Raw genomic sequence first — 409630 nt, forward strand, 5'->3', positions numbered from 1 at the left:
GCTGAAGGCCAAATGGCTCGCGTATTCGCAGGTGCTGCTTGATTCACTACCCGTGCGCAAGGCAGCAGATCGGATCGGCGTGCACCGCACTACGGCGTTCCGGTGGCGCCACCGTTTTCTTGCCTGGGTCAAGTTCGACCGGCCAACATCCATCAACGGTATCGTCGAGGCGGATGAGACGTTCCTTCTTGAATCGCAAAAAGGGGCACGCAAGCTCGACCGGCCGCCGCGTCGGCGGGGTGGACGGGCCACCAGGCGCGGCATTTCCAGCGAGCTCGATTGCATCCTGGTGGCGCGCGACCGCAATGGCCGCACGATCGATGCGGTCACTGGCCGGGGCGCACTGACGGCTGCACAACTCGAACGCGATTTGCTGCCCAGACTCGACCCACAGGCGCTCTTGGTCAGCGACAGCCATGCCGCTTATCGGGCCTTTGCACGCAAGCACAAGATTGCACATGCAGCGATCAACTTGCGTGCCGGCGTACGGATCAAGCATCTGGGCCACCTCGCCATCCACGTGCAGAACGTCAACGCTTACCACGAGCGCTTCAAGGCATGGTTGACGGGCTTTCGCGGCGTGGCGTCGCGCTACTTACCCAATTATTTGGGCTGGCGCTGGGCCCTGGATGGCAGGCGGGTCAGCTCTCCAGAACACTTGTTCTGTATCGCAATCAGCGTCATCAATAGAGAACGCTGACTGCGCCAAAAAGTAAGCCAGCAGAAGCTGCGTGACGCGGGCCTGCCCGCGGTTACCCTACGGGTTATTCACGCAGGCCAGCGTGCCGCCGGCAACCTGGCTGCGCACGCCGGCCGAAATCGCTGCAGCCAGCTTGGCCAGCGCGGCGCGGTGCCCGGCCACCAGTGCCTCGTACCCCGGCCCGACGTTTTCCTGGAACACGCTGCGGCAGGTCTGCACCGAACCACCATCGACCTTGCGCACGTTCCAGACCGCGTCGATCAGGGCGTAGCCGCCCTCCTTCGACTCGAAACGCTGGACGTTCGCGCCGATGCGGTACAGCGCGCTGCCGGCCGGCGCCGGGTTGCGGTACACATCCACAGCACCCAGATTGGCCGCGATTCCCAGTGACAGCCCGGTGGTGATTTCATCGGCCAGCGGACCAGCCCAGCGATGGTGCTCCATCAGCTCGATCTTGCCGGCCTTGCCCGCCACCATCAGCTGCGGACGGCGCACCTGCGCGGGAATCGTCACGGGGCGCATTTCAAAAAACAGCGGTGCGCTGGCCGCTGCCGGCGGCACGACCGTGGCGGCGCCGCCGCTGAGCGTATAGAACTGGTCGGTCGGCGTGCTGGAGCAGCCCGCCAGCAGCAGCGGGGCCGCCAGCGCCGCGCCGGTCAGTGCGCGGCGCGCCTGGATAAACAGCGTCATTCTTTTTTCTCCTGAGGTTTGCCGCGAATGAGCGACTGCGGATTGCGTTCAAGGTAATCGGCCAGCGCATCGATCTTGGCCATCGTGTCGGTCACCGACTGCAGCGCTTTGCGCAGATCGGACTGCAGCGGCGCATCCTGCGCCAGCACGCTTTCGGCACTGGCGAAGGTGGCCTTGGCGGCATTCAGCGTCTGCTGCATCTCCGGCAGCACCTTGCCATCGATCCGTGCCAGCGTCGCATTGGCCTGCACCAGCGTGCGGTTCAGGTTCACGCCGATCTCGTCGAATGGAATCTTGTCGAGCTTGCCCGCGATGCGCGAGATCTGGCTCTGCAGCTCGTCGAGCTGGCCCGGCACCGTCGGCAAGACCAGCATGTCGCCCTGCGCGGCGATCGTCGCCTTGCGCGCATTCGGGAAGAAGTCCAGCGCGATGTACAGCTGACCGGTCAGCAGGTTGCCGTTGCGCAGCTGCGCGCGCAGGCCGCGGCCTACCATCGCGGTCAAGGCGCGCTGGCCGCCGTCTTCACGTTCCATCGCCGCCATGAAGCCCTTGCCGAGACGCCCCGGATACAGGTCGACCGTGATCGGCATCGTGAATTTCTGGCGTTCGCGATCGAATTCGATGCCGACGGCGCGCACTTCGCCCAACGCCACGCCACGGAAATCGACGACGGCGCCCGGCGACAGCCCGCGCAGCGACTGGTCGAAGTACACCACGGCCGTGACTGCCGGCCCGTCTGGCGGGCGCAGCGCGGCGCTGCGGTCTTCGGACAGAACGAAGCGGGTGCCAGCCGGTGCCGGCGTCACCGGCTTGCGGTCGTCCGCCGATTCAAAGGCGATGCCGCCGGTGGCCAGGGCCGCCAGCGACTGGGTATTGAGTTTCAGGCCACTCGCATCGAGACGCAGATCGACGCCGCTGGCATGCCACCAGCGCGAATCCGGGCCCACCAGGCCGATGTAGGGCTGTTCGACGAACACTGACATGTCGATACCGTGCCCGGCCTTGTCCAGCGCCACCGAGGCCACCTGGCCTACGCGCACACGCTTGAAATACACGGGCGAACCGGGCGCCACCGAGCCGAGCGTCTCGGCATGCAGCTTGTATTCGCGACCCTTCAGGCCGATCGGAATCGGCGGCGCCGTTTCCAGGCCCGTAAAACTGTTGGTCGTGTCTTCTTTCACACCGGGCGCCGCGCCGATGTAAGGGCCGGACAGCAGCGTGCCCAGGCCAGAAACGCCGCTGGCGCCGATCTGCGGCTTCACGACCCAGAAGCGCGAATCGATGGCAGTGAAGCGGTCGGCCTCCTTGGCCATCTCGATCTTGGCGACGACCCGGTTGCCATCTTCGCCCAGCGTGACCGAGACGACGCGGCCAATGTCGACGTCCTTGTACTTGACCTTGGTCTGGCCCGCCTCGAGCCCTTCACCGCTGGAGAAATACACGTAGACGGTCGCACCCTTGTTGGTGACCCAGCTAACCACCTGCCAGGCGCCGATCAGCGCAGCAAGCACGGGAATCATCCAGATCAGCGATGGCAGCCAGCGGCTGGGGCGGTCGATGGCGGGCGACGCCGCCAGCGGCGCCGATGGACCCACGGGCGGTTCCGACGGCGTCGGCGGGGTCGGCGGCGGGTTGGCCGATGGTGTTGCGCTGTCCTGTTCAGACATGGGGTTCTCCGTTCGATTCAATAGGGTCCCAGATCAGGCGCGGGTCGAACTGGTGCGACGCGACCATCGTCACGATCACCACGCAGCCAAACGCGATCGCGCCCGGTCCGGCCGTGATCACCACCAGCGCATCGAAGCGCACCAGCGCGACGGTCAGGGCAACCACGAAAATATCCAGCATCGACCAGCGGCCGACAAATTCAATGGCCCGATACGCGCGTGTGCGCGCCATCGGCGCCGTGCGCGAGCGCGCCTGGGCGGTGGCATTCAGCCATGCCAGTGCGGCGAGCTTCGACACCGGCACCACGATACTGGCAATGAAAATGATGATGGCCAGGCCCTTCGATCCGGTGTTCCAGAACAGCACGACGCCGCTCATGATGGTGTCGCCCTCCGTGCCACCGATCGAACGGGTGTACATCACGGGCAGCATATTGGCGGGAATATAGAGCAGCGTGGCGGCCAGGAGCATGGTCCAGGTCCAGCCGACGCTGTGGGGAATCCGACGATGCAGCGCGGCGCTGCAGCGGGCGCAGCGATCGGTGCCGTCGCGTGACGGGCACGTGTGATTCACGAGGCCGCAGGCGCTGCACGAGACCAGCACCGAATCGGCCTCGGGAATCGTGGTGGTCTGGCGTGCCGGATCGGATTTGCGCAGCGGCGCCAGGCGGTCGGCCAGCGCCCACAAGGCTTTTGGTTCATAGCGCATGACGAGCGCGCACAGGATCGTCAGCACGCCAAAGGCAAACAGGGCGGGATGCGGCTCCACGCGCGCCAGGCTGGTCATCTTGATCACGGTGATCAGGATGCCGATCATCAGCACCTCGGTCATCGCCCAGTGGCGCGCGCCCTGCACGGTGCGCAGCACGAGGTTGAAACCGGGTACGCGCATGCCCCGGGTCAGGCCGAGCGCGACATAGAACAGAGAGCCGAGCTCAATGCCGGGAAAGATGATGGCGCAAAAGAAGACCAGGGCCGCGATGACCTGGTCGCCCGCGCCCCACAGCACGGCCACTGCCTGGTACAGCGTGGCGCCCGAGAGCATGCCGCCCATCTCGAGCGTGACGATCGGGAACCACTGCGCCAGCAGGAACACGAACACGGCGCCCAGCGTCAGCGCGGCCAGCACCTCGGCCTGGCGCGCCGGGCTGCCTTTGTGCCAGCGGTACAACTCGTGCTGGCAGCGGTGGCAGCTGGCGCGCTCGCAGGCGGCCAGCGGCCGCCAGTGATACAGGCTGCCACAGTCATGACATGCGACCAGTTGATCCGTTTTCACCCACTCCCCTTACACCAGTGCTTTCACACTAGGTATTATGACCGAGAGCAACTGAACGTGCAGTTCCAACGTGAGCGCAGTCCCGATCAGAAGCGGACCTTGACGTAGGCCGATGGGCCGGTCAGCTTGAGGTCGATGTCGGCCGTGCGCTCGCCATTGCGGTGCAGGTCGATTTTCTGGATGCCGTAGTCGAGGACCAGGCCGATGTTCTTGTGCGGGAAGTATTCCACACCGAGCGCGCCGTTGTAGATGTGACCTTCGACATTGCCGCCGTTTTTCTTCACACCCGAGGCTTCCGCGTAGAAGCGGACCTGGTCGTTCAGCGCGTGGCGCCATGCCAGTTCGACGGTTGGAGCCCAGACGCTTTCGCTGGCCGACGCCGAGCCGCTCCACGAGTAATTTTCCACGGGTGCGGTCGCGCTCACATTGGCCGACGCCGAACCGGAAATCTTGGCGCGCAGGTGGGCCGCACCCAGGCCGACGCCAAAGACGTTCTTTTCCTTGCCGAACCACATTTTGTACGACAGGCGTGCCAGCTCGATGCGCAGGTTGGCGTCGGCGCGCAGCGAGCCGCTGACCGGACGGCCTTCATACACGGTGTCGCCCTTCAGGTCGGCGCCGTAGCCTTCGTCGAAGCGGAAATAGTCGAACGAGATGCCGTGGCTATCGCCGATCAGCACTTCGCCCTTGACGCGTGGCAGCGTGACGTCGCTGATCTCTTCATCCGGCGTGTCGACACGGCCGTAGCGGGTATCGCCGCCCAGATGGATTTCAGGATCGGCGTAGAACGCGCCGGCCGAGATGCTGACGCGATCGAGCGCTGGCGACTGCTGTGCCTGCGCCATGCCTGCTGCGGCGGCGCCCAGCAGAATGGCGCCCTTGATTGCGCGGACGAGGGTGGTGTGGACGGACGGGGCAGCAGTGCGTGGTGCAGGGCAGGACATGGTTTCTCCGGATAATCAATTGATAGAAGTGCCCGCCAGACTGTGTCTCGACGCGGCAACAGTTAATTATCGCAAGATGTTAGTTTGCCAACCCGCACGATTGAACTGACTTTGTGGTCATTAAGCCACACCGGTCTTTTGCAGCATGCAAGTTGCATACTTGGCACACCGCCCCGCGTCATTACACGAACGCACCCAGTGCTGCGCGCCTCATGGTTTATCATCCAGAAACATTAACCTTTTCGCAAACGCAGCCAATGAAGCAATTTACCCTTCCGCAGAATTCCTTTCTGCTCCTGCTGACGATCGTCACCATCGCTTTCCTCTGGATTCTGCTGCCGTACTCCGGCGCCGTGTTCTGGGGCGTCGTATTCGCCATCATCTTCGCGCCGCTGCAATCGAAATTACTGCGGGCAACCAAGGGCAAGCCGACCGTTGCCGCCCTGCTTTCGCTGCTGGTCATCGTGCTGATGGTGCTGCTGCCGCTGGCCATGATCACGGCGTCGCTGGTCGATCAGGTCGCCGGCATCTATACGATGGTCAGCAGCGGGCAGATCGATTTCGCCCACTACTTCGAGGTCGTGATGCGCGCCTTGCCGAACTGGGCCATTTCGATCCTCGAACGCTTCGAGCTCACCAACCTGGCCTCGCTGCAGACCAAGATCACCGAATTCGCCGCGCAGATCAGCCAGGCAGCCGCCACGTATGCACTCAATATCGGTCGCAACACGCTCGACTTCGTCGTCAGCATGACGATCATGCTGTACCTGCTGTTCTTCCTGCTGCGTGACGGCCGCATCCTGGCAGCGCGCATCCAGCGCGCCGTGCCACTGAGCGTCGAATACAAGAGCCGCCTGTTCCAGAACTTCACGACGGTCATCCGCGCCACGGTCAAAGGCAATGTGCTGGTGGCCGTTGCGCAAGGCGCACTGGGCGGCCTGATCTTCTGGATGCTGGACGTGTCCGGCCCGCTCCTGTGGGGCGTGGTGATGGCGTTCCTGTCGCTGCTGCCGGCCATCGGCGCGGCACTGGTCTGGGGGCCGGTGGCGATCTATTTCCTGGTGACGGGCGCAATCTGGCAGGGCGTCGTGCTGGCCGCGTATGGCGTTCTGGTGATCGGTCTGGTCGATAATATCCTACGCCCGATCCTGGTCGGCAAGGACACCAAACTGCCCGACTACGTGATTCTGCTCTCCACCCTGGGCGGTATGGCGCTGTTCGGCCTGAACGGTTTCGTGATCGGACCGGTGATTGCCGCCCTGTTCATCGCAGCGTGGGATCTGTTCTGCCGCTCGGACGAGTTCCAGGAAGAGTAACAGCAAGGGTTAGACTAAAGGTAAGATACGCGCTTTGCCCCGGCCAGCATGACGTCGGTCGGGGTCCTGCCGCAACCTGATTCAACGAGAAATTCAATGCTGACTACCCTGCTCGACTGGTTCCTTCATCTGGACCGCCACCTCGCCGTACTGGCCGCCGAATACCAGTTGCTCGTCTATGTGCTGCTGTTTGCCGTGATCTTCGTCGAGACGGGCGTGGTCGTGATGCCGTTCCTGCCCGGCGACTCGCTGCTGTTCGTCACCGGCGCACTGGCCGCCAAAGGCATGCTGTCACTGGAAATATTGATTCCGCTGCTGATTGTCGCAGCGGTCACCGGCGATATCCTCAACTTTGCCATTGGCAGTGCGTTCCGTGAACGCGTGAAGCGCGGCTACCGGTTCCGCCTGATCAAGGACGAGCACATTGCGCACACCGAGCGCTTCTTCGAGCGTCATGGCCCCAAGACCATCGTGCTGGCGCGTTATGTGCCGATCGTGCGTACGCTTGCACCGTTCGTGGCGGCGCTGGGCAGCATGCGCTACGCCACCTTCCTCGGGTACAACATCGCTGGCGGCACCTTGTGGGTCGTGTCGTTGACGGTTGCCGGCTACATCTTTGGCAATATCAAGTGGGTCAACGACAACCTGACGGCCGTCATCATGGGCATCATCGTGCTGTCGCTGGTGCCGGGCATCGTGGCCTGGCTGATGGAGCGTCACCGCGCGCGCCGTGCGGGCGGTCCAGTCTGACCTGACCATCTTTGCCGCGACCCAAGCCGGGGATTATCCCCGGCCAGAAGGTCAGGCGGCGCAGACGGCCACTGGCAAGGCCATCGATACGGTGGTGCCCATCCCCGGCCCCGCGCTGCGCACGAAGATCGATCCGCCATGGGCTTCGCACACGCCCTTGGCAATCGTCAAGCCCAGGCCCGCACCGACGGGGGCGCGGCCCGGGGCCAGCGCACGGCGCTCGAATGGCTCGAAAATGTGCTGCAAGTCTTCGGCCGCGATCCCGGCCCCGCAGTCGATGACCTCGGCGCGTAGCACATTGCCTTCGATATAGACGCGCAGGCAGATCTCCTCACCATCCGGCGTGAACGCGCTGGCATTGCACAGCACGTTGCCCAGCGCCTGCGCCACCCGTTCCGGATCGCAGCACAGCTCGGCGTCGGGATTGTCGACCTCGACGATCAAGCGCTGGTTGCGCGAGCGCACCAGCGTTTCCACCGCATCGAGCGACAGGTTCACGATCTCGTGCTTGGTGCAACGGCGTGGTTCGACGGGCAGTGTGTGGACGCAGTCAACACGTGACGCGTCCAGCAGATCGGCAATGAAACGCGCCAGCTGCTTGGTTTGGCGCTGGACGACGCCGGCCATTTTTGCCACGCCAGGATCCTTGTTCGCGCGCTGCAACAGGCCAGCGATGCTCATGATGGGCGCCAGCGGGTTGCGCAATTCGTGCGCCAGCATGGCCAGGAATTCTTCACGCGCGTGGGCAGCGTCGCGCTCCCGCTCTTGCAGCCGGCGTTGCTCGCTGATGTCGGTCAGGCAGCACAAGGCGCCCACGACGGCGCCATCGGCGTGGAATACCGGCTTGGCGTGCACCACGATGCGACGTGGTTGGCCATCACGGCACACGGCGAGCAGTTCAGTAGGACATGGCGATTGGCCTGCGGCTGCCTGCGCCGCCGGACTTGCCGTCTTGTCCAACAATTCACCATCCAGGGACCGAAGTGTCTCGAACCCATCCCACCGCATGTCTTCCAGCAGCGGGCAGGCATCACCCCAGATCCGCTTCGCTGCTGCATTGACGTGGACCAGTGTTCCATTGGGAGAGCAGCAGTACGCCGGGCAAGGCATCTGCTCGATGGCCCACGCATAGGATTCGGGCCACCCATTATCCAGCTCGCTAAATTCGCCGTCGAGCGGCGTGTTCTGATTGTTCATGGTGCAAATGCGGAAAGAGCACCGCTATCAAAGTCTCAATCGACATTATCGAGGTTGCAACATTTGCACAACGTAGGAGAGCGACTACCGGGCTTGTGGGAGGTTGACGTGCAGGCGGGTCGTAAACGAAAAACGCCCCGCATTCTGCGGGGCGTTCAACATGGGTCGGGCGGGCGCCCGACCAGGGAATCAGTTCGATTTGGCGTGGGCTGCCAAGCGGCGCGCGACGGCTGGCGAGACGGCATCGGCGCCGCGGGTCATACGGTACAACGCCCAGACATCGGCGCTGCCGGTGGTGCGGGTTGCGGCGGTTGGGGCTGCCTTGACTTCACGCACGAAATCGAATGCGGTGCTGAACACGGCGGCCAGTTGGGCGGCGAACGATGGGCGAAGGGACAAGGTGGTCATGGTTTTCTTCCTGTGTGTTTGATCTGGTATGAAGCTAGTATGCGCTCTATCAGATAGAAATCAAATTGCGATCCATGATAGTCGTCATTCACAAATCAACTATCTTGGATATTCAATATTTGATCGACAACAGGAAAGCGAACAGTGCCGGCATCATGCCGGCACCTTCATTCCACTGCGTCCAGCCCGTCTCAGACGCCAGCCAACGCAAGACGTCCGACCGGCGCTGGCTGGCTGCGTGCCGGCGCAGGTGCAGCGTGGGCGGCAACCGTGCTGCCACCAGTCTTGAACACGCTGACCACGTCGGCCAGGTGCGCAGCCTGCTCCTGCATCGAGCCGGCAGCGGCGGCGGCTTGCTCGACCAGCGCGGCGTTTTGCTGCGTCGCCTGGTCCATCTCGGTGATGGCGGCGTTGACCTGCTCGATGCCCGCGCTCTGCTCGTCGCTGGCGTGCGAGATCTCGCTCATGATGCCGGTCACGAGGGAAATGCTCTGCACGATATTGGTCATCGTGGTGCCGGCACTGTCCACCAGGGTGGTGCCCGCCTCGACCTTCTGCACAGAGTCGTCGATCAGGCTTTTGATTTCCTTGGCCGCTGCAGCGGAGCGGTGCGCCAGGTTGCGCACTTCGCTGGCAACGACGGCAAAGCCGCGGCCCTGTTCACCGGCACGCGCCGCTTCCACGGCAGCGTTCAGGGCCAGGATATTGGTCTGGAACGCGATGCTGTCGATGACACTGGTGATGTCGACGATCTTGCGCGACGACGCATTGATTTCGCTCATCGTGCCGACCACTTGCGCAATCACGGCGCCGCCCTGCCCGGCAATGCTGGCAGCTTCGGAGGCCATCGTGTTGGCGCGGCGGGCGTTATCGGCATTCTGGCGCACGGTGGACGTGAGTTCTTCCATCGACGAGGCGGTTTCTTCCAGCGAGCCGGCCTGCTGTTCGGTGCGGCTCGAGAGGTCCAGATTGCCGGCGGCGATTTCCGCCGACGCCGTTGCGATCGTTTCGGTGCCGGCCCGGACCCGGGTCACGATACCCAGCAGGTTGTCGTTCATTTTCTGCAGGGCCGCCATCAACTGGCCGGTTTCGTCGCGGGTGGTGACCGTGAACTGGCTGCTCAGGTCGCCCGACGACACGCGGTCGGCAACTGCGACGGCATCCTGAATTGGCCGCACGATCGAGCGGGTAATGAAGATACCGAAGGTTACGCCCAACCCGATGGCAAGGATCCCCATGCCAATCAGGGTCGTGCGCGCCGTGTCATACGCTGCGGTCGCGTCTGAGACGAATTTTTCTGCTGACTTTTGCTGCGCAACGGCGAGCTTGCTGATCGATTCGACGTAGACCACGCTGGTCGGGAGCATCTGGCTCTCGAAGATGCGCTGTGCGGCTTCGTTGTCGCCGGCCATCTTGGCCGCCAGCAGCGCCTTGCGTGCCGCCGCGTACGGCACGCGGGCCGCCACCACCTCTTCGAGCTGCGCCTGCGACTTCGGATTGCGCAAGCCGGCCTTGATCGTTTGCTGCAATTCGGTGGAACGCACGGAACCTGCTGCGATGCGCTCGCCAATCAGCTTGACCTGCGCAGGCTCCGGCGTACGGTAGGCCATCTCGACCAGCGCGCGGTTGACTTCGATGATCCTGGTCCACTCGGCCACGTTGCGCTGGTTCTTCATGCTGGTGTTGACCACGCGATCGGTCGCATCCTTCATGTCGCCCATGCGACCGAGGGTAACGACAATCACGATGGCCATCAGGATCAGTACGGCCGCATAGCTGAACGCCAGGCGCGTGCCTATTTTTAAATTTTTCATCAACGGTAATCCGGGAAGTGTGTGAGAGACCGGCGCCCTGCGTATGCCTAGGAACGCCGTGTGGTAAAGATGCCCAAAAGAAATATGATCGCACATGCGCGCAACTCGTGTGTTGCACACGACCAACATCTTCGGTCAACGGTGCCGAATCGGCGTGTAGTTCACGCAAGTACTTTTAACCTCAAACATGGTCGATCCGCCATGCATGGAACGAGCGCGGATCATCCGCGCTGCCGAGCGGGCAGACGTGTCTCTGCCCCGCCATCTCAGCTGCCGGCAACCGGGCTCATCGCGCGGAAAATCTGAATGACGGCCGGTCCCAGCAACACGACCAGCAACGCCGGAAAAATGCAGAAGATCAATGGAAACAACAGCTTGGTTGCAATCTGCCCCGCCTTCTCTTCCACCAGTTGCCGACGCCGCGTGCGCAGTTGTTCCGACTGCACCCGCAGCGCCGTGGCGACGCTGGTGCCGAAACGCTCGGCCTGGATCAGCATTTTGACGAGCGCATCGACGTCTTCCACGCCGGTGCGCAGCGCCAGGTTGCGCAGCGCCTTTTCCTTGGCGCTGCCGGCGCGCAGTTCCAGCGTCACCAGTTGCAGTTCGTCGGCCAGCACCGGGCTTTTCAGCCCGATCTCGCTGCCCACGCGCGCCAGCGCCGCGTCCATCGCCAGGCCTGCTTCGACGCAGACCGTCATCAGGTCGAGTGCGTCAGGAAAGCCTTCGAAGATGTCGCGCTGGCGATTGGCGACCCGGCGCTTGAGGAGAAAGTCCGGCAAGTAGTAGCCGATGCTGGCCGCGCTGACGAGAAACAGGAAGGTCAGCGCCAGTGGCCGGTTGGCATGGTGCGGCAGCGCGATCCAGACCACCAGCGGCAGGCCGAGCGTCAGCACGGATTTGCCGGCGTGGTACAGCCCGGGGGCCGACGGCGCGCGCCAGCCGGCGTTGATGAAGCGCAGCCGCAAGGGCGACGATTCCCAGCCGTCGGCCGGCACCGACAGCCTGGCCAGCGGCTCGGCGAAATCGGCCAGGCGCTCGCGCCAGCCATCGCCGCGCCGGGTCCTGGGCACATCGCGCTCGTCCAGCGCCACCAGGCGCGCCTTGACGGGATCGCGCGTCAGCAGCAGCAAGGCGACCACCGCGATGCCGAACACCAGCAGGAACATCGCTGCCAGCATGAGAATGTTTACCATGGTCATCGTGTCGTCCTGTCGTTACATCCGGATGCGGACGATCTTGCGGATCGCCAGCAAGCCAAAGCCCATCATCCCCAGCGCCGCGCCGCTCAGCTGGCGCCCGATCGGATCGTTCACCAGCACGCTCATCGTTTCGGGATTGGCCAGCGCCATCATGCCCCCGGCGCCAAAGGGCAGCAGGCACAGCACCCAGGCCGAGATGCGGCCCTCGGCCGACAGCACGCGCACCTGGCCGGCCAGCTTGTGGCGATCGCGGATGATGCTGGAAATCGACGTCAGCAATTCGGTCAGGTTACCGCCGCTTTCGCGCTGGATCAGCACGGCCACGACGAAGTACTGCAAATCCATGCTCGGCACGCGCTGCGCCAGGTTGTTCAGCGCGTCGCCCATCGAGACGCCGAAATTGACTTCATCAAATGCGGTCTTGAATTCTTCACCCAGCGGCGCGGCCACTTCGTCGGCCACCAGCTTCAGCGCCGTCGGGAACGCGTGGCCGGCGCGCATCGCGCGGCTCATCATGTCGAGCGCTTCGGGCAGCTGGCGCTCGAAGCGCACCATGCGCGCGTCGCGCGCGCGCGTCAGGCGCAGCACCGGCAGCCAGCCGCCAACGAGCGCGCCCGCCACCAGACCCGGCAACGGCAAGCGCAGCAGCAACGCCGCCACGAGTCCACCGAACGCACACGCTGCGCACACGGCCAGCAGCGACGCCACTTTCTGCGCACTGCCGGCCTGCAGCAGCATGCGGTCCAGCCGGTACACGCCGGGCAGGCGCTGTAGCAGCGGCTCGAGCTCCGGATTGTCGGACAGGCGCCGTTCCTTGACGATGGTGACATCGAGTTCGCGTGTCTCGCGTCCGATCACGCTGCGCAGCCGGCGCGCGATGCGCTCGGCTTCCGGGTTGTTGTTCGCCTGCCAGGCCGTGTACACGCCCCATACCAGCAGCAGGACGGCAGCAAACACCAGCAGGATGAACAGGAGGAAGGTAGTATCCATGCCAGAGTCCTAACGCGGCTCGAAGATGTGCGGCGCCAGATTCACACCGAACGTGCGCAGGCGCTCGGCAAAGTGCGGCCGCACGCCGGTGGCAGTAGACTGACCCAGCACCGTGCCATCGTCGGCCACGCCGGTCTGGCGGAACGTGAAGATCTCCTGCATCGTGATGACGTCGCCCTCCATGCCCGTCACTTCCGTGATCGACAGCACCTTGCGCTTGCCGTCGGTCAGGCGCGAGACCTGCACGACGACGCCCACGGCCGACGAGATCTGCTGGCGCATGGCCTTCGGTGGCAGGTTTGGCGCCGCCATGCTGATCATGTTTTCCAGGCGCGTGAGCGCTTCGCGTGGCGTATTGGCGTGCAGGGTCGCCATCGAGCCTTCGTGGCCGGTGTTCATCGCGCCCAGCATGTCCATGGCTTCTTCGCCGCGCACCTCGCCCAGAATGATGCGGTCGGGGCGCATCCGCAGCGCGTTCTTGACCAGCGCGCGCTGGGTCACTTCACCCTTGCCTTCGATGTTGGCCGGGCGCGTTTCCAGCCGCACCACGTGCGGCTGCTGCAGCTGCAGTTCGGCCGCGTCTTCGACCGTCACGATGCGCTCGTTGTGGTTGATGAAGCCCGAGATCACATTGAGCATCGTCGTCTTGCCCGAACCCGTGCCGCCCGAGATCACGATATTGACCTTGGCCTTGCCCAGGCCCTGCAGCACCTCGGCCATGTCGGCCGTCATGCTGCCATACGCCACCAGGTCGGCCAGGCGCAGCGGGTCGGCCGAGAAGCGCCGGATCGACATCACGGCGCCATCGATCGCCAGCGGCGGGATGATCGCGTTCACGCGCGAGCCGTCCGGCAGGCGCGCATCGACCATCGGGCTCGATTCGTCGATGCGGCGGCCCACGCGCGAGACGATCTTGTCGATGATCTTCATCAGGTGGGCTTCATCGGTGAACGTCACGTCGGTCAGCTCAAGCTTGCCGCGCCGTTCGACATACACCTGCTTGTGCGTATTGACCAGGATGTCCGAGACGGTCGGGTCTTCCAGCAGCGGCTCGAGCGGGCCGAAGCCCAGCATCTCGTTCTGGATGTCGCGCGTGAGCATCTTGCGCTCGGCGTCGTTGATGACGACCATTTCTTCTTCGAGCAGGCGTTCGACCAGCATGCGCAGCTCTTGCCGGATCTGGTCGGCGTTCAGGCGCTGCATGCTTTCCAGGTCGATGCGATCAAGCAGTGCTTCGTGGATGCGGGACTTGAGCTGGTGATACGCGCGGTTGTCGATCGGCCCGCCGCGCACGGCGGCGGCGCGCGGCGCCGGGGCGCCGGTAGTCACGCGCGAGGGCGCGCCTGCTATCGTGCTGGTGCTGCTGGCCAGGGCTGCGCTGCCGAGGCGTTCGCGCAGCGACGCGGAAGGGATCATGTTCATGTCGTTGGACTCCTTGGACAATTCGCGGGTCATACGTCAGTCTTGCGCCGTTTGAACAGGCGCGCCATCACGCCGGTCGCCGCTTGCGGCGCCGCCTCGCCCGTCTGGCTGCGCGCCATCGTTATCAAGGCCGCGCTCAGCGGGCTCTCGGGCGCCAGGCGCGTGATCGGCACGCCCTGGTTGACCGACTTGGCCGCCGCATCGTAGTGGTTCGGCATCGTGCGCAGGTGCGTCGTGTCGAACGCCTGCTCGAGGTCCTTGAGCTTGATGTCGCTGTTGTTGTCGTGGCGGTTCACGACGATTTCGACCTTGTCGTTGCCGTATTCGAGGTTGCGGAACACGTCGAGCAGGCGCTTGCCGTCACGGATGTACGGCAGCGTCGTTTGCAGCACCGGGTAGATCGTGTCGGCATGGTCGAGCGCGCGGATCGTCACCGGATCCAGGCTGCGCGCCACGTCGAGCACGATGAAATCGTACTGGCGGCGCGCCAGCTTGATGATTGCGTCGATGTGCTCCGGCTTGACGTCGCTGGCGTGCGCCGGATCGGATGGCGCGGCCAGCACGCTGAAGTTGGGCGTCACGGCAACCATGCTCGACGACAAAAACGACGGATCGAGCCGGTGGATCTGGGTCGCGACATCCGACAGCGTGGCCAGCGGCTTGCTGTCCGAGACGAACAGCGACGCGTCGCCAAACTGCAGATTCATGTCGATCATCGCCACGCGCTTGTTGCCGCCGGCCGACAACGCATAGGCCAGGTTCGTGGCCAGGAAGGTTGCGCCACTGCCGCCCTTGCACGAGATGAAAGCCAGCACCCTGCCCTGCGCTGCGCCCTGGCTGCCGAACTTCTCGGCGATGTGGTCGACGGCCTTGGCCAGGTCGGCCGCGCCGGGCGCTGCCGGCAGCACTTCGCGCACACCGGCGCGCATCGCGCGCAGCAAGAAGTCCTGTGACAGGTCGCCCGACAGCACGATGAACGCCATGCGCGGGAACAGGTGACCGAGCCGCTCGAGCTGGTCGAGGTCACCCTCGTCGGCGCGCGGCTGGTCGACCACCAGCAGGTCGGGGATGGCGTCGTCGCTCATTGTCGACAGGCGCGCCGGGGTGCCGGCGATCATGTCGACTTCGTCGCTGCCCGGGCGTGCGCGCAATTGGCGCGACAGCTCGATCAGGTGGCGCTCGTCGCGCGAAAGGACTGCGATTTTCATGATGGCCTCTTACTTGTTCCCGCCGAACAGCGTGATCTCGACCTGCGGCGCGGGCGCGGCGAACGAGCCCTGGTAATTCCTGTAGCCGAGGATCGCGGCGCGGGCGTCGTTGCCGGGCACCGACGGCGCGGCCTGGGGCGTGATGATTTGGCTGGCCATGATGCTCCGCACGGTGTTGCCGGTGCCGGTGGACGTGTCGGTTGCGCAGCCGCCCAGCAGCAAAGAGAGGCAAGTGCAGGCTGCGGCGAGGATGGCGGTAGTGGTGGTCTTCATGATCATTTCTCTGGTGCGGCAGGGGCGGCGCGGCCTTCGAGCTGGCCGCCAAGCAGGAATTCGGCGCGGCTCGGCTGCACGTACCCGTCGGTTGGCAATGCGGGCTGCGACTGCATCGGCTTGGCCAGGCGCGGCGTCACGATGAATACCAGTTCGGTGCGGTCATTCTGGAAGTCGCTGCTGCGAAACAGCGTGCCGAGCACGGGCACGTCACCCAGGAACGGGAAGCGCTTGATGGTGCTGGTCACGTTATTGCGGATCAGGCCACCGATGGCGAAGCTCTGGCCATCCTGCAGCTGCACCGTGGTCGCCGCGCGCCGTGTCGTAAACGATGGCAGGATCGCGGTCGCGCTGTTGCTGGAACCGGGCGTGGTGATGCCGATGCCCTCGCGATTGAGTTCCGACACTTCCGGCGCCACGCGCAGGTTGATGCGCCCGCCCGCCAGCACGGTTGGCGTGAACTTGACGGCCACGCCGTACTCTTTCTCTTCCAGCGTGATCAGGCCCGCGCCGCCGGACGAATTTTGCGCGACCGGGATGAAGATCTTGCCGCCGGCAAGGAAACTCGCTTCTTGCCCGCTGATGGCCATGACGTTCGGCTCGGCCAGGATCTTGACCAGACCATCGCGCTTTTCGCCGTCGATGGTGAGTTCCTTGATACCGGTGCCCACGGCGCTGACAGCGCCGGCGCCGCCACTGAGCAGGCTCGATACGGCGGCATAGGTCCAGTTGCCGTTGGTCTTGGAAAAGCCGGCTTTGGCGCCCAGCTGGTCGACGAGCGACTTTGAAATTTCGGCGATCTTCACTTCCAGCATGACTTGCTGGGGCGCGGCGATGGACAGCATGTTCAATACCTTCGCGGCGGCGCCAGAACCCGCGGCTGGTGCCGATGCAGGCGCGCCGACGGACAACGGCGACGGGCTGCCGGCACCGCTGTCGGCCTGCCCGCCAGCGGCGGGCGCGGCGCTCTCCTGGAACGCCGTGGCCAGGTCGACCAGAGCGCTGGCCACGCCGACGTCGCTGACCATGCCCGACAACACGACGGCGTTGCCGCTGGCGCCGATGCGGATATCGCGCTCGAGCGGGAACAGCGCGTCGAACTGCGCGCGCAGCGCCGACGTATCGATCGCCACGTCCAGGTCGATCACGGTCGAGCGCTTGTCACGCCCGGAGACGATCAGGTTGGTGCTGCCGACACTGCGTGCGACGATCACGACTTCGCTCGCGCCAGGGACCACGACGTTGGCCACTTTCGGGTCGCCCACCATGACTGCACCGGCCGGCGTGCAGAAACGCTTGAGAACGGATTTTCCGCGCATCAGCTGGAGCCGCCCGTTCGCACCGCCGCGCAGGTCGATGCAGTCGGTCGCTGCGGCGCTTGTGTCGACGGCGGCCGCCTTGCTGGCGGGGGCCGCATGGGCATCCAGCGTCAACGCAACGGCGCAGGCCAGCAGGGTCTTGTGAGTCAATGTGGTCATGACGGATTCTTCAATCAAAAGCTTTGCGAAGCGGCGTCCAGGCCGCGGATCACCAGGACACCGTCGCGCGGCGCGCTTGGCTGACGTGGTGCAGGAGATGGGGTGCGCGGCGCCGGCTCGTACACCGGCGCTGGTGCCTTCGCCGTCACTGCCGGCAGGCCGAGCACCGATTCGCGCGTGGCGCCGGTGGTGTTGGCCGGTTGCGCTTCGACCTGGTTGCGCAGTACCAGCGACAGGGAGCCGATCGAGCGGGCCAGGTCGAGCTTTTCGACTTGATCCGGGGTCAGCTCCAGCGTGACGGCATTGACGACGCGTGGTTTGCTGTCGTCGACCGCCGATTCCTGCGCCACGGCCAGCACCAGGATGCGCTCGAGCACGATTTTCGAAATCGAGCCGGCGTTCTGCGCCAGGTCGCTGTTGCTCGGGGCCAGGTTGACGAGGATGTCGACATAATTGCCCGGCAGTGCAAAGCCGGCCACGCCGACGACGTCGTTGACGCGCACGGTCATGGCGCGCTTGCCGCTGGCCACCACTGCCGACAGGCCGCCCAGCGTGCCGGCCGGCGCCAGCTTGGACTCGAGCACCGGCTCACCGCGTGCGATGTCGCCGCGGGCGATGCGCCCTTCGAGCAGCTTCATGTCGGTGATCGCGCCGGGCGGCAGCGCGCCGGCGGGCCAGTCGGCCAGTTGCAGGCTGGCCGGCAGGATGCGTGCACCCTGCCCGATGTCGGCGGCGGCCACCACCACGCGGGTGCCGGCCGGGCCCTGCTCGCCCATCCACTTGGCTGCCAGTACCACGGCGCCCAGCGCCAGCAGCAGCGCCACGCCGATGATCAGGATCGCTCTCGAATTACGCATGCTCATACTCCGTCGTGCCGCGTTCGCGGCGTTCTTGTGATGCGGGCCGGCCTGGGGCGCCCGCGGCAAAATAGTTATCCCAGGCCCAGTCCAGGGTGCGGCGCGACAATTCGGGCGCGCGGTCTTCGTAGCGCGCCAGGTCGCGCAACTGGCGCATCAGGTCGCGCGGGTAGCAGGCCAGCAGTGGCACACCGCGCTCGCGGTGGCACGTCAGCAGGTAATCGAATGACGCGGCATCGAACGCCACACCGACGCCGTCGCATGCCTGCCGGAACAGGCGCATGTATTCGTCGGCTGACGCCGCCGGCACTTCGATCTTGTAGCCAAGGCGGCGCAGAAAGGCGCCGTCGGACAGGCGCTGCGGCACGAAGTTCGACGAGAACACGACGATCACGTCGAACGGCACCTGGAACGTGTGGCCCGTGTGCAGCGTCAGGTAATCCACATTGCGGTCCATCGGCACGATCCAGCGGTTCATCAGCGCTTCCGGGGTGCAGCGCTGGCGACCCAGGTCATCGATGATGAAGATGCCGTTGTTCGACTTGAGGTGCGGCGGCGCCTGGTACAGGCGGGTGTGCGGATCGAACCGCAGGTCGAGCATGTCGAGCGTGAGTTCGCCGCCGGCCAGCGCGGCCGGGCGACGCACGCCGCGGATCCAGCGCATGTCGGGCGCGCTGCCGCGGTCAAGGCTCGGTGCTTCCGTCACCGCCGCTTCGGTCACGCAGTGCTGCACGCTGTCGAAAAAAGGAATCACTTCGCCATCGACCATCAGCGCGTGCGGCACGGCGATCGTGCCGACCAGCAGGTCGCGCAGGCGCTCGGCCAGGTAGGTCTTGCCACTGCCGGCCGCGCCGTGCAGGAACAGCGCGCGGCCCGAATTCATGCCGGCGCCGATCTGGTCGAGCACGACCGGGTTGACGACAACACCATCGAAGGTGGCGACCATCGCGCCGCGCGTCACCTGCATATTGGCCACGCTGTGTGCCTTGACCTGGGCCACATAGGCGGCCAGCGTGACAGGTGCCGGACCGGCATAGGCATTGCGGCCCAGCGCGGCCTGGGCGCGCGCGCGACCAGCCTCGGTGAGGATGTAACACAGGTCAGCGTCGGTGCCGCTGTTGCCGATGCGCGCGACTTCGCACAATTTTTCGCTGCGCAGGAACGCGATCAGAGGATCGATGACGCTGACATTGAGTTTGGTGTGCGCAGCCAGTTCGGCCAGGCGCAGTTGACCACGTTGGACCAGCACCTTGCCGAGCAATTCGGCGAGAAAGAGGAAAGGCAGGCCGGTCTCGTCGACCGTGCGCGGCGCCCTGGCATCGGCCGGTGCGTGCGCGCTCGCCGTCAGGGTCTGGCTCACAGCGGCAGCTCCCCATGTACGCGCAGCCACAGCACGCAACCGACGGTGGCAACCGCAATCGCGATCGCATATGGCAGGCGCCCGCTGGCTGCTTCGGGCGGTACGGTTGGCGTGGCGATGACGCCGGCCAGCGCCGAGAATGTGGTGTGCAGCGCCATGTGGTAGGTGTTGATGACGAGGCGGCGCAGACTGCCCTGCCACGCTGCAAATACCAGCGCGAGCACGCCGCCCGCCACCAGCGTGACCAGGCCGACCGTGATGATCTGGCCGGCGCCGACAAAGGCGCCCACCATGGCCAGCAGCTTGACGTCGCCGGCACCCATGAGGCGCAGCGCATACATCGGCAGCAGGATCGCGAGGCCCAACCCGAAGCCGCCCAATGACGACAACAGCCCCAGGCCGCCCATTGGCGTGCCGAACAAACCCGGCCCGGCTGGCAGCGCGGCGTGCAGCACGAACGCTGCGAGCATACCGGGGAAAACGACGGCGTTCGGAATGCGGCGCGCCTTCACGTCATGCCACACGGCGGCGCCAAGTAGCAAACACAGCATCATAAGTGGCAAGATCGTCAAGGACATACTCCGGGTAAAAAAAATCCGGCGTCGGACAATCCGCGCCGGATGAGGACCGCTTGAGGCGGGCCGTGCTGTGTGCAATTACGTGGTCGGGGTCTTGATGCGTGCGGCCAGGTCCTTGAACAGCGTGCTGATGGTGCTACCCAGCGTGGTAACTGTTGCAATGATGACACCGGCGATCAGCGATGCGATCAGTGCGTATTCGATGGCGGTGACGCCGTCTTCTTCTTTGATCAGGTTTTTGATGAAGTTCATGGTGGAGCCTTTCAAGGGTCGGTAGTCAAGTATCAGCAGGTTGGCTTTATGCGCTCGTCCATGCAGCCATTGCCGCGATGAAGCAGACGACTGCGAGCAGAACCGAGAGAACGACATACGACATGGCCGGATTGCTGCTGCTTTCATACTGCTGTTCCGGATTGTCTTCGCTGTCGTACACCGTTCGCTCCTGTTCGCTTGCCGCCGTACCGCATGTCACGATACGCAGCGCATGAGTTGAATCTTACGGACCCCCGACTTTGTTGCCATCCGTCAAAACTACCTTTTTGAAAGGTACGTTGCGCCATGGCAACCTAGTACATTTGTACCGGGTCGCCTTGCGGCACACTCCGACGCAGAGAAAGGGTGATGCCTCAGGAGAGGCCGTGCTTGGTAGCGTAGACGTACAACTCGAGGCGGTTGGCGACGTCCAGCTTCTGGTAGATGGTGGTGAGATGGTTGCGCAGCGTGCGCTCCGAGATGAACGCGCGTTCGGCCAGCTCCTTGTTCAGCGCGCCTTTGCCCTGCACGATCATGCCGATGACGTCGCGTTCGCGCGCCGTCAGTGTGCCGATGCGTTCGGCCTCCGGGTCGGCCTTGGGCGCCGGCGCCACCAGTTGGCCCAGCAGCGCCTGCATGAGTGACTGGTCGAGCCACAGCTCGCCGCCGTGCACCTTGCGCACAGCCAGCAGCACGTCATCGGTCGGCGCTTCCTTGCTGACGACGCCGCGCGCCCCGGCTTTCACGGCAGCGGCCAGCGTGCCCTGGTCGCGATTCGCGCTCAGGATCACGACCCGCGTACTGCCATTGGCTACCAGGGCCGGCAGAAAGTCGATGGAACTGCTGCCTTTCAGGTCGAGGTCGAGCAGCACGATATCCGGATGCAGTGCAGCGCACAGGGCGGTCGCCTCCATGCCATCGCTGGCGCTGCCCACCAGTGTGAACGACGGGCCTTCGGCCTGGATCAGGCGCTCGAGACCCCACAGCATGGTCTTGTGGTCATCCACGAGCAGGATGCGGATGGTCATGGTTTCTCCATTACGTTGTGTGGGTAGTGATCAGACGGGGATGCGGACGCGCAGCAGCGTCTGGCGTCCGTCGGCCTCGACGTCGAGCGTGCCGCCCACTGCGGCCACGCGCTCGGCAATCGAGCGCGGCACGAAGGGTTTGGGCGCGGGGGCGCCATCGGACACCGGATTGAAGATATCGATGGCCAGCTGGCCGGCGGCGTCCTCGATCACGACACCGGCCGTGCGCGCCCGTGTGTGCTTGCAGATATTGCTGATCCCTTCGGTGACGATCTGGAATACCTCGGCCGCCATACGGTCATTGCCCACGCCCTCGCCTTGCACCTCGAGCATCACATCCAGGCCATAGAAAGTTTGTACCTGGCGCAGCTGACGCCGCAGCGCCACCAGCAGTTCGGGTTCCTCCTGGCGCCCGCTGCGAAAACGCTGGGCGAAGTCACGCATGTCGCCGATCACGTCCGAGCACATCGCCAGCAGACGGTCGAGTTCGGGCGCCATGGCGCTGTCTTCTCCCGCGCTGTTGCGGATCGCCGCGACCGCGTGGCGCAGGCCGATATATGGCTGGATCGTGCTGTCGTGCAGGTCACGCGCGATGGTCTGGCGTTCGCGAAACGCCGCTTCGGACGCCAGCCGGTCAAGCAGGTCGATGGTTTCGATGACCGGAAACGCCTGCTGCACGATGTGCTTCAGGAACGTGGCGTCACTGCGGCGCAGGCGCCTGCCGCTGACGAAGATGCGCCCACTGCCCTTGCGCAGCGGCAGCGACGCGCTGACGAAGCTGTCGGTATCGAGCAGATCGGCCACGTGGCCGCAGGCATCCCTGTCCGTCTTGCACCACTCCTTTTCCCCGGTGGCCAGGCGCACCGCGCCCACGCCGCCCGGCAGCAGGCGCAGCAAAAATCCGGCGCCTGGGCCACGGTACAGGATCGCGCCCGACGCCAGCGCCAGCAACGGCTGCACGTCGGCGGCGTCGGGCCGGCTGCGACTGATCGCGCGGCCAGCCCGGGGATGATGGGCAGTATTGAGGATCCAGCGCTGGTGGCTGTCTTGCATCAGCAACGTGCAGGTGCTGGCGCCGTAGTAGCGCAGGATCTTGTCCATCAGCGAATCGAGCGTGTGCTGCACGCCAAAGCGTGGGTTGGACAGGCGGCTGACGTCGCGCAACAACGCGAGCCGGCGGCGCTGATCGACGGACAGGCCACCCCAGAACGCGATCATGTAGCCCAGTGCGAGCATGAACGTGGCGCGCAGCAGCAGGATGTGGAACGACTCGAAGCCCTGCACCAGCAGCACCGACAGGGTCACGATGCCGACCGCGCCCAGCGTGAGCCGGGCGCCGGCGTCGAACCCGTGGCGAAATGACGTGGCCAGGATCGCAAACAGGAAGAACGAAAAGAACGGACTCGCGCCGCCACCGGTCACAAGAACGATCACCCCATACCAGATGATGTCGATCCAGTAGATGTTGGGACCGTGCCAGAAACCGGCCCGGTAGCTGGCGATCACCAGCAGTGTGAGGCTGTGCAGCACGTAGCCGGCGAATACGAGCCAGGTCCACGGGCTGGATGCCACGACACCACCAGGACCGATGTACAGGGTCAGCAGCGCCGAGATCGACAGCAGCACGCGCATGCCAAACACCATCCAGGCTTCTGCTTCGGGCGCGGCGGCCGATGGTGCAGCGGCGCCGGGCGTGCGACGTGCGGCGGCGATCAAACGACGGATATCGGGGTTCCAACTCATGTTGTTGCGCGCCGACAAACGCGCTGACTCCTCGCTAAAACGGTTACAGAGGGTGATTATTGCCCTGTAGAATCCCTGAAGTTTATCGCATACGACGCCCAAACCCCCTCACAGTAGCCTGAATATGTTGTTTAAGAGACCCCAGCGTCAGTCTGGCGCCACACTCGTCGAGATGGCCATCATCGCACCCGTGCTCATGCTGGTCCTCGTTGGGATTATCGAGATGAGCATGATGTTCTTCGCCACGCTGACCATGCAGTATGCGGTGCGTGAAGGCGCGCGCTATGCCATTACCGGCCGCGCAAACGACGGCGGGACCAGCACCCAGCAGCGCTACGCCAGCGTGATCGCGAAGATCCGCGACAACTCGCTTGGGATGTACGAGCGTATGAATTGCATCGTGTCGGTCAATGGCAAGAGCTATGCGAGCACCAGCTACAGCAACGCCATGTTTGGCGGGGCAGGCGACATGGTGGTGCTGCAGCTTGATTGCGCGTGGCCGGTGACGACGCCGCTGCTGTCGACCTTCTTCACCGGCGGCAAGAACAGCTTCGCCGTCGGCGCCACCATGCGAAACGAGTATTTCTGATGCTGCCCATGTCGCTTGCCATCATCCGTCGGGCCCGCCGCCAGCGTGGCGTTGCCGCCGTCGAGCTTGCCCTGCTGCTACCGATGCTGGTGGTCCTGCTGCTGTGCGCCATCGACGGCGCACGCGCTTTGCAAGCCAATATCATCATCACCAACATCGCGCGTGAAGGCGCGAACATCCTGTCGCGCAGCGGGGTGGATCTGAACGACAACAGTCAGGACACGATCAACGCGCTGATGGCCAGTGCCCCGCCGCTGAACGTCAACCAGCTGGGGATGATCTACATCACCCGCGTCATGGGTGTGGTGACCAATGGTGTCTCGCGCAGTGTCGTGCTGGATCAGTACCGCTGGGACGATGCCGAGCGTCTGCAAGGATTTCGCCGGAGCGGCTATGCCCCGCAGAGCAAGGTCTATGGCTGCAGCGCCTGGAGCGGCACCGGCAAATGTTCGAGTGTCAGCAGTGCCAGCCGGCCCGCGACAACGATCATGACCGGCAAGCTCGACGATGGGGAAGTCGTGTTCGTGGTCGAGACGTTCTATCGCTTCGACATGCTGGTCAGCGGTTTTACCAGCGGCTCCAGCACCCTGCCCACGTTCGGGCCCGACCTGTATTCCATGAGTGTGTTCTGAGATGAATCCGAATCTTTCCCGTCAGCGCGGTGCGGTCGCCATCATGGTGGCCGTGTCGATGCTCGTGCTGCTTGCCGTGGTGGGCCTGTGTGTCGACGCCGGGCTGGCGTATCTGGTGAAAGCGCGCCTGAATGCAGCGGTGGATTCGGCGGCGCTGGCCGGTGCGCGCGCTGTCACGACCGGCAATAACCAGACGGAGCAGATCGCCAGCGCGCGCGCCGCCGCGGCCGACTTTTTCGCCGCCAATATCCCGAACGATTACCTGTTGTCGTCGCCACGGATTACCAGCACCAACGTGACCTTCAACGGCGGCCAGGCGACGATCGATGTCAAGGCTGAAGCGCCGATGCCGGTGTCGATCATGCAGATCATGAATTTCACGTCGCTGATGCCGGTCGCGGCGGCGCAGACGGTTCGGAATGATCTGGATATGGCGCTGGTGGTCGATACATCCGGCTCGATCGGTGCTGCCGGCCCGGGTGTGCGCACCGCTGCGAAATCGTTCCTGAGCAAGTTCAATGTGACGCAGGACCGTGTAGCGCTCATCCATTTTGCGTCCGGGGCGGTCGTCGATGCGCCAATCAGCCCGTCGGCCCGCGGCTTCAATCGTAGTGCGATGAACACCAAAATCACCAACTTCAGCTTCGAAGATGGCACTGCCTCGGTGGAAGGCATGTGGAATGCGCGCGACCAGCTCAACAAAGTCCCGCAGGGCAGCCGTTCCACCATGCGCGTCATCGTGTTCTTCTCGGATGGCGCACCGACTGCACTCGGTTCTTACCTCATTTTCGACAACAAGGACAAGGACTGCATCGAACCCGGCACTCTCGATTCGGGCGGCCCAACCTACGCGCTCGGTGACCTCAACAGCGCGTCCTTCAATTACGTCAGCGACAAGTGCCGCCTGGTGCGGAACAACGCGTACGCGGCGCGGCGGCTGCCGAACTTTTACAATGCGCACGCACCGGACTGGAAGACTGCGACGGATGCGAACTTTACGAGCGAGTTTCCGATCGTGACCAAGGGGCCGCGTGAAGTGACTGCCGACCTGTCCGGAAACTACGCCCGCAACGTCGACCGGGCGGCGCGCAATCTGGCTGAAAGCGTCGCCGCCAAAGCGCGTGAAGAAGGCATCTATGTATTCACGCTCGGCCTGGGCGCAGGGTTGAAAAGCACGAGCGCCTACGATACTGCGCACACCGGTGAGATGGTGTTGAAGTGTATGGCCAACACGGTGGATGCACCGCTGCGCTGCCAAACCCCGAATCAGCCGGTCGGCATGTACTGCTACGCCGCAACCGACAACGACTTGACGCCCTGTTTTTCGCGCCTTGCCTCGGCCATTTTGCGCATCACCAAATAGACGCAGGGTGCCTCATCGGCACGCCGCTTTATCGAAAGTGGGGTGCGCGCGCGCGCCTTCAGTGCGATGCGCACAAGTGCATTTCCGGTTCTACTGAGCGAACATCACTCACCACTCACCACCGGGAGCAGCGCGCATGAGCACATTCACCACCAGGGACGGCGTCGAACTCTATTACAAGGACTGGGGCAGCGGCCAGCCCATCGTCTTCTGCCACGGCTGGCCCCTGAATGCGGACAGCTGGGAGTCGCAGATGATCTTCCTGGCCGACCACGGCTACCGCTGCATCGCCCATGACCGGCGCGGCCACGGCCGTTCGAGCCAGCCGTGGGACGGCAACGACATGGACCACTACGCCGACGACCTGGCCGAGCTGCTCGATCATCTCGACGTGACCAACGCCGTGCTGGTCGGCTTTTCGACGGGCGGCGGCGAAGTGGCCCGCTATATCGGCCGGCACGGCACAAAGCGCGTCGCGAAGGCCAGCCTGGTCTCGGCAGTGCCGCCCCTGATGCTCAAGACCGACGCCAATCCCGGCGGCTTGCCGATGGAGGTGTTCGACGGCATCCGCGCCGCACAGCTGGCCAACCGCTCGCAGTTGTACCTGGATCTGCCGAGTGGTCCCTTCTATAATTTCAACCGCCCAGGCGCGACCGTGTCGCAGGGCCTGGTCCACACCTGGTGGATGCAGGGCATGATGGGCGGCCACAAGAACACCTTCGACTCGATCAAGGCGTTTTCCGAAACCGACTTCACCGAAGATTTGAAGCAGTTCACGATCCCCACGCTGATCATCCACGGCGATGACGACCAGGTGGTGCCGATCGACGCGTCCGGCCGAGCGTCAAAAACGCTGGTGCCGCATGCCACGCTGATCGTCTATCCGGGCGCACCGCACGGCCTGACCGAGACCCACAAAGACAAGGTCAACGCCGATTTGCTGGCGTTCATCCGGGAGTAGGCGCGGCCATGCGCTAGAATCGCCCTCTTCGGTGCCGCGCGCACCAGTATTTGCAAGGTGGATTCACGTGTTTGCCGTTCTTGCCCTCGACATGGGGGCCGCCATGAAAACGCTGGTGCTCACGCTTGACCTGGTGGGCACCTTTGTGTTTGCGCTGTCCGGCGCCACCGCCGGCGTGCGGCGCCATCTCGACCTGTTTGGCGTGCTCGTGCTGTCGTTCGTGGCATCCACCTCGGGCGGCATCGTGCGTGACCTCCTGATCGGCGCCACGCCGCCGGCCGCATTTTCGGACTGGCGCTACCTCGGCGTGTCGCTGCTGGCAGGCGTCACGATCTTCTTCTGGCATCCGTTCATCCACCGCGCGCGTAATCCGGTGCTGCTGTTCGACGGTGCGGGCCTCGCGCTGTTTTGCGTGGCGGGCGCCCAGAAGGCGCTCGTGTTCGGGCTGGAACCCGTGATGGCCGCACTGCTCGGCATGCTGACCGGCATTGGCGGCGGCGTCGCGCGCGACGTGCTGCTGTCGAACGTGCCGGCCGTGTTCCGTTCGGATATCTACGCTGTCGCGGCGCTGGCCGGCGCCTCGGTGGTGGTGATCGGCGACGCCCTGCAGTGGCCCACGACGCCGACCGCCTGCGTCGGCGCAGCCCTCTGCTTCGGCTTGCGCCTGGCCGCGATCCGCTATGGCTGGCACCTGCCGACGGCGCGCGGGATCGAGCCGCCGGACGCCAATGACCACAATCGCGATGGCCGCTGAACCGAAACGGGCAAATGCATGCACTACAATGGGGTCCAGCCACGCCTCCCCCCACTGAATCGACATGAGCGCCACCGACCTGCCCTACCGTGCCACCCTGCCTGACGCCTGCACCTGGCTCGAACAACAGACCGGGTCGCCCTGGACACTAGCGCGCCTGCTCGAACACGCGGTCACGCCCTATGTCTGGCTCGACTACGACCCGGCCCACGCCGACCTGTTCGGTGATGCCAATGGCGGTTATGCAGCGCCGATCTTCTTCCAGGACGACATCGCGCGCCTGATCGCCGGCAGCGACGACGTGTTGATGACGATGACCAAGGATGCCTACAAGATCGTCGCGCACCTGCCAGCGCCGGGTTTCAGGCGTCCGCTCGATGCGCTGCGGTTCCAGAAGAAGGACCTGACGCAGCTGGTGGCCAGGCTGGAGCGCGAGGCGCAGGCGGCCATCGCTGCAGCGGCCGCGCCGCCACCGGAACCGAAAGCGCCGACCGAATCGGCCTTCGGCATCAACAAGGCGCAGGTGCTGGAAGCGTTTGCCGCCCATGCGCGCATGGATCTGGGCGCGGCGCTCGACCATGCCATCGGCATCTTTGGCGACGATGGCGCGCGTGTGAAGGCCAGCGTGCGCAAGTCGAAACGCAACGCAGTGTGGAACCCGGTGACGCTGGCGCTCGGCCTGCATGATCTCCACCGCGTGCCACTGGGCCCGTTACGGCGCGCGTTCCAGACCCACGATTTTTTGCTGGACTGGGAAGACGACTGGGACCAGTCGCTGCGCCTGCTGGGCAAATAGCACCGGTCAGCGCGCCAGCAGGCGCCGCAATTGCGCCGCCTGGTACGCGCCGAACGTATCGCTGAACAGGCAGCGGATCAGCGGATCGTCGACGGCATCGACGTCCAGCAGGTCACGCTCGGCATCGGCATCGAAATGTGCGTCGTTGATGCGCATGTACATCGTGGTCAGTGACTCGCCCTGTTCGAGCGCGCCATACAGTCTGGCGGCGGGGATCTCCGTGGTCCAGCCAAGTGGACCGGCCTCGGTCACGAGCGTGGCCACGTCACCATCGAGCAGGTAATCGAAGACGCTCGCCTGGCCCTGGTGGTCATACACCGACAGCCGCCAGTAGCGCGGGCCATCGAAGTAGCTTGACGCCGCCTCGACCTCGCCGTACTTGGCAGGCACACCCGCGCGGCAGTAATCCATCACGCGCTCCATCTGCGCTTCACTCAGGGCCGCAAAATGCTGTGCGATCGACGCCGTCGACGGCGGCGCCGCATTGCCTTCATAGATGTAATCGACATCCTGCGGGCCCACGGGCACAAGCCACGCCAGCGACGCCGCCGGCTGCAGCACCGCGCCGTCCAGCCGCACGGCCATGCCGGGATCGAGCCGCACGATCGATGCCGCCGGCAGTGCCGCGCCCACCTCGCGCGTAAACTGCGCATAGGTGATCGGGAAGAACGCGCGGTTGTACCAAGACCACGGCTCCTGCACGAACTGGCACGAACTGGGCACCACGTAGCGCGGTTGCAGCGCCTGCAGCTGCGCGATCCACTCGGCCGGCAGTTCGGGCGGCGCGGCTGCGGCGCGCGATGGCGTGAGCACCTCGATTTCACGCATCGTCTGGAACGGCCACAGCACCATGTCCCACGGCCCCAGTCCAACCAGCTGGGCCAGCGTGTCGTCGTCGATCCACGAATCGACGACATTGAGCACATTCTGCCCGGCCGCCTGCACCTGGAACATCGAGTCCACGTCGACGTCCATCGCCTCGCGCGGGGTGACGGTGAACGGGCCGACCGTGACCGGCGTGTTCAGTCGCAGCTGGTGCACGTGCGTGAAGCCCAGCTGGCGCACCATCTCGAACAACGCGTCGAAGATGCAGTAGATGTACAGGGGCGTGGCGCGGTCCAGCAGATCGAGGCTGTCGAGCGAGCAGTGATCGTCATGAAAATGCGAGATGAAGACGGCGTCAAACCGCTGGCGGCGAATCGCCGCGACATCGAAGCGCACGTCCGGAAACGCATGGCAGTTGCGGCTGAACGGGTTCTCGAAGATGGTGTCGAAGGCAATCGTCGCGCCCTCGCAATCGAATACGTACCCCGCATGCAGGATGCGCGAAATGGTCAAGCCTGGCGTCGTCATTGGTCCCCCTTGGAGGCGGCATTCTACAGGGCGCGCTTCGGGACGGCGCTTGTTGTCGCCAAACCGAACCGCTACACTGCACCACCCCAGCGTTTCCGAAAGTAGCAGATGATCATGAGCCGCCCCATTCCCCGCGCCCTCCTCGCCGTGTGCGCGTTGCTCGTCACCGCTTGGGGCGCGCTGGCGCTGTGGTTCCAGCTCTCCAGGCCCGGCGGCTACGCCGCGATCGCCCTCTGGTCTCTTGCCGGCCTGGCCGCCACCATCGCCATCGCGCGCGGCCGGGGCAAGTGGCCGGGCGCCAGGGCGCTGGTCACCGGCGCCGTGGCGCTGGCGGTGCTGCTGGGCTGGTGGTTTTCACTGGCGCCATCGCACGACCGCATGTGGGCCGACGACGTGTCACGGATGCTGGTCTCGCGTGTCGACGGCGATCGCCTCGTGCTGCAGAACGTGCGCAACTTCGACTGGCGCACCGAGACCGACTACACGCCGCGCTGGGAAACGCGTGACTATGACCTGGCTGGCATCGTGTCGGCCGACCTGATTTTGTCGTACTGGATGGGGCCACACATCGCCCATACATTGGTGACGTTCGGCTTCAAGGATGGCAAACAGCTCGTGTTCTCGCTTGAAATCCGCAAGGAGCGCAGCGAGACCTTCTCTGCGGTCGGCGGCTTCTTTCGCCAGTTCGAACAGGTCATCATTGCCTCGGACGAGCGTGACCTGATCCGCACGCGCAGCAATGCACGCGGCGAGCAGGTCTACCTGTACCGCCTGCGCGCCACGCCCGGGCAGTTGCGCGCCGTGCTGCTTGCTTACCTCGAACGCGCCGAAGCCTTGCGCCGCCAGCCCGAGTTCTACAACACCCTCACCAGCAACTGCACGACGATCCTGTACGAACTGGCGCACCGCATCGCACCCGACCTGCCGCTCGACTACCGGCTGCTGGCATCGGGCCACTTCGCCGAATATGCCTACGACCAGAACGCACTGACGCCGGGCGTGCCGTACGCAGTGCTGCAGCAGCGCGGCCACATCAATGCGCGGGCGCGCCAGGCCGATATCGACGGCAGCGATTTTTCGCGCGCGATCCGCGTCGGCGTACCCGGGATTCGCTGAGGGCCACCGCGCCCGCCCTTGCTATAGTTGCCGCAAGTCAAATCAGTACGGGAGGCTTCCACTAGTATCGACCATGGTCGAATGCGACGAGGGAGGCAGTCATGGTTGGGCACTACAAGCGCTTGCGCAGGTCGGCGCAAGGCAGCGTCGCGGTCGAGATGGCGCTGATCCTTCCCCTGTTCCTGATCCTGCTGGCCGGGCCACTTTACCTTGCGCGCGCTGCGTGGTTTTACAGCGCGGGGCTGAAGGCGGCGCACGATGCAACGCGCTATGTCGCGACCGCGACGCAGGCCGAGATGCGCACCGGTGGCGGGGGTTTCAATGAAGCACGCGTTCCCGCGATCGCCCGCTGGATCGCCCAACAGGAACTGGGCGAACTCGTGCCGCTAACCGATAGCATTGGCATCGCGATCCAATGTGACGGCGGCGTATGCATTTTGCTCAAACCAAGCACGGTCCGCACGACCATTCGCATCGGCTTGAAAGATAATCTCCTTGGTAGCCTGACCGAGCAATACCTCGGTTATACCGATATGACCTTGTCCAGCGAAGTCACGATGCGCTATGTCGATCGTTAAAGCCGCTTGCCCGGCACGCCAGTACCTGAAAGGCGCGTCGCACCGCACAAAACAGACCGGCTCAATCAGTGTGATGTTCGTTGCTGCCCTGATCATCATCTTTGGGTTTCTCGCCCTGGCCCTCGACCTGTCGCTCCTCACGCACCGCAAGATGGAACTCCAGAATGTCGCCGACACCGCTGCATTGTCGGCGGCGCACGAACTTGACGGCACCGCTGGAGGCATCACGAAGGCACTGGACATGGCGTCGAACCGCTTTTCGCAAGGTACCGACCGATTCACCTACGGCTACGGCAAGGCGACGATGACCTGGTCGGATACTGCCATCGGGTTCGCCCGCAGCCCGTCCGGCCCGTGGCGACCCGTCGGCGAAGCCCTGACAAACCCTGCCGGCCTGCTGTACGTACAGGTCGATACTGCAGGACTCGATGCCGAGTACGGGACCGTCGCAACCTTGTTCCTCAGGACGTTCACGGACATCCCTGACGCCTTTACCAGTGCCCGCGCCATTGCCGGTCGTTCTGCCATCAAGGTCACCCCGCTGGGCATCTGCGCCATGCGTGACGAAGCCCACCGCAACCATGGGGGTGAGCTGGAGGAATTCGGGTTTCGCCGGGGCGTGAGCTACAACCTGCTGGACCTGAACCTGCCCGGCGCCACCACCGGTCAGACCTTCATCGTCAATCCGGTCGCGCAGGCCACGCCCATCACCGACGTGGCGACGCTGGCGCCGTTCGTCTGCACCGGCACGCTGGCCATGTCACGGCTCTCCGGTGGCACGGTCAAGGTCGCGGCATCGTTCCCGATCGACAAGCTCTGGCAGCAGCTCAATTCCCGCTTTGGCACCTACGGGACAGGTGCTACCGCATGCGATGCCCGCACGGCGCCCGCCGACACCAATGTCAAGGAATTCACCTTCAACGGCGGCACCCCCTGGATGGGCGCGACGCCCGCCAAGCAGTCGGCCGCGCTGCTGGCAACATCCGAACGCCGGTGGACGGTTGCCGGCCCCGACACGGCGCCCGCTGGCACCCTGGCCGTGCAATTTGGCCCGCTCTGGTCGTACGCAAAGGCGGTCCCGTATGCATCGTATGTCAGTGCGGGCACGCCGGAACCGGCAACCGGCTATCCAACCTATGACGTCACTGCATGGAGCACCCTGTACACACCGGGTCAGCCGACCACCTCCTCGGCCACGCCCTATCCCGAGACTGCGGAAACGCCGACGCCCTACTCGTACACGACCGGTACCCAATTCTTCAAAACCGCACCTGGAAGTAACAAGAGCCTCGCCAGGCGCCGGGTCCTGCACCTGCCCTTGCTCGCCTGCCCGGTCACTGGCAGCGACGCCACGGTGCGTGGCATCGGCCGATTCTTCATGACCGTTCCTGCCACCAACAACTCGTTGTATGGCGAGTTTGCAGGCATGGCGACCGAGCAGTCCCTGGGCACCCGCGTTGTCTTGTACCCTTGACGAATGGACATGACATGACCCGCCAAACGCCAACGCGGCAACGTGGTGTCGCCGCCGTCGAATTCTCCGTGGTGGCCGTGATTTTTTTCATGCTCTTTTTCGGCATCGTCGACATCATCCGGGCACTCTATATCTGCAATATCCTGCAGGAGGTGACGCGGCGCGCGACGGCGCTGGCCGTCAACACTGACTTCACCGATGCCGCGGCGATGGCGCAGGTGCGCACGCAGGCCGTGTTTCGCACGACACCCGGCATGCTTGCATTTGCCGACCCCATCTCCGACGCCCACGTCAAGATCGATTATCTGCAGATCCCGGCGACGGCCAATCCTGTCCCGATCGGGACAGCGCTGCCGGAAAGTCCCCAGCAAAACCGGATCAACTGCACGTCCAATCCCAATGCGGCCGACTGCATCCAGCTGGTCCGGGTGCGGATCTGCCTGCCCGGGGGCGCGATCGATGTCTGCGATCCGGTGCCCTACCGGACCCTCGCGTCGTTTGTCCCGTTCTCATTCAGCCTGCCCACCGCTACCACCATCGCCCGGGCTGAGACCCTGGGGATGCCGCCCGGCGTGCCAGTGCCGGCCGGCGGCGGCGGCGGGTAGCGCTTACACGTCGTCGGCTGCAGTGGTGCCAGCCACACGGGAAATCGCGACCCGCGCAATGCGGCGCTCCTCGACAGCGACGACCTCATAGCGCCAGCCATCGAGCTCGATGGCCTGGCCCGGTTCGGGCATCGACGCGAAGCGCGCCAGCAGGAAGCCGGCCAGCGACGTGTAATCGTCATCGCCCACCAGGGAATCGGTCTCGAGCACTTGTTCCAGCTGGTGCAGATCGGCCGCGCCGTCGGCTTCCCACAGGTCAGGGCCCTGCGGCCGGATCGCCAGTTGCTCGTCCTCGTCAGGGAACTCACCGGCAATCGCCTCCAGGATGTCCACCGGTGTCAGGAGGCCCTGGACGATCCCGAATTCATCCGTCACCAGCACCGGCTGGCCGTGCGCGCGCTTGAGCGTCTCCATCGCGCCCAGCACACCGGCCGTGTCGGGCAGCAGGATCGGCGCGCGCACGATGCCGCCGTCAGGCGCGGCGTCGATGCGCCCATGCAGCATCAGCGCGCTGACCAGGTCCTTGGTGCGCGCAATGCCCACCAGTTGGTCCAGCTGGCCGCGAGCGACCGGCATGCCGCTGTGGGGCGATGCCTGCAACTGGCGCAGGATGGTGTCGGCATCGTCGTCCAGGTTGACCCACGTGAGTTCCGAGCGCGGCGTCATGATCGAGCGGATCGAGCGGTCGGCCAGCGCCAGCACGCCGCTGACCATATTGCGTTCTTCGGCGCCGAACGCTTCCGGCTCGGTCACCGGTTCGTCCTGCGGTTCTGCATCGGCATCGACGTGCGCGCGCTTTTTGCCTCCCATCAGGCGCAGCACCGAATCGGCGGTGCGGTCGCGCAGTGGCACGCGCGCTTCCTGCTTCAGAAAATTGCGGCGTGCGAACTGGTTCAGCGCCTCGATCAGGATCGAGAAACCGATGGCAGCGTACAGATAGCCTTTCGGGATATGAAAGCCGAGGCCTTCGGCAACCAGCGACAGGCCGATCATCAACAGGAAGCTCAGGCACAGCACGACGACGGTCGGATGCGCATTGACGAAGCGCGTCAGCGGCTTGGAGGCCAGGATCATGACGCCGATCGAGATGATCACCGCGGCCATCATCACGTACAGGTTGTCGACCATGCCGACAGCGGTAATGACCGCATCGAGCGAGAACACGGCATCGAGCACGACGATCTGCGCGACCACGGCGCCAAAGCCCGCATACACGCGCGACTTGGTCTGCACATGCGTGACGCCTTCCATGCGTTCATGCAGTTCGACGGTGGCCTTGAACAGCAGGAACACGCCGCCCAGCAGCAGGATCAGGTCGCGGCCGGAAAACGCCATCGACCCGAGCGCAAACAGCGGCGTCGTCAGCGTGACGAGCCACGAGACGATCGTGAGCAGGCCAAGGCGCATCAGCATGGCCAGGGAGAGGCCAATCAGGCGCGCCTTGTCGCGCTGGTGCGGCGGCAGTTTGTCCGCCAGGATGGCGATGAAAATTAGATTGTCGATGCCCAGGACGATTTCCAGGACAACGAGCGTGAGCAGACCCGCCCAGATGGTGGGGTCGAATAGCCATTCCATGTGTTACCTCTTGTTTGAATCAGTGTGAAGGTGCAGCTGCATCACGCCGGAAAAGCGCGCAGCAGGGACATGCCGCAAAAGCGGCACAGGCAGGCATCACACCGCGCGCGGGGGCTTGAGCAAGGGGTGCCAGGATCGGCTGGCATGGGACGGGGATGGGGGTGCAAGCGCGCCGCCGCGCACATCGGCCAGGCGCAGCGAGAGCTCTTCGTTGATGGTGTCGTGCACGTCGGCGCCGGCCGGCGGTTCATCGGGATCGATGTCGCAACTGGTCTGGCAGTCGTAGTTGTCGGGCAGGTAGGCGTCGGCGAAGACGGGTGCGGACGTCGGCTGCACCACCGGCGCGGCGTCGGCAGCGCGCTGCGATGGCGCGGGCGGCAGCATCGCGGATGCAGCCATGGCCAGGGCAAACATGTTCAGGGGGAGCAGCAGGATCAGGCAGATGACGAATACTCGTCTCATATACAAGAGGGAACTACCGCAAAAAAGCCGGCGACCCGATCATTTTAGCATGGCCCCGCGCACGCCATTCGTGCGCGCCGCACGCATGGCAGCCCTCTTGTACAATGGCCGCCACCTTACCCACCGGCCCTGCCGGGAAGCACCCGATGCACACATCTGCCCAGCGCATGAGCGCGCTGCTCGACTATCTCGTCGAGCAGGCCAAAGACATAGACCCTTCCGCGTTCACGCTCGCGAAAGTCACCGAATTCAAGAAAACCTTTACCGACCTGGCGACGCTGCCGTGGATCGAGTTCAACGTCGAGACCGAGCAGGATGACCTGTGGCTGCGCGTGCACCGGCTCGAGTCGACATCGCCGCCGTTGCTGGCCGATCCGGCGCTGGCGCCCTATTTGCTGATTGGCGCCGACCCGTCCGGCAATCCGCCGGCGCTCAATGACGCCACGCTGGCCGATGCGCGCCATGAAGATGCCGCCCATGCCACCGATGACCAGGCGAAGCAGCGCGTCGAAGAACGCGATGCAGAGCGCCGCGCCCGTGCAGCGCAGGGGCTGGCTGCCTACCTGCCGCCGTGGCAGGAGTGGGCGGCGCGCGAGCGCCCGCGCCGCCAGGTGATCACGCTGTATGCGGACCTGTTCGCGCTGAAGGCCCGGCTCGAATCCGAAGAAGCGGCGCGCCCGCTGGAACTGGTGTGGGGCATGGGCCTGTCGTCGTGGCAGATGCGCACCCCGGCGCCTGTCGACTTCCATTACCCGCTCATCACGCAGGCGCTGGAAATCGATATCGACCCGACCTCGCACGCCATTGGCCTGCGGCCCCGCCAGCTCGACGCACACCTGGAACTCGATGCATTCGCGGCCTGCGGCGTGCCCGGGATCGGTGACGTCGAACGCGCCGCCCGCAGCCTGCTGGCCGCGCGCGGCGACAGCACACTCTCGCCGTTCGCACCCGAGATGATCGAGCCGATCCTCAAGCTGATCGCCGGCCAGGTCAGCGCCGACGCGCGCTACGACATGGCTGCCACGCAGGCGCCGCCCCCTGGCGAGCGCCTCGTCGTCACGCATGGCTGGGTAATCTTCGCCCGACCGCGCGCGACGCACTTCCTGATCGACGACATCGCGCGCCTGAAAGACCGCGTGGACGACGCTGAAGCATTGCCGGACGGGCCGCTGAGCCTTGTCACGCCGCCCGGCAGCGCGGTGCTCGAACACGAGCCGATTGCGTTTCGCGGCCTGTCCGGTGGCGCCGTCAATGCCGGCGAGCCGCGCGAGCTGTACTTCCCGCTGCCGTACAACCGCGAGCAGGAAACCATCGTCCAGCAACTGGAACGTTCGCCCGGCGTCACGGTCCAGGGCCCGCCCGGCACCGGCAAGACGCACACGATCGCCAATATCATCAGCCACTACCTGGCCTCGGGCAAACGCATCCTGGTCACGTCCAAGGGCGAGCCGGCGCTGAAGGTCTTGCAGGAGAAGATTCCCGAATCGATCCGGCCCCTGACCGTCGCCCTGCTCTCGGGTGACAAGGAAGGCATGTGCCAGTTCCAGGCGTCGATCGAAGCCATCATTCACACGCTGTCACATCTGAACCCGCAGCTCGAGACCGAGGCGATTGCCGCCTGCCGCGTCGCGCTCGACCGCGCGCACGCCGAAACCGCCGCCATCGACACCCGCATCGACGAGATCGCGCATGCCCAGCTGGCCGCCGTCAGCGTCGACGGCGTCGAGATGCGCGCGCAGAAGATGGCCGAACTGGTCATCGACGGCAGGGAGCGTTTCGGCTGGTTCGACGACGACTTGTCGCTCGCCCCGCACCACGCGCCGCCATTCGGCGACGAACAGGCGATGGGATTGCGCGAGGCGCGGCGCCGGCTCGGCGCAGATCTGGTCTACTGCAATGCGCGGCTGCCGGCAGCCGACGCCCTGCCATCGGCGCAGGCCACCGGCCGTCTGCACGACACGCTGCTGGCCATGCGCGACATCGAGCGCGACGAAGCCAGTGGCGCGCTGCCGCCGCTGCGCGCGACCACGCCCGACGTGTTCGCTGCCGCCCAGGCGTTGCAGACGGCGCTGGCCGGCGCCATTGCCACCGCCGCCGAGGTCGAGGCTTCGGGCGTCGACTGGGCGCACGCCGTGCGCCTGAAATCCCGCCAGTCGCAGTTCGTCACCGAACGCGGCGCGTTCGAGGCGCTGCTGCCCGAGATGGATGCGCTGCTGCGCGCACGCGCCGAATTCATGCAGCGCCCCGTCACGGCGCCGACCGAAGCACTCGGCAATCCAAAAGCCGTCGAGGCCATCAACCGCGCCGTCGAGACGGGCAAGCCATTCGGCCTGCTGTCATTCGGCGGCGGCGACGTCAAACAGCAAATTGCCGCGATCCGCGTAGCCGGCCTGGCGCCGGCCTCCAGCGACGACTGGGCCCACGTGCAGCGTTACGCCGCGCTGCAGAACCGCCTCCACTCGTTCGCAGTGCGCTGGAATGCCTTCGCACCCGATCTATCGCTGCCGGTCCTGGTGGCCGATGTAGCGCAACTGCGCGCCATCGAGCAGATCCTGACCACCGCCCGCGCCGCGCATGCCCAGGCAACCACGCACGACGTGCAGTTGCCGAGCCTGGCCCAGGCGGTGTTCAGCCAGCCGCCGACGAACGATCTGTTGGGCCGCGAGGCCGACCTGCTGCGCGTGCGCGACTACCTGGCGCGGCACCTGGCGCGCGCCGGTCTCGAACAGGCCCGCACCGCCATGGCCGCGCTGCGTGGCGTGCTGGCCGGCGCCGATGGCCCTGTCGGCGTGCGTCTGCGTGAGTTCGCCGGGCAGACGCTGGGCACACCTGGCCTGGCGGCCGACACGGTGGGCGCCGACTATGCGGCCCTGCTCGCGGAACTGCGCCGCATCGCTGCGCTGGCGCCCGACCTGGCCGCCGTGCGCGACCTCGCCGAACAGGTGGCGCAGCATGGCGCGGCGCGGCTGGCGACACGCTTAACGACCATCCCGGTCGACGCCCACGGCGACGACGGCGTATTCCCGGTGCGCTGGCGCGATGCCTGGACCTGGGCACGCCTCAAGAGTTACCTCGACGGCATCGATGCCCGCGACGAGATGCTGGGCCTGGCCGAGCGCCGCCACGAACTCGAACGTGGCCTGGCGCGCCTGTACGAACAACTGGTGTCGAAATCGTCCTGGCTGGCCACCCGCCGCCTGGCCGGCCAGAACGTGCTGAGTGCGCTGGAAACCTACCGCACGTCGATGCGCAAGCTGGGCAAGGGCACGGGCGTGAATGCAGGCCGCTACCGGCGCGACGCGCAGGAAGCGATGGTCAATGCGCAGGCCGCCGTGCCGTGCTGGATCATGAGCCATGCCCGCGTGTCCGAAACGCTGCCGGCCAACCTTGGCGCGTTCGATCTCGTCATTGTCGACGAGGCCAGCCAGTCCGACCTGTGGGCGCTGCCGGCCGTCTTGCGCGGCAAGCAGCTCCTGGTGGTTGGCGACGACCGCCAGGTCTCGCCCGAAGCGGGCTTTGTTTCGGCTGCCAAGATCACCGACCTGCGCCGGCGCTTTCTGGCGGGCCAGCCATTCGAAGCGGTACTCACGGCCGACATGTCGCTGTACGACATCGCCTCGACCGTGTTTGCCGCGTCGAAGGTCATGCTGCGCGAGCACTTCCGCAGCGTCGCGCCCATCATCGCCTACAGCAACCGCGTGTTCTACAAGGGCTTCATCCAGCCGCTGCGCATTCCCAAGGCGTCCGAGCGGCTCGATCCGCCGCTGATCGACGTGTTCGTGGCCAACGGATACCGCGAAAACAAGGGCCTGAACCGCCCCGAGGCCGAATTCATCGTGGCCGAAATCGATGCCATCCTGCGCGATCCGGCCTATGCCGGGCGCACGCTGGGCGTGGTGTCGCTGCTGGGGCCCGAACAGGCGCAGCTCATCGACAAGATGGTACGGTCACGCTGCGACATGGCCGAACTGGTCAAGCGCAACTTCGCCTGCGGCGACGCGCGCCTGTTCCAGGGCAGCGAGCGCGATATCATGTTCCTGTCGATGGTCGCCGACAGCAAGCAGCACCACGCGCTGTCCGGCGTGCAGTTCGACCAACGCTTCAACGTCGCCGCCTCGCGCGCGCGCGACCGCATGTACCTCGTGCGCTCGGTGAAGCTCGAAGAACTGTCGACGCTCGACTTGCGCCGCACGCTGGTCGAACACTTCGCCAAGCCACTCGAATCCAATGAAGAAGCCACGAGCCTGATCGAGCTGTGCGAATCCGGTTTCGAGCGCGATGTGTACACGGAGTTGTTCGAGCGCGGCTACCGCGTCATTCCGCAAGTGCCGGCGGCCGGCTACCGCATCGATATGGTGGTGGAAGGCGCGCACGACCGGCGCCTGGCGATCGAGCTCGATGGCGACGACTTCCACGGGCCGGACCGGTGGCAGGCCGACATGGGCCGCCAGCGCGTGCTAGAACGCGCCGGCTGGACCTTCTGGCGCTGCTTCGCGTCGACCTGGTCGCTGCAGCGCGCGACGATCCTGGCCGAGCTGCTGGCGCGCCTGGCGGCGATGGGGATCGAGCCGCTCGGGGCCATGGCGCGCACGCCGCAGCTGGTTGAATACCGCGAATGGGGACGCGACGCGCTTACCGAGGAAACGCCACCGTTACCACACAGCCTTGACCATCTACCTTCCGGGCAATCATGACCGTGGCCCCGTGCTGGTCGGCGATCTGGCGCACGATGCTCAGGCCAAGACCAGCTCCCGACTTGCCACCGGGCCGCAGCCGGTAATAGGGACGGAACACGTTTTCCGTTTCTTCGTCCGGCACCGGGTCGCCATCGTTGGATACGCGCAGCAGGCATTGGCCCTCGCTGCAGTCGATGGCCACGTCGATGTCCCCGCGCGCCAGGCCATGCCGGGACGCGTTTTCGATCAGGTTGCGCAGCAGTTGCTGCAGCCGGTACGGGTCGCCCTGCACGCTGCAATCGTGCGTGGCGGACAAGCCGAGTGACTGGCCGCGCCGGTCGAGCAAGGGTTCCTGCAGCGCCATCACGTCGCGGCAGACTTCGGCCAGCGAAACCTGGCGCTGCAACTGCATGTCGGTGCCGGACGCAAGCCGGCTGAAGGTCAGCAGCTGCTCGGCCAGCTGCGTCGTGCGCTCGAGCGCCCCCACCGCCTCGCCAAGCGACGCATCGCACTCGGCCTGATTGGCCGCGCGCAGCGCGTTCTGCACATGCAGCTGCACCGCCGCAATCGGCGTGCGGATCTCGTGCGCCGCCGCATCGATGAATTGCTGTTCGCGCTCGAACGCCGCAGCCACCCGCTGCAACAGGCTGTTGAGTTCATCGACCACCGGCGCCAGCTCGCGTGGCAAATCCGGCAGTTCGACGGGCGCAAGCGACTCCGGCTCGCGCCGGGCGATGGCATCGGCCAGCGTGCGCAGCGGCGCCAGGTTCGTCGCCAGCACCAGGTTGACCGCCAGCACCAGCAGGATGCCGCCGATGATGACGGGCGCCAGCACCGATGCGCCGAGCTGCTCGACCATCTCTTCGCGCACCTCGTCCTTCTCGGCCACAACCACCCACACATGGCCCGATTTGAGCGCAAACACCTGCCACAGGGTCTCGCCCAGCAGCTTGCTGGTATAGCCTGCCGCCAGGGGCCCGAGCGGCGCTTCCGGCGCCGACGCCGAGCGGGCCAGCAGGCGCCCGTCGGCGTTCCAGACCTGGAAGGCGATCTTGTGTTCGTACGGGTGGCCATATGGCGTCGGGCCGCCCGAGTAGCCGAGCTGCTGCGGAATCGGGATCACGATGGGCGCGCCGATGGTGGCCGTCTCGAGCTGGTGGGCCGCCAGCGTTTCGAGCACGCGCGCCGAACTGGCCAGGCGGGCGCTGAAGAATTCTTCGGACTCATGACCGGCGAACCAGTGGGCAGCCAGCGAGATACCCCCTAGGATCAGGAGCATGCACGCCATCGTGCGCACGATCAGGCGCCGGCGGATCGAATAGCGGCGACCGCTCATGCGGCCGCTCATGTAGCCAGATTCCCGATGCGGTAGCCAAGCCCGCGCACTGTCTTGATGAGGTCAGGGTCGGTCTTGCGCCGCACATGGTGCACGTAGACGTCGATGGCATTGCTGGCCACGCCCTCGCCCCAGCCGTACAGCGACGCTTCGAGTTCGCTGCGGGTAAACACCTTGTTGGGCTGCTCGACGAGCCGCCGGAGCAGCATGAATTCGCGGTGCTGCAGATCGATCGGCTGGTTTTTCCAGCTGACCGCCATGCCCGCAAGATCCAGCGCCAGGTCGCCAAAGCGCAGCTGGTTGACCGACAGGCCGGCGCGGCGCCGTTCCAGTACCCTCACGCGTGCCAGCAGTTCATCGACATCGAACGGCTTGATCAGGTAATCGTCGGCGCCCAGGTCGAGCGCGACGATCCGGTCGCGCACCGCATCGCGCGCCGACAGCACCAGCACCGGCACGGCATTGCCGGCGCGCCGCACCCGGGCCAGCACATCGATGCCGTCCAGGCGCGGCAGGCCGAGGTCGAGGATGGCCAGGTCGAACGCATTGTGTTCCAGCGCGGCGACCGCTGCCACGCCATCACCCACATGCTCGACCGTGTAACACGCCCGCCCCAGGGCGAGCTTCAGGCCCGAAGCCAGCGATTCATCATCTTCGACAAGTAGTATTCGCATCCCGCGCGTCTCCAGCAGCTTGTTATTTGCGCTTGGCCGCGACCTGCGCCAGCAACGCTTCGGCTTCGGCACGCCGGCCTGCATCGGCCAGCTTGCGGCCAGGCCGCGCCGGCGCCTGCAGCGCCTTGCGCAGGCAGCGCTCGGCGCCGGCAAAGTCACCCTGACGGTATAAAAAGTCGCCCAGGAAGTAGTTGGCGTCGATCCCGTCCGGGTTCAGCACCAGCCCCTGCTGCAGGTACTCGCGCGCCTTGTCCTTGTCGCCAAAGCCGATCGGCCATCCCGGCACCTGATAATACAGGCTCCCGAGGCTCGTGTACGCAGAACCGCCCAACGCCTTCGGGTCGGCCTGCAGCGCCGCTTCGAAATCCTTCTTCGCTGTTTTGGCCAGGCCCAGCGCGCCCAGACCGCCCTTGGCGCCGGCGTGGCTGGCCACGACAATGCCATGCCAGATCAGCACGCCGGCGCTGTCGGGATAGCGTGACAGGACCGTGTCCGCTTCGGCGCTCAGCGCCTCGAATGCGCGCTCCTGCCCACCGGCGGGCGCGCCGTACTTCACTTGTTCCCAGCGTTGTTGCAGGGTACTGACGGCGTCGTCGGCGGGTGCGGCCAGGGCGACGTTGAAGGCTGCCATGCCCAATACGAATGTGGTGAGTGTGCGATGCGATAATTTCATGATGACCTCGGTTGTGCGCGCCGGACAGGCGCCGGCATATGTTTGCGAATGACAGGCAACTGGCCGCGGATGGCCCGGTCGGGCAAGCCCGGCAGCAGGTGGTTGAGCAGGACCAGCAGCGCTTCCTTCAGCCCCGGCTTGTGCTCCCACGCCGAGCCTTCGATGAACGCGCATAGCTGGCGCGCCACATCGGCCGGCTCGTCCAGCGCCACGCCCATCTCGGCATTCATCGCCTCGACCGGGCCGGCATTGATCGGCGTGCGGGTCGCGCGCGGGATGAAGTGCCGCACCTCGACCCCGGTATCGGCCAGTTCGCGCCGAAGCGCCTGCGTGAAACCACGCAGGCCAGCCTTGCTCGCGCAGTAGCCGGCAAACCCGGGGTAGCCCAGATAGCCGAACAGCGAGCCGACATTGATGACCTGCGCGCTCGTTGCGTTGCGCAGTTGCGGCAGCAGACGCTGCGTGAGCAGCATCGGCGCGAGCAGGTTTACCTCGAGCAGGTTGCGCAGCGCCGCCGGATCCTGGCTCTGGAACGCATGGAAGTCATTGATGCCGGCGTTGTTGATCAACAGATTGACGCCACCCAGCTCGTTCGCTGCTGCGACCACGGCATCGAGCGTCGCTGCTTGCGTGGCGTCGCCCACGACGATCCGCACCAGATGCGGTCCAAGCCGTGCACGCAGCGTCTCGAGCACGCCGCGGTTGCGGCCAACGAGCACCATCGATGTGCAGTACGGCGCCAGGGCCACCGCAAGCGCCTGGCCGATGCCCCCGCTCGCGCCGGTCAGGACCAGCCGCCATTTCATGTGCGCCATGCTAGACCCCGGCCAGGCTGGCGCTGCGCTGCGGCAGGCTGCGGAAGATGTCGCCGTACAAGCGATACATCATGCGCGCGCTGTGGATGATCGCGTCGCGATCGGCGGCCCGCTCGACCCGGTTCATCAGGCTCACGAAGAACGCGACATGGGCCAGGTCGAGACTGCCGTGCGACGTCAGGTAGCTGAACGCGGCATCCGGCAGATCCAGGCGCAGCTGGATGGTCTGCGCGGCCTGCGTCGCCAGCGCGGTGCTGGTGCCTTCCAGCACGTGCACCATGCCGAAAAAGCCGATCGGGTTGCCGCGGTCGACCCCGTGGTAGGCATAGGCCACCATCAGTTCGGTCGCCGGCAGCGGCTTTGAGTCGCGCGCCAGCTTCGGATCGCCGCCACAGGCGGCGATATCGGACAGAATCCACTCCTCGTGGCCGATTTCTTCTTCGATGTATTCGGCGATGGCCTGGCGCAGCCACCCTTGCTCGTCACCCAGCCGGCTGCCGCATGCCATCATCAAAGGGACCGTGTGCTTCACGTGGTGATAGGCCTGCGTCAGGAAGGCCACGTACTGGGCCAGGTCGATGTCGCCCGTCAGTGCCTGCCCGATCAGCGGCGTGCCAAGCAGTTGCTGACGCTGGGGTTCGGTGTGCTGGCACAGGATGTCGTAGAACTGCATACATTGCTCCTTCAGGACTGGTAAATTTGTTCGATGTGCGCCGCGCAGCGCAAGCGCGCCGTGTCGCGCCGCAGGCGTCCATTGACGGTCGCAGTGCCATCGGCTTCGCTGAACGGCGCGGTACGGAACCACGCGCCGATGCGGGCATAATCGGGCAACTCCTGGTTGACCCGTTCGACGGCGGCGTCGATCACCGCATCCGGCGCATCCGCCTGCAGCGGCACGATGGCCGCCGCCAGGTAAGCGCGCGCGTCGCCGACCACCATCGCCTGGGCCATGACGCCCGTGCCGAGCAACAGCGACTCGGGCCACTCGGGCGACACGTTGCGCCCGTAGGCGGTGACCAGCACATTGTTCTTGCGCCCGTCGATGTACAGGTAGCCGTCGGCATCGAGATGGCCGATGTCGCCGGTGCCCAGCCAGGTGTCCTGGCCAGGCGCGTGGTCTCCGGAAGCCTGGCCCAGATAGCCCGCCATGACGCCGCCGCCGACTTCGATTTCGCCATCCGGCGCGATGCGCACGCTGCGATTGGGGAGCGGCTTGCCGGCGCTGCCGATCCGCGCCTGCCCCGGCAGATTGAGCGACACGACGGAACCGCACTCAGACAAGCCGTAGCCTTCGTACACGGGGAACCCCCTGGCCTGCGCCGCCTCGATCAGCGCCTTGGGCGTTCTTGCCCCACCGACGGCGATGAACTTGAGACTGGCAATGCGTGGATCGTCCGGCCGTACCGCGGCCACCAGCGCCTGCAACATTTGCGGCAACAGGATCACGCTCTCGGCGCGCGTGGCGGCGATGGCGGCAAGACAGACACCGGGGTCGAACGACGCCGCGCCGCGCAGGCCGGTCATGGCCAGCGGCAGGCTGATATTGCGCGCGCCCGACAGCATGGCCGTATAGGTACCGGCGATGTTTTCAAGCAGGACCGACAGCGGCAGCAGATTCAGATGGCGCCGGATGTTCAGGCCGGCCAGCGCGTCGGCCAGCACCTGTGCCAGCGCCCACTGCTGGCTGGAACCCAGGCACACGCCTTTCGGCTGGGCCGTGGTGCCCGACGTGAACGTCACTTTCTGCACGCCGGGCGGCACGGTGCCGGGCAGCCTGGCGCCCGCATACAGTGACAAGGCGCCGGGCGTGGCGACCGCCGTGGTGTAGCCCAGCGCGCCGGCCAGCGCCGCATCGACGCAGAACAGGCCATCGACGGCGGCCTGCGTCAGCGCGTGGCGCCACTGGGGCGGCGTGAAGAACGACGGCAGCGGCACCAGCGTCATGCCTGCTTCGTGCACGGCCAGGTCGATGGCGATCCATTCGGGACCGTTGTCGGCCAGGATCGCCAGCGCAGCGCCCGGGCGGAACGTCGCGCGCAGCATCTGCGCCAGCGCTTCGACACGCTCGATCAGCACGCTGGCGCTCCAGCTGCCGTGCGCGCCTTCCAGCACGGCGCCGCTTGCGGGGAGATTAGCGCGCCAGTTGATCATGACCGAATCCAATATTGCCGAACATGACTTGCGGATGGGTCGCGTAATAGCTGCCCCATGCCCCCTGCGCCTGCCCCAGGCGCGCCGGGTCGGCGTCCGCCAGCACCGACGGCGCCAGCCGCAGCCGTGCAAATGAATTGAGCAGTGCGCGCGTGGCGGTGAACGTGACCCAGACCAGGCCCTGGCAATGCAGCTGGTGCGTCATGGCCACGATCAGGGCGCGCGCGGCGCCCGCATCGGTACTGGCCAGGTTGCCCACTTCAACGATGCTGCCGCGTGCGACCGGCCGGCCGGTGCGCGCGCCGATTTCGGTTTCGACCGGGCCGTCCAGATAATGTTCGAGAAACAGCCGGCCTTCGCCCGCCAGCGAATAACCGAGCGCTGCCACCCAGCGCCCGGCGCTGTCGCGACGGCCGGCGAGCGTATGGCAGAAATGCAGCAAGGTGGCGCCGTAGACGCGGGCAAACTCGGCAGCGATGAAGGCTTCGAGCGATGCGCGTTCCGGATGGTCCGGCGCCACGAGTTCAAGAGTGCGCCCGGCCCCGGTTGCGGCGGGTGGCGTGGCGCTGGCGCGAGTCGCGCATGGCATGGTGGTCGACACTGGTCACTCCTTTTGTTGTTCCCATGGCGAAACTTATGGGGGCAACATTAAGGCCAGATTAATCGAACAGGGTAGTGCGGAGAGTCAGCGGGACAGTGCCCGTGGCCGGTGCTTAGCGCCAGGTGCTGTCGGCCCCCGCATCGAAGACGAGAAAGCGCGACGGCCCATCCCTGAAATTATTATCCGAGGCGATCACCAGCGAACGGTGGCCATTGGCCAGCCTGGGTCCCCATGCCATCGCCTCGTAATTGTCGGACCACGCAGCCGGCAGCTGCGCGTTGCCCAGCAACTGGCGTTTGACGGCCGGCCGCACGCCAGCGGCAATCGGCGCGTCGGGATCGAGCATGGTGGCGCCCTGCAGGTCGACGTCATACAGGCGCACATCGAACGTAAAATCCTGCGCCGTCTGGCGGCCGGCGCGCTCGATTACCAGCAGGCGGCGCGGCCCGATGGCCAGGATCTCGGCAATGCCGTTTTCGCTGTAACCGCCCGGGCGGCCCGGCGGCAACACCGGCTCGAGCCGGTATGCGTACTGCGCCAGGATGCGGCCCTGCCGGTCCAGCAGACTCAATCGCGTGAGCGCGCCCTCGCCCGGCGCCGACGCCTGGCCGTCCTGGATCAGCGCACCTTCCATCGCCAGCCACAGGTGGTGGCCATCGGCACTGAAGCTCAAGCCCTCCGGCCCCGCATTGCTGCGCCCACCGGCTTCTTCATCGGGCTGGATCTGCAGCGCTGGGGGAAATGGCGGCGCGCCCAGGGGCGCGCCATCCATGCCGGTGCGGGCCAACAGCATCGGCGAACGCGCGGCGCGATCGCCTTCGCCGGCAAACCAGAGACTGCGCTCCAGTGGATCGATGCGCAGCGTCTCCAGGTCGGCCACCTGCCCGGGCTCGCCGCGCCGCGCATACGGCGCGCCGCCAGCCTGCACCAGCGGCTGCATGCCGGTGATCTGCACGCCCGCGACACGTTGCGTGTCGTAGTCGATGCGGGCGCGATAGAAACGCGTCGGGCCATGCACGCCCCGATCGTCGCTGATGATGAGCCATTGTCTGGTCACGCTGTCGTAATCGATGCCGGACAAGCCACCGACGCGTGTCTCGCCGACGCGCATGTCACCCGCCAGTTGCGCGGTGCCGATCAGGCGCAGGTTGGGAGAATGCGTGCTGCAGGCAACGAGCAGCAGCGCAGCAGATATGGCGAAAAGCCGGCGAATGAAGGTCATGGCGGTCTGAGAAAATTCCGGCGTATTCGCCGGCAAACGGCCATTATCCCTCAAGCGCCGGCCTTGCCGCCAGCCCGCCCTGCCTTACATCCTGAAGCGCAGGCTCACGCCATACGTCGTCGGGTTGTAGCGGATATCGCGCGGCTGGTATTGGCCCAGCGCGCTTTCATACTTGGTGCGCGTCAGGTTGATGGCATCAAATTGCAGCGACAAGTTGTCGTTGATTTCGTAGCCGATGCTCAGGTCGACGAAGGTCGCGGCCTTGACCACGCGGTCCTGACCAAACGGCGCTTCGGCGATCTGCTCGACATAATCGCCCCGGCGCGTGGCGGCCAGGCGGCCGGTGAAGCCGCTGCCTTCGTACAGCAGCGCAAAGTTGTAGCTCTGGCGCGAGACGCCGGTGAGCGCCGTCGTCGTGAACTGGTCGCTGTCGAACGCGGTGCGCGACTGGTTGTCGCCATCGATGTACGTGGCATTGAACTGCGCACCCAGGCCGCTCCAGGCGCCCGGCAAAAAGTCGGCAAACTTCTGGATGCCGAATTCGGCGCCGCGCAGACGGCCCTTGCCGGAATTTTGCGGGCGCGTCACGCGGTACAGCTGGCCGTCGATGGTTTCATCCTGCGTGAAGCTTTGCTGGTAACCCTTGATGTCGCGGTGAAACAGCGCGATCTGCGCGTAACCATTCTTCTTGAAATAGTACTCCAGCGTGGCATCGAGATTGGTCGACTTGGTCGGCTCCAGCAGCGGGTTGCCCGCGCCGCCGCTGCCCGCCACGTTGACCGTCGGCGCAATCAAGGACAGCGACGGATTGAGCGCGCCGAACTCGGGCCGTGTGATCGTCTTGCCGACCGACAGGTGCGACTGCAGGTTATCGCGCCAGCCGATCGTCGCCGTGGCGCTCGGCAGCACATTGGTTTCCGACGTCGACTGGTCGATGTCGGTAATCACGTCGCCAATGCGGCTCTGGCCGCGCAAGTCGCGGTTCACGCGCACGACGCGCACGCCGGCTTTGCTCTTGATGCCCACACCGGCGATCTCGTGGTCCCAACGCCCCGCCGCATACAGCGTGACATTTTTTTCCTGCTGGTCGAACGCGCGCGCCGGGTCTTCGGCAATGCGCCCGCTGGCCAGGCCATAACCGTTGCGCACGGCGTCAGCCTGGTCGATCAGGAAGTCAGCCGACGGCGCGCTCCAGGCGCCGCCCAGGCGGTCCAGCCCCGGCACCAGGTGCTGGAAGGCCGGGCCGAAGGCGCCGATTGGCGTCGGCCGAGCGCCGGTAAAGTCGGCATGGCCTTCGGCGCCGTGGTAGCTGGCCTTGCGCGACGACAGCCGCACGCCGCCCAGTAAAGCACGGAAGGCACCGTCGCCCGGCATCCGGTAGACGGCGTCGGTACGCCATTGCAGCTGGGTGCCGGCCTGCTCGTTCCAGTTCTGCACCATCCCGCGCAGCACATAGGCATTCGGGTCTTGCAGCACATTGGCGTTGCCGCCCTTGCTGATGGCATTGAAGCCGCCATGGCCGTCGGCGCCATACGCGTACACATTGGCGCTCACGCCAGGCGCCTGCTGGTCGACGATCAGCGTGTCGTTGACGAATTTCGAGCGCGTGTAGCCCACCTGCGACTCGACCGACAGCGGGCCCTCGAGGTACTTCAGGCCCAAGTTGAGGTAATGCGTGGCGGTGCGTTCGTTCTGGCCCCAGGTGCTGGTGGCCGTGTACGGCTCCCAGTCGTTGGCGCCGCCGAACTGCGCGGCCGGCGCGGTCGCCGACAGGATCGGGCAGATGACGCCCAGCGACGTCGCGCAGCCATTGGACTGCTGGCCCAGCGTCACGCCGCTCAGGCGCGGGGCCGAACCGACATTCGAAAACACGTAGTTGACGGCGTTGCGACCCTGGTAGCCCATGCCCAGGTATTGCGCGGTGGCCGTTGTACGCGGATTGATCTTCCACTGGAAGGCGCCGTGCACGCTCTGGCGTTCGCGCGCGCCTTCGTTGTAGGTGCCGCCGATATGCGGCAACTGGCCCAGCACCTCGCCAGGGGCGAGCGGTGCAAACGGCGCCGATTCGCCCAGGCGCGTGGCGCTGCCGTCGGGGCGCACCGAGAACACGTTGGATGGACGGTCGTTGTACTGCACCGGATAGGCCCAGTTGTCGCGGTTGACGGCGACGTCGAACAGCGCGCCCATCTCGCCGAAATCGGTGTCCCAGCGGTTGCTGACCAAAAAGCCGCCGCCCGGGCTGTGCTTGTCGGCCGTATTGCCGCTGCCGTTGATCTGGTTGACGCGATCTTCGACATAGCCGGTGGCCACGAAGCCCTTGGCGTCGAACGGCGCGCGCAGGCGGATATTCACGGCGCCGGCGATGCCGCCTTCGAACTGGTTCGCGGTGGCGGATTTGTAGACTTCCATGCCGCCGATCGACTGCACCGGCAAATCCTGGTACGCCAGGCGGCGCCCGGCGGCAGTGAAGATCTCGTTGCCGTCGAGGGTCGTGGCGACGTCGGGCAAGCCGCGGATGGTGACGTTGCTGGTCTCGCCGCGATCGCGCCCGACCTGCACGCCCGCCACGCGCTGCAGCGCATCGCCCGCATGGCGGTCGGGGAACTTGCCGATATCGTCGGCGTTGATCGCATCGACCACCTGCGCCGCATCGCGCTTGATGTCCTCGGCCGAGCGCAGGCTCTGGCGCAGGCCCGTGACCTTGATGACGGTGGGCGCGACCGGTGCTGCCTGGGTTGCATCAGCAGGTGCTTCCGGCGCCTGGGGTGCCGGGGCCGGCGAGTCGGTGACGGCCTGCGCGAACGCTGGTGCGCCATACGAGGACAACAGCATGATGGCGGCACATACCGGCGTGAGGTTCAAACGGCGCATTCGTTCTCCTGGAGTCTGCATGGATCGGGCGTGCCGCGAACGGCGGCGCCTGAAATGTGTCTTCATAACGCAGCATGATGCAATCCAGTTGACATAAATACACCAGAAAAATTTTTCCTCGGATTGACTCGTCGGTGAAATGTGGGAATGTGCGAATAATTAACGCACGGCGCTGACTATACTTGGTGAATATGTACTCACGTCCGCCATCGTTGTCATCTTCCGAGAATCGCGTCCTGGGCATCGGCGTCGCCATGTTGCTGCACGCCGCCTTTCTGGCCGCATGGCAGGCAAGCCGCCAACGAGCGCCTGACGAAGAGCGACAGGCGGTCTTCACACAGTGGATCCAGGTGCCTGACAGCAGGCCGCAGCCAGCCACACGCGATGTCCGCGTTTCCGCGGAACGCAGGCGCGCAGCGGTCGTTGCACCAGCCGCCCGCCTTGGCGAGGCGATAGCTTCGGGCATCCAACGGCCCACCGCCGAGCCAAACGTTGCTCTGCCAGCCGGTGGTCCTGACGTGACGCCTGTTGAAGGGAGCGCGCGACTGAGCGTCGAGCAAGCCCTACGCGAAGCAGGTGCCATCGAGCGCACGCTGCGCAAGAGCAGCAAGGCGTATATCGTCGCGCCACCGGACAGCCCGCAGATCCGCATGGCGCGCGGGTTTGCAGAAGCGGCGGCAGTCGCGCCGGGCCGCTGGTACGAAGCGCCCAAGATCGTTGAACTCGTCAATGACGGCGGCGACGGCGCACGACGCACGCGCGTTGTCACGGCTGGCGGTATCTATTGCATCACCGAGCGCTCCCCGGCGACGAGCATCGACATGATCGAAAAATTCGGCAAGCAGAGAATCACGAACTGCGGGCATGAACACGAGCAGCCTGTCAATGCCCAGGAATGGCGTACTGCGCGCGATTGACGCTGACCGGGCCGCCGGTCAAGCCGACGTCTTGATGTCCTCGAGCGACTTGCCGGCGGCAAGCCATGCCTTGACCCAGGCCGGTTGACGGCCGCGACCGCTCCATTGCTGGGCAGGATCGTCGGGGTTGGTGTAGCTGACGGCGGCGGCGCCTGACTTTCCTGATCCCGGCGCTTTGATCGCCAGTACCTGTTTCTCGGTCAGGCCGGCATTGCGGGCGATGTGGAGGATCTGTTCGCGCGCCTTGCTGATATTGAGGAAATGGTGGGTTTTGAGCGCATCGTTGACCTGTTCTTCAAGTGCGCGAAGTTTGGCCAGCGAATATTTGGAGAGGTCTTGCATGGTTGCAGGTTGCTTTAAGGTGAGTGAAAACAGCACCCTACCATGCCGGGCCACCTGTTGGCGAACCGATCGGATGCTGCTCATCGTTCCTACTGCAGGCGAACCGCCACGTCGAACAGCCACGTCCGGCGAATTTCCACCACATCGTACTGGCGCGCCAGCGCCGGCGGGAACGGTCCATAGGGCGCGTGACTGGCAATGATCTGGCGGATTGCCTCGTCCACCGCAGGCACGCCACTCGACGTCACGAACGTCACCCGCTCCACCGAACCGTCGCTGCGCACTGCCACGGTCACGAGCGGCTGCCGGTGCGGCTGCCTGACAATATCGCGCACGGCGCTCAGGCTCATGTTCAGCTCGATCTTGCGGCCCATGGCTTCCGCGTACGCCACGAGGTCGGCATTGGCGTCGGCGCGGCCAAGCAGCCAGCCACGACGCTGCCCCCCGGCGGCGTCACGCTGCGCGGCTTCCTGGTTCAATTGCCGGCCAATCGCGCGCAGACGCTCTTCACGTTGCGCTTCCTGCGCGGTTTGCACCGGCGCCGCCGGCGTTTGCGACAACTGCGCGAGGCGCCCTGCTTCCTGCCTGGCCGCGTCCTGGCGTGCTGCTTCCTGCTGCGCCATTCTCGCCTGTTCCTGGCGGGCCGCTTCAGCACGGGCGGCGTCAAGACGGGCCTGTTCCTGACGGGCCGCTTCCCGTTTGGCCTGTTCCTGACGGGCGATTTCTGCGCGGGCAGCCTCACGCTGGGCCGCCGCATCGCGATTGGCTTCCTCGAGACGCTGTGCATCGGCACGTTCGGCGTCGCGTTGTGCCGCGGCGGCACTGGCCAGCGCGTCCCGCTCGGCTTGCTCGCTTGCCTTTGCTTGTGCCTGCGCTTGTGCCGCCAGCCCGGCAGTTCGCTGCTGTTCAGCCGCGACGGCTGCCGCTGCGCGCGCGGCTTCGCGCTGAACAACCTGCTGGCGCACGCGTTCTTCCTCGATCGCTGTCTCCCGCTTGTCGTCATCGAGCGCGATGATGCGCGCCCCGGCCGCGTCATCGTTCTGTGGCGTCGGCGCTGGCGCTGGCTGGACCCTGGCCACCGGCGACTGCGGCACGGAGGGTGCAGGCGCGGTAGCTGCTGGCACGGCCGGCGGCGTCGGCTGGCTCGCGACGACCGGCGCTTCTGCCTTCAGCTCGGGTGCGGGCGGCTGCGCTGGTGCTGCGGCCGGTGCTGCGGCTGGCGCCGGCGCCAGCCTGACATTCAATTCAGTCGCCGCCAGGCGCCGCTCTTCCCACGGCATGCGCAATCCCGGGAGCCCGAACACATCACCCTCGAGCGGAATGCTCAGCAGCAGCGCGTGGATCAGCAGGGATAGCAGCAGTGCCAGGCGCATTCGCCAGGAAAAAGCAGGCGTGTCGGAAGGGGTTCTCACATTGTCGGATCGGTCGGGGTCGGCGTGATGGAGGCAAGTTGCCAATGGTGCAAGATCAGCGGCGATGCTATCACACCGCTGACGCCGTCGCCACGCGCCCTGAATACGCACGACCTGTGGCACTATCGCTGCTAACGATACCGCCGTGCGGCGCAATCGCCCCCTATTGCCCCATCCAAGCGAAGGACCGCCATCATGCCCCGGATCTCCCACATCGTCGGCACCAGAACGTATTGGTTTGCCGATCTGCGCGACCTGCTGGCCAAGGCCACGCCCGCGCGTTCGGGCGACCATCTCGCCGGTATCGCCGCAGGCAGCGCCGAAGAGCGCGTCGCCGCGCAAATGGCGCTGGCCGACCTGCCCTTGCGCACCTTCCTGAACGACGCCGTCGTACCGTACGAAACCGATGAAGTCACACGCCTGATCATCGACAGCCACGACGCCGCAGCATTCGCGCCGATCCGCCACCTGACCGTGGGGAGTTTCCGGGAGTGGCTGCTGGGTGACGCGGTCGACGGCGCCATGCTCACGCGCGTCGCCCCTGGCATCACGCCCGAGATGGCGGCGGCGGTATCGAAGATCATGCGCATCCAGGATCTGGTGCTGGTGGCGCGCAAGTGCCGCGTCGTCACGCGCTTTCGCAACACGATCGGCCTTGCCGGCACGCTGTCGACGCGCCTGCAGCCGAACCACCCACTCGACGACGTGTCAGGCATCGCGGCCAGCCTGTTCGACGGCTTGATGCATGGCAGCGGCGACGCGGTCATCGGCATCAATCCAGCCACCGACAATGTCGCGCAGGTGGTCAAGCTCGTCACGATGCTGGACGATGTCATCAGCCGCTACGACATCCCCACCCAGTCATGCGTGCTGACGCACGTGACCAATACGATCAAGGCGATCGGGCGCGGCGCGCCGGTCGACCTGGTATTCCAGTCGATCGCTGGTACGCAAGCGGCCAACGCCAGCTTCGGCATCGACCTGGCGCTGCTCGGCGAAGCCCGCGCCGCTGCCCTGTCGCTGGGCCGCGGCACGGTCGGCAACAACGTCATGTATTTCGAGACCGGCCAGGGCAGCGCGCTGTCGGCCAATGCCAACCACGGCGTCGACCAGCAAACCTGCGAGGCCCGCGCGTATGCGGTGGCGCGTGCGTTCGACCCGCTGCTCGTCAACACCGTGGTGGGCTTCATGGGGCCGGAATACCTGTACGACGGCAAGCAGATCATCCGCGCCGGCCTGGAAGACCACTTCTGCGCCAAGCTCCTTGGCCTGCCGATGGGGTGCGACGTCTGCTATACCAACCACGCCGAAGCCGACCAGGACGACATGGACGTGCTGTTGACGATGCTGGGCACGGCCGGCTGCACCTTCGTGATGGGCATTCCGGGCGGGGATGACATCATGCTCAATTATCAGACGACGTCGTTCCACGATGCGCTGTATGCGCGCCGCGCGCTCGGCCTGCAACCGGCGCCAGAGTTCGATGCGTGGCTGCGCGCAATGGGCATCTTCAAGGGCGCGGGTCAAGCCGAGCTGGGGCGGACCGTGCCACCGGCATTCCAGCGCGCGCTGCTGCAGTCATCCTGAGGTTGCTTTTATGTCCGATTCGACCGACGACTTTGATGCCGTCCCCGCACCCTGGCAAGCCTTGCGCCAGTTCACCGACGCGCGCATTGCACTGGGCGCCGCAGGCATCAGCCAGCCGACAGGCGCACAGCTCGATTTTCAGCTCGCGCATGCGCGGGCGCGTGACGCCGTGCATCTACCGCTCGATACTGGTGCGCTGAGTTCAGCATTGCAGGCGGCGTGGCCGCACTCTGGCCCGCCCCTCCTGCTGCACAGCGCGGCGGCTAATCGCAACGTCTATCTGCAGCGGCCGGATCTGGGGCGGCGGCTCGATGCGCCATCACGCGCGCTTCTGACCGATCGTGACGATGGCACCCCCCGCTGCGATCTGACCATCGTCGTGGCGGATGGTCTGTCGTCACACGCAATCGCGCAGAATGCCGCGCCCTTCCTGGCAGCGCTGCATCTGCAGCTTGCTGCCGAAGCGTGGACGCTGGCGCCGTTGGCGATCGTCCAGCAAGGCCGCGTCGCCGTGGGCGATGAAGTCGGTGAATTGCTGGGGGCGAAGATCGTCGTCGTGCTGACTGGCGAACGGCCGGGCCTGAGTGCACCGGACAGCATGGGCATCTACATGACGTGGGGGCCACGCGTCGGCCTGACGGACGAGCGCCGTAACTGCATCTCGAACGTCAGGCCTGCGGGGCTGGGTTATGCCCAGGCGGCCGCCAGACTGCAGTATCTGCTCGGACAGGCGCGGCAACGGCAATTGAGTGGTGTCGCGCTGAAAGACGAGACGACGCAGGATGACGTGCTGCCGGGCAGCGGCAGGCCGGCGTTCCTGCTGTGATTTTTCGAAAGCCGGCCTGGCTGCGAAACCAGGCGTCGCCTACCTGTGAGCGCTCTATGGCAGGGTGATCTTCACCACAGCATTGCCGAAGGTAGCGTAAAGATTCCCCTTGCCATCGGCGACGATCCCCCAGAGGGAGCCCACATCGTTCGGCAACGGAAGATTGCTTCCCTTGCCGGCCACCGTCGTCACGACGCCCGCAGGAGTGATCTTCCGGACCCGGTCCACATCGGCCGCAAACAGGTTACCCTGGCTGTCGGCTGTCAGTGCGCGCACCTGTTGGAAGCGCGCTGCCGTGCCAGTGCCGTCTGCCGCTGCGTTGACGCCCGCGGAACCGGCAAGGGTAGTCAAGCGACCACTCGTATCGATTCGGCTGACCGTATTTTGCAGGTCGAAGACATACACCCCGCCACTGGTGTCAACCGTGATGCCGCGCCGCGCAATGTCCGGGGTTCCGAAGACGGGGTCGCGCGTGACACTCTCGAGTATGGTGGTCACGCCCGTTGGAGCGATCAGGCGCGTACTGGTGCTGTTGCTGAGATAGATGTTTCCGGCGCGGTCAGCGGCGATCCCCCAAACCTGTTCACTGCGCACCCAGGTCATCGGGCCGGAGCCGACCCCGGGAATGGTGCTGACGATGCCATCAGTCGTGATCTTGCGGGCGCTTAGCCAATCCGCCACCAGCAGGTTGCCGGCGGCGTCGATGCCGATGCTGGCCGGTTCCATGAAGCGGGCAGTGGCCAGAATGCCATCGGCGGCACCGGGAGACCCTGCCTTGCCCGCAAAGGTCGATACCTGGCCACCAGAGGTGATCTTGCGCACGATGGCATTGAGGCTGTCGGCCACGTACAGATTGCCGGCAGCATCCATCGTAATTCCCTGAGGAGATTGGAAGCGAGCCGATAGCCCGGCGCCATCGGTATAGCCGGCATCGGTCGGACTGCCGGCGATAACCGTAACGCTCGCAGTGCGCACCGGTGGCAGGACACCGACGTCGCCAGAGCTGGAGCTGGGGCTGGAACTGCCCCCGCCGCAGGCGCTCAGTAGTGCCAGCAGTGCCGAGGCGCTGATCACTCTTCTGCGCAGGCGCGCCGCTGTCGGTAGCGAAGAGGAAGATGTGGATATCGGCATAGCGGTGCTCCAAAGAAGGGACCTGCCATGCTAGCAGAGGACAACTCATGAATTCTCCTCAATTCTCACGACAGAGCCTGCGTCAGCGCTGCAAATGCACCTGATGCAGCGATGTCAGCAGCACCTCGCGTCACGTCTATTTGCGCAAGTCACACTTGCTGCAGACAGCGACGCGAACCGCCCTGCTACCAGCTCAGCGCGCTGCGGCCTTTGCCCGCGCTGCGTGCAGCTTCTTGTAGCTGTCGATCAGGCGATGATGACGGTCGAGCCCTTCCAGCGCCATGCTGGTCGGGCTCAAGCCATGGAAGCGCACGCTGCCATCCACCGAACCGAGCACGGCGTCCATGCGCTCGTCGCCATACATGCGGCGGAAGTTGGCAACATAATCGTCGAGTTCCAGATCGTCGTCGAGCGAGACTTCCAGCACCACATTCATCGCCTGATAGAACAGGCGGCGTTCGACGGTGTTGTCGTTGTACTGCAGGAACGCACCGACCAACTCATGGGCATCCTCGAGTTGGCCAAGCGCCAGATGAATCAGCAGCTTGAGTTCAAGCACGGTCAGCTGGCCCCACTCGGTATTCTCGTCGAACTCGATGCCGATCAGCGTGGCGATATCCGAATACTCATCGAGCTCACTGTTTTCCAGGCGATCGATCAGCGCTTCGAGACTGTCGTCATCGAGGCGATGCAGATTCAGGATATCGCTGCGGAACAGCAACGACTTGTTCGTGTTATCCCAGATCAGGTCTTCGACCGGATAGATTTCGGAATAACCCGGCACCAGGATGCGGCACGCGGTTGCGCCAAGCTGGTCGTACACGGCCGTATAGACTTCCTTGCCCATGTCGGCGAGGATCGCCAGCAGCGTCGCCGCTTCTTCGGCATTGGCGTTTTCGCCCTCGCTCGAGAAATCCCACTCCACAAAATCAAAATCGGCTTTGGCGCTGAAGAAGCGCCACGAGACGATGCCGCTCGAATCGATGAAGTGTTCGACGAAGTTGTTCGGCTCGGTAACGGCATTGCTGGCGAACGTCGGCTGCGGCAAATCGTTCAAGCCTTCGAAGCTGCGGCCCTGCAGGAGTTCAGTCAGGCTGCGCTCCAGCGCCACTTCGAAACTTGGATGCGCGCCAAACGAGGCGAACACGCCGCCCGTCTTGCGGTTCATCAGCGTCACGCACATGACGGGGTACGTACCGCCCATCGACGCGTCTTTCACCAGCACCGGGAAGCCCTGCTCTTCCAGCGCTGCGATGCCGGCCACGATGCCCGGATATTTTGCCAGCACTTCTTGCGGCACATCCGGCAGCGCCAATTCGCCTTCGAGGATTTCGCGCTTGACGGCGCGTTCGAAAATCTCGGACAGGCACTGCACCTGGGCTTCGGCCAGCGTGTTACCGGCGCTCATGCCATTGCTGACATACAGGTTCTCGATCAGGTTGGTCGGGAAGTACACGACCTCATTGTCCGACTGGCGCACGTACGGCAGCGCGCAAATGCCGCGCGCGGCATTGCCCGAATTGGTGTCGATCAGGTGCGAGCCACGCAGTTCGTCGTCCGGGTTGTAGATCTCGAGGCTGTAGGCATCGAGAATCTCCGCAGGGAGCGCGTCGTTCGGGCCTGGCTTGAACCAGCGCTCGTTCGGGTAATGGACGAACGGTGCGTTGGCGATGTCTTCGCCCCAGAACGCACCGGCGTAGAAGTGATTGCAATTGAGGCGTTCGATGTACTCGCCCAGTGCCGAGGCCAGTGCGCTTTCCTTCGTCGCGCCCTTGCCGTTGGTGAAGCACATCGGCGAATGGGCATCGCGGATATGCAGCGACCACACGTTCGGCACGATATTGCGCCACGAGGCGATCTCGATCTTGATGCCCCAGTCGGCCAGCATGCCGGACATATTGGCGATGGTCTGTTCGAGCGGCAGGTCCTTGCCGGTGATATAGGTGCGCGAGTCGGTCGATGGCTGCAGCGTGAGCAAGGCCTGCGCATCGGCGTCGAGATTCTCGACTTCTTCGATGACGAACTCGGGGCCGGCCTGCACCACTTTCTTGACGGTACAGCGGTCGATCGAGCGCAGGATGCCCTGGCGGTCCTTGTCCGAGATATCGGCAGGCAGCTCGACCTGGATCTTGAAAATCTGCTGGTAACGGTTTTCCGGATCGACGATATTATTCTGCGACAGGCGAATGTTTTCGGTCGGGATGTTGCGCGTATCGCAGTACAGCTTGACGAAGTACGCTGCGCACAGGGCCGACGAGGCCAGGAAATAATCGAACGGGCCCGGCGCTGAACCGTCACCCTTGTAGCGGATGGGTTGATCGGCAATCACCGTGAAGTCATCGAACTTCGCCTCGAGACGAAGTTTGTCGAGAAAGTTGACCTTAATTTCCATCGCAGATTTCCTCAGTAACGCTCTAAATCGTTCAAAAACATAAAGCCCTGTAAAAACAGGGCTTTATTATTATTCATACACTTGCAGGTGGGCTGCCAGTCGCTGGCGCCACGCACGCAGCGCGCTATTCTAGCATTATTGCGGTGCCAGATCGTCGCTGGCGGGCGTGATTATCACGTGATCTGGCGACGGTTCCATGTGCTCGCAAGGTTTGCGCCGCCGCTAACGCTGGGTTTGTAGTTTCGCAAATTTATACGTTGGTTAGTTACATTTTTTACGAGAAAAGGCGCCGCTCTACGCGATCCGGCGACCATCTTCACAGCCATGGCCACGATCAAGTTTCAGTACGCTCCCTAAAACGCTTGCGGTAGTCGGACGGCGATGTGCGCAGGGTTGCCTTGAAATGCTGCCGGAGCGACAGCGCCGTACCGAATCCGGCTGCGTGCGCGACGCGCTCGATCGACAAGTCCCCTGCCTCGAGCAGCCGCTGGGCATGGACCAGTCTCTGGTTCTGCAACCACTGCTTGAAAGAGGTGCCGGTCGCAAGACGAAAATGACGTGTGAAATTGCGCCGGCTCATGGCGGCACGCTCGGCCAGCATGTCAATGCTGTGCTCCTCGTGCAGGTGTTCACCGACCCACTCGAGCAACTGGGCGAACCGCCCTGCCGCAGCGTCGTCCGGCAACGGCCGCTCGATGAACTGGGCCTGCCCGCCGTCACGGTGCGGCGCGACCAGGATGTGCTTTGCGACACGGTTGGCGACCTCGGCGCCACAGAGCCGCCGCAGCAGATGCAGGCAGCAATCGAGGCCGGCGGCAACACCCGCCGACGTCAGTATGTCGCCATCATCCACGTACAACACGTGCCGGTCCACGGCAAGTCGGGGATACTGCTGCGCGAGCCTGTCTGCCGCCTCCCAGTGCGTTGCCACCGTCCGCCCATCGAGCAGGCCGGCCTGTGCCAGCGGAAAGGCGCCCAGGCACAAGCCGACAACCGTGGCGCCGCGCGCATGGCCGCGGCGCACACTGTCAAGCAGGTTGTCCGGTGCGCTGCGCCCGTCTGCGTGCCAGGAAGGCATGACGATGATGTCAGCCTCGTCGACTGCCGAGAGATCGGCATCGATCGCGATCGCAAATCCGGCAGAGGTCGACAACGTGCCCGCCTGCGGCGCGCAGACAGTGATCGCGAACGACATCGCATCGGTGTCGACCACGCGGCTGCCGAACACCAGACAAGGCACCGACAGGTGAAACGGCGTGATGCCCTCGAAGGCGATGACGGCGACTTTTTTGTGGCGTGCGGCAGGTGTCGTAGCAGGCATGGCCCGATTATATCGAAAGTTAGCCTTCGGGCCAATGTTCGACTGTTGCCATTGCGAGCACAATCGGTGTTCCGGCTTGCCCGACACGTGCACCATATTGTCGTTGGGCGCCTCATTTCAATGAAAGGAACACCACCATGAACAAACGTGCCGTCGTCGTCGTCGACCTCCAGAACGAGTATCTTCCTACCGGCAAGCTGGCCCTGACCGGCATCCACGACGCATTGAATAACGCAGCGCGCGTGATCGCCGACGCGCGTAACAAAGGCGATCTTGTCATCCATATTCGCCACGAGTCCACGGACCCGGACGCGCCCTTCTTCACGCCGGGAACAGATGCCGTCCAGATCCACGACACCGTGGCGCCGGCGCAGGGCGAACCGGTCATCGTCAAGAACTTCCCGAATGCTTTCCGCAAGACCGATCTCAAGGCACTGCTGGACGACCACGGCGTCGATGAGGTGACAGTCATTGGCGCCATGAGTCATATGTGCATCGATGCGACGACCCGTGCAGCGTGCGACTTCGGGTACAAGACCACGGTCGTGCACGATGCATGCGCCACGCGCGACCTCGAGTTCGGCGGACAGACCGTGCCGGCCGCGCAGGTGCACACCGCGTTCATGTCGGCGCTCGCATTTGCCTACGCGTCTGTGCTGCCCACGAACGACTATCTGGCGGGCTGACAAGCCGCTGACCCCGGACAGGCTGGCGCGGGCATTGGGCGGCTGGTAGCCCGATGCCCTGCGCGGTCGCCTGCCCGTCCCTGGCACTCTCGCATTCGTTCACGACCATCCGCATCCCCGCTGACCAGGGTCTCATCCCGAAGCCACATTAGGGATAACCCATCTCCCCCGGTCACCAGTTCTCACACCCCTCCCCTCCCGCATCCAACCGGTTCGGCACCGTTCAATCGCGCCACCGACCTGCCTGTGCACAGGCGTACCTCACGAAACAAAAATCGGCAGCAGACCCGACTTTCGAATGAAAGAATTTTCGTGAAATACGTTAACACAACGGAAATTCGAAAAAACGAAAGATGTTTTGTATTACACGGAATTTCCCTATAGACTTGGTGTCACAGCGACGGTTCGAGCAATGTCAAAGACTTTCGATATCTCTTAACCGAAACCTGTACGCTGAGGATTCACGCAATACGAAATAAAACGAAAGATAGAGACAAGTCGCATCAGCTGGTCTGCACTCCGGCTCGTGAAGGCAGTGATCGCAACCCAACAGCCTTTCCGTTTGCCAGCCATCGCCACGCTGCTCCAACAACTTATAAAGGAAGCGTTTCATGAATTCTCCTTCACAGTGCCGCTCGCGCGCCAATCGTCAGGATCGGTTTGTGCTCAATCCGCTTACGTCTGCCTGTCTGCTCGCGCTTGCCACACTTGCGACACCGGCCCGGGCTCAGGAGGTCATTGCGGCCGATGCCGGCAAGCTGGAGCAAGTCGTCGTGACCGGTACCCGTGCCAGCCTGCAGCAGTCGCTGGAACTCAAGCGCAACGCCGCTGTCGTACAGGACAGCATCAGCGCAACGGAACTTGGGCGCTTCCCCGATAACAACGTGGCCGACTCGCTCAGCCATATCACCGGCGTCTCGATTTCCCGCACGGCCGGCGGTGAAGGCCAGCGGGTCAGCATCCGCGGCCTGGGTCCTGACTACACGATCACCACGTTCAACGGTCGCCTGCTGGGCACCGACAGCGCGGGCCGCTACTTTGCGTTCGACGTGCTGCCGGCCGATGTGATCAGCGGCGCCGACGTCGTCAAATCGACCCAGGCGCAACTGGTCGAAGGTGCCATCGGCGGCTTGGTGAACCTGCGCTCGGCCAGCCCGTTTGACCAGAAAGGCCAGCGTGGCCTGGTGCGCGCCGAGGCTGACCGCAACGACATGAGCAGCCTGAACGGCAAGAAGCTGTCCGCCACCTACAGCAATACCTTCGACAACAAAGTCGGCGTGCTGCTCGGCCTCGTGTACGCCAAACGCGACGTGCGCACCGACACTGCCGGCAACGACGGCGGCTGGTCACGCAACCCGATCCCGAGCGACCCGAGCCAGTTCTGGGAATTCGGCAATACCTGGGGCGGCGCCATCGACCCGAACGGCAACGGGGTACTCGACCCCAGCGAAGAAGGCCTGATCGGGCCGGGCCAGTTCCGCTTCGGCTCCATCATGGAGAAAAAAGAGCGCATTGCGCTCTCGGGCAAGGTGGAGTGGCGGCCCAGCAGCGACGTCAAGGTCATCTTCGACGGCTTCAAGACGCGGCTCGATTCGCCGCAGGTAGGCTACCAGCTGTCCTACTACCCGCTGTACGCGCCGGGCCGCTGGTCCGACGTCAAGGTCACCAACAATGTCGTGACCGACCTCACATTGAACAGCAGCGACCCTGAGCTGCGCCTCAATCCCGAAGTGCTGAACCGGACCGAATATCGGGTCGTCGATACCGCGATGTACGGTACGCGGGCCGAATGGCGGATTTCTCCAACGCTGAACGTGGCCGGCGACGTCTATCTGTCTACCTCGAAGCGCGATTCCGGTGGCAAGGACAGCTACGTCGTGCTGCGCATGAACCAGCCGAATACCACGCGCATCCGGCTCACGGGCGCCGCTGTGCCCGATGTGACGACCACACTGGCCGATGGCCGCGACCTGCAGAGCGGCCTGGCCCAGGGCCTGTTCAGCGGCAACGACTTCAACACCCACTTCTACAGCCGGGCGGGCGACAATATCGACGACCGCATCGGCGGCGCAACCGTCAATGCCGACTGGAAGGTGGACCGCTACAGCATCGACTACCTCAAGTTCGGTCTGAGCCAGACCAACCGCAAGAAGTCGCGCGACATGATCAACAATGCGTTCAACTCGGGCCAGGATCACTACTCTGGCGAAAACGCGATCAACGTCGGCACCCTGGGCGGCAACGTGATCAACCAGACCCTGAGCCCGAAAGGCTTCCTGTCGGGCGTCAACGGCAACTTCCCGCGCAGTTTCCTGGGCTTTGACGTCGACCGCTACGCGCAGGCACTGGCGGGCCTGGACGGCAAACCACGGCCAGGCGGCGGCGTCTACAGCTCGACCCTGTCGGCGCCTGCCTTCAACCCGCTGGAAAGCTACCGCGTCGAAGAAAAAACGTCGACCGCATTCGTGCAGGCCGACCTGGCCGGCGAGCGCTGGTTCGCCGATGTCGGCGTGCGCTTCGTGCGCACCAAGACGGGTGCGCAGGCGTGGGATGCCAAAATCGAAGACATCGTGCAGAACGGCGCATTCAACTTCACGCCAATCTACGCCGACCCGTCGGTCGTGCGCCAGGATGCCACCTACAGCTTCGCCCTGCCGTCGGGTAACTTCACCTATTCGCTGACCGACAAGCTGCAATTGCGGGTTGGCGCCGCCAAAACGATGGCGCGCCCGTCGGTCGACAAGCTGGCGCCGTCCAGCACCACGGCCAGCATCTCGTGGGGCGACTTCACGCAGATCTATGGCGGGAATGCCGACCTCAAGCCGTACACGGCGCACCAGGCCGACATTTCGCTGGAATGGTATTACGCCAAGAGCTCGGCGCTGACCTTCGCTGTCTACCAGAAAAACATCAAGAACCAGATCACCAATCTCTACCTGGCCGGTCAGGACATCGGTGCACCCGGCGGACGCCTGTTCAACGTGCAGCGCCCCATCAACGGCGACAGCGCCAAGGCGCGCGGCATGGAGATCGGCCTGCAGCACCTGTTCGACAATGGCTTCGGCGTGCGCGCACAATACACGCGCAATCTGTCGAGCAGCTGGGTCGGCGGCGTCGAACGCCCACTGGAAGGCATTGCGCCAGCAACGGCATCGCTGGGCATCCTGTACGAGCGTGGTCCGTGGAGCATGAGCACGACGGCCGACTTCACCGATTCGTTCGTCACCGCCACCAACGTCATCGGTTCCGGCTTCAACGAAGTGACCAACTCAGTGACCTGGCTCACGGCCCAGCTGGCCTATGATGTGAACAAGTCGCTACGCATCAGCATCGAGGGCAACAACCTGACCGATGCCGAGCAGGCACCACGACTGACCAATGGCACCGTCAGCCTGCCCAACGGCTATTACCGTTACGGCCGCTCCGTGACCCTGGGCGCCAGCCTGCGATTCTGATGAAACAAGCGGCGCCATGGTACGTGGCGCCGCACAGCCCATCGCCAGCGCGGGTCGGCCTGGCAGTTCACCGGCCCGCAACACCGAGAACTGGAATCCTGATGCACACTTCTGTCTTTTCCCTTGCCGTCCTGCTTGCCGGGGCCATCCCTTTCTCCGCGTACGCTGCGGATCCGTCCAGCTACACGATGGCGGACTATGCCAACGTTGCCAAGATCGACGCACACCTGCACCTGCACAATGCGACGCCGGCGTTCATGGAAGCTGCCCGGCGCCAGAACTTCAAGATCCTGTCGATCAATGTCGACTACCCCGATTTTCCACCACTCGATGACCAGCAGCGCGTCGCCATTGCGCTGAAAAAGCAATTCCCGCAGGACGTCGCGTGGGCAGCGAGCTTCTCCGTCGATGGATCCGCCCAACCTGCGTGGCTCGCCGCCACCCGCCACCGCATTGCCGCGTCGATGGAGGCCGGCGCCGTGGGCGTGAAGGTGTGGAAGAACATCGGCATGAGCCTGCGCGGCACCGATCAAGAACTGGTGATGATCGACGATGCGCGCTTCGCGCCGCTGTTCGACGACCTGGCCCGCCAGGGCATCCCGCTGCTGGGCCACCAGGGCGAGCCGCACAACTGCTGGCTGCCGTTAAAACGCATGACGGTCAACAACGACCGCACCTACTTCAAGAACCACCCGCAATACCATATGTACCTGCACCCCGAGATGCCAAGCTGGGAAGCGCAGATGGCCGCGCGCGACCGCATGGTGGCGGCGCACCCGACCCTACACTTTGTCGGCGTGCACCTGGCCTCGCTCGAGCGCAATGTGGATGAACTGGCAGCGTTCCTCGACCGGTTCCCGAACGCCGTCGTGGACGCATCGGCGCGCATCGGCCAGCTGCAGTACCAGAGCCAGCGCGACCGCGAGAAAGTGCGCAACTTCTTCATCAAGTACCAGGACCGCATCCTCTACGGCAGCGACATGGCGCAGGAGCCTGGCCAGGACGGCGCCGCGCTGGGCCGCGAGGCCGAAGGCGTGTGGCGCATGCACTGGCGTTACTTCAATACGGCAGAGTCGTTCAAGGTTGCCGATCTCGACAAACCCGTCCAGGGTCTTGCACTGCCGCGCGACGTCGTCGACAAAATTTACCGCACGAATGCCGAGCGCGCCTTCCCCGGCGCTTGGAAAGGCCAGCCATGACCGCGCGCCGTGCATTTCTCGGGTGGCTGGGCGCAGCGCCGCTGGCCACGCAGATCCCGCTGGCCCAGGCAGCGCCTGCCTCCGCCTCCATCACCGGCAAGGGCCATGTGCGCGTGCAGGACGCCGCCGTGTCACTCCAGTTCGACGAGCAGTTGCGTTGCCGCATCGTCAGCCTGCTGGGCAAGCAGCCCGTCGCGCTGACGGGTTTTGACACCAGCGAACACTTGGTCATCGGTGGCAAGCCGCTCGGCCGCTTTACGTTGCAGAAGGCCGAGCCGGCCCCGGCCACGACGCCGTTTGGCGCCGGGCAGGCGCTGCACCTCGTCGGCCGCTCTGCGGAAGGCATTGCGAAGCACGTCACCGTGACCCTGCTCGACGAGCATCCGGGCATGGCCTTGCTGGACGTAAGCTACGTGAATACCGGCGCCAAGCCGTTGACGATCGACGCCTGGGTAAATGGTGCGCACCGCCTGGCCGCCGCGCCGCGCCACGCGGGCGGCTACTGGACCTATTCCGGCGCCAGCCATGCCGACCGGCGCGACTGGGTGCAGCCCGTCAAGCGCGGTTTCGAGCAGGGCAACTTTTTGGGGATGAACGCATCGGATTACGGCGGCGGCACGCCGGTCGCGGATGTCTGGCGTCGTGACGCCGGCCTGGCCGTCGGCCACCTGGCGCTGCAGCCGCTGCTGGTGTCACTCCCCGTCAAGGCGGTCGGCAATGCGGTCGACATATCGCTGCGCGGCGACGTGCCGCAGACGCTGGCCCCGGGCGCCACGCTGGCCACCCCGCCCACGTTCATCGCCGTGCACCGTGGTGACTTCTATGTGCCGCTAGACCGCTATCGCCGCCTGATGGCCGCGCAGGGCCTGGCCGCGCCCGAGCCGCCACAAAGCGCCTACGATGCGCAGTGGTGCGCCTGGGGCTACGAACGCGATTTCTCGCTCGACTATGTGCGCGCCACGCTGCCCAAGGTGCAGGAACTGGGGTTCAAATGGGCCGTGCTGGACGACGGCTGGCAGGTCAAGACCGGTGACTGGACGCCCGACCTGGCCAAATTCCCGCGCGGCGGCGACGACATGAAGGCGCTGGTGGCCGACATCCACGCACGCGGCATGAAGGCGCGCCTGTGGATCGCGCCACTTGCCGTGGCCCCCGGCAGCGACGAGCTGCACGAACATACCGACCTGCTGCTGCTCGACGAGACCGGCGCGGCCCAGGACGTCACCTGGTGGAACTGCTTCTACCTGTGCCCCGCCTACGACAAGACGCAAACGCGCCTGGCCGCGACGCTGCGCATGATCATTGCAGACTGGGGCTTCGACGGTCTCAAGGTCGATGGGCAGCACCTGAATGGCGTGGCGCCATGCTTCAACCCCAAGCACCAGCACAAGCGCCCCGAGGAATCGATCGAGGCAGTGGCGGATTTCTACAAGGTCATGCACGACGTGGTGCATGCGGCCAATCCGGAAGCGGTACTGGAAGTGTGCCCATGCGGCACCAGCTACGCGTTCCACAATATGCCGTACATGGACCAGGCGCCGTCGTCCGACCCGCTGTCGAGCTGGCAGGTACGCCACAAGGGCAAGACACTCAAGGCGCTGATGGGCCCGTGGTCCGCCTACGCGGGCGACCATGTGGAACTGAGCACGGGCGGGCAGGATTTCGCGTCCAGCGTCGGCATCGGCGCGGTCGTCGCCACCAAGTTCACGTGGCCGGTGGATCCGAAACCCAAGGACTCGTTCCTGCTGACACCCGAGCGCGAAGCGCACTGGCGACAGTGGGTGGACCTGTACAACAAGGGGCGCCTGGCCGAAGGCCGTTACCGGGGCGAGCTGTACGACCTGGGTTTCGACAAGCCGGAAACCCACGTCGTGGAGCAAGCCGGCGCGTTGCACTACGCATTCTATGCCGACCGCTGGGATGGCATGGTCGCCTTGCGCGGCCTCGGCCCGGGCATCTGGACGGTTCGCGACTCGCTCAGCGGCAGCGTATTGGGCAAGGTGTCGGCCGACAAGCCAACGCTGCCGCTGCGCTTCACGCACAGCCTGCTGATCGAAGCGCGGCCCGACGTTCCCGATCTGCTGCCTGTGGCGTTTGCCAGCAACGTCAAGGCCGTGGGCGCGGACGGCTTCCCGCACGCATCGCAATGGGCCGATGCACCCACGACCTTCTTCCGCCACGACTGGCAGGGCAAGCCGCTTGCCGGACCACAATCGACCCGTGTTCAGCTGTTGCAGGGCGCGGGCCACCTGTACCTGCGCTTCATCTGCAAGTACGAAACGCTCACCACCTTCGACCAGGCCGGTTCGGCAAGCGCCATCTGGCCGCTGTGGGAGCGCGACGTTGTCGAGGTATTCCTGCAGGCGCCGGATCGCGCCGGCCTGAAAAGCTATCGCGAGGTGCAGGTCGCGCCCAACGGACTGCTGCAGGAAATCGCGATCGAGGTGTCGGGCAAGCGGCGTATCGATGGCGGCAGCCGCGCCAGGGCGCACGTCGATGCGAACAACAAGGTCTGGACGGCCGAGCTGGCCATACCGATGCGCGGTGGAGACGGCACCGGGGATGGCTGGCGCCTGAACCTGTTCCGCATCGAAGGCCCTGAAGCTGCCGGTGACAACCGCGTGCATTCGGCGTGGGGCCCCACCCGCACTGCAGCGCCCAACTTCCACGTGCCAAGCGCGTTCGGCCGGCTGCTGATCGGCGCATGATGCTGCAGCGCCTGCGTCCACTCGCCCTGCTTGTCATGCTGTCGGCGCAGGCCCATGCCGTGCAGTCGACCGACCGCCCGTCAGGCAGCCCGGTCGAGACAACGTTCAAAGCGTCGGCCGACGAGATCGCCAACCCCGAGCGCGGCATGTATGTCTGGGCGGCCGACAACCTGGCGGCGTGGACACAGGCGCAAGCCGATGCCCAGTTTGCGGCCGGCTACCGGATCGTCTACGCGCCGGTGCGGCTGGACGCGCATGCCGGCCACGCGTTGCCCGCGACGCTGCTTGCCGACTTGAGCAAAGGGTTTGCCGTTGCGCGTCGCGCGGGCCTGAAAGTGATACCGCGTTTCATGTACAACTTCCCGGCCGGCGAAACCGCTTACCGGGCGGCACAGGATGCCCCCATAGATCGCGTGCTGGAACATATCGGACAGCTCAAGCCGGTCCTGGCGGCGAACGCCGATGTCGTCGCGTATCTGCAGGCGGGCTTTGTCGGCGCCTGGGGCGAATGGCATACCTCATCGAACGACCTGACCCTGCCGGCGCGGCGCACGCAGATCCGCGATGCACTGCTGGCCGCGCTGCCGCCCGACCGCTTCCTGCAAGTGCGCTACCCGCCTTATCTGATGGCATGGGCGCCACAGGCACCGCGCTGGCGCGACCGTTCGTCCGCGGCGCGCATCGGCTTGCACAACGACTGCTTCCTCGCTTCAAGCACGGATGTCGGCACCTACAGTGAAGACCCGGCGACCCGGCAGCGCGAGCGTGATTACGTGGCCGCGCTGTCGACGGCAGCGCCATTCGGCGCCGAAACCTGCAATCCGGCCGATGCAGTCAACCCGACGCCACGCACTAATTGCGAGGACATCCTGCGCGAAGGCCGGCGCTTCGGCCTGACCTACCTGAACGACAGCTACTACCGCGACCTGTTTCACGCACGCTGGCAGGCGCAGGGTTGCCTGGCGCAGGTCAAGCGCAGCATGGGCTACCGGTTCGAACTATCGAAGTTACGGCACAGTTCACGCATCGTGGCTGGCCAGTCGGGCGAACTGCTACTGACCGTGCGCAACGCCGGCTGGGCGCGCGCCTTCAACCCGCGGGGTGTGCAACTGGTGCTCCGGCATCGCGCCACCGGCAAGGTTGTACGCCTGGCCCTGACGTCGATGGATCCTCGTGCCTGGCTGCCGGGGCAGACCAGCACCGCAACCGCACGGATTGCGATCCCGGGCGGCACGCCCACTGGCACCTACGACATGCTGCTGGCCTTGCCGGATGGCGCAGCGTCACTGGCCGGCGACGTGCGCTACAACGTGCGGCCTGCCAACGCCGACGATGCGGCCAAAGCACAGGGATGGAATGCATCGCTGGGCGCGTTTCGTGCCGGGACGACGCTGCATATTCTCTGACGTGGTGCCACGCCGTGCGCGCGTGGCCGGCTTACTCGGCGATCAGGAGTTCGATGCCTGCCTCGCGCAGGCCATCCCGGTATTGCGGACTGATATCGCCGTCGGTGATGACGGTGTGAACGCGGTCGAGCTGCACGATGCGGTGCAGGCTGATGAAGCCGAACTTCGACGAATCGGCGAGCACGATGACCTTCCTGGCGCGCTCGACCATCTTGTGGTTCAGACTCGCTTCCGCCTCGTGGTGGGTCGTCACACCGAACTGCAGGTCGAGGCCATCGACGCCCAGGAACAGCTTGTCGAAACTGTAGGCCTGCAGGCAGGCTTCGGCCTGCAAGCCCTGGATCGACAGCGCCTGCTTGCGCAGCAAGCCGCCCGTCAGAATGAGATCGACGCCCGCGGCATTGACCAGCTCCCAGGCGATATTCAGGCCATTGGTCAGCACCGTCACGTTCTGCACGTCGCGCAGGTGGCGCGCCAGCGACAGCGTCGTGGTGCCCGAATCGATGATGATGTTTTCGCCCGGCTTGACCAGGCGCGCCGCCAGTGCGCCGATGCGCTCTTTCTGCTCGTGGTTGAGCGCGTCTTTTTGCGACACCGTGTGTTCGGTCGGCGGCATGCGTGCCAGCGTGGCGCCGCCGTGGCTGCGGATGGCCAGGCCCTGCGCCTCGAGTGCGCTCAGATCGCTGCGGATCGTGACGGCCGAGACGTTGAGTTGCTTGACGAGTTCGCTGACCTGGACCGAGGCTTGTTCGGTAAGAGCTTTAAGAATGGTGTCGCGGCGCTGACCGGTTTGACCCATGATTGGATACGCAGATTTAATAAAAAAACAGCTTACCAGATTGGCGCACCGCCGGCACGCCATGTGCTTGCCGGCGCATCATTGCGTGCCTGCCAGGCGGTCGAGCGCTGCCGGGTTCAGCGGTATGCCGACCTGGTGCGCCGCATACACGGCGGCGCCGAGCACGGGCGGCAGGCGCGGCGCCATCAAGCGATAGGCGCCAGCGCTGCTGGCCGCGAGCATGCGCGCAAACGGCGCGCGCAGCGGGCCTTCCACACCGAACAGGCCGCCCGAATACGAGACCGTGACTTCGGTACCGGGATCAACACCCAGCTGGCCCCGCACCGCATCGACTAGTGCGGCCACCTCCAGCGCCGCCGACTCGATGATCGCTGCTGCCTGCGCATCGCCCAGCGCCGCCGCTTCGGACACGAGGCGCGACAGCGCAGCCACCTTGCTGCGCTCCCCTTTGAGCTCGCCATAGACGACCTGGCACAGGTCGAGGTCGTCCTGCAGCGCCAGGCGGGTGCGCATCAACCCATGCAGCGGCCCGCGCGGCGCGCGGCCATCGCTCATGCGCGAGAACAGCGCAAGACCGGCCCGCGCGATCCAGTAGGCCGAGCCCTCGTCGCTGAACAATTCACCCCAACCGCCGGCACGTGCACCCTGCCCGCCGATGCGCCCATAGGCCATCGAGCCGGTGCCGGCAATGACGCTGATGCCGTCGGCGCAAGCCAGCGAGCCGGCCCAGCTGCACACCATGTCGTTGTCGCACAGGTAGCGCGCGTGGCCCAGTACGGCGCGCGGCAGCGCATCGAGTTGCGCCTGCACGGCGCGGTCTTCGCCGTACGCGGGCAAGCCAAAGAACGCGAACGTGACGTCGTTCGCGGTGACGCCGGCGGCCGCGAACAACGCGGCGCAGCCGCGCGCCAGCACGTCAGCCGCACCTTCCATGCCGACTTCGAGGTAATACGCGCTGCTCTGCTCATTGCGCGCCATGACCTGGCCCTGCCGGTCGATCAGCGCGAACGCCGTCTTGGTGCCGCCGCCGTCAACCCCGAGAAACATCGCTGTCCTCCGCCAGTGGATAAATCGTGACGCCCTGCACGACGCGATTGACGGTGCCCGACACGCTCGGCGTATCCGGACGCAAGCCCAACGCCAGCGACTGCAGCAGCGCGAAGGCCTGGCAGAACACGATGTACGGCAGTGCGAGGGCCAGGTCCGGTGCCTGCCCGACGCCATCGAGCGTAATGCAGGCGTCACCCAGCGCCGGCTCGTCGCGGCCGCTCAGCGCCAGCACGCGGCCGGCCCGGCCATCATTGCGTAGCTCGCGCAGCAGGTCGAGGTCATAGCGGCGGGCACGGGGATCGTTCGACAACAGCACGACGACGAGCGTGTCGGCATTGACGATCGTCTTCGGCCCATGGCGAAAGCCCAGCGGCGAGTCGAACAGCGCAACGACCTGGCCATCGGTCAGCTCCAGCAGCTTGAGCGAGGCTTCACGCGCCAGCCCGCGCAGCGCATTGCTGCCCAGGTAGACAACGCGGCTAAAGTTCTGAGCCACCAACCCGTCCAGCAGCGGCAGCATCGACGCCAGCACCTGCGCGGCCGCAGCCGATGGCCCGGCGGTAGCGCCCGGCGCCAGCACGCCGAACGCGCCCGCCGCAGCCAGCAGCATCGAGGTGAAACTGGTGGTCATGGCGAACCCACGGTCGTGCGTGGCGTCGGGCAGCAGGATCGCATACGCATTGGCGCGGCCCTGCGCCATCCGGCACAGAGCACCATCGGCATTGCAGGTGATGACCAGGTGGTAGATCTCGTCCACCACACCGTCGGCCAGATCGACGGCAGCCACGCTTTCCGGGCTGTTGCCCGAGCGGCCGAACGACACGAGCAGCGTCGGCACCTTCGGCTGCAAGAACTGGCGCGGGCCCGACACCAGATCGGTGGTCGGCACGGCGTCTGCGCGCCAGCCGCCGCCCAGCAACGCCGGCGCCAGGCATTCGCCGATGAAGGCCGAGGTGCCGGCGCCCGTCAGCACGATGCGCAGGTCGGGCCGCGCGAGCAAGGGCCCGAGAAACGCGTCGAGCGCGCTGCGCTGATGGGTGACCAGTGCCTCGATCTCGGGCCAGACGGCCGGTTGCTGCGCGATTTCGCGCGCGGTAGCGCCGGCGCCGGCGGCATCGAGCCGCTCCGTACCAATGCCCAGAATATTCCTGTCAGCGACTAACATGCTTCCAACTCCTTCGTTGCGGCGCCTGCCATGCAGGCCGCCATGTATTGGCGCAGCACCCTGGCCACGCCCTCTTTGAGCAGATCGACCGGCTGGTTGTTCAACCGTCCTTCACGCACGGCGTCATATTGGAACGGCAGATACTGGCTCAGCAGCGTGAGCGGCGGCGGCGTGCGCTCCAGACTATCCAGCAGGCGTGCCTGCGCGGCCTGGATGGCCGGATGCGGCCAGTAGTAGCGGATCCGGTCACTGAGGCTGTATTGCTGATCGAAGCGGGCGCGGCGCGGTTCGTTGTCGTAGTACTTTTGCCACTGCGCCGGTTCGGCACCCATCACGTCCAGTACCGTGTCCTTGAACCCGGAGCCCTTGCCATCGCCCGCCATCGCGGCCTCGATATCGGCCAGCGCCCACAGCGTTTCACGCAGCGCGAACGTCGCGCCAGGGCCCACCTTGAGAATGGCGAAATGGCCGGCGACGAGCGCGGCCAGATTGGCCGCCGTCTGGTAGTCGGTCGAATGGGCTTCATAGACCAGCGTGGGCACGTCTTCGATCATGCGGCCGAGGTCTACGGCGCGCTCGGGCCGGAAGTCGATCACCTTGTGGTGGTCGAATTCGACGCCGGGTTGCACCACCAGGCCAACCACGCGCGGCCACGCCGCATCCAGTCCGGCGGCAGCGAATGCAGCGCGGTGCGCCGCGATCGTCTGCGTCGCTGCGGCGGGCGTCGTGACGCTCAGTTCGGCCAGGTCTTCGTGCGCGCCGCCGGGCACCGGCACTTCGGTGCCCACCACGTACACGGGCGCTTCGCCGCCAGCGGCCTGCCAGGCGCGCTCGGCCACCGCGCACAGCCGCGCAGCGCGCGCGGCCACCACGTCATCCTGCAGCGGCACCGGATCGCCAACGCACGACATCGAGCAATCCAGGTGAATCTTGCGAAAGCCCGCTGTGACGTACTGTTCGATCAGCACCTCGGCCTTCGCCATGGCCATATCCGCGTGTTCGCCCTGCCAGGCATTGGGGCCCAGATGGTCGCCACCCAGCAGCACACGCTCGCGCGCCAGGCCGACGCGGTCGGCGATGGCGTAGACAAAATCACGGAACGCGCTTGGGGTCATGCCCGTGTAGCCGCCATCCTGGTTCACCTGATTCGACGTGGCTTCGATCAGCACCGGCTGCGCCGGCCCCGCCGCCAGCGTGACTTCCATCGCCGCCTCGAGCACGATCGGATGCGCCGAGCACACCGCGTGGATCCCGACGGCTTCGCCAGCCTTGTGCCGGCGCACCATATTCAACATGTAGTCCATTTGTCAGGCTCCTTCGGTTGATTCGGCAGGCGCGACGCTATCGTCCGCCTGCAGCGCAAGAAACAGCGCAGCCGCCAGCGCCAGGCCGATGCCGGCCAGCCGGTAGCCGCCCGGCACCGCACCGGCCAGCGCCATCGCGATCACGGTGGTCAACAGCGGCGCGCCGGCATTGACCAGCGGCGACACCGTCAGCGCCTTGCCGTGCCGGAACGCGTACACCAGCGTCAATGCGCCAATGGCATTAAGCACCTGGGTAGCGGCGGCCAGCAGCGGTCCGGATGGGCCGTAATTGATCGGCTGCGAGAAATCGGTCATCGCCAGCGCCACCGGAATGCACAGCAGCGCACTGGCGGTCATGTAGAAGAAGATGCTTTCGGCATCCATCCGTGTATTGGCCAGCTTGATGAAGTACGCCTGCAGACCCCATGCGACCAGCACGCCGATCGCCAGCACGAACCACAGCCCGTACTGCTGCGGTGCGCCGCCCGGGTTGAAATCAAACAGCGGCAGCGCGCACACGGCCAGCACGATCCCGGCCACGCCCATGCGGCCCGTACGCTCATGCAGGAACAGCAGCGAGAGCACGATCGTGATGACGGGAGAGAGCGAGATCAGCGGGAAAATCAGGTAGGCCGGGCCAGCCTTGACTGCATAGAACAGCACCATCTGACCACCCGCGCCCAACAGGCCAATGGCCAGCCCGTAGCCCACGGCAGTGCGGTCGCGGCGTACGCGCCAGCCGGAGCGCGCAAGCACGAACAACGCCGGCGGCACCATCGTCAGCGCCCACACCACATACACGAGGGTTTCAGGAAAACCGTTCTGGGTGGGCAGGCCAGCGAAAGCGCCCCATACGCCCCACAGCAGCGCCGTCGCCAGCGCGTAGCCGAGCCAAGGCGGCCTGGCAGCACCGGTGGCGGCTTGTTCAGGCAGAGTTCTCTTCTCGAGGGTGTCTGCGGGATTCACAGGGCCACCCATGCTGCCAGCCCGGTCATGCGGTACGCAATGCCAATGCTCGATGTGCTTTTCATCCGTATCTTCCTCCGCCAGGTGCGTTTGTTTCAAACGTTTTCGTTGCCATCGATGTGATAGTAAAGAAGTGACAAACGAAAAGCAAAGTCTTTCCAAATATTTTCGATATAGCGTGTTTTTGATGACAAAATCGCGCCTTTTATTTTCGAATACTTTCGATTACCATCTGGACAACGGATGTACGTGCTGTCCGACCTTTTCCGCCCGCAGAAAAATTCATCGTCAGGAGATTTGCATGAACCACCGCTGGACTAAAGCAAGTGAAACCAAACCCTGGACCGTCGTGTGCGGCAGCGTGGCTGCTGTTCTGGTCCTGACGATGACGCAAGTTCATGCAACATCTCCCGGTGATCCACTGGCCCCGGCAGGCCGCTGGGAAGGCAACACGAGCGGCAGCGCCAGCACGCCACCGATGGGCTGGAACAGCTGGAATGCGTTTCGCACGGAAGTCGACGAAGGCAAGGTGATGGGCGCGGCGAAGGTGCTTGCCGACAGCGGTCTTGCAAAGCTCGGCTACAACCATGTCATCCTCGACGATGGCTGGTGGATGAAGCGCCGCGCCAGCGATGGCCGCCTGCAGATCCGCACCGGCATCTTCCCCTCTGCCGCCACCGGTGGGCCGGACGGCACCAGCTTCAAGCCGTTCACCGACAAACTGCACGCGATGGGCTTCAAGGCGGGCATCTACACGGACGTCGGCCGCAATGCGTGCTCGCAAGCCTATGACCTGCATTCGCCCAACCTGCCACAAGGCACGACGGCGGAACGCGAAGTGGGCCTGGACGGCCACGTCACGCAGGACATCAACCTGTATTTCAAGGAGTGGGGCTTCGACTACCTGAAGATCGACGCCTGCGGACTGGCCGATTTCATCCCGGATTCGGACCTGGTCAAGAAGCAGAGCTACCGCGGCATGGCGCCGCTGATCGAACGCGGGTCGATCAACCGCACGGATATCGGCGCCGTGCGTGCCCGTTACGAAATCGTTGCTGCCGCAATCAAAACGGCGCGCCCGCTGGGTGATTATGTGATGTCGATCTGCGCCTGGGGCATGGCCAATGTGCGCAGCTGGGGCAAGGATGTCGGCAACCTGTGGCGCACCAGCGCCGACATCACGCCGAGCTGGACCAGCATGCTGCACAACTTCGACAGCGCCGCCAAACGTGCGCTGTATGCAGGCCCCGGCCACTGGAACGACCCCGACATCCTGCACATCGGCCATGGGGAATTCGATGCCAACAACCCGGTCGAAGTGCGCTCGCATTTTTCGCTGTGGGCGATGATCAACGCGCCGCTGCTGATCAGCTATGACTTGCAGCATGGTCCGGCGTCGCTGCTCGCGGTACTGGGCAATGCGGACGTGATTGGCCTGAACCAGGACAAGGCCGGCCACCAGGGCATCGTCGCCTACGATTCCGACGATGCGCAGATCATCGTCAAGACGCTGGGTGAGGGGCAGCGCAAGGCAGTGGCGCTGTTCAACCGTGGCGCATCGCCCGCACCGGTGACGCTGCTGGCCATGCACCTGAAACTGGCGGATGGCGCGCCGGTCACGCTACGCAACCTGTGGACGAAGGAAACCTTGACCTTTACCGGCGAGAAGGCCTTCACGCTCGCGCCGCACGAGACGCTCGTGTTCGAAGCGCACGGCAAGCGTCAGCTGGAAAACGGCGTGTATCTGTCGGAGATTCCGGGGTCGATTAATGTCGCCGTCGACGGGACGCGCCAGCCGCAACTCGATCCCACCGTCCATCGCATGATCGATCCGTGGTCGAGCACCCGGTCAGGCGGCTCACGGCCCCAGTATGCGGGCTGGGGCGGCGCGCAGCCGGATGCAACGCCGTTTGGCCAGAGCCTGCAAGTGGCAGGCCAAGTGTTTACGTCGGGACTTGGCGTGCTGTCCAATTCGCGGCTTCAGGTGAAGAACGATGCCGGCTACGCGCGCTTGAGCGCGTCGGTTGGCGTGGATGATTCAACTGAAAACACCAAGGAGCTGGTGCGCTTTTACGTGTATGGCGATGGAAAACTGCTGGCGGAAAGCGCGCCGGCACGGTTCGGATCGAAAGTCCAGGCATTGACGGCCGATGTGCGTGGTGTGAAGGTCATTGAACTGGTGGTGCGGGATGCCAGGACCGGCAACGCGGTGCCTGTCGTGGCGACGTGGGGCGACGTGCAGCTGTCGCAGGCTGGTGCCGCTTTGCCGGGTTCGCGAGCGCCGGGCAGCGACCGCATCTGAGTGCCGGGATACGACACGATCATGACCTCATTCACCAGCCTCGACACCCTCGTCTTCCTCATCTACTTCGTGGCCATTTCGGCCTACGGTATCTGGATCTACTGGAGCAAGAAACGCTCGTCCGGCAAGGCCACGCACGACTTCTTCCTGGCTGAAGGGTCGCTCACGTGGTGGGCCATCGGCGCCTCGCTGATCGCATCGAACATCTCGGCCGAGCAGTTCATCGGCATGAGCGGAGCCGGCTTTCGTATCGGGATGGCGATCGCGGTGTATGAGCTGATGTCCGCAGCGACCCTGGTCATCGTTGCCGTGTTCTTCATGCCGATCTACCTGAAGAACCGCATCTATACGATGCCGCAATTTCTCGAGCAGCGCTATGGGCCGGCGGTGGCGGCAACGATGGCGGTGTTCTGGCTCGGCCTGTACGTGGTGGTCAACCTCACCGCCATCCTGTACCTGGGCGCGCTCGCGATCAGCAGCATCGCCGGTCTGAACGTGCTCGCCTGCATGCTGTTCCTGGCCGTGTTCGCCACCGTGATCACGCTGGGCGGCATGAAGGTGATCGGCTATACCGATGTGATCCAAGTGCTGTGCCTGGTGATCGGCGGGCTCGTCACGACCTGGATTGCGCTCGATCTGGTGGCGGCGCTGGCCGGTGGCCAGGGCGCGGTGCGTGGACTGAGCGAGCTGTATCTGCGCGCCGGCGAGCATTTCAATATGGTGCTCACGCGCGACGATCCCAACTACATGGACCTGCCCGGCATGTCGACCATCATCGGCGGCATGCTGATCGTGAACCTCAATTACTGGGGCTGCAACCAGTACATCGTCCAGCGCGCGCTGGGCGCCAACCTGCACACGGCGCGCAAGGGCTTGCTGTTCGCAGCCTTCCTCAAGCTCCTGATGCCGGTGATCGTGGTCTTGCCCGGCATTGCGGCCTACGCGCTCGACAAGTCCGGCACGCTTGGCGACGCCATGCGACCGGGTGGCGAACTCAATCCGGACCGCGCCTATCCCACCCTGCTGGCCCTGCTACCGGCCGGGCTCAAGGGCCTGGCATTCGCCGCCCTCGTTGCAGCGGTCGTCGCGTCACTGGCCGGCAAGGCCAACAGCGTCGCGACGATCTTCACGCTGGACGTTTACAACAAGCACGTCAACCGCGGGGCCAGCGAGCAGCGCATGGTCTGGATCGGCCGGATCTCGGTGGTGGCGGCAATGGCCATCGCCGTGCTGCTCGCGCCCTTGCTGGGGATCGACAAGAAAGGCGGCTTCCAGTACATCCAGGAATACACCGGCTTTGTGTCGCCCGGCATCCTGGCGATGTTTTTGCTGGGCTTTTACTGGCGCAAGACCACCGCTGCGGCGGCCATGTTCGCGACGATTGGCGGGCTGGTGTTCTCGGTGTTTCTCAAGTTTCTGCCGCTGGTAATGGATCTGGGGTTTCTGGCGCCGATCGGGTTTGCGATCAATAACGGCGCCGGTAGTTACGAAATCCCGTTTCTTGACCGGATGCTGATCGTGTTTGTGATGGTGGTCATTGGCATGGTTTTGTTGAGCACGACAGCGCAGCGCGACGACAGCCACAAGCGCATGGTGATCGACCGGTCGATGTTCCGCGTTGATCGTGGATTTGCGGTTGGATCGGTGGTCATTTTTGCGGTGCTGGTGGCAATTTACGGGGGCTGGTAGTGCCAGACCTGAGGTGATCCCGGTTGGCGTGATCCCGGTTGGCGGTTGGCGCGCCAGAGAATCGATAGGCTAGCAGCGCGGGTGCTTGATGTTTCGATCCGACGGACGTAGTCTGGCTTGTCGCGGCCCCTGCAAATGGTCGCCTGCTCTGCCTCACCGAAAGAATCCTATGCCCGCGCCATACAATCCATTTTCTTCCTGGTTCGGCGCGTTTCAATTGCCGCTCTCCGGCAATGTCGCGGAGCGGATTTCGGCGCCGATGTTCTCGCCCTCGCTGACCATCAACGACGGCAGCGACCAGGCGATCGAAGCCAGAGTGGTCAATGAGATCGCAAGCTACGGCAAGCAGATCGGATGGCTCAATGACGTCATCCTGGCCTTGGCCGAACACGCAAACCTTCCCGACCACGTGACAAGGACGGTGCACCGGATCGCCGAGGCGACGCAAAAGATCGAAGAACTCAAGGCAGCGGCCGCGAATGACGCACTGGGAAAGGCGGTCGAATCGCTTAATTTCCTGGAGCAGCATCAGCCGGCTGTCTATGCCAGACTGCTGCAGGAGCGCAGTCAGATTTTGCCGCAGTGATCAACTGGGCGCGCCCTGTTGCCTGGCCGCCTGCGCCATTGTGCGCCGCGCCTGATCGGCTTTCACGATGACGCAACCGCCGTCAGCCCGGGTAACGCAGCGCACCAACCCTTGCACCTGATTTAGCAACCATGTTTCATCGCAAAAAGCAATTGTCCTTTGACATGATTGCTGCTATGATTACGGCCCTTTTACAACAAAACCCCCGGTAGCACATCTGCTATCGATCGCTTTCCATGCCGTGCATGGGGACCGAACCTTGGGCCAACCGCCCGCATCAACCAACGTTCGCCGCATGGCGGTTGAACGCTACTCAGCGTCACTAACACGCACACAGCATCCGGCACGCACTGCGCACTTCGCGAGTGAGGCCACGCCTTTGGCATTGTCGCCGCGTCGACAGGCCAGGCACGCGCTGTCTGCATCACTACCATGTCGCGATCTCCGCCGCGGGCCTCGATGCCTGCGGCGATTTCATTTCATTCGACAGATCGAGGGAGAACCACACCGTGGCAAAACAAATCATCATCGACCAGGTCTTCAAAGTCTTCGGCGACAAGCCGGAAGCCGCTCTGGACCTGGTTCGCCAGGGCGCCAGCAAGCAGGACATCCTGGCCCAGACCGCCTGCACCATCGGCGTGTTCGACGCCAGCTTCACGATTGAAGCCGGCGAAATTTTCGTCATCATGGGTTTGTCCGGGTCGGGCAAGTCGACCATGGTGCGGATGCTCAATCGTCTGATCGAGCCAACCGCCGGGCGCATCCTGATCGACGGCAATGACATCAACACCCTCCCCGACGCCCAGCTGCGCGCGCTGCGCCGCAAGGACATCAGCATGGTGTTCCAGTCATTCGCGTTGCTGCCGCAACTTACGGTGCTGGACAACACGGCGTTCGGCATGGAGCTAGCCGGCACGCCGAAGGCCGAGCGCCATGCGCTGGCCTTGCAGGCATTGGACCAGGTGGGCCTGGCCGGGTATGGCGCCAGCTATCCGGACGAGTTATCGGGCGGCATGCAGCAACGCGTGGGCCTGGCCCGCGCGCTGGCGTGCGATCCCGCCATCCTGCTGATGGATGAGGCATTTTCGGCGCTCGATCCGATCATGCGCACCGAGATGCAATCGGAGCTGCTGCGCCTGCAGCAGATCAAGCGCCGCACCATCGTCTTTATCTCGCACGATCTCGACGAAGCGATGCGCATCGGCGACCGGGTCGCCATCATGAAGGACGGGCATGTCGTGCAAGTGGGTACGCCCGAAGACATCCTGCGCCAGCCTGCCAACGACTACGTGCGCAACTTCGTGCGCGGCGTCGATGCTGCGGCCGTGTTCAAGGCCGGCGATATCGCCCGTAAAAGCCAGATCGTGGTGGCGGAGTCGCCCGCGCGCGGTTCGCGCGCAGCACTGTCGATGCTGGAAGAGCAGGATCGGGCCTACGCCTATGTCGTCGACCCGCAGCAGAAATTTCTGGGTGTGGTCTCGGCCGACTCCCTGCGCAGCGCGCTCGACGGCCACGTCGGCCCACTGGGCCTGGCGCATGCCTACCTGCCCGATGTCACCACCATCGATGCCGATGAACCGGTCGCCGGCCTGTTCGGCCAGGTCGCGCAGATGCCGTATGGCGTGCCTGTGGTGACGAGCGATGGCAAATACCGCGGGGCCATCAGCAAGACCACCCTGCTGAAGTTCCTCGACCGCGATACGCCGCCCCTCGCCGCACCAAACAACCCGAAAGGACAAGCATGAATTCCGGCACCGCTATCGCGACCGCGACCCAACCGGTCGCCCCACAAGCTGAGCAGATCAATCCATGGCTGCCGACGCCGCCGCGCGACACCTCATGGCTCGACGCCGCGCCGGCGGCCTCGCCCGATCAGGCGAGCGTCGGGCTGTCCGATCTGCTGAACGGCTCGCTGTCGCTCCAGTCCGGGATCAACGACGCACTGGGCTGGGTCGTCGAACACTTCCGCCCATTCTTCCAGATCGTGCGCGCTCCCATCGACGCCACGCTCGACGCCGTCAGCGCCCTGCTGCTGGCTGCGCCAGCGCTCGCGGTGATCGCCGTCGTCGGCCTGCTGGCCTGGCAATTCACTACCCGCACGCTCGCCATTGGCACCGTGATCGCGCTGCTGATCGTATCGATGCTGGGCATCTGGTCCGACGCCATGATCACGCTGTCGCTGGTGCTGACGTCACTCGCCTTCTGCATGGTGATCGGTTTACCGCTGGGGATTTTCCTGGCCAGCAGTGACCGTGCCCAGAACCTCCTGCGGCCGCTGCTCGACGCCATGCAGACCACGCCGGCCTTTGTCTACCTGGTACCGGTGGTGATGCTGTTTGGTATCGGTAATGCGCCAGGCGTGATCGTGACCATCATCTTTGCCCTGCCGCCGCTGGTGCGCCTGACCAATCTCGGCATTCGCCAGGTGCGGCCCGACCTGATCGAGGCGGCGCGCGCTTACGGCGCCTCGCCATGGCAGTTGCTGAGCCGGGTCCAGTTTCCGCTGGCGATGCCATCGATCATGGCCGGCATCAACCAGTCGCTGATGCTGTCGCTGTCGATGGTCGTGATCGCTTCAATGATCGCCGTCGGTGGTCTGGGCCAGATGGTCTTGCGCGGCATCGGCCGCCTGGACATGGGTCTGGCAACCGTGGGCGGCCTGGGCATCGTGCTGCTGGCAATCACGCTGGACCGCTTGACGCAATCGATGGGACAGCCGCGTCGTGGCGTACGCCACTGGTACCAGACTGGCCCGGCCGGCCTCATCCTGCGCCTGACGCGCGGCAAGCCACAATCATAAAAAGGAACACGAATGCATCGCATGAAAAAATTTACGATCAAACACCAGTCACGACGCATGTTTCGCTGGATCGCTACCATCGCGCTTGGGGCACTGGCGCTGAGCACCCACCTGGCCATGGCGCAAACGCCGGCAGACACCCTTCCCGGCAAGGGAATCAAGGTGCAAGCGCTGCAAAGCCCGGTTGCCGAAGAGACGTTCCAGACCATGCTGGTCGACCGTGCTCTGGCAGCGCTGGGCTACGCACCGCAACCGATCAAGGAAGTGGAATACCCCACGGCCCACATCGCCATTGCCAATGGCGATGCCACGTTCCTGGCAGTGCACTGGGATCCCTTGCACAAGGATTTCTATGATAACGCCGGCGGCGACGCCAAGCTGCTGCGCATGGGGGAGTACGCGGGGCCGGCAGCGCAGGGCTACCTGATCGACAAGGCTACGGCCGACAAGTACGGCATCACCAATATCGGCCAACTGCGCGAGCCGCGCCTGGCCAAGCTGTTCGACAACGATGGCGATGGCAAGGCGGACATGGCCGGGTGCAACCCGGGCTGGGGCTGCGAAGCGATGATCGAGCAGCACATGGACGGCTTCAAGCTGCGCGGCACGGTCACGCACGTACAGGGCAATTACTCCGCACTGATCGCCGACACCATCGGCCGCTACAAGCGCGGCGCCCCGATCCTGTACTACGCCTGGACGCCCTACTGGGTCAACGGCGTCCTGATCCCGGGCAAAGATGTGGTGTGGCTGCAGGCGCCGAAGACGGCGTATCCGGGCAAACCCGATACACGCCTGCCCGATGGCAGCGACTACGGCTTTGCCATCAACACGACGCGCTTTGTCGTGAACCGTGCCTGGGCCGAGAAGAACCCGGCAGCCGTGAAGCTGTTCCAGGTGATGCGCTTGCCGATTGCCGATATCGACGCGCAGAATGCGCGCATGCGCAGTGGCGAGAATGCGCAGGCCGATATTGCGCGTCATGTGTCGGGGTGGATCAAGTTTCATCAGAAGGAATTTGATGGGTGGATTGCACAGGCGCGGGCGGCGGCGAAGCCGTGACATTGCGGGCGTCATGGCGCAGTGCCGTCGGGATGCAGGGATTGCTCTCATCCTGAAGGCGGCTGCCTCGCCCTGCCTGAGCCACCGGTAGAGACCCGTGATCAAGACCGGGCTGGTGACAGCGTCGAGGCAGGTTCACTGCAATTCGGGAGCCTGGCTACCATCGTCGCCAACGTGCAGCGGCTGCGACATCTGCAGCGCGACTGGGCGGTGAACGGGATTTGCCAAACGTCGCAAGCCTCAGCCTTAATCCCCGTTCGGCCTGCACCACGGCCGAGTTTGCCGATGTCGCCAATGCCAGCGAGGTTCCGGCCCGCGCCCGGTTCGACATGGGTGCCACCGAAGCGATGCGCTGCACGGATCGCGCGGTCAGGCTGCCCGTCCGTGTCGATAACGTAGCGGGCCGAAACCGACCGTCGGGGGAAACTATCCGGACACTGGTTACCAGGCGTGCGTCGCGGCCGGGCTATGGTTGCGGTCGACGACCAGCACGCGGATGCGCGGGCGGCTCGCCTTCGAAAAAGCAGAGCCGTAGGCAGCTCGGTAGGCCGCGCTGAAGAACTCATGAAACGCATCGGCCGGCACCAAGTAATCGCTCCACAGGTACGAGATCCCGGGTGGGAACTGACGCGTGCTTTGCGCATCGAGCCAACTGTCCCAACTATTTTCTACAAAAACAGACCGGTTCCCTATTGTGCGCAATGCTCGTAGCCGGTATCGAACCAGCCGTCCGGCAGGCAGCGACCCTGGACGACAGCGATAACCCTTGCCGCACGTTGCTCGTAAGCCGCACGGTTACTCAGCGGGTTGTACTGGTTCGGGGCCTGGATCATGCCCACCAATCCGGCGAACTCGGTGTCGCTGGCCCGAGCCAGTGGTTTGCCCAGGTAGACTGCCGCGGCCTGTTCGAATCCCCTGACCTGCCGGCCATTGGCGCGTCCCATGTACACCTGCTGCGCGTAAAGGGAAAGTTGCCGTTGCTTGTCCAGGCGCTTGTCGAGTACAACCGCCATCACATCGCGCCCCAGGTCAATCTTCTTGCAGCAGTTGAAGACGGCGCGGTAGAACGACTGGAACACGCCCTTCGGCCCGCTCAATTCGTGGTGAAACAGGAACACTTCCCGCGCCAGCGACGACGTGATCGTGGTGACGCCCTGGCCGTTGGCCAGGCTGACGCCGCCGTGCTGGAAAAAAGTGGGGTCTTCGATCTTGAGCAAAATGTCTTGCTGGCTTGGGGACAGGACGCCGGCGCCCAGCGGCACCGGATAGTCGGCGAACACCTCGTCCACCACCGTTGCCGACCAGGCAGCAACTGTGCAGAGATAGGCTGCGAGCAGCAAAGGCAGGCCAAGACCGATGTTGAGAACGAGTTTCTTGCGCATCCAGTTTCCTTCGTAAAGCGGCCCAGCGTGCACCGCGCAGGTTTGTCTTACGCGCCCGCCCAGAGTGTGGACGGCGGGCGGCGGGCGGCGGGCGGCGGGAAAAGTACAGCTTGGCCAGGCGGTCAACGTTACGCCCAGCGCAAAGCGCGAAGTGCGGCCTTGCCCATCCATGCGATCGTAGGGCATACCTTTGCTGCGCAGGAATTCCACATGATGGGCGACGGCTCGCGCGCGCTTTCCCAACGTGACGTGGATCTCGGCAGTGCCGCGAAGCATATTTCCCCCGTCAACTCATCGACACCCGTACGGCGCGGGCCGCCGGGTTGCAACTACTATCGATACCTGCCCGAGTGCGCCAACGCTCAAAACTTCCACTCCACAATTGCCCGCATCACCGCATAGGTCGGACGCTCCGCGCGCTTTTGCACTGCGAGCGAGTCGTACACATATGTGGTGCGCTGAATGTCATCCTGGCGCAGGATATTGGCCACGCTCAGGCGCAACATGGCATTGCGGTGCATCTTCCACAGCACATAGGCTTCGACGGAGCGGTTGTCGGAGCCGTAGGCGGACTCGAACGGCGAAACGCGCACCTCACCGTTGCGCACGAATCCGAGCGACGCGCCGCCCGTCACCGGGACGGACTTGAACGTGTAGTCGGCGCCGAGGTTCGCCGAGAGCGGCGACTGGCCTGCAATACGGTTGTCGGGACCGGGTACGGCATCGACCGATGACCACGCGCGCGACAGGTTTGCACGCAGGTCGATCGCGGGTGCGCTGTCGAAGAATTGGTTCAGCTTGCCCTTGACCTCGATCTCGATGCCGCGCGATAACGCATTGCCTTGGTTGACCGGTATGGCGACCCAGCGTCCGCCGATCAGGCTCGTCTTCGTCAGCAGGACGTCCTCGATCCGGCGCACGAAAGCAGTGGCGGTAACCAGGGCGTCCTTGGCGAAGTAATGTTCATACGCAAGGTCCAGTCCCCATGCCAGCTCGGCTTTCAGGTTCGGATTGCCGCTGATATCGGGTGTGGTGACGGTATTGACATTGGAAACGGTGCGGCCGGCAATCAGATTGTTCGTCGGTGGGACGCGCCAGGTGCGTGCGATGCCGAGCCGGACCTGGTCCGACTTCGTGCCCGGCAGGCGCCATACCGACTGCACCACCGGGCTGAGCACTGCACGGCTGTTGTCGACCCGCTGTCCGAGATTGTTCTTGCTCAGGAGCGCAACCTGTTCCCAGCGCAGGCCGAGATACAAGGACCAGCGCTCGGACACGTCCCATTCGTCCTGGGCGTACACCGCGTAGCGCCGGGTAGCGATATCGAAGGCGGTTCCGATCGCATCGAGTTGCGACACCGAATCGATCAGGTTCCCGCGCACGGCGTCGGCCTGGGTATCTTCGACCTCGATGCCCGCCACCACGGTGTGTGTCTTGGCGAAAGTGCTCCTGAGCTTGGCCGAGGCCGTCAGGCCACGGCTATCGTCGTCCGCGCGCGTTTGCTGAAGATTCGTCACGCCGCCACCGTCGCCGATGAAGCTGATCGTGCTGGCCTGGGTTTCGCGGGAATGCGTCGATCCGAGTTTCATCTCGAGCTTGCTCGCATCTCCCAGTGTCTTCGACCAGGTGAGATTGTTTCGCAGCTGTGTGCTGCTGCCAGCGCTGACATACCTGTCGTTCGCAAACGGGAGGACCGGCCCTTCGAGGAAGGTCCTGCGATCGTAGCCGGCGCTGTCATACCTGTTTTTCGAAAAAAAACTCTGGAGCGTGAGCGTATCCTTGCCGCCCAGCTTCAGGTTGACTCGGGGAGCTAGATTCCATGTCCACCCCCGGTCCTGGTTGAACTGCTCCAGTCGACGCAGCAGCGGGCCCGTTGCCTCATACCCCTGGGTTTGCGTCCGGACCGTTTCATCCCCGGCCAGCTGGCGCGCGGCGCCGGTCACCAGCCAGGACCATTTATCCCCCTGGTTGCCGAAGCTGCCCGAGGCCTGGGGTCTGGTTTCCCCTTCGATGCTGTACACGCCCAGCTTCAACTGCCTCTGGCGGTTGCCGGTATTGCGTTTTAGTACGATGTTGATTGTCCCGCCGATTGCCTGCATTCCGAGTTCGGCAGTGGCAACAGGGACGATTTCGATGCGTTCCACCAGGTCCGGCGCGAGATTGTCGAGCGAAAATCCGGGGGGTGCCGGTTCGCCATTGAGCAAGATCCGGACGTGGGCAGCGCCCATGCCCCGCATGCTGATTTGCCCGCCTCGTCTTCCAGCCACGCCATTGACGACGACGCCAGGTTGGCGCCGCAGCACGTCGAGCACACTGGAATCGCCGAAGCGAACCAGTTCGGCGACGCCCACCACCTGCTTGAATGTCGTCGAGGCGCTACGCGCTGCGTCCTGGCTGCCGACGACGTCGACACGTTGCGTGCCGTTCTCTGGTTCGGCAGCCGGCGGCGGCGCCGGCGTGGCGGGTTGGGGAGTCTGAGCCTGGGCCACATCTGCCCTGCCAGAGAGCAAGAGCGCGATGACGACCGGTGAACTGAACAGATGCGCAAACTTCATGATATGAACCTTTACGAAACAACTAGGGTCCAGCGGGTAGCCACGCGCCCCGGGGCGAAGCCCGTCTGGAGCTCGACGGTATTGGCAAGATGATCGACAATGGCAGCGGCGTCGGTATGGATCGCCAGGCAGCCCGGCTAGCGTGCCCCCCCCGGCTGCATGGCAACGCGAAGCGGCAGCGGTCCGGCGCCGAAATCGCGGCCGATACCGACGACGACTTCGTCGCTGCGGCTCCGGTACGCAAATGTGATGGCGAGCGCGCAGCGCAGGAGGCAAGCGAGGTCCGCATCGTGCCGCGCGGCCAGCTCGCGCAAGCCTTGTACCAGGGATGCTGCCACATGCTGCGCGAAGGCGGCCATGTGCGCGGACTTGACGGGCGGCCGAGAATTATCGAGCGCAATGCCATGGACGGCCGGCAGACTATTTGCCTCGGCACGCCAGAATGCGCGCATGTCCTCGCCAGCCGCGCAGTGGCGGCAAAGGAAACGTCGCTTACCCGGGCCCGCGCGGCTCACGCCGGTCTGGAAGACACTGATGCGAACGACGGCTGGATCATGCACTACGGGCGCTACATGGATACGACATGCACTGCGCACAACTGACATACGGTTCGAAGCCCTGATAACCTGAGCCGCACAAGCGCCCGAAGACCGAAATCATACGGACCCCGATGGCGCAAAAATCTCCCGAAATGTAACTATCGGTCGATTTTTATTCATTCTATTTTCCAGCTGCTGCAGGCATAATTCTCCCGCTCAAACTGGCCAGATAAGCAGGATTTGCGTCCCAATCGTCGATGAATACGAATTTCCCCTGTCGCGCACCGGCTAGCCAGTCCTCGATGGGTGCGTCGCCTGGTTCGAATGCCATCACTGCAGCCGCTACCTCGAAGGCGACCATGTGATCTACGTGGGAGAGGTGGAGAATTGCGCGTTGGTTCCGGAAGCGCCGCTCGTCTATCACGGTGGACAGTTTGCGAACGTCAAGCTGGACGCAGCGCACGGATGTCGTCGAGCGTGGCGATTTGCTCGAGCGTCTTCCCGGGCTCCGCCAGCGGTTCTCGTGCTTCCCCGCTATTGACGCTGTCGGACCTCCGGCGGCCTGGTGCCAAGGCCGCCTTCCATGCACAAACCTATCCGACAGAAAATAAAAAACCGTCGATCATTCACCAGGATGATCGACGGCTATTTGGGTGTCAATTCAGAATCAGTGACTTAGAGAACTCCGGTCACTCCCACTCAATCGTCGCCGGCGGCTTCCCCGAAATATCATACACAACGCGATTAATCCCCCGCACTTCATTGATGATGCGGTTCGACACCTTGCCCATCAATGCATGCGGCAGATGCGCCCATTGCGCCGTCATGAAGTCCAGCGTCTGCACCGCGCGCAGCGCAACGACATATTCATACGTGCGGCCATCGCCCATCACGCCCACCGATTTCACCGGCAGGAACACGGCAAACGCCTGGCTGGTTGCTTCATACCAGTTCAGCGGCGCCTTGCCGGCATCGATACCCGGCACATGCGGCACTTCGAACGGCGTGTTGCGCAGCTCTTCGATGAAGATCGCATCGGCTTCACGCAGCAGGTCGGCGAACTCTTTCTTGACTTCGCCAAGGATGCGCACGCCCAGGCCCGGACCCGGGAACGGGTGACGATAGACCATGTCATGCGGCAGGCCCAGCGCGACGCCGAGTTTGCGCACTTCATCCTTGAACAGTTCGCGCAGCGGCTCGAGCAGTTTCAGGTTCAGCGTCTCTGGCAGGCCGCCCACGTTGTGGTGGCTCTTGATCGTCTGGCCTTTTTTACCTTTACCAGCCGACTCGATGACGTCCGGATAGATCGTGCCCTGTGCCAGCCACTTGGCATTGGTCAGCTTGCCCGCTTCGACCTGGAACACTTCGACGAACTCACGGCCGATGATCTTGCGCTTCTGCTCGGGATCGTTCACGCCGGCCAGGTGACCCATGAACTGGTCTTCGGCATCGATGCGAATGACTTTCACGCCCAGGTTCTTTTCGAACATGCTCATGACCATCTTGCCTTCGTCCTTGCGGAGCAAACCGTGGTCGACAAACACGCAGGTCAGCTGGTCACCGATCGCGCGGTGGATCAGCGCGGCGGCCACGCTCGAGTCGACGCCGCCCGACAGGCCCAGGATCACGTCGTCGGTGCCGACCTGCGCGCGGATCTTTTCAACGGCTTCGCCGATATAGTCCGGCATGTTCCAGTCGGATTTGCAACCGCAGATCTCGTGCACGAAGCGGCCGATGATGGCTTCGCCCTGTGTCGTGTGCGTGACCTCCGGGTGGAACTGCAGCGCGTAGAAACGGCGCTCTTCGTCGGCCATTGCGGCGATCGGGCAGCTGTCGGTCGAACCCATCAGCTTGAAGCCGTCCGGCATTTCGAGGACCTTGTCGCCGTGGCTCATCCAGACCTTGAGCATGCCGTGGCCTTCGTCGGTGACGAAGTCGTTGATGCCGTTGAGCAGCGCCGTGTGGCTGCGCGCGCGCACTTCGGCGTAGCCGAATTCACGCTTCAGGCCGTTTTCGACCTTACCGCCCAGCTGGGCTGCCATGGTCTGCATGCCGTAGCAGATACCGAGCACCGGCACGCCGGCTTCAAACACGGCCTGCGGCGCACGTGGCGAATCGCCTTCGAGCGTCGAATTGTGGCTGCCCGACAGGATGATGCCCGAAGCGCCGTAGTTGCGGACGAACTCGTCGCTGACGTCGTAGGGGAAGACTTCGGAGAAGACGCCGGCATCGCGCACGCGGCGGGCGATCAGCTGGGTGACCTGGGAACCGAAATCGAGGATGAGGATTTTCGAATGCATGGGAGAAGAGTCTGAGTAGTCTGGGTAGGGTGGACGGCTCGGCCGTCCACGCGGTGATGGTTGACGGCGCCGATTTCGCGCCGGATGAACGTGATGCCAACCATCGGTTAACGACGCCGATTTCGCACCGGATCAACGTGATGCCAACCATCGCCGCGTGGACGGCGATGCCGTCCACCCTACGAAAACGCGGCCAGTATCGGCCGCGTCGGGGATCGATTATTCCGAACGGTAGTTCGGCGCTTCTTTCGTGATCTGCACATCGTGCACGTGCGATTCGCGCATGCCAGCCGACGTGATCTCGACGAATTCGGCTTTCGAGCGCAGCTCTTCGATGGTGCTGCAACCGCAGTAACCCATCGACTGGCGCACGCCGCCGATCAGCTGGAAGATGATCGCCAGCACGCTGCCCTTGTAGGCCACGCGGCCTTCGATACCTTCAGGCACGAACTTGTCGGCCTTGCTCGACGCTTCCTGGAAGTAGCGGTCGGCCGAACCGTCGGCCATCGCGCCCAGGCTGCCCATGCCACGGTACGATTTGTAGCTGCGGCCCTGGTACAGGATCACTTCGCCAGGCGCTTCTTCGGTACCGGCGAACATGCTGCCCATCATGACCGTGTGCGCGCCTGCCGCCAGTGCTTTCGAGATGTCACCCGAGAAGCGGATGCCGCCGTCGGCGATGCATGGCACGCCCGTGCCTTCGAGTGCTTCGGAGACGTTCGAGATTGCGGTGATCTGCGGCACGCCCACGCCGGCGACGATGCGGGTGGTGCAGATCGAGCCCGGGCCGATGCCGACCTTGACGGCGTCAGCGCCCGCTTCGACCAGCGCCAGCGCAGCCGATGCCGTGGCGATGTTGCCGCCGATGACGTCCACGTGCGGGTAACGGTCCTTGATCCAGCGCACGCGGTCGAGGATGCCCTGCGAGTGACCGTGGGCGGTATCGACCACCAGCACGTCCACGCCGGCCGCGACCAGCAGTTCGATGCGCTCTTCGTCGCGCTCGCCGACGCCGACAGCGGCGCCCACGAGCAGCTTGCCCTGCGAATCTTTCGAGGCCAGCGGGTGCTCGTGCGACTTCTGGATATCCTTGACAGTAATCAGGCCGCGCAGCTCGAAGTTGTCGTTGATGACGACCACGCGCTCGAGGCGGTGCTTGTTCATCAGGCGCTTGGCTTCGGCCGTGTCCGCGTCTTCTTTCACAGTGACGAGCTTGTCGCGCGGCGTCATCTTGGCGCGCGCTTCGGCTTCCAGGTCTTCCTCGAAACGCAGATCGCGGTTGGTGATGATGCCAACGACCTGATTGCCTTCGACCACCGGGAAGCCACTGATGCCGTGCTGTTGCGACAGCGCCAGCACTTCGCGGATCTTCATGGTCGGTGGAATCGTGATCGGATCGCGCAGCACGCCCGCTTCGAAGCGCTTGACCCGCGCGACTTCGCGCGCCTGGTCGGCTGGACGGAGATTCTTGTGGATGATACCGATACCGCCCTCTTGCGCCATGGCGATCGCCAGGTTCGCTTCGGTCACGGTGTCCATCGCGGCGGACAGCAGCGGAATGTTCAGCGTGATATTGCGGGTGAGCTTGGTGCGCAGGGAAGTTTGGGCCGGAAGAACGTTGGAGTAGGCCGGGACGAGCAGCACATCATCGAAGGTGAGTGCTTTTTGGAGGAGACGCATAGTATTTCCTATAGGCGCAAAAGCGAATTATACAGAAACCCGTGATTTCCGTCGCCGGCCTGACCCAAATTTAGTTGGTGCGGTACGGTTTGCGATTGACAGCCGGACCGAAGCATGGCGAAATCTGTTAATTCTTAGGAGCAATTTCTATGTCGCAGTTGCCGTACCGCGCCCTCGGCGCCACCCTGCTCTTTCTTGCCGCCACGGCCGCGCAAGCCCAGTATGTCTGGATCGGCCCCGGCGGCACGCGCCAGTATTCCGATCGTCCGCCGCCTCCCGGCACGCCGGCCAGCAAGATCGTCAAGGCGCCGGGCCGCGCCGCCCCCGAACTGGCGCCGGCGCCTCCTGCCGCCATGCCGGCGGAAGGGTCAGCCACCGATCCAGCCACCAAGCCGCTACCGCCAAAAGGCCCGCCCACGCTGGCCGAACAGGAAGCCGCCTACCGCGCGCGCGCCAAGGCGCGTGACGAAGCGAATCTGAAATCGCAGGAAGAAGCACAGCGTACGCGCCAGCTGGCCGAGCGCTGCAGCGCCGCGCGCGAAACGCAGGCACAGCTCGCGTCCGGCACGCGCATCGCGCGCTACGGCCAGGATGGCCAGAAAAGTTATATGACGGATGCCGAGCGGGCCACGCGGGCCGCGCAGGTCAATCAGGCGCTGCAGGACTGCCGCTAGCGCCTTCCCGCTTGGCCGCGCGCTTGCGGCGCGACTCTTTCGGGTCAGCCACGAGTGGCCGGTAGATCTCGATGCGGTCGCGCTCGCGCAGCACCGTGTCGAGCGTCTTCTTCTTGGCGTAGATGCCTACCGGCTGCGTCGTCAGATTGATATCCGGGAAGGCTTCCAATACGCCGCTGCGCTCGATGGCGATGCCGATCGTCGTGCCGGGTTCGACCTGCAGCTCGCGCAGCCATTCGACCTTGTCGCTCGCGTAGCAGACCGAGATGCCCAGCAATGCCGGCGCGGCCGCAACGTCAGCCATACACGACCTCGGCACGCTTGCAGAACGAATCGACCATGCTGTTGGCGATCATGCCGAACACGGGGCCGACGATCTGCGCCAAGAGCATGCTGGAGAACTCGTACTGCATGTCGAACTCGATCTTGCAGGCATCGGCGCGCAGCGACTTGAAGCTCCAGGTGGCCTCGAGCAGCTTGAACGGGCCGTCGACCAGGTGCATCTTCATCTGGCTCGGGCGCTGGTTGTGGTTCGAGGTCGTGAAGCTCTGCTTGACGCCATGAAAATTAATTTGCAGGGCCGCGACGAGCTTGTCATCGGTGCGTTCGACGATGTTTACGCCACTGCACCAGGGAAGGAACTTCGGATAATCTTCGACTTTGGCAACGAGGTCGAACATCTGTTCTGCGCTATAGCCAAGGAAAACTGATTTGTGCACTACTGCCATTGGTCAACCGTTTGTTATGATGGGGGTCGTTTGCAAGTGGCGCCACCGTTGGCGCAATAGCAGTAGTTTAACCGACACGCGAATTTTCGCCTTTTCATGAGCATCGCTGACAATAAAAAAGCATTTTTTGACTACTTCATCGAAGACCGCTACGAGGCAGGTCTCGTGCTGGAGGGTTGGGAAGTCAAGGCCATCCGCGAAAGCCGGGTGCAGATCAAGGAAGCCTACGTGCTCGTCCGTGACAACGAGCTGTACCTGTTCGGTGCGCACGTCAGTGCATTGACGACCACGTCGAGCTTCAGCCATCCCGAGGCGCTACGCTCGCGCAAGCTGCTGCTGCACCGCGCCGAGATCGATAAGCTGATCGGCAAGGTGGAGCGTTCCGGCTACACGCTGGTGCCGCTCAACCTGCACTTCAAGAAGGGCAATGTGAAGTGCGAGATCGGCCTGGCCAAGGGCAAGAAGCAGCACGACAAGCGCTCGACCGAGAAAGACCGCGACGCCAAGCGCGAGGTCGATGCGGCGATGAAGACCAACCGGCGCTAAGCCGTTCTACGCGTCCCGTGCCGGTAACGCCTGCACGCGGGCGCCGGTCAGCGCGATCAGATCGCGGTCGTGGGTCGAGAACAGCACCAGACGTTTGTGCGCCCGCGCCTTGATCTGATCGACCAGAAATGCCCGGGCGTCGGCATCGATGCCGTTGGTCGGCTCGTCCATCAGCACGACCTGCGCGTCCCCCATCAAGCCGGCGGCCAGCATGAGCTTCTTGCGCGTGCCGAGCGACATGTCGCCAAAGCGCGCGCCAAGATACGCCGCGATCCCGAAGCCTTCCAGCAGCGCGCGATGCGGCCCGGCGCAGCCACGCAGCGCCTGCACCATGCGCAGGAATTCGTCGCCGGTCATGAAGTCGTACGCAACCGACGCGTCGGGCACCCAGGCCAGCGCTGCGCGTGCGCCCTGCCCGCGCGCCAGGTCATGCCCGCAGACCAGCACGCGGCCCGCCTGCGGCGCGTCCAGGCCGGCCAGCAGCGCCAGCAAGGTCGACTTGCCGGCGCCATTGCGTCCCACCAGCGCCACGGCGCCTGCGCCAAAGGCCAGGTGCAGGTCCTCGAACACCACCTGGCCGCCGTAGCGCATGCACAGTCCTTCGGCTGTCAACAGCATCGTCATTGTGTTGCTCCCATCAGGATCAGTGCGGCGAACGTGAGTGCGGCCTTGAACGCGGCGCCGTACCGGTGCCGCTGCAGCGCCGGTGCGCCGAGCAGCGCGAGCAGCAGCAGCGACAGGCCGAGGCAGTGGGCCAGCATGGGCAGCAGGTCCGGACTGGTCCCCGGCGCGGCGCGGTACACCAGCCATACCAGGATGCCGATGCTGCCGCCCAGGCCCAGCACGACCAGGTGTTCGGCCGCGAGTACCTTGGCCACGCCGAACGGCATGCTGCGCAGGTAGGATTCGAGCGGCTGGCGCGCACGCCAGAACGCGTAATACAGGCCGGCGAGCGCATACGCACTGACGGCGCACGCCAGCGCGATGAAGCCTGCAGCATCCTGGCGCTTGCCCACCAGGCAGATCATCCACCAGCTGGCCGCATGCACGAGCAGCGCCGCCCCGATACGTGGCAGCGCCACGTGCAGGTGGCCGCACCACAAGCTGCGCAGCTGCAGCAGCGTCAGGAACAGCAGCGCAGGAACACGCAGCACGCCGCCTGCATCCGTGCGCCGCGCGCCACGAGCACGGTCAGCACCGAACACCACGACATGTGCCACGGCGAGTGTCAGCAGGATCAGCCCAAGAACATACAGGGGAAAGAAACCGTCAGCACCTGGCGGCGGCGCGGGGCTCGTGGCGACAGTCCAGAAGGCGACCGCAAACGGCAGCGCCCACCACTGCAGCGCGACGAACAGCAAGGCAAGATCCAGCGCCGGCGCCACGCGCCCTCCGTGCAGGCTCGCACGGGCAAACCCGGCAAGCGCTGCGCCGCGCACGAATGGCCGGTGTACGCGCGCCCACAATGCAACCGCCGCCAGCCAGCCGGCGACGTACATCAAACCAGTGCGCCAGTCCGCGGGATCACGCCAGAAATGCAGGATCGGCGCAGCCAGCAGCGTGGGCCGCTCGACCAGCGCGAGGCCAAACAGGGCAAGGCAGATGACCAGTGCATGCGCATAGCGCGCATACAGCGCCCGCGACTGCGCGGCGAAATAGCGGCGGCGCAGCAGGAACAGGGCACCGAAAGGTTCGGCCACCGCTGCCCGCCAGCGCTGCACTGCCATCACTCAGGCCGCGACGCCGGCAGGTTTGACCGCCATCATGACCGACAGGCGCCAGGCAGCAAAGCTCAGGGCCAGCCCGCCCGCCACGCCCAGCGCCAGGTGCAGCGCGCTGTGGAACAGCAGCGGCGCCACCAGGCCCGAGACCAGCGCGAACGACATCATCTGGATAAAGCCAATCATCGACGAGGCCAGGCCGCGGTTATCCGGGAACAGGCCGAGCGCGGTGATCTGGATCGCCGGCATCGCGACCGACAGGCCGAACGTATAGACGAACAGCGGCAGCACGGCCCACGGCACGGCGGCGGTGAACAATGCGTTATAGCCGACGTTAAAGGCCGCGCCCAGCGCCATCACGCCGAACCCCAGCCACATCATGCGGGTCGGCGTGCTTTTGTGCGCGTGCTTGCCGCCCCAGGCCGAGCCAACCACCATGCCGCCAACGAGCGGGATGAACATCCAGGCAAACGCCGTTTCGGGCAGGCCCAGGATGACCATCACGAAATTCGACGCCGAGCCGATGTACAGCGACAAGCCCGAAAACGCCAGGCCCAGCGCCAGCGACAGCAGCACGAACTGCGGATGGCGCAGCACCTTGACGTAGTTGCGGCCGATGGTCCCGGGATGGAACACCTGGCGCTTGTCACGCGGCAGGCTCTCGGGCAGGAACTTCAGGCACACCAGGATCAGCAGCGCGCCAAACACCGCCAGGAACACGAACGACGAGCGCCAGCCGAAGGTCACGTGCAGCCAGCCGCCCAGAACCGGGGCGATCGCCGGCGCGAGGCCGAATACCATCATGATGTGCGACATCATGCGCTGCGCCTGCGCGCCCGAGAAGCGGTCCTGCACGATGGCCTGGCCGATCACCGAGCCCGCGCCGGCCGACAGGCCCTGCAACGCGCGAAACACGAGCAGCCAGCCAAAGCTCGGTGCCCACGCCGCGCCAATCGAGGCCAGTGTGTAGACCGTCAGCGCAGTCAGGATCACGGGGCGGCGGCCGAACGAATCGGACAGCGTCCCGTAGAACAGCATCATGAACGCAAACGTAAACAGGAACACGCTCAGCGTCTGCTGCACCGCGACCGGGCCGACTGCATATTCGGCGCCGATGGCCGGCATCGACGGCAGGTAGGTGTCGATGGCCAGGGCCCCGACCATGCCGAGGCAGGCGAGGATGACGGTGAGGAGTTTTTGCATGGACGGCGCTTTCGGAAAACCTGCCGGCGCTGCACGATGCACGATGCATGGGGCCGGATGACGGGCATTGGAGGGCTGCGATTGTAATCGATTTCGGCCTTGGCGATCTGCCGCCGCCCTGTTTTCAGCGGGTGCGCAGCGCCATGCCGAAACGCTCGAAACGGGGCATCCAGTCGTGCTGGTAGTCAGCAGAAACGAGGATGCGTTCGGCGCGGCCAAGCAGCTTTGCACGCGGCACCAGGCCGATCACACGCGAGTCGGCGCTGTTATTGCGGTTATCGCCAAGCATCAGGTACTGGCCGGGCGGTATGCGGAGCAGCGCAATGTCACGCAGCGCGGGCACGCGCGGAAGCAGTTGTACGCGCTGGTGCGCGCCGCCCACGGATTCGCTGAGGCGGACGGCGTCGACTTCGCGGCCGCCGGCCTGCTCGCGTGCGGCCCCAACCAACGCGTAGGCCGCCTCTTCCCCGTTGATCGTCATGCGGTCATCGCGCATCTCGACCACGTCGCCCGGCAGCGCCAGCACTCGCTTGATCAGGCGCGTGCCGTCACGCGGCGAATAGAACACGACCACGTCGCCGCGGGCGGGATCGCCAAGGTGCGCCACTTGCCGTTCAGTCAGTGGTATCTTGAGGTCGTATGCGAGCCGGTTGATGTACACCACGTCGCCCTCGAGCAGATTGGGCCGCATCGACCCGGACGGAATCGGACTCCAGTCAGCGACCGCGGTGCGAAATACGCCGAACAGCAGCAGAAACAGCAGAAAGCCCTTGTTAGCGCGGATGAGTTTGGTCACGGACTGCTCCTGATTGGGTGATGGAGCCATCGATGGTAAATGTCGATCAACGGTCGATGCTTAGCCTTTCGTTAACAACGCAATCCTGACAGCAGTGTCACCACGCTGTCATATTCGACAACTAGACTGATTGCGGGACGACTACGACCGCAGACCATGGATATGAAGAAAAAGGCCACCGAGGCTGACCTGAAACAATTTTCCGACGGCAGCGCCTATTTGAATCGCGAGCTGTCGCTGCTCGAATTCAACCGCCGCGTGCTGGCGCAGGCGGAAGACCCCACCGTACCGCTGCTCGAGCGCCTGCGCTTTCTGTGCATCGTCGCGAGCAACCTGGACGAATTCTTCGAAGTGCGCGTGGCCAGCCTGCTCGCCACCTACCAGATCGACCGCAACGACAGCGAACTGCCCGAGACCCTGGCCGCCGACCTTGAGCGCGCCAGCGCCGAGTGCCGCCACCTGATCGCGCGCCAATACGCGCTGTTCAACCAGGAGATCCTGCCGCAGCTGTCCGAGCAAGGCATCCACCTCCTGCACCGTAGCGAACGTAATCCGGCCCAGCGCGCGTGGGTCAAGCAGTATTTCGACCGCGAAGTGCGCCCGCTGCTCACGCCCATTGGCCTGGACCCGGCGCACCCGTTCCCGCGCGTGATCAACAAGAGCCTGAACTTCATCGTTGAACTCAGTGGCAAGGATGCGTTCGGGCGCGGCTCGGGCATCGCCATCATGAAGGCGCCGCGCGTGCTGCCGCGCGTGATCCGCCTGCCGGACGACCTGTCGGACAAGCCGGGCAGCTCGTACTGCCTGCTGTCGTCGGTGATCCAATCGCACATGGCCGATCTGTTCACGGGCCGCGAAGTGGTGTCGTACTCCCAGTTCCGCGTCACGCGCAACAGCGACCTGTGGGTGGACGAAGAAGAAGTGAAAAATCTGCGCCAGGCGCTCCAGAGCGAGCTGCATGGCCGCCAGTACGGCTTTGCCGTGCGCCTCGAGGTGGGCCGTTCGTGCCCGGCGCACCTGGCCGATTTCTTGCTGAACCAGTTCCACATCGACCGCAGCCGCCTGTTCACCGTCGATGGCCCGGTGAACCTGGGGCGCCTGCTCGAAATCGTCAACCAGCACGACCAGCCAGACCTGAAATTCCCGTCGTATGTGTCGGGCTATCCGGGCAAGCTGTCAGGCGCCGACATGTTCGCCGCACTGCGCAAACAAGACGTGCTGCTGCACCACCCGTTCGAATCGTTCCAGCCGGTGATCAACTTCATCCAGTGCGCAGCGGCCGATCCCAACGTGGTGGCGATCAAGCAGACCATCTACCGGGCGGGCAGTAATTCCGAGCTCGTCGAGGCGTTGATCACGGCCGCCGAACGAGGCAAGGAAGTCACCGTCATCGTCGAACTGATGGCGCGCTTCGACGAAGAAGCCAATATCAACTGGGCCGAAAAGCTCGAGAAGGCCGGTGCCCAGGTCGTGTATGGCGTCGTCGGATTGAAAACGCACGCCAAGATGGCACTGGTGCTGCGCCGCGAACCGAGTGGCCTGCGCCGTTACGCGCACCTCGGCACCGGCAACTACAACCCCACCACCGCCCGGTTCTACACTGACTTCGGCATCCTCACATCCGACGACGACCTGACGTCGGATGTGAACGAAGTGTTCATCCACCTGACCAGCATGACGCGGCCCAAGCAGCTGGCCAGCATCTGGCTGGCGCCGTTTTCGCTGCACAAGGAAATCGTGCGCGCGATCCGCAACGAGACCGAGCTCGCGAAACAGGGTAAACCAGGGCGCATCATCGCCAAGATGAATTCGCTGACCGATGAATCGGTAATCAAGGCGCTGTATGACGCGTCGTGCGTGGGCGTGAAGATCGACCTGATCATCCGCGGCGCCTGCGCGCTACGCCCGGGCGTTGAAGGCCTGTCCGAGAACATCAAGGTGCGCTCGATCGTCGGGCGCTTTTTGGAGCACACGCGGATCTACTACTTCCGCAACGACCTGAAACACGACACGTACCTGAGCAGCGCCGACTGGATGAACCGCAATCTGTTCCGCCGGGTCGAGGTGGCATTCCCGATCCGCGCGCCGCTGCTCAAGCGCCGCATCATGCGCGAAGGCTTGCTGCCGTACCTGAAAGACAACGTGAATGCGTGGGAACTGGGCAGCGATGGGCGATACCGCCGCCGCCGGCCGCGCGGCAAGCAGGTTGGCTACAGCGCGCAGCAGGCATTGATGGACACGCTGGGCGCCGAGAGCGTCCCGAACAAGGAAATCGACAATGGAACTGATCCTCTGGCGCCACGCTGAAGCCGAGCCGGGCTCGCTTGAACTGGCCGACGAACACCGCGCGCTCACGCCGAAAGGCCAGCGCCACGCCGCCCGCATGGGTGCGTGGCTGGAGCGCAAACTGCCGGCCGACTGCCGCATCCTGGTCAGCCCCGCCACGCGCTGCGTGCAGACGGCCGATGCGCTGGGACGGCGCTACAAGGTGGTGGAAGCATTGAGCACGGCGTCGAGCGCGGAAGCGATCATCGAGGCCTGCGGCTGGCCAACCCACCGGCAGCCGGTGCTGGTGGTCGGTCACCAGCCGCTGCTGGGCGACGTGGCCTCGCTGTTATTGTGCGGGCAAAAGCAGGACTGGCGCATCCGCAAGGGCGGCGTGTTCTGGATCGAGCACAAGGCCAGTGACGGCATGCCGTACATCCGGCTCGTCGCCGGGCCGGATGTGATTGGCAAGCTGCGTTAGACCTGGCGTACCTGGAACGGCACACCGACCTCGCTCCAGGCCTGCACTTCTTTCTCGAGCCAGGGCGCGAGCGTCGGGTGCTTGCGCATCAGCTCCACCGGCAGATCCAGATCGATGCGTGCTTTCATGCGCAGACGCAGGCCGGCGATATCGTCATCGGCGCGTGCGTGCATCAGCACGATCGCCAGGCGCAGCGCCAGTACTGCCTTGGCCAGGTCGGCCTCCACCAGCGTTTCGCGGATCTTGCGCAGATTGCCCTTCTGGCCCAGCACCAGCGTGGACAGCATGCGCTGCTCGCGCGTCGTGAAGCCCCCCAGATCGGCGTGTTCAACGATGTAGGCGCCATGCTTGTGCGCGCCACTCATCGAGATCGCCAGGCCGATTTCGTGCAGCATCGCGGCCCAGGCCAGGTACGGCCGATGCGTCTCGCCCTGCGGCTGCAGGCGTTCGAACAGCTGCGTCGCGATGCCCACGGTGCGCAGAGCGCGCCCGCTATCGACGCGGAAGCGTCCCATGCAGGCGCGGATCGCGGCGTCGCGCCGGTCGCGCCGGTTCGCACGCAGCTCCAGATCGGACAGCACGCCCAGGCGCAGGCCCGCATTGATGGCGGTAAGCCGTTCGACCTTCAGCTCCTGCATCGCGCCGATCAACACCGTCAGGCCGCCGACCATCACGGGCACGCGCTCGCGTTTGACACCCGGTAGCACGAAGGCATCCACGTGGCCCAGGTCGAGCAGGATGGCGCGCAGTGCCTGCAGGCTGTGCTGCGAGACCGTGCCGTCGCCAATGGCGTTGCGCGAGATGACTTCGGAAATCGCCCGCATCGTGCCCGACGAGCCGTAGGCGGTGTCCCAGCCCTTGGCGTGGTACAGCGACGCGGCGTCTTCGAAGCGCGCGCGCGCGGCCGTGACGGCGGCGTCGAAATTGTGCTCGGTGATGCGGCCATCCGGAAAATACGCCAGCGTTTGCGGCTGGGTGCCGATGCCGAAGGATTCGACCAATCCAATGTCGCCCCCGGCGCCGGCGATGACTTCGGTCGAGCCGCCACCGATGTCGATCACCAGGCGCCGCTCGTCGTGGCGCTCGATCGCGCGCGCCACGCCCATGTAGATCAGGCGCCCTTCTTCTTCGCCCGAGATGATGTCGATCGGGTGCCCGATCGCGTTCTCGGCCAGTGGCAGCAGCAGGTCGGCGTTCTTCGCCACGCGCATCGTGTTGGTGGCGACCACGCGCATGGCGTCGAGCTGGTACTCGTCGAGGATCTTGCGGAACTCTTGCAGGCAGTGGATCGCGCTGCGCATTGCCGCTTCGCTGAGCATATTGTCGGCATCGAGACCGGCCGCCAGGCGGATCGGATTGCGCGCGGTGCGCACGATGTGGATGCGGCCACCGGCCGGCTCGCCGATGTGAAGGCGGAAGCTGTTGGACCCGAGGTCGACTGCTGCAAACATGAGGCCCTTTCGATGATGACCGGATGCCTGGGCGGGCAAGGCGCCGCCCAGGTATCTTCATGGGACCGAGTATACAGCCTGGGCCGGTGTGCGCCTAGAGCGCGCTGCGCTGCGCGGGCGTACGGCGCATGCCGAACCAGAAGCCCAGAAGGCACGGGATACCGAGTGCGACGGCCGAGACGGCGTCCCAGATGCCGTCGCCCAGCAGCGCCGAGATCAGGCCGATCGTGGTGAGGATGCCGAGCACGATCGGCGCGCCCCAGATTTGTGATGGTGTGCGGATCATGAGCGTTCTCCGGTGAGTGTCGTCGTTGTGGGGAGCGGGTGCGCATGCGCGGCCACCTTGGTGGTGGCATTGCCCGTCTTGCCGCGCTTGAGCCACAGGTACAGGCCCGTGCCCAGCAGGATGATGGTGGCGATGTCCAGCAGCGCCCACAGCAGCTTCATCGCCTGCCCGCCGTAGTCGCCGAAGTGCAGCGGCTGCGAGACCAGCAGCGCTTTCAGATACCACGGCAGTACCGGCGCGTCGGTCAGCTGGCCCGTGTTCGCATCGATCAGCACGGGCCGGTACATGCGCGAGCTGAAGGCCTCGTTGCCGTTCATGTAGATGCCGTAGTGATGCTCGCTGCTGAAATCAGTGCCCGGGAACGCGACAAACGCCACGCGCATGCCTGGCAGCGCCGCCTTGGCCGTCTCGATCGCATCGTGCACCGACGCGGTGTGCGGCAGCGGCTTCTTGCCTTCGTACTGCTTGAGGATCTGCGCCAGCTCGTTCTTCTGGTAGTACTTGTACATCAGGTCGGCCCAGGTATTGATCATCCCGGTGCCGCCGACGACGAACAGCCAGACCAGCGTGACGATGCCCAGCATATTGTGCATGTCGAGCCACTTCAGGCGCGCGCTGCGTTCCTTGCGCACGGTGCCGAAATCGAGCTTGCGCATGAACGGCGCATACAGCACGACGCCACTGACGATGGCCACGAGCAGCAGCAAGGCCATGAAGCCCAGGAACAGCATCCCCGGCAGGCCCATGAACAGGTCGACGTGCAGCGCCAGCATCGTCGACATGAACACGCCGCCCTCGAAGGCCGGCTCGGTGATCACTTTCGTGGTACGTGCATCGACCGCGATCGGCTTGTAATCGTGGTCGTGCATGTGGTCGGCCAGCGTGACGTTCCAGATCTCGGGCACGTCGGCTTCCTGTGAGATGAACATCGGCTTCTTGGCCGGGTACAGCTCTTTGGCCGACGCGATCACGGCGTCGACGTTCCCCTGCGGCATGGGGCTCGACAACACGGGCGGCTCCACCTCGGTGCCCAGCAGGTGGCCGATTTCGTGGTGGTAGATCAGCGGCAGACCGGTCAGGCACAGCAGCAGCATGAAGATGGTGCAGATCAGGCTGCTCCACTTATGGATCCAGCCCCAGCGGCGCAGGGAGACGGGTGACATGATGGTTGCGCGTGCCTATGGCAAGATTCAATGAGTCCAGAATAATAATCGTTCTCATTTACATTAGCAAGACGTGGAGATAGAATGCGCGCTACCCACAATTTATCCAGACTGCATCACATGACCACTCGCCGTTTCGCCCTGACCCCGGCCGCATTCGCCGCCGCCCTCCTCGTTGCAGGTACCGCATTCGCCCAGGACGGCGCGCCGGCCACGGACGACAGCGCCGTCCCGACCGTAGTCATCAGCGCGTCGGCCGACGCATCGGCCCAGGGCCTGCCGGCTGCCTACGCCGGCGGCCAGGTCGCGCGCGGCGGCCGTCTGGGCTTGCTGGGCAACGTCGACATCATGGACACGCCGTTCAACAGCACTAACTACACGCATGCGCTGATTCAGGACCAGCAAGCGCGCAGCGTGGCGGACGTGGTGCAAAACGACCCGTCGGTGCGCGTGGCGCGCGGCTTCGGTAACTACCAGGAGCTGTACATGATCCGCGGCTTCGCGGTCGGCTCGGACGACACCGCGTACAACGGCCTGTATGGCCTGCTGCCGCGCCAGTTTGTCGCGACCGAACTGGTCGAACGCGTTGAAGTGCTGCGCGGCGCCCACAGCTTCATCAACGGCGCGGCCCCTGCGGGCGGCAGCATCGGCGGTTCGATCAACCTGCTGCCCAAGCGCGCGCCGAACCAGGACCTCAGCGAAGTCACGCTCGGTGCCGAGACGGGCGGCCAGGGCTACGGCGCCATCGACCTGGGCCGCCGCTTCGGACCGGAAGGCCGCGCCGGCGTGCGCGTGAACGTTGCGCACCGCAAGGGCGACACCGCAGTCGATCGCGAAGGCCGTGAACTGAGCGTGTATTCGCTGGGCGTCGATTACCGCGGCCGGGGCTTCCGCCTGTCGGCCGACATCGGCGCGCAGGACCATGAACTGACCAATGCACGCCCGAGCGTGACGCTGGGCGCGACCACCCCGATGATCGCGGCGCCAAGCGCTGACCGCAACTTCGCGCAGCCATGGACCATCTCGGAAGAGCGTCACACCTTCGGCACCGTGCGCGCTGAAGTCGACCTGGCCGGCGGCGCCGTCGCCTGGGCCGCACTGGGCGCGCGCAGCGGCCAGGAATACAACATCCTGTCCTCGATCACGGTCAACAACGCCAATGGCGACGGCACCATGACCCGCTTCGACAATATCCGCAAGGACCAGGTCCGCACCGGCGAAGTGGGCGTGCGCGGCGCGCTGCGCACCGGCTTCATCAAGCACATGCTCAGCGCCTCGGCCTCGGGCTTCCACAGCGAGTCGCGCAACGCCTATGCCCTCAGCGACTTCGCCGGCTTCTCGTCGAACGTCTACACGCCGCGTGACGTCGCAGCGCCATCGTCATCGTTCTTCACCGGCGGCGACATGGGTAGCCCACTCGTGACGTCCAAGGCAATTCTGTCGAGCCTGGCCATTGCCGACACGCTGTCGCTGCTGGACGACACCGTGCTGGTCAATCTGGGCCTGCGCCACCAGCGTATCAAGGACTTCGGCTACGACTATGGCACCGGCCTGGAAAACTCGGCCTACGAGGCCAGCGAGAACACCCCGTTCGCCGCTGTCGTCTACAAGCTGCGCAAGGACCTGTCGGTGTACGCCAACTACAGCGAAGGCTTGCAGCGCGGCGCGGTTGCCTCCGGCGACCAGATCGTCAACCAGGGCCAGGTCTTCGCACCGTATGTCTCGCGCCAGCGTGAAGCGGGCGTCAAGTTCGACAGCGGCCGCTATGGCTTGAGCGCTGCCGTGTTCTCGACCAGCCAGCCAAGCGCCTATGTGCAGAACCGCGTGTTCGGCGTGTTCGGCGAGCAGCGCAACCGCGGCCTGGAGCTGTCGGTGTTCGGCAATCCGGTGCGCGGCCTGCGCGTGCTGGGTGGCCTGACGCTGATCGACGCCGAACAGCGCGTCACAGCGGGCGGCATCAACCAGGGCAAGGATGCGATCGGCGTGCCGGAAACGCAGCTGAACATCGGCGCCGACTGGGACGTGCCGGGCGTGCAAGGCCTGGCACTGAACGCCCGCACCGTCTACACGGCGACCCAGTACGCCGATGGCGCCAACACGCAGAAGCTGCCGTCGTGGACCCGCGTCGACCTGGGCGCAACCTACCGCACGAGCTTCATGGACCGTGACCTGACGCTGCGCGCCCGTGTCGACAACGTCGCCGACAAGAACTACTGGGCCTCGGCCGGTGGCTACCCGGGTTCGGGCTACCTGGTGCTGGCGGCGCCGCGCACCGTGGCGGTGTCGGCAACCGTCGGCTTCTAACGTAGGTTCATCGGCACGTTCATCGCTGCGCCTTGACGATCTGCATGGCGCTGGCGATGGCGGTGCTGATGTCGCCCAGATTCGCGGGCACGATCAGCGTGTTGTTGGTCTTTGCCAGGTTGGCGAAGGCGTCCACGTAATGCTCGGCCACGCGCAGGCTGACGGCGTCCATCCCGCCCGGTGACCCGATCGCATCACCCACCTGGCGCAGTGCCGATGCGCTGGCTTCGGCCAACGCCACAATCGCGGTCGCCTCGCCCATCGCGCGGTTGATGGCGGCCCGCTTCTCCCCTTCCGAGCGCGCAATCGACGCCTCGCGCTCACCACTGGCGATATTGATCTGCTCCTGACGCCGCCCTTCGGAGGCGGCAATCAGTGCCCGCTTGCCGCGTTCGGCCGTGATCTGCGCCTGCATTGCGTGCAGGATTTCGGCCGGCGGCGTCAGGTCCTTGATCTCGTAGCGCAGTACCTTCACGCCCCAGTTGGCGGCCGATTCATCGATCGCGTTGACGATGTGGGTGTTGATGTGGTCGCGCTCCTCGAACGTTTTATCGAGTTCCATCTTGCCGATCACCGAGCGCAGCGTGGTCTGGGCCAGCTGCGTGATCGCCTGCAGGTAGTTCGATGAGCCGTACGACGCACGCATGGCATCGGTCACCTGGAAATACAGGACGCCGTCGACCTGCAACTGCGTGTTGTCGCGCGTGATGCAGACCTGCGGCGGCACGTCGAGCGGGATTTCCTTGAGACTGTGCTTGTAGGCGATGCGGTCGATGAACGGCACCACGAAGTTCAGGCCCGGCGCCAGCGTGGCGTGGTATTTGCCGAGGCGCTCGACCACCCAGGCGTTCTGCTGCGGCACGACGTTGATGGTCTTGAAGACGAAAACCAGCGCGACGACGAAAATGATCAGTGCGACGATGCTGAGGGTCGATTCCATGGGGTTCCCTTTGAGGTTGATTACATCCGGATTGGCTGGAACGGGGCAGGACGACTAGCGTGTCACGATCAGGCGATTGCCCTGCACTTCAACGATCTCGTGTTCGCCCGGCTGCGCGTCCTGGCCGCTCTGCAGTTCGACGTCCCACAACGCGCCGCGGTACAGCACGCGCGCCCGCCCGGCATGCCACTGCGGCACGCTGATTCGCTGGCCGATGTCGAGATTGATGCTCGGGTCATTCGCGGCCGGACGCCGCCCGCTACGGGCGAAGTGCGTGCGGCGCAACAGCAGCGTGGCCGTGATCCCGATCGCCGCTGCAACGAGCGTCTGCAACGCGCCGCTCGCGCCCAGCCATGCAGCCAGCGCGCCGAACACCAGGCCTAGCGCAATCATCAAGAGGTAGAACGTGCCGATGAACAGCTCCGCGACGATCAATATGCCGGCCCCGATCAGCCAGTAGCTCCAGTCAGCCATGGTTTGTCTCCTTTTTATTATGGTGAAAAAAAACCCCCGCTACCCGGAATGGATAGCGAGGGCCTCGCGAGCACCGGGTGCCCGCCCGTGCTTACATTTTCGCCAGCTTCTGCCAGGTGTCGATCACCGAGTCAGGATTGAGCGACATCGACTCGATGCCCTCTTCCACCAGCCACTGCGCGAAATCAGGATTGTCCGATGGACCCTGGCCGCAGATGCCGATGTACTTGCCCTTGGCGCGGCAGGCCTTGATTGCCATCGACAGCAGCGCCTTGACGGCCGGATCGCGCTCGTCGAAGTCCTTGGCCAGCAGCTCCATGCCCGAATCGCGGTCCAGGCCCAGCGTCAGCTGGGTCAGGTCGTTCGAACCGATCGAGAAGCCGTCGAAGAACTCGAGGAACTGCTCGGCCAGGATGGCGTTGGATGGCACTTCGCACATCATGATCAGGCGCAGGCCGTTCTCGCCGCGCACCAGGCCATTCTTGGCCAGCAGGTTCACGACTGCCTCGGCCTGGCCGAGCGTGCGCACAAACGGGATCATCAGCTCGACGTTGGTCAGGCCCATCTCGTTACGCACGCGCTTCATGGCGGTGCACTCCATCGCGAACGATTCGGCGAAATCGTCGGCCAGGTAGCGCGCCGCGCCGCGGAAGCCAAGCATCGGGTTTTCTTCGTCCGGCTCGTAACGCGAACCGCCGATCAGCTTCTTGTACTCGTTCGACTTGAAGTCGGACAGGCGCACGATGACCGGCTTTGGCCAGAACGCCGCAGCGATCGTCGAGACGCCTTCGACCAGCTTGTCGACGTAGAAGGCGCGTGGCGACGCATGGCCACGGGCGACCGATTCGACGGCTTTTTTGAGGTCGGCGTCGATATTCGGGTACTCGAGGATCGCCTTCGGGTGCACGCCGATGTTGTTGTTGATGATGAACTCGACGCGCGCCAGGCCCACGCCGCTGTTCGGCACCGACTGGAAGTCGAAGGCCAGTTGCGGGTTGCCGACGTTGAGCATGATCTTGGTCTTGATCGGTGGCAGTTCGCCACGCGCGACTTCGGTCACTTCGGTTTCCAGCAGGCCGTCGTAGATCATGCCTTCGTCGCCTTCGGCGCACGAGACGGTGACCAGGGTGCCGTCCTTGAGGACGTCGGTCGCGTCGCCGCAGCCGACAACGGCCGGCACGCCCAGCTCACGCGCGATGATCGCCGCGTGGCAGGTACGGCCACCACGGTTGGTGACGATCGCTGCGGCGCGCTTCATGACCGGTTCCCAGTTCGGATCGGTCATGTCGGCCACCAGCACGTCGCCCGGCTGGACGCGGTCCATTTCGGACGGGTCGGTGATCACGCGCACGCGGCCGGCGCCGATCTTCTGGCCGATCGCGCGGCCGTGGGTCAGCACGGTGCCGGTGCCCTTCAGGTGGAAGCGCTGCTGCGCATCGGTCGACTTCTGCTGCGACTTGACGGTCTCTGGACGCGCCTGCAGGATGTACAGCTTGCCGTCACGGCCATCCTTGCCCCACTCGATGTCCATCGGACGGCCATAGTGGTTCTCGATGATGACGGCGTACTTGGCCAGCTCGATGATTTCTTCTTCGACCAGCGAATAGCGGTTGCGCATTTCGATCGGCACGTCGACGGTCTTGACCGAGCGGCCGGCCTTGGCTTCGGCGGTGAACTCCATCTTGATCAGCTTGGAGCCGATATTGCGGCGGATGACGGCCGACTTGCCCATTTCGAGCATCGGCTTGTGGACATAGAATTCGTCCGGGTTCACGGCGCCCTGCACGACGGTCTCGCCCAGGCCGTAGCTCGACGTGATGAAGACGACGTCCTTGAAGCCCGATTCGGTGTCGATGGTGAACATGACGCCAGCGGCGCCCGTGTCCGAGCGCACCATGCGCTGCACGCCGGCCGACAGCGCGACTTCGGCGTGGGTGAAGCCCTTGTGCACGCGGTACGAGATCGCGCGGTCGTTGTACAGCGACGCGAAGACGTGCTTCATCGCCTCGAGCACGTTGTCGATGCCGACGACGTTCAGGAACGACTCCTGCTGGCCCGCGAACGACGCATCCGGCAAATCTTCGGCGGTGGCCGACGAACGCACGGCGAACGAGACTTCGGTTTCCGAGTCGGCAAACAGGCGCTCGTAGAAGTTGCGGATCTCTTGTTCGAGGCGCGGCTGGAATGGCGTGGCGACGATCCATTCGCGGATCTCGGCGCCGGCGACGGCCAGCGAGCGCACGTCGTCGATGTCGAGGTTGTCGAGGCGGCGCGCAATGCGCTCGCCCAGGGACGCGCCGCCGTCGATGCTGTGATCGAGGAAGTCGCGGAAGGCATCGGCCGTGGTGGCAAAGCCGGTTGGCACGCGCACGCCGGCGCCGGCCAGTTGGCTGATCATTTCGCCGAGGGACGCGTTCTTGCCGCCGACCGACTCGACGTCGGTCATGCGCAAGTCTTCGAACGACGCGACGTAGACGCGGTCGGCCTGCCCCGGTTGGATCGCTGCAGTAGCTGGATTGGTCATGATAAAAAACACCTTACTTGATGATGGAAACCTGTGGGTGCATCGGTGCAGGGCGGGGGCGCGATTCGCGTATTCTTGTTATTCTGGCCCGCGTGCAGCACAATGCAAAATCCGTTGCCGAGCATTCTACCCCGCAAGACGGGGATGTGCAGCGCACTTTACATGCAACTCTGTCAGCAAAGCTTAACAAACCGACCATGATCGACGATCCCCAGTCCCTGCCCGCACTGGCGCCGGCCCCTTCCCGCACCGTGTTCTTCGTCTCCGACGGCACCGGCATCACCGCGGAGACGTTCGGTCACGCGGTCCTGAGCCAGTTCGAGATGCGTTTCCGGCAGATTCGCCTGCCCTTCATCGACTCCATCGAAAAAGCGCACGACGCCGCGCGCCGCATCAACGACAGCTTCGCGCTGCACGGCCAGCGCCCGATCGTGTTCTCGACCCTGGTCAAGCATGATTTGTCGAGCGTGATCCGCTCGGCCAAGGGCATGCACATGGACCTGTTCCAGACTTTCGTCGCCCCGCTCGAGCAGGAACTGGACGTCAAGTCGACGCACACGATCGGCCGCATCCACAACGCGGTCGACAGTGAAGAGTACAAGAACCGCATCGAGGCCATCAATTTCTCGCTCGCGCACGACGACGGCCAGTCGCACAAGAACCTGGCCGATGCCGATGTCATCCTGGTCGGGGTGTCACGGTCAGGGAAAACGCCAACAAGTTTGTACCTGGCGATGCAATACGGCCTGAAAGCCGCAAACTACCCATTGATCCCGGACGACTTCGAACGCGGCCGCCTGCCGAGCAACCTGCCGCCCTACAAGGCCAAGCTGTTCGGCCTGACGATCACGCCTGAACGCCTCTCGCAAATCCGCAACGAACGTCGCGCCGGCAGCAAATACGCATCCATCGAAAACTGCCGCTACGAAGTCAACGAAGCCGAACTCCTGATGCGCCGCGAAGGCATCCGCTGGCTCTCCTCAACGACAAAATCCATCGAAGAAATCGCCACAACGATCCTCCAAGAAATCGCCCCCGACCGCCGCGAATACTGAACAATTAGGGTCAGAGTCGAATTATTGAGCAATTTCTTTTCATCCCAGCGGGTTCAGGCCGGGATGACATCAACTTGCCCAAAAACCCTTGAAACCCAATTAGGGTCAGAGTCGAATTGTTTGACAACTTTTCAAAATAGAGCGGCCTCAATAATATGAGGCCGCTTTTTTAATGGGAAATTGCCCAATAATTCTACTCTGACCCTAATTGCAAATAAACTGATTAGAACTCAGGAATTAAGTTGGGAGGGCTTGCGCGATAAATCGGAGGTGCTGCCCGGCGATGATTGGCCAAGCGGCCGTCGACGCGTGGCAACTATAGTCCGGCCGACAATTAAAGCGAAGCGGGCTGGCAATGAACAATTAGGGTCAGAGTCGAATTGTTTGACAACTTTCTCGAAAAAAACACCCTCAATAAGATGGGGCTGCTTATTCGAAGATAAATTGCTCAATAATTCTACTCTGACCCTAATTGTTAGAGCTCAGTAAAAAGGAAATTGCCCAACAATTCTACTCTGACCCTAATTGTTGGGCTATTGCGTGGGGGTTAGAAGTATTGGCGCCAGTCGCTCAGCCAGGCGGGGAATGCCGTGGCGGGCATGGGATTGGCGATGTGGTAGCCCTGGGCGTAGGTGCAGCCGAGGGCTTGCAGGAAGTCCCAGTCGCGGCGGGTTTCGACGCCGACGGCGACCGACTTGCGGTCCAGGCTGTGGGCCAGGCTCAGGCAGGAGCGCAGGAGCGTGCTCAGCGGCAAGCGGCGTGAGGCGCCGTCGACGAAGCTGCGGTCGATCTTCAGTTCGGTGAACGGGATACGCGCCAGCAGCTGCAGGTTTGAGCGACCGGTGCCGTAGTCGTCGATGGCCAGCCCAAAACCCATCATCCGCAGCCGGACCAGGCGCTCGATGAAGTCGGGGTCCGTGTTCAGCACTGACGATTCCGAGATCTCGAAGGTCACGTCGGTGGCGTCGACCCCGTGGCGCTCGAGGCACGCCGACATCTGGCGCACGAACGCGGGATGGGCCAGCGTCTCGGAGGCGATGTTCAGCGAGATCGGGATCGCGATGTCCTGATGCTGCAACCAGCGCTGGCGCTCGACCGACAACTCGATCATGCTCCAGTCGAGAAAGTCGATGCGGCCGCTCTCGCCCAGCGCATCGACGAACGAGGCCGGCCCCAGCACGCCATGTTCCGGATGATTCCAGCGTGCGAATACCTCCAGGCCTTTGACCTGCCCCGTCGCCAGCTCGATCTTGGGCTGGAAGTACGGCTCGAACTGGCGCTTTTGCAGGCCGATGCCCACTTGCTGGAACGTGAAGCGCGGCTCGGCTGGCGTCTGGGCGAAGCGCGGCAATGGCGTGTAGTTCTCCAGCACCGGCTTGAGCGTCACGGCGGTCACCGGGCGGGCGATGGCGCCCAGCAGCTCGATGCCGAAGGCTTCGGCCAGCGTCTCGACTGAAAACAGCAGGCCAGCCGGCTGCGCGCCGGTGACGATCAGGCGCGCGGCGCACTGGATCTCGCCCAGGCGCCGCAGCAGCGTCAAGCCATCCATGCCAGGCAGGTCGAGGTCGATCAGCGCGACGTTGACGCGGGGCGTCGCCCCGGCGTCCAGCGCCTGCAGCGCAGCCGCGCCGTCGGCGACGTCGGTGACCTGGCCGGCGCCGAGTTGCCCCAGCAGTGCGACCAGCGCCCGGCGCTCGGAAAGGTCGGCTTGCGCCACCAGAAAATGCAAATGCGCGATATCCATCGTTACTCCACGTTACAAGCCGCTAGCCTACTGGATGGCGCTGGCGCCGTCTATGCCTGCAATGCCTGCTGCTGGCGCAGGCCTTCAAAGAAGCACACGGCGGCGCAGGCGGCGACATTGAGCGACTCGACCTGCCCCAGATGCGGCACCGCGACGCGGTGCGTGGCCAGCTCCAGCACCTCGGTCGAGACGCCCTGCCCTTCGTGCCCCAGCACCCACGCCACCGGGTCGCGCAGGTCCAGCGTGTACAGGCCTTCGGCCGCATAGCCGCTGGTGGCCAGCACCGGGATCTGCGCCGTGCGCACCAGGTCCGGCAATTCGACGTGCTCGAAAATCTCGAGCACGAAGTGCGCGCCCATCGCCGCGCGCAGGACTTTCGGCGACCAGCAGAATGCGGTGCCTGGACTGCAGTACACCTGCTTGACGCCGGCGGCGGCAGCGCTGCGCAGGATCGAGCCGACGTTGCCCGGGTCCTGCACGCCATCGAGCAGCACGCTGGCCATCACCAGCGCCGGTGGCGTTGCCGGCTGCGGCGTGTCGATCACGAACAGCAGATGCACGCCATGCTCGACCTGGCTGACAGCGTTGAACAGCGCATCGGGCAGCGCCGTCACCGGCGCGTTCACGGCGCCGCAGCGCGCGACGATGGCCTGCACCTCGGCGTTGCCCAGCGCGCCCTCGGACACCACGCAGTGGCGCGGTGCACCGCGCAGGTCGAGCCAGGTCTGGCACAGGTGCACGCCATCGAGCAGGCTGTGCCCAGCCTTGCGACGGGCCTGCGAGCTGGTGGCCAGCGCCTTGATCTCTTTATAAAACGCGTTGTCGCGCGAGGTGATGGTCTTCATGGGTTCACCACATCGCCAACCATGGCGCCAAACAGGTCTGTCTGCAGCATCTCGCGCACCGGTGCAAACGAGCGGCGGTGCGCCGGCGACGGCCCGTGGGCGCCCAGGCGCTCCAGGTGCAGCGCGGTGCCGTAGCCCTTGTGCTGATCGAACCCGTATTGCGGATACTGTTCGTGCAGCTGTACCAGCGCCGCGTCGCGCGCCGTTTTGGCCAGGATCGACGCGGCCGAAATCGCATTGACCTTGTCGTCGCCCTTGACGATCGCGTGCGCGCGCACCGTCAGCTCGGGACAGCGGTTGCCGTCGATAAGCGCGATGGTCGGCGCATGCTGCAGCGCCTCCACCGCGCGGCGCATCGCCAGCATCGTCGCCTGCAGGATGTTGATGCTGTCGATTTCTTCACACGAGCATTCGGCCACTGCCCAGGCCAGCGCCTGGGCACGGATCAGCGGCGCGAGTTCGTCGCGCCGCGCGGCGGTCAGCTTCTTTGAATCCCGCAGCCCATCGATCGGACGGCGCGGATCGAGGATGACGGCGGCCGCAAACACGGGCCCTGCCAGCGGGCCACGCCCGGCTTCATCGACGCCGCACACGATGTCCAGTGCGGTGAACGGCCGGCCCCTGGTGGGCAGGCCGGGATACAGATTGATTCTGGTTTTTGTCATCTACGTGTTCCGGGCGCCGTGCGCCCGATAATCTGCAGCACCGCCTGCGCGCTCTCTTCGGCGCTGTTGCGCAGCAAGCTGTGGTGCATGTCGAGGAAGCGCTGCGCCAGGCGCTCGCGCCCTGCGGTGTCTTGCAGCTGGCGCCAGACGGCGTCGGCCAGTGCTTCGGGCGTGGCCGCATGCTGCAGCAGCTCGGGCACGACAAATTCGCGCGCCAGGATGTTCGGCAAGCCGATCCACGGCTGGTAACCCATGTGCCGCATGATTTCCCACGAGGCGCGCATGACCTTGTAGGCGATGACCATCGGCTTCTTGAATAGTGCCACTTCCAGCGTGGCCGTGCCGGAGGCGACCAGCACCGCGTCGGCGGCGGCAATGGCCGTGTGCGAGCCTTCGGCAGTCACGATCAGCTCCACGCCCTGCAGGCCGGCTGCGGTGACGATCTGGTCGAAGTACGCCCGCTGGCGTTCGCCAACCATCGGCACGACAAAGCGCAGGCCGGGATCGCGCGCCGCCAGCAGCTGCACGGCGCGCACGAACGCCTCGGCCAGGTATTTCAGTTCGCCCATGCGGCTGCCCGGCATGACGGTAACGACGCGCGCGTCAAGCGGCAACCCCAGTGCGCGGCGCGCAGCCGCCACGTCAGGCGCCAGCGGAATCGTCTCGGCCAGCGGGTGCCCGATATACGTCACCGGCACGCCCGCCGCACGGTAGATCGCTTCTTCGAACGGGAAGATCACGAGCATGTGCGACACGGCGCGCTGGATCTTCTTGATGCGGCCACCGCGCCAGGCCCAGATCTGCGGCCCGATGAAGTGCACCGTCGGGATGCCAGCGGCGCGCAACTGCTCTTCGAGGCCCAGGTTGAAGCCGGGGTAGTCGGCGCCGATGAAGGCAGCCGGCCGTTCGGCGATCAGCCGATCGCGCAGGCGACTCTGGATGCCCTTGAGTTCACGGTAGCGGGGAATGACTTCGAACAGGCCGCGCACGGTCAGCAGGTCCATCGGGACGTCGCTGACCATGCCCTGCTCGATCATGCGCGGCCCACCGATGCCGTGGAAGCGCGCTTGTGGCAGATGCGGGCGCAGACCGGCCAGCAGGCGCGCCGCCAGCATGTCGCCGGACGCTTCGCCCGCCACCAGGGCCAGCGACACGTCGCGGGCCGCGGCGGACGGCACGCCGTCAGCGAACGATGCCACGGCTCGCGGTGCCGAGGAAATCGCGCAGCAGGCGAATGTCGTTTGCGGCTGCCGGCAGACGGTCTTCTTCGGCCTGCAACGCGGCTTTCGATTCTTCGAGCGTCAGGCCGTTCCGGTACAGCAGCTTGTAGGCGCTGCGGATGCCATCGAGCTGCTCGCGCGTGAAGCCGCGGCGCTTGAGGCCTTCAAGATTGACGCCGCGCGCACCGGCCGGATTGCCCGACACCAGCACGTACGGCGGCACGTCCTGCGTCAGGCTCGTGTACATGCCGATGAACGCGTGGGCGCCGATCTTGCAGAACTGGTGCACGCCGACAAAGCCGGACAGGATCGCCCAGTCGCCCACGTGCACGTGGCCCGCCAGTTGCGCATTGTTCGAGAAGATCGTGTTGCTGCCCACCTGGCAGTCGTGCGCCAGGTGCACGTACGCCGAAATCCAGTTGTCGTTGCCCAGGCGCGTGACGCCTTCATCCTGCACCGTGCCCAGGTTGAAGCTGACGAATTCACGCACCGTGTTGCGGTCGCCCACTTCCAGCCGGGTCGGCTCGCCCTGCCACTTTTTATCCTGTGGCGCAGCGCCAATGGAGCAGAACTGGAAGAACTTGTTGTCCTTGCCGATGGTCGTGTGGCCGTCGATGACGACGTGCGGGCCGATCACGGTGCCGGCATCGATGCGCACGTTCGGGCCGACGATCGAGTAGGCCCCGACTTCGACCGAGCTGTCGAGCTGCGCCTGCGGATCGACGATCGCGGTTGGATGAATCTTGCTCATCACGTCTCCTTACTCGGGCGTGGATGCAGCCGGTGCCGCCCCGGCGCCTTTCATCGGCGCTTCGGCGGCGCCCCGGATCGTGCACATCAAATCGCCTTCGACGGCGACCTTGCCGTCGACCGTGGCGACGGCCTTGTACTTCCAGATGCCGCGCGAGACGCGCACGATTTCGACTTCCATGCGCAGCTGGTCGCCCGGCTCCACCGGCCGCTTGAAGCGCGCATTGTCGATGCCGACGAAGTACACGACCGAGTTTTCGTCCGGCTTGACGCCCATCGTCATGAACGACAGGATGGCCGCGGTCTGCGCCATCGCTTCGATCATCAGCACACCCGGCATCACCGGCTTGTGCGGGAAGTGGCCGTTGAAAAATTCTTCGTTGATCGTGACGTTCTTGATCGCGACGATGCGCTTGCCCAGTTCGACATCCAGCACGCGGTCAACCAGCAGCAGCGGATAACGGTGCGGCAGGTATTCCTTGATCTGGTTGATGTCGAGGGTGGTGAGTTCTGGCGTAGTCATTGTTGTTGTTCTGTGAGGGTTTTGATGGTTTTCTCGAGCGCGCGCAGTTTTTCGCGCATCGAGCCCAGGTTGCGCACGATCGCGGCGCTGCGTTCCCATTCGGCGTTCTTGGCCAGCGGGTAAAAGCCCGTGTACTGGCCCGGTTCGAGCACCGAGCGCGAGACCATGCTGCCCGATGAGATATGCACATTATCGGCGATCTCGAGGTGGCCCAGCACCATGGCGGCGCCGCCGAACGTGCAGCGGCTGCCGATCTTCGCGCTGCCGGCCACGCCGACGCAGCCGGCCATCGCGGTGTGCGCGCCGATGCGGGTGTTGTGGCCGATCTGGATCTGGTTGTCGAGCTTGACGCCGTCTTCGATGATCGTGTCTTCAAGTGCGCCACGGTCGATCGTCGTGTTGGCGCCGATGTCGACATCGTCGCCGATCAGCACACGGCCGGTCTGCGGAATCTTGATGTACACGCCGCCCTCGTTGGCAAAGCCGAAGCCGTCGGTGCCGATCACGGCGCCCGAATGCAGGATGCCCCGCTTGCCGATCTGGCAGCCGGCGTGGAACGTCACGTTCGCAAACAGGTGCGTGCCTTCGCCGATGACGGCGTTGCGCCCGACGTAGCAGCCGGCGTCGATGACGGCCTGCGCCCCAATCACGGCGCCGTCATCGATCGTCACGTGCGGCCCAATGTGGGCGCTCGGATCGATCACGGCGGACTCCGCAACGACAGCGCTCGGGTGTACGCCTGCGGGCGGCACATGGTCGGTCAGCGATGCGAAATACTGCGCCGCGCGGGCGAAGTATGCGTAAGGGTTGGTGGTGACGATGCGCGCGCCTTCATAGGTCGCGGCCACCGTCGGGTCGTCCAGCGGCGACAGGATCAGGGCCGCGGCCCCGCTTTGCGCCGCCAGTGCGCGCAGCTTGCTGTTGGAGAGGAAGCTGATGTGCGAAGCGCCGGCCGTGTCCAGGGGAGCAATCGCCGTAACCTCGAGGTTCGGGTCGCCCACCAGCTGTCCGCCGAAGCGCTCGACCAAATCGCCTAGTCGAATGCCCATCTCGGTCTTTCAGTGTGAGTCAAAATCGGTAAAGCAGGAAAACACTGCCGACAGGTGTTATTTGTCGAGCAGCTTGAGGATCTTGTCGGTGATGTCCACGCGTGGATTCACCCACGCCGCTTCAACCAGCACGGCGTCAAGCTTTTCGGCTTCAGCGTACTGCTCGACGAGCTTGTAGGCCTTCTGCGCGATCGCGGCGCGTTCTTCGTTCTTGCGCTGCTGCAGGTCTTCCTGGAACTCGCGCTGCATGCGTTCGACGTCTTTCTGCATGTTGAACAGCTCGCGCGCGCGGCGCGTGCGTTCCAGCTCGGCCAGGCTGCTGCCTTCGGCATCGAACTTCTCGGACGCGCCCTTGAACTTGCCGACCATCTCTTCGACGGCCTTCTGACGCTTGGAGAACTCCGCCGCCAGCTTGGCGTCGGCCGCCTTGGCCATCTTGGAGTCGGTCATCAGGCGCTCGGTGTAGACAAAGCCGATGCGGCCCGTCGCCACCTGCGCCTGCGCCTGTGCCAGCGGCGACGCGCACATTGCGGCCAGCAGCAAGGCTGGCGCCACGGTGGGCTTGAAGCCGTCAGGCAGCGAGGCAATCAGATTTTTCAACATAAAGTCTCTCGCAATCGTTCTTCAGGACGCAGTGGGCCGGTCAGAAGCCGGTACCCATCTGGAACTGGAAGCGCTCCAGGCGGTCACCCGGCAGCGAATTCAGCGGCTTAGCATAACTCAACTTGAGCGGACCGACCGGGGAAATCCAGGACAGACCGATACCGGCCGAGTAGCGGAACTCGCCGAAGCGGATCTTCGCGTCCTCCTGGAACACCTGGCCGCCGTCGGCGAAGGTGAACCAGCGCAGGCTGCGGTCGGTGCCGCTGCCCGGGAACGGGAACTGCAGTTCGGCGTTGGCGATGATGCGCTTCGAGCCGCCGATCGCATCGTAGTAACGCTGGTCGACCACGCCGAGCGACGAGCTCTCGTAGCCGCGCACCGAACCAATGCCGCCGGCATAGAAGTTCTTGAAGACCGGGTAGGCGCTGCCGCCAATGCCCTTGCCGTAATCGAACTCGCCGCGCAGGGCCAGCGTCATCCAGCGCGTGACTGGCTTCCACCACTGGTGTTCGTACACGAGGCGGTAGTACTTGGCGTCGCCGATCGCATCGATTTCGAAGTTGGCGCGCTGGAAGCGGCCGCGGCTCGGGGTCACGGCGCTGTCGCGCGTGTCGCGGCCCCACGCCACCGTCAATGGAATCGCATTGGTGGTGGCCGAACCGACACCGCTGGCAGGGCCGCCGTTCTGGCGCACGAAGGTCTGGTAGATGCTTGGCGACGATTCGTCGGTTTCCAGTTCGGTGCGTTCCAGGCCGGCGCCGAAGTAGACGGTGTCGGACTCGGAGAACGGCACGCCGAAGGTCATGTTGCCACCGGTCTGACGCACCGTGTACGAACCGATGTTCAGCGCCGGTGGGCGCGAGGTGCGCAGGTACAGCGAGAACGCGCGCGAGACGCCGTCGTCGGTGAAGTACGGATTGGTCTGCGAGAACGCGATCGTCCGGTTGTACTTGCTCGTATTGAGCTCGATGCCGACCGTGTTGCCGCTGCCGGCGAAGTTGGCCTGCGAGATCGACGCGGTGAACGTGAACTTCTCGGACTGCGAGAAGGCGCCACCGATCATGAAGTTACCCGTCGGTTTTTCTTCGACCGCGATGTTCACGTCGACCTGGTCGGACGTGCCTGGCGACTCGGGCGTTTCAACCTTCACGTCCTTGAAGTAGCCGAGGCGGTCGACGCGGTCACGCGAGAGCTTGACGCGATTGGCGTCGTACCACGAGCTCTCGAACTGGCGGAATTCGCGGCGGATGACTTCATCGCGGGTGACCGTGTTACCGGAGATGTTCATGTGACGCACATACGCGCGCTTGCCCGGATCGACGAAGAACGTGAAGGCCACTTCACGCTTCTCGCGGTTCAGTTCCGGGTTGGCCGTGACGTTGGCGAACGCGTAGCCGAAGGTGCCCAGGCGATCGGAGATCAGCTTGTTGGTGCCCTCTTGCAGGTCGCCCACGTAGGTCTTGCCCGGCTGGAGCAGGATCAGCTGCTTGAGCTCTTCTTCGCGGCCGAACATTTCGCCTTCGAGCTTGACGCTCGAGACGGTGTACTGCTCGCCTTCGGTGATGTTGAGCGTCAGGTAGATGTCGCGCTTGTCCGGCGTGATCGACACTTGGGTCGATTCGACGTTGGCTTCGAGGTAGCCATGATTGAGGTACCACGACTTGATCTTTTCCAGGTCGCCGGTCAGCTTCTGCTTGGAGTACTGGTCGGCCTTGGAGTACCAGGTGAACCAGCCCGACGGGCGCAGTTCGAGCAACTGGCGCAGCTCTTTGTCGCTGAACGCCTTGTTGCCGATGATGTTGATGCCCTTGATCTTGGCGACATCGCCTTCGTCCACATTGAACATGATCGTGACGCGATTGCGTTCGATCGGGGTCACGGTGGTGGTGATCTTGACGCCATACAGGCCATGCGACAGGTACTGGCGCTTGAGTTCCTGCTCGGCGCGGTCGACCGACGCCTTGTCGAAGATCTTGGTCTGGGCCACGCCGATTTCGGATAGCGCCTTGACCAGCATGTCTTTTTCGAATTCCTTGGTGCCCGTGAAGTCGACCGACGAAATCGCCGGACGCTCTTCGACCAGCACGACCAGCACGCCGTTTTCTTCTTCGAGGCGGATGTCCTTGAAGAAGCCGGTGGCGTACAACGCCTTGATCGCGCTCGAGGCCTTGACGTCGTCGAAGGTCTCGCCCACGCGCACCGGCAGGTAGCTGAACACGGTGCCTGCCTCGGTACGCTGGATGCCCTCGACCCGGATGTCCTTGACGACGAACGGGTTGACGGCCATGGCATTATTTGCGTACAGCGTGGCGCACAGCGCCACGACGGCGGAGCCAATCAGGCTGCGGCGAATGAACGGCAAGGCGAAACGATCTTGTTGTGATTTCATTGGCTGGATCAAAGGGTCACTCATTTGGACAACGATTGCTTGGTGATTTGACTGGGCTCCCGGGGAGCGAACCGCGGGCGGCTAGAGTAAGCGTCCCAGGTCGTTGAAGACGGCGAGCGCCATCAGCATGAACAGCAGGCCGACCCCGGCGCGCTGTGCGAACTCGACGACGCGCACAGAAACAGGACGCCCGGTCAAAACTTCCAGCGAATAATACAGTAAATGGCCACCATCCAGAACGGGAATTGGTAACAAATTCATGACGCCTAAGCTGATACTAATAAAGGCAATAAACTGTAAATAGCTGACGAGCCCAATGCGGGCGGTCTGTCCGGCGTAATCGGCGATCGTGATCGGACCGGTCACATTTTTCAGTGACGCTTCACCGGTAATCATCTTGCCGATCATTTTCAGCGTCATCGTGGATGTTTCCCAGGTGCGCTCGGCACCGCGCGCGATGGCATCGAACGGGCCTGAGGAGACAGTCACCATCTCGGGCGCCTGCGCCACCATCGCATTGATCACGCCGCGGCCGTTGGCGTCCGCCTCGGGCGTGAGCGACAGCGTAACGGGCGAGCCGGCACGCTGCACCTCGACCTGCAGCACGCGGCCCGGTGCGGTGCGCACTGCGTCGATGAAGGCGATGCCATCGACGACCGGCGCGCCGTTCAGGCGCAGCACGAGGTCACCGGCCTGCAGGCCGGCGCGCTGCCCGGCCCCATCGGCAATGACCTTGTCGATACGCGGCTGCGGGCGCCACAGATCCAGGCCCAGCGTGGCCATCACGTCGCTGTCGACATCGAGCTTGCCGATGACGGACGCGGGCAGCACCACGGTGTATGTGCTGCCACTCGTGCTGCCACTCGTGCTGCGCAGGTCCAGGCGCGCGTCGGTCTTGTCGACCGCCGCGTGCATGATTTGCCAGCGCAGCTCGGACCACGAACGCACGGCGCTGCCATTGACAGCAACCACGGTCTCGCCGCCGCGCACGCCGGCGCGGTAGGCATCCGTCGATTCGGCCACGGCGCGCAGACGCGCCGACGGCTCGTCCACGCCATGCATGAAGAGCGCCGCCATCAGGGCGATCGCCAGCGCGAAGTTCGACAGCGGGCCGGCAGCGACGATGGCGATGCGCTTCCAGACGTTCTGGTGCGTGAATTCGCGCGACAGCTCGCTCTTGTCGATCGGGCCGGCGTCGGGATCGCGGCTGTCGAGGAACTTGACGTAGCCGCCCAGTGGCAGCAGCGAGACCGCCCACTCAGTCTGATCCCGACCGAAGCGGCGCGACCAGACGACGCGGCCCATGCCGATCGAAAAACGCAGCACCTTGACGCCGCAGGCGCGCGCCACCAGGTAGTGACCCAGCTCGTGGATCACGATCAGGGGGCCGAGCGCCAGCGCGAACGCCAGCACGGTGTAAAGCAGGGTCATTGGGCGGTATCCGTCAATCAGTGCAGGCTGGCGACCGCATGCGCTGCGGCCTCGCGGGCGCGTGCGTCCTGGGCCAGCACGGCCTCGATCGAGGGCGCCGGGCCATGCTCGACAGCGTCGAGTGCATGGCGGATGACGCGGTCGATATCGCGGAAACCAATGCGGCGTTCGAGGAACGCATCCACCGCGACTTCATTGGCAGCGTTGAGCAGTGCCGGGGCCGTGCCGCCGGCGCGCAGTGCGTCGAACGCGAGCGCCAGGCACGGGAAGCGCGTGAAATCGGGCGGGAAGAACTGCAGCGCCGCCATCTGCGTCAGGTCGAGCTGGGCGACGCCCGATGCAATCCGGTCCGGGTACGCGAGCGCGTGCGCGATCGGCGTGCGCATGTCCGGGTTGCCCAGTTGTGCCAGCACCGAGCCGTCGACGTACGACACCATCGAGTGGATCACGCTTTGCGGGTGGATCACGACCTCGATCTGATCGGCCGGCGCGCCGAACAGCCAGTGGGCTTCGATCACTTCGAGGCCCTTGTTCATCATGGTCGCCGAGTCCACCGAGATCTTGCGGCCCATGACCCAGTTCGGGTGCTTGCAGGCTTCGTCCGGGGTCACGTCGCCGAGCGTTTCGACGGCGCGGTTCAGGAACGGACCGCCCGATGCCGTCAGCAGGATCTTGGCCACGCCGGCCGCTGCCGGCACGCGGCCGAAGGCCGCAGGCAGCGACTGGAAGATGGCATTGTGTTCGCTGTCAATCGGCAGCAGCGTGGCGTTGTGCTCGCGCACGGCGTCCATGAACAGCTGGCCGGACATGACCAGCGCTTCCTTGTTCGCCAGCAGAATCTTCTTGCCGGCGCGGGCGGCGGCAAGCGTCGGGGCCAGGCCGGCGGCGCCGACGATGGCAGCCATCACCGTGTCGGTGTCGGCGCTTGATGCGATATCGCACAGCGCCTGCTCGCCGTATTCGACGCTGGTGGGCAGGTCGGCGATCAGCGCCGCCAGGCGTGCGGCCGCGTCGGCGCTACCGACCACAGCGCGCGCGGGGCGGCAGCTGCGGCAGGCGGCGGCAAGTTCTTCAACGCGCGTGTGCGCGCTCAGCGCGTACACCTGGTATTGCTCCGGATGGCGTGCCAGCACGTCGAGGGTCGAGGCGCCGATCGAGCCGGTGGCGCCCAGGATGGTAATGCGTTGCATGTGAACTTCCTTCTAGAGCCAGGTGGCGATCAGCGCCGCCAGTGGCAGGACCGGCACGAGTGCATCGATCCGGTCCAGCACGCCGCCGTGGCCCGGCAGCAGGTTGCTGCTGTCCTTGGCGCCGGCGCGGCGTTTGAGCTGGGATTCGAACAGGTCGCCAACGACACTGGCAACCACGATGAGGGCAATCACGGCGAACAAGCCGAGCCAGCCGAGGCCCGCCTGCACGCGCACGGCGAACGTGCCGGCGAAGGCTTCGCCACCGAACAGCACGGTGCAGGCAGCCAGTACCAGCGTGACGAGTCCACCGCCGATGGCGCCCTCCCACGATTTACCGGGCGAGATGCTCGGCGCCAGCTTGCGCTTGCCGAAGGTCTTGCCGCAGACATAGGCAAAGATGTCGGCGGCCCAGACAATGGCCAGCACCGACAGCAGCAGCACGGCCGAGTAATTGAACAGGTAGACGATTGCCACGAAACAGGCCACCAGCGAGATCGCGTACAGCAAACTCAGCAAGGTATTGGGCGTGCTCGACAGCGGCGGCAGGCCGAACTTGAGCGTGGGAGCAAAGCGCAGCGCCCACAGCAGCACGCCGATGCCGAACCAGAAGGTTGGATTACCCTGCTCGCGCACGAAGAACGCGTAAGCAAAGGCCAGCGTCCAGGCGCCGGCAATCAGGATGGCGCTACGGGCGCCGGGGTTAAACAGGCGAAAACATTCCCAGATCGCGGCGCCGAAAAAGACGCAGGCCACCACCGCAAACGCCGTGTAGTTATTGGAGTACAGAACCGGCAGCAGGACTGCCAGCAGGACGAGTGCGGTGAGAATCCGGGTCTTGAGCATTTAGTTGGTCTTCTTCGCTACTTGGGCGCCGGTCTGGCCAAAGCGCCGTTCGCGCTCCTGGTAGGAGCCAATCGCCTCGTCCAGCGCCTTTGGCGTGAAGTCAGGCCAGAAGGTGTCGGTAAAGTGCAGCTCGGCATATGCCAGCTGCCACAACAGGAAATTCGAAATGCGTTCTTCGCCGCCGGTGCGGATGAACAGGTCGGGCTCAGGCGCATACGCCATCGCCAGGTGCGGCGCCAGCATGTCTTCACTGAACTCGGTGATGCCGGGGTTGGCTTTCACCATCTTGCCGGTTGCCTGCATGATATCCCAGCGCCCGCCATAGTTCGCGCACACAGTGACCGTCAGGCGCGTGTTGCCGGCCGTGCGGCGCTCGGCATTGGCGATCATGTCCTGCAGCTTGGCATCGAAGCGGCTCAGGTCACCCACCACTTTCAGGCGGATATTATTGGCGTGCATCTTGGCGACTTCGCGCTCGAGCGCCGTCACGAACAGGCGCATCAGCAGCGAGACTTCGTCGGCCGGACGGCGCCAGTTCTCGGACGAGAACGCGAACAGCGTCAGGTACTCGACGCCACGCTCGACGCAGGCTTCCACCACGCCGCGCACGGCTTCGACGCCCTTGACGTGGCCGGCCACGCGCGGCAGCAAGCGTTTGGTTGCCCAGCGGCCATTACCGTCCATGATGATGGCGATATGACGTGGCACGGCGGACGTGGCGGGAACGGCGGTGGTCGAGCTTTTGAACATCAGATTTCCATAAAACTGCGCCATAAAACTGCGCCATAAAACTTCGCCAGAGAACTGCGCCAGAAAACTGCGCTACAGAATTGCACCTGGCATTGCGCAATTGGCCAATCATAAGGCACGCGGACCGGCCGCGGCAAGTTGCCGGGGCCGGTCCGCAGGAAAGCCCGGGGGCTTGCCGATGAAATACCTGCTTACACCGTCAGGATTTCTTTTTCTTTTTCGCCCAGCAGCTTGTCGATGTCGGCCACGGCCTTGTCGGTCAGCTTTTGGATTTCGTCGGACGAACGACGCTCGTCGTCTTCCGATGCGGTCTTGTCTTTGACCATTTTCTTCAGCGCTTCGTTGGCGTCGCGACGGATATTGCGCACGGCAATTTTCGCATCTTCACCTTCGGACTTGGTCAGCTTGACCATTTCCTTGCGGCGCTCTTCGGTCAGCGGCGGGGTCGGCACGCGGATCATTTCGCCCTGCGACGACGGGTTCAGGCCCAGATCGGCATCGCGGATCGCTTTTTCGATGGCTGCCAGCATCTTCTTCTCGAATGGCTGGACGCCGATCGTGCGGGCATCGACCAGGGTCAGGTTGGCGACCATCGGCAGCGCCGTTGGCGAACCGTAGTAGTCGACCGTGACGTGATCCAGAATGCCGGTGTGGGCGCGGCCGGTACGGACCTTGGCCAGATCGGCGCGCAGGGTTTCGATGGACTTGACCATGCGGTCTTGTGCGTTTTTCTTGACGTCAGCTAAGGACATGCTGCTCTCCTGTTATTCAGTTAATTTAGACGTGGACCAGTGTACCTTCGTCTTCACCCATGATCACGCGCGTGAGAGCGCCAGGCTTGACGATGGAAAACACCTTGATCGGCAGTTTCTGGTCGCGGCACAGTGCGAACGCGGTGGCGTCCATCACTTGCAGGTGCTTCGAGATCGCTTCGTCGAACGTGATGCTCTCGTAGCGGGTCGCGGTTGGATCCTTGTTAGGATCGGCGCTGTAGACGCCGTCGACCTTGGTGGCTTTCAGGACGATCTCGGCCGAGATTTCGGCGCCGCGCAGGGCAGCAGCCGTATCGGTCGTGAAGAACGGGTTGCCGGTACCGGCGGCAAACACGACGACCTTGCCCTCTTCGAGGTATTGCAGCGCTTTCGGGCGCACGTACGGCTCGACGACCTGCTCGATGGCGATGGCCGACATGACGCGGGCGGTGATGCCGACGTGACGCATCGCGTCCGCCAGTGCCAGCGCATTCATGACGGTGGCCAGCATGCCCATATAGTCGGCGGTCGCGCGGTCCATGCCCTGGGCGCCAGGGGCGACGCCGCGGAAGATGTTGCCACCGCCAATGACGACCGCGATCTGCACACCCAGCTTGGCTACTTCGGCCACGTCGGCCACCATGCGTTCGATGGTGGCGCGGTTGATGCCGAACTGATCGTCGCCCATCAGTGCTTCGCCAGACAGTTTCAGAAGGACACGTTGGTAAGCTGGTTTTGTCATGATGAAGCGGCTCCTTTAAGATAGTGCTGTGGATCGAATTCGGGTCTGACCAACGCCTCGTGGGCGGGTCTCATCCGTGCCGGGACGGATGGGATTGTAAAGCGGGTACGGCTTGGGGCGCGCTACGTAGGGTGGGCGGCTGCGCCGTCCACGCGGTGATCGTTGGCCACGCGGTCATTCGGAATGATAACGGAGCCACAATATGCATCCCGCAAAACTTACGTTCGGATACCAAACCAAACCAAACCGGCTCCGCTTGCTGCCCCATCACCGTGCCGCCAACCATCACCGCGCGGACGGCGTAGCCGTCCGCCCTACAAAAACGGGCCTCACGGCCCGTTTGTTTGATTACTGCTTGTTGGCAGCCATCTGTGCTGCGACTTCTGCTGCGAAGTCGTCGACCTTCTTCTCGATGCCCTCGCCCACCACGTACATGGTGAAGCCCTTGACGGTGGTGTTTGCCGCCTTGATCATCTGTTCGATCGACTGCTTGTCGTTCTTGACGAACGCCTGGTTCAGCAGCGAGACTTCTTTCAGGTACTTCTGCACCGAACCGTCGACGCGCTTGGCGACGATGTCAGCCGATTGTGGCTGCTTGCCTTCGGCGACGGCCTTGTCAGCATCTTCCTTGGCTTTCAGTTCAGCAACCGAACGCTCTTTTTCGATCATTTCTGCTGGCACTTGCTCCGACGACAGAGCGACTGGCTTCATGGCAGCGATGTGCATGGCCAGGTCCTTGCCGACTTGCTCGTCCGCACCTTCGAAATCGACGATGACGCCGATACGGGTGCCGTGCAGGTACGACGCCAGCTTGCCGGTGGTTTCGAAACGCTGGAAACGACGCACGGTCATGTTCTCACCGATCTTGCCGATCAGGGCAGTACGGACGTCGTCGAAGGTACCGCCTTCGTGCGGCAGGGCTGCCAGAGCAGCGACGTCAGCCGGGTTGTTTTCGGCGACCAGGCGTGCTGCCAGGTTGACCATGGCCAGGAAATCGTCGTTCTTCGCAACGAAGTCGGTTTCGCTGTTGACTTCGACGAGCGCGCCGACGTTGCCCGAAATATAGGTAGCCACGACGCCTTCGGCGGTCACGCGTGCCGATGCCTTCGATGCCTTGCCGCCCAGCTTGACGCGCAGGATTTCTTCAGCACGACCCATGTCGCCGTCGGCTTCGGTCAGTGCTTTTTTGCATTCCATCATTGGTGCATCGGTCTTGGCGCGCAGTTCGCCAACCATTGCTGCAGTAATAGCTGCCATAGTGTGTTCTCCTAAATGTGTATCCAGGGGCGCAGTCCGCTCAAATTGTGCGTCCTGCAAGTATTTAGCTTAAAAAAAGGGGGGCTCGACAGTCCGGCGCCCCCTTCTATGTGGCAGCAGGCACATGGCCTGCCATCACTTATGCCTGCTCGGAAACTTCGACGAAGTCGTCGCCGCCGGCTGCCTTGACCATGTCAGCCACTTCGTTGGTCGCGCTGGCGCGGCCTTCGATGATCGCATCGGCAACGCCGCGTGCGTACAGGCTGATGGCTTTCGACGAGTCGTCGTTACCCGGGATGATGTGGGTGACGCCTTCTGGCGAGTGGTTGGTGTCGACGATGCCGATGACCGGGATGCCCAGCTTGCCGGCTTCGGTGATCGTACCCTTGTGGTAGCCGACGTCAACAACGAAGATCGCGTCTGGCACGCCGCCCAGATCCTTGATACCGCCGATCGACTTTTGCAGCTTGATCATCTCGCGCGAGAACATCAGCGCTTCTTTTTTCGACATCTTCTCGACCGAGCCGTCTTCGACCAGGACTTCCATTTCCTTCAGGCGCTTGATCGACGTCTTGATGGTCTTGAAGTTGGTCAGCATGCCGCCGAGCCAGCGCTGGTCGACGTATGGGACGCCGGCGCGTTGCGCTTCAGCTGCGATGATGTCGCGAGCCTGACGCTTGGTGCCGACCATCAGGATCGTGCCGCGGTTGGCCGAGATCTGCTTGATGGTTTTCATCGCATCCTGATACATCGCCATGGTTTTTTCCAGGTTGATGATGTGGATCTTGTTGCGATGACCGAAGATGAACGGTGCCATCTTTGGATTCCAGAAACGGGTCTGGTGGCCGAAGTGAATACCGGCTTCCAGCATTTCGCGCATAGTAACGGACATGTAATTCTCCAGGGTTGGGTCTTGAATGTGGCCAGTCACCAAGCAGGCACCCTTTTAGGGCCACATTCGCGATTTCTATCAATTAAAAAACTTTATTTTTACAACGTTGCACGATGTGAATCCGAGCAACCCGAGATTCTAGCGGAATTGTCAGCATTATTCAAGCGTGCAATCGCAGCCCGGCCAGGCAGGCGCCTCCCGCCGCCTTACAGCAGCGGCGCGACATCCCTTATAATGGCGGCCATACTGCCCCGACCATCGCCACCCCGGTCGCCGGGCGCTCACCCGATATCACGCAGGATACGACTCTCCTATGGCCACCATCATCAAGACCCTCGAAGAAATCGACGGCATGCGCGTCGCTTGCCGCCTCGGCTCGGAAGTGCTGGACTATATCACTCCATTCATCAAGCCCGGCATCACCACCGGCGAGCTCGACCGCCTGGCGTGCGAGTACATGGTCAACGTGCAAGGCACGATTCCGGCCACGCTCAACTACGCCCCGCCCGGCTACCCGCCGTTCCCGGGCTCGATCTGCGCCTCGCTCAACGACGTCATCTGCCACGGCATCCCGGGCGAGCGCGTGCTCAAGAGCGGCGACGCGCTGAACATCGATATCACGCCGATCACCAAGGAAGGCTTCCACGGCGACAACAGCCGCATGTACCTGGTCGGCGAGCCGTCGATCATGGCGCGCCGCCTGGCCGAAGTCACCTTTGAATGCATGTGGCTGGGTATCGCCGCCGTCAAGCCGGGCAAGCACCTGGGCGATATCGGCTACGCGATCCAGCAGCACGCCGAAAAGAACGGCTACAGCGTCGTGCGCGAATTCTGTGGCCACGGCGTGGGCCGCTCGTTCCACGAAGAGCCGCAAGTGCTGCACTACGGCCGCCCGGGCACGCTCGAAGTCCTGCAACCCGGCATGATCTTCACGATCGAACCGATGATCAATGCGGGCAAGCGCGACATCAAGGAAATGCCGGACGGCTGGACCATCAAGACGAAGGACCGCAGCCTGTCGGCGCAGTGGGAGCACACGGTGCTGGTCACCGAAACCGGCGTCGAAGTCTTGACGCTGTCGGCCGGCAGCCCACCGCCGCCGGCAATCGCCCTGCCGCTGCTCGGGCCGGACTTTGTCTGGCCTGCGCCTGCCCCTGCCGCCGCAGCGGCCTAAGGAGCCGGCCATGGGTCACGCCGAACACCTGGACACCGTCCGCACCACGCTGCGCCAGCGCCTCAAGAACGAGCGCCAGCTCGTGTTCCAGGCGTTCCAGGAAGACGGCATGCCCGAAAAACTGCTGCGCAACCTGCGCCAGGTCGTCGATGCGGTACTGATCGATGCCTGGCAGGCGGCCGGCCTGCCCGCCGGCACCGCGCTGGTGGGCGTGGGCGGCTACGGGCGTGGCGAGCTGTTTCCGTACTCCGACGTCGACCTCCTGATCCTGCTGGCCGCCCCGCCGGATGCGATCACGCAGGCGCGCCTCGAAGGCCTGGTCCAGCTGCTGTGGGACCTGGGCCTGGAGATCGGGCACAGCATCCGCACGGTCGACGAATGCCTGATCGAATCCGCGGCCGACATCACGGTGCAAACGAGTCTGCTCGAAGCGCGCCTGGTCACCGGCAACGAGCCGCTGTTCGACACGCTGCAGCAGCGCTACCGCGAGGCACTCGACCCGCAGGCGTTCTTCCGGGCCAAGACGGCCGAGATGCGCCTGCGCCACGCCAAGCACGAATACACGGCGTTCGCGCTCGAACCGAACGTCAAGGAAAGCCCGGGCGCGCTGCGCGACCTGCAGGTGATCATGTGGGTGGCCAAGGCCGCCGGCCTGGCCGACAGCTGGGGGCAGCTCGCCACGCGCGAGCTGATCACGCGCATGGAAGCGCGCCAGCTGATGGAAAAGGAAAGCGCCTTCAAGGACATCCGCATCCGCCTGCACCTGCACACCAAGCGGCGCGAAGACCGTTTGGTATTCGACGTCCAGACGGCCATTGCCAATACGCTCGGCCTGGTCGCCACGGACGATGGCCCGAACGTGCGCCGCCCGAGCGAGCTGCTGATGCAGCGCTACTACTGGGCCGCCAAGACCGTCACGCAGCTCAACACGATCCTGCTGCAGAATATCGAGGCCCAGCTGTTCCCGCAGCCTGCTGTCGCCTTCCCGATCAGCGCCCACTTCCTGCAGATGGGGAACCTGATCGATATCGCGCAGGACGACACGTTCGAGCAGACGCCTACCGCGATCCTCGAACTGTTCGTTGTGATGACCGAGCGCCACGACATCAAGGGCATGACCGCGCGTGCCACCCGCGCGCTGTGGCATGCCCGCACCCAGATCGACGACGCGTACCGCGCCGATCCGGTCAACAAGGCGCTGTTCCTGCGCGTGCTGCAGGCGCCGCGCGGCATGGTGCATGCGCTGCGCCGCATGAACGAATTCGGCATCCTGGGCCGCTACCTGCCGGCGTTTCGCAAGATCGTCGGGCAGATGCAGCACGACCTGTTCCACGCTTACACGGTCGACCAGCACATCATGATGGTGGTGCGTAATCTGCGCCGCTTCACGATGCCCGAACACGCGCACGAATACCCGTTCTGCAGCCAGCTGATCGCCGACTTCCGTGACCGCTGGGTGCTGTACGTCGCTGCCCTGTTCCACGATATCGCGAAGGGCCGTGGTGGCGACCACTCCAAACTCGGCATGGACGACGCGCGCCAGTTCTGCAGCAGCCATGGCATGACCGAGGCCGACACCGAGCTCGTGGTGTTCCTCGTCGAGCAGCACCTGACGATGTCGCAGGTCGCGCAAAAGCAGGACCTGTCCGATCCCGACGTGATCGCGGCGTTTGCCGCGGTGGTCAAGGACGAACGCCATCTGACGGCGCTGTATTTGCTCACTGTGGCCGACATCCGCGGCACCAGCCCCAAGGTCTGGAACGCGTGGAAGGCCAAGCTGCTGGAAGACCTGTACAAGACGACGCTGCGCGTGCTGGGGGGCGAGCCGCATTCGGCCGACCGCGAGCTGCGCGCGCGCCAGAAAGAGGCGCTGGCCACGCTGCGCCTGTTTGGCCTGCCCGTCGATGCGCACGAAGCCTTGTGGAAGCAGCTGGACGTCGCGTACTTTTTGCGCCACGACGCGTCCGACATCGCCTGGCAGACGCGCGCCCTGCACGACAAGGTCGACAGCGACAAGCCGATCGTGCGGGTGCGCCTGGCGCCGATCGGCGAAGGCCTGCAAGTGGCCGTGTACATCAAGGATCAACCCGACCTGTTCGCGCGCATCTGCAGCTACTTCGACCGCAAGGATTTCTCGATCCTCGACGCCAAGATCCATACGACGCGCCACGGCTATGCGCTCGACAGCTTCATGGTGGCCGACGAACACTTCGCCGGCAGCTACCGCGACATCATCAACCTGATCGAGCACGAACTGAGCGCCCTGCTGGTGTCGCAGGAACCGCTGCCGCCGCCGTGCCGCGGACGCCTGTCGCGCATGTCGCGCACGTTCCCGATCACGCCGACGGTCGAAGTGCGGCCCGACGAACGGGGCCAGTTCCACGTGCTGTCGATCGCTGCGAACGATCGTATGGGCCTGCTGTATGCGGTGTCGAGCGTGCTGACGCGCTACCGCATCAACCTGCACACCGCGAAGATCATGACGCTGGGCGAGCGCGTCGAAGACGTGTTCCTCGTCGACGGCCCTGCTCTGAACAACCCGCGCATCCAGGTCCAGCTCGAAACGGACCTGCTCGACGCGCTCAAGATCTGATTTACTCCTCCACCGAAAAGCTTTGACCATGACCGAACCGCTCCGCCTCTCCAAACGAATGTCCGAACTGGGCCTGTGCTCGCGCCGCGAAGCCGATGAATGGATCACGCGCGGCTGGGTGCGGGTGGATGGCCAGGTCGTGTCGGAACTGGGCAGCAAGGTGCTGCCGACGCAGCGCATCACGGTCGAGCGCCAGGCCGCCGCCGAGCAGTCCAAGCGTGTCACGGTGCTGATCCACAAGCCGGTCGGCTACGTCAGCGGCCAGGCCGAGGACGGCTATACGCCGGCCGTGGCGCTGATCCGGCCCGAGAACCGCTGGGCTGAGGATCCATCAACGGAGCAGTTCCACCCGACCCAGCTGCGCAGCCTCGTGCCGTGCGGCCGCCTGGACATCGACTCGGTGGGCCTGCTGGTGCTGTCGCAGGATGGCCGCATCGCCAAGCAGCTGATTGGCGAGACGACCTCAATCGAGAAGGAATACCTGGTGCGCGTGGAGTACACGAAGCCGGGCACGCTGCCGGACAGCGAACTCAAGAAGCTCAAGCACGGCCTGTGGATGGATGGCAAACCGCTGCTGCCGGCCAAGGTGCGCTGGCAGAACGAGGACCAGCTGAGCTTCACGCTGAAGGAAGGCCGCAAACGCCAGATCCGGCGCATGTGCGATATGGTGGGCCTGAAGGTGCTGGGCCTGAAGCGCGTGCGGATCGGGCGCGTCAAGCTGGGTGACCTGCCGGTTGGGCAGTGGCGTTATCTGACGCCGGAAGAAGGGTTTTAAGCCGTTCGGATTCTATCGCGGCTGTTCTACCTGCAACGATCACCGCGTGGGCGGCATAGCCGCCCACCCTACGGCACATTTTCATCAAATGACCTGTTGACGTAGGGTGGACGGCTGCGCCGTCCACGCGTCGGATGTTGGCCGCGGCGATATCGCGCCGGGCATCCCGCAACGGGCACGTTACGGCAATGGCGCTTCCTCTGCCACCAACCCCTCGCTACGCAACGCGTCCCAGAACGCCTTCGGAATCGCCATCTCCATCAACACCGCATTGCGCCGCAGGTGCTCCGGGCTGCTCGCGCCGGGAATGGTCGCGGCGACCACCGGGTGCGCCAGACCAAACTGCAGCGCGGCAGCAGCCAGGTCGACGCCGTGGTCGACTGCTACTTTGCGCAAGCGTTCGCGCTGCGCCAGCTTGTCCGCATCGGCCGGACCGTAATCGTAATTCGGCCCACCGGCCAGGAAGCCCGAGTTGAACGGTCCACCGATGACGACCTTTGCGCCGCGCTCGGCGCACAGCGGGAACAACTCGGCCAGCGGCGTCGTTTCCATCAGCGTGTAGCGCCCGGCCAGCAGGAAGATATCGGGGTCGGCATCGCGCAGCGCGCGCAGGCACGGCTCCACCGTGTTGACGCCCAGGCCCCAGGCCTTGATGACGCCCTCCTCGCGCAGCTTCGTCAAACCCTCGAAGGCGCCGCCCGGACCGGACGCGATCCGGTAGTAGTGGTCGAACTGGTCGCCGAACATGTCGGGCGACAGGTCGTGCACGTAGACGATATCGATGGATGCCAGCGCCATGCGCTGCAGACTGTCTTCCACCGAACGGCGCGCGCCATCTGCCGTGTAGTCGATCACGCGCTTGAATGGCAAGGCGCCGACGAACGGCGCGGCGATCTCGCCCGGGGTGGATGGGGCCAGCAGGCGGCCGACCTTGGTCGAGAGTGTGTAGTCGGCGCGCGGGCGACGGCGCAGTGCGTGCCCGAAGCGGTGTTCGGACAGGCCGGCGCCGTAGTGCGGCGCGGTGTCGAAGTAGCGGATGCCGGCGTCCCATGCAGCGTCGGCGGTCGCCTGGGCTGCTTCGTCGCTGGTGGCGTGGTACATGTCGCCAAAGCCCGTGCCGCCCAGGCCCAGGCGGGTGATCGGTTGATAGCGTTGCGTCATGGTGTGTCCTTTGTGCGTGAATCAGACACAAACTCTGCCTGACGCACGCGGACCCCGTCGCACAGCAGGCTAGCGCCGGCGCCGTTCGATCTGCACCAGCGCCGCACCCAGCACCTCGAGGTCGACCGGTTTGGCGAACAGGTCGTGAAAGCCCGCAGCGCGTGCTTCGGCGCGGTCTTTCTCCTGCGCGTAGCCGGTAACCGCGATCAGGATCGCATGATCGGTCCCGGGCCTGGCGCGCAGTGCCCGGGCCAGCTCGAACCCATTCATCTCGGGCAGGCCAATATCGAGCAGGCACACGTCCGGCTCGAACGCCGGCAGCGCTTCCAGCGCGGCGCGCGCCGAATGGGCTACCGACACCGTGTGGCCCAGCGTCTCGAGCAGCAGCGCCAGCGTCACGGCGGCGTCCTCGTTGTCGTCCACCACGCCGATGCGCAGCGCGGCCGGATTACCCTGCGGTGCATCGGTACCGGCAGCCGGCGCGGCGGCGCCAGCGCGCGACGACAGCGGCAATGTGACCCGGAACGTGCTGCCGCAACCCGGTCCGTCGCTGGCGGCAGTCACTTCGCCGCCATGCAGCTTGAGCAGGCTGCGCACGAGCGCCAGGCCGATGCCCAGGCCACCCTGGCTGCGATCCAGCCCGCGCGTGCCCTGCGAGAAGAGGTCGAACGCGCTGGCGATCAGTTCGGGCGACATGCCGATGCCGTCGTCGCGGATCGTCAGGTCGATCAGCGCGCCGCGCGTGGCCAGGCGCACCTCGATGCGCCCGCCCTCGAGCGTATACTTGGCCGCGTTACTGAGTAAATTGGTCATGACCTGTACCAGGCGCTTGCGGTCGCCAACGACCAGCGCCGGCGCCGGCATCGCCTCCTGCACCAGCCGATGGCCGTGCTTCTCGATCAGCGGCCGTACCTGTTCGACCGCGTCGGCCAGGACATCCTTCAGATCGAGTTCGACGAATTCGAGTTCCACCTTGCCGCGCGTAACGCGCGATACGTCGAGCAGGTCGTCGATCAGGGACGTCATATGGCCGGCCTGACGCGCGATGATGTCGGCAGCGCGCTGCACCATGCTTGGCTGGAGCTCGAAGTTCGACAGCATCGTGGCCGCCGAGACGATCGGTGCCAGCGGGTTGCGCAGCTCGTGCGCCAGCATCGCGAGGAATTCATCCTTGCGCTGGTCGGCGCGGCGCAGCGCCTCGTTCAGCGCTTCCTGCTCGGCCAGCGCCTGGCGCAGCTCGATCTGGCTCATTACCTGGTGCGCCATCGTCGTGAGCATGAACTGCTGCTGCTCGGTCAACCCTTCCGGCCGCGGTTTCTTGTCGAGCACGCACAGGGTGCCGAGCGGTACACCGTCGCGCGTGCGCAGCACGGCGCCGGCGTAGAAGCGCAGGCCGCCTTCGGCCGTGACGAGTGGATTGCAGCTGAAGCGGGGATCATTCTGGGTGTCGGTCACGATCATCTGCTCTTGCTGCAGCAGGGCGTGACGGCAAATCGAGTTATCGAGCGGCATTTCGCGCGTGCCAAGGCCGATCTCCGACTTGAACCACTGGCGTCCGCGCGCGATCAGGTTGACGGCGGCAATCGGCGCATCGAGCAGCTGGCTGACCAGGCGCACCACGTCATCGAACGAGCGCTCGGGCGGCGTATCGAGGATGCCGAAGGAATCGAGGACGGCAAGGCGTGCATCTTCGTCGAAGTTGGCAGAATTGGACGTCATCGCGGGAAAGCTTCAAGTAGCACGGTAAAAGGAAGCCGGCATCGGCATAGTGGAAAAGCATGATCGACAGGCACAGACGTGCCTGCCGGCCAGCCATTATAAATACCAAACCGCTGTCCTGCATGTGCATGGCGTCCACGAAACTGTGCATGCCGGCGTGGCGGGGCGCTAGTTGCGGTTGCGATCGGCGAGAAACTGGATGGCGCGGGGATGCTGCGGGTTGGCGAAGAAGTCGCCGGGCGCGCCCTTCTCCAGGATTTTACCTTCGGCCATGAACCAGATGCGGTCGGCCACGTCGCGCGCAAACCCCATCTCGTGGGTCACGCAGACCATCGTCATGCCTTGTTTTGCCAGCGAGCGCATCACCTGCAGCACCTCGCCCACCATCTCCGGATCGAGCGCGCTGGTCGGCTCGTCGAACAGCATGATCGACGGCCGCATGGCCAGCGCGCGGGCAATCGCCACGCGCTGCTGCTGGCCGCCCGACAGCGCGTCCGGATAGGCATCGGCCTTGTGGGCCAGACCCACCTGGTCGAGCAGCGCCATCGCCTGCTCACTGGCTTCGGCCTTGCTGGCGCGCTTGAGCTGCACCGGCGCCAGCATGCAGTTCTCGAGCGCCGTCAGGTGCGGGAACAGGTTGAATTGTTGGAACACGAAGCCGATGCCAGCACGCAGCGCGTTCACGTCAAAGCCTTTGGCGTGGATGTCACGCCCGTCGATGGCGATGTGGCCGCCGTCGATGTCTTCGAGCCGGTTGAGCGTGCGGATCAGCGTCGACTTGCCCGACCCCGATGGCCCGCACACAACCAAGACTTCGTTTTTTTCCACGCGCTCGGTGATCCCCACCAGCGCGTGGTAGTCACCGTAATACTTGTTGACGTTATCGAGAACGATCATCGTTCGCTTCTTTCAGGAATTCAGTGCGCGCCGACGGGCCGCCGCTGCAGGCGCCGTTCGAGCAGGAAGGCCAGGCGCGACAGGCCAAAGCACAGCAGAAAATAGGTCAGCGCCAGGATCAGGTACACCTCCACCGACCGGGTGAACACGAGCGTATTGATCTGGGTGGCGATGAACGAGACTTCCGACAGGCCGATGATGTAGCCGAGCGAGGTCGCCTTGATCGTCGAGACCAGCTGGTTCACGATCGACGGCAGGCCATGGCGCAAGGTCTGCGGCAGCACGACATGGCGCAGCGCCTGGCCGTAGCCCAGGCCCAGCGAGCGGGCGCTTTCCAGCTGCCCTTTCGGCAGTGCGCGGATGCCCGCCGCCACGATCTCGGCCAGATACACGCTGTCGAACACCACCAGCACGATCAGCATCGTCGCAGCCTGCGAGGTCTTCACGCCGGTCACCGCTGGCAGGAAGAAGTACACCCAGAACAGCACCAGCAGCAGCGGCACGGCGCGCACGAGCTGCACGAACGCGCCCACCGGCAGGCTGATGGCGCGCCGGCGGCTCACGCGCGCAATGCCGAGCATCAGGCCAAGCGGCATGGCCAGCACCAGCGCGGCGCCGGACAGCAGGATGGTCAGCACCAGGCCGCCCAGCGGGCCGTCCGGGTATTGGCCGACCAGGAAATACAGCCAGTAGGTATCGATCAGTTCCAGCATCGGGACGCTTTCATGGTCAGGCCGCCGTGCGCACCGGATAGCGGCGCTGGAACAGGTACGCCGCCGCCGAAATGAGCAGCGAGACGGTCAGGTAGGCCAGCGTGGCAAAGGTGAACGCCTCGAGGCTGCGAAAGCTCGCCGTCTCGACGCGCGCGGCCTGGTACATCATCTCGGCCGCACCGATCACGGTAGCCACGCTGGTGTCCTTCCATAGATTGACCGTCTGCGACAACAGCGGCGGCACGGAAGCGCGCAGCGCCTGCGGCAGCAGCACGAGGCGCACCGCCGCAGCGCGCCCCAGGCCCAGCGAGCGGGCCGCTTCCAGCTGGGTCGCGGGCACCGCGCGGATACCGCTGCGGATATCCTCGGCCATGTGCACGCCGCTGTAGAGCGTGAGCGCGATGACGGCGCACACCACTTCGGGATTGTTCGCATACAGGATCTCGCGCAGGCCCTCGGGCAGCAGCTCGGGGAAGGCAAAATACCAGAACAGCAGGTGCGCCAGCAGCGGCACGTTGCGGATCGATTCGACGAGCGTCGTGCCGACCGCGCGCAGCAGCCTGGACGTCGAGGTGCGCATCACCGCGACCAGCGCGCCGAACGGCAGCGCGAAGGCGAAGCTGATCACGGTCAGCTGGATCGACAGGATGAAGCCCTGCACCAGCCAGTCGTGGTACTCGCCGGATTGCAGGATGGTCGGATCGAACAGCGCCAAGGTCAGATCTTGTCAGTGCTGATCTTGAAGGTCCGCTTGGCGATATTGGCGCGCGTGCCGGGGCCATACCACTTGACGAACAGGTCTTCGGCCGCGCCATTGGCTTCGAGCTCGCGCAGCGCCTGGTCGACGACCGTCTTGAGACCCGCCTCGCCCTTGCGCAGGCCGAGCGCAATCGGCTCGACACCGATCGACTGCGGCAGGATCACGAAGTCTTTCGCGGCCGGGCCCAGTTTGCCGTAGTCGGCCAGCAGCGACGACTCGTCGTTGACGTAGGCCGCGCCCTTGCCCTGGCGCAGTGCCTGGAACGCTTGCTGGGTATTTTCGAAGGTGACGATGCTGGCCGTCGGCACGGCCTTCTTCATATTGGTTTCCTGGGTGCCGCCGCGGACGGTGACGACCTTCTTGCCCGCCAGTTGCGGCAGCGCCGTGATGCCGCTGTTCTTGCGCACCATGACCTTGGAACCGGTGACGAAGTGCGTCAGCGCGAAGTCAACCTGCGCTTCGCGCTCCTTGTTGTGCGTCAGCGTGGCGGCCAGGATGTCGACGTGGCCCTGCTGCAGCTCAGGGATGCGGGCCGACACGGCCAGCTGCTTGAACACCGGCTTGACGCCGATTTTCTTGGCCACGGCGGTGGCGACGTCGATCTCGTAGCCCACCAGCTGGCGGGTTTTCGGATCGATGAAGCTGTTCGGTTCATCGGTGCCGAGCACCCCGAACACGATCTGGCCTTTTTTCTTGATGTCGGCCAGCTGGTCGGCGTGCGCCATACCCATGGAGAGCGAACTACCCAGCGCAACGGCGCACAGGATGAGGGAACGGCGGTTGATCATGCAAAATCTCCAGCAACAATATTCGATGATCGTAGTATAGAACAAACACTTATATGAGAAAACGAACAATTCGCCATAAGATAATACTGTTTTGCGTATATGTACCGACGCGACTCCAATAAGGCGTGCGACTGATTCCACGCAATATTGTCATAATGACCCGTCACGAATGCGGAACACCCCATGCTGCTCGCCACCTACAACGTCAACAGTATCAACAGCAGGCTGGACGCCCTCTTGCACTATCTCGAGGAGCGCCAGCCCGACGTCGTGTGCCTGCAAGAACTCAAGGCGCCGCAGGAGAAATTTCCGATCGCCGCGATCGAAGCGGCCGGCTACCACGCGCTGTGGCAAGGCCAGAAAAGCTGGAATGGCGTCGCGATCGTCACGCGCGAGCCGGCGCAGGAAGTGCAGCGCGGCTTGCCGGGCGACAACGCCGACGAGCAAAGCCGCTACCTCGAGGTGGCCTACCAGGGCATCCTGATCGCCTGCCTGTACCTGCCAAACGGGAACCCGGCGCCCGGCCCCAAATACGACTACAAGCTGGCCTGGATGGAGCGTCTGCGCCTGCGCGGCCTCGAGCTGCTCGCGGCCGGCGTACCGGCCGTGCTGGCAGGTGACTTTAACGTGATCCCGACCGAGCGCGATGTCTACAAGCCCGAACGCTGGGTCGACGACGCACTGTTCCGGGACGAGACCCGCGCTGCCTTTGGGCGTCTGATGGAACAGGGCTGGCTCGATTCGCTGCGCGCGCTGCATCCGGACGAAACGATCTACACGTTCTGGGATTATTTCCGCAACGCGTTCGGGCGCGACGCCGGCCTGCGCATCGACCATTTGCTGCTGAGCCCTGCGCTGGCGCCGGCGCTCAAGGCGGCCGGCGTGGACAAATTCATGCGCGGGCGCGAGAAACCCAGCGACCACACGCCGACCTGGATTGAGCTCAATCTTGGAAAAATACCGAGCAAAAAATCGGGCAAGCCCGCCTGACCCAATTCACGACGGCGCACACACAGATGCGCCGCGACCACCACCATAAGGAATCCTCATGAAAAAACTTCTCGTTCTCGCCGCCGCCCTCGCCCTGCCGATCGGCGCGCAAGCTGTCTCGATGCCAGGCTTTTGCGCCAAGGGCATCGGCTCGGCCGAAGCCAAGGTCTGCGGCCATCCTGGCTCCGCTGAATCGGAAGGCCTGATCTACGCAATGTACCGCGCAGCGCTGGAAAAAATCGATGCCGGCGCCGGCAAGACGCTGCAGGAACAGCACACCAAGTGGTGGGACGGCGTCAAGCAATGCGCCGACGCCAAGGACATGACCACCTGCATCAACAATGCCTACGGCACCCGCGCCATGCAGCTGCAGACGGCCTACAAGGTCACCAAGGCCAAGGGCCCGGTGAAGTACACCTGCAGCGACAAGAGCAAGATCACCGCCTTCTTCCTCGAAACCACGCCAGCGTCGATGGTCGCAGCGCGCAACAAGGAACACGTGCTGCTGCGCGGCGAGCCAAGCGACAACGGCGTCGCCTACGGCAACCGCGGCGAACAGTTCAAGGAACAGAATGGCAAGGTCACCATCAAGTGGGGCGAGAACGCCAAGGAACTGAGCTGCAAGAAGGCGTGATGACCGCTTGACCCCGCACTGCGGGATGCTTGACGAAGGGCGAACATGCGCTATGCTGTTCGCCCTTTCTTCATCTCGCCGCCACCATGCTTTCGCCCGAACAGCTCTTCGGCTTTCTTGCCGCCGCTATCCTGATCACGCTCTCCCCCGGCCCCGACAATCTGATGGTGCTCAGCACCGGCATCGCCAAGGGGCGCCTGCGCGGCGTGGCCTTCGGGCTTGGCTGCGCCTTCGGCTGCCTGAGTCACACGCTGCTGGCCGTCATCGGGGTGAGTGCGCTGATCGCGGCGTCGCCGACGGCGTTCACGGCGCTCAAGGTCGCCGGTGGCCTGTACCTGATCTGGATGGGCTGGGGCGCGATTCGCAGCCGTGGCGGTGCGCGCGTCTCTGGTGAGGGATTGTCGAACGAACCGGCGCGGCGCCTGTTCGCCAAAGGCCTGGTGGCCGCGGCGATCAATCCGAAAGTGGTGCTGTTCTTCCTGTCGTTCCTGCCGCAATTCGTCGTCGCGGCGCGTGGCGACGCCAATCTGCAGATTGGCGTGCTGGGGATTGTCTTCACGCTGCAGGCGGCCGTGATCTTCGGCCTGCTGGGCTACTTTTCGGGGACGATCGGCGGTTGGCTTAATCGCACCCCCACGGCCGGCATGTGGCTCGACCGGATCGCGGGGGCGGTGTTCATCGGACTGGGGCTGCGCTTGATCGTGGCCCGGTAGTCGTCCTTATTTTGCGATTATGCCGACGGCTCGTGAATCGGGCAGCGGTTGAACTCCGAGCGGAATTCGCGCGACGTGGCCATCACCTGGCGCCGCGCGCGGTTGACCGACCCGAGCGGGCGGTGCTCGACGAGGCAGTTCCACTGGTCGTAGGCGATTTCGTCTTCCAGCTTTTCCAGCGACGCGTCCCAGCTCGTTTGCGGTTCGAGGCGCACGCGCGCCACGGCGATGAACGGGCTCAGGTCCTGTGGCCACTCGACCGAGGCATCCTCGATCGGCATCTTCTCGACATCGACGTTCAGCTGCACGCGCAGTTCCCACTCGCCGCCTTGCGATGCGAAGTGCGAGCCGATTGCGTGACGCTGCGCGTCGTCCTCGGTCTTGATCGATGCGCCATCGAGCGCCAGCAGTTCAGGCGCCACGGGCGCCAGCGACAGCTTGGCCATGTACTGGCCGTACAGGTACGGCGTCTGGCTGAAGTAGGTTTCGCCCAGCGGATGGTGCTGCGGCTCGCCGCCGAGCGCCTTGAGCATGCCGCTCTCGCCGCCGACCGCTTCCAGTGCATTTTCGGCGGTGCGCAGCACGGCCGAGATGATCTTCTTGCCGGTTTCCGATGCGTTGGTGGTCGCTGCCAGCATCTTGACGCTCTTGAGGAACCCCTGCGGATCGGGCGCCGAGAACACCGGACCGTTCACCATCAGGAAGTCCTGCGAGTTGCCGCTCTTGGCCGTGTCGAAGCGCTCGCCCGGCACGTTCAGCACTTTCATCGCCACGGCGCGGTGGGTCGAGACGCCATCCGGCAGCTGCTCGGCCGGTGGCGACGACCATCGCAGCAGCACGTCATAGGTGCCGGCTTTGCCGAACAGGCCCTGGGCCAGTTGCGGCGGCAGGTTGTCCAGCACGGTCAGCTTGCCGCGCACGAGGGCGTGGCCCTTGGCGTGCACGGCGCGGCTGGCGTGGCCTTCGGCGTCTGCCACCTTCTTGGCCATATTGGCAAATACGGTCTGCAACGCGTGGATGGTCTCGGATTCGTCGAGGCCGACGTGTTCGAACTCGCTGCGAAATACGAGGGGATTGGCTGGTGCGGTGGTCGTCATTGGTAGCTCCTGAAATGAAGCCTCCAATGTAGCGAACTTCGCCCATGCGCGATGTTCGCCAGAGCACCGTCCCGACCACGCGCCGTTACAGCGTGACGACTACCTGCGCCGCCTGACCAGCCTTTGCCGCAACCGGCACTTCCAGCAGGTGCTGCTGGGCGTTAAACACGAAGCGCACGGCGCGCCCGTCGACGGTCACGGCCCGCGGTTTGGCGGCCACGTTGTGCACCTTCAGCGAAAAGCCCCGTGGGACGGCGGTCATCGCCTTGCCGGTTTCGGTGGCAAAGCCGATCTCGAGGCGCGCTTTGCCGTCTGCCTCGCCAAGGCGGCTGGCAAAGCGCACGATCTCGTACTTGCCCGCTGCGAAAGCGCCGGCCGTCTCGCCATCGTCGTCATACAGCTTGCCGCTGGAGGTCTTGACCGAGGCGTCATGGTAGTAGTGCAGGTCGATCTGACGGCCCGTGTAATCGCGCGTGGTCTGCACCACCTTCGCCATCGGCACGAACGCGCCCGCGCGCACGTAGACGGGGATGTTGGCATCGACCGGGCGCACGGTTTCGAGAATGCCGCCCTTGTGCGCCTGGCCCGTATGGAAGTCGAACCACACGCTGCCCGTGGTCGGGAAGTACACTTCGGCGCGCGTGGCGCCCGGTTTGACGATCGGCGTGACGAGGAAATCCGGGCCCCACAGATAGGTCGACGAGCGTTCGATCGGCTGAGCCGGATCGGTTTCGACGAACATCAGGGGGCGCATCAACGGCATGCCTGTCTGCTGGTTGTCGAAGGCGATCGTGTAGTTATACGGCAGCATCGCGTAGCGCAGCCACACCGCTTCGCGCGCCAGCACCTTGGTGCGTTCCGAGCGCAGCACCGGTTCGGACGCCACTGCCTCTTGCGCATGCGGACGGAAGATCGGCTGGAACACGCCGTACTGCAGCCAGCGCACGTACAGTTCGTCGTCGAGCACCGCACCGGCAAAGCCGCCCAGGTCCGAGTGCATGTAGGCCAGGCCCTGCATGCCCATCTGCAGCGAGATTTCCATCTGGGACTGTAGACCGCCCCAGCTGCGGCTGACGTCACCCGACCACGGAATCATGCCGAAGCGCTGCGACCCGGAGTAACCGGCGCGCATCAGGATGAACGGGCGCTCGGCCGGGAATTCACGCTGATATCCTTCGGCGATCAGGCGCGCCCAGTCGTGACCATAGACGTTGTGGACCTGGTCGGCCGTGCCGGTGCCGTGCACCAGGTTCGACGGATGCAGTTCCGGCTCGCCCAGGTCGCCCCACCAGCCCGTGACGCCGCCCTTTTTCAGGTCGCGGTAGATATTCCACCACCAGTCGCGCCCTTCCTTTTTGTACAGGTCGATCAGGCCCGTGTTACCGAAGTAGAAGTCATACGTGGCAGGCTTGCCCGCGCGGTCCAGCGCCAGCACGTTCTTGTCCACCGCTTCCTGCCAGCGCTTGGACGTGGTCAGGACGAAAGGCTCGGTGATGACGACCGTCTTGACGCCCTTGGCCTTGAAGTCGGCCATCATTTTTTCGGCGTGCGGGAACGTGTCGCGGTCCCAGTCCATATTGCCCATCGTGCCCTGCACCGTCTTGCCGAACCAGTACAGGTCGAGCACGACCGCGTCGAGCGGAATCTTCTCTTGCGCGAACTTGTCGACGATGGCGCGTGTCTCGGCCTCGGTCTTGTAGCCGAAGCGGCTGGCGAAGTTGCCGAAGGCCCAGCGCGGTGGCAGCGGCTGGCGGCCCGTCAGGTCGGTGTAGCCAGTCATGACGGCGTCCCAAGTGTCGCCTGCGACGACCTGGTACGTCTTGCGCCCGCCGATGACTTCATAGCGCAGCGTGCCGTCCTTGCGGCTGTCGAAATCGAGCCAGCCGACCTGCGGATTATCGAAGTGGATCGCGTATTTTTTCGACGACAGCGCCACCGGAATCGTGAAATTCAGCAGCTCGGAACGTTCGGCGTAGCCGTAGTCGGCCTTGTTGTACAGGCGCAGGCGGTTGCCGCGCCGGTTCATGCCGAGCGCACGCGCCCCGCCGCCGTACAGCGCCTCACCGTCGTCAAGACCGAATTCGATGGTGTCCATGCCGTCGACGCGGCCAAAGCCGCGCTTTTCGGCCACCAGGGGCTTGCCCTTGTAAGAGTACCCGATGCGAAACGGCTTGCGGTCGACCGTGACCGCGATGCCGTCAGTGGCGTACGTGATGCGCGCGCCGTCGTCCTTGAAGGTCGCCGGCGCCTGGACCGGCGCCAGGATCACCGCATGCGAGGCCGGGTCCAGCTGTTCGCCGTTCGGGATGAAGGTGGTCTCGACGATCGCGCTCGAATACGGCTTGATCAGGTAGCGCCCGTCGGCCGTCGCGATCTCGAGCGTGTTGCCGTTCTGCGTGACGCTCTTGAACTGGCGCTCGGCGTTCTGCGCGAACGCGAACGTGCTGGTGGCCAGTGGGAGTGCGGTGATGCATAGGGCAAGGCGGGCGATCGTGGCTGTAGTCATGGCGTGGTTGTCGTTATGTCAGGTTGTGCGGCTGCAGCCGAAGCATGACAGATTTCGACCGCGCCCAACAGCCTCGCCCTACATGAAACCTGAAGACCGGTCGCTGCCTGGCTGGTCCCTCGTGCCGGCCACGTGGCAGCAGCGCGCATGCCACCCGATCTGCAAGCTTCATCCAGATGGCATAGAATCCTCGGATTTTGCGCGCCGGCCTGGCCGGGGTGCAGTCGCAGAGGACTTGTATGGACACGACACTCGGGCGCCCGGTCAGCCAGACCCGCTCATTCGCCACGATCGCGCTGATCGAGTTGTGGGAGCGCTTCGGCTACTACGGCATGCAGGCGCTGATCGTCTACTTCATGGTGCAGCGCCTGGGGTTCGACGACACCCGCGCCACGCTCGTATGGGGCGCAGCCGCGGCCCTGATCTACGTCGCGCCGGCAATCGGCGGCTGGATCGGCGACAAGGTGCTCGGCACGCGCCGCTCGATGGTGATTGGCGCCATCATCCTGTCGCTCGGCTACGCGCTGATGGGCATCCCGACGACCAATACCTGGCTGACCTTTTCGGCGCTGGGCGTGATCGTCGTCGGCAATGGCCTGTTCAAGCCCAATACCGCCAACCTGGTGCGCAAGATCTACGAAGGCAACGACTCGAAGATCGACAGCGCCTTCACCATCTACTACATGGCCGTCAACGTCGGCTCCACGGTCTCGATGCTGGCCACGCCGGCCATCAAGGACCACGTCAACGCCAACTACGCCGGGGAACTGGGCTGGCACGTGGCGTTCGCATTCTGCAGCGTCGGCCTGTGGGTGGGCCTTATCACGGTGGGCCTGTTGCGCCGCACGATCGGGCATATCGGTTCACCGCCGGACAACTTGCCGCTCAACTGGGGCAAGCTCGCGCTGGTGCTGGGCGGTGGCGTGCTGGCCGTGATCGCATCGGCCTTCATCCTCGAATACGGCTGGCTCGCGCGCCTGTTCGTGTACCTGGCGGGGCTGGTCGTGCTGGGCATCTTCATCCACCTGATCCGCACCAGCCAGGCCAGCGAACGCTCTGGCCTCGTCGCCGCGCTCGTGCTGACGCTGCAGACGGTGTTCTTCTTCATCTTCTACCAGCAGATGTCGACGTCGCTGTCGCTGTTCGCGCTACGTAACGTCGACCTGGATTTCAGCCTGTTCGGCAGCCACCTGTTCACCTGGTCGCCGGCGCAGTTCCAGGCGCTCAACGCGATCTGGATCATGCTGCTCAGCCCTGTGCTGGCCTGGGTCTACACGCGCGCCAGCAACGCCGGGCGTGATTTGTCGATCGCCGCCAAGTTCGCGCTGGGCTTTGCCGTCGTCGCCGCGGGCTTCTTCACGTACGGCTTCGCCGGCGCCTTTGCGGTCAATGGCCTGACCTCGTCGTGGATCATGATCGCGGGTTACGGCCTGTATTCGCTGGGCGAACTCTTGGTGAGCGGCCTGGGACTGGCCATGATCGCGCGCTATGTGCCGGCGCGGATGGGCGGCTTCATGATGGGCGCCTACTTCGTGGCAGTCGGCATTTCGCAATACCTGGGTGGCCTGGTGGCCACGATGGCCAGCGTGCCGCAAGGGATGACCGACCCGCTGCAAACGCTGCCGATCTATACCAGCCTGTTCAACAAGCTGGGGCTGGCCGCCATCGCCTGCACGCTGATCGCGCTGGCCGCACTGCCGCTGATGCGCCGCCTGACGGCCGAGCACCACACTCACCGCTAGGGTTCTTGTAAGATGGCCGGATTGTTCTTTTCCGATCCGGCCATCATGTCTTCCAATTCCCTCGATACCAATCTGCAGGTCGCACAGCGCGTGCACGCCATCGAACCGTTTCGCGTCATGGAAATGGTCAAGGCCGCCGCGCTGCTGCGGCGCGCGGGCCGCGACATCATCAGCATGAGCGTCGGCGAGCCCGATTTCACGGCGCCCGACATCGTCGCCGACGCGGCCGTCGCCGCAATCCGCGGCGGCGTCACCCAATACACCGAGTCGCTCGGCCTGCCCGAGCTGCGCGCCGCGATCTCGGGCCACTACGCCGCGACGCAGGGCCTTGACATCGATCCGCGCCGTATCGTCATCACCGCCGGCGCCTCGGCTGGCCTGCTGCTGGCCTGCGCCGCGCTGGTCGGCCAGGGCGACGAGGTCCTGATGCCCGACCCGTCGTACCCGTGCAACCGCCATTTCGTGACCAGCTTCGGCGGCACGCCGATCCTGGTGCCGGCCTCGTTCGAGGACCGTTACCAGCTCGGCGCGCACCATGTGCACGAGCGCTGGACGGCGCGCACGCGCGGCGTGCTGGTGGCCTCGCCCTCCAACCCCACGGGCACGTCGATGACCCCGGCGCAGCTGCGCGACATGCTGGCCGCAGTCCGTGCACGCGGCGGCTTTGCCATCGTCGACGAGATCTACCAGGGCCTGACGTACGACCACGTGCCGGTCAGCGCGCTGGCGCTCGACCCGGATGTGATCACCGTGAACAGCTTCTCGAAATACTTCAACATGACCGGCTGGCGCCTGGGCTGGCTCGTGGTGCCCGACAGCCTGGTGCCCGTGTTCGAGAAGCTCGCCCAGAACCTGTTCATCTGCGCGCCGACGATCGCCCAGCATGCGGCGCTGGCGTGCTTCCAGCCCGAAGCGCTGACGATTTTCGAAGCGCGCCGCCAGGAATTCCAGCGCCGCCGCGACTATCTGGTGCCCGCCTTGCGCGAGCTCGGGTTCGGGGTGCCGGTGATGCCCGACGGCGCGTTCTACGTGTACGCCGACGTCACCGCGCTCGATCATCCGCTGCGCGGCGACAGCGCGGCGCTGAGCATGGCGCTGCTCAATGACGCGCATGTGGCGATCGTGCCGGGGGATGACTTCGGCGTGGCCGCACCTGCGCAGCATGTGCGGTTTTCGTATGCGACGAAGTATGAGCGGATCGAGGAAGCGGTAGCGCGGCTGGCGCGTCAGCTGGGGCGCTGAAGGCCCGGCACCGTCAACCCTCGGCCACCGGCGATTCTGCGACCAGATCGATGAAGGCACGCAGCGGCGCCGGCATGCGCCGGCTCGGAAAATACAGCTTGGGGCCGTCGAAGCGTTGCCACCACATTGGCAGGACAGGCTCCAGACTGCCGTTCTGGAAATACGGATCGAGCCAGTTCCTGAAGGTGCAAATCAATCCATGCCCGGCGCGCGCCAGTTCGATCCCGGCAGCGGCTGCATCGACGCCGATGATCAATCGGCTGGCCGGGTCGACGGTGATTTTTTCGCCGTCGCGCTCGAAGTCCCAGGCAGTGAGCGCGCCGCTGGCAAAGCGCAGACGCACGCACTGATGCGCCATGACGTCGCGGGGATGCGCAGGGTAGCCGTGCGCGCGCAGATACGATGGCGCCGCGGCCAGCGCCAGCTCCTGGTAGCGCGGCCCGATGGGAACCGCGATCATGTCCTTCGCAAGATGTTCGGGATAGCGGATGCCGGCAGCACAACCCTGCGCAATCGTATCGGTCAGCCGGTCGTCCACGACCAGTTCGACGCGCACTGCAGGGTGCGCGGCAAGAAATCGATCGATCAACGGCGGCAGGATGTCGACCATGACCGAACCGGCCACATTCAACTTCAGTAATCCGGTCACTGACGTCGACGCGGTGCTGATCTCTTGCAAGGCGGCGCGCGTCTGGGACAACAAGGGGCCCAGGCGGGCTTCCAGCTCGCGCCCTGCTTCGGTTGGCGTCACGCTGCGCGTGTTTCGTGTCAGGAGGGGCAGGCCAAGCTGCTTTTCCAGACGCGTGATGGTGTCGCTGACATTCGACGGCGCCAGTCCCAGGCGTTTGGCGGCGGCCCGGAATCCCTTCGCATCGCACACCGCAAGAAACACGGAAAGATCGTCCAGGGATGGCTCGCGATTGTTCTTCATGGCGATCAGTCTATTCTGAAACCACCGTCTTATCAAACTGGCCGGCCTCTTCTACACTGGTTTGCGCCGGATACGACCGCTCGACAGGCGGCGTATCCAGGCGACCAGTGATCGCTGGAGAGAACGCGTAAGAGTGCCGTTCTTCTGGCTGATGTGTTTGTGACCTTTTTGAAAGAACCCCATGCCAGCATCCAACGACCTCGTGTCGCCTACCCCAACCAGCCCGTTCACCTCATGGCGAGGCGACCATGTCGGACTGCGCGTGCCGGACTTTGAGGCTGCTGCCGCCTGGTACACCGGCACGCTCGATTTTCGCCTGATCCGCACGATGGCACTGGGTGAAAAGACACTGGCTTTTCTCGCGCCTGCTGCTGACGACAGTTTTCGCATCGAGTTGATTGCCGGTCCTGGGTGCGCACCGCGTCCCGAGTACGACCAACTGATTGACACCCATGCGATCGCCGGATGGCACCATCTGTGCCTGCGCGTCGAGGATGTCGATGCAGCGATCGGTGAACTGAGACGTCGTGATGTGAGGATTGTCAGTGAACCGCGGGACGCGCCCGGCCTCGCGCTGCGGTTCGCGTTTTTCAGCGATCCGTGGGGTAACCTGATCGAACTGACCCAACCTTTTTCGACTATGCCAGCTGCAAATTAGCCTGAGCTTCAGGGTCAGGGCAAACGTCGCTTTGCCCTGAAAACGCGACGTTGATAACCACGCCTTTGCCCGGCCAGTCGACATATCGGCCAATGGCTCTGCCGTTTCCGCGAACGGATAGAAGCGATCAACGATCGGGGCGCGCATACACGGCGTCGCCGGGCTTGATCCGCGATGGGTATCGCCGGTGCCTGCCGCCAGAATGTCATGACCTGATCAGCCCTTGCGCTGGTAGCGTTCGGCCACATGCGCCTGTTTCAGATCCGACAGCAGTCCCTGGCGCGCGCTCTCGAGCGCCTGCCAGCGGCCTTCCCCATGCAATGCAGGAATCGTGACCGTTTCACGGCGGTCGAACCCGACAAGTGCGGCGTCGACCAGCGCATCGACTTCCATCATGTCGGACATCGCACTCGCATCGATCCCGGCGCGCTGCCAGATTTCGGTGCGCGTCGCCGCCGGCAAAACAGCCTGCACGTAGATGCCATAGGGAGAAAGTTCTAGCTGTAGGCCTTGTGACAGGAACAGCACAAACGCCTTGGTGGCGCCGTAAATCGCCATACCGAACTCAGGCGCGAAGCCGACCACCGAACCGATATTGATGATCGCGCCAGTCCCGGACTGCAGGAAGCGCGGTGTGACCGCTGCGGCCAGCCGCGTCAACGCGGTGATATTGAGCGTTACCAGCGCGTCGATTGCGCCCGGGTTCTGCTGCGCGAAGCCGCCCGACTGGGCCAGACCGGCGTTGTTGACCAGAATACCGATCCGGCCATCGTCGCGCAAACGCGTTTCAATGGTGGCCAGGTCATCGGGATGGGTCAGGTCGGCGCGCAACACATCGACGGCCACCCCATGGCTGGCGCGCAAATTTGCTGCCAGCGTGTCGAGGCGCGCCTCGTCACGTGCAACAAGCACCAGATCGTGGCCCCGGCGCGCGAAACGTTCTGCATACGTTGCGCCGATACCGCTGGACGCACCGGTGATCAAGACGGTGGAAAGTGTGGTCATGGTGCCCTCCTTAGCCGGTCACGGTTGGGTATTCGGTATGGCCTGCGACGCCGCCACCGTACAGGTTAGCGAGCTCCAGAGGGGCATGGGTTGTGGACAACGATGGATTGCGCATGGTGACTCCTGTTGGTGAACGAACGGCGCCAATGATGACGATCATAATCATTAATGTCAAGGTTTTGATTATGGATGACATCAATGTATAGTGGCGGATCATGGGTCACGACACGGCGAGAAAAATGAAAGTCACCAAGGCACAGGCGCAAGCCAACCGGACGCACATCGTCGAAACCGCGTCCACCCTGTTCAGGGAGCGCGGTTTCGATGGCGTGGGCGTGGCGGATCTGATGGCCGCTGCGGGCTTTACCCACGGCGGCTTCTACAAGCATTTCGGTTCGAAAGTCGACCTGATGGCGGAATCGGCAACCTGCGGCGCATTGCAGACCGAGGCACTGCTGGCGGACGCCAGTATTGCTGACATCGTCAACCAGTATCTGTCGCGCGAACACCGCGATGCACGGGGAACCGGGTGCACGATGGCGGCACTGGGTGGGGATGCCGCGCGTCAGCCATCTGTTGTGCGGGCAACGTTCGCGCACACCATTGAGCGCCTGTCTGCTGCACTGAGCACCGGGGATGCGGCGATGGACGGGATGGATGCGGACCAGGCACGTGCGCGCTCCCTCGTGATCCTGGCGCAGATGGTCGGCGCCATCATCATGTCGCGCGCCTGTCCGGACGATTCACCGTTGGCCGATGAGATTCTGACCAGTTGCAGGAACGCGATCGGCGCGTCACTGCCCGGTTGACGTCGGGCGAATCCAAGCCGATAGCAACGCCGCACCCGCACATACAGCCAGCGCGACGCCCATGCCCCACCCCGTCAACAATGCGCCAAACAATGGCGCGCCCGCGCTCTGCCCTGATGCCAGGATCAGAAACGGAATACCCAGTCCCAGATCGGGGCGATCCGGCAGCAGCCGGATGCCCTGGATCAGAAAAGCGCCGGACGACGTGATATACGAAGCGCCGAACAGCGCCACGCTGACAAAGGCGAATGCCACCGAGACCGACGTGAAGGACAGGCCAATCATTCCCGCCGCCATCCCCGCCAGAGACACGCAGTGAACACGCGCAAGGCCGAACCGCTGCACGAAGACGCCCGTCATCGCGCCGGCGACGCCAGCCAGACCTAGCGTCACCCAGATCCAGGCGATATCGGTTTGCGTGAAGTCGAATTCATCGCGCAACAGGCTGCCGCCGAACGTCCAGATCGCGGTACTCGACAAGCCCATCAAAAAGCTGCCCGTGCAGAGCGCCAGCATGCCGGGGCGCTTGAAGATGGCGACCGAGATGGCGGATGACATCGGCTCGCTCGCGGTGCGTTTGTGCCCCGTTGGCACTGCATACAACACCCACACCGCTACTGCGCCGCTGATGGCAGAAAACACGATATACAGTTCGCGCCAGCCACCGAAGGCAATCAGGCTCGCGAGACCTGAAAATACGATGCCCGCTGCGGTGCCCGCATTGATGATGGCATTGGCCTTCGGCCGGTGGGCATCGTCAAATTGCAATGACACCGCCGTTGCCAGTGGCGGCGAGGTTAGGCCGGTACTCAGGCCTGCCAGCGCGACGCCCAGTCCCAGGACTACCCCGCTCGTGGACAACGTGATGATGACCATGCCGATGGTCGACGCCAATCCGGCGGCAAAGGCAATCGCCCGTGGCGGGCACACACGGTTCAATGCGAAGGTGATGCACACGCCGATGCAATACGCGACGAACGCGCTGCTGCCAATCCAGCCCGTGGTGGCGATATCGAGTGAGAGTTCAGTGCGTATCTCCGGCAGCAGCAGCCCGAAGGCAAAGCGCGCGAGCCCATAAGAGACGGCAATCAGCGCAAAAGCCGCCGCCAGCAGGTTGACGTTATGTTTCATTGCGCTGGCCTGCATGGGCCATCAGGGCGGCGGCGGCAGCCCTGGCAGCGCCGATTACCGCTGTATTGTCCAGACTGGCGATGGCCGTGGCGCCCTCGAACAGGATCCAGATCTGGGAAGACAGCAGCGGATCGTCATGCCCCAGCGCGTGACTGACGCGCCTGGCGACCTCCTGGAAGAACACCTCTTTCTGCCGGCGCACCAGGGCCACGATGTCATCGTTCGCACCCCGGTATTCACTACCGGCACGCAGCAGCAGGCAGCCGGATGCGCCAAACTCGGCCGACCATTGTTCCAGCGTATCGAACAGCGATTCGACAGTGCCGATCTCGCCATCGTCACGGTGCAAGACAGCCATGAACGCCGTATGCCGCGATTCGAGCGCTGCCATGACGAGCCCGTCACGCGAACCGAAGTGCTTGTACAGCGTGCGGGTGGAGGCGCCGACGCTGGCGCCGATGTGATCGACGCCAATGCCGCGCAAGCCTTCCCGCGCGAACAGCTGCGCTGCGGATGCTGCCATATCAGTTTTCTTGTCCATGGCCTGAGTGTACAACGATCGTTGTACATGTCAAGCGTGCAGGATCCCGACGTGACTTGTATCGTGAGGCAAGAAGGGTTGAGGCGACCTACGCTATGGCGGCCGACGGGCCAGCCAGCGCCTCGACCAGCGCAGCCGACGCCACCGGCTTGACCAGATACCGGTCGAATCCGGCGGCCAGTGCGCGCGCACGATCACTCGGTTGGCCATAGCCCGACAGCGCCACGGTCAGCGGGCGCGGATCCGGTTGCGCGGCGCGCAGGCGCGTCATCAACTCCAGGCCATCGATGCCGGGCAGGCCGATGTCGCAGACGATGGCGTCGAAATGTCCTTCGAGTGCGAGTGCCAGGCCGGCGTGCCCCTCGGCCGCGATCTCGACCTGGTGGCCCTCGAGCTCGAGCAGCATGCGCAGCACGTCGGCGGCGTCGCCATTGTCTTCGATGACCAGGATGCGGCGCGTGGCGCTGGCCGTATGCACCGGTGCAGCGGTGGGGGCACACGGGGCATCGGCCGACGATTGCGGCAGACGCACGATGAACGTGCTGCCCTGCCCCGGGCCGTCGCTGCCGGCAGTCACGCTGCCGCCATGCATGCTCACCAGATTGCGCACGACGTTCAGGCCCACACCCAGTCCGCCCTCGGAGCGAGCCAGCGTGCGGGGTCCCTGCGTGAACAGCTCGAATGCGCGTCCGATGGTCTCATCCGACATGCCGGCGCCGTTATCGGCAATCGTGACCGCGATGCCGTCGTCGCAGCGCACACTGATGGTGACCTGGCCGCCATCCTGCGTGTACTTCGAGGCGTTGTTGAGCAGATTGGTGAAGACCTGCGTCAGGCGCACGCGGTCGCCGTCGACAACGGGATCGCGCTCGTCGTGGTTGATCGTCAGGCGCTGACTGCGCTCGCGCACGCGCGGCATGATCGTCTCGGCAGCGTGTTCGAGCACTTCGGCCAGGCGCAGCGGCTCGATCGCCAGCGTGATCTTGCCGCTGCTCAGGCGCGCGGCGTCGAGCAGGTCGTCGAGCAGGCGCGCCATGTGATCGACCTGGCGCTGGATGACGGCCGTGAGACGCCCCAGCGGTAACGAAGCGACGGGGCCGCGCTCGAGCAAGCCGGCCGATACGCTAATGGGCACCAGCGGGTTGCGCAGTTCGTGCGCCAGCATGGCCAGGAATTCGTTCTGGCGCCGGTTGGTGTCTTCGGCGTCGTCGCGCGACGTCTGCGCGTCGACCGCCGCCAGCACCAGATGTTCATTGGCTTCGCGCAGGCTCAGGGCCAGCGTGGTGCTGGCATCGAGCTCGCGCCGCAGCCGCGCATTTTCGCGTTCAAGCTGCGCGAGGTGGCCGTCAGGCGTGGCTGGCTCAATGCCCGGAAGCGCCGGCATGGAAGTCATTCAGGTGGCGCCACGCGTGGTCGGCAACCCGTGCAGGACGCCCTCGTGCGCGGAGCTGATCGCATCGATGTGGATGCCGGCATCGTCGATATGGAATTCACGCAGGTCGTGACTATGGCTGCTGCCGCGCACCTTGACCACCGAAATGAACCGGCGCAGCTGGCCGGCGCTTTCGCCAAAGCGCATCAGGACGATCGCATCGGTCAGGTAGGCCACCTCGGCCTGGCTGAAGCGCAGGTGGGTGAAGTCATCGTCCATTCCCATCGTGACCAGCACCGTGACGTTGCGCTTGGCCAGCGACGTGAGCATCTGGAACACGGTGGCGCGTAACTGGTTGCGCCCTTCCGGCGCCAGGTACAGCGACAACTCGGACAGTGAATCGACCACCACGCGGCGCGCGCCGGTACGGTCGATCGCTTCATTGAGCGCCTCGAGCAACTCGTCGACCGTCAGGTCGATCATCCGGCTTTCGAGCACCACAACGTCGCCTGCGTCCACCATCGCGGCCAGTTCGGCATTGCGCAGGCGCGATGTGCCTTTCTCGAACGACAGGGCCACGCCCTTTTCGCCATGATGCACGCCCTCTTGCAGGAAGCGCGTGGCCAGAATGGTCTTGCCGCAGCCGCTGGGGCCGGTGACCATCAGCGAATGCCCCTGCGGCAGGCCGCCATGCAGCAGCACGTCGAGGTCGCGCGTACCGGTCGGAATGCGCCTGTGATGGCGATCGGTCGGCGCGCCGTCGTGGTGGTCCTGCGCCAGCGGCGGCAGCATGCGTGGGTAGACGCGGATGCCGTCGCTGGTGATGCGGAAGGTGTGCGAGCCGTTCATGTGGGCCTGGCCGCGCATCTTTACCACGCGCATCTTGCGCACCACCGAATTATCGTCATGCACGGGCGTCAGCGAGATCATGCCATCGGCCACCGTCATGATCGGACTGGCTTCGACATCGCTGTTGGCATATTCGCCGATCAGGAACGTGGTCGCTTGCCAGCTCGTCATGCGCGTGCCGAGATCCTGGATGAAGTGCTGCAGGTCGGCCACGCCTTCGTTGCCGCTGCGCGCCGTCTGCGCGACCGAGCGGAACGAATCGACGAACACGAGGCTCGGCGCGAAGTCTTCGACTTCTTTCATCACGCGCGCCAGCACGGTGCTGAAGTCGCCCGCGCGCAGGTCTTCGGCCAGGTTCACGTAGCGCACCGCAGTGCCGACCTTCTGCATGTCGAAGAAACTGTACTGCTGCTGGTAGCGCAGCATCTTCAGCGGCGGCTCGCCCAGCACGGTGAAGAACAGCGCGCGCCGCTCGGGCGTTGCAATCGAGAACATGATCTGGTGGGCGAGCGTGGTCTTGCCCGAACCTGGTGGCCCGGCGATCAGGTTGAACGAAAACTCGCTCAGCCCGCCTCCGAGCAGGACGTCGAGCCCTTGCACACCAGTGCTCAATTTCCCAAGTGATACTTTGTCGCTCATTACTTGTGCTCCTGTACTTTCTTCTCTTCTCCGTCAACCGTCGCGGCGTCGAGCAGGCGCCGCGCAAGTGCGTGCCCGATCAGCGACGCCAGCAAGTCGGTAAACGTCTGGAGCAGGGCCGCGTGGGCCACTTGTGCGAGGTCGGGTGCGACGCTGGCGAGCATGTCGTCCAGCGCGTCAATTTGGGCGGCGCGGGTCTTGCACGGCGCAGTCGTGGCCAGCCATGTGTAATCGGGGCCGACAAGGCGCAGGGCCCGGCCGTACAGCGCGCAGAAACCGTTGTCGCCAATAAGCGGCCCCAACTGGTCGGCAAGGCGCCGCCAGGACTGAATGAGTAACAGGTGCTCGACAGAGCGGCCAGGATCACCCTTACTCGTCATCATGTCTGGATCGAAAAGCAATTGCGGCCGTTATCATCATGAAAGGTCCATGCACGCTGCGGTGCGGAGTCGTCGTACGCTTGCGTCGTGCGCTTGCCCGGCATTAGGTTGGCAACATTATATCGTGGCTTTTCACAATTTCTCTTGAAAGTGTGAAGTAAATAAGAGGTAGAAAGCGACACGAACAGGCAGTCAATATCGCGTGTTTACGCAGTGGCGACCTCCCCGTCCGGAGTAGGCATGCGCGACAATCCCCGCTAAGATGGCATGCGCCGGGCGAACCTGCTCCCGAGCATCATGCACACTCATGGATTGGGATTCAATGGAAAAGAAGAAGCTCAGCGCCGTCATCTCGACGGCCTTCGTGGTAATGGGATTGGCCATGGCGCCAGCGGCGTCGGTCGCGGCAGCGCCTGCAGCGGGCAAGACCGCGCAGGCCACGCCAGCCGATGCGCGCTTCAAGGACATCTACACGCGGGAATGGAAATGGCGCGTCGCCGAAAAGCTCGAACGCGATGACGACGCGCCGGACGCCAGCCGTGGCTTCGCCCGGGTCGATGCGCCGGCGCAGGAAGCGCGCCGCGTGTACTGGGCCGGCATCCTCAAACAGCTCGACGCGATCAAGCCTGCCAGCCTGTCGCCGGCCGAGCGCATCAACTTCGCCGTCTACCGCGCGCAGATCGCGTCGCTGCACGATGCCCAGGTGTTTCGCGAGTTCGAGCAGCCGGTCAATGCCGACAGCGCATTCTGGACCGGCGTCACCTATGGCGCGCGCCGCCCGCTCAAGACCACGCAGGCCTACCGCAACTATCTTGACCAGCTCGAAGGCATCCCCGCCTACTTCGACGAAGAGATCGGCAATATGCGCGCGGGCCTGGCGCGCGGCTTCACGCCGCCGAAGGTCACGCTGGCTGGCCGCGAAAGCACGCTGCTGTCGGTGACCGAGGCCAAGACGCCGCAGGACACCGTGTTCTACGGCCCGTTCAAAGAGATGCCGTCGACCATGCCCGCGGCCGAGCAGGAAGCGCTGCGCCGCCAGGCCGTCGCCATCATCGCCGACAAGGTGCAGCCCGCGCACGCCAAGACGCTCGCGTTCTTCCGCGACGAATACGTGCCGAAGGCCCGCACCACACTGGCCGCCCAGGACATGCCGGGCGGGAAGGATTACTACCAGTCGAAGATCGTCGAGTTCACGACGACCAATCTGACGGCCGACCAGATCCATGCGATCGGTCTGGCCGAGATGGCCAAGATCCGCGCCGAGATGCACGCCATCATGCAGCAGGTCGGGTTCAAGGGCGACCTGCAGGCCTTCCTGCAGTTCCTGCGCACCGATCCGCAGTTCTACGCCAAGACGCCGGCCGAACTGCTCAAGAGCGCGGCGTGGACCGCCAAGCGCTTCGACGCCAAGGCCGACCAGTACTTCGGCCACCTGCCGCGCCGGCGCTTTGCGATCGTGCCGGTGCCGGACGACCAGGCGCCGTTCTGGACAGCGGGCCGCGGCGGTCCGGGCATGTATTGGGTGAATACCTACAACCTGCCGGCGCGCCCGCTCTACAGCCTGCCGGCGCTGACGCTGCATGAATCGGCGCCCGGCCACGCGTTCCAGATTCCGCTGGCGCAGGAACAGAAAGGCGTGCCGCCGTTCCGGCGTGCGTACATCTCGGCCTACGGCGAAGGGTGGGCACTGTACACCGAACGCCTGGGCGCCGAGATGGGCATCTACGAGACGCCGTACGAAGTCTTCGGGATGCTCAGCTACCAGGCCTGGCGCGCATCACGCCTCGTGGTCGACACGGGCGTGCATGCCAAAGGCTGGACGCGCGAACAGGCGCAGGCCTACCTGATGGAGAACACGGCGCTGTCGAAGCACGAAGTCGAGACCGAAGTGGATCGCTACATCTCGTGGCCGGGCCAGGCACTGTCGTACTACCTGGGCCAGATGGCGATCCAGGAAGCACGCGCCAGGGCCGAAAAGGCGCTGGGGCCGAAGTTCGATATCCGCAACTTCCACGATACCGTGCTGCATATGGGATCGGTGCCGCTGCCGGTGCTGCAGCAGCGGATCGATGCGTTTATCGCCGACGGTGGACCAAGTCCGTATCCGAAGGAAGGCTGATTGCTCGTGACAACAATGGCCGGATGACGCGGCAATGGCGATTTCCACGGTAGGGTGGGCGGGTTTCCCGCCCACGCGTTCAACCCGCCTTTGCACACCACGGAGCGAGGTCTGTTTGAACGCGTGGACGGCGCAGCCGTCCACGCTATGACAAGGGCCGCATCGCGCGGCCCTTTTTTTATCGCTGGAACAGCTTGAACTTGAGCTGGAACGAAATTCCGCCGTACAGGCGGTCCTTGTAGTTCGGGATGATCCCGACATTCACGCCCACGCGCTGGTACTCGTAGGTCAGCGTGGGAATCACGCCCGGGAACCAGCCGCCGTCGCGCGTCTTCGGGTAGCCGTCGAACGCCGCCAGCGCCAGACCCACGCGCACCGGTCCCACCGCATACGGCTGCCAGATCACGCCAGCGTAGTTCGACCAGGCACGGTCGCTGTTATAGAAGCGCCCGCCAGTGGCGGCCAGCGTGCCGCTGAAGCGGTACTCGAGCGCCAGGCCCTTGTTGTTATTGTTCAGGTCCTTGTCGCCGTCGAAGTGGGCCGTGTAAAAGCCCGTGTCGATCCACAACTCGCTTGTCGGGGCCGGGTCGATCTTCGTGAAGAAGTCAGCGCCATGCGCCAGGGGCGCTGCGCCCAGGAGCGCCAGCAAATAAAGAGTGCGCATCAAGTGGCCGCTTTCGTTTCAAGGTCGGGGAACATCACGTCGGTGAAACCGAAGCGGTTGAAGTCGCGAATCCGCGACGGGTACAGGATGCCCAGCAGGTGATCCACTTCATGCTGCACGACGCGCGCATGGAATCCTTCGGCGTCGACGGCAATACGCTTGCCAAACTGGTCGACCCCTTCGTAATGCAGGCGCGTGTAGCGGGGCACGCTGCCGCGCAGACCCGGTATCGACAGGCAGCCTTCGACGCCCTCTTCCATCGCCTCGCCGATCGGCGTGAGCACGGGATTGATCAACACGGTCTCGGGCACCGGCGGCGCGTCCGGATAGCGCTGGTTACTGGCGAAACCGAAGACCACCAGTTGCAGGTCGATGCCAATCTGCGGCGCGGCCAGGCCCACGCCTTTGGCCGCATGCATGGTCTCGAACATGTCCGCCACCAGCGTGTGCAGCTCGGGCGTGTCAAAGTGCGTGACCGGCGGGGCCACGCGCAGCAGGCGCGGATCGCCCATGCGCAGGATGGTTCGTATGGTCATTGCGCCCCCTCCCCGGCCAGCAGTGCGGTCAGTGACGCGCGAAAGCCCTCGGCCGTCTCGGGGTGTTTCAGGCCCATGGCCGTCATCGCCTGCAGGTAACCGAGTTTGGCGCCGCAGTCGTAGCGCTGGCCGGCGTAGCGATACGCCAGCACGCGCTCGGCCTGCATCAGCGCGGCGATACCGTCGGTGAGCTGGATTTCGCCGCCAGCGCCCTTGCCGATCGTCTCGAGGTAGCTGAAGATCGATGGCGACAGCACGTAGCGGCCAACGACGGCCAGCGTCGACGGCGCATCGGCGGGCTGCGGTTTTTCGACGATGCCGGAGACCAATTCGAGGTTCGGGCGGTATGGCGCGGCGCTGACGATCCCGTACTGGCGCGTCTGCTCGCGCGGCACGTCCTGCACGGCCAGGATGCTGCTGCGTTCATACGTGTAGAGGTCGGTCATCTGCGCCAGCACCGGCTTGTGGCCCTCGGCGGTGTCCATGAAGTCGTCGGCCAGCAGGACGGCGAACGGATCGTTGCCCACCACCGGGCGCGCGCACAGGACCGCGTGGCCCAGGCCCAGAGGAGAGGACTGGCGGATGTAGATGCAGTTGACGTTCTTCGGAATGACATTGCGCACCGTCTCAAGCAGCGCCGTCTTGCCGGCCGCTTCCAGTTCGGCCTCTAACTCGTAGGCGGTGTCGAAATGGTCCTCGATCGCGCGCTTGTTGCGGCCCGTGATGAAGATCAGCTCCGTGATGCCGGCGGCGACCGCCTCTTCGACCGCATACTGGATCAGCGGCTTGTCGACGATCGGCAGCATTTCCTTCGGCTGCGCCTTGGTCGCGGGCAGGAAGCGGCTGCCAAGACCGGCGACAGGAAATACGGCTTTGCGGATCAGGGTCATCGTAGTCAGTCAGGTTGGGATGATTGTTCGAGCAGCGCCAGCAGCGCCGCTTCGTCCAGGATCGCGACGCCCAGTTCTTCGGCCTTGGCCAGCTTGCTGCCCGCTTCCGCACCGGCCACCACGTACGAGGTCTTCTTCGACACCGAGCCGGAGATTTTGCCGCCGGCCGCTTCGATCAGGGCGCCGGCCGCGTCGCGGCTCATTGTCGGCAGCGTCCCGGTCAGCACGAACGTCTTGCCGGTCAATGGGCATTCCTGCACCTGCGCAGCTTCGGGCACCGCGTCGAGCAGTTCGCGCCGCATGGCCGCCAGCGCCGTCAGCAGGTCGCGGTTGGCCGCGTTGGCCAGCCATTCTTCGAGCGCGCTCGCCACCGTAGCCGGCAAGCCGAAGATGCCGAAGTCGGTACGCGCCGCGATGGTGTCGAGGGTCTGGCCCGCGGCGATGATCTGGCGCGCACGCGGCTCGGTCAGTTTCGGGATATCCAGTGCAGCCAGCAGCTTGATCTCGTCGAGCTTCTCGCGCAGCTGGGCCTTGGGCGGATGCTCGCCCCTGGGCGCCACGCCGGCCGCCAGCAAGGCGTCCAGTGCAATCTGGTTTTTTTCCTCGGCGAAGAAGTCGGCGATCGACTGCGCTACCGTGCCGCCGATATCGGGCAGCACGCGCAGCAGCGCGGCCGGGGCGCGGCGCACCAGTGCGAGGCTGCCCAGATACTCGGCCAGCGTCTTGGCGGTGGACTCGCCCACGTGGCGGATCCCCAATGCGAACAGCAGGCGTTCGAGCGGCGGCGCCTTGCTGGCCGCAATCGCCGCGAGCAGATTGTCGGCCCATTTGGTCGGCACCTTGCCCTGCCGGACGGTCTCCGGTGTCGCCGCCTCGGCCTCGTCGGCCAGGCGCTTCATCTTGAGCAGGTCGTCCTGCGTCAGCTTGTACAGGTCGGCCACGCCGGTGACCAGATTTGCTTCGACCAGACTGTCGATATAGCGGTCGCCCAGCCCTTCGATGTCCATCATGCGCCGGCCAGCGAAGTGGCGGATCGCCTCCTTGCGCTGCGCAGCGCAGGTCAGGCCGCCGGAGCAGCGCGCGACGATCTCGCCTTCTTCGCGCACGACGTGCGAGCCGCACACCGGGCAGGTCGCCGGCAAGGTGTACACCGGAGGTTCCGGCATCAAGCGGCGTTCGAGCACGACGCCCAGCACCTCGGGAATGACGTCGCCGGCGCGGCGCACGATAACCGTGTCGCCCACCCGCACGTCCTTGCGCCGCACCTCGTCTTCGTTGTGCAGCGTGGCGTTGGTGACGGTCACGCCGCCGACCGATACCGGCACCAGGCGCGCGACCGGCGTGATGGCGCCGGTGCGGCCGACCTGGACCTCGATCGCCTGGACCGTGGTCAGGGCTTCTTCGGCCGGGAATTTATGCGCCAGCGCGAAGCGCGGCGCGCGCGAGACGAAGCCCAGCGTACGCTGGTCCTCCAGCCGGTCGACCTTGTAGACGACGCCGTCGATTTCGTACGGGAGCGACGCGCGGCGCTCGCCGATGTCGCGGTAGAACGCCAGCAAGCCGTCGCGCCCTGTGACCACCTGGCGCTCCTTCGCCACCGGCAGGCCAAGCGCATCGAGCCAGTCGAGCATGGTCGAATGCGATGCAGGCAGCGCCGCTGGCGCGCCTTCGAGCTGGCCGACGCCATAGGCAAAAAAGCGCAGCCGGCGTGCACTGGTGATGCGCGCGTCTAACTGGCGCAGGCTACCGGCGGCAGCGTTGCGCGGGTTGGCGAATTCCTTGTGGCCAGCAGCGCGCTGGCGCTCGTTCAGACTCTCGAAATCGCGCTTGAACATCAGCACTTCACCACGCACCTCGAGCACGGCAGGCACGGCGTCGCCATGCAGGCGCATCGGGATCACGCGCACGGTGCGGATATTGGCAGTGACGTCTTCGCCCGTGTAGCCATCGCCGCGCGTGGCGGCCTGCACGAAGCGGCCGTTCTCGTAGCGCAGGCTGATGGCCAGGCCGTCGAATTTGAGTTCGGCGTTGTAGGCGACTTCGCGCGTCTCGAGACCCTCGCGCACACGGCGGTCGAAGTTGTCGACATCCTCGTCGGCGAACCCGTTATTCAGCGACAGCATTGGCACCGCATGCGTGACCTGATTGAATTCGGCGATCGGGGCGTCGCCCACGCGCTGGGTCGGCGAATCGGGCGCGATCGCTTGCGGATGCAGCGTCTCGAGCGCGGCCAGCTCGTGGTACAGGCGATCGTACTCGGCGTCCGGAATCGTCGGGGCGTCGAGCACGTGGTAGTTGTAGCTGGCGCGGTTCAGTTCCGCGACCAGCCAGGCCATCCGGGCCGGGGCATCGGGTTGCTCGGTCACGGGACGGTCCTCAGCTGAACAGGCGCAGTGCCCGGGTCGAGCCGGCGGCGATGTCGGCCGCGTCCATCTCGGCGTAGAACTCGACCACCTGGCCCTTGATTTCGTCGAGCGCTTCGGCTTCGAGCGGCTGGTTGCCGTCGTCGACGATGGTCGCGTCCAGGCGCTGCGTGAGTGCGCGCGCGGTATCGACCATGCGGCCGAAAGGATCGCGCGCCGGAGACACGCACGGCACGTCCAGCAGCAGCGTCAGGCGCGACGTGGTGTCGGCGCCCAGCGTGACGTTGGTCGAGAGCGTAAACAGCACGCTGTTGCCAGCGCCGTCACGGTCCGGCATCGCAAAGCGGCCGTCTGGACGCACGTCGAAGCCCGCGTTCTCGAGCGCGCCGATCAGCGTGGACATCGCCCATGGCGCGCCGTTGGCGGCCAGGTTGACGCTCAGCTGCGCGTCGTGACCGGCAACGAAACGGTGCAACGTGCGTGCTTCGCTCATCACTTCGATCATGTCCGGCACGTGCGGCTCGGCGCCGATGTCGTCGCCGACGGCGCGCAGGCGCGTGACGAGTTCGGAGTATTCGAGTTCATTGAGCGCCGTGGTGCGCGTGGCCATCTGGACGCCCGCCTGCAGCTTGGTGTACACGCCACCATGGACGATCGCTTCCCACTCGCCGCTGACGGCAAAGCCGATGTAGTGGATCGGCTTGTTGCCAACACGGCGCAGGCCGTGCAGCGTCGGCAGAATCTTGTCGCCACGGACCGGCGCTTCCAGCGCCAGCGGGATCATGCAGTCGATCAGCGGATCGACCAGGCATTCGGCCAGTTCGGCCGGCGGCATGCCGGGGCGCGTGCCCGGGAGCGATGCGGCTACGGCGTCCTGCGCGGCGGTGGCGCCGGCGGCGCGGTAGGACGGTGGCGCGACGGGTGCGGCTGGTGCGGCTGGTGCAGCTGGAGCAACTGGTGCAGCCGGCGCTGGTACCGGTGCAGGTGCCGGCGTCGTTACCGGCACAGGCGTTTCTTCGGCTGCTGGCGCGGCAACCGGCGCCGGCGTGTCGCCCAGTACCGGCGCATCGAGCTGCGGCTCGGGCTTGGTGTCGGCGACCGTGAACGCGTCCGCGTCGAGCGTCGGCTCGTTCACGCGCGTGTAGGTAAATTCAGTGTCCTTCACGGGCGCGGCGGCGCCGGCGACAGGGGCCGCTGGCGGGTTGGCTGGCAGTGTCGCTGGCAGTGTCGCAGACGGCATGCCGAGGTCGAACATCGGCTCGCTGCGTTCGGTCGCCGGCGCACCTTCGCCGGTGCGCATCAACACGTCGTCGTGGTCCGATGCGAACGCGCGCTCGACGCTTTTCCTGGCCTTGTACTCTTGCCATTTGTTGTAAGTGACGACACCGACGACGAACACGCCGCCGGCTGCGATCAGGCTCATTTGGAGATCAGTCATGCTGCTTGTGCCTCAATAGCGAAAGTCGCGCCGGACGCACGGTCCTGGTCTTGCCGCGAACTGGGTGATTCAATCGAAATGCCACGTGTGCGGGCAGTCCCCACGCGAAGGCATGCAATGATACCAACTCCCCCGCGTGAATGTCATTTATTAGCATTCTGACACGGGCCGGGCCGCACGCGAAGGCCGCACGCGAAGTCCGCACGATCACGCGGCGACGAGATCCGCGGCCGCTTCCATGTCCACCGCGACGATGCGCGAGACGCCCTGCTCCTGCATCGTCACGCCGATCAACTGGCTGGCCATCTCCATCGCGATCTTGTTATGCGAGATGAACAGGAACTGCGTGTGCTCCGACATGCGCTTGACCATGCGGCAGAACCGCTCGGTGTTGGCGTCGTCCAGCGGCGCATCGACTTCGTCGAGCAGGCAGAATGGCGCCGGGTTCAGGCGGAACATCGAAAACACGAGCGCCGTCGCGGTCAGGGCCTTCTCGCCGCCCGACAGCAGGTGGATCGTCGCGTTCTTCTTGCCCGGCGGCTGGGCCATCACCTGCACGCCCGCGTCGAGGATCTCGTCGCCCGTCATCACCAGGCGCGCATTGCCCCCGCCGAACAGGATCGGGAACAGCTCCGAGAAATGCCCGTTCACGCGGTCGAACGTGTCCTGCAGCAGGTCGCGCGTTTCGCGGTCGATGCGCCCGATCGCGTCCTCCAGCGTCGCGATGGCTTCACTCAGGTCGGCATTCTGCGAATCGAGGAAGTGCTTGCGTTCGCTGGCCTGCGCCAGTTCGTCCACCGCCGCCAGGTTGACGGCGCCCAGGCCGGCAATGGCATTGGTCAGGCGCGTGACTTCGCCCTGCAGGTATTGCGGCTTGAGGTCAGGGACAAGCTTGGCCTGCAACTCGGCTTCATCGGCGCCGGTAGCGGCCAGCGCTTCGGCGAACTGCTCCTGGTTCAGGCGCGCCGCCTGCTCTTTCAGTTGCAGCTCGGTGATGCGGTCGCGCTGCGGCTGCAGGCTGCGCTCGGTCTGCATGCGCGATTCTTCGGCCGTGCGCAGCTGCTGCGCGACCTGATCGAGTTCATGGCGGGCGCTTGATAATGCCGCTTCCTGCGTCGTGCGCTGATCCAGCAGCACTTGCAGGCCTTCGTGGGCGCTGCCGCTTTCGAGCGCTGCCAGTTCCAGGCGCGCCTGCGCCAGGCTTGCCCCAACCTGCTCGGCCTGCGTGGCGGCGGTGGCGATCGTGCGGCGCAATTCGTCGATGCGGCTGCGCTGGGCGCGCTCGGCGAACTGCGCTTCCTGCGCGCCACGCTCCAGGTCGCGCAGGTGTTCGCGGGCGCGGGCCAGCGCCTGCTCCTGGTCCTGGAACGCGGCCTGGTCGTCTTCGCTGGCGTCCTGCAGCTCGGCCAGTTGCATCTCGAGTTCTTCGAAGGTTTGCTCCGCTTCCGCCTGCGCCTGGCGCTGCTCGGCCTCCTGCGCCGCGATCTCGGTGAGGTCGGCTGCGATCTGGCCACTGCGCTGGTTGAAGCGCGCTTCGATCTCGCTTTGCTTGAGCACCTCGATCTGCAGCGCGTGTACCTCGCGCTGCAGGGTCGCCACGCGGGTGCGCGCATCCTGCACGCGCCGCGCCAGATCGAGAACGGCGGCGTCGGCGCGGGCGGCGCGCTCACGCGCCTCATTGGCCAGCAGCGCCTGCGCGCGCACCTGTTTGTCGGTGTTGTCGATCTCGTGCTGGCGCGCCAGCATGCCATCCTGCTCGGCGTCGGGCGCGTGGAAGCGCACGCTCGAACGCGTGATCACATGCCCCTGGCGCGTGACGAAGCTGGCGCCGTGCGGCAGGCGGGCGCGCGCATCGAACGCTTCGGACGCATCCTGCGCGATATACACGCCGTGCAGCCAGTCGTCGAGCACACCGCGCACGCCGGCGTCGTTGATGCGCAAGAGGCTCGCGAACGGCGTCAGGCCAGCCGAAGCCGGGTCGCGCGCGGCGCCCGGCTGCGGCGCGTACAGCGCGAGGCGCGCTGGTGGCGGATCGTTGAAAAAGGCCTTGGTGGCGTCGAGGTTCGACACGTCGAGCGCGCCGGCGCGTTCACGCAGCACGGCTTCGAGCGCGGTTTCCCAGCCCGACTCCACATCGAGCTGCTGCCACAGGCGCGGCAAGTCGGCCAGCGCGTGCTTTTGCAACCAGGGCTGGACCTTGCCTTTCGTCTGCACGCGGTCCTGCATCTGGCGCAGCGCGGCCAGGCGCGCTTCGAGCTGCGTGTTGGCGGCGCTCTCACGCTGGACGTCGCCGTTGGCCTGGCGGCGCTCGGCTTCGACGGTGTCCTGGCGCGCCGTGGCGTCGTCCAGTGCCTGCGTCTGTTCTTCGAGCGCCAGCTGCTTTTCTTCGAGTTGCAGGCGCAGGTTGTCGAGCGTGGCGCTGTCGGGCAGGTTCAGCGCGTTGCGTTCTTGTTGCAGACGCTCCCGCCGCACGACCAGGTTGGCCAGGATGCCGCCGGCGTTGCGTCCGTGGGCGGCTGCCAGCTCGATGCGCTGCTGGACCGCCATGATGCGCGCACGCGCCGCATTGGCCGCATCCTGGCCGGCGCGCCATGCCGCCTCGAGTTCGGGCAGGCGCTCGCCATGGACTTCGACCGCGATCTGGGCGCCTTCGGCCCGCGCGGCCAGTTCCTCGAGCTGCATCTCGGCTTCTTCCTGGCCTTCGCGGTGTTCTTCGGCCTGGGTTGCCCAGCCGTCGCGCTGGGCGCTTAACGTGGCGATCTGGTTTTGCAGGCGCGTACGCGATTCGACGACAAACTTGATCTGCGCTTCGAGACTACCGATCTCCGCGTTCACGCTGTAGAGCGTGCCCTGCGCCGTGTGCAGGCGGTCGCCCGCAGCGAAGTGCGCCTGGCGCAGGTGTTCGAGGTCGAGCTCCACGCCGCGCAGTTGTGCTGTCTGCGCTTCGAGCCCGGTCTGCGCGTCTTCGATCTCGCGGAAGAACCGGACCTGCTCGGCGTTGGCGTCGTTCTTGCGCAGCAGCCAGAGGAGCTTCTGCTTTTCTTCCTGGTCGGACTGCATCTGCTGGAAGCGCCGCGCGACCGCTGCCTGGGCTTCGAGCTTCTCCAGGTTGGCGTTCAGTTCGCGCAGGATGTCTTCGACCCGCAGCAGGTTCTCGCGCGTATCGGACAGGCGGTTTTCGGTTTCGCGGCGGCGCTCCTTGTACTTGGAGACGCCGGCGGCCTCTTCGAGGAACACGCGCAGTTCTTCGGGGCGCGATTCGATGATCCGCGAAATCATGCCCTGGCCAATGATGGCGTAGGCGCGCGGGCCCAGGCCCGTGCCCAGAAAGATGTCCTGGATGTCGCGCCGGCGGACCGGCTGGCCGTTGATGTAATAGGTGGAGGTGCCATCGCGCGTGAGCGTGCGCTTGACGGCGATTTCCGCATACTGGCCCCATTGGCCGGCGGCCTTGCCGGCGTTATTGTCGAACACCAGCTCGACCGACGAGCGCCCGGCGGGCTTGCGGTGCGTGGAACCGTTGAAGATCACGTCCTGCATCGACTCGCCGCGCAGCTCGGAGGCCTTCGATTCGCCCAGCACCCAGCGCACGGCGTCGATGATGTTCGACTTGCCGCAGCCATTGGGGCCGACCACGCCGACCAGCTGGCCGGGCACCTGAAAATTGGTGGGATCGACGAACGATTTGAATCCCGACAATTTGATGGAAGAGAGGCGCACGTTGCGTGGGAGAGGAAGGTAGCGAAGAAGCGATCATCATACCATCGCCGGGATGGCGAAGGCCATGACCGGGAGGGCGACGGACAGTGGCTTACTCGGCGGCGTGATGGTCGGCCGGCGGGCCTGCATCGTTGACCGCCGCAGTGCCGACGGCGGCGCCGAGGATGCGGCCAACAACGCCTTCCGCGAGCACGACCCGGATCGCACCGGCACGCAGCAGATCCGCCAGGCGCCCGGCCGGCAACGAGAACGCTTCCTGGCGCGCCGCGCCGGAGAAGATGTACAGCGTGCGCAGCGGACTGACCCAGGCCAGGCGCACCTTGCGGACACGATCGCCCTCGGCCAGCTCGAGGCGCATGCCGCGCTCCAGGCCGGCCAGGGTATCGGCTTCCGGCCCCTGACTGGCGTGCGCTTCGTCCTCGGCCTGCGCCTGCTCCTGCGCCACCCGGCGCAATGCATCCTGCTGCGCGGCCTCCACCGCCAGTTCGAGCTGGCGTTCGGGCGCCAGCTCGATCGGCGCCCGCACGATCGAGGCGTGACACTCGGCCAGCTCGGCAAAGAACTGCAGCCGCTCGGCGTCCTGCCAGCGCGTGGCGTCGAGCCATTTGTTCAGGCTTGCCAGCAGCGCGGGCAGGTGCGCAATCAGGGCCTTGCGCTGCTCTTGCGTGGCCTTGGGCTTGACGCTCCAGATCAGGTCTTCCATCGTGCGCGTGGCATTCTCGATCGCGCCGGGACGCGTGTCTTCGATCGTGTAGGCCAGCGCCAGCGCGGCGCTCCAGCGCTGCTCGAGAAAACCCGCCACGGCCGGCACGAGCTGCTCGCCGGCCAGGCGCCGGGCCACGGCGCGCTGAGCCGAGCGCTCGGCGGCGACGCGCTTTTCCTGGCGCGTGGCGTTGGCGATCGGACCGGCGATGGCGGCCTGCTCGGCAGCCTCGCGCGCGGCCAGGCCGGCTTCGAGTTCGGCCACGGCGGCCTCGAATTCGGGCTGCTCGGCATCGCGTACCCGTTCGACGCTGCGGCGCATGGCGTGGTAGACGGGATCGTCCTGGTCGGCCGGCTGTTCCCAGCCCGTTTGCGAGAGCAGGTCGAGCAGGCGCCGCGCGGGGTGGGCTTCCTCGTAGAAGAAGCTGCGATCGCGCAGGGCCGCCTTGAGTACGGGCACCTGCAGGAACGCCAGCAGCTCACGTGTTTCGGGCGCGACGCCATCGTCCTGCAGCACGCCTTCGAACACGCGCGACAGCAGATCGAGCGTGGTGGCGTCGCCGCGCGAGAGTGCGCCGGGCGGCAGGCTGGCGCGCAGGCGCGGGAGGTAGAACGCGCCGTGGGGGACGCTGCTGGCACCGCCGTGACCCGCGCTGGTGGCCCCTTGGGTGCCAGCGTTGCCGGCAAACTGGGGCAGATCCGGCATGCCGGGAATGGCGGCGCCGGTGCCGAGGCGGCCGAGCAGGTCGATCAGTGGCAGCGCGCCGGGCACAGGTGATCCGCTGGCGGCGCCGTAGGTGAATCCGTGGGCCGGCGTCGACATGGCGTGGCCTGGCGCGCCTGGATGGAAGGCAGCCTGGGCGCCGGCTGGCGCGCCGGCCTGGGCGCCAGCCTCCGTGCTGACGGGCATGCTCACTGCCGGCGGCGAGACCGCGAAGCCCGACGCAGTGCTTGGCCGCCAGCCACCACTGCCCTGCGGCAGGTTCGGAATCTCCGGCACGGCAAGCGCCGGGTCGAACAACTGGCGCAGCTGGTCCGACAGCGACGCTTCGCGCCGCGCACGTTCGGCGCGGCGCGAAGCGCGGTCGTCGGTCTTGGCAAAGCGCGTGTCATCGCCCCTGCCCTTGCGCGCGGCCTTGAGCGCCTCGGTCAACGCTTCGTAGAGCGGACCGAGATCGATCATCAGGCCGGGGCGCAGCAGTGGCGCCAGCAAGCCGTGCGCTTCCGGGTCAGGCTCGAACTCGCACCACGCCGCGTGCAGCGCGCCCAGGAACACGGCAGGCCGAAACGGGTTATGGGCGGCGCGCACGAGATCGCGCCCCAGCAGCAATCCAAGGCGCACGCCGAGGGTGGCCAGCTGCTCCGAGTACTGCAGGTCGAACGGGCGGCTGACGGCGTCCAGCGCCATCTGCTGGTCGATCTGCTCCAAGGGCACGAGGCTCAGCGCCACGGGCGCGGCCTGCGCAGCCGGGGCACCCGGCGCCAGCAATGCGATCTCGGCTTCCAGCGCCGTTTCGAGCGCGCTGGTAGCCAGGTGGACAAAAGCGTAATCGTTGCTCTTGAGGAGATTGCCGGATTTGACCCGACGCATGACGGCGCGGGGATCCGGACCGGCCGCGGTAAGGTCGAGCAGGACCGACACGATGCGGCGCACGACGTCGCCCAGTTCCGTCCCGGCCTGGCGGCAGGCGATCGCGACCAGCTCGGCAAGCGTTGCCTGCTGAGCGGCGGCATTGCGCGCGGCGTTGGTCTGGACGGATGGGGTGGCCATGACGATTCGGCGAAGTAAGGCGAGCCTCTATTTTGCCACACTCTTGCCAGTCAGCAATGAGCAAACACAGCGGGCCAGAGGCAGAGCGCCACTGCGCAGGTTGCGCCAGCGCGGCGCTTGCCTGGATCGATAGTAGCCCTCCAGGCAGGCACATGTCTACAGAGGCAGAGGCCGCCTTCAGATTGGCGTGCGCTGCCGGGCTTCGACGGGTGGCACGTCGCGGAAACGAACAACGCCATGTCGGCGGCAGGAGTACGATCTGTCGACACTATTGAAAGGATTCATCATGGTCGAGAAAAACAGCGCTGGTGCGGGTGCAGGCAATGGGGGCAGCGCGCAGGCGCAGCACATCGACGCCGAACGCCAGCGTCGCGAGAGCAATCCAGCCGGACAGTCCAATGCTTTGTCGAATCAGCAACCGGATCGGGCGTCTGATGCATCGGAGCAAGCGGAGTGCCAGCCCACGCCGGTCCAGCAACCGGATACCCGCCTGAATGATTCGCATGAGCCAGGCTCGCTCTCCGCTGCCGACGTCGAGGGCGGCATACGCGGGCAGCACGAGGGCGCGGGACGTCAGGGCGACTAGAACGACGGGAACGACACGCGGCGCGCAGTCACGCTGCGCGCCAGGCAGGCTCAAGCGACGGTCAGATATTGCGCAAGATGGCGCCCTTGGGCGGCGCAAAGTCTTTCACTTCATGAATCATCCTGGCCAGCTTGGCGTCGCGCGCCGTCATGTGCAGGTCGCCGTACTGATGCACGCTCCACTGCTCGGGCGTGAGCTCAATCTCCTTGCGCAGGATCGCCTCGGTGCGCGCATCGTCGGCGCGCAAGCCCTCGACGATGATATTGAGCGCGTCCGGCCGCGAACCGGGCGACGCCGTCGCATGCGACTTGTGAATCATGAACCGCGCCGTCTCGCTTGCGTAGCGGCGCGACCCGGCCAGATACACGACAACAGCAATCGAAGCCACCGCCCCAGCGTTGTACATGACAAATTTAATGGGCGAATTGGCCATGAAGTTATACAGGCACAGCCCATCGCTGACATAACCACCGTTTGATTGCAGCAGCACGTGGGCAGTATCGATGCCATCTTCCGTCATATTGGCCACCGCCTCGAACATCCGGTGAACCATATCACTGTTGACATCGCCAGACAGCGTAAACCACCCCTCTTTCTCCTGCGGCACTTTGGCTTGATTCATAGTCTGTTCCGCCTACAAAGTAAGTGAACCAAGTGTAGCAAATCCCCTCGTCCGCCCCCACAACCGATCACCAATAGTGCAAAGCAATGTTTCAAGGCAATCCCACGCCAAATCACAATGAGGGTCAGAGTAGATTTAATGGGCAATTCCCCAATGTTGTCAAACAATTCGACTCTGACCCTCATTATTATTTGCTAATTTAGCGCTATCAAAATTTGATTTCGATTCTGTTCGTCATCTAGTTTTCTAAGTGCATCGTTTTTATTGCCGCGAAGGTCAAAAATAATGAGGGTCAGAGTCGACTTATTGGGCAATTATCGAAAGTTGTCAAACAATTCGACTCTGACCCTAATTATGGGTGGGGGTGGGCGGTTGACAGTCGGCAAAGGGTGACATATCCTCCGCAGTCTTGATCGGGAGAGCGCAGCATGCTGCCGCCGAAGGGGCACTCACCCATAAACTCTCAGGCAAAAGGACCGGTCAAGGGACGGCGGCGCAGCGCGCGGCGGTTCAACTCTGGAGAGCGGCCGCGGTAGCGGTCCACCGAAGGGGCAAGCGGCGCACAGCCGCTATCTCTCAGGTACCAAGGACAGAGGGGTCGACAGCGCACGACGACCGTGCTGTACCCCTATTTCTGCCTGAGGATTTCATGACGCTCAAAGCGACCCCGCTCAATTCCGCTCACCGCGCCGCCAACGCCAAGATGGTCGATTTCGGCGGCTGGGACATGCCCGTCAACTACGGTTCGCAAATCGAAGAGCACAACGCGGTGCGCAGCGACGCCGGCATGTTCGACGTGTCCCATATGTGTGTCGTCGACGTCAAGGGCGCCAACGTGCGCACGTTCCTGCGCGGCCTCCTGGCCAATAACGTCGACAAGCTGCAGGTGCCGGGCAAGGCCCTGTACTCGTGCATGCTCAATCCCGAAGGCGGCGTCATCGACGACCTGATCGTCTATTTCCTGTCCGAAGAATGGTTCCGCATCGTCGTCAACGCCGGCACCGCCGAAAAAGACGTCGCGTGGATGAATCAGCAGAACACCGCCACCAACAGCGGCGTGACGATCACCGCGCGCCGCGACGGCAACGATCCGATCGCGCTGATCGCCGTGCAGGGCCCGAACGCCCGCGCCAAGGTGTGGCAGGTACTGCCGAGCACTCAGGCGCCATCCGAAAACCTCAAGCCGTTCAACGCCGTCATCGTCCCGGACACCGCGTTCGGTGAAGCGATGATCGCCCGCACCGGCTACACCGGCGAAGACGGCTTCGAGATCGGCGTGCCGGTGTCGAAAGCCGAAGCGCTGTGGAATGCGTTTGTCGCCGTCGGCATCAAGCCGGCCGGTCTCGGTGCGCGCGATACGCTGCGCCTGGAAGCCGGCATGAACCTGTACGGCCAGGACATGGACGACTCCGTGAACCCGCTCGACGCTGGCCTGGCCTGGACGATCGACCTGGTCTCGGAGCGCGACTTCATCGGCAAGGCCGCCCTGCAGGCCAAGGGCCAGGGCGCGCAGTTCGTCGGCCTGATCCTGCGCGAAAAAGGCGGCATCCTGCGCGCGCACCAGAAAGTGGTGGCAGCGTCAGGCCTGGAAGGCGAGATCACCAGCGGCACCTTCAGCCCGAGCATGCAGCAGGCGATTGCCCTGGCGCGCGTGCCGATGGACGTGGCCATCGGCGACACGGTCCACGTGATCATCCGCGACAAGCGCCTGGCCGCCAGCGTCGTCAAGCTGCCGTTCGTGCGCAACGGCAAAGTGCTGGCCGCCTGAGCGCTGCCTAGAATCCAGAACACCTATACTGCTATCCACCCCACTACCCGGAGTCCTCATGAACATCCCTACCGACCTGAAATACACCGAATCCCATGAGTGGGTTCGCCGCGAAGAAGACGGCACCCTGACCGTCGGCATCACCGAATACGCGCAGGACGCGCTGGGCGACATCGTGTTCGTCGAACTGCCGCAGGTCGGCAAGGCCTTCACCGCCGGCAGCGACGCCGCTGTCGTGGAATCGGTGAAAGCCGCCAGCGACATCTATGCGCCAGTCAACGGCACCGTCACCGCCGTGAACCAGCCAGTGGCCGACGCGCCGGACTCGATCAACCAGGATGCCTACGGCAGCTGGCTGTTCAAGCTCGCGCCAAGCGACGCTGGCTCGTACGACAATCTGCTCGACGCTGACGCCTACGGCAAGACCACCGACCACTGATCCGCCTCCAGGTGCGCCGCCGGCCCCGCCGCGGCGCACCGCCCTGCACCACCCGCCATTCTCCTTCAACGTCGCCGCAGACTGTGTCCCCCAACATGACCCGACCAAGCCTCACCCAACTCGAAGCACGTGATTCATTCATCCCGCGCCACATCGGCCCGTCCGACGCCGACCAGGCAGCGATGCTGTCGGCCCTCGGCTACGAGACCCGCGCCGCGCTGATCGACGCCGTCGTGCCAGCCAATATCCGCCGCAAGGACAAGATCGACCTGGGCCAGTTCGCCGAGCCACGCACCGAAGAAGAAGCACTGGCCACTCTTAAAGGCCTAGCCTCGAAGAACAAGGTGCTCAAGTCGCTGATCGGCCAGGGCTATTACGGCACCTTCACGCCGAAGGTCATCCTGCGCAACATCTTCGAAAACCCGGCCTGGTACACCGCCTACACGCCTTACCAGCCAGAGATTTCGCAGGGCCGCCTCGAAGCGATCCTGAACTTCCAGCAGGCCGTGACCGACCTGACCGGCATGGGCATCGCCAACTCGTCGATGCTGGACGAAGGCACCGCCGCCGCCGAAGCAATGACGCTGATCCAGCGCGTCGGCAAGTCAGCATCGAAAGTGTTCTACGTCGCCGACGACGTGCTGCCGCAGACCCGCGAAATCATCGAAACGCGCGCGCTGCCGATCGGCGTTGAAGTGCGCACCATCGCAGCGGCCGACATCGAGTCGCTCGAAGAAACCTGCTTCGGCGTACTGCTGCAATACCCGGGCGTGAATGGCGAAGTGCGCGACTACCGCGCCGCCGTCGAAAAACTGCACGCCGCTGGCAGCATGGTGATCGTGGCTGCCGACCTGCTGGCCCTGACCCTGCTCACGCCGCCGGGCGAATGGGGCGCCGACGTCGTCGTTGGTAACAGCCAGCGCTTTGGCGTGCCGCTCGGTTTCGGCGGCCCGCACGCCGGCTACCTGGCCACGCGCGACGAATTCAAGCGCAGCATGTCCGGCCGTCTGGTCGGCGTGACGATCGACGCGCAAGGCAACCAGGCCTACCGCCTGGCGCTGCAGACGCGCGAACAGCACATCCGCCGCGAAAAAGCGACGTCCAACATCTGCACCGCGCAAGTGCTGCTGGCCGTGATGGCCGGCATGTACACGGTCTACCACGGCCCGCAGGGTCTCGAGCGCATTGCCCGCCGCGTGCACCGCCAGACCGCGATCCTGGCCGCCGGCCTGCAGCAACTGGGCTTCGAGCTGGTCAACCAGACCTACTTCGACACGCTGACCGTGCGCGTCAAGGACGCCGGCGCGATCCACGCCGCCGCCACTGAGCACGGCATCAACCTGCGCCAGATCGACGCCACGCAAGTGGGCATTGCGCTCGACGAAACCGTCACCCGGGACGACCTGGCCACGCTGATGGCCATCTTCGGCGACGGCAAGTCGGTCGACCTCGACGCACTGGACGCCGCCGCCAGCGATGCGCTGCCAACGGCCCTGGCCCGCACCAGCCAATACCTGACCCACCCGACCTTCAACCGCTACCACGCCGAGCACGAGATGCTGCGCTACCTGCGCGCACTGGCCGACAAGGACCTGGCGCTGGACCGCACGATGATCCCGCTCGGTTCGTGCACGATGAAGCTCAATGCAACGTCCGAGATGGTGCCGGTCACCTGGCCCGAGTTCTCGAACATCCACCCGCTGGCACCGAACGACCAGACCGTCGGCTACCGTGAAATGATCACGCAGCTCGAGGCGATGCTGTGCGCCGCCACCGGTTACGCCGCGATCTCGCTGCAGCCGAACGCCGGCTCGCAGGGTGAGTACGCCGGTCTACTGGTGATCCAGAAGTACCACCAGGCGCGCGGCGAAGGCCACCGCAATATCTGCCTGATTCCGTCGTCGGCCCACGGCACGAATCCGGCGTCGGCCAGCATGGTCGGCATGAAGGTCGTCGTCACCGCGTGCGACGAGAACGGCAACGTCGACCTGGCCGACCTGAAAGCCAAGGCCGAGCAGCACAGCGCGAACTTGGCCTGCGTGATGGTCACCTACCCGTCGACCCACGGCGTGTTCGAAGAAGGCATCAAGGAACTGTGCGAGATCGTGCACCAGCACGGCGGCCAGGTGTACGTCGACGGCGCCAACATGAACGCACTGGTGGGCCTGGCCTCGCCGGGCGCATTCGGCGGCGACGTCAGCCACCTGAACCTGCACAAGACCTTCTGCATCCCGCACGGCGGTGGCGGCCCGGGCGTCGGCCCGATCGGCGTCGGCGCGCACCTGGCGAAGTTCCTGCCAAACCAGCTTTCGACCGGCTACGTGCGTGACGAACAGGGTATCGGCGCCGTCAGCGCTGCAGCCTTCGGCTCGGCCTCGATCCTGCCGATTTCGTGGATGTACATCGCGATGATGGGCGCGGATGGCCTGACGGCAGCGACCGAAGTGGCGATCCTGAACGCCAACTACATCGCACGCCGCCTGGCGCCGCATTATCCGGTGCTGTACGCGGGCCACGACGGCCTGGTGGCGCACGAGTGCATCATCGACGTGCGTCCGCTGCAGGACAAGACCGGCATCTCGAACGAAGACGTGGCCAAGCGCCTGATGGACTTCGGTTTCCATGCGCCGACCATGAGCTTCCCGGTCCCGGGCACCCTGATGATCGAGCCGACCGAATCGGAATCGAAAGCCGAGATCGACCGTTTCATCGAGGCGATGATCACGATCCACGCCGAGATCGTCAAGGTCGAGCGCGGCGAGTACGACCGCAGGGACAATCCGCTCAAGGGTGCACCGCACACGGCCGAAGTGGTCACGAGCGACGACTGGGCCCACGGCTACACGCGTGAAGTGGCGGCGTTCCCGGTCGCGAGCCTGCGCAAGAAGAAGTACTGGCCACCGGTCGGCCGTGCCGACAATGTGTACGGTGACCGCAACCTGTTCTGCGGCTGCGCGCCGATCAGCGATTACGAGTAATCGCTGAGCTGCCCTGGCAGCGGCATCATTTGCGGCTCGATGCGAGCCGCAAATGCGATGCCGAGTGACGGCGGCGTTCCCGGTTTGACCCACGCCGTTCGCGCGTGGGTTCGCCGGGGACGCCGCTGTTTTCATTGGGGCCTGGCAGTACCGGCAACGTCGCCGCCGGTGCCCCGTGGCTACCCTCTCCCTCCTCGAGCCTGAACCCGGCCACGGTGCGCGCCAGCGCAATCGCCTGCATCTGCAGCATGCAGGCGGCGCTGGCGGCTTCCTCGACCAGCGTGCAGTTCTGGCGCGTGACCTGGTCCATCTGCACGATCGCCTGACTGACGCCCTGCAGTTGCTTCGCCTGGCCATCGCCGGTCGAGCCGATCCGCCCGACCAGATGTTCGACATCGCGCACCGAACTGGCGATGCGCTGCATATTGCTGCCGGCGTGCAGCGCCCACGCCGTGCCGCCGTCGATCTGCGCCACCGACTGCGCGATCACGGCGCGGATTTCCTGGCTGGCCGCGGCCACGCGCCGCGCCAGCGCGCGCACCTCGGTCGCCACCGCCGCCAGATCCGTGGCGCTGACTGGCGCACGCGAGGCGTCCAGCGCCGCATTCAACACCCGCGTGCCCGTTTCACCTGCCGCCACCTCCAGCGCATCGACGATCGCCATCACCTGCTGCGCGCTGCGCCGGCTCGCGTCCAGTGTGTTGACGAGCCGCTCGACGACACCGCCACCGTCCTGCGCAACGTCGCCGGCACCAGCGGCGAGGCGGTTGGCGGCACGGGCATCGTCGACGTTATCGCGCACGTTCGCCGCCAGCGCCTGCAGCGTGTCCTCGGTGTCGGCCAGCGCCTCGGCGCGGTACACGGCGCGGCTGCCCAGGCTCAGGCTCCCGAGCTTGATGTCGCGCGACGCTGCGCCGATCGTGCGCGCCGCCTCGGCCACCGTGCACAGCATGCCATTCAGATTGCGGATGCTGGCATCGAGCAGGCGCGAGGTGTCGGCGATTTCGTCGCTGCCGTAGTCACGCTCCTGCACCGTGAAGTTGCCGCTGGCCAGGCTGCTGGCGGCCAGGCCGATGCCACGGATCTCGCCGAGCAGGATACGGCGCACGGCGAACGTGATGGCGAGTGACAGCCCGATCGCCAGCACCAGCACAGTGGGCATCAGCAGAGAAACCATGCGAAAGTCGGCCTTGGCGCCTGCGGCGGCCTGGCGTGCCAGCGTGTCTTCGAGCGCGCTGAGACCAGCCAAGCGCTGATCGACCAGCGCGTATGCGGCTTCGGCCTTCTGCATCGCGTTGGCGCTGATCGAGCCGTCCAGTGGCGCGAGTTCGATGACGTCGCGCACCGCGCGCGCGTAGCGGCGCTGCGCCTGCGCGGCCTGCTCGACGTGGCGCAGCTCGGCGCCAGTCAGCGGACCGGTCGACAGCGTCGTGAGGCCAACCGCAATGCGCCCGTGCTGCGCCAGGATGTCGCGCCGCAGCGGCTCGGTGCGAGCCGGCGGAAAGCTGCCGCCCATCCAGCTCAGGTAACGGTAGATGTCGGCATGCGCCTTGTGCGATTGCGTGCCCAGGCTGGCGGCAGCACGCAAGCTGGCGGCGCGCTGGCCGACGATCGATTCGAGCGATGCATTCTGACGCGCCAGCGCGACATAGGCCGCGCACGACAGCACCAGCAGCAGCACGAGGACGGCGCCTGGGGCCAGCAGGAGCTTGGGGCCGATGCGAAGACGGGCCAGCATGTCAGGCCGCCGTCATGGCAGGTGGAACGACAGGGCGGCGCGGCGGTTTCATCGTCATGGTATCCCCTTGGAGAGCGTAATATTTCTTGAATGCACTCTTGAATGTACGCCGCAGAACAAGCCAGCCTTTGTGATGGCGCAAAGCGCGCGCTACACTAGCGGCATGATCTTTCTTGCTCCACTGCACCGAAACCGGCGCCTGCTCCTGGTCTGCGTGCTGTCGCTTCTGCTGCACGCACTGGTGATCGCCTGGATCGACGCGCGCCTGACGCAGCGCCCCGCCGTCATCGGCGTGCCGGAGTTCACGGTGCGGCTGGCCTCGGCCGAACGGGGCATCGTGGATGCACGGTCCAGGGCGGTCGAAACACCTGCCGCACCTGCCGCATCTGCACCTCCGGAACCTCCCGCGCCAGCGCCGCCCGTGGCGCCTGCTCCCATCGCCATGGCCGATAGCGGCCCGGTTGCCATACCGTCCGCCGCGCTGCCCATCGATGCTGGCGAGGCCGCGCTCCCCGCCGCCAGCGGCGGCAGTGCTGCCCCCATCCAGATGCCGGGCACCTACCGTGTCAAACCACCGCCGTCCGGCCGCATCGACTACACCGTCGTCACGCGCAGCAGCCTGGACGCGCCGTCGCAGGACGGCGGTAGCGCGCGCATGGTCTGGCGCAGCGATGGCACGCGCTATGCGGTCGAACTCGATGGTGTGCTGGGTACGATCTCCAGCGAAGGCCAGGTCGACGATGCCGGCATCGCGCCACAACGGGCATTAACCGGGATGGGCACCGGCGCCTTGACCACCGTTTTCGATCGCGGCAGCGGCACCATCGGCGCCGGGCCGCAGGGGCAGCCCTTCCCGCTCGTGCCGGGAAGCCAGGACACGGCGTCGGTCTTGCTGCAACTGGCGGGCATGGGCGTGAGCGATGCAGGCCAGATCAAGGACGTGCTGGAATTCTGGGTGAGTGGCGCGGGCGGCGCCGGCATCGAGCGCTATCAGGTGATGGGGCCGGAACGGATCGCCACGGCCGCCGGGCCGCTCGAGACCGTGCGGCTGGTGCGCCTGGGCGAGCCGGGCGCGCCCGTGCTGGAACTGTGGCTGGCGCCACAGCATGCGTGGCTGCCGGTGCAGCTGCGCGTGACCGACGCGCTGGGCGCCTCGCGCACGCAAACGCTGGCATCGATTGCGATCGACACCAGCGCAGCACCAAAAAAATCAGCGCAAGAATAACGGGAAGAATAACGGCCCGCGTCAGGACGACGCGGGCATGGGCCTAGGGAAGCACTGATTTATTCTGGGGGATGGAATTGGCTTTGAAAAAGTCAGCCTGCAAGGCGCAAAATCGAAGCAATAGCGAGCTATTGCGAGAATTTGCAACGCCGCAGGATGGCTCTTTTCAACGCCAAGTCCGCCGCCATGAATTAATCAGTGCTTCCCTAAAATCAGGCCAGCTTGACCGCGTGCTCGCGGGTAGCATGGAAGGTCAGCTTGGGCCAGCGTTCCTGGGTCAGGCGCAGGTTGACGCCCGAGGTCGCCAGGTACGCCATATTGCCGGCCGCATCGTAGGCCACGTTGTGACCGAGCGAGTTTTCGAAGTCAGCCAGCGCCTTCTTGTCATCGCTCGAGACCCAGCGCGCACTGCTTATGCTGGCGCTTTCGAACACGGCATCGACGCCGTATTCGTTGAGCAGGCGGCTGGCGACCACCTCGAACTGCAGCACGCCGACCGCGCCCAGGATCAGCTCACTGCCCAGTACCGGCTTGAAGACCTGCACCGCGCCCTCTTCGCCCAGCTGCTGCAGGCCCTTGTGCAACTGCTTCATCTTGAGCGGATTACGGATGCGCACCGACCGGAACAGCTCCGGCGCGAAGTACGGAATGCCGGTAAAGCTGAGCATTTCGCCCTCGGTGAAGCTGTCGCCGATCTGCATATTGCCGTGGTTCGGCAAGCCGATGATGTCGCCGGCGAAGGCTTCTTCGACCTGCTCGCGGCTCGACGCCATGAACGTCACGACCGACGACAGCTTGACGTCGCGGCCCAGGCGCAGGTGCTTGACCTTCATGCCTTTTTCAAAGCGGCCCGAGCATACGCGCAGGAACGCGATGCGGTCGCGGTGGGCCGGGTCCATATTGGCCTGGATCTTGAAGACGAAACCGGAAAACGGCACTTCGCTTGGCAGGACCGAGCGCACCGTGGCGTCGCGCTCGCGCGGCGCAGGCGCCCAGTCGACCAGCGCCGACAGGATTTCGCGCACGCCGAAGTTGTTGATCGCCGAGCCGAAGAACACCGGGGTCTGCACGCCGGACAGGAAGCGCTCCAGGTCGAACACGTGCGAGGCGCCGTGCACCAGCTCGACTTCCATCTTGAGTTGCTCGATCTCGAGGGGGAACATCTCGGCCAGGCGCGGGTTGTCGATGCCCTTGACGATCTCGAAGGCGCCGTCGGCTTTTTCTTCACCGGCCTTGAACAGCATGATCTCGTCCTTCAGCAGGTGGTACACACCGCGGAAGTTCTTGCCCATGCCGATCGGCCAGGTCACCGGCGCGCACTCGATCTTGAGCACCGATTCGACTTCGTCGAGCAGTTCGAGCGGATCGCGCGTTTCGCGGTCCATCTTGTTCATGAACGTGACGATCGGCGTGGCGCGCATGCGGCACACTTCGAGCAGCTTGATCGTCTGCGCCTCGACGCCCTTGGCCGCATCGATCACCATCAGCGCCGAGTCGACCGCCGTCAGCACGCGGTAGGTGTCTTCGGAGAAGTCCTGGTGGCCGGGGGTGTCGAGCAGGTTGATGACGTGGTCGCGGAAATCGAACTGCATCACCGACGAGGCAACCGAAATGCCGCGCTGCTTTTCGATGTCCATCCAGTCGGACGTCGCATGGCGCCCGCTCTTGCGGCCCTTGACGGTACCGGCCAGCTGGATGGCGCCCGAGAACAGCAGCAGTTTTTCGGTCAGCGTGGTTTTACCGGCATCCGGGTGGGAAATGATGCCGAAGGTGCGGCGGCGCCCCACTTCGCGCGCGATCACGCCGGCCTGTGCGGCCGAGTTGGTGGTAGTGGTGGTGCTGTCATCGCGCGCGTCAGGCATGTCCTGCGCGGCGGAGGTGTCGGTATCGTTGGCCATAGTCGAGCCCTTCAAACGGCCCTTGTCGAAAACCCTCGATTTTACCGTTTTCGCAAGGCGCCGTGTGAACTCTCTTCGCTCCCGATGCCATCCCTCAGTCGCGCACGCGGCGCCAGCCGGCGCGGTGTGCTTCGATCGTTTCCGATGGCGGGAATTTGCCGGTCACCATGGTGCCGTCGGCGGTGGTGGTGATCGTCTTGAGCGCGCCCGACGGCAGGCGGATCACGATGAAGCCCACCGCAGCCGAACTGGCCAGCGGATAGCCGGCCAGCCCGTCCGGCGAGGCCGCGCGGCCGGTGCAGACATTGAGCTGGTAGATATTGCTGGTGCCGCCAACCTTGCAGTCGGTCGACGAGCTTGGCAGGTTGGTGACCACGTTGATGGTGCCGGCCACCACCTGCGGGTCGAGGTTGACGCGCTCGCCGGTATTGAGGTTGAAGTCGGTGAACCAGCCCTTCTTGCTGGCCAGGTTCACGTCACCGCCATCGATCGTGTAGGGCGCATTGCCCGTGTCGTCACCGGCCACGCGCGCCAGCGTGCGCTTGACCATGGCCGACGACTGGCGCCAGGCGGCCGTGCTGATGCCCTCGCCGTCGTCCTTGAGCAGGTAGGCGCTCTGCACCTCGGTGCTGGTCACGTCGACCAGGTCGAGCAGGCGGCCAGTGCCGAACAGCACCACGCGCTGCGCCGACGCGACGGTCTTGTTGTCGACGGTCGTATCGACCCGGCACAGCGTGACTTCAGGGCGGGTGGTGACCGGCTGGTCTACGCCGGCGTCGCCCATCAGCACGCGCGCCGGTGTGCCGGCGCCGGTGAAGTCGAAGCGCCACATCTTGCCGGTATTGTCGCCGCCGTACACATACGTCACCCGCGGATCGTTGTTCGGGTCATTCGTGATCGCCGAGATCTTGGCCAGGCCCGACGGCGTGGCGACGCTGCCCACGCCGGTCGTCGCCGAGCGCGATTCGATCACCTTGCCGGTGGCAACGTCGACCACCAGCAGATAGCCCTTGCCGTCGCCCCCATCGACGCCGTCGACACCCGGGATATTGTTGTAGCCCGAGGTCAGGAACACGACCCATTTCTCCACGCCGGCGCTGTCGACGATGGTGCCGAACTGCGGGTTGCCGAACGTGAGGCCCAGGCGCGTGTCGACGTTGCCGGCGCAGGCACTGGCGTCGGCGCACAGTTCCCACAGCGCTTTCGGCGCGGCCGGGTCCGTGACATCGAGCGCGTAGTAACCGCGCCCGCCCGCGTTCAACCCCGCCACCAGCACCGACTTCCATTCGGTGCCGACCTGGACGTCCGCAATCTCGGGCGAGCCGTCGACCGAGAAGATGTGGTTGGTGCCGTAGGTCGTGCTGGCAAGCTGGTGCAGTTTCTTCATCGTGATGCGCGGAACATACGCCCACAACTCTTCGCCCGAGTTCGCGTCGAACGCGTGCAGCATGCCGTCGTTGGCGGCGGCGAACACGGTCGCCTTGCGGCCTGCATGGGTGGTCTTGAAGGCACCATAGCCGGGCCGGTCGAAATTGCGGCGCGGTTCGCGCAGGTACGCCGGCTTGGACGAGGCGATATCGCCCAGCACGATCGGGATCGTCGTCTTGTCGGTGCCCACTTGCTCGCGCGAGAAGGCGCGCAGGATGTTGTCGTTGGCGTACTGCTGGCGACCGCGCAGCCAGTTGACGATGTTGCGGCCATCGTTGACCAGCGCGCGGTTGGCCACCGACATATTGGCGCACTGCGTCAGCGCATTGCATTTGTTGTCGAACCAGGCGCGCGTGCCCGTGTCCATCGTGTCGTAGCTGAACGCGGCCAGCGCGCCATCCTTGAGCATGTAGATCGAGCGTCCATCCAGGCCATCTTCGTCCACCTCGACCTGCCTGCCGAGCAGGCTCGAGGTATTCCAGTCCTCGGTCGCCGCCACGTCGCCGGTGATGGTATTGACCTTGCGCTTGGACAGGCGCCCGTACCAGTGCACGGTGGTGAACGTCGCCGAGAAGATGTCGTTGTCGCTTTGCGAGATGTTCGGGGTCGAGGTGGCCGCCGCCGCCGCTGCGCCGGTCTTGACTTCGATGTTCGACAGGGCCGTACGCAGCCCTTCCACCACCTGCATCGGATCGGACGCCGAGAAGTACTTGCCATGGCCATTGATCGCGGCATGCCACAGATCGTCCACGCGCGATTGCAGGGCGGCCGAGCCGCTGTCTTCGTCGACGTCCGGATCGGGCCAGACGTAGCGCCCCTGATTGTTCCAGGGGCAGTTGAGCGCTCCGCTGACCAGCTTGTAGAAGTCGCCGTTCGGATCCGGGTCAGTGTCGTATTTCGCCTCGTAGTTCATGATGCCGTCCACGCCCAGGCCGAGGGCATAGGTGCGCATGTGCAGGCGGTTGTTCTCGCCGGTGCCAGCCGGCACCGCGCCGGGTTTCGTGTAGTCCTCGAGCGTGGGGCGCAGTGACACGGTCTTGTCGGCCGAGCCGCCGTTGTACCAGTACAGCGCGATGTCGGCCAGCGATGGCTTGCCCTGGCCGCGCGGATCGACGCATCCCTTCGATTGCAGGCAGAAGCGGGCCGGATTGTCGACCTGATCGTTGCTGGCCACCCCGACCGGGGCCCTGCCATTCCAGTAGCCGTCGGTGGTGATGAACGTGAAGTTCTGCTGGCACGGGAACTTCACGACTTCCTCGCCGGCCCTGTAGTTGTAGGGACTCTGGTTGGCGTACATCTTGCCGATCGCGTGCAGGGCCTGGCGCACCGGGGTCGAGCCCTCCGTATCCATCGCGTACAGCGCGTTGTACCAACTGGTGCGGTCAGCGCCGGCAAACGGCTTGGGCTTGTTCATGGCGCCTTCGACCGCGGCAACCGACAATGCGACCAGCCCCACGTTGTACTTGTCGGTGACGGGCGAGAACGCCTGGCCGACAGCTGTCTTCATCATCTGGTTGCGGGTGCGGTAGTAGCCATACCAGTTGGCGAAGTTGGTCATCTCCTGCGCATACGAGCAGGAGCCGCTGGTGCAGTCGGTGCGGCCGATGGCGCGCGGGTAGATGGTGCGGCCGGGAACGATGTCAGTGCGCACGAACACCGAGCCACTCAGGCCGGTGGTCGACGTCGGCACGATGTCCGAGACCGCGTTGACAGCGCTCATCGTCAGCCAGGTGCGGTTGCTGTAGGTGTTATTGCTCGGGATGGTGTAGTCGATGCCCAGCCCTTCTGCCTGGCCGGAGCTGTCCACCAGGCACAACGTCGTGTTGGGTTCGCTCGCACAGATTGGCGGCGAATTCGGGGTGCCGCCGACATAGGCGGTCACATTGCCCCGCGTGCCGATGCGCGCTTGCAGTGCAGCCACGACCGCGCTCGCGCCCGTGCTGCGGTTGAACGTGATGTCGCCGCCCAGCATGCCGGCGCCGGCAAAGTTCAGGCGGCTCATTACCTGCTTGTCGCGGTTGTTGTTGCTGTTGTTGGTGCTGCCGCCCACGCGCAGGAATGCGGTTGCGCCCGTGGCCCTCGATACCATCAGGCTGGTGCCTGCGCGGCTGTTGTCGGACACCAGGCTGCACACGCTGAGCGACTTGGTGGTCGAACCCGCGGGGCACGAAACCGGCACGACACCTACCACGTTGTCGGCGCCGATGGCCACGCCCAGGCTGCTGCAGCTGGGCACCGCTGCGTTCTTCGGGGAGCGCACGCAGGCGAAGTAACTGTCGGCGTCGCCGACCTTTTCATTGATCGACACGGCCAGCGCCTGGGCCAGGGCGGCCTGCTTGTCGGCGGTGTTGGTGCCGGCTGCCGCAGTCACGGCGCTATTGGTGATCACCTGCGTGCCCAGCGGACCGACGGCGGTTACCTCGGGGATCGAGCGCGTGCTGGCGGTATTGGAAGCCCCGATGCTGATCGTGCCGTACCACGGTGCCACCACGTTCTCGGCACCGAAACGCGGATACTTGTAGGTGCCGACGAACTTGGCCTGACACTTGGTCAATGCTCTCGAGTCGCACCAGCGCACGCGGGCCGCAACGGTGTAGCCTGATGCCGGCGACGTGCCGTTGGCCGTCGCGGCGCGGCAATCGGTCAGGTTGGTATTGGTGCAATATTCGGCGACATTGTTCGTGTAGTAGTACGGGGTGCTGTAGACATAGCGCGCACGGTACCGGGCGTTGGTTGGGTAGACATAGCCGCCCGTGTTGCGCACGCAATTGTTCAGGTTGGCGTCGCACCATTCGATATCGTAGAAGCCGTCTACCAGATTGCTGGAGTCCGTCGAATTGCCCAGAAAGTCGGCCTTGTTGACGCCATACACATCGGTCGGCACGCGCTTCCAGTCGCCCGTGCGCCCGGCGTCGAGATCCGGATAGGACGTGCCGTCGGCCTTGACCGGCGGGACATACCGCACCGCCGGGTCGTAGTACTGGCGGTTGAAGCCGGCACTGGCAAATGGCGGATCGCCGATCTTGCAGGCGCGCGTGCCGGCCGACATCGTGGTGCCGGCGCGGCAGGTGTCGGTGACGTTGATGTAATCGGGCGTGTAATTGAAATTCATCGACCCCGAGTTATCGTACAGCAGCATCAGGTTCGGCTTGACGGTGCCGCTGCCGCTGATATTGAGCAGTGGCAGCTGGGCGATGGCGGTCGGGTCCGCCTGTGCCAGCGGCGCGCCCAGGAGCAGCGCCAGCAATGCCAACTGTGCCATTGGGCCGGTGCAGCCGGTGGCACGCGTGAGTGTCGTCAAGAAGTTCATGGGCAATCCGTTCGTTTGTACGGCGCCATCAGACGCCGATCAGTACTACCATCTGGTTCACCACGGTGCCGCCGCGCGCACCGTGGATGCGGGCCGTGATCACATAGTGCAGCTGCGGGCTGGCGGCATACACGACGCCATCGGTGCGGATGCTCTCGCCGATCGCGGTTGCGTTGCCCAGGCCGGCCGTGTTGGCAGCGGTCTGCACGCAGGCGTTCTTGTCGTCGAACGTGCCGGTGCTCTTGCACAGGCGGTGGATCACGTATTCAACCTCGGTGCCGCCCGAATCCGTGACCTTCTTGCTGTCGCTCCAGAACTCTTCTTCACGGGTGGACAGACCGGGCGCCATGGTGGCGCGGTAACCCTCTGCCGGCTGGTGCGCCGTCAGCGCGCCCTTGTCGGTCTTGGCTTTCTGGTCGATCCACTCGAAGCCCTTGTGCAGCCCGAAATCGGCAGCGCGGCTGAGCGTGGCATCGTAGGCGAGGCTCGATGCGCTCAGCGTCGTGCTATTGCTCGACTTGAGCAGATAGATGCTCGTCACGAGCATCACGAGCATCATGATCAGCATGACCGGCAGCGCAATGCCGCGCTGGGCTGCCAGGGGCAACGGGTGCGGACGCTGCGCCATCATGGCCTCCATCCCGCATTCCTCAGCGGGACAATGGTGTCGAAGACGCGGTAGCGATAGCAGGTCCAGTCGATTGGATCGTTCTCCACTGCCAGGTCGATCTCCACTTCTTCCGCAGTGGCCTCGCTCGGCTGCACGCGCGCGAACAGGGTCGGCGCCGTGGTCGTGGCGCTGCACGTACCGTCCGCGGCCGGCCGCTCGGGGTTTTTACTACGCGCTACCACAGCGATGCGCAGCGCCACGATGCGACCATAGTCGCCGGGGCTGCCGGTCACGCCATCGCCGTCGGCATCGATCATCGTGGACGACCAGGCGCTGATGGCGGTGCCCTTCTCCAGTGCAAAGGCGGCACCAAGGCGCCGGTCAAAACCGTACTGCGCCTTGAGCGAGACGATGTTGCCCGTAACCGCCTGCGAATTTTTGGCCGCATTGGCCATGTCGGTGGCACGCAGGCGCAGGTAGCCATCCTCGACCGACCACGTATGAAACGCCAGGCGCGCGCCGGAGCCGAGATTGAACAGGCGGGTCGTATTGCCGGTGTAGTTCGCGCCCAGCGCCCCGCGGTTGAAGCGCTGGCTGGTCGCGCCGAAGGACAGTTCAGGCTTGTCGGGAACGCTCGATATCTGCGCCAGGGCGCAATCGGCCCCGATCTTCTCGGGCGCGACGACGATCACGTCACCCAGCGTGAAGTAACCCCACGGATCGCGATCGACCTCGACGCTGGTGCCGCCGATGTAGTTCTTGATCACGCGCATCGTCGACGTGCCGCCAGGGGCGCCGCCTGCGTACAGCGTCAGGCGGTCCGGCCCCGTGCCGCCCGGCTCGATCACGGCGGCAGCCAGCGGCCGGATCGTGGCCGCGCCGCGCTTGGCCGGCGCCAGCTCGTAGCCCTGGCTGTCGGCAAACATCGTGTTGCAGCCGGTGATCAACGGGTCGTTCAGGCCGAAGCCGGCCTGCTCGGCGTCGCTGCTGATCTGGAACATTGCCAGCATGCCGTTCTGCATCGAGTCGGAGCCACCCAGCGCGGCGTCCTTGTTGCGCTCGCTATCGGTCATGATCCGGGTGGCGAACAGCACCGCCAGCAGGCCGATGACGACACTGACCATCAGTTCGACGAGCGAAAAGCCGCCGGCACGGGCAATGGACAGGGATGGAGACGGGGCGCTCATGGTTTCGATGCCGTCAGGTAGGATTTGATGCGATGCGTATTGCGCTGGCTGTCGCTGGTGCGCTGCCAGCCGATCGCGATATTCACTTCGGTGCGGCCGACAGCCGCATTGGTGGCCACGCCCACCACGACGCCAGCGCCCGGAATCCGCTCCTGCACCGCCGCATGCCAGGCGGCCAGGCGCGCACCCGGGGTACCGCCGGCGGCCAGCGCGTAGTCGGCGGCGTGCGGCATGTCGCTGTACATGATGCCCAGCAGCTCGTTGGCAGCGACGGTCGCCTCGGCCCGCATCCCGGCATCCGACAGGGCCGCGATGGAACGCGCCTGCAGACCCAGCGTGCCGACCAGGGCGATACCGAGGATCATCACGGCAAGCAGCGATTCGAGCAGCGCGACGCCGTGTTCGGCACGGCGAATCATTGACGTATGGATCATGGCGGGCACCTGCGCGAATCGCCAGAGGCCGCGTCCGGCACACAGGTCACCGCCATGCCGCCCAGGGTCAGCACGACGGCCGAGGGCTTGAATTTGCCGACCAGCGCACCGGCTGGCGCGAGGTCGACGCGGCGCGCCTGATTCTCCTGGCCGGCATCGATCCAGCCCAGTGGCGTGAAATACACGGCGTCATCGTCGTCCGGATCCAGCGTGACGGTCAGCATGGTGGTCGGTGGCAGGGTGTCGGCGCTGCGCACGAGCGAGCGGTAGTCGGCCGTCGGGCCGGTCGCCCCCTTGGCCGCCGTGGTGGCGGTCGACCAGTCGTTGCTGCCATCGGTGCAAGGGTTGTCGCTGCTGCGCAGGCACACGTCGATCTGCCAGCCTGGCTGGCCGTTCGCACCAGGGGCGAACACCAGCCGGCTCTGGCTGTTATGGGTCATGGCCAGGTTGCGCGCCTGCGTGAAGCCATCGGCATAGAACTGCGCCGCCCCGGTGGCGCGTGTACCCGCCAGCCAGCCCGTCATCTGCGGCACGCCCACGGCCAGCAGGATGCCCAGCACGACCAGGCCGACCATCGACTCGATCAGCGTGAAGCCGCCTGCAGCGCGCGGGCATGGGCTTACTGGGTACATGCGCCATCCTTGCGGTCGACCCAGCAAGTGGCTTTCTTGGTCCAGCCGGTCGGTGCACCGGTGGTGGCCCGGGTGCCGGCCTGGTTGATGGTATAGACGAAATCAGCGGCGCCGGCGCGGCCGGTTGCGGTCAGCACATAGCCACTGGCAGTGGCGCTCGTCAAGGTGTAGGTGAAGTTCTTGGTATCGGCGGGCTTTCCCGCGAAACCTTCATACGTGCGTTCATTGGACCAGTATTGCTCGAGGCGCGGCTGGGTCGCTGCCAGGTCGCCATGCGCTTCGGCCAGGCGGGCGCGCAGGATGTAGCTGTTGTAGGAAGGTAAGGCAATCGCGCTCAGGATGCCGATGATGGCCACGACGACCATGAGTTCGACGAGCGTAAAACCGGATTGACGTTGCTGCATGTAATTCTCCTGGACGCTGGGCGCTGACGGCCGGGCTACATTTGTCGCGCGGCATATTTCCAGGTGGAATCATAAATCATGTTGCTGTCATTTCCCTGAGGGAATGCTGACAAACCCCTGACAACCGCGCAAACATGCGCTGCTGGCTTGACGCAACCACATTATTCAGGGGCTCGCGTGTGTGCAGCAGCCGATGGACAGGATGTCAGCCAGTGGATTTTGACGCGCCAAAACGCACAACGACGTGCGTGCCGCCGCCTGCTGCGTCGCCTATCGCCACGTCCGCACCGTGAGCGCGTGCAATGTCCCGCACGATCGCCAGCCCCAGGCCGCTGCCGGTGGCTTTGTCATCGAGCCGCACGAAGCGCTCGAACACGGCGGCGCGCCGGGCGGCGGGAATGCCGGGGCCGGAATCGATCACGGAAAACTGCGTTACGCCGCCATCCACCCCGCAACCGACCGTCACCTGCCCGCCGTCCGGCGTATAGCGCAGTGCATTGTCGACCAGGTTGTCGATCAGATCGCGCAATTGAAAGGCGTCACCCGTCACTGGCGCCGGCGCCAGTTCGAAGCCCAGGTCGATCCCCTTGCGCGCCGCCTTGTCGACAAAGAACTGGATCGATTCCTGCACCAGCAGCGCCAGATCGAGCGGGCCGGCATGCTCACCCGGGCGCCCTTCCCTTGCCCGCGCCAGCGCCAGCAACTGATTCACCTGGCGGATCATGCGCTCGTTGGCCAGGCCCATCATGGCAAGCGACGCCACGGTGTCGGCATCCTGCGCGTGACGGGCATGCAGCCATTCGAGCTGCAATTGCACGCCAGCCAGCGGCGTGCGGAGCTGGTGCGCCATGTCGGCCAGGAAGTCGCGCTGTGCGCGCGCGCCCGCCTCGACTTTGTCCAGCAGATCGTTGAAACCGCTGACCACTGGCGCGATTTCATAGGGCACGCCGTCGGCAGGGATGGGCGCGAGGTCGCCCGGTCCTCGCCTGGCGAGCTCGGCGCGAATGCGCGCGAGCGGGCGCAAGCCATTGCCGACAGAGAGCCAGACGACACCAACCAGCGTCAGCGTACCAAGCGAGACCAGCACGACGAGCGAGCGCACGATCGCGGCGCGCACGTCGAGGCGCTGGCGCAGTGTGCGGGCCACGCCGACGTGCCGGATGCCGGTCGGCGTGGCCACGGCCAGCGCGACGACGCGCACCGGCTCGCCATCGACGTCGGCGTCGTACGCCGGCGCGCCGGGCCGCAGTGCCGGGAAAGCTTTGCTCCCCTCGAGATGCCGCCCTTGCACGTCGCGCACGGCGAACCAGGCGCGCTCGCCCGTCGCAGCAGGGGCCACGGGCGGCAGGCTGGCTGCGCCACCGGCGGCCACGCGGCCCGCCAACGCGGTGGCCGTGTCCATCAGGCCGGCATCGAACGCCACCTGGGCGGGCGTCCAGGCCAGGCCGGCGACGAGCGCGGCGAGCACGAGATTGACGAGCAGAATCGGCCCGAGCAGCCATTTCAGCAGGCGCAGGCGGATGCTGTTCATTGGCCGGACGGGATCATGCGGCCGCTTCGAGCAGGTAGCCGAAGCCGCGGATGGTGCGGATCGCCACGTCGGCGCCATCGAGCTTCAGGCGCAGGCGCGACACATAGACTTCCACGGCATTGAGCGTGACATCGTCGCCCCAGGGCAGGATGGCGTCGAGGATCTGCTGTTTGGAGACAACGCGCCCCGCGTGCTGCAGCAGGTATTCGAGCACGCCCCACTCGCGCACGGATAGCTCGATGGCGCCTTCGCCGATGCGCGCGCGGCGCGTGGCACTATCAAGGCTCAGACGGCCCAGGGACAGGACGGACGACGGCGGTGCATGGCGGCGCGCCAGCGCGCGGATGCGGGCAACCAGTTCGGCAGTGGCAAAGGGTTTGACCAGATAGTCGTCGGCGCCCGTTTCCAGGCCACGGACGCGGTCTTCGACAGCGTCGCGGGCCGTCAGCAGGAGGACGGGCATGGCGCCGCCACGAGCGCGCAGGCGGCGTACGACCTCAAAACCATCGATGCCGGGCAGGCCGATGTCCAGCACGGCGACGTCGAATGTGGGGACGGACTCGGTGCGTTGCAAGGCGATGTCAGCGGCGAGGCCATCGCGCACCAGCTGAACTGTCATGGCCTGCGCGTTGAGCGCGCGCAGTAAACCGTCGGCAAGCACGGGATCGTCTTCAACCAGCAGGATATGTAGTCCGGTGTGTAGTCCGATTCGCGGCTCAATGCGCAGCATTTGTAGGAATACCCTGTTTTGTGGACGGTGAACATCACCGTAGGCACCCCGAATTATGCGTTATTTTTTGTTTCCGTAACAAAATACAACGCCTTTTGGGGCCAAAACAGGCATTTCCCCTAGTAGGACTGGGCTGACACGTGATGATGCTTGCAACCTACACCGGGGCGACTACATGTCTTATGTGCGCCAACAGACGGTGGACGTAAAGTACACACATCGCAACGAGGCAAGCACCATACGCCTTCTGACTTGCACCCGACGCACGATAGACCTAAGAGGACATAAAATGAACAACACTCAACTTGCTGGTATCACACAAAAAGCAAAAAGCCAGACCCCTGCCACGAGTGAGGCAATGAAGTCCCAGTCTAAACCGATCGTCAGCTACAGCGGCACCCAACAAAATGAATTGCTGGCAGCACTGCCACGCATGGATCTCGAAGAAATGTTCGATCACCTCGAATTGGTGGCGATGCCATTCGGTAAAGAACTGTTCGAGTATGGCAGCAAACTGGAATACGTGTATTTCCCGACAACGGCAATCGTGTCGCTGCTGTATGTGATGGAAGATGGCGCCACGACCGAAATCGCGGTCGTCGGCCACGAAGGTGCAGTCGGTGTATCGCTGTTCATGGGTGAGCGCGCTACCTGCTCGGCGGTCGTACAAAGCGCCGGTTACGGTTATCGCCTGCGCACCCAGTACCTGCGTGACGCCTTCAACCGCGGCGGCGCCCTGCCACAACTGCTGATGCGCTACACCAACGCTCTGTTCGCCCAGATGGCACAGAACGCTGTCGGTGGCCGTCACAGCTCGATCGAACAGAAGCTGTGCCGCTGGTTGCTCGACCGTCTGGATCGTTCAGCAAGCAACGAACTGAAAGTGACCCAGGAACTGATCTCGATCATGCTGGGTGTGCGCCGCGAAAGCATCACTGCTGCCGCCGGCAAGCTGCAAGACGAAGGCCTGATCCAGTACCGTCGCGGTAACATCACCGTGCTCGACCGTGCTGGCCTGGAAGACTACGCTGGCGAATGCTACAAGGTCGCCAAGTCGGAATACGACCGCCTGCTGTCGGACGTCGCACGCTAAGCAGTCAACCCGGATTCGCCGCCCTGTGCGGCAGCGAATCCTGATAATCCGGCCCTGCACTCTGCGTCAGGGCCGGCGGTGTGTAAACGGTGCCTGCCACCTCATTGCCGCCCGGCGCCACTGCCGGAATCAAGGCGCGAACACACGTTCCAACGTCATTCACTCCCCGCTCCACCTCCAACGTTCCACCCAATAGCAAAGCGCGCTCACGCATGCCAAGCAGGCCATGGGATTTCGTCCCTGTCAGCATGCCATCGGGAATGCCGATGCCATCATCGGTGATTTCCAGACCCCATCCAGTTGGTTCGCGTGTCAGGTTCACGATGACATTGCGCGCCTTCGCATACTTGGCGATGTTATTAAGCGCTTCCTGCGTGATGCGGAACAAGGCAATGGCCTGTGTCGGAGCAGCTGCATCGACGTCAGGATCGATCAGCGCATCACAATCGAGCGACGTCACGTGCGCGTAATCGGCGCAGTAACTTTGCAGCGCCGCCGACAAACCCATATTGTCGAGCAGGCTCGGGCGCAAGTTTTCGATGATGCGGCGCTTGAGCTGGACGGTGTCGACCAGCGTGCGGCGCGCACGGCCCAGCTTATCCGCCAAATCCGGTTCGTTCTCACGCAAGCGATCAATGACCGTGGCCAGGTCGATGCCGATTGCCGTCAGGTTGGCGCCCATCTCGTCGTGCAGTTCGCGGGCAAGCCGTGATTTTTCTTCTTCCGACACGCGAATCAGGTGGCGCGACAGGACCGACAATTGCGCCGTACGTTCCGCGACAATGTGCTCGAGGCCATCGTTCGTCTGCTGCAACGCATGCTCGGCATCCAGGCGCGCCCCAAAGGCCCGCTGCACCAGCTTGTAAAAGAGCAGCAGGATGATGATGGCCGCGACATTGATGCTCACGCCAAACAGCGCCGCGTGCCGGTATTGCTGATAAAACCCGGCAGTGCGTGACTTGAGCAACTCGTTCTGTTCACGGGCCATGATCACCACTTGCAGGCGGATTTCATCCATCTCCGCGCGCTCGTCCGGTAATGCAGCGTTCGCGACAATGGCATCCAGACCACCCTGGCGGAATACGTCCAGAGACTGGTTCAGCAAGGCCAGCTTGCGCTGGACCAGCGCGCGCAATTGCGCCAGATTGCGGGTTTGCGAAGGATTATCGGCAAGCAGCACGCCAAGTGCGCGCAGCTGGGCGTCGATCTGCTGCGGCGCGCCGCGCAACGGGCTCAGATACACCGGATCGTTCGACAGGAAATACCCACGCAGACTGGATTCAGCATCCGTGACGAGGAGGTTCAGGTATTGCAGCTCGTCGGAAACCTGGGCGGTCTGCGCCTGGAGCAGGTTGGCGTCACGCAAATCATCGAGATTGCGCAGCAAGAATACGCCATTGACCACAAGCAGCACCACGCAAACGAGGCACAGCACCGACTTGTGAAGAGGAAGACGACGAGCCGGGCGCTCCCCCCGGGTGGTAGAAAAATACATCCAGACATCCTTTCACGCTGACAACGCGGCCTCGCATTCTACCTGTAAGGACGTATTGTTGCGCCGCAAAGTGGCCCGACGTAACTATTTGTTGCAGTTGATGCTGGTGAATACTCCTGACTTCGGATGACAGTCGCCCAATGACAAAACGCGCCGAAGCGCGTTATGGGACCAATCCGATACGAATCCTCACCGCTCTTAGTCGAGCAGATTGTTCTTCATGGCGTAATAGGTCAAGTCGGAGTTGGACTGCAGGCCCATTTTTTCCATGATGCGGGTACGGTAGGTCGACACGGTCTTGATCGACAACGACAGCGCATTGCCGATATCGGACACGGTCGCGCCCTTCGCCAGACGCAGGAAGACCTGGAATTCGCGATCGGACAGCTCGGTGTGCAGCGCCGTATTCGGATCGCGGTCAAAACTCTGGGCCAGCAATTCGCCAACCGTTGACGAGACGTAACGGCGGCCCTGGAACACGGTGCGCACGGCCGTCTTGAGCTCGTCCGCTTCGCATTCCTTGTTCAGGTAACCGTTCGCGCCCATCTTGAACAGGTTCAGCGCGTATTGCTGCGCCGGATAACCCGACAGAATCAGCACGGGCAGATTGGGCTGGCCCTGGCGAATGGTGCGCAGGATGTCGATGCCGCTTTGATCCGGCATGGCGATATCGAGCAGCAGCACGTCGCAAATCTCGCGGCGCGCGATATCCAGCGCCTCACGGCCCGTAGCGCCTTCGGCCACGACTTCAAAGTCGCCCGACGACGAAAAAATCTGCTTGAAACCTGCTCGTACTATCTGGTGATCGTCACAAATGGCAACGCGTATCATTGTCTTCCCTTAAATTTTCCTTGCGCAGGAAAGTGCCGGATCTGCTCCGCCCGGTTGATGCGTGTCATTCAGCATCGCGCGAGTGACATTTTAACACTCCGCGGCCTGCCTTCAACAGCGGTACGAATGCATGAGTGATCAAACGCGGTGCTTGACCCGGCGACGACCCGCTGCCTGCAGAATTGCGAGCGAACCGGCGCAGTCTGGTGCGGCAATCTTGCCGCTGGCGTGAGATGCTGGCCTGCACTAGGGCGCTGGTGGCGACCCGTGCTTGAGCAGATCGAGGATATCCAGCAAGCCGGCGCGCAATTTATCGCCATCGATGGCCGGTGGGGTGTCGCGCAGGCGCTCTTCATCGAGCTCGGCCACCACGGTCGCGCGATGGTCGAGCCGGTTACGCGCGCCGCTGATGGTAAAGCCCTGCTCGTACAGCAATTCACGGATACGCCGGATCAGCAGGACCTCGTGGTGCTGGTAATAGCGGCGGTTGCCACGACGCTTGACGGGCTTGAGCTGGGTGAATTCCTGCTCCCAGTAGCGCAACACATGGGGTTTGACACCGCACAGCTCACTGACTTCCCCAATCGTGAAATAACGTTTGGCCGGAATGGGTGGCAGCACGGTCAGTTCGGTCTTGTTTGGTCGGTCGTTCATCGTCTATCAGGCTGCGCGCGCCATCGAACCCGAGCCCGAATTACCTGGCCCGGCTTCTTCCACCATGGCCTTGAGCTTCTGGCTGGCGTGGAACGTCACGACGCGGCGTGCCGTAATGGGAATTTCTTCCCCGGTTTTCGGATTGCGGCCGGGCCGCTGCGGCTTGTCGCGCAACTGGAAATTGCCAAAGCCCGACAGCTTGACGGCTTCGCCGCGCTCGAGTGCATTGCGGATCTCGTCGAAGAAGGTCTCGACCATGTCTTTGGCTTCGCGCTTGTTCAGCCCGACCTGCTCGAACAGCAGCTCGGCCAGCTCGGCCTTGGTGAGCGTGGGCAATGACTGCTCTGCCTCTTTACGCACGCGCGCCACCAGCATTGCACGATCCAGGTCGGCCACGAGGGCTTCCTGGAACACGGTCGAATCAACGTCGTTATTGTTAATTTTGAGGCCCTGCCCGTAAGTCAAACGATGCCGCGGCGACAGCAACACGGCTTGGGAGTCGTGTGCTGTCAGCCTGGAAATGCATATTATGCACGCAGCTTCGCGTTCAGTTTGGTTGAAGCAGTGGCGAGCACCGCCGCCATGATGGCGTCGACCGCATCGTCCTGCAGTGTCGATTGAGTATCTTGCAAGCTAAAGCGGAAAGCAAGGCTTTTTTCATCCGCTTCCAGACCCTTGCCGCGATATTCATCAAACAAAACAACGGCTTGCACGATCTTTCCCATAGGATTTACTGCGATTTCAGCAGTAAAAGCATCCAGTACGGACTGGGCCGGCACGTCCTGTTTCACCACCAGTGCCAGGTCGCGCGTGGCGCCCGGGAACTTGGAAATCTCCGCATACACGGGCACGATACGACCGCGCAATGCTTCAGCATCGACCTCGAACACAACCGGTGCTTGCGGCAGATCATACTTTTGCAGCCAGCGCGGGTGCAGCTCGCCGATCACGCCGATCTGCTGATCGTCGAGCATGACATTGGCCGAGCGGCCCGGGTGCAGCGCCGGATGTTCCGCGGTCGAGAAACGCAGCTGGCGCGGTGCAAACAGCGCTTCGAGATCGGCCTTCAGGTCGAAGAAGTCGACGGCGCGCGTGGCGACGTCCCATTGTTCGTCGAGCGCCGGGCCGTAGGCAATCGCGGCGACGCGCTTTGGCTGGTCGTAACCGGCCACCGTCAGCGGGCCATCCATGATCGACGCGTTGCGCTTGAACACACCGCCGACTTCGAACGCGCGCACGCGGCCAGCCTTGCGGTTGATGTTGTAGCGCACGTTGGCGACCAGGCTGCCGATCAGCGACGAACGCATCACGCTGAGCTGGCTGGCGATCGGGTTTTGCAGGCGGATCGGCTCGAGGTTACCGGCGAAATCCTGCTCCCACGTGCTTTCGACAAAGCTCATGTTGACCACTTCCTGGAAACCCAGGTCGGCCAGCTGGTGGCGGATCGCAAACAGCGAGCGGGTGTTTTCCGGCTCGATCAGCATCGCGCTCGGCGCCGTTGGCGGCCGGGTAGGAATGTTCTCGAAGCCATAGACGCGCGCGACTTCTTCGATCAGGTCTTCCTCGATCTCGATGTCGAAGCGGTAGGTCGGCGCCGTCACATGGAACACGCCCTCTTCCTGCACGAAGCCCAAATGCAGGCGCGTGAAGATGTCGGCGATCATGGCATCGGTCAGCGGCACCCCGATGACTTGCGCAGCGCGCGCCGTGCGCAGCACCACGGGCGTGCGCACCGGCAGGTTGACGATCTGGTCGTCGATCGGGCCGACCTTGCTGTCGGGCGTGCCGCAGATGTCGATCAGGAGCGCCGTGATGCGCTCGAGGTGATCGGGCACGGTCGCGTAGTCGACGCCACGCTCGAAGCGGTGCGCGGCATCGGTCGAGAAATTGAAGCGGCGGGCACGGCCCTGGATGGCGTTTGGCCACCAGAATGCCGCTTCCAGATAGATATCGGTGGTGTCGAGCGACACGGCGGTCGAGTCGCCGCCCATGATGCCGGCCAGCGATTCGATCTGCTGCTCATCGGCGATCACGCCGACCCATTCGTCGACGGCAACCGTGTTGCCATTCAAGAGCTTGAGGGACTCGCCAGTCTTGCCCCAGCGCACGTCCAGGCTGCCGTGGATCTTGGCCAGGTCGAACACGTGCGACGGACGGCCGACTTCGAGCATCACGTAGTTGGAGATGTCGACCAGCGCCGACACCGAGCGCTGGCCGCTGCGTTCCAGGCGGCGCTTCATCCACTCGGGCGTGGCCGCGCGCGCATTCAGACCGCGGATCACGCGGCCGGCAAAACGGCCGCAAAGATCCGGCGCCGACACCTTCACAGGCAGGATCTCGTCGCTGTTGACCGCCACCGTGCGGGTCGGCTCGAGCATCAAAGGTGCGCCGGTCAGGGCCGCCACTTCGCGCGCCACACCCAGCACGGACAGGCAATCGGCCTTGTTCGGCGTGAGCTTGATCGTGAACTTCAGGTCGTCCAGGCCCAGGTAGTCGCGAATGCTCTGGCCCACCGGCGCGTCGGCCGGCAGTTCCATCAAGCCATTGCTTTCTTCGGAGATGCCCAGTTCTTTGCTCGAGCACATCATGCCCTGCGACTCGACGCCGCGCAGCTGGCCAACCTTGATTTCAAACGGCTTGCCATCGGCGCCTGGCGGCAGCACGGCGCCGGCTTTCGCGCAGATGGCTTTCATGCCGGCGCGCACGTTCGGCGCACCGCACACGATATTGAGCAAGATGCCGGTGCCGACATCGACCTGGCACACGTTCAGGCGGTCGGCGTTCGGGTGCTTGACCACTTCCTTGACCTCGGCCACGACGACGTTCGAGAACGGCGGGGCGACCGCTTCGACCTCTTCCACTTCGAGGCCCGACATGGTGAGCAGGTGCGACAGCGCGCCGGAGTCGATCTGCGGATTGACGATCGAGCGGAGCCAGTTTTCGGAGAATTGCATAATCTTTGTGCCTCAGCGTCGAATTAATTGAACTGCTTCAGGAAGCGCAGGTCGCCTTCGTAGAACAGGCGCAGATCGCTGATTCCATAACGCAGCATCGTCAGGCGCTCAAGGCCAGAGCCGAACGCGAAGCCGATGAATTTTTCCGGGTCGAGCCCGAAGTTGCGCACCACCGTCGGGTGCACCTGGCCGGCGCCCGACACTTCGAGCCAGCGGCCCTTGAGCGGCCCGGAGCCGAACGCGATATCGATCTCGGCCGACGGTTCGGTAAACGGGAAATACGACGGACGGAAGCGCACTTGCAGGTCGTCGGTCTCGAAGAAGGCCTGCACGAAGTTCAGGTACACGCCCTTGAGGTCGGCGAAGCTGATGTTCTCGCCGATCCACAGGCCTTCGACCTGATGGAACATCGGCGAGTGGGTCGCGTCGCTGTCGACGCGGTAGGTGCGACCCGGTGCGATGACCTTGATCGGCGGCGTGTGGGTGCGGGCATAGCGCACCTGCATCGGGCTCGTGTGCGTGCGCAGCAGCAGCGGCTTGCCGGTGCTGTCGTTGCCGTCGATATAGAAGGTGTCCTGCATCGAACGGGCCGGGTGATTCTCGGGGCTGTTCAGTGCCGTGAAATTGGTCCAGTCGTTTTCGATCTCGGGGCCGTCGGCCACGTCGAAACCGATGGAGCGGAAGATCTGCTCGACGCGTTCCCAGGTGCGCATCACCGGGTGGATGCCACCCTTCGAGCGGCCACGGCCGGGCAGCGTCACGTCGATGGCTTCCATGGAAAGACGCGCCTGCAGCTGCGCTTCGGCGAGCGCCTCGCGGCGCGCAGTCAATGCCTGTTCGATTTGTTCTTTGGCGGCATTGATCAGGGCGCCCTGCGCCTTGCGCGCATCGGGATCGAGCTTGCCCAGACCCTTCATCAGGTCGGTCACCTGGCCGGTCTTGCCCAGGTACTTGGCTTTCGCATTTTCAAGCGCGGCGGCGTCTGGCGCCTCCGCGAAATCGGCACGGGCCGCGACGACGAGTTCTTCCAGGTTCATGCTTGTTCTTTTCCTGTTTTTCGTTGGCGGGAGACGCCAGAATCAAAAACGGGGCACAGGTGTGAACCTTGCCCCGCTTCTTTGTGCGCCACGCCCGGTGAGGGGCGCAGCACCAACTTGCTTAGCAGCTTAACTGATTAAGCAGCCAGCTTGGCCTTGACGGCGCTGACAATCGCGGCGAATGCCGGCTTGTCATGCACAGCCATGTCGGCCAGGACTTTACGGTCCAGTTCAATTGCGGACTTCTTCAGGCCGTTCATGAACACGCTGTAGGTCATGCCGTGCGAACGCGAAGCCGCGTTGATACGGGTGATCCACAGTGCGCGGAAGACGCGCTTCTTGTTGCGACGGTCACGGTATGCATATTGACCAGCGCGCATGACTGCTTGCTTGGCAACACGATATACCTTGCTGCGACGACCGCGGTAACCTTTGGCAAGGTCAAGAACCTTCTTATGACGGGCACGTGCTGTAACCCCACGTTTAACTCTAGGCATAGTAGCTCCTTAGTGTGAGATTAAGCAGATGGCATCATGCGGTAGACGGACGTGACGTCTGCTGCATTGATGTTGCGGGTGCCGCGCAGTTGGCGCTTGTTCTTGGTGGTCTTCTTGGTCAGGATGTGACGCTTGAACGCCATACCCGATTTCACAGTACCACCTGGACGCACGCGAAAACGTTTCTTCGCGCTGCTTTTGGTTTTCATTTTTGGCATAGTCATCTGCCCTCGCGGACAGTCTCATATGTAACAGGATTGCAGGTGGCAGCGACGCTGCTCTTAGATGCCTACTTTCACTTGTTTTGCAGCAGACTCAGAGCCTGCTACAACCTGCTTGTCGCAAACAGGAATCGAAGATTGTAGCACAGCTTATTCACGCTTGGATAGCTGACTGCAAGAAAGACAGGCAGTCAGATACACCAGATGTACGGACGCAATAAAGCCGGGCCGGGCTACAGACAACGTCTGTAACGCGGACCCGGCTCTGGATGCTCCCGGCGAAGAATTACTTCTTCTTCCTCGGCGCGACCACCATGATCATCTGGCGACCTTCGAGTTTCGGGAACTGCTCCACCTGACCGACTGCATCGAGATCCGTGCGCAGACGCTCGAGCACACGCATGCCGATATCCTGGTGGGCCATTTCACGACCGCGGAAGCGCAGCGTGATCTTGGCTTTGTCGCCTTCTTCCAGGAACTTGATGAGGTTACGCAACTTGATGTTGTAGTCGCCATCATCGGTACCCGGGCGGAATTTGACTTCCTTGACCTGGATGATCTTCTGCTTGAGCTTCGCCTCATGCGCCTTTTTTTGCTCCGAATACTTGAACTTGCCGTAGTCCATCAGGCGGCAGACCGGCGGGACCGCGTTTGGCGCGATCTCGACCAAGTCGACGTTCAGTTCTTCGGCCATGCGGAACGCGTCGGCCAGACTAACGATGCCCAATGGCTCGTTCTCTACGCCGTTCAAACGCATTTCGGGATGGGTGATCTCGCCATTGATGCGATTATTCTTGTCAGTAGCTATGTTGTTTCCTTTGAACGTATTAAAATTTGGCCGGGATTACTTGGTCTTGGCGGCGACTTCGCCTACCAGACGTTCCACGAGTGCATCGACGGACATTACGCCCAGATCGACATTGCCTCGGGCTCGCACAGCCACGGTATTCGCGTCTTTTTCTTTATCCCCAACAACGAGGATGTACGGCAGTTTTTGGACGGAATGTTCACGTATTTTATAGGTGATCTTCTCATTGCGCAAATCAGCGTGAACACGCAGGCCTGCCGCGCGCAGCTTGGCCTCGACTTCTTTCACGTAATCGCCCTGCGCATCCGAGATGTTCAGCACCGCCACTTGCACCGGCGCCAACCACAGCGGCAGCGCGCCGGCGTAGTTTTCGATCAGGATACCGATGAAACGTTCCATCGAACCGACGATCGCACGGTGCAGCATCACCGGCACGCGGCGAGTGTTGTCTTCTGCAACATACTCGGAACCCAGACGGCCCGGCATCGAGAAGTCGACCTGCACGGTGCCGACCTGCCATGGACGGCCGAGGCTATCCTTCAGGTGGTACTCGATCTTCGGACCATAGAACGCGCCCTCGCCCGGCAATTCGGTCCAGGTCACGCCGCAGGCACGCAGCGCCGAGCGCAGCGATTCTTCGGCCTGGTCCCAGACCTCGTCCGAACCGATGCGGCTGTCAGGACGCAGCGCAAGCTTGACGTCGATATTGGCAAAACCGAAGTCGTCATACACGGCCATCGCCTGGGCGTGGAACGACGTGACTTCGCGTTCGACCTGCTCTTCGGTACAGAAGATGTGGCCGTCATCCTGGGTAAAGCCGCGCACGCGCATCAGGCCGTGCAGCGCGCCGGACGGCTCGTTGCGGTGGCACTGGCCGAATTCGCCAAAGCGCAGCGGCAGGTCGCGGTACGAGCGCATGCCCGAATTGTAGATCTGCACGTGGCCCGGGCAATTCATCGGCTTCAATGCGTACGAGCGGTTCTCCGACTCGGTCGTGAACATATTGTCGCGGTAGTTTTCCCAGTGACCGGTCTTTTCCCACAGCGTGCGATCGAGAATCTGCGGCGCCTTGACTTCGCTGTAGCCGGCGACCTGGTACTTGTGGCGCATATACTGCTCGACCTGCTGCCAGATGGTCCAGCCCTTCGGGTGCCAGAACACAAGGCCCGGCGCTTCCTCCTGGAAGTGGAACAGGTCCAGCGACTTGCCGAGTTTGCGGTGATCGCGCTTTTCGGCTTCTTCGAGCATGTGCAGGTACTGCTCCTGGTCTTCCTTCTTGGTCCAGGCGGTGCCATACACGCGCTGCAGCATTTCGTTCTTGGAGTCGCCGCGCCAGTAGGCGCCCGCCAGCTTCATCAGCTTGAAGACTTTCAGCTTGCCGGACGATGGCACGTGCGGGCCGCGGCACAGGTCGGTGAAGCTGCCTTCGGTGTACAGCGAGACATCCTCGTTTGCCGGGATCGAGGCAATGATTTCTGCCTTGTAGTGCTCGCCGATCGACTTGAAGTAATCGACGGCTTCGTCACGCGGCAACACCTTGCGGGTGACCGGCTCGTCCTTCTTGGCCAGCTCGGTCATCTTCTTTTCGATGGCGGTCAGGTCGTCCGGGGTGAACGGGCGCTTGTACGAGAAGTCGTAATAGAAGCCGTTTTCAATGACCGGACCGATCGTCACCTGCGCTTCAGGGAACAGTTCCTTGACCGCGTGCGCGAGCAGGTGGGCGGTCGAGTGACGGATGACGTCCAGGCCTTCAGGATCACGGTCGGTGACGATCGCGAGATCGGCGTCGGCATCGATCAGGAACGACGTGTCGACCACTTTGCCGTTGACCTTGCCGGCGAGCGCCGCCTTGCCCAGGCTCGGGGCAATGCTCTGCGCTACCTGCGCCACCGTCACGGGACCGTCAAACTGGCGGCTGGAACCATCGGGAAGTCGGACGTTCAACATGCTGTACTCCAATCGTGGCGCCGCGCGCCGTTAAATAACAAGAATCAAGGATAGTAAAATCTGGACGAAAAAAAACGCGGGCTAGCCGCGTTTTCTTCTTTGTGTCGAGCAAAAGAACACCACACCGCGCCTAGCGATTCCCCCACAACCTGGTTGTAGTTCGCGGTGTCATAACCGTTGATGCCTTTCTCGCTCTTACTGATATTCTGGTGGGCGGTGCAGAATTCGAATCTGCGACCCCTTGGATGTCGACCAAGTATTCTAACCAGCTGAACTAACCGCCCGATGCCGCCATTATAGGGACCTGATTCAGGAACCGCAACCCTCGCACCAAATTTATTGCTGACCAGGCCGTCATGCTGCGGATACACCAGATGATTTACACTGCTGATCCTGCCCCATACTGAATGCATTGGCGATGACGTACAAGCCGCACGACCCTTCCCACCTGCATGCTCACCTCGACGGTGACGCACGCCACTCCCACTCCATCGAAGCGCGCAGCCAGAAGGCGCTGGCGTTCGCGATGGGCCTGACGCTGCTGTTTGCGCTGATCGAGGTGATCACCGGCTTCGTGTCGAACTCGCTGGCCCTGATCTCGGACGCCGGCCATATGGTCACCGACGCCGCCGCCCTCGGCCTGGCCCTGCTCGCACAGATGATCGCCAAGCGCCCGCCCTCGGCGCGCCACTCGTTCGGCTTTGTACGCGCCGAAGCCCTGGCCGCGTTCGTCAACTGCCTGGTGATGCTGGCCCTGGTAGGCTGGATTGGCTGGGAAGCCATTCAGCGCCTGATCCATCCGGAGCCCGTCAAGGGCGGCATCGTCCTGGTGGTGGCCGCGCTGGGCGCCTCGATCAATCTGCTCGTCGCGTGGATCCTGTCGCGCAACAACGACAGCATCAACACGCGCGCCGCGCTCGTCAATGTGATGGGCGACCTGCTCGGCTCGCTGGCCGCGATCGCGTCCGGCGCCATCATCTATTACACCGGCTGGCTGCGCGCTGACCCGATCCTGTCGATCTTCGTCGCCCTGCTGATCCTCCGCTCGACCAGCGGCATCCTGCGCGAGTCGTATCACTTTCTGATGGAAGCCGTGCCGCACGCGATCGACTTCGTGCAGGTGGGCGCCGACATGGCCGCCGTCGACGGCGTACTGGCCGTGCACGACATGCACGTCTGGGACATGTCGCCCGGCCATCCGGCGCTGATCGGCCACATCGAGATCCGCAGCCTGGAACAATGGCCCGCCGTGCTGGAAGCCGTACGCGCGATGCTGCGCGCGCGCCATGGCATCGATCACGTGACGCTGCAACCCGAAGCGGCCGGCGGCAAATCACTGTGAAACCAGCGGTCAACATCGACTTGCCACTGTTCGTGTAAGCACAGGCCCACTAGATGCGAGCACGTGCGCCGATAGCCCGGTTCGGCAATCGGCGACATAATGCACGTATGGACCTTACACCGAACGTATTCGACACTCTCATCATCGGCGGCGGGCCGGGTGGCCTGACCGCTGCCATTTACCTGCGCCGCTTTACCCGAAATGTCGCACTGGTCGACAAGGGCAACAGCCGCCTGGCCTGGATTCCCGTCTCGCACAACTACCCTGGCTTTCCGGACGGGATCAATGGCAAGCTGTTGCTCGACCAGCTGCGCTGCCAGCTGGGCAAGTACGGCGGCCACGTGATTCCCGGCGAAATCAGCAACCTGCGCATCGACGACGGCCTGTTCATCGCCGACTGCACGAGCCCGGAGGGTAACGTCACCGAAATGCGCGCCTACACGGTGCTGCTGGCCACGGGCGTGGCGGACGTCGGCATGCCGGTCGAGCGCTGGGACGAAGCGGTGGCCAGCGGCGCGGTGCGCCTGTGCCCCGTATGCGACGGCTACGACGTGATCGACAAGCGCATTGCCGTGGCCACGGCCGAAGTCAATCCGGTCGGCCACGCACTCTTCATGCGCAGCTTCAGCCGCGATGTGCTGCTGTTCGAGCGGGCCGACGAGTCGGTGGTCGACGCCGACCAACATGCGCAGCTGCAGGCGGCGAATGTGCAGCACATCGCGTCACCGCTGGCCGGCGTTACGCTGACCGACGACCTGAAACCCGTGCTGCACACGCGCGACGGGGAATCTTACGAATGCGATGTGTTCTACCCGATGCTGGGCGAAAATGCGCGCTCCGGCCTGGCGGCCAATCTGGGCGCCGAAACGGTCGAATGCGATACGCTGGCGGTGGATGACCATTGCCGCACGGCCGTGCCCGGGCTGTATGCGATTGGTGACGTCACGCGCGGGCTGAACCAGATCACGGTAGCGACCGGTCAAGCCGCCATTGCCGCAACGACGATCCATAACACGCTGCCGTGGGCCCTGCGCTGACGGGTTAAGCGTTACCGGCCGCCGGCCAGCTTGCGGCGCCGCTCGATCGCTGCCTGCGCCGCCGTGTCGCCCGCCGCCTCCGCGCGCTGCGCCTGCACACCCAGCCACGCCAGCAGCGGCCGGCGCCAGCCCTGGGTCGACGCCGTATCAACGGCCAGCGCGATTCCCGCTGGCGTGATGCGGCTCGCCTTGAACTGCGCGCCAGCCGCTACCAGCCGCGCCAGGGGATCGGCGATGCTCTCCAGCGTACCGCCATTAACTACAGCCCGATGCTGCTCGGGCAGCAGCGCCACCTCCAGACCATCCCACTGTCCCGCCAAATAAGCAGCGTAGGCACGCTGCGCTGGCGTGGCGTCACTTGCCAGCGCTGCATAACCCGGACACTCCTCGAACACGAGACTGGCCACCTGCGCCGCGCAGCGCACCAGCTCGACCTGCGCTACATGGTCAGCGCGCCCGGTGGCAGTGGTCTCGGCGCGCGCTTCGCGAAACTCGGCATTCGATGCGGCCGTGTGGCCTTTCAGGTAATCGTCAACGGACGCGTCGAGCGCGCCCTTGGCGTTCGCCTGCCAGTCGGGCGGCAACGGCTTGCTCGCGCAGCCGGCCAGCATTGCAGCGATCAACAATGGAATGCACTTCATGGCAGCTTGATCTCCGGATTGGTGCGCGCGAACGGCCACTTGCGGTTAATTTCCTCGACGAGGCGATTCACCTTGCGCAGGCTCGCGTCGACGTCGCCACGCAGCGCGCTCAGGTCTTCGGTCGCTTCGCGCGTGTTGGCCCCGACGGCCTGCGCTTCGACCAGCACCGCGTCGACTTTCTTGAGCGTGGCGCTCGCGTCCTTGAGCACGACGTCAAGCTGGCGCACGGCCGTCTGAGCATCGTCCATCACGCCGGCCTGGCCGAACACGCGCTGGTCGGCCTTGGCCAGGATCAGATTCACGCGGTCGAGCGCCTCCATCAGCTTCTTCGCTTCTTCATCGCCACCCAGCGCGCCGCCGAGCACGCCGTAACGCCCCGACATGCGGCCCGTCACGGCCGACAGGTTCGATAGGCTGGTGTTCACGTCCGAGCCCGATGACGTCATCGTTTCCAGGTTTTCCAGCAGCCCGCGCGCCGTGGCGACGATGCGCGGAATCTCCGCGGTGGCGTCGCCGCGCAGCACGGTGCGGGTCGAGCCCGCCGGCAGCGGCGCATCGGTCAGCACGCCCGTGTAAGCACGCAGGCGCGTTTCACCGACGATGCTCGACTCCAGCGTGAACACGCTCGAGGCGCGCAACCACTTGGCGTCCTTGCTCTGGACGTCGACCAGGATATTCACCTTGCCGGTATCGGCCAGCTCCACCTGGCGCACGCGCCCGATCGGAAAGCCGGCAAACGTCATGTCCATGCCGGGAATGACGCCGGTCGAATCGTCGGCCACGAGCGTGAGGCGCTGGGTCGGCTCGAACACGCCGCGCGCGTACATCACGTAGAACACGAAGCCGCAAATCATCAGCCCCAGAAAAACGAGGAGGATCACGGCCTTGGTTTCGACGTGCTTCGGTTCGTCGGGCAGCGCGGTATCGGGAATCTGGTCCGTCATGTAAGTCTTGGTCCTGTCAATCAGATGTATTTCAGTGCAAGCGAGGCCGCTTCGATCACGATCAGCACGAACAGCAGGCGCAGTGCGCCCGGCTGCACGGTCGAGACAAGCCGGCGCGGATAGCGCTGCAATTCGAGGATGGCCGCCGTCGGGATCAGCGCCACGGCCAGGCCGAACAGCACCGTCTTGAGCACGAAGCCGGCCGTGACGGTTGGTGCGAACACGCGCCCCACCGTGCGGGTATAGTCGCCCAGACCCCACGGCGAGACACCGTACACGTTCAGATAGGCCAGCAGCAGCACGACGATGGAGGTGACCAGCGCCAGCGTCAGCACCGCCACGGCATTGGCGAACAACTGGGGCACCAGGTCGCTGCGCATGCGCCGCAGCGCGTCGTCGCTGGCACCGCGCGCAGGCAGTGCGCGGCGTGCAAGGCCGAGGGCCGACGCGTCGAACGCCATGCTGGCGCGCAGCGCGACGAACAGCGCCGCGCACAGCGGGATCAGTTCGAGTACCAGCACCCGTACCACCATCTCGAGCGCAAAGCCCGACAAGCCATAGCTCTTGGCCGTGACCAGCACGATGCGGATGATGACGAGGCTCACCAGGCACGCGGCCAGCGTGAACCAGGGCAGCACCTGCCAGGTGCTGGCGTGGATGTGGCGCGCGGTGGCGTGGAAGCGCTCGCGCTGCCAGGTCGACGGCGAGAACGCGAGCACGATGGCGATTGCGCCCAGATGGATCATGTACCACCAGCTGCGCAGGTAGCGTTTGGCGTGCGCGAACCAGAGTTCGGGATGGGCGGTGGAAGGAAGCGAGCGCGGCATGGGCTGAATGATACTGCGGTTGCGGCAGGCTGCGCGGGTCGGTGACAAATGATTACGTCACCTCCCCGCACACCGGGCATGACGCTACTGCCGCTTCGCCTCCATCACGCCGCCTACTTCCATGATCGCTGCCAGCGCCTTCTGCGCCTGCGCCGTCGACCCGATTTCGGCCGTGAAGATCATGCGCGCCTGGCCCTTGGCGCTTTGCGTGTTCACCCCGATCACATTGATCTTCTCGCGCGAGAAGACCTCGGAGATATCGCGCAGCAGCCCTTGCCGGTCCTGCGCCAGGATGAACAGGTCGACCGGATACACGGTTTCGTTGCCCGCTGAACCCCATTCGGTCTGGATGACGCGCTCCGGCGACTTGGCCTGCATCTCCGAGAAGTTCTTGCACGTCAGCCGGTGGATCGACACGCCCTTGCCGCGCGTGACGAAGCCGATGATCGGATCGGGCGGGGCCGGCTTGCAGCACTTGGCCAAGAGCGTCATCAGCCCCTCGGTGCCCAGCACCAGCACGCCCGACTTGGCGCCCTGCTCCACACTCGAAGCGCGGCTCTTGTTGTCGAACTTCGGTTCCTCAACGGGCGCCGGTTCGTCGCCATCGTGCAGCGCTGCTTCCACGTGGCGCAGGCTGAACTTGTCCTTGCCCACTTCGATGAACAGTTCGTCCACCTTGGCAAAGCCCAGCTTCTGCGCGAGCAGCTCCAGGTTGACGGCCGTCTTGCCTTCGCGCTGGAGCGACTTTTCGACGAGCGCCCGGCCATGGGCCAGCGTTTCGGCCTGGTCCAGCGCATGAAACCAGGCGCGGATCTTCGAGCGCGTGCGGCTGCTGACCGCGTAGCCGGGACTGAGCCAGTCGCGCGACGGGCCCTGATTGCCGCTGGAGCCCTTGGCCGTGATGATTTCGCAGGTCTGGCCGTTTTTCAGTTGCGTATTGAGTGGCACCATCACGCCGTCGATGCGCGCGCCGCGGCAGCGGTGGCCGACATCGCTGTGCAGGTGGTACGCGAAGTCGATCGGCGTGGCGCCCACCGGCAGTTCGAGCACCCGCGCCTGCGGCGTCAGCACGAAGATGCGGTCGTCCAGCGTCGTGGCCTTGAGCTTTTCGACCCATTCGCGCTGCAGTTCTTCCTGGCCCGACACTGCATCGGACACGTCGGTTTTCCAGGCCAGCAGCTGGCGCAGCCAGGCGATCTTTTCGTCGTATTGCTGGCTCTTGAAGTTCGAGCCCCCTTCTTCTTTGTAGCGCCAGTGCGCTGCGATGCCGTATTCGGCAAAGTTGTGCATCTCCTGCGTGCGGATCTGCACTTCGAGCGGCCGGCCGTCTTCGGCCATGACCACCGTGTGCAGCGAGCGGTAGCCGTTGGGTTTCGGGCGCGAGATATAGTCGTCGAACTCTTTCGGCACCGGCGTCCAGATATTGTGGATCACGCCCAGCACCGTGTAGCAGGTCTTGATGTCGGGGACGATCACGCGAAACGCGCGCACGTCATACAGCTCTGTGAAATCGAGCTCCTTGCCGCGCATCTTGCTCCAGATGCTGTAGATGTGCTTCGGCCGGCCCGACACATCGGCCGGAATCGAGGCCGACGCCAGCTCGCGTTGCAGGCGCTCGATCGACGAGGCGACAAAGCTCTCGCGCGACATGCGCTTTTCTTCGAGCATCTTGGCGATGCGCTTGTAGGTATCGGGCTCGATGAAGCGAAATGCCAGGTCTTCGAGTTCCCACTTCAGTTGCCAGATGCCGAGCCGGTTGGCCAGCGGCGCATAGAAGTCGAGCACCTCGCGCCCGTAGGCGCGCGTGACGTCGTCAAACCGTTTGTGTTCGGCGAAGTGGCGCAGCGTGGCCGCGCACGAGGCAAGGCGCATCAGCACCACGCGCATGTCGGTGGCCATCGCCAGCAGCATCTTGCGCAGCGTCTCGTTTTGCGCTGCGGCCTGCTGCGCGGCGTTCTTGCCACTGCCCACGGGCGCGCCGCCCGCGGTCAGGTCGCGCAGGCGGATCAGCTGATGCACGCCCTGCACGAGCGCGACGACGCCGGCGCCGAAGCGTTCCTCGAGGTCGGTGAACACGGCCGGGTCCATCAGCGCCAGCTCGAACACCAGGCCGGCGATGCGGGTTTCGGCATCGGTATTCAGATACGCGAGCGTGCCGGCAGCGCCGAGCGAGAATTCGAACGCGCTCTGGCCCGAGCCGGCCAGGCGCGTACCGTAGGCGCCGAACGCGTAGTCGAGCGCAGCGTGCACGCGCACGCAGTCCTCAGGGCTCAGCCCCTGTACCAGGCCAGTCTTGGTATCTCCTAACAGTGCGGTGGAGACCATGCGCTCAGCGCAGTGCGGCGATGACGCACACCTCGACCAGGCAGGCCGGGTTGGCCAGCTTGGCTTCGACGGTGGCGCGCGGCGGCGTGTGGCCCTGGGCGACCCACTCGTCCCAGACATCGTTCATGCCGGGGAAGTTGTCCATGTCCGAGATGAAGATATTGCAGGACAGGATGCACGATTTGTCGCTGCCGGCTTCGCCCAGCAAACGGTCGACGTGGCCCAGCACTTCGCGCATCTGGCCATCGATGCCCTGGGTAGTGTCTTCGGCGATCTGGCCGGCCAGGTACACGGTCTCGTTGTGGATCGCGACTTCGGACAGTCGTTTGCCTACATGCAGTCGTTTGATTTCCATGGTCTCTTTCTGTTCGATGGTGGTTGTTTCAGGCCGGATCGTCATGATCCCGTGCCGGTTAAAAATGTGCGGGCGATCTCGATCTGGTCGGCGTGCACGAACGTCGGCGCATGGCCGACGCCGGGGATTTCTACCAGGCGCGCCCGCGGCCCGCGCGTCGTCATCTGCTGCGCCGTGGCGCGCGAGAGCAGATCGGACTGTCCGCCACGCACCAGCAGCGTCGGGCACGTGATCGCATCCCAGGCCGCCCACAGCGCGGCTTCGTCCTCAGCCGCGCGTTCCACCGTCATGCTGCGAAACGGCTGCGCCAGGTTCAGGTCGTAGTGGCGGCGCCACTGGCCGTCGGCATCCTGGCGCAGGACATCGCTGGCCAGCTTGTGCCACTCGGCGTCGGCGTGCGGCCCGAATGGCGCCGAGACGGCCTTGATGTAGTCGGCGCCGGCCGCAAAACTCGGAAAGCGCACGTCCTGGCCGATATACTCGCCGATGCGCTGCAACGCCTCGCCGCCCAATGCCGGGCCGATATCGTTGATCACGAGCCGCGAGATCGGCGAATTTTCCATCGCGGCCAGTGTCATGCCGATCAGGCCGCCCATCGAGGTGCCGAACCAGGCGACGTCTTCATTGTCAGAATCGGCAGTCACGCGGGCGATCAGCGTGACCATGTCGGCCACGTACTGCGAGACCTGGTAGCCGGCCGAATCGCGCAGCCGGTCGGAGCGTCCACGCCCGACGATATCGGGGCACACGACACGCCACGTATCGCACAGCGCCTGCGCCATATCGTCAAAATCATCCCCGACGCGGGTTACGCCGTGCACGCACACGAGCACCTTCGGATTGTCCGCCGCGCCCCATTCCTTGTAGGCGACGCGGTGCAACCCGGCAGGCGACATGCACTGGACGCTCTTGAATCTGGGCTCGGACATCGCGACTCCGGAATAAGAAAAGTATGAAAGGCGCCTGGCGGCTTTCGCACGCGGAAGGCGTTACGGTTAGAATTCTACCAATTCTGAGGGAGTTCCCCCCATACGCTCGCCAACGGGCATTTACCCATGAGGACACAATGACATCGACCATGCTAAACGGTAAAACCGCTCTCGTCACCGGATCGACCTCGGGCATCGGCCTGGGCATCGCACGCTCGCTGGCCGAACAAGGGGCCAATATCGTGTTCAACGGCTTCGGCGACGCGCAGCAAATCGAAAAGCTCTACACCGATATCGGCGCCGAATTCGGTGTGCAGACGGCGTACCACAATGCCGACATGTCCAAGCCCGACGAGATCGCCGCGCTGATGCAGTATGCCAGCGACAAGTTCGGCGGCGTCGACATCCTGGTCAACAATGCCGGCATCCAGCACGTCGCCGCGCTGGAGGATTTTCCGACCGAACGCTGGGACGCGATCATCGCCATCAACCTGAGCTCGGCATTCCACACGACGCGCCTGGCCTTGCCTGGCATGAAGCAAAAGAACTGGGGCCGCATCATCAACCTGGCCTCGGTCCATGGCCTGGTGGGTTCGAGCCAGAAGTCGGCATATGTCGCGGCCAAGCACGGGCTGGTCGGCCTGACCAAGGTCACCGCGCTGGAAACGGCGCAAACGGGCGTGACCTGCAATGCGATCTGCCCCGGCTTCGTGCTCACGCCACTGGTCCAGAAACAGGTCGACGACCGCGCCGCGCGCGAAGGCATCGACAACGACGCCGCGCGCAAGGCGCTGCTGCTCGAGAAGCAGCCGTCCGGCGAATTCGTCACGCCCGACGAACTGGGCGCGCTGGCCGTGTTCTTCTGCAGTCCGGCGGCAAACCAGGTGCGCGGCGTGGCCTGGAATATGGACGGCGGCTGGGCCGCTCAGTAACAATTCTCCCCTTGCGGCCGGGCTTGATGCCCGGCCACGCACACTCCGGGTGCGAAAATTTCCACGCCGCACTGCTGCGGTGCAGCATGCGGATTTCCACAATAGCCCGCACCGGCTGAATGCGCCACCATGGCATCACTACCAACCTCGTTGAAGAGTTGCCATGAAGAAGCCGTTTTATAAAATCCTGTACGTCCAGGTATTGTTTGCCATTGTTCTTGGCGTGTTGCTGGGCGTATTTTACCCAGAGGTAGGCACCGCGATGAAGCCATTGGGAGACGGCTTCATCAAACTGATCAAGATGATCATCGCCCCCGTGATCTTCTGTACCGTTGTTGCCGGTATCGCCGGCATGCAGGACATGAAGAAGATCGGCCGCGTCGGCGGCAAGGCACTGCTGTACTTCGAAGTCGTCTCGACCTTCGCCCTGGCCATCGGCCTGGTCGTGGCCAACGTCGCCAAACCGGGCGCCGGCTTCAACGTCGATCCGGCCACGCTCGATTCGAGCGCGATTGCGCAATACACGACCAATGCGCATGCCCAGACCACGACCGAGTTCATCATGCACATCATCCCGACGACGTTCGTGGATGCGTTTGCTACGGGTAACATCCTGCAAGTGCTGCTGGTCGCAATCCTGTTCGGTTTCGCGCTGTCGATGATGGGCGAGCGCGGCCGTCCGGTGACCAAGTTCATCGATGACATCTCGCACGTGATCTTCGGCATCGTCAATATCATCATGAAGGTCGCTCCGCTGGGCGCGTTCGGTGCGATGGCGTTCACGATCGGCAAGTACGGCATCGCGTCGCTGCTGCCGCTGGCCAAGCTGATGGGCTCGTTCTACCTGACCTGCGCCCTGTTCATCTTCATCGTGCTGGGCGCAATCGCCCGCTTCACCGGCTTCTCGATCTTCAAGTTCATCCGCTACATCAAGGAAGAACTGCTGATCGTGCTGGGCACGTCGTCGTCGGAAAGCGCCCTGCCAAGCCTGATGCGCAAGCTGGAAAGCCTGGGCTGCGCCAAGCCGGTCGTCGGCCTGGTCGTCCCAACCGGTTACTCGTTCAACCTGGACGGCACCAACATCTACATGACGATGGCCGCCCTGTTCGTGGCGCAAGCAACCAACACCGACCTGACGCTGACCCAGGAACTGACCATCCTGCTGGTGGCGATGCTGACCTCGAAAGGCGCATCGGGCATCACCGGCGCCGGCTTCATCACGCTGGCCGCGACGCTGGCCGTGGTGCCGACGATCCCGGTGGCCGGCATGGCGCTGATCCTGGGTATCGACCGCTTCATGAGCGAAGCGCGCGCGCTGACCAACTTCATCGGTAACGGTGTGGCCACGGTTGTCGTGTCGAAATGGGAAAACGAACTCGACGTCAAGCGCATGGACGATGTCCTGCATAACCGCGTGATCGTCGAAGACCAGACCACGATGAAGGCCGTGCGCGAAGCGGCGTAATCGTCTGCCCTTGCCCGTCCATGAAAGCCGCATCCTTCGGGGTGCGGTTTTTTTTGGCGTGTCTGATCGTGTGAATGCTGCCCGGTAGCGTCTGGTATATTGAACATCCCGACTGACGACCGGCCGCGCCGGTGCTTCCACGATGCTGATTGCCGCCACCCCCGACAACGAAGCCGCGCGCCTGGCCGCCCTGTATGACCTGCTGATCCTGGACACACCCGCCGAGGAGCGCTTCGACCGGATCGTGGCCTTTGCCGCCACCGAGTTCGATGTGCCGATCGTCACTATCACGCTGATCGATACGGATCGCCAATGGTTCAAGGCGCGCATCGGCACCGCGCTGTGCGAAACCGGCCGCGACATCTCGCTGTGCTCCCATGCGATCCTCGAGCAGGACATCCTGGTCGTGAACGACACGCTGCTCGATGCGCGCTTTGCCGACAATCCCCTCGTCACCGGCGCGCCGCACATCCGCTTCTATGCCGGGGCGCCATTGACCCTGCCCTCGAGCCTGAGCCTGGGCACCCTGTGCCTGATCGACCGCAAGCCACGCACGCTCGATGCGATGGAACTGGGCATCCTGCGCACGCTGCGCGATCTGGTCGTACTGGAACTGCGCAATATCAGCGAGGTGGCCGATGCCTGACACAACCAAGCACATCCTGCTGGTCGAACCGGAACCGATGCTGCGCCGTACCGTCGCGATGACGGCGCGCAGCCTGAACCTTGGCCAGGTCCATGAAGCGGCAACGAGCGCAGCCGCACTGCGCCTGCTGAGCGTGCGCACCTTCCAGGGCGCGGTAATTGCGGTCGACTGCGTGGGCAGCGGCAAGGACAGCCGTTACGACCTGGGCCTGATCGACCGCCTGCGCGCCGATGCGGCTGCCAACAAACAAGGCTTGTCGATCGCGATCATGACCGAAACCGCCACGCCCGAACTCCTGAGCGACCTGCGCGAACGCCGGATCAGCCGCGTGATCCTCAAGCCATTTCGCGCCAGGGTGGTTCTCGACACCATCGAAACGATGTGCCGCTCAGGGAAAACATAGGCCGAGCTCGCCAGAGCACGCGCAAATCTTCGTAGACAACTCAATCTAGACAAGATAATCTAGCTTCATCTTGCCTATTCGAGGATGTCATGCCGCACTCCCCCGACGCGCCCAAGCCCACGCCTGCCGAGCTCGACCTGTTACAAGTGCTGTGGCCGCTGGGCGCCGCCACCGCCAAGCAGGTCCATGAAGCAATGCTGCCGGCGCGGCCCGACGTGACCTACGCGACGGTGCTGCGGCTGATGCAGGTCATGCACGCCAAGGGTTTGCTGGCGCGGGACGAAAGCGAACGCTCGCACGTCTACAGCCCGGTCCACGCACGCGATGCGCTGCAGGGCAATCTGCTCAACGACCTGATGCAGCGGGCTTTCGCCGGTTCGGCCAAGGCGCTCGTGCTGGCGGCGCTCAAGAGCGGCATCTCGAAAAAGGAGCGGGCCGAGATCGAGCAATTGCTGAAGGACGGGGACGGCCAATGACCCCCGCCCACCTGGTCGCCAGCATCGGCTGGACACTCGTCGAATTCATCTGGCAAGGCGCGCTGATCGGCTGCGCGGTGGCGCTGGCCATGAGCCTGCTGCGCAACGCGCGCGCCGAGCACCGGTATGCGGTCGCCTGCACCGGGCTGTTGCTGTGCCTGCTCTGGCCGGCCGCCGAACTGGCGGCGCGCCTGGCCGGCACCCAGCATCTGGCGGCCCAGCCGATGGCGACCTTTGCCAGCGGACTCATTGCCAGTCCGCTCGACGACAGCTGGCGCGCCGTGTTCGAACGCAGTCTGGGCTGGATCGTCGGCACGTGGGGTGTCTGCGCTGTCGTGCTGGCATTGCGGATGATCGCAGGACTGCTGTGGCTGCACCGCGCAGCGGCGCTCGAGCCGGGCGACCCGGCGTGGCAAGTACGGCTCGACCGGATGGCGCAGGCCGCGGGCATTGCGCGATTGGTGCGACTGCGCATCGTCGCGGACCTGGCCAGCCCGGTCACCTTTGGCTGGTGGCGCCCAGTGGTGCTGGTGCCGGCTTCGCTCGTGTCCGGCATGCCGTCCCACTTGCTCGAAGCGCTGCTGGCACACGAACTGGCCCATATCCGGCGTCACGATTACCTCGTCAACCTGCTGCAGAACGTGGTCGAGGCACTGCTGTTTTATCATCCGGCAATCTGGTGGATCTCGGGACGCATCCGCGTCGAACGGGAACTGGTTGCCGACACCATCGCAGCAAGACAACTGGGCGAACCGCGGCGCCTGGCTCTTGCGCTATCCGAACTGGAACGACTCCAGTTCTCAACCCAGCATCTGGCCCAGGCGGCCAATGGAGGCAATCTCATGCAACGCATCAAACAACTCGTTCGTCCCGACACGCAGGCGCTGAACTGGAAAGCCGCGCTTCCGGTGCTCGGCCTGGCTTTGGCAGCCCTGGCCGGCTGCACGAGCACTGCGCCCGTCAATCCGTTTGCCGCGATGCCCGACAACGACACGACGTCACCGATCGCGAAGTTCAATTCGTGTGCAAGGCCCGTGTACCCGGCTGATGCGCTGGCAGCCAACATCCAGGGCACGGTGACGCTGGGGATGCTGGTGAAGGCCGACGGCAAGGTGCGCGAAGCCGTGGTGCGCCAGACCAGTGGCAATGGATCGCTCGACGAGACGGCGCGCGCCGCACTGGCCAAATGCAGCTTCCAGCCGGGCACGGTGAATGGCGCGGCGAAGGAACAGTGGACCGAAGTGAAGTACGTGTGGACGACGAGCTGATTGCGCTGTCAATGATGCCGGCTGCTGAGGCATTGTAGGGTGGACGGGTTTCCCGTCCACGCGTTCAACGTACGCCCCGCGCCGCAAACACCGCTTGAACGCGTGGGCGGCACAGCCGCCCACCCTACGTTCTATCAATCATGCCGGTTGATGAAGCAAGTAGGGTGGACGGGTTTCCCGTCCACGCGTTCAACGTACATCGCCGCGCCGCAAACACCGGAATGCCAGCGTCCACGCCAGCGGTTCAGCGACGGTATTCGCCGGAATGCCAGCGTCCCCGCCAGCGACGGCTACGCGTGCTGAACGGCCGACACGTCCAGTTCGCAGCCGGTCGCGGCGACGATCTCGTCCACACCCACGCCAGGCGCCAGTTCGACCAGCTTCAAGCCGCTGGCCGTCACATCGAGCACACCCAGATCGGTGATGATGCGATCGACCACGCCGACACCCGTCAATGGCAGATCACACTTTTTCAGCAGCTTGTGGCTGGTGGAACCATCCTTGGCGGTGGCGACATGTTCCATCACCACGACCACGCGCTTGACGCCGGCCACCAGGTCCATCGCACCGCCCATGCCCTTGACCATTTTCCCCGGAATCATCCAGTTGGCCAGGTCGCCTTCTTCCGACACCTGCATCGCGCCCAGGATCGCCAGGTTGATCTTGCCACCGCGGATCATGCCGAACGAATCGGCCGAGCTGAAGTAGGCCGAGCCCGGCAACGCCGTCACGGTTTGCTTGCCAGCGTTGATCAGGTCGGCGTCGACCGCATCCTCCGTCGGGAACGGGCCGATGCCGAGCAGGCCGTTTTCGGATTGCAGCGAGACCTCGATATCCTTCGGTACATAGTTTGCCACCAGGGTTGGCAAACCAATGCCCAGGTTCACGTAGAAGCCGTCTTGCAGCTCCAGCGCCGCACGCGCGGCCATTTCATCACGAGTCCATGCCATGTTGTTGTCTCCGTTTCTGTCGTCGGGTAAGTGGGCTTAGTTGCTCACGGTGCGCACGGTGCGCTGTTCGATGCGCTTCTCGGGCGACGGGTTGTGGACGATGCGGTGCACGAAGATGCCCGGGGTGTGCACGTGGTCGGGATCGATCTCGCCGACTTCCACCAGCTTCTCGACTTCGACGATGCAGATCTTGCCGGCCGTGGCCACGTTGGGGTTGAAGTTACGGGCCGTCTTGCGAAACACGAGGTTGCCCGAGCGGTCGGCCATATAGGCCTTGACCAGCGACACATCGGGAAACAGCGCATGCTCCATCACGTAATGCTCGCCGTTGAATTCGCGCGTTTCCTTGCCCTCGGCGACGATGGTGCCGTAGCCGGTCTTGGTGAAGAACGCCGGGATGCCGGCACCGCCAGCGCGCAGTTTCTCGGCCAGCGTGCCTTGCGGCGTGAATTCGAGTTCGAGTTCGCCGGCCAGGAACTGGCGCGCGAATTCCTTGTTTTCGCCGACGTACGACGCGATCATTTTCTTGATCTGGCGTGTCTCGAGCAACTGGCCCAGGCCGAAGCCATCGACGCCCGCGTTGTTGGAGATGGCGGTGAGTTGCTTGACACCCGAGTCGCGCAGCGCTGCGATCAGGGCTTCCGGAATACCGCACAGGCCAAACCCGCCTACGGCGATGGTCTGGCCGTCCTGCACGACGCCTTCAAGTGCCGAGCGCGCGTCTGGATACACTTTATTCATACCTGTTCCTTTTATAAGTTTGAGAACCCGTCTCAGCATAGAATACCGGCAGCCCGTGCACAATACCGTAGAACTACCGCCATGCCGCCCACCTGCACGCCAATGAACCACGCCCTGACCAGCCTCACATGAACCTGCCGCACACGATTGACTACGAGATGATTTTCCAGCACGCGCCAGTGGGCATGTGCATCTCGCGCGACCGGGTAATCCAGGCCTGCAATGGCGCGCTGGCAGCGATGTTCGGCCATCCGGCCGGTCACCTGACCGGCTCGTCGTTCTCGGTGCTGTATCCGACGATGGACGAATTTCTGCGCACGGGCGACCGCATCATCCCGATCATGAACGCCAAAGGGCGCTACTCGGACGAGCGCATCATGCGCCGCGCCAACGGCGAGCTGTTCTGGTGCCACGTGACGGGCCGTGCGCTGTCCCCGCTCGAGCCCCTGGGCGCCGGCGTCTGGATCTTCGAGGATGTCAGCGAGAAGCGCCCCGTGACGGCGCAGCTGACGCCACGCGAGCGCGAGATCGCCGCGCTGCTGGTGGAGGGTAAGACGAGCAAGATCATCGCGCGCGAAACCGACCTCAGTCCGCGCACGGTCGAAATGCACCGTGCCAGCCTGATGCGCAAGTTTGCGGCATCGACGTCGGTGGAACTGGTGCACAAGCTGGTGGGTGCGGGCTAACGGGCAATCAAAGCCCCGATGCCGCTTCGCGCGCTTACAGGTACAGCTGCCAGTGCTGTTCGCGCATGCGTTCAAGCAGCAAACGCAGATCGCCATCAAGCCGGCGGTCTTCACGCACCGGCGCAATGTCCTGGCCCAGCTCCTCCAGCATCTGCGCCAGCGGCGCCGGCAACGCCCGCTCCGGCTCGAGCCTGCAGCGCAGCCACACGCCCTGGCGCACCGCGATCAAGAGCGCCGCGGCCACCTGCTCGGTCAGTTCCAGCACGCGCAGGCAGTCGCGCGCGGCGATCGTGCCCATGCTGACCTTGTCCTGGTTGTGGCATTCGGTCGAGCGCGAAAAGACCGATGCCGGCATCGTCAGCTTGAGCGCTTCGGCCGTCCAGGCTGACGCGCTGATCTGCAGCGCCTTGAGGCCGTGGTTGATCGCGGCGCGCTCGCCCTCCATGCCCGACAGGTTGGCGGGCAGACCGGCGTTGTAGCGTGGATCGACCAGCAACGCCAGTTGCCGGTCAAGCAGGTCGGCCAGGTTGGCGACGGCATTCTTCATGCTGTCCATCGCGAACGCGATATGGCCGCCGTAGAAGTGCCCGCCATGCAGTACACGCTCGCCTTCGGCGTCGATGATCGGATTGTCGTTGGCGCTATTGAGTTCGTTCTCGACCGTGGTGCGAAAGAACGGCAGCGCGTCGGCCAGCACGCCGATCACATGCGGCGCGCAGCGGATCGAATAGCGGTCTTGCAGGCGCTTGCCATTGCGCTCTTGCTGGCCGGTGTAGGCCAGATCGGCGCGCAGCCAGGCGGCCACATCCTGCATCCCCGCATGCGGCTTGACCGAGAACAGCGTTTCATCGAAGTGATGGGCGTTGCCGTCGAGCGCGAACGAGGCCATCGCCGTGATGCGCGTGGTCAGGCGCGTCAGATAGTCGGCGCGGTCCCAGGCCAGGCAGGCCAGGCCCGTCATGACGGCGGTGCCATTCATGATCGCCAGGCCCTCTTTCGGCCGCAGGCGCAGCGGCGCGATGCCGGCCTCGCGCAGCCCGTCGGCAGCGGGCATCGGCACGCCACCGCGCAGCACTTCACGTTCACCGCACAGCACTGCCGCGAGGTAGGACAGCGGCGTCAGGTCGCCGCTGGCGCCGACCGAGCCTTCGCTGGGGATCAGCGGCAGCAGGTCGGCATCGAACAGGCGCACGATCTGCTCGAGCAGGTCGATGCTGACGCCCGAAAAACCCTTGGCCAACGATGCCAGGCGCGCGGCCATCACGGCGCGTGTCTCGGCCGGGCTCAGAAAGCTGCCCAGGCCACAGCCGTGGTACGTGTACAGGTGGTGCGGCAGTTCGGTCACGAGCACCAAAGGTACCGGCACCGTGCACGAATCGCCGTAGCCGGTGGTCACACCATAAATGGCGCCGTCTTCAAGCAAGAGCCGGTCGAGGAAGTCGGCGCCGCGCTGAATAAAAGCGCGAAAGGCCGTGTCTGACGAGAGCACCGGCCGGGCCGCGCCGCGCGCGATGCCGACGATGTCGTCCAGCGCGAGGCGATTGCGGTCGAAACAGACCACGGCGGTCACGCAGCCGGGAAGACGCTGCGCAGTGCAGCCGGCAACGGGGCCGACTTGCCCACTTTGAAATCGACCCACACCACCTTGGCCATGCCATTGGCGTGCAGCTCGCCCGGTGCGCCGTCTGCGTCCAGCAAACGGATTTCGTGCGACACCTCGATGCTCGAGCGCCCCGGCGGCGCGATGAAGGTACGCACCTCGATCTCGCCCGGATAGGTCAGCTGCTTGAGGAAGTTCATCGACGCGTTGACGATGACGGGGCCTTGGTCGCGCGAATCGGGCAAGCCACCCACCTGCTCGAGCCAGGCAATGCGGGCCGACTCGATGTAACGGAAGTAATTGGTATTGTTGACGTGCCCCATGGCGTCCATATCGCCCCAGCGGATCGGCATGCGCATGGTGTGCACCAGCATCGGTGCGGTAGTCTCACTACTCATTCTGTGGTTCCTGGCGTTAGTGCGCCATCATGCCGTCGTCGGCCGTGATGATGGCGCCGTTGATGAAATGGGCTTCTTCGGCGGCCAGCAGCAGCAACAGGCCGTCGAGGTCTTCGGGCCGCCCGGCGCGCTTGCGTGGCAGCATCTCGACAAGTTTGCGGCCCTGCTCGGTCTCGAAATAATCTTCGTTCGCATCGGTGGCAATGTAGCCGGGGCAGATGGCATTGACGTTGATGCCGTACTTGCCCCACTCCACCGCCATTGCCTTGGTCATCTGCACCACACCGGCCTTGCTCATGCAGTACACACCAATCTGTGGCAGCACCCGCAGGCCCGCCACCGAGGCGATATTGACGATGCGATGCTGCTTGCGCGGGTCGCCCTTGGCGCGCGCGATCATGCGCTTGGCGGTTTGCTGGGCCACGAAGAACGCGCCGCGCAAATTGGTGTCCATGATGTAGGTGTAGTCATCCTCGCCCACATCGATCAGGCGCTGCGTCGATGATACGGACGAGTTGTTGATCAGGATATCGATCGGCCCCGCCTCGGTCTCGGCATGGGCAATGGCCGCCTTGATGCTGCCGAGGTCGGTCACGTCGAGCCGCACCACATGGGCAGCGCCGCCGTCGGCTTCGATCTCGGCGCGCAGCTCCTTGAGGCGCTCGACGCGGCGCGACGCCAGCACGACCTGCGCGCCGGCGCCGGCCAGGGCCTTGGCAAAACGGGCGCCCAGGCCGCTCGATGCGCCGGTGACCATGGCGATCTTTCCTTCAAAATTGACTTCAATGCCCACGTCCGACTCCCCGATGTAAGTACGATCACGAGTTGCGAAAGCACCATGATCCCACAAATGTCCGGTATTCGATTGTCCCTTCTAATAATGCCTTTACAATGGCCGCGATATTGCAATGAACAGCAAAAACCCGCACACTCGTGCTATTTTCTGATTACCGTCTTCCCTTTCCCAAAAAAACCATGACAGAGACAACGAATCTTCTCGAACAATACGGCCCACGCGAAGCGATGGAATACGACGTCGTGGTCGTCGGCGGCGGCCCCGCCGGCCTGTCGGCGGCGATCCGCCTGAAACAGCTGGCTCTTGACAAAGGCCAGGAAGTCACGGTCTGCGTGCTGGAAAAAGGCGGCGAGCTGGGTGCGCACATTCTGTCGGGCGCCGTGATGGACCCGCGCGCGATCAACGAACTGATCCCTGACTGGAAAGAAAAAGGCGCGCCGCTCAATACGGCCGTGACCGAAGACCGCGTCCTGTTTCTGAGCGAAACCAAATCGTATGCGACGCCGGCATTCGCCATTCCGCCGGCACTGGCCAATCACGGCAACTACGTGATTTCGCTGGCCAATGTGGTGCGCTGGCTGGGCCAGCAAGCCGAAGCCATGGGCGTGGAAATCTTCCCCGGCTTCCCGGCCGCTGAAATCCTGTACAACGAAGATGGCTCGGTCAAGGGCGTCGCCACCGGCAATATGGGGATGAAACGTGACGGCGAGCCGGGTCCGGAATTCCAGCTTGGCATGGAGCTGCATGCGAAGTACACGTTCTTTGCCGAAGGCTCGCGCGGCCACCTGGGCCGCCAGCTGATGGCGAAGTACGAACTGAACAAGGGCAAGGATCCGCAGACTTACGGCATCGGCATCAAGGAGTTGTGGGAAATCGATCCGGCCAAGCATCAGCCGGGCCTGGTGATCCACACGGCCGGCTGGCCACTGCCGAACGATACCTATGGTGGTTCGTTCCTGTACCACCTGGAAAACAACCAGGTCGCGGTCGGCTATGTCGTCGGCTTGTCGTACCAGAATCCGTACCTGTCGCCATACGAAGAATTCCAGCGCTATAAAACGCACCCGGCCATCCGCGGCTTCTTCGAAGGTGGCAAGCGCATCTCGTACGGCGCGCGTTCCATCACTGCAGGGGGTTTGCAATCCTTGCCAAAGACCGTCTTCCCGGGCGGCGCGCTGATCGGCTGCGATGCGGGCTTTTTGAACACCAGCCGCATCAAGGGCAGCCACGGCGCGATCAAGACCGGCATGCTGGCGGCTGAAGCGGCGTTTGACGCGCTGGGCGAAGGCCGCACGAGCGACGAGCTGACGAGCTTCCCGGCTGCATTTGAAAAATCATGGCTGCACGAAGAGCTGCACGTGGCGCGCAACTTCAAGCCATGGATGAGCAAGGGCCTGGTGCTGGGCACGATCATGACGGGCATCGACCAGATCGTCTTCCGTGGCAAGGCACCCTGGACGCTGCACCACAAGCATGCCGACCATGAATGCCTCAAGCCTGCCTCGCACTTCAAGCCGATTGTCTATCCGAAGCCGGACGGCAAGCTGACCTTCGACAAGCTGTCGTCGGTGTTCATCTCGAACACCAACCACCGCGAAGACGAACCGATCCACCTGACGCTCAAAAATCCGAGCGTGCCGGTCGACGTCAACCTGGCCAAGTACGCCGGGCCTGAGCAGCGTTACTGTCCGGCCGGGGTGTACGAGTACGTCAAGCGCGAAGACGGGGGCGATCGCCTGCAGATCAATGCCCAAAACTGCGTGCACTGCAAGACCTGCGATATCAAGGACCCGACCCAGAACATCGTCTGGGTGACACCGGAAGGTGGCGGCGGCCCGAACTATCCGAATATGTGATCGCTCTGACTTTCCGCTTTTCACTGCTGACTTTGTAAGAATTGTCCTGCAAACTCACCGCCAATCTGCTGATTGGCGGTGGACGCGAACGGCGTAGCATGGATTGCTCATACACCAGTGGCAGGAGACAGCGATGGGTGATTCCACAGACAATATGGGCAAGCAGCGCACCCCCGGCATGGGGCAAAACAGCAATCTGCAAAGCGGCAATCTGCAAAACGCCAAGCAGGATATTGCTGGTAACAAGCAGTCCACCGGGCAGCAAGGTGGCCGCACGCAGGAGGGCAAGCAGCCTGACACCGGCAGCCGGCAAGGTGCCGGTGCCCAACAGCAGAACCAGCAACATGGTGGCCAGCATGCATCTGGCGGCACCCCGGCGCTGGACGACCTGAACGCCGACGGCGCCAGCCGCGACCAGGGTTCGCCGGGCAGCGGGTCCCGGCAAATGGACCAGCAGAGCGACTGGCAAGGCAAGCAGGACAAACAACGCTGACGTGGCACTGTCCACACAAAGCGCGGCGCCATGACGGGGCCGCGCTTTTTTTGCGCCTGTCAGGTCGGCGGCATGCTGCCAGCGTCCTGACCGAACCACTTGAGCGACAGCGTGCGCAGCGTGCCATCCGAACGCGCCTCGCGCAGCGCCTTGTCGATTGCCAGCCTGAACGCCGGACGGCCTTTGCGCAGGGCGATGCCAACGGGCTCAGGTGCGCCAATGCGGGCGCCGGCCTTCAGTGGCAACTGTGTCTTGCAGATCAGGTAATGCATCAGCAGGCTGTCGTCGAGCAAGGCGTCGATGCGGCCGAAGGCCAGGTCCTGCAGATTCTCGGGCACCGCCGGATAACGCTTGATCTTGATCCCCGGTACCGCCCTGGCCTGCTCTTCGAAGACACTGTTCTGGCGCACGCCCAGCGTGCGGCCCTTGAGGTCAGCCAGCGTGTGGTAGCTGGCGCGCTCGTTCTTGCGCACGATGAGCTGGGGCTGCGAATAGCAATATGGTGCGGAAAAGTCGAACGCTTTCGCGCGCTGCGGCGTGATGATGACCTGGCTGATGGCCACATCCACCCTGCCCGCACGCACCGCCGGCAGGATCGCGCTCCATTCAGTCAGCACGAATTGCGGCTCGAGGCCCATGCGCGTGGCAACCGCACGCGCCACGTCCACGTCATGGCCTGTCAGTTGCCCGCTTGCCGGGTCCGTGAAATTGAAGGGAGGATAGGTGCCTTCGAGCGCGATGCGCAGGGTGCCCCGTGTGCCGCGTGCGTCTGCCGGGTCTGCCAGGCCCGCCGCGTCCGCCCATGGAGGGCACAGTGCGGCTGATGCCGGCAGCGCCAGCAACTGCCCCAGCACCCGGCGCCGCCCGCCGTTTTCGATCCCTTCAGCCATCCCCTTGCCCCCGCACGGTCAAAGACCTGTTATAACCGAAAAGCAGCAGAATGGCCCAGAATCAGGACTGCACAACGATCCGCTTCTGTTCGCGCGCCGAGCGGTACACGGCCTCGATGATACGGATATCGCGCAAGCCTTCTTCGCCAGGCACGAGCGGCTCGCGGTTCTGCATGACGCATTGCGCCATGTGGTCGAGCTGGCCAACCCACTGGTTCGCATACGGTCCGGGTGGGGGTTTGACCTCGGTCTTGTCGCTGCGTTCCTGCCCCACCCACATGCGCTGGCCACTGTAGGCAGTGGCCGGTTCCAGTTCGATACGGCCCTTGTCGCCCATCAGCACGAACTGGTTGCGGTTCGCGCTGTACATCGACATGCACGAGCCGATCGCGCCGGACGGGAACTCGAGCTGGAAGTCGATCATGTCTTCCACTTCACGGAAACGCGGGTCGCTGCGGTTGGTGGTTTCCTTGGCAAACACGGCCACCGGCTCTTCGCCGGTCATGTAGCGCGCCGCCTGCAGCGCATAGATGCCAATGTCCATCATCGAGCCGCCGCCCGACTGCGCCTTCTTCATGCGCCAAGTGTTCGCGTCACCCACGACAAAGCCGTGCTCGGAGCGGAAGTAGCGGAGATTGCCGATCGCGCCGGCGCGTGCCAGGCGGATGGCCTCGACATTGTGCGGCTCGAAGCGCGAGCGGTAGCCGATCATCAGCTTCTTGCCGGCCTTGCGGCAGGCAGCAATCATCTGTTCGCACTCGGCTGGATTGATGGCCATTGGCTTTTCGCACATGACGTGCTTGCCGGCCTGCGCAGCGCGGATCGTGTACTCGGCGTGCATGAACACGGGCAGGCAGATATACACGATGTCGATGTCGGGATTGTCACGGATGCGGTCGAAATCGCTGTACGAATAGATGCCGCGTTCAGGCACGCCGTATTCCTGCGCCACCTTCCTTGCTTTGGCGGGGTCACCGCTGACGAGCGCCACGAGGCGGCTGTGCTGGCAATTCTGGAACTGCGGAATGATGCGGCCCAGGCCATAGCCGCCCAGGCCCACGATGGCGTAGCCGAGCTTGCGGCCGGTGCTGGCAGCCCACCCCGGGTTCACTGCGCCTGCGGCCAGGACACCACCTGCAGCCATGACCAGGCCGCGTCGTTGCAAATCGATCATGCGTGTCTCCTCCAATAAGGTTGCGGGAATGTTATCGTCTTGCGGAGAGAAGGATACAATTGATTCATATGAAATGATAGCGGTATCACCGCCTTCATCTACCGTTCACTTTGCCAGGAGTTGCCCATGTCCGTGTCCCCCCGTCGTGCTGCCCGTCTCACTCCCCTTCGCGTTCCGTTCGTCCGCCTGATGCTTGCCGCCAGCGTCGCCGCCATCCTGTCGCCAGCAGTATCGGCTGCGCCGGCCGCCAGTTGCAGCGGCAAGGCCCCGTCGGGCGAGCTGAAAGCGGAGCGCATCGCTGCGATCACGCCGTCGCGGGGCGAACCGGGCTTGTATGAGGGAGCGGTCTGGACGAATGGCGCGCTGTATTTTTCGGACTTCAGTTTCAGCGAGGGTTTCCCGTCACGCGTGCGCAAGTACACACCGGGCGGCAACGTGACCACGGCGATCGAGGACGCAGGCAGCAATGGCTTGGCGGTCGACGCCAAGGGCGCGCTGGTCGCGGCCACCCACAAGTACAAGGCGCTGTCGCGCTACGACCTGGCGGACGGCAAGCGCACGACTGTCGCCTCACAGTTCCAGGGCCAGGTCTTCAATTCACCGAACGATATCGCCATCGCGGCCGATGGCACGATCTACTTCACCGATCCGGATTACCAGAAAGCTGCGGCGCCCGGCGGCCAGCCGGTGACCGGCATCTATCGGGTGGGGACAGATGGCGCGGTGACGCTGGTCGACGGCTCGCGCAAGAATCCGAACGGGATCGCCCTGTCACTCGACGGCAAGACGCTGTACGTGAATGCGAGCGATGGCGCGGTGCGTGCCTACCCGATCAAACATGGCGTGCCGCAGGCGGGGCGCGACCTGATCAAGGGCATCGAGAATGGCGACGGCATGACGCTCGACTGCCACGGCAACCTGTATGTGACGGAACATGCGCCCAAACGCGTGCGGGTGTTCTCGCCACAGGGCCGCGAACTGGCGACGATCCGGGTCGACGCCAACGTCACCAACGTCGCTTTCGGCGGGGTCGATGGCAAGACGCTGTACATCACGGGCGCGGGCGCCGTCTGGCAATTGCCGCTGGACGTCACGGGACTGCCCTACTGATCTGCTTACCAGCTCGGGCGCGAACCTGGCCCGAAGTTGTGGCCCGTGACCAGCGTGGTGCTCTGCACGAGCGTCGACAAGCCGAGGATCAGCTGGACGAGCTTATCGTCCGGCAGCACCCAGATCTGGCCACGCGGCTGCTCGGCGCCGGTGGCGGCCATGATCAGCGGCGCGATCCAGGCGGCGTCGCTGTCGACGTCGAGCAGGATGGCGTCGGCCGTCGTCTGCATGTGTACGAGGCCGCCTTCAGCCAGCGCGAAGCAGATGCCGACGCCCGTTTCCTGCGGCGTGATCAGTTCCTGCATGGCGGCATTGTGCTCGTCGATCCAGAGCTCGACGTCTTGCGGCGTCTCGAGCGCGTTCCAGGGGCGGGGTTTGAAGCGGGGTGGTTGTTCTGGCGGGAGGGTCATGTGCTGCAAGCAAAAGGGGACGGGGCGTATCTTACGGCAATTTCCATCGCCGCGGGCCAGGTCCACGCCGCCACGAGGTTACGGCACCATCATGGGATGTCGAGCGTCACGAGCCGCACGCTTGCCTGCCCATTCTCGATGATGAGTTCGCCAACCGACACGGGCAGTGTAAACCGGCGCCGCCCCGCCGCACCCGGATTGACGTACAGCACACCACCCCGCTCGACGCAGGCCGGCTTGTGCGTGTGACCAGTGATGACAACGCGCACCCCGCTTGCCACCGGGTCGATGGCAAGCTCCTTCAGATCGTGCAGCATATGGATGGCAACGCCGCCGAAGGTCACCGTGACGGTTTCAGGCAGCGCCCGGGCCCAGGCGCCGCTGTCGTTGTTGCCGCGCACGCTGGTCAGCGGGGCGAGTTCGGCCAGGCGCTCGAGCGTGGCCGGATCAACGATGTCACCGGCATGCAGGATGGCATCGCTACCCTGCAGGAAGTCGAGCGCCTGCGGACGCAGCAGGCCGTGCGTGTCGGAGATCAGGCCAATGCGAATGACCACTTACGAACGCTTGCTGCCGACCATCTTGGCCATCGTGACAACCGAGTACAGCGCCGCCAGGCCAACAAGCACGTAGACAACGCGGGTGAGCGTCGAGCCGGGCGCGAACAGCACGCCGACCATGTCGATGTCGAACAGGCCGACCATGCCCCAGTTCAGGCCACCAATAATCAACAGCACCATCGCAATGTAATCCAGTGCAGACATGGCCGGGCGGCCATGCGTACGTGCCGTCACGCGGCGATCGGGAATCGAACGGCGATCCATGGTTGGGGTATTGATTGTTGACATCAGAGCCTCCTGGAAAAGTGACGTGGACACCACCGGGGCGGCGCCCCGGCACTTGCTGTCCATACTAGCCCAGGTTAGCAAACACGCACGCACCATTGCAGCGCGTGCACACCGCTGCCCCGTCACGGGGCTGCGGCCGCGAACTCAGCCTTTCCAGGTGCGCGCCAGGCCCGTATCGGCATGGATCCAGCCACCGCGCGGACCGCTGCGGTAGTAGTAACCGACGCCGCCGCCACGGAAGCTCTTGATCAGGCCGCCGAGCACCTCTTCATTCAGGTTGGCGATCCGGATATCGGCCGCCTTGCCGACCAGGTGCAACGACTGGCGCGCCGCCGGGATGCCCTGCTCGCGCAGGCGTGCATTCGATGCCGGCGAACGGTAGCCCGACAAAATCTCGAGTGGCTTGATGATGCCGAAACGGGCGATGAACGCCTGGGTGCTCCACAGCATTTCGAACAGCTTCGGATCGATGGCTGCGGACGCCTTGCCGTTCACGTCGCGCAGCAGATGGCACAGTTCCTGGTACGCCGACTCGATGACTTCGCCGTCTTTCCAGTACAGCACATTGGCCGTCTCGCCGCTTTGCGGGCGCGTGACCGACAAGGTACGCGGCTTGACCCAGAAATCGAGGTCAAGTGCCTGTGAGTCGAACAGGTCGGGTGGCGGTTGGAGGTCAGTTGCGGCAGCGGCCAGCGGCGAACCGATGACACCGATGGCGGCAAGGCGCGCGCCCTGATGGAGGAAGTCTCTGCGGGAAGCCATATATGCGTTGGTCTAACTCGTGAATATCGATGGGCCGTACTATAGCGTATTCGTCATGGATAGCGCTGTGTGGCGTGCTGGGGGCGTGCAGCGCGCGCCCGGTTGCGCCACGCCGTGCGCTCAGTCGCTGCAGTTGCAGAAGCGCTTGCGCGCGCTGCCTTCGCCGGCGCCGTCGAGCCGCTTCCACATCAGGTCGCTATCGAGGCCGAAACAGGATTTTTCCTTGCCCGCATTGCTGTAGCCATGGCGCTCGAAGAACGCGCTCGCGCCGGCGGGGCTGTGCAGATGCAGCTTGCTGATGTTCCAGGCACGCGCCTGCTCTTCGACCGCCGCCAGCAGCGCCCGGCCTACGCCGCAGCGCAGCGCATCGGGCAGCACGTAGCACAGCGCCACCTTGCCGGCCGGGGTCAACAGCGTCAATCCGACCATGCGCCCTTCACTCTCGGCGACGATGGCAAAATTGGCGGGCGCAGCAAACCAGGCCGCAACGGTGGCCGGCGTCTTGTTGCCGAGCCAGGCGTCGAGTAATGCCGGCTGGCCATGGTGGTCGGCACGGCAGCCTTCCTCGATGGAGCGACGCAGCAGATTGCAGGCTGGCGCAGCGTCGGCGGGAACCGCCTTGCGGATTTCAATACGCGTGGACATCGATCATCAACATAAATACGGTACAAAGACGTGAGGTGGCGACAGTTGGCGCCCCCGGCTTAACACGGGCTCGACTATACACTGAAAGCCAACGACCCTGCTGGCGACAGGGACAAGCGCATGGTCGGTATAACCATATGACGAAAGTATTGTTCCGTTTGACGGCCGGATCAGGGAACATGCACGCTGTCACTCCAACTTCAAGCAAGCGAGACCCACTATGCGCAACACCCCTCCGAACACGCTGCGCCGCTCGATACTGGCGCTGGTCCTGGCTGCCGGCGGCGCCGTGCCGCTGCACGCCAGCGCTGCCGGGCCCGAGCTGCTGAACGTGTCGTATGACGTCGCCCGTGAATTGTACAAAGAAATCAACCCGGCGTTCATCGCATCCTACAAGCAGCAAAGCGGCCAGACGGTCGAAGTCAAGCAGTCGCACGGCGGCTCGAGCAAGCAGGCGCGCGCCGTGGCCGATGGCCTGGCGGCGTCGGTCGTCACGATGAACCAGGCCAATGACATCGACATGCTGGCCGACCGCGGTCTGGTGGCAAAAGACTGGGCCAAGAAGTTCCCGAACAATGCGGCGCCCTACTACTCGACCATGGTGTTCCTGGTCCGCAAGGGCAACCCGAAACAGGTACGCGACTGGCAAGACCTGGCGCGTCCTGGCGTGGCCGTGATCATCCCCAACCCGAAGACCGCCGGCAACGGCCGCTACACCTATCTGGGCGCGTGGGGTTCCGTGATCAAGAAAGGCGGCAACGAAGCCGCTGCCCGCGACCTGGTGTCGAAGATATTCAAGAACGTGCCGATCCTGGACGGCGGCGGCCGTGCCGCGACCACCACCTTCACCCAGCGCCAGATCGGCGATGTGCTCGTGACGTTTGAAAACGAAGTGAGCATGGTGCGCAAGGAGTTCGGCAACGACTTCGAAGTGGTCTACCCTACCAGCTCGATCCTGGCCGAGTCGCCAGTGGCCGTCGTCGACAAGGTCGTCGATCGTCAGAAGCTGCGCCAGCCGGCAACGGCCTACCTGAACTTCCTGTACAGCCCCGTCGGCCAGGAAATCGGCGCCAAGCACTTCATGCGTGTTCGCTCGGAAGCCGTCATGAAGAAATACGCGGCCAACTACAAGCCGATCAGCCTGTTCACGGTCGACGAAGTCTTTGGCGGCTGGCGCGCAGCGCAAAAGCGCCACTTTGACGATGGCGGCGAGTTCGACAAGATCTACACCGCGAAGTAATCTGTAGCCCATTCCAACAGCCCTGCCACACGCAGGGCTGTTTGCATTGGCTCAGTCAGCGTTATCTGTTGATGACGCTGATGGCAATGCGAAGCAACTGTTCCGCCGAAATAACCCGCTCTCCATCAAGCGCCCAGCGCCAGCCCAGGTAATTGGGCAGGTAGCGCGATGCCACGCCACGAAAGCCCTGTAGCCAGGCCTTGAAGCGCTGGTGGTAGGCGTTCACGTTCTGCACGTGGATGGCAAGGCTGCCCAGACGCCTTACACGCACACCGGCGCGCACATTGACCGCCTCGTGCGCGATCCTGTGCTTGAGTGCAAACGCGCGGTAAGCGGGATGGCCGTCACTGACCAGCAAGGCCTGCCTGGCGAGCCTGGGTAGCAAGTCACGCTCGAGTTGCGCAGTCTTGAGCGCACCGCGCCCGGTGACGGCATCAATGGTGCGCCCTTCGCGGTCGCGCGCGACCAGGATGCAATCCAATTCGCTGGAAATGCCCCGTTTGGCAGCATGGCCGCCGCGGTGGCGCGGTGGCCGATCGAGCGTACGCGAACCTTTTTGTGACTCGAGCAGGAATGTTTCGTCAGCCTCGACGATGCCATTCAGGAGCACGGGCCGGTCGAGCTTGACCCAATGCAGGAAGCGGTGGCGCCAGCGAAAGGCGGTGTTGCGGTGTACGCCGACCCGGTCTGCGGCCTTGCGCACAGGGAGTGAATCGAGCAGCACCTGCGAATACGCCAGCCATTTGGCTTTGTGCCTGAGCCGCGCCAGCGGCGTGCCGGTGAGGTCGTTAAAGGTACGGCCGCAGGAGCAGCAACGATAGCGCTGCAAGTCGTTGGCGAAACCATGCCGATAGCAGTGCTCGTTGCCGCATCTGGGGCAGCAGCGGCCGGGCTCTCTGACCTCAGTGATGAGCGCAACCACCTGATCGAGCCCGGCTGCAGGATGCAGGGCATCCAGCACTTGCCGGCGCTGCGGCTGGTTCAGCGAAGGCAGTTTTGCGAACCAGCCTTTGAAACGTGGCGCTTTCATGATCGACTCCTGACGCTGGGGACAGGGGTTGGACCATTGAACTACTCGGCAGTTCAAAGCTAGTCTCTATTTAACGTTGACTGCGCCTTTGCATTTGATCATCCCGACCACGTCAGTCGACATTTCTGTGCGTCATGCCCTATTAATAATATGCACCTGCAATGCCCTATTTCGATAGAAAATTGGGTTTAGACAGGGGAATTTTCTTGTGCACCATAGACATGCGTAGCCGATGAATGCTATCTTGCCTGCCTTCTAGTTGCTCTAGAAACAGATGTTGATCCGCGCCGCCCGGCGCCCAGCTCCATCAACCTCAACCCAGATTCCAGACAGACATGATCAAACACCTGTTCGCCACGGCCCTGATGACGTTGTCGGCCGCGGCATTCGCCGTGCCGTTCGGCTCCCAGTCCGTCCTCGTCGTTGAAAACGACACCGGCAAAATCCTCCTTGAAAAAAATGCCGATACGGTCGTCCCGATTGCATCGCTGACCAAGCTGATGACGGCAATGGTCGTCCTCGACGCCAAGCTCGACATGAACGAGCAGATCGAGATCGACCGCGACGACGTCGACCGCGTCAAGTTCAGCAGCTCGCGCGTGCCGGTCGGCGCCAGCATCTCGCGCAGCGACGTATTGCACCTGGCGCTGATGTCCTCGGACAACCGCGCTGCCGCCGCGCTGGCCCGCACCTACCCGGGCGGTAACGAAGCCTTCAAGGCGGCCGTGCGCCGAAAGATCCGCGCGCTGGGCATGACCCAGACCACGATCGAAGAGCCGACCGGCCTGTCGCCGCACAACCGCTCCACCGCAGGCGACCTGGTCAAGATGGCCGTCGCCTCGGTAAGGTATCCGGATATCGTGCGCATGACCACCGAGACCAGGGAAACGATCGACATCAACGGCCGCGGCGTTGAATACCACAACACCAACCGCCTCGTAGGCGCCAAGGGCTGGGACATCGGCCTGTCAAAGACCGGCTACACGAACGAAGCGGGCCGCTGCCTGATCATGAACATCACGGCAGCCGGCAAGAAGGCAACGCTCGTGCTGCTCAATGCCGGCGCGTCGTCGGCCCGCGTGCTCGACGCACTGAACATCCGCCGTTTCATGACCGGCGACGCCGCGCCCGTGGCCCGTGTGGCGAGCGCTGCACGCGCCGCCACCGGCGGTCCGCGCATCAAGGCCAGTGCCGGCAGTGTGAAAGCAAAAGCCCGGACGAAGGTCGTCAAGTCGAAGGTCCAGGCGACCAAGAACCGCAAGGTCGCCAAGGTCAAGACGACGCGCAAGCGCCGCGACTGATCAGACGATTGGTAGGATCAAGGGGCCGCGAGGCCCCTTTTTTTTGTGCTCACGGTTTGACGAGTGACAGCATGTGGGCATCCACCCACTGCCGGCCCAATTTGAGCCGCTTGCGCGCGATGCCTTCGTCGAACGCCCCGGCCTTGCGTGCGGTGTTCAGACTCGCGTCGTTACCAACGGCGACCACGATTTCGAGACGCTGCACGTCAAGTTCCGTCCATGCGTAATCCGTGAGCGCGCGAATCGCCGCCGACGCTGCGCCCTTGCGCTGCCACGACTGGCGCACCCAGTAACTCAGGTTGCAGAATCCGTGCAACCCGTTGATCTGGTTGAGGCCGCAGCCGCCGACGAACACGCCGGATGTACGGTCGAAGATAGCGAACTCGAAGCACGTCGCGTCCGCCAGTCCCTTCTCGCAGCTCGCGATCCAGGCCAAAGCATCGCTCATTGAAAACTGCGCCGTCGCCCAGGGCATCCACGGCGCGAGCGTCGGCGTCGACTCGACGATGGCCGCAACCAGTGCCGGCGCATCGCCAGGGACATAAGGGCGGAGGACGAAATCGGTGGAAACCAGCATGGGACGCCCCTGTTCATTGCACATCCGGCCCGGCACGTTTTACCGGGTTGCGGCTGCCTTGACCACGAGCGCATCCATGACCTGCCCGGTCGCCGCCATGACGTCGCCTGCATCCTGGATCCTGTTCGCCTGCTGCACCTGCGATGGCGACACGACATACGTGCCGTCGATGACGACCGTCGGAGTGCCAGTGACCTTGTAGGCGTCGACGATCTGGCTCAGGCGTTTGAGCCTGGTCTGGACGCCGAACGAGTTCCACGTGTCGGCAAACGCCGCCTTGTCGAGTCCATTCTCGCCGGCCCACGCGATGATGTCGGCGTCCTTCATCAGGCGCTTGCGCTCGACGTGCACGGCATTGAAGACGCGCCCGTGATACGCATCGAGCTTGCCCATCGCCTCGAGCGTCAGGAAAAGGCGCGCTTCCGGATCGGCCGGGCCCTGGAACGGCAGCGGTACGCGGCGCAGCGCGATCCGGTCGCCCTGCTGCTTGACCCAGTTCTTCAGCGTCGGCTCGAACGCATTGCAGGCGCCACAGTGATAGGCGAAGAATTCGATGACCTCGACCTTCTTGCCCTCGACCTGGGTTGGCTGCGGCGCAGCCAGCGTCGTGAAGTCCGCGCCATCGCGCGGTGCGGTTGGCGAGGCGTTGGCAAGGCCGGCCACCAGGGTGGCGGTGATGAGGGCAAATCGCAGGGCGCGCATGACAATCCTTCCACATTTGAAAGCGCTATTCTAGCGAACTTCCATCGAGCGGATGCCGCTTGTGCTTCTCAACTGATACGATAGGTTCCCGGATGATCGCGAAAGGCGCAGCCACATGACACGATTCAATTCTTCAGCCGTCGTACACCGGACCGGTGCCGCGCTGGTATTCGCACTGGCATGTAACCTCATGGCCAGCGCGCCAGGTCAGGCCTGCAGCGTGCCGCCAGTCGAACAAGTCGTTACACCGGAGCAGCAGATTGCGATGGCCACCGATGTCTCTGTTGCCAGGGTGGTCGAGGCAATACCGTCGCCGCTACGTTCCGGTAGTGGTCGCCAGTCGGTCGACTACACGTTCGAAGTACAGCAGCGCATCCTCGGTTTGCCGGAGCAACGTTTTACCATCAGCGGTGCACGAGGCATGACCCGGCCCCCACCGTCCTCGGGCGACCATAGCGACGCCGCGTTCTGGGAGCGCGGCGGAGGCCGTCTGTACAACGATGCTGACTGCGTACTGCGACCGGACTTCATCGTGGGAGAAAGCTATCTGATCTTTCGCGGCAAGCCCGCTACCTGGCGCAGCTTCGAGCATATCGCAACGGTACGCGGCCGGCCTGATCCGAATGACAGGTGGCTGTCGTACGTGATGGAAAAGCTGTCAGACGTGCAGTCGGGCTCCTCCCTACGTCCCTAGGGAAACGCTGATAAATCTGGCCGCTCCCGTTCCCGCCGGCGCCGCAACCTGAGACAAGAAAGCTATGCTCCCTGCATGCCATTGATCATGAAAAAGAGCTTCTCTGACCTCGAATACGCCGTCAAGGAAAAGTGAGGTGTACTGTCAATAGTGGACACGTCCGCGAATCCGTTAGGATTGCGGAAGAACTGAAAGGAGTCGCTCTCCAAGTTGAAATGTATGTTCCTCGGAAATCCTGGTGCTCTTTCGCTGTCGAAAAGAACAAAATTATCTGCAATAAAAGTCACCAACTCCTCTTTGGATAACTGATAAAAATTAGTGATTTGCATCGTCTCCACAACTTCTCACCACATCACTTTTCCGTGAAAAAATGCTTGCATCATCTGCACACTCATATCAACCCTCTTGATTGAGCGCGCTATTTGTTCTAGAAGGTCAAAGGCTTAGGCTTGATTGCTTTGTTTGAGTCTCCCATAGACAATTGTTTATCTGCTAATTTCGCATTAACACAGTTAGGTGTCGCAGCTAGTTCACCTGGATTGTTTTTGCATTTCGCTAGAACGTCTTTTAGCTCAGCATGATGCGATTTGTACCAATCGACGGTTTGCGTAGGCTCCGAAATTTTTTCATCATTGCAGCCTACCAAAAAGGAAAGCGTTCCGAGCGTTGCAAAAATCAATACGTTTTTTTTCATCATATTCTCCTATTGTCGCCAGCACTATGCCGGCCCTCAATGCACCAGGCCCGTCATGCGGGCCGTGGGTGCTGCTGTGCGCGGTTTTCCGCTAACGTTGTTTGTTCTTGCCGGCCGCCTTGAACTTGGCCATATCCAGTGAACCGAGACCTCCGGCCATGCACTTTGCGTAGACAGTCGCTCGAGCATGCGGTGCACTCGGGCGGACCGTATAGACCCAGTTAACGACGGCCGTATCCCGTTCATCAAGCATCTTCTGCTGCGCTTTTGGGCGTTTGGAGTCGGACATCGCAGGATCGAGCATGATCGCCAATACTTGTTCTTCGGGCTGACCAAGGTGCATCAGGTTTGCCGCTGACTGGGCGAACTTTCCAATGCCAAGGCATAGTTCTTCCGTCTGAGCGTATGCAGATGGGCATAGCTGAGCGAGCGACAGAACGAACATAGATTTTAGAGGCCGTATATTCAATTTTTGTGATCTCTTCTCGGCTTCCGGCAGGCTCGGGGCGCCTCCTCGGCACCAGGTCGTTTTCCGAGATTTACAGGGTGCCGGTCCTGCTACACAGGTTACAGGTGGCCAACCGATCTGGCCTACGTCCGCAATTTGCGGCTCCACCATTGTTGAGACACCGGAAAGGCTGATCCGGCATTGTTCGATCCAAGCGCTCTTTTTCCCGCCGACTGATGCGTTTTTTTCGAGCTTCCTCACGCGCAGCTTTGCGTTCTGCCGCTCGCAGGGTCCGCCACTTCGCAGATCGGTACCCACGAGGGCGTAGTTCCGGCGTCGACAGCCTTTCGGTTGTAGCGCAGCAGCTGCTCAAGCGCCAAAGTGTTGTAACCGGTGGCTTTGTTTTGGTGCTCGGGGATGACCACAAGCAGCAGAGTAGTTGAAGTAGTCATTAATTTTTTTCCGTTATTGGAAGCGGCGCAGGGTGTACATCGGATTGGTCGCTGTGTCATGGTTCACGATTGTGGACGCGATCGCAAAGCCTTTCATCATCCCATCTTCAGCGATTTAATGTCACTGAAACCCGAATTGTGCCCTGAGCCCCAAAAGGCGACAGAAATACCGCAACTTACCCAAAAAGCTTGCGTATAGGCTTCTGAAAAGCGGAATCGAACTGCATAACGGTCGAGTAACCAAAAATGTCAAAAACCTTCTGAAAACGTTGATTGATCAGCGCTGCCCTAAGCCACCAGATCGCGCAAGCCACTCGTGCGGTGCGTGCGGCTGGCAATCGCTTCCTGCAGCACGTCGCCGCCCGGCGTCACCAGCGTGAACACCTCGCTGGCGCGCGTGATGCCGGTGTAGACCAGCTCGCGCGTGAGCACTGCGTTGCGCTCGCGTGGCAGCGCCAGCACCGTGTGGCGAAACTCCGAGCCCTGCGATTTATGCACGGTCATCGCGAACGCCGTTTCGACATTGCGCAGGCGCGTGGCCAGCACGCTGCGCACGGCGTCGCCCTCGAGGAAGTAGACGCGCAGCGCGCCAGCGCGCGCCGGATCGGGAAGCGTGACGCCGATATCGCCGTTGAACACGCGCGTCGAGTAGTCGTTACGCGTGACCATGACCGGGCGGCCGACATACCACTCGGCGCCATGGCGCAGCAAGTGACTCGCCGCGAGCCGCTTTTCGATGGCCTCGTTCAGGCCCGTCACGCCCCACTCGCCATCGCGCACCGCGCACAGGATACGGAAGGTCTCGAAACTGAGCAGGATCCGGCGCACCCAGTCTTCGTGCTCGCCACTGGCGCCGTCGCGCAGCAATTGCAGGTACGGCGCATACCCGGCATGCGCCAGTTGCAGGAGCTGGGCCGGCTGCGCATGTTCGAGCCAGCGTACGCTCTCTTCCCCGGCCCGCAGGACCTGTTCGGCGCGCGCGGTGTCGCCGCCATTGACTGCCAGCGCCAGTTGGCCGATCGGCCCGCCGAAGCGGCGGCTGTAGCGCAGCATCACGGTTTGCTGGGCCAGCGCGCCGCCGTCGCCGCGATAGATGTCCGGGATGATCTCGCCGCTCGCGGCCTCGATGTAGGCGATCGTCGCTGCACTGTAGTGGCCTTCGTGCGCCGCATGGCACAGGTCACCCAGCACGGCGCCCGCCTCCACCGACGCCAGCTGGTCCTTGTCACCCAACAGGATCAGCGTGGCGCCAACGGGCAGTGCATCGAGCAGGCTGGCCATCATTTCCAGGTGCACCATCGATGCTTCGTCGACGATCAGCACATCGACGTCGAGCGGATTGCCGCGGTGGTGCGCGAACGCGCGCGTGTCGGGGCGCGCGCCGAGCAGGCTGTGGAGCGTGCGCGCGGCGCCCATGCGCGCTGTCAGCTCGCGCAGCGGCAGATCGCTACCGACGCGGTCGGCCAGCTCATTCAATGCCTTGTCGATCGACTGCTTCAGGCGCGCCGCCGCCTTGCCCGTTGGTGCCGCCAGTGCCACGCGCTGGCGCCCTGCTTCCGGCGCCGTCGCGAACAACAGCGCCAGCAGGCGCGCCACCGTGTAGGTCTTGCCGGTGCCGGGACCGCCCGTGATGATTGCCACCGAACTGCGCAGCGCCACGGCGCAGGCGAGCTTTTGCCAGTCGGGTCCCTGCGCGCCAGGCTGCGCCACGAACAGCTTGTCGAGCCAGCTGCGCACGAGCGGTGTATCCACCGGATGCGTAGCCGCCGCGCGCTCGCGCACGGCCTGCGCCACCAGCGTCTCGTCGCGCCAGTAACGCCGCAGGTACAGGCGCTGGCCATCGAGCACCAGCGGCTGGTCGAGATCGAATTCGCCCCGGATCCAGACCTGCTGGCAATGCGCCAGCAGCTTGCTCCAACCCGCCACGCCCCGGGGCAGCGGCGCGGCCGCCTGCGCCAGCTGACGCCATGCATCGTCGCTCCAACCCAGCAGCAGCGTCGGCCCGGCGGCCAGGTCGCCCAGCTGCAGGCAGCTGTGGCCATGGCCTTCGAGCTCGGACAGCACCGCCGCCGCCAGGATCAGCGCGGACGGCGCGTCGCCCAGTTGCGCGATGAAGCGCGCGAACGCGCCCGACAGGCGACGCAGCTCGCCCGCTTCGGTCAGCGCACCGATTTCGCGCCACAGACCATCGATATCGGCGTCAAGCTCTGCCATGTGCATCCTTGTCCAGCAAGCGTTCCAGTCCATCCAGCAGGTCGAGGTCGGGCGCCAGCACCCAGCACCCGCGCGTGGCCGGGTTCGCAATCCCGCGCAGGAACATGAAGACGGCGCCGCCCAGCTGGTATTCGGGCTCGTAAGCGTCACCCAGGCGCGCGCGCAGCAGCCGGTGCAGGGCCAGCAGGTAGATGCTGCCCTGGATCTCGTAGCGGTGTTCGGCCATCCCGGCGCTCATCGCTGCCTGACTGTACGACGCGTCGCCCGGCCCCAGCGCATTGGACTTGTAGTCCAGCACCCAGTAGCGGCCTTCGTGCTCGAACACCAGGTCGGCAAAGCCCTTGAGCATGCCGTGCAACACACGCTCGGGCAGAACGGGCCGCTCGAGCCCGCCCAGCAGATGCCTGCGGCACAGCGCGTCCAGGCGCTGCAGATCGAGGTGCTCGCTCGGGAACCAGAACTCCATCTCGGGCAGCACGCCATGCAGGTCGCGCAGGCGCGCATTCAATGGCGGCAACGGCGTATCGACGATCTCGCGCAGCCACGCCAGTGCATCGGCCAGACGATGGCCCCAGCCCGCACGCTCGATATGCTGCACCAGGCGCGCCTCGCAGTTCGGGTCGTCCAGACAATCAAAACCTTCGCGCGCCAGCCATTCGAGCCGCTCGTGCATGAAGTTACCGGGCACCGATCCGCGCGGGAAGCGGTGCCACGGCGCGTCTTCGATGCGGGGCGGCGTGGCTGCCTGCGGCACGTCTTCCATCAGCGTCTGGTCCTGCGCGCGCATGGGTGTGGGCGGCGCGATCGCATGGCGCGTGAGCGACGTGAACGAGCCGACCGACCAGTCGCGCTCGAATTCAGCGCGGTAGCGCGGCGCATCGAGCAGGTCTGGGCGGATGTCCTGGCGCGACAGCATCGTCACCGCATCCAGTTCAGCCAACGCGTGCAGCGAGATGCCGTCGGCGCTGCCCGCCACGACATTGAAGTGCGCGCGCAGCGCCTCGGCCGCTATTGGCTCGCCGCCGGCCAGCAAATAGCCAAGGGCCGATTCGTGCAGCTTGTTCTCGCCCTTGCGCGTGCCGGAGACGGCCGCTGCGCCGAGCCACAGGAAGTGGCGCGCACGCGTCAGCGCGACGTACAGCAGGCGCAGATCTTCTTCGATGCGCGCGCGGTCAACGGCCGCCAGCGCGTCGTCGGTCAGGGCCAGGTCGAGATGGCGCATGCCGGCATCGTCCACGTACTCGAAGAACGCGCGGTTGCGGCGGTTGGTGGCGCGCGCCGTGACGGCAAACGGCAGGTACACCAGCGGGTATTCCAGGCCTTTCGACTTGTGGACCGTGACGACCTTCACCAGTTCGGCGTCGCTCTCCAGTCGCAGCACGCGCTCGTCGCCGCTCGAACCCAGCCCGTCGATCTGTTCGGCAAACCAGCGGATCAGGGCCTGCTCGCCTTCGAGCTGGCTGCTGGCTTCCTGCAGCAGTTCGGCCAGGTGCAGCAGATTGGTCAGGCGCCGCTCGCCGCCCGGCTCGCGCAGCAGGCGCGCCGGCAAGCCCAGTTCGTGGATGAAGCGGCGCAGCATCGCCAGCACGCCCTGGCGCTGCCAGCTGCCGTGCAGGGCCTTGAGTTGCTCGACGCGCGCTTCCCAGACCATCTCATCGTGCGAGAACTGCGCCAGTTCGGCCAGCCCCAGACCGGCGGTGGCGGTGGCAAACGCCGCCCGCGCCAACGCGCCATCGAGCGGATTGGCTACCGCGTACAGCCAGCGCAGCACGTCCGCCGCTTCGTCGCTCTCGACGACCGAGTCCTTGTCGGACAGGTAGACGCTGGCCACCTTGCGCCGCATCAGCGCGCGCCGGATGGCGCCGGCTTCGCGCCGGTCGCGCACGAGGATCGCGATATCGGCCGGCATCAGGCGCGTAAACGTGGAACCTGCGCCAGCGTCGTCGTCTTCGAAGCCCACGCGCGCATCGTTGAGCAGACCGACAATGTGCTCGGCGCAGTGATGGGCAAACACATCGCGGTAGTCGTCGGCCTTCAGGTCGGCGCGGTCCATGATGTTCACGGACAGCGCGCCGGTGGCCTCGCCCATGCCCACGAGATGGCGGCGATGGCCCTGCGCCTTGACCGCGTCAAACGGCAGCGGGTTGTCGTCGCCGCGCCGGAAACGGAACGCAGCGCCCGGATGCGCGTCCTCGGCATGCAGGAACAGGCCATTGACGGCGCTCACGAGCGGCGCGGTCGAGCGGTAATTGGTGTCGAGCTGGTAGTGGCGGCCAGCGGTGGCGCGGCGCGCGGCCAGGTAGCTGTGGATGTCGGCGCCGCGAAAGCCATAGATCGACTGCTTCGGGTCGCCAATCAAAAACAGGCCATGCTCTGCGTCGTTTGCTTCGACCCGGTACAGCAGGTCGAAGATGCGGTACTGGTCGGGCGACGTGTCCTGGAATTCATCGACCAGCGCCACCGGATACTGGCCCACGATGCGCGCGCGCAGCGCGGCGCCGTTCTCGCCTTCGAGCGCCACCTTCAGGCGTTCGAGCATGTCGGCAAAGCCGAACTGGCGGTTGCGCCGCTTGAGTTCCTGCATGCGCGCGCCGATATGGCCGGCGGCGTGGCGCAGCAGCGCGTGGGCGATCGGGTCCAGCGCGGCCAGGCTGGCCTGCAGCACGGCGGTGGCGTCGAAACAGTCCGGCACCTCGGTCGAAAAGTCCTTGCTGAACGCGTCGGCGATGCCGTCCGGCGTCAGGCGGCGCCACGCCGTGTCGGTCAGGTCCGGCATGTGGCGCGCCGGGTCCGTGGCCCACGCGCGCAGCGCTTCGAACCATTTGACGAGCGAATCGGCGCGCATTTTGTTGCCGTTGAAGCACTTGGGCTGGCGCTCGCGGTGACCGGCGATCCAGCGCTCCATGGCGTGGGCGCGCTCGAACCAGCCATCCTTCAGGCGCAGCAGCGCTTCGCGCTGCGCCTTGGCCAGCCGCGCCACCAGTTGCTTCAGTGGTTCGGTCGCGGGTGCGCCAAGCAAGGCGTCGCGCCGCACCAGCTCGCGCACGCTCGTCTTGAGTGCCTCGACATCGCGCCAGCTGTCCATCACGACCGCCAGCGACTCGGCGCCCAGCGGATAGACCTGCTGGCGCCAGTAGTCGTGCGCGGCGTCCTCGAACAGTTCGCGCTCGTCGCTGACCAGTTCTTCGTCGAACAGGCTGCCGCTGTCGAACGCGTGCTCGCGCAGCATGCGCTGGCACCAGGCATCGATCGTGAAGATCGCTGCTTCGTCCATCGTCTCGGCGGCCATGAACAGGCGGTGCCCGGCGATCTGGCGCTCGCTGCCTGCCGTGTAGCTGGCGGCCAGCTCGTGCAGGTACGGGTCGGCCACGTCGAGTTCACCGCGGAAGTAGCTTGCTGCCTGCACCAGCCGCTCGCGCACGCGGTTGGCCAGTTCGCGCGTGGCGGCGCGGGTGAAGGTCATCACCAGGATCTCGGATGGCAGCAGTGGGCGCGCGAACGCATCATCCCCGCCGTGCCCGAGCACCAGGCGCACGTACAGCGCGGCGATGGTCCAGGTCTTGCCGGTGCCGGCCGACGCTTCGATCAGACGCGAGCCGTGCAGCGGGAAATCGACCGGTTCAAGTTTGGTGCTCATCTTTTTTTCTCATGTAGCCGACTCCTGCAACGGCCTGATCTTGACGCAGTTCTGCATCCAGCGTGCCAGCGGTCCATACAGTTCCTCGGCCAGGTCGGGCCAGCCGCCGGCGTTCTTCAACGCGTCAAAGTCCGGCCACAGGCGCGCCAGGCACAAGTCATCGACCTCGCCGCGCAGCTCGAAGCCGCCGTCGTAAGTCGCACGCGGATCGCCCTGCGCCAGATGCGCCAGGGCCGTCTTGCACGCCACCGGCAGCGGGCTGTCCAGATTGGCCCGCCACAGGCGCACCAGGTCGCGCAGTGTTTCCAGCGCCGCCTCCTGCGCCAGCGGCGCCATCTCGAGCACCGCGTCGCGCGCCACCAGATAACCCGTCACCGGATTGCCGGCAGCGGCGGCGGCCAGCTGGCGCAGCCACGGCGCGATCAGCTTGTCGCCGCGCGGATTGCCGGCCCGGTCCAGCACCTTCGACGAGATCTGCATCAGCCACGCACTGCCCTCGCCGCTGGAGCGCAAGCGGTCAATCCAGTCGTCAAGGTGGATGTCACCGAGCAGCAGGCTGACGGCGAATTTCGGCGCCGCTTGCGGGAAGCGCGCGCCCAGGCGCAGCCACTCGGTGCGCACGGGCGCCAGGCTCTCGACCAGCTGCTCCTGCCACATGCGGCCCATCAGGCCGATCGGCAGCACGCCTTCGCGCGCCAGGCGTTCGGCGCGCACGGCCAGCGTGGCGCGCACGTCGCCGATGGCCTCGGCCTCGCCGCTGTCGTCCAGCAGGTGGTCTTCGATCTGGTAACGCTCCAACGCATCGAGGCCAAACGGTTCTTCGTCATCGCCCACGTGCGCGGCGTCGGCAAACACGACGCCCAGCCGGCGCCGGAAGAAAAAGCGCGCCGGCTGGCGCAGGAAACTGGCCAGCTCGCCCAGCTTGAGGACAAAGTCGGCTTCGAGCTCGTAGGCCGGCAAGGCATCGTCGACCGGATAGTCGTCTGCGCCGTGCGCGGTGCGCCATTCGCCCGCGTACGTGAGCAGACCGCCGCGCTGGAAATAGCGCCGGCTGAACGGCTGCAGCGGATGCTCGGTCGTGATGTGGTGCAGGTCTTCCATGTCCCAGCCGGCCTTCAGGTAGTCGCGCAACTGCGCCACCAGCACCGATGGCGGCTGCTCGCTGTTGTCGCGTACATTGCGCCCGACCCAGCTCACGTAGAACTTGTCGCGCGCAGCCAGCAGGGCTTCCAGCATCAGGTAGCGGTCATCGTCGCGGCGCGAGCGGTCACCGGGGCGCGCCATGCCGGGCAGCGCCAGCAGGTCGAAGTCGGACGGGCGCGCGCGGCGCGGGAAGTCGCCATCGTTCATGCCCAGCAGGCAGACGGCGCGAAACGGCACCGCGCGCATCGGCATCAGGGTGCAGAAGGTCACGCCGCCCGACACGAACTGGTGATTCAGCGTGGGCGCATCGAGTTCATTCATCCACGCTTCGCGCAGCACCGCCAAGGGCACCGGTTCGTCAAAGCCGGCACCGGCGCAGGTTTCGAGCCAGCATTGCAGGCCCTCGCCCAGGTTCGACAGCGTCAGGCGGTCGGCTTCGTCGCCGGCTGCATAAAAGCACGACAGCATCTCGCGCGCCGCCTCGCCCCATTCGGCTGGCCGCAGCGATGCATCGAGCCGGCCGCGCCAGGTCAGCAGACATTCGACCAGCTGCGCAAGCGAGCCGGCCAGCGCGGCATCGAGGCCACCGACTTCGGCGTACGGCTCGATGTCGCCGAAACTGGCGCCGGCGCCGCTGGCATAACCCAGCAGCATGCGGCGCACGCCGAAGATCCAGGCATTCTGCTCGCCCGTCATCCCCAGGCCCAGGCCCGCGCGGTGGTCGTAGTCCAGGCCCCAGCGCACGCCGGCGCCATCGATCCAGCGGCCCAGGATCGGCAGATCCTCGCTCGTCACGCCAAAGCGGCGCGCCACGGCAGGCACGTCGAGCAGGTCGCGCACCTCGCTCTGGCGGCAGCGCTGCTGGGGCAGGCGCAGCAGCCACTCGAGCGAAACCAGCAGCGGATTGACGCTGCGGTCGCGCACGTCGCCGATCTCGAACGGGATGTGGCGCGGGTCGTGCCGCCGGTGCTGGTCGAACACCGCGTGGATCGCGGGCGAGAACGCGTCGATGTCGGGCACCATCACCACCACGTCGCGCGGGCGCAGCGTCGGATCGAGCGCGAACCACGACAGCAGCTGGTCGTGCAGCACTTCGATCTCGCGCTGCACGCTGTGCGTGACGTGGAACTCGATCGAGCGGTCGTCCAGCATCGGCGGCACGTGCGGGTGCTCGGACAATGGCACCAGGTCGCGCACCGCGGCCTGGACCTGCGACAAGAGCGTGCCCCCATCGTCATCGGTGAACAGGTCGACGCGCAGCGGCGCCGGCTGGCCTGCGCCGCTTTCGCCACTTTCGCTCGCCTCGTGCTGCTGGTCGAATTCATCGAGCATGCGCACGAAATCGCGGCCTTGCCTTCCCCAGCTGGCCAGCAGCGGATGGCTGTGGACATGCATTTCCTCGATCGGGATCGTGCCCAGGTCGACGCCCTCGCGCTGCGGCTGGCGGCGGCGCGCCGCCTTGAGCAACTGGCTGCCTTCGATGATGTCGCCCCAGTAGAACTGGCACGGATTCGGTACCGCGAACAGCACCTGCGTGTGGCGCGCCAGCGCCGAGATCGCTTGCAGTGTCTGGTACGGCAGCGTCGACATCCCGAACAGCACCACGCGGCGCGGCAGGCGGCTGGCCGGTGCAACGTCCGCCGCGACGGCGGCGAGGAACTGGTCGTGGATCGTGGCGCGGCCGCTCTCGCGCTGCGCCTCGGGCAGGCTTGCGTGCACGGCGCGCCACAGGCAGGCTTGCCAGCGCTGCTCGGGCGCGAGCGGGACCACATCGCCCCCGGCGCGGCGCAGCACGTCGCGCCCCGCGGCCCAATCGGCCAGCCAGTCGGCGCGATACACCTGGTACTGGTCGTACAGGTCGGCCACGCGTTCGGCCAGTTGCAGGCGGCGCTCGGCGTCGCCATCGGCGAGAAAACGCGCCAGCGGCGCGTAGCCGTCGTCCTGCAGCAGCGTGGGCAACAAACGCATCAGGCGCCAGGTAAGCGGGTCCTTGTCGAACGGTGCGCGCTGCGGCACGCGCTCGCGCCCAAGCATGCCGCGGTAGGCTTCCCACATGAAGCGCGCCGGCAGCGCCACGCGGGTGGCAGCGCAGACGCCGTTTTCCTCGGCCAGCGCGATCTTGAGCCACTCGGCCACGCCATTTGACTGGACCAGAAAAATCTCTTCTTCGAGTGGGCCCAGGGGATGATTGCGCAGCCAGTCGAAGACGGCGCTGCGCAGCAGCTCCATCTGGTTACCGTGGAGGATCAAGAGACCGGGAGTGATCGGGGCAGACATGCGCTGGGCGTGGGCAATCGGGACCAAAGCATACCGCGTTTGGCCCCCTGGCGGTAGGGCCAACAGGGCTGGTCAGCGGCCATCGCTGGCGCGGCTGCCGAACTGCGCCGAGACCTCGCGCTCGATGCGCACCAGCAGCGCCCGCAGGCGCGCCGTCAATGCCCGCGCCTGCGCCGTGCCGCCCCCGCGCAGCTCGCGCGCCGGCTGCGCTTCCAGGTCTTCGCAGATGGTGGCGAACGCAGTCGCGCCGACCGCGCGCGCCGCCGACTTCAGTTGGTGCGCCAGGCTGGCGGTGTGGGTCAGGTCGCCCCCTGCAAGCGCCGTGTCGATGCCGGCCAGGTTCTCGCGTGTGGTGTCCAAAAACAGGAACGCGTATTTGCGCATCCGTTCGAGGTCACCCCCGGCCGTCGCGGCCAGCAGCGCCACGTCGAGCACCGCGCTGCCCGGGGCCATCGCCGCAGGCAGGTTGACGGCGACGTCCGACACCGGCGCCGTGGTGCGCCCGAGGCAGCGCGCGATGGTGGCGGCCAGCAGTTCCGGCACCACGGGTTTGGCGAGAAATTCGTTCATCCCGGCCGCCATGCAGCGCGCGCGGTCGTCCACGCCGGCATTGGCCGTCATCGCCACCACGAGCGTGCCGGCCAGGCGCGGATCGCGCCGGATGCGGCGGGTCGCCTCCAGGCCATCCATCACCGGCATCTGCACGTCCATCAGCACGCAGTCGAAGCGCGCCTCGGCCATGGCCGCCAGCGCCTCTTCGCCGTTGCCCGCCACGACGACATCAGCCCCGGCCAGTTCGAGCAGTTCGCGCGCCACCTGCTGGTTGAATGGGTTGTCCTCGACCAGCAGCACGGCGCAGCCGTCCAGGCGCGCCTGGGCCGGCGCGGGCGCTGCGCCCAGGCCCGAACTGGCGCCGGCCCCCACCCGCGCGCCGGCGCCATCGTCCAGCGCCAAGCGCGCCGTGAACCAGAAGATGCTGCCCACGCCAGGGGTGCTGGTCACACCGACCTCGCCGCCCATCAGCTCGGCCAGCTGGCGGCTGATCGCGAGGCCCAGGCCGGTGCCGCCGTGCCGGCGCGTGGCCGACTGGTCGGCCTGCTGGAATGGCGTGAACAGGTGCTGCAGCGCGTTGGGCGCGATACCGATGCCGAGGTCTTCGACTTCGAAGCGCACCAGGATTTCCGGGCCAAATGCATGCGCCAGGCGCGCGCGCATCGTGATGCGGCCACGCTCGGCGAACTTGACGGCGTTGCCGGCAAAATTGAGCAGCACCTGTTCGAGGCGCAGTGAATCGCCGCACAGGGGCCGCATCAGCTCGGGCGCGATCTCGATATCGAAGCCCAGGCCCTTGGCGGCAGCCGCCGTGCTCAGTTGCGCCTCGACGTTGCGCATCAGGGCGTCGGGCATGAAGCGTTCGGTGGCCAGTTCGAGCATGCCGGCCTCGATCTTGGAAAAGTCGAGGATGTCGTTGATGATGCCCAGCAGGTGCTGGCCCGAGTGGTAGATTTTCTCGAGGTAGTCGCGCTGGCGCGGGTCGGGCCCGGCCTGCAGCGCCAGGTGTGTCATGCCGATGATGCTGTTCATCGGCGTGCGGATCTCGTGGCTCATGTTCGACAGGAAGTCGCTCTTGGCCTTGCTGGCCGCGTCGGCGCGCGCCTTCAGGCGGTGCAGCTCGGTGATGTCGGTCGACACGCACAGCACGGCGGGCGCTTCGTCGACCTGCAGCGGCACGCGCACGCTCCACAACTGGCGCGTGGCGCCGTCCGGGCCGGCCTGGGCCACTTGCGCGCTGCTCTGGCGGTCGGCCCGCAGCACTGCGCGGTCCAGCTCCCAGGTGGCGTCGGCCTGGCCCGCGTCCATCGCTTCGGTATCGGGGCGGCCGATCAGGTCCGTTGCCGGGCGTCCGAGACGCGAGGCGCCCTTGGCATTCAGATAGCGGATGCGGCGCGCGCCATCCTTCAGGTACACCTCGGCGTCGAGATTGTCGAGCACCGTATCGAGCAGCAGGCGCTGCTCGACGGCGGCGCGGCGCGCCCGGTACTGCGCCAGGAACAGCCCGTACATCAGCAGCGTACCGATGAAACCGGCGGTCAGCGCGCCGATTGGTACGAAGCGGTCGATCCCCACCAGCATCTCGTCCATGGGCGCCGAGAAGTGGGCTTTCCAGCCGTTGCCGACGTAGTCCACGCCCAGTACCGACACGAAGTTCAGTGCCGGATCGGGCGGGTTGCCGCGCACGTCCACGCCATGCAGCAGGATATCTCCCGCCGCCGGCGCGCCCGGCAGGCCGGTGTAGCGGCGCCCGGTGCCATACAGGCTCACACGCAGCGGCTGCGCCTCGAGCGAGACGAGCGCGTTGCGCACCAGCTCCTGCACCGAAAAGAAAATGCCGAACGAGCCCAGATAAGCGGCCCGGCGCTCGGCCACACCCAGCGGCAGCACGCCCCCGACGTACACGGGCAAGCGCATGCCGAGCGCATTGTGCGGCACCGGGTCGGGCAGGAACACGGGCTGCCCCGACGCGACGATGGTGCCACTGTCGCGCGCCTGGGATATCGCCCGCGCGACCAGCGGACGGGACGCCATGTCGAAGCCAAGCCGCCGGGTCGGCTTGTCGGCCGGGTACTGGTAGGTCACCACTTCGTACCACGGGCGGCGCCCGGCGGGAAAGATCTGGAAATCCGGGTACCCGCGCACATCGACGCTGCGGTCGGCGCGCATGGCGGCAACGAAGGCCTCGCGCTGGTTGTCGGGCACGCGCGTGGCAAACGTCAGGGCTTCGATGGCCGGATAATTATTTGGCAGGTCGAGCGCCGCTGCGTAGCGGTGGAACGATGCGCGGTCGGGCACCGCACTGCCGCCGCCGGCCGCATGCAGCGCTGCCATCGCGCGCACGGCGCGGGCATATGAGGCGATGGCGTTGTCGAGCCGTTCCTGCGCGCCGCGCGCCAGGTTGTCGAAGCGGCGCCGGGCGTCGGTCTCGACGGCGGCGCTGGCGACCGCATGCAGCAGCATGCCGATCGCCAGCGCCAGCAGCACGCCGCCACCCCACAGCACGATGGGCCGGCCCACGCGCGCGGCGGCAAGTTCGATGGCGCGGGCGCCACGCAAGGCTGATCGCTTCATGCTTCCCCTCTCGGGCGATGCATGCCCCGCATATTGGTAAGAATCGAGATGAGTATATCGGTGCACCGGCATGGCGCGGACACGGTCACCATCCCGATGAGGCACGCGAGCAACAGGTCGCACCTCACGGGAGCACCGCAGCCCCTGCTTACGATGCCAGGCGCTTGGCGAACAACGCGTCCCAGGTTGGCTCGATCTCGACGTACAGCGCCACCGCCTGCTCGATCCCGACCGCCTGCGGCATGCCGATGCGCGTGATGACCACGCCGGCACGCCGCAGCATGCGCTCGATCGCCGTCGTGGTCACGGTGATGTAGCGGGACAGCCCGCGCTCGTGGGCATCGTCGATGATGGCGGCAATCGACTCCATCGTCATGGCCGAGAAGCCGTAGCCAGCCACCCCATCCGTCTCCAGCGCAAAGCGCGACAGCTCCCAGATCTGCGGGTCGCTCGGCGCCACCTGCCCGTCGAGCAGTTGCGGAAACGAATCCTTGAGCATGTACGGCCCTTCCGTGGGCAGCAGGCGCCAGCAGCCGCGCAGCGTGGCGTCGTCGCGCATCAGCATGTAGCGTGGCTCGAGGGCGTCGTAGCCATCGATCTCCATGCCCGACAACACCGGCACTTCCCAGCCAAGCCGCCCGCGGAACACCCGGGCGCGCAGCAAGTGCATTTCGCACAACTCGTTCGATGGAATGGCGCGGCGTGGCGCGATCCGGATATGCATGCTCATTACCCCTCCCTGAAATGACATCTGGTCGATCGGAAAATGCAAGACGCATAAAATCGTTATGCAAGTCGGGTAGCCTGGGTACTATCAGCTCTGCTAGGTGGCGAGCAATGTCGGGAGTGCAATACTTTTGCTTATGCAGTTTTCCAAGTGCTGTCTTCACTTTCCCGAAAGGAATAATCATGGCAATCGAAATGATGTCCGACGCGCTCGCCGCCGACATGCACGCCAACCACGTCATCGGTGCAGCTGCTGCTGTACGCATGGCGCCGCATGAACTGCGCCGTCTGCGCATCACCAAGCGTGAAAGCCAGGAAAAGTTCTGGGGCCGCTTCGGCGTCACCCAGTCGAGCGGCTCCCGCTTCGAGACTGGCCTGGCCATCCCGACGCCCGTGTCGATCCTGCTGCGCATGTATGTCAATGGCAAGCTCAGCGATGGTGATCTTCAGGCGTAATCAAGCCAAGGCCAATGGCCTTGACCACGGCCTGCTGGCGGGTGTTGACGTCGAACTTCTGACGCACATTCGCCAGATGGAAGTTGACGGTCGCTTCGGAGCAGTTGGTGATGCGAGCAATTTCCCATGAGGACTTGCCTGCCATGACCCACTGCAGGACTTCCAGCTCACGCTTGGTCAGGCGCGGCGCCGCGCCCCGGCCTTCTTCGGGCCGCGCACCTTCTTCGCGAAAGCGATGCGATGAGGCGAACGCGTAATCGCGTACCAGCGCCAGCATCGGCAGCGCTTCCATCACGGCGCGCTGCGCCGCGATGTCCGGGCGCGCATCGGATGCAAAACTGATCACCCCGAATTCTCCCTGCGGACCGTGCACCGGCAGCGTCACGCCGCTGCGGATGCCGTGCGCGCTCGCTTCTTCGTACAGGCCCGCTTGCTGGGTGCCCGACGCGAACAGGCCCGGCTCCCACACCATCGGCAACGTGCTCGTCAGGCAGTGCGCCACCGTTGGATCGACATAGGCAAAGCCGTTGCGGTCGTAGCGCTCGCGCCAGTTGTCGGCATAGTTACTGCGCAAAAAAGCGGACTCGAAACGCGCATGGCGCGAACCGACCAGCCCGAACAGCACTTGATCGAACCCCAGGGTCCGCGCGAGATTGAACAGGGACGCGCTCCACTGGGTCGCATCCCTGGCTTCCATCAACTCGAGTAGCAAGGCGGTATCAATCATGGGGTCAAAAGAATATGCATCAGCGTTATCCTAGTCGGTTCACCCCCCTTCAAAATCCTCGAAAATTAACAATCAAGATATTTACATGCACTCATTTCACTGGTGTCGTGTAACGACCACAACTATTTTCAGTCGATTCTTCATTGCAGATTGCGTTTGATGACGATGCGTGGGGTCACTTGCTGCGCATTTTTCCCATGCAGTGCGCGTTTATGCTTTTGTTCTCGGAAAACAAAATTGTGTCTTGACGTAGATCAATGACACGTTCTTCCGCTGTTGCAAACCAGCCCACGGGCCGAGATCATTCCTATAGCACCGGATGACCGTCCAGCCGCGTTCCAGGTCGGCCTCGCCTGCGACGCGTGGTCCGGTCAATCATGCGCAAAATGGCAGAGCCGGTGTGTAAAATCGCCACATGCACCTTTCCTCTTCGCCGGTCCCGCAGGGCGCAACGCCGGACACCACGACACGCGCCTGGGTCCGCATGCCGTCAGGCCGCCGCCTCGACCTGCTCGACCCGACTCCGTTTGATTGGGACGACGCCGACCTGGCGCTGGGCCTGGCCCGCACCTATCGCTGGGGCGGCCACTCGGCGTGGCCACTGCCGCTGTCGGTCGCGCAGCATTCGATCAGCGTGATGCTGCTGCGGCGCGCGGCGACGCCCTCGCTGTCGCCGCTGGACGAACTGCGCGAGCTGCTGCACGATGCCGAAGAAGGCTTGCTGGGATTCGATGCGATTTCGGTCATCAAGCCGTTTCTGGGCGACGCTTTTCGCGCCCTCACCCAGCGCCTGGAACACATGGTGTTTTTGCGCTACGGCTTGCCGGCCTGGGATGCGAAGTCGCATGCGGCGCACAAGAAAGCCGACCGGCTGGCCGCGGCCAGCGAAGCGGTCCATGTGGCAGGCTGGTCGGCTGAAGAAGTCCGGCGCACGCTGAAAATTCGCGCGGCGATCCTGCCTGAAGACCCGCTGACGCGCTACTACGATTGCGCGCCATGGGAACCGTGGCCACCGGCGCTCGCCTGTGAACGTTTTTTGCGTGAGCTCGAACGGCTTACAGGAGCTGCCGGGACGGCGTCGGTCAAGCCGGCGTCGATCAAGCCGGCGCCCTGAGAAGCGCCGGCCTCCCCTTTACGCTTTCGCGCGCGGGGTCAGTTCCTTTTCCAGAAACTTTTCCAGGCCCTCAAGCGAGCGGCCACGCGTTTCCGGCAGGCGCAGCGCAACAAAAATCAGCGAGCCGACATTGATGGCGGCGAACAGGAAGAAGGTCGCACTGCCGAACTGCGCCAGCGCCAGCGGGAACAGCAAGGCCACGATCGCGTTGAAGATCCACTGGCACGCCACGGCGGTCCCGGTCAGCACGCCGCGCAGGTGCATCGGGAACAGCTCGGACATCAACAGCCAGTACACGGGTGCAATCAGCATCTGCATGCACAGCAGGAAGCACAGGATGCAGGCCAGTGCGGCGTAGCTGCGCGTGATGCCGTCGGGCATCCACAGCAGCACGGCGCCCAGGGCAAACTGCATGACGACCACGCCGGTCAGGCCCGACATCAGCATCGAGCGGCGACCGTGCTTGCCGATCAGCCAGATACCGATGAACGTAGCGATCACGGCCACGACGCCGTTGCCGATGGTCGCGGTCAGGGCCGCATTCGTGCCGAGGCCAGTCGACTGCAGGATGATCGGGGTGAAGTACATGAAGGCATTCACGCCCGTGAACTGGGCCATGAAGCCCAGGCCGATGCCGAGCCACAGCAGTTTCTTGATCCATGGCGTGCCCAGCACGGCCGACCAGCCGGCCTGCTCGTGCTCGATCTGGTTCAGCTTGGTCATGTCGGCCATCTCGGTCTCGATCTGCTTGTCGCTCGAGCGGATCTGCTGCAGCACGGCGCGTGCTTCATCCATCCGGTTCTTGCTGGCCAGCCAGCGTGGCGATGGCGGCACGAACATCATGCCCACACCCAGCAGCAAGGCAGGCACGGCGGCGATGGCCAGCATGTAGCGCCAGACATCCGGCGAATTCGCATAATGCGCCAGCACTGCATTGAGCACGTAGGCGATCAACTGGCCAGTCACGATCATCAGCTCGTTCTGCGTGACCAGTCTGGCGCGCCTGCTGGGGCCCGCCATTTCGGCAATGAACACCGGCACGGTGGACGACGCGCCACCCACGGCCAAGCCGAGCACGAAGCGCATCGCGACCATCACCTCGACCGACGGCGCGAGCGTGGTGCCGAGCGCGCCGATCATGAACACCAGCGACAGCCAGATCAGCGTCATGCGGCGACCGAACCGGTCGGACAGCGTGCCCGCCATCAGCGAACCGACCGCGGCGCCGAACACGAGCGCGGACGTCACGATGCCTTCGGTCAGCGGGGTCAAGCCGAGGCCACCTTGCAATGGCGGCGCGCTCATGAACGGCAGCGCGCCGGAGATCACGCCGGTATCGTACCCAAACGCGAGCGCGCCCATTGTGGCAACGATGGCGACCTTGAAGACGAAGCGGCTTTCCTTGGTATCGGGCGGCGCTGGTGCGTCCGCCGGGGGGACTGCTGAAGACATACGGATCCTTTGTTGGAAATGGACAGGATAGGGAAACAGCGGACCCATTTCGTCACCGTCCGGGCGACGGCGGCGTTGGCAAACGCACGAGGACGTTACCCCTGAAGGTACATTACTTGGCAAAGGATAAAGAACTGCAGACGACACGACTGTTCGATAGCAAACATATTAGTGAATTTGGCGTACTAACAAAAAAACAATGATCTTGTCGATATTGAATCGAGATTCGCTGGCATGCGAAACATGCCCGCGAGCATCAATAGACGCTAACTAGCTGATTTTGTTCAGGGTTTTAGGCTATCCACAAGAATTGTGGATAACTGTGTGGACAAGCGCCACTTGACAAGCCGCAAGGCCAGACGGGATGCGGGTTTCAACAAATTGCCCGTTCGGGAGGCAAAATTTTGTTCCAATAAAATCAACGACTTGCACGTGCACCACATGGGAGCAACAAGTTTATGTGCGGCCCACTCCTACAAAAGCGTGACATGGGGGATAAGTGGCCAACGTGGCGTGATCTGCGGCTATTTCCAGGCGTTGCGGGCCCGGTCACGCACGAGCATGCGAACACTGTCGGGCATGGGCGTGCGCAGCTCGCGCTTGTCGGCGCTCAGCCACGCGGATTCTTCAAAATGCTTGAGCATGACAGGCGTGACAAAGCGCGAACGCGTCGCATACACATGGCGGTCACCCATGGTGGATTGCTGCTTGATGAAGAAGCGGTTGGGCACAATCAGGTGCAGGTTCTCGCGAGCCCGGGTCATGGCCACATACAACAATCGCCGCTCTTCCTCGATATCGTCCTGGTTGCCAGTGGCCATGTCCGACGGTATGCAACCGTCGACCACATTAAGTACGTGCACCGACTTCCACTCTTGCCCCTTGCTCGAGTGAATGGTTGACAGGATCACGTAATCGTCATCGAGTAGTGGCGGGCCAGCGCGGTCACTGGTTGCTTCGGGCGGGTCGAGCGTGATCTCGGCCAGGAAACTTTCGCGATTGGCATGGCCACCCGACAAGGCGACGAGCTGGTCGAGGTCAAGTGCGCGCACCTGGAAATCGTCGTGCAGGCGCTCCAGATGCGGCGCATACCAGTCGCGCGCCAGTTCCAGGTCTTGCGGCCAGCGCAGGCCAGGGGTGCGCAGGCGCGCATACAGCGCGCAGAACGCCTGCCACTCGACGCTGCAGCGGGCCGGCACCGGAAACGCGGCCAGCGTGGCGGCGACATCGCTGCTCTCGCCCACCGCGTCCAGCACACGGGTGGCAGTCGCCTGGCCGATTCCGGGAATCAGTTGCAGCACGCGGAACCCGGCCAGGCGCCCGCTTGGATTCTGGGCAAAGCGCAGCAGCGCCAGCAGATCCTTGATATGCGAGGCCTCCAGGAATTTCAGGCCGCCGAACTTGACGAACGGGACGTTGCGCCGCATGAGCTCGAGTTCGAGCGCGGCGCTGTGGCTGGCCGCCCGAAACAGTACGGCCTGCGACTTGAGGGGCACGCCTTCTTCGCGCTGCTCGAGAATGCGGCTGCAGACCCAGCGCGCCTGCTCGGCTTCATCGGGAATCAGGACCAGCTGCGGCTTGATGGCCGACACCTTGTCGGTCCACAGCGTCTTGGCGTGGCGCTCGAGCGCAGCGCCAATCACGGCATTGGAGGCATCCAGGATCGGCTGCGTCGAGCGGTAATTGCGCTCGAGCGTGATCAGGTGAGCCGGCTGCGTGAACTGGCCGGCAAAATCGAGGATGTTGCGCACGGTGGCGCCGCGAAATCCATAGATGGACTGGGCGTCGTCGCCGACCACCATCACGCCCCTGCCGTCGGGCTTCATGCCGGTGATGACCGCGGCCTGCAGGCGGTTGGTGTCCTGGTATTCGTCGACCAGCACATGGTCGAACCAGCTGCCCAGCTCGGCGCCCAGCACCGGGTCGGCTGCCATCTCGGCCCAGAACAGCAGCAGGTCATCGTAGTCGAGCACGTTCTGCTCTTGCTTGGCGTCGACATAGGCGCCGAACAGCGTCTTGAGCTGGGCTTCCCATTCGGCGCACCACGGAAAATATGCCTGCAGCACCTGATCCAGCGGATCGCGGCTGTTGACCACCCGCGAATAGATCGACAGGCAGGTGCCTTTCATGGGGAAGCGTTTTTCGGTGCGCGAAAGGCCGATCTCGTGGCGCACCATGCCCATCAGGTCCTCGGCGTCGCCCCGGTCGTGGATCGTGAATTGCGGATCGAGCCCGATGCGCCCGGCGAACTCGCGCAGCAGGCGCGCGCCGATGCTGTGAAAGGTGCCGGCCCAGGGCAGAGATACCGGCGCCTGCGTGCGGGCAGCCGCGCCACGGCCAAGCAGGCGGTGCAGGACACCGCTGGCGCGCTGGCTCATCTCGCCCGCGGCGCGCCGCGAAAAGGTCAGCAGCAGGATGCGCTGCGGATCGGCGCCGGCCCCGATCAGGCGCGCCACACGGTGCGCCAGGGTATTGGTCTTGCCCGAGCCCGCGCCGGCCACCACCAGCAGCGGGCGTGGTGCCTGCGAGCCGATATCGTGCTCGACCGCGGCGCGCTGCTCTGGATTCAAGCTGGCGAACGGGTCCTCAATGGCAGGCTCGGCGGTGGCGGTGGTCATGGTGTGGCGGACGGAGAAAGCGATACTGTACATTTATCCAGTACCAAACCACAAGCGCTAAATCGCGTTGCCGCAGGCACGGCCCGCACGCGATCGCGGGCATACGTTGGAGGGCCAGCGCCGGGCCACGGAAAAATAAAGGCGCAGTCAGCGTTAAATAGAGACTAGCTTTGAACCGACGAGCAGTCCGGTGGTCCAACCCCTGTCCCCAGCGTCAGGAGTCGATCATGAAAGCGCCACGTTTCAAGGGCTGGTTCGCAAAACTGCCTTCGCTGAACCACCCCCAGCGCCGGCAAGTGCTCGATGCCCTGCATCCTGCAGCCGGGCTCGATCAGGTGGTCGCACTCATCAGTGAGGCCAGAGCGCCAGGCCGCTGCTGTCCCAGATGCGGCAACGAGCGCTGCTACCGCCATGGCTTCGCCAATGATTTGCAGCGCTACCGCTGCTGTGCCTGTGGCCGCACCTTTAACGATTTGACCGGTACGCCATTGGCGCGGCTGAGGCTCAAGGCCAAATGGCTCGCGTATTCGCAGGTGCTGCTCGATTCACTCCCCGTGCGCAAGGCGGCAGATCGGGTCGGGGTACACCGCAACACGGCCTTTCGATGGCGCCACCGCTTCCTGCATTGGGTCAAGCTCGACCGACCCGGGGCACTCAGTGGCATCGTCGAAGCCGACGAAACATTTTTGCTCGAATCACAAAAAGGTTCGCGTACACTCGATCGGCCACCGCGCCATCGCGGCGGCCATGCTGCCAAACGTGGCATTTCCAGCGAACTCGATTGCATCCTGATCGCGCGCGACCGCGAGGGGCGCACGGTCGATGCGGTCACTGGCCGGGGCGCGCTCACTGCTGCGCAACTCGAGCGTGACTTGCTGCCCAATCTCAACAGACAGGCCTTGCTGGTCAGTGACGGCCATCCCGCCTATCGCGCCTTTGCACGCAAACACAGGATCGCGCACGAGGCGGTCAACCTGCGCGCCAGGGTGCGCGTGAGGCGTCTGGGCAGCCTTGCCATCCACGTGCAAAACGTGAATGCCTACCATCAACGCTTCAAGGCTTGGCTACACGGCTTTCGTGGCGTGGCGTCGCGCTACCTGCCCAATTACCTGGGCTGGCGCTGGGCGCTGGACGGTGAACGGGTTACGTCGCCGGAACAATTGCTTCGCAGCGCTATCAGCGTCATCAATAGATAACGCTGACTGCGCCAAAATAAAACCGTTCTGGATATCCACAAAGTCTGTGAATAACTATGTGGAAAAGCGGGGGCTTGACACGCTGGACGTGGCCTGCGGGGCGGCTTTCAACAAGTTGCCTATTGGGGAGGCATCGACGGTGACAACTGCAGATTTGTCCCAAACAAAGCGGCCCGCACCCTTGACAGCGCCCGCGCCGCTGTGCGGATTACGCCAGTGCGCGGCGCCGCTCGGGCTCGAGCAAAACACGTTCGATAACCTTTGGCCGTACGCCGTTGGACTTCAGGTATTCGACCGCCGGCACGACGCCGAGTTCACTCAGGGTCGCAATACCGCGGGTGACGACATCGCGCTGGTCGGCATTGGATCGCAACTCGGACACGCTGGCAACGCGTGGAAGGATGTCTTGCGCGTGCAGTGGTTTCATCGCTGAGCTCCGGTAATGGTGGATGTGTCATGCACCACGATTATTGGCGAAGTAAATCCAAAGTCAATGGCAAACGTGTATCAGTCCGTGAATACATGTCATGCCGAGCGCGAGCAAGGCGCAACGGCGATAATAACGGGATGAGCCAATCGCCCCTCCTCTCCCCAAACGCGCCGCCGGGCGACACCGCAGTAGACCACCCGGTGCCCACCTCATGCACCGACCTGTTCGTCTCGTTCACGCTGATCGCCCTGCAGGGCTTCGGCGGTGTGCTGGCCGTGATCCAGCGCGAAATGGTCGAGCGCAAACGCTGGTTGAGCAATGAAGAATTCATCGAAGAATGGTCGGTCGCGCAAATCCTGCCAGGGCCGAACGTGTGCAACCTGGCGCTGATGATCGGCCAGCGCCATTTCGGCCTGGCCGGCGCGATGAGCGCACTGGCCGGCTTGCTGGCGGCGCCGCTGGTCGTGGTGCTGGCGCTGGCCCTGGTGTATGCGCGCTTCGCCGACGTGCCGCAGGTCCAGGGGGCGCTGCGCGGCATGGCGGCCGTCGCCGCAGGCCTGGTGGCGGCCACCGGCCTGAAGATGTCGGCCGCGCTGGGCAAGAACGTGCTGCCTCTCATCGTCTGCGTACTCATCGCCGCCGTTGCCTTCGTGCTGCTGGCCTGGGTGCGGGTGCCGCTGGCGACCGTCGTGCTGGGACTCGGCGGCCTGGGCTGCGTACTGGCCTGGCGCAGGCTCACTCCATGAGCGCGCCGCAACTCGTCTTTACCTGGCACGACTGGATCAGCCTGTTCACGCACTTTCTGGGGCTGTCGCTGATGTCGCTTGGCGGTGCGATCTCGACCACGTCCGAAATGCAGCGCTACCTGGTCGAGCGCCAGGGCTGGCTGACACCGGCGCAGTTCGGCGACTCGGTGGCGCTGGCGCAATCGTCGCCCGGACCGAATGTGCTGTTCGTGGCGCTGCTGGGCTGGAATGTCGGCCTGAACAATGGCAGCACAATGGCCGCGCTCTGCGGCGTGGTGATCGCCATGATCGGCATCATGCTGCCGTCGACCGTGTTTACGTATCAGGTGGCGCAGTGGGCGCATCGCAACCGCGGACGGCGGGCCGTGCGCGCCTTCAAGCAGGGCATGGCCCCGCTCGTCATTGCGATGCTGCTGTCGACCGCCTGGCTGCTGGCCTCGGGCGGCGCCACCGGTTTGGACCACTGGCCGCTGTGGCTTCTGTCGGCGGTGAGCTGTATCGTCATCTGGCGCACCCGCCTGCACTTGCTGTGGATGCTGGCGGCCGGCGCCGTGCTCGGCGCGCTTGGACTGCTGTAGTTGGCACGCGGTTGGCATGTAGTTGGCACGCGGTTGGCATGTAGTTGGCATGCCGTCGCAGGACGCGGCATACTGGCCGCATCTTTCACTGCCCCCCTATGACGATGTCCGAACTCCTGAACCAACATGCCTGCTTCGGCGGCGAGCAGCGTTTCTATCAGCACGATTCCAGCGCCATCGGCTTGCCGATGAAGTTTTCGGTGTACCTGCCGCCCGAGGCCAGCGGCAAGAAGCTGCCAGTGCTGTTCTACCTGGCCGGCCTGACCTGTACCGAAGAAACGTTCATGACCAAGGCCGGCGCCCAGCGCGTGGCGAGCGAACTGGGCATCATCCTGGTGGCGCCCGACACCAGCCCGCGTGGCGCCAACGTGCCGGGCGAAACCGACAGCTGGGACTTCGGCGCCGGCGCCGGCTTCTACCTCGACGCCACCGAAGCGCCATGGTCGACCCATTACCGCATGCACAGCTACCTGCTGGAACTGCACGCGCTGGTGCTCGATCTGCTGCCGGCCGATCCGGCGCGCGTGGGTATCTTCGGCCATTCGATGGGCGGCCACGGCGCGCTTGTCATGGCGCTGCGCCACCCTGAGCTGTTCCGCTCGGTATCGGCGTTTGCGCCAATCGCCGCGCCAAGCCGCTGCCCATGGGGCGTCAAAGCCTTTGGCGGCTACCTGGGCCCGGATGAAAGCACCTGGCAACAATATGACGCCAGCGCGCTGATGGCAAAGCAAGAGACGGCGCCCTTCCCGGACGGCATCCTGATTGACCAGGGCCTGGGCGACAAGTTCCTGCCCGAGCAGTTGCGCCCGGAAGCCTTCGAAGGCGCCTGCGCCCGCATCGGCCAGCCGCTCACGCTGCGCCGCCAGCCTGGCTATGACCATGGCTACTACTTCATCTCGACGTTCGTCGAAGACCACCTGCGTTTCCACTCACGTCAGCTCGGCTGATTCTGGGCGGCTTCAGCCAGGCTGAAGCCGCTTTTCCGTACGCTCCCCTCCCTGCTCTCCCGCCTCCCTGTTGTCGATGACGTCCGCTTGCGACCTGTCCGCAATGATTGCTGTCTGATAACTGCAACAAAAACAGTCATTCTTTAGATCATCTTAAGGGAAGTGACAATCGTCGTAGTCACAAAGTTTCCATGGAGATACAATAGTTTCTCAAAATTCCCACCTGCATCCCTTTCGTTCGTGCCTGGCTCACCAGGATGCATATCCCCACTCCACGTTCGTAGAACACGTCCAATAAAAAGATGAAACTCAGCTTCCGCACCAAACTCTACCTGCCACTCGTTCTCAGCTGGTTGTGCCTGTCAGTGATTGCGATTCTCCATGTCTATGAAAGCAACACCCAGCGTCTCGAGGAACGCAAGATCGCGCTGAAATTCGCGACCGATGTCGGCATGTCCACCGTCAAGGAATACGCGGAACTGGCGTCATCTGGCGCGATGAGCGTCGCCGACGCACAGCAGCAAGCCCTCAAGCGTCTGAAGTCCATGCGTTACGGGAAGGATGGCTATTACACGGTCGTGGATTCAGCCCCGAAAATGCTGATGCACCCGGTCAAGGCTGAGCTGATCGGCAAGGACCTCAGCGACTTCAAGGATTCCAACGGCACTTACTTGTACCGTGACGTGGCAGCCATTGCCAAAACCAGCGGAGAAGGCTGGGTTGAATACGTCTGGCCCAAGCCAGGCAACCCGGACCAGCAGCAGGTGTTCCCGAAAGGCGCCTATGTGCTTACCTACAAGCCGTGGGACTGGACCTTCATGACGGGTCTCTACATGGATGACCTGCATGACGCGTTTGTTGGGGACCTGTGGCGCGCCGTCGCTTTTCTCGCGATTTGCGGCGTGGTCCTGAGCACGATCGTGTTGCTGGTACTGCGGAATATCACAAGCTCGATCCGCCAGGCGGTCAGTGCAGCGGACGCCGTGGCCGGCGGCGACCTGACCCATCACATCACGATCGAAGGCAAGGACGAGATCGCGCAACTGATGTCGTCGCTCGACAGAATGCAGCAAGGCCTTGCCAACGTCGTGAGCGAAGTACGCCAGGGCACGGACGCCATCGCCGCCGCTTCATCGCAGATCGCGCAAGGCAATATGGATCTGTCGGCGCGTACCGAACAGCAGGTCGCTTCGCTCGACAAGACCACCGCGTCGATGGAAACGCTGGCCGGCACGGTACGCGAGAACGGCGAGTATGCGCGCCAGGCCAACACGCTGGCACTGTCGGCGTCCGATGTGGCGACGCACGGCGGCACGATCGTTTCTCAAGTGGTCACGACGATGGCGTCGATCAATGCCTCATCGACCAAGATCGTCGACATCATCAGCGTGATCGATGGCATCGCCTTCCAGACCAATATCCTGGCACTGAACGCGGCGGTCGAAGCAGCGCGGGCGGGTGAACAAGGTCGCGGCTTTGCTGTCGTGGCCGCTGAAGTGCGCAACCTGGCCCAGCGCTCGGCGGCAGCGGCGAGGGACGTCAAGACACTCATCGGCGATTCGGTTGCCAAGGTCGAGGCAGGCAGCAAACTGGTGGGCGAAGCGGGCAGTACCATGGATGACATCGTCGCGAGCGTCAAGCGCGTGACGGATATCATCGGGGAAATCGCGGATGCCGGGCAAGCGCAGCAGGCGGAGCTGAAGCAGATCAACGACACCATTCTCGACATGGACAGCACGATGCAGCAGAACGCAGCACTGGTCGAAGAAGCGGCATCGGCATCCGCGTCGCTGCACACGCAGGCACACAACCTGACCGGTGCCGTCAGCCTGTTCAAGCTGACGGCAGGCCAGCTTCACCCGGGCACGGCGCCCCGCCTTGCACTGACGTCACGCGCCGGTTACTGATCTTCCGCCGTCCCGGCCTGATGCGGGATTAAAAGGTGCTACTGGCTGCGCCGTGGGCGGGATCGACATCGATTCCGCCGTGGTGTTCCAGGATGGCGGCAGCCCGTTCGAGCTGGAAGGCTTCTGCCACGCTCACCGTCATCATGCACAGATCGCCGCGAACAGCGGGCTTGAACACATCTTCATAATCGGTGCCGCCTTTGACAGCGGGCGAGTCGCCCACATAGAAATTGCTTTCGGCAGGGCCGGCTTCGTCGGTCGTGACATTGACATTGATGCCCTCGCCATCGAAGCCCTCGGCCAGCAAGCCATTGCGGGCCGCCTCGGCCGCTTCGAAATTAGGCAGCATGCGAACGATATGGTGATTCATGATCTCTCCTTGTTTCATTGGCAACCACCGTACCAGAATCTGGTGGTGCGCGGCGCAGGCCACTGACAGTGGGTGACACGCTTGTCGCCAAGCTGAATCCAAGTCAATTGCCACGCGGCAAACGAACGCCGGGAACGCGAAACCGTGGTGTATGCTGAATGCAATGCACGCAGATACCTGCGCGGCTTCATCAAACCGACGGCGTCGCAGGCGCGCTCGCATCGGTGAAGCTCGAGAACGGCGTACTGCTACTGATCCTGCAAAAAGCAGGGTAACAAAGCACGTCGTCTGACCATTTACTGCGCAACGGGCCCTGCCCGAATCGGGTGATGGTTCGCCGGAACGCACTGCAACGCATGACTGCGAAGCGGTGCGTTTTTTTATGCGTGCAAGTGACGCTGCAAGGCGACGCTGCAAAGCACGATGAATCGTCAGTAACAGACCAGTGCTGGACCGACTATGCCGCGGCACCGCCCAGGCGACAAGGTCCAGCACGACACAGTACAACTAACCGAGAGGAGTCGACATGAACGAATCGAACGATCAGGGAAACAACGCAGGTAAATGGATTGGCGCCGCAGTGGCTGGCGCCCTGCTGATGTATGCTTTTGACCCCGACCGCGGCCCGAAACGCCGTGCACGCGCCAAGGGCGCACTGCGCGACGCGCGTCACCGCGGCGCCGACAAACTCGAACACGCGCTGCACACTGCCGGCGAGCGCTTCGACTCGGCGCGCGAGCGTGCCGAATCGGTGTACCTGCGCGCCGGCGCGCGCCTGGCTGGCGCGGCGCACGCTGCCGGTGACCGCCTGGCCGAGGCGTCGCACGAAACGCGCGACCGCCTCGAACGCGCGCGCGGCCGCCTGGCTGAAGCCTCGTACGATGCGCGCGACCGCGCCTCGCTCGCTGCTGACTACGCCCGTGACCGCGTATCGCACGCCGCCGACACCGCACGTGACCGCGTGTCGCATGCCGCCGACGCGGCCCGCAGCACCGCCGCCCGCGCTGCTGACGATGCACGCGACTACGCGGACGACGTCCGCTCGCGCGCGCACCATGTCGCCAACGATGCGCGCGACCGCGCCAGCTATGCCGCCGACAAGGCCCGCAGCAGCGCCAGTGACGCTGCCGACAAGGCCCGCAGCAACGCCGATGACGCCGCTGACCGCGCACGCGAACGCGCCGACATCGCCCGTGAAAACCTGGCGCAGGCCGCGCACAGCACCGGCAACGGCGCCCGTGCCCGCGCCAACGCCGTGGGTAACCAGGTGCGTGAATGGACCGATCACCTGACGCAGGCCTTCGGCTCGCGCGGCCCGACGCTGACCAACTCGGCCTTGCTGGGCACGAGCGCGCTGAGCATCGTCGGTCTGGCGCGCCGTTCGCCGGCCGTCGCCCTGCTGGGCCTGGGCGCGCTGGCAGTGCTGCTGCGCAGCGACCGTGGCCGCAACCTGGTCGATTCGCTGCGTCATCGCGGCGACGCCAGCCGCGTCGAAGTCGAGAACAGCGTCTTCATCGATGCGTCGCCACGCGAAGTGTTCGATGCCTGGGCCGACGTGGAAAACTTCCCGCGCTTCATGTCGCACGTGACCGAAGTACGTGACCTCGGCCATCGCCGTTCGCATTGGGTCGTGCGCGGCCCGGCCGGCATGGAATACGCATGGAACGCGGTCATGACCGAGCAGTCGCGTCCGGATCGCCTGTCGTGGCGCAGCGAGCCGGGTTCGGAAATCGAACAGGACGGCAGCGTCACGTTCGAGTCGGTCAATGGCGGCACGCGCGCAACGGTCCACATCAGCTACGCGCCACCAGCGGGCGTGCTGGGCCACGGCGTGGCACGCATGCTGGGCGTCGATCCACAGCGTCAGATGGATGACGATCTGGCAGAGATGAAAGCGTTCATCGAACGCGGCGGTGCGCGTGGTGCAGGCCGCCGCTAATCCGCCGCTGAGTTACCCCGCCGTAGGGTGGGCGGGTTTCCCGCCCACGCGTTCAACACCCCCTTGCATATCTCGGAGCGGGCGTGATTTGAACGCGTGGACGGCATAGCCGCCCATCCTACGCGATTCACGTGGCATGAAAGTGGAACACCACCAATGGTCCCCATGCGGGGCCATTCGTTCGTCCGGGCCGCGCTCAATCCGGAATGATCGCCGTGACTTCAATCTCCACCCGCGCGCGGTCTTCCATCAGACCCGCGACCTGCACGGCCGTCATGGCCGGATAATGGCGCCCGATGACGTCGCGGTAGGCTGCGCCCAGCGCCGGCCCGGCATCGAGGTATTCGCGCTTGTCGAGCACATACCACGTCATGCGCACGATGTGCTCCGGGCTGGCACCCGCCTCGCGCAGCACGGCCACGATATTGGCCAGCGCCTGGCGCGATTGCCCGACGAAATCGTCCGTCTCGAACCGGCCGGCCGGCGTCCAGCCGACCATCCCGCTGACATGCACCTGCCGGCCACGCGCGACAACGCCATTGGCATACCCTTTCGGGCGCGGCCAGCCAGGCGGTTGCAAGAATTCCATTCAATCTCCCGGCATGTAGCCTGCGTGTTGCGGCGCGAGCAGTTCGCGCGCGATGATCAGGAGCTGCACTTCGCTGGCTCCCTCGTAGATGCGCAGGGCGCGGATCTCGCGGTACAGCCCTTCGACGACCTGGCCCCGTTGCACGCCCTGCCCGCCAAACAGCTGCACCGCGCCGTCGATCACGCGCTGCGCCGATTCGGTGGCGGCCAGCTTGGCCATTGCCGCTTCTTTTGTCACGCGTTTGCCGCTGTCGCGCAGCCACGCCGCGCGGTAGGTCAGCAGCGCGGCGGCGTCGATCTCCAGCGCCATCTGCGCCAGCCGGGCCTGCGTCAGCTGGAAGTCGGCCAGCAGCTTGCCGAACATGGGGCGCGCCTGCGCATGCGCCAGTGCTTCGGCCATGGCGTGCCGCGCGAAACCCAGCGCCGCTGCCGCCACCGATGTGCGAAACACGTCAAGCGTGGCCATCGCGACCTTGAAGCCGTCACCTTCGCCGCCAACCAGGCAGGCAGCTGGCACCCGACAACCGTTGAAGCAGAGGCGCGCCAGCGGATGCGGCGCGATCACGTCGATGCGCTCGGCGACTTCGAGGCCTGGCGTGGCTGCATCGACGATGAAGGCCGAGATGCCCCGTGCGCTGCGTTCGGTCACTTCACCCGTGCGCGCGAACACGACATAGAAGTCGGCGATGCCGCCATTCGAGATCCAGGTTTTTTCGCCATCGAGCACCCAGGCATCGCCGTCCCGGCGCGCCGCGCACTGCAAGGCCGCGACGTCGGAGCCGGCCGCCGGTTCGGACAGCGCGAAGGCGGCAATGGCGCTGCCGTCGGCCACGCGCGGCAGCCAGGTGCTGCGCTGCGCAGCGCTGCCGAACAGCGAGATCGAGCCGCTGCCCAGGCCCTGCATCGCGAACGCAAAATCAGCCAGCCCGGCGTGGCGCGCCAGGGTTTCCCGGATCAGGCAGATGGCGCGGGTGTCGATGGCGGCATGTGCGCCGCCATGCTCGACGCCAGCCACGGCGTGGCGCAGCCAGCCGCCCTGCCCCAGCCTTGTGACCAGCGCGCGGCAGACGGCGTCGACATCGGTTCCGTGCGCGTCGGCCAGGTTCGCCGCGGCCCAGGCGTCGAGCTCACGCGCCAGCACGCCGTGATGCGCATCGAAAAACGGCCAGTCGAGAACATCGGGTTCCATCAATTGCCCTCGAACTGCGGCCGCTGTTTGCCCACGAATGCCTGGTAGGCGCGCTGGAAATCCTGCGTCATCATGCAGATGGCCTGTGCCTGCGCCTCGGCCTCGATGGCTTCGTCCACGCCCATATTCCATTCCTGCTGCAGCATCTTCTTGGTCATGCCGTGCGCGAACGTCGGGCCAGCGGCCAGCTGCGCGGCAAACGCCTGCGCCTGTGCGAGCACTTCGCCTGGTGCGGACAAGCGATTGAAGAAACCCCAGCGCTCGCCCTCCTCCCCATCCATCGAGCGGCCCGTGTACAGCAGTTCGGCCGCGCGGCCCTGACCGATCACGCGCGGCAGCAAGGCGCAGGCGCCCATGTCGCAGCCGGCCAGGCCAACGCGCGTAAACAGGAACGCCGTGCGGCTGCGCGCCGTGGCATAGCGGATGTCCGAAGCCAGCGCCAGGATCGCACCGGCGCCGGCGCACACGCCGTCCACCGCCGCGACGATCGGCTGCGGACAGGCGCGCATCGCTTTCACAAGGTCGCCCGTCATGCGGGTGAAGGCCAGCAGGCCCGGCATGTCCAGTTGCGTCAGCGGCCCGATGATCTCGTGCACGTCGCCGCCCGAACAGAAGTTTTCGCCCGCGCCGGTGAGCACGACCGCCTTGACGTCGTCGGCATATGCCAGCGCGCGAAACAGGTCGCGCAGCTCGGCGTAGGCGGCGAACGTCAGCGGGTTCTTGCGCTCGGGGCGGTCAAGCGTCAGGGTCGCCACGCGCGTCGCGGGGTCCAGCGACAAGCCGACATGCTGCGCCGCATAGTCGGTCAGGCCCGTTCGATTGCCCGCTAGATCATGCATGCAGTGCTCCTGAGGACGCGTTGAAAAATGGACGAACCGGTCACGTACCTGACCGCCCGCGCGCCAGAGTGCGTTCGAGTTGCTGCTTGCCGGGCGCGTACTGGCGTGGCCACGCGGCGCCAGTGTAGCCGATGCGCGCCGCCTCGTTCAGCGTCCACGCGGGATTGGCCAGGTGCCCACGCCCCACCGCGCACAGGTCCGCGCGGCCGGCAGCGATGATGCTGTTGACGTGGTCGGCTTCGCTGATGCCACCGACGGCGATCGTCGCGATGCCGGCCTCGTTGCGGATGCGGTCTGAAAACGGCGTCTGGTACATGCGGCCATACACCGGTTGCTCGGCCTTGCTCACCTGCCCCGAGGAACAGTCGATCATGTCGGCGCCAGCGGCGCGAAACAGCCGCGCGATCTCCACGGCGTCCATCGGGGTGATCCCGCCGTCGACCCAGTCGTGACTCGAGATGCGCACGCTGATCGGCAGGTGCGCCGGCCAGGCCGCGCGCACGGCGGCAAACACGCGCAGCGGAAAGCGGCAGCGGTTCTCGAGACTGCCGCCGTAGTCATCGCCCCGCCGGTTCGTCAGCGGCGAGATGAAACTCGACAGCAGGTAGCCGTGCGCGCAATGCAGTTCGAGCCAGTCGAAGCCCGCCTCGCTCGCGGCCAGCGTGGCGCGCACGAAATCGGCTTCGATCTGCGCCATGTCGGCCTCGCTCGCCTGGCGCGCTACCTGCGACACCCCGGCCAGGTATCGCTGGGGCGACGCCGCCACGAGCGGCCAGTTGCCCTGCGCGAGCGGCTGGTCGATGCCTTCCCACATCGGCCGGGTCGAGCCCTTGGCGCCTGCGTGCCCTAGCTGGATGCCGATCTTCGCGTCGCTCGCCGCATGGACGAAGTCGACGATCCGGGCCCATGCCCGCGTGTGCTCGGGCAGGTACAGCCCCGGGCAGCGCGGCGTGATGCGCGCGTCGGCCGACACGCAGGTCATCTCGGCGATCACCAGGCCGGCCCCGCCCAGCGCGCGTGCGCCGAGGTGGGCCAGGTGAAAGTCGCCCGCCACGCCATCGACACACGCGTACTGCGCCATCGGCGAGACGACCACGCGGTTCTTGAGCAGCACGTCGCGCACCCGCAGTGGCGTAAACATCGGCGGCGTGGGCGCCGTTGGCGCGGCCTCGCCGGCCTGCGCTGCCGCCTGCACGGCAAAGCGGCGCTCGAAGCCTTGTATATAGGCGGGGTCGCGCAGGCGCAGGTTTTCGTGCGACAGGCGCTGGCTGCGCGTGAGCAGCGAGTAGGCGAACGTGTCGGGCGGCATGGCGCTGTAGCGCGCCACGTTCTCGAACCACTCGGTCGAATTGCGCGCCGCGCTTTGCAGCTTGCTCACTTCGGTCACGCGCGCTGCCTGGTAGCGCAGCAGCGCGGCATTGAGGTCGCCATCCGTTTCGACAGGCAGTTCGGCAGCCAGCGCGATGGCGTCTTCCAGCGCCAGCTTGGTGCCCGAGCCGATGGAGAAATGCGCCGTGTGCGCGGCGTCGCCCAGCAGCACCAGCGGCACGCGCCGGCCGTCGACGTCGAGCGCACCCACCCACTCGCGGCAGGTCAAACGCGCAAAGCGGTGCCACATGGCGGCGCCGCCACGGCTGGCCTGCGTCAGGAGCGGCGCGCCGCCAAGAAGATTGGCGAACAGGCGCTCGCAAAACGCCAGCGTGCTTGCGGCGTCCATGTCGGCCAGGCCGCTGGCGCGCCAGGTCGACTCCAGCGTCTCGACGATGAAGGTCGCATTCTGGTCATCGTATTGATACGCGTGCGCCTGGAACCAGCCATGCTCGGTCGGCGCGAACGCGAACGTGAACGCGGCGAAGCGGCGCCGGGTGCCAAGCCACACGTAGCGGCATCGTCCCTCCTGTAGGTCAGGCCGGAAGACGGCGGCATGGCGCGTGCGGATCGCGCTGTGCACGCCGTCGGCGGCCACTACCAGGTCGGCGCCATGGCGGCGCGCCAGCGCTACCTCGTCCGTCACGTCGGTATCAAACACGAGCGCCACGCCGGCGTCTTCGCAGCGCGCCTGCAGGATGCCGAGCAGGCGCTTGCGCGCGATGCCGCAAAAACCATGGCCATGAGAGGTAACGGTGGCACCGCCGATCTGCACGTCGATCGCATCCCAGCGGTTGAACGCGCCTTCAATGGCGCGCGCGCTGGGCGCGTCGGCCAGCGCCAGATTGCCCAGCGTCTGGTCCGAAAACACGACGCCCCAGCCGAACGTGTCGCCGGGCTGGTTGCGCTCGACGACCGTGACGCTGCGGCGCGGATCGCGCAGTTTCATGAGCAGGCCGGCGTACAGACCGGCCGGCCCGCCACCGACGCAGACGATGTTCATGGTCTCTCCTGATACCGACATGGGCCTATCTTACCTGCCCCGATGCTTGACATGTCAACAAGGCGTCGCGCACACGCGACTCATTCGCTGTGGATAAGCCAATTTTTAGTACAATCAGGAAACGTTATGCCTGTATTCCCGCCATCTGTCGCGGGTCCGATCGATCAACCGTCCGCCACACATGTTCCCCATCGCCCGCAAGATTGCGCTTTCGATCGTCACCACCACGCCGCAGCCGGCGCCGCGGCGATGAACAAGTCACCCGGCCGTTTTCGCCTGAACAGCCTGCGCAGCAGGCTGATGTTGCTGGTGCTGCTGGCCATCACACCGATCGCCATCGTCACCGTGCTGGGAGGCCTGCGTGAGCGCGAAGCCGCGATCCGCGCGACCGAAGACAACCTCAAACGCCTGACGGCGCTGGCCGCCGCCAATGAAGCGCAGTCGATCGACCGCGCGCGCCAGATCCTGGTCGATCTGGCCAGCGTGCCGGACCTGATGGGCGACACGGCCGGCTGCAATGCGCTGCTCGCCAATGTCCTCGACCGCAACGAGCTGTACGTCAATTTCGGCCTCATCCAGCTCAATGGCGACGTCAGTTGCAGCGCGGTGCCGATGGTGCATCCGGTGAACCTGGGCGACCGCAGCCACTTCAAACGTGCCGTGGCCGAACGCCGCTTCATCGCCGGCGACTATATTTTCGGGCGCGTGATCCGCCGCCATACGATCAACCTGACCTATCCGGTCACCGACCGCGACGGCAAGGTAGTGGCGGTCGTGTTTGCCGCAATGGACCTGGCGGGCCTGGACACCTTCGTCAACGACATCAGCCTGCCGGCCGGTTCGATCCTCGAGACGGCCGACGCATCGGGCAAGCTGATTTCGCGCCGCCCCGATCCCGAGCGCTGGTTCGGCAAGCGTGTACCCGCCCCGCTGTTTGCGGCGATGCGCGGCCCGCACGACAGCGCCCGTGTGATCCAGGGCGAGGATGGCGTCGAGCGCCTGCACGCCTTCGCGCGCGTCGGGCCGCCGACGCTGTCCGACTATACGGTCACGATCGGCGTGCCGACCGAAACCATCACGCGCGTGGCGCGCGAAGCGCAGCTGATGTCGCTGCTCGGCCTGGGCCTGACAACCATCCTGGCGCTGCTGGCGGCCTGGCTGGCGGGCGACAAGCTGATTGTCCGGCGCGTGCGCAAGCTGATGACGGTGGCGCGCCGGATCGCCGCCGGCGAACTCGATGCCCGCACCGGCATCGGCTCGAACAGCGAGGAAATCGGCCGGCTGGCCGCGGCCCTGGACGAGATGGCCGAGCACCTGCAGCAGAAAGAAGCCCAGCGCAGCCTGGCCGAGCGCGAACTGCGCGCGGCCGACCAGCGCAAGGACGAATTCCTGGCGATGCTGGCGCACGAACTGCGCAATCCGCTCGCGCCGATCAGCACCGGCGCCCACCTGCTCAAGCTGCTCCATTCGGACAATGCGCAGATCACGCAGACCTGCGCCATCATTGCGCGCCAGGTCGAGCACATGACGAGCCTCGTCGACGACCTGCTGGACGTCTCGCGCGTGACGCGCGGGCTGGTGACGCTGTCGACCCAGATCCTCGACCTGCGCAAGGTGGTCGACGATGCGGCCGAGCAGATTCGCCCGCTGATGCTCGCCCGCCGCCACAAGGTGGTACTGGACATGCCGCCCGAACCCGCCAGCGTCAAGGGCGACCACAAGCGCCTGGTGCAGGTCGTCGCCAACCTGCTGGGCAACGCAACCAAGTACACGCCCGAGGGCGGCCACATCACGCTGCATCTGGCGCAACAGGCCGACGCGTGGGTCATCGACGTGACCGACGATGGCATCGGGATGGATGCGCGCCTCGTCGAGCGCGTGTTCGATCTGTTCACCCAGGCCGAGCGTACGCCGGACCGCTCGCAGGGCGGCCTGGGCCTGGGCCTGGCGCTGGCCCGCAGCCTGGTCGAACTGCACGGCGGCAGCGTCGGCGCGATGAGCGCCGGCCCGGGCCTGGGCAGCACGTTCACCGTGCGCCTGCCGTGCTTTGCGCAGGAAGCCCCGGCCGCGCCGGTGGCGTCGCCGCTGGCCGGCAGCGCCAGCGCCGTCGGCCCCCTGCGTATTCTCGTGGTAGATGACAATCTCGATGCCGCCCACACGCTGAGCCTGTTCTTGCGTGCGAGCGGCCACACGGTGGAAATGGTGTATTGCGCGCTGGATGCGATCGATGTCGCTGCCGTGTTCAAGCCGCAGGTCTGCCTGCTCGACATAGGGCTGCCCGATATCGACGGCAACGAGCTGGCGCGGCGCCTGCGCGCCTTGCCCGACATGGAGAACGCGACGCTCATCGCGGCGACCGGCTATGGCCGCCAGCAAGACCGCGAACAGGCGCGCCAGGCAGGGTTCGACCACTATCTGGTCAAGCCACTCAACACGCTGCAACTAGGCGACCTGCTGGCGCAGGCGAGTCCTCAATGAAGCCGGTCCCGTGACTGAACCGCCCTTTCGGGCGGGGTCGTTTCATTGGCACAACAGAGCTGAAAATATTGCGTGACAGGTATCATTACACCTGCATAGAATTTGCTGCAATAAAATTTACTATGCTCCGGAGAAATTCCGTGCGGCGTGCCGAACAGGATGCTTCATGCCAATTCCTCCAGATGACATCGCGCAGTGGCGCATCAAGGTCTTTACCACCATCCTGCCGATCGTCGTCGCGCTGGGATTCGTTGCCGCCCTGCCCAGCATCCCGCTGCTGATCAGCAAAGGCAAATGGCCGGTCATCGTCATGGATGCGGTGGCGATGGCATGGCTGCTGGCCATCTGGCGACTCGACCGCGTCGCGCACACGGTCCGCGTTCTCAACTTCATTGCCATGCTGTTCCTGGTGTCCGTCGGCCTGCTGTTTGCGGTAGGGCCGGTTGGCCTGGTCTACATGACGGCCCTGCCCGCACTGGCCGTCGTCCTGCTTGGCATGCGCCAGGCGCTTATCGGCCTGGCCCTGGGCGCCGCCTGCGTGCTGCTGCTGGGCCTGGCCGGCAAGGTGCACCTGTATGTGCCTGGCCTGGAACAGAATGGCCTGGCCTCGGCGGTCGTCGTCGTCATCAACTTCTGCTGCGTCGGTGCCTTGATCACGATCACCAGCGGCACCCTGCTCAAGGGGCTGGACCGGTCACTTCTCGAAGCGCGCACGGCCGCCGCCGGACTCGAAGCGGGCCAGTTGCGCCTGCACGCTGTCAACGACGAGCTGCGCCTGACGTCGGCCGCGGTCGCGCGCCTGAACGACATGGTCATGATCGCGCGGATGGTCGACGTGCCCGGCGCCGAGCAGCCGATCATTTTTGCCAACGACGCCCTGCTGCGCCACACGGGTTACGCGCGCGAAGAAATCATCGGGCGCAGCGTGCGCATGCTCGAAGGGCCCGACACCGACCAGGAGACCGTCCGGCGCGTCATCACGGCCGTGATGCACAAGGAAGCCGCCAGTGCCGAAATGGTGCTGTACACGAAACACGGCACGCCGTACTGGGTAGAGGCCGAGATGGTGCCGTTCTCCGGCGACAGCGGTGCGATCACACACTGGCTGATTGTCAGCCGCGACGTGACCGAGCGGCGCAACGCCGCCGACGCGATCCACCGCCTTGCGTTCTACGACGTGCTGACCGGCCTGCCGAACCGGCGCCTGCTGATGGAGCGGCTCGATGTGGCGGTGGCCGGCGCCCGCACGAACGGGTCGATGGCTGCCGTGCTGTACGTCGACATCGACAACTTCAAGACCGTCAACGACGCACGCGGCCATGCCATCGGCGACCAGCTGCTCAAGAACGTGGCCGATCGCCTGGTGGCGATGACGGGCGACGACGGCTGCGTGGCACGCCTGGGCGGGGATGAATTTGTCGTCCTGCTCGACGCGCTGGGACAGCATGCGGACCGGGCCACCGACCGCGCGCTGGCCGTGGCCGAGCGGATCCGGGCAGCGCTCGCCGACAAGATCGTTATCGACGCCCAGCGTTACTACGCCACCAGCAGCATCGGCGTCGCGCTCACCGCACCCGGCAACGCGCAGCACACGGTGCACGACCTGCTGCGCGAAGCCGACACCGCGATGTACCACGCGAAGTCGCGCGGCCGCAATGGTGTGGCGCTGTTCGAACCGGGCATGCTGTCCGATGCCGAAGGCCGCCTGACGCTCGAGCGCGACCTGGGCCAGGCGCTCGACAACGGCGAGCTGTCGCTGCACCTGCAGCTGCAGGTCGATGGCGCCCGCATGCCGAGCGGCGCCGAACTGCTGATGCGCTGGCGCCGCAAGGACGGCAGCAGCGTGCCGCCCGACGTGTTCATCCCGGTGGCCGAATCGAGTGGCCTGATCGTGGCGCTGGGCGACTGGGTGCTGCGCGAAGCGTGCCTCGCCTGGCACGTGCTGGACCGCGCCGGCCACCGCTTCCCGCTGTCGGTCAACGTCAGCCCGATGCAGTTCCGCCAGCACGACTTCGTCACGCGGGTCGAAGCAATCCTGCACGAGACGGGCGTGCCGCCCGGGCAGCTGATCTTCGAAATCACCGAAGGCTTGCTGATCGATCGCCTCGACCAGACCATCGAGCGGATGCATGCACTGGCCGCACTCGGGATCCGCATCTCGATCGACGATTTCGGCACCGGCTATTCGAGCCTGTCGTACCTGACCCGGATGCCGCTGTACGAACTGAAGATCGACAAGAGCTTCATCCGCGACACCCCGCACGACAAGAACGGTACCGCCATCGTGCAGTCGATCCTGGCGATGGCCAGTCACCTGGGCCTGCGCGTCGTGGCCGAAGGCGTCGAGACGTCGGCCCAGGCCGAGTACCTGGCCGCGCACGGCAACGCGTGCATGCAGGGTTACCTGTTCCACCGGCCGATGCCGCTCGAGGCGCTGCTGGCTGAACTGCAGGCTGCGCCCCAGGCCAGTTTGTCCGCCGCCTGACCAACAGCGTCGCCACGGGCGGCGCCGATCCCTTATCATCTTGTCCTGAACAGGGAGATGTTGATGGATGAAGTGGGAATCGTGCTGGCCATGCTGCTGGCGGTGGTAGCCAGCGGCTACCTGGTGCGCATGCTGCCGTTCGCGGTGCCGCTGCCGCTGATGCAGATCGCGCTCGGCGCGGCCATTGCCGGCAGCACCGGCCATGGGGTGCGGCTCGAACCGCATATCTTCTTCCTCGTGTTCCTGCCGCCGCTGCTGTTTCTCGACGGCTGGCGCATCCCCAAGGTCGGGCTGTTTCGCGACCGCTCCACGATCCTCGAACTGGCCCTCGGCCTGGTGCTGTTTACGGTATTGGGCGCGGGCTTCCTGATCCACTGGCTGATTCCGTCGCTGCCGCTGGCCGTGTGCTTCGCCCTCGCCGCGATCCTGGCGCCCACCGATCCGGTCGCGGTGTCGTCGATCGCCGCGCGCGTGCCGATCCCGCCGCGCCTGATGCACATCCTCGAGGGCGAATCGCTGCTGAACGACGCCAGTGGCCTGGTGTGCTTCCGCTTCGCCGTGGCAGCCGCCCTCACCGGCACCTTCTCGCTGGGCGAAGCCACGCTGACGTTCCTGTGGGTCGCGCTGGCGGGCGTGGCCATTGGCGCGGGCATCACGGTGAGCGTGAGCTGGGCCCAGCGCCAGCTGGCCGCGCGCATCGGCGAAGAAAGCGGCTCGCCGATCCTGATCAACCTGCTGCTGCCGTTCGGCGCCTATCTGGCAGCCGAGCATCTGGGCGCCTCGGGCATCCTGGCGGCAGTCGCGGCCGGCGTGACGATGAGCTACGTTGAATTGAGCGGACGCGCCGCAGCCACGACGCGCGTGCGGCGCGCGGTGGTGTGGGACACGGTGCAGTTCGCGCTCAACGGCATCATGTTCGTGCTGCTGGGCGAGCAGCTTCCCGATATTCTCGAAGCAGCCCTGGTCGCACCTGAACTGCCACGTGCGAACGATGTCTGGTGGCTGGTCACCAACGCACTGGCCATCAGTTTTGGCCTGATCCTGCTGCGCTTCGTCTGGGTCTGGGTTTCGCTGCGCCTGACGCTGCTGAACGCACGACGCCAGAAGCTGCCGGAATACCGCCCCAACCCGCGCCTGATCCTGGCCACGTCGCTGGCCGGCGTACGCGGTGCGATCACGCTGGCCGGCGTGCTCACGCTGCCGCTGGCGATGCCCGGTGGCGCGCCGTTCCCGGGCCGCGATCTGGTCATTTTCCTGGCCAGCGCCGTGATCGTCGTCTCGCTGGTGCTGGCCAGTGTCGGCCTGCCGCGCGTGCTGCGCGGCCTCGAACTACCGCACGATTCGGCGCATGACAGCGAAGAAGCAAACGCGCGCCACGCCGCCGCGCTGGCCGCACTCGAAGCCATCGCGAATGCACCGCCACCGCCGCCCACCTCAGGCTGTGATGCGCAAGGCGCGGTCGAGATGCATGCCAGCGCGATCGACCAGGTGCGCAGCCTGTACCAATATCGCCTGGATGGCGGGATTGGCGGCGGCGGGGGCGACGTCGGTCCGGCGCAAGCGCGCGCCGCGGAAGACGCCGAGCGTCATTACCGCCTGGCGGCGCTGGAGCACGAACGCGCCGTCCTGCTGCGCATGGCGCGCAACAACACCCTGTCGGACGAAGTCGCGCGCAAGCTGCTGCGCGAGATCGACCTGGTCGAGGCGCGCTATCGCTGAACCGGCGGTGTACCTGCCTGTTCCGCACTCCGTTATCTTGCGAACAGTGCGGGCCTGTGCCCGGGCGTAGCATCGATGCGATATCCACCATTCGCGAAACAGCCATGCCCAGCCAGACCCTTGACGCCGTCGACGCACTCGACACCAAAGACTCCACCAGCGCCGCGCGCGCGGCCGGCCTGCGCTACGTGCACGATGGCCGTGCCGGCATCCGCCGCGAGGCCGTCAATGACGGCTTTCGCTATCTGGACGCGCATGGCGCGCCGGTAGAGGACGAGACCACGCTGGCGCGCATCAAGGGCCTGGTGATTCCGCCCGCATGGCAGGACGTCTGGATCTGCGCGCAGGCCAACGGCCACCTGCAGGCGACGGGGCGCGATGCGCGCGGGCGCAAGCAATACCGCTACCATCCAAAGTGGCGCACGGCGCGCGATGAAGTGAAGTACGAACGCATGCTCAAGTTCGGCGACGCGCTGCCGGCGATCCGGCACGAAGTCGACCGTGCCCTCAAGCTGCCCGGCCTGCCGCGCGAAAAAGTGCTGGCCACGATTGTCTACCTGCTCGAAGCGACGATGATGCGGGTTGGGAATGAGGAATACGCGCGCACCAACAAATCGTTCGGCCTGACGACGCTGCGCAACCGCCACGTGAAAGTCGACGGCAGCGACGTGCAATTCAGCTTCCGCGGCAAGAGCGGCGTGTACCACAAGGTCAAGGTGCACGACCGGCGCCTGGCCGGCATCGTCAAGCGTACGCGCGACCTGCCGGGCCAGGAACTGTTCCAGTACATCGACGAAGATGGCGAGACGCACAGCGTCGACTCCAGCGACGTCAACGACTACCTGCGCAACATCACGGGCGAAGAGTACACGGCGAAGGATTTCCGCACCTGGTCAGGCACCGTGCTGGCCGCGCTGGCCCTGCAGGAGTTTGAAAAATTCGACTCCGAGACGCAGGCGAAAAAGAACATCGTGCGCGCGATCGAGTCGGTGGCCGAAAAGCTCGGCAACACGCCGACGATCTGCCGCAAGTGCTATGTGCACCCGGCCGTGCTGGACGCCTACCTTGAAGGCGCACCGCTGGACGTGATGCGCGAACAGACCGAAAAGAAACTGGCCGAAGACCTGCACGCGCTGCAGCCCGAAGAAGCGGCCGTGCTGGCAATGCTGCAGCAGCGACTCAGGCACGAAGAAGAAAAGCCACGCGAGAAGGCACCGGCAAAAAAGGCGGCGACCAAAAAGGCATCAACCTCGCGGCGCAGCGAAGCCGCTAGCGGATCACGTACGTGATCGTCTTCCAGTTGCCGTCTGCTTCGCGCATCACAATCACTGTTTCGGTTGCCGTCGGCCGATTGGCAAAGCTGGACTGGTACTGCAGCACGACATAGTCGCCCTCGGGTGCGCCCGGCAGCGTACGCGTGGCTTGCGCGTTGGCCAGGGTGCGCTTGGCCAACGCACCGTATGGTGTGCGTGCCTGATCGAGCGCGGCCGTCCAGTCCTTCTGGCTCACTGCCGCCTGGAAGACCTGGCCTGCGGCATGCCAGGTAGCCCCGCCGTCTCCCGCATCGGCCAGTGCCAGCCAGCGCCCGGCCGCTTCGACGCCTGCCGTGGTCTGGTCGGCCTGCTGGGCATGGACGGCCACTGTAGGGGTGGCGAACAACACGGCGATGGCGAATGGGGCGAGCTGCTGCATGGCGGTCTCCTGGGCGATGGCGGGAAACCAACAGCATAGCGCGCCTGGAGCGGCCATAAACTCACACAATCTTGCGCCCGGCTACACCGGGTGGTTGAACACCTGGCGCAGATAGGCGATATACGTGACGTCGGTGCACTGCGACTTGCCCGGTTCGTCCGACAGCTTGGCCACCGGCTGGCCATTGCAGCGCACGAGCTTCATGACGATATTGATCGCGGGGAAAGGCGTGTCGTTGGTCAGCTTGGTGCCGATGCCGAAGCCCGTCATCACGCGGTCGGCGAAGTGGCGGTACAGGTTCAGGGCCTTGGGGATGGTCAGCGCGTCCGAGAACACGAGGCGCTTGGTGCGCGCGTTGATGCGCAGACGCGCGTAATGTGCCAGCGCCTTTTCGCCCCACACGACTGGATCGCCCGAGTCGTGGCGCAGGCCGTCGAACAGCTTGGCGAAGTACAGGTCGAAGTCGGCCAGAAACGCGTCCATGCCGACGACATCGGTCAGCGCCGTGCCCAGGTCGCCCCGGTATTCCTGCACCCAGTTCTCGAGCGCGGCGCTCTGGAAGTCGACCAGCCGCGTGCCGAAGGCCTGGTGCGCCTGCAGGTATTCATGCGCCATCGTGCCGATCGGGACCAGGTTGAACTTGTAGGCCAGATAGACGTTGGAGGTGCCCTTGAAGTAGACCGGCAGCTCGCGCGCCAGCGTCTGCACCACTTCGTCATGCCACTCACCCGAGAAGCGGCGGCGCACGCCGAAGTCGAAGAACTCGAACGGGTTGGCGCGCGGGGCTTCTTCGCCGAAGGCGCGCAGCTCATCGATCTTCTGGCGCAGACGCGCACGCGCTACCTCCATGGCCTCGGCCTGGTCGAAGCGGCGGAAATACAGCTCGTTGACGATATACAGCACGAAGATTTCATAGCCCATCACGTGCACCAGCGGGCCGCTGGCGCGGATGCGCAGGTGCGGACCGTCGGTCGTCACCTCGATGAACTTGCGCTGGAAGCGAAACAGCGTAAGGAAGTCGGCGAAGTCACCCTTGATGAAGCGCAGTCCGCGCAGGTAGGCGACTTCGTGCTCGGTGAACATCATCGAGCACAGGTGATCGAGCTCGCGTTCGATGTCGGCCTTGAGCTCCGCCAGCGGATAGGCCGGCTCGTTACGGCAGCGGAATTCATACTCGCCCGTTGCGCCCGGGTGGCTGTGCAGCAAGGCCTGCCACATCGTGAATTTATACAGATCGGTTTCAAGCAGGCTGCGAACTACTGGTTTCATCGTTGCTCCAGGTCGATGATGGGGCGGGCCGGCCTGACCAGGCCAGCCAGGGCTTGGTTCATTTGCCGGCGGCTGGCGTGCGGGTGCGGCGCTTCGGCGCAAGCATCGTGCCTGTGCAGCCGGGCGTACCGCAGCGGCAGGCAAACAATTTCTTGAGCTTGGGCGTATGGCGCTCTTCGTAGATCAGGGCGTAATTGTAGTTCAGCTCTTCACCGGCGTCGATGTCGTGCATCGCATGGATATACACCTTGCCCTCATCTTCGAACGCTTCGCAGTTGGGTGAGCAGGCGTGGTTGATCCAGCGCGCTTCGTTGCCACGCCGGCCACCGTCAATCACGCGGCCGTCGGCCAGGCTGAAATAGAAAGTGTGGTTGACCGGGCCGCCGGCCTTGTCGGCGCGCTCGGTCGCGAGGTCCCAGCTGATGCGCTCACCGCGGTACTCGATGATGCGCTCGCCCGCGGCGATCGGCTTCCTGGCGAAAACGCCGTTACCGTGGATGGGCGACTGGCGCACTTCGTACGACGGGCCGTTATCTAGCGTGGCGGTGCTGGTGTCAGCCGGCGTGGCTGGGGTTCGCTTGGTGGTCATCAGGGTGGCGCAAGGACGAGAAAAAGAGAGCGTCCATTATGGCCGCATTCGTCCAAAACGCCACGCACCTGCCGCTACACGGGGAAATCCTCCTCGCGGTATTCGAGCGCATCGCCCGCGCCGCCGCCCCGCCCTGCTTCTTCACGCCGCAACTCGACACGCCGGATCTTGCCCGAGATGGTCTTGGGCAGTTCGCGGAACGTGATGCGCCGGATCCGCTGGTACGGCGCCAGGCGCGCGCGGCTGAACGCGAACAGCGCGGCGGCCATCTCGCGGCTCGGTGCAACGCCGGCGCGCAGCGTGACGAACGCCTTTGGCACCGACAAGCGTAGCGGATCGGGACTCGGTACGATCGCCGCTTCGAGCACGCTCTCGTGTTCGATCAGCACACTTTCGAGCTCGAAGGGGCTGATGCGGTAATCGGCCGACTTGAACACATCGTCGTTGCGGCCCACATAAAAGTAGTAGCCGTCACTGTCGATCGCCGCCGTGTCGCCCGTGTGGTAGTGGCCGGCGCGCATGACGTCGCGCGTCTTGTCAGCGTCCCCTTCGTAGCCCGCCATCAGGCCGACCGGATGGGCCGCCAGTACCACCGCGATCTCGCCTTCGGTGGCCGGCGCGTCATCGATGTCGAGCAGCGCGATGCGATAGCCCGGCAGCGCGCGGCCCATCGAGCCGGGCTTGAGGCGCTGGCCCGGGGAATTGCCGATCTGGCAGGTGGTCTCGGACTGCCCGAAACCGTCGCGGATACGGATGCCCCAGGCGCGCTCGACCTGCTCGATGACTTCGGGATTGAGCGGCTCGCCCGCCCCCACCAGTTCGCGCAGGGCCGGCTTGCAGGCCGCCAGGTCTTCCTTGATCAGCATGCGCCAGACGGTCGGCGGCGCGCACAGCGAGGTCACGCCGCAGCGCTCGATCACGTTCAGCACCGCGGCGCCGGCGAAGCGTTCGTAGTTGTAGACGAACACGGTGGCGCCCGCGTTCCAGGGTGCGAAGAAACAGCTCCAGGCGTGCTTGGCCCAGCCGGGCGAACTGATATTCCAGTGGATGTCGCCCGCCTGCAGACCGATCCAGTACATCGTCGACAGGTGGCCGACGGGATAGCTCTGGTGCGTGTGCAGCACGAGTTTCGGCCGCGCCGTGGTGCCGGACGTGAAGTACAGCAGCAGCGGATCGGTGGCCAGCGTCTCGCCCTCGGGCACGAATACGCTCACCACGGCGTGGCTCGCGGCATAGTCATGCCAGCCTTCACTGGGGCCACCCACCGCGATCCGGGTATAGCTGCCCGGCAGCGCGGCAAACTTGTGCGTCTCGGACGCCTGCGCGATCACGTGCCTGACGGCGCCGCGCGCGATCCGGTCGGCCAGGTCGTCGCCGGACAGCAGCATCGTCGTGGGGACCAGCACGGCGCCCAGCTTGATCCCGGCGAGCATGACTTCCCATAGTTCGACCCGGTTCGGCAGCATCAGCAGCACCCGGTCGCCACGCCGCACGCCGCAGTTGCGCAGGTACTCGGCCACCTGGCTGGAGCGGGCGGCCATGTCGGCAAACGTGATCTTGTGCTCGGTGCCGTCTTCGTCGACGACCCACAGCGCGATGCCGTGGTTGTCCCGGGCCTGGTGGTCGAAAAAGTCGAGCGCCCAGTTGAAGGTGGACAGCTGCGGGGGCTGGTAGTCGCGGACAGCGGTGTCGTAGTCGAGCCGGTGCTGCTGGAGGAAGTCGCGCGCCTGCACGAAGCGCTGGGTGGGCGTCATGGTGGTCTCCTGATGGGGTTGCAGGGGGCAGGCTGCGCCACGGCGCGCCTGCTGTCGTGCTGCCACACCATCATGCCACCAAATGCGCGCGGCTTGCCAATTCCCGTTGGCGGCCCGTTTCGAGAGTAGAATTCGGCTCCAACAAACTAAAGGCACGTGATGAAAAAGACTGACATGGCAAAAGGCGACGCCAAGAAGATTCAAGGCCAGATGGCTGCCCGGGGCGCCGTCGTCGGCGCGCCAGCGAAAGATGCGGCACCGGATCGCCGCGAACAGCGCGAACGCGACCGCGCGCTGGGACTGGTGCCGTTCGCCGTCAAGCTCAATGGCGACCTGGTGGCGCAGCTGCAAACGCTGAGCAAGGAGCGCGGCGTCGAACTCAATGCGCTGGTGGCCGAGCTGCTGCAAAAGGGACTGGCCGACTAACGCTGACTGGCAGTTTCAGGGCGCTCACCAAATCGCTTGACAATACTTTCTGGCAATCCTAAAGTGATATCACTTTGATGTCACACCCACCCAGAAGAGGTTCAAGCATGAACGCATCGCACACCCGCCGCGAAAAGGCATTTTCGTCCGCGAATGGCTACCTGGCCGCTTGCGCCGGCATCGTTTTCCTGCTGGGTGCAGCCTACCTGTTCAAGACTGGCGTCGAAACGCCCGCCGGCTTGCCGCTCCTGGGTGCCGTCGCGCTGGGACTTGCCGGCCTGCTGTGTCTGACGGGCCTGTTCATGCTGCAGCCGAACGAAAGCGCCATCCTCACCCTGTTCGGCAAGTACATCGGCACCGACCGCAGCGAAGGCCTGCGCTGGGCCTTCCCGCTGTACGTCAAGCGGCGCCTGTCGCTGCGCGCGCGTAATTTCAACGCCCCCACGCTGAAGGTCAACGACAAGCGCGGCAACCCGGTGGAAATCAGCGCCGCCGTCGTCTGGCGCGTGCGCGATACGGCGCAAGCCGTGTTCGAAGTCGACGATTTCGAGCGCTACGTCTCCATCCAGGCCGAAGCGGCGCTGCGCCATCTGGCCTCGCAATATGCGTACGATGAAGGCGAAGACCTGCCACAGGGCGAGACCACGCTGCGCGCCGGCATGGACGTCGTCGCCGACGCCCTCAAGACCGAGCTGCAGGCGCGCTTCGAAGCGGCCGGTGTCGAGGTGCTCGACGCCAAGCTCACCCACCTTGCCTACGCCGCCGAAATCGCCCAGGTCATGCTGCGGCGCCAGCAGGCCGAAGCCATCATCAGCGCCCGCAGCAAGATCGTGCACGGCGCCGTGAGCATGGTCGAAGCGGCACTGAAAGGGTTGTCGGAGCGCGGCATCGTCGAACTGGACGACGAGCGCAAGGCGGCGATGGTCAGCAATCTGCTCGTGGTACTGTGCTCGGACAAGGAAACGCAACCGATCATCAACACGGGCACGCTGTACAACTAGCGGCCGACCAGTATGGCAAGTCCAGGAAAAAAAGCATTCGCGCTACGGATCGACCCGGCGCTGTGGGATGAACTGCAGCGCCTGGCCGCGCGCGACCTGCGCAGCGTGAACGCGGAAATCGAATTTCTGCTGCGCGAAGGCCTGGCCCGGCGCGGCGTGAAGCTGGCCGAACCGAAGGGCCAGAGCGATACTGACGGGGAAAGCTGACGGCGGGACTATAATCGGGGCTGAACCTCTGCCGGCCTACCCCCATGATCCCCGCCTCACCCTCCCCGTCCACACCGCTCGTCAACATCCAGGCGCTCAAGTCCTGCGCCGCCTGCAGCATGCACCAGCTGTGTCTTCCGATGGGCCTCGAAGACGCCGACATTGTGCGTCTCGACCAGATCATCGGCCGGCGCCGGCGGCTGGCGCGCGACGAGCGCCTGTATCAAGTAGGTGAGCCATTTCGCAATCTGTACGCGGTGCGCTTCGGCCACTTCAAGACCTTCCAGGTCAACGCGGCCGGCGAAGCCCAGATCACGGGCTTCCAGATGGCCGGTGAATTGCTGGGCATGGACGCGATCAGCGGCACCCACCACTGCGACGCCGTTGCGCTCGAGGACAGCGAAGTGTGCGAGATCCCGTTCGTGCGGCTCGAAGAGCTGTTCGGCGAAGTGCCGGCGCTGCTGCGCCACTTCCACCGCATCATGAGCCAGGAAATCACGCGCGAGCAGAACGTCATGCTATTGCTGGGCAATATGCGCGCCGAGCAGCGCTTCGCCGTCTTCCTGGTCAACCTGTCGGCGCGTTACGCGGCGCGCGGCTATTCAAGCACGCAGTTCCAGTTGCGCATGTCGCGCGAAGACATCGGTAATTACCTGGGCCTGACCATCGAGAGCATCAGCCGCCTGCTGTCGCGCTTCAAGAAACAGGGCTGGCTTGCCGTCGACAAGCGCGAGGTCACGCTGCTCGATCCGGCCAAGCTCAAGGCGCTGGCGGCGGGAACGGATGTGTGCAGTCCGATGGAATGATGCGGAGATCGAAGCAGGTAGCGCCCGGCGCACCCTCGTAGCGCAAGTTGTAATACCCGGTTTCAAAGCCAGCAGGCGCAGCCAGGCAGACGTAAGATCGGCACCGAATCGTCGTAACGATTCATTCAATACGCCCTGACTACCTACCTGACCACTTGCCATGATTCCTGCCCGCCCGTTTCTGCCCTTGCTGTTGTCTGCGTTGATCGTTGCTGCCCCACTGCCCGTGGCCGCGTCGATCCTGCCGGACGTGCCGGACATCAGCGCCGTCACCGACTACCGCCCCAAGATTCCGCTGCGCGTCTACAGCGCCGACAAGGTGCTGATCGGCGAATTCGGCGCCGAGCGACGCGACTTCGTGCAGATCGCGAAAGTGCCCGCCCTGATGAAGACGGCTGTGCTGGCGATCGAAGACACGCGCTTCTACGAGCATGGCGGCATCGACTGGATCCGGGCACTGGGCGCGGCCAAGGCCAATATCACGGACTTCGGCAGCCAGGGCGCCTCGACGATCACGATGCAGGTGGCGCGCAACTTCTTCCTGTCGCGTGACAAGACGCTGCCACGCAAGCTCACCGAAATCGCGCTGGCCTACAAGATCGAAAAGGCGCTGACCAAGGACCAGATCCTCGAGGTCTACCTGAATCAGATCTATCTGGGCCAGCGCTCATACGGCTTTTCCAGCGCGGCGCGCACCTATTTTGGCAAATCGCTGAACGAGCTGACGCTGGCAGAAACGGCGATGCTCGCGGGCCTGCCGCAGAATCCATCGAGCAGCAATCCCATCACGAATCCGGCAGCGGCAAAGAAGCGCCAGCAGACGGTCCTGCGCCGCATGTTCGAATTAAAAGCGATCACCGAGCCGCAGTACCGGCGTGCGCTGGCCGAGCCATTGACCCTCAGACGTGACGGCGCCGGCTACGGCGGGCGCGCCGCGTGGGTCGCCGAGATCGCGCGCCAGGCCGTGCACACGCGCTTCGGCGCGGCGGCCTACGAACGGGGGATCACAGTAACGACGACCGTCATCGCCGCCGAACAGGAGGCCGCCTGGGATGCGGTGCGCCGCAACGTCGTTGCCTATGACCGGCGCCACGGTTACCGCGGTCCAGAGGCGCGCATCGCGCTGCCGACCGCAGGCGACGCGCGGGACGATGCGGTGGCCGCCGCGTTGCAGAAACGCCCGGCCGTGGATGGCTTCGTGCCCGCCGTCGTCGTCAGCGCCTCGGCCAAGCGCGTACGGGCTGCCACCACGGGCGGCGAGACGATCGAGATCACCGGTGCTGGCCTGCGTTTTGCTGCAGGAGCGCTGGCATCTGCTGCGAAAGCCGGCGTGAAGCTCTCGCCCGGCGCCGTCATCCGCCTGAGCAAATCGCAAGGCGACTGGGCGATCACGCAGCTGCCCGAAGTGGCGGCCGCCTTCGTCGCGGTCGATGCCGGTACGGGAGCCTACCGCGCGCTGGTGGGCGGCTTCGACTTCGGGCTGAACAAGTTCAATCACGTGACGCAAGCCTGGCGCCAGCCCGGATCGAGCATCAAGCCGTTCGTGTATTCGGCGGGCCTGGAACGGGGGTTCTTTCCCGGCACGCCGATTCTCGACGCGCCGCTCGACCTTGGCGGCGAAAACGGCGCTGCCGGCTGGTCGCCGCGCAATGACGACAATACGTTCGAGGGCCCCGTGACGGTGCGCCATGCACTGACGCGCTCGAGGAACGTGCCCACCGTGCGCATGCTGCAGGCGATCGGCGTGGACGACACGCGCGCGCACCTGGCGCAATTTGGCTTCGACGCCGCGCGCCATCCGCGCAACCTGACCATGGCCCTTGGCACGGGCGCCGTCACGCCGCTGCAGATGGCGGGCGCCTACACGGTGCTGGCGAACGGTGGTTACCGGGTCGAACCGTGGCTGATCGCCCGCATCCAGGACGGCGACGGCAAGGTCGTCTACGAACACGCCCGCAAGGAACCGGTGAGCGTGCTCGATGCGCGCAACGCGTTCATCACCGACAGCATGCTGCGCGACGTGGCGCGCGTGGGTACGGCGGCAGCCGCGTCACGCCAGCTGGGGCGCAGTGACCTGGCCGGCAAGACTGGCACGACGAGCAATGCAATCGACGGCTGGTTCGCCGGCTACAGCGGTCCGGTGGTGGCGGTGGCGTGGATGGGCTATGACGAACCGCGCTCGCTGGGCGGACGCGAATTCGGCGCGACTCTCGCACTGCCGATCTGGGTCGACTACATGCGCGTCGCGCTGGCCAAAGCCCCAGAACGCGCACCGCTGGTGCCCGACGGCGTCGTGAACGTCGGTGGCGACTGGGTGTATGCGGAGTACGCGGATCAGCAGCAGCAGTTGGAAACGCCACCGCCGTCGGTGGACAGCATCGACACGCTGATGGAGAACCTGTCGCAGGAACCCCCGCCGCGCCAGTAGCTACAGCTCGATCACGAGCGCCGGACGATACCCTTCCTGCTCGCCCTTGCTAAGATACCCGAGCGGATTGGCGATGACGCGGCAGCCCCATGACAGCGGGCCGTCGCGGCCCTCGACCACGTAATCGTTCGCGCAGTGCAGGTGACCATGCATCCACACCTGCGCGCGCTTGAACAGTTCATCGAGCGAATTGCAGAAGCCGGCCGTGCCGGGTGTCTTGCCGTAGCGCGGGTCGGCGCTTTCGAGGCTCGGGGCAAAATGCGTGACGACGACCGTCTTGCCCTCGAACGGCGTGGCCAGCGCAGCGCGCAGCCAGGCCTGACAATCGAGCGCCAGTGCGCGGATGCCTTCGGCCAGCACCGGCTCGCCATCCTTGATGGTCGTGTTCTTGCTCAGGTAGTAGTTTGCGGCGCGGAAGGCCTTGGTGCGCTGCTGCAGCTGCTTCGTCAGCGGCGCGCCCTCTTCCACCAGCGCGTCGAAGTCGCTCCACAGCGTGGTGCCGATGAAGCGCACGCCATCGATGGTGACGATTTCACGATCGAGCCAGGTGATGCCCAGGCGCGCGCAGGTTTCTTGCAGGCGCGCGTAGGTGGCGTCGTAGTCGAGCGCGTCGAATTCGTGGTTGCCGGGGATGAACAGCACCTGCGCCTGCGCCAGGGCAGGCACCAGCAGTGGTGAAAAACGTTCCAGCCCGAAGTCCTGCGTGAGCAGGCGCGAGCCGGGTTGGTACGAGCCGATGTCGCCGGCCAGCACCACGACGTCCGTGCCGGGCAGGATCTGCGGCTGGAAGTCGGGGTACCGTTCGAGGTGGAGGTCGGAAAAAAGCTGTATGCGCATGGCCGGCGAGTATAGCGCAAGCGCCCTTCGCCGGCCCGCAACGCACGCGGGTCAAAAGCCGATCTTAGAACCCGATATTGGCCGTCAGGCTGGCCGAACGCGCCACGCCGGGCGTGTAGCGGTAGCCGCTCTTATTGATCGCGACGACATATTTTTCGTCGGTCAGGTTGTAGACGTTCAGGCGCAGGTCGATGTTCTTCGTCAAGCGGTAACCCAGCATCGCATCGACCACCCAGTACGAATCGGTGTAGGCCGGGGTGCCGATGGCGCCGTCGGTGCCGCGTTTGAGCTTGTCCGAGAAGCGCGCGCCGCCGCCGATGCGCAGGCCCCATGGCAAATCATACGAGGTCCAGGCGGTGAACGATTGCTTCGGCGTGTAGGTCAGGCTGTTTTCGCCCGAGGCAGTCACGTTGCGGCCACGTTCGACGCTGGTGTCCATGTAGACGTAGCCGGCGCTGACGAGCCAGTGCGGCGCCAGTTCGCCCGTTGCGCCCAGCTCGACGCCCTGCACGCGCTTCTCGCCCGTCTGGTAGTACTGCAGGTTGACCGGATCCTGCTCGACCTCGTTCTTGACATCGGTGCGGAACAGCGCGCCCGACAGCGACAGCTTGGACTTGAGCAGATCGAGCTTGCCGCCAAATTCGGTGGTGGTCGACTCTTGCGGATCGTAGATCGGATTCTGCGCGCTGTTGGCATTGCCCGAGACGGTGAAGTTGCCTCCCGGCGGCTGCTTCGAGCTGGCCACCATCGCATACACGCTGCTGTTGGCGGTCGGCTTGTACAGGGCCGACAGCTTGCCGTTGACCAGGTTGTCGCCGACCTTGAAGCGGTTCGCCACGAGCACGTTATTGGTCAGTGCCACGGTCGAGTAGTCAGCGCGGAAATGGTCGACCCGCACGCCGCCATTGATGATCCAGCGCTCGCCGATCTTGGCGGTATCGAACACGTACAGGCTCTGGGTATCGACCTCGCCTTCGTTGTAGGCGCCGGTGCGGTGCACGTTCACGGGCGTGGTCGGCGCATCGTTCGGATTCGGGTTGTAGATGTTCGCGGCCGGCAGCGTGCCCAGGCCCGTCAGGCCCCAGGTGGTCTGGCGCTCGCTGGTCAATTCCAGACCGCTCACCAGCGTGTGCTTGACCGCCCCGGTGTCGAACTGCGACGTCAGCGTCGTCACGTTGGTCAGGATTTTATTTTCCTGGTCCTTGCCGGTGCGGATGCTGCGCGCCAGCGTCCAGCTGTTCGGGTCGGCCGGGTTCGGGGTGCCCAGGTTGGCGGCGCTGGTCAGGAATGCACTGAGCAAGTAATCCTGCGACGTCTTGCCGTAGCGGCTCGTGTTTTGCAGCTTCATCGTCGGCGAGAAGTCATGCTCGATGCGCACGGTGGCCATGTCGGCCTTCACGTCGTCGTAGTCGCCGGTCGAACCATAGAAGTTCTTCGGATCGACCTTCTTGCCGTCCGTGACGAACGGCCGGGTGCGGTCCGGGCTCGTGTACCCAGGCAGGCCAATGACGTAGACGCCACCGTCGGGGATGTTGTTCTGGTCGACGTGCAGGTAGTCCAGATGCACGCGCGTGGCGCCGTTCAGGCCAAAGCCGATGCTCGGCGCGATTGCCCAGCGCTTGTTCTCGACCACGTCGCGTGAGGCGCTGCCCGCATCCTGGGCCAGCACGTTCAGACGCACCGCAATGCCGCGCTCTTCGTCGAGCACCTGGTTGACGTCGGCCGTCACGCGCTTTTGCGAGCCGCTGCCGCCGGTGATCGCGGTCGACATCGCGTTGGTCATGCTGGCTTTTTTCGACACCAGGTTGACCGAGCCGGTCGGCGAACCGCGGCCATTGTCGGTGCCCGCCGGGCCCTTGAGCACTTCGATCTGTTCGAGGTTGAAGACGTCGCGCGAGATCGAGCCGATGTCGCGCACGCCGTCGACGAAAATGGAGCTCGACGTGTCAAAGCCGCGCATGAAGATTGCGTCGCCGGTGGTGGTGTTGCCGTTCTCGCCGAGGAAGAACGCGCCCACGCCTGGCGTGTTGCGCAGCGCTTCGGTGAGCGTCAGGGCGCCCTGCTGCTCGAACAGTTCTTTCTTGATGACCTGGAGCGTCTGCGCGGTATCGACGAGGCGCTCGGTGTACTTGGGCGACGACGCCTGTTCGGCGCGGAACGCGTTTTCGTATTTGCCGACGATTTCGACCTTAGTTTCAGGAACGACGTCGACGGGGGCCGCTGCATCGATGCCGGCAGCCTGCGCGCCGAGCGGCAACAGGACAGCGGCCAGCGCGGTGCGCATGACCTGGTTGCGGGTGGACGAATGCTTGCGGCTTGTTATTGCTTTCATGGCGAGGCGGTCTCTTTGCTGTGAGTGAGTGAAAACACTGCTTGAAAAACAATGATTCTAACGGGAATGTAAGGACATGTAAACGATAATCATTATCATTTGCATTCGTACGACACCATTGAGACAGGTCATGCCAGGCTAACAACCAGCAACCATGAGAGATGGGGAAACGCCCATGCAGGGCAGCGCGCGCGCCCCTGTCGGGCTGATCTGTCTGCAGGTCAGCAGACTTTGCGGGGAGTTTACGGGGACGGTTGCAATCACGCAGCGCGTGTTGCGCATCCGGGTCTGGCAGCAGCCGCGACCCGGGACGCAAAATTCACGGTAGGTATGGAGCGGACCGGACGACCCAGAGGGAAAGGATTGGTGTCAGGTCTGAGAAAGAATTGGTATCAGATCTGACATTCAGACACGCCTCGGCAGTAACGCACCCGTATCCGTCTGACTGGAATACGTGTTGCATTGAGCTTGCGTCAGAATGCCAGACCTGGCACATCAATCAGCCTGGCACCTCCATGCGCGCCCCGCTGAGGCTGAGAACAGCGCTTTTCGTGCTTGCCTTCCGGATTGCGGCAACAGGCTTGCGTGCAACCGGCGTGGTCGAGACACTGGCAGCAGGCTGCACGTTGCCACCTCGCGTTGTCTGCGCACCCGAAACCAGTTTGAAACTGTCGACCAGCTGGGTCAATTTTCCTGCCTGACTCTGCATGTTTTCGGCAGCGGCTGACGCTTGTTCGACCAGCGCCGCATTTTGCTGCGTGACCTCATCCATTTGCGTGATCGCATGGTTGACCTGTTCGATGCCGTCACTTTGCTCCTGGCTGGCCGAGGTGATGTCGCTCATGTAGCCCGCGACCTGCTGCACCTGTGTAACGATCTCATCCATCGTCTTGCCCGCATCGTCAACCAGCTTGCTGCCAGCCTCGACTTTTTCCACCGAGTCGCCGATCAGGGACTTGATCTCTTTGGCGGCGCCTGCAGAGCGCTGCGCAAGATTGCGCACCTCGGCGGCCACCACGGCGAAGCCGCGGCCCTGTTCACCGGCGCGCGCCGCCTCGACTGCGGCGTTCAGGGCCAGGATATTCGTCTGGAATGCGATGCCGTCGATGACGCCGATGATATCGACGATCCTGCGCGAGCTTTCCCTGATCGACCCCATCGTGCCGACCACCTGGCCAACCGCCTTGCCGCCTTTGATCGCCGTTTCGGAGGCAGACGCAACCAGTCGGTTCGCCTCGCGTGCACTGTCCGCGTTCTGTTTGACGGTGCTCGTCAGTTCTTCCATCGACGAGGCGGTTTCCTCCAGCGAACTCGCCTGCGATTCGGTGCGGGCTGACAGGTTGGCATTGCCAGTTGCGATTTCCGCCGCACCGATATTGACAACATCGGTAGCTTCCTTGATCTGGCCGACCAACAGCTTCACATTCGTTTGCAGCACGCGCAGGGTTTGCATCATCTGCGCAAATTCGTCATCGCCGTTGGCGTCGATCCTGGCGCTCAGGTCGCCAGCGCTCATCCGTTCGATATCCTGCTTGACGTTTCGCAGCGGCACGACAACCGCGCGGTACAGCAGGAATCCGGACACCAGACCCAGGACGATGCCGATGGTGGACGCGGCGATCGACCATGCGTCGAATTGCTGGTTTCCCGAAGCCGAGAACAGCAGGTTTGCCATGAACAACAGCGTCAGCAGACCGGACGACAGCATGATTTTCGACCTGATCGACAGGATCGCCAGCAAGTCGAAGCGCCGAAAGAAGGAGCGTGCGACGATCGAGCCGCCGTGCACCTCGAATTCGTTGCTGCCGCTCTTGATCGCGCGATAGGCCTGCTCAGCGGCAGCCACCTGCTCCCGGCTCGGCTTGACGCGAACCGATGTGTAGCCGACCATTTTGCCGTCTTCCAGCATGGGCGCAGCATTGGCCTCGACCCAATAATAATCGCCGTTCTTGCAGCGATTTTTCACCATGCCAGTCCATGCTTTTCCAGCCTTGATCGTGCTCCAGAAATCCTTGAACGCTTCCGCCGGCATATCCGGGTGACGCACGATATTCTGCGGAGAGCCAATCAGTTCTTCTTCCGAAAATCCGCTGATTTTGCAGAAATCATGGTTGACGTACGTGATATTTCCGTTCAAGTCAGTTTTGGAAACAACCGTTTCCGTCTCCTTCAAGATGTATTCGGAATTGGTAACTGGCATATTGGTTCGCATGGCTGTCTCCCTGGATAGTGCGTTGTCATTCAATCGAGCTGCATTACATTGTCATTGGCGCGTTTTGGCCGCCGCTGCCATGTCATTACTGCACATCAGCGTTCCGCATTCGACGGCAGTGGATTGGGTGGCCGCCTTGATCGCTGTGAATACTTTGCCCGGCCATACTTACGCACTGCATCGATCACATCGTGCAAGGTCAGCAATAACCTGATGCCTCTCGGCGAACGGTCCAATCCTGTCGCACCTGCGCCGCCTATCCAGATTTCCATGCTCTGCGGTACCACGCTGCGTAATTCTTTTAAATAAGGAAGAATCCGTCGCTTTGGAAATGCTGCGCTAAAGCATAGACAGACGATATCTGCGCGATAATCGGCGGCGGCAACCGGTATCTCCTGAACAGGCGTCTCGGGGCCCAGCGAAATGCAGCACGCGCCGTGTAGCGACGCCAAACCGTTCACCATCAGAATGCCCAGCGTATGCAGCTCGCCGGATGGCGTCGTGATCAACATGCGGGGGCGGCCGTCGGGTTTTGTTACCTGTGATATCGCTTCTCGGATCAAGCTCTGTATCATTTCTGAATACACATGCTCATCTCGAATGCCGATTTTTCCTTGCTCCCAAGCTGTTCCCACAGCGCCGTTCAGCGGACACATCACTTCCAGGACAAATTTTTCCAGACCGAGGTGTCCCACCTCCTGCTTGAGTCGGGATTCCAGCGCGGTGCGATCACGCGACTCAAGCAGCATCATCAACTCGTTCACTACCTGGGATTCTGTAGCAGGCACTGATGTCGCGATGCTCTGTTCGTGCAGCAGAGATTGCAACGCCTCCTCACTCATTGGCACCAGCTGGGATGGACGCATGCCGTTGTCGATCAGCCGTTTGATCAGCTTGAGGCGTGCCGTCTGGTGCGCTGCATAGACCCGATGGCCGCTGGCGTCTCGCTCTGGCACAGGAAAACCATAGCGTTCTTCCCACTTGCGTAACACTTCCTTCGAAATGCCACTATCAAGGGAAATTGCTGCAATTGTGCAAACATCCGACATGGAAACCTCGGTTTTTATCTAAATGTCTTAGACAAAAGTATGATTTATTCCTTACCTCAATGCAACATGTATTTACATTTGCGAAATATCATTTCGAACAAATAACTTTTGAATCTAAGTGGGTTGTTCAGTAATATCGCAATGGCTTTATTCATCGGTGTTTGAACTTCAGTAGACGAACATTCAGATTCGGAAGTTGGTGTTACCTTCCAGCGTCGAGAAAAAGTTTTCTGACCGATGCATAACGCATACGCAAGCGCTGGTTTCAATTTTCGGCATCAGGACGGCGCCCCATGTCAACCGCTTTCCAGGCACAACAAGGTATCCACCGGATTGCAAATGGGTGCAGAGCCAGTTTAATGTGTCTAAATTGGCACGTTGCCAGCCTGGATTGCGCTAAACTTCAAATCAGCCGACGCAGTCGTCCAACACTTACCACGAACCAATTCATGAAACATCTTGCTGTCGCCGCTGCCCTCATCCTGTGTTCCGCTCAAACCGTTGCATGCTCCTTGTCCGATGCGCTATCAACCCGTTATGGCATCTCGTTTTCAGGTTTTAAAACGCCGATTCCGGCAGCGACAGCGCCGGACATGACCGATCCTGGATCATTCATCCGGGTTGCGGTCCGCGACAACAGCAAGGTGGCAGATGGCTTTCGCCACACGATCGTCATGAACACCAAAACAAAGACAGCGTGGGTCCTCCGCACTGGCGGTTTTGCCAGCGTGTATGACTGGTTCGGCCCGGTGGATGCGCAGCATGTCCCGCTGCAGAATTGCGGGTCGAACCACATGCCGGCGGACCTGCGCGCTTTATAAAAAAGATCCCCGCGCAGGCCAGGCCTGCGCGGGGATGTCGTCATCTCACCGGCTCTACCAACAACGCGCTAACGCACTACGCCCGCCATCACGCCTTCTTCTGCCCCGCAATCCAGTTGTCCACCAGATTACCCAGCACATCCAGCGGCACCGACCCGGCGCCCAGCACCAGGTCATGGAACGCCGGCAGCGAGAACTTGTCGCCCAGTTCGGTCTGCGCCTTCTGGCGCAATTCCAGGATGCGTAGCATGCCAATCATGTAGGCATTGGCCTGGCCCGGCCAAACGATGTAGCGCTCGGTTTCCTGCACACCCATGCCGTAGTCGATCGCCTGCTGGCGCGTCCAGTTCTTGGTGTGCAGGCCGGTGTCGGCCACCAGGCGGCGGGCGCGGAACAGTTCCGACCCCAGCGCGCCGAGCAGGCCGGGCACGTCGCCTTCATACCAGCCCTGCTCCACCGCCAGGCGCTCGGTGTACAGCGCCCAGCCTTCCGAGTGCGCGCTGCCGCCGCTGAAGATGCGCTGGCTGCGGAACTTCGGCAGATCCTTCATCTCCTGCTGGATCGCGAGCTGGAAGTGGTGGCCCGGCACGGCCTCGTGGTACGACAGGCTGCGCATGCGGATCATCGGGAACGTCGGGCCGACCAGTGGCACCCAGAAGATGCCAGGGCGCGTGCCATCCGGCGCCGGCATGCTGTAGTGGGCGGCGGCCGACGGCTCCGTCATCGGCGGAACGCGGCGCACGTCTACCGGTGCGCGTGGCTTGAGGTTGAACAGCGGCGCGCTACGACGCTCGGCGTCGCGCACCATCTCGTTGTAGCTGGCGATGATGCCCGGGCGCGGATCGCCCTCGCCTTTCGGCTGGAAGCGCGCGTCGAGCTGCTTCATGCGCGCTTCGATGCCACCCTCGCTCAGACCCAGCGACCGCAAATGCTTGTCCATCTCCGCCTCGATGCGCGCCACTTCGCGCAAGCCGATCGTGTGGATCTGGTCGGCGGTGAGCTTGGTGCTGGTGAAGTTTTCCAATGCGCGCGCATACGCGGCGGCGCCGTTCGGCAGGCGCGAGATGCCGGCCACGTCGGTGGTCGCCGGATGGATCTCGGCCATGAAGGCCTGCACGCGCGCATAGGCCGGGCGCACCTTCGTCTCGACGATGCGGGTAGCGCGGGCGATGGCGGCGCTGCGCGCTTCCGGGGTCAGGTCCTTCAGCTCGGCGCTGCGCTCGGTCAGCGACGTCACGAAGACGTTCTCGGCCGCCGAGGGCTTGAGGAAGTGGTCGACCTGGAATTGCGCGCGCTCGAGGATAAAGCGCGGCGGGATCAGCTTCTTGGCCGCGGCGCCTCGTGCGCGCACCAGCGCTTCGTCCATGCGCGTGCCCACCTGGTCCAGGCGCGCCAGGTAGCTGTCGACGTCCTGCTTGTTGCGCATCGGGTGCGTGTTGGTCATGAAGTTGACCAGACCATTCTGCACGCCGCTGAACTGCGAGAACACGAAGTTGTAGTCTTCGAACGGCTCGTTGGCGATCACGTTGTCCAGCGACCAGCGCATGACGGATGCCGAGATCTTCTGGGTCGCATCCAGCGGGGCATTCTTGAAGCCATCCAGGCGCTTGAGGCCTTCGCGGGCCAGCGCCACGGCTTTCTGGCGATGCGCGGCGGTCAGCGGCGTCAGTTCGCGATCCAGGCGCGCCTGCTCGGCGCCGCTGAAGTACTGGGTCGACGTGGCCGTCTGTGGCGACAGGCGCACCCAGTCTTCGGCGAAGCGGTCGGCCCAGACGTTGAACGCGGCGTCCGGTTTGCTCGCGCTGGCCTGCACGACGGGCGCCGGCGCGGCTGCTGCCGGCAAGGCCACCCCGGCAAGCATGGCGGGAACGAACAGGGCGGCGATGAGGGCGCGCGTGCTGCGCTGGCGGGTCAATGGCATGTCGTGGGCTTCCTTGTGATTGTCTGTCGGCGGCGGTGACGGTGGCTGCTTTTTGCCGTGAAGAATCTAACATGGAAGTAAACAAATCGACAACATGGGTGTTGCAGTGCGGCGTAAGTACTGTGCTACCGACAATGAATCTCAATCAATCCGTATAGCCACGCGCCGCCGTCAACATCTGGTCCTTGAAGATGCTCTCACCGCAGTAACACAGCAGCGCAGCTGCGATGCAGGCCAGCACCTTCCAACCCAGCAGCAGGCTGCCGATGCACACGACGGCCGCGCCGATGGCCAGGCGAATCGCGAAGGTGCGGCGGGTCATGCCAAAGACAAGGCGGCTGCGCGGGCGCGTGTGCAGGAACACGACGAACATCAGCCAATAGCCGATCGCGTAGACGAAATACAGCAGCGCGCCGATGCCCAGCGCGAAGCCGACACCGGGCACGCGAAAGGCCAGCAGCCCGCCAAGGCCAAGGGCCAGCCAGTACAACATGAGGTTCCGGTACTGCACATGCTCTCCCGATCAATCGACAGCGGCATCTTACAATACGCGCACAATTCATCCGACGAGGCGACACACCCATGCAGGCACTGCGCGACAAGCTGGAACACCGGCAGATCGCCATCTACTTCGGCGCGGTCACGCTGGCCCTCATCGTGGCAGGCGCGATGCCGGCAACCTCCAGCTTGGCCCCCGTCATCAATCCGGCGCTGGCCTTCATGCTCTTCGTGACCTTTCTGCAGGTGCCGCTGGCGCAACTAGGCCGCGCCTTCACGCACCTGCGCTTCCTGGCCGCGCTCCTGGTCACCAACTTTCTGGTCATTCCCCTGCTGGTCGCGTGCCTGCTGCCGCTGGCGCCGGCCGATCCGCTCATCCGGCTTGGCGTGCTGCTCGTGCTGCTCGCGCCCTGCATCGACTACGTCGTCACATTCTCGCACCTGGGCCGCGCCGATGCGCGCGCCATGCTGGCCGCAACACCCGTGTTGCTGGTGGCGCAGATGGTGCTGCTGCCGGTCTACCTGCGCATCCTGCTGGGCGACGCAGCCGCTTCTCTGATCCAGCCGGCGCCATTCATCGACGCCTTCGTCTGGCTGATCGCCGCGCCGCTGGTACTGGCGGGCGCGGTTCAGTATTGGGCAGCACGCACGCGCGCTGGTGCGCAGGCCGCCGCGGTGCTTGGCGTGCTACCGGTGCCGGCCACGGCGCTCGTGCTGTTCGTCGTGGTAGCGTCCGTGCTGCCGCAACTGGGCCAGGCGCGCGCAGCCGCGCTGGCTGTCATTCCCGTCTACATTGCCTTCGCGGTGCTGGCGCCGCTGGCCGGCTGGTTTGTCGCGCGTTTGTTCCGGCTGGCGGTGCCCGCCGCGCGCGCCGTCGCTTTCAGCGGCGCCACGCGCAACTCGCTCGTGATCCTGCCGCTGGCGCTTGCCGTGCCGGGCGCGCTGCCGCTGCTGCCGGCGATCATCGTGACGCAGACGCTGGTCGAGCTGATCGCCGAACTGGTCTACGTGCGCGCCACCGCACGCCTGGGCGGCGGCGAATGACGCTTGGGCCAGCGCAGACCCTGGTGCGGCGTCTTGGCTTGAGCTGCCCGGCATCAAGGATGATCCATCGGCGCATGCCCATGATGTTTCCACCTGGAAATCAATGGAGACTGCCGTGGAAACCGTTCTTGAGGAAGCAACCGACGCGCCCCCGACGACACCCAGCAAAGCGTGCACGCTCGACGCCAGCCTGCCGCTATGGAATCCGCGCGCGGCGACGTATCTGAGCGTACTGCTCTCGCCTGCCTTCAGCGCCTACATCCACATGTGCAACTGGACGACGCTGGGTGAAGACGACCAGTCTCTGGAAGCGCGGGCCTGGTGCTGCATGCTGCTCGGTTACTTCGTCGCGTTTGGCGTGCTGCTCGGCGTAAGCGACATCGTCGGGCGCAATCTGGCGCCGCCCGTCTCGGCGACGATCGGCCTGCTGGCCGGCTGGCATGTCTGGGGCGGCCGCGCGCAGGAACGCTATGTCGCGGTCATCACGGGCGGCGCCTACACGCGCCGCCCGTGGTATGGCGTCATCCTGGCGGCGCTGGGCGTGCTGGCGGTGCTGGTCGTGATGGTGGCGGTCGTGGTGCGCGTCGTGCGGGGCTGATGCCGCGCCTAGATCGTGCGCGAAAAGCGCGGCCCACCGGCTTGCTGGCCAAGGTAGCGATCGAACACCATGCACAGGTTGCGGATCAACAGGCGCCCCTTGGGCGTGACGCTGATCCAGGCGTCGTCCACCTGCACCAGGCCATCGGCCTGCAGCGCGCGCAGTGCCGCCAGCTCGGCCGCGAAGTGGTCGGCGAACACGATCGGAAATGCCTGCTCGATGGCGCCGATCGACAACTCGAACTGGCACATCAGCTTCTGAATGATCGCGCGGCGCAGCAGGTCGTCCATGCCAAGACGGATGCCGCGCTGGAGCGGCAGCGTGCCGGCATCGATCAGCGCGTAGTAGTCCTCGAGCGTCTTGGCGTTCTGGCTGTAGGTCGCGCCCACGGCGCCGATGCTTGACACCCCGCACGCGACCAGGTCGGCATCGGCATGCGTGGAATAGCCCTGGAAATTGCGGTGCAGCCGGCCCTGGCGCTGGGCCACGGCGAGGTCGTCGCCCGGCTTGGCGAAATGGTCCATCCCGATATACACATAACCCGCCGCGCCCAGGCGCTCGATGCACAGCTGGATCATGGCGAGCTTGGTGTCGGCGCTCGGCATGTCGGCTTCCAGGATGCGGCGCTGCGGCTTGAACAGGTGTGGCATGTGGGCATAGTGGTAGACCGAGATGCGGTCCGGGCTGGCCTGGATGACCTTCTCGAGCGTCTGCGCCATGCTGACCAGCGTCTGCTTCGGCAAGCCGTAGATCAGGTCGATGCTCACCGAGCGGAAACCGGCAGCGCGCGCGGCGTCGATGATGGCCACGGTCTCGGCTTCGGGCTGGACGCGGTTTACGGCGCGCTGCACGTCCGGATCGAAATCCTGCACGCCCAGGCTGATGCGATTGAACCCCTGCTGGCGCAGGCTGTGCACGCGCTCGGGCGACACGGTGCGCGGATCCACCTCGATCCCGTACTCGCCAAGCGCATCCGGCGCGAACCGGAAGCTGGCCTGCAGATGCGCCATCAGGTCGTCCATTTCGGCGTCGAGCAGAAAGGTCGGCGTGCCGCCACCGAAGTGCAGTTGTTCGACCTCGTTCATGCCGGCAAACAGCTGGCTTTGCATCGTGATTTCGCGCTTGAGGTAATCGAGGTACGTCGCCGCTCGCTCGTGTTTGCGCGTGACGATCTTGTTGCAGGCGCAGTAATAGCAGACCGTGTCGCAAAACGGAATGTGCACGTACAGCGACAGCGGGCGCCCGCCGCGCTGGCGCCGCGCTGCGACGGCTTCCAGATAGTCGCCGGGGCCGAAGTCGGCGCCGAAGCGGTCGGCAGTGGGATACGAGGTGTAGCGCGGCCCCGACTTGCCCAGGCGAACCAGCAAGGCGCCATCGAACTGGGCGGCAGGAAAGACGATGGCGGAACGTACCGCAGGAGGGATTTCGGCGTGACCCGGCATGATGAACAACTCCAGCAAAAGATTTCAGCCAACTGCGGCAATGACCGCGCGGCAGAAGGCAACGCGGTTTGAACAGCGGTCAGCTTATTGAGCCATGCGGGATGAATCCATGCGGTGCATCAAACGCGGCCGAGTCGGCTGTCTTTGCCCTCGCCGTACTACGGAATTTGAAGACCGACAGCGCCAGCGACAGGCGCGCCGCCTCATCGGCCACGTTGCCCGACGCCGCCGCCGATTCCTCGACCTGGGCCGCGTTGCGCCGCGTGATTGCGTCGAGTTCCACCATGGCCGCATTCACGCCATCGATTTCCAGCGCCTGCTCGCGGCTCGCGGCCGTGATCGCACTCATGATCGCGGCCGCGTCGGCCACCTTGCCCACCACGTCGCGCATCGTCTGGCCGGCGGCGCCCACCAGCTGCCCGCCCTGGCCCACATGGGCCCGTGACGCTTCGATCAGTCCCGTGATTTCACGGGCGGCGCCGGCCGTGCGCTGGGCCAGGCTGCGCACCTCGCCGGCCACGACCGCAAAACCCCGGCCCTGCTCGCCGGCGCGGGCCGCTTCCACGGCGGCATTCAGCGCCAGCAGATTGGTCTGGAACGCAATGCCATCGATCAGGCCGATGATGTCGCCGATCCGGTTCGACGAGGCGCTGATTTCCTGCATCGTCGCGCCGACCCGCTCGACGGCCTGGCCGCCATGCCCGGCGACGGTGGTCGCGGCCAGCACCATGCCATCGGCGCGCACGGCGCTGTCCGTGTTGCGGCTCGCCGCCTCGGCAATCGTCCCCAGGCTGCCTGCGGTCTGTTCCAGGCTCGCGGCCTGCGCTTCGGTGCGGCTGGCCAGGTCGGCATTGCCGGCAGCGATCGCGCGGGTGGCGTGCTCGATCGAGCTGACGTTGTCACGGACGTCGCCGATGATTGCCGTCAGGTTGACGGTCAACTGGCGCAGCGCCAGTTGCAGGCGGCCCATCTCGCCGCTGCCGGCCGCCGATGCAGGCGCCGGATGCGACAGATCGCCGCCGGCCAGTGCATTGACGGTCGCGATCGCATCGTGCAGTGGCCGCACGATGCTGCATTGCAGCCCGTACCAGGCCGCGAGCGTCGCCAGCGCGCCAACGCCGGCGGCCGCGCGCCAGACGCCGTCCCCGGCCGCCAGGCCCAGCGCCGCCAGCAGCAGCGTCTGGCCGCCCATCAGCCAGCCGAGCCGCTGACCGAGCGGCGCATCGCGCAGCAGTCGCAGCAGACGATCGGGCGCCAAGCCGGTACGCACGACGCGCCCGTGCACGATGGCCAATCCACGCGCTTCGTTGTCGGTGAACTTGCGGTACAGCGCGCTGGCGGTCTCGACCTGTTCGCGCGTGGGCGCGGTGCGCACCGACATATAGCCTGTTATCTGGCCACGTTCGCGGATCGGCGCCACATTGGCCACCACCCAGTAAAAGTCGCCGTTCTTGCAGCGGTTCTTGACCAGGCCGGTCCACGGCTCGCCGCCCTGCAGCGTGCGCCACATATCGGCAAAGGCCTCGGGCGGCATGGCCGGATGACGCACCAGATTGTGGGCCTTGCCCAGGAGTTCGACTTCAGAAAAGCCGCTGACCTCGATAAACGTCGGATTCACATAGGTGATGCGGCCCTTGGTATCGGTCTTCGAAACAATCGACTGGCCTGGTTGTATCCGGTATTCGGTCGTGGTGACGGGCTGGTTGTGACGCACTGCGCTCTCCTTGAGTTTCCTTAATGCAATATTCAGATTGTACGGACGACTTTCTGAAAAAAATTTGATCTGGATCAAAAATGGGCCGGTCAATCCCCTGTAGTGCGTGCGGCATCTTCGGCGGGGGCCAGGGTGTTGCTTTTCAGGATAAACTTTGCAAATGGATAATCTGACCCACTCCCTCGTCGGCCTGGCCCTTGGCGAACTCGTCGACCGCGCCCTGCCTGCCCACCCCGATCCGCAGCGCGGGCGCACCCGTCGCCGCGTCCTGCTGGCCACCGGCGCGCTCGCCAGCAACTTCCCCGACCTGGATCTGGTGCTCACGCCGCTGCTGGCCCCGCCGCTGGGCTATCTGCTGCACCACCGTGGGCACACGCACACGCTGCTGTTCGCGCTGCCGCAGATCGCCCTGCTGCTGGGACTGATGTGGCTGCTGTGGCCGGGCGCGCGGCGGCTCATGCAGGGCGACCGGACGGCGCGCAACGCGATCCTTGCCACGGCCGCGCTGGGCATGGTGCTGCACCTGTCACTCGACTTTTTGAACGTGTACGGGGTGCACCCGTTCTATCCGCTCGATGCGCGCTGGCTGTATGGCGACATCGTGTTCATCGTCGAACCCGTGTTCTGGACTGCCCTGGGCGTGGCGCTGGCGCTGCAGGTGCCGGGCCGCGTGCTGCGCTGGATGCTCACCGGCCTGATGCTCGCCGCGCCGGTGCTGTTTTTCGCGATGGGCTTCCTGCAGTGGGGCTCTCTCGTTGGCTTGCTGCTGCTGGCCGGTGTGGTCGCGCTGGCGTCGCGCAGGGCTGGCGCCGCCGGCCTCGTCACTGCCGTCGTCGCCTGCCTCGGTTTCATTGCCATCCAGGGTGTGGCCGGGCACCTGGCGCGCGAACAGATCCGCAGCGCACTGGCCCAGGTGGAACCGGGCAGCCGCGTGCTCGACATGCCGCTGTCGGCCTTCCCCTCCAACCCGCTGTGCTGGTCGTTCGCGACCGTGACCGAGAATGGCGGCGCTGGCAGTTACGCGATCCGCCTTGGCGTGCTGAGCCTGGCGCCGGGCGTCACCGGGGTGGAGGCCTGCCCCGCCCGCTTTGGCGGCATGCCGGGCAGCGCGCCCGCCGAATTCGCCTGGAAGTATCGCGAAGACGGCAACCTGGCCGGCTTGCGCGGCCTGCAGCGAGACAATTGCCAGTTCGACGCCTGGTTGCGTTTTGCGCGCGTGCCATCGCTGATTGGCGGCAAGGCCACCGACATCCGCTTTTCTGCACCTGGCGAAGACAACTTCTCGACGCTGCCGTACGGGGCAATGGCCAGCCAGCCATGTCCGGCACCCGTTCCCCAGTGGGGACGGCCACGGGGCGACCTGCTCGGCGAGGGGCGGGATCGCCCCTGACCTCCCAGCCGGACCGGTCAGCAGTGCGCGCCTGAACATGGGAAAGGCGCGACACTGCTCCCGTCTACCCACATAACAAGGAAACAACAATGACGACCGAACTGACTCTGCTGGCCTGGACCCTCGTGCTGGCCCTGGTCCAGATCATGCTGACGGCCAACCTGCGCACCGCCGAGACCGGCATCCAGTACAACGCCAGCGCCCGCGACGGCGAAGCCCCGCCACCGCGGCCCGTCACGGCGCGCCTGCAACGGGCGCAAGCCAATCTGTTCGAGACGCTGCCGCTGTTCATTGGCGCGGTCCTGATCGCCCATGTGTCGGGCAGCGAAGGCGACCTCACGCTGTGGGGCTGCTGGATGTATCTGATCGCGCGCATCGTCTACATCCCGTTGTATGCAGCCGGCATTCCGTACGTGCGCTCGCTCGTGTGGCTCGTGTCGCTGGCCGGCCTGGTCATGGTATTGGCAGCTGTGCTGACTGCTTGACCTGCATCAAACGCGCGCCTGACATGGGCGCGCGCCGGGCGTATGCTTTTCGTGTCGTGCACCGTTGCACGCCCCATACGAACGGAGTCAACCATGTTCAAAACCATCCTGGTGCAGATCGACGGCGGTGCGGGCCAGGCCAGCCGGTTGCGCGCGGCGGCAGTGCTGGCCGAGATGCACGGCGCCCACCTCGTCGGCGCCGGCGCCACCGGTATCTCGCTGGCCAACTATGCGGTGCTCAATGGCGGCATGGCCGTGCCACTGTCCGACCGCGCATTCGAAGCGCTGCGCGACGACGTTCGCAGCCGGCTTGACGCGTTCATCGAGCAGGCGCAGCGCCTCGGCATCGTCGGCGCCGAAGCGCGCCTGTTCGAGGGCAGCACACACGACGGCCTGCTGCTGCAGTCGCGCTATGCCGACCTGATCGTCGTCAGCCAGCCAGACCCCAACGATCGTTTCGGCGTCGAACACGGCCTGCCGCAAACGCTGGCACTGGGCGGTACACGTCCCGTGCTGGTGGTGCCCACCGCCTACGACGGCGCGCCGATCGGCAGTAACGTGCTGGTTGGCTGGGATGGCTCGATGCCGGCCCAGCGCGCCATCTGCGCCGCCCTGCCCCTGCTCGCACGCGCCGGCAGCGTCACGCTCGGGCTGATCAACCCCGAACGCCAGTCCGAGCTGCACGGCGACGAACCGGGTGCGGATATGGCGCTGTACCTGGCGCGTCACGGCGTGAAGGTCAATGTCGTCGTCGCCCACACCCGTGCACGGGAGAGCGACGCGCTGATCGACATGGCGGGCGAGGTCCACGCAGGCCTGATGGTGGCGGGCGCCTTTGGCCACAGCCGCTACCGCGAATGGTTCCTGGGCGGCGTCACGCGCGACCTGCTCGGCAGCGCGCCGGTGCCGCTGCTGATCGCGCACTAATTGCGCACTGATCACACCATGGGCTTTCGCCATTATCCAGGCGGCGGGGCGGGCGCCATCGGCGCCGCCATGCGCCATGCCCGGCGCCGCCTGTGCGAGCGCCTGGCGTGCGCGCTCGATCCTGTCCGCACGCCGGACGCGCATTTCGTGCGCGAGTTTCCCGTGCTGGTGGCCCGGGTCGAAGCGGGATTCCGGCACGAAGAAACGGTCATGGAATTGCTCGACTACCCCCGCCTGCACGATCACCTGGCTGACAACGCCGTCGTCCTGGCGGCGCTGCACCGCGCCTTGCCGCTGATCGAAGAAGGCGACATCGCGCTCGGTCGGCGGCTCGTTGCAGCACTGCTCGACCTGCTCTCGCTCCATCGCCTCTGCACCGACCTCGCGCTGGTGACGATGCCACGCACGCCCCCGGGCCGCCAGGGCAGCCATTTAGCGGGCGCACTGAAGCGGCGCGACTACTTCAAGCCGTCGCGCTGACGCCGTATCACCTTGCCCGCCACCATGAACGTGCCATCGCCCTTGTAATGCAGCGTTTCCGGATGCCGCGGCCGTGCCGCTGCGCGCGCCGCCACCACTTCCCAGATAAAAAAGTCGTAGCGGTCGACCAGGCTGTCGTCATGCAGCCGGCACTCGAACTGGGCATGGCATTCGCGAATCGACGGCGCCGCCACCAGTTCGCTGGCCTCCGGCGTCAGGCCGAACGCGGCAAACTTGTCGATGTCGGCACCGGACGTCGAACCCACGCCCAGCACCGCCTCGAGCTGGCTGCTGGTCGGCAGATTGATCACGCATTCGCCGCTGGCGCGGATCAGGCCGTGGCTGTGGTTGGCGGACGAGATCACGCAGCCGATCAGGGAAGGACTGAATTCCATCACCGTGTGCCAGCCCATCACCATCACGTCGCGCTCGCCCGCGTGGGCCGAGGTGACCAGCACCACCGGCCCCGGCTCCAGGAAACGGCGCACCTCGTGCAGCGGCAGATCGGGCTTGCGCGCCATCTCAGGCCTCAGGGATCATGCGCATTTCTTCGGCCAGCAGCGCCACGAGCTGCGCCGCTGGCATTGGGCGCGCCAGCGCATATGCCTGCCCGGCCCAGTTGACCGAATAGTCGTCGAGCCCCTTGCTGCTGGCGGCCGCATGCAGCGCCTTGGCGGCGTCGTAGGCGATCGGATAATCGGGCACCGGCGGATGCCCGGGCCTGTCGATCTCGTTGACAAAGTGGTTGATGATGCCGCGCGCCGGCCGGCCTGAAATCGTCGCGGTGACGGCCGTGCCAAGCTCCGGTTGCGTCAACAGCGCGCGGTAATGCGTTGACGTCTGCGCTTCCGGGCACGCCAGGAACGCCGTCCCCATCTGCACGCCACTCGCGCCCAGCCGCAGGCTGGCGGCAATGCCCTGCCCGTCCATGATGCCACCGGCCGCGACCACCGGGATCCGCACGGCCTTCGCCAGCAGGCGCACCAGCGCAAACGTGCCGAGTGCCGGATCGGCCACCGACGGATCGAAGATGCCCCGATGCCCGCCCGCCTCGTAGCCTTGTGCGACGACGATGTCGATGCCGGCCGCCTCGATGGCACGCGCTTCAAACGGGTTGGTGGCGGTGGCCATCAGCACGCAGCCGGCGCCGTGCAGCGTGTCGATCTGCTGCGCGGTCGGCAGGCCGAAATGAAAACTGACCACGGCCGGGCGCGTGCGCACCAGCACCTCGAGCATGTCGGGGTCGGCCAGGAAGCTGCGGTAAATTTCGCGCAGCGCCGTCGGCGGGGCCTGGCCCGTGCGCGCGAAGTGCGGCGCCAGGTGCTCGAGCCAGCGCGCCTCGCGCGCCGCATCAGGCCGCGCCGGCGTGTGCGTGAAGAAGTTGACGTTGAACGGGCCGCCCGTCAACCCCTGCAGCGCCGTGATCGCGCTTTCTGCCTGCGCTGGCGTGACGTGACCCAGAGCGAGCGAGCCGAGGCCGCCGGCGTCAGTCACGGCCGCCGCGAGCTGCGGCGTGCCAAAGACGGCCATCGGCGCCTGGATGATCGGATGGCGGATGCCGAGCAGCGTCGTCAAGGTGTTCACAAGCACTCCGTGGGTGGTTGAATTGTCCCGTCAGTATAGAGCGCCTGTGCCACCTTCCCCTATCGCGGAATCGACAGCGCCAGCGTCTCCTTCAGTTCTTCCATCACCACATAGCTCTTGGACTGGCCCGCATCGGCCACGTGCAGGATCTCGCCCAGCAGGCGCCGGTACTCGGACATCTCGGGGATACGCGCCTTGATCAAATAATCGAAGTCGCCCGACACCAGGTGACATTCGAGCACCTCGGGAATGGCCAGCATCGCGCGCCGGAAGCGCTCGAAGGCCTTGTCCGATTTCTGGTGCAGGTTGATCTCGACGAACACCAGGATCTGCATGCCCAGCGCCTGCGGATTGACGCGCGCGTAGTAGCCCATGATCACGCCATCGCGCTCCATGCGCTTGACGCGCTCGATGCAGGGCGTCAGCGACAGCCCGACCTGCTCGGCCAGGTCTTTCATGACGATCCGCGCATCCTGCTGCAGCACCGACAGGATGTGCAGGTCGATGCGGTCGAGGATGCGGTTCGAGGCCTTTTGTACGCGCATGGAGAAACTCCGTAATTTTTGCTGAAAACTGCCGTATTAACAGAAACAATTATCAGCCTTCTGGCGGTAGGATGGCAAGCTTTACCAAATCCTGATTCTTTTCGAGGAAATTATGCGTGTCATCGTATTGGGCAGTGGCGTGGTCGGCGTCACCACCGCGTATTACCTGGCCCTGGCCGGGCATGAAGTCACCGTGATCGACCGCCAGCCCGGTCCCGCCCTCGAAACCAGTTTCGCCAATGCCGGCCAGATTTCGCCCGGCTACGCTTCGCCGTGGGCCGCGCCCGGCATTCCGCTGAAAGCCGCGAAATGGCTGTTCCAGCGCCATGCGCCGCTGTCGATCAAACCCGACGGCACGCTGTTCCAGCTGCAGTGGATGTGGGAGATGTACCGCAACTGCGACCCGGCGCGCTACGCCGTCAACAAGGAGCGCATGGTGCGCCTGGCCGAATACAGCCGCGATTGCATGCGCCAGCTGCGGCGCGACACCGGCATTGCCTACGAAGGCCGCCAGCAAGGCACCGTGCAGCTGTTCCGCACGCAGCAGCAGTTTGACAGCGCCGCCAAGGACATCAACGTGCTGCGCGACGCCGGCGTGGCGTATGAAGTGCTGCAAGGCGCGCAGCTGGCCGCGGCCGAACCGGCGCTGGCCAATGTCGCCCACAAGCTGGTGGGCGGGCTGCGCCTGCCGAACGATGAAACGGGCGACTGCCAGCTGTTTACGACCCGCCTGACCGCCATGGCGCGCGACCTGGGTGTGCGCTTCGAATTCGACACCACCGTGCGCCGCCTGGAACAAGCCGGCGGCGAGATCGCCGGCATCGTCACCGACAAGGGCGTATTGACGGCCGACCGCTACGTGCTGGCCACGGGCAGCCATACGCGCGCCCTGCTGCAGCGCTGGTTCCCGGTGCCGGTGTACCCGATGAAGGGGTACTCGTTGACCGTGCCGATCATCGACGCGGCGCGCGCGCCCGTCTCGACCATCCTCGACGAAACCTACAAGATCGCCGTGACACGCTTTGACGACCGGATCCGCGTGGGCGGCATGGCCGAGCTGTCGGGCTTCAATCTGGAGCTCAATCCGCGCCGCCGCGAAACGCTGGAACTGGTCGTCAACGACCTGTTCCCCGGCGCGGGCGATACCGCGCAGGCCAGTTTCTGGACCGGCCTGCGGCCGATGACGCCGGACAGCACGCCGATCGTCGGCCCCACGCCACTGCGCAACTTGTTCCTCAACACGGGCCACGGCACGCTGGGCTGGACCATGGCGGCCGGTTCGGCGACGGTCATCGCCGACCTGGTTGGCGGCAAGACGCCGGCGATCCGCGCCGACGACCTGGCCGTGTTCCGCTATGCCGGCGCGCGCGACGTTTCGCCTGACGCCGAACTGGCGCGGAACTGAGGCAATGCCGTCCGCAACGCGCGCTGGCGCGTATCTCACCGTCGACCTGCACGCGGTGCGGGCCAATTACCGCCATCTGCGCGCGCTCGGCGGCGTCGAATGCGGCGCCGTACTCAAGGCCGATGCGTATGGCCTGGGCATGGCGCCGGTGGCTGCCGCGCTGGTGGCCGAAGGCTGCCGCACGTTCTTCACGGCGCACCTGGATGAAGGCGTTCGCCTGAGGACGCTGGTCCCGCTTGACGCCACCATCTATGTGATGCACGGCGCGATGCCCGGCGCGGCGCGCGATTGCCTGGCGCACGACCTGGTGCCGGTATTGAACGATCCGGGCCAGCTCGAAGAGTGGCGCGCACTGGCGCGGGAAACTGGCCGCGTGCTGCCGGCCGCGCTGCAGTTCGACACGGGCATGGCGCGCATGGGCCTGGCCGGCGCGGATGTCGACCGTTTGCGCCAGGACCCCGCCTGGCTGGACGGCCTGCGCCCGCAACTGGTCATGAGCCACCTGGCCTGCGCCGACGAACCCCTGCATCCGATCAATCTGCACCAGCGCCAGAGTTTCGACGCTGTGCGCGCGCTGTTTCCCGGCGTGCCGGGCAGCCTGGCCAATTCGTCGGGCGTGTTCCTCGGCCCGGCCTTTCATCACGACCTGCTGCGTCCGGGCGCGGCGCTGTACGGCATCCACCCGCAGCCAGGTGGCGTCAATCCGCTGGCGCAGGCGGTGTCACTCGCTGCGCGCGTGGTGCAGCTGCGCAGCATCGACGCGGGCGACATCGTCGGCTACGGCGCGCGCTACGTGGCGCCCGGCCCGCGCCGCATCGCCACGATCGCCATCGGTTACGCTGACGGCTGGCTGCGCGCGCTGAGCGGGCGCTCGTACGCGTACGTCGACGGCGTGGCCGTGCCGTTCGTCGGCACCGTGTCGATGGACAGCATCACGCTGGACGTGACCGGCGTGCCGGACGAGCGCATTGCGCCGGGCCAGAGCGTCGACCTGCTGTGCGCGCAGCAGACGGTGGACGATGTGGCGGCGCAGGCCGGCACGATCGGGTACGAGGTACTCACGCGCCTGGGCAGCCGTTTCCACCGGGAGTACATCGGCTTGTAACCCGCGGCTTGTAACCCGCGGGGCTTGATCCATCCTCCACCGGTTACACTATTCGCCCGGCGACCCGCCGTATTCTGGTGAAGAGGTAACCCTTGTTTGAAATCAGCCAGCTGCGCTGCTTCGTCGCGGTCGCCGAAGAGCTGCACTTCAGCCGCGCAGCCGAACGCCTGAACATGACGCAGCCACCCCTGAGCCGCCAGATCCGGCTGCTCGAACACAGCGTGGGCGTGGCGCTGCTCGAGCGCACCAGCCGCTCTGTCACGCTGACCGCCGCCGGCGCGGCCTTTCTGCCTGAAGCAACGCGGATCCTGCGCCTGGCGCAGGAAGCCGCCGTCAAGGCGCGCCGCACCGCCAGCGGCGAACAGGGTTCGCTGACGATCGGCTTCAGCGCCGCATCCGGCTACAGCCTGCTCCCCGCGGTCGTGCGCGGCATCCGCCAGGCCTGTCCCCAGGTCGCCCTCAATCTCAAGGAACTGGTCAGCACGGCGCAGGTCGAAGCGCTGAACGCCGGTGAAATCGACCTTGGCCTGATGCGCCCCCACACCATCAACAGCGAACTGGAAAGCATCCTGATGGTGACCGAATCCCTGATGCTGGCCATCCAGGAAAGCGACGCCCACCTGTGGCCCGAGGCCCCGACGCTGGCCTGCTTTCACGGCAGGCCGTTCGTCATGTATTCGCCCTACGAGGCGCGGCCGTTCTACCAGATGCTGAGCGAACGGTTTGCCAGGGCCGGCGTGGTGCCCGATATCGTCGAGCACATCGGCCAGGTCCACACGATGCTGGCCCTCGTCGGCGCGGGCATGGGCGCGGCCCTGATCGCGGAAGGCGCGGCCCGGCTGAAGTTCGAAGGCATCGTCCTGCGCAAGGTGGCCACCGACCCGGTGCACCTGGTGGCCACCTACCGGCGCGACAACGACAATCCCGTGCTGGCACTGCTCAAGCAGCAAGTACTGGCATCGTTCCATCCCGCCTGACGCCGGCATTGATTCAATTCCTGTATTGGTGGCGACAGCCTTTGGATTGATTCGGCATTGATCTCCGCTCTATGATGGACCCAGCCCCAGGCATGCGACTGCTGAAGGCTGCGTACGGATCACATAAGGTCCGACCACATAACAAAGGAGACAGTCTTGAAAACAGCAGCAGCGCTTGTCCTGTTACTGGGCGCCGGCACGGCCCATGCCCAAACGTCGGTCGCGTTCTACGGTCTGGTGGACGCCGCCATCGTCGTCGAGGATGGCGGCACCGCCGGCCGCGTCACCAAGGTCACCAGCGGCGCCGCCGCCGCCTCGCGCTTCGGCCTGCGCGGCGTGGAAGAGCTGGGCGACGGCATGGCCGCCTTCTTCACGCTCGAAGGCGGCACCAAGATCGACACCGGCGAAATCGACGCCGCCGGCACCATCTTCAATCGCCAGGCTTACGTCGGCTTGCGCACCAGGTTCGGCTCGGTGGCCCTCGGGCGCCAGTACACGCCGTATCACACGGCGATGGTCTCGATCGTCGACCCGTTCAACACCGGCTATGCGGGCAGCGCCAAGAGCCTGTTCCCCCACAACGGCACCAATATCCGCACCAGCAACACGATCACCTACGCCACGCCAAAGAAGAACGGCTTCGACGGCGAACTGGCCTACAGCGTGGGCGAGCAAAGCCGCTCGGCCGCAGGGCGCCAGTTCGGCGGCGCGATTGGCTACGCGGCCGGTCCGCTGGCCGTGCGCCTCGTCTACAACAACAAGAACACCGATGTCGCCGCCAACGGCGCCACGCCCGCTGTTGATCGGTCGATCGGCCGCAACATCCTGCTTGCGGCGTCGTACAACGCCGGCTGGATCAAGCTGCACTCGGGCATCAGCAGCGACAAGGGCGACAACGCCGCGCCCCTGATCAACGCCAACAACCCGTACGGCGGCGTGCGGCCAACGCCGTCGACGGACGGACGCAGCTACCTGCTGGGCATCTCGGCGCCGGTCATGGGCGGCACGCTGCTGGCGTCGGTCCTGCACAAAGATGACCGCACCCGTTTCAATCAGGATGCCAATGCCTGGGGCATCGGCTACCTGTACGCGCTGTCCAAGCGCACCGGCCTGTACGCCGCCTACGGCCATGTCGACAACCGCAACGGCGCCGGCTACACGGTGGCGAACAATACCGAATCGGGCAGCGGCGACACCGCCTACAACCTGGGCGTGCGCCACAGCTTCTGAGTCAAGACACCATAACAACGAGGAGACACAATGACGATCCGTACCAAGGTTTCATCCCTGTTCATGGCGCTGGCAATCGCTGGCAGCGTGCAGGCAGCAGGTTTTCCCGACAAAGCGATCAATGTTGTCGTGCCGTTCCCGGCGGGCGGCTCCACCGACGCCATCGCGCGCGCGATCGGTCCGAAGGTCAGCGCCAAACTGGGCCAGCCATGGGTGGTCGACAACCGGCCGGGCGCCACGGGCGCGCTGGGCGGCGGCTATGTCAAGCGCGCGGCGCCCGATGGCTACACGCTGATGGTCGCCTCCATCGGCGTGTATTCGGTCAATCCGCTGCTGCAAAAGACGCTGCCCTACGATCCGTCGAAGGACTTCGACTTGCTGACCGTGGCCGTGCAGGCGCCGAACGTGCTGGTGACGAATGCCACCGTGCCGGCTACCACGGTCGCAGACTTCGTCGCCTACCTCAAGAAAAATCCGGACAAGATCACGTTCGCCACGTCCGGCGCCGGCAGCTCGGACCACCTGACGACGGCGCTGTTCTGGCAAAAGACGGGCACCTCCGGCCTGCACGTACCGTACAAGGGCGGCGCACCGGCGATCACCGACCTGCTGGGCGGCCACGCCAACGCGTCCTTCCAGAACATCAACGTCGTGCTCAGTCACATCAAGGCCGGCAAACTCAAGGCCCTAGCGGTCACGGGCAGCAAGCGCTCGGCGGTGCTGCCGAACGTGCCGACGCTGGGCGAAGCAGGCGTCAAGGAAGTCGACGTCTATTCGTGGCAAGGCATTGCGGCGCCGAAGGGCTTGCCGAAGGATGTCAAGGCCACGCTGCACGCGACAATCACGGGCGCGCTGCACGATCCGCAGATTGCCGCCAAACTGACCGAACAGGGTTTCGAGGTCGTGGCCTCGACGCCCGAGCAATTCGTCAAGTTCCAGGCGCAGGAACTGGCCCGCTGGCGCGAGGTGATCACCAACGGCAAGATCACGCTGGACTGACGCCAGACCCGTTCAACATTTATTTTCAAGCAGCCCATCATGTCCAATACTCCGGCAAACGCCCCCGTCATCACCAGCCTGCGCGTCGTCCCCGTCGCCGGCCAGGACAGCATGCTCCTGAACCTGAGCGGCGCGCACGGCCCCTGGTTCACCCGCAATATCGTGATCCTGACCGACAGCGCCGGCAATACCGGCCTGGGCGAAGTGCCCGGCGGCGAAAAGATCCGCCAGACCATCGAAGATGCCGGCCCGTTCGTCATCGGCGCCACGCTGGGCGACTACAACAAGGTGCTGAACGCGATGCGCAGCGCGTTCGCCGACCGCGACCTGGGCGGCCGCGGCCTGCAGACGTTCGACCTGCGCACGACCATTCACGCCGTGACGGCCGTCGAATCGGCGATGCTCGACCTGCTCGGCCAGTTCATGGGCGTGCCGGTGGCGGCGCTGCTGGGTGAAGGCCAGCAGCGCACGGCGGTCGAGATGCTGGGCTACCTGTTCTATGTGGGCGACAGCGGCAAGACGCCGCTGGGCTACCGCAGCGAGGCCGATGCGGTCGATCCCTGGCTGCGCCTGCGCAATGAGCAGGCGCTCACGCCGGAAGCGATCGTGCGCCTGGCCGAAGCGGCACGCGAGCGCTACGGCTTCAATGACTTCAAGCTCAAGGGCGGCGTGCTGGGCGCCGATGAGGAGATGGAGGCGATCGTCGCCCTGCACGAGCGCTTCCCGCAGGCGCGCGTGACGCTCGACCCGAATGGCGGCTGGCTGCTGGCCGACGCCATCCGCGTCTGCCGCGACAAGCACGACATCCTGGCCTATGCGGAAGACCCGTGCGGCGCCGAGAACGGGTACTCGGGCCGCGAAGTGATGGCCGAGTTCCGCCGCGCCACGGGCCTGCGCACGGCCACCAACATGATCGCGACCGACTGGCGCCAGATGGCCCATGCGATCCAGCTGCAGTCGGTCGACATCCCGCTGGCCGACCCGCACTTCTGGACCATGCAGGGCTCGGTGCGGGTGGCCCAGTTGTGCGAGATGTTCGGCCTGACCTGGGGCTCGCACTCGAACAACCATTTCGACATCTCACTGGCGATGTTCACGCACGTGGGCGCCGCCGCGCCGGGGCGCGTTACGGCCATCGACACCCACTGGATCTGGCAGGATGGCCAGCACCTGACCAAAGAACCGCTGCGCATCGAAGGTGGCGTGGTGCAGGTGCCGGCGCGCCCGGGCCTGGGTATCGAACTGGATGCCGACAAGCTCGAAGCAGCGCACCAGGCCTACAAGAATCTCGGCCTGGGCGCACGTGACGATGCGGTGGCGATGCAGTACCTGATCCGCGACTGGAAGTTCGACAACAAGCGCCCTTGCCTGCTGCGCTGATCAGAACAGCTCACCATTGACAGGCACCGGCGCCGCGGTCGACGGTGCTGCGCGCCTGGGCGCCAGCGGCGCCGGCCACGCCGTCATCGCCTCGGCCGGGAAATGACGCAGGAAGCTGTGCGCCACGTCGAGATCGCGGCTGCCCAGCCAGTCGCGCACCTCGTCGTCGCCCAGCAGCACGAGCGAGCGCTTTTCGTCGCCCGGCCGGTGCATGCGGCGCATCAAGGGATGCGTGTCGGCGTTGATCGTGATCTGGGTGAAGGCACTGGTCATGCTGCCGTCGGCTTCCTGCCATTCGCGCCACAGCCCCGCCACCCAGAACAACGATTTGTCGCGCATGCCGATCGCCGTGCGTTCGGCCCGGCCGCTTTCGTAGCACGGCTCGTAAAACCACAGCATCGGCACCGCGCACAGTTGCAGGCGGCGCCAGGCCGACGCGAACGAACGGCGAGCAACGAGCGATTCGGCGCGCGCGTTCATCGTGTCGAACGGTTTCACGTCGGGCGGAATGTGGCGGCGCGGGACCATGCCGTAGCTCGCCACGCGCGCCTGCGGCGCCAGCCCAGGCGCGGCACACAGGATCGGCGCATCGTAATCCTTCCACGTTTCTTCGGGCCAGTGCCAGTCGCGCGGCAACTGGCTGAAGGCGCCAATGCGGCCGTTGAACATCTCGGGCGTCGGGGGATGGTAATTCACGCACATGGCTGTACTCCCAAAATATTTCTTATCGGTAATGATGCGTCACTGCTCAGCGGTACAAGTGTAAAATACCAGCGTCCTTTTTTAGCATTCTACCCACGATGCCAGCCAGCCTGCCCTTCCTGCCCGAAATCGACGAAACCTCGCGTTTGGTCCTGGCCTACCCCTGGCAAAGCACCGATCTCGGCCCCATCGACGCCTGGCCAACCGTGCTCAAGACGACCGTCGCGCTGATCATGGCCACCCCAACGCCCATCGTCACGCTGTGGGGCCCGGACGGCTACATGATCTACAACGACGCCTACCGGGTGTTCGCGGGCGGGCGCCACCCGACGCTGCTGGGCTCGAAAGTACGCGAAGGCTGGCCCGAGGTGGCCGCGTTCAACGACAACGTGATGCGCGTCGGCCTGGCGGGCGGCACGCTCAGTTACCGGGATCAGGAACTCACACTGCACCGCGGCGGGCCGCCCGAGCAGGTCTGGATGAATCTCGACTATTCCCCGATCCGCGACGGGGATGGCATCGTCGCCGGCGTCATGGCGGTCGTGGTCGAGACTTCCAGCAAGGTCAAGGCCGAACGCCACATCCAGGCCGAGCGCGCGCGCCTGCACACGATGTTCGAGCAGGCGCCGGGCTTCATCTGCCTGCTCGATGGCCCCGAGCACCGCTACGCGCTGGCCAATGACGCCTACCGCATCCTGATGGGCGACCGTCCCCTGCTCGGCCTGACGGTCATGGAGGCCTTGCCCGAGCTGGCCGCGCACGGCCTCGTCGCGCAGCTCGATCGCAGTTTCGCCGATGGCACGGCATTTCGTGCCGAAGGCGCCGAACTGGTGCTGAACAATCCCGACCAGGACGGGCCGACCCGCACCTTCATCGACGTGGTGCTGCAACCGCTGCGTGACGCCGATGGCGCCGTGTTCGCGACCTTCGTGCTTGGCAACGACGTCACCGAGCGGGTGCAGGCCGAGCGCGCGCTGCGCGCGAGCGAAGCGCGCTTTCGCACCTTTGCGCAGGCCATGCCGAATCATGTGTGGGCCGCGCGTGATGACGTCAGTGTCGAGTGGATCAACGACCGCGTGCGTGACTACGCCGGCTGCAGCGCCTCGCCCAACGAGGCGCTGGGCCTGGGCTGGCAGGCGATCGTGCATCCCGATGACCTGGCGCGCTACCGCGCCGTCTGGGAATCGAGCGTGGCAGCGGGCGCGCCGATCGACACCGAAATCCGCCTGCGCCGCCACGACGGCCAGTACCGCTGGCACCTGGTGCGCGCGCACCGCTCACCGGGCGAGGCGGGCGAAGCGTCGCTCTGGATCGGCAGCAGCATCGATATCGAAGACCAGAAGCGCGCCGCCGACGCACTGGCCTTGTCCAATGCGAGCCTGGAAGAACGGGTCGAACGCCGCACGGCCGAACGCGACCGCATGTGGCGCCTGTCGAAGGACATCATGCTGGTGGCGGACCTGCATGCCACGCTGTTCGCCGTCAATCCGGCCTTCACGGCCATCCTCGGCTGGACCGAGGCCGAGGTGCTGGGCACGCCGATGCTCGCGCTTGTACATCCCGACGACCGCGCCGTGACAGCGCAGCAGATGGAGGCACTGCGCGCGGGCGGCCAGATGTACCGCTTCGAAAACCGCTGGCAGCGCAAGAATGGCTCGTGGTGCAACCTGTCGTGGACCGCGTCGCCCGACCTGCAATACGTGCACGCCGTGGGCCGCGACATCAGCGCCGACCTGGCGCAACTGGAAGTGATGCGGCGCACCGAGGCGGCGCTGCAGCAGTCGCAGAAGATGGAAACGATCGGCAAACTCACCGGCGGCGTGGCGCATGACTTCAACAACCTGCTGCAGGTCATCGGCGGCAACCTGCAGCTGATCGCGCGCCGCGCCGACGGCCTGCCGGATATCCAGAAGCGCGTCCAGAACGCCATGAGCGGCGTCGAACGGGGCGCCAAGCTGGCGAGCTCCCTGCTGTCGTTCGCGCGGCGCCAGCCGCTCGAACCCAAGGCCGTCAAGATCGGCCGCCTGCTGGGGAATATGGACGACATGATGCGGCGCGCGCTGGGTGAAGAAATCGACATCGAGATGGTGATTTCGGGCGGCCTCTGGACCACCGAGGTGGACCCTGCGCAGCTCGAGAACGCGATCCTGAACCTGGCGATCAACGCGCGCGACGCGATGGAAGGCGCCGGGCGCCTGACCCTTGAGGTGGCCAATGCGTCGCTCGACGACACCTACTGCGTGGGGCACCCGGAAGTAGCGCCCGGCCAGTACGTGATGCTGGCCGTGAGCGACACCGGCAGCGGCATGCCGCAGGACGTGATCGACCAGGCCTTCGAGCCGTTCTTCTCGACCAAGCCCGAAGGCAAAGGCACGGGCCTGGGCCTGTCGATGGTGTATGGCCTGGTCAAGCAATCCGGCGGCCACGTCAAGATCTACAGCGAGGTCGGTGAAGGCACCACGATCAAGATCTACCTGCCCCGCTCCCTGCAGGTCGAGGATCACGCGGGAGAACCGCTGCTGCAGCCGGTCACGGGCGGCCACGAGACGGTGCTGGTGGTCGAGGACGACGAGCAGGTGCGCCTGACGGTGGTCGACATGCTGACCGACCTGGGTTACCGCGTGCTGCGCGCCAACGATGCCAGCGCGGCGCTGACCGTGGTCGACAGCGGCATTCACATCGACCTGCTGTTTACCGACGTCGTGATGCCCGGGCCGCTGCGCAGCCCCGAGCTGGCCAAAAAGACGCGCGAGCGCCTGCCGAACGTGGCGGTGCTGTTCACGTCGGGCTATACCGAGAACGCGATCGTGCACGGCGGCCGGCTCGACGCCGGCGTCGAACTGCTCGGCAAGCCGTACACGCGCGACAACCTGGCGCGCAAGGTGCGGCACGTGCTGTCGAACCAGCAGCAGAAGAATGCGCTGCTGGCGGCAACCTTGCCCCCGGCGGCGTCAGTGCCGGCAACGTCCAAGGCCCGCGTGCTGCTGGTGGAAGACGACGACGCCATCCGTGAGAACACGGCTGAACTGATGCGTTTTCTGGGGTATGAGGTGCTGGAAGCGGCCGATGCCGAAGCCGCGCTGGACTTGCTGGACCAGGCGCCCGACATCGTGCTGACCGACCTGCACCTGCCGAACATGCAAGGGGACGAACTGGCCCTGAAGGTCAAGGCGCATCTGCCGCAAACGCGCATCGCGTTTGCCAGCGGGGCCAGTCAGGCGTCCAGCGTCGCCGATGCGATTCTGGCCAAGCCGTATGATGCGCAGCAGCTGGAGGCGTTGCTGGAGCGGCTGGCCTGACGCGGTGTTGATTGCTTACCGGATGACGTTGAAGTCAACGTTCACCGCGTGGACGGCGTAGCCGTCCACCCTACGTAATGACGAGGCAGCGTGGCTCAGTGCACTGCGCCCAACTGCCCGCGCAGCGTGACGATGAACTTCTCCTTGTCGAACAGCGTCAGCACGTCCTCGCGCCCGTCGATGCCGGGTACTTCGAGCACTTCGGCGCTGTCCTGGCGCATGTCTTGCGGGCCGTTCACGCGCAGCAGTTGCGGCGATGGACGGCGCTGGGTGTCCGGCAGCGACAGGATGGTGTCGACGCGGTCGACGATCAGGCCGAACCGCTCGCCGTCGTGCTCGAGCACCAGGATGCGGCGCGCGGCATCGGTCGCCGGCGCGGCCGCCAAGGGCGCCATGCCGTACAACAGGCGCAGGTCGATCACGCACACCATCTGCTGGCGTACCTGGAGCATGCCGTGCACGCAGGCCGGCATCCCGGGCGGGCGGGTGACGGCGCCGTCGAAGTCGACGATCTCACGCACCTGGCTGATGTCGGCGGCCCAGCCGGTGTCCAGCGAAAATGCCAGGTACACCTGGCGCGCGCCGGTCATCTTGCGGGCAGCGCAGGCGGCGCCGGCTTCGTGTGCGTACAGGCGGCGATGGCCGGCGCAGATGTCGCTCACTTCGGACTCCGAGAATAAATGGTCATGGGCCAGGAACAGGCTGTCGCCCAGTTCGGCGTTGGGCAGGCAGCCGCGGTACATCGCGCCGCGCGCGGTGCCCAGCAGCGGGATGGGCAGGATGTCGGTGTCGAAGTATGGGCGGATGTCATCGACCGCATCGACCAGCAGGCCCAGTTGTTCGTCGCCGATGCGCACGATCAGCACGCGCGCATCGAGCGGCTCGGACTGCGACGGACCGCAACCCAGCAACGCGCCGAAATCGACCACGCCGACCGGCACACCACGCAGGTTCAGCCAGCCCTTGCACAGGCGGCCCACCATCACCGATGGCAGCAGGTCGGGCACGCGCATGATTTCCTGGATCGCTTCCATCGCCAGCGCGAAGCGCAGGCCGCCGACGGTAAACGAGATGCACTTGCGGCCCTGCGCCTGACGCAGAAAGCGCATGCGCCAGGCGTCGCGCGCCACGCTGGCATGGGCGCGCACCTGCGGCACGTTATCGATCCGTACCAGCGCATCGGCGTCGAGCAGTTGCAGTACGCGCGCGCCATCGGCCAGCGTGATCGTGCCGGCGACGACGCCGCGCGCAGCGTCCTGTTGCCAGTGCAGGCCGGCGCGTTGCTCGGGCCGCACGCGCAGCACTTCGCCGGTGGCGTCGAACACGAGGCCGACCTGGATGTCGTCGACATCGATGATCACCACGCGCTGCTCGCCCGTCACGGCGGGTGCGGCCGCGTCAAAGATGCGGGCCAGGTTCAGCAGCGGAATCGCCGCGCCGCGCAGTGTGAAGATGCCTTCCAGGCAGCGCGGCGACAATGGGATCGGCGTGATCCGCGCCGGCATGCCCACCACTTCGCGCACGTTCAATGCCGGCAGTGCGAACTCCTGCCCGGCCAGGAAGAACGTCCCCATCACTTCCATGCCGGCTGCTTCGCGCAGCACGCGCGCAGCCCCGGCCATCTGTCGTTCGATGGCCGTCACGGCCGCGTCGACATCAGTCATCGTTGCAGTCTCCATATTCATGCCGCCAGCGCCTCCTGTTCGCGCGCGATGCGCACCACGCTGAACGTCTGCTGATCGCAATCGATCGACAGGCGCCGGCCCTGCGAGCCGCCCACGTCCTGGAAACTCACCTGCAGACCGCGCAGCGACAAATGCGAGCGGGCCGCTTCGATATTGCGTGTACCGACCGCGCCGCCCACCGGGCGCAGGTTCAGCATGCGTGCGCCGCCGGCGATGACGACGTCGACTTCGTCGTACTGCTCGCGCCGCACGCCCATCATCGCCAGCAGGCGCGGCACCGCGGCGCTCACGTAACGGGCCGAGCCCTCGCCGGCTTCCACGCCATCGGGCAGGAAGCAGTGCGCCAGGCCGCAGCGGCCCTGCTTGCGCCAGATCATGCCGATCCCGACGCAGGAGCCCAGCAGCGCGGTCAGGACCTGGTGGCCGTGGCCGATCTGCATCTGGCCGGACAAGACATGCGACATCTGGCTCAGGCTTTGCATACTCATGATGGTTCTCCGCCGATACGATAAACATGGGCCTGCTCGAACGCGAACGCGGTCTGCAGGCGTGTGATGGATTCCTGTTCGCCCAGGACCAGGCGGGCGCTTGGTCCCATCGCGGCCCGGGCGCCGGCCAGCACCTGCTGCTGGTGCTCGGCGTCGAAATAGATCAGCACATTGCGCAGCATGACGAGGTCGAACGCGGCGCTCCGTGGCGGGCGGCCCAGCAGGTTGTGCTGGTCGAAGCGCACGTGCTGCGCGACGGCCGGATCGACTTTCACGCCGTCGCCATGCGCGACCAGGTACTTGCGAAACAGGGCCGGACGATCGGCCTCGAAGCGTGCCACGCTACGGCCGCGGTAGGCGCCGGCGCGCGCCGTGGCCAGCGCCGCATGCGAGATGTCGGTGCCGAGGATCTCGAAACGCAGGCCGGGTGCGTGCGCCTGGTATTCGAGGCAGCTCATGGCCAGCGAATAGGCTTCTTCGCCGGTGGCGGCAGCGGCCGACCAGATGCGCAGCGGCGCCGCGCGGCCCTGCGCCGCGAAGGCCGGCAGAAATGTCTCCGACAGCCAGGACCAGACAGCCGGCGTGCGGAAGAACACCGTGTCGTTGGTGGTCACCGAATCGATGAACGACGTGACCTCGGTGCGGTCGCTGGCCAGGCGCTCGATATAGCCGGCCCACGAGGCGATGCCCAGCGCGCGCAGGCGCGGGAGCAGGCGCCCCTGCAGCAGCACGCGCTTGTGCTCGTTCATCGCGATGCCCGTGTGCTGGCGCACCAGGGCGATCAGGGCGGAGAGATGGTCGTCGCGCAGTTCCATGGCCGTTTCCTCGTGCTTCAGACCACGAAGCGGGCGACAGTGTTGTTCAGGTGGGTGGCGTGCTCGTTCAGGCCCTCGGTCGAACGGGCGATGCTGTCGCACGAACCGGCCGACCGCTCGGTTTCCTGGGCGATGTAGAGGATCGCGGCCGAGACTTCCTTGGCCGTCAGCGACTGCTCGCTGGCGCTGTCGGATATCTCGGCGATCGCCAGCGAGGTCTTGCCGACGCCGCTGGTGATGCGGTCGAACGCTTCGCTGGCCTGGCGCGAGATTTCGCTGCCCTGCGCCACGCGGCGCACCGATTCATTGATCAGCTTCGAGATTTCCTTGGTTGCCTGCGACGAACGCTCGGCCAGCTTGCGCACTTCGTCGGCCACGACCGAGAAGCCCAGGCCGTGCTCACCGGCGCGCGCCGCTTCGATGGCCGCATTGAAGGCCAGCATATTGGTCTGGCCGGCGATCTCGCCGATGACCTTGACGATCTCGCCGATGTCTTCGGACGACTGGTTGATCATCGCCATCGCTTCGATCGAGCGGGCAATCGCCTTGGCGCCGATTTCCGCTTCGTCGCGGGTCGACTGGGCCAGGCTGTTGGCTTCCTGCGTGCTGCGGGCAATCGTGTTGATCGACGCGGTCAGGCCATCGACCGAGGCGTTCATCTGTTCGACCGTCGCGCCCAGCGCCTGGGCGCTGGCGGCCACCGTGTTGGAGCGCTCGGCGATCGTGCGCGACGAGACATTCAGTTTGCCGGCGGCAGAGACGGCGTCGCCGATCACGCCGCGCAGGTCGCCGATCATCTTCATCACGCCGCGCCCCAGTTCGTCAAGGGGCTCGGCGCCGCTGGTGTCGATCGTGCCGGTCAGGTCGCCGGCCGAGGCACGCGCGACCTGTTCGAGCAGCAGACCGACCTTGCGGCGCTCGTCTTCGGCGCGCTGGACGGCAGCTTCTTCGAGCATCACCTGGGCGGTGATGTCGGTGGCGAACTTGACGACTTTGACCGGCTTGCCGTTGGCGTCGAAGATCGGGTTGTAGGTCGCCTGGATCCACACGGTCTTGCCGTTATTGCCGTGGCGCTTGTAGCGGCCGGCGTCGAATTCGCCGCGGTTGAGCTTGCCCCAGAAGCGGCGATAGGCCGCGCTCGAGGCGTATTCGTCGTCGCAGAACACGCGGTGGTGCTCGCCGCGCACGTCTTCCAGCGCGTAGTCGAGCAGGTCGAGGAAGTTGGCATTGGCGTCGAGCAGCACGCCGCTCATGTCGAATTCGACCACGGCCTGCGCGCGGCCGATCGCCGACACGAGGCCGGTCGTCTCGGCGGCGCGCACTTTCTCGGCCGTGATGTCGGTGGCGAACTTGATGATCTTGGCGACGCGCCCCGAGCTGTCCTTGACCGGATTGTAGGACGCGTTGATCCAGAATTCGCGCCCGCCCTTGGCGATGCGCTTGTATTCGGCGCGGTCCGACTTGCCGGCGCCCAGGTCTTGCCAGAAACGGGCATACGCCGGCGAATCGATCAGCTCGCGCTCGCAGAACATCGAGTGATGACGCCCCGCCAGCTCGGCGTCCGTGTAACCCGTCACGCTCAGAAAGTTGTCGTTGGCGCGCAGGATGTTGCCATTCAAATCGAATTCGACGATGGCCTGGGCGCCGTCGAGCGCCGAGTAGATCGCACGCAGGTCTTGCAGCGCGTCAGGCGATTCCAGATAGATCGTTTCCATAAATTCAGTGAGATAGGTGAATAAGGGCGCTGCGGGCTACGACGCAACGGGTGCATGTCTGCATGATGCGTCATTTCACACAAACAGTAAATCCAGCAAAGTCAGAGTATTGATTCTGCGTGATTTATCGTTGCCTTACAACAACAAGCCGCCCTGTTAGAGATGAGAATCCCCATCTTTTACACGATTAGACGTCGTGATGATGTGTTCCATATGTTCCCTCCGCGCAACCAAATCAGTCAAAACGAAATATTTTTCTTGAGAAATTCAGCAAAGACGATAAAATTCCTCACATCAACAATCCAGTGAAAACGAAACCATGACCACTTTTAACCAGCACCGTTTGACTGAAACAAATCCCCTGTCCATGCGCATCGTGATGATCCTGCTGTTCTGGATCACGGTGCTGGCCGGTACGAAGGTGTTTGCTGCCGATGCCCAGGCCGTCGATGTGCGCCTGCAAGCCTTCCAGGTCGTCACCCAGGACAAGGGCGGCGAAAAGCTGGTGCCTGCCATTGAGGCCAATCCTGGCGACACCATCGAATACCAGGTCACCTACCAGAACCACGGCAAGTCGATCGCAAAAGGAGTAGCAGCGACACTGCCGGTACCGGACGGCGCGATGGTCTACCTCGACGGCAGCGCCGCCCCGAAAGCGGTCCAGGCCAGTCTCGATGGCAAGCAGTTCAGTCCCCTGCCCCTGACCCGCGAAGTGATGCGCAACGGTCGCCGCACCGTCGAGCCGGTTCCGCCCGAGCAATACCGTTTTTTGCGCTGGGACCTGGGCGATCTCGCACCCGGCAAGGCCGCGACCGTGACCTCGCGCATGCGTGTCGCCGTCCCGCCGTCGGCCAGGCTCGCACGCTCCTGACCCTGTGATTTCCTGACGTTTCGGCGTCGCTCTGCAACACTGTGCAAATAGTTGTCATTTTATTAACTTAACGACCGATCACCCTGTTCGATCCTGACTCACGCAAGTCCCATTAAAAGGAAGCAGCCATGAAAACCCATCTCAAGCTCGTCGCCGCAGCAGCGCTGCTGGCAACCGCCAACGGCGCCTACGCCGCCACGGCGGCCGGCACCCAGATCACCAACCAGGCCACCGCCACCTATAACGATTCCACCGGCACCAAGACGGTCCAGTCGAACACCGTGATCACGACCGTGCAGCAGGTCGCCAGCCTGACCATGCCGGCCGGTACCGCCAAGAGCGCCGGCGCCGGCACCTCGGTCACCTACGCCCACAGCGTGACCAACACCGGTAACGGCAGCGACACCTTCGCCCTGTCGCAAACCAATACCGGCACGCTGAACATGACCGGCGTCGTGTTCTATGCGGACGCCAACGGTGACGGCGTGGCCGACAACGCCATCCCGATCACCAGCACCGGCCCGCTGGCTGCCGGCGCCACCTTCCGCTTCGTGGCTGTCGCCGCGCTGCCGGCCGGCGCCGCCAACGGCACTACCAACGTGCTGACCGTCCGCGCCACCAGCGGCTTCAACGGCGCGGTCACCGCCGCCAGCATCGACACCACCACCGTCTCGGCCGGCGCCGTGATCGACCTCACCGCCAACTCGGCCGGGGCCGGCGCACCGGGCGCAGGCCCCGGCGTCGAAGCGGCGGCCGTGGAAACCAAGACGACGACGGCCGGCACGATGACCTCGTTCGTCCTGTTCCTGAACAACACCGGCGGCAGCCCCGACACCTTCAATCTGCAGGCGAGCACCGACGGCACGTTCGGCACGCAAATCCTGCCAACGGGCTGGACCGTGGTCTTCAAGGACGCCAACGGCGCGGTCATCACCAATGCCACCGTCGCCGCCGGCGCCAATGTGCGCGTGACGGCCGAAGTGACGCCGCCAGCCGGCACCGCACCAGGCACGACCGACCTGTATTTCCGCGCCATCTCGGGCACCACCGGCGTGGCCGACCGCATCCACGAAGCCGTCACGGTTGCCGCTGCCGATTCGCTCGTCGAGCTGGTCAAGACCCAGGCCCTGGACGCCAACTGCGATGGCACCGCCGATACCGCGTTCAGCAATGCACCGATCACGGCCGGCGCCGTGCCGGGCGCCTGCATCCGCTACCAGATCGTCGGTACCAACAAGGGCGTGACCGTCATCAACTCAATGGTCATGACCGACACGATCCCGGCCAACACGACCTACCACGCCGGTGCCCCGGCCAACACGCTGCTGGGTTCGATCCTGGCGCCAGCCGCGGGCCTGGTTGGCAGCGTCTCGGCGACTGTCGGCAATCTGGCCCCGGGCCAGTCGAACACGATGGCCTTCGGCGTGAAGATCGACTAAGTAGACCAACGTAAACCAACGCAGCGCCGCTCCGGCGGCGCTGCCTTCGAATTCCCAGACTCCCGCGCGCGCCATGACGACCTTCCTCCGACACCTCGTATTTCTCTGCATGAGCTTTGTCCTGTGGTTGTCCTGCGACGCGGGCGCCGCCATCAACAACCGTGCCAGCGCGACCTTCGTCGGCGCGGCCGGCACCAGCATCACCATTGAATCGAATACCGTGCGCGCCGTGCGCCCCGATTCGATCACCTATTTCACCTCGGCCGCCTACAGCCGCGTGGCGCGCGCCACCGAACTCAACGGCAACCTGTTCCTTCAGGTCGACGCTGCCGAGTGCAACACCGATAAAAGTGTTGCCGAGCAGGTCAGCGTGACGCTGATCTCCACACTGACCGGTGACCGGCAAGCATTCACGGCGCGCGAGACGGGCGCCGACACGGGCGAATACCGCTTCAACGCCATCGCCGCGAGCTACCGCGACGACGACGACCACGAGGATGACGCTGCCGACGGCATCATCGAAGTCATGAAGAACGACACCCTGCTGGCCAGCGTCGAAGGCTGCGGCAGCGGCATGATCCAGACCGCGATCCTGGTCGACCCGATCGGCATCGTCTACGACAGCCGCAGCAACCTGCCACTGCCGGGCGCGACCGTGACCCTGATCGACATCAGCGGCGCCGGCAACGGCGGCGCGCCAGGTGCACCGGCCCGCGTGTTTGGCGTGGATGGCGTCACGCCGGCGCCAAGCACCGTCATCACCGATCGCGGCGGCATGTACCAGTTTCCACTGGTGGCACCGAGCCTGTACCGCCTGCAGGTGACGCCGCCGTCGAACTACGGCTTCCCGTCAAAGCGCGCCATCGGCGAACTGCCGGCCGGCCGCACCACCAACCTGTATGGCTCGTTCGGCGGCGAGTTCACGGTCAGCGAAACCTCCGGCGTGGTCACGATCGACGTGCCACTCGACCCGATCCCGGGCGTGCTGTACGTGGAAAAGAACGCGTCGCGCGCCATCGTCGAAGTCGGCGACGTGCTCGATTACACGGTGCGCGTGCACAACACCGCCGAACAGGCGCTGGTGGATGTCGTGGTCGAAGACCGCCTGCCGGCCGGTTTCAGTTTCGTGCCGGGAACGCTGCGCATCGATGGCGCGCTCGTTACCGACCGGTTCGAAAACCGCGGCCCGACGCTGCGCATTCCCCTCGATACGCTGGCCGCGAAATCGAACCGCGTGCTGCGCTACCGCGTGCGCATCGGCGGCGGCGCGCTGCAGGGGGACGGCATCAACCGCGCCCAGGCCACCAGCGGCGCCCCGCTGGCCCTCGTCTCGTCGGTGGCCGCGGCCAAGGTCAAGGTCGAAGCCGGCATCTTCAGCAGCAAGGGCTTCATCCTGGGCGACGTGTTCGCCGACTGCAATGTCAATGGCCAGCGCGACCTGGGCGAGCCGGGCATTCCCGATGTTCGCATCTACCTGGAAGACGGCAGCTTCTCGCAGACCGATGCCGATGGCCGCTACAGCTTCGCCGACGTCGCCCCGCGCACCCACGTGGCGAAAGTCGACCTGAGCACGATGCTGGCCGGTCGGCTGGCCGTGCTGTCGAACCGCAATGCGGGCGACGCCGGCAGCCGCTTCGTCGACCTCAAGGACGGCGAACTGGCGCGCGCCGATTTCGCGCTGAGCGGCTGCAATCCCGACGTGCTCGAGGCGATCAAGGCCCGGGCCGCCCGCCTGCGCGCCGTGCTGGCCTCGGCCGCCGTGCTGACCGCCCCAAGCCCGGCCGCAGCAAAAGCCGCGCCCGAGCTGGACCTGGCCACCGTGACCAACCGCCTGGGCTTCGTCGGCCTGGTCGACGGCGCGATCCTGCCGCACGCCCAGCCGACCATCCGCGTCAAGGGCGGCGCCGGTTCGAGCTTCACACTGCTGGTCGATGGCGTCGCCGTGGACGACAGCCATATCGGCAAGCAGGACACGGTCGCCGCCCAGGCGCTCGAGCTGCGCGACTATGTCGGCGTGACCCTGAAACCTGGCCACAACCTGATTGAAGTGCGCGAGACCGACAGCTTCGGCAACCCGCGCGGCAGCAGCGTCGTCGACGTCATCGTGCCGGGCGCCCTGGCGCGCCTGTCGGTCGCCCCGCTGGTCGAATCCGCGCCGGCTGACGGCCGCTCGCTGGTGATGGTCGCCGTGCGCCTCGAAGACGCCCATGGCGTGCTGATCGCCGAACGCACCCCGGTCACTTTGGCCGCCAGCGCCGGCCAGTGGGACCAGCCCGACCTCGATCCACGCGAGCCTGGCCACCAGGTCTTCGTCGAAGGCGGCAGCGCCGAATTCGCGCTGCGCACGGCAGCGGACGCCGGCGAAGCCCGCCTGCAAGCCACCAGCGGCCTGCTGCGCGCGAAGAACACGCTGCGCTTCCTGCCGGCCCTGCGCCCGATGGTGGCAGCCGGCGTCGTCGAAGGCGCCTTCAGCCTGAACCGCAGCCGCGGCAATACTGCGACCCCGCTGCGCGATTTCGACGGCTTCGAAGACCGCCTGCGCCACGTGGCCGGGGGCGAGACCGTCAATGCCGGCGCCCGCGCCGCGATGTTCGCCAAGGGCCAGATCGGCGCCGATACGCTGCTGACCATGTCGTACGACTCGGACAAGGACACCGAACCGAAGATGTTCCGCGACATCAACCCGTTTGCGTTCTACCCGACCTACGGCGACGACGCACGCCGCGGCTTCGAAGCGCAATCGGCCGGCCGCCTGTACGTCAAGGCCGAGCGCAACCGCTCGTACGTGATGTTCGGCGACTTCGTGCCGCCGGGCGTCACCCCGGCGCGCAACCTGGGCGCCTACAACCGCAACCTGACGGGCCTGCGCCAGCACGCTGAACTCGATGGTCTGACAGTCGACTCGTTCCTCAGCTACGACAGCACCCGTCAGATGGTCGAAGAATTCGCCGCCAACGGCACCTCGGGCCCGTTCCTCACCGGCGGCGGCCTGATGGTCATCAACAGCGAGCGCATCGAAATCATCGTGCGTGACCGCGACCAGACCGGCGTGATCCTGTCGCGCCGCGCCCTGGTGCGCTACGTCGACTACGACATCGATCCGCTCAGCGGCCGCATCCTGCTGCGCGCCCCGGTGCCGAGCCTGGACGAAAACCTGAACCCGGTCAGCCTGCGCCTGGCGTACGAAGTCGACCAGAATGGCGCGCGCTTCCTGGTCGGCGGTGTCGCTGCCCAGTACCAGATCGGCAGCCACGTCGACCTCGGCGCCAGCGCCGTTGAAGACCGCAACCCGGCCGCTCCGACCCGCCTGGTAAGCGTCAACGCCAGCGTCAAGCCGGACGAAAAAACCGTCGTCATCGTCGAAGCGGCGCAGATGGAAAAAGCCGGCCTGTCGGGTCGCGCCGCGCGCTTTGACGCGAACCGCACCGACGGCAAGCTCGAAAGCCACCTGTTCCTCGGCCGCGCCGACGCCAACTTCGACAATCCATCGGCCAATCTGCCGAAGGGCCGCACCGAAGGCGGCGCCAATGTGCGCTACCGCTTCACCGAGCGCACCAGCGTCGGCCTGGAAGGCCTGCACACGGCCGACCTGACCACCGACGCCACCCGCAACGGCGTGCAGCTCTTCGCCGGTTACGCGTTCGAGAATGGTCTGCAAGCCGAAGTGGGCATGCGCCATTCACGTGAAGAAGGCGGCGCCGGCGTCATCGTGGCCAAGCCCGACCTGACCAGCGTGCGCGCCAAGCTGGGCATGCAGATCCCTGGCCTGCCGCAGGCCGGCGTGTTCGTCGAAGGCGAACAGGATATCCACGACAATGGCCGCCGCATGGTGGCACTGGGCGGCGACTACCGCTTCGCCGGCGGCAGCCGCGTGTACGGCCGCCATGAACTGATCAGCAGCCTGGGTTCAACCTATGCGCTGAACCAGGGCCAGCAGCGCCATGCCACCGTATTCGGCGTCGACACCGACTACATGCACGACGGCCGTGTGTTCTCGGAATACCGCGCCGGCGGCACCTCGCCAGCGGGCACCGTGACCGGCGAGCGCCAGGCCGAAGCAGCCCTTGGCCTGCGCAATCTGTGGACGCTGGGCGACGGCGTGCGCGCCAACACCAGCTTCGAGCGCGTCAAGGTGCTCTCGGGCGCCAACAACAACGAAGCGATCGCCCTGACCGGCGCCATCGAAGTGAGCCGCCATCCGACCTGGACCGGCAACGCCCGCCTCGAACTGCGCCACGGCGCCGACAGCGACGGCCTGCTCTCGACGCTCGGCCTGGCCTACAAGATCGACGACGGCTGGACCTTCCTGGGCAAGAACACGCTGGCCGCCACCCGTTCGAATGCCAGCAAGACCATGCGCGTGACCGAACTGCTGCAAAGCGGCGTGGCTTACCGCGCGCTGCAGTCGATCGGCGTGAACGGCCTGGCCAAGTACGAGTACAAGCTCGAACGCGACGACGGCCTGGCTGACCTCAAGCGCGCCGTGCACGCCGTCTCGGTCGGCGCCAACTGGCAGCTGCGCACGGACACCACGGTCAGCGCCCGCTACGCCGCCAAGATGGCGATGGACCAGTCGAGCGGCCTGTCGAACCGCACGGTCAGCCACCTGGTGGCCGGCCGCGTGACCCACGAGATCAATGCCGACTGGGACATCGGCGCCACCGCGCAGATGCTGATGGACCGCGACACGCGCGGCCGCCAGTACGCCGCCGGCATCGAGGCGGGCTACCAGCTGCAACGCAATATGTGGGTCTCGGCCGGCTACAACCTGCTCGGCTTCAAGGAACGCGACCTGGCCGGCGCCGACGCCACCGCCAAGGGCGTGTACTTCCGGGTACGCATGAAGTTCGACGAGAACACGCTGCAAGGCCTGCTCACGGGCGACCTGCTCAAGTAATCAAGGATACCGACATGACTTTCGCACTGCTCTCGTCCCGCCTTCGCCATGCCTGGCTGCGCGTCTTCGTGGCCCTCGCCTGCCTGCTCGGCGCCCTGCCGGCCAAGGCCGACTGCACGGTAACCGGCGCCTGCATCACCGCCGGCCCGCGCCTGGCCAGCGTCGACACCGGCAAGAGCGCCCTGCTCGGCCCGCTGCTGGGCGGCATGCTTGGCACCGGCACCTCGCTCAATGCGGTCGACTGGAACGCACTGGCCGGCGGCAACCTGAACCTGCTGAATTTCCTGAACGTGCTCAAGACCGACCTGGGCGTATCGACCCCGGCGCAGGCACTGAGTGCCAACGTCACGCTGGCCCAGATCGCCAACGCGCTGGCAGTCGAGGCGCAGGCCGAGGCCAAGCCGCAGCTGGCCGGTGCGTTGTCCGGCCTGGCCTCGCAACTCAATGGCGTGGGCGGCACCGTGCGCCTGGGCGACCTGCTCAAGGTGACGGCCGACACCGGGTCGCTCGGCACCAGCACGATCAATGCGCTCGACATGTTCACCGGACTGGTCCAGCTGTACAACCGCCGCAACGTGCTGACCACGCCGCAGCCGGTCGGGATTTCGGGTGGCCTCTTGGGCGCGACCGGCGTGGTCAACAGCCTGCAACTGTATGCCCAGGCGATCGAGCCGCCGGTGTACGTGTGCGGGCCGACCGGTTCGACCTTCCATTCGGCCGCGATCCGCCTCAAGCTCAAGATGGACCTGGTGTCGCTGACGCCGGTCACCGATTCGCTGGTCGGTACGGGACTGCTGCAAAGCGCATCGGTCGGCATCGGCAAGCTGGACGTGTACGTGGAAGTCGCGCGCGGCCAGGGCAGCCTCTCCGCCGTGAGTGCCGCGACCAAGGCCGTCACGCTGCAGGTGGCGCCGGGCGTGTCCGACATCTTCATCGGCAAGATCGACGACAGCGTGTTCTTCAACCGCAGCCGCGCGATTCTCGACTCGGACGTCGACTTCGGCACGATCGGATCGCTGCGGGCCGCCGCGCTGGGGCTGTTGCCGGTCGATATTGCGCTCGACATCAAGAGCATCGTGCGTGGCCAGGCGCCATTCTCGACGAGCGTGACGATGTCGGGCACGTTCCCGCAGACGCGCACCGTGACCTCGAGCACGACCTTCATCACGAATGCGGCCAACAGCCTGGTGACCAATCTGCAGATCCGCAGCATGCCGGCCCTGGGGCTGTTGCAGGGCGCGGTCGAACCGCTCGTCAAGACGCTGGTGAAGGGCGTGGTCACGCCACTGCTTGCGCCGGTGCTGGCTGGCGTGGCCGATCCGCTGCTCAAGCTGCTCGGCATCGGCCTGGGCGAAATCGTCGTCACGGTCGAGGGCATTTGCCAGACCTGCGACGACTTCAAGCTGACCAAGGCAGTCGACAAGGCCAACGCGACGCCGGGCAGCACGATCCTGTATACGATCACGTTCCAGAACAGTGGCACCACGACGCTGACGCAACTGAAGATCGAAGACACCACACCGGCCTTCACGACCTACGCCGACAGCAGCTGCGGCACGCTGCCCTCCGGCCTGGCCTGCGCGGTGGCCGCCAAACCCGACGTGGGCGCCAACGGCAAGATCGAATGGGGCATCACCGGCACGCTGGCGCCGGGGGCCAGTGGTACCGTGACGGTGACGGTAAAAGTACAATAGTGCGCCGTTGTTCATGACCGCAAGTTACAATACAGAAACGGGTTATCACGTTTCACTATCGTAATTTGTGATAATTTGATAGATTGTTGACTTGCCCATGTGTATTCGTTACGCATCCAGGTGGCTTGATCCAGCTGTTTCCAGCGCGCTGTCGCCCTTGCGACGCGCAACGGGGTGGATCGTCGGCCCCCCGGTCGGGAGGCTTTTAACCACCTGCACAACTCTATTTCATGATATCGCACAGCAGTCCGGCACCGGCGCCGACCGACCCCGCTTCCGCAGAAGTCTGCTCGACCAAGGAGGCGGCGAGCCTGCTTGGCGTGTCGCACCGGACCGTGCAACTCTGGGTCGAAAGCGGCGTGCTGCAAGCCTGGAAAACCGCCGGCGGCCACCGCCGTATCCTGCTCACCTCCGTACACCGACTGGTCGCGCAGCGCAATCACGCAGTCACCGGCGGTCAACCTGCACTGGTGCCCGCCACCAGATCGACACCCGCCGGCCGGCGCATCGTGATGGCCGATGACGACGCAACGCTCCTGCGCCTGTACGAGCTGGAAATGTCGGGCTGGGGCCTCGACGCCCAGCTGATCAAGGCGCGCGACGGCTTCGATGCGCTGATCCGGATCGGCGAAGCGCGGCCCGACCTGTTGATCAGCGACTTGAACATGCCGGGCATGGATGGTTTCCGCATGGTACGTACACTGCGCGCCGACCCGCGCTATGGCAATATGGCAATCATCGTCATCAGCGGCCTCGACCCTGCAACCATCAAGTCGATGGGCCTGCCCGATGACATCCCGGTATTTGCCAAGCCGGTGCGCTTCCCTGAACTGCGCGCCCGGATCGAACGCATCTTCAGTGACATCGACGGGGCGGCTGCCCGCGACTGACAGGATCAACATCATGCATTCCGAGCCGGACCGACACCCCCTTGTTGCCCCGACTTTGCCTGCCCCGCAATCCATCCCCCAGTCCGACCAGGCCCGCGTGCGCGCGCTGCACGAACTCGCCCTGCTCGACACCCCGCCCGAAGAACGGTTCGACCGCATCACGCGCCTGGCCTGCCGCCTGCTCGGTGTGCCCATTTCGCTGATCGCCCTGGTCGACGCCGACCGCCAGTGGTTCAAGTCGCGCGTGGGGATCGACCTGCACGAGACCACGCGCGTGACCTCGTTCTGCACCCACACGATCGAGCACGAGGACGGCCTGGTGATCGACGACGCCCGCCTCGATCCCCGCTTTGCCCACAACCCGTTCGTCACCGGTGCGCCGGACGTGCGCTTCTATGCCGGCATTCCGCTGGCCGCGCCGGACGGCAGCCGGGTCGGCGCGCTGTGCGTGATCGACCGCGAGGTGCGCCATTTCGATGACGAGCAAATGGCCACGCTGCGCGACCTGGCCGCCATCGCCGGCGACGAATTGCGTGCACGGCCGGCAGGCCGCCCCGCGCCCGAAGGCTGGGAAAAGGCGCTGGTGGCCCACCTGCCCGACGGCATCCTGATGCTCAATGCGCAAGGCAATATCGTGGCCGCGAACCCGGCAGCCGAAACGCTGTTCGGCGCGACCGGCCCGCTGCTTGCCGGGCGCCCGCTGCGCGAATTGATGGACGAAGACCTGCTGCGCCTGCGCCGCTCGGGTCACTTGCGCGAAGGCGCGCGCTACGAGGCGCTGGCGCGGCGCCTGGACGGCAGCCGCTTCCCGGTCGAGTTTTCGTATTGCCGGATGATGTGGGCGGCGCGCCCGAAGTTCGCCGTGACGGTGCGCGACATTTCGCAGCGGCGCGCCGCCGAAGAACGCAACCGCGCCACCGACGAGCGGCGCCGGCGCCACTTCGCCACCGCGACCCACGAACTGCGTACGCCGATGTCGAGCGTGCTGGGCTTTTCGGAACTGCTGCTCAAGCGCGAATTCGATCCTGCTATCAGCCGCGAACTGGTGGAAATCATCCACCGCGAATCCGGCCGCCTGGTCGGCCTGGTCAACCAGATGCTCGACCTGGCGCGGATCGAAGCGGGCGGGCGGGACGAACTGAAGATCGACGCCGTTCCCGTGGACGATCTGGTGAGCAGGACGCTGGCATCCCTCGAGGGCCTCGGCCAGGCACACCGCGTCAGCACCGACATCGCGCCCGGCCTGCCGCCACTGGCCGCCGACGCCCAGAAGATGCAGCAGGCGCTGACGAATATCGTCAGCAACAGCATCAAGTATTCCGACCCCGGCACGCCGATTTCGCTGCGCGCCGCGCCCGAACAGTGGGGCGAACGGCCGATGGTGGCGATCCGCATACGCGACCGCGGCATCGGCATGACGCCCCAGCAGCAGGCCCAGGTCTTCGATGCCTTTTACCGCGTCGACAGCGATTCGGCGGCGCCCGGCAGCGGCCTGGGGCTGACGATCCTCAAGGAGATCGTCGATCTGCACGGCGGGCGCATCGCGCTCGAATCCGAGGCTGGCGTCGGCACCGAAGTTACCCTCTATCTGCCGGTGGCCAATACCGGTGACGGGCCAGCATCGGCCCGTCGGTAGGGCGGGTGTTGCAAGTGCCCATCAGTGCTGAAAAGACCTGCCGGTTTGCCTTGACAGCCCAATGCGAACCGGTAAAATCAGCAAATATGAAAATTGCCGACCGTCAAGAAAATACTGAGCCCGCCTGTGACCGGTCGGCCTTCTGTACCACCCGCCAAGCGGCCGAGCGGATCGGCGTCTCGCACCGCACGGTGCAGATGTGGGTCGAGAACGGCGCGCTGCAGGCATGGAAGACGGCGGGCGGCCATCGCCGCATCACCAATGCCTCGGTCGAGCGCCTGCTCGACGGGCGTCGCGCCGTGCTTGACCCACCGCACGCCATGGCGAGCAGCGCCCGCCCGATCCTGCCGCTGGGCCCCGCGCGCACGGTACTGATCGTCGATGACGACGCCACGCTGCTGCGCCTGTACGAACTGGAAATCGAAACCTGGGGCATGGATCTTTCCGTGCGCAAAGCGAGCAACGGCTTCGAGGCCCTGATGTGCATCGGCCAGGCACGCCCCGATATCCTGGTGAGCGACCTGCGCATGCCGGGCATGGACGGCTTCGGCATGATCCGCAGCCTGCGCGGCAATCCGGCCACCGCGTCGATGCCGATGGTGGTCATCAGCGGCATGGACAAGCCGACCGTGCTGGCCATGGGCCTGCCCGACGATGTACCTTACCTGACCAAGCCGGCGCCGCTCGCGGCCCTGCGCGCCGCAGTGACATCGGCGCTGCCACCGGCGCCCTGAGACCGCTCCCGCAGGACCCCACGATGAACGAGACACCGACGAACCACGATCCCGCACCCACTTCAGCCCCCCTGCCGCCGGACGAAGCCCGGCGCCACGCGGTGCTGCTCGACCTGAACCTGCTCGACACGCCGCCGCAAGCCTCGTTCGACCGCATCACGCGCATGGCCACGCACCTGTTCAAGGTGCCGATCGCGCTCGTGAGCCTGGTCGACACCGACCGCCAGTGGTTCAAGTCGCGCGTGGGCGTGACGCTGACCGAGACGCCGCGCTCGGTGTCCTTCTGCGCACACGCCATCCTGCAGGACGACGTGATGGTGGTGCGCGACGCCCGCGCCGACGCGCGCTTTGCCAACAATCCGCTGGTGCGCGGCGAGACGGCGGCGCGCTTCTACGCCGGCTCGCCAATCGACGTCGGGGACGGCATGCGGATCGGCACGCTGTGCATCATCGACAGCGTACCGCGCGAATTTTCCGACGCCGACCGCGCGATGCTGCGCGACCTGGCCGGCATGGTGGCGGGCGAAATCGCCACCATCGAGCTGCGCGCCGCCTGCGAGCGTGAACGCAGCAGCGCGCGCGCACTGCGCACGCTGCTCGAGCACCTGCCCGACGCCGTGCTGCTGCTCGACGCCGGGGGCCGGATCCTGTCGTGCAATCCGGCAGCCGAGGCGTTGTTCGGCTCGCCCTGCTCCGTCCTGACTGGCCAGTCGTCGGCTCTGCTGATCGGCATGGCGCCGCAGGTCGTCTCGCGCCACGAGGGCACTGCCCGCCGCGTCGATGGCAGCAGCTTTGCGGCCGAGATCTCGATTACCGAAATGACGCTCGATGAGCACGTGCACCTGGTGGCCACTGTGCGCGACATGGACGGCCTGCGCGCGGAACGCGAACGGGTGCGCGCCGCCAACCAGCGACGTCACGATTACTTCCGCACCGCCAGCCACGAATTGCGCACGCCGATGGCCAGCATCCTCGGGTTTTCGGAACTGCTCCTCAAGCGCGAGTTCGACCCGGCCACCGGGCGCGAGCTGATCGACATCATCCACCGCCAGGCCACGCGCCTGATCGGCCTGGTGAACCAGATGCTCGACCTGGCGCGCATCGATGCCGGCGGCGCGGCGCAGTTGCAGCCAACCCTGCTCGACCTGGCCGACATGATGGCCAAGATCCAGGGCGCGCTGGCCAACGACGCGCACGCCGCACGGATCGCGCTGGCCGTGGCGCCCGGCCTGCCGCCCGTGACAGCCGACGCCGCGCGCGTGCAGCAGGCGCTGGGCAATATCGTGAACAATGCACTGGCCTACTCGGCACCGGACAGCATCGTCGATGTCAGCATCTCGCAGCAGGAACGCGCCGGGCAGGCCGGGGCCGCAGTGCGGGTGCGCGACCAGGGCGTGGGCATGACGCCGGAGCAGCGCAAACAGGTGTATGACGCATTCTGGCGCGCCAACGCCCTGCCCGACGTGCCGGGCAACGGCCTGGGCATGACCATCGTGCGCGAGATCGTGAGCGCGCATGGCGGCGTGATCGAGATCGTGTCGGCACCGGGGGATGGGACTGAAGTTGCGTTGTGGTTGCCGGCGCGCGCTGGTGTTGGGGATGCAGCAGCTGTCTGATGCACCCGATTCTGGTGGGCGATGGCCAGGCCGGCCTGGGATGGCTGCCTGGTTCCTGCGTTTTTACACAGCCTGCGCCAATAGCAGTCGTTAGCTGAATCACTACATCAGGTTTCCAACAAGCGCCAGTTAATTTCATGAACTGCGTTCGATTTTGCCTCGCGAAGAAGCAGCTCGCGAAATTTATATAAGCGCTTATGCAAATGCGTGTATTATCAAAACATGAAACAAGGACTCGGCACCAAGTTGCGTCATCTTATCGAGCTGCTCGACGGCGCAGTGGCTGCTTCCTATACGGAGGCCGGCCTGAGTTACCGCCCGCGCTATACCCCCGTCATGCGAGCACTGGCGGTACGTGAGCCGCGCACTATTGGCGACATTGCCGCAAGTGCTGGCATCACGCAGCCGGCGGCAACGCAGACCCTTGCATTGATGCTGAAGGAAGATCTTGTTATCCGCATGTCATCCGAAGATGGACGGCAAAAGCTGATCGGGTTGTCGGAGCAAGGGCGCGCGCTGCTGCCGCAACTGCAGCGCTGCTGGGCGGCGACGAATGCGGCCGCTGCGACGCTGGATGCAGATCTGGCCTACCCGCTGTCGGAAGTACTGACGCAAGCAATTGCTGCGCTGGAAGCACGACCGTTCGGCGCACGGATCCATGCCGCGCGCGAGCGAACCAACCACGAGGAGCCGTCATGAGTACCCAGCAATATGCCGTACCGTCCGCAATGCCGCTGCGCACCCGCATCCTGCACTATCCTTTGATCCTGGCGATCGTGGGCATCCTGGCGACTATCGTGCCGATGTTTGTCACGCTGGGTCTTAGTGAAATCGTGCCGAAACCGCTGCGCCTCGGCTGGCCCATGCTGCTGTCGGCTGCAGTCGCGGTAGCTGGCTATCGCTGGTTTGTCATGCGCCTGGAGCGCCGCCCGGTCACTGAGCTGGCTCTGGCTGGCGCGGGACGTGAACTATGGCGCGGACTCGGCATCGGCGTACTGCTCGTGGTTGCGACGTATTCGATACTGCTGATCAGTGGCGCCTTCATCATCACTGGCGCAGTAGCGCCGGGCGTCCTGCTGAAGCCTTTTCCTGAACAAGTCATGGTGGCCATCTTCGAGGAGATCGTGTTCCGCGCCATTGTCTTCGGCATGCTGCAGAAATTCTGGGGAACGAAAATTGCGTTGGGCGTGTCGACCGTGATTTTTGTTGTCGCCCACATGCCGAACGAAGGTTTCAGCGTGCTGGGCGCGGCGATGACGGCGGTGGCATCGCTTGCCCTCTCCGGCGCCTATCTGCTCTCTGGCCGTCTGTGGCTGCCGATCGGCCTGCATTTCGCATGGAATTTCTTGTGTGATGCCGTGTTCGCAGTCTCTGTCTCCGGCCACGCCGCTCGCGGCTGGCTTCAGGTATCCACAAGCGGTCCAGCATGGCTGTCCGGCGGGGATTACGGCGTTGAAGGTTCCATCGTCACCGGCATCACCTGGTCCATGGCTGCCATCGCGCTGCTCGTGATCGCATACCGACGCGGTCACTGGCGCTGAGGCTATGGCGTCGACAGGTAGCGCCGAATACATGGAAAGTCAATTGCAAATTATTTCCGGGTGGGTAGGCGCTTCGCAAGTGCTGAGCCCATTAGACATTACCAACCATGTTGATGTGGCATGAAAAAAAATCGTATCACTGCTTATGATGGCAATATTATCGGGTTGCATTCGAACTGGTGAGGAAGCAGAAATAGTTAATTCAAGCATCAATCTGAAAATTAACGAGCCATCAACTGATTACGTTCGCAGAAATGCGAGTCTGATTAAAGTAAACAACGGACCGCCAGGGGTTCATTTTTATGTGGCCCGCTGGGATCGAGAAAAACCAGGCGCAGCAACTTTCGATCACGGGGAAAATGCATTCTCGATCGCAAACATCCTGAGTATTACTGCCGTTGAGGACTCGTTATCGCCGCAGGAAGGCTTGGTGAAATTCAACGTTAATGCGGCCCTGGCAGCGACCGACTTGATCGGTCACGATGAGGCGCGCAAACGATTTCTTTCAGTCTTGCAGAATATTCGCAAAGCTGGCTGGCATATTTTCATCGACGAAGGAGACCCGCGTTTGCGCGGCCAGTCGATGCTCAACTTCGCGTTGTCGGGCTCCTCGTCCAGCAGTCTGGATGCAGACTACGAACCGACATTTTCCGAGTGGATGAGTACTCGAAGCAATATGCTTTGGCAATTTTACACAAATCATGTTTATCTTACCGTCTCATTTTCCCGCGAACCGACATTGCTCCACCCGCAAAAGCCAGGAGCGTATCTCATCTCGTTCACGATAGAAAGTGAGAACGAGCACTATCGCGGTTATGTTCCGTCAAACCAGAGAGCGCAATGGAAGAGCGCATTGCCTTCTCATTTAGAATATCTGCCAGAAATGCGTCAGAAGAAAGAGGACGAACTGCGCGCCAAAGGGGTAAGAATCGATGAGACTTATCAAAATCCACCGATCCCCAACCTCAACGAATAACTACAGCTGGCTTTGTTACACAATACAAATTAACTGCAAATCATTCTGCGCCGCCGGCTCCGTACCTGTCGTCATTGCCGTTCGAATCGCATGGCGCGCCCCTCACGCTGCAGTGTCAGGGTGTCGTCTTCCACAACGAGCGTCGCGTTGAACCCCTTCGTGGCCGCTATCGGAGGATCAAAGTTAAGCTGGAAACTGCCGCGTAGCGCGTCCGCCATCGGCACGGCGTACACCATCCATCGGCCACGGTCGATGTCGGGATGGCTTACAGCGATGTGTCGCACGGGGCCGCTGAACGGTGTGCGCCAGCCCTGCTCTCCGGTTTCGCCTTGCACTTTGATCGGCGCGTCGCCAAGTGCAACAACATTTAAACCGGCAATGCTTTCGCCACCGTTGCGCAGGTCAACCAGCAACTGCCCCTGGGGCAGCGTTACCGGCACCGCATCGGTCGATGGCTGCAGCGATGCAGCCTTGCGTTGTGACTCTTGGGAACGGAAAATCACCCGCTGGTTCCACACCGTCCACTCGCCCTTGGCATATTCATCGACCGCCCCATACGCCAATGAGTATTCGAACTTGCCATTGGGGCGCAGCAGGATTTCAGCGCCTACTTCGGTCACACCACTGAGGTAATAGTGACCCGGTAATGTGGCCTGCAACGCCGCGTCGGCAGCCTTGTTCCGTTGTGGTGCCACTTTGGCTGGCGTCGCGACCGGGGTTTTGGCAGCTTTCCAGCCAGCGGAGGTCAGCAAGCGCGCCAGCGCATCGTTCTCGCTGGCAACCATCGTCCACAGCGCGCCGTCGAAGCGCTCGCGGACCGGTCCCAGTTGCACAAGGCGCTCTGCCAGTCGCTGTCCGACCCAGCCTTCCAGCAGCATGTGGGGCGTCTCGGCCAGGTAGAGCATCACACGGGCCTGAATGCCGGCGCAGGCGCTGCCAGTGGCAAAGCCATGCTGACGCAGCAAATCCCAGTAGCTGGCGGATGCATCGCGCAATACGATGGCCAACTGCCCCGTGGCCTTGAGGCAAACCTGGTTCAATGGCAGGCTGAAGTCCTTGCTGACCAGCCGCAGCATATCGGCATTGAGCGAGCCAACGGCGCCGTCGAGCGCCATGCCCACGTGCTGGCTGGAGCTTGTATCGATGACCCCACCGTTGGCCAGCAATACCTCGAGTACCTCGGTATTTCCTTGCGCAATAGCCAATTCAACGGGACTCGGGCCCCATGTTTCTTTATCCTTTCGCGTGCGCCGGTTCGGGTCTTCCGGACGGGCCAGGATCGCGGGCAGCAGGTCGGTCCGGCCATTGTAAATCGCGAACATCAGGAAGTACGGCTTGCCCTGGGAGCTGCCATCAGCATCGTCCGGGGCCGCCGCCGTGCCGTCCTCGTCAAAATCGGCGCGCCGCAGCAAAACGTGCTCGATCAGCAAACGCGCCACGTTGCGGTCGGGCGCGGCAAATGCGGCGTCGATGGATCTGCCGCTCAATTTTTCCACCGAAGCACCTGCCTTGAGGAGCTTGCGCAGCCGCGTCGTGCTGATGGTCGCCGGATCCCAGAGGATTGTTACAACCGACTGGTGTTCAGAACTCGGTCCTGTTCAACACTGGCAGCGCCAACATTAACGATATTTAACGAATTAGCCACCCCCGTTTAAGCCTGCGCCGGGCATAGTCGAAGGTAGGGAACAATACGCTCTCCACCTTGCAAACGGATCCGACACCCATGCCCTCGATGACCCTTCCGCGCCGCCCGGCGCTGGCGACCGCCATAACGGCCGCCGCGCTGCTCTCCGCCTGCGGCAAAGACCCCAAGCCTGCCGCGCCAGCGGTGCCCGAAGTCGCCATACTGACCATGGCCACCACGAATGTCGCGCTGAACATCGCCCTGCCCGGCCGCACGGCGCCGTTCCTGCTGGCCGAGGTCCGGGCCCGGGTCGACGGGATCGTGCAGGAGCGCCGCTTTACCGAGGGCGCCGACGTGCGCAAGGGCGAGCCGCTGTACCTGATCGATCCGGCGCCGTATCGCGCCGCCGTCAAGAGCGCCGAAGCAGAGTTGCAACGGGCGCAGGCGACGCTGGCCAGCAATGTGTCGCAACTGAATCGCAACCGCGTGCTGGTGAAGGAAAACGCGGTCAGCAAGCAGGAATTCGAAACCGCCGAGGCGGCGCAACTCGAAGCGGCGGCCGATGTCGCTGCCGCCAAGGCGGCCCTGGACGTGGCCCGCATCAACCTTGGCTACACCACCGTGACCGCGCCGATCGCGGGCCGCAGCAGTGTGTCGGCCGTGACCCAGGGCGCGTATGTGCAAGGCAGCGCCGCCACCCTGATGACGACGATCCAGCAGATCGACCCGATGTACGTCGACCTGCAGCAATCGAGCAGCGAAGGCCTCGCGCTGCGGCGCGAGATCGCCGCCGGCCGCGTGCGCATGGAAGGCACCGATGCTGCCAAGGTCAGCCTGCAACTGGAAGACGGCAGCACCTACACCCGCAGCGGCACGCTCGCGTTTTCAGGCGTGACCGTCGACCAGGCCACCGGCTCGGTCACGCTGCGCGCGCGCTTCCCGAACCCCGACAAGCTGCTGCTGCCCGGCATGTTCGTGCGCGCGAGCGTCAGCCAGGGCGTGCGTCAGGGGGTCATGCGCGTGCCCGCGACGGCCGTGACGCGCACGCCGCAGGGCACGGCCACCGTGATGATCGTGGGCCAGGACAACAAGGTCGCGCTGCGCACCGTGCGCACCGGCGCGCTGGTCGATGGTTTCTGGCTCGTCGACGACGGCTTGAAGGCCGGCGAACGCGTGATCGTCAGCGGCGTGCAGAAGCTGCGACCCGGCACCGTGGTCAAGGTCGCCGCAGCACCAGCGGCGCCAGCAGCAGCGCCAGCGGCCACGGCGCCTGCCGCAGCCACCGCCGCGCGCCAGGAATAATCCAAGATGCCAAAGTACTTCATCAACCGCCCGATCTTCGCGATCGTCATCTCGCTGCTGATCATGCTGGTCGGCGGCATCGCGCTGCTCAAGATGCCAATCGAGCAGTATCCGCCCGTCTCGCCGCCGTCGGTGCAGATCCAGGCGACCTTCCCCGGCGCGTCGGCCGAGACCATGCAGAACACCGTGATCCAGGTGATCGAGCAGCAGATGACGGCGATCGACAACCTGCTCTACATGCAGTCGACCAGCGATGACACGGGCCAGTCGACGACGTCGCTGACGTTCGCCGCCGGCACCGATCCCGACATCGCCCAGGTCCAGGTGCAGAACAAGCTGCAGGCGGCGGTCCCGCGCCTGCCGAGCGAGGTCCAGCAATCGGGCCTGCGCGTGACCAAGTCGACGTCCGACTTCCTGATGGTGGCGGCGTTCGTCTCCGACGACGACAGCATGACCAAGTTCGACATCGCCAACTACGTCGCCTCGAACATCCAGGACCCCCTATCGCGCATGCCGGGCGTGGGCAGCATGAACCTGTTCGGCACCCAGTACGCGATGCGCATCTGGCTCGACCCGGTCAAGCTGACGAGTTTTGCACTGACGCCGCTCGACGTGACGGACGCGATCCGCGCGCAAAACGTGCAGATCTCGGGCGGCCAGCTGGGTGGCACACCGGCGGTCCAGGGCCAGACCCTGAGCGCCACCATCAACCAGGCGACGATGCTGCGCACGCCCGAGGAATTCAAGCGCATCCTGGTCAAGGTCCAGCCGGACGGCTCGTCCGTGCGCATCGGCGACGTCGCGCGCGTGGCGCTGGGGCCCGAAAACTACAACGTCGACGTGCGCTACAACGGCAAGTCGGCGTCGGGCCTGGGCATCCAGCTCGCCCCGAACGCCAATGCGCTCGATACCGCAGAAGCCGTGCGTGCGCGTTTGAAAGAGTTGGGCGAATTCTTCCCACCGGGCCTGCGCACCGTGTATCCGAACGACGTCACGCCCTTCATCGAAACCTCGATCAAGGGCGTGACCCACACGCTGATCGAGGGCATCGTGCTCGTGTTCCTGGTGATGTACCTGTTCCTGCAAAACTTCCGCGCCACCCTGATCCCGTCGATCACGGTGCCGGTGGTGTTGCTTGGCACGTTCGGCATCATGTCGGCGCTGGGCTTTACCATCAATACGCTGTCGATGTTCGGCCTCGTGCTGTCCATTGGCCTGTTGGTCGACGATGCGATCGTGGTGGTGGAGAACGTCGAGCGCGTGATGCACGAAGACGGTTTGCCGCCGAAAGAAGCGACGATCAAAGCCATGGGCCAGATCACCAGCGCGCTGATCGGCGTGGCCCTCGTGCTGTCGGCCGTGTTCGTGCCGGTGGCCTTCTCGAGCGGCACGGTCGGCGCGATCTACCGCGAATTTTCGCTGACGGTCGTGGCCTCGATGCTGCTGTCGGCGTTCATCGCGCTGACGCTCACGCCGGCGCTGTGCGCCACGATGCTCAAGCCGGTCGACCCGGACCACCATGAAAAGAAGGGGTTCTTCGGCTGGTTCAACCGCTCGTTCGACGCGACCCGCGACCGCTACCTGGGCGGCGTGACCCGTATTCTGGGCCGCCGCGCGCTGTGGATGGTCGTGTACCTGGTGCTCGTCGGCGCCGTCATTGCCCTGTTTATGCGTCTGCCAGGCGGCTTCCTGCCGAAGGAAGACCAGGGCTATATGTTCGTCCAGGTGCAGACGCCGGCCGGCAGCACGCAGGAAACGACGGGCCGCGTGCTGGAAGAAATCAGCCAGTACCTGCTGAAAGAAGAATCGGCAGTGGTGGAAGCCACCTTCATGACCAATGGCGCGAGCCAGCCGCAGCGCGGCCAGAACCAGGGCCGCCTATTCGTGCGCCTGAAGACCTGGGACGAGCGCAAGGACGAAGCGCTCGGTGTGTCGGCGCTGGCCAACCGCATCGCAGCGCGCTACGCCAACTACCAGGGTGCGACCATCAACACGGTCGAACCGCCATCGATCCGCGGCCTGGGCTCGGCCAACGGCTTCTCGCTGCAGCTGCAGGATCGCGGTGGCCTGGGGCATGACGCGCTGGCCAAGGCGCGCGACCAGTTGCTCGAGCTGGCGCGCAAGGAACCGAACCTGCAGCGCGTGCGCTTCACGGGCCAGGCCGACAACGCCACCTACAAGATCGACATCGACCGCGAAAAGGCCGCCGCGCTGGGCGTGAACCTGACCGAAGTCGACCAGACCTTCTCGACGGCCTGGGGCTCGCGCTACATCAACAACTTCCTCGACACGGACAACCGCATCAAGCGCGTGTACGTGCAGGCCGATGCCCAGTTCCGCATGAACCCGGACGACATCAAGCTGCTCTATGCGCGCAATAGCGCAGGCGAGATGGTGCCGTTTTCGAGCTTCGCCAGTGCGCGCTGGGCCTGGGGTTCGCCAGCGATGGCGCGCTACAACGGCATCGAGTCGGCCGAGATTCTCGGTCAGCCGGCGCCCGGCTTTAGTTCCGGCGAGGCGATGGCGATCATGGAACGCCTGGTGGGCGAACTGCCGGAAGGTATCGGCTTCGAGTGGAGCGGCATCTCGCTGCAGGAATCGCAGGCCGGCTCACAGGCGCCGCTCCTGTACGCGCTGTCGATCCTGGTCGTGTTCCTGTGCCTGGCCGCGCTGTATGAAAGCTGGGCGATCCCGATCTCGGTCATCATGGTGGTGCCGGTCGGTATTCTCGGTGCGTTGAGCGCAGCGACGGCCTTCGGTATGGAGAACGACGTGTTCTTCCAGGTGGGGCTCTTGACCACCATCGGCCTGTCGGCCAAGAACGCGATCCTGATCGTCGAATTCGCGCGCGAACTGCAGATGCAGGGGATGGGCATTGTCGAAGCGGCGCTCGAATCGGCCAAGGTGCGACTGCGCCCGATCATCATGACGTCGATGGCGTTCATCCTGGGCGTGCTGCCGCTGGCCTTGTCGAGCGGCGCCGGTTCGGGCAGCCAGAACGCGCTGGGCATCGGCGTCATCGGCGGCATGCTGACGGCGACCTTCCTGGCCACGTTCCTGATTCCGCTGTTCTACGTGATCGTCGCGTCGCGCGCCAAGACGCCGACGCATATCGATGACACGCCGGCCGACGGCGAGGCGCCGGTCGCGCCTTCGCAGCCGCAAGCGCATTGAGGTCGCCGTGAAACTGCTCCTCATCGAAGACAACGAACGCGTCGCGCGCTTCGTCACCAAAGGCCTGAGCGAGGCCGGGCATACGGTCGACCATGCCGACAATGGCCGCGATGGCATGGTCTACGCCGTCACCGAGCCCTATGACGCCATCGTCATGGACCGCATGCTGCCCGGCGGGATCGACGGCCTGGCACTGATCGAAACACTGCGCCAGCAGGGCAACCGGGTGCCGATCCTGATTCTGAGCGCCCTCGATGGCGTGGACGATCGCATCCGCGGCTTGCGCGCCGGTGGCGACGACTACCTGACCAAGCCGTTCGCGTTCGGCGAACTGCTCGCGCGGCTGGACGCGCTGCTGCGCCGCTCGCAAAGCCAGGCCGTCGAAACCGTCATGACGCTGGGCGACCTGAGTGTCGACATGCTGGCGCACCGCGTCACGCGCGCCGGCAAGACACTGGCGCTGCAGCCACGCGAATTCAAGCTGCTGGCCTATCTGCTGCGCCATGCTAACCAGGTCGTCACGCGCACAATGCTGCTCGAGAACGTGTGGGATTACCACTTCGACCCGCAGACCAATGTCATCGATGTCCACATCAGCAAGCTGCGGCAAAAGATCGACGCCGGCTTTCCGTCGGCCCTTCTGCGCACGGTGCGCAATGCCGGCTACATGCTGACCGACCAGCCTTGAGCGAGACGCACACGATGCTCAGGCTCCCCAGTTTTTCCGCCCGCACGATCGCCATCGGTTATGGCCTCGTAACGCTGCTGGTACTGGCGATGTTCGCCGGGCCGCTGTGGTACGCGTGGCATACGAATATCGGCGAGGTGCGCAGCCAGCTGCTCAAATCCGACGCCCAGCACCTGAGCAACCTGTTCATCCGCCAGGGCCCGCCCGCGCTGGCCGCCGCGATCGACAGCCAGGTCCACGGCGTGAACGACGGCGTGCGCAAGATCATGCTGTTTGTCGCGCCCGACGGCGCCAAGCTGGCCGGTAATCTGCAGGCGTGGCCCGAGGGCGTGCCGGACCGCGATGGCCTGTGCCGGGTGACGATCGTGGTCGACGACGTGCCGCGCAACGTGGAGCTGGTGCGGGTGACGCTGGAAGACGGCTACCGGCTGCTCGTGGCCAGCAACCTCAATCGCTTCCAGAAGCTCGAACGCCTGTTCACATATGGCTTGCTGGGCTGCGCGATCACGGTGCTGCTCAGCGCCGCGCTGGGTGGTCTCATGATTCGCCGCGCGCTGCTGGGCCGCATGCAGGGCATCAGCGACACCACTGCTTCGATCATCGAGGGCAAGCTGTCGCACCGCCTGGTCGAACCGGGCGATGGCGACGAACTGCAGCAACTGACGCGCACCGTGAACCGCATGCTCGACCAGATCGAGCATCTGGTGACCGGTGTACAGGATGTCTCGAACGCGATCGCGCACGACCTGCGCACGCCGTTGTCTGAACTGCGCGCGCGGCTTGAAGAACTGTCGGTGGCGCGGCCGGCGCCGGAGGAAACCTTCGTCGAAATCGACGCCGCGATCGATGACGTCGATCGCGTGATGGGCATCTTCAATGCCTTGCTGCGACTGGCCGAAATCGACAGCGGCAGCCGGCGCGCCGGTTTCGTCGATGTCGACCTGGCGGCGCTGGGCGCCGAAGTGACCGAGTTCTACGCGCCGGTCGCCGAACTGAAGGACATCGCGCTGGGCTTTGAAGGTCCGGACGACCTGCACGTGGTGGGCGACCCCGTGCTGCTGGCGCAGGCGCTGGGCAATATGGTCGACAATGCGCTCAAGTATGCGCCGGTGCGCGGCGCGATCGCGATCTCCGCGCAGCGCATCGATGCCGACACGGTGCAGATCGTCGTGGCCGATAATGGCCCCGGCATCCCCGTGCACGAACGCACGCGCGTCATCGAGCGCTTCTACCGGGTGGATGCGAGCCGCGGCACGCCTGGCGTGGGTCTGGGCCTGAGCGTGGTCTCGGCGGTGGCGCGGCTGCATGGCGGCACGCTGACACTGGACGACAATCATCCGGGATTGCGGGCCACGCTGCGCATCGGCGCCACGACGGCGCCATGACTGCGTCGGCGTTGTCGTCGGCGTCGGCGTCGGCGTCGGCATCGGCATCGGATTAAGCTACGGCTCAGGTTCCCGGCACCTGCCCTGCCGGCTGCATTTGCGCTACAGTGTGGCCTTTGTTGGCGCCCCCTCTGTCGGGCCACATTCACGGGAGAGCCCCATGCCTGAACCAGTTCCACCCAACGGCGACCTGACAAGACGCGCCGACGACCACTTCCTGCGCCACCTCGGCATCACTCTGGAGGCGCTGGCAGCGCCGGTGGATCCCGCCAATCCGACAGGTCTGCCGGCCCGCGCAACGAGCGTCTACCGCGCCATCATCGAAGCGCGCCAGGGCGATGAAGATATCCAGCCGCGCGGGGTCTGGCAGCGGCAGCCGAAGCGCTCGGACTGGCCGCACGTCAGCAACCTAGCCGCCGGCGCCTTGCGCACCCAGGGCAAGGACCTGCAACTGGCCGCTTGGCTGTGCGAGTCCCAGGTCCACGAACATGGCCTGGGCGCGCTGGCCCCCTGCCTGCTGCTGGCGCACACGCTGTGCGAGCGTTACCCGACCGCCCTCCATCCGCAGCTCGAACACGACGACACCGAAGCCCGCGCGAACATCCTCCGCTGGCTGGACCAGAAGCTGGCCCCAACGCTGCGCCAGTCACCGCTATTCACAACGGAAGACGGCCGCGCAACGACGTGGGCCGACTGCGAACAAACCGCACAAGAGCTTGATGGCCACGACGCGGCCCGCGGCACGCTAGCAGCAATGCCCCCAGCAGTCCTGGCCGAGCGCATCACCGCACTGGAAGACGCGCACGCCACGATCGCACAGCTCCACGGCACCTTCAACACCCCGCACACCGCCACGGCACCGTGCCTGACGACGCTGGCCGACCAAGCACACGCCATCCTCTCAGCACTCCACAACGAACGCGCCGCACGAGTCCCAGCGCCAGCGGCCGTGCCAACCGAAGCACCGTCAGAACAGACTGAAACACCAGCCACTGCGCCCACGACAAACACAACTGAGCCCCACCAATTCCGCGACCGCGCCGATGCCTACGCCTGCCTTGCCGCAGCCGCCACCTACCTCGCCCACCTCGAGCCGCACAGCCCCACGCCCTACCTGATCAAACGCGCCGTCGAATGGGGCAATATGAACACCGGCGCCCTCTACCAGGAACTCTTCATCCGCCTGGGCGGCCAACTGAGCATCTTCGACATGGTCGGCACCGACATGCTCCCCACCCCGCAAAAACCCACCCCACCCCAATAACCCCAAATCAAAATTAGGGTCAGAGTCGGTTGTTTGCCAACTTCAATAAATCAATTGTTTATTAATTCGACTCTGACCCCAATTAATTTGCAAGATTAGCTGCTGAGCTTAGGGTCGGAGTCGAATTGTTTGACAACTTTGGGTAATTGCCCATTAATTCGACTCTGACCCTAATTGTTCAGAATGATTTGCAGGGGTCGATGAATGCCTTCGGGACATTAATTGCACGAGAGGATTTGCCTAATATTGGATAGCGCTAACAACAGCAAAAAACAATGAGGGTCAGAGTCGAATTGTTTGTCAATTTTTATAAATCAATTGAAAAACAATTCGACTCTGACCCTAATTTTTATGCAATGTTTGACGGGCTCATCTGCAAGAGCCCGAATATGGCTGTTTGCTAAAGGCTATTACCCAATAATTCGACTCTGACCCTAATTGTTGGGGGGTTAGCTGCCGAAGTAGCGGCCGGCGCGGTGCCAGGCCATGACCATGCCGCTCATGGCGACGGCGCTCAGGGCGGACCAGGCGACCAGATGCGGGGCGACCAGCAGCAGTGCCAGCGCGAGGATGACGCTGTCGATCATGATCTGGGTGCGGCCGGCGTTGATGTTGTACTGCTTTTGCAGCCACAGCGTGACAATGCCCGTGCCGCCAACCCCGGCGCCGTGGCGCGCGAGTGCGAGGATGCCCATGCCGCAGAAGGTGCCGCCGCCCAGGGCTGCCACGGCCGGATGCACGCGGTCGATGACCAGCACGAACGGCATGACCTTGAGCAGCCCCATGATCATCGCGCTGCCGGCCAGCGACTTGATCGTGAAGCGTGCGCCCATGAAGAAGTAACCAAACAGGAAGAACGGCACGTTGATCATCATGAACAGCGTACCGACCGACACGCCGGTCGAGTACGACGTCAACAAGGCGATGCCGGCGACACCGCCGGTCAGCAGGCCCGCTGCATGCAGCAGCACGATGCCAATCACGACGAACAGCACGCCGACGATGATGCCGTAGACGTCATCGAGCGTCGAATGCGGCTTGACCTCGATGATTGGACGCGATGGCTTGCTGGGGGAGCCTGGATACATGACAGACTGACTCACGCCCGCACCATCGCGCAGGCAGGACCGGACCGCGACGCGCACGTCGGCGCGAGCGCTGTCACCACGCGAGCGGGAAGGTGGCGGCGCGGGGCTGCGCACACGGAATCGGCAAGCGTCGGGCTAGAGTTCATGGTCCTCGGATGATCGGATGGGTAAGAGAAGCTGCAAGCGGCGCAGGTCTGGTCGAAAGACGCAAACACGCAAACACGCAGGTTATGGCGCGCTACAGCCCGCCATTATCGCCCATGTTGCGGCGCAGTGTCGAGCCGCACGAACTCGCCATGTCGCGAATGAGCGAATGGATGCTGCGCTGCACCTTGACGGTGCACGAAGAGACTCGATTGCGCCGCTGCGGTGCGCTACACGCCAGCATCCGGTGCCCGATCCGCCGCCATATCCGCCGCCAGTTCGCGCTCGAGAAATTCAACGCACACCCGCACCTTCGCCGAATTCCCCAGCCGCTGCGGATACACGGCCCACACATTGGCTTCCTGCGCAAACTCGGGCAGGATCTGCACCAGCTGCCCGGCCGCCAGCAGCGGCTGCGCGTGCCAGCGCGAGCGCAGCACGATCCCGGCGCCGTCCAGCGCCCAGCGCAGCGCGACTTCGCCATGGTTGGTCGACAGCGCGCCGGATACCTTCACCGTCTCCTCCAAACCTTTCGCGCGCAGCCGCCACACACCAAACGGATGATCGCGCTCCTTGATGACCAGGCACTGGTGGCCTGCCAGATCCTGCAGCGTGCGCGGCGTCCCATGCTGCGCCAAATATGCAGGCGCCGCGCACAGGATGCGGTGATTGACCATCAGACGCCGCGCGATCAGCTGCGGCGCGATCTCGTCGCCGATCCGCACATCCAGATCGAACCCTTCAGCCACCGGATCGACCAGCCGGTCAAACACCTCGAAGCGGATCTGCAGCGCCGGATACGCGCGTGCCAGCCGGGCAATCGCCGGTGCGACGACCTGGCGGCCGAAGCCGAAGCTGCTGCACACGCGCAGCTGGCCGCTGGGCGCCCGCCGCCGCTCGGCCGATTCCTCGATCAGGTCATCCAGGCTGTCGAGAATCGCCTGCGCCCGTTCAAACGCCTGCGCGCCGTCTTCGGTGATGACGACGCGCCGCGTCGTGCGCTGGAACAGCCGCACGCCCAGCGCAGCCTCGAGCACCCCGATCCGTTTGCTGACATACGCGGCCGACATGCCGAGCGCCTGCGCCGCGCCCGCAAACGATCCCTGACGCGCCACGGTCACGAACACCCGCAGGTCAGCATTCTCCAACAGATTATTCACGCTTCGTGTTCCTTAACACCACATGAAGCAGCATTATAAACATAGCGTTTTGCATTATTCTTGAACCATTCAGATCAGCTCACAGGAGACACCCATGAAAACCCACAAGATCGCCGTGATCGCCGGCGACGGCATCGGCAAGGAAGTCATGCCCGAGGGCCTGCGCGCCCTGGACGCCACCGCCAAACGCTTCGGCATCCACCTCGAATTCACCACCTTCGAATGGGCCGACTGCGACTACTACGTCAAGCACGGCAAGATGATGCCGGATGACTGGCGCGCGCAGCTCTCCGGCTTCGAGGCCATTTTCTTCGGCGCCGTCGGCATGCCCGACATCGTCCCCGACCATATCTCGCTGTGGGGCTCCCTGCTCAAGTTCCGGCGCGAGTTCGACCAGTACGTGAACCTGCGCCCGGTGCGCCTGATGCCCGGCGTGCCCTGCCCGCTCGCCAACAAGAAGCCGGGCGACATCGACTTCTACGTCGTGCGCGAAAACACCGAGGGCGAATACTCGTCGGTCGGCGGCAAGATGTTCGAAGGGACCGATCGCGAGTTCGTGCTGCAGGAATCGGTGTTCACGCGCCACGGCACCGACCGCATCCTCAAGTACGCGTTCGACCTAGCCCAGAGCCGCCCTAAAAAGCACCTGACCGCCGCCACCAAATCGAACGGCATCTCGATCTCGATGCCGTACTGGGATGAGCGCGTGGCCGCCATGGGCGAGCAGTACGCCGACGTCAAATGGGACAAGTACCACATCGACATCCTGTGCGCGCGCTTCGTGATCTCGCCCGAGCGCTTCGACGTCGTCGTGGCATCGAACCTGTTCGGCGACATCCTGTCTGACCTCGGCCCGGCCTGCACCGGTACGATCGGCATCGCGCCGTCAGCCAACCTGAACCCGGACCGCACCTTCCCGTCGCTGTTCGAGCCGGTACACGGCTCGGCCCCCGACATCTACGGCAAGAACATCGCCAACCCGATCGCAATGATCTGGTCGGGCGCGATGATGCTCGAGTTCTTGGGCCAGGGCGACGCCAACTACACGGCCGCGCATGACGCCATGCTGGGCGCGATCGAGCGCTGTCTGGTCGAGGGCCCGCGCACGCCCGACATGGGTGGCACGGCCAACACCACTGACGTGGGTCAGGCCGTCACGCGCTACCTCGAGACTTAAGCCACTTCCCGGTTGGCCAGTGCTATTGTGGGGGTCCTTACAGCACAATCAACCGGAGCCACCATGCAACCGCACGAATCGACCGAACTGGAATACGTTGGTTTCTGGGCGCGCACCGGCGCGGCGCTCATCGACAGCATCCTGGTGATGATCGTCGTGCTGCCACTGCTCTACGCCATCTACGGCGCCGCGTATTGGGACAGTACTGCGATGGTGATCGGCCCGGCGGACTTCATCATCAACTGGCTCCTGCCGGCTGCCTTCGTGCTCGCGCTGTGGATCAAGCTCTCGGCCACGCCGGGCAAGATGGCCGTCGGCGCGATCATTGTCGATGCGCGTACCGGCGGCAAGCCAAGCACGCGCCAGTTCATCATCCGCTACTTGGGCTACTACGTCTCGATGATCCCGCTGTTCCTGGGCATTCTCTGGGTCGGCTTCGACGCGCGCAAGCAGGGCTGGCACGACAAGATGGCCGGCACAGTCGTCGTGCGGCGCAAGGGCGGCACGACGCAACCCGTCAAATTCGACGCCACCGAACGCGCCTGATCAATCGGTCAGCCTGCGCATCTGCGCAATCAGATCGGCCTTGCCTTCAAAACCGATCCCCGGCAGATCGGGCATCGTGATGTGCCCATTCTCGACCTTGACGCCATCCGGGAAGCCGCCGTACGGCTGGAACAGGTCGGGATACGATTCGTTCCCGCCCAGCCCCAGGCCGGCGGCGATATTCAGTGACATCTGGTGCCCGCCGTGCGGGATGCAGCGCTTGGCCGACCAGCCGTGCTCCTTCAGCATGTCGAGCGTGCGCAGATACTCGACCAGGCCATAACTGAGCGCGCAATCGAATTGCAGCCAGTCGCGATCGGCGCGCATGCCGCCGTGGCGGATCAGGTTGCGCGCATCCTCCATCGAAAACAGGTTCTCGCCCGTGGCCATCGGATTGGCGTAGTAGTTGCGCAGCGTCGCCTGCAGTTCGTAGTCGAGCGGGTCCCCCGCTTCTTCATACCAGAACAGATCGTACTGCGACAGCGCCTTGGCGTAGCGGATGGCCGTATCCAGGTCGAAGCGGCCGTTCGCATCGACCGCCAGCTTCTGCCCGTCGCCCAGCACACTCAGGATCGAATCGATGCGGCGCAGGTCTTCGTCGAGCGAGTCGCCGCCGATCTTCTTCTTGACCACCGTGTAGCCGCGATCGAGATAGCTGCGCATCTCGTCTTTCAGCTTGCCGTGGTCCTGCCCCGGATAATAATAGCCGCCGGCCGCATACACGAACACGCGGCGCTCCGGCTGGCCATTGCCATAGCGGTCGGCCAGCAACTGGAACAGCGGCACGCCCGCGATCTTGGCCGTCGCATCCCACACCGCCATGTCGATGGTGCCGATGGCCACCGAGCGCTCGCCGTGACCACCCGGCTTTTCGTTGGTGAACATCGTTTGCCAGATCTTGTGCGGGTCGAGGTTCGCGCCCGTGTCGTCCTGCAGCGAGGCAGGATCTGCCTCGAGGATGCGCGGGATGAAGCGCTCGCGCATCAGCGTGCCCTGGCCATAGCGGCCGTTGGAGTTGAAGCCGTAGCCGATCACGGGTTTGCCATCGCGGATCACGTCGGTCACCACGGCGACCACGCTCAGCGTCATCTTGCTGAAATCAATGTAGGCGTTACGGATCGGGGAGCTGATTGGAACGGTCTGTTCGCGGATGTCGACGATTCTCATGGCGGTGTCTCTCATGTGCTGGTTGAACGAGACACCAGATTATTCGCTGCAAGGGCGGTTATGATTGAATCTCTTTCACAGGATTCTTCACCCAAAGTGAACAATGACCTCGCCTCGCATCTCGAATTCTTTGTGCTGCTGGCGCGCCACGGCAGCCTGAGCGCCGCTGCGCGCGCGCTCGACCTGACGCCGCCGGCTGCCACCAAGCGCCTGGCGCAGCTCGAAGAGCGCCTCGGCGTGCGGCTCGTGAACCGCACCACGCGCACCAGCAGCCTCACGCCCGAGGGTGAAACCTATCTGCATTACGCGACCCGCATCCTGGCCGACTTGCACGAGATGGAAGAAGCCGTATCGAGCACGCGCGCCGTGCCGCGCGGCCTGCTGCGCGTGAATGCATCGCTTGGATTCGGGCGCACGACGATCGCGCCGCTGGTGTCGACCTTCGCGCAGCGCTACCCGCAGGTGGAGGTGCAGCTCGACGTCACCGACCGGCCGGTGGACCTCGTCGCAGGCGGCATCGACCTGGCGATCCGGTTTGGCGAGCTGCCCGACCAGCGCCTGATTGCGCGCCGCATCATGTCGAACCGGCGCCTCCTGTGCGCGTCGCCGCGCTACCTCGAACGGCATGGCATGCCCGCCAGCCTGGCGGATCTGGCCAGCCACCGCTGCATCGTGCACCGGCAGAACGACGAAGCGCATGGCGTCTGGCGCCTGGAACATGAAGGCCGCGCCGTGTCGGTCAAGGTCCAGGGTGCGCTGTCGAGCAACGATGGCGACATCGTGCTGGGCTGGGCGCTCGATGGCCACGGCATCCTGGTGCGCTCGGAATGGGATCTGGCAAAGTACGTCGACAGCGGCCGCCTGCGCATCGTGCTGCCCGGGTACACGCAGCCCGAGGCCGACCTGTTCGTCGTCTACCCGAGCAAGCGCTGGCAGTCGGCGCGGGCACGGGCGTTTGTTGATTTTTTGGTGGAGCAGTTTGGGGGTTGATGCCGCGCGATCATCCGGCGTGACAATGGCGAGAATCACGATCGCCGCGTGGATGACGTAGGGTGGACGGGTTCCCCGTCCACGCGGTGATGGTTGACGGCGAGATCATCCGGCGGGAAAACAGCGCCAGTCACTACCACCGCGTGGACGGCATAGCCGTCCACCCTACGAACAACGGTCTCCGCCAGTGGTATTACTTCACGCCCGCCGCTGCCAGCGCCGTCATGTTGACGATGCGGCGCACAGTGGCGCTCGGGCTCAGGATGTGCACCGGCTTGGCCGCGCCCAGCAGGATCGGGCCCACGGTCACGCCCTTGCCTGCGGCGACCTTGAGCACGTTGAACAGGATATTGGCGGCGTCCAGCGACGGCATCACCAGCAGGTTCGCGCTGCCCGAGTAGCCGGCGTCGATCTTGTACAGGTCACGGATTTCTTCCGACAGCGCAGCGTCGCCGTGGATCTCGCCGACCACGGCCAGTTCGGGCGACTGCTCGGCCAGCAGCGCGCGTGCTTCGCGCATGCGCTTGGCGGACGGCCGCTCGGACGAACCCTGCGACGAGTGCGACAGCAGCGCGGCCTTCGGCTCGAGGCCGAAGTGCTGCAGCGTTTCGGCTGCCAGGCGCGTGATGGCCGCCAGCTCCTGGGCGCTCGGCTGCTCGTTGACATACGTGTCAGTGATGAACAGCGTGAACTTGTCGAGCACGAGCGCGTTCATCGCGGCCAGCACTTCGGCGCCCGGCGCCACGCCGATCTCGCTGCGCACGTGCTCCAGGTGGTCGTCGTAGCAGCCGGTCATGCCGCAGATCAGCGCGTCGACCGTACCCGCCGCCAGCAGGCGCGTGCCCTGCAGCGTCGTATCGGCTTCGGCCGCAATGACGGTGTAGTCGGCACCTTCGCGCAGGCGCAGGCCCGCGTCCTTGATGGCGCGCTGCAGGACCGACGTGTCGCCGATCAGCACCGGATGGGCGATGCCCTCATCGACCACCGCTTGCACTGCGCGCAGCACGCGTGGCTCGGTCGCTTCGGCGTACGCCACCTTGCGCACGTCGGCGCGTGCCTTGTCGAACACCGGCTTCATGAAGAACCCGGTGTGATAGATCATCTGGCCCAGCTTGTCGCGGTAGGCGTCCATGTCGGTGATCGGGCGCGTTGCCACGCCCGATGCGGCAGCGGCTTCGGCCACGCGCGGCGCGATCGCGCCGAGCAGGCGCGGATCGAACGGCTTCGGAATGATGTACTCGGGGCCAAAGGCAAGGTCCTGGCCTTCGTAGGCCAGCGCCACCACGTCGCTCGCTTCGGCTTCGGCCAGTTCGGCAATCGCCGTCACGCAGGCGAGCTTCATTTCGTCGGTGATGCGCGTGGCGCCGCAATCGAGCGCGCCGCGGAAGATGTACGGGAAGCACAGCACATTGTTGACCTGGTTCGGATAGTCCGAGCGGCCGGTGGCGATGATGACGTCCGGGCGCGCAGCCTTGGCCACTTCAGGACGGATCTCAGGCTCGGGATTGGCCAGCGCCAGGATGACCGGCTTGTCAGCCATCGTCTTGACCATCTCGCCCGTCAGCACGCCGGCGGTCGAGCAGCCCAGGAACACGTCGGCGTCCTTGACCACATCGGCCAGCACGCGCGCATCGGTCGCCTGCGCATAGCGCGCCTTGTTCTCTTCCATATTGGCGTCGCGGCCCTGCCAGATCACGCCGCGCGAGTCGACGACGTAGATGTTCTCCTGCTTCACGCCCAGCAGCACCATCATGTCCAGGCAGGCAATCGCCGCCGCACCGGCGCCGGAAGCGACCAGCTTGATCTGGCCGATGTCCTTGCCGACGACTTTCATCGCATTGAGCAGCGCAGCGGTCGAGATGATCGCGGTGCCGTGCTGGTCGTCGTGGAAGACCGGAATGTTCATGCGCTCGCGCAGCTTCTTCTCGATGTAGAAGCATTCCGGCGCCTTGATGTCTTCCAGGTTGATGCCGCCGACAGTCGGCTCGAGCATCGCAATCGCGTCGATCAGCTTGTCCGGATCCAGTTCGTCCAGTTCCAGGTCGAACACGTCGACACCGGCAAATTTCTTGAACAGGCAGCCCTTGCCTTCCATGACCGGTTTGGCGGCCAGCGGACCGATATTGCCCAGGCCAAGCACCGCGGTGCCGTTGGTGATCACGGCCACCAGGTTGCCGCGCGACGTGTAATCGAACGCGGTGGCCGGATCGGCAGCGATTTCTTCGCAGGCGTACGCCACACCTGGCGAATACGCGAGCGACAGATCGCGCTGGTTCGACAGCGGTTTGGTGGCGATCACTTCGATCTTGCCGCGGGTCGGGCTGCGGTGGTATTCCAGCGCGTCGATCCGCAGTTGGGTGTTCTGTGCTTCGTTCAGCGTACTGTCGGTGCTCATGTTCTTCCTATGCTTATTGGGTGATGCGGCGTGGGAGGCGGGGCCGCCACAAGGCGCGCGCGCAACGATCCTCCCATTGTTGGGCAAACATTCTAGCCGAACCGACACCATCGCGTGCGCGACCGGTTCCCGCACGATCGTTCACATTTTCTGCACGTTCAGCAGTTCGATGAAGCGCGTTGCCGCCATGCCCAGCGGCCGTTCTTCGGTCCACACGATGTCGACGAAGAAGCGCAGCACATTGGTCAGATTGATGGTCGGGATCTCGACCAGCTCACCGCCCTGCACGGCCTCGCGCACCTGGCTCGCTGGCAGCCACGCCCAGCCCAGGCCCGCCTTGACCAGCGCCAGCGCGGCGATCGGACTATCGGTCTTCCACTGCAGCGATGACATTGCGATGCGCTGGTCCACCTGGTCGGTGTCGCGCCCCGCCACGACGATCTGGCGCTGCAGCAGCAGATCGGTATCGCGCACCTGTGCCTGCCTGGCTCCCTTGAACATCGGATGGGAGCGCGCCGCCACCGCCACCAGGCGCTCCTCGGCCACTTCCTGGAATGCCTGATAGGGCGCCGCGCCATATCGCTCAAAGACAAGTGCCAGGTCGGCGCGCCCGCTGCGCACCATCGCCAGCGCATCGGCCTGCGGCGCGGTCAGGACCTCGACCTGCAACAGCGGATGCTCAAGGGCCAGCGCGTGCAGCGCAGCGCTCCATGGCACGGTGCCCAGCAGTTCGGGCACGAGCGCCAGCGTCAGCGACGCTTCCAGGCCGCGGTTCAACGACAGCGCATGCACGTTCAGGCGCTGCAATCCCTCAGCCAGCAGGCGCGCCTGCGGCAGCAGCGCCAGTGCCTGTGCTGTCGGTGTCGGATTGCGCCCGGTGCGGTCGAACAGCTGCACGTCGAGCTGCGCTTCGAGATTTGCGATCGCCATGCTGATGGCCGACGGCACGCGACCGAGCGCGCGCGCGGCTGCGGAAAACGAGCCATGGTCGATCGCCGCCAGGAAGGCTTTCACATTGTCGAGGTCAAACGCCATCGTTCAATTCCACTGATAGGTCCTGACTTTTTTCATCGCCAGATTCGACATAGTATCGGGCCTCACTCATCGGAGGCAATATGGTCTGGATACTGCTGGTCCTTGCAGGACTGTTTGAAATCGTCTGGGCCGTCGGCCTGAAATACACGGAAGGCTTCACGCGCCTGTGGCCCACGGTGGGCACGGTGGGTGCCATGATCGTCAGCTTCGGCCTGCTGGCCCACGTGCTCAAGACGCTGCCGATCGGCACTGCCTACGCGATCTGGACGGGGATCGGCGCCGTCGGTACGGCCTTGGTGGGCATCATCGTCCTTGGGGAATCGGCGTCACCGGCGCGGCTGGCGTGCATTGGCATGATCGCGGCGGGCATCGTCGGACTCAAGCTGGTTTCTGCACACTGAGGTCAATGCCGGAAATGAATCGACAAATCGTTAGGACATTCTGGAAAAGCGGTGTATCTTCAACGATGCACCACATCAAGTCGTTGTTATTGTTGGCTTTTCTCTCCCGCCTCGCCTCTTCCGGCAGTCCAGTTTGATTCCCCCGCTTTTATCTTCTCTTGGTTGAACGTGCGTATTGGGCGATTTTGCCCATGTCACTGCAAAGGAATTCAACATGACTACCCAAACCGGCACCGTAAAATGGTTCAACGACGCAAAAGGCTTCGGCTTCATCACGCCTGATGGCGGCGGCGACGATCTGTTCGCGCACTTCCAGGACATCCAATCGGAAGGCTTCAAGAGCCTGGCCGAAAATCAGCGCGTGTCGTTCGAGCGCTCGACCGGCCCTAAAGGCGAAAAAGCCGGCAACATCCGCGCGATCTGATGCTGCCCTCGTGACGCCGCCGCGCGCACCACGCAGATAGCGTGGGCGCAGCCACAGCGCACATTGAAAAGCCCGCCAATCGGCGGGCTTTTTGCTGTCTGGGCGTTTGGGGGTCGTTGAACGCGTGGACGGGAAACCCGTCCACCCTACGTCAGGTCGGTGGCATGACGACGGTCCCCGTGATGGTAGGGTGGACGGCTCCGCCGTCCACGCGTTCAAACCACATTACAAACTGCTGAGGAATTGGCTCACATCTGGCCGCACACGTGGTGCCTTCACGGTCGACGCGGTACCCACACCGATAAAACAAATGGCCCGCTCATGCGCCTCGAGCCCAAGCAACGTGCGCATGCCCGCAAAATCCATCGCTGCGCCACTGGCCAGGCCACTCGCAAAGCCAAGCAACTGAGCTGCCACCAGCATGTTCTGGATCGCGCAACCAAGCGACACGAGTTTTTCGTGCGTCGGGATGATGGTGCCCGGCTCGTCGCGCAGCACCGCCACCAGCAGGCATGGCGCGCGCAGGGCCTTGTCGTGCGCGGTGGCGAGCGCCTCGTCGCCGCAGGCGGGATCGCGCGCCAGCACGGCAGCGGCGAACACGTCACCCAGTAGATGCCGCTTGTGCTGCGGGATCAGAATAAACCGCCACGGCCGCAGCAGCCCATGATCGGGTGCCTGCGCGCCTGCTTCGACGATGCGCAGCAGGGCCGCGTCGTCCGGGCCGGGCGCAACGAGACGGCGCAGCGTGTAGTTGCGCCGCGCGGCCAGGATGGTCAGGAAATCGTCGGCGCCAGCCGGATACTCGGTTTGCATGGCGCCAGTATAGCGACAGCGCCGCCGATCCGCCGGGATGGGACGAACTGGCGACTCACAACGAATACATGCTCAGTACACGTCGCGCCGATAGCGCCCCTCATCGATCAGGCGATCGCGGCCGGCCTCGCCGAGAATCGTCGCCAGCGCCGCATCGACCTCCCCCGCCATACCCTGCAAGCTGCCGCAGACATGGATGACCGCATCGTGCTCAACCCAGTCGCGCAGCGTGTCGGCGCGGGCGCGCAGCCGGTCCTGCACATACTCGGGCGCGTCATCTCGCGAAAACACCAGATCGCATTCCGGTAGTGCACCGGCGGCGCGCCACGCGGCGATCTCGCCCGCGCACAGGCTGTCGAAGGCGCGCTGGCGTTCGCCGAACAGCAGCCAGTTGCGATGCTGCCCGGCCAGCACGCGGCTGCGCAGGTGCGCGCGCAGGCCGGCCATGCCCGAGCCGTTGCCGATATAGATGCAAGGCCGCGCATCCTGTGGTCCATGGAAACCCGGGTTCGTCGCCAGCCGTGCGCGGACCATCCCGCCGACAGCGAGATGCGCAGTCAGCCAGCCGGATGCCAGGCCCATGCCCTGCTCGTGGCGCTGCTGGCGCACGAGCAGCGTCAGTGCGCCGTCCTGCGGGATGCCGGCGATGGAATAGCGGCGCGGCGCCAGGGGCTTGAGCGCATCGGCGCATTCCTGGGCCGATGCAAACGGATGCCCGGCGCCGGGCAGCTCGCTCCAGGCCAGTGCGTCGCGCAGCGGCTGCGGTTCGCCCTGCCAGGTAACGCGCGCCGCGCCATCCAGACCACTGGCGGCCAGCCAGGCATAGAGGGTCGCCGCCGTGTGGCACGCGGCAACGTCCAGCAGGTCGCCGGCTTGCCACTGCTGATCTGACGTCGTCTGCAGCACGATTTCATACAGCGGCGCGCCCAGGCTGCCGGGATTCAAGTGGGTACGGGCGACAAGCCGCCAGTCGGTCATCGGTGCCGCGTCATTGGCAGCGGCGGGCAGCGTGCCGGCGGCCGCACCCAGTGTGCCCAGCGCATGCATCCAACGGCCCAGCGCCGCGGCGTCGCCCTGGTCGACGTCGATCCGTGGGAACAGCGCCGTGGCACCCAGCGCCCCGAGGCGCTCGTCAAGCGCGATGCCATAGCCACAGTAGCGCGCGTAATTGCGGTCGCCCAGCGCCAGCACCGCGTACTTGCAGCCGGCCAGCATCAGTGGCCCTGCATGCAGCTCGCGCGTGAAGCGGCGCGCCGCGTCGGGTGCCTCGCCGTCGCCGAAGGTCGCCGCCACGAACAGCGCATGGTCGTAACCAGCCAGTTCTCCCGGGCTGAGCGCCGATACCGCACGCAGATCGACCGCGCGGCCACCGGCGCGCAGCGCGGCGGCGCTGTGCAGCGCGATCCGCTCGGCCTGGCCGCCCTGTGTCGCAAAGGCCAGCAGGATCGGCGCACCGGCGCCTGGCGTGGTGGGTTGCTCCGTCATGGCCATCGCCCGTTCGCGCGCCAGTGCGCGCTGCTGGCGGCGCCGGCCCAGGTACAGCAGCCAGCCGGTGATGGCAAAGCCGGGCAAGGCCAGGCTGGCGAGCATCATGATGACCCGCCCCGGCAAACCGAAGTAGCTGCCCGTGTGCAGCGGCCGGATCGTGGTCAAGGCGCGCTGGCCAACGGTTTGTGCGCCGTAGGGTTCGTTCTTGAGCAGTGCGCCGTCGCTGGCGCGCAGCGACATGCGGTTGCGGGCGCGCTCGTGCGGGCCGTCCTGCGCAATCCATGTGAGCTGGTAGGCGCCGCTACCGCGTTCCGGCAGGCGGATCGTCGCGCTGGCCCAGTTCGGGGCGTGCGCGAGGAAGGTGTTCCAGGCCGGATCCAGTGCGGCCGGGCCATCCGGCTTCAATGCGCGTTTGCGTGGCTGCACCTTTGTTTCGGTCGCGGCGCGACGCTCGTTGCCGGCCCAGCCCTGCACCGTGTCGCGCACGACGTCAAAGCTCCAGTAGATGCCGGTACCCCCGACGATCAGGTAAGCCACCAGCGCCCAGGTACCGGCAATCGCATGCAGCGCCCACAGGAACGAGCGGCCCCGCAGGCTGGTATTGAAGGTGAGCCACGTGCGCCAGCTGGCGGGTTTGCGCGGCCAGCGCAGATACAGGCCGCTGAGCGCGAGCCCCAACAGGCACAGCGCCAGGATGCCCAGCACGAGGCGGCCCGGCGCGCGCGGCAGCAGCAGCCAGCGATGCAGCTCCTCGACCCAGTTGAAGGCGGCCTCGAAACGCAGCGCCGGCAAGACGGCGCCGCTGTACGGGTGCACGCGCACGTCCGGACCGCGCCGCTCGCCCGGCGGCGCGGCAAAGCGCACCAGCGCCGTGCTGCGCGGATCCGCTTCCAGCACGATGCTCACCACGCGCTCACCTGGGCGTACGCGCTGCGCGGCCTGCAGCAACTGTTCGGGCTGCAGGCGCAGGCGTGCTTCGGCGTCGACCGTCATGACGCCCGGATTGAGCACGTCCAGCAGTTCGTCCTCGAACGCCATGATGGCGCCGGTCAGCCCGATGACAGCCAGCAGCGTGCCGGCCGTGATACCGACGAACCAGTGCAGCTGGAACCAGACCGCGCGCAGCGACGGCAGGCGCCAGCGGCTCACAACGCGACCTTCATCGACAGCTTGATCAGGCGCGGCAAGCCTGCGCTCAGGCGCGTGCCGGCGCCGGCCCAGTACCGCTTGTCGGCGGCATTGTCGACATTGAGCTGCCACGTGGTGCGCTTGCCGGCGAACTGGCCGATGTAGCGGGCGCCCACGCTGAACAGGGTGGTGCCACCCAGCCAGGCCTGGTTCAGGTCATTCACTGGCCGCCGGCCCGTGTAGTACGCGCCGCCCGTCAGCGCCAGGCCGGGCACCGCATCGAGGTCCCAGGCCACGAAGGTGCTGGCGGTACGGCGCGCTGCGTTCTCGGGCAGCTTGCCGTTGTACGCCGCATTGATATCGCGGAACGCGGGATCGAGCCACTGGGCCGACGCCTGCCAGGCCACACTGCGCAGGATGCGGCCCTGCGACGACAGCTCCAGGCCGCGATAGCGCTGCTCGCCGTCGGCGGTGAAGACATTCGCGGTGTTGGTGTAGTAACCGGGGCGCTCGATCTCGAAGAGTGCCGCCTGCGTCAGCAGGCCGCCGGCCGTGCGCCAGCGCGCGCCGACTTCGCGCTGCTTGCTCACGCCGGGCGCCAGGCGCGTGCCCTCGTTCGCACTGCCGGCCGGTGCGGCCTCGCCCTCTTCCAGGCCTTCGGCCGCTGACGCATACACGGAGAGATCGTCACGCAGGCGGTAGACGACGGCCGCCATCGGCGTCGTCTCGCTCGCGTCGTAGTCATTCGCACCCTGCGTGCTGCGATAGTCGACGCGGCGCACGCCACCGATGAATTGCCAGTTGCCGATGCTGATGCGATCGACCAGGTACAGGCCCTGGTCACGCGAATCGAGGGCTGCCGTCGTGGGCGTCGCGGGCCGCGCGCTGACCGAGAAGTTCGTCACCGGCAGCGGCGCATACAGGTTCTGTGCGGGGATCGTGTAGTTGGCCTGGAAGATCGGAACCTGGCCCTTGTCGGTGTCGCTTGCCCCGATCGTTACCTCATGCGTCAAGGGCCCAGTGCGCAACTGGCCCGCCAGTTCGGCACGCAGCATGCGCGAATCGACGTCGGCATGTTGCAGATTGCCGGTGATGCGCCCGGCCCCGGTCGCGACGCTCGCTGCATTATTGAAGCGGAAGATCGGCAGCGAACGGTCGCGCTTCGTTTCGGCATGGCCCGCTTCGAGCGTCAGCGCCCAGGCGTCATTCAGTGCGATGTCTGCGCGCAGCTGCGCGTTGCGTGCATGCGTTTCGAACCTGGCCCAGTCGGGACCGACGAGCCGGCGCGGATCGACCGCGCGCGGCAGTGTGATCACCCCGCCCACGGCCGGCGGCAGGTTGATCCCGGCCTGCTCGGTCACGCGGCGCTTGTCGTATTCGAGGTCGGCGCGCAGACGCACGCGCGCGTTCACGCGCCAGTCGAATGCGCCGGAGACGAAACCGCGGTTGCCGTTGCCGACGCCATCGAGGTGCGAGCCGAGTGTGCCGCCGGCCGCGTTGATGCGTACACCGACTGCGTCATCAACACCAAAGCGGCGTGCAGCGTCGAGCGTGGCGACGATCGTGCCGTTGCTGTCGACCTGGGCGCCGACGGTCGTCAGCGGCGTGCTGCCGGCGCGCTTGGTGACGAAGTTCACGACGCCGGCCGGCGACGTGAAGCCGTAATACAGGGCGGTCGCGCCCTTCAGCACCTCGACGCGCTCCTTGTTCTCCATCGACACCTGGCCGAAGTTCATGATCGGCAGCGAGCCATTGAGGCGGTAGTTCGTGCGGTTCTCGACAGCGATGCCACGGATGACCAACTGGTCCCACGTGTCGCCACCGTTCTGCTGGCGCGTCACGCCGGCCGTATTGCGCACTGCGTCATACAGGCCGGCAGCGCCCTGCAGCTCAAGCACATCGCGCGTGATGACGTTGACGGTCGACGGCACGTCCATCACGTCGCTGCCGCGAAAGCTCCCGGCTTCCACCGTGTTGGGCATGAAGCCCTGCGCCTTCACCGCCGTCACGCGCACTGCCGGCATGGCGCCACCATCGGCATCCTGCGCCATCGCTGCCGCCGAAAACGCGTGAGGAAACACCAGGGACAGGGCAAGAACGAGACGCGACGGACGCAGGGGAAGGGACAGGGACATGAGAAGCAGCAGTGATCAGGAGCAAACCGGGATTCTATCGTGAATGAGAATCATTTTCAATGACGACTGCAGGTACACCGAGACTTGCTGCAGATGCACACTGTGTAGCGGTCCTACCTATCGACTTTTGTGATGGCGGCATCAAAAAACGCTACTACATGTGCATGTCATTCAATTCTATGATGACTTGACTGCATCAAACGCCACGCGCGGGGCAGCCTCGAGCACAAAAGCCTATAACAGGAGACATGCATGCCGACACACGCAATCACACGCAGGGTACTGAGCGCCGCAATCGCTCTGCTCGCTTCAAGCGCCGCCCTGGCCGCCGACTATCCGGAAAAAACCATCACCCTCGTCGTCCCGTTCTCGGCCGGCGGGCCCACCGACGTCGTGGCCCGGATCCTCGGGCAGGCCATGGCGAAGTCGCTCAAGCAATCGATCATCGTGGAAAACGCCCTCGGCGCGGGCGGCACGCTGGCCGCCGGCCGCATCGCGCGCGCCACGCCGGACGGCTACACGCTGCTGCTGCACCATAACGGCATGGCCACCAGCACGACGCTGTACCGCAAGCTCGCCTTCAACCCCATGACCGACTTCGAGTACATCGGCCAGGTGGCCGACGTGCCGATGGTGCTCATGGCGCGCAAGGACCTCGCGGCCAATACGCTGCCCGAGCTGATCGCGATGATCAAGTCGAAGAAGGACGCGATGACATTGGGCCACGCGGGCTTGGGCGCCGTGTCGCACCAGTGCGGCATGCTGTTCCTGAGCGCGATCGGCGTGCCGCTGACGACCGTTCCCTACAAGGGCACGGCGCCCGCATTGAGCGATATGCTGGGCGGCCAGATCGACCTGTTGTGCGACCAGACGACGCAGACGACGTCGTACATCCGCACCAATCGCGTCAAGGTGTACGGCGCGACGACGAAGACCCGGATCCCGTCGCTGCCGGCCCTGCCGACACTGGCCGAACAGGGCATGGCCGGTTTCGAGATGTACGTGTGGCACGGCATGTATGCGCCGAAAGGCACGCCGCCAGCGGTGGTGGCGCGCATCGGCACGGCGCTGCGCGAGGCGCTCAATGATCCGAATGTGAAGGCGCGCTTCGCCGAACTGGGCGCCGAGCCGGTGTCGGATGCAAAGGCCACACCGGAAGGCTTGCGCACGCACCTGAAGGCCGAGATCGACAAATGGGGCCCGATCTACAAGAAGAACGGCGCGTTCGCCGACTGAGTCACGCAACGCAAAAAGCCCGCGCTGCCATCACGGCGGCGCGGGCTTTTTTTATCGCCGGTTGCTAAACGGCGCCTTGCGCGTGCATGCCCGCGATGGCCGCCGCGTCGTAGCCCAGCTCCGCCAGGATCGCATCCGTATGCTGGCCCAGCGCCGGCACCGGATCCATGCGCGGCGTGACGTTATGCGGCAACCCGGGCGGCAGCATGGCGGGCACGCGGCCGTTGGCGGTGCCCACGTCGGTCCAGCGGCCGCGCGCCTTCAGTTGCGGATGGTCCCAGACTTCGTGCATGTCATTGACCTGGGCATTGGCGATGTGGGCCAGTTCGAGCCGCTCGCGCACCTGCTGGGCCGTCAACGTCGAAAACGCCGCCACGATCAGCGCCGCCAGTTCATCGCGCGCTGCGACCCGGCGTGCGTTGGCGTTGAAGCGTGGATCGGTCGCCAGCTCCGGCGCCTCCAGCACGATGGCGCAAAAGGCCGCCCACTCACGTTCGTTCTGGATGCCCAGCATGACCGACTTGCCGTCGCCGGCCAGGAACGGCCCGTACGGGAAGATGGTCGCGTGCGAGGCGCCCGTGCGCGGTGGCGGTGCCGCGCCGTCAAACGCGTAGTACAGCGGATAACTCATCCACTCGGCCATGCTCTCCAACATCGACACATCGATGCGGCAGCCCTCGCCCGTGCGCCCGCGCTGGAGCAGCGCGGCCAGGATGTTCGTGTACGCGTACATGCCGGCGGCGATATCGGCAATCGAGCAGCCGGCCTTCGATGGGTCGTCCGGCGTGCCGGTGATCGACAGAAAGCCCGATTCGCTCTGGATCAGCAGGTCGTAGGCCTTGCGGTCGCGGTACGGACCGTCGCTGCCATAGCCCGAAATGTCGCAGACGATCAGGCGCGGATGGCGTTCCTTCAGCGCGTCGTACGACAGACCAAGGCGCTCGGCCGCGCCGGGCGCGAGATTCTGCACCAGCACGTCGGCGTCTGCCAGCAGGCCCGCCAGCACCGCGTCGGCCTGTTCGTGTTTGACGTCGAGCGTGAGGCTTTCCTTCGAGCGGTTGGTCCAGACGAAGTGCGAGGCCAGGCCATTGACGCGTTCATCGTAGCCGCGCGCGAAGTCGCCGCTACCGGGCCGCTCGACCTTGATGACGCGCGCGCCCAGGTCGGCCAGCTGGCGTGTGCAGAACGGCGCCGCGATCGCGTGTTCGAGCGTGACGACGGTGATGCCGTCGAGGGGTCGCAGGGGTGTCATGGGTTTCATGTGCCTGCCTCCTCAGAACGAGCGTGGCAAACCGAGTACATGCTCGGCGACATACGACAGGATCAGGTTCGTCGAGATCGGCGCCACCTGGTACAGGCGCGTCTCGCGGAACTTGCGCTCGACGTCGTATTCGGACGCGAAGCCGAAGCCGCCGTGGAACTGCAGGCAGGCGTTGGCCGCTTCCCACGACGCTTCGGCGGCCAGCATCTTGGCCATATTGGCTTCGGCGCCGCACGGCTTGTGCGCATCGAACAGCGCGCAGGCTTTAAAGCGCATCAGGTTCGCCGCTTCGACGTTGATGTACGCGCGCGCAATCGGAAACTGCACGCCCTGGTTCTGGCCGATGGGGCGCCCGAACACGACGCGCTCGTTGACGTACTTGCTGATCTTGTCGATGAACCAGTAGCCGTCGCCGATGCATTCGGCAGCGATCAGCGTGCGCTCGGCGTTCAAGCCGTCGAGGATGTACTTGAAGCCCTTGCCTTCTTCGCCGATCAGATTCCCGGCCGGGATTTCCAGGTTCTCGAAGAACAGCTCATTGGTCTCGTGATTGACCATGTTCTGGATCGGTTGCACGACCATGCCCTGCTGGATCGCATCCTTGATATCGACCAGGAAGATCGACATACCCTCGGATTTTTTCGTGACCTCGCTAAGGGGTGTGGTGCGCGCCAGCAGGATCATCAGGTCGGAATGCTGCACGCGCGAGATCCAGACCTTCTGGCCGTTGATCACGTAGCGGTCGCCCTTGCGCACGGCCGTCGTCTTGATCTTGGTGGTGTCGGTGCCGGTGGTGGGCTCGGTCACGGCCATCGATTGCAGGCGCAGTTCGCCGCTGGCGATGCGCGGCAGGTAGTGGCGCTTCTGCGCTTCGGAGCCGTGGCGCAGCAGCGTGCCCATATTGTACATCTGGCCGTGGCAGGCGCCGGCGTTGCCACCCGAGCGGTTGATCTCTTCCATGATGACCGACGCTTCCGTCAGGCCCAGGCCCGAGCCGCCATATTCCTGCGGGATCAGCGCCGCGAGCCAGCCGGCTTGCGTCAGTGCGGTGACGAAGGCTTCGGGGTAGCCGCGCTCGTCGTCGACCTTGCGGAAGTACTCGGCCGGGAATTCGGCGCACAGGGCGCGCAGCGCGTCGCGGATGTCTTCAAAATCGTGGTCGGTGTGCATGGCGGTCTCCTGGTTTTTATTGGGGTGGCTTAGGCCAGCAGCGCTTCGGCGCGCATGGCCAGCTGGCCGTCGTGGGTCTTGGCCCACAGCGTGATCGTGTGGCCGCCCGGCTCGACGCGGCCGCAGACGCTGAAGCGGTGGATGTCGAACAGCGGCTGCACGGCGCGGAATGAAAACGCGGTAACGACAGCGTCCGGCCGTTCGCGCCGCACGAGGTCGAGCAGCAGGCTCGCGATCAGCGGGCCATGCACGATCAGGCCGGGATAGCCTTCGACCTGCGTCACGTACGGCTGGTCGTAATGGATGCGGTGGCCGTTGAAGGTCAGGGCCGAGTAGCGAAACAGCAGCACGGGGTCGGGCGTGATGTCGCGGATCCAGTCGTGGTCAAGGTCCGCCGATACAGGGGAAGGCGCCGGATCACCCGGCTGCGGATTGGCGCGGTAGACGATGTCGTGTTCCTCCTCGATCGCCACGCCGGCTGCGCCTTCGATCACGTGGCGCACCAGCACGAATATCAGCTTGCCGCTGCGGCCTTCCTTGCTCGTGATGTCGGCGATGGTCGACACGCGCCGCGCCTGGTCGCCCACCTGCAGCGGCGCGATGAAGCGCAGGCGTCCGCCGGCCCACATGCGGCGCGGCAGATCGACCGGCGGCAGGAAGCCCCCGCGCAGTGCGTGGCCGTCGGGGCCGAGTTGCGACTGCCGGTGCACCGGCAAAAAGTACAGCCAGTGCCACAGCGGCGGCACGGCGCTGCCGGGGTGCGGCGGCGGGTCGTCGCGATCGAGCAGCGCGGCCATCGCCGCTAGCGGCGCCGCAGTGATGACGTCCAGCCGTTCTTCGGTGCGGCCCTGCCAGGCGGTCAACTTGTCCATGGGGTGTCTCCTGTCGTTGTCTTGTTCTAGTCGGATGCGTCGTCGACGATGCGCTGGGCCCGGAGGATCACGGGTCGGTCGACCATCTTGCCGTCCACGGCGACGGCGGCGCCGTTGGCCTCGCGCGCTGCGGCCAGCACGCGCGTGGCCCAGGCCACCTCGGCATCTGTGGGCCGGAAGCCTGCATTGACGGACGCCACCTGGCGCGGATGGATGCACAACTTGGCGCCGAAGCCGAAGCGGCGGGCGCGAAGAGTATCCGCGCGCAGCTGGGCATCATCGTCCAGCGCCACGGTCACGCCATCGATGGGGGACGCCAGGCCGGCCACGCGCGAGGCCAGCACCAGCATCGAGCGAAAGTGCAGCAACTCCTCGTCATCGCCCTCAATGCCCAGGTCGAACTGGAAATCGATCGAACCGAATGCAAGCCGCGCGACGCCTTTCACACGCGCCAGCGCATCGACGGCCGCCATGCCACAGGCGGTTTCGATCAGCGGCAGCACGGGCAGGCCAAGCTGCGCAACGCGGCGCAGGTTGTCGACCGATTCCGCCTTCGGCAGCATGATGGCAGCCACGCCCGCGTGACGGCACAGGGCCAGGTCATCCTCGAACCAGGGGGTGTCTTCGGCGTTGATGCGCACGACGACGGGCATGGACGGATCGAGCGCTGCGGCCACCTGCATCCGCGCGGCGTCCTTGTCTGCGAGCGGGACAGCATCTTCCAGGTCGACGATGACGGCACCGGCGCCGCTGGCTGCTGCACGGGCGAACCGCTCGGGGCGGTTGCCGGGGACGAACAGATACGAGCGTGGGATGGCAGGCATAACGGACCAGTCGCGTGATGAGATCGAGACCCATCATAAATTTGAATGCTGGCGACTAAGAAATAGAAAAACATGATTCCACGATCACGTGAGCGCATGGCTGGCAGGGATCACGATCCTGTATTGCAGGCAGATGAGGAATCGCTTATGTTGATGGCACGACCACTTGAAGGACGACCATGGACATCAAGCAGATCCGCACGCTCATCGCCATTGCCGAAACGGGAAGCGCCACGAAGGCTGCGGAACTGCTGCACCTGGTGCAGCCAGCCGTATCGCGCCATATCCGGATGCTCGAAGAAGAATGCGGCGCCCTGCTGTTCGAGCGCGAGCGCCACGGCATGGTGCTGACCGACGCCGGACGCACGCTGGCCGAATACGGCCGGCGCGCGCTGCGTGAACTGGACAAGGCACGTGCCGAGATCGGCCCGGCCGCCAATGCGATCTCGGGCCGGTTGATGATCGGCCTGCTGGCCAGCACCAGCAGTCTGCTGGCGACCGAGCTGGTGGCGCGCGTACGCGCGAAGCACCCTGCAGTCACGGTCGGCATCAATGTCGGGTACGCGGGTAATGTGGTGCAGTGGCTGGAAGCCGGCGAAGTCGAACTGGCACTGCTGTACGACACGCGCGCTTCGAATGGCTTGCAGGTCGAAGCGCTGCTCGATGAACGCCTGTACGTGATCGGCCCGCCGGGCGAGATCGATGCATCGACGCCGTTTCCACTCAAGCAGCTGCGCGACCGCCCGATGATCCTGCCGAACGCACCGCACGGCCTGCGCAGCATCATCGAACATGCGCTGGCGGTGGCCGGCATCAGTGTCGACGTGGTGGCCGAGACGAATGCCCTCGACCTGCAGAAATCGCTGGTAAACAAAGGCTTCGGCTACAGCATCCTTCCCAGCTCCGCGATCCTCGACGAACTGCGCGACGGCACGCTGTCCGGCGCCCCGGTCGGCACCCCCGACCTGTCACGCCGCATCGTACTGGCACGCGCCGCCACCCGCCGCGCGTCCCCCGTCAGCGTGGCAGCAGCGCCAGAACTGGTCGGCCTGATGAAAGAAATGGTCCTGGGCGGCGCCTGGCCCGGCGCCGCCTGGATCGGCCGCTGACCGCACCAGCTGCAGCCACTGGCTCGCTAGCTGCCAAAGAAATTGCACAACAATTCGACTCTGACCCTAATTGTCAGGCAGCCTCGACAGTCAAAGCAATAATTAGGGTCAGAGTCGAATTGTTTGACAACTTTTGGGAATTGCCCAATAAATCGACTCTGACCCTACTTGTTGGCGGGGCTGAGCAATTGCCCAATAATTCGACTCTGACCCTCATTGTGGAGAAATCGGATCAATTGCTCAATAAATCGACTCTGACCCTCATTAGGGGTTGGGGTTAGAGCGATTGGCCGAGTTTGAGTGTGGCGGCGACGTTGCGGGCCGTGGTGCGGAGGTTGAATTCGGCGTTCGCGAGGGCTTCGGCGACCGTGCCGGCTTTCATGATCGTGCTGAACGTGGCGTCGATGCCGTGGGCGTGGACGGCGCTGGCGTCGTGGCCCAGGCAGCCACCGATGGCGATCACCGGTTTGCCATGGCGCGCAGCCACGCGGGCAACGCCGATCGGCGTTTTTCCGTTGACGGTTTGACTGTCGATGCGGCCTTCACCCGTGATGACCAGGTCGGCCAGCGCAACGGCGGCGTCCAGTCCGACGGCGTCGGCGACGATTTCGCTGCCCGGCCGCAGGCGGCCTTTGAGGAAGACCAGCATTGCAGCGGCGATGCCGCCACCGGCGCCGGCGCCCGGGACGTCGGCCACGTCCTGGCCCAGATCGCGCGCGATAACGGCGGCGTAGTGGCGCAGGTTGGCGTCGAGCTGGGCGACCATCGCCGGTGTTGCGCCTTTTTGCGGGCCGAAGATGGCTGAGGCGCCATTCACACCAACCAGCGGGTTGCTGACGTCGCACGCTACCTCGAACACCGAATCCAGCACGCGCGCGTCGAGCTGCGTGATGTCGATCCGCGCGAGGTTGGCCAGCGCTGCGCCGCCCGGTGCCAGTGGTGCATCCTGCGCGTCGAGCAGCTGCACGCCCAGTGCTTGCAGCATCCCGGCGCCGCCGTCATTGGTGGCGCTGCCGCCCACGCCGAGGATGAAGCGGCGCGCGCCGGCGTCGAGCGCGGCGAGGATCAGTTCGCCCGTGCCACGGCTGGTCGCGTGCAGCGGATCGCGCGAGGCCGGCGGGACCAGTTCCAGGCCGCTGGCGGCCGCCATCTCGATCACGGCGATGACGTCGCCGCCCGTCAGGCCGTAGAAGGCATCGACCGGCGTGCCCAGCGGACCGGTGGCGCGCAGGTCGACGCGGCGGCCACCGGTCGCGGCGATCATCGCGTCGACGGTGCCTTCGCCGCCATCGGCGACGGGGATCTTGACGTAGCGGGCGTCAGGGAAGATGTCGCGGAAGCCCGCCTCGATGGCGCTGGCTGCCTCCAGCGCCGACAGGCTTTCCTTGAATGAATCGGGTGCGATCACGATGTGCATGCTACGCTCCGATCAACGGTTGACGAGGCGCGCAGGCACCACGAGCACCAGCATCGCGCCGATGAACAGCACGGTCGACAGGATGTACAGAGCCATGTCGGTGCTGCCGGTGGCGTCCTTGATCCAGCCGACCAGGAACGGGCTGAGGAAGCCGGCGATCTGCCCCATCGAATTGATCAGCGCCAGGCCCGCAGCGGCGGCCGCGCTACCCAGGAACGCTGCTGGCAATGGCCAGAACATCGGCAAGCCGGTCAGCGCGCCCATCGTCGCCAGGCTCAGGCCGATCATCACCAGCACCACGTTATCCGAGAAATTCGCGGCCAGCAGCAGGCCGGCCAGCGCCATCAGCAACGGCGCCGAGAGGTGCCAGCGGCGCTCGCGCCGGCGGTCGGCCGAGCGGCCCACCAGCACCATGAAGACACCGGCGAACAGGTAGGGAATCGCGCTGAGCCAGCCGACCGTCGTGGCGCTCTCGAAGCCCAGCGACTTGATGATCGACGGCAGCCAGAAGTTGATCGCATACACGCCCATCTGGATGCTGAAGTAGATGAAGCCGAGCATCCACACATGCCAGTCGCGCAGCACGGCGCCGAACGAATGCACCGCATGCGTGCCGCTCGAGCGCTGCGCTTCGTCCTCGTCGAGCGCCGTCTGCATCGCCGTTTTTTCTTCGGCAGTCAGCCACGGCGCCTGCGCCAGGCTATCGTTCAGGTAGAACAGCACCGCGACACCCAGCAGCACGGTCGGAATGCCCTGCAGCAGGAACAGCCACTGCCAGCCATCCATGCCGCCCTGGCCGGCCGAGAAGTGACTCAGCATCCAGCCCGACAACGGGCCACCGATCAGGCCCGAGACAGGAATGGCCGACATGAACAGCGCCATTACCTGGCCGCGCTTGTGCGCAGGGAACCACTTGGTGAAGTACAGGACCATGCCGGGGAAGAAGCCCGCTTCGGCCACACCGGTAAAGAAGCGCAGCACATAGAATTCGACCGGCGTGCTCACGAACAGCATGCAGGCCGACAGCGCGCCCCAGGTCATCATCATCACCGCGATCCAGCGCCGCGCGCCCAGCTTGTGCAGGATGAGGTTACTCGGTACGCCGAAGGTCACGTAGCCAATGAAGAAAATGCCAGCGCCCAGGCCATACACGGTTTCGCTCAGTTGCAGCGCATCGAGCATCTCGAGCTTGGCGAAGCCGACGTTGACGCGATCCAGGTAATTGAAGAAGTAGCAGACGAAGATGAAGGGGATCAGGCGCCATGTGGCCTTGCGGTAGGCGCCTTCGAGCAAGCTCGCGCCGGGGGTGCTGGCAATGGTACTCATGCTGTCTCCGAATATATGGTCATGTAATCATCGAGATTATCAACCAAACAAGGGCTGCCAAGCGTCGGCGACACGCACAATTCAAGCCCCTTGATTCTCGCCTTTTTTCAGGCATGTGCACAAGTTGATAGCCAAACCAGTGTTCGCATACCCAATCAGCATGCCAACCCGACCCGCCCGGACCGCGCAGCCTACCGGCATAATTGTGCATAATCACAAACGCCCTCTTTCAACCAGACACCGCCATGCACATCCTCGACACCGGCCTCGCCCAGGAAATCGTCGCCCGCACCATGCGCATCATCCCGTTCAACGTCAACGTGATGGACGCCCATGGCGTGATTCTCGCCAGTGGCAACGCGGCGCGGGTCGGCGAGCTGCATGCCGGCGCCCTGCTGGCGCTGGCCAAGAAGCTCACCACCGAAATCGATGGGGCGGCCGCGCACAAGCTGCATGGCGCCCAGCCGGGCATCAACCTGCCGCTGTGCGTCGGCGGCGAGATCTGCGGCGCGGTGGGCCTGTCCGGCGCGCCCGACGACGTGCGCCAGTTCGGCGAGCTGGTACGCCTCAGTGCCGAGATGATCCTCGAGCAGGCCGCCCTGACCCAGACGCTGCAAAGCCACTCACGCTACCGCGAAGCGTTCGTGCTTAACCTGATCCGCTACGAGCCGGGCGCGCGCGCCGAACTCGAAGGCTGGGCGCAGCGGCTCGGGATCGACATCGAGCGCATGCAGCTCGTGTTTCTGGTCGAACTGCAGGGCGTGCCGGCGGCGGTGGACCACGCCCCGAGCGCCGTGCAGCTGCTGCAGATGCGGCTCCTGGCGCGCCGCGATGACGCCCTCACCGCCACCGTGGGCCCTGCCGAACTGGTGCTGCTCGAGGCCTGGGAGCCGTCCCGCAAAGGACTCGAGACACCGCCGCAGCGCCGACTCGATGCCTTGGCCCAGCTGTTGCGCGAAGAATGCACGCTGCCGTTCACACTGTCGATGGGGATTGCGCTGCCCGGCATCGACGGCGCTGCGATCTCGTATGGCAGCGCGCGCACCGCCAGCCGGCTCGGGCGCGCACGCCATCCGCAGCAGCAGGTTTTCAGCTATTACGAGATGGACTTGCCGGTACTGCTGTCGGGCCTGGACAGCGGCTGGCAGGCCCACCAGTTGCGCATGCCGATCGCGCGGCTCGCGCACGACAAGAGCCGCGCCATGCTGCGCGCGACGCTGTCCGCATGGTTCGAGCAGAACGAAAATTCGGCCGCCACCGCGAAGGCGCTGGGCATCCACCGCAACACGCTCGACTACCGGCTGCGCCGCATCGGCGAGCTCACGGGCCTGGACCTCGGCGCGAGCGAAGACAAGCTGCTGTTGTACGTGTCGTCGTTGTTGAGCCCGACGCTGAGCCCGATATTGAACGCGACGGTCAGCCCCGACGCCCCACCGGCATAGCCGACAATCCGCCGCCCGGCATCGACGCCCGCATGACGCCCGACTTGTCATCGCTGCGTTCGCGCCGTGCTTTTGCAGCCGCAGCGATGCGGCGCGCTTCGACCAGGGCCGCCGCGCGCTGTGCTTGTGTCAGCTGGCCCCCCAGCGCGGTCAGCAGCCCGCTGCGCTCGGCAAACATCTGCGGCGACCGGTCGCCAGGCTGCGCGACCTCTGCCTCGATCAACCCAACCGCAACCAGATAGCCATACCCCTGCACGGGACGCTTGTCCGTCAGATCCGAGCCAGTCAGCTTCTGCATCCCCCACAGCATCAGTACGGTCGAGTCCCCCGCCTCGGCCGCCGCGTCGAGCTGGCTGGCCGCCGTCGCCTTCCACTCGCGCACCAACGGGTCGTCGGGCCGCGTTGTCAGCGCACTCGGATCGCCAAACGGACCTTCGGCGGCATGCATCCACGCCGCGCCCGGCACGCCGGCCTTGACGGCCGTGGCGAGGTAATCGAGTCGCGCCAGCCGCTCGCGCTCCGTCATCGCGCCACACATGCGCGTCATGTTCCGGCGCTCCTCGGCGTTCAGCGCGCGTTTCGCGCCCAGCTTGTTGTCGTGCATCTCGAGATCCTGCCGCCGGTTGAACGACGCGCAGCTGGAGACGAACATGTAGGCCGCGTAGGCATCGTTCGGATCGTGCGATGCCAGCAGATCGGCCACATGCGCACTCAGGTTCGGGCGAACGGCAGCAGCCAGCACCGACGCTGACACTGCTGCCGATACCGCCTGTGCCGGCACGTGCACGGGCACGGCGGCACGAGGCGCAGCCGGCGGCGGTGCGCCCGTCACGGCGACGACCGTGTCACGTGTCGAACTGTTCTACATGAGCCCCGCCACGCCAATGCCGGCTACGACGAGCGTGCCGACCAGCCATTGTTGCCGACGTTTTTCCATCACAGCGCCTCCCCGGCGAAATGCATTGATCGGACCGAGTATAGCCAGCGCCTGCACGCTATTTCTCACACATTATGGCGGCGGCCGGCACAGATACACTTTGTAGCATTGCTTACTGGAATTCTTAACATGTTAGGGGGCGCCCGTAGTCTAATGAACTCATCGATTCAACGGATCGGCCACCAGGAGAAACAATAATGAAAACCAAGTTCATCGCAGCACTGATTGCATTGACCTTTACCGCGAGTGGCAGCGCTTTTGCACAACGCGGTGATCACGGAAACGATCGCGATCACGACCGCAACGGCTATTCGCAACAGCAGCACAACGACCGCCGTGACGATGATCGCCGCGACGACAACCGAAACGACCGCAACGACCGCCACGATGGCCCGCGCGCCAACGATAACCAGCACCGCAACGACAGCGCCCAGTATTATCGGCGCGACGATTCCCGCGGTGGCGGTCCACGCCACGATATGCGCCGCGGCGGCAAGCTGCACAAGGAATATCGCCACGATCGCTATGTGGTCAATGACTGGCGCGGTCGCCACCTGAGCGCGCCACCCCGTGGATATCACTGGGTCCAGACCGGTAACGATTATGTGTTGGCGGCGATTGCCACCGGTATTATTGCCCAGGTATTGTTCGCGAATTAAACGCTGGCTGATGCCGCCATAAACCGCCCGTCGAAAGGCGCGGCGGTTTTTTTACGCACCCGCGTACCATATTTACAACATCCATTCATCCCTCTCCACTTGTTGCATCCCTTCAACCCTGCGCACGTTTAATATCAATCAATGCGCTTTATGTGACAACGGAGAATTGATGAATACGAATTTGAAAGCAGGCGCCCGCGCCGTGCGTGGCGTGCTCCTGGCATGCGCCGGAACGACCATCGCCCTGGCGAGCCTGCCCTTGGCTGCGCAGACGTTGCCGGCGGTGTCGGCAGCGGAGTTGCCGCGCGTCGAAGTCACGGGCTCGGCGATCCGCCGCGTGCAGTCTGAAACTGCGCTACCGGTGCAAACGATTTCACGTGCCGAGATCGAGAAAACGGGCGTGACCACCGCTGCTGAATTGATGGGCCGGGTCTCGGCCAACAGCAACGGCCTGACCGACGGCGCCAGCATCAACGTCGGCGGCGACCAGCGTGGTTTCAACAGCGCCAACCTGCGCGGCATCGGTACTTCATCGACGCTGGTACTGCTCAATGGCCGGCGCATGGCCAACTTCGCCTCGCCCGGCGACGACAGCGGCGTTGACCTGAACAATATCCCGGCAGCGGCGCTCGAGCGCGTCGAAGTGCTACTCGACGGTGCATCGGCGCTGTATGGCACCGACGCCATCGGCGGCGTCATCAACTTCATCACCCGCAAGGACTTCCAGGGACTGGAAGCGAACGTGTACGTCGGCACGACCGACGAAGGCGGCGCCGGCAAGCGCACCGCCAGCCTCAGCGCCGGCAAGGGCGTACTTGAGCGCGATGGCTACAACATCTTCGCCGTGGCTGACTTCCAGCGCACCAATCCCCTGAACACGTCGCAGCGCAGCTTCATCCCCGGCCTGCAGGTCGAGCAGCGCCTCGGTCACCTGCTGTCGAGCTACACGAGTCCGGCCAATATCCGGCTGACTTCGGCCCAGCGCGACCATCTGCAGGAGATCGGTTTCACACTCAATGGCAAGCCGATCACGAACCGCCTGATCAACCTGTCGGTCCCGGGCTGCGCGCCGCCGGCCAATGTGTACCTGCCGGATGGCACGGGCGGCGTCGATGCATGCACCTATAACTATATGGGCGACACCGAGCTGTATCCGAAGTCCGAAAAAGCCAGCGTGCTCAGCCGCGCCGTGATCAAGCTGGGTGGCTCGCACCAGGCCTATGCCGAAGTGGCGCTCAGCCGCGCCAAGACCGACTACACCGGCTCGTCGGCGCGCGTGGCGGGCTACGTCGATTATTCACGGGTGCCGCAACTGGCCGGCACCGGCCTGGACGGGTTGGACGACGATATCCCGGGCGAACTGGAATTGCGCATGCGCCTGAACGAAGCGGGCCAGCGCACCAGCACCCTCACCAGCGAAGGCGTGCGTTTTGTCGTTGGCGTGACGGGCACCGTGGGCGGCTGGGATTACGACACCGCGTACAACCACAGCGTCAACACCGTCAAGGACCGCGACACCCATGGCTACCTGCTCTACAACGAGCTGCTCGAAGGGATTGCCGATGGCCGCATCAACCCGTTCGGCCCATCGAGCCCGGAAGGCCGGGCGCTGATCGACAGCATCCAGGTCGACGATGTCGTGCGCCGCGCGCGCGGCACGCTCGACGCCGTCGACGTCAAGTTGTCACGCGCCCTGATGCCGATGGCCGGCGGCGACCTGGCGGTGGCCATCGGCGGTGAAGCACGGCGCGAAAAGAACCAGTTTACGCCATCGGCCCTGCTCCTGAGCGACAACATCAACAATGACGCGGCGCCCGAAGGCGGCCGCGCCACCAGCGACAGCCGCGATGTGGCTGCGGTGTACGGCGAAGTGCTGGTGCCGTTCGCCAAACAGTGGGAAGCGCAGCTGTCGGCACGCTACGACCTCTACGAAAATGTGGGCGGCGCGACCAGTCCGAAGATCGGCCTGACCTACCGGCCAAGCGACGCGCTGCTGCTGCGCGGCTCGGCCGGCCGGGGCTTCCGCGCGCCGTCGATGACTGAGCTGTACCGTCCGACCGTCTACAGCAGCACGGCCACCCTGCCCGATCCGGTGTATTGCGCCACGGTCGAGAACAATTATTCGGACTGCGCCGACAATTGGGACACGCGCCGCTACAGCAACGACGCGCTGAAACCCGAGCGCAGCCGCCAGTTCTCGCTGGGGGCCGTGTTTGCCGCCGGCAAGCATGTCAGCGCGTCGCTCGACTACTGGAACATCAAGCGTACGAACCTCATCAGCGAAATCGGCGACGACATCATCCTCGGCAACCTGGCCAAGTACGGCGACCTGGTATATCGCGACGAGGATGGGCTGATCGACTACATCGAACTGCGCAAGGACAACCGCGGCGCGCAACTGGCGCGCGGCCTCGACCTGGCGCTGACGGTACGCGGCGTCGATACCGCCATCGGCCGCTTTGGCGGGCGCCTGAACGGCACCTATGTGCTGACGTCCAAAATCCAGAATGCGCCTGGCGATGCGTTCGTGAGCAATCTGAACCGCTTCGTGACCGACGGCGTGGTCCAGCGCTGGCGCCACACGGTCAGTGTCGACTGGGATCGCGGGCCCCTCTCGGCCAGCTTGCAAAATACGTTCTCGAGCGGCTACGAAGACCAGAACACGGCAATCAATATCGACAATGGCAGCGTGGTGGCGGCCAACCGGGTCAAGCGCTATTCGCTTTGGGATTTGTCGGGCGCGTATGCAGTCAATACGAACCTGAAACTGCGCGTGGGTATCCAGAATCTGTTCGACACGAGTCCGCCCTATTCCAACCAGGCGTATTACTTTTTGTCCGGTTACGACCCAAGCTATACGGATCCGCGTGGGCGCCGTTTTTATGCCAGTGCGAATTATTCGTTCAAATAAGGCTTGAGCGGTCTTGACGGGATTTCGCCAGCCAGCGGAATCCCGAATGACCATGTCGAAGAAGCTTACATCCGTAAATACAGCAACAAGCACCAGTTAAAATTTCTATTGGAATCAGATGGTTGAAACCAGTTGAAGGCATGGCATGGTTACTGCTAGTTACAAGGCTCACACTAACCGGAGAACACCATGTCCCTGCGTTCGCTAAAAAACCTGCTGGTCGGCCTGTCGTTGCTGGTTTGCTCCTCTGCCTTTGCCGTACCGTTTGTGGTCAATGTGGCCGGGGTGCAAAGTTTCGGTGCGCCGGGAGCTGCCGGAAATACGATCTTTACCCTCAACGTGGGGGCAGGCTCGCGGGTTATCGGTATCGCTTACGACGTCAATATCACGGCATACACGCCAAGCTATTTGTCCGAGATCGGCGTGTATTTCAGCAATTCTGCGCAATCGGAATACTTCTATTTCACCCCGGGTTTTCAAGACGAGAATTCTGGCACCGGCAGCTATGTCAATTCATTTGACCTGATCCAACTCGGCCTGGACCTTACGGTCGGTGCCGATGGCCTCCTGCGACTGGAATTCTTCGAGGATTTCAATGATGCGGCAGTATCGCCGGACGGCATCTGGAACTTCGGCACGATCACCCTGGATGTGACGGGAGATAACGTGCCTGGGGGCCCGGGCACCAACATCCCTGAGCCGGCAACGGGCATGCTGATGGGTGCTGGCCTGGCGCTGATGGGCTTTACCGCGCGTCGTCGCCGCTCAGGCGGCAGGGCGGCGTAAGCAGCCATCTGGCGCAGTCGCTTGTTCGCTGCGTCAGAGAGACTGGTTCTCGATACGAACCAGTCTCCAGCAATCGTCCATTTTGAAATAATACGACACCAGGTAATCAGTGTCGGGCTTGGCCAGATTGACCCGCGCCGTCGACGCCGTCACGTCTTCCAGTTGCATGACAAGTGCGTTGTCCTTGCGTTCCTGCACCAGGGGCATGACGGGAAATTCAGCCGACTGGACCGTGGTGTAGATCCGTTGCACCGCTTCGTCACTGGAAAATCGCTGAATGAAAAATGAAATGTCCTGGGCAGGGCAAACGGACGCCGACGTGGTCGCGGGCGCATCCGACTGGGTGTTCAACTGCGCCGCCTGGCCATGGCCTGCTGCCAGCAGCAGCAGCGCGAAGAATAGCTTGTCCAAACCACCCACATTGACCTCCCGGATCGAATTCCCTCAAAAGTGACATATCGCGATCTGGCCGCCACGCGGTCGACGGATCGACCGATGTGCTTGCCTCGCAACCTGTACCTGAGTCTACCAGAAGGCCAACTGCGCCCGGAACACGATCGGTTACCTGGCAAACACCTGGCTGATGTCGCCGAAGGCCTTGAACTCGAGGGCATTGCCGGACGGATCGAGGAAGAACATCGTTGCCTGCTCTCCCACCTGGCCCTTGAAGCGTACGTGCGGCTCGATCACGAACCGCGTACCGGCCTGGCGCAGCGTGGCAGCGAGCGCTTCCCATTGCCCCATGGGCAGGATCGCGCCGAAATGTCGCACTGGCACATCGTCGCCATCGACCGCGTTGGTTGCTGCAGCCCCGAGTTCATCGGGCGCCAGATGGGCCACGAGCTGGTGGCCATAAAAATTGAAATCGATCCACGCGTCGGAACTACGGCCTTCCGGGCATCCGAGCAGCTCGCCGTAGAAGCGCCGGGTCTCGGCCAGATCGCGTACGGGGAAGGCAAGATGAAACAGGGGAATCGACTGCATGACAGCTCCTTGTGGTGGCGGTACGATGTTCAACGGTGGTGTGACCAGATGGTCAGCGCTGCGCGACGAGGTGCGCGCGCGCATCGAGCGCAGCGATGCGCGTCACGCCCAGCATCGCCATATTGCGCGAAATTTCCTGTTGCAGTAAGCCGGCCGCGTGCTCTGCCCCTGCCTGGCCGCCCACGGCGGCGGCATAGGCAAACGGCCGCCCGACAAACACGAACCTGGCGCCCAGCGCCAGTGCCTTGAGCACATCCGCGCCGCGCCGGATGCCGCTGTCGAGCATGACAGGAATATCGGGACAGGCCGCGACGATACCTGGCATTGCGCGCAGCGGCGCGATCGCGCCGTCGAGCTGCCGGCCGCCATGGTTCGACACGATGATGCCGTCAGCGCCCAGCGCGCATGCGGTCCGGGCGTCGTCCTGATGCAGGATCCCCTTGATGATGAGAACGCCGGGCCATTGCGCGCGGATCAGGCGCACATGTTCCCAGTTCAGGTGCGCGCGGCCGGTAAAGCCCCGGGTGACCGAAGGCGACAGGATCGGCGCGCCCCGCTGCGCAAAATTGTTCTCGAAATGGGGCATGCCATGCCGGACCAGCGTGCGCAAGAAGGTCCCGAACAGCCAGCGTGGATGCGAGATGCCCTGCCAGGCCAGGCCAGGCCAAGGCTGGGCCGTAGCGGCGACGAGAACCCGGCGCGGGCAAAATTGTCCGGGTTGGGGGCGACCGGCGTGTCCACCGTGATCACCAGATGGCGAAACCCCGCGTTGCCAATGCGTTCGATCAGCGCGGTGATGTCGGGCACATCGCCAGGCAGATAGGCCTGGAACCAGGCGTCCGGCTGCGCGCTGGCCACGGTTTCCAGTGGGATCAGCGACGAGCCGCTCATGATCATCGGAATCGCCGCATGCGCCGCCGCCCGCGCCAGCACCAGGTCGCCCCGATAAGCCGACAGCGCGCTCAGGCCAAGGGGCGCGATGCCGAACGGCGCAGCATAGTCGCGCCCGAACAGCGTTGTTGCCGTACTGCGTACCGAGACATCGTTGAGCACACGGGGCACGAAACGGTAATCGTCGAACGCGCTGCGGTTGTCGTCGAAACTGCGGCGGGTCTCGGCCGCCATCGCGATATAGCCGAATACCGGCCGCGGCAAATGACGACGTGCTGCACCTTCGAAGTCATCCAGACACCGGAGCCTGCACAGGCGGGCCGGCAACGCTATGGCGGCTTGCCGGGGGGCAGCGGCCGTGGGAGCGCTGCCGGCGGTAATGGCTGTGGTCATGGGCATTGGAAGAACGTCGAAACACTATTGTGCCCGCCGCGAGAAGCAAGGACAATTTCATCTTCGCTAGGTGTGAATGAAGAGAAAGTTGATTATGGAAACGCGCTTCCTGGACAGTTTCGTGACGATCGCCGAATGCGGATCAATGGCCGAAGCCGCGCGGCGCCTGAACGTGACGCCAACCGCGCTCGCGCAGCGCGTGCGCGTGCTCGAAGACGAGCTGCATGTGAAGCTGATCGAGCGCAGCGGCCGCACGGTCCAGCTGACCGAAGGCGGCGCCCGCGTGCTGGCCCGCGCGCGCCGCTTCCAGCGCGAAGTACGTGAACTCAAGGCGGCGGCGTCCGAGGATGCGTTCGCCGGCGAACTACGGTTGGGCACGATTTCGACGGCGCTGACCGGCATGTTGCCCGCCATCCTGTCGACACTCGCCAAACTGCATCCGAAGGTCGATGTCTTCATCGAGGCCGATGTATCGCGCCTGCTGTACCACAATGTCCTGAGCGAGGCACTCGATGCCGCATTGCTGATCGAGCCGCAATTTGCCATTCCCAAATCGCTCGTCTGGCGCACGCTGCGCTCCGAGCCGCTGGTCGTGCTGGCGCCGACGGCGCTCGCGCATATCCCGGCCCTCGAGCTGCTGGCAACGCAACCGCTGATCCGCTACGACCGCAACAACTGGGGCGGCCAGCTTGCCGACCGCTACCTGCAGGCGCAGCAGATTTTCCCGCGCGAACGCTTCGAACTCGACGCGCTCGATGCGATCGCACTGCTGGTCGAACGGGGGCTGGGGGTATCCCTGGTGCCGGACTGGCCGCGCGCCTGGCCGCTGCCGCCCGGCGTCTCGATCGTTCCGCTGGATGGTGCGGCGCCGCAGCGCACGCTGGGCCTGTTATGGCGCGCCCGCTCGCCATTCAGCCGCTTGCTGGAGGAACTGCTCGATGAATGCGCGGCGCGCGATCCGTCGCCCCAGCTTGAGCGAGCATGATGCGCCGGCCTACTCGGCCCTGATGTTCGCGTTGCGCAGCAGGCCAGCCCACTTCGGCACCTCCAGCCGCATATACGCCTTCAGTTCGGCCGACGTGCCACCGCCGGCCGTCAACCCCTGCTGCTCGAGCTTTGCACGCACGTCAGCCGAGGCCAGGCTCTTTTTTACCTCTGCGTTGAGCCGGTCAACGATGGGTTGCGGGGTACCGGCCGGCACGAACATCCCGAACCACGTCAGGGCCTCGAAGCCAGGCAACCCGGATTCGGCAACCGTCGGAATGTCGGGCGCTGCGCTGCTGCGCTGCAGGCTGCTCACTGCAATCGCCCGCAGCTTGCCGCTCTTGATATGCGGCAGCAGCGATGGCAGGTTGCCAACATGACCGGGATCTGGTTGCCCAGCACATCGGCGATGGCATTGGCTTCGCCCTTGTAGGGCACATGCACCATATTGACCTTTCCCATCGACGCAAACAGTTCGGCCGCCACGTGCTGGGGGCCACCCAGACCGGACGAGCCGTACGACAACCCCTCTTTTTGCGCTCGTGCGTAGGCCAGCAGTTCCTGCACATTCCTGGCCGGCACGCCAGGGTTGACCACCATGACCATCGGCACCGAGGCCAGCAGCGAAATCGGCGTGAAGTCGGCCACCGGGTCGACTTTCATCTTCGGGTAGATGCTTGGTGCGACCACCATCGTCGACTGCGTCGCCACCAGGATGCTGTAGCCGTCGGCCGGCGCCTTGGCCGCCTGCTCGGCCGCGATGATGCCGGTGGCGCCGGGCCGGTTTTCTACATAGAACGAGCCACCCATGCTTCTGCCCATGCTTTGCGAGAGCAGCCGCGCGACATTGTCGACCGCGCCGCCGGGAGAAAAGCCGACGATGACCTTGACGGGCTTGGACGGATACGTGTCCGCCAGCGCCCATGCCGGGACCATGCCGGCGCACAGCACGACGCTGATGACGCTGACGACCCTGCGCCTGGGGATACCGCTTTGTTTGATAGCCATGGAACTTGTCTCCAATATATTGTTATGAATTACTTCGTTCTGGCATGCGTGGATCACACTGAAAAACAGCGAACGGCGCTACAGCATGTCCTCCACATGCGGCATCGTGAAGCCGAGCTCGTCCAGTTCGCGTTCGAGCTTGCGTGATTGGTCGGGCGTCAATTCGATCAAGGGCGGGCGCACCGTGCGCCACGCTTCGTCCCCGGTCTTCCATGCCAGCGCCGCCTTCATCGCTGCGATCAGTGGAAATTGCTGGAACACGGCGCGGGTCTGGTCCAGCGACTGTTGCTGAGCGTCGAGGTCGGCATCGGCGCCGGCGCGCTGCCAGCTGTCGTACAGCGCCACCATGGGCGCCGGATTGACATTGCCGGTGGCCGTGATACAGCCGGCGCCCCCGCCGCGCAGCGTGGCCAGCAACAGGGTTTCGCTGCCGGCGAACACGTCAAAGCCCTCGGGCTGGAAGTGCCTGAGCATCGCATCGGTATTGGTCCAGTCGCCGGAGCTGTCCTTGACGCCGGCAATCGTGCCGGGATAGGCCTTGAGCAGCCGCTCGATCAATGCCAGGCTGATCGGGATTTGCGTGACTGGTGGAATGTGATACAGGTAGATCTTCAGGCGCGGATCGGCGACGGCGTCGATCACTGCGGCGAAGCTGCGAAACAGGCCTTCGTCGCTGACACCCTTGTAATAGAACGGCGGCAGCATCAGGACGCCCCCGCAGCCAGCGTCGACGGCATGCCGGGTCAGTTCGATGGCGTCAGCTGCAGCGCACGCACCAGTCCCGGGCATCATCTGCGCGGCGGGCAAGCCGGCATCGAGCAAGGCGTCGAGCAGCCGGTGTTTTTCCGTCAGCGCCAGCGAGGTCGCTTCCGAATTGGTGCCAAAGATCGACAGGCCGACTTGCTGCCTGATGAGCCACTGGCAATGGCGGATGAAGCGTGCGACGGAAGGCGTCTGGTCGGCATCGAAAGGCGTGAGCACGGGCGAAAAGACACCGCGAAGTCGTTGACTGGAAGGCATAAAGTATCCCGCGTGATGGGTGAACACAAGTACTACGGGATCATTCTAGGGAGCTGGTGCGCAAACAAAACAGCATTCTCGACAGTTCATCATCAAGAAAAAGTGGAGCGTGCCGCGGCATTTCTGTCGTCATACAGGAACGAAACCCATCTGACATGACGCATTTCTGCACACGATTGCATTGTCATGCCTCAAATGCAACGGATAAGCTGGCATTATGTGGAAGATAAGACATGAACGTCTGCAGCGCTCACGGGCGCCAGGCATAGAAAATCGCACGGCACTGACAGAATGACGATGAATCGATTTCGAACTACCGGACTCCCGGCCAGCATCCGGGGCACGTTGCCCACTCATCTTGACGCATCCGCCACCCCTTCTTCCCACCGTCCCCGCCTCTTGCTGGTCGACGACGAGCCGCGTGTGCTGGCCTCGCTGCAGGAAATGCTCAAAGGCAGCGGCTACGCCATCACGACGGCCGACAGCGGCACTGCCGCGCTGGCGTGCCTGGCAGAGATGCGCTTCGACCTGGTGCTGCTCGACCTGTTGATGATGGATGTCGATGGCCACCAGGTCATGGACTTCATCAATCAGCAAGACACGAAAGCCGACGTCATCGTTGTCAGCGGCACCGTCGGCATCGAGTCGGCCATCGGCGCGCTGAAGCGCGGCGCCCACGATTACCTGCGCAAGCCGTTCAGCCGCGAAGAATTGCTGCGCACGGTGGACAATGCGCTCAGGCAGCGCGACCTGCAGCAGATCAACCGTCGCATGGTAGCAGCGCTTGCGCTGTCCGAGAAAAAATACCGTTACCTGGTCGACGCCTCGCCCGACATGATCTACATGCTCGGTCATGAAGGCCGCTTCACCTACGTCAATGACCGCGCGTGCCAGATGCTGGGCTACGAACGGGAAGAACTGCTGGGCCAGCACTACACGGCGCTGCTGCACGCCGAAGACCATGAACGCGCACTCTACGTGTTCAATGAGCGGCGCGTCGGCGAGCGGGCCTCGCGCGACGTCGAGCTGCGCGTGACATGCCGCGCGGGCCCGACGCACACGCACGACGCTGCCGACACGTCCGTGATAACGATCTCGCTCAACGCGATCGGCATGCACCGTGAAAAACGCGATCCGCACACGCCTACCTATGTCGGCACCTACGGCATCGCGCGCGACGTGAGCGCGCGCAAGCGTGCCGAGGCGGTCATCCATCACCAGGCCTACCACGACATCCTGACCGACCTGCCCAACCGCGTGCTGTTCAAGGACCGGCTCGGCCTGGCAATGCTACAGGCCCGGCGCAAGCACACCGAGCTGGCCGTGATGTTCATCGACCTGGACCGCTTCAAGCTCGTCAACGACACGCTCGGCCACGGCCATGGCGACAAATTGCTGCAGCAGGTGGCGCTGCGCCTGAAGGATTGCCTGCGCAAGGGCGACACGCTGGCGCGCCAGGGTGGCGACGAATTCACGATCGTGCTGCCCGACCTGCGCTCGCGCGACGATGCACGCGTGGTCGCCGACAAGTTCATCGAACGGCTGCAACAACCGTTCGACCTGAGCGGCAACGAGGTGCATATTTCGGCGTCGATCGGCGTGGCCATCTACCCCGAACACGGCGAATCGATCGACGAATTGCTGCGCAATGCCGACATCGCGATGTACCGCGTGAAGGACCTCGGCAAGAATGGCCACGCCTTCTACGACCCGTCGATGCACGATGCGCTGCACCAGAACGTCGCGCTCGAACAGCATCTGCGCCGCGCGCTCGAACGCAATGAACTCGAGATGTACTACCAGCCGCAGATCGACGCCGCCAGTGGCCGCATCATCGGCGCCGAAGCGCTGATGCGCTGGAACCATCCGGTACGCGGCCTGATCATGCCCGGCGAGTTCCTGCCGTTCGCTGAAGAAAGCGGCCTGATCGTGCCGATCTCGGAGTGGATGATCGACACCCTGTGCCGCGACATGGCGCACTGGGGCACGGACGGCGCGGACCCGCTGACGCTGTCGCTGAATCTGTCGCCGCATTATCTCGACCACAGCAAATTCTTCGAAACGATGCGCAATGCCTTGCAGCGCTACGACATTGGCCCCGGGCGGATTGCCGTGGAGATCACGGAAAACATCTGCATCCGCAATCCGCAATATGCGATCGAGCAGCTGAAAAAACTTGGGCAGTTGGGTGTGTCGGTGGCCATTGACGATTTTGGCACCGGGTATTCGTCGCTCGCGTATCTGCACCGGTTTCCGATCCACACCATCAAGATCGACCAGTCCTTCGTGCAGCAGATCAGCGACGAAGACGGGCATTATCCGGTCGTGCTGGCGATCATCTCGATTTCACGCGGCCTGAATCTCGACCTGGTGGCCGAAGGCGTGGAAACCGAAGTACAGGCGCGCTATCTGCGCGCCCACGGATGTTCGACGATGCAGGGCTTTTTGTTTCACCGGCCAATGCCGCTGGGGGGCTTTGTCAACGTGCTCAATTCGTAAGCCGCTGCATGGGCACGTCGTGGTTGCCCCTCTTGGCTGGCTTTGTAGGGACGTTGGCCGCGGAGATCATTGACCACCCGCACCATCGCGCGCTATGGCAATACCGCGCTGCGTCCGGTCAGGTACCCCCGCCGAGGTTGTCAACTCGACGGTGTCATCCGGATAGATATGCACACCGAGAAATTTTGCCCCCTGCACGACGGTGTCAAGGCGCAGCGGATTCCGATTTGCGACTGTCTCGCCATTGCGTGGTGTGCCCTTGGGGCCATCAAGCCGCCAGGTGACGGTTTTCTGCCCCAACGCGAACGAGACGCCGGTGAAGATCCCGCCACCGGTAGCCGGATACGCCTCGCTGGTTTCGCCGACCTTACCGTCGATGTAGACATCGAAGATGGGCCGGTCAAGATAATTGAAAAGCACAACATCCAATACGACTTTCATTGATTTCGCCTCACAAACATGTGCTACAGGCAGGAAGGCGATCGCCCCGAGAAGATGGCGCCGCTTCATTGCTGCAACAAGAAGTTTGCCGTTTCTGACTTCAACATTTGATTCTCAAAAAAGTTTTTTGAACTTGCCAGACTCGAGCAGCTGATAGCGCTTCTTCCCATCGTCGTCTAAACCAAGTTGATTTGCTTATCACAGTGTAGCCGCCTTGCGATATTGCCGGTTTCGTCGAAAAACGGCGACAGGTCTTTTAAATAGGTTTAACAACACGCTTCTGCTATCGGGAAGATGTTGTCAGCCATGGTCTCTTCCTGCCTCTGCCATCTCCAATTGGCCACGCTCACTAACCTGAGGAAAACCGACTGATGGAATAAGCTCTACTGTGTAGTCGGGATAGACGTGTATGCCCAAATACTTTCCACCCCGGATAGAAACAAGTTCCGGACTGTTTTTACTGGTAACCGTGTCACCGTTATTTTTCATTCCAGGCGGCCCGCTCAGTCGCCATGTCACTTTTTTCGCACCCAACGCAAGACTTATTCCCATCATCACTCCACTGCCGGTGCCGGGATATTTATCCGAACTACCATCGATAGTTTCATCGATTAGCAGCTCAAAAATTGGGCGGTTCAGATAATTGAATAAAACAACGTCAAAGTTCGCTTTCATCGATTCAACTTTGCATGCATTAACAAGCGCGAAACATATCCCTGCGCCTATCAAAGTGCGACGATCAATTCGTGAAAAAAACTTATGATCAAACATTGAAAGCAACCTTGGAAAAAATTAACTTCACTGGAGAATCGATAGCTTCTGCATTTATTCTATGGAGCAGAGCGGCAATCTGACTGCTCATTCCCTGTGAGGTGTACGAGGAATCCCGAAGAATGGGTTATCGATTTCATTTTTACAAAATTGACCTTCAGGGAGCACAGCTGCATGTTGCTCTACCAGACTAGATGAAAGCGGTTTTTCTGTTTGAAAAGTTGCAAGCGTTGCTTTAACAGTTCCGTCAACAAGAAAATGTAATATAACCTTGTCCACTTTGATATCACTTTCGGCAGGTTGTACATCTACAATAGCTTCGCACCAAGCACTACCACGCCCGCGCCCTTTAAGGCTGCGTATGTCGCGCTGATCACTCAATTTTCCGTCAAACGAATCAAGATCGTAAATCACGCTCCATACCACTTTTATTTTTAATGGCTTGTCAGTTGCTTTATTCCAAATCAAACAACAGGTATCGCCACCACCAGCTACCTCCTGGCCATTATCAAGCAGCGTTTCACCAGAATTTCGGAAAAATACCGATCCACCATTAGCTGCATTTTCAACATCGAAAGGGATTGAAACGTCCTTGTATAAAATACTGAAAATGTCATATTTTGTGTAGTTGTATGCAGTTGTAGTAAAAGTCGTCTCATTAAGCTTTTCCAGTCTACGCGCTTCGTCTTCTTTTGAAATGCAACCCAATAGAAAGGAAACAACCGCTAATGCACATATAAAATTTTTCATCAACTCATCACCCAGGGAGCTAATAGCATCGCTTCATCAATGGATTCGGCGTGCCTTTTTAGATGTTGCGATTACGTGCTTCTTCCATCGCAACATCATCGTTAATCATGATCTCTTCCTGCCTCTGCCATTTCTTGTTGACCACGCTGGCTAACCCGTGGAATACCAACTGATGGGATCAGATCTACTGTGTAGTCAGGATAAACGTGTATGCCCAGATAACGTCCACCTGGAATAGCAACAAGTTCAGGACTATTTTTACTGGTAATAGTTTCACCGTTATTTTTCATTCCAGGCGGCCCATCCAGCCGCCAAGTCACTTTTTTTTGACCCAATGAAATTCCGACCCCAATCATAATACCGCTTCCGGTACCAGGGTATGCATCGGAACTGGCATCAACAGTTCCATCGATCAGCAATTCAAAAATTGGACGATCCAAATAATTAAATAAAACGACGTCAAAACTGGGTTTCGTTAACTTAGCATCGCATGCGTTTGTCAACATAACACATACCCCTGCACCCAGTAATCTTCGGCGATTGACCCTTGGAACGCCTTCACAATTTTTCATTGGCTTCAACTTTCGGCAACAGTTCAACTGCATCGGAAAGTCGATATCTTCTGCTCTTATTATTCGTGACAGATCGGCAACATCGACATCTTTATACCACGGACTTTCCGATCCTTGGCGACTGCGTGGGCAATTGCGACGAATACTTCCTTAAGCCGGACATTTTACGCAGCTCAGCCTGGCACAACCGGGATTTGTCGCCATCGCCTTGCCACAAATCCTCGGCACGGTGAAGGGAGGCTCTCGGAGACATCGCGGGTGTCGCAACACAAACGGTCACCGCATCATCAGCCGGAGCCATACTCCCGCGCCATGGCCACCCCACGCGGATGCAAGTCAGGAATCCCGATCGACGTCGTCAAATCGGCGGTATCGTCTGGATAAATATGCACACCCAGGTACTTGGCACCCTGAGTAACGGTATCGAGGCGTAACGGGTTCTTATTGGAAATGGTGTCGCCATTGCGCGGCGTCCCTTTGGGACCATCGAGCCGCCAGGTCACTGTCTTTGGGCCCAGGTCGAAGGGCACACCAGTAATAATGCCGGCGCCTGTGGCGGGATAGGCGTCACTGCCGCGGCCAACCTTACCATCAATAAACACGTCGAAGATCGGGCGGTTTAGATAGTTGAACAGCACGACATTCAGCGTGGCCTTCATCGGTTTCGCCTCACAAAAGGATGCAGCAGAAAGAGTGGCGACGGCGCTGAGGAAATGACGCCGGTTCGTTCCCGCAAAAGGCATTTTGATATTTTTCATTTTGACCTTGTAACATTCGCCCAACGCGCGCCACTTCGTCACGGCTCAGTCGGTGTGGACGACGGCAGCAAATCGATCGCGTCATCAAATGTGATGTCTCCACGCTCGACACGTGCCATCAGCGCGGTGATTTGTGCGTCCCCGTTCCAGCGTTCGCGGTAAATGAGGGTCATGCAGACATAGTTGACCAGATCATGCATCGAGACCAGACCGATGGCGCGTGCGCCAGCCAGTGTCTTTTTCACATAAGCATAGCGCAAGGCCTCAGGAACATCTCGAAGCAGATTGGGCTGGTTCAGATCGACGAAGTACAACACATGATCTGGCACCCCAGCTTCAACCAGTTCATCGACCTGCGTCTGTGTCAAAAGCAGCGGCGCCGACAAGCGTACTGGCGGCGTGGCGCCAACATCCACCGTATGCTGACGGCCGTCGCGGTCCCAATACCACCAGCCGGTCAGCCCGCCCAACAGCAGTGCGCGCTGGGCCCTGTCAAGTACCGGTCCCTTTACATGCAGTGTGACATCGTCCAGCTGTCCAACCAGGGTGCCGAGGATCGCCGGGTCCCAGAATCCAAAGAGCATGTCGTAGTCATCTGGCAGGCGGATTTCGGTAAACTGTTTGAGCTGCGCGAACATGACATCGAACGACAAGGTACTGGCAACCACGGTCAGGCTCGGTTTGAGCGGCGCTGGCTGGCCGAGCCAGCGCGCAATCCATTGCCAGGCGAGGCTGCCTAGATCCGGTGGCGCCAGTTGAACGAGGTGCGGCGACTCTCCCGCCAGCGGACTGCCCTGAGGCGCTCCCAGCAGGCACCTCATCGCGGCGCCGGAGCCATCGATGGCGTCGGGCAGCGTAGCGTCTTGCGCGCTGTCGGCAATGGCATACCAGCGCCAGTCGGGATGCTGCGAAGCCAGTATTGCAAGTCCGGAAATATGCGGGTGCGTGACCACTTTCATACCCGTTTGCTGATGAACGCAGTGCGCTGTCTGGCACGCTTGGCCAGGCATTCAACGCACAACGGCTCAACCGGTGTGGCCGATGCGTGGCTAGCGGTGGCCAACACGGACACGCTGTCCAGCGCCCCCAGTAGCCAGCGCCGGGTGAACCGTGTGGCGTTTCGTAACGATATCTTCATTGCAAAAGCCTAAGTTCCCTATTGATGAATGCGACGCACTGCCCCGCTCGCTTGACGAGGGACATACAAGCACCCGCCTGCGGCAAGAACAGCGGCTTGCAGTTCACTCCCTGCTGCCCGTGACGCTTACTTTCTGCAGCATGAATCGTGATCTTGTCCGGACACTGCACCGAAATATTTCCTCTTTGATCGAGGTATTCGCTTCACTCCCCGTCAACAGGCCAATTGGCGGGGATTCTCAAGCGATCCTTGCTTCCATCCTCAGCCCACATGCCCATCTTTCTCCGGCATCAATTGGCTCCCCGCAAGAAGTACACCTTGCATACTTTGTCTGGGAAACGTGTCATAGAGTCGGACGGCATTTGAGTGCTGGTTTTTTTCGGTAAATTATAGCGCCACCCAATGGCGTTGTCGGCGATCTCTGTCCCCTGCTGGTTAATCAGCACGCCGACAATGTCCGGCAAGCGCCGCGTATCTGAAAGGCGAAAATTGTATCGTTTGCCGTCAGCTTCCACTACGCACCAAGCCGACAGACGCTCGGCAAACCACTCCGCCGTTTCAAGCATCGTGATCCCACTAATCATCAGAGAACCGTCGCGACGGAACAGGGTTGCGCGGCAATGGCGATGATCGCCGACCTGCTGTTGGGCAGCTTGCCAGCGTCCAGCGCGACCGGTTTCAAGAGCACCTCGCTGCGCGCAGCGTCTACGTTCCGCCGCTGGCCATACTCTAACCGGCCGTCAGGATTGCCGGCCACGGCGCTTCCTTGTCGTCGAGCTTGCTGGTGTTCGCTTTCTTCACACCCAGATGCTGGGGACGCCACTGTCTGCTGCGTCGGGGCGGCGGAACTGGCGGTATCGCCCAGCTTGACGGCTCGCTTGAGCAGCGCGATGCCCGTTACGTTGTCACCGGCCGGTTCGGGCACATCTACACTGTGCGTGGTCTTGTCACTCGTTACCCAAAGGCCAATAGCGGCGTGCACGGTGCCGTAGCCGTCGATGCGCAGTGCGGCGCCCAGGCCGCACAGGCAAGCGCGAAGAGTGTCGGCCCTGTGGATCAGGTGGCCCAAGTTCAGTCCGCTAGCTGCGTAGCTGCTGTTGAGTTGAATGCGGCCATGGCAGTCGGTATTGTCGAACACCAGGTGGTTATAGCCGCTGCCACCGATTTCCTTACTGTCGATGCCCCACCACGCGGCGCTGCTGCAGCGACGGGCTATGGCCGCTGCCGTGCAAGCGAAAGCGGACTGGTGGCGCCAGCCAAGTTGCCTTGTGAACTGGCTGCGCATGCAATGTAAACCGCCGCGTCCACGTATCCTTTTGTTTCGCGCGATTTTGATAATTTTGCTTTTCTGCCCGTGGCGGCGGCAGTCCATCGCGCGGAGCCAAGTAGTCAGCGTGCGCTCATTCTCGATCTGATCGAGCGAGTTGTCGAATCCCAAAGACTTATAATTTCTGCCTCACTTAAATTGGTTGGGGGCAAATTATCTGTCAATGGATTTTTCGCGTCGAGTTCAACATGGATCTGCGGCTGCCCAATCGACGGATTACGGCGCATAGTCTCTAAAGCGAATCCATATTTTTTATATTTAGCATTGCCATCACCAAGAATAATCCAACTCAACCACTCTTCAGCCTGCATTGAAGAAATATTTAATTCACCTTTCCGTAGCACTTTATTGTTCGCAGCAAAAGCACGCAGCAATGAGCTGGGGCCATTAAGCCGCTGAAGCAAGCTTTCTTCCGGATCTGGCACATACGTGTCATATTCAACCCCTAAAAATATTCCTGGAAAATCGCTGCTAGAAAAGGAATACTTAGCGTACTCTCTCTCAGACTGACCATATACATCAATTTCTCCCAAACAGAAACCAGATTGATCAGATCCGTTTTTACTTGGCTTTATATTATCTAAAAAATATTGTAATTTTTTTTCGGACTCGGGAAATTTATTTTGGTAAGACGTTGATTGTGCTATGTAGTATGAATCCCCAATAAGTGAATGCACTTCCGTCAGGAAGGATGTATCGATGATTTGGATTCTGAAAAGATGCGAGATTCCCCCAATTTTACGCGACTCTCTCAAAATTCCTGTTCGCTCTCGCGCCTCTGAAACGATTTCCGCTTTTCTGGCATTAATTAAATTCTGAAAGTCACTGCGAGAAATTCCCGACCTTACCAAGCTCATTTGAATTTCAATTTCTTCGTCGTCGGACTGAGCACGAACTGGAATAAAAACAGCCGTCAATCCGTCTGAAGAAACGAAACTTTCAGGCAACGCTATCGAATGTCTCCCAATGCAAAATGTTTTAACATCTTTTAGTTTATTAGACAATACCGTGTTCCCCGTTCGACTTCTGTCGCATCCAACAGAAGATAGAACAATAAGTATTACTAGTAGGAATTTCTTCATGGTGAATATACAAGCTAACTGATTTTTTAATTGCATAGCGGGTGGCCCTCTGTTGTCGGCATCTCCGCTTTTTTTATATTATATGAAATGCTTGGCATTCGTAGTGACACCTGTGCACGCTTCTCAAAACCTACTACGATACCTCGATATTCCTCTGAAAGAAATATCTTGTTTATATACGCACGCTCAAAGTTTTAAGAGAATTTAGGGACAGAGCTACGGTCATGGTTTCGCCTTAAATATTTGCTGAAGTTTTAATTCTGAATGCCTTAGCCCATCAACGTATCTCTTCTTCAAATAAGCTGAGAATGCTGGGTCTTCTGGCCCAGTAAATTCCGAAACCTCCTCGCGGTTGTATCTCTTATGTAATTCCCAAGATTTGCGAAGATCCTGCTGTGATTTGGCTTGAAGACCTGATAAAAGATTTCGATTGTTTTCAACGCTATCTTCCGCTAAATTGCGATATAATTCCCACCGTTCACGCCTATACTCCAATGATGGCTCAGGCCACCCTTTCACTCGCCCCGACCAGTCGGGGTGGTCCGGCTGGACATTGCTAAATACCAGTTCGATTGCGCCCTCTTTCGTGCGCAAAACCCACAATGCCGCCACTTCCCTATCGGGAAAACGAGGTAACTCGACCATATGCACCTGCGTAATCTCTTCGAGCTTTTTTTCTGGTCCCTTTTCTGTCCAGTGCGTTGCCTGTACTTGCACTTGGATGCCGGGTGCCCATCGCTTCGGCAACTGATAGCAGCACATAGTGCCGCCCGCACTGAACGGGCTAATGTGTTCGCCTCCACCAGAATTCGACGGATCTTTTGGGTCTCCAACCACGTACTGGAATGACTCACCCGTATAATTAACGCCATGAAGGCTGACTGACACGCCGTTGCTCGAAGTCGCCGTGGAAGGCGTCAACACCGCACATGCAGTGAGCAGAATTGGGAGAATACTAAGCAGTAACCGGCGAATCGTCATCATTTGTTCTCATATTGTCAGTTATCCAAGTGGCAAAATGCCCCCGAAGGGCTGCCAAATCATTCGTCGTATTCATACTCAGGCAGGCAGCACACCAGAGTATAGTATCGTCACCGTCTATTTTCCGTTCGCGTGCAAGCGACAGTGCCGACGACAACAGGGCATGTCGCTGAGGCGCTGGCAAGTGCGTCGTTTCGCCGCGGTATTCCAATCTTGCCCAGATCTCGTCCGGTTCACTGTCGCTGATCAAGCGATTGAATTGACTCTGGTCCAGTTTCGCGCGTGCTGTGATCGGACACTCGCCCGTAGGCGACTGATAACGTATTACCTTTATCTTTAGCAATGACATAAGTGCTAGGAATGAAATAACAGGATTCTTAAATCATGGTCGCGCTTTCATGATTTTCTCAAGACGGTATTTTGATCTACGCAAACCCTCAGCATAACGTTTCTCAACATATCGAATATATGCAGGATCTTCTAATCCAGAAAATTCCTTAATTTCATCCCAAGCGTGTATCTTGTCCGAAGCCCATGCCAATTGAAGCTCAGACTTGGGCGATCTACTCAGTTCTACAATAGACTCTTGGTAATCTCGCACGTTAATTTCCGCAAGTTTCCTTTCTAACTCCCACCGCTCCAGCATGAATTCGCGCGATGGCACCGACCAACCCTTGATGTTTCCAGGCCATTGCGGATGATCAGGTTGCAAGTCGCTTGAAACAATATCAATGCCACCATCGGATCTGCGCAGAACCCATAATTCTCCAGCTTTTCCATTCGCGTAGGCTGGTAGTTCAACTGTATGCTTCTTTTCAATAGCAGAAATCTCTTCTTCACTCCCTGTCGACAACCAATACCTCGATTCAACTTCAATGACCGTTCCGGGCAACCACTTGGCAGGAAGTTTGAAACAGCAAACGATGCCGCCAGCGGCATATGGCCCAATGTGTTCTCCACCACCATTATTCTTTTCATCGCGTGGATCAACAACAGAAAACTCAAAAGGGTGCTCAGTGTAGTTAACGCCATGTATACTTACTGAAACTTGATCACCTGACCTTGACGCGCCAGATTCTCCTCGAGGACTGCAGCTGCATAGCAAAAGCAAAAATGTGCTAAACAGTATTTTGTAGATCATCATTGAATCGCCCTGTCAACTCTCTCTAAAAATTCAAAATACATGTGGTACGTTGACGTGACTTTCTGTCGCAACCGTGGCCAATAACTTGGCACACTATCTCAATGTTGCAGTGTGGTCGAGATTATGTTGGCAAGCAACCTGCACCGCCTCTCCGAGCAGATCATGCCGCTCTGACGGCAAGCCATCCCGAGCGGCCCCGCCATACTGCAGCCGAACCCATATCTCGTCAGCTTCACTATCCCCGATCACCCTTGCAAACTGCGCTTCACTTAACCTAGCACTCGCTGTAATCCCGGCCGCTGGTCCACAGCAATCGATCGGCAGCGCTGCCCAAGCCCCGTTCCTGGCCATGTAATGCCAGCTCCGGGCATTACCCGCAAGCTCACGCTGCTGCTGAGGCATGATAACGGCGAAGATGGCACGCAGTCGCCGCGTGTCGGGAAACCTGAAATTGAAATAGCCTCCCCCGGTAGCGACAGTGCGCCAAGCAACGAGTCATTCAGCAAGTACGTCGTTACCGTCGCTAGTAACAACCGCGCTCAATCTGGGTAGCCCCTCGCATCGTTCCAGGACGTGACGTAGTGCCTTGTCGCCCGCAGCGAATGGCACCAGAAATGGCGATACGTCTCTTAAGCTATCGTTGCAGCCAGGAAGCCACTCGAATAACAAGGCCGGCTCGCTGGTTCTGCCAAGGTGCCAAAAGAGGCCAGGTATGAACATGCCGTCGATCAACAGTACAAGCTGAGCGTCGGCAGGCAGTTGCCGCTATTGCGCCAGCAGTTCAACATGCCAATTAGTCTGGTATGAATCGATCAGCAGCCCCGCCCGCCGTCAACAGGCTCATGCTCTTGGCGCTGCCCAGTCAACGTGCGCAAGCGTGCAATGTTCAAATGCGCCTTGGTGGCACTTGCTTTGACCTAGTTATTTCGTGCTCCGTCAAAAAGAAGCCAAAGACAAGATTCGTGTTACATGACGATTTTGGCTCTCCTAGCGGTGCCTGTTCGCGCTCTGCAAAATATCGGTTTTCCTTGTTTCGTCGCTAGAAAAAAATAAATCTTTTATATCCGCGCGCTCATAGCTTTCAGCGAGCTGAGGAGATAAAGCTGCGGTCATGGTTTCGCCTCCAATACTTTCTCAAGTCGTAATTTTGAACGTTTCAGTCCTTCAACGTATTCTTTATTCAAATAAGCTGCAAATGCCGGATCGTCTGATCCAGAGAATATTGAAATCTCCGCATTGCGTTGCTTTTTCTCGAAATCCCAAGCTTCTCGAACCCTCTTCTGCGGGTTGCTTTGAAGTTCCGATAGAAGTTTTTTGTAGTTGTCAACGTCGACCTGCGCTGAATACCGATATAACTCCCACCTTTCACGCCTATACTCCAATGATGGCTCAGGCCATCCTTTCACTCGCCCCGGCCAGTCGGGGTGGTCCGGCTGGACATTGCTAAACACCAGTTCGATTGCGCCCTCTTTCGTGCGCAAAACCCACAATGCCCCCACTTCTCTATCGGGAAAACGAGGTAACTCGACCATATGTACCTGCGTGATCTCTTCGAGCTTTTTTTCTGGTCCCTTTTTTGTCCAGTGCGTTGCCTGTACTTGCACTTGAATGCCGGGCGCCCATCGCTTTGGCAACTGATAGCAGCACATAGTGCCGCCCGCACTGAACGGGCTAATGTGTTCGCCTCCACCAGAATTCGACGGATCTTTTGGGTCCCCAACCACGTACTGGAATGACTCACTCGTATAATTGACGCCATGAAGGCTGACTGACACGCCGTTGCTTGAGGTCGCCATGGAAGGCGTCAACACCGCACATGCAGTGAGCAGAATTGGGAGACTACTAAGCAGTAACCGGTGAATCGTCATCATTTTTTCTCATATTGTCAGTTATTCAAGTGGCAAAATGCCCCCGGAGGGCTGCCAAATCATTCGTCGTATTCATACTCAGGCATGCAGCACACCAGAGTATAGTAACGTCACTGTCTATTCAAGCGATTGAATTGACTCCGGTACAGTTTTCGCCAGTGCCGTGACCGGGCACTTGCCGATAGGCGAGTCATAGCGTACTTTCTTTATCTTTGGCGACATCATAGGTGCTAGAAATTAAATAACAGGGTTTTTAACTCATGGCCGCGCTTTCATGATTTGCTCAAGACGGTATTTTGATCTATGCAAACCCTCAGCATAAATTTTCTCGACATATCGAATATATGCAGGATCGTCTGGTCCAGAAAATCCCTTAATTTCATCCAAAGCGTGTCTCTTGTCCGAAACCCATGCCAATTGAAGCTCAGACTTGGGGGATCTGTTCAGTTCTGCAGTAGACTCTTGGTAAACTCGCACGTTAAGTTCAGCAAGCTTGCGCTCCAACTCCCATCGTTCCAGCATGAACTCGCGCGATGGCACCGGCCAACCCTTGATGTTTCCAGGCCATTGCGGATGATCAGGTTGCAAGTCGCTTGAAACAATATCAATGCCACCATCGGACCTGCACAGCACCCATAATTCTCCAGCTTTTCCATTCGCGTAGGCTGGTAGTTCAACTGTATGCTTCTTTTCAATCGCAGAAATCTCTTCTCCATTCCCTGTCGATACCCAATGCCTCGATTCAACTTCAATGACTGTTCCAGGCGACCACTTGGCAGGGAGTTTGAAGCAGCAAACGATGCCGCCAGCGGCATATGGCCCGATGTGTTCTCCACCACCATTATTCTTTTCATCGCGTGGATCAACAACAGAAAACTCAACAGGGTCCGCAGTGTAGTTAACACCATGGATATTTACTGAAACCCGATCACCTGACCTTACCGCGCCAGATTCTCCTCGCGGACTGCAGCCACATAGCAAAAGCACAAATGTGCTAAACAGTATTTTGTAGATCGTCATTGAAATCGCACTGTCAGTTCTTTCTGAAAATTCAAGAATATATATGCCACATTGACGTGGCGTCCCATAGCAACCGTGGCCATTAATTTGTCACACCATCTCAATGTTGCAGTGTCGTCAAGACGACATTGGCGGGCCACCTGCACCGCCTCTCCGAGCAGATCGTGCCGCTCTGACGGCAAGCCATCCCAAGTGTCGCCGCCATACTGCAGCCGAACCCGTAGTTCGTCTGCTTCACTATCCAAGATCAGCCTTGAAAACTGCGCTTCACTTAACCTTGCATTCGCTGTAATCCCAGCCGCTGGTCCAGAGCAATCGATTGGCAGCGCTGCCCAAGCCCCGTTCCTGTCCATGTAATGCCAACTCAGGGCATTGCCCGCAAGCTCACGCTGCTGCTGAGGCATGAGAACGGCGGGGATGGCAGGCAGTCGGCGCGTGTCGTAAAAACTGAAATTGAAATAGTCTCCCCCGGTCACCACAATGCACCAAGCGGCGAGTCGTTGAACAAGTACGTCGATACTGTCGCTAGTAACAATCGCGCTCAACATTGGCAGTCCCTCGCATTGTTCCAGGACATGATGTAATGCCTGGTTGCCCGAAGCGAATGGCACCAGAAATGGCTATACGTCCCTCACTTTGTCGTTGCAGCCAGGAAACCGCTCGAACAGCAGGACTGGCTCGCTGGTCCTGCTCAGGTGCCGAAACAGGCCAGGTACAAACGCGCCGTCGATCAACAGTACAAGCTGTGCTCCGTCAGGCAGTCGCCTAGATTGTGACATTAGTTCAGCATGCCAATTGGTATGGTATGGATCGATCAGCATGCGTTGTTCCACCAACGTGAATGCGAGCGCAGCCGCCAGAGATTTTTTCAGACATTCGACACACGCCGTGCCGGGGATGGCCGGTAGCGGATAGGCCGGGCAACCAAGCCCGCGGCGCTTTTCTTCGCGGCGCGGATTGTAATCCTCCCCGGACACTGCACCGTAACCTGCGCAGCATCGCTGAAAATTCTTTCCTATTCGCGGCGCTGGCACAGTTATCAAGCAAACTGTACAAAGCTAAGCACTCACGGCTTATCCTTCATGATTTGCCTGAGCCGAGCCTCTGAGAAACGTAATCCTTCTATGTAGCGCTTCTTTAAGTCCTGATGATAGGCAGGATCTTCAGGGCCGGTAAATTTCTCTATCGTATCCTTTGAATATTTTTCGTCTAGATCCCATGCCTCACGAAACAAGGATTCTGATGATCTCTCTACTTCCGCAATAAGATACTGACTATTCTTTACGGCGTGCTCGGCATTGTCTCGAACCAACTCCCACCGCGTCAGCATAAAATCTCGAGAAGGGACTGGCCAACCTTTGATTTTTCCAGGCCATTGCGGGTGATTAGGTTGCAAATCGCTCGATACGACGTCGATTTTCCCATCCGCCATGCGCAGAACCCATAATTCTCCAGCCTGGCCACTCTCATATGGCGGCACCTCGACCATATGCTTCGTATAAATTCCCGAGGTCTCTTTTCCGTCCCCTGTCGATAACCAGTGCTTCGACTGAATTTCTACGGTTGTTCCGGGCGCCCACTTGCTAGGAAGCTTGAAGCAACAAACGATCCCCCCGGCTTCATAAGGCCCGATGAGTTCACCGCCCCCAGTGTTACTCGTGTCACGTGGATCGATAACAGAGAATTGAAACGTATCCCCGCTGTGGTTGACCCCATGAATACTTACCGACACCAAGTCACCCGACCGCGGCGAACTAGATTCTGCGCGCGAAGCACATCCGAACAGCAAAAGCAACAATGCGCTAAACAGTATTTTGTAATTCTTCATTAGGTGTCCCTATAAATTCGTTTTCCAGATTGGAAAATGCCTGCGCCACGTTGACGCCGGTGTCTATCCCGATCTCGTCTATCAGCCTGGCACACCACCGGAAGGTCGCCGTATTACCTAGTTGGTGTTTTCGCGCTATCTGCACGACCTGGCTCAGCAGATAATACCGCTCCGAGGGCAAACCATCCCAGACGGCCCCGCCATACTGTAGCCGAACCCATATCTCGTCGGCTTCACTATCCTCGATCAGCCTTGCAAACTGCGCTTCACTTAGCCTTGCGTTCACTGTAGTCCCGGCCGCTGGTCCAGAGTAATCAATCGGCAGCGCTGCCCAAGCCCCGTTCCTGGCAATGTAATGCCAGCTCAGGGCATTGCCGGCAAGCTCACGCTGCTGCTGAGGCATGAGAACGGCGAAGATAGCCGGCAATCGTCGCGTGTCGGGAAACCTGAAATTGAAATAGTCTCCCCCGGTCGCGACAGTGCACCAAGCGGCGAGTCGTTCAGCAAGTACATCGATACTGTCGCTAGTAACAATCGCGCTCAACATGGGCAGTCCTTCGCATTGCTCCAGGACGCGATGTAGTGCCTGGTTGTCCGAAACGAAAGGCACCAGGAATGGCGATACGTCCCTCACTTTGTCGTTGCAGCCCGGAAGCCGCTCGAACAACAAGGCTGGCTCGCTGGTTTTGCTCAGGTGCCGAAACAGGCCAGGTACAAACGCGCCGTCGATCAACAGTACAAGCTGTGCTCCGTTAGGCAGTCGCCTAGATTATGACATTAGTTCAGCATGCCAATTGGTATGGTATGGATCGATCAGCATGCGTTGTTCCACCAATGTGAATGCGAGCGCAGCCGCCAGAGATTTTTTCAGACATTCGACACACGCCGTGCCGGGGATGGCCGGTAGCGGACAGGCCGGGCAACCAAGCCCGCGGCGCTTTTCTTCGCGGCGTGGATTGTAATCCTCCCCGGACACTGCACCGTAACCTGCTCAGCATCGCTGAAAATTCTTTACTATTCGCGGCGCTGGCACAGTCATCAAGCAAACTGTACAAAGCTAAGCACTCATGGCTTATCCTTCATGATTTGCCTGAGCCGAGCCTCTGAGAAACGTAACCTGTCTGTGTAGCGCTTCTTTAAGCTCTGATGATAAGCAGAATCTTCAGAACCGGTAAACTTCTCTATCGTTTCCTTTGAATATTTTTCGTCTAGATCCCATGCCTCTCGAAACAAGGATTCTGATGATCTCTCTACTTCTGCAATAAGATGCTGACCATTCTTTACGGCGTGCTCGGCGTCGTCTCTAACCAACTCCCACCGCTTCAGCATAAAATCTCGAGAAGGGACTGGCCAACCTTTTATTTTTCCAGGCCATTGCGGATGATCAGGCTGCAAGTCGCTTGAAACAATATCAAAGCCACCATCGGACCTGCGCAGCACCCATAATTCTCCAGCTTTTCCATTCGCGTAGGCTGGTAGTTCAACTGTATGCTTCTTTTCGATAGCAGAAATCTCTTCTCCACTCCCTGTCGACAGCCAATGCCTCGATTCAACTTCGATAACTGTTCCAGGCGACCACTTGGCAGGGATTTTGAAGCAGCAAACGATGCCGCCAGCGGCATATGGCCCGATGTGTTCGCCACCACCATTATTCTTTTCATCGCGTGGATCAACAACAGAAAACTCAAAAGGTTCCTCAGTGTAGTTAACGCCATGTACACTTACTGAAACTTGATCACCTGACCTTGACGCGCCAGATTCTCCTCGCGGACTGCAGCCGCATAGCAAAAGTAAAAATGTGCTAAACAGTATTTTGTAGATCGTCATTGAAATCGCACCGTCAGTTCTTTCTGAAAATTCAAAAATACATGTGTGACGTTGACGTCGGTGTCCATCCCGATCTCGTCCATGGGCCTGGAGCACCACCGGAACATCGCCGTGTTACCTGATTGGTGTTGTCGCGCTATCTGCAATGTCTCGCTCAGCAGATAATATCGCTCCGAGGGCAAATCATCCCGGGCGACCCCGCCATACTACAGCCGAACCCTTATCTCGTCGGCTTCACTATGCTCGATCAGCCTTGCAAACTGCGCTTTACTTAGCCTTGCATTCGCTGCAGTCCCGGCCCCTGGTCCAGAATAATCGATCGGCAGCGCTGCCCGAGCCCCGTTCTTCGCGGCGTGGTTCGTAATCTTCCCGGACACTGCACCGTAATAATCCCGCCATCGATCGTGATATTCGCGCCGCCCGCTGTCCGCGCGCGCCATGGGGGATCTTGCGGCTCGTCACCAGCAAGCCCGTGGCGGCGCGCACCGCGGCATAGCCGTCCCTGTGCAATTCGGCTCCCAGCACGCGCAGGCCGCCGCGGTAGTTGTCGGCCGTGTGGATCAGGTGGCCCAGATTCAGTTCACTGGCGGCCTGAGTGCTCTTGAGCTGGATGCGGCCCCGGCTATCGGTGTCGTCGAACACGAGCTGGTTGTAGCCGCTGCCGCTGAATTCCTTGCTGCGGGTTCCCTACTGCGCGGCGCTGTTGCGGTGAACGGCGCTGGCCGCCGCTGCACCGTGCCACAGCGGCCCATTGCCGCCCGTCAGGTTGCCTTGCGCCGCGACGGCGTGATCGTTGGCCGCGCCGAAGATCGCCGTGTCGCTGTCCTGTTCGCTCTTGCCGCACGGGGTCGGTAGCGTGCCGCCTTCGCTGTGGCCGTTGTACAGCGCGCCGACGACCAGCGGCCGGTTGATGTCGTTTTCGAGAAACTGCATCAGTACTCCTTGCCCGATGCGCGGCAGGAACTTGCCCTCGTGCAGCAGATCAGCAACGAGGACAGGCAGTATTCGGTCGTGCTGGCGATCATCTCGATTTCACGCGGTCTGAATCTTGATTTGGTGGCCGAAGGCTTGGAAACGGAAGTGCAGGCGCGCTATCTGCGCGCGCATGGATGTTCGACGATGCAGGGTTTTTTGTTTCATCGACTGATGCCGGTGGGGGGCTTCGTCAACGTGCCCAATTCGTAGTGCTGTTACGTCGGCACGGCGCGTTACATGCCATGACGAACTGACGACGCCGCGCAGCTTGCGCAAGGCAGCACGAGAAAATCGCACTTAATGCAATTTTTTCAGAACCAGTCGTTTGCTTGACGTTTTATCTAGTTGACGCCGCGGTCGTACTGCCGATGCGCATCGTCTCTGACCTCGTTAGCTTTTCTGCTTGCCGCGGCGGCGGCATCCCGGCATCCCGGCCTGCGACTGTGCTTGCATCCGCGCGCCGATCGATCGCATTGCCGGCTGCATGCGCCTGGCGCCGCGCGTATTCGGCTAAATCGTGCGCACGGCGCTGCGCGGCGTGAGCCGCATCGCTGGCGACTTTTGCGGCAGCATCGTAGCTGCGTTTGGCTGCGGCGCGTGCTTCCGCTGCCTTTTGCAGCGCACACTGCTTGGTTTATTCGACTTTACACTCGGCAGCCGCGACCCGCGCATCGGCGCGGCGCGGCTTAGCGCTTCGGCAGAGGCATCCTTGGCCGCCTTCGTGGTCGTATCGACCGTCTGGCCCACTTGCCGCTCGCCCGACTCATGGGCGCTACCGACGGCGTCGCTGGCGGCGCTGGCCTTGTTGCCGATCCCGTTGCCCCATTCGGTCCAGACGCTGACGGTCGATTCGAGCACGCCACGCGGTTTGAAATAGCTAAATGGCGGCATTGAGAACGAAGTCCACTTTCGAGTCGGGGATAAAGTGCGACACGAAACCGACTACGCCCGTGCTGGCCGGTGTATCCCAGATGCAGGCGGTAGCTGTGGAAATACAGGTCGTCGCCATGCTTGTCGCATTGGCCGATCACGCGATTGGAAAACGCACGTGACAGTGCAGCCCCACGCGAAAAACCGAACAACGACATCGTGATGATCTTGATCAAGCGGTGCTGGCTAAGCACATCGCTTTCTTTCGTAAAGCCTTTTTCAGTGGTGCTGCCCGCATAGGTGGCCAACTCCCGGCAAGCCGCCTGCGAATTTGCGATCAACACGTCCTTGAGCCGGTCATTGACTGAGTCGTCGCCCTGGCGTAGCAGCCGGTCGCCGCCAAGCCGGACAGGCCACCGAGCTTGTCTTCGACCCATATGCTGGTCGAGTCGAGCCAGCCAGTAGCTTTGCCGTTGTAGCGTGTGCCGACGCCCGCGATATAAATCGCATAAGTCGACTTCGCGTCATCCTGGAGCGTGGCGTCACACATGCGCCCAACATTGCTCCAGCTACTGCTCGCGGTATCCTTTTCACGATTATTGCCGGTGCCGTCGAAAAACAGCGACAGGTGCACGACATCCTGGCAATCCTGGAACGGCGATGGCGAGCTCACGGCGACGTCGCGGTTAGTTGTAACGCATGCGACAGCCGCGTTTTCAGCCACGGCCGTACTCCTGCGCCATGGCGATGCCGCGCGGGGTCCTGCCGAGAATGCTGACCGATGCAATCAACTCGACGGTATCGTCCGGATAAATATGGACACCAAGGTATTTGGCGCCCTGGACGATATTTTCGAGGCGCAGCGGATTTTTGTTCACGACCGTTTCGCCATTGCGCGGCGTGCCTTCCGGACCGTCGAGCCGCCAGGTCACTTTTTTTGGTCCCAGATCGAAGGACACGCCCGTTACCATCCCGCCGCCGGTGGACGGATAGGCGTCACTGCCGCGACCGACTTTGCCGTCGATAAAGACATCAAAGATGGGCCGGTTCAAATAATTGTAAAGAATTACGTTTAACACTGCCTTCATGGATCTCGCCTCACAAGAAATTGCGACAGGAAGAACAGCGATTGCGCCGAGAAATTGGCGCCGGCTGGTTCCTGAAAACGGGACGTTACTGTCTTTCATTTCATCCTTTCAACACTCAAACGGCGCGCGCCCATCATTACGATTCAGTCAGTTTGGATGGCGGCAGCAATTTGATCGCTTCGTCAAACTCGAGGTCACGACGCTTGACGCGCGTCATCAGGGCTATGGCACGCCAAACAAGGCCACAGTATCGAACACCCCCATGAACTGCAGACGCAGGCGGTAGCTGTGGAAATACAGGTCTTCGCCAGGCTTGTCGCATTGGCCGATCGCGCGGTTGGAAAACGCACGTGGCAGCGTAGCCCCGCGCGAAAAACCAAACAACGACATCGTGATGATCTTGATCAAGCGGTGCTGGCTAAGCGCATCGTTGACTTCCGCAAAGCCTTTTTCAGTGGGGCTGGCTGCATAGGTGGCCAATTTCCGACCGGCCGCCTGCGCATTTGCGATCAACACTGCCTTAAGCCGGTCATTGACTGCATCGTCGCCCTGGCGTAGCCGCCGGTCGCCGCCCGAGCCGGACAGGCCACCGAGCGTGTCTTCGACCCAGATGCCGGCCGAGTCAAGCTAACTCGCGGCCTTGCCGTTGTATGGGGTTCCAACGCCGGCGATATAAATTGGATAAATCGACTTTCCTTTCTCCCTGATTGCGGCGTCAAACATGCGCCCGACGTTGCTCCAGCTGTTTGTGGCAGAGTCTCTTTCCCAGTTATTACCAGTGCCGTCGAAAAACAGCGACAGGTGCAGAACATCCCGGCAATCCTGGAACAGCGATGGCGGGCTCTCCGAGACGTCGCGGTTGGTTGCAACGCACGCGAGAGCTGCGTCATCAGCCACGACCGTACTCCCGCGCCATTGCTACACCGCGCAGACTCCAGTCAGGAGTGCCGATCGATGTCGTCAACTCGACGGTATCGTATGGATAAATATGCACACCCATGTACTTGGCGCCCTGAATAACGGTATCGAGACGTAACGGGTTCTTATTGGTAATAGTGTCGCCATTGCGCGGCGTGCCTTCAAGACCGTCGAGCCGCCAAGTGACTTTTTTCGGCCCCAATTCAAAGGGTACCCCAGTAAAAATTCCACCGCCGGTGGCCGGATAGGCGTCGCTGCTGTCACCAACTTTACCATCTACAAACACGTCGAAGATCGGCCGGTTTAAATAGTTGAACAGTACGACATTCAATCTGGCCTTCATGGGTTTCGCCTCACAAAAATTTGCAACAGGAAGATTGGCTACGGCGCAGAGGAAATTACGCCGGTTCGTTGCCACAAAAGGAATTTTGCTGTTTTTCATTTTGACCTTTCAACATTTGATCAGAGCGCTACATCGTCACGGTTCAGTCGGTCTGGACGGCGGCAACAACTCGATCGCATCATCAAATGCAATGTCGCCACGCTTGACACGCGTCATCAGCGCAGTCATTTGTGCATCGTTATACCAACGCTCGCGGTAAAGCAGGGTCATGGAGATATAGTTGACCAGGTCGCGCATCGACACCAGGCCAATGGCGCGTGCGCCGGCCAATGGCTGTTTCGCATAAGCATAGCGCCAAGCCTCCGGCACATGCCGCAACAGATTGGGCCGGTTCAGATCGAGGAGGTACAGCACATTATTAATAGCCTGTACCAATGCCAACCCAATACGCTCATTGTCCAGGTACATAGACGCGAAAAAAGTTGTTGTAGCTTGAGGCGTTGTGTTTCCAATCTGTATCCTCTGGCAGCACGCCGGGTACACTTTCCCCTGGAAAGCAATCGTACAAGCGTGCAATGTTCGAGTGCGCCTTGGTGGCGTTTGCTTTGACGTAGTTATTTCGTGTTCCGTCAAAAAAGAAGCCAAAGAAAATATTCGTGTTACATGACGATTTTGGGTCTCCTAGCGGTGCCTGTTCGCGCTTCTCATAATCTCTAAGATCATCTTTTTCGTCCTCGGAAAAAAATGTTTCTGTAATATCCGCACGCTCAAAGCTTTCAGCAAACCGAGGAGATAAGGATGCGGTCATGGTTTCGCCTTTAATACGTTCTCAAGTTGCAATTTAGAACTTTTTAGCTCATTGATGTACCTTCCTTTCAAATAAGCTGCGAATGCCGGATCTTCTGATCCGGTAAATTCCGAAATTTCCGCACTGCGTCGGTTCTTAAGGTGCTCCCATGACTCGCGAAGCCTCTGCTGCGGGTTGCTCTGAAGCTTCGATAGAAGACTTTTATAAAGGTCAACACTGCCTTGCGCTGAACGCCGATATAACTCCCACCGTTCACGCCTATACTCCAATGATGGCTCAGGCCATCCTTTCACTCGCCCCGGCCAGTCGGGGTGATCCGGCCGGACATTGCTAAACCCCAGTTCGATTGCGCCCTCTTTCGTGCGCAAAACCCACAATGCCCCCACTTCCCTATCGGGAAAACGAGGTAACTCGACCATGTGTACCTGCGTAATTTCTTCGAGCTTTTTTTCTGGTCCCTTTTCTGTCCAGTGCGTTGCCTGTACTTGCACTTGGATACCAGGCGCCCATCGCTTTGGCAACTGATAGCAGCACATGGTGCCTCCCGCACTGAACGGGCTAATGTGTTCGCTTCCACCAGAATTCGACGGATCTTTTGGGTCCCCAACCACGTACTGGAATGACTCACCCGTATAATTAACGCCATGAAGGCTGACTGACACGCCGTTGCTCGAAGTCGCCATGGAAGGCGTGAACACCGCACATGCAGTGAGCAGAATTGGGAGAATACTAAGCAGTAACCGGCGAATCGTCATCATTTGTTCTCATATTGTCAGTTATCCAAGTGGCAAAATGCCTCCGGAGGGCCGCCAAATCATTCGTCGTATTCATACTCAGGCAGGCAGCACACCAGAGTATAGTATCGTCACCGTTTATTTTCCGTTCGCGTGCGAGCGACAGTGCCGACGACAACAGGGCATGCCGCTGAGACGCTGGCAGGTTTGTCGTTTCGCCGCGGTATTCCAATCTTGCCCACATCTCGTCTGGTTCGCTGTCGCTGATCAAGCGCTTGAATTGACCTGCGTCCAGTTTCGCCC

Annotated in this window: 349 protein-coding genes, 1 tRNA gene, 5 pseudogenes and 2 riboswitches (1 of these 357 cut by a window edge); of the genes and pseudogenes, 129 read left to right on the forward strand and 226 right to left on the reverse strand. The window is 64.1% G+C overall.

The window, feature by feature from the left end; translation table 11 throughout:
• Positions 1-700, forward strand: the 3' portion of a protein-coding gene (locus HD842_RS07590) for an IS1595 family transposase (protein WP_183552795.1). It extends 275 nt beyond the left edge of the window; the window shows 700 of its 975 coding nt (coding positions 276-975); the start codon falls outside the window, past its left edge; the stop codon is at positions 698-700.
• Positions 701-757: 57 nt separating this feature from the next.
• Here HD842_RS07590 and HD842_RS07595 read toward each other — a convergent pair whose 3' ends face one another.
• The 4 genes from HD842_RS07595 to HD842_RS07610 all read right to left on the reverse strand — a co-directional run bounded on the left by HD842_RS07595 (position 758) and on the right by HD842_RS07610 (position 5277).
• Positions 758-1390 (reverse strand): PqiC family protein, encoded by a 633-nt coding sequence (locus HD842_RS07595; RefSeq protein ID WP_183552797.1) that lies wholly within the window; start codon positions 1388-1390, stop codon positions 758-760.
• Positions 1387-3057 (reverse strand): PqiB family protein, encoded by a 1671-nt coding sequence (locus tag HD842_RS07600; RefSeq protein WP_183552799.1) that lies wholly within the window; start codon positions 3055-3057, stop codon positions 1387-1389. The genes HD842_RS07595 and HD842_RS07600 overlap by 4 nt, the downstream gene beginning before the upstream one ends.
• On the reverse strand, positions 3050-4333 hold the full coding sequence (locus HD842_RS07605; RefSeq protein WP_183552801.1) for a paraquat-inducible protein A: 1284 nt from the start codon (positions 4331-4333) through the stop codon (positions 3050-3052). Before HD842_RS07605 ends, HD842_RS07600 begins: the two co-directional genes overlap by 8 nt.
• 86 nt (positions 4334-4419) lie before the next feature.
• Positions 4420-5277 carry a hypothetical protein gene (locus HD842_RS07610; RefSeq protein WP_183552803.1) on the reverse strand — a complete coding sequence of 286 codons (858 nt, stop codon included), beginning with the start codon at positions 5275-5277 and terminating at the stop codon, positions 4420-4422.
• A 257-nt stretch (positions 5278-5534) separates the two neighbouring features.
• Here HD842_RS07610 and HD842_RS07615 point away from each other — a divergent pair, with 257 nt between their 5' ends.
• Both HD842_RS07615 and HD842_RS07620 read left to right on the forward strand, forming a co-directional pair.
• Entirely contained in the window at positions 5535-6593 is a 1059-nt protein-coding gene (locus HD842_RS07615) for an AI-2E family transporter (RefSeq protein ID WP_183552805.1), read from the forward strand.
• 96 nt (positions 6594-6689) lie between these two features.
• Positions 6690-7343: a VTT domain-containing protein gene (locus HD842_RS07620; protein WP_183552807.1), complete on the forward strand. Its 654-nt coding sequence runs from the start codon at positions 6690-6692 to the stop codon at positions 7341-7343.
• Between the two features lie 51 nt (positions 7344-7394).
• Here HD842_RS07620 and HD842_RS07625 read toward each other — a convergent pair whose 3' ends face one another.
• From HD842_RS07625 to HD842_RS07695, 16 genes are all read right to left on the reverse strand, one after another.
• On the reverse strand, positions 7395-8540 hold the full coding sequence (locus HD842_RS07625) for a PAS domain-containing sensor histidine kinase (protein ID WP_183552809.1): 1146 nt from the start codon (positions 8538-8540) through the stop codon (positions 7395-7397).
• 189 nt (positions 8541-8729) lie between these two features.
• Positions 8730-8948 (reverse strand): hypothetical protein, encoded by a 219-nt coding sequence (locus HD842_RS07630; protein WP_183552811.1) that lies wholly within the window; start codon positions 8946-8948, stop codon positions 8730-8732.
• 191 nt (positions 8949-9139) lie between these two features.
• Positions 9140-10762, reverse strand: a complete 1623-nt coding sequence (locus HD842_RS24370) for a methyl-accepting chemotaxis protein (RefSeq protein WP_183552813.1) — start codon at positions 10760-10762, stop codon at positions 9140-9142.
• 266 nt (positions 10763-11028) lie between these two features.
• Positions 11029-11961: a type II secretion system F family protein gene (locus HD842_RS07640; RefSeq protein WP_183552816.1), complete on the reverse strand. Its 933-nt coding sequence runs from the start codon at positions 11959-11961 to the stop codon at positions 11029-11031.
• Positions 11962-11976: 15 nt separating this feature from the next.
• Positions 11977-12951, reverse strand: a complete 975-nt coding sequence (locus HD842_RS07645) for a type II secretion system F family protein (protein ID WP_183552818.1) — start codon at positions 12949-12951, stop codon at positions 11977-11979.
• A 9-nt stretch (positions 12952-12960) separates the two neighbouring features.
• Positions 12961-14373 carry a CpaF family protein gene (locus tag HD842_RS07650; protein ID WP_183552820.1) on the reverse strand — a complete coding sequence of 471 codons (1413 nt, stop codon included), beginning with the start codon at positions 14371-14373 and terminating at the stop codon, positions 12961-12963.
• A 29-nt stretch (positions 14374-14402) separates the two neighbouring features.
• The gene (locus HD842_RS07655; protein ID WP_183552821.1) at positions 14403-15581 is read right to left on the reverse strand and encodes an AAA family ATPase; all 1179 of its coding nucleotides are present in this window, start codon (positions 15579-15581) and stop codon (positions 14403-14405) included.
• Positions 15582-15590: 9 nt separating this feature from the next.
• Positions 15591-15854, reverse strand: a complete 264-nt coding sequence (locus HD842_RS07660; protein WP_183552823.1) for a hypothetical protein — start codon at positions 15852-15854, stop codon at positions 15591-15593.
• Positions 15855-15856: 2 nt separating this feature from the next.
• Positions 15857-17332, reverse strand: a complete 1476-nt coding sequence (locus HD842_RS07665; protein WP_183552825.1) for a type II and III secretion system protein family protein — start codon at positions 17330-17332, stop codon at positions 15857-15859.
• 14 nt (positions 17333-17346) lie between these two features.
• Positions 17347-18189, reverse strand: a complete 843-nt coding sequence (cpaB, locus tag HD842_RS07670) for a Flp pilus assembly protein CpaB (RefSeq protein WP_183552828.1) — start codon at positions 18187-18189, stop codon at positions 17347-17349.
• The gene (locus tag HD842_RS07675; protein WP_183552829.1) at positions 18182-19549 is read right to left on the reverse strand and encodes an ATP-binding protein; all 1368 of its coding nucleotides are present in this window, start codon (positions 19547-19549) and stop codon (positions 18182-18184) included. Before HD842_RS07675 ends, cpaB begins: the two co-directional genes overlap by 8 nt.
• Entirely contained in the window at positions 19546-20121 is a 576-nt protein-coding gene (locus HD842_RS07680; protein ID WP_183552831.1) for an A24 family peptidase, read from the reverse strand. Before HD842_RS07680 ends, HD842_RS07675 begins: the two co-directional genes overlap by 4 nt.
• A gap of 84 nt (positions 20122-20205) precedes the next feature.
• On the reverse strand, positions 20206-20379 hold the full coding sequence (locus HD842_RS07685) for a Flp family type IVb pilin (RefSeq protein ID WP_183552834.1): 174 nt from the start codon (positions 20377-20379) through the stop codon (positions 20206-20208).
• A gap of 46 nt (positions 20380-20425) precedes the next feature.
• Entirely contained in the window at positions 20426-20560 is a 135-nt protein-coding gene (locus HD842_RS24265; RefSeq protein WP_267875154.1) for a hypothetical protein, read from the reverse strand.
• 193 nt (positions 20561-20753) lie between these two features.
• Entirely contained in the window at positions 20754-21407 is a 654-nt protein-coding gene (locus HD842_RS07690; RefSeq protein ID WP_183552836.1) for a response regulator, read from the reverse strand.
• A gap of 30 nt (positions 21408-21437) precedes the next feature.
• Complete coding sequence (locus HD842_RS07695) at positions 21438-23150, reverse strand: sensor histidine kinase (RefSeq protein ID WP_183552838.1); 1713 nt, start codon at positions 23148-23150, stop codon at positions 21438-21440.
• 124 nt (positions 23151-23274) lie between these two features.
• Here HD842_RS07695 and HD842_RS07700 point away from each other — a divergent pair, with 124 nt between their 5' ends.
• The 6 genes from HD842_RS07700 (at position 23275) to HD842_RS07725 (ending at position 28245) form a co-directional block, all read left to right on the forward strand.
• Positions 23275-23739 carry a TadE/TadG family type IV pilus assembly protein gene (locus HD842_RS07700; RefSeq protein ID WP_267875155.1) on the forward strand — a complete coding sequence of 155 codons (465 nt, stop codon included), beginning with the start codon at positions 23275-23277 and terminating at the stop codon, positions 23737-23739.
• Positions 23739-24371: a TadE/TadG family type IV pilus assembly protein gene (locus HD842_RS07705; RefSeq protein ID WP_183552840.1), complete on the forward strand. Its 633-nt coding sequence runs from the start codon at positions 23739-23741 to the stop codon at positions 24369-24371. Before HD842_RS07700 ends, HD842_RS07705 begins: the two co-directional genes overlap by 1 nt.
• 1 nt (position 24372) lies before the next feature.
• On the forward strand, positions 24373-25734 hold the full coding sequence (locus HD842_RS07710) for a Tad domain-containing protein (RefSeq protein WP_183552842.1): 1362 nt from the start codon (positions 24373-24375) through the stop codon (positions 25732-25734).
• 136 nt (positions 25735-25870) lie between these two features.
• Positions 25871-26695: an alpha/beta fold hydrolase gene (locus HD842_RS07715; RefSeq protein WP_183552844.1), complete on the forward strand. Its 825-nt coding sequence runs from the start codon at positions 25871-25873 to the stop codon at positions 26693-26695.
• Positions 26696-26762: 67 nt separating this feature from the next.
• Positions 26763-27449: a trimeric intracellular cation channel family protein gene (locus tag HD842_RS07720; RefSeq protein ID WP_370660799.1), complete on the forward strand. Its 687-nt coding sequence runs from the start codon at positions 26763-26765 to the stop codon at positions 27447-27449.
• 64 nt (positions 27450-27513) lie between these two features.
• On the forward strand, positions 27514-28245 hold the full coding sequence (locus HD842_RS07725; RefSeq protein WP_183552846.1) for a hypothetical protein: 732 nt from the start codon (positions 27514-27516) through the stop codon (positions 28243-28245).
• Between the two features lie 6 nt (positions 28246-28251).
• Here HD842_RS07725 and HD842_RS07730 read toward each other — a convergent pair whose 3' ends face one another.
• The gene (locus tag HD842_RS07730; RefSeq protein WP_183552848.1) at positions 28252-29598 is read right to left on the reverse strand and encodes an MBL fold metallo-hydrolase; all 1347 of its coding nucleotides are present in this window, start codon (positions 29596-29598) and stop codon (positions 28252-28254) included.
• Between the two features lie 114 nt (positions 29599-29712).
• On the opposite strand from HD842_RS07730, the gene HD842_RS07735 reads away from it, so the two are divergent.
• The 4 genes from HD842_RS07735 (at position 29713) to HD842_RS07750 (ending at position 33371) form a co-directional block, all read left to right on the forward strand.
• Positions 29713-30714, forward strand: coding sequence for an Lnb N-terminal periplasmic domain-containing protein (locus HD842_RS07735; protein ID WP_229424629.1), 1002 nt, complete (start codon positions 29713-29715; stop codon positions 30712-30714).
• Between the two features lie 101 nt (positions 30715-30815).
• Positions 30816-31292 (forward strand): TadE/TadG family type IV pilus assembly protein, encoded by a 477-nt coding sequence (locus HD842_RS07740; protein WP_183552852.1) that lies wholly within the window; start codon positions 30816-30818, stop codon positions 31290-31292.
• Positions 31279-32766 (forward strand): pilus assembly protein TadG-related protein, encoded by a 1488-nt coding sequence (locus HD842_RS07745; RefSeq protein WP_183552854.1) that lies wholly within the window; start codon positions 31279-31281, stop codon positions 32764-32766. The genes HD842_RS07740 and HD842_RS07745 overlap by 14 nt, the downstream gene beginning before the upstream one ends.
• A gap of 14 nt (positions 32767-32780) precedes the next feature.
• Entirely contained in the window at positions 32781-33371 is a 591-nt protein-coding gene (locus tag HD842_RS07750; RefSeq protein WP_183552856.1) for a TadE/TadG family type IV pilus assembly protein, read from the forward strand.
• Positions 33372-33374: 3 nt separating this feature from the next.
• Here the strand turns inward: HD842_RS07750 and HD842_RS07755 are convergent, their stop codons facing one another.
• Both HD842_RS07755 and HD842_RS07760 read right to left on the reverse strand, forming a co-directional pair.
• On the reverse strand, positions 33375-34946 hold the full coding sequence (locus tag HD842_RS07755; protein WP_183552858.1) for a TerC family protein: 1572 nt from the start codon (positions 34944-34946) through the stop codon (positions 33375-33377).
• A 96-nt stretch (positions 34947-35042) separates the two neighbouring features.
• Positions 35043-35408 carry a hypothetical protein gene (locus tag HD842_RS07760; protein ID WP_183552860.1) on the reverse strand — a complete coding sequence of 122 codons (366 nt, stop codon included), beginning with the start codon at positions 35406-35408 and terminating at the stop codon, positions 35043-35045.
• A gap of 146 nt (positions 35409-35554) precedes the next feature.
• Here HD842_RS07760 and HD842_RS24450 point away from each other — a divergent pair, with 146 nt between their 5' ends.
• Positions 35555-40102 (forward strand): AAA domain-containing protein, encoded by a 4548-nt coding sequence (locus HD842_RS24450; protein WP_370660800.1) that lies wholly within the window; start codon positions 35555-35557, stop codon positions 40100-40102.
• On the opposite strand, the gene HD842_RS07770 is transcribed toward HD842_RS24450, so the two are convergent.
• The 9 genes from HD842_RS07770 to HD842_RS07810 form a co-directional block, all read right to left on the reverse strand.
• Positions 40041-41420 (reverse strand): sensor histidine kinase, encoded by a 1380-nt coding sequence (locus tag HD842_RS07770; protein WP_183552862.1) that lies wholly within the window; start codon positions 41418-41420, stop codon positions 40041-40043. The genes HD842_RS24450 and HD842_RS07770 overlap by 62 nt on opposite strands.
• An 8-nt stretch (positions 41421-41428) precedes the next feature.
• On the reverse strand, positions 41429-42094 hold the full coding sequence (locus HD842_RS07775) for a response regulator transcription factor (protein ID WP_183552864.1): 666 nt from the start codon (positions 42092-42094) through the stop codon (positions 41429-41431).
• A gap of 22 nt (positions 42095-42116) precedes the next feature.
• Complete coding sequence (locus HD842_RS07780; RefSeq protein WP_183552865.1) at positions 42117-42767, reverse strand: tetratricopeptide repeat protein; 651 nt, start codon at positions 42765-42767, stop codon at positions 42117-42119.
• A complete protein-coding gene (locus HD842_RS07785; RefSeq protein ID WP_183552866.1) occupies positions 42764-43582 on the reverse strand; it encodes an SDR family oxidoreductase in 819 nt (272 codons plus the stop codon). The genes HD842_RS07780 and HD842_RS07785 overlap by 4 nt, the downstream gene beginning before the upstream one ends.
• Before the next feature lies 1 nt (position 43583).
• The gene (locus HD842_RS07790) at positions 43584-44255 is read right to left on the reverse strand and encodes a TenA family transcriptional regulator (protein WP_183552867.1); all 672 of its coding nucleotides are present in this window, start codon (positions 44253-44255) and stop codon (positions 43584-43586) included.
• 11 nt (positions 44256-44266) lie between these two features.
• Entirely contained in the window at positions 44267-45733 is a 1467-nt protein-coding gene (locus HD842_RS07795; protein WP_183552868.1) for an AMP-binding protein, read from the reverse strand.
• Positions 45714-46334 (reverse strand): thermostable hemolysin, encoded by a 621-nt coding sequence (locus tag HD842_RS07800; RefSeq protein ID WP_370660801.1) that lies wholly within the window; start codon positions 46332-46334, stop codon positions 45714-45716. Before HD842_RS07800 ends, HD842_RS07795 begins: the two co-directional genes overlap by 20 nt.
• 112 nt (positions 46335-46446) lie before the next feature.
• Positions 46447-47556: an esterase-like activity of phytase family protein gene (locus HD842_RS07805; RefSeq protein ID WP_183552869.1), complete on the reverse strand. Its 1110-nt coding sequence runs from the start codon at positions 47554-47556 to the stop codon at positions 46447-46449.
• Between the two features lie 84 nt (positions 47557-47640).
• Complete coding sequence (locus HD842_RS07810; protein ID WP_183552871.1) at positions 47641-50427, reverse strand: TonB-dependent receptor; 2787 nt, start codon at positions 50425-50427, stop codon at positions 47641-47643.
• Between the two features lie 518 nt (positions 50428-50945).
• Here HD842_RS07810 and HD842_RS07815 point away from each other — a divergent pair.
• Positions 50946-51344: a hypothetical protein gene (locus HD842_RS07815; RefSeq protein WP_183552872.1), complete on the forward strand. Its 399-nt coding sequence runs from the start codon at positions 50946-50948 to the stop codon at positions 51342-51344.
• 18 nt (positions 51345-51362) lie between these two features.
• On the opposite strand, the gene HD842_RS07820 is transcribed toward HD842_RS07815, so the two are convergent.
• Together HD842_RS07820 and HD842_RS07825 are read right to left on the reverse strand one after the other, a co-directional pair.
• Positions 51363-51770 (reverse strand): H-NS histone family protein, encoded by a 408-nt coding sequence (locus tag HD842_RS07820; protein WP_229424630.1) that lies wholly within the window; start codon positions 51768-51770, stop codon positions 51363-51365.
• Between the two features lie 5 nt (positions 51771-51775).
• Positions 51776-53059, reverse strand: coding sequence for a TonB C-terminal domain-containing protein (locus HD842_RS07825; RefSeq protein WP_183552873.1), 1284 nt, complete (start codon positions 53057-53059; stop codon positions 51776-51778).
• A gap of 234 nt (positions 53060-53293) precedes the next feature.
• Here HD842_RS07825 and HD842_RS07830 point away from each other — a divergent pair, with 234 nt between their 5' ends.
• Both HD842_RS07830 and eutC read left to right on the forward strand, forming a co-directional pair.
• Complete coding sequence (locus HD842_RS07830; RefSeq protein WP_183552874.1) at positions 53294-54685, forward strand: ethanolamine ammonia-lyase subunit EutB; 1392 nt, start codon at positions 53294-53296, stop codon at positions 54683-54685.
• A 10-nt stretch (positions 54686-54695) separates the two neighbouring features.
• Complete coding sequence (gene eutC, locus HD842_RS07835; RefSeq protein WP_183552875.1) at positions 54696-55511, forward strand: ethanolamine ammonia-lyase subunit EutC; 816 nt, start codon at positions 54696-54698, stop codon at positions 55509-55511.
• A 54-nt stretch (positions 55512-55565) separates the two neighbouring features.
• Here eutC and HD842_RS07840 read toward each other — a convergent pair whose 3' ends face one another.
• The 3 genes from HD842_RS07840 to HD842_RS07850 form a co-directional block, all read right to left on the reverse strand.
• Positions 55566-56381 carry a hypothetical protein gene (locus HD842_RS07840; protein WP_183552876.1) on the reverse strand — a complete coding sequence of 272 codons (816 nt, stop codon included), beginning with the start codon at positions 56379-56381 and terminating at the stop codon, positions 55566-55568.
• Between the two features lie 454 nt (positions 56382-56835).
• Positions 56836-59034, reverse strand: coding sequence for an OsmC domain/YcaO domain-containing protein (locus HD842_RS07845; RefSeq protein WP_183552877.1), 2199 nt, complete (start codon positions 59032-59034; stop codon positions 56836-56838).
• A 334-nt stretch (positions 59035-59368) separates the two neighbouring features.
• Positions 59369-60355 carry a GlxA family transcriptional regulator gene (locus tag HD842_RS07850; protein WP_183552878.1) on the reverse strand — a complete coding sequence of 329 codons (987 nt, stop codon included), beginning with the start codon at positions 60353-60355 and terminating at the stop codon, positions 59369-59371.
• Between the two features lie 137 nt (positions 60356-60492).
• On the opposite strand from HD842_RS07850, the gene HD842_RS07855 reads away from it, so the two are divergent.
• A complete protein-coding gene (locus HD842_RS07855; RefSeq protein ID WP_183552879.1) occupies positions 60493-61041 on the forward strand; it encodes a cysteine hydrolase family protein in 549 nt (182 codons plus the stop codon).
• A gap of 415 nt (positions 61042-61456) precedes the next feature.
• Here HD842_RS07855 and HD842_RS07860 read toward each other — a convergent pair whose 3' ends face one another.
• Positions 61457-61654 (reverse strand): hypothetical protein, encoded by a 198-nt coding sequence (locus HD842_RS07860; RefSeq protein WP_183552881.1) that lies wholly within the window; start codon positions 61652-61654, stop codon positions 61457-61459.
• Between HD842_RS07860 and HD842_RS07865 the strand changes: the two genes are divergently transcribed.
• From HD842_RS07865 to HD842_RS07880, 4 genes are all read left to right on the forward strand, one after another.
• Complete coding sequence (locus tag HD842_RS07865) at positions 61653-64496, forward strand: TonB-dependent receptor (RefSeq protein WP_183552883.1); 2844 nt, start codon at positions 61653-61655, stop codon at positions 64494-64496. The two genes, HD842_RS07860 and HD842_RS07865, sit on opposite strands and share 2 nt — an antisense overlap.
• Positions 64497-64597: 101 nt before the next feature.
• Positions 64598-65695, forward strand: coding sequence for an amidohydrolase family protein (locus HD842_RS07870; protein ID WP_183552885.1), 1098 nt, complete (start codon positions 64598-64600; stop codon positions 65693-65695).
• Entirely contained in the window at positions 65692-68403 is a 2712-nt protein-coding gene (locus tag HD842_RS07875; RefSeq protein WP_183552887.1) for an alpha-galactosidase, read from the forward strand. Before HD842_RS07870 ends, HD842_RS07875 begins: the two co-directional genes overlap by 4 nt.
• Positions 68400-69809 (forward strand): DUF4832 domain-containing protein, encoded by a 1410-nt coding sequence (locus HD842_RS07880; RefSeq protein WP_183552889.1) that lies wholly within the window; start codon positions 68400-68402, stop codon positions 69807-69809. Before HD842_RS07875 ends, HD842_RS07880 begins: the two co-directional genes overlap by 4 nt.
• A 31-nt stretch (positions 69810-69840) precedes the next feature.
• Here HD842_RS07880 and agaR read toward each other — a convergent pair whose 3' ends face one another.
• The 5 genes from agaR to HD842_RS07905 all read right to left on the reverse strand — a co-directional run bounded on the left by agaR (position 69841) and on the right by HD842_RS07905 (position 75093).
• Entirely contained in the window at positions 69841-70608 is a 768-nt protein-coding gene (agaR, locus tag HD842_RS07885) for a transcriptional repressor AgaR (protein ID WP_183552891.1), read from the reverse strand.
• Positions 70609-70686: 78 nt separating this feature from the next.
• A complete protein-coding gene (locus tag HD842_RS07890) occupies positions 70687-71655 on the reverse strand; it encodes an N-acetylglucosamine kinase (RefSeq protein WP_183552893.1) in 969 nt (322 codons plus the stop codon).
• A complete protein-coding gene (locus tag HD842_RS07895) occupies positions 71639-72823 on the reverse strand; it encodes an SIS domain-containing protein (protein ID WP_183552895.1) in 1185 nt (394 codons plus the stop codon). Before HD842_RS07895 ends, HD842_RS07890 begins: the two co-directional genes overlap by 17 nt.
• Positions 72817-74127 carry a D-tagatose-bisphosphate aldolase, class II, non-catalytic subunit gene (locus HD842_RS07900; protein ID WP_183552897.1) on the reverse strand — a complete coding sequence of 437 codons (1311 nt, stop codon included), beginning with the start codon at positions 74125-74127 and terminating at the stop codon, positions 72817-72819. The genes HD842_RS07895 and HD842_RS07900 overlap by 7 nt, the downstream gene beginning before the upstream one ends.
• A gap of 3 nt (positions 74128-74130) precedes the next feature.
• Positions 74131-75093 carry an EamA family transporter gene (locus HD842_RS07905; protein WP_370660802.1) on the reverse strand — a complete coding sequence of 321 codons (963 nt, stop codon included), beginning with the start codon at positions 75091-75093 and terminating at the stop codon, positions 74131-74133.
• Positions 75094-75394: 301 nt separating this feature from the next.
• On the opposite strand from HD842_RS07905, the gene HD842_RS07910 reads away from it, so the two are divergent.
• The 6 genes from HD842_RS07910 (at position 75395) to proX (ending at position 83532) form a co-directional block, all read left to right on the forward strand.
• A complete protein-coding gene (locus HD842_RS07910; RefSeq protein WP_183552900.1) occupies positions 75395-77395 on the forward strand; it encodes an NPCBM/NEW2 domain-containing protein in 2001 nt (666 codons plus the stop codon).
• Between the two features lie 21 nt (positions 77396-77416).
• Positions 77417-79084: a sodium:solute symporter family transporter gene (locus HD842_RS07915; protein WP_183552902.1), complete on the forward strand. Its 1668-nt coding sequence runs from the start codon at positions 77417-77419 to the stop codon at positions 79082-79084.
• Positions 79085-79253: 169 nt separating this feature from the next.
• The gene (locus HD842_RS07920; protein WP_183552904.1) at positions 79254-79670 is read left to right on the forward strand and encodes a hypothetical protein; all 417 of its coding nucleotides are present in this window, start codon (positions 79254-79256) and stop codon (positions 79668-79670) included.
• Between the two features lie 509 nt (positions 79671-80179).
• A complete protein-coding gene (gene proV, locus HD842_RS07925) occupies positions 80180-81415 on the forward strand; it encodes a glycine betaine/L-proline ABC transporter ATP-binding protein ProV (protein WP_183552906.1) in 1236 nt (411 codons plus the stop codon).
• Positions 81412-82470, forward strand: coding sequence for a glycine betaine/L-proline ABC transporter permease ProW (gene proW, locus HD842_RS07930; protein WP_183552908.1), 1059 nt, complete (start codon positions 81412-81414; stop codon positions 82468-82470). The genes proV and proW overlap by 4 nt, the downstream gene beginning before the upstream one ends.
• Positions 82471-82527: 57 nt before the next feature.
• Entirely contained in the window at positions 82528-83532 is a 1005-nt protein-coding gene (gene proX / locus HD842_RS07935; RefSeq protein WP_370660816.1) for a glycine betaine/L-proline ABC transporter substrate-binding protein ProX, read from the forward strand.
• A 689-nt stretch (positions 83533-84221) separates the two neighbouring features.
• On the opposite strand, the gene HD842_RS07940 is transcribed toward proX, so the two are convergent.
• Positions 84222-85190, reverse strand: a complete 969-nt coding sequence (locus HD842_RS07940; protein ID WP_183552912.1) for a transglycosylase domain-containing protein — start codon at positions 85188-85190, stop codon at positions 84222-84224.
• An 86-nt stretch (positions 85191-85276) separates the two neighbouring features.
• Positions 85277-87469: a TonB-dependent receptor plug domain-containing protein gene (locus HD842_RS07945; RefSeq protein ID WP_183552914.1), complete on the reverse strand. Its 2193-nt coding sequence runs from the start codon at positions 87467-87469 to the stop codon at positions 85277-85279.
• 89 nt (positions 87470-87558) lie between these two features.
• On the opposite strand from HD842_RS07945, the gene HD842_RS07950 reads away from it, so the two are divergent.
• Positions 87559-88071: a hypothetical protein gene (locus HD842_RS07950; RefSeq protein ID WP_183552916.1), complete on the forward strand. Its 513-nt coding sequence runs from the start codon at positions 87559-87561 to the stop codon at positions 88069-88071.
• Between the two features lie 229 nt (positions 88072-88300).
• Positions 88301-88444: pseudogene (locus HD842_RS24020) on the forward strand (flavin reductase family protein); the annotation flags it as partial.
• Between the two features lie 253 nt (positions 88445-88697).
• Here the strand turns inward: HD842_RS24020 and guaA are convergent.
• Both guaA and guaB read right to left on the reverse strand, forming a co-directional pair.
• On the reverse strand, positions 88698-90308 hold the full coding sequence (gene guaA / locus HD842_RS07960; protein WP_183552918.1) for a glutamine-hydrolyzing GMP synthase: 1611 nt from the start codon (positions 90306-90308) through the stop codon (positions 88698-88700).
• Positions 90309-90527: 219 nt separating this feature from the next.
• The gene (gene guaB / locus HD842_RS07965; protein ID WP_183552919.1) at positions 90528-91988 is read right to left on the reverse strand and encodes an IMP dehydrogenase; all 1461 of its coding nucleotides are present in this window, start codon (positions 91986-91988) and stop codon (positions 90528-90530) included.
• Between the two features lie 149 nt (positions 91989-92137).
• Between guaB and HD842_RS07970 the strand changes: the two genes are divergently transcribed.
• Positions 92138-92662 carry a DUF4124 domain-containing protein gene (locus tag HD842_RS07970; protein ID WP_183552921.1) on the forward strand — a complete coding sequence of 175 codons (525 nt, stop codon included), beginning with the start codon at positions 92138-92140 and terminating at the stop codon, positions 92660-92662.
• Here HD842_RS07970 and HD842_RS07975 read toward each other — a convergent pair.
• Complete coding sequence (locus tag HD842_RS07975) at positions 92634-92966, reverse strand: RnfH family protein (RefSeq protein ID WP_183552923.1); 333 nt, start codon at positions 92964-92966, stop codon at positions 92634-92636. The two genes, HD842_RS07970 and HD842_RS07975, sit on opposite strands and share 29 nt — an antisense overlap.
• On the reverse strand, positions 92959-93390 hold the full coding sequence (locus HD842_RS07980) for a type II toxin-antitoxin system RatA family toxin (RefSeq protein ID WP_183552925.1): 432 nt from the start codon (positions 93388-93390) through the stop codon (positions 92959-92961). Before HD842_RS07980 ends, HD842_RS07975 begins: the two co-directional genes overlap by 8 nt.
• A 96-nt stretch (positions 93391-93486) precedes the next feature.
• Between HD842_RS07980 and smpB the strand changes: the two genes are divergently transcribed.
• Entirely contained in the window at positions 93487-93936 is a 450-nt protein-coding gene (gene smpB / locus HD842_RS07985) for an SsrA-binding protein SmpB (protein ID WP_183552926.1), read from the forward strand.
• A 6-nt stretch (positions 93937-93942) separates the two neighbouring features.
• Here the strand turns inward: smpB and HD842_RS07990 are convergent, their stop codons facing one another.
• From HD842_RS07990 to lepB, 4 genes are all read right to left on the reverse strand, one after another.
• Entirely contained in the window at positions 93943-94560 is a 618-nt protein-coding gene (locus tag HD842_RS07990) for an ATP-binding cassette domain-containing protein (protein ID WP_183552927.1), read from the reverse strand.
• Entirely contained in the window at positions 94557-95636 is a 1080-nt protein-coding gene (locus tag HD842_RS07995; protein ID WP_183552928.1) for a hypothetical protein, read from the reverse strand. Before HD842_RS07995 ends, HD842_RS07990 begins: the two co-directional genes overlap by 4 nt.
• A gap of 30 nt (positions 95637-95666) precedes the next feature.
• On the reverse strand, positions 95667-96860 hold the full coding sequence (locus tag HD842_RS08000; protein WP_183552929.1) for a multidrug effflux MFS transporter: 1194 nt from the start codon (positions 96858-96860) through the stop codon (positions 95667-95669).
• A 124-nt stretch (positions 96861-96984) separates the two neighbouring features.
• Positions 96985-97656 (reverse strand): signal peptidase I, encoded by a 672-nt coding sequence (gene lepB / locus HD842_RS08005; RefSeq protein WP_370660803.1) that lies wholly within the window; start codon positions 97654-97656, stop codon positions 96985-96987.
• 156 nt (positions 97657-97812) lie between these two features.
• On the opposite strand from lepB, the gene ppk1 reads away from it, so the two are divergent.
• Both ppk1 and HD842_RS08015 read left to right on the forward strand, forming a co-directional pair.
• Complete coding sequence (gene ppk1 / locus HD842_RS08010) at positions 97813-99963, forward strand: polyphosphate kinase 1 (protein WP_183552932.1); 2151 nt, start codon at positions 97813-97815, stop codon at positions 99961-99963.
• Positions 99935-100402: a SixA phosphatase family protein gene (locus HD842_RS08015; RefSeq protein ID WP_183552934.1), complete on the forward strand. Its 468-nt coding sequence runs from the start codon at positions 99935-99937 to the stop codon at positions 100400-100402. The genes ppk1 and HD842_RS08015 overlap by 29 nt, the downstream gene beginning before the upstream one ends.
• Here HD842_RS08015 and HD842_RS08020 read toward each other — a convergent pair.
• The 3 genes from HD842_RS08020 to HD842_RS08030 form a co-directional block, all read right to left on the reverse strand.
• Entirely contained in the window at positions 100399-101853 is a 1455-nt protein-coding gene (locus HD842_RS08020) for a Ppx/GppA phosphatase family protein (RefSeq protein WP_183552936.1), read from the reverse strand. The genes HD842_RS08015 and HD842_RS08020 overlap by 4 nt on opposite strands.
• Before the next feature lie 94 nt (positions 101854-101947).
• Positions 101948-102139 (reverse strand): hypothetical protein, encoded by a 192-nt coding sequence (locus HD842_RS08025; protein WP_183552938.1) that lies wholly within the window; start codon positions 102137-102139, stop codon positions 101948-101950.
• Positions 102136-103302 (reverse strand): PepSY-associated TM helix domain-containing protein, encoded by a 1167-nt coding sequence (locus tag HD842_RS08030; RefSeq protein WP_183552940.1) that lies wholly within the window; start codon positions 103300-103302, stop codon positions 102136-102138. Before HD842_RS08030 ends, HD842_RS08025 begins: the two co-directional genes overlap by 4 nt.
• 120 nt (positions 103303-103422) lie before the next feature.
• Between HD842_RS08030 and HD842_RS08035 the strand changes: the two genes are divergently transcribed.
• On the forward strand, positions 103423-105606 hold the full coding sequence (locus HD842_RS08035; protein ID WP_183552942.1) for a TonB-dependent receptor: 2184 nt from the start codon (positions 103423-103425) through the stop codon (positions 105604-105606).
• Between the two features lie 19 nt (positions 105607-105625).
• Here HD842_RS08035 and HD842_RS08040 read toward each other — a convergent pair whose 3' ends face one another.
• The 3 genes from HD842_RS08040 to ppsA all read right to left on the reverse strand — a co-directional run bounded on the left by HD842_RS08040 (position 105626) and on the right by ppsA (position 109544).
• Complete coding sequence (locus HD842_RS08040; protein WP_183552944.1) at positions 105626-106546, reverse strand: SPFH domain-containing protein; 921 nt, start codon at positions 106544-106546, stop codon at positions 105626-105628.
• Between the two features lie 54 nt (positions 106547-106600).
• Positions 106601-107020 carry an NfeD family protein gene (locus HD842_RS08045; protein WP_183552946.1) on the reverse strand — a complete coding sequence of 140 codons (420 nt, stop codon included), beginning with the start codon at positions 107018-107020 and terminating at the stop codon, positions 106601-106603.
• A gap of 91 nt (positions 107021-107111) precedes the next feature.
• Positions 107112-109544 (reverse strand): phosphoenolpyruvate synthase, encoded by a 2433-nt coding sequence (gene ppsA, locus HD842_RS08050; RefSeq protein ID WP_183552948.1) that lies wholly within the window; start codon positions 109542-109544, stop codon positions 107112-107114.
• Between the two features lie 197 nt (positions 109545-109741).
• Between ppsA and ppsR the strand changes: the two genes are divergently transcribed.
• Entirely contained in the window at positions 109742-110599 is an 858-nt protein-coding gene (ppsR, locus tag HD842_RS08055) for a posphoenolpyruvate synthetase regulatory kinase/phosphorylase PpsR (protein WP_183552950.1), read from the forward strand.
• A gap of 547 nt (positions 110600-111146) precedes the next feature.
• Here ppsR and HD842_RS08060 read toward each other — a convergent pair.
• The 17 genes from HD842_RS08060 to rpsB all read right to left on the reverse strand — a co-directional run bounded on the left by HD842_RS08060 (position 111147) and on the right by rpsB (position 128244).
• Positions 111147-112343 (reverse strand): EAL domain-containing response regulator, encoded by a 1197-nt coding sequence (locus tag HD842_RS08060; protein WP_183552952.1) that lies wholly within the window; start codon positions 112341-112343, stop codon positions 111147-111149.
• A 50-nt stretch (positions 112344-112393) separates the two neighbouring features.
• Positions 112394-113188: a TrmH family RNA methyltransferase gene (locus tag HD842_RS08065; RefSeq protein WP_183552954.1), complete on the reverse strand. Its 795-nt coding sequence runs from the start codon at positions 113186-113188 to the stop codon at positions 112394-112396.
• Positions 113185-113853, reverse strand: a complete 669-nt coding sequence (gene rnhB, locus HD842_RS08070; protein ID WP_183552956.1) for a ribonuclease HII — start codon at positions 113851-113853, stop codon at positions 113185-113187. The genes HD842_RS08065 and rnhB overlap by 4 nt, the downstream gene beginning before the upstream one ends.
• Positions 113850-115052: a lipid-A-disaccharide synthase gene (lpxB, locus tag HD842_RS08075; protein WP_370660804.1), complete on the reverse strand. Its 1203-nt coding sequence runs from the start codon at positions 115050-115052 to the stop codon at positions 113850-113852. Before lpxB ends, rnhB begins: the two co-directional genes overlap by 4 nt.
• On the reverse strand, positions 115036-115824 hold the full coding sequence (lpxA, locus tag HD842_RS08080) for an acyl-ACP--UDP-N-acetylglucosamine O-acyltransferase (RefSeq protein WP_183552958.1): 789 nt from the start codon (positions 115822-115824) through the stop codon (positions 115036-115038). Before lpxA ends, lpxB begins: the two co-directional genes overlap by 17 nt.
• A gap of 9 nt (positions 115825-115833) precedes the next feature.
• Entirely contained in the window at positions 115834-116346 is a 513-nt protein-coding gene (fabZ, locus tag HD842_RS08085; RefSeq protein ID WP_183552960.1) for a 3-hydroxyacyl-ACP dehydratase FabZ, read from the reverse strand.
• Entirely contained in the window at positions 116343-117395 is a 1053-nt protein-coding gene (lpxD, locus tag HD842_RS08090) for a UDP-3-O-(3-hydroxymyristoyl)glucosamine N-acyltransferase (protein ID WP_183552962.1), read from the reverse strand. The genes fabZ and lpxD overlap by 4 nt, the downstream gene beginning before the upstream one ends.
• Positions 117396-117452: 57 nt before the next feature.
• On the reverse strand, positions 117453-117998 hold the full coding sequence (locus tag HD842_RS08095; protein ID WP_183552964.1) for an OmpH family outer membrane protein: 546 nt from the start codon (positions 117996-117998) through the stop codon (positions 117453-117455).
• Between the two features lie 40 nt (positions 117999-118038).
• Positions 118039-120387: an outer membrane protein assembly factor BamA gene (gene bamA / locus HD842_RS08100; RefSeq protein WP_183552966.1), complete on the reverse strand. Its 2349-nt coding sequence runs from the start codon at positions 120385-120387 to the stop codon at positions 118039-118041.
• An 81-nt stretch (positions 120388-120468) separates the two neighbouring features.
• Positions 120469-121818: an RIP metalloprotease RseP gene (gene rseP, locus HD842_RS08105; protein WP_183552968.1), complete on the reverse strand. Its 1350-nt coding sequence runs from the start codon at positions 121816-121818 to the stop codon at positions 120469-120471.
• 17 nt (positions 121819-121835) lie between these two features.
• A complete protein-coding gene (gene ispC / locus HD842_RS08110; protein WP_183552970.1) occupies positions 121836-123008 on the reverse strand; it encodes a 1-deoxy-D-xylulose-5-phosphate reductoisomerase in 1173 nt (390 codons plus the stop codon).
• Between the two features lie 12 nt (positions 123009-123020).
• Positions 123021-123851, reverse strand: a complete 831-nt coding sequence (locus HD842_RS08115) for a phosphatidate cytidylyltransferase (RefSeq protein WP_183552972.1) — start codon at positions 123849-123851, stop codon at positions 123021-123023.
• Complete coding sequence (gene uppS, locus HD842_RS08120; protein WP_370660805.1) at positions 123852-124601, reverse strand: polyprenyl diphosphate synthase; 750 nt, start codon at positions 124599-124601, stop codon at positions 123852-123854.
• Positions 124602-124792: 191 nt separating this feature from the next.
• Positions 124793-125353 (reverse strand): ribosome recycling factor, encoded by a 561-nt coding sequence (frr, locus tag HD842_RS08125; RefSeq protein WP_183552974.1) that lies wholly within the window; start codon positions 125351-125353, stop codon positions 124793-124795.
• A gap of 25 nt (positions 125354-125378) precedes the next feature.
• Positions 125379-126095, reverse strand: a complete 717-nt coding sequence (gene pyrH / locus HD842_RS08130) for a UMP kinase (RefSeq protein ID WP_183552976.1) — start codon at positions 126093-126095, stop codon at positions 125379-125381.
• A 348-nt stretch (positions 126096-126443) separates the two neighbouring features.
• Positions 126444-127352: a translation elongation factor Ts gene (tsf, locus tag HD842_RS08135; RefSeq protein WP_183552978.1), complete on the reverse strand. Its 909-nt coding sequence runs from the start codon at positions 127350-127352 to the stop codon at positions 126444-126446.
• 139 nt (positions 127353-127491) lie between these two features.
• The gene (gene rpsB / locus HD842_RS08140) at positions 127492-128244 is read right to left on the reverse strand and encodes a 30S ribosomal protein S2 (protein ID WP_183552980.1); all 753 of its coding nucleotides are present in this window, start codon (positions 128242-128244) and stop codon (positions 127492-127494) included.
• 286 nt (positions 128245-128530) lie between these two features.
• Here rpsB and map point away from each other — a divergent pair.
• From map to HD842_RS08155, 3 genes and pseudogenes are all read left to right on the forward strand, one after another.
• Positions 128531-129418, forward strand: a pseudogene (map, locus tag HD842_RS08145) (type I methionyl aminopeptidase); the annotation flags it as partial.
• A gap of 10 nt (positions 129419-129428) precedes the next feature.
• Positions 129429-132011 carry a [protein-PII] uridylyltransferase gene (locus tag HD842_RS08150; protein ID WP_183552984.1) on the forward strand — a complete coding sequence of 861 codons (2583 nt, stop codon included), beginning with the start codon at positions 129429-129431 and terminating at the stop codon, positions 132009-132011.
• 28 nt (positions 132012-132039) lie between these two features.
• Positions 132040-132786 (forward strand): pseudouridine synthase, encoded by a 747-nt coding sequence (locus HD842_RS08155; RefSeq protein ID WP_183552986.1) that lies wholly within the window; start codon positions 132040-132042, stop codon positions 132784-132786.
• Positions 132787-132966: 180 nt separating this feature from the next.
• Here the strand turns inward: HD842_RS08155 and HD842_RS08160 are convergent, their stop codons facing one another.
• The 6 genes from HD842_RS08160 to HD842_RS08185 form a co-directional block, all read right to left on the reverse strand.
• Positions 132967-133947: an aldo/keto reductase gene (locus tag HD842_RS08160; RefSeq protein ID WP_183552988.1), complete on the reverse strand. Its 981-nt coding sequence runs from the start codon at positions 133945-133947 to the stop codon at positions 132967-132969.
• Between the two features lie 69 nt (positions 133948-134016).
• Entirely contained in the window at positions 134017-135666 is a 1650-nt protein-coding gene (locus HD842_RS08165; protein ID WP_183552990.1) for a hybrid sensor histidine kinase/response regulator, read from the reverse strand.
• 168 nt (positions 135667-135834) lie between these two features.
• Positions 135835-136563 carry an amino acid ABC transporter ATP-binding protein gene (locus HD842_RS08170; RefSeq protein WP_183552992.1) on the reverse strand — a complete coding sequence of 243 codons (729 nt, stop codon included), beginning with the start codon at positions 136561-136563 and terminating at the stop codon, positions 135835-135837.
• Between the two features lie 20 nt (positions 136564-136583).
• The gene (locus HD842_RS08175) at positions 136584-137276 is read right to left on the reverse strand and encodes an amino acid ABC transporter permease (RefSeq protein WP_183552994.1); all 693 of its coding nucleotides are present in this window, start codon (positions 137274-137276) and stop codon (positions 136584-136586) included.
• Between the two features lie 16 nt (positions 137277-137292).
• Positions 137293-137991, reverse strand: coding sequence for an amino acid ABC transporter permease (locus tag HD842_RS08180; RefSeq protein WP_183552996.1), 699 nt, complete (start codon positions 137989-137991; stop codon positions 137293-137295).
• A 2-nt stretch (positions 137992-137993) separates the two neighbouring features.
• On the reverse strand, positions 137994-138824 hold the full coding sequence (locus HD842_RS08185; protein WP_183552998.1) for a transporter substrate-binding domain-containing protein: 831 nt from the start codon (positions 138822-138824) through the stop codon (positions 137994-137996).
• Positions 138825-139007: 183 nt separating this feature from the next.
• Here HD842_RS08185 and xth point away from each other — a divergent pair, with 183 nt between their 5' ends.
• The 3 genes from xth to HD842_RS08200 all read left to right on the forward strand — a co-directional run bounded on the left by xth (position 139008) and on the right by HD842_RS08200 (position 141161).
• Positions 139008-139814: an exodeoxyribonuclease III gene (gene xth, locus HD842_RS08190; protein ID WP_183553000.1), complete on the forward strand. Its 807-nt coding sequence runs from the start codon at positions 139008-139010 to the stop codon at positions 139812-139814.
• Between the two features lie 58 nt (positions 139815-139872).
• Entirely contained in the window at positions 139873-140448 is a 576-nt protein-coding gene (locus HD842_RS08195) for an MliC family protein (protein WP_183553002.1), read from the forward strand.
• A gap of 86 nt (positions 140449-140534) precedes the next feature.
• Complete coding sequence (locus HD842_RS08200) at positions 140535-141161, forward strand: LysE family translocator (protein WP_183553004.1); 627 nt, start codon at positions 140535-140537, stop codon at positions 141159-141161.
• Between the two features lie 17 nt (positions 141162-141178).
• On the opposite strand, the gene HD842_RS08205 is transcribed toward HD842_RS08200, so the two are convergent.
• Both HD842_RS08205 and HD842_RS08210 read right to left on the reverse strand, forming a co-directional pair.
• Positions 141179-142258, reverse strand: coding sequence for a catalase family protein (locus HD842_RS08205; protein WP_183553006.1), 1080 nt, complete (start codon positions 142256-142258; stop codon positions 141179-141181).
• An 85-nt stretch (positions 142259-142343) separates the two neighbouring features.
• Entirely contained in the window at positions 142344-144764 is a 2421-nt protein-coding gene (locus tag HD842_RS08210) for a glycoside hydrolase family 31 protein (RefSeq protein WP_183553008.1), read from the reverse strand.
• A gap of 239 nt (positions 144765-145003) precedes the next feature.
• On the opposite strand from HD842_RS08210, the gene HD842_RS08215 reads away from it, so the two are divergent.
• Complete coding sequence (locus HD842_RS08215) at positions 145004-146506, forward strand: peptide MFS transporter (RefSeq protein WP_183553009.1); 1503 nt, start codon at positions 145004-145006, stop codon at positions 146504-146506.
• A 45-nt stretch (positions 146507-146551) separates the two neighbouring features.
• Positions 146552-147748 carry a pyridoxal phosphate-dependent aminotransferase gene (locus HD842_RS08220; RefSeq protein ID WP_183553010.1) on the forward strand — a complete coding sequence of 399 codons (1197 nt, stop codon included), beginning with the start codon at positions 146552-146554 and terminating at the stop codon, positions 147746-147748.
• Positions 147749-147761: 13 nt separating this feature from the next.
• Here the strand turns inward: HD842_RS08220 and HD842_RS08225 are convergent, their stop codons facing one another.
• Complete coding sequence (locus HD842_RS08225; protein WP_183553011.1) at positions 147762-148679, reverse strand: LysR family transcriptional regulator; 918 nt, start codon at positions 148677-148679, stop codon at positions 147762-147764.
• Between the two features lie 181 nt (positions 148680-148860).
• Between HD842_RS08225 and HD842_RS08230 the strand changes: the two genes are divergently transcribed.
• Positions 148861-149337, forward strand: coding sequence for a VOC family protein (locus HD842_RS08230; protein ID WP_183553012.1), 477 nt, complete (start codon positions 148861-148863; stop codon positions 149335-149337).
• A 216-nt stretch (positions 149338-149553) separates the two neighbouring features.
• Here the strand turns inward: HD842_RS08230 and HD842_RS08235 are convergent, their stop codons facing one another.
• Positions 149554-150342 (reverse strand): SDR family NAD(P)-dependent oxidoreductase, encoded by a 789-nt coding sequence (locus tag HD842_RS08235; protein WP_183553013.1) that lies wholly within the window; start codon positions 150340-150342, stop codon positions 149554-149556.
• A gap of 239 nt (positions 150343-150581) precedes the next feature.
• Between HD842_RS08235 and HD842_RS08240 the strand changes: the two genes are divergently transcribed.
• Complete coding sequence (locus HD842_RS08240; RefSeq protein ID WP_183553014.1) at positions 150582-151151, forward strand: TetR/AcrR family transcriptional regulator; 570 nt, start codon at positions 150582-150584, stop codon at positions 151149-151151.
• On the opposite strand, the gene HD842_RS08245 is transcribed toward HD842_RS08240, so the two are convergent.
• From HD842_RS08245 to HD842_RS08265, 5 genes are all read right to left on the reverse strand, one after another.
• Positions 151137-152282 carry an MFS transporter gene (locus HD842_RS08245; RefSeq protein ID WP_183553016.1) on the reverse strand — a complete coding sequence of 382 codons (1146 nt, stop codon included), beginning with the start codon at positions 152280-152282 and terminating at the stop codon, positions 151137-151139. The genes HD842_RS08240 and HD842_RS08245 overlap by 15 nt on opposite strands.
• Entirely contained in the window at positions 152272-152823 is a 552-nt protein-coding gene (locus tag HD842_RS08250; protein ID WP_183553018.1) for a TetR/AcrR family transcriptional regulator, read from the reverse strand. The genes HD842_RS08245 and HD842_RS08250 overlap by 11 nt, the downstream gene beginning before the upstream one ends.
• An 88-nt stretch (positions 152824-152911) precedes the next feature.
• Complete coding sequence (locus HD842_RS08255) at positions 152912-154207, reverse strand: hybrid sensor histidine kinase/response regulator (RefSeq protein WP_229424631.1); 1296 nt, start codon at positions 154205-154207, stop codon at positions 152912-152914.
• A 9-nt stretch (positions 154208-154216) separates the two neighbouring features.
• On the reverse strand, positions 154217-155683 hold the full coding sequence (locus tag HD842_RS08260) for an ATPase domain-containing protein (RefSeq protein WP_183553021.1): 1467 nt from the start codon (positions 155681-155683) through the stop codon (positions 154217-154219).
• Positions 155683-156063, reverse strand: a complete 381-nt coding sequence (locus tag HD842_RS08265) for a hypothetical protein (protein ID WP_229424632.1) — start codon at positions 156061-156063, stop codon at positions 155683-155685. Before HD842_RS08265 ends, HD842_RS08260 begins: the two co-directional genes overlap by 1 nt.
• Positions 156064-156385: 322 nt before the next feature.
• On the opposite strand from HD842_RS08265, the gene HD842_RS08270 reads away from it, so the two are divergent.
• Positions 156386-158182 (forward strand): DUF885 domain-containing protein, encoded by a 1797-nt coding sequence (locus HD842_RS08270; protein WP_183553023.1) that lies wholly within the window; start codon positions 156386-156388, stop codon positions 158180-158182.
• A 178-nt stretch (positions 158183-158360) separates the two neighbouring features.
• On the opposite strand, the gene HD842_RS08275 is transcribed toward HD842_RS08270, so the two are convergent.
• From HD842_RS08275 to HD842_RS08305, 7 genes are all read right to left on the reverse strand, one after another.
• A complete protein-coding gene (locus tag HD842_RS08275; protein ID WP_370660806.1) occupies positions 158361-158846 on the reverse strand; it encodes a hypothetical protein in 486 nt (161 codons plus the stop codon).
• Complete coding sequence (def, locus tag HD842_RS08280; RefSeq protein WP_183553025.1) at positions 158846-159382, reverse strand: peptide deformylase; 537 nt, start codon at positions 159380-159382, stop codon at positions 158846-158848. Before def ends, HD842_RS08275 begins: the two co-directional genes overlap by 1 nt.
• Positions 159379-160272, reverse strand: coding sequence for a UTP--glucose-1-phosphate uridylyltransferase GalU (gene galU, locus HD842_RS08285; RefSeq protein WP_183553026.1), 894 nt, complete (start codon positions 160270-160272; stop codon positions 159379-159381). Before galU ends, def begins: the two co-directional genes overlap by 4 nt.
• A 5-nt stretch (positions 160273-160277) precedes the next feature.
• Positions 160278-162608, reverse strand: a complete 2331-nt coding sequence (ligA, locus tag HD842_RS08290; RefSeq protein WP_183553730.1) for an NAD-dependent DNA ligase LigA — start codon at positions 162606-162608, stop codon at positions 160278-160280.
• A 40-nt stretch (positions 162609-162648) separates the two neighbouring features.
• On the reverse strand, positions 162649-164073 hold the full coding sequence (locus HD842_RS08295) for a cell division protein ZipA C-terminal FtsZ-binding domain-containing protein (RefSeq protein ID WP_183553028.1): 1425 nt from the start codon (positions 164071-164073) through the stop codon (positions 162649-162651).
• 207 nt (positions 164074-164280) lie between these two features.
• Positions 164281-167793 carry a chromosome segregation protein SMC gene (smc, locus tag HD842_RS08300; RefSeq protein ID WP_183553030.1) on the reverse strand — a complete coding sequence of 1171 codons (3513 nt, stop codon included), beginning with the start codon at positions 167791-167793 and terminating at the stop codon, positions 164281-164283.
• A 91-nt stretch (positions 167794-167884) separates the two neighbouring features.
• Positions 167885-170266: a DUF1631 family protein gene (locus HD842_RS08305; protein WP_183553032.1), complete on the reverse strand. Its 2382-nt coding sequence runs from the start codon at positions 170264-170266 to the stop codon at positions 167885-167887.
• A 286-nt stretch (positions 170267-170552) separates the two neighbouring features.
• On the opposite strand from HD842_RS08305, the gene HD842_RS08310 reads away from it, so the two are divergent.
• A complete protein-coding gene (locus tag HD842_RS08310) occupies positions 170553-170852 on the forward strand; it encodes a hypothetical protein (protein WP_183553034.1) in 300 nt (99 codons plus the stop codon).
• Between the two features lie 61 nt (positions 170853-170913).
• On the opposite strand, the gene HD842_RS08315 is transcribed toward HD842_RS08310, so the two are convergent.
• Complete coding sequence (locus HD842_RS08315; protein WP_183553037.1) at positions 170914-171474, reverse strand: ATP-dependent Clp protease proteolytic subunit; 561 nt, start codon at positions 171472-171474, stop codon at positions 170914-170916.
• Positions 171475-171878: 404 nt separating this feature from the next.
• A riboswitch (glycine riboswitch) is annotated at positions 171879-171963 on the forward strand.
• 17 nt (positions 171964-171980) lie between these two features.
• Positions 171981-172077, forward strand: a riboswitch (glycine riboswitch).
• 46 nt (positions 172078-172123) lie between these two features.
• On the opposite strand from HD842_RS08315, the gene gcvT reads away from it, so the two are divergent.
• From gcvT to gcvP, 3 genes are all read left to right on the forward strand, one after another.
• Positions 172124-173242 (forward strand): glycine cleavage system aminomethyltransferase GcvT, encoded by a 1119-nt coding sequence (gene gcvT / locus HD842_RS08320; protein WP_183553039.1) that lies wholly within the window; start codon positions 172124-172126, stop codon positions 173240-173242.
• Between the two features lie 58 nt (positions 173243-173300).
• Positions 173301-173681: a glycine cleavage system protein GcvH gene (gcvH, locus tag HD842_RS08325; RefSeq protein WP_183553041.1), complete on the forward strand. Its 381-nt coding sequence runs from the start codon at positions 173301-173303 to the stop codon at positions 173679-173681.
• Between the two features lie 95 nt (positions 173682-173776).
• Positions 173777-176659 (forward strand): aminomethyl-transferring glycine dehydrogenase, encoded by a 2883-nt coding sequence (gene gcvP / locus HD842_RS08330; RefSeq protein ID WP_183553044.1) that lies wholly within the window; start codon positions 173777-173779, stop codon positions 176657-176659.
• Positions 176660-176684: 25 nt separating this feature from the next.
• Here gcvP and HD842_RS08335 read toward each other — a convergent pair whose 3' ends face one another.
• Positions 176685-178397: a methyl-accepting chemotaxis protein gene (locus HD842_RS08335; RefSeq protein ID WP_183553046.1), complete on the reverse strand. Its 1713-nt coding sequence runs from the start codon at positions 178395-178397 to the stop codon at positions 176685-176687.
• A 163-nt stretch (positions 178398-178560) separates the two neighbouring features.
• Between HD842_RS08335 and HD842_RS08340 the strand changes: the two genes are divergently transcribed.
• Complete coding sequence (locus tag HD842_RS08340; RefSeq protein WP_183553048.1) at positions 178561-179622, forward strand: DUF3108 domain-containing protein; 1062 nt, start codon at positions 178561-178563, stop codon at positions 179620-179622.
• A gap of 212 nt (positions 179623-179834) precedes the next feature.
• Here the strand turns inward: HD842_RS08340 and HD842_RS08345 are convergent, their stop codons facing one another.
• From HD842_RS08345 to HD842_RS08385, 9 genes are all read right to left on the reverse strand, one after another.
• The gene (locus HD842_RS08345) at positions 179835-181520 is read right to left on the reverse strand and encodes a peptide chain release factor 3 (protein ID WP_183553050.1); all 1686 of its coding nucleotides are present in this window, start codon (positions 181518-181520) and stop codon (positions 179835-179837) included.
• Positions 181521-181614: 94 nt separating this feature from the next.
• Entirely contained in the window at positions 181615-186258 is a 4644-nt protein-coding gene (locus HD842_RS08350; RefSeq protein ID WP_229424633.1) for a pilus assembly protein, read from the reverse strand.
• Between the two features lie 28 nt (positions 186259-186286).
• Complete coding sequence (locus HD842_RS08355; protein WP_183553052.1) at positions 186287-186898, reverse strand: pilus assembly PilX family protein; 612 nt, start codon at positions 186896-186898, stop codon at positions 186287-186289.
• Positions 186886-188055, reverse strand: a complete 1170-nt coding sequence (locus tag HD842_RS08360; protein WP_183553054.1) for a PilW family protein — start codon at positions 188053-188055, stop codon at positions 186886-186888. The genes HD842_RS08355 and HD842_RS08360 overlap by 13 nt, the downstream gene beginning before the upstream one ends.
• Positions 188052-188489, reverse strand: a complete 438-nt coding sequence (locus tag HD842_RS08365; protein WP_183553056.1) for a type IV pilus modification PilV family protein — start codon at positions 188487-188489, stop codon at positions 188052-188054. The genes HD842_RS08360 and HD842_RS08365 overlap by 4 nt, the downstream gene beginning before the upstream one ends.
• Positions 188486-189121 (reverse strand): prepilin-type N-terminal cleavage/methylation domain-containing protein, encoded by a 636-nt coding sequence (locus HD842_RS08370; RefSeq protein WP_183553058.1) that lies wholly within the window; start codon positions 189119-189121, stop codon positions 188486-188488. The genes HD842_RS08365 and HD842_RS08370 overlap by 4 nt, the downstream gene beginning before the upstream one ends.
• Complete coding sequence (locus HD842_RS08375; protein ID WP_183553060.1) at positions 189109-189525, reverse strand: type IV pilin protein; 417 nt, start codon at positions 189523-189525, stop codon at positions 189109-189111. The genes HD842_RS08370 and HD842_RS08375 overlap by 13 nt, the downstream gene beginning before the upstream one ends.
• Before the next feature lie 205 nt (positions 189526-189730).
• On the reverse strand, positions 189731-191056 hold the full coding sequence (locus tag HD842_RS08380; protein WP_183553062.1) for a sensor histidine kinase: 1326 nt from the start codon (positions 191054-191056) through the stop codon (positions 189731-189733).
• Positions 191057-191069: 13 nt separating this feature from the next.
• Positions 191070-191786 carry a response regulator transcription factor gene (locus HD842_RS08385; protein WP_183553064.1) on the reverse strand — a complete coding sequence of 239 codons (717 nt, stop codon included), beginning with the start codon at positions 191784-191786 and terminating at the stop codon, positions 191070-191072.
• Positions 191787-192075: 289 nt separating this feature from the next.
• Here HD842_RS08385 and HD842_RS08390 point away from each other — a divergent pair, with 289 nt between their 5' ends.
• Positions 192076-192879: a Crp/Fnr family transcriptional regulator gene (locus tag HD842_RS08390; protein WP_183553067.1), complete on the forward strand. Its 804-nt coding sequence runs from the start codon at positions 192076-192078 to the stop codon at positions 192877-192879.
• Positions 192880-192883: 4 nt separating this feature from the next.
• On the opposite strand, the gene HD842_RS08395 is transcribed toward HD842_RS08390, so the two are convergent.
• From HD842_RS08395 to HD842_RS08445, 11 genes are all read right to left on the reverse strand, one after another.
• Positions 192884-194374, reverse strand: a complete 1491-nt coding sequence (locus tag HD842_RS08395; protein WP_183553069.1) for a CHASE3 domain-containing protein — start codon at positions 194372-194374, stop codon at positions 192884-192886.
• Between the two features lie 198 nt (positions 194375-194572).
• Positions 194573-195205 (reverse strand): response regulator, encoded by a 633-nt coding sequence (locus tag HD842_RS08400; protein WP_091873377.1) that lies wholly within the window; start codon positions 195203-195205, stop codon positions 194573-194575.
• Between the two features lie 246 nt (positions 195206-195451).
• A complete protein-coding gene (locus tag HD842_RS08405) occupies positions 195452-195859 on the reverse strand; it encodes a MerR family transcriptional regulator (RefSeq protein WP_183553072.1) in 408 nt (135 codons plus the stop codon).
• A 6-nt stretch (positions 195860-195865) separates the two neighbouring features.
• A complete protein-coding gene (locus HD842_RS08410; RefSeq protein ID WP_183553735.1) occupies positions 195866-196234 on the reverse strand; it encodes an integration host factor subunit alpha in 369 nt (122 codons plus the stop codon).
• Positions 196235-196386: 152 nt separating this feature from the next.
• Entirely contained in the window at positions 196387-198813 is a 2427-nt protein-coding gene (gene pheT, locus HD842_RS08415; protein WP_183553074.1) for a phenylalanine--tRNA ligase subunit beta, read from the reverse strand.
• 23 nt (positions 198814-198836) lie between these two features.
• Positions 198837-199850 carry a phenylalanine--tRNA ligase subunit alpha gene (gene pheS / locus HD842_RS08420; protein ID WP_183553075.1) on the reverse strand — a complete coding sequence of 338 codons (1014 nt, stop codon included), beginning with the start codon at positions 199848-199850 and terminating at the stop codon, positions 198837-198839.
• 137 nt (positions 199851-199987) lie between these two features.
• On the reverse strand, positions 199988-200347 hold the full coding sequence (gene rplT, locus HD842_RS08425; protein WP_183553077.1) for a 50S ribosomal protein L20: 360 nt from the start codon (positions 200345-200347) through the stop codon (positions 199988-199990).
• 20 nt (positions 200348-200367) lie between these two features.
• Complete coding sequence (rpmI, locus tag HD842_RS08430) at positions 200368-200565, reverse strand: 50S ribosomal protein L35 (RefSeq protein WP_183553079.1); 198 nt, start codon at positions 200563-200565, stop codon at positions 200368-200370.
• A 289-nt stretch (positions 200566-200854) separates the two neighbouring features.
• Positions 200855-201325, reverse strand: a complete 471-nt coding sequence (infC, locus tag HD842_RS08435; RefSeq protein ID WP_221290154.1) for a translation initiation factor IF-3 — start codon at positions 201323-201325, stop codon at positions 200855-200857.
• An 87-nt stretch (positions 201326-201412) separates the two neighbouring features.
• The gene (gene thrS / locus HD842_RS08440; protein ID WP_183553081.1) at positions 201413-203323 is read right to left on the reverse strand and encodes a threonine--tRNA ligase; all 1911 of its coding nucleotides are present in this window, start codon (positions 203321-203323) and stop codon (positions 201413-201415) included.
• A 207-nt stretch (positions 203324-203530) separates the two neighbouring features.
• Positions 203531-203607: transfer RNA gene (locus tag HD842_RS08445), tRNA-Val, on the reverse strand.
• A 134-nt stretch (positions 203608-203741) separates the two neighbouring features.
• Here HD842_RS08445 and HD842_RS08450 point away from each other — a divergent pair.
• Positions 203742-204665 carry a cation diffusion facilitator family transporter gene (locus HD842_RS08450; RefSeq protein ID WP_183553083.1) on the forward strand — a complete coding sequence of 308 codons (924 nt, stop codon included), beginning with the start codon at positions 203742-203744 and terminating at the stop codon, positions 204663-204665.
• A gap of 107 nt (positions 204666-204772) precedes the next feature.
• Positions 204773-205702, forward strand: a complete 930-nt coding sequence (locus HD842_RS08455) for an NAD(P)/FAD-dependent oxidoreductase (protein WP_183553085.1) — start codon at positions 204773-204775, stop codon at positions 205700-205702.
• A gap of 11 nt (positions 205703-205713) precedes the next feature.
• On the opposite strand, the gene HD842_RS08460 is transcribed toward HD842_RS08455, so the two are convergent.
• The 6 genes from HD842_RS08460 to HD842_RS08485 all read right to left on the reverse strand — a co-directional run bounded on the left by HD842_RS08460 (position 205714) and on the right by HD842_RS08485 (position 211723).
• The gene (locus HD842_RS08460; RefSeq protein WP_183553087.1) at positions 205714-206343 is read right to left on the reverse strand and encodes a hypothetical protein; all 630 of its coding nucleotides are present in this window, start codon (positions 206341-206343) and stop codon (positions 205714-205716) included.
• Complete coding sequence (locus tag HD842_RS08465) at positions 206340-207287, reverse strand: MlaD family protein (RefSeq protein ID WP_183553089.1); 948 nt, start codon at positions 207285-207287, stop codon at positions 206340-206342. Before HD842_RS08465 ends, HD842_RS08460 begins: the two co-directional genes overlap by 4 nt.
• Before the next feature lie 20 nt (positions 207288-207307).
• On the reverse strand, positions 207308-208114 hold the full coding sequence (locus HD842_RS08470) for an MlaE family ABC transporter permease (protein WP_183553090.1): 807 nt from the start codon (positions 208112-208114) through the stop codon (positions 207308-207310).
• 84 nt (positions 208115-208198) lie between these two features.
• Positions 208199-210439 (reverse strand): RelA/SpoT family protein, encoded by a 2241-nt coding sequence (locus tag HD842_RS08475; protein WP_183553091.1) that lies wholly within the window; start codon positions 210437-210439, stop codon positions 208199-208201.
• Between the two features lie 4 nt (positions 210440-210443).
• On the reverse strand, positions 210444-210794 hold the full coding sequence (locus HD842_RS08480; protein WP_183553092.1) for a RidA family protein: 351 nt from the start codon (positions 210792-210794) through the stop codon (positions 210444-210446).
• A 41-nt stretch (positions 210795-210835) separates the two neighbouring features.
• Positions 210836-211723: an alpha/beta fold hydrolase gene (locus HD842_RS08485; protein WP_183553093.1), complete on the reverse strand. Its 888-nt coding sequence runs from the start codon at positions 211721-211723 to the stop codon at positions 210836-210838.
• 137 nt (positions 211724-211860) lie between these two features.
• Here HD842_RS08485 and HD842_RS08490 point away from each other — a divergent pair, with 137 nt between their 5' ends.
• The 6 genes from HD842_RS08490 (at position 211861) to HD842_RS08515 (ending at position 216913) form a co-directional block, all read left to right on the forward strand.
• Entirely contained in the window at positions 211861-212655 is a 795-nt protein-coding gene (locus tag HD842_RS08490) for a 3-hydroxybutyrate dehydrogenase (protein WP_183553094.1), read from the forward strand.
• Between the two features lie 163 nt (positions 212656-212818).
• Positions 212819-214120: a dicarboxylate/amino acid:cation symporter gene (locus HD842_RS08495; protein WP_183553095.1), complete on the forward strand. Its 1302-nt coding sequence runs from the start codon at positions 212819-212821 to the stop codon at positions 214118-214120.
• Positions 214121-214262: 142 nt separating this feature from the next.
• Positions 214263-214766 carry a GAF domain-containing protein gene (locus tag HD842_RS08500; RefSeq protein WP_183553096.1) on the forward strand — a complete coding sequence of 168 codons (504 nt, stop codon included), beginning with the start codon at positions 214263-214265 and terminating at the stop codon, positions 214764-214766.
• Positions 214759-215169, forward strand: a complete 411-nt coding sequence (locus tag HD842_RS08505) for a response regulator (protein WP_183553097.1) — start codon at positions 214759-214761, stop codon at positions 215167-215169. Before HD842_RS08500 ends, HD842_RS08505 begins: the two co-directional genes overlap by 8 nt.
• An 89-nt stretch (positions 215170-215258) precedes the next feature.
• Positions 215259-215645, forward strand: a complete 387-nt coding sequence (locus HD842_RS08510; protein WP_183553098.1) for a BlaI/MecI/CopY family transcriptional regulator — start codon at positions 215259-215261, stop codon at positions 215643-215645.
• Entirely contained in the window at positions 215642-216913 is a 1272-nt protein-coding gene (locus HD842_RS08515; protein ID WP_183553099.1) for a M56 family metallopeptidase, read from the forward strand. Before HD842_RS08510 ends, HD842_RS08515 begins: the two co-directional genes overlap by 4 nt.
• Positions 216914-217203: 290 nt before the next feature.
• On the opposite strand, the gene HD842_RS08520 is transcribed toward HD842_RS08515, so the two are convergent.
• Both HD842_RS08520 and HD842_RS08525 read right to left on the reverse strand, forming a co-directional pair.
• Complete coding sequence (locus HD842_RS08520) at positions 217204-217863, reverse strand: 3-oxoacid CoA-transferase subunit B (protein WP_183553100.1); 660 nt, start codon at positions 217861-217863, stop codon at positions 217204-217206.
• A gap of 36 nt (positions 217864-217899) precedes the next feature.
• Positions 217900-218604, reverse strand: coding sequence for a CoA transferase subunit A (locus tag HD842_RS08525; protein ID WP_183553101.1), 705 nt, complete (start codon positions 218602-218604; stop codon positions 217900-217902).
• Between the two features lie 128 nt (positions 218605-218732).
• On the opposite strand from HD842_RS08525, the gene HD842_RS08530 reads away from it, so the two are divergent.
• Positions 218733-219290, forward strand: coding sequence for a PAS and helix-turn-helix domain-containing protein (locus tag HD842_RS08530; RefSeq protein WP_183553102.1), 558 nt, complete (start codon positions 218733-218735; stop codon positions 219288-219290).
• A gap of 34 nt (positions 219291-219324) precedes the next feature.
• On the opposite strand, the gene HD842_RS08535 is transcribed toward HD842_RS08530, so the two are convergent.
• The 3 genes from HD842_RS08535 to HD842_RS08545 are packed head-to-tail and all read right to left on the reverse strand — an operon-like array spanning position 219325 to position 222081.
• Entirely contained in the window at positions 219325-220860 is a 1536-nt protein-coding gene (locus HD842_RS08535) for an HAL/PAL/TAL family ammonia-lyase (protein ID WP_183553103.1), read from the reverse strand.
• Positions 220857-221288: an acyl-CoA thioesterase gene (locus HD842_RS08540; protein ID WP_229424635.1), complete on the reverse strand. Its 432-nt coding sequence runs from the start codon at positions 221286-221288 to the stop codon at positions 220857-220859. Before HD842_RS08540 ends, HD842_RS08535 begins: the two co-directional genes overlap by 4 nt.
• Positions 221289-221304: 16 nt before the next feature.
• A complete protein-coding gene (locus HD842_RS08545; RefSeq protein ID WP_183553104.1) occupies positions 221305-222081 on the reverse strand; it encodes an SDR family oxidoreductase in 777 nt (258 codons plus the stop codon).
• Positions 222082-222263: 182 nt separating this feature from the next.
• On the opposite strand from HD842_RS08545, the gene HD842_RS08550 reads away from it, so the two are divergent.
• Positions 222264-223940, forward strand: coding sequence for an electron transfer flavoprotein-ubiquinone oxidoreductase (locus HD842_RS08550; RefSeq protein WP_183553105.1), 1677 nt, complete (start codon positions 222264-222266; stop codon positions 223938-223940).
• Between the two features lie 133 nt (positions 223941-224073).
• Positions 224074-224433, forward strand: coding sequence for a hypothetical protein (locus HD842_RS08555; protein ID WP_183553108.1), 360 nt, complete (start codon positions 224074-224076; stop codon positions 224431-224433).
• A gap of 59 nt (positions 224434-224492) precedes the next feature.
• On the opposite strand, the gene HD842_RS08560 is transcribed toward HD842_RS08555, so the two are convergent.
• Complete coding sequence (locus HD842_RS08560) at positions 224493-225323, reverse strand: transporter substrate-binding domain-containing protein (RefSeq protein ID WP_183553110.1); 831 nt, start codon at positions 225321-225323, stop codon at positions 224493-224495.
• Positions 225324-225384: 61 nt separating this feature from the next.
• Positions 225385-226497, reverse strand: a complete 1113-nt coding sequence (locus tag HD842_RS08565) for a Gfo/Idh/MocA family protein (RefSeq protein ID WP_183553112.1) — start codon at positions 226495-226497, stop codon at positions 225385-225387.
• 126 nt (positions 226498-226623) lie between these two features.
• On the opposite strand from HD842_RS08565, the gene HD842_RS08570 reads away from it, so the two are divergent.
• On the forward strand, positions 226624-227607 hold the full coding sequence (locus tag HD842_RS08570; protein ID WP_183553114.1) for an SMP-30/gluconolactonase/LRE family protein: 984 nt from the start codon (positions 226624-226626) through the stop codon (positions 227605-227607).
• A 5-nt stretch (positions 227608-227612) separates the two neighbouring features.
• Here HD842_RS08570 and HD842_RS08575 read toward each other — a convergent pair whose 3' ends face one another.
• The 5 genes from HD842_RS08575 to HD842_RS08595 all read right to left on the reverse strand — a co-directional run bounded on the left by HD842_RS08575 (position 227613) and on the right by HD842_RS08595 (position 230272).
• Positions 227613-228017: a hypothetical protein gene (locus tag HD842_RS08575; protein ID WP_183553116.1), complete on the reverse strand. Its 405-nt coding sequence runs from the start codon at positions 228015-228017 to the stop codon at positions 227613-227615.
• An 89-nt stretch (positions 228018-228106) separates the two neighbouring features.
• On the reverse strand, positions 228107-228568 hold the full coding sequence (locus HD842_RS08580; protein WP_183553741.1) for a metallophosphoesterase family protein: 462 nt from the start codon (positions 228566-228568) through the stop codon (positions 228107-228109).
• 6 nt (positions 228569-228574) lie between these two features.
• On the reverse strand, positions 228575-228865 hold the full coding sequence (locus tag HD842_RS08585) for a DUF378 domain-containing protein (protein WP_183553118.1): 291 nt from the start codon (positions 228863-228865) through the stop codon (positions 228575-228577).
• Positions 228866-229009: 144 nt separating this feature from the next.
• Positions 229010-229627 (reverse strand): YcbK family protein, encoded by a 618-nt coding sequence (locus HD842_RS08590; RefSeq protein ID WP_183553120.1) that lies wholly within the window; start codon positions 229625-229627, stop codon positions 229010-229012.
• 120 nt (positions 229628-229747) lie between these two features.
• The gene (locus tag HD842_RS08595; protein WP_183553122.1) at positions 229748-230272 is read right to left on the reverse strand and encodes a GNAT family N-acetyltransferase; all 525 of its coding nucleotides are present in this window, start codon (positions 230270-230272) and stop codon (positions 229748-229750) included.
• Between the two features lie 220 nt (positions 230273-230492).
• Between HD842_RS08595 and HD842_RS08600 the strand changes: the two genes are divergently transcribed.
• Positions 230493-231512, forward strand: coding sequence for a sulfate ABC transporter substrate-binding protein (locus tag HD842_RS08600; protein WP_183553125.1), 1020 nt, complete (start codon positions 230493-230495; stop codon positions 231510-231512).
• Positions 231513-231573: 61 nt separating this feature from the next.
• Here HD842_RS08600 and HD842_RS08605 read toward each other — a convergent pair whose 3' ends face one another.
• The gene (locus HD842_RS08605) at positions 231574-232542 is read right to left on the reverse strand and encodes an IS1595 family transposase (RefSeq protein ID WP_183553127.1); all 969 of its coding nucleotides are present in this window, start codon (positions 232540-232542) and stop codon (positions 231574-231576) included.
• Positions 232543-232877: 335 nt separating this feature from the next.
• Here HD842_RS08605 and HD842_RS08610 point away from each other — a divergent pair, with 335 nt between their 5' ends.
• Entirely contained in the window at positions 232878-233843 is a 966-nt protein-coding gene (locus HD842_RS08610) for a serine hydrolase (RefSeq protein WP_183553129.1), read from the forward strand.
• A gap of 49 nt (positions 233844-233892) precedes the next feature.
• Here HD842_RS08610 and HD842_RS08615 read toward each other — a convergent pair whose 3' ends face one another.
• Positions 233893-234420 carry a GNAT family N-acetyltransferase gene (locus tag HD842_RS08615; protein ID WP_183553131.1) on the reverse strand — a complete coding sequence of 176 codons (528 nt, stop codon included), beginning with the start codon at positions 234418-234420 and terminating at the stop codon, positions 233893-233895.
• Between the two features lie 39 nt (positions 234421-234459).
• Complete coding sequence (locus HD842_RS08620; protein WP_183553133.1) at positions 234460-235122, reverse strand: thiol:disulfide interchange protein DsbA/DsbL; 663 nt, start codon at positions 235120-235122, stop codon at positions 234460-234462.
• A 115-nt stretch (positions 235123-235237) separates the two neighbouring features.
• Here HD842_RS08620 and HD842_RS08625 point away from each other — a divergent pair, with 115 nt between their 5' ends.
• A complete protein-coding gene (locus HD842_RS08625; RefSeq protein ID WP_183553135.1) occupies positions 235238-235816 on the forward strand; it encodes a hypothetical protein in 579 nt (192 codons plus the stop codon).
• A 427-nt stretch (positions 235817-236243) separates the two neighbouring features.
• Here HD842_RS08625 and HD842_RS08630 read toward each other — a convergent pair whose 3' ends face one another.
• The 7 genes from HD842_RS08630 to HD842_RS08660 form a co-directional block, all read right to left on the reverse strand.
• Positions 236244-236510, reverse strand: a complete 267-nt coding sequence (locus tag HD842_RS08630; RefSeq protein ID WP_183553137.1) for an EexN family lipoprotein — start codon at positions 236508-236510, stop codon at positions 236244-236246.
• Between the two features lie 91 nt (positions 236511-236601).
• Positions 236602-237276, reverse strand: a complete 675-nt coding sequence (locus tag HD842_RS08635) for a hypothetical protein (protein ID WP_183553139.1) — start codon at positions 237274-237276, stop codon at positions 236602-236604.
• Positions 237277-237698: 422 nt separating this feature from the next.
• Positions 237699-239624: an exodeoxyribonuclease V subunit alpha gene (gene recD, locus HD842_RS08640; protein ID WP_183553141.1), complete on the reverse strand. Its 1926-nt coding sequence runs from the start codon at positions 239622-239624 to the stop codon at positions 237699-237701.
• Complete coding sequence (recB, locus tag HD842_RS08645; RefSeq protein ID WP_183553143.1) at positions 239611-243261, reverse strand: exodeoxyribonuclease V subunit beta; 3651 nt, start codon at positions 243259-243261, stop codon at positions 239611-239613. The genes recD and recB overlap by 14 nt, the downstream gene beginning before the upstream one ends.
• A 9-nt stretch (positions 243262-243270) precedes the next feature.
• Positions 243271-246681, reverse strand: coding sequence for an exodeoxyribonuclease V subunit gamma (recC, locus tag HD842_RS08650; RefSeq protein WP_183553144.1), 3411 nt, complete (start codon positions 246679-246681; stop codon positions 243271-243273).
• A 72-nt stretch (positions 246682-246753) separates the two neighbouring features.
• Positions 246754-249807 (reverse strand): CHASE domain-containing protein, encoded by a 3054-nt coding sequence (locus HD842_RS08655; protein WP_183553146.1) that lies wholly within the window; start codon positions 249805-249807, stop codon positions 246754-246756.
• Between the two features lie 148 nt (positions 249808-249955).
• Positions 249956-250537: an acyl-homoserine-lactone synthase gene (locus HD842_RS08660; RefSeq protein ID WP_183553148.1), complete on the reverse strand. Its 582-nt coding sequence runs from the start codon at positions 250535-250537 to the stop codon at positions 249956-249958.
• Between the two features lie 179 nt (positions 250538-250716).
• On the opposite strand from HD842_RS08660, the gene HD842_RS08665 reads away from it, so the two are divergent.
• On the forward strand, positions 250717-250989 hold the full coding sequence (locus tag HD842_RS08665; RefSeq protein ID WP_183553150.1) for a helix-turn-helix domain-containing protein: 273 nt from the start codon (positions 250717-250719) through the stop codon (positions 250987-250989).
• Here the strand turns inward: HD842_RS08665 and HD842_RS08670 are convergent.
• Positions 250964-251716: a helix-turn-helix transcriptional regulator gene (locus HD842_RS08670; protein ID WP_221290160.1), complete on the reverse strand. Its 753-nt coding sequence runs from the start codon at positions 251714-251716 to the stop codon at positions 250964-250966. The two genes, HD842_RS08665 and HD842_RS08670, sit on opposite strands and share 26 nt — an antisense overlap.
• 484 nt (positions 251717-252200) lie before the next feature.
• On the opposite strand from HD842_RS08670, the gene HD842_RS08675 reads away from it, so the two are divergent.
• The gene (locus HD842_RS08675) at positions 252201-252830 is read left to right on the forward strand and encodes a phosphohydrolase (RefSeq protein ID WP_183553745.1); all 630 of its coding nucleotides are present in this window, start codon (positions 252201-252203) and stop codon (positions 252828-252830) included.
• Between the two features lie 18 nt (positions 252831-252848).
• Here the strand turns inward: HD842_RS08675 and HD842_RS08680 are convergent, their stop codons facing one another.
• A complete protein-coding gene (locus tag HD842_RS08680; protein WP_183553152.1) occupies positions 252849-254282 on the reverse strand; it encodes a sugar porter family MFS transporter in 1434 nt (477 codons plus the stop codon).
• 524 nt (positions 254283-254806) lie between these two features.
• Positions 254807-256900, reverse strand: a complete 2094-nt coding sequence (locus HD842_RS08685; RefSeq protein ID WP_183553154.1) for an ATP-dependent helicase — start codon at positions 256898-256900, stop codon at positions 254807-254809.
• A gap of 227 nt (positions 256901-257127) precedes the next feature.
• On the opposite strand from HD842_RS08685, the gene HD842_RS08690 reads away from it, so the two are divergent.
• The gene (locus HD842_RS08690; RefSeq protein ID WP_183553156.1) at positions 257128-258096 is read left to right on the forward strand and encodes an IS1595 family transposase; all 969 of its coding nucleotides are present in this window, start codon (positions 257128-257130) and stop codon (positions 258094-258096) included.
• A gap of 208 nt (positions 258097-258304) precedes the next feature.
• Here HD842_RS08690 and HD842_RS08695 read toward each other — a convergent pair whose 3' ends face one another.
• Positions 258305-258523 (reverse strand): hypothetical protein, encoded by a 219-nt coding sequence (locus tag HD842_RS08695; protein ID WP_183553158.1) that lies wholly within the window; start codon positions 258521-258523, stop codon positions 258305-258307.
• A gap of 140 nt (positions 258524-258663) precedes the next feature.
• Between HD842_RS08695 and HD842_RS08700 the strand changes: the two genes are divergently transcribed.
• The 4 genes from HD842_RS08700 (at position 258664) to HD842_RS24375 (ending at position 262704) form a co-directional block, all read left to right on the forward strand.
• Positions 258664-259272 (forward strand): chromate transporter, encoded by a 609-nt coding sequence (locus tag HD842_RS08700; protein ID WP_183553160.1) that lies wholly within the window; start codon positions 258664-258666, stop codon positions 259270-259272.
• A complete protein-coding gene (locus tag HD842_RS08705; protein ID WP_183553162.1) occupies positions 259269-259850 on the forward strand; it encodes a chromate transporter in 582 nt (193 codons plus the stop codon). The genes HD842_RS08700 and HD842_RS08705 overlap by 4 nt, the downstream gene beginning before the upstream one ends.
• A gap of 104 nt (positions 259851-259954) precedes the next feature.
• Positions 259955-260797 carry an S-formylglutathione hydrolase gene (gene fghA, locus HD842_RS08710; RefSeq protein ID WP_183553164.1) on the forward strand — a complete coding sequence of 281 codons (843 nt, stop codon included), beginning with the start codon at positions 259955-259957 and terminating at the stop codon, positions 260795-260797.
• A 302-nt stretch (positions 260798-261099) separates the two neighbouring features.
• On the forward strand, positions 261100-262704 hold the full coding sequence (locus HD842_RS24375) for a methyl-accepting chemotaxis protein (RefSeq protein ID WP_183553166.1): 1605 nt from the start codon (positions 261100-261102) through the stop codon (positions 262702-262704).
• 28 nt (positions 262705-262732) lie between these two features.
• On the opposite strand, the gene HD842_RS08720 is transcribed toward HD842_RS24375, so the two are convergent.
• Entirely contained in the window at positions 262733-263074 is a 342-nt protein-coding gene (locus HD842_RS08720; protein WP_183553168.1) for a hypothetical protein, read from the reverse strand.
• Positions 263075-263600: 526 nt separating this feature from the next.
• On the opposite strand from HD842_RS08720, the gene HD842_RS08725 reads away from it, so the two are divergent.
• Positions 263601-265013 carry an SRPBCC family protein gene (locus tag HD842_RS08725; protein WP_183553170.1) on the forward strand — a complete coding sequence of 471 codons (1413 nt, stop codon included), beginning with the start codon at positions 263601-263603 and terminating at the stop codon, positions 265011-265013.
• A 196-nt stretch (positions 265014-265209) separates the two neighbouring features.
• Here the strand turns inward: HD842_RS08725 and HD842_RS08730 are convergent, their stop codons facing one another.
• The 4 genes from HD842_RS08730 to HD842_RS08745 are packed head-to-tail and all read right to left on the reverse strand — an operon-like array spanning position 265210 to position 270000.
• Entirely contained in the window at positions 265210-265602 is a 393-nt protein-coding gene (locus tag HD842_RS08730; RefSeq protein ID WP_183553172.1) for a RidA family protein, read from the reverse strand.
• The gene (locus HD842_RS08735) at positions 265603-266790 is read right to left on the reverse strand and encodes an acyl-CoA dehydrogenase family protein (RefSeq protein WP_229424637.1); all 1188 of its coding nucleotides are present in this window, start codon (positions 266788-266790) and stop codon (positions 265603-265605) included.
• Positions 266790-267629: an enoyl-CoA hydratase family protein gene (locus tag HD842_RS08740; protein ID WP_183553176.1), complete on the reverse strand. Its 840-nt coding sequence runs from the start codon at positions 267627-267629 to the stop codon at positions 266790-266792. The genes HD842_RS08735 and HD842_RS08740 overlap by 1 nt, the downstream gene beginning before the upstream one ends.
• Before the next feature lie 40 nt (positions 267630-267669).
• Positions 267670-270000, reverse strand: a complete 2331-nt coding sequence (locus HD842_RS08745; protein WP_183553179.1) for a bifunctional salicylyl-CoA 5-hydroxylase/oxidoreductase — start codon at positions 269998-270000, stop codon at positions 267670-267672.
• A gap of 249 nt (positions 270001-270249) precedes the next feature.
• Between HD842_RS08745 and HD842_RS08750 the strand changes: the two genes are divergently transcribed.
• The 4 genes from HD842_RS08750 (at position 270250) to HD842_RS08765 (ending at position 277971) form a co-directional block, all read left to right on the forward strand.
• A complete protein-coding gene (locus tag HD842_RS08750; protein ID WP_183553180.1) occupies positions 270250-272478 on the forward strand; it encodes a hybrid sensor histidine kinase/response regulator in 2229 nt (742 codons plus the stop codon).
• A 166-nt stretch (positions 272479-272644) separates the two neighbouring features.
• Entirely contained in the window at positions 272645-274963 is a 2319-nt protein-coding gene (locus HD842_RS08755; RefSeq protein ID WP_183553181.1) for a putative bifunctional diguanylate cyclase/phosphodiesterase, read from the forward strand.
• A gap of 63 nt (positions 274964-275026) precedes the next feature.
• A complete protein-coding gene (locus HD842_RS08760) occupies positions 275027-276682 on the forward strand; it encodes a Na+/H+ antiporter (RefSeq protein ID WP_183553182.1) in 1656 nt (551 codons plus the stop codon).
• 104 nt (positions 276683-276786) lie between these two features.
• Entirely contained in the window at positions 276787-277971 is a 1185-nt protein-coding gene (locus HD842_RS08765) for a DNA topoisomerase IB (RefSeq protein WP_183553183.1), read from the forward strand.
• On the opposite strand, the gene HD842_RS08770 is transcribed toward HD842_RS08765, so the two are convergent.
• The 4 genes from HD842_RS08770 to HD842_RS08785 form a co-directional block, all read right to left on the reverse strand.
• Positions 277952-278374 carry a DUF4019 domain-containing protein gene (locus HD842_RS08770; RefSeq protein WP_183553184.1) on the reverse strand — a complete coding sequence of 141 codons (423 nt, stop codon included), beginning with the start codon at positions 278372-278374 and terminating at the stop codon, positions 277952-277954. The two genes, HD842_RS08765 and HD842_RS08770, sit on opposite strands and share 20 nt — an antisense overlap.
• Positions 278375-278455: 81 nt before the next feature.
• Positions 278456-279643, reverse strand: coding sequence for a nicotinate phosphoribosyltransferase (pncB, locus tag HD842_RS08775; protein ID WP_183553185.1), 1188 nt, complete (start codon positions 279641-279643; stop codon positions 278456-278458).
• A gap of 58 nt (positions 279644-279701) precedes the next feature.
• Positions 279702-280232 carry an SET domain-containing protein gene (locus HD842_RS08780; protein WP_183553187.1) on the reverse strand — a complete coding sequence of 177 codons (531 nt, stop codon included), beginning with the start codon at positions 280230-280232 and terminating at the stop codon, positions 279702-279704.
• Between the two features lie 74 nt (positions 280233-280306).
• Positions 280307-281986 carry an AMP-binding protein gene (locus HD842_RS08785; protein WP_183553189.1) on the reverse strand — a complete coding sequence of 560 codons (1680 nt, stop codon included), beginning with the start codon at positions 281984-281986 and terminating at the stop codon, positions 280307-280309.
• Between the two features lie 159 nt (positions 281987-282145).
• On the opposite strand from HD842_RS08785, the gene HD842_RS08790 reads away from it, so the two are divergent.
• From HD842_RS08790 to HD842_RS08810, 5 genes are all read left to right on the forward strand, one after another.
• Positions 282146-282412 (forward strand): hypothetical protein, encoded by a 267-nt coding sequence (locus HD842_RS08790; protein ID WP_183553191.1) that lies wholly within the window; start codon positions 282146-282148, stop codon positions 282410-282412.
• A gap of 107 nt (positions 282413-282519) precedes the next feature.
• Positions 282520-283413: an SPFH domain-containing protein gene (locus HD842_RS08795; protein WP_183553194.1), complete on the forward strand. Its 894-nt coding sequence runs from the start codon at positions 282520-282522 to the stop codon at positions 283411-283413.
• 12 nt (positions 283414-283425) lie between these two features.
• Complete coding sequence (locus HD842_RS08800; RefSeq protein WP_183553196.1) at positions 283426-283620, forward strand: hypothetical protein; 195 nt, start codon at positions 283426-283428, stop codon at positions 283618-283620.
• A gap of 44 nt (positions 283621-283664) precedes the next feature.
• Positions 283665-284426 carry a fumarate/nitrate reduction transcriptional regulator Fnr gene (gene fnr, locus HD842_RS08805; protein ID WP_183553198.1) on the forward strand — a complete coding sequence of 254 codons (762 nt, stop codon included), beginning with the start codon at positions 283665-283667 and terminating at the stop codon, positions 284424-284426.
• 160 nt (positions 284427-284586) lie between these two features.
• Positions 284587-286854: a penicillin-binding protein 1A gene (locus HD842_RS08810; RefSeq protein ID WP_183553199.1), complete on the forward strand. Its 2268-nt coding sequence runs from the start codon at positions 284587-284589 to the stop codon at positions 286852-286854.
• Here the strand turns inward: HD842_RS08810 and HD842_RS08815 are convergent, their stop codons facing one another.
• From HD842_RS08815 to HD842_RS08830, 4 genes are all read right to left on the reverse strand, one after another.
• A complete protein-coding gene (locus HD842_RS08815) occupies positions 286855-287691 on the reverse strand; it encodes a metallophosphoesterase (RefSeq protein ID WP_183553201.1) in 837 nt (278 codons plus the stop codon). It abuts the gene before it with no gap.
• A 64-nt stretch (positions 287692-287755) separates the two neighbouring features.
• A complete protein-coding gene (locus HD842_RS08820) occupies positions 287756-290023 on the reverse strand; it encodes a catecholate siderophore receptor Fiu (RefSeq protein ID WP_183553203.1) in 2268 nt (755 codons plus the stop codon).
• Positions 290024-290522: 499 nt separating this feature from the next.
• Positions 290523-292235, reverse strand: a complete 1713-nt coding sequence (locus tag HD842_RS24270) for a methyl-accepting chemotaxis protein (RefSeq protein WP_183553205.1) — start codon at positions 292233-292235, stop codon at positions 290523-290525.
• 95 nt (positions 292236-292330) lie between these two features.
• Positions 292331-293284: a MerR family transcriptional regulator gene (locus HD842_RS08830; RefSeq protein WP_183553207.1), complete on the reverse strand. Its 954-nt coding sequence runs from the start codon at positions 293282-293284 to the stop codon at positions 292331-292333.
• Positions 293285-293733: 449 nt separating this feature from the next.
• On the opposite strand from HD842_RS08830, the gene HD842_RS08835 reads away from it, so the two are divergent.
• Positions 293734-294105, forward strand: coding sequence for a hypothetical protein (locus tag HD842_RS08835; protein ID WP_183553209.1), 372 nt, complete (start codon positions 293734-293736; stop codon positions 294103-294105).
• Between the two features lie 88 nt (positions 294106-294193).
• Here HD842_RS08835 and HD842_RS08840 read toward each other — a convergent pair whose 3' ends face one another.
• Both HD842_RS08840 and HD842_RS08845 read right to left on the reverse strand, forming a co-directional pair.
• Complete coding sequence (locus HD842_RS08840; protein WP_183553211.1) at positions 294194-296026, reverse strand: DUF885 domain-containing protein; 1833 nt, start codon at positions 296024-296026, stop codon at positions 294194-294196.
• 145 nt (positions 296027-296171) lie between these two features.
• Positions 296172-296519, reverse strand: coding sequence for a hypothetical protein (locus HD842_RS08845; protein WP_183553213.1), 348 nt, complete (start codon positions 296517-296519; stop codon positions 296172-296174).
• A gap of 89 nt (positions 296520-296608) precedes the next feature.
• Between HD842_RS08845 and HD842_RS08850 the strand changes: the two genes are divergently transcribed.
• Together HD842_RS08850 and HD842_RS08855 are read left to right on the forward strand one after the other, a co-directional pair.
• Positions 296609-297568: an arsenic resistance protein gene (locus tag HD842_RS08850; RefSeq protein ID WP_183553215.1), complete on the forward strand. Its 960-nt coding sequence runs from the start codon at positions 296609-296611 to the stop codon at positions 297566-297568.
• Positions 297569-297683: 115 nt separating this feature from the next.
• Positions 297684-298166, forward strand: coding sequence for a hypothetical protein (locus HD842_RS08855; RefSeq protein ID WP_183553217.1), 483 nt, complete (start codon positions 297684-297686; stop codon positions 298164-298166).
• A gap of 8 nt (positions 298167-298174) precedes the next feature.
• Here the strand turns inward: HD842_RS08855 and hemN are convergent, their stop codons facing one another.
• Together hemN and HD842_RS08865 are read right to left on the reverse strand one after the other, a co-directional pair.
• Positions 298175-299608, reverse strand: coding sequence for an oxygen-independent coproporphyrinogen III oxidase (hemN, locus tag HD842_RS08860; RefSeq protein ID WP_183553219.1), 1434 nt, complete (start codon positions 299606-299608; stop codon positions 298175-298177).
• A gap of 79 nt (positions 299609-299687) precedes the next feature.
• Positions 299688-301322 (reverse strand): methyl-accepting chemotaxis protein, encoded by a 1635-nt coding sequence (locus HD842_RS08865; RefSeq protein ID WP_183553221.1) that lies wholly within the window; start codon positions 301320-301322, stop codon positions 299688-299690.
• Positions 301323-301482: 160 nt separating this feature from the next.
• Between HD842_RS08865 and HD842_RS08870 the strand changes: the two genes are divergently transcribed.
• The 4 genes from HD842_RS08870 to HD842_RS08885 all read left to right on the forward strand — a co-directional run bounded on the left by HD842_RS08870 (position 301483) and on the right by HD842_RS08885 (position 304604).
• Positions 301483-302712, forward strand: a complete 1230-nt coding sequence (locus HD842_RS08870; RefSeq protein ID WP_183553223.1) for a metal-dependent hydrolase — start codon at positions 301483-301485, stop codon at positions 302710-302712.
• A gap of 89 nt (positions 302713-302801) precedes the next feature.
• Positions 302802-303197, forward strand: a complete 396-nt coding sequence (locus HD842_RS08875) for an MAPEG family protein (protein ID WP_183553225.1) — start codon at positions 302802-302804, stop codon at positions 303195-303197.
• Between the two features lie 93 nt (positions 303198-303290).
• On the forward strand, positions 303291-304124 hold the full coding sequence (locus HD842_RS08880) for a universal stress protein (RefSeq protein WP_183553227.1): 834 nt from the start codon (positions 303291-303293) through the stop codon (positions 304122-304124).
• Positions 304125-304142: 18 nt separating this feature from the next.
• Positions 304143-304604, forward strand: coding sequence for a hypothetical protein (locus HD842_RS08885; protein ID WP_183553229.1), 462 nt, complete (start codon positions 304143-304145; stop codon positions 304602-304604).
• On the opposite strand, the gene HD842_RS08890 is transcribed toward HD842_RS08885, so the two are convergent.
• Genes HD842_RS08890 through HD842_RS08900 form a run of 3 tightly spaced genes read right to left on the reverse strand, consistent with a single transcriptional unit; the run spans position 304583 to position 306733 of the window.
• Positions 304583-305125 carry a flavin reductase family protein gene (locus tag HD842_RS08890; RefSeq protein WP_183553231.1) on the reverse strand — a complete coding sequence of 181 codons (543 nt, stop codon included), beginning with the start codon at positions 305123-305125 and terminating at the stop codon, positions 304583-304585. The two genes, HD842_RS08885 and HD842_RS08890, sit on opposite strands and share 22 nt — an antisense overlap.
• 1 nt (position 305126) lies before the next feature.
• On the reverse strand, positions 305127-306188 hold the full coding sequence (locus HD842_RS08895; RefSeq protein WP_183553233.1) for an NAD(P)H-dependent flavin oxidoreductase: 1062 nt from the start codon (positions 306186-306188) through the stop codon (positions 305127-305129).
• A 59-nt stretch (positions 306189-306247) separates the two neighbouring features.
• Positions 306248-306733 carry an Lrp/AsnC ligand binding domain-containing protein gene (locus HD842_RS08900; protein WP_183553235.1) on the reverse strand — a complete coding sequence of 162 codons (486 nt, stop codon included), beginning with the start codon at positions 306731-306733 and terminating at the stop codon, positions 306248-306250.
• Between the two features lie 112 nt (positions 306734-306845).
• Here HD842_RS08900 and HD842_RS08905 point away from each other — a divergent pair, with 112 nt between their 5' ends.
• The 6 genes from HD842_RS08905 to gudD all read left to right on the forward strand — a co-directional run bounded on the left by HD842_RS08905 (position 306846) and on the right by gudD (position 313829).
• The gene (locus tag HD842_RS08905) at positions 306846-308138 is read left to right on the forward strand and encodes a D-amino acid dehydrogenase (RefSeq protein ID WP_183553237.1); all 1293 of its coding nucleotides are present in this window, start codon (positions 306846-306848) and stop codon (positions 308136-308138) included.
• A 4-nt stretch (positions 308139-308142) separates the two neighbouring features.
• Positions 308143-309243 carry an alanine racemase gene (alr, locus tag HD842_RS08910; RefSeq protein ID WP_183553239.1) on the forward strand — a complete coding sequence of 367 codons (1101 nt, stop codon included), beginning with the start codon at positions 308143-308145 and terminating at the stop codon, positions 309241-309243.
• Positions 309244-309335: 92 nt separating this feature from the next.
• Positions 309336-310220 (forward strand): LysR substrate-binding domain-containing protein, encoded by an 885-nt coding sequence (locus HD842_RS08915; RefSeq protein WP_183553241.1) that lies wholly within the window; start codon positions 309336-309338, stop codon positions 310218-310220.
• Between the two features lie 156 nt (positions 310221-310376).
• Positions 310377-311450, forward strand: a complete 1074-nt coding sequence (locus HD842_RS08920; RefSeq protein WP_229424639.1) for a porin — start codon at positions 310377-310379, stop codon at positions 311448-311450.
• A 30-nt stretch (positions 311451-311480) separates the two neighbouring features.
• Positions 311481-312449 carry a Bug family tripartite tricarboxylate transporter substrate binding protein gene (locus HD842_RS08925; protein ID WP_183553243.1) on the forward strand — a complete coding sequence of 323 codons (969 nt, stop codon included), beginning with the start codon at positions 311481-311483 and terminating at the stop codon, positions 312447-312449.
• Between the two features lie 39 nt (positions 312450-312488).
• Complete coding sequence (gene gudD / locus HD842_RS08930; RefSeq protein ID WP_183553245.1) at positions 312489-313829, forward strand: glucarate dehydratase; 1341 nt, start codon at positions 312489-312491, stop codon at positions 313827-313829.
• Here the strand turns inward: gudD and HD842_RS08935 are convergent, their stop codons facing one another.
• Entirely contained in the window at positions 313830-314531 is a 702-nt protein-coding gene (locus tag HD842_RS08935; protein ID WP_183553247.1) for an SOS response-associated peptidase family protein, read from the reverse strand.
• A 98-nt stretch (positions 314532-314629) separates the two neighbouring features.
• On the opposite strand from HD842_RS08935, the gene HD842_RS08940 reads away from it, so the two are divergent.
• Positions 314630-317830: a hybrid sensor histidine kinase/response regulator gene (locus tag HD842_RS08940; RefSeq protein ID WP_183553249.1), complete on the forward strand. Its 3201-nt coding sequence runs from the start codon at positions 314630-314632 to the stop codon at positions 317828-317830.
• Positions 317831-317925: 95 nt separating this feature from the next.
• On the opposite strand, the gene HD842_RS08945 is transcribed toward HD842_RS08940, so the two are convergent.
• From HD842_RS08945 to HD842_RS08960, 4 genes are read right to left on the reverse strand one after another with little or no spacing between them, the layout of a single operon-like run.
• Positions 317926-319494: a chemotaxis protein CheW gene (locus tag HD842_RS08945; protein ID WP_183553251.1), complete on the reverse strand. Its 1569-nt coding sequence runs from the start codon at positions 319492-319494 to the stop codon at positions 317926-317928.
• A gap of 17 nt (positions 319495-319511) precedes the next feature.
• Complete coding sequence (locus tag HD842_RS08950; protein ID WP_183553253.1) at positions 319512-320003, reverse strand: chemotaxis protein CheD; 492 nt, start codon at positions 320001-320003, stop codon at positions 319512-319514.
• Positions 320000-320818 carry a CheR family methyltransferase gene (locus HD842_RS08955; protein WP_183553255.1) on the reverse strand — a complete coding sequence of 273 codons (819 nt, stop codon included), beginning with the start codon at positions 320816-320818 and terminating at the stop codon, positions 320000-320002. The genes HD842_RS08950 and HD842_RS08955 overlap by 4 nt, the downstream gene beginning before the upstream one ends.
• A 17-nt stretch (positions 320819-320835) precedes the next feature.
• On the reverse strand, positions 320836-322533 hold the full coding sequence (locus tag HD842_RS08960; RefSeq protein ID WP_183553257.1) for a methyl-accepting chemotaxis protein: 1698 nt from the start codon (positions 322531-322533) through the stop codon (positions 320836-320838).
• Positions 322534-322900: 367 nt separating this feature from the next.
• Here HD842_RS08960 and HD842_RS08965 point away from each other — a divergent pair, with 367 nt between their 5' ends.
• From HD842_RS08965 to HD842_RS09015, 11 genes are all read left to right on the forward strand, one after another.
• Positions 322901-323404 carry a DUF11 domain-containing protein gene (locus HD842_RS08965; protein ID WP_183553259.1) on the forward strand — a complete coding sequence of 168 codons (504 nt, stop codon included), beginning with the start codon at positions 322901-322903 and terminating at the stop codon, positions 323402-323404.
• Between the two features lie 128 nt (positions 323405-323532).
• Entirely contained in the window at positions 323533-324843 is a 1311-nt protein-coding gene (locus HD842_RS08970; RefSeq protein WP_183553261.1) for an NEW3 domain-containing protein, read from the forward strand.
• Positions 324844-324952: 109 nt separating this feature from the next.
• On the forward strand, positions 324953-329740 hold the full coding sequence (locus tag HD842_RS08975) for a DUF11 domain-containing protein (protein WP_183553263.1): 4788 nt from the start codon (positions 324953-324955) through the stop codon (positions 329738-329740).
• A 14-nt stretch (positions 329741-329754) separates the two neighbouring features.
• On the forward strand, positions 329755-331434 hold the full coding sequence (locus HD842_RS08980) for a DUF11 domain-containing protein (RefSeq protein WP_183553265.1): 1680 nt from the start codon (positions 329755-329757) through the stop codon (positions 331432-331434).
• 230 nt (positions 331435-331664) lie between these two features.
• On the forward strand, positions 331665-332324 hold the full coding sequence (locus HD842_RS08985; protein WP_183553267.1) for a response regulator: 660 nt from the start codon (positions 331665-331667) through the stop codon (positions 332322-332324).
• Between the two features lie 13 nt (positions 332325-332337).
• The gene (locus HD842_RS08990) at positions 332338-333960 is read left to right on the forward strand and encodes a sensor histidine kinase (RefSeq protein WP_183553269.1); all 1623 of its coding nucleotides are present in this window, start codon (positions 332338-332340) and stop codon (positions 333958-333960) included.
• Between the two features lie 86 nt (positions 333961-334046).
• On the forward strand, positions 334047-334694 hold the full coding sequence (locus HD842_RS08995; protein WP_183553270.1) for a response regulator: 648 nt from the start codon (positions 334047-334049) through the stop codon (positions 334692-334694).
• 23 nt (positions 334695-334717) lie between these two features.
• A complete protein-coding gene (locus tag HD842_RS09000) occupies positions 334718-336310 on the forward strand; it encodes a sensor histidine kinase (protein WP_183553272.1) in 1593 nt (530 codons plus the stop codon).
• A 222-nt stretch (positions 336311-336532) separates the two neighbouring features.
• The gene (locus HD842_RS09005; protein WP_183553274.1) at positions 336533-337009 is read left to right on the forward strand and encodes a MarR family winged helix-turn-helix transcriptional regulator; all 477 of its coding nucleotides are present in this window, start codon (positions 336533-336535) and stop codon (positions 337007-337009) included.
• Complete coding sequence (locus tag HD842_RS09010; protein WP_183553276.1) at positions 337006-337851, forward strand: CPBP family intramembrane glutamic endopeptidase; 846 nt, start codon at positions 337006-337008, stop codon at positions 337849-337851. Before HD842_RS09005 ends, HD842_RS09010 begins: the two co-directional genes overlap by 4 nt.
• A gap of 148 nt (positions 337852-337999) precedes the next feature.
• Positions 338000-338827, forward strand: coding sequence for a hypothetical protein (locus tag HD842_RS09015; protein WP_183553278.1), 828 nt, complete (start codon positions 338000-338002; stop codon positions 338825-338827).
• A gap of 71 nt (positions 338828-338898) precedes the next feature.
• Here HD842_RS09015 and HD842_RS09020 read toward each other — a convergent pair whose 3' ends face one another.
• Positions 338899-340323 carry an ankyrin repeat domain-containing protein gene (locus HD842_RS09020; RefSeq protein WP_183553280.1) on the reverse strand — a complete coding sequence of 475 codons (1425 nt, stop codon included), beginning with the start codon at positions 340321-340323 and terminating at the stop codon, positions 338899-338901.
• Between the two features lie 227 nt (positions 340324-340550).
• On the opposite strand from HD842_RS09020, the gene HD842_RS09025 reads away from it, so the two are divergent.
• The 5 genes from HD842_RS09025 to tssA all read left to right on the forward strand — a co-directional run bounded on the left by HD842_RS09025 (position 340551) and on the right by tssA (position 348264).
• Complete coding sequence (locus tag HD842_RS09025) at positions 340551-341753, forward strand: efflux RND transporter periplasmic adaptor subunit (RefSeq protein ID WP_183553282.1); 1203 nt, start codon at positions 340551-340553, stop codon at positions 341751-341753.
• Between the two features lie 6 nt (positions 341754-341759).
• The gene (locus HD842_RS09030) at positions 341760-344927 is read left to right on the forward strand and encodes an efflux RND transporter permease subunit (protein WP_183553284.1); all 3168 of its coding nucleotides are present in this window, start codon (positions 341760-341762) and stop codon (positions 344925-344927) included.
• Between the two features lie 7 nt (positions 344928-344934).
• Entirely contained in the window at positions 344935-345615 is a 681-nt protein-coding gene (locus HD842_RS09035; protein WP_183553286.1) for a response regulator transcription factor, read from the forward strand.
• Between the two features lie 14 nt (positions 345616-345629).
• Complete coding sequence (locus HD842_RS09040; RefSeq protein WP_183553288.1) at positions 345630-347000, forward strand: ATP-binding protein; 1371 nt, start codon at positions 345630-345632, stop codon at positions 346998-347000.
• A gap of 160 nt (positions 347001-347160) precedes the next feature.
• Entirely contained in the window at positions 347161-348264 is a 1104-nt protein-coding gene (gene tssA, locus HD842_RS09045) for a type VI secretion system protein TssA (RefSeq protein ID WP_183553290.1), read from the forward strand.
• A gap of 449 nt (positions 348265-348713) precedes the next feature.
• On the opposite strand, the gene HD842_RS09050 is transcribed toward tssA, so the two are convergent.
• Positions 348714-349352, reverse strand: a complete 639-nt coding sequence (locus tag HD842_RS09050) for a YitT family protein (protein WP_183553292.1) — start codon at positions 349350-349352, stop codon at positions 348714-348716.
• 374 nt (positions 349353-349726) lie between these two features.
• The gene (locus tag HD842_RS09055) at positions 349727-350656 is read right to left on the reverse strand and encodes a LysR substrate-binding domain-containing protein (RefSeq protein WP_183553294.1); all 930 of its coding nucleotides are present in this window, start codon (positions 350654-350656) and stop codon (positions 349727-349729) included.
• Positions 350657-350750: 94 nt separating this feature from the next.
• On the opposite strand from HD842_RS09055, the gene HD842_RS09060 reads away from it, so the two are divergent.
• Together HD842_RS09060 and HD842_RS09065 are read left to right on the forward strand one after the other, a co-directional pair.
• On the forward strand, positions 350751-351833 hold the full coding sequence (locus HD842_RS09060; protein ID WP_183553296.1) for a tartrate dehydrogenase: 1083 nt from the start codon (positions 350751-350753) through the stop codon (positions 351831-351833).
• Positions 351834-351896: 63 nt separating this feature from the next.
• A complete protein-coding gene (locus HD842_RS09065; RefSeq protein ID WP_183553298.1) occupies positions 351897-352379 on the forward strand; it encodes an RDD family protein in 483 nt (160 codons plus the stop codon).
• On the opposite strand, the gene HD842_RS09070 is transcribed toward HD842_RS09065, so the two are convergent.
• Positions 352380-353546, reverse strand: coding sequence for a mandelate racemase/muconate lactonizing enzyme family protein (locus HD842_RS09070; RefSeq protein WP_183553300.1), 1167 nt, complete (start codon positions 353544-353546; stop codon positions 352380-352382).
• Positions 353547-353642: 96 nt separating this feature from the next.
• Between HD842_RS09070 and HD842_RS09075 the strand changes: the two genes are divergently transcribed.
• Positions 353643-354536: a LysR substrate-binding domain-containing protein gene (locus HD842_RS09075; RefSeq protein WP_183553302.1), complete on the forward strand. Its 894-nt coding sequence runs from the start codon at positions 353643-353645 to the stop codon at positions 354534-354536.
• A gap of 193 nt (positions 354537-354729) precedes the next feature.
• On the opposite strand, the gene HD842_RS09080 is transcribed toward HD842_RS09075, so the two are convergent.
• Positions 354730-356931 carry an NADP-dependent malic enzyme gene (locus tag HD842_RS09080; RefSeq protein WP_183553304.1) on the reverse strand — a complete coding sequence of 734 codons (2202 nt, stop codon included), beginning with the start codon at positions 356929-356931 and terminating at the stop codon, positions 354730-354732.
• A gap of 141 nt (positions 356932-357072) precedes the next feature.
• The gene (locus tag HD842_RS09085; protein ID WP_183553306.1) at positions 357073-357966 is read right to left on the reverse strand and encodes a LysR family transcriptional regulator; all 894 of its coding nucleotides are present in this window, start codon (positions 357964-357966) and stop codon (positions 357073-357075) included.
• 80 nt (positions 357967-358046) lie between these two features.
• On the opposite strand from HD842_RS09085, the gene sugE reads away from it, so the two are divergent.
• On the forward strand, positions 358047-358367 hold the full coding sequence (gene sugE / locus HD842_RS09090) for a quaternary ammonium compound efflux SMR transporter SugE (protein WP_183553308.1): 321 nt from the start codon (positions 358047-358049) through the stop codon (positions 358365-358367).
• Positions 358368-358581: 214 nt separating this feature from the next.
• Positions 358582-358791: a cold-shock protein gene (locus HD842_RS09095; RefSeq protein WP_183553309.1), complete on the forward strand. Its 210-nt coding sequence runs from the start codon at positions 358582-358584 to the stop codon at positions 358789-358791.
• Positions 358792-359016: 225 nt separating this feature from the next.
• Here HD842_RS09095 and HD842_RS09100 read toward each other — a convergent pair whose 3' ends face one another.
• The 3 genes from HD842_RS09100 to HD842_RS09110 form a co-directional block, all read right to left on the reverse strand.
• Positions 359017-359604, reverse strand: a complete 588-nt coding sequence (locus HD842_RS09100) for a nitroreductase family protein (protein WP_183553312.1) — start codon at positions 359602-359604, stop codon at positions 359017-359019.
• Positions 359605-359676: 72 nt separating this feature from the next.
• Positions 359677-362241, reverse strand: a complete 2565-nt coding sequence (locus HD842_RS09105) for a PepSY domain-containing protein (protein WP_370660807.1) — start codon at positions 362239-362241, stop codon at positions 359677-359679.
• Positions 362238-364355 carry a TonB-dependent siderophore receptor gene (locus HD842_RS09110; protein WP_183553314.1) on the reverse strand — a complete coding sequence of 706 codons (2118 nt, stop codon included), beginning with the start codon at positions 364353-364355 and terminating at the stop codon, positions 362238-362240. Before HD842_RS09110 ends, HD842_RS09105 begins: the two co-directional genes overlap by 4 nt.
• 252 nt (positions 364356-364607) lie before the next feature.
• Here HD842_RS09110 and HD842_RS09115 point away from each other — a divergent pair, with 252 nt between their 5' ends.
• Positions 364608-365591 (forward strand): tripartite tricarboxylate transporter substrate-binding protein, encoded by a 984-nt coding sequence (locus HD842_RS09115; protein WP_183553316.1) that lies wholly within the window; start codon positions 364608-364610, stop codon positions 365589-365591.
• Positions 365592-365655: 64 nt separating this feature from the next.
• Here the strand turns inward: HD842_RS09115 and HD842_RS09120 are convergent, their stop codons facing one another.
• From HD842_RS09120 to HD842_RS09135, 4 genes are read right to left on the reverse strand one after another with little or no spacing between them, the layout of a single operon-like run.
• Positions 365656-366834, reverse strand: a complete 1179-nt coding sequence (locus tag HD842_RS09120; protein WP_183553751.1) for a CaiB/BaiF CoA transferase family protein — start codon at positions 366832-366834, stop codon at positions 365656-365658.
• Between the two features lie 30 nt (positions 366835-366864).
• On the reverse strand, positions 366865-368022 hold the full coding sequence (locus HD842_RS09125) for an acyl-CoA dehydrogenase family protein (RefSeq protein ID WP_183553318.1): 1158 nt from the start codon (positions 368020-368022) through the stop codon (positions 366865-366867).
• 29 nt (positions 368023-368051) lie between these two features.
• Positions 368052-368894: an FAS1-like dehydratase domain-containing protein gene (locus tag HD842_RS09130; protein ID WP_183553320.1), complete on the reverse strand. Its 843-nt coding sequence runs from the start codon at positions 368892-368894 to the stop codon at positions 368052-368054.
• A gap of 26 nt (positions 368895-368920) precedes the next feature.
• Positions 368921-369718 (reverse strand): HpcH/HpaI aldolase/citrate lyase family protein, encoded by a 798-nt coding sequence (locus HD842_RS09135; RefSeq protein ID WP_183553321.1) that lies wholly within the window; start codon positions 369716-369718, stop codon positions 368921-368923.
• Positions 369719-369897: 179 nt separating this feature from the next.
• Between HD842_RS09135 and HD842_RS09140 the strand changes: the two genes are divergently transcribed.
• Positions 369898-370827 (forward strand): LysR family transcriptional regulator, encoded by a 930-nt coding sequence (locus HD842_RS09140; protein WP_183553323.1) that lies wholly within the window; start codon positions 369898-369900, stop codon positions 370825-370827.
• A 277-nt stretch (positions 370828-371104) separates the two neighbouring features.
• On the opposite strand, the gene HD842_RS09145 is transcribed toward HD842_RS09140, so the two are convergent.
• Both HD842_RS09145 and HD842_RS09150 read right to left on the reverse strand, forming a co-directional pair.
• Positions 371105-372244: a glycerate kinase gene (locus HD842_RS09145; protein ID WP_183553325.1), complete on the reverse strand. Its 1140-nt coding sequence runs from the start codon at positions 372242-372244 to the stop codon at positions 371105-371107.
• 12 nt (positions 372245-372256) lie between these two features.
• A complete protein-coding gene (locus HD842_RS09150) occupies positions 372257-373570 on the reverse strand; it encodes an MFS transporter (protein WP_183553327.1) in 1314 nt (437 codons plus the stop codon).
• A 245-nt stretch (positions 373571-373815) separates the two neighbouring features.
• Here HD842_RS09150 and HD842_RS09155 point away from each other — a divergent pair, with 245 nt between their 5' ends.
• Complete coding sequence (locus HD842_RS09155; RefSeq protein ID WP_183553329.1) at positions 373816-375012, forward strand: sugar diacid recognition domain-containing protein; 1197 nt, start codon at positions 373816-373818, stop codon at positions 375010-375012.
• On the opposite strand, the gene HD842_RS09160 is transcribed toward HD842_RS09155, so the two are convergent.
• Positions 374987-375715 (reverse strand): hypothetical protein, encoded by a 729-nt coding sequence (locus HD842_RS09160; RefSeq protein ID WP_183553331.1) that lies wholly within the window; start codon positions 375713-375715, stop codon positions 374987-374989. The two genes, HD842_RS09155 and HD842_RS09160, sit on opposite strands and share 26 nt — an antisense overlap.
• A gap of 431 nt (positions 375716-376146) precedes the next feature.
• On the opposite strand from HD842_RS09160, the gene HD842_RS09165 reads away from it, so the two are divergent.
• The 3 genes from HD842_RS09165 to HD842_RS09175 all read left to right on the forward strand — a co-directional run bounded on the left by HD842_RS09165 (position 376147) and on the right by HD842_RS09175 (position 380305).
• Complete coding sequence (locus HD842_RS09165; protein ID WP_183553333.1) at positions 376147-376608, forward strand: RcnB family protein; 462 nt, start codon at positions 376147-376149, stop codon at positions 376606-376608.
• A 169-nt stretch (positions 376609-376777) separates the two neighbouring features.
• Complete coding sequence (locus HD842_RS09170) at positions 376778-379519, forward strand: TonB-dependent receptor (RefSeq protein WP_183553335.1); 2742 nt, start codon at positions 376778-376780, stop codon at positions 379517-379519.
• Positions 379520-379708: 189 nt separating this feature from the next.
• Complete coding sequence (locus HD842_RS09175; RefSeq protein WP_183553337.1) at positions 379709-380305, forward strand: PEP-CTERM sorting domain-containing protein; 597 nt, start codon at positions 379709-379711, stop codon at positions 380303-380305.
• Positions 380306-380338: 33 nt separating this feature from the next.
• Here the strand turns inward: HD842_RS09175 and HD842_RS09180 are convergent, their stop codons facing one another.
• The 3 genes and pseudogenes from HD842_RS09180 to HD842_RS09190 form a co-directional block, all read right to left on the reverse strand.
• Positions 380339-380725 (reverse strand): hypothetical protein, encoded by a 387-nt coding sequence (locus HD842_RS09180; RefSeq protein WP_183553339.1) that lies wholly within the window; start codon positions 380723-380725, stop codon positions 380339-380341.
• A gap of 141 nt (positions 380726-380866) precedes the next feature.
• Positions 380867-381289 carry a VOC family protein gene (locus tag HD842_RS09185; protein ID WP_183553341.1) on the reverse strand — a complete coding sequence of 141 codons (423 nt, stop codon included), beginning with the start codon at positions 381287-381289 and terminating at the stop codon, positions 380867-380869.
• Between the two features lie 52 nt (positions 381290-381341).
• Positions 381342-382579: pseudogene (locus HD842_RS09190) on the reverse strand (alpha-hydroxy acid oxidase).
• A gap of 88 nt (positions 382580-382667) precedes the next feature.
• Between HD842_RS09190 and HD842_RS09195 the strand changes: the two are divergent.
• On the forward strand, positions 382668-383558 hold the full coding sequence (locus HD842_RS09195) for a LysR family transcriptional regulator (RefSeq protein ID WP_183553343.1): 891 nt from the start codon (positions 382668-382670) through the stop codon (positions 383556-383558).
• A gap of 9 nt (positions 383559-383567) precedes the next feature.
• Here the strand turns inward: HD842_RS09195 and HD842_RS24050 are convergent.
• Positions 383568-384565 (reverse strand): annotated as a pseudogene (locus tag HD842_RS24050) (Bug family tripartite tricarboxylate transporter substrate binding protein).
• 78 nt (positions 384566-384643) lie between these two features.
• The gene (locus tag HD842_RS09205) at positions 384644-385585 is read right to left on the reverse strand and encodes a dihydrodipicolinate synthase family protein (RefSeq protein ID WP_183553345.1); all 942 of its coding nucleotides are present in this window, start codon (positions 385583-385585) and stop codon (positions 384644-384646) included.
• A gap of 297 nt (positions 385586-385882) precedes the next feature.
• Here HD842_RS09205 and HD842_RS09210 point away from each other — a divergent pair, with 297 nt between their 5' ends.
• Entirely contained in the window at positions 385883-388084 is a 2202-nt protein-coding gene (locus tag HD842_RS09210) for an EAL domain-containing response regulator (protein ID WP_183553347.1), read from the forward strand.
• Between the two features lie 66 nt (positions 388085-388150).
• On the opposite strand, the gene HD842_RS09215 is transcribed toward HD842_RS09210, so the two are convergent.
• From HD842_RS09215 to HD842_RS24530, 18 genes and pseudogenes are all read right to left on the reverse strand, one after another.
• The gene (locus tag HD842_RS09215; protein WP_183553349.1) at positions 388151-388525 is read right to left on the reverse strand and encodes a hypothetical protein; all 375 of its coding nucleotides are present in this window, start codon (positions 388523-388525) and stop codon (positions 388151-388153) included.
• Between the two features lie 300 nt (positions 388526-388825).
• Positions 388826-389200, reverse strand: a complete 375-nt coding sequence (locus HD842_RS09220; protein ID WP_183553351.1) for a hypothetical protein — start codon at positions 389198-389200, stop codon at positions 388826-388828.
• 183 nt (positions 389201-389383) lie between these two features.
• Positions 389384-390046: a hypothetical protein gene (locus tag HD842_RS09225; RefSeq protein ID WP_183553353.1), complete on the reverse strand. Its 663-nt coding sequence runs from the start codon at positions 390044-390046 to the stop codon at positions 389384-389386.
• A 101-nt stretch (positions 390047-390147) separates the two neighbouring features.
• Positions 390148-390552 (reverse strand): hypothetical protein, encoded by a 405-nt coding sequence (locus HD842_RS09230; RefSeq protein WP_183553355.1) that lies wholly within the window; start codon positions 390550-390552, stop codon positions 390148-390150.
• Positions 390553-390905: 353 nt separating this feature from the next.
• Positions 390906-391376, reverse strand: coding sequence for a hypothetical protein (locus HD842_RS09235; protein ID WP_183553357.1), 471 nt, complete (start codon positions 391374-391376; stop codon positions 390906-390908).
• Between the two features lie 38 nt (positions 391377-391414).
• Complete coding sequence (locus HD842_RS09240) at positions 391415-392335, reverse strand: DUF4123 domain-containing protein (protein WP_183553359.1); 921 nt, start codon at positions 392333-392335, stop codon at positions 391415-391417.
• A gap of 469 nt (positions 392336-392804) precedes the next feature.
• Positions 392805-393080 (reverse strand): hypothetical protein, encoded by a 276-nt coding sequence (locus HD842_RS09245; RefSeq protein ID WP_183553361.1) that lies wholly within the window; start codon positions 393078-393080, stop codon positions 392805-392807.
• Between the two features lie 17 nt (positions 393081-393097).
• A complete protein-coding gene (locus tag HD842_RS09250) occupies positions 393098-393952 on the reverse strand; it encodes a type VI secretion system Vgr family protein (protein ID WP_183553363.1) in 855 nt (284 codons plus the stop codon).
• Positions 393904-394959 carry a T6SS immunity protein Tli4 family protein gene (locus tag HD842_RS09255; RefSeq protein ID WP_183553365.1) on the reverse strand — a complete coding sequence of 352 codons (1056 nt, stop codon included), beginning with the start codon at positions 394957-394959 and terminating at the stop codon, positions 393904-393906. Before HD842_RS09255 ends, HD842_RS09250 begins: the two co-directional genes overlap by 49 nt.
• A 186-nt stretch (positions 394960-395145) precedes the next feature.
• Positions 395146-395907, reverse strand: coding sequence for a DUF3304 domain-containing protein (locus tag HD842_RS09260; RefSeq protein ID WP_183553367.1), 762 nt, complete (start codon positions 395905-395907; stop codon positions 395146-395148).
• A 379-nt stretch (positions 395908-396286) separates the two neighbouring features.
• Positions 396287-397048 (reverse strand): DUF3304 domain-containing protein, encoded by a 762-nt coding sequence (locus tag HD842_RS09265; RefSeq protein ID WP_183553369.1) that lies wholly within the window; start codon positions 397046-397048, stop codon positions 396287-396289.
• Positions 397049-398157: 1109 nt separating this feature from the next.
• Positions 398158-398919, reverse strand: coding sequence for a DUF3304 domain-containing protein (locus tag HD842_RS09270; RefSeq protein WP_183553371.1), 762 nt, complete (start codon positions 398917-398919; stop codon positions 398158-398160).
• 255 nt (positions 398920-399174) lie between these two features.
• Positions 399175-399936: a DUF3304 domain-containing protein gene (locus HD842_RS09275; RefSeq protein WP_183553373.1), complete on the reverse strand. Its 762-nt coding sequence runs from the start codon at positions 399934-399936 to the stop codon at positions 399175-399177.
• A complete protein-coding gene (locus HD842_RS09280; protein ID WP_221290167.1) occupies positions 399933-400547 on the reverse strand; it encodes a DUF4123 domain-containing protein in 615 nt (204 codons plus the stop codon). The genes HD842_RS09275 and HD842_RS09280 overlap by 4 nt, the downstream gene beginning before the upstream one ends.
• 455 nt (positions 400548-401002) lie before the next feature.
• Positions 401003-401764, reverse strand: coding sequence for a DUF3304 domain-containing protein (locus tag HD842_RS09285; RefSeq protein ID WP_183553377.1), 762 nt, complete (start codon positions 401762-401764; stop codon positions 401003-401005).
• The gene (locus HD842_RS09290; RefSeq protein ID WP_183553379.1) at positions 401739-402497 is read right to left on the reverse strand and encodes a DUF4123 domain-containing protein; all 759 of its coding nucleotides are present in this window, start codon (positions 402495-402497) and stop codon (positions 401739-401741) included. Before HD842_RS09290 ends, HD842_RS09285 begins: the two co-directional genes overlap by 26 nt.
• Positions 402498-402829: 332 nt before the next feature.
• A complete protein-coding gene (locus HD842_RS09295; protein WP_183553382.1) occupies positions 402830-403591 on the reverse strand; it encodes a DUF3304 domain-containing protein in 762 nt (253 codons plus the stop codon).
• 267 nt (positions 403592-403858) lie between these two features.
• Positions 403859-404557: pseudogene (locus tag HD842_RS24530) on the reverse strand (type VI secretion system Vgr family protein); the annotation flags it as partial.
• 6 nt (positions 404558-404563) lie between these two features.
• Between HD842_RS24530 and HD842_RS09305 the strand changes: the two are divergent.
• A complete protein-coding gene (locus HD842_RS09305) occupies positions 404564-404776 on the forward strand; it encodes an EAL domain-containing protein (protein WP_183553384.1) in 213 nt (70 codons plus the stop codon).
• 300 nt (positions 404777-405076) lie between these two features.
• Here the strand turns inward: HD842_RS09305 and HD842_RS09310 are convergent, their stop codons facing one another.
• The 10 genes from HD842_RS09310 to HD842_RS23840 all read right to left on the reverse strand — a co-directional run.
• Positions 405077-405457: a hypothetical protein gene (locus HD842_RS09310; RefSeq protein ID WP_183553386.1), complete on the reverse strand. Its 381-nt coding sequence runs from the start codon at positions 405455-405457 to the stop codon at positions 405077-405079.
• 316 nt (positions 405458-405773) lie between these two features.
• Complete coding sequence (locus HD842_RS09315) at positions 405774-406160, reverse strand: phospholipase effector Tle1 domain-containing protein (protein ID WP_183553401.1); 387 nt, start codon at positions 406158-406160, stop codon at positions 405774-405776.
• Positions 406153-406623 (reverse strand): hypothetical protein, encoded by a 471-nt coding sequence (locus HD842_RS09320; protein WP_183553403.1) that lies wholly within the window; start codon positions 406621-406623, stop codon positions 406153-406155. The genes HD842_RS09315 and HD842_RS09320 overlap by 8 nt, the downstream gene beginning before the upstream one ends.
• Positions 406624-406746: 123 nt before the next feature.
• Entirely contained in the window at positions 406747-407004 is a 258-nt protein-coding gene (locus HD842_RS09325) for a hypothetical protein (protein WP_183553405.1), read from the reverse strand.
• Between the two features lie 147 nt (positions 407005-407151).
• The gene (locus tag HD842_RS24055; RefSeq protein WP_183553407.1) at positions 407152-407421 is read right to left on the reverse strand and encodes a DUF2235 domain-containing protein; all 270 of its coding nucleotides are present in this window, start codon (positions 407419-407421) and stop codon (positions 407152-407154) included.
• Positions 407414-407884 carry a hypothetical protein gene (locus HD842_RS09335; protein ID WP_183553409.1) on the reverse strand — a complete coding sequence of 157 codons (471 nt, stop codon included), beginning with the start codon at positions 407882-407884 and terminating at the stop codon, positions 407414-407416. Before HD842_RS09335 ends, HD842_RS24055 begins: the two co-directional genes overlap by 8 nt.
• 36 nt (positions 407885-407920) lie before the next feature.
• A complete protein-coding gene (locus HD842_RS09340; RefSeq protein WP_183553411.1) occupies positions 407921-408199 on the reverse strand; it encodes a hypothetical protein in 279 nt (92 codons plus the stop codon).
• A gap of 37 nt (positions 408200-408236) precedes the next feature.
• The gene (locus HD842_RS09345) at positions 408237-408593 is read right to left on the reverse strand and encodes a hypothetical protein (protein WP_183553413.1); all 357 of its coding nucleotides are present in this window, start codon (positions 408591-408593) and stop codon (positions 408237-408239) included.
• Complete coding sequence (locus HD842_RS09350) at positions 408590-409351, reverse strand: DUF3304 domain-containing protein (RefSeq protein ID WP_183553415.1); 762 nt, start codon at positions 409349-409351, stop codon at positions 408590-408592. The genes HD842_RS09345 and HD842_RS09350 overlap by 4 nt, the downstream gene beginning before the upstream one ends.
• A partial coding sequence (locus HD842_RS23840; RefSeq protein ID WP_221290169.1) for a hypothetical protein occupies positions 409323-409630 on the reverse strand: 308 nt, incomplete at its 5' end. The genes HD842_RS09350 and HD842_RS23840, both read right to left, overlap by 29 nt.

Source organism: Massilia aurea (assembly GCF_014200505.1).
Lineage (GTDB): Bacteria > Pseudomonadota > Gammaproteobacteria > Burkholderiales > Burkholderiaceae_D > Telluria > Telluria aurea_B.

What these genes read in the sequence shown, in the direction of transcription:
- HD842_RS09310 (WP_183553386.1), bottom strand. Translation starts at nt 405,457, where the DNA reads ATGCCGCCATTTAGCTATTTCAAACCGCGTGGCGTGCTCGAATCGACC.
- HD842_RS08115 (WP_183552972.1), bottom strand. Translation starts at nt 123,851, where the DNA reads ATGCTCAAGACCCGGATTCTCACCGCACTCGTCCTGCTGGCAGTCCTG.
- HD842_RS08045 (WP_183552946.1), bottom strand. Translation starts at nt 107,020, where the DNA reads ATGGCTGACTGGAGCTACTGGCTGATCGGGGCCGGCATATTGATCGTC.
- HD842_RS08700 (WP_183553160.1), top strand. Translation starts at nt 258,664, where the DNA reads ATGAGCCAATCGCCCCTCCTCTCCCCAAACGCGCCGCCGGGCGACACC.
- HD842_RS08780 (WP_183553187.1), bottom strand. Translation starts at nt 280,232, where the DNA reads ATGACCACCAAGCGAACCCCAGCCACGCCGGCTGACACCAGCACCGCC.
- HD842_RS07750 (WP_183552856.1), top strand. Translation starts at nt 32,781, where the DNA reads ATGACCCGCCAAACGCCAACGCGGCAACGTGGTGTCGCCGCCGTCGAA.
- HD842_RS08345 (WP_183553050.1), bottom strand. Translation starts at nt 181,520, where the DNA reads ATGGCCAACGATACCGACACCTCCGCCGCGCAGGACATGCCTGACGCG.
- HD842_RS09110 (WP_183553314.1), bottom strand. Translation starts at nt 364,355, where the DNA reads ATGTCCCTGTCCCTTCCCCTGCGTCCGTCGCGTCTCGTTCTTGCCCTG.
- HD842_RS08490 (WP_183553094.1), top strand. Translation starts at nt 211,861, where the DNA reads ATGACATCGACCATGCTAAACGGTAAAACCGCTCTCGTCACCGGATCG.
- HD842_RS07875 (WP_183552887.1), top strand. Translation starts at nt 65,692, where the DNA reads ATGACCGCGCGCCGTGCATTTCTCGGGTGGCTGGGCGCAGCGCCGCTG.
- HD842_RS08020 (WP_183552936.1), bottom strand. Translation starts at nt 101,853, where the DNA reads ATGTTTGCAGCAGTCGACCTCGGGTCCAACAGCTTCCGCCTTCACATC.
- HD842_RS08685 (WP_183553154.1), bottom strand. Translation starts at nt 256,900, where the DNA reads ATGACCACCGCCACCGCCGAGCCTGCCATTGAGGACCCGTTCGCCAGC.
- HD842_RS08170 (WP_183552992.1), bottom strand. Translation starts at nt 136,563, where the DNA reads ATGATCGTTCTCGATAACGTCAACAAGTATTACGGTGACTACCACGCG.
- HD842_RS07600 (WP_183552799.1), bottom strand. Translation starts at nt 3,057, where the DNA reads ATGTCTGAACAGGACAGCGCAACACCATCGGCCAACCCGCCGCCGACC.
- HD842_RS08585 (WP_183553118.1), bottom strand. Translation starts at nt 228,865, where the DNA reads ATGTCAACAATCAATACCCCAACCATGGATCGCCGTTCGATTCCCGAT.
- HD842_RS09225 (WP_183553353.1), bottom strand. Translation starts at nt 390,046, where the DNA reads ATGAAAAATTTTATATGTGCATTAGCGGTTGTTTCCTTTCTATTGGGT.
- HD842_RS08500 (WP_183553096.1), top strand. Translation starts at nt 214,263, where the DNA reads ATGCTGATTGCCGCCACCCCCGACAACGAAGCCGCGCGCCTGGCCGCC.
- HD842_RS07855 (WP_183552879.1), top strand. Translation starts at nt 60,493, where the DNA reads ATGAACAAACGTGCCGTCGTCGTCGTCGACCTCCAGAACGAGTATCTT.
- HD842_RS07950 (WP_183552916.1), top strand. Translation starts at nt 87,559, where the DNA reads ATGATCGACAATGGCAGCGGCGTCGGTATGGATCGCCAGGCAGCCCGG.
- HD842_RS09115 (WP_183553316.1), top strand. Translation starts at nt 364,608, where the DNA reads ATGCCGACACACGCAATCACACGCAGGGTACTGAGCGCCGCAATCGCT.
- HD842_RS08605 (WP_183553127.1), bottom strand. Translation starts at nt 232,542, where the DNA reads ATGAAAGCGCCACGTTTCAAAGGCTGGTTCGCAAAACTGCCTTCGCTG.
- HD842_RS08765 (WP_183553183.1), top strand. Translation starts at nt 276,787, where the DNA reads ATGCCCAGCCAGACCCTTGACGCCGTCGACGCACTCGACACCAAAGAC.
- HD842_RS08160 (WP_183552988.1), bottom strand. Translation starts at nt 133,947, where the DNA reads ATGACGCAACGCTATCAACCGATCACCCGCCTGGGCCTGGGCGGCACG.
- HD842_RS08250 (WP_183553018.1), bottom strand. Translation starts at nt 152,823, where the DNA reads ATGGACAAGAAAACTGATATGGCAGCATCCGCAGCGCAGCTGTTCGCG.
- HD842_RS07975 (WP_183552923.1), bottom strand. Translation starts at nt 92,966, where the DNA reads ATGGCTGACGTTGCGGCCGCGCCGGCATTGCTGGGCATCTCGGTCTGC.
- HD842_RS08950 (WP_183553253.1), bottom strand. Translation starts at nt 320,003, where the DNA reads ATGAGTATGCAAAGCCTGAGCCAGATGTCGCATGTCTTGTCCGGCCAG.
- HD842_RS09175 (WP_183553337.1), top strand. Translation starts at nt 379,709, where the DNA reads ATGTCCCTGCGTTCGCTAAAAAACCTGCTGGTCGGCCTGTCGTTGCTG.
- HD842_RS09210 (WP_183553347.1), top strand. Translation starts at nt 385,883, where the DNA reads ATGAATCGATTTCGAACTACCGGACTCCCGGCCAGCATCCGGGGCACG.
- HD842_RS09320 (WP_183553403.1), bottom strand. Translation starts at nt 406,623, where the DNA reads ATGAAAGACAGTAACGTCCCGTTTTCAGGAACCAGCCGGCGCCAATTT.
- gudD (WP_183553245.1), top strand. Translation starts at nt 312,489, where the DNA reads ATGTCCAATACTCCGGCAAACGCCCCCGTCATCACCAGCCTGCGCGTC.
- HD842_RS08315 (WP_183553037.1), bottom strand. Translation starts at nt 171,474, where the DNA reads ATGAATCAAGCCAAAGTGCCGCAGGAGAAAGAGGGGTGGTTTACGCTG.
- ppsR (WP_183552950.1), top strand. Translation starts at nt 109,742, where the DNA reads ATGATCGACGATCCCCAGTCCCTGCCCGCACTGGCGCCGGCCCCTTCC.
- HD842_RS08980 (WP_183553265.1), top strand. Translation starts at nt 329,755, where the DNA reads ATGACTTTCGCACTGCTCTCGTCCCGCCTTCGCCATGCCTGGCTGCGC.
- HD842_RS07870 (WP_183552885.1), top strand. Translation starts at nt 64,598, where the DNA reads ATGCACACTTCTGTCTTTTCCCTTGCCGTCCTGCTTGCCGGGGCCATC.
- lpxD (WP_183552962.1), bottom strand. Translation starts at nt 117,395, where the DNA reads ATGGGCATTCGACTAGGCGATTTGGTCGAGCGCTTCGGCGGACAGCTG.
- HD842_RS08225 (WP_183553011.1), bottom strand. Translation starts at nt 148,679, where the DNA reads ATGAAGAACAATCGCGAGCCATCCCTGGACGATCTTTCCGTGTTTCTT.
- HD842_RS08900 (WP_183553235.1), bottom strand. Translation starts at nt 306,733, where the DNA reads ATGCGCGTACAAAAGGCCTCGAACCGCATCCTCGACCGCATCGACCTG.
- HD842_RS08590 (WP_183553120.1), bottom strand. Translation starts at nt 229,627, where the DNA reads ATGGCTTCCCGCAGAGACTTCCTCCATCAGGGCGCGCGCCTTGCCGCC.
- guaA (WP_183552918.1), bottom strand. Translation starts at nt 90,308, where the DNA reads ATGCATTCGAAAATCCTCATCCTCGATTTCGGTTCCCAGGTCACCCAG.
- HD842_RS08935 (WP_183553247.1), bottom strand. Translation starts at nt 314,531, where the DNA reads ATGTGCGTGAATTACCATCCCCCGACGCCCGAGATGTTCAACGGCCGC.
- HD842_RS08820 (WP_183553203.1), bottom strand. Translation starts at nt 290,023, where the DNA reads ATGAAAGCAATAACAAGCCGCAAGCATTCGTCCACCCGCAACCAGGTC.
- HD842_RS24270 (WP_183553205.1), bottom strand. Translation starts at nt 292,235, where the DNA reads ATGCGAACCAATATGCCAGTTACCAATTCCGAATACATCTTGAAGGAG.
- HD842_RS09335 (WP_183553409.1), bottom strand. Translation starts at nt 407,884, where the DNA reads ATGAAAAACAGCAAAATTCCTTTTGTGGCAACGAACCGGCGTAATTTC.
- rpmI (WP_183553079.1), bottom strand. Translation starts at nt 200,565, where the DNA reads ATGCCAAAAATGAAAACCAAAAGCAGCGCGAAGAAACGTTTTCGCGTG.
- HD842_RS07970 (WP_183552921.1), top strand. Translation starts at nt 92,138, where the DNA reads ATGTCGCAGTTGCCGTACCGCGCCCTCGGCGCCACCCTGCTCTTTCTT.
- HD842_RS08880 (WP_183553227.1), top strand. Translation starts at nt 303,291, where the DNA reads ATGTTCAAAACCATCCTGGTGCAGATCGACGGCGGTGCGGGCCAGGCC.
- pheT (WP_183553074.1), bottom strand. Translation starts at nt 198,813, where the DNA reads ATGCAATTCTCCGAAAACTGGCTCCGCTCGATCGTCAATCCGCAGATC.
- HD842_RS09010 (WP_183553276.1), top strand. Translation starts at nt 337,006, where the DNA reads ATGAGTACCCAGCAATATGCCGTACCGTCCGCAATGCCGCTGCGCACC.
- ppk1 (WP_183552932.1), top strand. Translation starts at nt 97,813, where the DNA reads ATGGATATGAAGAAAAAGGCCACCGAGGCTGACCTGAAACAATTTTCC.
- HD842_RS08815 (WP_183553201.1), bottom strand. Translation starts at nt 287,691, where the DNA reads ATGCGCATACAGCTTTTTTCCGACCTCCACCTCGAACGGTACCCCGAC.
- def (WP_183553025.1), bottom strand. Translation starts at nt 159,382, where the DNA reads ATGACCATACGAACCATCCTGCGCATGGGCGATCCGCGCCTGCTGCGC.
- HD842_RS08875 (WP_183553225.1), top strand. Translation starts at nt 302,802, where the DNA reads ATGACGACCGAACTGACTCTGCTGGCCTGGACCCTCGTGCTGGCCCTG.
- tsf (WP_183552978.1), bottom strand. Translation starts at nt 127,352, where the DNA reads ATGGCAGCTATTACTGCAGCAATGGTTGGCGAACTGCGCGCCAAGACC.
- HD842_RS08795 (WP_183553194.1), top strand. Translation starts at nt 282,520, where the DNA reads ATGAACGCATCGCACACCCGCCGCGAAAAGGCATTTTCGTCCGCGAAT.
- HD842_RS07695 (WP_183552838.1), bottom strand. Translation starts at nt 23,150, where the DNA reads ATGAGTTGGAACCCCGATATCCGTCGTTTGATCGCCGCCGCACGTCGC.
- HD842_RS09205 (WP_183553345.1), bottom strand. Translation starts at nt 385,585, where the DNA reads ATGCCTTCCAGTCAACGACTTCGCGGTGTCTTTTCGCCCGTGCTCACG.
- HD842_RS07895 (WP_183552895.1), bottom strand. Translation starts at nt 72,823, where the DNA reads ATGTTAGTCGCTGACAGGAATATTCTGGGCATTGGTACGGAGCGGCTC.
- HD842_RS09060 (WP_183553296.1), top strand. Translation starts at nt 350,751, where the DNA reads ATGAAAACCCACAAGATCGCCGTGATCGCCGGCGACGGCATCGGCAAG.
- HD842_RS08655 (WP_183553146.1), bottom strand. Translation starts at nt 249,807, where the DNA reads ATGAAGCGATCAGCCTTGCGTGGCGCCCGCGCCATCGAACTTGCCGCC.
- HD842_RS07805 (WP_183552869.1), bottom strand. Translation starts at nt 47,556, where the DNA reads ATGACCTTCATTCGCCGGCTTTTCGCCATATCTGCTGCGCTGCTGCTC.
- HD842_RS08830 (WP_183553207.1), bottom strand. Translation starts at nt 293,284, where the DNA reads ATGTCGGATGTTTGCACAATTGCAGCAATTTCCCTTGATAGTGGCATT.
- HD842_RS08850 (WP_183553215.1), top strand. Translation starts at nt 296,609, where the DNA reads ATGCAGGCACTGCGCGACAAGCTGGAACACCGGCAGATCGCCATCTAC.
- HD842_RS24450 (WP_370660800.1), top strand. Translation starts at nt 35,555, where the DNA reads ATGCACACATCTGCCCAGCGCATGAGCGCGCTGCTCGACTATCTCGTC.
- HD842_RS08550 (WP_183553105.1), top strand. Translation starts at nt 222,264, where the DNA reads ATGACAGAGACAACGAATCTTCTCGAACAATACGGCCCACGCGAAGCG.
- HD842_RS08195 (WP_183553002.1), top strand. Translation starts at nt 139,873, where the DNA reads ATGAAAAAACTTCTCGTTCTCGCCGCCGCCCTCGCCCTGCCGATCGGC.
- HD842_RS09165 (WP_183553333.1), top strand. Translation starts at nt 376,147, where the DNA reads ATGAAAACCAAGTTCATCGCAGCACTGATTGCATTGACCTTTACCGCG.
- HD842_RS08295 (WP_183553028.1), bottom strand. Translation starts at nt 164,073, where the DNA reads ATGACTGATCTCCAAATGAGCCTGATCGCAGCCGGCGGCGTGTTCGTC.
- gcvP (WP_183553044.1), top strand. Translation starts at nt 173,777, where the DNA reads ATGACCCGACCAAGCCTCACCCAACTCGAAGCACGTGATTCATTCATC.
- HD842_RS08475 (WP_183553091.1), bottom strand. Translation starts at nt 210,439, where the DNA reads ATGGTCTCCACCGCACTGTTAGGAGATACCAAGACTGGCCTGGTACAG.
- HD842_RS08255 (WP_229424631.1), bottom strand. Translation starts at nt 154,207, where the DNA reads ATGCCGGCGCTTCCGGGCATTGAGCCAGCCACGCCTGACGGCCACCTC.
- HD842_RS09275 (WP_183553373.1), bottom strand. Translation starts at nt 399,936, where the DNA reads ATGACGATCTACAAAATACTGTTTAGCACATTTGTGCTTTTGCTATGT.
- HD842_RS09085 (WP_183553306.1), bottom strand. Translation starts at nt 357,966, where the DNA reads ATGGCGTTTGACCTCGACAATGTGAAAGCCTTCCTGGCGGCGATCGAC.
- HD842_RS08845 (WP_183553213.1), bottom strand. Translation starts at nt 296,519, where the DNA reads ATGTTGTACTGGCTGGCCCTTGGCCTTGGCGGGCTGCTGGCCTTTCGC.
- HD842_RS08260 (WP_183553021.1), bottom strand. Translation starts at nt 155,683, where the DNA reads ATGAGCGACAAAGTATCACTTGGGAAATTGAGCACTGGTGTGCAAGGG.
- gcvH (WP_183553041.1), top strand. Translation starts at nt 173,301, where the DNA reads ATGAACATCCCTACCGACCTGAAATACACCGAATCCCATGAGTGGGTT.
- uppS (WP_370660805.1), bottom strand. Translation starts at nt 124,601, where the DNA reads ATGTTCAAAAGCTCGACCACCGCCGTTCCCGCCACGTCCGCCGTGCCA.
- HD842_RS07915 (WP_183552902.1), top strand. Translation starts at nt 77,417, where the DNA reads ATGACCTCATTCACCAGCCTCGACACCCTCGTCTTCCTCATCTACTTC.
- HD842_RS08680 (WP_183553152.1), bottom strand. Translation starts at nt 254,282, where the DNA reads ATGTCTTCAGCAGTCCCCCCGGCGGACGCACCAGCGCCGCCCGATACC.
- HD842_RS07845 (WP_183552877.1), bottom strand. Translation starts at nt 59,034, where the DNA reads ATGGAAATTAAGGTCAACTTTCTCGACAAACTTCGTCTCGAGGCGAAG.
- HD842_RS08310 (WP_183553034.1), top strand. Translation starts at nt 170,553, where the DNA reads ATGGTCGAGAAAAACAGCGCTGGTGCGGGTGCAGGCAATGGGGGCAGC.
- HD842_RS08505 (WP_183553097.1), top strand. Translation starts at nt 214,759, where the DNA reads ATGCCTGACACAACCAAGCACATCCTGCTGGTCGAACCGGAACCGATG.
- HD842_RS08520 (WP_183553100.1), bottom strand. Translation starts at nt 217,863, where the DNA reads ATGGCATGGACTCGTGATGAAATGGCCGCGCGTGCGGCGCTGGAGCTG.
- HD842_RS08660 (WP_183553148.1), bottom strand. Translation starts at nt 250,537, where the DNA reads ATGAGCATGCATATCCGGATCGCGCCACGCCGCGCCATTCCATCGAAC.
- HD842_RS08235 (WP_183553013.1), bottom strand. Translation starts at nt 150,342, where the DNA reads ATGACCACACTTTCCACCGTCTTGATCACCGGTGCGTCCAGCGGTATC.
- HD842_RS07760 (WP_183552860.1), bottom strand. Translation starts at nt 35,408, where the DNA reads ATGAGACGAGTATTCGTCATCTGCCTGATCCTGCTGCTCCCCCTGAAC.
- HD842_RS08220 (WP_183553010.1), top strand. Translation starts at nt 146,552, where the DNA reads ATGTCTTCCAATTCCCTCGATACCAATCTGCAGGTCGCACAGCGCGTG.
- HD842_RS07850 (WP_183552878.1), bottom strand. Translation starts at nt 60,355, where the DNA reads ATGCCTGCTACGACACCTGCCGCACGCCACAAAAAAGTCGCCGTCATC.
- HD842_RS09065 (WP_183553298.1), top strand. Translation starts at nt 351,897, where the DNA reads ATGCAACCGCACGAATCGACCGAACTGGAATACGTTGGTTTCTGGGCG.
- eutC (WP_183552875.1), top strand. Translation starts at nt 54,696, where the DNA reads ATGTCCGATTCGACCGACGACTTTGATGCCGTCCCCGCACCCTGGCAA.
- HD842_RS08725 (WP_183553170.1), top strand. Translation starts at nt 263,601, where the DNA reads ATGAACGAATCGAACGATCAGGGAAACAACGCAGGTAAATGGATTGGC.
- HD842_RS08350 (WP_229424633.1), bottom strand. Translation starts at nt 186,258, where the DNA reads ATGAACTTCTTGACGACACTCACGCGTGCCACCGGCTGCACCGGCCCA.
- rseP (WP_183552968.1), bottom strand. Translation starts at nt 121,818, where the DNA reads ATGACCCTGCTTTACACCGTGCTGGCGTTCGCGCTGGCGCTCGGCCCC.
- HD842_RS08755 (WP_183553181.1), top strand. Translation starts at nt 272,645, where the DNA reads ATGCCAATTCCTCCAGATGACATCGCGCAGTGGCGCATCAAGGTCTTT.
- HD842_RS07595 (WP_183552797.1), bottom strand. Translation starts at nt 1,390, where the DNA reads ATGACGCTGTTTATCCAGGCGCGCCGCGCACTGACCGGCGCGGCGCTG.
- HD842_RS08955 (WP_183553255.1), bottom strand. Translation starts at nt 320,818, where the DNA reads ATGGAACTGCGCGACGACCATCTCTCCGCCCTGATCGCCCTGGTGCGC.
- HD842_RS07980 (WP_183552925.1), bottom strand. Translation starts at nt 93,390, where the DNA reads ATGGCAGTAGTGCACAAATCAGTTTTCCTTGGCTATAGCGCAGAACAG.
- HD842_RS07910 (WP_183552900.1), top strand. Translation starts at nt 75,395, where the DNA reads ATGAACCACCGCTGGACTAAAGCAAGTGAAACCAAACCCTGGACCGTC.
- HD842_RS07700 (WP_267875155.1), top strand. Translation starts at nt 23,275, where the DNA reads ATGTTGTTTAAGAGACCCCAGCGTCAGTCTGGCGCCACACTCGTCGAG.
- HD842_RS08735 (WP_229424637.1), bottom strand. Translation starts at nt 266,790, where the DNA reads ATGGAACCCGATGTTCTCGACTGGCCGTTTTTCGATGCGCATCACGGC.
- HD842_RS08510 (WP_183553098.1), top strand. Translation starts at nt 215,259, where the DNA reads ATGCCGCACTCCCCCGACGCGCCCAAGCCCACGCCTGCCGAGCTCGAC.
- recD (WP_183553141.1), bottom strand. Translation starts at nt 239,624, where the DNA reads ATGGCAGAGCTTGACGCCGATATCGATGGTCTGTGGCGCGAAATCGGT.
- HD842_RS08270 (WP_183553023.1), top strand. Translation starts at nt 156,386, where the DNA reads ATGGAAAAGAAGAAGCTCAGCGCCGTCATCTCGACGGCCTTCGTGGTA.
- HD842_RS08975 (WP_183553263.1), top strand. Translation starts at nt 324,953, where the DNA reads ATGAGCTTTGTCCTGTGGTTGTCCTGCGACGCGGGCGCCGCCATCAAC.
- recC (WP_183553144.1), bottom strand. Translation starts at nt 246,681, where the DNA reads ATGTCTGCCCCGATCACTCCCGGTCTCTTGATCCTCCACGGTAACCAG.
- HD842_RS08025 (WP_183552938.1), bottom strand. Translation starts at nt 102,139, where the DNA reads ATGATCCGCACACCATCACAAATCTGGGGCGCGCCGATCGTGCTCGGC.
- HD842_RS07990 (WP_183552927.1), bottom strand. Translation starts at nt 94,560, where the DNA reads ATGACGATGCTGTTGACAGCCGAAGGACTGTGCATGCGCTACGGCGGC.
- ppsA (WP_183552948.1), bottom strand. Translation starts at nt 109,544, where the DNA reads ATGACCAATCCAGCTACTGCAGCGATCCAACCGGGGCAGGCCGACCGC.
- HD842_RS08960 (WP_183553257.1), bottom strand. Translation starts at nt 322,533, where the DNA reads ATGGAAACGATCTATCTGGAATCGCCTGACGCGCTGCAAGACCTGCGT.
- proX (WP_370660816.1), top strand. Translation starts at nt 82,528, where the DNA reads ATGTTTCGCTGGATCGCTACCATCGCGCTTGGGGCACTGGCGCTGAGC.
- HD842_RS08175 (WP_183552994.1), bottom strand. Translation starts at nt 137,276, where the DNA reads ATGCTGGAACTGATCGATACCTACTGGCTGTATTTCCTGGTCGGCCAA.
- HD842_RS08745 (WP_183553179.1), bottom strand. Translation starts at nt 270,000, where the DNA reads ATGAACATCGTCTGCGTCGGTGGCGGGCCGGCCGGTCTGTACGCCGGC.
- HD842_RS07640 (WP_183552816.1), bottom strand. Translation starts at nt 11,961, where the DNA reads ATGACCATGGTAAACATTCTCATGCTGGCAGCGATGTTCCTGCTGGTG.
- HD842_RS08210 (WP_183553008.1), bottom strand. Translation starts at nt 144,764, where the DNA reads ATGACTACAGCCACGATCGCCCGCCTTGCCCTATGCATCACCGCACTC.
- pyrH (WP_183552976.1), bottom strand. Translation starts at nt 126,095, where the DNA reads ATGACAAAACCAGCTTACCAACGTGTCCTTCTGAAACTGTCTGGCGAA.
- HD842_RS08265 (WP_229424632.1), bottom strand. Translation starts at nt 156,063, where the DNA reads ATGACGAGTAAGGGTGATCCTGGCCGCTCTGTCGAGCACCTGTTACTC.
- HD842_RS09145 (WP_183553325.1), bottom strand. Translation starts at nt 372,244, where the DNA reads ATGCACATCGTGATCGCACCCGATTCATTCAAGGAAAGCCTGTCGGCG.
- HD842_RS08360 (WP_183553054.1), bottom strand. Translation starts at nt 188,055, where the DNA reads ATGAGCGCCCCGTCTCCATCCCTGTCCATTGCCCGTGCCGGCGGCTTT.
- HD842_RS08460 (WP_183553087.1), bottom strand. Translation starts at nt 206,343, where the DNA reads ATGAAGTGCATTCCATTGTTGATCGCTGCAATGCTGGCCGGCTGCGCG.
- HD842_RS07840 (WP_183552876.1), bottom strand. Translation starts at nt 56,381, where the DNA reads ATGGATGCTGCCGGCAATCTGTACGTGGCCGACAGCCTCAATGCCATC.
- HD842_RS08155 (WP_183552986.1), top strand. Translation starts at nt 132,040, where the DNA reads ATGACCGAACCGCTCCGCCTCTCCAAACGAATGTCCGAACTGGGCCTG.
- HD842_RS08395 (WP_183553069.1), bottom strand. Translation starts at nt 194,374, where the DNA reads ATGTATTTTTCTACCACCCGGGGGGAGCGCCCGGCTCGTCGTCTTCCT.
- HD842_RS08015 (WP_183552934.1), top strand. Translation starts at nt 99,935, where the DNA reads ATGGAACTGATCCTCTGGCGCCACGCTGAAGCCGAGCCGGGCTCGCTT.
- sugE (WP_183553308.1), top strand. Translation starts at nt 358,047, where the DNA reads ATGGTCTGGATACTGCTGGTCCTTGCAGGACTGTTTGAAATCGTCTGG.
- recB (WP_183553143.1), bottom strand. Translation starts at nt 243,261, where the DNA reads ATGAGCACCAAACTTGAACCGGTCGATTTCCCGCTGCACGGCTCGCGT.
- HD842_RS08705 (WP_183553162.1), top strand. Translation starts at nt 259,269, where the DNA reads ATGAGCGCGCCGCAACTCGTCTTTACCTGGCACGACTGGATCAGCCTG.
- HD842_RS07945 (WP_183552914.1), bottom strand. Translation starts at nt 87,469, where the DNA reads ATGAAGTTTGCGCATCTGTTCAGTTCACCGGTCGTCATCGCGCTCTTG.
- bamA (WP_183552966.1), bottom strand. Translation starts at nt 120,387, where the DNA reads ATGAAATCACAACAAGATCGTTTCGCCTTGCCGTTCATTCGCCGCAGC.
- gcvT (WP_183553039.1), top strand. Translation starts at nt 172,124, where the DNA reads ATGACGCTCAAAGCGACCCCGCTCAATTCCGCTCACCGCGCCGCCAAC.
- HD842_RS08835 (WP_183553209.1), top strand. Translation starts at nt 293,734, where the DNA reads ATGAAACATCTTGCTGTCGCCGCTGCCCTCATCCTGTGTTCCGCTCAA.
- HD842_RS08150 (WP_183552984.1), top strand. Translation starts at nt 129,429, where the DNA reads ATGGGTCACGCCGAACACCTGGACACCGTCCGCACCACGCTGCGCCAG.
- HD842_RS08540 (WP_229424635.1), bottom strand. Translation starts at nt 221,288, where the DNA reads ATGAGTAGTGAGACTACCGCACCGATGCTGGTGCACACCATGCGCATG.
- HD842_RS09265 (WP_183553369.1), bottom strand. Translation starts at nt 397,048, where the DNA reads ATGATGATCTACAAAATACTGTTTAGCACATTTTTGCTTTTGCTATGC.
- HD842_RS08230 (WP_183553012.1), top strand. Translation starts at nt 148,861, where the DNA reads ATGCCAGCATCCAACGACCTCGTGTCGCCTACCCCAACCAGCCCGTTC.
- thrS (WP_183553081.1), bottom strand. Translation starts at nt 203,323, where the DNA reads ATGTTGAACGTCCGACTTCCCGATGGTTCCAGCCGCCAGTTTGACGGT.
- HD842_RS09080 (WP_183553304.1), bottom strand. Translation starts at nt 356,931, where the DNA reads ATGAGCACCGACAGTACGCTGAACGAAGCACAGAACACCCAACTGCGG.
- HD842_RS07705 (WP_183552840.1), top strand. Translation starts at nt 23,739, where the DNA reads ATGCTGCCCATGTCGCTTGCCATCATCCGTCGGGCCCGCCGCCAGCGT.
- HD842_RS08245 (WP_183553016.1), bottom strand. Translation starts at nt 152,282, where the DNA reads ATGAAACATAACGTCAACCTGCTGGCGGCGGCTTTTGCGCTGATTGCC.
- HD842_RS24370 (WP_183552813.1), bottom strand. Translation starts at nt 10,762, where the DNA reads ATGAAAAATTTAAAAATAGGCACGCGCCTGGCGTTCAGCTATGCGGCC.
- HD842_RS08800 (WP_183553196.1), top strand. Translation starts at nt 283,426, where the DNA reads ATGGCAAGTCCAGGAAAAAAAGCATTCGCGCTACGGATCGACCCGGCG.
- HD842_RS08000 (WP_183552929.1), bottom strand. Translation starts at nt 96,860, where the DNA reads ATGCAAAAACTCCTCACCGTCATCCTCGCCTGCCTCGGCATGGTCGGG.
- HD842_RS08665 (WP_183553150.1), top strand. Translation starts at nt 250,717, where the DNA reads ATGGCAATCGAAATGATGTCCGACGCGCTCGCCGCCGACATGCACGCC.
- HD842_RS08810 (WP_183553199.1), top strand. Translation starts at nt 284,587, where the DNA reads ATGATTCCTGCCCGCCCGTTTCTGCCCTTGCTGTTGTCTGCGTTGATC.
- HD842_RS08870 (WP_183553223.1), top strand. Translation starts at nt 301,483, where the DNA reads ATGGATAATCTGACCCACTCCCTCGTCGGCCTGGCCCTTGGCGAACTC.
- HD842_RS08305 (WP_183553032.1), bottom strand. Translation starts at nt 170,266, where the DNA reads ATGGCCACCCCATCCGTCCAGACCAACGCCGCGCGCAATGCCGCCGCT.
- HD842_RS08525 (WP_183553101.1), bottom strand. Translation starts at nt 218,604, where the DNA reads ATGAATAAAGTGTATCCAGACGCGCGCTCGGCACTTGAAGGCGTCGTG.
- HD842_RS08990 (WP_183553269.1), top strand. Translation starts at nt 332,338, where the DNA reads ATGCATTCCGAGCCGGACCGACACCCCCTTGTTGCCCCGACTTTGCCT.
- HD842_RS08480 (WP_183553092.1), bottom strand. Translation starts at nt 210,794, where the DNA reads ATGGAAATCAAACGACTGCATGTAGGCAAACGACTGTCCGAAGTCGCG.
- rnhB (WP_183552956.1), bottom strand. Translation starts at nt 113,853, where the DNA reads ATGACAAAAACCAGAATCAATCTGTATCCCGGCCTGCCCACCAGGGGC.
- HD842_RS07830 (WP_183552874.1), top strand. Translation starts at nt 53,294, where the DNA reads ATGCCCCGGATCTCCCACATCGTCGGCACCAGAACGTATTGGTTTGCC.
- HD842_RS09215 (WP_183553349.1), bottom strand. Translation starts at nt 388,525, where the DNA reads ATGAAAGTCGTATTGGATGTTGTGCTTTTCAATTATCTTGACCGGCCC.
- HD842_RS09015 (WP_183553278.1), top strand. Translation starts at nt 338,000, where the DNA reads ATGGCAATATTATCGGGTTGCATTCGAACTGGTGAGGAAGCAGAAATA.
- HD842_RS07890 (WP_183552893.1), bottom strand. Translation starts at nt 71,655, where the DNA reads ATGTTTCTCGGGGTTGACGGCGGCGGCACCAAGACGGCGTTCGCGCTG.
- HD842_RS09345 (WP_183553413.1), bottom strand. Translation starts at nt 408,593, where the DNA reads ATGACCGCATCCTTATCTCCTCGGTTTGCTGAAAGCTTTGAGCGTGCG.
- HD842_RS08380 (WP_183553062.1), bottom strand. Translation starts at nt 191,056, where the DNA reads ATGAACAGCATCCGCCTGCGCCTGCTGAAATGGCTGCTCGGGCCGATT.
- HD842_RS09260 (WP_183553367.1), bottom strand. Translation starts at nt 395,907, where the DNA reads ATGATGACGATTCGCCGGTTACTGCTTAGTATTCTCCCAATTCTGCTC.
- HD842_RS08945 (WP_183553251.1), bottom strand. Translation starts at nt 319,494, where the DNA reads ATGACTGATGTCGACGCGGCCGTGACGGCCATCGAACGACAGATGGCC.
- fabZ (WP_183552960.1), bottom strand. Translation starts at nt 116,346, where the DNA reads ATGACTACGCCAGAACTCACCACCCTCGACATCAACCAGATCAAGGAA.
- HD842_RS08470 (WP_183553090.1), bottom strand. Translation starts at nt 208,114, where the DNA reads ATGCCGCGCTCGCTTCCTTCCACCGCCCATCCCGAACTCTGGTTCGCG.
- pncB (WP_183553185.1), bottom strand. Translation starts at nt 279,643, where the DNA reads ATGAAACCAGTAGTTCGCAGCCTGCTTGAAACCGATCTGTATAAATTC.
- HD842_RS08185 (WP_183552998.1), bottom strand. Translation starts at nt 138,824, where the DNA reads ATGATCAACCGCCGTTCCCTCATCCTGTGCGCCGTTGCGCTGGGTAGT.
- HD842_RS07825 (WP_183552873.1), bottom strand. Translation starts at nt 53,059, where the DNA reads ATGCGCCTGGCACTGCTGCTATCCCTGCTGATCCACGCGCTGCTGCTG.
- HD842_RS07740 (WP_183552852.1), top strand. Translation starts at nt 30,816, where the DNA reads ATGGTTGGGCACTACAAGCGCTTGCGCAGGTCGGCGCAAGGCAGCGTC.
- HD842_RS08450 (WP_183553083.1), top strand. Translation starts at nt 203,742, where the DNA reads ATGACGTACAAGCCGCACGACCCTTCCCACCTGCATGCTCACCTCGAC.
- HD842_RS08670 (WP_221290160.1), bottom strand. Translation starts at nt 251,716, where the DNA reads ATGATTGATACCGCCTTGCTACTCGAGTTGATGGAAGCCAGGGATGCG.
- HD842_RS09170 (WP_183553335.1), top strand. Translation starts at nt 376,778, where the DNA reads ATGAATACGAATTTGAAAGCAGGCGCCCGCGCCGTGCGTGGCGTGCTC.
- HD842_RS07745 (WP_183552854.1), top strand. Translation starts at nt 31,279, where the DNA reads ATGTCGATCGTTAAAGCCGCTTGCCCGGCACGCCAGTACCTGAAAGGC.
- HD842_RS07820 (WP_229424630.1), bottom strand. Translation starts at nt 51,770, where the DNA reads ATGAGCAGCATCCGATCGGTTCGCCAACAGGTGGCCCGGCATGGTAGG.
- HD842_RS09000 (WP_183553272.1), top strand. Translation starts at nt 334,718, where the DNA reads ATGAACGAGACACCGACGAACCACGATCCCGCACCCACTTCAGCCCCC.
- HD842_RS08240 (WP_183553014.1), top strand. Translation starts at nt 150,582, where the DNA reads ATGAAAGTCACCAAGGCACAGGCGCAAGCCAACCGGACGCACATCGTC.
- HD842_RS08575 (WP_183553116.1), bottom strand. Translation starts at nt 228,017, where the DNA reads ATGACCCTCCCGCCAGAACAACCACCCCGCTTCAAACCCCGCCCCTGG.
- HD842_RS08355 (WP_183553052.1), bottom strand. Translation starts at nt 186,898, where the DNA reads ATGGAGGCCATGATGGCGCAGCGTCCGCACCCGTTGCCCCTGGCAGCC.
- HD842_RS09070 (WP_183553300.1), bottom strand. Translation starts at nt 353,546, where the DNA reads ATGAGAATCGTCGACATCCGCGAACAGACCGTTCCAATCAGCTCCCCG.
- HD842_RS08555 (WP_183553108.1), top strand. Translation starts at nt 224,074, where the DNA reads ATGGGTGATTCCACAGACAATATGGGCAAGCAGCGCACCCCCGGCATG.
- HD842_RS08455 (WP_183553085.1), top strand. Translation starts at nt 204,773, where the DNA reads ATGGACCTTACACCGAACGTATTCGACACTCTCATCATCGGCGGCGGG.
- HD842_RS07620 (WP_183552807.1), top strand. Translation starts at nt 6,690, where the DNA reads ATGCTGACTACCCTGCTCGACTGGTTCCTTCATCTGGACCGCCACCTC.
- lpxA (WP_183552958.1), bottom strand. Translation starts at nt 115,824, where the DNA reads ATGAGCAAGATTCATCCAACCGCGATCGTCGATCCGCAGGCGCAGCTC.
- HD842_RS08675 (WP_183553745.1), top strand. Translation starts at nt 252,201, where the DNA reads ATGCCGTCAGGCCGCCGCCTCGACCTGCTCGACCCGACTCCGTTTGAT.
- HD842_RS08165 (WP_183552990.1), bottom strand. Translation starts at nt 135,666, where the DNA reads ATGACGTCCAATTCTGCCAACTTCGACGAAGATGCACGCCTTGCCGTC.
- fghA (WP_183553164.1), top strand. Translation starts at nt 259,955, where the DNA reads ATGTCCGAACTCCTGAACCAACATGCCTGCTTCGGCGGCGAGCAGCGT.
- HD842_RS08690 (WP_183553156.1), top strand. Translation starts at nt 257,128, where the DNA reads ATGAAAGCGCCACGTTTCAAGGGCTGGTTCGCAAAACTGCCTTCGCTG.
- HD842_RS09150 (WP_183553327.1), bottom strand. Translation starts at nt 373,570, where the DNA reads ATGAGTACCATTGCCAGCACCCCCGGCGCGAGCTTGCTCGAAGGCGCC.
- HD842_RS08940 (WP_183553249.1), top strand. Translation starts at nt 314,630, where the DNA reads ATGCCAGCCAGCCTGCCCTTCCTGCCCGAAATCGACGAAACCTCGCGT.
- HD842_RS08610 (WP_183553129.1), top strand. Translation starts at nt 232,878, where the DNA reads ATGATCAAACACCTGTTCGCCACGGCCCTGATGACGTTGTCGGCCGCG.
- HD842_RS09295 (WP_183553382.1), bottom strand. Translation starts at nt 403,591, where the DNA reads ATGACGATCTACAAAATACTGTTTAGCACATTTTTACTTTTGCTATGC.
- HD842_RS08365 (WP_183553056.1), bottom strand. Translation starts at nt 188,489, where the DNA reads ATGATCCATACGTCAATGATTCGCCGTGCCGAACACGGCGTCGCGCTG.
- HD842_RS07655 (WP_183552821.1), bottom strand. Translation starts at nt 15,581, where the DNA reads ATGAAAATCGCAGTCCTTTCGCGCGACGAGCGCCACCTGATCGAGCTG.
- HD842_RS07795 (WP_183552868.1), bottom strand. Translation starts at nt 45,733, where the DNA reads ATGATCAACTGGCGCGCTAATCTCCCCGCAAGCGGCGCCGTGCTGGAA.
- HD842_RS08410 (WP_183553735.1), bottom strand. Translation starts at nt 196,234, where the DNA reads ATGCTGGTGGCGCGCGTGCGTAAAGAGGCAGAGCAGTCATTGCCCACG.
- HD842_RS07900 (WP_183552897.1), bottom strand. Translation starts at nt 74,127, where the DNA reads ATGGACTACATGTTGAATATGGTGCGCCGGCACAAGGCTGGCGAAGCC.
- HD842_RS07610 (WP_183552803.1), bottom strand. Translation starts at nt 5,277, where the DNA reads ATGTCCTGCCCTGCACCACGCACTGCTGCCCCGTCCGTCCACACCACC.
- HD842_RS09245 (WP_183553361.1), bottom strand. Translation starts at nt 393,080, where the DNA reads ATGCTTGAAACGGCGGAGTGGTTTGCCGAGCGTCTGTCGGCTTGGTGC.
- HD842_RS08790 (WP_183553191.1), top strand. Translation starts at nt 282,146, where the DNA reads ATGAAAAAGACTGACATGGCAAAAGGCGACGCCAAGAAGATTCAAGGC.
- HD842_RS08515 (WP_183553099.1), top strand. Translation starts at nt 215,642, where the DNA reads ATGACCCCCGCCCACCTGGTCGCCAGCATCGGCTGGACACTCGTCGAA.
- HD842_RS07645 (WP_183552818.1), bottom strand. Translation starts at nt 12,951, where the DNA reads ATGGATACTACCTTCCTCCTGTTCATCCTGCTGGTGTTTGCTGCCGTC.
- HD842_RS07940 (WP_183552912.1), bottom strand. Translation starts at nt 85,190, where the DNA reads ATGCTTCGCGGCACTGCCGAGATCCACGTCACGTTGGGAAAGCGCGCG.
- HD842_RS09140 (WP_183553323.1), top strand. Translation starts at nt 369,898, where the DNA reads ATGGACATCAAGCAGATCCGCACGCTCATCGCCATTGCCGAAACGGGA.
- HD842_RS08030 (WP_183552940.1), bottom strand. Translation starts at nt 103,302, where the DNA reads ATGTCACCCGTCTCCCTGCGCCGCTGGGGCTGGATCCATAAGTGGAGC.
- HD842_RS07630 (WP_183552811.1), bottom strand. Translation starts at nt 8,948, where the DNA reads ATGACCACCTTGTCCCTTCGCCCATCGTTCGCCGCCCAACTGGCCGCC.
- HD842_RS08275 (WP_370660806.1), bottom strand. Translation starts at nt 158,846, where the DNA reads ATGCGCACTCTTTATTTGCTGGCGCTCCTGGGCGCAGCGCCCCTGGCG.
- HD842_RS08385 (WP_183553064.1), bottom strand. Translation starts at nt 191,786, where the DNA reads ATGCTGCGCATTGAGCCGCGAATCGGACTACACACCGGACTACATATC.
- HD842_RS09285 (WP_183553377.1), bottom strand. Translation starts at nt 401,764, where the DNA reads ATGAAGAATTACAAAATACTGTTTAGCGCATTGTTGCTTTTGCTGTTC.
- HD842_RS09130 (WP_183553320.1), bottom strand. Translation starts at nt 368,894, where the DNA reads ATGGACAAGTTGACCGCCTGGCAGGGCCGCACCGAAGAACGGCTGGAC.
- HD842_RS08720 (WP_183553168.1), bottom strand. Translation starts at nt 263,074, where the DNA reads ATGAATCACCATATCGTTCGCATGCTGCCTAATTTCGAAGCGGCCGAG.
- HD842_RS07880 (WP_183552889.1), top strand. Translation starts at nt 68,400, where the DNA reads ATGATGCTGCAGCGCCTGCGTCCACTCGCCCTGCTTGTCATGCTGTCG.
- HD842_RS08620 (WP_183553133.1), bottom strand. Translation starts at nt 235,122, where the DNA reads ATGCGCGCCCTGCGATTTGCCCTCATCACCGCCACCCTGGTGGCCGGC.
- HD842_RS08730 (WP_183553172.1), bottom strand. Translation starts at nt 265,602, where the DNA reads ATGGAATTCTTGCAACCGCCTGGCTGGCCGCGCCCGAAAGGGTATGCC.
- HD842_RS08840 (WP_183553211.1), bottom strand. Translation starts at nt 296,026, where the DNA reads ATGCCATTGACCCGCCAGCGCAGCACGCGCGCCCTCATCGCCGCCCTG.
- HD842_RS08890 (WP_183553231.1), bottom strand. Translation starts at nt 305,125, where the DNA reads ATGGCGCGCAAGCCCGATCTGCCGCTGCACGAGGTGCGCCGTTTCCTG.
- HD842_RS07710 (WP_183552842.1), top strand. Translation starts at nt 24,373, where the DNA reads ATGAATCCGAATCTTTCCCGTCAGCGCGGTGCGGTCGCCATCATGGTG.
- HD842_RS08885 (WP_183553229.1), top strand. Translation starts at nt 304,143, where the DNA reads ATGGGCTTTCGCCATTATCCAGGCGGCGGGGCGGGCGCCATCGGCGCC.
- HD842_RS07780 (WP_183552865.1), bottom strand. Translation starts at nt 42,767, where the DNA reads ATGAAATTATCGCATCGCACACTCACCACATTCGTATTGGGCATGGCA.
- rplT (WP_183553077.1), bottom strand. Translation starts at nt 200,347, where the DNA reads ATGCCTAGAGTTAAACGTGGGGTTACAGCACGTGCCCGTCATAAGAAG.
- HD842_RS07860 (WP_183552881.1), bottom strand. Translation starts at nt 61,654, where the DNA reads ATGAAACGCTTCCTTTATAAGTTGTTGGAGCAGCGTGGCGATGGCTGG.
- infC (WP_221290154.1), bottom strand. Translation starts at nt 201,325, where the DNA reads ATGCGTTTGAACGGCGTAGAGAACGAGCCATTGGGCATCGTTAGTCTG.
- rpsB (WP_183552980.1), bottom strand. Translation starts at nt 128,244, where the DNA reads ATGTCCGTTACTATGCGCGAAATGCTGGAAGCCGGTATTCACTTCGGC.
- ispC (WP_183552970.1), bottom strand. Translation starts at nt 123,008, where the DNA reads ATGCAACGCATTACCATCCTGGGCGCCACCGGCTCGATCGGCGCCTCG.
- HD842_RS08215 (WP_183553009.1), top strand. Translation starts at nt 145,004, where the DNA reads ATGGACACGACACTCGGGCGCCCGGTCAGCCAGACCCGCTCATTCGCC.
- HD842_RS07690 (WP_183552836.1), bottom strand. Translation starts at nt 21,407, where the DNA reads ATGACCATCCGCATCCTGCTCGTGGATGACCACAAGACCATGCTGTGG.
- HD842_RS08740 (WP_183553176.1), bottom strand. Translation starts at nt 267,629, where the DNA reads ATGCATGATCTAGCGGGCAATCGAACGGGCCTGACCGACTATGCGGCG.
- HD842_RS07920 (WP_183552904.1), top strand. Translation starts at nt 79,254, where the DNA reads ATGCCCGCGCCATACAATCCATTTTCTTCCTGGTTCGGCGCGTTTCAA.
- HD842_RS07775 (WP_183552864.1), bottom strand. Translation starts at nt 42,094, where the DNA reads ATGCGAATACTACTTGTCGAAGATGATGAATCGCTGGCTTCGGGCCTG.
- HD842_RS08095 (WP_183552964.1), bottom strand. Translation starts at nt 117,998, where the DNA reads ATGTTGAAAAATCTGATTGCCTCGCTGCCTGACGGCTTCAAGCCCACC.
- ligA (WP_183553730.1), bottom strand. Translation starts at nt 162,608, where the DNA reads ATGGCCTGGCTGGTCGCGGAACTGAACCGCGCCAGCTACAACTACCAC.
- HD842_RS09005 (WP_183553274.1), top strand. Translation starts at nt 336,533, where the DNA reads ATGAAACAAGGACTCGGCACCAAGTTGCGTCATCTTATCGAGCTGCTC.
- xth (WP_183553000.1), top strand. Translation starts at nt 139,008, where the DNA reads ATGCTGCTCGCCACCTACAACGTCAACAGTATCAACAGCAGGCTGGAC.
- HD842_RS07715 (WP_183552844.1), top strand. Translation starts at nt 25,871, where the DNA reads ATGAGCACATTCACCACCAGGGACGGCGTCGAACTCTATTACAAGGAC.
- HD842_RS09040 (WP_183553288.1), top strand. Translation starts at nt 345,630, where the DNA reads ATGCTCAGGCTCCCCAGTTTTTCCGCCCGCACGATCGCCATCGGTTAT.
- HD842_RS08040 (WP_183552944.1), bottom strand. Translation starts at nt 106,546, where the DNA reads ATGGAATCGACCCTCAGCATCGTCGCACTGATCATTTTCGTCGTCGCG.
- HD842_RS09135 (WP_183553321.1), bottom strand. Translation starts at nt 369,718, where the DNA reads ATGCCTGCCATCCCACGCTCGTATCTGTTCGTCCCCGGCAACCGCCCC.
- HD842_RS07735 (WP_229424629.1), top strand. Translation starts at nt 29,713, where the DNA reads ATGAGCCGCCCCATTCCCCGCGCCCTCCTCGCCGTGTGCGCGTTGCTC.
- HD842_RS08985 (WP_183553267.1), top strand. Translation starts at nt 331,665, where the DNA reads ATGATATCGCACAGCAGTCCGGCACCGGCGCCGACCGACCCCGCTTCC.
- HD842_RS07650 (WP_183552820.1), bottom strand. Translation starts at nt 14,373, where the DNA reads ATGAACATGATCCCTTCCGCGTCGCTGCGCGAACGCCTCGGCAGCGCA.
- HD842_RS08760 (WP_183553182.1), top strand. Translation starts at nt 275,027, where the DNA reads ATGGATGAAGTGGGAATCGTGCTGGCCATGCTGCTGGCGGTGGTAGCC.
- HD842_RS09095 (WP_183553309.1), top strand. Translation starts at nt 358,582, where the DNA reads ATGACTACCCAAACCGGCACCGTAAAATGGTTCAACGACGCAAAAGGC.
- HD842_RS08965 (WP_183553259.1), top strand. Translation starts at nt 322,901, where the DNA reads ATGCGCATCGTGATGATCCTGCTGTTCTGGATCACGGTGCTGGCCGGT.
- HD842_RS08200 (WP_183553004.1), top strand. Translation starts at nt 140,535, where the DNA reads ATGCTTTCGCCCGAACAGCTCTTCGGCTTTCTTGCCGCCGCTATCCTG.
- HD842_RS08995 (WP_183553270.1), top strand. Translation starts at nt 334,047, where the DNA reads ATGAAAATTGCCGACCGTCAAGAAAATACTGAGCCCGCCTGTGACCGG.
- HD842_RS07625 (WP_183552809.1), bottom strand. Translation starts at nt 8,540, where the DNA reads ATGAACAATCAGAACACGCCGCTCGACGGCGAATTTAGCGAGCTGGAT.
- HD842_RS09195 (WP_183553343.1), top strand. Translation starts at nt 382,668, where the DNA reads ATGGAAACGCGCTTCCTGGACAGTTTCGTGACGATCGCCGAATGCGGA.
- HD842_RS08370 (WP_183553058.1), bottom strand. Translation starts at nt 189,121, where the DNA reads ATGTACCCAGTAAGCCCATGCCCGCGCGCTGCAGGCGGCTTCACGCTG.
- HD842_RS09050 (WP_183553292.1), bottom strand. Translation starts at nt 349,352, where the DNA reads ATGTATCCAGGCTCCCCCAGCAAGCCATCGCGTCCAATCATCGAGGTC.
- HD842_RS08560 (WP_183553110.1), bottom strand. Translation starts at nt 225,323, where the DNA reads ATGGCTGAAGGGATCGAAAACGGCGGGCGGCGCCGGGTGCTGGGGCAG.
- HD842_RS09255 (WP_183553365.1), bottom strand. Translation starts at nt 394,959, where the DNA reads ATGCAATTAAAAAATCAGTTAGCTTGTATATTCACCATGAAGAAATTC.
- alr (WP_183553239.1), top strand. Translation starts at nt 308,143, where the DNA reads ATGCCGTCCGCAACGCGCGCTGGCGCGTATCTCACCGTCGACCTGCAC.
- HD842_RS09125 (WP_183553318.1), bottom strand. Translation starts at nt 368,022, where the DNA reads ATGCACACCGACCACGATTTTGAAGACATCCGCGACGCGCTGCGCGCC.
- HD842_RS07790 (WP_183552867.1), bottom strand. Translation starts at nt 44,255, where the DNA reads ATGCAGTTCTACGACATCCTGTGCCAGCACACCGAACCCCAGCGTCAG.
- HD842_RS08565 (WP_183553112.1), bottom strand. Translation starts at nt 226,497, where the DNA reads ATGATCGATTTGCAACGACGCGGCCTGGTCATGGCTGCAGGTGGTGTC.
- HD842_RS08405 (WP_183553072.1), bottom strand. Translation starts at nt 195,859, where the DNA reads ATGAACGACCGACCAAACAAGACCGAACTGACCGTGCTGCCACCCATT.
- HD842_RS09235 (WP_183553357.1), bottom strand. Translation starts at nt 391,376, where the DNA reads ATGAAAAATATCAAAATGCCTTTTGCGGGAACGAACCGGCGTCATTTC.
- smpB (WP_183552926.1), top strand. Translation starts at nt 93,487, where the DNA reads ATGAGCATCGCTGACAATAAAAAAGCATTTTTTGACTACTTCATCGAA.
- HD842_RS08335 (WP_183553046.1), bottom strand. Translation starts at nt 178,397, where the DNA reads ATGCTGGCCCGTCTTCGCATCGGCCCCAAGCTCCTGCTGGCCCCAGGC.
- HD842_RS08970 (WP_183553261.1), top strand. Translation starts at nt 323,533, where the DNA reads ATGAAAACCCATCTCAAGCTCGTCGCCGCAGCAGCGCTGCTGGCAACC.
- HD842_RS07725 (WP_183552846.1), top strand. Translation starts at nt 27,514, where the DNA reads ATGAGCGCCACCGACCTGCCCTACCGTGCCACCCTGCCTGACGCCTGC.
- HD842_RS08625 (WP_183553135.1), top strand. Translation starts at nt 235,238, where the DNA reads ATGACACGATTCAATTCTTCAGCCGTCGTACACCGGACCGGTGCCGCG.
- HD842_RS09185 (WP_183553341.1), bottom strand. Translation starts at nt 381,289, where the DNA reads ATGCAGTCGATTCCCCTGTTTCATCTTGCCTTCCCCGTACGCGATCTG.
- HD842_RS09240 (WP_183553359.1), bottom strand. Translation starts at nt 392,335, where the DNA reads ATGAAAGTGGTCACGCACCCGCATATTTCCGGACTTGCAATACTGGCT.
- HD842_RS08905 (WP_183553237.1), top strand. Translation starts at nt 306,846, where the DNA reads ATGCGTGTCATCGTATTGGGCAGTGGCGTGGTCGGCGTCACCACCGCG.
- HD842_RS08595 (WP_183553122.1), bottom strand. Translation starts at nt 230,272, where the DNA reads ATGTCCACGCGTATTGAAATCCGCAAGGCGGTTCCCGCCGACGCTGCG.
- HD842_RS08630 (WP_183553137.1), bottom strand. Translation starts at nt 236,510, where the DNA reads ATGAAAAAAAACGTATTGATTTTTGCAACGCTCGGAACGCTTTCCTTT.
- HD842_RS08065 (WP_183552954.1), bottom strand. Translation starts at nt 113,188, where the DNA reads ATGAAGACCATCACCTCGCGCGACAACGCGTTTTATAAAGAGATCAAG.
- HD842_RS07615 (WP_183552805.1), top strand. Translation starts at nt 5,535, where the DNA reads ATGAAGCAATTTACCCTTCCGCAGAATTCCTTTCTGCTCCTGCTGACG.
- HD842_RS07685 (WP_183552834.1), bottom strand. Translation starts at nt 20,379, where the DNA reads ATGAACTTCATCAAAAACCTGATCAAAGAAGAAGACGGCGTCACCGCC.
- HD842_RS08770 (WP_183553184.1), bottom strand. Translation starts at nt 278,374, where the DNA reads ATGCAGCAGCTCGCCCCATTCGCCATCGCCGTGTTGTTCGCCACCCCT.
- HD842_RS07865 (WP_183552883.1), top strand. Translation starts at nt 61,653, where the DNA reads ATGAATTCTCCTTCACAGTGCCGCTCGCGCGCCAATCGTCAGGATCGG.
- proW (WP_183552908.1), top strand. Translation starts at nt 81,412, where the DNA reads ATGAATTCCGGCACCGCTATCGCGACCGCGACCCAACCGGTCGCCCCA.
- HD842_RS07770 (WP_183552862.1), bottom strand. Translation starts at nt 41,420, where the DNA reads ATGAGCGGTCGCCGCTATTCGATCCGCCGGCGCCTGATCGTGCGCACG.
- HD842_RS08615 (WP_183553131.1), bottom strand. Translation starts at nt 234,420, where the DNA reads ATGCTGGTTTCCACCGATTTCGTCCTCCGCCCTTATGTCCCTGGCGAT.
- guaB (WP_183552919.1), bottom strand. Translation starts at nt 91,988, where the DNA reads ATGCGTCTCCTCCAAAAAGCACTCACCTTCGATGATGTGCTGCTCGTC.
- cpaB (WP_183552828.1), bottom strand. Translation starts at nt 18,189, where the DNA reads ATGCGTAATTCGAGAGCGATCCTGATCATCGGCGTGGCGCTGCTGCTG.
- HD842_RS09230 (WP_183553355.1), bottom strand. Translation starts at nt 390,552, where the DNA reads ATGTTGACAAACGCATGCGATGCTAAGTTAACGAAACCCAGTTTTGAC.
- HD842_RS08600 (WP_183553125.1), top strand. Translation starts at nt 230,493, where the DNA reads ATGCGCAACACCCCTCCGAACACGCTGCGCCGCTCGATACTGGCGCTG.
- pheS (WP_183553075.1), bottom strand. Translation starts at nt 199,850, where the DNA reads ATGAACCTGGAAGAACTCGTCGTCGCGGCCCGTGCCGATTTCGCGGAG.
- HD842_RS08035 (WP_183552942.1), top strand. Translation starts at nt 103,423, where the DNA reads ATGACCACTCGCCGTTTCGCCCTGACCCCGGCCGCATTCGCCGCCGCC.
- HD842_RS08400 (WP_091873377.1), bottom strand. Translation starts at nt 195,205, where the DNA reads ATGATACGCGTTGCCATTTGTGACGATCACCAGATAGTACGAGCAGGT.
- HD842_RS08925 (WP_183553243.1), top strand. Translation starts at nt 311,481, where the DNA reads ATGACGATCCGTACCAAGGTTTCATCCCTGTTCATGGCGCTGGCAATC.
- HD842_RS07785 (WP_183552866.1), bottom strand. Translation starts at nt 43,582, where the DNA reads ATGGCGCACATGAAATGGCGGCTGGTCCTGACCGGCGCGAGCGGGGGC.
- HD842_RS09100 (WP_183553312.1), bottom strand. Translation starts at nt 359,604, where the DNA reads ATGCAAACCGAGTATCCGGCTGGCGCCGACGATTTCCTGACCATCCTG.
- HD842_RS09220 (WP_183553351.1), bottom strand. Translation starts at nt 389,200, where the DNA reads ATGAAAGCGAACTTTGACGTTGTTTTATTCAATTATCTGAACCGCCCA.
- HD842_RS07810 (WP_183552871.1), bottom strand. Translation starts at nt 50,427, where the DNA reads ATGCGCCGTTTGAACCTCACGCCGGTATGTGCCGCCATCATGCTGTTG.
- hemN (WP_183553219.1), bottom strand. Translation starts at nt 299,608, where the DNA reads ATGCCGGGTCACGCCGAAATCCCTCCTGCGGTACGTTCCGCCATCGTC.
- galU (WP_183553026.1), bottom strand. Translation starts at nt 160,272, where the DNA reads ATGACCCTGATCCGCAAAGCCGTATTTCCTGTCGCCGGTCTTGGCAGC.
- HD842_RS08495 (WP_183553095.1), top strand. Translation starts at nt 212,819, where the DNA reads ATGAAGAAGCCGTTTTATAAAATCCTGTACGTCCAGGTATTGTTTGCC.
- HD842_RS09030 (WP_183553284.1), top strand. Translation starts at nt 341,760, where the DNA reads ATGCCAAAGTACTTCATCAACCGCCCGATCTTCGCGATCGTCATCTCG.
- HD842_RS07755 (WP_183552858.1), bottom strand. Translation starts at nt 34,946, where the DNA reads ATGGAATGGCTATTCGACCCCACCATCTGGGCGGGTCTGCTCACGCTC.
- agaR (WP_183552891.1), bottom strand. Translation starts at nt 70,608, where the DNA reads ATGGGTCAAACCGGTCAGCGCCGCGACACCATTCTTAAAGCTCTTACC.
- HD842_RS09270 (WP_183553371.1), bottom strand. Translation starts at nt 398,919, where the DNA reads ATGATGACGATTCACCGGTTACTGCTTAGTAGTCTCCCAATTCTGCTC.
- HD842_RS07665 (WP_183552825.1), bottom strand. Translation starts at nt 17,332, where the DNA reads ATGACCACATTGACTCACAAGACCCTGCTGGCCTGCGCCGTTGCGTTG.
- HD842_RS09025 (WP_183553282.1), top strand. Translation starts at nt 340,551, where the DNA reads ATGCCCTCGATGACCCTTCCGCGCCGCCCGGCGCTGGCGACCGCCATA.
- HD842_RS08390 (WP_183553067.1), top strand. Translation starts at nt 192,076, where the DNA reads ATGAACAACACTCAACTTGCTGGTATCACACAAAAAGCAAAAAGCCAG.
- HD842_RS09350 (WP_183553415.1), bottom strand. Translation starts at nt 409,351, where the DNA reads ATGATGACGATTCGCCGGTTACTGCTTAGTATTCTCCCAATTCTGCTC.
- HD842_RS08695 (WP_183553158.1), bottom strand. Translation starts at nt 258,523, where the DNA reads ATGAAACCACTGCACGCGCAAGACATCCTTCCACGCGTTGCCAGCGTG.
- HD842_RS08750 (WP_183553180.1), top strand. Translation starts at nt 270,250, where the DNA reads ATGAACAAGTCACCCGGCCGTTTTCGCCTGAACAGCCTGCGCAGCAGG.
- tssA (WP_183553290.1), top strand. Translation starts at nt 347,161, where the DNA reads ATGCCTGAACCAGTTCCACCCAACGGCGACCTGACAAGACGCGCCGAC.
- HD842_RS08570 (WP_183553114.1), top strand. Translation starts at nt 226,624, where the DNA reads ATGTCCGTGTCCCCCCGTCGTGCTGCCCGTCTCACTCCCCTTCGCGTT.
- HD842_RS09155 (WP_183553329.1), top strand. Translation starts at nt 373,816, where the DNA reads ATGCACATCCTCGACACCGGCCTCGCCCAGGAAATCGTCGCCCGCACC.
- HD842_RS08530 (WP_183553102.1), top strand. Translation starts at nt 218,733, where the DNA reads ATGAACCTGCCGCACACGATTGACTACGAGATGATTTTCCAGCACGCG.
- HD842_RS08340 (WP_183553048.1), top strand. Translation starts at nt 178,561, where the DNA reads ATGATCTTTCTTGCTCCACTGCACCGAAACCGGCGCCTGCTCCTGGTC.
- fnr (WP_183553198.1), top strand. Translation starts at nt 283,665, where the DNA reads ATGATCCCCGCCTCACCCTCCCCGTCCACACCGCTCGTCAACATCCAG.
- HD842_RS07730 (WP_183552848.1), bottom strand. Translation starts at nt 29,598, where the DNA reads ATGACGACGCCAGGCTTGACCATTTCGCGCATCCTGCATGCGGGGTAC.
- HD842_RS08785 (WP_183553189.1), bottom strand. Translation starts at nt 281,986, where the DNA reads ATGACGCCCACCCAGCGCTTCGTGCAGGCGCGCGACTTCCTCCAGCAG.
- HD842_RS07660 (WP_183552823.1), bottom strand. Translation starts at nt 15,854, where the DNA reads ATGAAGACCACCACTACCGCCATCCTCGCCGCAGCCTGCACTTGCCTC.
- HD842_RS08205 (WP_183553006.1), bottom strand. Translation starts at nt 142,258, where the DNA reads ATGACGACCACCGCACCAGCCAATCCCCTCGTATTTCGCAGCGAGTTC.
- frr (WP_183552974.1), bottom strand. Translation starts at nt 125,353, where the DNA reads ATGTCCTTAGCTGACGTCAAGAAAAACGCACAAGACCGCATGGTCAAG.
- HD842_RS24375 (WP_183553166.1), top strand. Translation starts at nt 261,100, where the DNA reads ATGAAACTCAGCTTCCGCACCAAACTCTACCTGCCACTCGTTCTCAGC.
- HD842_RS08375 (WP_183553060.1), bottom strand. Translation starts at nt 189,525, where the DNA reads ATGCAGCAACGTCAATCCGGTTTTACGCTCGTCGAACTCATGGTCGTC.
- HD842_RS08465 (WP_183553089.1), bottom strand. Translation starts at nt 207,287, where the DNA reads ATGACGGACCAGATTCCCGATACCGCGCTGCCCGACGAACCGAAGCAC.
- HD842_RS08485 (WP_183553093.1), bottom strand. Translation starts at nt 211,723, where the DNA reads ATGTCCGAGCCCAGATTCAAGAGCGTCCAGTGCATGTCGCCTGCCGGG.
- HD842_RS08060 (WP_183552952.1), bottom strand. Translation starts at nt 112,343, where the DNA reads ATGGATATCGCGCATTTGCATTTTCTGGTGGCGCAAGCCGACCTTTCC.